The sequence below is a fragment of the Paenarthrobacter nicotinovorans genome, assembly GCF_021919345.1.
In the GTDB taxonomy this organism is placed as follows: Bacteria; Actinomycetota; Actinomycetes; order Actinomycetales; family Micrococcaceae; genus Arthrobacter; species Arthrobacter nicotinovorans.
This window is the reverse complement of sequence record NZ_CP089293.1, coordinates 3,379,787-3,832,265: the sequence shown is the minus strand read 5'-3', so window position 1 is coordinate 3,832,265 and position 452,479 is coordinate 3,379,787. Positions and strand designations below refer to the sequence as shown.

The 452,479-nt window shown below is 63.4% G+C and carries 422 protein-coding genes, 2 tRNA genes, 3 pseudogenes and 3 riboswitches (1 of these 430 only partly in view); of the genes and pseudogenes, 204 read left to right on the top strand and 223 right to left on the bottom strand.

All coding sequences use genetic code 11. The features are described 5' to 3' along the window. Window positions 1-572, top strand: the 3' end of a protein-coding gene (locus tag JMY29_RS17795) for an MFS transporter (protein ID WP_039243106.1). The gene continues 829 nt to the left of window position 1, outside the view; only the last 572 of its 1,401 coding nucleotides appear in the window; its start codon lies off the left edge, out of view; its stop codon occupies window positions 570-572. Between the two features lie 60 nt (window positions 573-632). Here the strand turns inward: JMY29_RS17795 and JMY29_RS17790 are convergent, their stop codons facing one another. From JMY29_RS17790 to JMY29_RS17780, 4 genes are all read right to left on the bottom strand, one after another. Beyond that, window positions 633-1,805, bottom strand: a complete 1,173-nt coding sequence (locus tag JMY29_RS17790; RefSeq protein ID WP_055972877.1) for a N(5)-(carboxyethyl)ornithine synthase — start codon at window positions 1,803-1,805, stop codon at window positions 633-635. Then, window positions 1,802-1,936 (bottom strand): hypothetical protein, encoded by a 135-nt coding sequence (locus JMY29_RS20900; RefSeq protein WP_011776304.1) that lies wholly within the window; start codon window positions 1,934-1,936, stop codon window positions 1,802-1,804. The genes JMY29_RS17790 and JMY29_RS20900 overlap by 4 nt, the downstream gene beginning before the upstream one ends. 172 nt (window positions 1,937-2,108) lie before the next feature. After that, a tRNA-Gly gene (locus tag JMY29_RS17785) sits at window positions 2,109-2,179 on the bottom strand. A 100-nt stretch (window positions 2,180-2,279) separates the two neighbouring features. Next, window positions 2,280-3,860 (bottom strand): M15 family metallopeptidase, encoded by a 1,581-nt coding sequence (locus JMY29_RS17780; RefSeq protein ID WP_189076307.1) that lies wholly within the window; start codon window positions 3,858-3,860, stop codon window positions 2,280-2,282. Window positions 3,861-4,076: 216 nt separating this feature from the next. Between JMY29_RS17780 and JMY29_RS17775 the strand changes: the two genes are divergently transcribed. Continuing rightward, the gene (locus JMY29_RS17775; RefSeq protein WP_189076306.1) at window positions 4,077-4,514 is read left to right on the top strand and encodes an SRPBCC family protein; all 438 of its coding nucleotides are present in this window, start codon (window positions 4,077-4,079) and stop codon (window positions 4,512-4,514) included. Here JMY29_RS17775 and JMY29_RS17770 read toward each other — a convergent pair. Further along, window positions 4,511-6,487, bottom strand: coding sequence for a CAP domain-containing protein (locus tag JMY29_RS17770; RefSeq protein WP_229778641.1), 1,977 nt, complete (start codon window positions 6,485-6,487; stop codon window positions 4,511-4,513). The two genes, JMY29_RS17775 and JMY29_RS17770, sit on opposite strands and share 4 nt — an antisense overlap. A gap of 118 nt (window positions 6,488-6,605) precedes the next feature. Here JMY29_RS17770 and dcd point away from each other — a divergent pair, with 118 nt between their 5' ends. After that, a complete protein-coding gene (dcd, locus tag JMY29_RS17765) occupies window positions 6,606-7,181 on the top strand; it encodes a dCTP deaminase (protein WP_011776299.1) in 576 nt (191 codons plus the stop codon). Window positions 7,182-7,572: 391 nt separating this feature from the next. After that, window positions 7,573-8,328: an endonuclease domain-containing protein gene (locus JMY29_RS17760; protein ID WP_229778640.1), complete on the top strand. Its 756-nt coding sequence runs from the start codon at window positions 7,573-7,575 to the stop codon at window positions 8,326-8,328. Window positions 8,329-8,430: 102 nt separating this feature from the next. On the opposite strand, the gene JMY29_RS17755 is transcribed toward JMY29_RS17760, so the two are convergent. From JMY29_RS17755 to JMY29_RS17745, 3 genes are all read right to left on the bottom strand, one after another. Next, a complete protein-coding gene (locus tag JMY29_RS17755; protein ID WP_039243100.1) occupies window positions 8,431-9,630 on the bottom strand; it encodes a cation:proton antiporter in 1,200 nt (399 codons plus the stop codon). Window positions 9,631-9,635: 5 nt separating this feature from the next. Beyond that, complete coding sequence (locus JMY29_RS17750; protein WP_018778177.1) at window positions 9,636-10,118, bottom strand: cation:proton antiporter regulatory subunit; 483 nt, start codon at window positions 10,116-10,118, stop codon at window positions 9,636-9,638. Window positions 10,119-10,183: 65 nt separating this feature from the next. Beyond that, entirely contained in the window at window positions 10,184-11,587 is a 1,404-nt protein-coding gene (locus JMY29_RS17745) for an MFS transporter (protein WP_189076304.1), read from the bottom strand. Window positions 11,588-11,786: 199 nt separating this feature from the next. Here JMY29_RS17745 and JMY29_RS17740 point away from each other — a divergent pair, with 199 nt between their 5' ends. Genes JMY29_RS17740 through mnhG form a run of 6 tightly spaced genes read left to right on the top strand, consistent with a single transcriptional unit; the run spans window position 11,787 to window position 18,101 of the window. Continuing rightward, window positions 11,787-14,822, top strand: a complete 3,036-nt coding sequence (locus JMY29_RS17740; RefSeq protein WP_189076303.1) for a Na+/H+ antiporter subunit A — start codon at window positions 11,787-11,789, stop codon at window positions 14,820-14,822. After that, window positions 14,819-15,319, top strand: coding sequence for a Na(+)/H(+) antiporter subunit C (locus JMY29_RS17735; protein WP_018778180.1), 501 nt, complete (start codon window positions 14,819-14,821; stop codon window positions 15,317-15,319). Before JMY29_RS17740 ends, JMY29_RS17735 begins: the two co-directional genes overlap by 4 nt. Continuing rightward, a complete protein-coding gene (locus JMY29_RS17730) occupies window positions 15,316-16,884 on the top strand; it encodes a Na+/H+ antiporter subunit D (RefSeq protein ID WP_039243098.1) in 1,569 nt (522 codons plus the stop codon). The genes JMY29_RS17735 and JMY29_RS17730 overlap by 4 nt, the downstream gene beginning before the upstream one ends. After that, complete coding sequence (locus JMY29_RS17725; protein ID WP_018778182.1) at window positions 16,881-17,447, top strand: Na+/H+ antiporter subunit E; 567 nt, start codon at window positions 16,881-16,883, stop codon at window positions 17,445-17,447. The genes JMY29_RS17730 and JMY29_RS17725 overlap by 4 nt, the downstream gene beginning before the upstream one ends. Then, a complete protein-coding gene (locus JMY29_RS17720; RefSeq protein ID WP_018778183.1) occupies window positions 17,444-17,722 on the top strand; it encodes a monovalent cation/H+ antiporter complex subunit F in 279 nt (92 codons plus the stop codon). The genes JMY29_RS17725 and JMY29_RS17720 overlap by 4 nt, the downstream gene beginning before the upstream one ends. Further along, window positions 17,712-18,101, top strand: a complete 390-nt coding sequence (gene mnhG / locus JMY29_RS17715) for a monovalent cation/H(+) antiporter subunit G (protein WP_018778184.1) — start codon at window positions 17,712-17,714, stop codon at window positions 18,099-18,101. The genes JMY29_RS17720 and mnhG overlap by 11 nt, the downstream gene beginning before the upstream one ends. Window positions 18,102-18,181: 80 nt before the next feature. Here the strand turns inward: mnhG and JMY29_RS17710 are convergent, their stop codons facing one another. Together JMY29_RS17710 and JMY29_RS17705 are read right to left on the bottom strand one after the other, a co-directional pair. Then, window positions 18,182-18,442 (bottom strand): DUF4235 domain-containing protein, encoded by a 261-nt coding sequence (locus JMY29_RS17710; RefSeq protein ID WP_018778185.1) that lies wholly within the window; start codon window positions 18,440-18,442, stop codon window positions 18,182-18,184. A 26-nt stretch (window positions 18,443-18,468) separates the two neighbouring features. Next, a complete protein-coding gene (locus tag JMY29_RS17705) occupies window positions 18,469-19,146 on the bottom strand; it encodes an NUDIX hydrolase (protein ID WP_189076302.1) in 678 nt (225 codons plus the stop codon). 224 nt (window positions 19,147-19,370) lie between these two features. Next, window positions 19,371-19,507, top strand: a riboswitch (TPP riboswitch). A 76-nt stretch (window positions 19,508-19,583) separates the two neighbouring features. On the opposite strand from JMY29_RS17705, the gene JMY29_RS17700 reads away from it, so the two are divergent. The 3 genes from JMY29_RS17700 to JMY29_RS17690 are packed head-to-tail and all read left to right on the top strand — an operon-like array spanning window position 19,584 to window position 22,566. After that, complete coding sequence (locus JMY29_RS17700) at window positions 19,584-20,204, top strand: ECF transporter S component (RefSeq protein ID WP_039243096.1); 621 nt, start codon at window positions 19,584-19,586, stop codon at window positions 20,202-20,204. After that, entirely contained in the window at window positions 20,204-21,775 is a 1,572-nt protein-coding gene (locus JMY29_RS17695) for an ABC transporter ATP-binding protein (RefSeq protein ID WP_189076301.1), read from the top strand. Before JMY29_RS17700 ends, JMY29_RS17695 begins: the two co-directional genes overlap by 1 nt. After that, window positions 21,772-22,566, top strand: a complete 795-nt coding sequence (locus JMY29_RS17690; protein ID WP_189076300.1) for an energy-coupling factor transporter transmembrane component T family protein — start codon at window positions 21,772-21,774, stop codon at window positions 22,564-22,566. Before JMY29_RS17695 ends, JMY29_RS17690 begins: the two co-directional genes overlap by 4 nt. On the opposite strand, the gene JMY29_RS17685 is transcribed toward JMY29_RS17690, so the two are convergent. After that, window positions 22,563-23,162: a GNAT family N-acetyltransferase gene (locus tag JMY29_RS17685; RefSeq protein WP_018778190.1), complete on the bottom strand. Its 600-nt coding sequence runs from the start codon at window positions 23,160-23,162 to the stop codon at window positions 22,563-22,565. The two genes, JMY29_RS17690 and JMY29_RS17685, sit on opposite strands and share 4 nt — an antisense overlap. Window positions 23,163-23,191: 29 nt before the next feature. Then, a complete protein-coding gene (locus JMY29_RS17680) occupies window positions 23,192-25,315 on the bottom strand; it encodes a penicillin acylase family protein (RefSeq protein ID WP_189076299.1) in 2,124 nt (707 codons plus the stop codon). Window positions 25,316-25,417: 102 nt separating this feature from the next. Between JMY29_RS17680 and JMY29_RS17675 the strand changes: the two genes are divergently transcribed. Further along, window positions 25,418-26,143, top strand: coding sequence for a siderophore-interacting protein (locus JMY29_RS17675; RefSeq protein ID WP_189076298.1), 726 nt, complete (start codon window positions 25,418-25,420; stop codon window positions 26,141-26,143). Between the two features lie 150 nt (window positions 26,144-26,293). After that, the gene (locus tag JMY29_RS17670) at window positions 26,294-27,817 is read left to right on the top strand and encodes a UDP-N-acetylglucosamine 1-carboxyvinyltransferase (protein ID WP_018778193.1); all 1,524 of its coding nucleotides are present in this window, start codon (window positions 26,294-26,296) and stop codon (window positions 27,815-27,817) included. A 105-nt stretch (window positions 27,818-27,922) separates the two neighbouring features. Here JMY29_RS17670 and JMY29_RS17665 read toward each other — a convergent pair whose 3' ends face one another. Next, on the bottom strand, window positions 27,923-28,747 hold the full coding sequence (locus JMY29_RS17665; RefSeq protein WP_189076297.1) for an endonuclease domain-containing protein: 825 nt from the start codon (window positions 28,745-28,747) through the stop codon (window positions 27,923-27,925). Window positions 28,748-28,965: 218 nt separating this feature from the next. Here JMY29_RS17665 and JMY29_RS17660 point away from each other — a divergent pair, with 218 nt between their 5' ends. Beyond that, window positions 28,966-30,150 carry a glutamate--cysteine ligase 2 gene (locus JMY29_RS17660; RefSeq protein ID WP_189076296.1) on the top strand — a complete coding sequence of 395 codons (1,185 nt, stop codon included), beginning with the start codon at window positions 28,966-28,968 and terminating at the stop codon, window positions 30,148-30,150. Here the strand turns inward: JMY29_RS17660 and JMY29_RS17655 are convergent. The 4 genes from JMY29_RS17655 to JMY29_RS17640 are packed head-to-tail and all read right to left on the bottom strand — an operon-like array spanning window position 30,147 to window position 32,654. Further along, entirely contained in the window at window positions 30,147-30,764 is a 618-nt protein-coding gene (locus JMY29_RS17655) for a hypothetical protein (protein WP_189076295.1), read from the bottom strand. The genes JMY29_RS17660 and JMY29_RS17655 overlap by 4 nt on opposite strands. A 10-nt stretch (window positions 30,765-30,774) precedes the next feature. Further along, window positions 30,775-31,983 (bottom strand): O-succinylhomoserine sulfhydrylase, encoded by a 1,209-nt coding sequence (locus JMY29_RS17650; protein ID WP_018778197.1) that lies wholly within the window; start codon window positions 31,981-31,983, stop codon window positions 30,775-30,777. Next, entirely contained in the window at window positions 31,984-32,394 is a 411-nt protein-coding gene (locus JMY29_RS17645) for a rhodanese-like domain-containing protein (RefSeq protein WP_039243084.1), read from the bottom strand. Beyond that, a complete protein-coding gene (locus JMY29_RS17640) occupies window positions 32,391-32,654 on the bottom strand; it encodes a DUF1737 domain-containing protein (protein ID WP_018778199.1) in 264 nt (87 codons plus the stop codon). Before JMY29_RS17640 ends, JMY29_RS17645 begins: the two co-directional genes overlap by 4 nt. Before the next feature lie 13 nt (window positions 32,655-32,667). Beyond that, window positions 32,668-32,779, bottom strand: a riboswitch (SAM riboswitch). A 155-nt stretch (window positions 32,780-32,934) separates the two neighbouring features. Here JMY29_RS17640 and JMY29_RS17635 point away from each other — a divergent pair. From JMY29_RS17635 to JMY29_RS17620, 4 genes are all read left to right on the top strand, one after another. After that, on the top strand, window positions 32,935-34,263 hold the full coding sequence (locus JMY29_RS17635) for an NtaA/DmoA family FMN-dependent monooxygenase (RefSeq protein ID WP_018778200.1): 1,329 nt from the start codon (window positions 32,935-32,937) through the stop codon (window positions 34,261-34,263). Next, a complete protein-coding gene (locus JMY29_RS17630) occupies window positions 34,263-35,825 on the top strand; it encodes an aromatic amino acid ammonia-lyase (RefSeq protein ID WP_189076294.1) in 1,563 nt (520 codons plus the stop codon). Before JMY29_RS17635 ends, JMY29_RS17630 begins: the two co-directional genes overlap by 1 nt. Further along, entirely contained in the window at window positions 35,822-36,874 is a 1,053-nt protein-coding gene (locus JMY29_RS17625) for a PLP-dependent cysteine synthase family protein (RefSeq protein WP_189076293.1), read from the top strand. The genes JMY29_RS17630 and JMY29_RS17625 overlap by 4 nt, the downstream gene beginning before the upstream one ends. 303 nt (window positions 36,875-37,177) lie before the next feature. Next, entirely contained in the window at window positions 37,178-37,660 is a 483-nt protein-coding gene (locus JMY29_RS17620; RefSeq protein WP_018778203.1) for a carboxymuconolactone decarboxylase family protein, read from the top strand. A 146-nt stretch (window positions 37,661-37,806) separates the two neighbouring features. On the opposite strand, the gene JMY29_RS17615 is transcribed toward JMY29_RS17620, so the two are convergent. Together JMY29_RS17615 and JMY29_RS17610 are read right to left on the bottom strand one after the other, a co-directional pair. After that, complete coding sequence (locus JMY29_RS17615) at window positions 37,807-39,261, bottom strand: amino acid permease (protein ID WP_018778204.1); 1,455 nt, start codon at window positions 39,259-39,261, stop codon at window positions 37,807-37,809. A gap of 252 nt (window positions 39,262-39,513) precedes the next feature. Beyond that, window positions 39,514-40,455, bottom strand: coding sequence for an aminodeoxychorismate lyase (locus JMY29_RS17610; protein WP_018778205.1), 942 nt, complete (start codon window positions 40,453-40,455; stop codon window positions 39,514-39,516). An 87-nt stretch (window positions 40,456-40,542) separates the two neighbouring features. Here JMY29_RS17610 and cls point away from each other — a divergent pair, with 87 nt between their 5' ends. Next, window positions 40,543-42,015 carry a cardiolipin synthase gene (gene cls, locus JMY29_RS17605; protein ID WP_018778206.1) on the top strand — a complete coding sequence of 491 codons (1,473 nt, stop codon included), beginning with the start codon at window positions 40,543-40,545 and terminating at the stop codon, window positions 42,013-42,015. Window positions 42,016-42,029: 14 nt separating this feature from the next. Here cls and pabB read toward each other — a convergent pair whose 3' ends face one another. The 3 genes from pabB to JMY29_RS17590 form a co-directional block, all read right to left on the bottom strand. Beyond that, complete coding sequence (pabB, locus tag JMY29_RS17600; protein WP_189076292.1) at window positions 42,030-44,066, bottom strand: aminodeoxychorismate synthase component I; 2,037 nt, start codon at window positions 44,064-44,066, stop codon at window positions 42,030-42,032. After that, window positions 44,063-44,623 (bottom strand): low molecular weight protein-tyrosine-phosphatase, encoded by a 561-nt coding sequence (locus JMY29_RS17595; protein WP_026267233.1) that lies wholly within the window; start codon window positions 44,621-44,623, stop codon window positions 44,063-44,065. Before JMY29_RS17595 ends, pabB begins: the two co-directional genes overlap by 4 nt. A gap of 106 nt (window positions 44,624-44,729) precedes the next feature. Next, on the bottom strand, window positions 44,730-45,335 hold the full coding sequence (locus tag JMY29_RS17590; RefSeq protein ID WP_018778210.1) for a TetR/AcrR family transcriptional regulator: 606 nt from the start codon (window positions 45,333-45,335) through the stop codon (window positions 44,730-44,732). A 99-nt stretch (window positions 45,336-45,434) separates the two neighbouring features. On the opposite strand from JMY29_RS17590, the gene JMY29_RS17585 reads away from it, so the two are divergent. Further along, entirely contained in the window at window positions 45,435-45,734 is a 300-nt protein-coding gene (locus JMY29_RS17585) for a hypothetical protein (RefSeq protein WP_018778211.1), read from the top strand. A 104-nt stretch (window positions 45,735-45,838) separates the two neighbouring features. Here the strand turns inward: JMY29_RS17585 and JMY29_RS17580 are convergent, their stop codons facing one another. Genes JMY29_RS17580 through uriH form a run of 3 tightly spaced genes read right to left on the bottom strand, consistent with a single transcriptional unit; the run spans window position 45,839 to window position 49,259 of the window. Continuing rightward, on the bottom strand, window positions 45,839-46,804 hold the full coding sequence (locus tag JMY29_RS17580; protein ID WP_189076291.1) for a ribokinase: 966 nt from the start codon (window positions 46,802-46,804) through the stop codon (window positions 45,839-45,841). Beyond that, window positions 46,801-48,243 carry a uridine transporter UriT gene (uriT, locus tag JMY29_RS17575; RefSeq protein ID WP_189076290.1) on the bottom strand — a complete coding sequence of 481 codons (1,443 nt, stop codon included), beginning with the start codon at window positions 48,241-48,243 and terminating at the stop codon, window positions 46,801-46,803. The genes JMY29_RS17580 and uriT overlap by 4 nt, the downstream gene beginning before the upstream one ends. Next, complete coding sequence (gene uriH / locus JMY29_RS17570; RefSeq protein WP_229778639.1) at window positions 48,243-49,259, bottom strand: uridine-preferring nucleoside hydrolase UriH; 1,017 nt, start codon at window positions 49,257-49,259, stop codon at window positions 48,243-48,245. The genes uriT and uriH overlap by 1 nt, the downstream gene beginning before the upstream one ends. Before the next feature lie 173 nt (window positions 49,260-49,432). Here uriH and JMY29_RS17565 point away from each other — a divergent pair, with 173 nt between their 5' ends. Continuing rightward, window positions 49,433-50,470 carry a LacI family DNA-binding transcriptional regulator gene (locus JMY29_RS17565; protein WP_189076288.1) on the top strand — a complete coding sequence of 346 codons (1,038 nt, stop codon included), beginning with the start codon at window positions 49,433-49,435 and terminating at the stop codon, window positions 50,468-50,470. Window positions 50,471-50,495: 25 nt separating this feature from the next. Here the strand turns inward: JMY29_RS17565 and JMY29_RS17560 are convergent, their stop codons facing one another. Together JMY29_RS17560 and JMY29_RS17555 are read right to left on the bottom strand one after the other, a co-directional pair. Next, window positions 50,496-50,849: a hypothetical protein gene (locus JMY29_RS17560; protein WP_055972799.1), complete on the bottom strand. Its 354-nt coding sequence runs from the start codon at window positions 50,847-50,849 to the stop codon at window positions 50,496-50,498. 37 nt (window positions 50,850-50,886) lie between these two features. Continuing rightward, on the bottom strand, window positions 50,887-51,513 hold the full coding sequence (locus tag JMY29_RS17555; RefSeq protein WP_018778217.1) for a LysE family transporter: 627 nt from the start codon (window positions 51,511-51,513) through the stop codon (window positions 50,887-50,889). 654 nt (window positions 51,514-52,167) lie between these two features. On the opposite strand from JMY29_RS17555, the gene JMY29_RS17550 reads away from it, so the two are divergent. From JMY29_RS17550 to JMY29_RS17540, 3 genes are all read left to right on the top strand, one after another. Further along, window positions 52,168-53,259: a DNA polymerase IV gene (locus tag JMY29_RS17550; RefSeq protein WP_189076287.1), complete on the top strand. Its 1,092-nt coding sequence runs from the start codon at window positions 52,168-52,170 to the stop codon at window positions 53,257-53,259. Between the two features lie 221 nt (window positions 53,260-53,480). Continuing rightward, entirely contained in the window at window positions 53,481-53,672 is a 192-nt protein-coding gene (locus JMY29_RS17545; RefSeq protein ID WP_189076286.1) for a hypothetical protein, read from the top strand. Beyond that, the gene (locus JMY29_RS17540; RefSeq protein WP_144401333.1) at window positions 53,669-54,115 is read left to right on the top strand and encodes a hypothetical protein; all 447 of its coding nucleotides are present in this window, start codon (window positions 53,669-53,671) and stop codon (window positions 54,113-54,115) included. The genes JMY29_RS17545 and JMY29_RS17540 overlap by 4 nt, the downstream gene beginning before the upstream one ends. On the opposite strand, the gene JMY29_RS17535 is transcribed toward JMY29_RS17540, so the two are convergent. The 5 genes from JMY29_RS17535 to JMY29_RS17515 form a co-directional block, all read right to left on the bottom strand. After that, window positions 54,100-55,083 (bottom strand): aldo/keto reductase, encoded by a 984-nt coding sequence (locus JMY29_RS17535; RefSeq protein WP_189076285.1) that lies wholly within the window; start codon window positions 55,081-55,083, stop codon window positions 54,100-54,102. The two genes, JMY29_RS17540 and JMY29_RS17535, sit on opposite strands and share 16 nt — an antisense overlap. A gap of 18 nt (window positions 55,084-55,101) precedes the next feature. Further along, entirely contained in the window at window positions 55,102-56,313 is a 1,212-nt protein-coding gene (locus JMY29_RS17530) for an RNA polymerase sigma factor (protein WP_189076284.1), read from the bottom strand. 18 nt (window positions 56,314-56,331) lie between these two features. Further along, on the bottom strand, window positions 56,332-56,691 hold the full coding sequence (locus JMY29_RS17525; RefSeq protein WP_018778223.1) for a YciI family protein: 360 nt from the start codon (window positions 56,689-56,691) through the stop codon (window positions 56,332-56,334). Between the two features lie 90 nt (window positions 56,692-56,781). Beyond that, window positions 56,782-57,597: a methyltransferase domain-containing protein gene (locus JMY29_RS17520; RefSeq protein WP_018778224.1), complete on the bottom strand. Its 816-nt coding sequence runs from the start codon at window positions 57,595-57,597 to the stop codon at window positions 56,782-56,784. A gap of 54 nt (window positions 57,598-57,651) precedes the next feature. Next, complete coding sequence (locus JMY29_RS17515; protein ID WP_189076283.1) at window positions 57,652-58,173, bottom strand: MarR family winged helix-turn-helix transcriptional regulator; 522 nt, start codon at window positions 58,171-58,173, stop codon at window positions 57,652-57,654. Window positions 58,174-58,340: 167 nt separating this feature from the next. Here JMY29_RS17515 and JMY29_RS17510 point away from each other — a divergent pair, with 167 nt between their 5' ends. Beyond that, complete coding sequence (locus JMY29_RS17510) at window positions 58,341-60,515, top strand: MMPL family transporter (protein WP_079581905.1); 2,175 nt, start codon at window positions 58,341-58,343, stop codon at window positions 60,513-60,515. Here the strand turns inward: JMY29_RS17510 and JMY29_RS17505 are convergent, their stop codons facing one another. Together JMY29_RS17505 and JMY29_RS17500 are read right to left on the bottom strand one after the other, a co-directional pair. Then, the gene (locus JMY29_RS17505; RefSeq protein ID WP_324293004.1) at window positions 60,516-61,061 is read right to left on the bottom strand and encodes a GNAT family N-acetyltransferase; all 546 of its coding nucleotides are present in this window, start codon (window positions 61,059-61,061) and stop codon (window positions 60,516-60,518) included. Next, window positions 61,058-61,414 carry an ArsR/SmtB family transcription factor gene (locus tag JMY29_RS17500; protein WP_018778228.1) on the bottom strand — a complete coding sequence of 119 codons (357 nt, stop codon included), beginning with the start codon at window positions 61,412-61,414 and terminating at the stop codon, window positions 61,058-61,060. The genes JMY29_RS17505 and JMY29_RS17500 overlap by 4 nt, the downstream gene beginning before the upstream one ends. 110 nt (window positions 61,415-61,524) lie before the next feature. Here JMY29_RS17500 and arsB point away from each other — a divergent pair, with 110 nt between their 5' ends. Genes arsB through JMY29_RS17480 form a run of 4 tightly spaced genes read left to right on the top strand, consistent with a single transcriptional unit; the run spans window position 61,525 to window position 65,467 of the window. After that, on the top strand, window positions 61,525-62,625 hold the full coding sequence (gene arsB, locus JMY29_RS17495) for an ACR3 family arsenite efflux transporter (RefSeq protein ID WP_189076281.1): 1,101 nt from the start codon (window positions 61,525-61,527) through the stop codon (window positions 62,623-62,625). A gap of 14 nt (window positions 62,626-62,639) precedes the next feature. Then, entirely contained in the window at window positions 62,640-63,062 is a 423-nt protein-coding gene (locus tag JMY29_RS17490; RefSeq protein WP_039243062.1) for an arsenate reductase ArsC, read from the top strand. 25 nt (window positions 63,063-63,087) lie between these two features. After that, the gene (trxB, locus tag JMY29_RS17485; RefSeq protein WP_189076280.1) at window positions 63,088-64,065 is read left to right on the top strand and encodes a thioredoxin-disulfide reductase; all 978 of its coding nucleotides are present in this window, start codon (window positions 63,088-63,090) and stop codon (window positions 64,063-64,065) included. A 28-nt stretch (window positions 64,066-64,093) separates the two neighbouring features. Beyond that, entirely contained in the window at window positions 64,094-65,467 is a 1,374-nt protein-coding gene (locus JMY29_RS17480) for an NAD(P)-binding domain-containing protein (RefSeq protein ID WP_189076279.1), read from the top strand. A 21-nt stretch (window positions 65,468-65,488) separates the two neighbouring features. On the opposite strand, the gene JMY29_RS17475 is transcribed toward JMY29_RS17480, so the two are convergent. After that, a complete protein-coding gene (locus JMY29_RS17475) occupies window positions 65,489-66,346 on the bottom strand; it encodes a prephenate dehydratase (protein WP_189076341.1) in 858 nt (285 codons plus the stop codon). Window positions 66,347-66,451: 105 nt separating this feature from the next. On the opposite strand from JMY29_RS17475, the gene JMY29_RS17470 reads away from it, so the two are divergent. Beyond that, entirely contained in the window at window positions 66,452-66,946 is a 495-nt protein-coding gene (locus tag JMY29_RS17470; RefSeq protein WP_189076278.1) for a MepB family protein, read from the top strand. On the opposite strand, the gene JMY29_RS17465 is transcribed toward JMY29_RS17470, so the two are convergent. After that, window positions 66,936-68,348 (bottom strand): aldehyde dehydrogenase family protein, encoded by a 1,413-nt coding sequence (locus JMY29_RS17465; protein WP_018778235.1) that lies wholly within the window; start codon window positions 68,346-68,348, stop codon window positions 66,936-66,938. The genes JMY29_RS17470 and JMY29_RS17465 overlap by 11 nt on opposite strands. A 161-nt stretch (window positions 68,349-68,509) precedes the next feature. On the opposite strand from JMY29_RS17465, the gene JMY29_RS17460 reads away from it, so the two are divergent. Then, window positions 68,510-69,151: a LysE family translocator gene (locus JMY29_RS17460; protein ID WP_189076277.1), complete on the top strand. Its 642-nt coding sequence runs from the start codon at window positions 68,510-68,512 to the stop codon at window positions 69,149-69,151. A gap of 16 nt (window positions 69,152-69,167) precedes the next feature. Here the strand turns inward: JMY29_RS17460 and JMY29_RS17455 are convergent, their stop codons facing one another. Next, window positions 69,168-69,758 (bottom strand): TetR/AcrR family transcriptional regulator, encoded by a 591-nt coding sequence (locus tag JMY29_RS17455; protein ID WP_189076276.1) that lies wholly within the window; start codon window positions 69,756-69,758, stop codon window positions 69,168-69,170. Between the two features lie 123 nt (window positions 69,759-69,881). Here JMY29_RS17455 and JMY29_RS17450 point away from each other — a divergent pair, with 123 nt between their 5' ends. The 3 genes from JMY29_RS17450 to JMY29_RS17440 all read left to right on the top strand — a co-directional run bounded on the left by JMY29_RS17450 (window position 69,882) and on the right by JMY29_RS17440 (window position 73,746). After that, window positions 69,882-71,825, top strand: a complete 1,944-nt coding sequence (locus JMY29_RS17450) for a primary-amine oxidase (protein WP_189076275.1) — start codon at window positions 69,882-69,884, stop codon at window positions 71,823-71,825. A 14-nt stretch (window positions 71,826-71,839) separates the two neighbouring features. Then, window positions 71,840-72,277, top strand: a complete 438-nt coding sequence (locus JMY29_RS17445) for a hypothetical protein (RefSeq protein WP_039243054.1) — start codon at window positions 71,840-71,842, stop codon at window positions 72,275-72,277. Between the two features lie 242 nt (window positions 72,278-72,519). Continuing rightward, entirely contained in the window at window positions 72,520-73,746 is a 1,227-nt protein-coding gene (locus JMY29_RS17440) for an APC family permease (RefSeq protein ID WP_229778638.1), read from the top strand. A gap of 6 nt (window positions 73,747-73,752) precedes the next feature. On the opposite strand, the gene JMY29_RS17435 is transcribed toward JMY29_RS17440, so the two are convergent. Both JMY29_RS17435 and JMY29_RS17430 read right to left on the bottom strand, forming a co-directional pair. Continuing rightward, window positions 73,753-74,652, bottom strand: a complete 900-nt coding sequence (locus JMY29_RS17435) for a sigma-70 family RNA polymerase sigma factor (RefSeq protein ID WP_035733814.1) — start codon at window positions 74,650-74,652, stop codon at window positions 73,753-73,755. A 17-nt stretch (window positions 74,653-74,669) separates the two neighbouring features. Then, window positions 74,670-75,128, bottom strand: a complete 459-nt coding sequence (locus tag JMY29_RS17430; RefSeq protein ID WP_064722510.1) for a carboxymuconolactone decarboxylase family protein — start codon at window positions 75,126-75,128, stop codon at window positions 74,670-74,672. 83 nt (window positions 75,129-75,211) lie between these two features. Here JMY29_RS17430 and JMY29_RS17425 point away from each other — a divergent pair, with 83 nt between their 5' ends. Further along, on the top strand, window positions 75,212-76,249 hold the full coding sequence (locus tag JMY29_RS17425) for an alcohol dehydrogenase catalytic domain-containing protein (protein ID WP_189076273.1): 1,038 nt from the start codon (window positions 75,212-75,214) through the stop codon (window positions 76,247-76,249). An 8-nt stretch (window positions 76,250-76,257) separates the two neighbouring features. Here JMY29_RS17425 and JMY29_RS17420 read toward each other — a convergent pair whose 3' ends face one another. The 3 genes from JMY29_RS17420 to JMY29_RS17410 all read right to left on the bottom strand — a co-directional run bounded on the left by JMY29_RS17420 (window position 76,258) and on the right by JMY29_RS17410 (window position 79,290). Further along, on the bottom strand, window positions 76,258-77,493 hold the full coding sequence (locus tag JMY29_RS17420) for a pyridoxal phosphate-dependent aminotransferase (RefSeq protein ID WP_064722512.1): 1,236 nt from the start codon (window positions 77,491-77,493) through the stop codon (window positions 76,258-76,260). A 48-nt stretch (window positions 77,494-77,541) separates the two neighbouring features. Next, window positions 77,542-78,201 (bottom strand): hypothetical protein, encoded by a 660-nt coding sequence (locus JMY29_RS17415; protein WP_189076272.1) that lies wholly within the window; start codon window positions 78,199-78,201, stop codon window positions 77,542-77,544. 111 nt (window positions 78,202-78,312) lie between these two features. Beyond that, complete coding sequence (locus tag JMY29_RS17410) at window positions 78,313-79,290, bottom strand: AraC-like ligand-binding domain-containing protein (protein WP_200888284.1); 978 nt, start codon at window positions 79,288-79,290, stop codon at window positions 78,313-78,315. A 200-nt stretch (window positions 79,291-79,490) separates the two neighbouring features. Between JMY29_RS17410 and JMY29_RS17405 the strand changes: the two genes are divergently transcribed. After that, window positions 79,491-81,017 (top strand): GMC family oxidoreductase, encoded by a 1,527-nt coding sequence (locus JMY29_RS17405; protein ID WP_237567097.1) that lies wholly within the window; start codon window positions 79,491-79,493, stop codon window positions 81,015-81,017. A 26-nt stretch (window positions 81,018-81,043) separates the two neighbouring features. On the opposite strand, the gene JMY29_RS17400 is transcribed toward JMY29_RS17405, so the two are convergent. Continuing rightward, window positions 81,044-82,636, bottom strand: a complete 1,593-nt coding sequence (locus tag JMY29_RS17400) for an alkaline phosphatase D family protein (RefSeq protein ID WP_189076270.1) — start codon at window positions 82,634-82,636, stop codon at window positions 81,044-81,046. Window positions 82,637-82,772: 136 nt separating this feature from the next. Here JMY29_RS17400 and JMY29_RS17395 point away from each other — a divergent pair, with 136 nt between their 5' ends. Continuing rightward, window positions 82,773-83,150: a hypothetical protein gene (locus tag JMY29_RS17395; protein WP_229778637.1), complete on the top strand. Its 378-nt coding sequence runs from the start codon at window positions 82,773-82,775 to the stop codon at window positions 83,148-83,150. On the opposite strand, the gene JMY29_RS17390 is transcribed toward JMY29_RS17395, so the two are convergent. From JMY29_RS17390 to JMY29_RS17370, 5 genes are all read right to left on the bottom strand, one after another. Continuing rightward, entirely contained in the window at window positions 83,132-85,564 is a 2,433-nt protein-coding gene (locus JMY29_RS17390) for an HAD-IC family P-type ATPase (protein WP_039243048.1), read from the bottom strand. The two genes, JMY29_RS17395 and JMY29_RS17390, sit on opposite strands and share 19 nt — an antisense overlap. Before the next feature lie 70 nt (window positions 85,565-85,634). Beyond that, window positions 85,635-86,648 carry a hydroxyacid dehydrogenase gene (locus tag JMY29_RS17385; protein WP_055972748.1) on the bottom strand — a complete coding sequence of 338 codons (1,014 nt, stop codon included), beginning with the start codon at window positions 86,646-86,648 and terminating at the stop codon, window positions 85,635-85,637. Further along, window positions 86,645-87,580 carry a carbohydrate ABC transporter permease gene (locus tag JMY29_RS17380; protein WP_189076269.1) on the bottom strand — a complete coding sequence of 312 codons (936 nt, stop codon included), beginning with the start codon at window positions 87,578-87,580 and terminating at the stop codon, window positions 86,645-86,647. The genes JMY29_RS17385 and JMY29_RS17380 overlap by 4 nt, the downstream gene beginning before the upstream one ends. Further along, window positions 87,577-88,509: a carbohydrate ABC transporter permease gene (locus tag JMY29_RS17375; RefSeq protein ID WP_079581920.1), complete on the bottom strand. Its 933-nt coding sequence runs from the start codon at window positions 88,507-88,509 to the stop codon at window positions 87,577-87,579. Before JMY29_RS17375 ends, JMY29_RS17380 begins: the two co-directional genes overlap by 4 nt. An 85-nt stretch (window positions 88,510-88,594) precedes the next feature. Beyond that, the gene (locus JMY29_RS17370) at window positions 88,595-89,908 is read right to left on the bottom strand and encodes an ABC transporter substrate-binding protein (RefSeq protein WP_055972739.1); all 1,314 of its coding nucleotides are present in this window, start codon (window positions 89,906-89,908) and stop codon (window positions 88,595-88,597) included. Window positions 89,909-90,194: 286 nt separating this feature from the next. Here JMY29_RS17370 and JMY29_RS17365 point away from each other — a divergent pair, with 286 nt between their 5' ends. Continuing rightward, a complete protein-coding gene (locus JMY29_RS17365; protein WP_189076268.1) occupies window positions 90,195-92,216 on the top strand; it encodes an NHL repeat-containing protein in 2,022 nt (673 codons plus the stop codon). A 116-nt stretch (window positions 92,217-92,332) separates the two neighbouring features. Then, window positions 92,333-93,412, top strand: coding sequence for a LacI family DNA-binding transcriptional regulator (locus JMY29_RS17360; protein WP_189076267.1), 1,080 nt, complete (start codon window positions 92,333-92,335; stop codon window positions 93,410-93,412). 132 nt (window positions 93,413-93,544) lie between these two features. Here the strand turns inward: JMY29_RS17360 and JMY29_RS17355 are convergent, their stop codons facing one another. The 9 genes from JMY29_RS17355 to JMY29_RS17315 form a co-directional block, all read right to left on the bottom strand. Next, on the bottom strand, window positions 93,545-94,939 hold the full coding sequence (locus JMY29_RS17355) for a phosphomannomutase/phosphoglucomutase (RefSeq protein ID WP_189076266.1): 1,395 nt from the start codon (window positions 94,937-94,939) through the stop codon (window positions 93,545-93,547). Between the two features lie 98 nt (window positions 94,940-95,037). Next, window positions 95,038-95,241 (bottom strand): hypothetical protein, encoded by a 204-nt coding sequence (locus JMY29_RS17350; RefSeq protein WP_189076265.1) that lies wholly within the window; start codon window positions 95,239-95,241, stop codon window positions 95,038-95,040. Window positions 95,242-95,290: 49 nt separating this feature from the next. Then, window positions 95,291-96,034 carry a sulfite exporter TauE/SafE family protein gene (locus tag JMY29_RS17345; protein ID WP_189076264.1) on the bottom strand — a complete coding sequence of 248 codons (744 nt, stop codon included), beginning with the start codon at window positions 96,032-96,034 and terminating at the stop codon, window positions 95,291-95,293. Continuing rightward, the gene (locus tag JMY29_RS17340; RefSeq protein ID WP_189076263.1) at window positions 96,035-97,474 is read right to left on the bottom strand and encodes an NAD-dependent succinate-semialdehyde dehydrogenase; all 1,440 of its coding nucleotides are present in this window, start codon (window positions 97,472-97,474) and stop codon (window positions 96,035-96,037) included. Window positions 97,475-97,532: 58 nt separating this feature from the next. Then, window positions 97,533-98,348 (bottom strand): carbohydrate ABC transporter permease, encoded by an 816-nt coding sequence (locus JMY29_RS17335; protein ID WP_189076262.1) that lies wholly within the window; start codon window positions 98,346-98,348, stop codon window positions 97,533-97,535. Window positions 98,349-98,352: 4 nt separating this feature from the next. After that, on the bottom strand, window positions 98,353-99,309 hold the full coding sequence (locus JMY29_RS17330; RefSeq protein ID WP_189076261.1) for a carbohydrate ABC transporter permease: 957 nt from the start codon (window positions 99,307-99,309) through the stop codon (window positions 98,353-98,355). After that, window positions 99,306-100,595, bottom strand: a complete 1,290-nt coding sequence (locus JMY29_RS17325; RefSeq protein WP_189076260.1) for an ABC transporter substrate-binding protein — start codon at window positions 100,593-100,595, stop codon at window positions 99,306-99,308. Before JMY29_RS17325 ends, JMY29_RS17330 begins: the two co-directional genes overlap by 4 nt. Window positions 100,596-100,670: 75 nt before the next feature. Next, the gene (locus tag JMY29_RS17320) at window positions 100,671-101,555 is read right to left on the bottom strand and encodes an aldolase (RefSeq protein WP_189076259.1); all 885 of its coding nucleotides are present in this window, start codon (window positions 101,553-101,555) and stop codon (window positions 100,671-100,673) included. Between the two features lie 16 nt (window positions 101,556-101,571). Beyond that, window positions 101,572-102,471 (bottom strand): carbohydrate kinase family protein, encoded by a 900-nt coding sequence (locus JMY29_RS17315; protein WP_189076258.1) that lies wholly within the window; start codon window positions 102,469-102,471, stop codon window positions 101,572-101,574. A gap of 136 nt (window positions 102,472-102,607) precedes the next feature. Between JMY29_RS17315 and JMY29_RS17310 the strand changes: the two genes are divergently transcribed. The 3 genes from JMY29_RS17310 to JMY29_RS17300 all read left to right on the top strand — a co-directional run bounded on the left by JMY29_RS17310 (window position 102,608) and on the right by JMY29_RS17300 (window position 106,086). Beyond that, window positions 102,608-103,750, top strand: a complete 1,143-nt coding sequence (locus tag JMY29_RS17310) for a Gfo/Idh/MocA family protein (RefSeq protein WP_189076257.1) — start codon at window positions 102,608-102,610, stop codon at window positions 103,748-103,750. A 73-nt stretch (window positions 103,751-103,823) separates the two neighbouring features. Beyond that, window positions 103,824-104,606 carry a DeoR/GlpR family DNA-binding transcription regulator gene (locus tag JMY29_RS17305; RefSeq protein ID WP_189076256.1) on the top strand — a complete coding sequence of 261 codons (783 nt, stop codon included), beginning with the start codon at window positions 103,824-103,826 and terminating at the stop codon, window positions 104,604-104,606. 223 nt (window positions 104,607-104,829) lie between these two features. After that, entirely contained in the window at window positions 104,830-106,086 is a 1,257-nt protein-coding gene (locus tag JMY29_RS17300; RefSeq protein ID WP_189076255.1) for an AGE family epimerase/isomerase, read from the top strand. A gap of 194 nt (window positions 106,087-106,280) precedes the next feature. Here the strand turns inward: JMY29_RS17300 and JMY29_RS17295 are convergent, their stop codons facing one another. The 4 genes from JMY29_RS17295 to JMY29_RS17280 all read right to left on the bottom strand — a co-directional run bounded on the left by JMY29_RS17295 (window position 106,281) and on the right by JMY29_RS17280 (window position 111,054). Next, window positions 106,281-107,129, bottom strand: coding sequence for a CPBP family intramembrane glutamic endopeptidase (locus JMY29_RS17295; protein ID WP_189076254.1), 849 nt, complete (start codon window positions 107,127-107,129; stop codon window positions 106,281-106,283). A gap of 46 nt (window positions 107,130-107,175) precedes the next feature. Beyond that, on the bottom strand, window positions 107,176-107,970 hold the full coding sequence (gene nagB / locus JMY29_RS17290; protein ID WP_189076253.1) for a glucosamine-6-phosphate deaminase: 795 nt from the start codon (window positions 107,968-107,970) through the stop codon (window positions 107,176-107,178). Between the two features lie 26 nt (window positions 107,971-107,996). Continuing rightward, window positions 107,997-110,042, bottom strand: a complete 2,046-nt coding sequence (locus JMY29_RS17285; protein WP_229778636.1) for an NHL repeat-containing protein — start codon at window positions 110,040-110,042, stop codon at window positions 107,997-107,999. A gap of 178 nt (window positions 110,043-110,220) precedes the next feature. Then, on the bottom strand, window positions 110,221-111,054 hold the full coding sequence (locus tag JMY29_RS17280) for a helix-turn-helix transcriptional regulator (RefSeq protein WP_189076252.1): 834 nt from the start codon (window positions 111,052-111,054) through the stop codon (window positions 110,221-110,223). A gap of 112 nt (window positions 111,055-111,166) precedes the next feature. Between JMY29_RS17280 and JMY29_RS17275 the strand changes: the two genes are divergently transcribed. Beyond that, window positions 111,167-112,018 carry a phytanoyl-CoA dioxygenase family protein gene (locus JMY29_RS17275; protein WP_189076251.1) on the top strand — a complete coding sequence of 284 codons (852 nt, stop codon included), beginning with the start codon at window positions 111,167-111,169 and terminating at the stop codon, window positions 112,016-112,018. Between the two features lie 20 nt (window positions 112,019-112,038). On the opposite strand, the gene JMY29_RS17270 is transcribed toward JMY29_RS17275, so the two are convergent. Beyond that, the gene (locus JMY29_RS17270) at window positions 112,039-112,971 is read right to left on the bottom strand and encodes an NAD-dependent epimerase/dehydratase family protein (protein WP_189076250.1); all 933 of its coding nucleotides are present in this window, start codon (window positions 112,969-112,971) and stop codon (window positions 112,039-112,041) included. A gap of 147 nt (window positions 112,972-113,118) precedes the next feature. Here JMY29_RS17270 and JMY29_RS17265 point away from each other — a divergent pair, with 147 nt between their 5' ends. From JMY29_RS17265 to JMY29_RS17235, 7 genes are all read left to right on the top strand, one after another. Next, entirely contained in the window at window positions 113,119-113,844 is a 726-nt protein-coding gene (locus JMY29_RS17265) for a TetR/AcrR family transcriptional regulator (RefSeq protein WP_064722517.1), read from the top strand. Between the two features lie 23 nt (window positions 113,845-113,867). Beyond that, window positions 113,868-114,659 carry an oxygenase MpaB family protein gene (locus tag JMY29_RS17260; RefSeq protein ID WP_189076249.1) on the top strand — a complete coding sequence of 264 codons (792 nt, stop codon included), beginning with the start codon at window positions 113,868-113,870 and terminating at the stop codon, window positions 114,657-114,659. Next, complete coding sequence (locus JMY29_RS17255; protein WP_018778256.1) at window positions 114,652-115,542, top strand: DUF817 domain-containing protein; 891 nt, start codon at window positions 114,652-114,654, stop codon at window positions 115,540-115,542. Before JMY29_RS17260 ends, JMY29_RS17255 begins: the two co-directional genes overlap by 8 nt. A 314-nt stretch (window positions 115,543-115,856) precedes the next feature. Beyond that, a complete protein-coding gene (dnaK, locus tag JMY29_RS17250) occupies window positions 115,857-117,722 on the top strand; it encodes a molecular chaperone DnaK (RefSeq protein WP_189076248.1) in 1,866 nt (621 codons plus the stop codon). A gap of 2 nt (window positions 117,723-117,724) precedes the next feature. Further along, entirely contained in the window at window positions 117,725-118,384 is a 660-nt protein-coding gene (locus JMY29_RS17245; RefSeq protein ID WP_018778258.1) for a nucleotide exchange factor GrpE, read from the top strand. Window positions 118,385-118,548: 164 nt separating this feature from the next. Further along, entirely contained in the window at window positions 118,549-119,526 is a 978-nt protein-coding gene (locus JMY29_RS17240; RefSeq protein ID WP_018778259.1) for a DnaJ C-terminal domain-containing protein, read from the top strand. 11 nt (window positions 119,527-119,537) lie between these two features. Then, a complete protein-coding gene (locus tag JMY29_RS17235; RefSeq protein ID WP_018778260.1) occupies window positions 119,538-119,966 on the top strand; it encodes a heat shock protein transcriptional repressor HspR in 429 nt (142 codons plus the stop codon). A 32-nt stretch (window positions 119,967-119,998) separates the two neighbouring features. On the opposite strand, the gene JMY29_RS17230 is transcribed toward JMY29_RS17235, so the two are convergent. Further along, entirely contained in the window at window positions 119,999-120,808 is an 810-nt protein-coding gene (locus JMY29_RS17230) for an aspartate dehydrogenase domain-containing protein (protein ID WP_189076247.1), read from the bottom strand. A 7-nt stretch (window positions 120,809-120,815) separates the two neighbouring features. Further along, the gene (locus JMY29_RS17225) at window positions 120,816-121,364 is read right to left on the bottom strand and encodes a MarR family winged helix-turn-helix transcriptional regulator (protein ID WP_018778262.1); all 549 of its coding nucleotides are present in this window, start codon (window positions 121,362-121,364) and stop codon (window positions 120,816-120,818) included. Between the two features lie 217 nt (window positions 121,365-121,581). Here JMY29_RS17225 and JMY29_RS17220 point away from each other — a divergent pair, with 217 nt between their 5' ends. Continuing rightward, a complete protein-coding gene (locus tag JMY29_RS17220; RefSeq protein WP_018778263.1) occupies window positions 121,582-122,106 on the top strand; it encodes a cupin domain-containing protein in 525 nt (174 codons plus the stop codon). A gap of 97 nt (window positions 122,107-122,203) precedes the next feature. Here JMY29_RS17220 and JMY29_RS17215 read toward each other — a convergent pair whose 3' ends face one another. The 11 genes from JMY29_RS17215 to JMY29_RS17165 form a co-directional block, all read right to left on the bottom strand. Next, the gene (locus tag JMY29_RS17215; protein WP_189076246.1) at window positions 122,204-123,304 is read right to left on the bottom strand and encodes a Rieske 2Fe-2S domain-containing protein; all 1,101 of its coding nucleotides are present in this window, start codon (window positions 123,302-123,304) and stop codon (window positions 122,204-122,206) included. 3 nt (window positions 123,305-123,307) lie between these two features. Further along, window positions 123,308-123,529, bottom strand: a complete 222-nt coding sequence (locus JMY29_RS17210) for a recombinase-like helix-turn-helix domain-containing protein (RefSeq protein ID WP_018778265.1) — start codon at window positions 123,527-123,529, stop codon at window positions 123,308-123,310. Further along, window positions 123,522-124,151: an alpha/beta hydrolase gene (locus JMY29_RS17205; RefSeq protein WP_229778635.1), complete on the bottom strand. Its 630-nt coding sequence runs from the start codon at window positions 124,149-124,151 to the stop codon at window positions 123,522-123,524. The genes JMY29_RS17210 and JMY29_RS17205 overlap by 8 nt, the downstream gene beginning before the upstream one ends. Beyond that, window positions 124,152-125,849: a thiamine pyrophosphate-binding protein gene (locus JMY29_RS17200; protein WP_189076245.1), complete on the bottom strand. Its 1,698-nt coding sequence runs from the start codon at window positions 125,847-125,849 to the stop codon at window positions 124,152-124,154. A 28-nt stretch (window positions 125,850-125,877) separates the two neighbouring features. Next, on the bottom strand, window positions 125,878-126,714 hold the full coding sequence (locus JMY29_RS17195; protein ID WP_189076244.1) for an SDR family oxidoreductase: 837 nt from the start codon (window positions 126,712-126,714) through the stop codon (window positions 125,878-125,880). Window positions 126,715-126,763: 49 nt separating this feature from the next. Further along, the gene (locus tag JMY29_RS17190) at window positions 126,764-127,507 is read right to left on the bottom strand and encodes an SDR family oxidoreductase (RefSeq protein ID WP_055972697.1); all 744 of its coding nucleotides are present in this window, start codon (window positions 127,505-127,507) and stop codon (window positions 126,764-126,766) included. Beyond that, window positions 127,504-128,298: an alpha/beta fold hydrolase gene (locus JMY29_RS17185; protein WP_189076243.1), complete on the bottom strand. Its 795-nt coding sequence runs from the start codon at window positions 128,296-128,298 to the stop codon at window positions 127,504-127,506. The genes JMY29_RS17190 and JMY29_RS17185 overlap by 4 nt, the downstream gene beginning before the upstream one ends. Further along, complete coding sequence (locus JMY29_RS17180; protein ID WP_189076242.1) at window positions 128,285-129,268, bottom strand: VOC family protein; 984 nt, start codon at window positions 129,266-129,268, stop codon at window positions 128,285-128,287. The genes JMY29_RS17185 and JMY29_RS17180 overlap by 14 nt, the downstream gene beginning before the upstream one ends. 40 nt (window positions 129,269-129,308) lie before the next feature. Further along, complete coding sequence (locus tag JMY29_RS17175; RefSeq protein ID WP_209783749.1) at window positions 129,309-130,271, bottom strand: PDR/VanB family oxidoreductase; 963 nt, start codon at window positions 130,269-130,271, stop codon at window positions 129,309-129,311. A gap of 14 nt (window positions 130,272-130,285) precedes the next feature. Then, a complete protein-coding gene (locus JMY29_RS17170; RefSeq protein WP_310587406.1) occupies window positions 130,286-131,827 on the bottom strand; it encodes an aldehyde dehydrogenase in 1,542 nt (513 codons plus the stop codon). Window positions 131,828-132,307: 480 nt separating this feature from the next. Beyond that, the gene (locus tag JMY29_RS17165) at window positions 132,308-132,712 is read right to left on the bottom strand and encodes an L-asparaginase family protein (RefSeq protein ID WP_229778634.1); all 405 of its coding nucleotides are present in this window, start codon (window positions 132,710-132,712) and stop codon (window positions 132,308-132,310) included. A gap of 271 nt (window positions 132,713-132,983) precedes the next feature. Between JMY29_RS17165 and JMY29_RS17160 the strand changes: the two genes are divergently transcribed. Further along, entirely contained in the window at window positions 132,984-133,304 is a 321-nt protein-coding gene (locus JMY29_RS17160; protein WP_227453578.1) for a DUF3040 domain-containing protein, read from the top strand. A 62-nt stretch (window positions 133,305-133,366) separates the two neighbouring features. On the opposite strand, the gene JMY29_RS17155 is transcribed toward JMY29_RS17160, so the two are convergent. Next, complete coding sequence (locus tag JMY29_RS17155; RefSeq protein ID WP_055972688.1) at window positions 133,367-133,789, bottom strand: hypothetical protein; 423 nt, start codon at window positions 133,787-133,789, stop codon at window positions 133,367-133,369. Between the two features lie 203 nt (window positions 133,790-133,992). Continuing rightward, entirely contained in the window at window positions 133,993-134,643 is a 651-nt protein-coding gene (locus JMY29_RS17150) for a CG0192-related protein (RefSeq protein ID WP_189076239.1), read from the bottom strand. Window positions 134,644-134,750: 107 nt separating this feature from the next. Here JMY29_RS17150 and JMY29_RS17145 point away from each other — a divergent pair, with 107 nt between their 5' ends. The 5 genes from JMY29_RS17145 to JMY29_RS17125 all read left to right on the top strand — a co-directional run bounded on the left by JMY29_RS17145 (window position 134,751) and on the right by JMY29_RS17125 (window position 138,384). Further along, a complete protein-coding gene (locus tag JMY29_RS17145) occupies window positions 134,751-135,101 on the top strand; it encodes a hypothetical protein (protein ID WP_018778282.1) in 351 nt (116 codons plus the stop codon). Between the two features lie 189 nt (window positions 135,102-135,290). After that, window positions 135,291-136,091: a GNAT family N-acetyltransferase gene (locus tag JMY29_RS17140; protein WP_018778283.1), complete on the top strand. Its 801-nt coding sequence runs from the start codon at window positions 135,291-135,293 to the stop codon at window positions 136,089-136,091. A gap of 111 nt (window positions 136,092-136,202) precedes the next feature. Next, window positions 136,203-136,868, top strand: coding sequence for a GntR family transcriptional regulator (locus JMY29_RS17135; protein WP_189076238.1), 666 nt, complete (start codon window positions 136,203-136,205; stop codon window positions 136,866-136,868). Then, complete coding sequence (locus tag JMY29_RS17130; protein WP_039243025.1) at window positions 136,865-138,043, top strand: MFS transporter; 1,179 nt, start codon at window positions 136,865-136,867, stop codon at window positions 138,041-138,043. The genes JMY29_RS17135 and JMY29_RS17130 overlap by 4 nt, the downstream gene beginning before the upstream one ends. Window positions 138,044-138,135: 92 nt before the next feature. Further along, window positions 138,136-138,384 carry a hypothetical protein gene (locus JMY29_RS17125; protein ID WP_229778633.1) on the top strand — a complete coding sequence of 83 codons (249 nt, stop codon included), beginning with the start codon at window positions 138,136-138,138 and terminating at the stop codon, window positions 138,382-138,384. A 25-nt stretch (window positions 138,385-138,409) separates the two neighbouring features. On the opposite strand, the gene JMY29_RS17120 is transcribed toward JMY29_RS17125, so the two are convergent. Next, complete coding sequence (locus JMY29_RS17120) at window positions 138,410-141,859, bottom strand: DEAD/DEAH box helicase (protein WP_189076236.1); 3,450 nt, start codon at window positions 141,857-141,859, stop codon at window positions 138,410-138,412. Window positions 141,860-142,024: 165 nt separating this feature from the next. Here JMY29_RS17120 and JMY29_RS17115 point away from each other — a divergent pair, with 165 nt between their 5' ends. Continuing rightward, on the top strand, window positions 142,025-142,873 hold the full coding sequence (locus tag JMY29_RS17115; RefSeq protein ID WP_189076235.1) for a DMP19 family protein: 849 nt from the start codon (window positions 142,025-142,027) through the stop codon (window positions 142,871-142,873). A gap of 105 nt (window positions 142,874-142,978) precedes the next feature. Here JMY29_RS17115 and JMY29_RS17110 read toward each other — a convergent pair whose 3' ends face one another. Then, window positions 142,979-143,182: a hypothetical protein gene (locus JMY29_RS17110; protein WP_055972672.1), complete on the bottom strand. Its 204-nt coding sequence runs from the start codon at window positions 143,180-143,182 to the stop codon at window positions 142,979-142,981. A 56-nt stretch (window positions 143,183-143,238) separates the two neighbouring features. Continuing rightward, on the bottom strand, window positions 143,239-143,748 hold the full coding sequence (locus JMY29_RS17105) for a COG4315 family predicted lipoprotein (protein ID WP_189076234.1): 510 nt from the start codon (window positions 143,746-143,748) through the stop codon (window positions 143,239-143,241). A 151-nt stretch (window positions 143,749-143,899) separates the two neighbouring features. On the opposite strand from JMY29_RS17105, the gene JMY29_RS17100 reads away from it, so the two are divergent. Both JMY29_RS17100 and JMY29_RS17095 read left to right on the top strand, forming a co-directional pair. Then, window positions 143,900-144,397 (top strand): sigma-70 family RNA polymerase sigma factor, encoded by a 498-nt coding sequence (locus tag JMY29_RS17100; protein WP_064722530.1) that lies wholly within the window; start codon window positions 143,900-143,902, stop codon window positions 144,395-144,397. Beyond that, window positions 144,394-145,065, top strand: coding sequence for an anti-sigma factor family protein (locus JMY29_RS17095; RefSeq protein WP_189076233.1), 672 nt, complete (start codon window positions 144,394-144,396; stop codon window positions 145,063-145,065). Before JMY29_RS17100 ends, JMY29_RS17095 begins: the two co-directional genes overlap by 4 nt. A 45-nt stretch (window positions 145,066-145,110) precedes the next feature. Here the strand turns inward: JMY29_RS17095 and JMY29_RS17090 are convergent, their stop codons facing one another. Genes JMY29_RS17090 through trmB form a run of 3 tightly spaced genes read right to left on the bottom strand, consistent with a single transcriptional unit; the run spans window position 145,111 to window position 146,915 of the window. Next, window positions 145,111-145,596, bottom strand: coding sequence for a type II toxin-antitoxin system RatA family toxin (locus JMY29_RS17090; protein ID WP_189076232.1), 486 nt, complete (start codon window positions 145,594-145,596; stop codon window positions 145,111-145,113). Continuing rightward, entirely contained in the window at window positions 145,596-145,988 is a 393-nt protein-coding gene (locus tag JMY29_RS17085; protein WP_018778294.1) for a hypothetical protein, read from the bottom strand. The genes JMY29_RS17090 and JMY29_RS17085 overlap by 1 nt, the downstream gene beginning before the upstream one ends. Window positions 145,989-146,009: 21 nt before the next feature. After that, window positions 146,010-146,915, bottom strand: a complete 906-nt coding sequence (gene trmB / locus JMY29_RS17080) for a tRNA (guanosine(46)-N7)-methyltransferase TrmB (protein ID WP_039243016.1) — start codon at window positions 146,913-146,915, stop codon at window positions 146,010-146,012. A 109-nt stretch (window positions 146,916-147,024) separates the two neighbouring features. Between trmB and JMY29_RS17075 the strand changes: the two genes are divergently transcribed. Both JMY29_RS17075 and JMY29_RS17070 read left to right on the top strand, forming a co-directional pair. Continuing rightward, window positions 147,025-148,290, top strand: coding sequence for an FG-GAP repeat domain-containing protein (locus JMY29_RS17075; RefSeq protein WP_229778632.1), 1,266 nt, complete (start codon window positions 147,025-147,027; stop codon window positions 148,288-148,290). Between the two features lie 91 nt (window positions 148,291-148,381). Further along, entirely contained in the window at window positions 148,382-149,644 is a 1,263-nt protein-coding gene (locus JMY29_RS17070) for an MFS transporter (protein WP_229778643.1), read from the top strand. A 76-nt stretch (window positions 149,645-149,720) separates the two neighbouring features. Here the strand turns inward: JMY29_RS17070 and JMY29_RS17065 are convergent, their stop codons facing one another. Next, on the bottom strand, window positions 149,721-151,013 hold the full coding sequence (locus JMY29_RS17065) for an MFS transporter (protein ID WP_079581952.1): 1,293 nt from the start codon (window positions 151,011-151,013) through the stop codon (window positions 149,721-149,723). Between the two features lie 25 nt (window positions 151,014-151,038). Next, window positions 151,039-152,256, bottom strand: a complete 1,218-nt coding sequence (locus JMY29_RS17060; RefSeq protein WP_189076230.1) for a M20 metallopeptidase family protein — start codon at window positions 152,254-152,256, stop codon at window positions 151,039-151,041. A gap of 139 nt (window positions 152,257-152,395) precedes the next feature. Here JMY29_RS17060 and JMY29_RS17055 point away from each other — a divergent pair, with 139 nt between their 5' ends. Further along, on the top strand, window positions 152,396-153,433 hold the full coding sequence (locus tag JMY29_RS17055; RefSeq protein WP_189076229.1) for an Lrp/AsnC family transcriptional regulator: 1,038 nt from the start codon (window positions 152,396-152,398) through the stop codon (window positions 153,431-153,433). Here JMY29_RS17055 and JMY29_RS17050 read toward each other — a convergent pair. Next, the gene (locus JMY29_RS17050) at window positions 153,430-154,146 is read right to left on the bottom strand and encodes an SAM-dependent methyltransferase (protein WP_370584041.1); all 717 of its coding nucleotides are present in this window, start codon (window positions 154,144-154,146) and stop codon (window positions 153,430-153,432) included. The two genes, JMY29_RS17055 and JMY29_RS17050, sit on opposite strands and share 4 nt — an antisense overlap. Window positions 154,147-154,238: 92 nt before the next feature. Then, window positions 154,239-154,763 (bottom strand): redox-sensitive transcriptional activator SoxR, encoded by a 525-nt coding sequence (gene soxR / locus JMY29_RS17045; protein WP_082010245.1) that lies wholly within the window; start codon window positions 154,761-154,763, stop codon window positions 154,239-154,241. Here soxR and JMY29_RS17040 point away from each other — a divergent pair. Beyond that, window positions 154,762-156,156 (top strand): MFS transporter, encoded by a 1,395-nt coding sequence (locus JMY29_RS17040; RefSeq protein WP_189076227.1) that lies wholly within the window; start codon window positions 154,762-154,764, stop codon window positions 156,154-156,156. The genes soxR and JMY29_RS17040 overlap by 2 nt on opposite strands. 339 nt (window positions 156,157-156,495) lie before the next feature. Continuing rightward, window positions 156,496-158,214 carry a DEAD/DEAH box helicase gene (locus JMY29_RS17035; RefSeq protein ID WP_018778305.1) on the top strand — a complete coding sequence of 573 codons (1,719 nt, stop codon included), beginning with the start codon at window positions 156,496-156,498 and terminating at the stop codon, window positions 158,212-158,214. A 75-nt stretch (window positions 158,215-158,289) separates the two neighbouring features. Here the strand turns inward: JMY29_RS17035 and JMY29_RS17030 are convergent, their stop codons facing one another. The 5 genes from JMY29_RS17030 to JMY29_RS17010 all read right to left on the bottom strand — a co-directional run bounded on the left by JMY29_RS17030 (window position 158,290) and on the right by JMY29_RS17010 (window position 161,618). Further along, window positions 158,290-158,940 (bottom strand): MBL fold metallo-hydrolase, encoded by a 651-nt coding sequence (locus tag JMY29_RS17030; protein WP_018778306.1) that lies wholly within the window; start codon window positions 158,938-158,940, stop codon window positions 158,290-158,292. Window positions 158,941-158,944: 4 nt separating this feature from the next. Continuing rightward, on the bottom strand, window positions 158,945-159,949 hold the full coding sequence (locus JMY29_RS17025) for an aldo/keto reductase (RefSeq protein WP_189076226.1): 1,005 nt from the start codon (window positions 159,947-159,949) through the stop codon (window positions 158,945-158,947). Window positions 159,950-160,146: 197 nt separating this feature from the next. After that, window positions 160,147-160,521 carry a DMT family transporter gene (locus JMY29_RS17020; RefSeq protein ID WP_039243007.1) on the bottom strand — a complete coding sequence of 125 codons (375 nt, stop codon included), beginning with the start codon at window positions 160,519-160,521 and terminating at the stop codon, window positions 160,147-160,149. A gap of 2 nt (window positions 160,522-160,523) precedes the next feature. Continuing rightward, on the bottom strand, window positions 160,524-160,838 hold the full coding sequence (locus tag JMY29_RS17015; RefSeq protein ID WP_039243006.1) for a DMT family transporter: 315 nt from the start codon (window positions 160,836-160,838) through the stop codon (window positions 160,524-160,526). A 9-nt stretch (window positions 160,839-160,847) separates the two neighbouring features. Then, window positions 160,848-160,913: riboswitch (guanidine-III (ykkC-III) riboswitch) on the bottom strand. A gap of 57 nt (window positions 160,914-160,970) precedes the next feature. Further along, the gene (locus JMY29_RS17010; protein WP_189076225.1) at window positions 160,971-161,618 is read right to left on the bottom strand and encodes a HutD/Ves family protein; all 648 of its coding nucleotides are present in this window, start codon (window positions 161,616-161,618) and stop codon (window positions 160,971-160,973) included. Window positions 161,619-161,716: 98 nt separating this feature from the next. Here JMY29_RS17010 and JMY29_RS17005 point away from each other — a divergent pair, with 98 nt between their 5' ends. Beyond that, window positions 161,717-162,313 carry a phosphoribosylanthranilate isomerase gene (locus tag JMY29_RS17005; protein WP_189076224.1) on the top strand — a complete coding sequence of 199 codons (597 nt, stop codon included), beginning with the start codon at window positions 161,717-161,719 and terminating at the stop codon, window positions 162,311-162,313. 446 nt (window positions 162,314-162,759) lie between these two features. Beyond that, the gene (locus tag JMY29_RS17000) at window positions 162,760-163,161 is read left to right on the top strand and encodes a YccF domain-containing protein (RefSeq protein ID WP_018778312.1); all 402 of its coding nucleotides are present in this window, start codon (window positions 162,760-162,762) and stop codon (window positions 163,159-163,161) included. Window positions 163,162-163,173: 12 nt separating this feature from the next. Here JMY29_RS17000 and JMY29_RS16995 read toward each other — a convergent pair whose 3' ends face one another. The 7 genes from JMY29_RS16995 to JMY29_RS16965 all read right to left on the bottom strand — a co-directional run bounded on the left by JMY29_RS16995 (window position 163,174) and on the right by JMY29_RS16965 (window position 170,805). After that, the gene (locus tag JMY29_RS16995; protein WP_189076223.1) at window positions 163,174-164,832 is read right to left on the bottom strand and encodes a sialidase family protein; all 1,659 of its coding nucleotides are present in this window, start codon (window positions 164,830-164,832) and stop codon (window positions 163,174-163,176) included. A gap of 9 nt (window positions 164,833-164,841) precedes the next feature. Beyond that, on the bottom strand, window positions 164,842-165,618 hold the full coding sequence (locus tag JMY29_RS16990; protein WP_189076222.1) for a 2-phosphosulfolactate phosphatase: 777 nt from the start codon (window positions 165,616-165,618) through the stop codon (window positions 164,842-164,844). Further along, entirely contained in the window at window positions 165,615-166,484 is an 870-nt protein-coding gene (locus JMY29_RS16985) for a DUF4031 domain-containing protein (protein WP_189076221.1), read from the bottom strand. Before JMY29_RS16985 ends, JMY29_RS16990 begins: the two co-directional genes overlap by 4 nt. A gap of 132 nt (window positions 166,485-166,616) precedes the next feature. After that, complete coding sequence (locus JMY29_RS16980; RefSeq protein WP_189076220.1) at window positions 166,617-167,951, bottom strand: FAD-binding oxidoreductase; 1,335 nt, start codon at window positions 167,949-167,951, stop codon at window positions 166,617-166,619. A 64-nt stretch (window positions 167,952-168,015) separates the two neighbouring features. Next, window positions 168,016-168,894, bottom strand: a complete 879-nt coding sequence (locus JMY29_RS16975; protein WP_189076219.1) for a hypothetical protein — start codon at window positions 168,892-168,894, stop codon at window positions 168,016-168,018. An 88-nt stretch (window positions 168,895-168,982) separates the two neighbouring features. Beyond that, window positions 168,983-169,633, bottom strand: a complete 651-nt coding sequence (locus JMY29_RS16970; RefSeq protein WP_189076218.1) for a response regulator — start codon at window positions 169,631-169,633, stop codon at window positions 168,983-168,985. Further along, on the bottom strand, window positions 169,630-170,805 hold the full coding sequence (locus JMY29_RS16965) for a sensor histidine kinase (protein WP_189076217.1): 1,176 nt from the start codon (window positions 170,803-170,805) through the stop codon (window positions 169,630-169,632). The genes JMY29_RS16970 and JMY29_RS16965 overlap by 4 nt, the downstream gene beginning before the upstream one ends. Before the next feature lie 205 nt (window positions 170,806-171,010). On the opposite strand from JMY29_RS16965, the gene JMY29_RS16960 reads away from it, so the two are divergent. From JMY29_RS16960 to JMY29_RS16945, 4 genes are read left to right on the top strand one after another with little or no spacing between them, the layout of a single operon-like run. Continuing rightward, a complete protein-coding gene (locus tag JMY29_RS16960) occupies window positions 171,011-171,421 on the top strand; it encodes a TOBE domain-containing protein (protein WP_018778319.1) in 411 nt (136 codons plus the stop codon). Continuing rightward, complete coding sequence (gene modA, locus JMY29_RS16955; RefSeq protein WP_189076216.1) at window positions 171,418-172,206, top strand: molybdate ABC transporter substrate-binding protein; 789 nt, start codon at window positions 171,418-171,420, stop codon at window positions 172,204-172,206. Before JMY29_RS16960 ends, modA begins: the two co-directional genes overlap by 4 nt. A 7-nt stretch (window positions 172,207-172,213) precedes the next feature. Then, window positions 172,214-173,023 carry an ABC transporter permease gene (locus JMY29_RS16950; RefSeq protein ID WP_018778321.1) on the top strand — a complete coding sequence of 270 codons (810 nt, stop codon included), beginning with the start codon at window positions 172,214-172,216 and terminating at the stop codon, window positions 173,021-173,023. Next, window positions 173,020-174,090 (top strand): sulfate/molybdate ABC transporter ATP-binding protein, encoded by a 1,071-nt coding sequence (locus JMY29_RS16945; RefSeq protein ID WP_189076215.1) that lies wholly within the window; start codon window positions 173,020-173,022, stop codon window positions 174,088-174,090. The genes JMY29_RS16950 and JMY29_RS16945 overlap by 4 nt, the downstream gene beginning before the upstream one ends. A gap of 177 nt (window positions 174,091-174,267) precedes the next feature. Here JMY29_RS16945 and JMY29_RS16940 read toward each other — a convergent pair whose 3' ends face one another. Continuing rightward, window positions 174,268-174,885 carry a pyridoxamine 5'-phosphate oxidase family protein gene (locus JMY29_RS16940; protein WP_055972618.1) on the bottom strand — a complete coding sequence of 206 codons (618 nt, stop codon included), beginning with the start codon at window positions 174,883-174,885 and terminating at the stop codon, window positions 174,268-174,270. A 136-nt stretch (window positions 174,886-175,021) separates the two neighbouring features. On the opposite strand from JMY29_RS16940, the gene clpB reads away from it, so the two are divergent. Beyond that, window positions 175,022-177,679 carry an ATP-dependent chaperone ClpB gene (gene clpB / locus JMY29_RS16935; protein ID WP_018778325.1) on the top strand — a complete coding sequence of 886 codons (2,658 nt, stop codon included), beginning with the start codon at window positions 175,022-175,024 and terminating at the stop codon, window positions 177,677-177,679. A gap of 12 nt (window positions 177,680-177,691) precedes the next feature. Here clpB and JMY29_RS16930 read toward each other — a convergent pair whose 3' ends face one another. Next, window positions 177,692-178,582: a septum formation family protein gene (locus tag JMY29_RS16930; RefSeq protein WP_229778631.1), complete on the bottom strand. Its 891-nt coding sequence runs from the start codon at window positions 178,580-178,582 to the stop codon at window positions 177,692-177,694. A gap of 313 nt (window positions 178,583-178,895) precedes the next feature. On the opposite strand from JMY29_RS16930, the gene JMY29_RS16925 reads away from it, so the two are divergent. Together JMY29_RS16925 and JMY29_RS16920 are read left to right on the top strand one after the other, a co-directional pair. Beyond that, on the top strand, window positions 178,896-179,120 hold the full coding sequence (locus tag JMY29_RS16925) for a DUF3073 domain-containing protein (protein ID WP_018778327.1): 225 nt from the start codon (window positions 178,896-178,898) through the stop codon (window positions 179,118-179,120). Between the two features lie 248 nt (window positions 179,121-179,368). Continuing rightward, entirely contained in the window at window positions 179,369-180,139 is a 771-nt protein-coding gene (locus tag JMY29_RS16920; protein ID WP_189076214.1) for a VOC family protein, read from the top strand. Window positions 180,140-180,343: 204 nt separating this feature from the next. Here the strand turns inward: JMY29_RS16920 and purM are convergent, their stop codons facing one another. The 3 genes from purM to JMY29_RS16905 all read right to left on the bottom strand — a co-directional run bounded on the left by purM (window position 180,344) and on the right by JMY29_RS16905 (window position 183,599). Further along, the gene (purM, locus tag JMY29_RS16915) at window positions 180,344-181,492 is read right to left on the bottom strand and encodes a phosphoribosylformylglycinamidine cyclo-ligase (RefSeq protein ID WP_189076213.1); all 1,149 of its coding nucleotides are present in this window, start codon (window positions 181,490-181,492) and stop codon (window positions 180,344-180,346) included. Then, the gene (gene purF / locus JMY29_RS16910) at window positions 181,489-183,120 is read right to left on the bottom strand and encodes an amidophosphoribosyltransferase (protein WP_018778330.1); all 1,632 of its coding nucleotides are present in this window, start codon (window positions 183,118-183,120) and stop codon (window positions 181,489-181,491) included. Before purF ends, purM begins: the two co-directional genes overlap by 4 nt. A 146-nt stretch (window positions 183,121-183,266) precedes the next feature. Continuing rightward, window positions 183,267-183,599: a hypothetical protein gene (locus tag JMY29_RS16905; RefSeq protein ID WP_039242993.1), complete on the bottom strand. Its 333-nt coding sequence runs from the start codon at window positions 183,597-183,599 to the stop codon at window positions 183,267-183,269. Window positions 183,600-183,700: 101 nt separating this feature from the next. Here JMY29_RS16905 and JMY29_RS16900 point away from each other — a divergent pair, with 101 nt between their 5' ends. Continuing rightward, a complete protein-coding gene (locus JMY29_RS16900; protein WP_407673011.1) occupies window positions 183,701-184,885 on the top strand; it encodes an IS30 family transposase in 1,185 nt (394 codons plus the stop codon). Window positions 184,886-184,958: 73 nt separating this feature from the next. Here JMY29_RS16900 and uraH read toward each other — a convergent pair whose 3' ends face one another. The 4 genes from uraH to JMY29_RS16880 form a co-directional block, all read right to left on the bottom strand. Continuing rightward, window positions 184,959-185,300: a hydroxyisourate hydrolase gene (uraH, locus tag JMY29_RS16895; protein ID WP_189076692.1), complete on the bottom strand. Its 342-nt coding sequence runs from the start codon at window positions 185,298-185,300 to the stop codon at window positions 184,959-184,961. Further along, window positions 185,297-185,806, bottom strand: coding sequence for a 2-oxo-4-hydroxy-4-carboxy-5-ureidoimidazoline decarboxylase (gene uraD, locus JMY29_RS16890; RefSeq protein WP_189076691.1), 510 nt, complete (start codon window positions 185,804-185,806; stop codon window positions 185,297-185,299). The genes uraH and uraD overlap by 4 nt, the downstream gene beginning before the upstream one ends. 154 nt (window positions 185,807-185,960) lie before the next feature. Further along, the gene (locus JMY29_RS16885; RefSeq protein WP_189076690.1) at window positions 185,961-186,791 is read right to left on the bottom strand and encodes a phosphatase PAP2 family protein; all 831 of its coding nucleotides are present in this window, start codon (window positions 186,789-186,791) and stop codon (window positions 185,961-185,963) included. A gap of 77 nt (window positions 186,792-186,868) precedes the next feature. Next, the gene (locus tag JMY29_RS16880; protein ID WP_189076689.1) at window positions 186,869-187,330 is read right to left on the bottom strand and encodes a winged helix-turn-helix transcriptional regulator; all 462 of its coding nucleotides are present in this window, start codon (window positions 187,328-187,330) and stop codon (window positions 186,869-186,871) included. A gap of 62 nt (window positions 187,331-187,392) precedes the next feature. Between JMY29_RS16880 and JMY29_RS16875 the strand changes: the two genes are divergently transcribed. Then, entirely contained in the window at window positions 187,393-188,622 is a 1,230-nt protein-coding gene (locus JMY29_RS16875) for an MFS transporter (RefSeq protein ID WP_189076688.1), read from the top strand. Between the two features lie 815 nt (window positions 188,623-189,437). On the opposite strand, the gene JMY29_RS16870 is transcribed toward JMY29_RS16875, so the two are convergent. Further along, complete coding sequence (locus tag JMY29_RS16870; RefSeq protein ID WP_055972591.1) at window positions 189,438-189,833, bottom strand: hypothetical protein; 396 nt, start codon at window positions 189,831-189,833, stop codon at window positions 189,438-189,440. Continuing rightward, the gene (locus tag JMY29_RS16865) at window positions 189,805-190,056 is read right to left on the bottom strand and encodes a hypothetical protein (protein ID WP_189076687.1); all 252 of its coding nucleotides are present in this window, start codon (window positions 190,054-190,056) and stop codon (window positions 189,805-189,807) included. Before JMY29_RS16865 ends, JMY29_RS16870 begins: the two co-directional genes overlap by 29 nt. 335 nt (window positions 190,057-190,391) lie before the next feature. On the opposite strand from JMY29_RS16865, the gene JMY29_RS16860 reads away from it, so the two are divergent. Continuing rightward, window positions 190,392-191,486 carry a pyridoxal-phosphate-dependent aminotransferase family protein gene (locus JMY29_RS16860; protein WP_026267297.1) on the top strand — a complete coding sequence of 365 codons (1,095 nt, stop codon included), beginning with the start codon at window positions 190,392-190,394 and terminating at the stop codon, window positions 191,484-191,486. 572 nt (window positions 191,487-192,058) lie between these two features. On the opposite strand, the gene JMY29_RS16855 is transcribed toward JMY29_RS16860, so the two are convergent. The 11 genes and pseudogenes from JMY29_RS16855 to JMY29_RS16805 form a co-directional block, all read right to left on the bottom strand. Then, on the bottom strand, window positions 192,059-192,478 hold the full coding sequence (locus tag JMY29_RS16855; protein ID WP_018778727.1) for an ATP-binding protein: 420 nt from the start codon (window positions 192,476-192,478) through the stop codon (window positions 192,059-192,061). Beyond that, window positions 192,471-192,803 carry an STAS domain-containing protein gene (locus tag JMY29_RS16850; RefSeq protein WP_018778728.1) on the bottom strand — a complete coding sequence of 111 codons (333 nt, stop codon included), beginning with the start codon at window positions 192,801-192,803 and terminating at the stop codon, window positions 192,471-192,473. Before JMY29_RS16850 ends, JMY29_RS16855 begins: the two co-directional genes overlap by 8 nt. Then, window positions 192,793-194,781, bottom strand: a complete 1,989-nt coding sequence (locus tag JMY29_RS16845; protein ID WP_189076686.1) for a glycosyltransferase family 2 protein — start codon at window positions 194,779-194,781, stop codon at window positions 192,793-192,795. The genes JMY29_RS16850 and JMY29_RS16845 overlap by 11 nt, the downstream gene beginning before the upstream one ends. A gap of 19 nt (window positions 194,782-194,800) precedes the next feature. Further along, entirely contained in the window at window positions 194,801-195,919 is a 1,119-nt protein-coding gene (locus JMY29_RS16840) for a PP2C family protein-serine/threonine phosphatase (protein ID WP_110505498.1), read from the bottom strand. 178 nt (window positions 195,920-196,097) lie between these two features. Further along, the gene (bcp, locus tag JMY29_RS16835) at window positions 196,098-196,565 is read right to left on the bottom strand and encodes a thioredoxin-dependent thiol peroxidase (protein ID WP_018778731.1); all 468 of its coding nucleotides are present in this window, start codon (window positions 196,563-196,565) and stop codon (window positions 196,098-196,100) included. A gap of 81 nt (window positions 196,566-196,646) precedes the next feature. Beyond that, the gene (locus JMY29_RS16830; RefSeq protein ID WP_189076685.1) at window positions 196,647-197,372 is read right to left on the bottom strand and encodes a winged helix-turn-helix domain-containing protein; all 726 of its coding nucleotides are present in this window, start codon (window positions 197,370-197,372) and stop codon (window positions 196,647-196,649) included. A gap of 11 nt (window positions 197,373-197,383) precedes the next feature. After that, complete coding sequence (gene allB / locus JMY29_RS16825; protein WP_064722769.1) at window positions 197,384-198,733, bottom strand: allantoinase AllB; 1,350 nt, start codon at window positions 198,731-198,733, stop codon at window positions 197,384-197,386. Next, window positions 198,726-199,892: a glycerate kinase gene (locus tag JMY29_RS16820; RefSeq protein ID WP_189076684.1), complete on the bottom strand. Its 1,167-nt coding sequence runs from the start codon at window positions 199,890-199,892 to the stop codon at window positions 198,726-198,728. Before JMY29_RS16820 ends, allB begins: the two co-directional genes overlap by 8 nt. A 25-nt stretch (window positions 199,893-199,917) precedes the next feature. Next, the gene (gene gcl, locus JMY29_RS16815; RefSeq protein ID WP_189076683.1) at window positions 199,918-201,693 is read right to left on the bottom strand and encodes a glyoxylate carboligase; all 1,776 of its coding nucleotides are present in this window, start codon (window positions 201,691-201,693) and stop codon (window positions 199,918-199,920) included. A 119-nt stretch (window positions 201,694-201,812) separates the two neighbouring features. Further along, a pseudogene (locus JMY29_RS16810) lies at window positions 201,813-202,697 on the bottom strand (2-hydroxy-3-oxopropionate reductase); the annotation flags it as partial. Window positions 202,698-202,773: 76 nt separating this feature from the next. Beyond that, window positions 202,774-203,577: a hydroxypyruvate isomerase family protein gene (locus tag JMY29_RS16805; RefSeq protein WP_189076681.1), complete on the bottom strand. Its 804-nt coding sequence runs from the start codon at window positions 203,575-203,577 to the stop codon at window positions 202,774-202,776. Between the two features lie 1,378 nt (window positions 203,578-204,955). Here JMY29_RS16805 and JMY29_RS16800 point away from each other — a divergent pair. The 9 genes and pseudogenes from JMY29_RS16800 (at window position 204,956) to JMY29_RS16760 (ending at window position 215,775) form a co-directional block, all read left to right on the top strand. Then, complete coding sequence (locus JMY29_RS16800) at window positions 204,956-206,596, top strand: NACHT domain-containing protein (RefSeq protein WP_189076680.1); 1,641 nt, start codon at window positions 204,956-204,958, stop codon at window positions 206,594-206,596. A 33-nt stretch (window positions 206,597-206,629) separates the two neighbouring features. Continuing rightward, the gene (locus tag JMY29_RS16795; RefSeq protein WP_189076679.1) at window positions 206,630-207,718 is read left to right on the top strand and encodes a hypothetical protein; all 1,089 of its coding nucleotides are present in this window, start codon (window positions 206,630-206,632) and stop codon (window positions 207,716-207,718) included. A gap of 622 nt (window positions 207,719-208,340) precedes the next feature. Then, window positions 208,341-209,336, top strand: coding sequence for a LacI family DNA-binding transcriptional regulator (locus JMY29_RS16790; protein ID WP_189076678.1), 996 nt, complete (start codon window positions 208,341-208,343; stop codon window positions 209,334-209,336). Between the two features lie 200 nt (window positions 209,337-209,536). Next, window positions 209,537-210,844, top strand: a complete 1,308-nt coding sequence (locus tag JMY29_RS16785; RefSeq protein WP_189076677.1) for an ABC transporter substrate-binding protein — start codon at window positions 209,537-209,539, stop codon at window positions 210,842-210,844. A gap of 2 nt (window positions 210,845-210,846) precedes the next feature. Beyond that, a complete protein-coding gene (locus tag JMY29_RS16780) occupies window positions 210,847-211,788 on the top strand; it encodes a carbohydrate ABC transporter permease (protein ID WP_189076676.1) in 942 nt (313 codons plus the stop codon). Further along, window positions 211,785-212,687: a carbohydrate ABC transporter permease gene (locus tag JMY29_RS16775; protein ID WP_189076675.1), complete on the top strand. Its 903-nt coding sequence runs from the start codon at window positions 211,785-211,787 to the stop codon at window positions 212,685-212,687. Before JMY29_RS16780 ends, JMY29_RS16775 begins: the two co-directional genes overlap by 4 nt. A gap of 62 nt (window positions 212,688-212,749) precedes the next feature. After that, window positions 212,750-213,853, top strand: coding sequence for a Gfo/Idh/MocA family protein (locus JMY29_RS16770; protein ID WP_189076674.1), 1,104 nt, complete (start codon window positions 212,750-212,752; stop codon window positions 213,851-213,853). A 1-nt stretch (window position 213,854) separates the two neighbouring features. Next, window positions 213,855-214,601: a ThuA domain-containing protein gene (locus JMY29_RS16765; RefSeq protein ID WP_079582114.1), complete on the top strand. Its 747-nt coding sequence runs from the start codon at window positions 213,855-213,857 to the stop codon at window positions 214,599-214,601. Window positions 214,602-214,606: 5 nt separating this feature from the next. Continuing rightward, window positions 214,607-215,775, top strand: a pseudogene (locus tag JMY29_RS16760) (Gfo/Idh/MocA family protein). A gap of 58 nt (window positions 215,776-215,833) precedes the next feature. Here JMY29_RS16760 and JMY29_RS16755 read toward each other — a convergent pair. Continuing rightward, a complete protein-coding gene (locus tag JMY29_RS16755; RefSeq protein ID WP_189076673.1) occupies window positions 215,834-216,880 on the bottom strand; it encodes a PDDEXK nuclease domain-containing protein in 1,047 nt (348 codons plus the stop codon). Between the two features lie 346 nt (window positions 216,881-217,226). On the opposite strand from JMY29_RS16755, the gene JMY29_RS16750 reads away from it, so the two are divergent. Beyond that, the gene (locus JMY29_RS16750) at window positions 217,227-217,601 is read left to right on the top strand and encodes a hypothetical protein (RefSeq protein WP_018778758.1); all 375 of its coding nucleotides are present in this window, start codon (window positions 217,227-217,229) and stop codon (window positions 217,599-217,601) included. A gap of 25 nt (window positions 217,602-217,626) precedes the next feature. On the opposite strand, the gene JMY29_RS16745 is transcribed toward JMY29_RS16750, so the two are convergent. Next, window positions 217,627-218,121 carry a hypothetical protein gene (locus JMY29_RS16745; protein WP_229778695.1) on the bottom strand — a complete coding sequence of 165 codons (495 nt, stop codon included), beginning with the start codon at window positions 218,119-218,121 and terminating at the stop codon, window positions 217,627-217,629. A gap of 152 nt (window positions 218,122-218,273) precedes the next feature. Between JMY29_RS16745 and JMY29_RS16740 the strand changes: the two genes are divergently transcribed. Next, window positions 218,274-219,089 carry a hypothetical protein gene (locus JMY29_RS16740; protein WP_189076672.1) on the top strand — a complete coding sequence of 272 codons (816 nt, stop codon included), beginning with the start codon at window positions 218,274-218,276 and terminating at the stop codon, window positions 219,087-219,089. On the opposite strand, the gene JMY29_RS16735 is transcribed toward JMY29_RS16740, so the two are convergent. Beyond that, window positions 219,070-219,531, bottom strand: a complete 462-nt coding sequence (locus tag JMY29_RS16735; RefSeq protein ID WP_039242947.1) for a DUF5956 family protein — start codon at window positions 219,529-219,531, stop codon at window positions 219,070-219,072. The genes JMY29_RS16740 and JMY29_RS16735 overlap by 20 nt on opposite strands. Window positions 219,532-219,709: 178 nt before the next feature. Between JMY29_RS16735 and JMY29_RS16730 the strand changes: the two genes are divergently transcribed. Further along, window positions 219,710-219,868 carry a hypothetical protein gene (locus tag JMY29_RS16730; protein ID WP_189076671.1) on the top strand — a complete coding sequence of 53 codons (159 nt, stop codon included), beginning with the start codon at window positions 219,710-219,712 and terminating at the stop codon, window positions 219,866-219,868. A 35-nt stretch (window positions 219,869-219,903) separates the two neighbouring features. Here JMY29_RS16730 and JMY29_RS16725 read toward each other — a convergent pair whose 3' ends face one another. Beyond that, window positions 219,904-220,194 carry a DUF4190 domain-containing protein gene (locus JMY29_RS16725; RefSeq protein WP_181423339.1) on the bottom strand — a complete coding sequence of 97 codons (291 nt, stop codon included), beginning with the start codon at window positions 220,192-220,194 and terminating at the stop codon, window positions 219,904-219,906. A 115-nt stretch (window positions 220,195-220,309) separates the two neighbouring features. Then, a complete protein-coding gene (locus JMY29_RS16720; RefSeq protein WP_039242945.1) occupies window positions 220,310-220,594 on the bottom strand; it encodes a hypothetical protein in 285 nt (94 codons plus the stop codon). Window positions 220,595-221,292: 698 nt separating this feature from the next. Here JMY29_RS16720 and JMY29_RS16715 point away from each other — a divergent pair. The 3 genes from JMY29_RS16715 to JMY29_RS16705 all read left to right on the top strand — a co-directional run bounded on the left by JMY29_RS16715 (window position 221,293) and on the right by JMY29_RS16705 (window position 223,323). Then, window positions 221,293-221,931, top strand: coding sequence for a hypothetical protein (locus JMY29_RS16715; RefSeq protein WP_189076670.1), 639 nt, complete (start codon window positions 221,293-221,295; stop codon window positions 221,929-221,931). A gap of 445 nt (window positions 221,932-222,376) precedes the next feature. Then, window positions 222,377-223,144, top strand: a complete 768-nt coding sequence (locus tag JMY29_RS16710) for a class I SAM-dependent methyltransferase (RefSeq protein WP_189076669.1) — start codon at window positions 222,377-222,379, stop codon at window positions 223,142-223,144. Continuing rightward, window positions 223,141-223,323 carry a hypothetical protein gene (locus tag JMY29_RS16705; RefSeq protein WP_018778767.1) on the top strand — a complete coding sequence of 61 codons (183 nt, stop codon included), beginning with the start codon at window positions 223,141-223,143 and terminating at the stop codon, window positions 223,321-223,323. Before JMY29_RS16710 ends, JMY29_RS16705 begins: the two co-directional genes overlap by 4 nt. A 31-nt stretch (window positions 223,324-223,354) precedes the next feature. On the opposite strand, the gene ggt is transcribed toward JMY29_RS16705, so the two are convergent. From ggt to JMY29_RS16685, 4 genes are all read right to left on the bottom strand, one after another. Beyond that, on the bottom strand, window positions 223,355-225,211 hold the full coding sequence (gene ggt, locus JMY29_RS16700) for a gamma-glutamyltransferase (RefSeq protein ID WP_189076668.1): 1,857 nt from the start codon (window positions 225,209-225,211) through the stop codon (window positions 223,355-223,357). A gap of 109 nt (window positions 225,212-225,320) precedes the next feature. Further along, window positions 225,321-226,265, bottom strand: coding sequence for a hypothetical protein (locus JMY29_RS16695; RefSeq protein ID WP_189076667.1), 945 nt, complete (start codon window positions 226,263-226,265; stop codon window positions 225,321-225,323). Between the two features lie 137 nt (window positions 226,266-226,402). Next, window positions 226,403-227,305, bottom strand: coding sequence for a diacylglycerol kinase catalytic domain-containing protein (locus JMY29_RS16690; RefSeq protein WP_189076666.1), 903 nt, complete (start codon window positions 227,303-227,305; stop codon window positions 226,403-226,405). 9 nt (window positions 227,306-227,314) lie between these two features. After that, on the bottom strand, window positions 227,315-228,334 hold the full coding sequence (locus tag JMY29_RS16685; protein ID WP_189076665.1) for an SPFH domain-containing protein: 1,020 nt from the start codon (window positions 228,332-228,334) through the stop codon (window positions 227,315-227,317). A 101-nt stretch (window positions 228,335-228,435) separates the two neighbouring features. Between JMY29_RS16685 and JMY29_RS16680 the strand changes: the two genes are divergently transcribed. Beyond that, window positions 228,436-229,176 (top strand): NUDIX hydrolase, encoded by a 741-nt coding sequence (locus JMY29_RS16680; RefSeq protein ID WP_189076664.1) that lies wholly within the window; start codon window positions 228,436-228,438, stop codon window positions 229,174-229,176. Window positions 229,177-229,213: 37 nt separating this feature from the next. Here the strand turns inward: JMY29_RS16680 and JMY29_RS16675 are convergent, their stop codons facing one another. The 3 genes from JMY29_RS16675 to JMY29_RS16665 form a co-directional block, all read right to left on the bottom strand. After that, window positions 229,214-229,687 (bottom strand): hypothetical protein, encoded by a 474-nt coding sequence (locus tag JMY29_RS16675; protein WP_189076663.1) that lies wholly within the window; start codon window positions 229,685-229,687, stop codon window positions 229,214-229,216. Between the two features lie 14 nt (window positions 229,688-229,701). Beyond that, a complete protein-coding gene (locus tag JMY29_RS16670) occupies window positions 229,702-229,920 on the bottom strand; it encodes a hypothetical protein (protein ID WP_156524776.1) in 219 nt (72 codons plus the stop codon). Window positions 229,921-230,032: 112 nt separating this feature from the next. Continuing rightward, entirely contained in the window at window positions 230,033-230,650 is a 618-nt protein-coding gene (locus JMY29_RS16665) for a dTMP kinase (RefSeq protein WP_189076662.1), read from the bottom strand. 355 nt (window positions 230,651-231,005) lie between these two features. On the opposite strand from JMY29_RS16665, the gene JMY29_RS16660 reads away from it, so the two are divergent. The 9 genes from JMY29_RS16660 to JMY29_RS16620 all read left to right on the top strand — a co-directional run bounded on the left by JMY29_RS16660 (window position 231,006) and on the right by JMY29_RS16620 (window position 236,901). Then, entirely contained in the window at window positions 231,006-231,164 is a 159-nt protein-coding gene (locus JMY29_RS16660; protein ID WP_018778776.1) for a hypothetical protein, read from the top strand. Between the two features lie 86 nt (window positions 231,165-231,250). Then, the gene (locus tag JMY29_RS16655; RefSeq protein ID WP_156369765.1) at window positions 231,251-231,424 is read left to right on the top strand and encodes a hypothetical protein; all 174 of its coding nucleotides are present in this window, start codon (window positions 231,251-231,253) and stop codon (window positions 231,422-231,424) included. A gap of 318 nt (window positions 231,425-231,742) precedes the next feature. Next, window positions 231,743-232,219: a hypothetical protein gene (locus tag JMY29_RS16650; protein ID WP_189076661.1), complete on the top strand. Its 477-nt coding sequence runs from the start codon at window positions 231,743-231,745 to the stop codon at window positions 232,217-232,219. Then, window positions 232,216-233,445 (top strand): NRAMP family divalent metal transporter, encoded by a 1,230-nt coding sequence (locus tag JMY29_RS16645; RefSeq protein WP_189076660.1) that lies wholly within the window; start codon window positions 232,216-232,218, stop codon window positions 233,443-233,445. Before JMY29_RS16650 ends, JMY29_RS16645 begins: the two co-directional genes overlap by 4 nt. Then, complete coding sequence (locus JMY29_RS16640) at window positions 233,442-233,867, top strand: hypothetical protein (RefSeq protein WP_079582102.1); 426 nt, start codon at window positions 233,442-233,444, stop codon at window positions 233,865-233,867. Before JMY29_RS16645 ends, JMY29_RS16640 begins: the two co-directional genes overlap by 4 nt. Next, window positions 233,857-234,192, top strand: coding sequence for a PRC-barrel domain-containing protein (locus JMY29_RS16635; RefSeq protein ID WP_189076659.1), 336 nt, complete (start codon window positions 233,857-233,859; stop codon window positions 234,190-234,192). The genes JMY29_RS16640 and JMY29_RS16635 overlap by 11 nt, the downstream gene beginning before the upstream one ends. 125 nt (window positions 234,193-234,317) lie before the next feature. Continuing rightward, a complete protein-coding gene (locus JMY29_RS16630) occupies window positions 234,318-234,668 on the top strand; it encodes a hypothetical protein (protein WP_018778782.1) in 351 nt (116 codons plus the stop codon). Window positions 234,669-234,783: 115 nt separating this feature from the next. After that, the gene (locus JMY29_RS16625; protein WP_079582099.1) at window positions 234,784-235,269 is read left to right on the top strand and encodes an SRPBCC family protein; all 486 of its coding nucleotides are present in this window, start codon (window positions 234,784-234,786) and stop codon (window positions 235,267-235,269) included. 87 nt (window positions 235,270-235,356) lie between these two features. Next, a complete protein-coding gene (locus tag JMY29_RS16620; RefSeq protein WP_189076658.1) occupies window positions 235,357-236,901 on the top strand; it encodes a CYTH and CHAD domain-containing protein in 1,545 nt (514 codons plus the stop codon). On the opposite strand, the gene JMY29_RS16615 is transcribed toward JMY29_RS16620, so the two are convergent. After that, window positions 236,891-237,325 (bottom strand): winged helix-turn-helix transcriptional regulator, encoded by a 435-nt coding sequence (locus JMY29_RS16615; protein WP_189076657.1) that lies wholly within the window; start codon window positions 237,323-237,325, stop codon window positions 236,891-236,893. The genes JMY29_RS16620 and JMY29_RS16615 overlap by 11 nt on opposite strands. Window positions 237,326-237,449: 124 nt before the next feature. On the opposite strand from JMY29_RS16615, the gene JMY29_RS16610 reads away from it, so the two are divergent. The 3 genes from JMY29_RS16610 to JMY29_RS16600 all read left to right on the top strand — a co-directional run bounded on the left by JMY29_RS16610 (window position 237,450) and on the right by JMY29_RS16600 (window position 241,949). Next, window positions 237,450-238,127, top strand: coding sequence for an FMN-dependent NADH-azoreductase (locus tag JMY29_RS16610; RefSeq protein WP_064722733.1), 678 nt, complete (start codon window positions 237,450-237,452; stop codon window positions 238,125-238,127). Between the two features lie 115 nt (window positions 238,128-238,242). Continuing rightward, on the top strand, window positions 238,243-239,976 hold the full coding sequence (locus JMY29_RS16605; RefSeq protein ID WP_189076656.1) for an ABC transporter ATP-binding protein: 1,734 nt from the start codon (window positions 238,243-238,245) through the stop codon (window positions 239,974-239,976). Then, window positions 239,973-241,949 carry an ABC transporter ATP-binding protein gene (locus tag JMY29_RS16600; RefSeq protein WP_272932231.1) on the top strand — a complete coding sequence of 659 codons (1,977 nt, stop codon included), beginning with the start codon at window positions 239,973-239,975 and terminating at the stop codon, window positions 241,947-241,949. The genes JMY29_RS16605 and JMY29_RS16600 overlap by 4 nt, the downstream gene beginning before the upstream one ends. Before the next feature lie 149 nt (window positions 241,950-242,098). On the opposite strand, the gene JMY29_RS16595 is transcribed toward JMY29_RS16600, so the two are convergent. After that, on the bottom strand, window positions 242,099-242,668 hold the full coding sequence (locus JMY29_RS16595; protein WP_189076655.1) for an MOSC domain-containing protein: 570 nt from the start codon (window positions 242,666-242,668) through the stop codon (window positions 242,099-242,101). A gap of 75 nt (window positions 242,669-242,743) precedes the next feature. On the opposite strand from JMY29_RS16595, the gene JMY29_RS16590 reads away from it, so the two are divergent. The 3 genes from JMY29_RS16590 to JMY29_RS16580 are packed head-to-tail and all read left to right on the top strand — an operon-like array spanning window position 242,744 to window position 244,175. Beyond that, window positions 242,744-243,181: a hypothetical protein gene (locus tag JMY29_RS16590; protein ID WP_064722727.1), complete on the top strand. Its 438-nt coding sequence runs from the start codon at window positions 242,744-242,746 to the stop codon at window positions 243,179-243,181. After that, the gene (locus JMY29_RS16585) at window positions 243,178-243,369 is read left to right on the top strand and encodes a helix-turn-helix transcriptional regulator (RefSeq protein ID WP_018778791.1); all 192 of its coding nucleotides are present in this window, start codon (window positions 243,178-243,180) and stop codon (window positions 243,367-243,369) included. Before JMY29_RS16590 ends, JMY29_RS16585 begins: the two co-directional genes overlap by 4 nt. A gap of 26 nt (window positions 243,370-243,395) precedes the next feature. After that, window positions 243,396-244,175, top strand: a complete 780-nt coding sequence (locus JMY29_RS16580) for an alpha/beta fold hydrolase (RefSeq protein ID WP_189076654.1) — start codon at window positions 243,396-243,398, stop codon at window positions 244,173-244,175. On the opposite strand, the gene JMY29_RS16575 is transcribed toward JMY29_RS16580, so the two are convergent. After that, window positions 244,176-244,673, bottom strand: coding sequence for an NUDIX domain-containing protein (locus tag JMY29_RS16575; protein WP_039242987.1), 498 nt, complete (start codon window positions 244,671-244,673; stop codon window positions 244,176-244,178). 365 nt (window positions 244,674-245,038) lie between these two features. Here JMY29_RS16575 and JMY29_RS16570 point away from each other — a divergent pair, with 365 nt between their 5' ends. Next, window positions 245,039-246,283, top strand: coding sequence for a hypothetical protein (locus JMY29_RS16570; RefSeq protein ID WP_229778694.1), 1,245 nt, complete (start codon window positions 245,039-245,041; stop codon window positions 246,281-246,283). Here the strand turns inward: JMY29_RS16570 and JMY29_RS16565 are convergent. The 5 genes and pseudogenes from JMY29_RS16565 to JMY29_RS16545 form a co-directional block, all read right to left on the bottom strand. After that, window positions 246,280-246,471, bottom strand: a complete 192-nt coding sequence (locus JMY29_RS16565) for a hypothetical protein (protein ID WP_018778794.1) — start codon at window positions 246,469-246,471, stop codon at window positions 246,280-246,282. The genes JMY29_RS16570 and JMY29_RS16565 overlap by 4 nt on opposite strands. A gap of 7 nt (window positions 246,472-246,478) precedes the next feature. Further along, window positions 246,479-247,624, bottom strand: a complete 1,146-nt coding sequence (locus tag JMY29_RS16560; RefSeq protein ID WP_229778693.1) for a glycosyltransferase family 2 protein — start codon at window positions 247,622-247,624, stop codon at window positions 246,479-246,481. 219 nt (window positions 247,625-247,843) lie between these two features. Further along, window positions 247,844-248,014 (bottom strand): hypothetical protein, encoded by a 171-nt coding sequence (locus JMY29_RS16555; RefSeq protein ID WP_018778796.1) that lies wholly within the window; start codon window positions 248,012-248,014, stop codon window positions 247,844-247,846. Window positions 248,015-248,194: 180 nt separating this feature from the next. Then, window positions 248,195-249,025: an oxidoreductase gene (locus JMY29_RS16550; RefSeq protein WP_189076652.1), complete on the bottom strand. Its 831-nt coding sequence runs from the start codon at window positions 249,023-249,025 to the stop codon at window positions 248,195-248,197. Window positions 249,026-249,133: 108 nt separating this feature from the next. Further along, window positions 249,134-251,109, bottom strand: a pseudogene (locus tag JMY29_RS16545) (amino acid transporter). A 315-nt stretch (window positions 251,110-251,424) separates the two neighbouring features. On the opposite strand from JMY29_RS16545, the gene JMY29_RS16540 reads away from it, so the two are divergent. Then, window positions 251,425-251,772 (top strand): hypothetical protein, encoded by a 348-nt coding sequence (locus JMY29_RS16540; protein ID WP_227453571.1) that lies wholly within the window; start codon window positions 251,425-251,427, stop codon window positions 251,770-251,772. On the opposite strand, the gene JMY29_RS16535 is transcribed toward JMY29_RS16540, so the two are convergent. Next, complete coding sequence (locus JMY29_RS16535) at window positions 251,736-252,173, bottom strand: rhodanese-like domain-containing protein (protein ID WP_189076651.1); 438 nt, start codon at window positions 252,171-252,173, stop codon at window positions 251,736-251,738. The genes JMY29_RS16540 and JMY29_RS16535 overlap by 37 nt on opposite strands. A 54-nt stretch (window positions 252,174-252,227) precedes the next feature. Next, entirely contained in the window at window positions 252,228-253,364 is a 1,137-nt protein-coding gene (locus tag JMY29_RS16530) for an LLM class flavin-dependent oxidoreductase (RefSeq protein WP_189076650.1), read from the bottom strand. Window positions 253,365-253,709: 345 nt separating this feature from the next. Between JMY29_RS16530 and JMY29_RS16525 the strand changes: the two genes are divergently transcribed. After that, entirely contained in the window at window positions 253,710-255,740 is a 2,031-nt protein-coding gene (locus JMY29_RS16525; protein WP_189076649.1) for a rhamnogalacturonan lyase, read from the top strand. 74 nt (window positions 255,741-255,814) lie between these two features. Here the strand turns inward: JMY29_RS16525 and JMY29_RS16520 are convergent, their stop codons facing one another. The 4 genes from JMY29_RS16520 to JMY29_RS16505 form a co-directional block, all read right to left on the bottom strand. Beyond that, on the bottom strand, window positions 255,815-256,468 hold the full coding sequence (locus JMY29_RS16520; RefSeq protein ID WP_189076648.1) for an SRPBCC family protein: 654 nt from the start codon (window positions 256,466-256,468) through the stop codon (window positions 255,815-255,817). Between the two features lie 99 nt (window positions 256,469-256,567). After that, window positions 256,568-257,800 carry a metal-dependent hydrolase family protein gene (locus tag JMY29_RS16515; protein WP_039242906.1) on the bottom strand — a complete coding sequence of 411 codons (1,233 nt, stop codon included), beginning with the start codon at window positions 257,798-257,800 and terminating at the stop codon, window positions 256,568-256,570. Window position 257,801: 1 nt separating this feature from the next. Further along, window positions 257,802-258,311: a GAF domain-containing protein gene (locus JMY29_RS16510; protein WP_110505594.1), complete on the bottom strand. Its 510-nt coding sequence runs from the start codon at window positions 258,309-258,311 to the stop codon at window positions 257,802-257,804. After that, the gene (locus tag JMY29_RS16505; protein ID WP_055972435.1) at window positions 258,308-259,702 is read right to left on the bottom strand and encodes an MFS transporter; all 1,395 of its coding nucleotides are present in this window, start codon (window positions 259,700-259,702) and stop codon (window positions 258,308-258,310) included. Before JMY29_RS16505 ends, JMY29_RS16510 begins: the two co-directional genes overlap by 4 nt. Window positions 259,703-259,810: 108 nt before the next feature. On the opposite strand from JMY29_RS16505, the gene JMY29_RS16500 reads away from it, so the two are divergent. Together JMY29_RS16500 and JMY29_RS16495 are read left to right on the top strand one after the other, a co-directional pair. After that, the gene (locus JMY29_RS16500; RefSeq protein ID WP_082924656.1) at window positions 259,811-260,689 is read left to right on the top strand and encodes a MurR/RpiR family transcriptional regulator; all 879 of its coding nucleotides are present in this window, start codon (window positions 259,811-259,813) and stop codon (window positions 260,687-260,689) included. Window positions 260,690-260,739: 50 nt separating this feature from the next. Then, complete coding sequence (locus tag JMY29_RS16495) at window positions 260,740-261,318, top strand: adenylate kinase (RefSeq protein ID WP_018778814.1); 579 nt, start codon at window positions 260,740-260,742, stop codon at window positions 261,316-261,318. Between the two features lie 136 nt (window positions 261,319-261,454). On the opposite strand, the gene JMY29_RS16490 is transcribed toward JMY29_RS16495, so the two are convergent. The 3 genes from JMY29_RS16490 to JMY29_RS16480 are packed head-to-tail and all read right to left on the bottom strand — an operon-like array spanning window position 261,455 to window position 264,089. Beyond that, on the bottom strand, window positions 261,455-262,027 hold the full coding sequence (locus tag JMY29_RS16490; protein ID WP_039242903.1) for a flavin reductase family protein: 573 nt from the start codon (window positions 262,025-262,027) through the stop codon (window positions 261,455-261,457). A 2-nt stretch (window positions 262,028-262,029) separates the two neighbouring features. Then, window positions 262,030-263,076 (bottom strand): methionine synthase, encoded by a 1,047-nt coding sequence (locus JMY29_RS16485; RefSeq protein WP_189076647.1) that lies wholly within the window; start codon window positions 263,074-263,076, stop codon window positions 262,030-262,032. A gap of 20 nt (window positions 263,077-263,096) precedes the next feature. Further along, a complete protein-coding gene (locus JMY29_RS16480) occupies window positions 263,097-264,089 on the bottom strand; it encodes a DUF1852 domain-containing protein (protein ID WP_189076646.1) in 993 nt (330 codons plus the stop codon). A 122-nt stretch (window positions 264,090-264,211) separates the two neighbouring features. Between JMY29_RS16480 and JMY29_RS16475 the strand changes: the two genes are divergently transcribed. Further along, the gene (locus JMY29_RS16475) at window positions 264,212-265,153 is read left to right on the top strand and encodes a LysR family transcriptional regulator (RefSeq protein WP_018778818.1); all 942 of its coding nucleotides are present in this window, start codon (window positions 264,212-264,214) and stop codon (window positions 265,151-265,153) included. A 4-nt stretch (window positions 265,154-265,157) separates the two neighbouring features. Here JMY29_RS16475 and JMY29_RS16470 read toward each other — a convergent pair whose 3' ends face one another. From JMY29_RS16470 to JMY29_RS16460, 3 genes are read right to left on the bottom strand one after another with little or no spacing between them, the layout of a single operon-like run. Beyond that, entirely contained in the window at window positions 265,158-265,904 is a 747-nt protein-coding gene (locus tag JMY29_RS16470) for a glycosyltransferase (protein ID WP_039242900.1), read from the bottom strand. Further along, complete coding sequence (locus tag JMY29_RS16465) at window positions 265,901-267,265, bottom strand: PIG-L family deacetylase (RefSeq protein WP_189076645.1); 1,365 nt, start codon at window positions 267,263-267,265, stop codon at window positions 265,901-265,903. The genes JMY29_RS16470 and JMY29_RS16465 overlap by 4 nt, the downstream gene beginning before the upstream one ends. Next, window positions 267,259-268,335 carry an acyl-CoA dehydrogenase family protein gene (locus JMY29_RS16460; RefSeq protein ID WP_055972426.1) on the bottom strand — a complete coding sequence of 359 codons (1,077 nt, stop codon included), beginning with the start codon at window positions 268,333-268,335 and terminating at the stop codon, window positions 267,259-267,261. The genes JMY29_RS16465 and JMY29_RS16460 overlap by 7 nt, the downstream gene beginning before the upstream one ends. Window positions 268,336-268,578: 243 nt before the next feature. Here JMY29_RS16460 and JMY29_RS16455 point away from each other — a divergent pair, with 243 nt between their 5' ends. Both JMY29_RS16455 and JMY29_RS16450 read left to right on the top strand, forming a co-directional pair. Next, entirely contained in the window at window positions 268,579-270,864 is a 2,286-nt protein-coding gene (locus JMY29_RS16455) for a SulP family inorganic anion transporter (RefSeq protein WP_189076644.1), read from the top strand. A 232-nt stretch (window positions 270,865-271,096) separates the two neighbouring features. Further along, the gene (locus JMY29_RS16450) at window positions 271,097-271,693 is read left to right on the top strand and encodes a DnaJ family domain-containing protein (RefSeq protein WP_189076643.1); all 597 of its coding nucleotides are present in this window, start codon (window positions 271,097-271,099) and stop codon (window positions 271,691-271,693) included. Window positions 271,694-271,786: 93 nt separating this feature from the next. Here JMY29_RS16450 and JMY29_RS16445 read toward each other — a convergent pair whose 3' ends face one another. Together JMY29_RS16445 and JMY29_RS16440 are read right to left on the bottom strand one after the other, a co-directional pair. After that, window positions 271,787-273,112 carry an ammonium transporter gene (locus tag JMY29_RS16445; protein WP_039242895.1) on the bottom strand — a complete coding sequence of 442 codons (1,326 nt, stop codon included), beginning with the start codon at window positions 273,110-273,112 and terminating at the stop codon, window positions 271,787-271,789. Between the two features lie 175 nt (window positions 273,113-273,287). Further along, on the bottom strand, window positions 273,288-274,529 hold the full coding sequence (locus JMY29_RS16440; protein ID WP_039242894.1) for an MFS transporter: 1,242 nt from the start codon (window positions 274,527-274,529) through the stop codon (window positions 273,288-273,290). Window positions 274,530-274,684: 155 nt separating this feature from the next. On the opposite strand from JMY29_RS16440, the gene JMY29_RS16435 reads away from it, so the two are divergent. Continuing rightward, window positions 274,685-275,416, top strand: a complete 732-nt coding sequence (locus tag JMY29_RS16435; protein ID WP_189076642.1) for a glutamine amidotransferase — start codon at window positions 274,685-274,687, stop codon at window positions 275,414-275,416. A 125-nt stretch (window positions 275,417-275,541) separates the two neighbouring features. Here JMY29_RS16435 and JMY29_RS16430 read toward each other — a convergent pair whose 3' ends face one another. The 10 genes from JMY29_RS16430 to JMY29_RS16385 form a co-directional block, all read right to left on the bottom strand. After that, a complete protein-coding gene (locus tag JMY29_RS16430) occupies window positions 275,542-277,725 on the bottom strand; it encodes a transglycosylase domain-containing protein (protein WP_189076641.1) in 2,184 nt (727 codons plus the stop codon). A 107-nt stretch (window positions 277,726-277,832) separates the two neighbouring features. Further along, window positions 277,833-278,333, bottom strand: a complete 501-nt coding sequence (locus tag JMY29_RS16425; RefSeq protein WP_018778828.1) for a sensor histidine kinase — start codon at window positions 278,331-278,333, stop codon at window positions 277,833-277,835. Window positions 278,334-278,533: 200 nt separating this feature from the next. Then, window positions 278,534-279,247 (bottom strand): aspartate/glutamate racemase family protein, encoded by a 714-nt coding sequence (locus JMY29_RS16420; RefSeq protein ID WP_189076640.1) that lies wholly within the window; start codon window positions 279,245-279,247, stop codon window positions 278,534-278,536. Continuing rightward, window positions 279,237-280,676 (bottom strand): MFS transporter, encoded by a 1,440-nt coding sequence (locus JMY29_RS16415; RefSeq protein WP_189076639.1) that lies wholly within the window; start codon window positions 280,674-280,676, stop codon window positions 279,237-279,239. The genes JMY29_RS16420 and JMY29_RS16415 overlap by 11 nt, the downstream gene beginning before the upstream one ends. A gap of 462 nt (window positions 280,677-281,138) precedes the next feature. Beyond that, on the bottom strand, window positions 281,139-282,725 hold the full coding sequence (locus tag JMY29_RS16410) for a carbohydrate-binding domain-containing protein (RefSeq protein WP_189076638.1): 1,587 nt from the start codon (window positions 282,723-282,725) through the stop codon (window positions 281,139-281,141). Between the two features lie 10 nt (window positions 282,726-282,735). Further along, window positions 282,736-283,539, bottom strand: a complete 804-nt coding sequence (locus JMY29_RS16405; RefSeq protein ID WP_229778692.1) for a polyphosphate polymerase domain-containing protein — start codon at window positions 283,537-283,539, stop codon at window positions 282,736-282,738. Continuing rightward, on the bottom strand, window positions 283,536-284,189 hold the full coding sequence (locus JMY29_RS16400) for a DUF4956 domain-containing protein (RefSeq protein WP_189076637.1): 654 nt from the start codon (window positions 284,187-284,189) through the stop codon (window positions 283,536-283,538). Before JMY29_RS16400 ends, JMY29_RS16405 begins: the two co-directional genes overlap by 4 nt. Further along, window positions 284,186-285,319 (bottom strand): bifunctional glycosyltransferase family 2/GtrA family protein, encoded by a 1,134-nt coding sequence (locus JMY29_RS16395; protein WP_189076636.1) that lies wholly within the window; start codon window positions 285,317-285,319, stop codon window positions 284,186-284,188. Before JMY29_RS16395 ends, JMY29_RS16400 begins: the two co-directional genes overlap by 4 nt. Next, a complete protein-coding gene (locus tag JMY29_RS16390) occupies window positions 285,316-286,302 on the bottom strand; it encodes a phosphodiester glycosidase family protein (protein ID WP_189076635.1) in 987 nt (328 codons plus the stop codon). The genes JMY29_RS16395 and JMY29_RS16390 overlap by 4 nt, the downstream gene beginning before the upstream one ends. 84 nt (window positions 286,303-286,386) lie before the next feature. Further along, the gene (locus JMY29_RS16385) at window positions 286,387-286,968 is read right to left on the bottom strand and encodes a DinB family protein (RefSeq protein ID WP_039242981.1); all 582 of its coding nucleotides are present in this window, start codon (window positions 286,966-286,968) and stop codon (window positions 286,387-286,389) included. Between the two features lie 112 nt (window positions 286,969-287,080). On the opposite strand from JMY29_RS16385, the gene JMY29_RS16380 reads away from it, so the two are divergent. Genes JMY29_RS16380 through JMY29_RS16365 form a run of 4 tightly spaced genes read left to right on the top strand, consistent with a single transcriptional unit; the run spans window position 287,081 to window position 290,282 of the window. Then, complete coding sequence (locus JMY29_RS16380; protein WP_223941739.1) at window positions 287,081-287,287, top strand: ribbon-helix-helix protein, CopG family; 207 nt, start codon at window positions 287,081-287,083, stop codon at window positions 287,285-287,287. Further along, a complete protein-coding gene (locus tag JMY29_RS16375) occupies window positions 287,284-287,652 on the top strand; it encodes a type II toxin-antitoxin system death-on-curing family toxin (protein WP_018778838.1) in 369 nt (122 codons plus the stop codon). Before JMY29_RS16380 ends, JMY29_RS16375 begins: the two co-directional genes overlap by 4 nt. A 58-nt stretch (window positions 287,653-287,710) precedes the next feature. Then, window positions 287,711-287,899 carry a hypothetical protein gene (locus tag JMY29_RS16370; RefSeq protein WP_189076634.1) on the top strand — a complete coding sequence of 63 codons (189 nt, stop codon included), beginning with the start codon at window positions 287,711-287,713 and terminating at the stop codon, window positions 287,897-287,899. Window positions 287,900-287,909: 10 nt separating this feature from the next. Further along, the gene (locus JMY29_RS16365) at window positions 287,910-290,282 is read left to right on the top strand and encodes a polysaccharide lyase 8 family protein (RefSeq protein ID WP_189076633.1); all 2,373 of its coding nucleotides are present in this window, start codon (window positions 287,910-287,912) and stop codon (window positions 290,280-290,282) included. Window positions 290,283-290,314: 32 nt separating this feature from the next. On the opposite strand, the gene JMY29_RS16360 is transcribed toward JMY29_RS16365, so the two are convergent. After that, the gene (locus JMY29_RS16360; RefSeq protein WP_189076632.1) at window positions 290,315-291,502 is read right to left on the bottom strand and encodes a GntR family transcriptional regulator; all 1,188 of its coding nucleotides are present in this window, start codon (window positions 291,500-291,502) and stop codon (window positions 290,315-290,317) included. A 153-nt stretch (window positions 291,503-291,655) separates the two neighbouring features. Here JMY29_RS16360 and JMY29_RS16355 point away from each other — a divergent pair, with 153 nt between their 5' ends. After that, the gene (locus JMY29_RS16355; RefSeq protein WP_189076631.1) at window positions 291,656-293,104 is read left to right on the top strand and encodes a sulfatase-like hydrolase/transferase; all 1,449 of its coding nucleotides are present in this window, start codon (window positions 291,656-291,658) and stop codon (window positions 293,102-293,104) included. On the opposite strand, the gene JMY29_RS16350 is transcribed toward JMY29_RS16355, so the two are convergent. Next, on the bottom strand, window positions 293,101-294,141 hold the full coding sequence (locus tag JMY29_RS16350; protein ID WP_189076630.1) for a Gfo/Idh/MocA family protein: 1,041 nt from the start codon (window positions 294,139-294,141) through the stop codon (window positions 293,101-293,103). The two genes, JMY29_RS16355 and JMY29_RS16350, sit on opposite strands and share 4 nt — an antisense overlap. Window positions 294,142-294,384: 243 nt before the next feature. Between JMY29_RS16350 and JMY29_RS16345 the strand changes: the two genes are divergently transcribed. From JMY29_RS16345 to JMY29_RS16325, 5 genes are all read left to right on the top strand, one after another. Beyond that, on the top strand, window positions 294,385-295,722 hold the full coding sequence (locus JMY29_RS16345) for a sugar ABC transporter substrate-binding protein (RefSeq protein WP_189076629.1): 1,338 nt from the start codon (window positions 294,385-294,387) through the stop codon (window positions 295,720-295,722). Continuing rightward, the gene (locus JMY29_RS16340) at window positions 295,722-296,720 is read left to right on the top strand and encodes a carbohydrate ABC transporter permease (RefSeq protein WP_189076628.1); all 999 of its coding nucleotides are present in this window, start codon (window positions 295,722-295,724) and stop codon (window positions 296,718-296,720) included. Before JMY29_RS16345 ends, JMY29_RS16340 begins: the two co-directional genes overlap by 1 nt. Window positions 296,721-296,730: 10 nt before the next feature. After that, entirely contained in the window at window positions 296,731-297,636 is a 906-nt protein-coding gene (locus tag JMY29_RS16335) for a carbohydrate ABC transporter permease (protein WP_189076627.1), read from the top strand. 95 nt (window positions 297,637-297,731) lie between these two features. Continuing rightward, window positions 297,732-298,040, top strand: a complete 309-nt coding sequence (locus tag JMY29_RS16330; RefSeq protein ID WP_055972381.1) for an MmcQ/YjbR family DNA-binding protein — start codon at window positions 297,732-297,734, stop codon at window positions 298,038-298,040. A gap of 10 nt (window positions 298,041-298,050) precedes the next feature. Further along, entirely contained in the window at window positions 298,051-298,356 is a 306-nt protein-coding gene (locus JMY29_RS16325) for a hypothetical protein (RefSeq protein WP_189076626.1), read from the top strand. 98 nt (window positions 298,357-298,454) lie between these two features. Here JMY29_RS16325 and JMY29_RS16320 read toward each other — a convergent pair whose 3' ends face one another. From JMY29_RS16320 to JMY29_RS16305, 4 genes are read right to left on the bottom strand one after another with little or no spacing between them, the layout of a single operon-like run. Then, window positions 298,455-299,267, bottom strand: a complete 813-nt coding sequence (locus JMY29_RS16320) for a bifunctional allantoicase/(S)-ureidoglycine aminohydrolase (protein WP_189076625.1) — start codon at window positions 299,265-299,267, stop codon at window positions 298,455-298,457. Between the two features lie 14 nt (window positions 299,268-299,281). Then, complete coding sequence (locus JMY29_RS16315) at window positions 299,282-300,544, bottom strand: DUF6986 family protein (RefSeq protein WP_064722682.1); 1,263 nt, start codon at window positions 300,542-300,544, stop codon at window positions 299,282-299,284. A 1-nt stretch (window position 300,545) separates the two neighbouring features. Next, complete coding sequence (aceB, locus tag JMY29_RS16310; RefSeq protein ID WP_018778850.1) at window positions 300,546-302,159, bottom strand: malate synthase A; 1,614 nt, start codon at window positions 302,157-302,159, stop codon at window positions 300,546-300,548. Window positions 302,160-302,176: 17 nt separating this feature from the next. Then, the gene (locus tag JMY29_RS16305; RefSeq protein ID WP_189076624.1) at window positions 302,177-303,577 is read right to left on the bottom strand and encodes an NAD-dependent malic enzyme; all 1,401 of its coding nucleotides are present in this window, start codon (window positions 303,575-303,577) and stop codon (window positions 302,177-302,179) included. A 221-nt stretch (window positions 303,578-303,798) separates the two neighbouring features. Here JMY29_RS16305 and JMY29_RS16300 point away from each other — a divergent pair, with 221 nt between their 5' ends. Both JMY29_RS16300 and JMY29_RS16295 read left to right on the top strand, forming a co-directional pair. After that, on the top strand, window positions 303,799-304,554 hold the full coding sequence (locus JMY29_RS16300) for an IclR family transcriptional regulator (protein ID WP_018778852.1): 756 nt from the start codon (window positions 303,799-303,801) through the stop codon (window positions 304,552-304,554). 101 nt (window positions 304,555-304,655) lie between these two features. Continuing rightward, window positions 304,656-305,840 carry an IS30 family transposase gene (locus JMY29_RS16295; RefSeq protein ID WP_374757945.1) on the top strand — a complete coding sequence of 395 codons (1,185 nt, stop codon included), beginning with the start codon at window positions 304,656-304,658 and terminating at the stop codon, window positions 305,838-305,840. A gap of 196 nt (window positions 305,841-306,036) precedes the next feature. Here the strand turns inward: JMY29_RS16295 and JMY29_RS16290 are convergent, their stop codons facing one another. Together JMY29_RS16290 and pucL are read right to left on the bottom strand one after the other, a co-directional pair. After that, window positions 306,037-307,539: a nucleobase:cation symporter-2 family protein gene (locus JMY29_RS16290; protein WP_189075433.1), complete on the bottom strand. Its 1,503-nt coding sequence runs from the start codon at window positions 307,537-307,539 to the stop codon at window positions 306,037-306,039. Window positions 307,540-307,705: 166 nt separating this feature from the next. Beyond that, window positions 307,706-308,620 (bottom strand): factor-independent urate hydroxylase, encoded by a 915-nt coding sequence (gene pucL / locus JMY29_RS16285; RefSeq protein WP_018778854.1) that lies wholly within the window; start codon window positions 308,618-308,620, stop codon window positions 307,706-307,708. Between the two features lie 369 nt (window positions 308,621-308,989). Here pucL and JMY29_RS16280 point away from each other — a divergent pair, with 369 nt between their 5' ends. Then, on the top strand, window positions 308,990-309,166 hold the full coding sequence (locus JMY29_RS16280) for a hypothetical protein (RefSeq protein ID WP_018778855.1): 177 nt from the start codon (window positions 308,990-308,992) through the stop codon (window positions 309,164-309,166). 172 nt (window positions 309,167-309,338) lie between these two features. On the opposite strand, the gene JMY29_RS16275 is transcribed toward JMY29_RS16280, so the two are convergent. Both JMY29_RS16275 and JMY29_RS16270 read right to left on the bottom strand, forming a co-directional pair. Then, window positions 309,339-310,271, bottom strand: a complete 933-nt coding sequence (locus JMY29_RS16275) for a type IV toxin-antitoxin system AbiEi family antitoxin domain-containing protein (RefSeq protein WP_189075432.1) — start codon at window positions 310,269-310,271, stop codon at window positions 309,339-309,341. Between the two features lie 427 nt (window positions 310,272-310,698). Next, window positions 310,699-311,121, bottom strand: a complete 423-nt coding sequence (locus JMY29_RS16270; RefSeq protein ID WP_189075431.1) for a hypothetical protein — start codon at window positions 311,119-311,121, stop codon at window positions 310,699-310,701. Here JMY29_RS16270 and JMY29_RS16265 point away from each other — a divergent pair. Next, window positions 311,111-312,379 (top strand): hypothetical protein, encoded by a 1,269-nt coding sequence (locus JMY29_RS16265; protein WP_229778572.1) that lies wholly within the window; start codon window positions 311,111-311,113, stop codon window positions 312,377-312,379. The genes JMY29_RS16270 and JMY29_RS16265 overlap by 11 nt on opposite strands. Window positions 312,380-312,521: 142 nt before the next feature. Here the strand turns inward: JMY29_RS16265 and JMY29_RS16260 are convergent, their stop codons facing one another. Beyond that, window positions 312,522-313,877 carry an 8-oxoguanine deaminase gene (locus JMY29_RS16260; protein ID WP_189075430.1) on the bottom strand — a complete coding sequence of 452 codons (1,356 nt, stop codon included), beginning with the start codon at window positions 313,875-313,877 and terminating at the stop codon, window positions 312,522-312,524. 399 nt (window positions 313,878-314,276) lie between these two features. Here JMY29_RS16260 and JMY29_RS16255 point away from each other — a divergent pair, with 399 nt between their 5' ends. The 5 genes from JMY29_RS16255 (at window position 314,277) to JMY29_RS16235 (ending at window position 321,679) form a co-directional block, all read left to right on the top strand. Then, a complete protein-coding gene (locus tag JMY29_RS16255) occupies window positions 314,277-314,771 on the top strand; it encodes a nucleoside deaminase (RefSeq protein ID WP_018778860.1) in 495 nt (164 codons plus the stop codon). Between the two features lie 6 nt (window positions 314,772-314,777). Beyond that, window positions 314,778-316,361 carry an NCS2 family permease gene (locus JMY29_RS16250; protein WP_018778861.1) on the top strand — a complete coding sequence of 528 codons (1,584 nt, stop codon included), beginning with the start codon at window positions 314,778-314,780 and terminating at the stop codon, window positions 316,359-316,361. Window positions 316,362-316,690: 329 nt separating this feature from the next. After that, window positions 316,691-317,914, top strand: a complete 1,224-nt coding sequence (locus tag JMY29_RS16245) for an XdhC family protein (RefSeq protein WP_189075429.1) — start codon at window positions 316,691-316,693, stop codon at window positions 317,912-317,914. Beyond that, window positions 317,905-318,840, top strand: a complete 936-nt coding sequence (locus tag JMY29_RS16240) for an FAD binding domain-containing protein (protein WP_055975500.1) — start codon at window positions 317,905-317,907, stop codon at window positions 318,838-318,840. The genes JMY29_RS16245 and JMY29_RS16240 overlap by 10 nt, the downstream gene beginning before the upstream one ends. Next, the gene (locus tag JMY29_RS16235) at window positions 318,830-321,679 is read left to right on the top strand and encodes a molybdopterin-dependent oxidoreductase (RefSeq protein WP_189075428.1); all 2,850 of its coding nucleotides are present in this window, start codon (window positions 318,830-318,832) and stop codon (window positions 321,677-321,679) included. Before JMY29_RS16240 ends, JMY29_RS16235 begins: the two co-directional genes overlap by 11 nt. A 90-nt stretch (window positions 321,680-321,769) precedes the next feature. Here the strand turns inward: JMY29_RS16235 and JMY29_RS16230 are convergent, their stop codons facing one another. Both JMY29_RS16230 and nboR read right to left on the bottom strand, forming a co-directional pair. Next, entirely contained in the window at window positions 321,770-322,237 is a 468-nt protein-coding gene (locus tag JMY29_RS16230; RefSeq protein WP_039242871.1) for a GNAT family N-acetyltransferase, read from the bottom strand. Window positions 322,238-322,246: 9 nt separating this feature from the next. After that, the gene (gene nboR, locus JMY29_RS16225; protein WP_064722675.1) at window positions 322,247-322,885 is read right to left on the bottom strand and encodes a nicotine blue oxidoreductase; all 639 of its coding nucleotides are present in this window, start codon (window positions 322,883-322,885) and stop codon (window positions 322,247-322,249) included. A gap of 159 nt (window positions 322,886-323,044) precedes the next feature. On the opposite strand from nboR, the gene JMY29_RS16220 reads away from it, so the two are divergent. Continuing rightward, window positions 323,045-323,236 carry a YegP family protein gene (locus JMY29_RS16220; RefSeq protein WP_044569301.1) on the top strand — a complete coding sequence of 64 codons (192 nt, stop codon included), beginning with the start codon at window positions 323,045-323,047 and terminating at the stop codon, window positions 323,234-323,236. Window positions 323,237-323,321: 85 nt separating this feature from the next. Here JMY29_RS16220 and aceE read toward each other — a convergent pair whose 3' ends face one another. Beyond that, window positions 323,322-326,081, bottom strand: a complete 2,760-nt coding sequence (aceE, locus tag JMY29_RS16215) for a pyruvate dehydrogenase (acetyl-transferring), homodimeric type (RefSeq protein WP_189075427.1) — start codon at window positions 326,079-326,081, stop codon at window positions 323,322-323,324. A 290-nt stretch (window positions 326,082-326,371) separates the two neighbouring features. Here aceE and JMY29_RS16210 point away from each other — a divergent pair, with 290 nt between their 5' ends. From JMY29_RS16210 to JMY29_RS16190, 5 genes are all read left to right on the top strand, one after another. Then, window positions 326,372-327,937 carry an NCS1 family nucleobase:cation symporter-1 gene (locus tag JMY29_RS16210; RefSeq protein WP_189075426.1) on the top strand — a complete coding sequence of 522 codons (1,566 nt, stop codon included), beginning with the start codon at window positions 326,372-326,374 and terminating at the stop codon, window positions 327,935-327,937. Window positions 327,938-327,969: 32 nt separating this feature from the next. Then, entirely contained in the window at window positions 327,970-328,716 is a 747-nt protein-coding gene (locus JMY29_RS16205; protein WP_039242867.1) for an aspartate/glutamate racemase family protein, read from the top strand. Between the two features lie 37 nt (window positions 328,717-328,753). Next, a complete protein-coding gene (locus tag JMY29_RS16200; protein ID WP_055971064.1) occupies window positions 328,754-329,521 on the top strand; it encodes an SDR family oxidoreductase in 768 nt (255 codons plus the stop codon). A gap of 236 nt (window positions 329,522-329,757) precedes the next feature. Continuing rightward, window positions 329,758-330,660, top strand: a complete 903-nt coding sequence (locus JMY29_RS16195) for an endonuclease domain-containing protein (protein ID WP_229778571.1) — start codon at window positions 329,758-329,760, stop codon at window positions 330,658-330,660. A 178-nt stretch (window positions 330,661-330,838) separates the two neighbouring features. After that, window positions 330,839-332,326, top strand: a complete 1,488-nt coding sequence (locus JMY29_RS16190) for a C4-dicarboxylate transporter DctA (RefSeq protein WP_018777062.1) — start codon at window positions 330,839-330,841, stop codon at window positions 332,324-332,326. Window positions 332,327-332,397: 71 nt separating this feature from the next. Here JMY29_RS16190 and JMY29_RS16185 read toward each other — a convergent pair whose 3' ends face one another. Together JMY29_RS16185 and JMY29_RS16180 are read right to left on the bottom strand one after the other, a co-directional pair. After that, complete coding sequence (locus JMY29_RS16185) at window positions 332,398-332,808, bottom strand: sterol carrier family protein (protein WP_189075425.1); 411 nt, start codon at window positions 332,806-332,808, stop codon at window positions 332,398-332,400. 21 nt (window positions 332,809-332,829) lie between these two features. Then, complete coding sequence (locus JMY29_RS16180; protein WP_055971075.1) at window positions 332,830-333,846, bottom strand: asparaginase; 1,017 nt, start codon at window positions 333,844-333,846, stop codon at window positions 332,830-332,832. Window positions 333,847-333,957: 111 nt separating this feature from the next. Here JMY29_RS16180 and purD point away from each other — a divergent pair, with 111 nt between their 5' ends. Together purD and JMY29_RS16170 are read left to right on the top strand one after the other, a co-directional pair. Continuing rightward, the gene (purD, locus tag JMY29_RS16175; RefSeq protein WP_018777059.1) at window positions 333,958-335,268 is read left to right on the top strand and encodes a phosphoribosylamine--glycine ligase; all 1,311 of its coding nucleotides are present in this window, start codon (window positions 333,958-333,960) and stop codon (window positions 335,266-335,268) included. 2 nt (window positions 335,269-335,270) lie between these two features. Next, on the top strand, window positions 335,271-336,209 hold the full coding sequence (locus tag JMY29_RS16170) for a phosphoribosylaminoimidazolesuccinocarboxamide synthase (protein WP_018777058.1): 939 nt from the start codon (window positions 335,271-335,273) through the stop codon (window positions 336,207-336,209). Between the two features lie 70 nt (window positions 336,210-336,279). Here JMY29_RS16170 and JMY29_RS16165 read toward each other — a convergent pair whose 3' ends face one another. Further along, the gene (locus JMY29_RS16165) at window positions 336,280-337,545 is read right to left on the bottom strand and encodes a helix-turn-helix domain-containing protein (RefSeq protein WP_018777057.1); all 1,266 of its coding nucleotides are present in this window, start codon (window positions 337,543-337,545) and stop codon (window positions 336,280-336,282) included. Between the two features lie 124 nt (window positions 337,546-337,669). Here JMY29_RS16165 and JMY29_RS16160 point away from each other — a divergent pair, with 124 nt between their 5' ends. Both JMY29_RS16160 and JMY29_RS16155 read left to right on the top strand, forming a co-directional pair. Beyond that, a complete protein-coding gene (locus JMY29_RS16160) occupies window positions 337,670-337,882 on the top strand; it encodes a hypothetical protein (RefSeq protein ID WP_189075424.1) in 213 nt (70 codons plus the stop codon). 115 nt (window positions 337,883-337,997) lie between these two features. After that, window positions 337,998-338,150 (top strand): hypothetical protein, encoded by a 153-nt coding sequence (locus JMY29_RS16155; protein WP_189075423.1) that lies wholly within the window; start codon window positions 337,998-338,000, stop codon window positions 338,148-338,150. A gap of 321 nt (window positions 338,151-338,471) precedes the next feature. On the opposite strand, the gene JMY29_RS16150 is transcribed toward JMY29_RS16155, so the two are convergent. The 6 genes from JMY29_RS16150 to JMY29_RS16125 are packed head-to-tail and all read right to left on the bottom strand — an operon-like array spanning window position 338,472 to window position 349,423. After that, complete coding sequence (locus JMY29_RS16150) at window positions 338,472-341,048, bottom strand: AAA family ATPase (RefSeq protein ID WP_189075422.1); 2,577 nt, start codon at window positions 341,046-341,048, stop codon at window positions 338,472-338,474. After that, window positions 341,032-341,775, bottom strand: a complete 744-nt coding sequence (locus tag JMY29_RS16145; RefSeq protein ID WP_189075421.1) for a M48 family metallopeptidase — start codon at window positions 341,773-341,775, stop codon at window positions 341,032-341,034. The genes JMY29_RS16150 and JMY29_RS16145 overlap by 17 nt, the downstream gene beginning before the upstream one ends. After that, window positions 341,762-344,860 carry a type I restriction endonuclease subunit R gene (locus tag JMY29_RS16140; RefSeq protein WP_189075420.1) on the bottom strand — a complete coding sequence of 1,033 codons (3,099 nt, stop codon included), beginning with the start codon at window positions 344,858-344,860 and terminating at the stop codon, window positions 341,762-341,764. The genes JMY29_RS16145 and JMY29_RS16140 overlap by 14 nt, the downstream gene beginning before the upstream one ends. After that, window positions 344,857-345,795, bottom strand: a complete 939-nt coding sequence (locus tag JMY29_RS16135; RefSeq protein WP_189075419.1) for a GIY-YIG nuclease family protein — start codon at window positions 345,793-345,795, stop codon at window positions 344,857-344,859. The genes JMY29_RS16140 and JMY29_RS16135 overlap by 4 nt, the downstream gene beginning before the upstream one ends. Beyond that, entirely contained in the window at window positions 345,792-346,940 is a 1,149-nt protein-coding gene (locus tag JMY29_RS16130; protein WP_189075418.1) for a restriction endonuclease subunit S, read from the bottom strand. The genes JMY29_RS16135 and JMY29_RS16130 overlap by 4 nt, the downstream gene beginning before the upstream one ends. A gap of 2 nt (window positions 346,941-346,942) precedes the next feature. Beyond that, window positions 346,943-349,423 carry a type I restriction-modification system subunit M gene (locus JMY29_RS16125; protein WP_189075417.1) on the bottom strand — a complete coding sequence of 827 codons (2,481 nt, stop codon included), beginning with the start codon at window positions 349,421-349,423 and terminating at the stop codon, window positions 346,943-346,945. 290 nt (window positions 349,424-349,713) lie between these two features. Here JMY29_RS16125 and JMY29_RS16120 point away from each other — a divergent pair, with 290 nt between their 5' ends. After that, window positions 349,714-350,286 carry a hypothetical protein gene (locus tag JMY29_RS16120; protein ID WP_189075416.1) on the top strand — a complete coding sequence of 191 codons (573 nt, stop codon included), beginning with the start codon at window positions 349,714-349,716 and terminating at the stop codon, window positions 350,284-350,286. A gap of 189 nt (window positions 350,287-350,475) precedes the next feature. Here the strand turns inward: JMY29_RS16120 and JMY29_RS16115 are convergent. From JMY29_RS16115 to JMY29_RS16095, 5 genes are all read right to left on the bottom strand, one after another. Then, window positions 350,476-350,552, bottom strand: a tRNA-Pro gene (locus tag JMY29_RS16115). Window positions 350,553-350,651: 99 nt separating this feature from the next. Continuing rightward, window positions 350,652-352,484: an ABC transporter ATP-binding protein gene (locus JMY29_RS16110; RefSeq protein ID WP_189075415.1), complete on the bottom strand. Its 1,833-nt coding sequence runs from the start codon at window positions 352,482-352,484 to the stop codon at window positions 350,652-350,654. After that, a complete protein-coding gene (locus JMY29_RS16105) occupies window positions 352,481-354,280 on the bottom strand; it encodes an ABC transporter ATP-binding protein (protein ID WP_110503674.1) in 1,800 nt (599 codons plus the stop codon). Before JMY29_RS16105 ends, JMY29_RS16110 begins: the two co-directional genes overlap by 4 nt. Window positions 354,281-354,431: 151 nt before the next feature. Further along, entirely contained in the window at window positions 354,432-355,379 is a 948-nt protein-coding gene (locus tag JMY29_RS16100; protein WP_189075414.1) for a metallophosphoesterase, read from the bottom strand. A 3-nt stretch (window positions 355,380-355,382) separates the two neighbouring features. Further along, window positions 355,383-357,698 carry a transglycosylase domain-containing protein gene (locus JMY29_RS16095; RefSeq protein ID WP_035733280.1) on the bottom strand — a complete coding sequence of 772 codons (2,316 nt, stop codon included), beginning with the start codon at window positions 357,696-357,698 and terminating at the stop codon, window positions 355,383-355,385. 37 nt (window positions 357,699-357,735) lie between these two features. Here JMY29_RS16095 and JMY29_RS16090 point away from each other — a divergent pair, with 37 nt between their 5' ends. Genes JMY29_RS16090 through JMY29_RS16080 form a run of 3 tightly spaced genes read left to right on the top strand, consistent with a single transcriptional unit; the run spans window position 357,736 to window position 359,359 of the window. After that, window positions 357,736-357,891 (top strand): DUF4177 domain-containing protein, encoded by a 156-nt coding sequence (locus tag JMY29_RS16090; RefSeq protein ID WP_011775990.1) that lies wholly within the window; start codon window positions 357,736-357,738, stop codon window positions 357,889-357,891. 2 nt (window positions 357,892-357,893) lie between these two features. After that, the gene (locus JMY29_RS16085) at window positions 357,894-358,430 is read left to right on the top strand and encodes a RidA family protein (protein WP_018777050.1); all 537 of its coding nucleotides are present in this window, start codon (window positions 357,894-357,896) and stop codon (window positions 358,428-358,430) included. A gap of 17 nt (window positions 358,431-358,447) precedes the next feature. Next, a complete protein-coding gene (locus tag JMY29_RS16080; protein ID WP_018777049.1) occupies window positions 358,448-359,359 on the top strand; it encodes an NUDIX hydrolase in 912 nt (303 codons plus the stop codon). 191 nt (window positions 359,360-359,550) lie between these two features. Here JMY29_RS16080 and JMY29_RS16075 read toward each other — a convergent pair whose 3' ends face one another. Then, window positions 359,551-360,228: a Crp/Fnr family transcriptional regulator gene (locus JMY29_RS16075; RefSeq protein WP_011775987.1), complete on the bottom strand. Its 678-nt coding sequence runs from the start codon at window positions 360,226-360,228 to the stop codon at window positions 359,551-359,553. A gap of 236 nt (window positions 360,229-360,464) precedes the next feature. On the opposite strand from JMY29_RS16075, the gene JMY29_RS16070 reads away from it, so the two are divergent. Both JMY29_RS16070 and aroQ read left to right on the top strand, forming a co-directional pair. Beyond that, window positions 360,465-361,649: a MarP family serine protease gene (locus JMY29_RS16070; protein ID WP_110503676.1), complete on the top strand. Its 1,185-nt coding sequence runs from the start codon at window positions 360,465-360,467 to the stop codon at window positions 361,647-361,649. Between the two features lie 97 nt (window positions 361,650-361,746). Beyond that, complete coding sequence (gene aroQ / locus JMY29_RS16065) at window positions 361,747-362,211, top strand: type II 3-dehydroquinate dehydratase (RefSeq protein ID WP_018777047.1); 465 nt, start codon at window positions 361,747-361,749, stop codon at window positions 362,209-362,211. Between the two features lie 117 nt (window positions 362,212-362,328). Here the strand turns inward: aroQ and JMY29_RS16060 are convergent, their stop codons facing one another. The 4 genes from JMY29_RS16060 to JMY29_RS16045 form a co-directional block, all read right to left on the bottom strand. Further along, complete coding sequence (locus tag JMY29_RS16060; RefSeq protein WP_189075413.1) at window positions 362,329-364,500, bottom strand: alpha-galactosidase; 2,172 nt, start codon at window positions 364,498-364,500, stop codon at window positions 362,329-362,331. A 123-nt stretch (window positions 364,501-364,623) separates the two neighbouring features. Beyond that, on the bottom strand, window positions 364,624-365,988 hold the full coding sequence (locus JMY29_RS16055) for an ABC transporter substrate-binding protein (RefSeq protein WP_018777045.1): 1,365 nt from the start codon (window positions 365,986-365,988) through the stop codon (window positions 364,624-364,626). A 71-nt stretch (window positions 365,989-366,059) separates the two neighbouring features. After that, window positions 366,060-366,986 (bottom strand): carbohydrate ABC transporter permease, encoded by a 927-nt coding sequence (locus tag JMY29_RS16050; protein ID WP_039242850.1) that lies wholly within the window; start codon window positions 366,984-366,986, stop codon window positions 366,060-366,062. Window positions 366,987-366,995: 9 nt separating this feature from the next. Next, on the bottom strand, window positions 366,996-367,955 hold the full coding sequence (locus tag JMY29_RS16045) for a carbohydrate ABC transporter permease (protein WP_189075412.1): 960 nt from the start codon (window positions 367,953-367,955) through the stop codon (window positions 366,996-366,998). Window positions 367,956-368,167: 212 nt separating this feature from the next. Between JMY29_RS16045 and JMY29_RS16040 the strand changes: the two genes are divergently transcribed. Next, window positions 368,168-369,367, top strand: coding sequence for a Gfo/Idh/MocA family protein (locus tag JMY29_RS16040; protein ID WP_064721405.1), 1,200 nt, complete (start codon window positions 368,168-368,170; stop codon window positions 369,365-369,367). 14 nt (window positions 369,368-369,381) lie between these two features. Continuing rightward, complete coding sequence (locus JMY29_RS16035) at window positions 369,382-370,401, top strand: LacI family DNA-binding transcriptional regulator (protein ID WP_039242847.1); 1,020 nt, start codon at window positions 369,382-369,384, stop codon at window positions 370,399-370,401. 29 nt (window positions 370,402-370,430) lie between these two features. On the opposite strand, the gene JMY29_RS16030 is transcribed toward JMY29_RS16035, so the two are convergent. The 4 genes from JMY29_RS16030 to acs all read right to left on the bottom strand — a co-directional run bounded on the left by JMY29_RS16030 (window position 370,431) and on the right by acs (window position 375,621). Next, window positions 370,431-371,801, bottom strand: a complete 1,371-nt coding sequence (locus tag JMY29_RS16030) for an FtsX-like permease family protein (RefSeq protein ID WP_229778570.1) — start codon at window positions 371,799-371,801, stop codon at window positions 370,431-370,433. Beyond that, window positions 371,794-372,543, bottom strand: a complete 750-nt coding sequence (locus JMY29_RS16025; RefSeq protein WP_018777039.1) for an ABC transporter ATP-binding protein — start codon at window positions 372,541-372,543, stop codon at window positions 371,794-371,796. The genes JMY29_RS16030 and JMY29_RS16025 overlap by 8 nt, the downstream gene beginning before the upstream one ends. 87 nt (window positions 372,544-372,630) lie before the next feature. Beyond that, window positions 372,631-373,419: a DeoR/GlpR family DNA-binding transcription regulator gene (locus tag JMY29_RS16020; RefSeq protein WP_055973002.1), complete on the bottom strand. Its 789-nt coding sequence runs from the start codon at window positions 373,417-373,419 to the stop codon at window positions 372,631-372,633. A gap of 156 nt (window positions 373,420-373,575) precedes the next feature. Then, window positions 373,576-375,621, bottom strand: a complete 2,046-nt coding sequence (acs, locus tag JMY29_RS16015; RefSeq protein WP_189075411.1) for an acetate--CoA ligase — start codon at window positions 375,619-375,621, stop codon at window positions 373,576-373,578. 427 nt (window positions 375,622-376,048) lie between these two features. Here acs and JMY29_RS16010 point away from each other — a divergent pair, with 427 nt between their 5' ends. Genes JMY29_RS16010 through JMY29_RS16000 form a run of 3 tightly spaced genes read left to right on the top strand, consistent with a single transcriptional unit; the run spans window position 376,049 to window position 378,986 of the window. After that, a complete protein-coding gene (locus JMY29_RS16010; protein ID WP_189075410.1) occupies window positions 376,049-377,506 on the top strand; it encodes a hypothetical protein in 1,458 nt (485 codons plus the stop codon). Between the two features lie 11 nt (window positions 377,507-377,517). Further along, window positions 377,518-378,312, top strand: a complete 795-nt coding sequence (gene nth, locus JMY29_RS16005; RefSeq protein WP_018777035.1) for an endonuclease III — start codon at window positions 377,518-377,520, stop codon at window positions 378,310-378,312. Continuing rightward, window positions 378,309-378,986, top strand: a complete 678-nt coding sequence (locus JMY29_RS16000; RefSeq protein ID WP_018777034.1) for an NUDIX hydrolase — start codon at window positions 378,309-378,311, stop codon at window positions 378,984-378,986. Before nth ends, JMY29_RS16000 begins: the two co-directional genes overlap by 4 nt. Window positions 378,987-379,007: 21 nt before the next feature. Here the strand turns inward: JMY29_RS16000 and JMY29_RS15995 are convergent, their stop codons facing one another. Next, window positions 379,008-379,208, bottom strand: coding sequence for a YegP family protein (locus JMY29_RS15995; protein ID WP_179128305.1), 201 nt, complete (start codon window positions 379,206-379,208; stop codon window positions 379,008-379,010). 173 nt (window positions 379,209-379,381) lie between these two features. Continuing rightward, window positions 379,382-381,070 (bottom strand): bifunctional 3'-5' exonuclease/DNA polymerase, encoded by a 1,689-nt coding sequence (locus JMY29_RS15990; protein WP_079580969.1) that lies wholly within the window; start codon window positions 381,068-381,070, stop codon window positions 379,382-379,384. 163 nt (window positions 381,071-381,233) lie between these two features. On the opposite strand from JMY29_RS15990, the gene ssd reads away from it, so the two are divergent. The 7 genes from ssd to JMY29_RS15955 all read left to right on the top strand — a co-directional run bounded on the left by ssd (window position 381,234) and on the right by JMY29_RS15955 (window position 386,270). After that, window positions 381,234-382,352, top strand: a complete 1,119-nt coding sequence (gene ssd / locus JMY29_RS15985) for a septum site-determining protein Ssd (protein WP_233460904.1) — start codon at window positions 381,234-381,236, stop codon at window positions 382,350-382,352. Continuing rightward, window positions 382,349-383,542 carry a TadA family conjugal transfer-associated ATPase gene (locus JMY29_RS15980; protein ID WP_189075409.1) on the top strand — a complete coding sequence of 398 codons (1,194 nt, stop codon included), beginning with the start codon at window positions 382,349-382,351 and terminating at the stop codon, window positions 383,540-383,542. The genes ssd and JMY29_RS15980 overlap by 4 nt, the downstream gene beginning before the upstream one ends. Continuing rightward, window positions 383,539-384,330: a hypothetical protein gene (locus JMY29_RS15975; protein ID WP_189075408.1), complete on the top strand. Its 792-nt coding sequence runs from the start codon at window positions 383,539-383,541 to the stop codon at window positions 384,328-384,330. The genes JMY29_RS15980 and JMY29_RS15975 overlap by 4 nt, the downstream gene beginning before the upstream one ends. Before the next feature lie 170 nt (window positions 384,331-384,500). Beyond that, complete coding sequence (locus JMY29_RS15970; RefSeq protein WP_374757494.1) at window positions 384,501-385,007, top strand: type II secretion system F family protein; 507 nt, start codon at window positions 384,501-384,503, stop codon at window positions 385,005-385,007. Between the two features lie 170 nt (window positions 385,008-385,177). Beyond that, window positions 385,178-385,528 carry a DUF4244 domain-containing protein gene (locus JMY29_RS15965; protein WP_229778569.1) on the top strand — a complete coding sequence of 117 codons (351 nt, stop codon included), beginning with the start codon at window positions 385,178-385,180 and terminating at the stop codon, window positions 385,526-385,528. Beyond that, window positions 385,525-385,911, top strand: a complete 387-nt coding sequence (locus JMY29_RS15960; protein WP_064721414.1) for a TadE family type IV pilus minor pilin — start codon at window positions 385,525-385,527, stop codon at window positions 385,909-385,911. The genes JMY29_RS15965 and JMY29_RS15960 overlap by 4 nt, the downstream gene beginning before the upstream one ends. Then, the gene (locus JMY29_RS15955) at window positions 385,908-386,270 is read left to right on the top strand and encodes an Rv3654c family TadE-like protein (RefSeq protein WP_039242804.1); all 363 of its coding nucleotides are present in this window, start codon (window positions 385,908-385,910) and stop codon (window positions 386,268-386,270) included. Before JMY29_RS15960 ends, JMY29_RS15955 begins: the two co-directional genes overlap by 4 nt. Before the next feature lie 12 nt (window positions 386,271-386,282). Here JMY29_RS15955 and JMY29_RS15950 read toward each other — a convergent pair whose 3' ends face one another. Then, on the bottom strand, window positions 386,283-388,625 hold the full coding sequence (locus JMY29_RS15950; RefSeq protein WP_064721415.1) for a DEAD/DEAH box helicase: 2,343 nt from the start codon (window positions 388,623-388,625) through the stop codon (window positions 386,283-386,285). Window positions 388,626-388,708: 83 nt separating this feature from the next. Then, complete coding sequence (locus tag JMY29_RS15945) at window positions 388,709-389,404, bottom strand: GNAT family N-acetyltransferase (RefSeq protein WP_026267063.1); 696 nt, start codon at window positions 389,402-389,404, stop codon at window positions 388,709-388,711. 127 nt (window positions 389,405-389,531) lie between these two features. On the opposite strand from JMY29_RS15945, the gene trhO reads away from it, so the two are divergent. Next, on the top strand, window positions 389,532-390,428 hold the full coding sequence (gene trhO, locus JMY29_RS15940) for an oxygen-dependent tRNA uridine(34) hydroxylase TrhO (RefSeq protein ID WP_055971129.1): 897 nt from the start codon (window positions 389,532-389,534) through the stop codon (window positions 390,426-390,428). 8 nt (window positions 390,429-390,436) lie between these two features. Here the strand turns inward: trhO and JMY29_RS15935 are convergent, their stop codons facing one another. Continuing rightward, window positions 390,437-390,964, bottom strand: coding sequence for a hypothetical protein (locus JMY29_RS15935; protein WP_189075406.1), 528 nt, complete (start codon window positions 390,962-390,964; stop codon window positions 390,437-390,439). A 66-nt stretch (window positions 390,965-391,030) separates the two neighbouring features. Beyond that, the gene (locus tag JMY29_RS15930) at window positions 391,031-391,474 is read right to left on the bottom strand and encodes a hypothetical protein (protein ID WP_052247271.1); all 444 of its coding nucleotides are present in this window, start codon (window positions 391,472-391,474) and stop codon (window positions 391,031-391,033) included. A gap of 93 nt (window positions 391,475-391,567) precedes the next feature. Between JMY29_RS15930 and JMY29_RS15925 the strand changes: the two genes are divergently transcribed. The 7 genes from JMY29_RS15925 to proC all read left to right on the top strand — a co-directional run bounded on the left by JMY29_RS15925 (window position 391,568) and on the right by proC (window position 400,464). Beyond that, window positions 391,568-393,217: a DUF7059 domain-containing protein gene (locus JMY29_RS15925; RefSeq protein WP_229778568.1), complete on the top strand. Its 1,650-nt coding sequence runs from the start codon at window positions 391,568-391,570 to the stop codon at window positions 393,215-393,217. After that, window positions 393,214-393,924, top strand: a complete 711-nt coding sequence (locus JMY29_RS15920) for an ArsR/SmtB family transcription factor (protein ID WP_026267060.1) — start codon at window positions 393,214-393,216, stop codon at window positions 393,922-393,924. The genes JMY29_RS15925 and JMY29_RS15920 overlap by 4 nt, the downstream gene beginning before the upstream one ends. A gap of 124 nt (window positions 393,925-394,048) precedes the next feature. Further along, window positions 394,049-396,772, top strand: coding sequence for a type I DNA topoisomerase (gene topA, locus JMY29_RS15915; protein ID WP_018777017.1), 2,724 nt, complete (start codon window positions 394,049-394,051; stop codon window positions 396,770-396,772). Window positions 396,773-396,837: 65 nt separating this feature from the next. Further along, entirely contained in the window at window positions 396,838-397,272 is a 435-nt protein-coding gene (locus JMY29_RS15910; protein ID WP_018777016.1) for an SseB family protein, read from the top strand. An 89-nt stretch (window positions 397,273-397,361) separates the two neighbouring features. Beyond that, on the top strand, window positions 397,362-398,483 hold the full coding sequence (locus JMY29_RS15905) for a Ppx/GppA phosphatase family protein (protein WP_189075405.1): 1,122 nt from the start codon (window positions 397,362-397,364) through the stop codon (window positions 398,481-398,483). A gap of 1 nt (window position 398,484) precedes the next feature. Beyond that, on the top strand, window positions 398,485-399,315 hold the full coding sequence (locus JMY29_RS15900; RefSeq protein WP_018777014.1) for a sugar phosphate isomerase/epimerase family protein: 831 nt from the start codon (window positions 398,485-398,487) through the stop codon (window positions 399,313-399,315). A 318-nt stretch (window positions 399,316-399,633) separates the two neighbouring features. Beyond that, window positions 399,634-400,464, top strand: a complete 831-nt coding sequence (gene proC / locus JMY29_RS15895; RefSeq protein WP_189075404.1) for a pyrroline-5-carboxylate reductase — start codon at window positions 399,634-399,636, stop codon at window positions 400,462-400,464. Window positions 400,465-400,528: 64 nt separating this feature from the next. On the opposite strand, the gene JMY29_RS15890 is transcribed toward proC, so the two are convergent. Continuing rightward, window positions 400,529-401,167: a potassium channel family protein gene (locus JMY29_RS15890; protein ID WP_011775951.1), complete on the bottom strand. Its 639-nt coding sequence runs from the start codon at window positions 401,165-401,167 to the stop codon at window positions 400,529-400,531. Between the two features lie 40 nt (window positions 401,168-401,207). After that, window positions 401,208-402,641 carry a TrkH family potassium uptake protein gene (locus JMY29_RS15885; RefSeq protein ID WP_018777012.1) on the bottom strand — a complete coding sequence of 478 codons (1,434 nt, stop codon included), beginning with the start codon at window positions 402,639-402,641 and terminating at the stop codon, window positions 401,208-401,210. 102 nt (window positions 402,642-402,743) lie between these two features. Here JMY29_RS15885 and JMY29_RS15880 point away from each other — a divergent pair, with 102 nt between their 5' ends. Then, on the top strand, window positions 402,744-403,970 hold the full coding sequence (locus JMY29_RS15880) for an acetoin utilization protein AcuC (protein WP_189075403.1): 1,227 nt from the start codon (window positions 402,744-402,746) through the stop codon (window positions 403,968-403,970). Between the two features lie 23 nt (window positions 403,971-403,993). On the opposite strand, the gene JMY29_RS15875 is transcribed toward JMY29_RS15880, so the two are convergent. Next, window positions 403,994-404,470, bottom strand: coding sequence for a hypothetical protein (locus JMY29_RS15875; RefSeq protein WP_018777010.1), 477 nt, complete (start codon window positions 404,468-404,470; stop codon window positions 403,994-403,996). A 177-nt stretch (window positions 404,471-404,647) separates the two neighbouring features. Here JMY29_RS15875 and JMY29_RS15870 point away from each other — a divergent pair, with 177 nt between their 5' ends. Both JMY29_RS15870 and gdhA read left to right on the top strand, forming a co-directional pair. Then, on the top strand, window positions 404,648-405,181 hold the full coding sequence (locus JMY29_RS15870) for an ArsR/SmtB family transcription factor (RefSeq protein WP_055971146.1): 534 nt from the start codon (window positions 404,648-404,650) through the stop codon (window positions 405,179-405,181). A 208-nt stretch (window positions 405,182-405,389) separates the two neighbouring features. Beyond that, window positions 405,390-406,727, top strand: a complete 1,338-nt coding sequence (gene gdhA, locus JMY29_RS15865; protein WP_055971149.1) for an NADP-specific glutamate dehydrogenase — start codon at window positions 405,390-405,392, stop codon at window positions 406,725-406,727. Between the two features lie 89 nt (window positions 406,728-406,816). On the opposite strand, the gene JMY29_RS15860 is transcribed toward gdhA, so the two are convergent. Then, window positions 406,817-408,148 (bottom strand): alpha-hydroxy acid oxidase, encoded by a 1,332-nt coding sequence (locus JMY29_RS15860; RefSeq protein ID WP_018777007.1) that lies wholly within the window; start codon window positions 408,146-408,148, stop codon window positions 406,817-406,819. 90 nt (window positions 408,149-408,238) lie between these two features. Here JMY29_RS15860 and JMY29_RS15855 point away from each other — a divergent pair, with 90 nt between their 5' ends. Beyond that, entirely contained in the window at window positions 408,239-408,934 is a 696-nt protein-coding gene (locus tag JMY29_RS15855) for a FadR/GntR family transcriptional regulator (RefSeq protein WP_018777006.1), read from the top strand. A gap of 69 nt (window positions 408,935-409,003) precedes the next feature. On the opposite strand, the gene JMY29_RS15850 is transcribed toward JMY29_RS15855, so the two are convergent. Then, window positions 409,004-410,032 (bottom strand): LacI family DNA-binding transcriptional regulator, encoded by a 1,029-nt coding sequence (locus JMY29_RS15850; protein WP_018777005.1) that lies wholly within the window; start codon window positions 410,030-410,032, stop codon window positions 409,004-409,006. Window positions 410,033-410,212: 180 nt separating this feature from the next. On the opposite strand from JMY29_RS15850, the gene JMY29_RS15845 reads away from it, so the two are divergent. Genes JMY29_RS15845 through JMY29_RS15825 form a run of 5 tightly spaced genes read left to right on the top strand, consistent with a single transcriptional unit; the run spans window position 410,213 to window position 416,140 of the window. Beyond that, complete coding sequence (locus JMY29_RS15845; RefSeq protein WP_018777004.1) at window positions 410,213-411,625, top strand: Gfo/Idh/MocA family protein; 1,413 nt, start codon at window positions 410,213-410,215, stop codon at window positions 411,623-411,625. 31 nt (window positions 411,626-411,656) lie between these two features. Next, window positions 411,657-412,652 carry an NAD-dependent epimerase/dehydratase family protein gene (locus JMY29_RS15840; protein WP_189075402.1) on the top strand — a complete coding sequence of 332 codons (996 nt, stop codon included), beginning with the start codon at window positions 411,657-411,659 and terminating at the stop codon, window positions 412,650-412,652. Continuing rightward, a complete protein-coding gene (locus tag JMY29_RS15835; protein WP_189075401.1) occupies window positions 412,649-413,554 on the top strand; it encodes a 5-dehydro-4-deoxyglucarate dehydratase in 906 nt (301 codons plus the stop codon). The genes JMY29_RS15840 and JMY29_RS15835 overlap by 4 nt, the downstream gene beginning before the upstream one ends. After that, on the top strand, window positions 413,554-414,708 hold the full coding sequence (locus JMY29_RS15830) for a mandelate racemase/muconate lactonizing enzyme family protein (RefSeq protein WP_189075400.1): 1,155 nt from the start codon (window positions 413,554-413,556) through the stop codon (window positions 414,706-414,708). The genes JMY29_RS15835 and JMY29_RS15830 overlap by 1 nt, the downstream gene beginning before the upstream one ends. After that, complete coding sequence (locus tag JMY29_RS15825; protein ID WP_189075399.1) at window positions 414,689-416,140, top strand: aldehyde dehydrogenase (NADP(+)); 1,452 nt, start codon at window positions 414,689-414,691, stop codon at window positions 416,138-416,140. Before JMY29_RS15830 ends, JMY29_RS15825 begins: the two co-directional genes overlap by 20 nt. A 97-nt stretch (window positions 416,141-416,237) precedes the next feature. Here the strand turns inward: JMY29_RS15825 and JMY29_RS15820 are convergent, their stop codons facing one another. From JMY29_RS15820 to JMY29_RS15810, 3 genes are read right to left on the bottom strand one after another with little or no spacing between them, the layout of a single operon-like run. Then, complete coding sequence (locus JMY29_RS15820; protein WP_189075398.1) at window positions 416,238-417,344, bottom strand: M24 family metallopeptidase; 1,107 nt, start codon at window positions 417,342-417,344, stop codon at window positions 416,238-416,240. After that, window positions 417,341-419,389 (bottom strand): DUF6807 family protein, encoded by a 2,049-nt coding sequence (locus JMY29_RS15815; protein WP_189075397.1) that lies wholly within the window; start codon window positions 419,387-419,389, stop codon window positions 417,341-417,343. The genes JMY29_RS15820 and JMY29_RS15815 overlap by 4 nt, the downstream gene beginning before the upstream one ends. Beyond that, the gene (locus JMY29_RS15810) at window positions 419,386-420,591 is read right to left on the bottom strand and encodes a dienelactone hydrolase family protein (protein WP_189075396.1); all 1,206 of its coding nucleotides are present in this window, start codon (window positions 420,589-420,591) and stop codon (window positions 419,386-419,388) included. The genes JMY29_RS15815 and JMY29_RS15810 overlap by 4 nt, the downstream gene beginning before the upstream one ends. A 372-nt stretch (window positions 420,592-420,963) precedes the next feature. Between JMY29_RS15810 and JMY29_RS15805 the strand changes: the two genes are divergently transcribed. The 3 genes from JMY29_RS15805 (at window position 420,964) to JMY29_RS15795 (ending at window position 424,395) form a co-directional block, all read left to right on the top strand. After that, window positions 420,964-421,908 (top strand): carbohydrate ABC transporter permease, encoded by a 945-nt coding sequence (locus tag JMY29_RS15805; protein WP_026267057.1) that lies wholly within the window; start codon window positions 420,964-420,966, stop codon window positions 421,906-421,908. Continuing rightward, window positions 421,901-422,833, top strand: a complete 933-nt coding sequence (locus tag JMY29_RS15800) for a carbohydrate ABC transporter permease (RefSeq protein WP_079580949.1) — start codon at window positions 421,901-421,903, stop codon at window positions 422,831-422,833. Before JMY29_RS15805 ends, JMY29_RS15800 begins: the two co-directional genes overlap by 8 nt. 185 nt (window positions 422,834-423,018) lie before the next feature. Then, window positions 423,019-424,395: an ABC transporter substrate-binding protein gene (locus tag JMY29_RS15795; protein ID WP_189075395.1), complete on the top strand. Its 1,377-nt coding sequence runs from the start codon at window positions 423,019-423,021 to the stop codon at window positions 424,393-424,395. 74 nt (window positions 424,396-424,469) lie between these two features. On the opposite strand, the gene JMY29_RS15790 is transcribed toward JMY29_RS15795, so the two are convergent. Continuing rightward, window positions 424,470-426,488, bottom strand: coding sequence for a beta-galactosidase (locus tag JMY29_RS15790; RefSeq protein ID WP_189075394.1), 2,019 nt, complete (start codon window positions 426,486-426,488; stop codon window positions 424,470-424,472). Window positions 426,489-426,682: 194 nt separating this feature from the next. On the opposite strand from JMY29_RS15790, the gene JMY29_RS15785 reads away from it, so the two are divergent. The 5 genes from JMY29_RS15785 to JMY29_RS15765 all read left to right on the top strand — a co-directional run bounded on the left by JMY29_RS15785 (window position 426,683) and on the right by JMY29_RS15765 (window position 431,949). Further along, entirely contained in the window at window positions 426,683-427,972 is a 1,290-nt protein-coding gene (locus tag JMY29_RS15785; protein WP_189075393.1) for an ABC transporter substrate-binding protein, read from the top strand. A 50-nt stretch (window positions 427,973-428,022) separates the two neighbouring features. Beyond that, on the top strand, window positions 428,023-428,973 hold the full coding sequence (locus JMY29_RS15780) for a carbohydrate ABC transporter permease (RefSeq protein ID WP_018776991.1): 951 nt from the start codon (window positions 428,023-428,025) through the stop codon (window positions 428,971-428,973). Next, the gene (locus JMY29_RS15775; RefSeq protein WP_018776990.1) at window positions 428,970-429,887 is read left to right on the top strand and encodes a carbohydrate ABC transporter permease; all 918 of its coding nucleotides are present in this window, start codon (window positions 428,970-428,972) and stop codon (window positions 429,885-429,887) included. Before JMY29_RS15780 ends, JMY29_RS15775 begins: the two co-directional genes overlap by 4 nt. 13 nt (window positions 429,888-429,900) lie before the next feature. Beyond that, entirely contained in the window at window positions 429,901-430,551 is a 651-nt protein-coding gene (locus JMY29_RS15770) for a Poxvirus protein I5 (RefSeq protein ID WP_374757492.1), read from the top strand. 96 nt (window positions 430,552-430,647) lie between these two features. Further along, on the top strand, window positions 430,648-431,949 hold the full coding sequence (locus tag JMY29_RS15765; protein WP_189075392.1) for an MFS transporter: 1,302 nt from the start codon (window positions 430,648-430,650) through the stop codon (window positions 431,947-431,949). Here JMY29_RS15765 and JMY29_RS15760 read toward each other — a convergent pair. Then, window positions 431,900-433,978, bottom strand: a complete 2,079-nt coding sequence (locus JMY29_RS15760) for a DUF6807 family protein (protein WP_374757491.1) — start codon at window positions 433,976-433,978, stop codon at window positions 431,900-431,902. The two genes, JMY29_RS15765 and JMY29_RS15760, sit on opposite strands and share 50 nt — an antisense overlap. A 211-nt stretch (window positions 433,979-434,189) precedes the next feature. Between JMY29_RS15760 and JMY29_RS15755 the strand changes: the two genes are divergently transcribed. The 4 genes from JMY29_RS15755 (at window position 434,190) to JMY29_RS15740 (ending at window position 437,192) form a co-directional block, all read left to right on the top strand. Then, on the top strand, window positions 434,190-435,209 hold the full coding sequence (locus JMY29_RS15755) for an acetylxylan esterase (protein WP_189075391.1): 1,020 nt from the start codon (window positions 434,190-434,192) through the stop codon (window positions 435,207-435,209). Window positions 435,210-435,428: 219 nt separating this feature from the next. Continuing rightward, on the top strand, window positions 435,429-436,577 hold the full coding sequence (locus tag JMY29_RS15750; RefSeq protein WP_039242783.1) for a 3-deoxy-7-phosphoheptulonate synthase: 1,149 nt from the start codon (window positions 435,429-435,431) through the stop codon (window positions 436,575-436,577). A gap of 139 nt (window positions 436,578-436,716) precedes the next feature. After that, window positions 436,717-436,929, top strand: a complete 213-nt coding sequence (locus tag JMY29_RS15745) for a helix-turn-helix domain-containing protein (RefSeq protein WP_017199160.1) — start codon at window positions 436,717-436,719, stop codon at window positions 436,927-436,929. A 164-nt stretch (window positions 436,930-437,093) separates the two neighbouring features. After that, on the top strand, window positions 437,094-437,192 hold the full coding sequence (locus JMY29_RS15740) for a 30S ribosomal protein bS22 (protein WP_003792170.1): 99 nt from the start codon (window positions 437,094-437,096) through the stop codon (window positions 437,190-437,192). Window positions 437,193-437,423: 231 nt separating this feature from the next. Here JMY29_RS15740 and JMY29_RS15735 read toward each other — a convergent pair whose 3' ends face one another. Continuing rightward, on the bottom strand, window positions 437,424-438,389 hold the full coding sequence (locus JMY29_RS15735) for a DUF559 domain-containing protein (RefSeq protein ID WP_189075390.1): 966 nt from the start codon (window positions 438,387-438,389) through the stop codon (window positions 437,424-437,426). Between the two features lie 157 nt (window positions 438,390-438,546). After that, window positions 438,547-439,365, bottom strand: coding sequence for an HAD family hydrolase (locus tag JMY29_RS15730; RefSeq protein WP_018776983.1), 819 nt, complete (start codon window positions 439,363-439,365; stop codon window positions 438,547-438,549). A gap of 200 nt (window positions 439,366-439,565) precedes the next feature. Here JMY29_RS15730 and JMY29_RS15725 point away from each other — a divergent pair, with 200 nt between their 5' ends. Both JMY29_RS15725 and JMY29_RS15720 read left to right on the top strand, forming a co-directional pair. Continuing rightward, window positions 439,566-439,820 carry a glutaredoxin family protein gene (locus tag JMY29_RS15725; protein ID WP_018776982.1) on the top strand — a complete coding sequence of 85 codons (255 nt, stop codon included), beginning with the start codon at window positions 439,566-439,568 and terminating at the stop codon, window positions 439,818-439,820. A gap of 77 nt (window positions 439,821-439,897) precedes the next feature. Then, window positions 439,898-440,605, top strand: a complete 708-nt coding sequence (locus JMY29_RS15720; RefSeq protein ID WP_039242779.1) for a redox-sensing transcriptional repressor Rex — start codon at window positions 439,898-439,900, stop codon at window positions 440,603-440,605. 48 nt (window positions 440,606-440,653) lie between these two features. On the opposite strand, the gene JMY29_RS15715 is transcribed toward JMY29_RS15720, so the two are convergent. From JMY29_RS15715 to JMY29_RS15705, 3 genes are all read right to left on the bottom strand, one after another. After that, window positions 440,654-441,397, bottom strand: coding sequence for a hypothetical protein (locus JMY29_RS15715; protein ID WP_018776980.1), 744 nt, complete (start codon window positions 441,395-441,397; stop codon window positions 440,654-440,656). Window positions 441,398-441,625: 228 nt separating this feature from the next. Then, the gene (locus tag JMY29_RS15710) at window positions 441,626-442,306 is read right to left on the bottom strand and encodes a hypothetical protein (protein WP_144027583.1); all 681 of its coding nucleotides are present in this window, start codon (window positions 442,304-442,306) and stop codon (window positions 441,626-441,628) included. A 166-nt stretch (window positions 442,307-442,472) separates the two neighbouring features. Then, a complete protein-coding gene (locus JMY29_RS15705) occupies window positions 442,473-443,024 on the bottom strand; it encodes a YceI family protein (RefSeq protein ID WP_026267054.1) in 552 nt (183 codons plus the stop codon). A gap of 208 nt (window positions 443,025-443,232) precedes the next feature. Here JMY29_RS15705 and JMY29_RS15700 point away from each other — a divergent pair, with 208 nt between their 5' ends. From JMY29_RS15700 to JMY29_RS15670, 7 genes are all read left to right on the top strand, one after another. After that, a complete protein-coding gene (locus JMY29_RS15700; RefSeq protein ID WP_189075389.1) occupies window positions 443,233-443,898 on the top strand; it encodes a histidine phosphatase family protein in 666 nt (221 codons plus the stop codon). 6 nt (window positions 443,899-443,904) lie between these two features. Next, the gene (locus tag JMY29_RS15695; RefSeq protein ID WP_018776974.1) at window positions 443,905-444,510 is read left to right on the top strand and encodes a TlpA family protein disulfide reductase; all 606 of its coding nucleotides are present in this window, start codon (window positions 443,905-443,907) and stop codon (window positions 444,508-444,510) included. A 5-nt stretch (window positions 444,511-444,515) separates the two neighbouring features. Beyond that, window positions 444,516-445,271, top strand: a complete 756-nt coding sequence (locus JMY29_RS15690) for a cytochrome c biogenesis CcdA family protein (RefSeq protein ID WP_018776973.1) — start codon at window positions 444,516-444,518, stop codon at window positions 445,269-445,271. Continuing rightward, on the top strand, window positions 445,271-446,980 hold the full coding sequence (gene resB, locus JMY29_RS15685; protein ID WP_189075388.1) for a cytochrome c biogenesis protein ResB: 1,710 nt from the start codon (window positions 445,271-445,273) through the stop codon (window positions 446,978-446,980). Before JMY29_RS15690 ends, resB begins: the two co-directional genes overlap by 1 nt. Then, on the top strand, window positions 446,980-448,047 hold the full coding sequence (gene ccsB, locus JMY29_RS15680; protein WP_018776971.1) for a c-type cytochrome biogenesis protein CcsB: 1,068 nt from the start codon (window positions 446,980-446,982) through the stop codon (window positions 448,045-448,047). Before resB ends, ccsB begins: the two co-directional genes overlap by 1 nt. Window positions 448,048-448,224: 177 nt before the next feature. After that, a complete protein-coding gene (locus JMY29_RS15675) occupies window positions 448,225-450,330 on the top strand; it encodes an Hsp70 family protein (protein WP_189075387.1) in 2,106 nt (701 codons plus the stop codon). A 3-nt stretch (window positions 450,331-450,333) separates the two neighbouring features. After that, window positions 450,334-452,403: a LuxR C-terminal-related transcriptional regulator gene (locus JMY29_RS15670; protein ID WP_189075386.1), complete on the top strand. Its 2,070-nt coding sequence runs from the start codon at window positions 450,334-450,336 to the stop codon at window positions 452,401-452,403. The last annotated feature ends 76 nt before the right edge of the window (window positions 452,404-452,479 follow it).

The following is a 452,479-nucleotide window of genomic DNA, read 5'->3' as shown; positions in this document are numbered from 1 at the left end:
CGGTTTTCGCCATGAGCCTGCCAGTGCTTCTGGCCGCCTTCGCGGACCACGTGTACGACGCCGGTGCCGGAGGCTACGGCCTGCTGAACGCCATGGTTGCGCTTGGTGCACTGACAGGTGCGGTGGCATCCACCCGTCGGAGGCAGCTGCGGTTGCGCTCGGTTGTGACCTCTGCCGGGTTGTACGGACTGATGCTTTGCGTGTCCTCGCTCATGCCGTCCATGGTGTGGTTCAGCGTCACCATGGTCTTCGCAGGATTCTGGTGCCTCATGTTCCTCACCGCTGCCAACCAAATGGTGCAGACCAGCTCCAACATGAGCATCCGGGGCCGCGTCATGAGCCTCTACCTCGTGGTGCTCATCGGCGGGCAGGCCATCGGTGGTCCCATGATGGGCTGGCTCGCCGAGCACCTCGGCCCGCATCTGGCCATCCTCGTCTCCGGCGGGGTTCCGGCCATCGCAGCGGCTGTGGTCGCCGTCGTACTTGCCAGGAAGTCCTCCCTGCACATCAAGGTGGACTTGCGCGACAGGCGGCGGGTCCTCCGGATCGTGCAGGAACCGCAGACGGCCTAAGAAGACGGCTTAAGTAGATGAAGCGCCCCCGGCAACCGGGGGCGCTTCATCTGCGTGGGGCTATCGTGCCAGAAGCTGCGCCACCGGCAGGTGCGGGTACTCCGGGGAGCGGCCCTGGAACTCAAGGATGTCCGGATTGCGGATGACGCCGTCGCGGATTTCGATGGCACGCGAGATGGTCTCGTTGGCATCCCACCCGTCCGGGCCCGCCACCACAGTGTCCAGGAAGGGCAGCAGGGCCTCGCTGATTTCCCAGCTGGCCGAGTTCCAAAGATAGGACGGGCTGTGGTCCACCGCGTAGTAGTTGACGTGACCGCCGACGCGGAACATCGGCTCGTCGAACGTGGTGGTCCGCGCCCAGCTGAATCCCATGCCTTCATCGCAGGAAACGTCGACGATCAGACTGTCCGGCTGGAACTCCGTCAGGTCTTCGGTCCGCAAGTACGTCAGTGGAGCGTTCGGGTCCTGCAGGGTGCAATTGACCACGATGTCCGCCGCGGCCAGGAACGGAGCCAATGGCTTGCGCCCGTTGTCCGTGATGACCTCGCTGAGGAACGGAGCCTTGCTGTCGTGGTCGAACTGCACGATCCGCACCGAATGGATGGGGGACCCGACGGCGGCAACGCCCCGGTTGGTCAGAACCTGGACGTCATGGACGCCGTGGGCATTCAGGGCTGTGACGGCACCGCGGGCAGTGGCACCGAAACCGATCACCACAGCACTGAGCCGGCGGCCATAGTCGCCGGTTGAACCGGTCAAAGCCAATGCATGCAGTACCGAGCAGTACCCGGCGAGCTCGTTGTTCTTGTGGAAAACGTGCAGGCCAAAACCGCCATCGCCGGCCCAATGGTTCATGGCCTCGAAGGCGATGAGTGTGAGCTTCTTGTCGATGGCCAATTGAGTGATGGCCCGGTCCTGCACGCAGTGGGGCCAACCCCAGAGCGTCTGACCGTCGCGGAGTTCAGCGAGATCCTGGGCCTGCGGCTTGGGCAGGAGGATGACGTCGCTGTTGGCGAGCAGTTCCTGGCGAGTGCCGAGTCCGCCCACCAACGATTCGAGCTTGCTGTCCGGGACACCGAAACGCTCGCCGTAGCCATGTTCGAAACGGAGTTGCCGGCGCACTTCCGGGGCTATGCGCTCCAAATGCTGCGGGTGGATGGGGAGGCGCCGCTCGTTCGGCTTCAGCGAGGTAGCGAGGACGCCTATGCTCAGCTGGCCGTTGGCCGCGGTCACTTCTTGTTGCCGGTGGAAGGCTTTGCGGCCTCGGTGGCGGAGGACTCGGAAGCCCTCTTGTCCGCACGTTTTTCCTTGATGGATTTACTGGATTTCTTTGATGCGGTTTGGCGCGGTGATTTGTCGCCCATGATTGCTCCCTAGAGCGGAACCGAAATGGCTCCTGACTCCTGACGATACACCTACCCGGGTTCCGGTGCCCCGGCGCTGCCCGCACGGGCGCGCTGCGGCGGGAGCCGCCGTCGGGCTTTATTGTCACGAAAAAAAATGAACCCCGGATCCAGAAGGATCCGGGGTTCGCTGAGCGGGCGACGGGAATCGAACCCGCGTATCGAGCTTGGGAAGCTAGCGCTCTACCATTGAGCTACGCCCGCGCTGCCCGACGGAAATGAATCGGGCGAGTCCTAGCTTAGCGCAGTTGCGGCGCCGCCCAGGACAGCCACTCCGTCCGGCCGAACGTGCCCCGGCAGGTCCTCATTTGAACAGCTTCATTGAGCCCCAGCCGTTGCCCACTTGGCGTTGCGGACCCCAGACTCCGAGTCCCAATCCGTAGTCCACCAAATACCCGTCCACGGTCTGGGCGGTAATGCTGCGTGTACCTGGACCTGACAAGCCGAAGCCAGGCACCAAGGCCTTCATGGTTCCCCACCCCGAGCCGATGACGCTTGGCTGACCTTTGAAGCCGCCAACTCCATTGCCTGGGTAACTGAGCAGAAGTCCGGAGGGTGTGGTGGCCAGGATGTCGTTGGCGCCGTCCGCGTCCCAATCGGCCATGGTCAGCCCCAGTCCCGCCCAGCCGGTTCCGATGTCCACCCGGTAAGTCAACGCCCGGCCGGAGGTGTTGGGGTAGTAGCGCAGGCCGCCGTCAGGGAAATACCCCACGACGCCCGGGTAACCCTGGTCGCTGGACCACTTGCCCACAGTGATGGTCATAGCGTCCCAGTCTCCCGTGCCCACCACGATCTGGGTCGAGAAAGCGCCGCCGGGCCATCCCTTGAACAGGCCCAGGGTGCCGTTGTTCCATTGCGCCAGAAGGTCATAGACGCCGTCCGAATCCCAATCCACCACGAACGCCTGCTTCAGGCCCGTCCAGTTGGAACCAATCTGTACAGGAACGCCGTAGCCACCGCTCGGCAGCGCGGGGTAGCGAAGCAGCCGCCCGGCAGCGTCCGTGGCCACCAGGTCCGCGCCCGAGGTGATGCTGGCATGGACGCTGGGGTTTCCGGAGAAATACTGTTCCAAAGTGGCAAAGCCACGGCGCTTCATATCCGTTGCCAGATCCACTCCGACGTAGCGCAGGTGCCACGGTTCGTAGCTGTACCCGGTGATGTTGGTGTAGCCGTTGGGGTACCGGACGATGAAACCGTATTTGTACGCGTTCGCTGCCACCCACATTCCGGCGGCAGTGTCACCGAAGCAGGTGCTGAGCCCACAGGAACCGTTGGCATTTTCGACATCGACGGCAAGGCCGGTTTGGTGCTCACTGTAGCCCGGCCTTGCCGAGATCAGGTCCGCCTGCGCCTGGCCGTAAAGGTTCACATAGGACGAGTACACCTGTTGTTGCTGGGCGTAAGAACGATAGCCACTCACGACTGCCAGCCCGCCGGTCCCGGCATCCGCCGCACCCTGGAAAAGCCCGTTGAGCCACGCTGCAGCTTCGGCCCGGAGATACTGTCCCGAGCCACGCGCGTTCACCAGATCTGCCGGGGCGTAGGTGGCAGGGTTCAGGGGGCGGGACTTGTTCACAAGGACGGACAAGTTGGCAGGATCACCCGCGGGATCGAGGCCAGGCAGCGGATTGGCGGTCGAAGGCACCTGCGCTTTTACGGCGGCGGCGTTCACGACGGCGGCTTTGACGACGGCGGCGCGGTGGGCCGTGACTCCGGCTTCGGAAACGTACCGGGTCGCCTGAGCCGTGGGTGCCGCGCTGGCCGGGGCTGCCGCGGCGGCCGCGGGAGCGAGGGTGGCCGCCAGCACCAGGGCGAGGAATACAGCGCAAGCCGCCACCCGGCGTCGGGCGTTTCTTGGTGTTCCCGGTCGGTCTTGAACCTGCATGACGCCCCCCAGTGGAATTGTCCAGCGGCTGGCACTCTACCCGGCCATGGAAGGCGTGTCAGCAGTGCGCGGGAAAAAATCGGCAGGTAACCATTCGGTCAAGGCTCGGAAGTCGTGTGTCGTCACCGCACCGGGCTGACTATTCTGAACTTGTTAGCTGCTGCGTATGGGGAACCCGGCTACGACATTTGAACCGTAGGCCGAGAGAGGTTTTCCGTGGCATTCGCAGCCAATGAAGTGGTGATCAGTCGGGACGCCATGACCGTTTACGGTTTCCTCATGGACGGGATGAACAACTCACTCTGGCGTTCAGACGTGCGAAGCATCGCGCTTCGATCAGGCGTTCGCGGCCAAAAGGGTGCGTTGTACCAGCAGACCGTCGCCGGACCTGGTGGCCGGCCCATCGCAGCCGATTTCACCATCACCGAGGCCCGCCCCGGCGCGGAAGTCCGGTACGCCGTCGTAGCGGGACCCGCCCGGCCAACCGGCGGCTACTACCTCAGCACCGAAGGCGATACCACCCGGCTGCGCTTTGCCCTTGAATACCATCCCAAAGGTCTGCGCAAGCTCATGAACGGGATGATCCAGAAGGCCCTGGAGATTGAAGTCGGCCAGTTGGAACGGCTGAAGGCCGCGATCGAATCCAGCTCCTAGCTGGCGAACCTCAGCCCGGCCCAACCATTGCCAATCGTCACAGGGGTAGTGAGGCGTCCCGAGGTCAGGTCCCAGTACTCCACCATGCCATTGCGGTCCAGGCCCGCCACGCCTACCGAGCCCGGTCCCGTGAGGCCACTCAAAGCCCGCAACCCTGTGTAATCCGTCCACGCGCTGCCCACTACGGGGCGTGATTCCTGTTTCGGTGTACCCAGGCCGCTGCCCCGGTACAGGCGCAAGGTGCCGTTCGGCTCGGTGCTGAGCAGGTCCTGGAAGCCATCGGCGTTGTAATCCACCATGGTCACCCGGACAGACGGGTTGCCGGTGCCAATCGCAGACTGGCTGCGGATGTAGGCCAAGCCCGTGTTCTTGTACAGATACAGGTTGCCGCCCTGGTCCATGGCGACGATCTGGGGAAGCCGGTTGTTGGCGCACCACGTGCCCACCGAAATGTTCAAGGTTCCCCAGCCCTGGCCCAAGACCACCGGATCCTTGAAACCGCCCGTTTGAAGGCCCGGATACACCAGGAGCGCCCCGTCCAGCCGTTGATAGAGCAGGTCGAAGACCCCATCGCGGTCCCAGTCCACCACAAACAGCTCCTTGAGGCCCACGAATCCGGCACCAATCCGCTTGCCCAGGCCAAATCTGCCGTTACCCCAGGACGGGTACGCAACGACGGAACCGTCGGCGGCGATGGACACCAGGTCGGCAGCACTGCTGATTGCCGCGGCACTCAAATCGACCGTTGGGGGTTGGTGCTTGGACCCTGGTTCGCACACCGCCACAGGGTCAGTGGGTGGTGTCACCGTTCCACCCGGGCTGGTGGTGGTTCCGGCGGGCAACGTTGTGTAGCCGAAGAAGTTGACCACGCCCCACAGCGTGTACCGGTTGGGCGTCGTCTGCCAGTTGCCGTCCGTGTAGGTGATGCCGATACCCATCACATTGAACCTGGGGTCCCGGAGCAAAGCATCGTGGCCCGGGGAGCCCTTCCACCACTCCACAAGTTGCGCCGCGTCGCGGTCCCAGCGGACTGCAATGACCTCCCCCGCTCCATTGTTCGGATTCATCGCCCGCGGGTCCGTCCAGAAGTTGGGCCGGTGCTGGATCACCTCACGGGTAGCGATGTTGTTTGACCACTCCTGCGCCAGGTTGGCAACCGTGGCGTGGTACTTCACCGGAGCGAGGCCCAACGATGCGCGGTAGCTGTTGATCGCATTGAACACCGTGAGGATCGCTGCGCTGTTGTTGTCGGGGAGGAGCGCCAAAGCGCCGTCTTGGAGATTGGGGTCGTGGCCCGGAGCCTTGCCGGGGAACGGGCTGGGGGAGTCGGTGGCGGGGGTCGCGCCGGGATCGGCCGAGGGGGTTTGCGTTGGCGTTGACGATGGTGTCGGCGTTGGCGTGGCTGTTGGTGTTGGCGCGGCTGTTGGCGAGGGCGGGGCTGTTGGCGTCGGTGCGGCTGTTGGCGAGGGCGGGGCTGTTGGCGAGGGCCCTGCGGCCTCGGCCGTCGGCGTCGTTGCGGCGGCGCCACTGTCTGCCGTCTCTTCCGACGTCGGCTGCGTTTCGACCGGCGGGGTCGTTGTACCGGAGGCGCTCGGGCTGGGATCCGAAGGATTGTCCGGTCCCCATGACGGTCCGATTTCCGGCACGGGAGGCGGTGTTTCGAAAACCGGATCGACGGCGATCGGCCCGCCATCCGAGGCAGGATCCCGCGCGGGAGGAGGTGTCAGCGCTGCTGGCGCTGCAGGCGTTGCGGAACTGGAGGACCCATCGACGGCGGGGGTCGCCGCTGCAGGTGCGGGAGCCGCCGTCGGGCTTTCCTCAGGTGCCGACAACCCGGACGGGACACTGGACGATGCTGTGGTGCTTGCGCCGGGAACCGCCTCCGTTGCCGGCAGGATCTGGCTTGATGCGGCCATGCAAAGCGCCAGCGCGCCAGCCAGCACAATGGCGGCAGGCGCTGCCAGTTTGTTCACAATTACCCCGCGGATGCTCGTTGCCCCCAAGTACGGGCGCGGCTTTACCTGTCCGGGAACTATAGTCCCATGAGGCTGTCCGGACAATGCGTTCGGTATTTGGGGTATTTTTGATGACGTGCTGATCTCTGACCGCGACATACGTGCCGAAATAGACTCCCAACGGATTGTTCTTGAGCCGTACGATCCCGCGATGGTGCAGCCGTCTTCCGTGGACGTGCGTATCGACCGGTTCTTCCGGCTCTTCGACAACCACAAATACGCGCACATCGATCCCGCCGAGGAGCAGCCCGAGCTGACCAGGCTCGTGGAGGTGGAAGGTGACGAACCCTTCATCCTGCACCCTGGAGAATTCGTCCTGGGTTCGACCTACGAGACCGTCAGCCTGGCCGATGACATTGCTGCACGCCTGGAAGGCAAGTCCTCCCTGGGGCGCCTCGGCTTGCTGACGCACTCGACGGCAGGGTTCATCGATCCGGGATTCTCCGGACACGTGACGCTGGAGCTCTCCAACGTGGCCACGCTCCCCATCAAGCTCTGGCCGGGCATGAAGATTGGCCAGCTGTGCTTCTTCCGCCTCACTTCCTCGGCTGAGCACCCTTACGGCTCCGGCGAATACGGCAACCGCTACCAAGGACAGCGTGGCCCGACCGCCAGCCGCAGCCACCAGAACTTCCACCGGACGTCCATCTAGGCTCCCTTTTGCGCTGAGGGGTGAGCTTTCGGCTCTTTGGGTGGCCCCTTTTGCGCTGAGGGGTGAGCTTTCGGCTCTTTGGGAGGGGCGTTTTCGGTTGAGATCTTGCTCCTCGGCGCGCGCTGAGTGCGGCACTATTCCTCCACACTGTGGGTAACCGCCCAAAGGACGACCAAGGCATCCCAAGGCGTGCAAACAATGGCTGATGAGGTTGTCTCCGCCGCTTCCGCCCCATCTCCAAGGTCGCTCGTTCACCCTGGCCGAGCAACGTGCGGCCGGCCTTCCGGATCATCGTGCCTGGAACAGCGATCTCCAGGTCGCCAGCAGGGGCATCCGTGTTCCCTGGGGCGAGGAGCAAGACCCCGCACACACCGCGAGGCTCCTGACAGCAGTGAGCGATGGCGCGATTTGCTGCCATGAAACGGCCGCGATGTTGTGGGGGTGCCCGCTGCCGTGGGATCGGCAGCAGGATTTCCTGATTCATCTGACCCGCACGGACGGCGCCTTCAGGCCGCAGCGAAAGGGTGTTCGTGGCCATCGGATGGTGCTGGGCGAATTCGACGTCGCATTCATGGACGGCATTCCGCTGACGAGTCCTTCCCGGACATGGCTGGATCTCGCCGCTGTGTTGCCGTTCGAAGACCTGGTGGCAGCGGCCGACCATTTCATCTGCAGCCAGACCAGGAGCTTTGGACACAATCGGATTCCATTCTGCTCAATACAGGATCTGAGGAATCAAGTAGGCAGACATGCGGGCGCACGAGGCATCCGGAAGGCCCGGGCCGCGCTGGAACTCGCGCGCGTCGGCGCAGATTCAGCCCCGGAGACGCGTCTCCGCCTGGCCATCGGCCGCAATTTCCTGCCGGAACCGACGTTGAGTTACGTGGTGTTGGATGCGTGGGGCCGCGAGGTTGCGTGGCCGGATCTCGCCTTTCCGGAATACAAGGTTGCGGTGAATTACGACGGCGTGCATCACCTCAGCGCCGCCCAACAGGAATCCGACTTACGGAGGGAGGCGGCACTCGCTGCAAACGGATGGATCTCTGTCGTCATTACTGCCAGTCATGTCCAAGAGCACGGCTATGACGGAGTTGCCCGTCTTATTCGGGAGTCTCTCATAAAGGGTGGGTGGGCATCGAGGAGGTAGCTCTCGAGGCTTTCCCAGAGGGTTTTGGGGTGGGATGTCGCCCCTCGGTGGGGGTTTTGGCGTGGGATGTCGCCCCTCGGTGAGGGTTTTGGGGTGGCGACGTTACGCCGGTGCGCGGTCCGTGGTCCGTGGTGGAGCTTTCGGGGTTCTGCGGATTGCCTTGACTACGGGTTCCACGAAGCGGGCGGCCAGCGGACCTACGATGGCCATGATGAGGACGTAGGCCGTGGCCAGTGCGGCGAGTTCTCCAGGAACCGCCCCGGAGGCGACGGCCAAGCCGGCGATGACGATGGAGAACTCACCACGGGCAATAAGCGCAGCGCCCGCACGGAACCGGCCGGGCATCGCGATACCGGCCCTTTTGGCGGCCCAGATCCCCGTGAGCATCTTGGTGGCGGCAGTCAGCACCGCCAGGAGGAGGGCCCAGCCCAGCACAGGGGGAATTGAGGTGGGGTCGGTGTTGAGGCCGAACGCTACAAAGAAGATCGCAGCGAAAAGGTCGCGCAATGGTTCAAGGATGCGGGTGGCATTGTGGGCGGTAGCGCCGGATATGGCGATGCCCAACATGAACGCTCCCACGGCTGCGGATACCTGAAGGGCCGATGCGATTCCGGCCACCAACAGGGCGAGTCCCAGGACATTGAGCAGGAAGACCTCGGAGTTTTCGCTGTGGATAGCCTGCGAGACCCGATGCCCGTGCTTGAGGGCGATCACCAGCACTACCGTGACCACTGCCAGTGCAATCCCCACCGTCTGCAGTCCGCCCAGGAACCCGACGCCGGCAAGGATGGCGGTGAGAATGGGCAGGTAGATGGCCATCGCGAGGTCTTCGAAAACCAGGATGGAAAGCACCACAGGCGTTTCACGGTTACCGATTCGGCCCAGGTCGGTAATGACCTTCGCGGCGATTCCGGAGGACGAAATGTAGGTAACGCCGCCCATGACGATGGCCCCTACAAGACCCCACCCCAGCAGGACGGCAAGGCCCGCTCCCGGTAAGAAGTTGAGCACGAAGTCCATGACCCCTGCTTGCCAGGACCGGCGAAGGCCGGTCACCAGCTCTGAGGCGGTGTATTCCAAGCCGAGCATAAGCAGCAGCAGGATGACGCCCATCTCGCCTGAGAGATGCGCGAACTCGTGCATGCCATCCAGCTTGACCAAGCCCCCGGCACCGAAGGCCAGGCCACCCACGAGATAGAGGGGAATGGGGGACATGCCGATTTTGCCCGCTAACCGAGCCAGGAGGCCGAGGCAGAACACGACGGCCCCCAGTTCAATGAGGGCTAGTGCGAGCGGATCCATACCCGTCAGCCGTTGCGGAGGATGTCGGCTGCCGAGTCAAGTCCTTCCTGGGTGCCGACCGCTACGAGCAGATCACCGGTGTGAAGTACGACGTCGGGCGCCGGCGAGGGGACGACCTCACCTTCGCGCATGATCGCCACGATGGAGACGCCACTGCGTGTGCGGATTTGGGCCTTGCCCATGGCCTGGTTCACGAATGGAGAATCAGCCGTGATGGAAAACTGTCGTGTGACGATACCGGGGACCTCGCGGTGCGCCTCGGCCAGGCGCATGGCGATGTGCTGTCCGCCCAGGAGGTTCCCCAAGGTCGAGGCTTCATCCGCCGTCAACGGGATGGAGGCCTGGCACGTATCCGGGTCATCCCACGTCGAGACGAAAAGCTCGGTTTCGCCCTCGCGCAGTTCCACCACGCCAATACGGCGGCCGGAGGCCGTCACGAAGTCCTTCCGGATGCCAAGGCCCGGAAGTTCGGTCTCATCCACGTTCATAGCTCCACCCTAAACTCTGTTGAACCGGTCCGGTACGTTGTTGACGCCCAACCGGCCCTATGTAGTTAACGCTCTGGTACTACGGCTATTTCCACTTTGGCCGGTGGCTTCACGGGCAGGATCACCAGGAGACCGGCCAGGAGCACAACCATGATCCCGAGGATGCCCCAACGTTGTGCCTCCCCGGCGGCAACGAGCGGCGAGGCGATGGTGATGCACAGCGTGAACAGGGTGGGGGCGAGGAAACTGACGGCCCTTCCCGTTGTGGCGTACAGGCCGAACAATTCGCCCGATTCTCCAGCCGGGGCGAGCCTGGCAAGGTAGGCCCTGGAAGAGGACTGGGCGGGACCTACGAAAAGGCAGAGCAGAAGCCCGAAGACCCAGAACGTTGCAGAACCGGGCCACGCGTTGCCGAAGAAGACATAGTCTTCGTTGCCGAGGACCAGGATGAAGGTTCCCGCGGTCAGCAGCCCTATCAGGGACAGGATGATGACAGCCTTGGGGCCGATCCTGTCGTCCAGGAAGCCGCCGATCACAGCGCCAACAGCCGCCACTACGTTGCCGAAGATGGCGAAGAAGATGACTTCCTTGAGTTCGAAACCAAAGGTTCCCGCCGCGATGACGCCGCCAAAGGTGAACACGGCAGCCAGCCCGTCGCGGAAGATGGCGCTGGACAGAAGGAAGTAGATGGTGTGCGGACTGGTCTTGTAGATGGCCCCGATACGCCGGATCAGCAATCTGTAGGAGGCGAAGAAGCCCAAGGATGAGGTGTCCTTCTTCACGGATACCTCAGGGACGGCAAACATCACGGGCAGGGCGAAGATAAAGAACCACAGGGCTGAGAAAACGGCGACCAACCGTATGTTGAGCGAGTCCTGGGTGGAGGCTCCGAACCATTCGAAGGAAGGCTGGACAAAGAGCTGCAGGACCAGCAGAAGCGCCACGATTCCGCCGAGGTAACCCATGCCCCAGCCGAAGCCGCTGACCTTGCCAATGTTCCGGGGTGTTGAGATCTGGGCCAACATGGCGTTGTAGTTCACGCCGGCAAACTCGAAGAACACATTGCCCAGGGCGATCAAGCAGACACCCAGGAGCAGGAATTCCGGCCGCGGGAAGACGAAGAAGCACAGTCCCGTGAGCAGCGCCGTTGCGGCAGTGTTGACTCCAAGCCAGAGTTTCCGCCTGCCCCCGGCGTCGGAACGCTGACCGGTGACCGGTGCCAGTAACGCGATGGCCAGGCCGGCAATGGCCAGCGCGGCACCCAAAGCGGCAGATGCGGCGTCTTCTCCGCCGAACGCATTGGACGTGAGGTAAACCGTGAAAACAAACGTCGTCATGACCGCGTTAAAGGCAGCCGAACCCCAGTCCCAGGAAGCCCACGCCAGGATTTGCCCCTTTTTTGAGGCGACGGGACCCGTGGCGAGCTCGGATGTCGGGTGGGAGGCTTCGGGAACTGCGGCCGCGTTCATAGTGTGAATGCTATAGGTGCAGGGAACGCTGCGCGCGGATGACAGACCGCGTTGTGAACAACCACGGGTGAACAGCGGGCGGAGCGGAAAAGTGGCCAAAAACTGTCCTGGCCCCTTGATAAACTAGGTAAACCGAACCCAACGTATGACCGCCTGCTCCAACTTTTGACAATTCGTTCCTGACTTTGCGGAGAAAACAGTGATCACAGTTCTCGCCATCACCTTTGCAGCGGCAACTGTGGCGCCCTTGATCTTCCGCTCACTTGGACGAAATGCGTTCTACGTGCTGGCCGCCGTCCCCGCAGCCGCTTTCGTCTGGTTGGTCCTCCAGTACGGCCCCGTATATTCCGGTGGCGGCATAGAGGAAATCCTGCCGTGGATTCCGAGTCTGCAGCTTGAGCTCGCCTTCCGCATGGATCCCTTGGCGTGGGTCATGTCCCTGCTGATTCTGGGTGTCGGTTCGCTGGTGCTGGTTTACTGTGCCCGCTATTTCAAGAACAAGGATCCTGGACTGGGCGGTTTTGGTGCCCAGCTCCTGGCCTTTGCCGGCGCCATGTTTGGCCTTGTGACCTCCGATGACCTGCTGATGCTGTTCATCTTCTGGGAACTCACCACCATCCTGTCCTACCTGCTCATCGGCTACGCCCGCACCCGTTTGGCAGCCCGCCGGTCAGCCCTTCAAGCGCTGATGGTCACCACCGCTGGTGGCCTGGCGATGCTCGTAGGCCTGATCATCGTGGGCCAGGCCGCAGGCACTTACCGCATTTCCGCCATCCTGGACCAAGCCGGGACGCTCATGAGCGGACCCATGCAGGGCGCCGTGACCACCGCCGTCGTACTGATCCTGGTGGGTGCCATCACCAAATCCGCACTGGTCCCGTTCCACTTCTGGCTCCCCGGCGCGATGGCGGCTCCGACGCCGGTCAGCGCCTACCTGCATGCGGCGGCCATGGTGAAGGCCGGTATCTACATCGTCGCGAGGCTCGCTCCGGGTTTTGCTGCCTCGGAATTCTGGCTGCCGGTGGTGCTGGGACTTGGTTTGGCCACCATGCTTGTTGGCGGCTACCGCGCGCTGCGGCAGACCGACATCAAACTCATCCTTGCTTACGGCACCGTCAGCCAGCTCGGTTTCCTGACCATGGTGGTGGGGCTGGGCCGGCCCGACGCCGCGCTGGCCGGGTTGGGGCTGCTGCTGGCGCACGGCCTGTTCAAGGCTGCGTTGTTCCTGGTGGTGGGCATCATCGACCACCAATCCGGAACGCGCGACATCCGCAAGCTCTCCGGCGTCTTCCGCTCGTCCCGCGCCCTGGGTGTGGTTGCAGCGATTGCCGCCGCATCCATGGCCGGTATTCCTCCGCTGGCAGGTTTCGTCGCGAAAGAGTCGGTCTTCGAAGCGTTCGTTCACTACGGAACCGGCCACGACGCCCCTGCCTGGGGGATCTGGATCCTGGTGGGCCTTGTCATCGGCTCGATCCTCACCTTCGCCTACAGTGCCCGGTTCATGTGGGGAGCGTTCGCCGTCAAGCCCGGCGTGGAGCCCACCCCGTTCAAACCGATTAAGCCCGCCTTCCTCGCCGCCCCCGCCATCCTGAGCTTGCTCACCATCGTGTACGGGCTGTGGCCCGCGCCGGTGGACACCTGGATCCAGCCTTACGCCGCGCTGTTCGCCAGCGGACCGGACGCCGTCGACGCCGGGCACCTGGCTTTGTGGCACGGGTTGACGCCTGCTTTGGGCCTGACCGCGGTCACTTTCGTGCTGGGTGCGGCCATGTTCTACGGACGGAACCTCGTTGCCCGCGCCCAGGGCCTGGTGCCCGACTGGGTGGATGGCGATCGCGCGTACCAAAACACCATTGGTGCCTTGGACGATGTGGCCGTCTGGGTCACGGGCCGCACGCAACGTGGTTCGCTGTACTTCTACCTGGCGGTAATCCTGACTGTCGCCTTCGCGGTTCCCTTGACTGCCATGCTCATGGCCAACAAACCGCTGCCTGACGGCATCTACTTCATCGATCCCAACTCACCCCTGCAGCTGGTGGCAGGAGCCGGAATCGTAGTGGGGGCGCTGGCCGCAGTTCGGGCCAACAAGCGCTTCCTCGCCGTGCTCATGGTGTCGGTCACCGGTTACGGCATTGCCCTCATGTTTGCCCTTCAGGGTGCCCCCGATCTGGCTTTGACGCAGATGCTGGTGGAGACCATCGTGCTGGTGGCCTTCGTGCTCGCGATGCGGAGCCTTCCTGCGGAATTGCGTGACAGGACAGGCGGCCGGCTCAGGGTGATCCGCGTGATCATCGGCGCGGCTTTTGGCATCACCATGATCTTCGTTGCCATCTACGCGATGGGGGCCCGCGTTGCTACTCCGGTTTCCCTGGACTTCCCGCGCCTGGCCTACGAAGGCGGCGGCGGGCTGAACGTGGTCAACGTGACCCTCGTGGACATCCGCGCCTGGGATACCTTCGGCGAAATCTCGGTCTTGGCGATCGCCGCCACGGGTGTGGCGAGCTTGATCTTTGTCCGGAGCCGCGGTGACCGCATCAAGACCTCCGAGGCCGTACCGGAAGGCAGCGTGGGGCGCCGTACCGGCGTCGAACGTGATTCCCGGGCCGGCGCCACGCTCGCCGTCGCCAAGAAGTTCACGGATGTTACCCGCGACGCCTGGCTCGTGGCGGGCCGTACCCTGGCCCCCGAGCGGCGTTCGATCATTTTCGAAGTCGTCACTAGGCTCATCTTCCACTCGATGATTGTCTTCTCGATCTACCTCCTCCTCGCAGGACACAACCTGCCGGGCGGCGGGTTCGCCGGCGGCCTGACCGCCGGGCTCGCACTGACCATCCGCTACCTGGCCGGCGGACGGTTCGAGTTGAGCGAAGCTGCGACAGTCAGCGCCGGAACACTTTTGGGAACGGGACTTGCGACGGCGGCAGCGTCCGGTTTTGTCCCGTTGTTCCTGGGCGGACAGGTCTTCCAGAGCGCGATCATCGAGTTCTGGCTGCCCGTCTTCGGAGACGTCAAGTTCGTCACGTCCACCATTTTCGATATCGGCGTGTACATCGTGGTGGTGGGATTGGCGTTGGACGTCCTCCGCAGCCTTGGTGCCGAGATCGACGAACATTTTGAAGGCAAGGGCGCGCCCCTCACCGAGGAAGAGGCAGCCGAGCAGGCCGGGGTGTCGCAGGAAGCCGGACTGGCCCAGGAAGCTGCCCAATCCGTCGCGTCCGGGAAAGGTACGGCATGAGCATCAACCTGACCCTGCTGATCGTCATGGGCGTCCTGTACGCCTGCGGAATCTACCTGATCCTGGAACGCAGCCTCACCCGCGTGCTGCTCGGGCTGATGCTCTTGGCCAACGCCACCAACATCCTGATCCTGAGCACCGGAGGGTATGCCGGCCTGGCGCCCTTCTTCACCAAGGAAACCAATCCGGATTCCTACAGTGATCCGCTTCCGCAGGCACTGATCCTGACCTCGATTGTCATTTCGTTCGCGGTCACGGCATTCATGCTCGGCATCATCTACCGCACCTGGGTCCTGGCCCGCCAGGACGAAATCCAGGACGACCTCGAAGACGTCCGCGTGGCAAAGACCCCCAGCTTCGACGCCGAGGACGACGCAATCGTGCCCTTGGAAACCTCGGAGTTCGCGGTCACCCCGTCCAGCACCTCGGACAGGAACCACCCGGAAGCCACAGAAACCCCCAACACTTCATCAACGCAGGAAGGAGGCAGCGCGTGAACCTCGCAAACCTGTCGCCGCTGGCTGTCCTCCTCCCCATCCTGGGCGCCGCGCTGGCGTTCCTCCTGATCCGGCACCAGAGCGCCCAACGGTTGGTCAGCATCGGCATCCTCAGCACCACGTTGCTGCTGGAATGCCTCCTGCTCTTCTCCGTCTGGTCCGGGGGCACAACCTCCGTCACCCTGGGCGGTTGGCTGCCGCCATGGGGTGTGGTCCTGGTGGTGGACCAGTTCTCCTCGCTCATGCTGGTGGTGTCCACAGTGGTGAGCCTGGCGGTTCTGGTCTACGCCACCGGCCAGGGCATGGCCGACGGCGACCACGAAGCTCCCGTGTCGATCTTCCACCCCACGTACCTGATCCTGGTGGCGGGAGTCTCCAACGCCTTCCTCACCGGGGACCTTTTCAACCTCTACGTCGGCTTCGAGATCCTGCTGACAGCAAGCTACGTGCTCATGACCCTCGGCGGGACGGGTCCGCGTATCCGTGCCGGCGTCACGTATGTGGTGGTCTCCGTAGTGTCATCTGTCCTGTTCCTTATCGCCATCGCCATGATTTACGGGGCCACCGGCACCATCACCATGGCGGATCTGGCCATCAAGCTGGCAGAGCTGGACCAAGGCACGCAGAACCTGCTGCATGTGATGCTCCTGGTCGCCTTTGGGATCAAGGCCGCCGTGTTCCCCCTGTCCTTCTGGCTTCCTGACTCCTATCCCACGGCACCGGCCCCCGTCACTGCGGTGTTCGCCGGGTTGCTGACCAAAGTGGGCGTCTACGCCATGGTGCGGACGGAGACCCTTTTGTTCCCCGGGGATACCCTCAACGTTCCCCTGATGGTGGTGGCGCTACTAACCATGGTTGTCGGTATTCTGGGTGCCCTTGCCCAGAGCGACATCAAACGTCTGCTGTCCTTCACGCTGGTCAGCCACATCGGGTACATGGTGTTCGGGCTGGCCATGAGCTCCGTAGCGGGCCTGGGTGCGGCAGTGTTCTACGTTGCCCACCACATCACCGTGCAGACCAGCTTATTCCTGGTCACGGGACTCATAGAACGCCGGGGAGGCAGCTCCTCCATTGACCGCTTGGGCGGCCTGGCCAAGCTGTCGCCGTTGCTGGCGTTGCTGTTCTTCGTACCGGCCATGAACCTGGCGGGCATTCCTCCGTTCTCAGGCTTCCTTGGGAAGCTGGGTCTTCTGCAGGCCGGCGTGGAGCTCGGAACCCCACTGGCGATCGTGCTGGTAGTGGGCGGCGTGGTCACCAGCCTGCTGACGTTGCTGGCAATAGCCCGTGTGTGGAACAGGGCGTTCTGGCGCAAACCAGAGGATGCCGAGTACCCGGATCCCGTGTTGATGACCCCCGGCAACGTCGGAGTACTGCCGCGGACCATGGTAGGTTCCACTGCGGCGCTGGTGGTGTTCGGGGTGGCGCTGACAGTGTTCGCCGGTCCGCTCTTCCAGGTTGCGGACGGTTCCGCGGAGATCATGCTGGACCGCTCGGCCTACATCCACTCGGTACTGGGTGACTCTGTCGAGGTGCCCCCGCTGGCGCAGAATGGCGGTACGAAATGAGCCGCAAGCCGATCTCGTTCCGCACGGAACTGCCGCTGCTCATCTGGCTGGTCATCGTATGGGGTGCGCTGTGGCGTGACTTCAGCCCGGGCAACCTGCTTTTTGGCGCGCTGATTGCCGTGCTGGTGGCCAAGTTCTTCTACCTCCCGCCTGTGGAGCTCAGCGGCAGGTTCAATGTCCTGCGTGCTGTTCCGTTCGCCCTGATGTTCGTCGCGAAAGTGGTGGCAGCGAGCTTCCTGGTGCTGTACCTGGCGGTGGTCAAGGGACCCAAGGTGCGCAGCGCCGTCGTCGCTGTTCCGTTGCGAAGCCACTCGGACCTCATGGTGACGGCTACAGGGCATGTCATCTCGCTGATCCCCGGCTCGCTGGTGGTGGAGGTGGACCGCTCCACCTCCACGCTCTATTTGCACGCGCTGAACATCTACGAAGAAGCGGACATCGACAAGATCCGCCGGGAGACGCAGAACATTGAGGCAGGGCTGATCCGCATCATGGGAACGCGGGAAGAAGTCGAGGCCCTGAAGGCAGAAGCCCGGCCCGGCATGGAAGGGGCAACGCTGTGAAGGAATTTGTTCTGGTGGCCACGGCGGTGATCCTCAGCCTCGCCGCTGCAGGTGCGATCGTGCGCATCGCGATTGGCCCATCTTTGCTTGACCGCGTCCTTGCTTCCGATGTCCTGCTGGCCATCCTTGGTGCTGCCCTCGCCATCGACATGGCCGTGAACCAACACCTCAACAACCTGATGCTGCTGGTGGCCCTCGCGGTGATCGGTTTCATCGGCTCCGTGACGGTTGCCCGGTTCGTGGCCGAGCGAAGGGAGCAAAGCAATGAGTCCTGACGCCACCGGAGTGGACTTGGTCATCGACATGGTGACCGCAGTGTTCCTCATAGTGGGCGCGCTGATGTCCCTGGGTGCCGCGATCGGCTTGCTGAGGTTCCCGGACCTCATGAGCCGCATGCACGCAGCCACCAAGCCGCAGGTGTTGGGCTTGTTCCTGATGCTCGCAGCGATCGGCCTGCAGATGCGTACTTGGTGGGTGTGGCCCGTCCTGCTGGTGGCGTGGATTTTCCAACTTCTCACCGCGCCGGTGTCCGCCCACATGGTGGGGCGCTCCGCGTACCGGACCAAACACGGGCACCGCGAGAAGCTCACCAAGGACGAACTCGAAGCCGTGGTCCAAAGGGCCGCCGCCGGCCAGGAGCCCTCCGAACCTTAAAGCAACGCGGGGTCACTTATGGCCCATTACCCCCATGGGGATGGGCCATAAGTGACCCCGCGTTGCTTGTTGGGTGATGCTTAGACGATGTCCTGCGACTTCGCGAAGCGGGCAATCGCCCGCTGGGTGCCGCGGCTGGCAAGGACCTGGATCAGCGTGCTCACGAAAGCGGAAATCAGCGCGAAGGTCAGAGCCGAGCGGAGGCTCGTCTCCATGTCATCGTTGCCTGTGGGCGGCTTGTTGCCCGTGGCCTTTTCCCAGCCTTTGTTGACGAGTTTGGTACCGACAAAGCCTGCACCGAGGCTTACCCCGGCGCCCAGCAGCTTGAAAAAGAGGTTCATGCCACCAGCCTAGCTGCACGGCACGGCTACCCGCGGTTTTCCCGCTCCTTGAGAAACGCTGCCAAGGACCCGACCGGAGCCAGAACCGGGACGACCGGGTGCTCGGCGGACCACACTGCCTCTACGGAATCGAGGACAGCGATTTCCTTCAGCAGATAGTAGGTGGGTGGCATCAGCTTCAACTGCCCTGCGGCTTCCGCTTCCAGGACTCCGGACACCGGCATCCACAGCGACTGCCAAGCCTCCGTGGTTTGATGCCGGGGCTGCGCTTCCGGTGCCGGCTTGGCCACATAGAAGTAGGTGTCGAAGCGCTTGGGCATGTCTATGGGCGTGATCCAGTTGGCCCAGGGTCGCAGCTCTCCGGGCTCGATGCCCAGCCCGGCTTCTTCCTGGACTTCGCGGATTGCTGCCGTGAGCACCATTCCCGCGTTCCTCTCCGCCAACGCTGTGTCCGCGGAAATCGAACTCTGCGCCCAGGACAACGCATGGCTGCGCAGCAGTTCCCCGGGGTAGTCCCAGCCGGACTGATCCACAGCGTCCACCCGGCCGCCCGGAAAGACCACCATTCCTGCCGCGAAGTCCATGGTGCTGACTCTGTGCTGGACAAATGCCTCTAGCCCCGAGGGGGCGTCGCGGAGCAGAATCACGCTGGCAGCGAGGCGTGGCTCGGCCACGGGTGCGTGGGAGCCTGGAAGATCCGTCATCAGGCCATTCTTGCAGGTGCGTTGTGGGGCCTGGTGTGCGTGTTAGGCGTGGGGATGGGGCGCAGAGTGGGCCTCGCAACGCACCCTCGTTTGTTGTGGGGCCTGGTGTGCGTGTTTAGGCGCGGGGATAGGGCGCAGAGTGGGCCTCGCAACAGGATTGTGACCGCGGCCCAGAGCCGGCCGTACGCGGAGGTGTAAACTGAACCCGCCCATCAGGGCAGATTTGATAACGACAGGGGAGCGCCGCCGTCGGACCTTGCAGCGATGCAGGAGACGCGAGGGCGCTGAGAGTGCGGACAGCCGCAGACCCTCGAACCTGATCCGGTTAGTACCGGCGCAAGGGAGTCGAGCTTCTCAGAGTGTCCGGAGCCGGACGGTGCAAGCCAGGCGGATTCCGGGGAGCACTTTCCCCTCCTGTAACCTCAGGAGGCAGAAAAATGACCACGGTAAACGTGAAGAAGACCAGTTATAGCTGGCGTGTTGTAGACATCGTGGTGGCGGCCCTCATCGCCATCGCCGGCGGCGTGATTTTCTGGGCCTGGTCCCAGGGCGCGGCACTGGTATCCATCCCCATGAATGCGGCGTACCCGCCCCTGACCGGCCTGATCGCCGGTGGCTGGATGATCCCCGCAGTCCTGGGCATGCTCATTATCCGAAAGCCCGGCGCAGCTCTTTTCTGCGAGGCCGTCGCAGCCACGGGTGAGCTCATCATGGGTTCGCAGTACGGCACCACGGTGCTCATCTCCGGCGTCCTGCAGGGCCTTGGCGCCGAGCTGATCTTCGCCGCGTTCCGCTACAAGAAGTTCAACCTGCCCACCGCACTCCTCGCGGGCGCAGGCGCGGGCCTCTTCTGTGGCCTGAACGATTCGTTCCTGCCCTGGGGCTGGAATATCGCCTACGAGGCCATCGACAAACTGACGTACATCACCTTCACCACCATCTCCGGTGCAGTGATCGCCGGCGGCCTGTCTTGGATCGCCACCCGCGGTCTGGCCACGACGGGTGTCCTGAGTTCCTTCGCGTCGCGGAAGGCCGCTTCGGAGCCAGTCTTCAACTGATGTCTGCCACACACAGCGGCACGGTCCGGCCTGCCGCCATCTCCGCCGAGGGGTGGGGATGGCGGCATGCCGGCCGGGCCCAGCCTGCCATCCAGGGCCTTGACCTCCGCATTGAACCGGGGGAACGCGTCCTGTTGCTGGGCCCTTCGGGGGCCGGCAAGTCCACGCTCCTGCATGCCCTCGCCGGGGTGCTGGGTGACGAGGAAGACGACTCTGACGAGACCGGTTCGCTGCTGATCGACGGCGTCACTGCCCGCGAGCAGCGTGGCCGCGCCGGGCTGATGCAGCAGGATCCCGAAACACAGGTGGTTCTCTCCCGAGTGGGCGACGACGTCGCCTTCGGCGCCGAGAACCTTGCCGTGCCGCGCGAGGAGATCTGGTCCCGGGTGCATGAAGCGCTCGACGACGTCGGCTTGCGTACCGCATCAGGCGGCGGTTTGGCATTGGACCACCCGACGGCGGCACTTTCCGGGGGACAGAAGCAGCGCCTCGCGCTGGCCGGCATTTTGGCGATGCGGCCAGGCTTGATCCTGTTGGACGAACCCACGGCCAACCTCGATCCTGCAGGGGTCCTCGAGGTCCGCGACGCCGTGGCCCGCTGCCTGGACAAGACCGGCGCCACGCTGGTGGTGGTGGAGCACAGGGTGTCCGTGTGGAAGGACCTGGTGGACAGGATCGTGGTCCTGCAACCCGGTACCGCAGGCCCGCAATCAGGCACCCCGGGAGTCCTCCTGGATGGTCCGCCGGAGCAGGTCCTCACCCAGGCGCGCTCCATGCTGATGACGGCGGGCGTGTGGGTTCCCGGCTACGTTCCCGCCACAAGGGCGCGTGCCCGGACGTCCGGGACAAACGAACTCCTCCTCGCAGCACAGGACCTGGCCGTGTCCCGGGAAAAGCCCAGGCGAAAGCGCTTCCGAACCATCCCTCCGGTTCCGGTGCAGAGGGACATCACCGCCCAGGTCCGTGCTGGCCAGGCGTTGACCATTACCGGGCCCAATGGTGCCGGGAAGTCCACTTTTGCGCTGACGTTGGCCGGCCTTCTGGCGCCGGTGGACGGCATGGTGAGCGCCGGCGTCGACCTTTCGGAGGGGGCGGGCATCGACCCGTACAAATGGAAGGGCGATCAGCTCATCTCCAGGATCGGCACGGTCTTCCAGGAACCGGAGCACCAGTTCGTCACGGGCAAGGTCCTGGATGAGCTCATGTTCGGCCCCAGGCACCTGGGCCACGGCGGGGAACGCGTGGACGAATTGGTGGAGCGGCTGAGGCTCTCCCATCTGGTGGATGCCAATCCCTATACACTGTCCGGCGGTGAGAAACGCAGGCTTTCAGTGGCTACGGTGTTGGCGGCGCACCCGAAGGTACTTGTCCTCGATGAGCCCACCTTCGGACAGGACGCCAATACCTGGGCCGAGCTGGCCTCGTTCCTCTCGGAGTTGCTGGACGCCGGTACCGCCGTGGTTTCCGTGACCCACGACCAGGAATTCAGTGCCGTACTGGGCGGGACGGAACTGCGGCTCGGGCCGGTGTCCCAAGGTGAGACGGCGCCTCAGGAAGCGGGTGCGGCATGAGGGACGCATTGAGCCTGCGCGGCAACCACGCACTCCTGACCCGGGCAAACCCGTTGGCGAAGTTCGTGGCCGTCTTCCTTATCTCCCTGGTGCTGGCCCTGTCCATCGACTGGGTTTCCGCGTCCACGGCTCTCATCGCGGAATTGGCGCTCTTCCCCTTGGCCGGCCTCACACTCCGCCTTCTCTGGCAGCGCGCCTGGCCGCTGATCATAGCGGCGGCGATAGGGGGCTGGAGCACCGCGATTGTGGCCGCTGACAGCGGCGCGGTACTGCTCGACGTCGGACTCTGGTCCATCAGCGAAGGTTCCCTTGAGCTGGGGCTCGGCTTCATGCTGCGCGGTTTGGCGATCGCCCTCCCCGCGATCCTGCTGATGTCCTGCACCGACCCGACGGACCTGGCGGACGCACTGGCCCAGAAGGCAAAGCTGCCGCACCGATTTGTCCTCGGTTCCCTTGCCGCCATGCGGCTGGTGGGCCTCATGGCGGAGGAGTGGCAGACCATCGGCATGGCCCGGCGCGCCCGCGGTGTCGGCTCACAGGGAAGCCCGATCCAGCGCCTCAAAGCGACGCTCGGACAGAGCTTCGGGCTGCTGGTCCAGGCCGTCCGGCGGGCTTCGCGGTTGGCCGTGACCATGGAAGCCCGCGGTTTCGGCGGGGGACAACGGACGTGGGCGCGTGAGTCCACGTACTCGCTGATGGACGTCTGGGTGGTACTTGGCGGCGTGGCCATAGCCGGAGGCGCCGTCCTCACGGCTTTGGGCGCCGGAACGTGGAGCTTCGTGTGGCGTTAGCGGGCCGGTAGCTCCTGGATTTCGTCGAAATCTGCGCGGGTGAGGAAGCCGAGCTGGGCCTCCTTCTCCTCGAGCTGGATGATCGGGCCGAGTTCGAAGCACGTCGCTTCAAGCCGGCGCAGGGCTTTGGCGTTGCGTGAGTCTGGCTCCACGATGATCCGGTCCTTGCCCGGGAGCGAGAACATGTACCTGATAAGGGAGGTGCCGAGCCTGGGGGTGAAGTGCGGAATGGGGCGCGTTGCCGGTGCCAGCAGCAGATGCATCCCGATGTCCGCCTCGCGGGCGGGGTAGGCCTCGCCCACGGGATCGTGCAGTGGTTCGTATGTCTGGAACAGGGCCAGGGGCTCGCCGTCGAGGAGGGCCAGGAAAGCGTGGTGCGTGTCCAGTGAGTCAAGGAATCCGTAGATTTCCAGCACTTCCTCTTGGGACTTCTCCGTCATGCCCCAGAACCTGGCGCGGGGTTGCTTGACCCATTCGAAGATGAGCCCGATGTCTTCGCTGGGGACCAGCGGGACAAGGCGCAATTCACCCCAGCCTTCGAGGTTCTCGGAGTAGACGGTGGTGCGGACAGAGAAGTCCTGGGTGGCGGTGCTCATGTGTTCCTTCGGTAGGCGGGTGTCTGGTGTCAGTTCGGGTCTTTGGCCAGGGCGGACCAGTCCGTGGTTACAGGGACCATCCGGCCTTCGCTCCAGAGCGGGAGCTGGTCCGCGAAGTGGCTGTGGCCGGGCGATCCGGCGGCGCCGAAAGGCACAATCCACCGGCTGTTCTCCCGGCAGTCCAGGTCCCAGACGTAACGGGCCACAGGTCCGCGGAAGCTTCGGTCGTCCACTCCAGGGAGGCTTTCGGTGCTCAGCACGCAGCCGGTGTCTCCACTGAGGGCGGCTGTGGGCGCCGCAGCGGCAAGGGTTTCGGGGAGCACATGGATTGCCAGCAGCGTGTGCCGGTCACCCCAAGACCCGCCGTCCAGCAATGCTTCTTCCAATGCCGTGGCTTCCAACGCCGCCGCTGCCTCCACGGAGACGGCGATGCCAAGTTCGGAGCCGCGGGCCAGCAGGGTCTCCAGTGCGAAGCCGATGCGCGATGCCACGGACAACCACGGGCCAAACAAGGGGGAATAGCCGCTCGGGGTGTTCAGGGGAGCAAGAGCGGCGTGACGTCCGAGGCGCTGGACCAATGCACCGCGCCAGGCAGCGAAAACGGCCGCGGGATGGCTGCCGGCGTCCATCCGGCCATCCCACGCCAACAACTGTGATCGTAGTTTCCTGGCCTCGTCGGACAGCCCGGTTGTCTCCAGTGCAGCCAGGATCTTCCGGAAGAACGGCCACGGACCGAGCAACGTGTCGGTATGGATTCCCTGCATGGTGTCGCCGGACAGCGTCCCTGCCGGCGCGGACTCCAGCAATTGTTGGATGCGCAGCGCCCGGTATGAGGGGGCGAACTCCATGGCCACGGCGTCCCCACCACCGGCTGCCCGGTCGTTCGCGCTGACGGCAAACTGCCGGACCTCGGTGCGGGGCAGCGCAACGTAGGGTCCTTCCCAGGCATGGCGTGGTGACAAGGCCGGTGTGGGCAGCCGACGGTTCGCCGGGTTGCGCTGCGGAACCAGTCCGGCGATGAAATGCCTCACGGCCCCGGATGAATCCGCCGCCACCACACTGTTGACGGGCTCCACCCAGGCATCGAATGCAGCTTCAACGTCAGCGACGCTCCGGCTCCTCAACAGCGGCAGGAGGGCCTCAAAACCCAGCCGCCCCTCAACCCGCGCGGGAAAACGCAGGCTCAGCGCACCGCCGTCGGGCATTTCCGAAATGACGGGGCCGCGGGCAGTCTCGATCACCTCAACGGTCACCGCGTCGCCACCGCGGACGCTGATGGTCTCGGTACTGACGACGGCGGGTTCCCAACCTTCCGCTCCGTGCGCCTCGATGCGTTCGCCATTGCTGTCGGTGATCCGGCGGAGTTCTTCCAGAAAGAGGTCCTGGTAGTCGGCCATCGCATTCGTGACGGCCCAGGCGGCATGGCCTGTGTGGGCGAAGTGCGGCAGCCCTGGCACTCCGGGGAACGCGAAGCCTGCGACGTCGAATTCGGGGCAGGCCAGCCGCACCTGCTGGTACACGCCGGGCAGTTCCATAAGGCGGTGCGGGTCTCCGGCGATCAAGGGCAGGCCGCTCGCAGTCGTGGAACCGTGGGCGGCCCAGGCGTTGCTGCCGGACCAGACTGGAGCTTCGATGCTGAACAGGTCCACTGCATCTTCCCCGAGAGTCCGCGCGACGTGGGCGCGGAACAACTTGTTGGGAAAGGTGGAGAAGAGGATGTGGTGCACCAGGAAGACTCCCAGCGGTGTCCACGGAAGCCAAGGCTCAGGGGCGCAGCGGGCTTCGTCGAACTCGGGACCGCCACGAAGGCCGTCGGCGAGGGCCTGGTTGATGCCGGCAACGTACTGTCCGCACCAGCGTTGCGTTTCGTGGGGGAGTTTGTCGAAGCAGCGGCGCGCGGTGTCATTGAGCCGGGCCTGCCGGGCGAACCGGTCCCAGACCACGGCGTCGGGCCCCAGCACTTCGGCGACTCGGCCTTCTGAACGCCAGCGCTCCAGTTCGATCTGCCAGGACCGGTCCGTCGCGGCGTTCCGGCCTTGGAGGAAGGCGAGTTCGTCCGCGGAGTCAGCCCACAGGTGCGGGATTCCCCAGGTGTCGCGGTAGGTTCCGGTGCCGCCTGCCGGGGCGGATTGTTGCGTCAGGGCAGGCGTCATGATGTCAGGCCGCTTTCGAGCTTAGGTTAGGCTTACTTAAGTTCAAGATAAATGGCTTTGGCCCCGGGCACAAATCGTGGGCCATTCGTGAAGGAGTGCTGCTTGAAGCGCAATTGGGAAGGTGTCGTCCTGAAAGTCATGGGCGCCAAGGATTTCACCCTGCAGGTCACCGCCCGGGAAGAAATCACCCCCGACTTCCTTCGCGTGCACGTGCGCGACGGCGGGCTCCTCAAGGCCAGCGGCCTGCACCCGACTGTGTGGATCCGCCTCTGGTTCAACGACTCCGGCAAGGCCCACCAGCGTGCCTACACCCTGGTCAACGCGGATCCGGAGGCTGGCACGTTCAGCATGGACTTCGCCATGCACCGCGGGGTGGCAGCTGATTGGGCCCGCACCGTTCAGGCCGGCGACACCATCGACGCCACAGTCCAAGGCAGCTCCTTCGCGTTCCCGCAGCCCGCGCCGCGCCGCATCTGGGTGGTCGGCGATCCTGCCTCACTTCCGGCCATCAACTCGCTCCTGGACGCGCGGGGACCGCACGGCTCACCGGTCACCGCCTGGCTCGAATACCAGCACGACGCCGACACCACGCTCGCCGTCCGGACGTCCGGCGGCGACGTCGTCACCTGGATTCCGCGCAAACGCGACGGCGCCTCACTGGTTGAGGAAGTCTGCACGGGGCTGGCACCACAGGCCGTGTCAGCGACGGATGACTTCTTCTGGGTCGCATGCGAGGCATCCAGCACCCGTGCCATCGTGAAGCACCTGAAGAAGGAACTCGGGGTGGATAAGCATCGGATTGACGCTTTGGGGTACTGGCGGGCATAGGGAACTGAACCCACCGCCGCAGTGAGCGGCCCCGATGAGGCGAGTGCCGCCGTCGGGCTATATATCGCACAATACGGGTAGGGTGTGACGCTTACCGCCTAAACGGTGTTTTGCTAGCTACTTCTAACTCACTTGTGATATTTCTTGGTTATGACGCAACCGACCGCAGAACACGTAGGCCTCCTGCTCCGCAACGCCCGCGGCGAAAAGGGCTGGACGCAGGGGCAGCTGGCTACTGAGCTGGGAACCAGCCAGAGCGCTATCGCCCGGATGGAACAGGGCAAGCAGAACCTGAGCCTCCGAATGATCGAACGCCTCGAAGCGATCTTCGGCCGGTCCATCGTCAAGGTGGGCAAACCCCAAATGACCCACCTGCGGGTGGAAGGCGGCCGTACGCTCTCCGGAGAGGTGGACGTCAACAGCAGCAAGAACGCCGGTGTGGCCCTGCTGTGCGCGAGCCTGATCAACCGCGGCACCACCACGCTGCGCCGCCTGGCACGTATCGAAGAGGTCAACAGGATCGTCGAAGTGCTGACGTCCATCGGCGTGGAATGCACCTGGCTTAACGGAAGCGATCTGCGCATCCGCAGGCCCGAGGTCCTTGACCTCGAATCAATGGATGTGGACGCCGCCCGCCGGACCCGCAGCGTGATCATGCTGCTGGGACCGCTCCTTGACGAGACCAGTGAATACCTTCTTCCCTACGCCGGCGGATGCGATCTCGGAACCCGCACCGTTGAGCCCCACATGCAGGCGCTGCGCCAGTTCGGCCTCGAGGTTGAGGCGAAGTCCGGTTTCTACTCCGTCACGGCCCCCGCCGCCGACGGACACCACCGTTCGTTCGTACTGACCGAACGCGGCGACACCGTCACGGAGAACGCCATCATGGCAGCCGCGCACCGCGAAGGCACCACGGTCATCCGCAACGCCAGCCCCAACTACATGGTCCAGGACCTCTGCTTCTATCTGCAGGGCCTTGGCGTGGATATCCAGGGTGTGGGCACCACCACGTTGAAGATCACCGGGCGGCCGGCCATCGACGTGGACATTGAATACTTCCCGTCCGAAGATCCCATCGAAGCCATGAGCCTGATCACTGCCGGAATCGTGACCAACTCGGAAGTCACCATCCGCCGGGTTCCCATCGAGTTCATGGAGATCGAGCTGGCCACACTGGAGCAGATGGGCCAGAAGCTCGAGATCTCCGGCGAATACATGGCCCGCAACGGCCGCACGCGCCTGGTGGACGTGACAACCAAGCCCTCGGAGCTGCATGCGCCGCAGGACAAGATCCACCCCATGCCGTTCCCGGGCCTGAACATCGACAACCTGCCCTTCTTCGCCGTGATTGCCGGCAACGCCGAAGGACAGACCATGATCCATGACTGGGTCTACGAAAACCGGGCCATCTACTTGACAGAACTCAACAAGCTCGGCGCCCAGGTTCAGCTCCTGGACCCGCACCGGATCTATGTCAACGGACCAACCAAGTGGCGGGCAGCAGAAGTCGGCTGCCCTCCGGCCCTGCGCCCCGCTGCCTGCCTTCTCCTGGCGATGCTTGCGGCCAGGGGTACCTCCGAGCTGCGCAACATCTACGTGATTGAGCGAGGTTACGAGGACCTGGCCGAGCGGCTGAACACCATCGGCGCGAAGGTGGAGTACTTCCAGGACTGATGCTGACGTATTTTTGCTGGATCATCGGCGCTCGCAGAAACGGGAAAGCCTGGAATTACGGGCCTTCCGGATGCTGCTTCGGGCGATGATCCAGCAAATACTCTGTCACCGCCTACCCCGCGGCCTTCCGAGCCCAAGGCACGCCCGGATCTGGCCCAAGACCAGCTCCGGCGAGTTCCAGATTTGCTCGGGGGCGAAGCTCAGGACGCGGTAACCCATTGCCTGCGCCGCGTTCAACCTGCCCATGTCCTTTCTCCAGGCTTCCCGTGAACTGTGGAACTGATAGCCATTGACCTCCACAATCAGCCAGCCGTCAATCAGGGTGTCCACCCGGCCCACTTCTGGGATTTGGACCTGCCGTTCAAAGGAGAGTCCCGCCGCCTCAAAAAGCAGGCGGGCACTGATCTCCGGGACGGATTCAGACAAACCGTCGGCCTTGCGCAGTCGTTTCCTCGCATTCCCGAAGTAGTTGGCCCGCAGTTCGCCCTCCAGGACGTCACGGGGAACTCCCCGGTTTTTCATAGCGGACTGGGCCACGGCAATGGCGTCGACGTCCGGCAGGCACGTGAGAGCGTGAATGACAGCGTCTTCCAGCGAGGCAACTGGAACGTAGGACTCCGAGCCCAGCCTGAGACCTCCGTGCCGGATAAACACCCGGCCTCTGTTGTGCTTGGTTGCCAGATGCAGTCTTCCCGGTTTGTCTTTAAGCCAGAGGCCATAGCGGGCAGCTGCGCTTGCGCATGTCAGAAGTCCGTTGTTTACGAGGGCAGAGACAAACTCCGTATCTGCGGAGGGCAGAGCCCATATGCCATGCCGCGGTTGATAGGCCCCCTCGAGCTTCCTTAGATCCGCCGGGGTGTGCCCGTGGGCCTTAAGCAGCCCTACCTTGGCTACTCCACCTACTGACGACAAGAATTCGAATGCGTTCATGCCTTCAGTCAGCCACGGACTGGTCCCTCCCCAGTCCGGAAACTTCGCCTATGTGGACAAATCTGCTGGATCATCGGCCCCGGCCAGCTTGCTTGGCCGGCTAATCCGCGGGTCCTCTCCGTTTCCAAGGGCGATGATCCAGCAGAATCTCGTTGCCGCAGGCCAAACTGCCAGTCCCACCCTGTGTTCTGGAGGCCACCCGTGACGCAGAATGGAGCATGCGGACTTTCGGGGTCGAGGAAGAACTGCTCATCGTTGATCCGGTGACGGGCATGCCCTTGGCTCTCGCGGACGCGCTTCTGGCCGGCTACGAGGAACCTGCCACGGAGACCGGACTGAGCCAGGAGCTCAAGCTGGAGCAAATCGAAACCCAAACGCGGCCGTGTCACAGCTATGCCGAACTCCTGCAGCAGATTCGCCGGGGCCGCGCCATGGCCGATGAAGCTGCCCGGCGGCACGGTGCAAGGGTTGCAGCGATTGCCACTTCACCATTGGCCTCGAACACGCACACCACCCCGGATCCCCGGTACGCCGCGATGCTGGACCACTTCGGCATCATCGCCACCGAGCAGTTGACGTGCGGGTTCCACGTGCACACTTCAGTGGAGTCCCCGGAGGAAGGCGTGGTGGTGCTGGACCACATCCGGGACAAACTCGCGGTACTCACCGCGCTCTCGGCCAATTCGCCCTACTGGCGCGGGCTTCCGACCGGGTTCGACAGCTACCGCACGCAGGCATGGAACCGGTGGCCCACGTCCGGGCCGTCATCGCTTTTTGGCTCGCTCACGGCTTATCGACGCGTGGTGCAGCGCTTGCTTGATACCGGTGTAGTCCTGGATGAGGGGATGATCTACTTCGATGCCCGGATCGCCAGGAACCAGCCCACCGTAGAGGTCCGGGTCGCCGACGTCTGCCTCCGCGCGGAGGACGCGGCGCTGATCGCGGTGCTGGTGCGGGCTTTGGTGGAGACGGCCTCCTTGGAAATGCTCGACGGCGTTGATCCCACCCCGGTGCCGACCGCCCTGCTGCGGATGGCGGGTTGGCGGGCCAGTAATTCCGGGTTGCGGGGAGACCTCCTGGACTTCGGCGATTTCCGGCCCCAGCCTGCCGCTGATGTCGTGTGGGCGTTGGTTGACTATCTCAGCCCGGTACTGGATGACCAAGGTGAATTGGCGCTGGTCAAGGCGGGCATTGCCGAAATTCTGGGACGCGGCAACGGAGCGCTCGAACAACGGGACGCAGCGGCACGGTACAGCGCCAGGCATCGTGACGGCGGGAATCCGCCCGGCTCCGAAGCCCTTGCCGCCGTGGTCTCGCACGCTGCGAAGGTGACTGTTCGTGGCACCGCGACGGTCGCGTTCAAGGACCCGGTCCCGCTGCTGACCAGAGTGCGGCGGCCTTAGCCCTCGATGTCTCCGATGTTCTCGCTATCCCCGATGTCCCCGGGTTCCGGCCACGCCATCAGGTACGCTCCGACGGCTCCTTCGGTGAGGTAGAAAACCAGGGGCGGGATGTCCTTGGTGGTCGCCAGGACGGTCCCGGAAACCACGGCCATCCCTGCTGCCGTCATCCCCGCCCATCGTTTGGCGGGGGACTTCAGCAGGCTGCCGCCCATGGCAGCCAAGCCCAGCACATGCAGCCATGAGTAGGCGAGGAACGGTGCATTGGATCCCCGAAAATAAGCGAAACGCTCAAGGTCCGAGGCCCGCCGCGACAAGCTGTAGACGAAGAATGGTGCGCCCGCGAGCAGCGCTGTTGCTGCCGCGGACGCCCACGCTTTGGAGGTCCCTGCCGGTTGTGCTTTCGAGAACGCCATGAAGCCCACCGGGACTGCGACGGTTCCTGCAGCGGCCGCGTGGTGGCCGAACACCCATCCGCGCTCGCTGGCAAGCAGCAAACGCAGGCGCTCCGCGGGGTCGTGCATGAGGTACACGCGGGATCCCGGTGAAATCCCGGCCAACCACACCACCGATCCCGCAACGATGACAGCCCCCGCCCGGCGGTATGGATGCCTCATGCCAGCAAGGTTAGACCTGTTTGAGGGCCTTCTCCAGATCCAGGATGAGATCGTCCACGTCCTCCAGCCCCACCGACAAGCGCACCACGCCATCGGACAGCCCGATCGCCGCCCGGCCCTCCGGACCCATGGCCCGGTGGGTGGTGGTGGCAGGGTGGGTGATCAGCGACTTGGAGTCACCAAGGTTGTTGGAGATGTCGATGACACGCAATCCATCAAGCAGCGCGAACGCGGCTTCTTTCGCGGAGCGGCCAGTGGACGGCGAGAGCTCGAACGTGAGCACTGTGCCGCCGGCTTTCATCTGCTTCGCGGCGAGCTCGTACTGCGGGTGCGACTTCAGCAAGGGGTACTTGACCCAGCTGATGGCGGGTTGCTGCTCCAACCATTCCGCGATCTTCAGGGCCGATGCCGAGCTGTGGTTGACTCGGAGCCCGATGGTTTCCAGGCCCTTGGTCAACACCCAGGCGTTGAAAGCCGAAAGCGATGGCCCCGTGTGGCGCATGAGCTGCTTCACCGGTCCATCGATGAACTCCTTGGTGCCCAGGATCGCGCCACCGAGGACGCGTCCCTGGCCGTCGATGTGCTTGGTGCCTGAGTACACAATCACGTCGGCGCCCAGCTCGCCACAGCGCTGCAGCAGGGGAGTGGCAAAGACGTTGTCGACGACGACAGTCGCCCCAGCGGCATGCGCCAGTTCGCTGACAGCCTGGATGTCCACGATTTCCTGCATCGGGTTGGACGGCGATTCGAAGAAGACGGCGGTGGTCGGCTCGGAGAGAGCCTCACGCCACTGGTCAAGGTCCGGTCCGTCCACAAACACGGTCTCCACGCCCCAGCGCGGAAGGATCTCGTTGAGGATCACGAAGCAGGAGCCGAAGAGGGAACGGGCAGCAACCACGCGGTCACCGGCAGCCAGCAGGGCACCCAGTGCGGTGAACACGGCGGACATGCCGGACGCCGTCGCGAAGCAAGCCTCGGTACCTTCGAGGAGGCGCAGCCGCTCCTGGAAGGTGGCCACGGACGGGTTGCCGTAGCGGGAGTAGACGAAGCGTTCGTCCTCGCCGGTGAAGGCGCGTTCTGCCGCGGCGGCGGATTCGTAAACGAAGCCGGAGTTCAGGAAGACGGGTTCGGCCGTTTCCTGGAAGTTGGTACGGTCAAGTCCACCGCGAACGGCCTGGGTGTCGGGGCTCCAGCCGGCGGCGTCAGGATTGAAAGTCACTTACTCGGTCCCCAGATTCGTTGGCAGGCCACGGTTCTTCCAACCATTGACGGTGCGTTCGCCGTAACGGTCGGGTTCGCCCTCAAAGCCTTCAAGGACGTTGTAGGCGGTGAAGCCTGCCTGCGTGGCGGCGATGGCGGCGGCGATGGAGCGCTGGCCGGAGCGGCAGATGAAGACGAGCTCCACGCCGTCGTCCTCGGGCGCTTGTTGTTGCAGGTCCTCGATGAAGCGGGAGTTCGGGATGCCGCCGGCGAGGTTCCACTGGATGAACAGGGGATCGTTCTCGGTGGCTTTCGTGTCGGGGATTCCGATGTGGGCCCATTCGCCCTCGGTGCGGACGTCCACCAGGATGGCGCCCTGTTCAAGCTTGGCCCACGCGTCCTGCGGGGTCAGGTCACCTGCGTAGCTCATGCGTGGCCCTCGAATGCTTCTTCGTCGTCGGTATCCAGTTCATCAACGGCGTTGGCGACTGCGGCATCGGCGCTGGCAATAGCGGCGGGCAGGACGACGGCCTGCGCGACGATCACGTCGGTTCCGTTGAACGTGGCGGCGGGGCTGCCGTGCAGTACGTACCCATCCGCCAGGGCGTTGGTGATCCGCTCACAAAAGTCGCGGGTATCCGGGCCTGTTATCAGGCGGTAAGAGAGTTTTTCTTCAGTGGGTTCAGGCATTGCTGGTGCTCCTCAGTCACGCTTGCAGTTCGAGTTGTCGATACGCCGAGTAGTCACCTGAGGCACCCCGCCGGAGAGAGGGTTGCCGACCAGCAAGTCAGGGCTTTGCGCTGGTTCTCATTACTCAAGAAAAACGTAGCATTCACGACGACGGCCCGCACGGCGGCCGTCGTCATGTTGCGTAACCGGGCGGTACTGGAGTACGGGTCCAATTAAGACGTCCCGGGAGCATAATTGACGCAGTACGACCCCCTGTAACTTCGTATGAAATCAGGTCGCGGTGAACGGACAGAGCAGTTCTACACTCAAGCCCATGCTGCATTTTGGTTGGTTTGTGGGGCACGGTTTCGGGGTGCAGGGCTGGGGCACTCCGGGCTACAGCCTGGGTTACGACTGGAAGAAGCCCGCCCTGTACCAGGAGGCCGTGCGCGCGTTCGAGCTGTCCGGGCTGGACCTGTTCATCATCGAGGATTCCCTGACCGTCCCGGACACCTATGGCGGTACTGCCGAGGTTTCGCTGGCCCATGCTTCCTTTGCGCCGAAACACGATCCTTTGGCGTTGGTCCCGTACTTGCTTTCCGCCACGGAGCACCTGGGGATCGTTCCCACGGTCAGCGCTTCCTTCTACCCGCCCTTCACCGCGGCCCGGCTCCTCGCTACCCTGCAGCACTTCTCCGAGGGGCAGCTCGGATGGAATGTGGTCACCTCGGGCAGCGATCTCGCCGCGCAGAACTACGGCTTGGACCAGCAGATCGAACACGACCTCCGGTACGAAAAAGCGGAGGAATTCGTCGACGTCGTCAGGCGGCTTTGGCGAAGCTGGGAGGCCGACGCTGTACTTGAGGACGTTTCAGCTGGGGTGTTTGCGGACCATACCAAAGTGCATCCGATCAACCACGACGGGGACTTCTTCAAGGTCCGTGGGCCGCTGAACACGGCACCGTTGCCCGAGGAACCCGTGCTTGTCCAAGCGGGCGCCTCTCCGCGGGGCAAAGCGTTTGCCGGCGGTCACGCGGATGTGGCAATTGCGCTCGCCCGCGGCGTTGACGGCATGAAGGCCTACCGGGATTCGATCCGGGCCGAGGCGGCGAAAGCCGGCCGGAATCCCGACGACGTGAAGGTGCTTTTCGTACTGAAGCCCACCGTGGTGGGTTCCACAGCCGAGGCCGAGGAGCTACGGGCGCAGCGCCGGGAATTGACGCAGCGTGACATCGACAGCCAGCTCAACTCCATCTCCTACCTATCCGTGATCGACTTCAAAAAGTTCGACCTCGATGCCCCGCTTCCGGAGTTGAGCACCAACAGCAACCAGGGCACCTTGGAGCACTTCGCCAAGGCTGCCCCTCCCGGGTCCACTCTGCGTGAAATCCTGCAGGCACGCAGCGGTGGTGCCGGGGATTCGATCATCGGCACGGTGGGAGAAATTGCGGATTATCTGGAGGAGACCGGCGCGGCGGTAGGGGGCGACGGCTTCCTGTTCTCCGGCTTCGTTGATCCGGTGACCGTGCACGGTGTGCTGGACAAGCTGACCCCGGAACTCCGCCGCCGCGGCCTGTTGAGGAAGAGTTACGGCAACGGCGGATTCCGCCAAAACCTGCTGGATTTCTAATGGGCATTTTCACCATCGGGACGGGCCCCATCTCCGCGTTGGCTGTGGCGGAAGCGGCTGCGGATCCGACGTTTCACGTGGAACTCAACCAAGAAGCGTTGAATTTGATCGGACGGGGAAGGGAGATCGTGGAGGAGGCGGCCGCCTCCGGTCAACGGGTCTACGGCCTGAATACCCTTCTAGGGTCAGGCCGGGACACTGCTGTGGAGGAGAAGTCCCTCCTCGCCTACCAGGTGCAGGTCATCAGGTATCACAACAGCGGCGTAGGCCCGTATCTGGATCGTGCCGCAGCGCGCGCAGTGATCCTGGCCCGGCTTGTCGGGTTCAGCCGGGGCGGCTCCGGGGTTCGTGCCGGGACCGCCGGGTTCTATGCCGAACTGCTCAACCGCGGCGTCTACCCCGCCATCCCGCGCGAAGGGTCCGTGGGTTCCTCCGACCTGACCCAGCTGGCCGCCGTCGCTGCCGTAGCCCTGGGCGAGGGGGAAGCGTTCGACGCCTCCGGCATGCTGGTGCCCGGCGCCAAAGCCCTCGCGGACGCCGGCCTGCAAGCCCTGCAACCTGCTGCCGGAGAGGCCTTGGCCCTGGTGAGCGCCAATGCCTACTCCGTGGGCGCGGGAGCCCTCGCCTTGGTGCGCCTGCAGCACCTGGCCCGGCTCGCCGACGTCGCGCTTTCATTGTCGCTGGAGGCGATCGCAAGGTACGACGGCGGCGGAAACCTCAGTCCCTTTTCGCCGGCCATCCAAGCGGCCAAGGCGGTTGACGGCCAGCGGGACTCGGCCGCCGCTGTTCGACGGCTTCTCAGCGGTGGCTGGCTGGAGGATGTCCGCAGGGAAGCGTCGGTACAGGACGCGTTGTCCTTCCGGGCTGCACCGCAGACCCACGGGGCGTTCCGGTTCTTGGTGGCGCAGTTGCGTTCGGGCCTGGAAGTGGAGCTGAACGGCCGGGGAGACAACCCGTTGGTCGATGTGGAGTCGGGAACGATGGTGTCCGGCGGGAACTTCCAACCCATGCAGCTGGCGTTGTCCTTCGAAAGCCTGCGGTTGGGATTGGCGCACGTGGGGATTTCCAGCGAGCGGCGGATCGCCAAGCTGTATCCACCGCAGCGGGCCATCCGGGCGAGGCACCTGGCAGCGGCGTCCTCCGCGCCCGGTGCGGCGTCTGCCTTGATTCAGGAGGAGCTGCCCGGGCTGCTCTGGTATTCCGCGGCCGGACTGTTGGCCGAACTCAAATTCCTGGCAGCGCCGGCAACCCTCGGCGCGCCCACGCTCTCAGCCGACATCGAGGACCACTCGACGCTTGCTCCGCTGGCCTTGCAACAGCTGGAGAAGTCGATTGATGCCGCGGAGAAGCTCCTGGCCATCGAGTCCCTCACGGCTTCCTACCTCCTGCTGGAAGCCGAAGCTGCACAGCCGCTCGGCAACGGGACCGGGCTGGTGGCGGGCCGGCTTGCTGATGTGTTGGCGGACCGGCCGTCGGCGCCGGACCTGGTGGAGCGCTCGCGGACGGTGCTGCGCGAAGCCGTGGATCAGCTTTTCACTGAAACAGAGGAGGCGACGCCATGAGCACGGCCACCCGTAAGCATGGGTTGCATGCACTGCCCGGGGGTCTTGATGGTCTCGACGCCTCGGTCCTGGAAAAGGTGGGGAACACTCCGCTGGTCAAGCTGGAGAACTTCAGCCGCGGGCTCGGCAGTGTCATCCACGTCAAGCTGGAGTCCGAGAACCCCGGTGGTTCCATCAAGGACCGCACGGCACTAAGTATGGTGCGGGCGGCCGAGCGCTCGGGGGAGCTGAGGCCGGGGGCCACCATTGTGGAGAGCACGTCCGGTAACACCGGGATCGGGCTGGCGCTGATCGGGCACCTCACGGGCCACCCGGTGGTGGTGGTCACGGGCGACACCATTTCCGAGGAAAAACTCGCTGCGCTGCACAACTATGGCGCGCGGGTGATCCTGACGGATTGGAACGCGCCGTCCGAGTCTCCGGAGAACGCGCGAGCCGTGGCCGCCCGGATTACCGCCGAAACACCCGGCGCCTGGCGGCCCATGCAGTTCGACAATCCGGCCAATCCTTTGGCACATTACGAGACCACGGGGCCGGAGATCTGGGAACAGACGGGTGGGCTGGTGACGCATTTCGTGGCCGGCATCGGTACGGGCGGGACCATCAGCGGCAACGGGCGGTATTTGAAGGAACAGGTGGCAGCCTCAAGGCCGGGCGGGCACGTTGAAGTGGTAGGTGCAGACCCCTACGGATCCGCGTACAGCGGGGGTCATCCCGCCGAAATCCTGGTGGACGGCGTCGGCAACTCCTGGCCGCAGTCAGAGTGGCCCAAGATCTTCGACCGCTCCATCGTTGACCGCTTCCTCCGGATCCCCAACGACGAGGTCTACAGCACGGTCCATCGGCTTCTTGACGAAGAAGGGCTCGCGCTGGGGCCGTCGTCCGGTCTCGCTGTCGCGGCGGCAGTGCGCGTGGCCCGCGCCGCGCCTCACGGTTCGGTGGTGGTAGCCATAGCGCCCGACGCCGGCACCAACTACCTGAGCAAGGCCTTCAATCCCGTATGGCTGGCCGAGAACGGCATCCGCCTGGCCGCCGACACCCCGGAGTGACCCTCCCTCACGTTCCGCGTGCTTGGCTGTGACGCTTGCTCACATCCCGCGTGCTTGGCTGTGACGCTCGCTCACGTTCCGCGTGCTTGGCTGTGACGCTCGCTCACGTTCCGCGTGCTTGGCTGTGACGCTTGCTCACGTTCCGCGTGCTTGGCTGTGACGCTTGCTCACGTTCCGCGTGCTTGGCTGTGACGCTTGCTCACGTTCCGCGTGCTTGGCTGTGACGCTTGCTCACGTTCCGCGTGCTTGGCTGTGACGCTTGCTCACTTAAGCTCTCCGAGCGCGGTGCGTTAAGCTCCAAACATGCCTGAACAGGAAACAAAACCGCGGCTGGCCGGTTATCTCGATAAGCAGCAACCGGACCTCTACGCGACGCTCAGCCACTATTCGCAGCAACTCGTTGACGAAGCTGACCGGCTCGGGATCCCGCGCCGGACCCTCGAACTGATCAATTACCTGTGTTCGCAGATCAACGGGTGCGCGTTCTGTTTGGATCTCCACCACCGTCGGGCACTGAAGTACGGCGAGACGGAGCAGCGCCTGTCATTGGTGGCTGTGTACAAGGAAGTGCAGTTGTTCGAACCCAGCGAGGTGGTCGCCATGGAGATCGCGGAGCAGATTACCCGCATGAGTACCTCCCGTCCCAGCCCGGAACTGTTTGCCGTGGCGCGTCAGCACTACAGTGACGAACAGATCAGTGTCCTCTGCATGGCGGCAATTGGAATCAACGCTTTCAACAGGCTGTCAATTCTGAGCGAGCACCCGGTGCGGGCAAACAAGAAGTAGACCCAATGCCATCAGCCGCGGCGAGTGATTGTGCGCAGGCGGGGTGAGGTCCGCCGTCGACCTTCCACAACAGATCAGCCCCTGGGCAACCGAAAGAGTTGTCCAAGGGCTGATCTGCATCCCAACAGGGTCAGGAATCCGCGGCGCTAGGAGTTGACGGCCTTTTTGAGCGAGCGGCGGCGTCCGTACTTGAAGTAGAAGAACGCGTAGCAGGCACCCACGAAGGGCACTCCGAACAGGAGGGCCGCCACTTGGTTGGGATCGAACGCGATGCCGATCAACGACACAACGCACAAGGCGAATGCGAGGATCGGCACCAGCGGGAACAGCGGCGCTTTGTACGGCAGAGTGTTGACGTCGCCACCGTTCCTCACGAACGTCCTCCGGTAGATGAAGTGTGAAGCCACGATCGACATCCACACACCTACCGTCGCAAAGCCGGCCACGGAAACGAGCACCAGGTAAACGGTAGCCGGCGCAACGACGCTGCTGATCAGCGAGGCGAGACCGCCGAGCATGCTCACGCAGAGGGCAACCAGCGGGATGCCGCGCTTGGTGAGCTTCTTGAAGACCTGGGGTGCGTGGCCTTCGTCGGCCAGCGAGAACAGCATGCGGGCACAGGAGAAGAGGCCGCAGTTTCCGGCCGAAAGCAACGCCGTGATGATCACGAAGTTCATGATGTCCGCCGCGTACGGGATGCCGAGCATGGAGAAGACGGTGACGAACGGGCTCTCGTCCACGCTGACTTTTTCGTACGGGATGGTTGCCGCGATCACCGTGATGGCACCAACGAAGAAGATCATCAGGCGGATCACTGTGGTTCGCATTGCCTTGGGGATGTTCGCGCCGGGGTTGGCGGTCTCACCAGCTGCAACACCGATCAGTTCGGAACCGGAGAAGGCATAGAAGACGGCCAGGCACGTGACAAAGACTCCCGTGAAGCCGTTCGGGAAGAGCCCGTCAGGGGTGCTGAAGTTCTCGCCGAACGTGGGGTAGTCGCCCGTTGCAAGGGGGTGGAATCCGGTAAGCGCGGCGCCGCCCAGGATGATGAGGCCGACGACGGCGGCGACCTTGATGAGCGCGAACCAGAACTCCGATTCCCCAAAGACGCGCGATGAAATGGCGTTCAGGGTGAAGAGGACTGTTGCGAAAACGAAACACCAGATCCAGACATCCACGCCCGGGAACCACCGTTGCATGAGCAGCCCGGCCGCGGTGAATTCCGAACCAAGGGCCACGGCCCAGCAGAGCCAGTACAGCCACGCCGTGGCGAAGCCCGTGGCGGGTCCGATGGTGCGGGCGGCATAGATGTGGAATGCGCCCGAGACGGGGAACGCAACAGCGAGTTCCCCGAGGCAGGCCATCACGAGATACACCACGACGGCGCCGATCAGGAAGGCAAGCACCGCGCCCAGGGGGCCGGCGGTGGCGATGGTGTAGCCGGAACTGACGAAGAGGCCTGAACCGATGACACCGCCCATGGCGATCATGACCAGGTGCCGGGCCTCCATGGACCGGCGGAGTCCTGATGGTGAGGCGGCAGTTGCGGACTGCGCCTCGGTTGCCGATGCTTCGGCTTTTGTGGGGGAGCTGAGTCCCATATTCCCTCCGGGAAGTTAGCCAGCAAAGTCTGAAGTAGTGGCAGTCGGACGTGATCCAACTAACACGAGAACAAGATTCATCACATGACGAATGACCATTTCAAGGAGGATAAGAAATGCGATTGGACGCACAATTTGCTCATGGCTGAGGCCAAGAGTTCCTTATCATTGAGTCATGCGAGCAATTACTCTACTTGCGACCTGCTAGGTTCCAAGCGGAGCATCCTTGGCAGACGCCCCCAGGGCGGACCGCTATTCGATACCCGCGAACAATTCGTTCAGCTCGGCTGTGAGCTGCTTTCGGATGGCGGGTGTGCCGACTTCCTTGCCGTTGATGTGGTTCACCGGAGCGATCAAGCGAATACTCGAGATGAGCCACACGGCGTCGGCGTCGAACAAGTCTTGCGGCTCCAGTGGACCGTAGCCAAGTTCCCAGCCGGCGGCCTTGGCTGCCGCGAACAGCGCACCCTGCGAGGTTCCCGGAAGGATGCCGCTGTCCAGCTGCGGTGTAATCAGGCGGCGAACAGTCCTGACGGAACCCGCGCCGTCGTCCACTTCTTCAAGGTGCGCCAGCAGCACGGTGGACGTCGGCCCTTCCAGGACGCGGCCGTCGGTCGAGGTGAAGATCGCGTCGTCGGCGCCTTGCTTATGCGCGTAGCGCAGTGCGGCCATGTTGACGGCATAGGAAAGTGTTTTGGCACCGAGCAACAGCCATGGCGCGCGCTCGCCGGCTTCGGTGTCGAAGCCGCGGTCCAGAAGCACGACGTCGATGCCCGTCTCGCGCTGCCGGCGACTGCCCGCAGGTGAGGGCGAAGCCTGTACCCAGCATGTGGGGCTCGCCGCACCTTCAACACCGCGGGTGACGATGAGTTTGACCACAACCTCGTCCTCCTCAGGCGTGGGCGCAGGGTGGGTGCTGCGGAATTCCGTGATGGCCGTTTCGATGGCCCGCCGCCAGGCGTCCTGATCGGGCAGCGTCAGGTCCAAAGCTGCTGCAGAACCGGCCAGCCTGTTCAGGTGTGCCTGGACTTTCCGGGGCCGGCCCTGGACAGCCAGGAGTGATTCGAACACGCCATCTCCGCGTGTAGCTCCCAGGTCCGTGGCCATGAGCTGCGGTTGGCTGGAATCGGCAATTCGGCCGTTTTCGAAGGCGGGGTCCAGGAAAACGAGGACCGTGGGGGCTGCTGAAGTCATGGTCCCAGCTTAGTGCGGGGCCACCGCTGATGACTTTGCCGGATAGGCTGTGGTCACTGTTGTCCATGAACCGTGGGGGTTTGTCAGGTGCTCTTTCCTTTTCCGTTTGGCCAGGAGTGGACCTGGTTGCTGGGTGCGTGGGCCATCGCGGAAGTCATCATGCGGATCGTCCTGCTGGGTATCATTCCCGGCAATCGCCGTCCCACGACGGCCATGGCATGGCTTTTGGCTGTGTTCCTCATCCCATCCGTGGGCTTCGTCCTGTTCCTGTTGTTTGGCAATTTCAAACTTTCCAAGCGCAGGCGGGAGCAGCAGGAAGAAGTCAACCGCCGCGTCCGTGCCGTGACCTCCGATCTTTCGGATCCGGTGAGCGTCTACTCCGGACCCGAGTGGGTGAAGTCGGCCGGGGAGCTTAACCACAGGCTGGGCTCGCTGCCCATGGTGGATGGCAACAAGGTGGAGCTGATCCCCGGCTACCACGAGTCCATTAAGGCCATGGCCGAGGCCGTCAGGGACGCCAAGAATTACATCAACGCCGAGTTCTACATCATGAGCAGTGACTCCGTGACTGATGAGCTCCTGACTGAGCTGGAGAAAGCGGCTGAGCGGGGCGTCACTGTGCGGCTCCTCTTCGACCACATTGGAACGTTGCGCGTCAAGGGCTACCGCCGCCTGATCCGCAGGCTCAAAGCGGGCAAGATCCAGTGGAAGCGCATGCTGCCCCTGCTGCCCATCCACGGCCAATGGCGGCGTCCGGACTTGAGGAACCACCGCAAGATCATGGTGATCGACGGACAGGTGGCATTCACCGGTTCGCAGAACCTCATTGAGCCGTCCTACAACAACCCCAAGCACCACAAGGTGGGACGCAAATGGGTTGAGCTCATGTCCAGGCTTGAAGGCCCGATCGTCCCCACCCTCAACGTGGTCTTCGCGACGGACTGGCTCAGCGAAACGGACGAGTCCCTGGAGGACCAGCTGCGCCTGCCGGCGTTGCCGTCCCCCGGCCAGGTCACCGCACAGGTTGTGCCCAGCGGCCCGGGGTTCGCGACAGAGAACAACCTGCGGCTCTTCAACACGTTGATCTACTCGGCGCAGCACCGGATTTCAATCTGCAGCCCGTACTTCGTCCCCGATGATTCCTTGCTGTACGCCATCACCACTGCCGCCCAGCGGGGGGTGGACGTGGAGTTGTTCGTCTCGGAGAAGGGCGACCAGTTCCTGGTGCACCACGCCCAGCGCTCCTACTACGAGGCGCTGCTGAATGCAGGGGTGCGCATCTATCTCTACCGCGCGCCATACGTCCTCCATGCCAAGCATTTCACCATTGATGACGAGGTGGCGGTTCTCGGTTCCAGCAACATGGACATGCGCTCCTTCTCCCTCAACATGGAGGTCTCGGTGATGCTGCTGGGCTCCGAGACCGTGAACCTCATGCGGGCCGTGGAATCCACGTACCGCGAGGTATCCCGTGAGCTTATGCTGGACGACTGGATGGACCGGCCCCCGTTGGCCAAGTATGTGGATAACGTGGCCAGATTGACGGCAACGCTCCAGTAGTCCTCACCGGGGATTCAGTCGGGGAAGCCGGCGCCGAGGGTTGAGAGCACCCCGAAGGCCTTGGTCCTTATTTCCTCGTACTCGTCGTCGGCCACGGAGTCCGAGGTGATGGCGCCGCCCACGCCGAGCGTGAGGGTACGCCCCCTGCCGCCGTCGGGATTGGCCACCAGGGTGCGGATAACCACCGCGAGGTCGGTGGCGGCGTTCAGGGAGAAGTAGCCGATGGCGCCGGAGTAGATGCCGCGCGGCCCTGCTTCGAGTTGGTCGAGGATGTCCATGGTGCTGATCTTGGGCGCCCCGGTCATGGATCCTGCCGGGAACGCGGCGGCTACTGCTTCTGCCCGGGGAGCGCCTGGCCGCAGATGTGCGTCCACGGTGCTCACCATCTGGTGGACGGTCGCGTAGCTTTCGATGGCGCACAGCCTGCTCACCGTCACCGAACCGGGGATGGCGAAGTGGCTGAGATCGTTGCGGAGCAGGTCCACGATCATGATGTTCTCGGCGCGGTCCTTCAGCGATGTCTCAAGGTCCTGCCGCAGGGCTGCGTCCGCGTCAGGGTCGGCAGACCGGCCCCTGGTGCCCTTGATCGGCTCGGCGCGCATGCCGCCGTCGGACAGGATCCGCAGGAACCGCTCAGGTGAGGTGCTGGCGACCTCCAGCTCCCCGAACCGCAGGTAACTGGCGAACGGGGCCGGGTTCCGGCGTCGCAGTGCAAGGTAGCTGGTCCACGCGTCGAAGTTCCCCGCGGGTGCCTCCAGTGTGGTGGTCAGGCAGATTTCGTAGGAGTTGCCCTCGCCGATTTGGTGCTGGGATTCGGCGATTTTGCGTTTGTAGTCGGTGGCGGAATCGCGGCTGACGAACTCGGGGACGGTTGCCGTGGGGGCGGCATCCGCGCCTGGAGAAGCGGCACCGGAAGACCCGACGACGGCGGCCCGCGCCGCGCGCAGCCACTCGTCCGCGTCCGGGGCGTCCAGGGCCAGCAGCCATACTGTCTGTTCGCGGTGGTCCAGCACCACGGCCCGGCCCGCGAAGAGGAGTGCGGCGTCCGGGGTGTCGGAACGGACATCGTTGCCGCCGGTTTCGCGCTTGAGTTCGTAGCCCAGGTATCCAAGCCAGCCGAGCGTGAATTGGCCGTCGTATCCGCGGGGCGCGCGGACCGCCCGTCTGCCCCAGACCGAGTCCAGCCACCGGAAGAAGGGGCCGGATGTGGTCACAGAGGCTGACCCTGCCGTGACGGTGGTGACCCCGGAACGGTGCGATACCGTCTGGCCGAAAGTGCCGCCGTCGTCGGCCAGGATGCTGAAGCGGCTGCGGGCCGCGGCTTGGGAACGGCCGGCCACTGCGGCCGCGTTGGACGAGTCGAGCCACACGGCGTTCCGCGACTGCCCGTAGAGGGTTTCGAAAAGGCGTGCGGCGTCCGGCGTCGCCTCCAGGCGCTCGGACCGCAACTGCAGCCCGCGCCGTGCGCTCAGTTCGGGGGAGAGGATGGCTGCCAGCGCAGGCAGGTACATGAGTGCCTGGAGAACGTGGTCCGGCGCGCTGCCGTTGGCGGGATTTTGGACGTGGATGTCGGCTTCGGCGATGACGGAGTCGTCCGAGAGCCACTCTTCTTCCTGCGCAGCCCAGGTGTCCCAGTAGGGTTCGTAGGTACTTCCGTCGCGCGTCAGGGCTCGACGACGGCGATCGTCACCCGGCGCTTCCACCCACACCACGGCGTCCAGCATGGGGCGGGCGGCGTCGGCGGCGGATCCCACGCCCTCAACGATGACGATTTCCGCGGGCAGCGTGACGTTCAGCCCGCCGTCGTAGTGCCGTTCCCAGTCCCAGCTGACCCATTCTGCGGCCGTTCCCTGGCTGAGCGGGGTGAGCACGGTGGCCACGTAACGCTCGATGCCGGTACGCAGGCCGTTCCACCCCGGATAGATGTCCTCGAGGTGGAAGAGCGAAACTTTATGGTGTTGCCGAAGCCGGGCCGCCAGCTCGACGGCCAGTGTGGTTTTGCCTGCGCCGGACCTGCCGTCAACAGCGATGATCACGGGTGCAGGGGTCATGTCATAGAGGTTACCTGCTGGTGCTCCTGGCCTGCTTCGGTGTCTCCGGAGGCGATGGCTGCTTTGACGTGTTCCACGATTCCCGGGATAGCCGATTTGATGAGCGTCCAGGTGTTGTCGAAGTCCGTGTGCCCGCCGTACCAGGGATCCTCGATGCCAAGGTCCAGGGAGCTGCGGTCGGCTACTTGGGGGTCGAAGCTTCGCAGCATGCGGACCTTTTCCAGTGAGGCGCGGTCAGGGGCGCCTTCCTGGAGCCAGCCGAAGTGGTCAACGTCCAGGGCCAGGATCAGGTCCCGCCCGGCGAACCATTCGTGCCGCCATTCCCGGGCCACGTGGTCCTCGGAGGCGATGTGCTGGGCTGTCAGGACGCGGGCGGCGCGTGGGTCGATGGGGTGGCCGACCTCGTAGCCCGTAGTGCCCGCTGAATCCACCACTACAAGCTTGCCGAGCCCTTCCGCAGTGAAGGCTTCGGCCAGCATGAGCGCTGCCATGGGCGAGCGGCAGATGTTTCCGGTGCAGACCGTGATGATGCGGTATGGGCTCGTCGTTGAGTACATGCAGCAAGCATGGTTGATGGCACCCCCTCTTGGCTAGGGGCAACTTCACAAGTGAGTCACTTTTGCTGTCAAAGCTGTCACAGGGGGAGGTTCTGCACCGCTTCGATCAGGCGGTGGCGGCTGCTGTGGCTTCGGCGGCCAGCGCTGCTGCGGCCAGGTGGACGGTGCGCACGACGGCGGCGCGTCGCCTTTGGATGCGGCCGGGGTCATTGCCGGCCATGAGTCCGTCCAAGGCCGGCAACACCGGTGCGGAATCGCAGAGGCTCACGATGGTGATGAGGAGGTCTCCCGCGTCTTCCCGGGAGATTCCGGGCAGGGCTGCGATGGTGCTGTTGACCTTCGATGCGCAGTTGGCCATGCGTTTAGGCAGGCCAACCACGTCGGACCCCCGTTCCAGGCCTTCCCAGAACAGCAAACGGGGGGCCGTTGCGTCTTCCTGGTGATGGTCGAAGAGCCGGCCCGCATAGTCCGCCATGGCTTCGGGGCCGTTGCCCTCGATGGGTACTTCGTCCATGAGGGAACTGAGCGCCGCGACAATCACGGCGTCGAACAGCCCGTTCTTGTTCCCGAAGTACTGGTAGATCCGCTCTTTGTTGACGCCGGCCTCGGACGCGATCCTGTCGATGCGGGCGCCCGCCAGTCCACGTGTGCAGAACTCGGTGGTTGCCGCTTCCAGCAGCAGTGCCTTGGTTCGTTCCGTGTCCCATGCCATAGGGTCATATTAGCAGTTTCCAACTAAGTAGTTGTAATTGTTCGGAGGTCGGGCTATTGTGATCTCAAGTCAATTGCAACTATCTGGTTGGAGAATCTGATGACGACCGAAGTCGCCGCCGAAACAACTGCCCCCGTGGCCCCGGCCGCAGCCCGCCCACAGGGGCCCTCCGTTCACATGCGGGCGCTCATTACCTGGATCGCCATATTTCCACTTGTATCTGTAGGAATGCTGCTGCTCGGCCCGATCATGGAGCCTTGGCATCCCGTTCTGCGCGCACTCGTGCTGACCGCATTCGTTGTCCCCACGGCCGTCTATCTCGTGGTGCCGCGCCTCATGGCCGGCCACGGAGCGCTGTCCCGCAAAGCCGTGGAGCGCGCAGCCCGCAAGTCCGCTTAACCCAAGGCAGCCCGTAAGTCCTATTAACCCAAAGAGGGGACAGTGCACGCTCCAATGAAGGCTCATGAGAGCGCGTGCTGTCCCCTGGTTGGGTGCCGTGCCGCTTAGGACGCCCGTGCAGCCTCGACTTCTTCGCGGCTCGCATACGCGGCCTGCGTGCCCTTCTTCGTTGCGGCCAGGGCGGCGGCCACCGAGGCAAACGCAGCCGCGTCGGCCAGCGAATCACCTGCGGCCAGCCGGGCAGCAACAGCACCCGTGAACGCATCTCCGGCGCCCGTCGTGTCCACGGCGTCCACCCTGGTGGGGGAGATGCGCGTGATCTGGTCCTCCGCTCCACGGGCGAGCGAGTCCAAGACCACGGAGCCCTGCGCGCCCAGCGTCACGAGCACACGCTGCAGTCCGCGATCCGCGAACTGGGCCCGGACCGGCTCCCACGCCTCAGCTTCGGCGTTGGCATCGGGAATGTCAGCCTCCGAGCCAAGGAACATCGCGGCCTCGTGCGCATTCACTAGCAGAACGTCGCTCAGGCCGGCCAGAACCTCGGGCACCTCAGCGTACGGTGAGAGGTTCAGCAAGACTGTAGCTCCGGCGTCGTGCCCTGCCTGCGCGGCGGCCACCACGGTATCCATCCCCACTTCCAGGCACAGGCAGACGACGGCAGCGTCGGCGAAAGCAGCAGCCTCCACGTCCGCTGGCCGCAGCGTGCCGTTCGCTCCGGCGGAGATGATGATGCTGTTCTCGCCGCGCGCGTCGACGGAAATGACCGCGACGCCGGTAGCCGCATCGGAGCGTCGGACGCGGGACACGTCCACTCCGGCGCTGGCGGTCGAGTCCAGGAGCATGGTGCCGTTGGGGTCCTCGCCCACCGCGCCAATCAGGCTGACCTTGCCGCCGAGCTTGCTGGCAGCCACCGCCTGGTTGGCGCTCTTGCCCCCAGGGTTCACCGCGAACCCGTTGCCATGGACCGTCTCGCCGGGGTTGGGGAGGCGGTCGGTGTAGATGGTGAGGTCGGCGTTGAGGGAGCCGACGACGACGATCCCCGCCTTGGGCGCACTGCTGCCGGTGCTCATGCGGCCACCTTCCCGGCGTCGGCCACTTCTGCGTCCACCGGCTTGGGGATCAGCAGCGAAGCGGCAAACGCGGCGAAGGTGATCGCGAGGCCCACTACCACAACGGTCAGGTACGACGCCTTGGCGTCATTCAAGGAGGCCGTTGCGACGAGGACCGCGGGAAGGACCAGGAAGCTCAACCCGGCACCGAGGTTGAACGCGCCGGCGTTCATGCCCGGGAGGAAGCCGGGGTTGCCCTGCGGCGAAAGGACCACGCCAAGTCCGTTCAGCATGATGTTGACGGTGCCGGCGTACATGATGCCCAGCAGGGCCGTGCCCAGGATCATCATGGGCAGGTTGTTGAGGCCGAAGAACGCAATGATGGCCAGTGCCACGAGGCTGCCGACCAGGCCGATGCGCAGGACCTTGGTGTAGCCCAGAATCGGTGCGAGGCGGCCACTGATCGGGCCGAAGATCCAACCGAGCAGCGCGTACGGCGTCAGGATGATCAACGACATCTCCGTGGGGCCGACGCCGAAGCCCGGATCGGCAGCTTGGACGTAGGCCGGGACGATGCCGTTGATGACCGCGAAGATACCGGTCATGGTGAGGGTGGTGGTCAGCAGTGGTGCCCACGTGGAGCGCTGGCGCAGGTGCACGGTTTCCACCATGGGCTGCTTGGCGCGCTTCTCGACAGTCCAGAACGCAAAGAACGCGACGGCGGCAATCACCGTCAGGCTGATGGCAAGGGTCAACGTGCCGGAATCGAAGGCGGTGGCCAGTTTGGAGCCTTCGTTCAGTGCCGTCAGCAGTGCGCCCACGGCGATCACGATGAAGAAGACGCCCAGCCAGTCCATGGTGGTGCCGGCGGCAGGCTTGCTCTCGCCGGCCAGGACGGCGATAAGGACCGTGGCCACCACGGCGAGGGCCACCATGAGCCAGAAGATGCTGCGGAAGCCGAAGTTCTCAGCGAAGTAGCCTCCGACAAAAGAGTCGACGCCGGCCACGCCGCCGTTGACGGCCGTGATGAGGCCCATGAGCGTGCCGTACTTGCGCGGGTTGCTGACGGCGGAGCGAAGCATGATCAGGCACAGCGGGACGGTCGGTCCGCTGACGCCCTGGATGATGCGGCCCACGAAGAGCCACGTCACGTCAGGGGCCATCGCGGCGATGACGGATCCGACGGCCATGAGGAGCATCATGCCCACCAGGATCCTCTTGCGGCCAACGATGTCGCTCAGGCGCGGAAGGAAGAGCGAGAACAGCGCGGCAGCGGTGAAGAACCAGGTCTGGGACAGGCCGATGGTGGCTTGATCCGTGTTGAGTTCGTTGCCCATGGTGACCAGGGCAGGGCTGAGCATGGAGGCGTTGAGCTGGAAGGCCACGCAGGCTGCCAGCAGGGCAACCATGAGCGCGGTGACGTTGCCGCGGGCGGACTTTGTTTCGGTGAGCGTGGACATTAGTTGGACTCTCCTGCCAAGACCGTTTCGGCAATCACGGTGGCGTCAGCGCCGCCGTCGTGCGTTGGTTCGCCGATCCGTTGGATCGCATCGGTGACCAGGTCCCAGAACTTCTTGTGGTCGAGGTCGACAGCCACCGAGGTGTGGCAGTCCTCCGGCGCGGGCGCGCGGAAGTCGGCCACGGTCATGCCGAGGGTGAGCTTGCCCTGGAGTTCGATGTCCACGGGCACCTTGCGGGTGGTCATGACGCTGGGATCGATGACGTAGGCCACGGCGCACGGATCGTGGACCGGCGGGAAGTCGAAGCCCTGGGCGTCCTTGTAGGTCTTCTTGAAGAATTCCATGAGTTCCAGGACGAACTTGGCCGGCTTGGTGCCGATGGCCGCGATGTTGTTGACCACCTCGTCCGTGGCCAGCGCCTGGTGCGTGAGGTCGAGGCCGACCATCACCACGGGCCACTTTTCGTTGAAGACGATGTGTGCGGCCTCGGGGTCGATGATGATGTTGAACTCGGCCACCGCGCTCCAGTTGCCCACGTGGTAGCCGCCGCCCATGAGGACGACTTCCTTCACGCGCTCCACGATGCGCGGTTCTTTGCGCGCGGCCATCGCGATGTTGGTGAGTCCGGCGGTGGGAACCAGGGTGACGGTGCCCGGCTCGTGCGCCATGACGGTTTCAATGATGAGGTCGACGGCGTGGCGCGGGTCGAGCTCGATGGTGGACTCGGGCTGTTCCGGGCCGTCCATGCCGGAGTCGCCGTGGATGCTGGGGGCCGTTTCGATGGTGCGGACCAAGGGGCGGTCGCAGCCGGCGGCGAACGGAACTCCGGTGATGCCTGCGATGGTGGCTACCGAGAGGGCGTTGCGGGTGACTTTCTCAAGGGTCTGGTTGCCCACCACGGTGGTCACAGCGAGCAATTCGATGTCCGGGTTGCCGTGCGCCAGCAGCAGTGCCACTGCGTCGTCATGGCCGGGGTCGCAGTCAAGAATGATCTTCTTGCGTGTGTTGGGGTCCACGTTTGTCTCCACGTCATTGGGGCCTGCCGGGAACTTGCCCGGGCAGGGCGATAAGCATTCAGGGCGATTCTGGCATCCGACCGGCCAGAACGTCAAACGCTTAACGTAGAGTGCGTCAAGCGCTTGATGCCTTGGCGCAGGTCAGAGCAGCGGAACAACGCTACGATCGATGCATGGAATCCCTGGATCGGCGCAGCAGCCGTGCTCATCGCACGCCCAGGGTGACGGCTGCCATGGTGGCCGCCCGGGCCGGTGTTTCCACAGCCACGGTCTCCCTGGTGGCCAACGGCAAAACCCAGGGCCGGGTATCCGACGACAATATCTCCCGCGTCCGTACTGCGATCGCCGAACTGGGCTACGTGGTGGACAGTATCGGCAGCTCGCTGGCCCGCGGAGTCAGCTCCATCGTCATCCTGGTCACCCCTGACGTGTCCAACCCGTTCTTCGCCAACGTCATCGCCGGAGTGCGGGAATCCTTGGGTGCGGAGTACCAGCTGCTCCTCTCAGTGACCGACGCCGGCGAATCGCCACAGGCTTCCGACGTGCAGAAGTTGTTGGCCCTCCGCCCGGCGGGGTTGCTGGTGGGTGCCCCGAGCGCAGAGTTCCTGGAAGACCTTTCCGCAGCCGGTCCACTGGTGCTGCTGGACGCTCCCGGGCTGGAGTCGTACGCGCCGTCCGTGAACCTCGACGTCGCCCAAGGAGCCCGCGAACTGGCCCGGCACCTGGCTGCATCCGGACACACCCGTGCCGCCTACGTCGACGGCATCACCGGAACCGCGACGTTCCAGCTGCGCCGTGAAGCCTTCCTGGAAGAAGCCGCTGCCTGCGGGCTGGTGGTCGACGCCGGGCATGTCATCAGTACAGCGATCGACGTCGGTGCTGCCGCCGCTGCTTTCGCCGCCGCCTGGCCCGTGTGGGAGCGCGAGGGGGTGACCGCCGTCGTCTGCGGTACGGATACCCATGCCTACGGTGTACTGCAGGAAGCGCGGGTGGAGGGCGTCGCCATTCCGGGAAAGCTGGCTGTTGCGGGCTTCGATGACCTTCCATACTCGGCCACCAGCAATCCCAGCCTCACCACTGTGCACCTGCCCGCGAGACCGCTGGGCCGCAGAGCTGGGGAGCAGCTCCGCGGGCTGATGGAGGGTGTGGCTCTCAAGGAGCCGCATGTGACGCTGGAGAGCTCCCTGGTGGTGCGCGGATCTACGGCGTAGAACCGGTCTACATAGCTCCGGCCGGCTATCGCTTCAACGGGCGGAGCTGTTCCTCTGTGACAGGCAGCGAAACTGTGAAGTAGATCTGCGGAGCGGTCATGTCGCCCCAGTCGTCCTTCTTCACCCGAACTGCGGAGGGCGTGACCTCCGCGATCCGCACGCGCAGCCAGCCGCCGTCGTCGAGCCGTAATTCATGGGGGTCGGCCAGGTACCGCAGGCCGAGGTCATTGAGCGTTTCCTCGGCGGTGAACCAATCCACAACGTCCGTGCGCGGGCGTCCCAGCATGTCGATGGCGACGAATCCGTCATCCACGGGCTTCATCCACCCCACATGCTCGCCGTCATCCGCACGCCGGTGCTCGATCCAGTCAGCTTCCATGCCTCCGACCGTAGCATTCGGCCATGACGTACCGGGGTTAGTGAATGACCGCCAGCAGGATGCCGACCAGCACAAACAGGCAACCGAACACGCGGTTGAGGACCTTTTGGCCCTTCTGGTCATGGGTAAAGCGTTGGAATGAACGTGCTGCCAAGGCGAAGAAGAACCACATGACAATGATGTCGATGGCGAGTACGGTGGCGGTCAGCACTACATATTGCTGTACCAGGGGCTGGTCCGGGCGGATGAACTGCGGCATGAAGGCCAGGAAGAAGACAATTGCCTTTGGGTTCAGCAGGTTGACCCAGACACCCCGCTGGAACATGGACAGCGCGGGCTCGTTCTTCTTGTCATCGACCTGCTCTTTGTCCAAGTCAGGCTTGCGCAGGAACTGGCGGATGCCAAGGTAGACCAGGTACGCGGCGCCAGCGTATCGGATGACGTTGAAGATGACCGGCGAATTGGAAACCAGGACACCCACACCGAGAGCGACGATCAGGATGTGGATGATCAACGCCACCTGTTGGCCGAGGATGCCCCAGATGGAGCGTCGGAAGCCTGAGTTCAGCGAGTTGCTCATGGTGAAGATCGCGCCGGCGCCGGGAGTGAAACTGATGAGGGTGCCGGCGCCTACCAGGGCCAGCCAAAGTGAAAACTGCACCATCTCAGCTTATGCGGGGGCGGCGGGTGGCCGGGACGCGTACCGCCACGACCACCTTTGCCGGACTTGTGACAGTGGCCGCCAACCTGGGGCTGGCGGCCACTGCCCCCGCTTAGGGGATGTTGTGCCAGAACCAGCGGGCAACATCAACGGCTAGCCGGATGATGTTGACCACGAGGTTCCAGGCGCCCCATGATTCCTCGCGTTTCCGTTTGGACTTCATACCGGGCACCTCCTCCCGAGGGAACAGGACGCGGCCACACCATGGGAGCTACAAGCGTTGCGCCCATGGTGTCGGGGGCCATAGACTCAAGAGGTGATGTTTGAGGTTCTAAGGCCCTCCAACCGCACCAAATGAGCGCACCGCGCCGAACAGGGACCCGATTGCCGTCGGGTCCATTGTTCTTTAACGGCACCACAGGACTTCTTCCTGGTCCTCCAACCCTAAGGGAACGGAGGCTTCTTTCCCCCGAGGGGTTTTAAGCTGTGGATCGCTACCCTGCTGCTTTGTTGAGAAGGCTCAGGCCGGGTGCCCGGGACGCGTGCCGCCACGACCCACTTTCACGCCGCGGGCCCCCCAAGGCACCCGATATAGGTTGATTTCGGGGTCGGCGGAGCTGAAAGAAGGTCGTGAAGCTACAGCCAAGTCCGCACCCAATGAGGCAGACTGATCCCGTGAGCGGAACTCCATGGGTGCTGCACGTTGACCTCGACCAGTTCATTGCGGCGGTCGAGGTATTGAGGCGGCCCGAGCTTGCCGGTAAGCCGATCATCGTGGGCGGCCGCGGAGACCCCACGGAACGGGCTGTGGTGTCCACGGCGTCCTACGAAGCAAGGGCGTTCGGCGTGGGGTCCGGCATGCCGCTGCGCATAGCAGCACGGAAAGTGCCGGACGCCATCATCCTGCCGGTCGACCAGGAAGCCTATCTGGCGGCCTCGGAAACCGTGATGGCCACCCTGCGTGAGCAACCCGGCGCAACGGTGCAAGTGCTGGGCTGGGACGAGGCCTTTGTCGGAGTGGAAACCGAGGACCCGGTAGCTTACGCACAGCAGATCCAGGAAGCCGTGCTCGAAACCACCCGGCTCCATTGCAGCGTGGGTATCGGTGACACGCTGGTCCGCGCCAAGAACGCAACTGATTTCGGCAAACCCGCCGGCATCTTCCGCCTGACGAAGGACAACTGGCTGGAGGTCATGGGGGACAAGCCCACCATTGAGCTGTGGGGCGTCGGGCCGAAGATTTCCAAGCGGCTGGCCACCCACGGGATCACCACAGTCAACGACCTCGCTGCCGCTGATCCGCAGGACCTGGTCCCGGAATTCGGCCCGAAAATGGGCCCGTGGTACGCGCAACTGGGCCGTGGCGAGGGTGCCGCGGAAGTGGACGACACCCCTTGGGTTGCCCGGGCCCACGGCCGCGAAACCACGTTCCAACAGGACCTGACGGAACCTGGCCAGATCGAGGACGCCCTCAAGGAGCTGACGGCCCGGGTCCTGGAAGACGTCGCCGCCGAAGGTCGCCCCGTGGTTGGGCTGACGCTCAAGGTCAGGTACAAGCCGTTCTTCACCAAGACCTATGCCAGGAAAATTCCCGAGACCTACGACCGCGACGAAGTCCTGGCCCAGGCCCTCGGCCTCACCGCCAAGATCGAGCCCGACCGCCCCATCCGATTACTCGGATTGCGGGCAGAAATGGCCATGCCCGAGGAAGCCCGGAAGGGCCACACGCCAACGCGCAGCGGTTGGTAACGCCCGACGCCGGCCTGCCGCCTATCGGCGCGGACCTGACAGCTAAGATTCAATAAATAGTTTCACAATTCGCGTCACGAATTGATGGTTCACGTTCTAAGTGCATCTCCATGTTTGTCCAGCATGTCTTGGGCTTCGAAAATTGCCGGTGACTATAGTTGATCGCTTTGCGCTTCAGTATTATTCTCTAACCGGGGGTCCCGTAATGGGGATGGAGAGAAATGCAAATTGCATCATCAAGAATGAATATTGCCGTTGATACCGTCAGTGGTCGAGTTTTGGATAAGGACGCAAACGCCAGGTGTGGCGGCCGCTCCGTCACCATTTACCTGCTGTCCTCGGATGTGGATGCAACGCCCGTCAAATTTACTTTTTCCAATTTGCTCTTTGCTTTGAAGCAGTCGTTCACATGAAAAAACCAAAACTCGCAGCAGTGGTGATGCCCATCGGCTCAGTGTTGGTGGTACTGGTGATCGGCTACCTCGCTCTTCAAACGGAGGGCATGCTTAGTGGGTACTTGTTCGATCTCTCCGGCACCCCGGCCACCTCAATTGCCAAACGCTTTCCGTGGGAGCTTCAGGTCGCCACCGTGCTGGCGTGCTTCGCTGCCTCGGTTGCCTATCGAAGACTTGCAGTCGACAGGCGTCTAAAGATGCTCGTGTTTGGCACCTTGGTATTGGCGTCGGTTCTGTCTCTGCTGTTTTATGAAACCGTTCACACGACAAGGACGAGTCTCTTGGCCATGGCATTTGTTGATGGGGGCATTTCCCCACTGATATTGGGGTTTATCGCGGTCATCGCAGCGGACACGATTCACAGCAAGCGACGCCGGCCTGCCGCCTACCAGCGCGGGTGAATCGCTTCGCGGAAGTAACGGTCGTAGATATCCCGAACCCCATCGCCGAGACCCGCACCGACAACCTTCATCTCTCCGGCTTCCGCGTTGGCAGCAGCCTGCTGGGCGGAGCGTGCCCCCGGAATCACTGACGTGACGCCGTCCTGGGCTACGACCCAGGCGAGGGCGGCTTGGGGGGTGGTGACGCCGTCGGGAACCAGTGCGCTGAACTCCTGCGCGGCCTTGACGCCGGTGGCGAAATCGACGCCGGAGAACGTTTCGCCGACATCGAACGAGGACCCGTCCCGGTTGTAGTTCCGGTGGTCATTGGCGGGGAACTCCGTTTCGGGCGTGTACTTTCCGGAGAGCAGGCCGGAGGCGAGCGGTACGCGGGCGATGATGCCGACGCCGGCTTCCTTGGCTGCGGGCAGGACCTCGTCGAGGGGCTTCAGACGGAACGGGTTGAGGATGATCTGCACGGAGGCAGTGTTTCCGCGTTTGATGGCTTCGAGGGCCTCGTCCGTCCGCTCCACGCTGACGCCGTAGTTGCGGATGGCACCCTCACTGACCAAGGTATCCAGGGCGTCGTACACTTCATCGTTGCTGTAAACAGAGGTGGGCGGGCAGTGCAACTGGACGAGGTCCAGGGTGTCCTGCTGCAGGTTGTGGCGCGAACGGTCGGTCCATTCGCGGAAGTTCTTGAGGGTGTAGTTTTCGGGGACCTGATCCACCCTGCGCCCCATTTTGGTGGCTACGGTGACATTCAGCTCCGGGTGGGCACTGAGGAAGCGTCCAATGAACTGCTCGCTGCGCCCATCGCCGTAGACGTCCGCGGTGTCGAAGAACGTGACGCCATGCTCCACTGAGGCTTCCAGCACGGCAAAGGCGTCCGCTTCAGTGACGGAACCCCAGTCGGCTCCGAGTTGCCATGTTCCCAGCCCGACGGTTGAAACGGATCGGCCGGTCCTGCCAAGTATGCGCTGTTCCATGGTTCCGACTATATGGGGTCAGGGCCCGGTGGAGTCCAGCTTTGCGGCTTTGCCCAGCAGGTATCGCCGCTCCTGGAGGCTGCGGGTTTTCCTTGCTGCGTCCAGAAACGCTGCGCGGGCTTCGGGAAAGGAGCCAGCCATCTCGTGCAGATGGGCCCTGACTGCGTCCAGGCGGTGTGACCGACCGAGTGCATCATCCAAGCCGGCGAGCAACTCCAAACCGGCGGCCGGCCCGTTCACCATCGCCACCGCAACCGCACGGTTCAGCGTCACGACGGGGCTGGGAGCCAAGGCCTCCAGCACCGTGTAGAGGGCCAGGATCTGAGGCCAGTCGGTTTGGTCATGGGAGGACGCTTCGGAGTGCACAGCAGCAATCGCCGCCTGCAGTTGGTACGGTCCGGCGGCGCGCCGTCCCAGCACTGAAGACAACAACGCAATGCCCTCATCGATCTGCCCGCGGTTCCACAGGCTCCGGTCCTGCTCAGCCAGCGGAACCGGTGTTCCATCGGCCATGGCACGTGCCGGGCGACGGGAATCGGTCAGCAGCATGAGCGCCAGCAGCCCGGTCGCCTCAGGCTCCGACGGCACAGCGGCCACCAGCAACCGGGCCAGCCGGATGGCCTCCGTGGTGAGGTCCTCGCGCTGCAGCGACGAACCCGAACTCGCTGCGTAGCCTTCGTTGAAGATCAAGTACAGGACGTGAAGTACGACGCCGAGCCTCGCCTTCCGCTCGGCAGGCGGCGGCATGCTGAACGTGGCTCCCGCCTTTTGGATCCCCTGTTTCGCGCGGCTGATGCGTTGTCCCATGGTCGCTTCGGGGACCAGGAAAGCCGAGGCGATTTCCGCCGTCGTGAGTCCTCCAACTGCCCGCAGGGTAAGGGCGAGTTGCGACGGTGCCGATAAGGCGGGGTGGCAGCAAAGGAACATGAGGGTAAGGGTGTCGTCTGCTTCCGGAGCTGGCTGGTAGGAGTGATCGGCGTCCATGGCCGACAAGCGTTCTTCGCGGGCACGCCGGGCGCTTTCGCTCCGCCACATATCCACAAGCCTTCGGTTTGCGACGGCCGTCAGCCAGGCCTTCGGATCACGTGGCATGTCATGGGGCCACTGAAGTGCGGCCTCCAGCAGGGCTTCCTGGACGGCGTCTTCGCATGCATCGAACTGGCCGTTCTTGCGTGCCAGCACGCCGAGGACCTGCGGCGCGAGGGTGCGCAGCAGGTCCTCGATGTGCATGCCCCGGTCAGAGTCCAGCTAGACCTCCGGTGGTCCGTCCGGGATGGCACGAAGCTCCACGACCTGCGCGTATTTCACAATGCTTGAGCAGATCTCCACGGCGCGTTCCTCACTGGCAACATCCACCACCCAGTAGCCCACCAAGGACTCCTTGGCCTCGGCGTAGGGTCCGTCGGTGGTGATCACGCCATCCGGGGTTTGTTTGACGAGCTTGGCGGTGCTGCCGTCGGCCAGGCCCGCGTTGAAGACGAGTTCGCCGGATTCGGTCAGGTCCTTGTCGATCTGGATCATGAAGCCGATCATTTCCCGGATCCATTCCGGATCGGCGGTCTCCATCATGCCCTCGGCCGATCCGAACATCATGATCATGTATTTCATCTCAAACTCCTTTGACGTGGCGCCCTGTGTGGGCGCTTCACCCATGGGTCGGAACAGCGGCGGACTTTTCTACATGGGTCCCAAAACTTTCTAGGCCCGGGCGATGACCTCTCCGTTGGGAATGAGGAAAAAGCCGTCTTCGGTAGCGCCCCAGCGGTGCCATCCGGCTGCGATCCGGGCGAGGTCGGCCTCGTTTGCGAAGCCGTACTCCAAGGCCTGCTCGGCAAAAGCGGAGTGCAGTACCCGTTCACTCCACACCCGGGATTGCCAGGCGCGCTGTTGGGCCGTGGCGTAGAGCCAGTTGCTGCTGGTGGGCGCCACCTGTGTGAAACCTGCCTGCTGCGCCCACGAGACCAGGCGTCGGCCGGCGTCGGGTTCTGCTCCGTTGCGGCGCGCGATCTTCTGGTAGAGCTCCATCCAGTGATCAAGTTCAGGGACTTCCGGGTACCAGCTCATGCCATGGAAATCGGCGTCCCGCACGGCAACGATAGCGCCGGGCTTGGCCACCCGGCGCATCTCGCGCAGCGCGGCGACGGGGTCGGTGAGGTGCTGGAGGACCTGGTGGGCGTGGACGAGGTCGAAGGATTCGTCTTCGAAGTCGAGATCGTAGATGTTGCCCGTCTGGAAGGTCACGTTGTCCACGCCGCGCTCGGCGGCGAGTGCGGTTGCCTGCGCCACAATATCGGCAGACCGGTCCAGGCCTATTACTTGTCCGGGCGCAACCAGCCCCGCGAAATCGCACGTTATGCTGCCAGGTCCGCAGCCGACGTCGAGGACTGATATCCCGGTGGTGAGATGCGGGATGACAAACGCGGCCGAATTTTCGACCGTCCGTGAGGCGTGGGCCCGGACAACCGACTCGTGGTGTCCGTGGGTATAGACATCTTCAGGCTGCTGCGCGTTCATAGGGAAACGCTACAACCACGCATGCCGGTTTTGGCGGAACGGCCTGAACTGCCGCTACTTCGGTTCCGGTTGCGTGGCCTGTTGGCGGGCTTCGACGGTTGCCTCCACCATGTCGGTCATGAAGCGCTGGACCAGCTCCAGTTCTTCGGTGCTGTACGCGGCCATCGCCTTGCCCATCCGGATGGCGAGCGGCATGAACATGGCGCTGCCGTCGCGGTACGCCTTGGGTGTCATGTGGAGCTGGACCTGGCGGCGGTCCGTTCCCAGACGCTCACGGACAACGTGCCCGGAGGCGTGCAGGCGATCAATCAAGGCGGTGGTGGCGGGGGAACTGAGCCGGAGTTCGGCACGGAGCACGCCGGGCGTGACCACCTTGCCGGCCGCGGAGTGGCGCATGATGACGGCCAGCGCATTCATGTCGGTCCGGTGCATGTCGTTCTGCCCGCCGGCTGCGTCCACGTAATGGTTGGCCTCCAGGGTGAAGTCCTGGAGGATCCGCACGAGTTCCTGGGGCGCCGCGGTTTGGGAATCCGCTCCTGGGCGTGCGTCGGGGCGCGGGACTGATGAGTCCGACATGTCCGCCCTCCTGCCAGCGTCGTCTCGTGTTTGCTGCCTTCCGGATATTACTCCTCGCAGTCCGCGAATCCGGCATTCCTTTCCTTGAGGCCTTGGAATAGTTCCATCATAGAGATAATCTATGGTGGAATAAAGACCCGCACGGCATCCCCACAGAAGAAGGACTCATGAACCCGAAGAAAGTACCGTTCTGGCTACGCTGGCTGGTGCCCGTGGTGCTGGTCATCACCTGGCTGGGCATTGCAGGAGTCGGCGGCCCTACCTTCGGGCGTTTGGACGAGGTCTCATCGAACGACCAGGCTTCCTTCCTCCCGGCCGGGGCCGAAGCTACCGAAGCCGGCGACTGGCAGGCCAAGTTCCGCGACTCCGAAGAGATCCCCGCGGTGGTCATCCTCGAAAACGATGCAGCGTTCACCCCGGCCCAACTGGGCGAAGCAGCCAAACTGAAAACCGACATCGAGGCACTCAAGCTGGGGAGCGCCGTCGTCGGGCCTATTCCGTCTGAAGACGGAAAAGCCGTCCAGTACATCGTTCCGATCGCTTCCACCGATGAAATACGGGACGTGGTGAAGGAACTGCGCGACGTCGTGCAGCCGGGCGCCCCGGATGGGATGAAGGCCTTCGTTACAGGCCCCGCGGGATTGACCGCTGACCTGGTCAACGCATTCGGCGGCATTGACGGCATCCTGCTGTTGGTCGCCTTGGGCGCCGTGTTCGTGATCCTGCTTTTGGTCTACCGCTCGGTGGTGCTCCCGCTGGCAGTACTCTTCACCTCGGTGTTCGCCTTGTGCGCCGCAATACTGCTGGTCTTCGCCATGGCCAAGATGGGCTGGATCCAGCTCAACGGGCAAAGCCAGGGCATCCTGTCCATCCTGGTGATCGGCGCGGCCACCGACTACGCGCTGCTGTTCGTGGCCCGCTTCCGTGAGGCCCTGACCCACACCAGCAACCGGACGCAGGCAGTCCTGACAGCTTGGAAGGCGTCCTTCGAGCCGATCCTCGCATCGGGTGCCACAGTGATCATCGCCCTGCTCTGCCTGCTCTTCTCAGACCTGAATTCCAACAAGGCACTCGGTCCCGTAGCGGCGGCAGGCATTCTCTGCTCATTGTTCGCCGCGCTCACGCTCCTGCCCGCCTTGATGGCGCTGCTGGGCCGCGCTGCCTTCTGGCCCTTCCGCCCCAAGCTCCTGCCCGACGACGAACGCGAACCTGAGATTGTCACCGGACTTGAGGGGCAAAAGGGTCTGTGGCGCGCCACGGGCCGTCTGGTTTCACGACGTCCCCGCGTTGTCTGGGTGGCGTCGGTGTTGCTGCTCCTGGTCGCTGCCACAGGTGTGTTGCAGCTGAAGGCAAACGGTGTGCCGCAGACGGACGTCATTTTGGCCAAGTCCGACGCCGTCGACGGCCAGGAAGCTTTGGCGCGCCATTTCGACGCCGGCAGCGGCAGCCCCGCCGTCGTCGTCGCCTCGCAAAGTTCCGCGCAGCAGGTCCTGGACAAGGTCAAAGCAGCCAACGGAGTTGGTGACGCCTACCTTTTGGCCGAAGGAAACGTCCCCATTACCGGAGCGCCGGGAACTCCTTCCGATCCCGCCGTCCGCGACGGCCGGGTCCTCATCAACGCCACCCTGGACTCAGCGGCGGACTCCATCGAAGCCGAAAACGCCGTGAAGGAATTGCGGTCATCAGTACGCGAGGTTGACTCCGGGGCATTGGTGGGCGGGGTGACAGCCACAGCGCTGGACACCAACACCACTGCCCAGCGCGACCTCGTGGTCATCATTCCGATCGTCCTGGTGGTCATCCTCTTCATCCTGATGCTCCTTCTGCGCTCCGTGGTAGCACCTGTGCTGCTGGTGCTCTCCGTGGTGCTCTCCTACGGTGCCGCGATGGGCGTCTCGGCGTGGGTGTTCAACGGGTTCTTCGGATTCTCCGGAGCCGATGCCACCGTGCCGCTGTTCGGCTTCGTGTTCCTTGTTGCCTTGGGTGTGGACTACAACATCTTCCTGATGAGCCGGGTCCGCGAAGAGTCGTTGAAGCACGGAACCCGCCCAGGCATCCTCCGCGGCTTGGGCGTTACTGGCGGGGTCATCACTTCCGCCGGTGTGGTTCTGGCAGCTACGTTCGCGGCATTGGGCGTCATCCCCATCATGTTCCTGGTGCAGCTGGCATTTATCGTGGCCTTCGGCGTGCTGCTGGATACCGTGCTGGTCCGCTCGCTGCTGGTGCCCGCGCTCGCCTATGACATCGGCAGCAGGATCTGGTGGCCGGGCAAGCTGGCCCGTGAATCTTCGGCACCTTCGGCCGGGGCCCGTGAAGAGGAAGAAGCGCCGGTGGGGAGGTAGTTACACCTGCCGCGACCGGCGCTCAATCAGGACGGTGTCACGCCACTGACCGACGCGGGGACCTCCAGGCATGCGGGCGATGCGCTCCCGGCGTCCGACAACGACGAAGCCTTCGGCTGTGTGGAGCCGAAGGCTGGCTTCGTTCTCGGGGAACACGCTGGCTTGGATGGTCCAGATGCCGGCACTCTCCGTGGAGACGATCAGTGCCCGGAGGAGGTTCTTCCCAACGCCCAAGCCCCTGGCTTCCCGGGCAACGTAGATGGAATGCTCCACGACGCCGGCGTAAGCGGCCCGGGACGACACCGCCGAAACCGCGGCCCAGCCCAGCACCACGCCGTCCACATCAGCAACCAGCCGGTGTTCCTTCAAACGCGAAGCGTCGAATTGCTCCCATTCCGGAGCGTTGGCTTCGAAGGTGGCGTGCCCGGACTCGATTCCGGCTGTGAAGATCTCCCTCACTCCAGGCCAATCCTGTCCCGTCATCGGACGTATAACTAGCCGTGCGCCGTCGCTGGAGTGTGCGCCGGCGGTGACCGGGAAAGTCACAGGCTTTCCAGGAGGCTGCTGGTCCGTTCCATTGCGCCGGGGACCATGGAGTAATAAGCCCAGGTGCCGCGCTTCTCGCGGTGGAGGAGGCCCGCATCCACGAGGATTCTAAGGTGGTGGGACACTGTGGGCTGGCCGAGGCTCAGTGGCCCGGTGAGGTCGCACACGCAGGCTTCGCCTCCTTCCGAACCCTTGACGATGGACAAAAGGCGCAAGCGGTTGGGGTCCGCAAGGGCTTTGAATACCGATGCCCGGAGTTGAGCCTCGTATTCGTCGATGGACGACGGCCCCGACGGCTCGCAGCACTCTTCCGCTTCTACTTGTGTCAACTCAAGAACAGGCCCGGACTTCATACACCCATGGTGCCATACATTGACAAGCATCGATATAGCCGGACATACTCAATATCGAAGTTCATCAATGTTCTGCCCCGTCGATAGCGGGCATCGAGATCAGGAGCCACGTGAGCACCCCGACGAAAACCGCAGCCCGTGAGGTGAACCAGGGCGCCGCCGTCGTGGGAAAGCTTTCGGCCGTTGACCGTTTCCTCCCCCTCTGGATAATCGCCGCCATGGTCCTGGGCTTGCTTCTGGGCGGTCTCATTCCGGGGCTGAATACTGCCCTGGAGGGCGTGAAGATCGGCGAAGTCTCGTTGCCTATCGCCCTGGGCCTGCTGGTGATGATGTACCCGGTTCTCGCCAAAGTCCGCTACGACCAGGCACACCGGGTGCTGGCCGACCGCAAGTTGATGGTCACCTCGCTGGTGATCAACTGGGTTCTGGCCCCTGCCTTCATGTTTGCGCTCGCGTGGTTGTTCATCCCCGATCTGCCGGAATACCGGACGGGCTTGATCATTGTGGGTTTGGCACGCTGCATCGCCATGGTGATGATCTGGAACGACCTCGCGTGCGGAGACCGTGAATCCGCTGCCGTTCTTGTCTTCATCAACTCAGTCTTCCAAGTGGTCGCATTCGGGGGCCTTGGCTGGTTCTACCTCCAGTGGCTGCCCTCCCTTCTTGGTCTTCCCACCACCGCTGCCGATTTCTCCTTCTGGGCCATCACGCTCTCAGTTCTCGTCTTCCTTGGTATACCGCTGCTCGCCGGCTTCCTCACCCGGGTCATTGGCGAGAAGGCCAAAGGACGCATCTGGTACGAGGACGTCCTCTTGCCCAGGATTGGTCCGTGGGCGCTCTACGGCCTCCTTTTCACCATCACACTTCTGTTCGCGCTCCAGGGCGGCACCATCATGTCCCGGCCGATGGATGTTCTCCGCATTGCTTTGCCGTTGCTGGTCTACTTCCTGGTGGTGTTCGGCGCCGGGATGCTGACAGGCCGCCTGCTGAACCTCGGCTACGCCAAATCCACCACCCTCGCTTTCACGGCCGCCGGCAACAACTTCGAACTCGCCATCGCCGTAGCGATCGGAACCTTTGGCGTAACCTCGGGCCAAGCCCTCGCCGGCGTCGTCGGGCCCTTGATTGAAGTACCCGTCCTTGTTGCACTTGTGTATGTAGCCCTCTGGGCGCGCGAGCGCTATTTTCCTTCCACCACCATCGCTGCCTGACCTTCGAGGAAACCATGACCACCGAAAACGCCAAGAAGCCTTCAGTCCTGTTCGTCTGCGTCCATAACGCGGGACGCTCCCAGATGGCCGCAGCATTCCTCACGACGCTCTCCGACGGAGCCATCGAAGTCCGCTCCGCCGGTTCGCAGCCCGCGGACAAAGTCAACCCTGCTGCCGTCGAAGCCATGTCTGAACTTGGCATCGATATGTCCGCCGAGATACCAAAGGTCCTCACCACGGAGGCGGTCAAGGAGTCCGACGTCGTCATCACCATGGGATGCGGCGACGAGTGCCCGTATTTTCCAGGAAAGCGCTACGAGGACTGGGTTTTGGAAGACCCCGCAGGCCAAGGCCTGGACGCAGTCCGCCCGATCCGCGACGAAATCAAGACACGTATCGAGGACCTGATCGCCTCATTGATCCCTGCAGCCAAGTAAACCCCGAGAAACAGGAGAGACACCCGTGAGCAACGAACAATTGATCATCATCGGGTCCGGCCCCGCGGGGTACACGGCCGCCATTTATGCCGCCCGGGCAGGCCTGAACCCCCTGGTCCTGGCAGGTTCAGTTACGGCCGGCGGCGCCCTGATGAACACCACCGAAGTGGAGAACTTCCCCGGTTTCCCGGCAGGCATCCAAGGTCCCGAGCTCATGGACGGTCTCCAGGAACAGGCCGAAAAGTTCGGCGCCCGCATAGTGTTCGACGACGTCACGGAAGTTGAACTCAGAGGTCACCTGAAGCGGGTGGTCACCGGGGCGGGTGAGACCCACGAGGCTCCGGCCGTCATCCTTGCCACCGGTTCCGCGTACAAGGAGCTGGGCCTCCCGGAGGAGAAGAAGCTCAGCGGACACGGTGTGTCCTGGTGTGCCACCTGTGACGGCTTCTTCTTCCGCGAACAGGACATCATCGTGGTTGGTGGCGGGGACTCAGCCATGGAGGAGGCCACGTTCCTCACGCGCTTCGGCAAGTCCGTGACAGTGGTGGTCCGGAAGGGTGAATTGCGGGCATCCCGCATCATGGCCCAGCGCGCCAAGGACAATCCGAAAATCACGTTCGCCTGGAACTCGGCCATCACCAAGATCCACGGCGACAGCAAAGTAACTGGCGTGACCCTCACGGACACCCGTACCGGCGAAACCCGGGAGCAGGGGGCTACAGGCATCTTCGTTGCCATTGGCCACCTGCCGCGCACCGAGCTCGTCGCGGGCCAGGTGGACCTCGACGAGGAGGGCTACATCAAGGTGGAGTCGCCCACCACGCTGACCAACTTGTCGGGTGTCTTCGCATGCGGCGACGCGGTGGATCACCGCTATCGGCAAGCCATCACAGCGGCCGGCACGGGCTGCGCGGCTGCCTTGGACGCCGAACGGTACCTGGCCGCCCTGGATGATGCGGACAGCATCGCAACAGCACTGGTCGAAGAGCCAACCCACTTCTGAGCAATACCAATGGAGGTATGAGTCACTCATGGTTGAAAACCTTCCCGTCGCCGTAATCGGTGCGGGTCCCGTCGGATTGGCTGCAGCAGCCCACCTGCTCGAGCGCGGCCTGGACCCGCTGATCTTCGAAGCCGGAGCAACGGCAGGTGCGGCCATTGAACAATGGCGCCACATCCGGTTGTTCTCGCCATGGCGATTCAACCTCGACGCCGCGGCCGTCCGCCTGCTTGAACCCACGGGTTGGGAATCACCGCGGCTGACTGCGCTTCCCTACGGCGGCGAACTCATCGACAACTACCTTGCCCCGTTGTCCGCCATCCCGGCGATCGCTTCCCGGCTCCGGACGGGAGCCCGGGTTCTCGCCGTCACCCGTAGCGGCCTGGACAAGACCCAAGGGCGCAACCGCGACACGACCCCCTTTGTTGTGCGCGTTCTAGATACCGCGGGGGAGGTACACGACTACGCCGTTTCGGCGGTCATCGATGCCTCAGGCACATGGTCAAGGCGTAACCCGCTGGGGATGTCGGGCCTGCCTGCCATCGGTGAGGACCGCGCCTCTGACAGGATTTCATCATCCCTTCCCGACGTCTCAGGGCGGGACCGGCATTCCTTCGCTGGACGCCGGGTCCTGGTGGTCGGTGCGGGGCACTCCGCGGCGAATACTTTGATCAACCTTGCGGAACTGGCCAAGGAAGAACCGGGGACACGTATTCTTTGGGCTGTCCGGGGAGCCTCGGCAGAGAAAGCCTACGGTGGCGGACATGCCGATGGACTGCCCGCGCGCGGACAACTTGGCTCCCGTCTTCGCCGCTTGGTCGACGCCGGAACGATAGAACTCCACATGGGCTTTGGCATCAGCTCGCTGACCGATGCCGAGCACGGCGTGACCGTAAAGTCCGGCGACGGACGCGACCTGGTGGCAGACGTCGTCGTGCCTTGTACTGGATTCCGCCCGGACCTGGATATGCTCCGTGAGCTGCGCCTGGATCTGGACCCGGCTGTTGAGGCGCCTACTGAACTGGGGCCGCTCATCGATCCCGAGTTCCATTCCTGCGGCACTGTTCCGCCGCACGGCGCCAAGGTTCTTTCGCACCCGGAGAAGGACTTCTACATTGTGGGCATGAAGTCCTACGGCCGTGCTCCCACATTCCTGTTGGCTACCGGCTACGAGCAGGTCCGCTCCGTGGCGGCGGCGCTGGCAGGGGATCGAGTGGCAGCCGACACCGTGCACTTGGAACTACCGGAAACCGGCGTGTGTTCGTCCGATGCCGGCACCAGTTGTGACGTTCCTGCTGTTGCCGCTGCATCTGCGGAGGATGATTCCAACAGTTGCTGCTCCGCTCCGGAGCCGGTGCTCATCGGCATTCCGACCGGGCTGGCCCACGGTCGTTCCGGAGCCTAGCCGCTGCGGCCATCAACCGGTTCAGGCGCTGACCGTGTTCCGTTCCCTGTAGGCATCTGCTGCGTAGACGCCGAGGACGCGCACTTCCGTGGTGAAGAACTCCAATTCCTCCAGCGCACGGCGCAGGCGGGCGTCCTCGGGGTGCCCCTCCACGTCGGACAGGAACATGGTTGCCGCGAACTCGTCGCCCACCATATAGCTTTCCAAACGGGTCATGTTGAGGCCGTTGGTCGCGAATCCACCCAATGCCTTGTAGAGGGCTGAGGGAACGTTGCGTACCCGGAAGACGAAGCTGGTGATTGCGGGACCGGGGAGTTCTTCCTTGGTGGGAAGTTCGCGTTCCCGGGCCAGGACAACAAAGCGGGTGGTGTTGCTTGGGTTGTCTTCGACGCCGGAGGCAAGCACGTCCAGTCCGTACAGTTTGGCGGCAAGCGGCGGAGCCAGCGACAGTTTGCGCGGATCATTCCACTCGCTGACTTCGCGGGCTGATCCCGCTGTGTCCCCGGCAATGACAGGCTTGAGCCCGGCTTCGCGGATAATCCTGCGGCACTGACCCAGCGCATGGATGTGGCTGTGGACCTCGGTGGCGTTCTCAATGGTGCTGCCTGGGATTCCCATCAGGTCAAAGTGGATCGGCAGGAAGTACTCGCCGACGATCTGGAGTTTCGACTGGGGGAGCAGCACGTGGATGTCGGCCACTCGTCCAGCGATGGAGTTCTCGATGGGGATCATGGCCAGATCGACGTCTCCATTGGAGACCAGTTCAAACGCGTCCTCAAAGCTGGCGCATGGGACGCTTTCAAGCTCGGGGAACATTTCCTTACATGCGAGATCCGAATTGGCTCCGGGCTCGCCTTGGTACGCAATCTTTTGGGCCATGCTGCTCATGGTTACACGGTGAGCGTCCGGCGACCCAACCGCGTCCAACCTGTGACTGGACAGCGGGGGCGAGGAACAGCTTTCGTGGCCTGTAGGGTTCGACAGGTGAACTTCCACGCCTTTGAGCGCTTCGTAGCCCGGCAGCCGGTTCCTGATGATTCCAGCGGCATTGTCCACGCGGAGGAGCAGAACAGCGACTCTGAATCCGGAGTTGCGTTGATCGCCGGACAGCAGTGGCGCATACGGACTGCGCGGATCACGCCGACGAAACCGGGTGCTTTTGTGGCGGTGTGGAAGCGGGACGTCAGTGGTTCAACCCGCCCGTTCACCGCGGCGGAGTCGTTGTCAGGCCTGCTCGTCTTCGTGGAGGACGGTGAGCGTTTCGGAGTATTCCGGTTCACCCCTGAACAGTTGATCTCACTGGGCTATGTCAGTTCCGGCCCGAGTCAGGGCAAACGCGGCTTCCGGGTCTATCCACCGTGGTGCACTGAACTGAATCCCCAGGCGCTGCGCACCCAGCGCGGGCAGGCCGCTGCGTTTGTCGAGCTACCGTCGACATGCGCAGCGGGGCCTGCCCCGGCCGGAGGAGTCAGCCGTTGATGATCTGGGGCACTCCCAGGGCCTTGAGGCCTTCGGCGCCGAATTCCAGGCCGTAGCCGGACTGCTTCGCACCACCGAACGGGATTCGTGGGTCTACGGCGCCGTGCTTGTTGATCCACACGGTGCCGGCCTGGATCCGTGAGGCGACTTCCCGGGCGGCACCCAAGTCGGATGACCAGACGGAGGCGCCCAGTCCGACGTCGAGCGCGTTCGCCTTGGCGACGGCCTCGTCAACGGTGCTGTACTTGATGATCGGCAGCGCGGGTCCGAACTGTTCTTCAGCCACCAACGGGTTGTCGTTATCGATGTCCGCCACCAGGGTGGTCGGGTAGAAGTTGCCGGGCTGGTCCGCGTCGGGGTTGCCGCCGATCAACACGCGCGCACCGGAATCGCGGGCGGCTTCAACCAGGCGGGCCACGATGTCGTACTGCTGCCGGTTCTGCAGCGGGCCCAGGACGTTGTTCTCATCCAGACCGTTGCCCATCGGCATGGCAGCAGCAACAGCTGCAAGCTCTGAGCAGACGGCTTCGTACTGGGACTCGTGCACGTACAGGCGCTTCAGGGCGGCGCAGGTCTGGCCGGTGTTGATGAAAGCCCCCCAGAACAGCCCTTCAGCGATGGCCTTGGGGTCGGAGTCCGGCAGGACGATACCGGCGTCGTTGCCGCCGAGTTCCAGCGTGAGCCGCTTGACGGTATCGGCCGACGAACGGATGATCGCCTTGCCCGTGGCGGTGGAGCCGGTGAACATGACCTTGCCGATGGCGTCGTGCGAGGCCAGCGCTTCGCCGACGTCGCGGCCGCCGGAGACCACGGACAGCAGTCCTTCAGGCAGTTCCTGATTGATGATGGACGCCAGCGCCAGCACGGACAGCGGAGTGTATTCGGAGGGCTTGACCACCACGGCATTGCCCATGCGCAGGGCCGGGGCGATTTGCCACACGGTGATCATCATGGGCCAGTTCCACGGGCCAATGGCACCCACCACGCCGATGGGACGGTAGTGCAGCTCGGCGCGGGTCTCGCCGTCGTCCACTACTGTCTCGGGATCCAGCGGCGTCGCGGCCGTGGCGCGCAGCCAAGCGGCACACGCACCCACTTCGAAGCGGGCGTTCGGGCCGTTCAGCGGCTTGCCCTGCTCGCGGGAGAGCAGCTGGGCGAGTTCTTCAGCGGAACGCTCGACGGCGTCGGCTGCCTTCATGAGCGCAGCTGACCTGGCGTCGTGGCCCAAGGCAGCCCATGCAGGTTGGGCGGCAGCGGCGGCATCAACCGCATGCTGGAGGTCCTCGACGGTGTGAACGGGCGCATCGCCGACAGCCTCGCCCGTCGCAGGGTCGAAAATGGTGCGGCGGTCTTGGCCGGGGGCCGGGGTAATCGAGGCCAGCAGGGCGTCGTAAGTCTCCATTGGTACTCCGCTCGGGTAGTAAGTCTTGGCGGCCAGTGAGGCACGCGGCGATGTTTCCAGTGTGGTTGGCATCATGCGACGCGGCCTTGTCTTTGCACGAACAGCCCTTGACGGGAAGTGAACGCTTTGCCCGTGCTGCCTAGTGGCTGATAATCGTGCTTGTGACTCTTGCTTCCCTCGCAGCCTTCGCCGGTCTCTGCCTGGTCCTGTCCGTAACGCCCGGCCCGGACACCTTCCTTGTCCTGCGCATCGCATTGAACAGGCCCAGCGCAGGCATTGCGGCAGCGGCTGGATCCGCCATGGGCGCGATTGCCTGGGCTGCCTTGGTGGGCGTGGGTTTGGCCGCCATCCTGGAGCAGTCGGCGGAACTGTTCCGCTGGGTCAAGATCGCAGGCGGCTTGTACTTGCTGTACTTGGGGGTGTCGTCGTTCATCAAGTCGCGGAAGGCCGCCAAATCAGCTGCCGCCGGGGAGGGTGCCAACGAGCCACTCCCGTACAGTCGTCTCTCGGCTTTGGGCGCCGGAGCCTTGTCCACCCTCCTCAATCCGAAGGTTGGCCTCTTCTACCTGGCGGTAGTTCCTCAATTCATCCCGCATGGCGGCGACACCATGGGCACGTCGCTCATTTTGGGCGTGGTGGTGGCCGTCATCGCCTTCGCGTATCTCTCGATGATCGCCGTTGTGGCGTTCAAAGCGATGCGGTGGCTCAAGCGGCCCAAGGTGAGCACCGTCGTCGAGCGTGTCAGCAGCGGCGTGATCGCCGGGCTGGGAGTCGGCGTGGTGGCGTCGGGCGCCACGAGCTAGCGGCGCCGCCTGCTGCCTACGCGGCAAGCAGCGCCAGGTAATTGTCCAACTGCCCCTCAAGGTCCTGCGAGAAGTGCTCGTTGGGGGATAACGCGGCCACGATCTGCGCGCCCAGCATCATGTTCAGCAGGTGATCGGCGACGGCGGCGTCCCCGATGGGGGTGGCGATCTCACCGGCCGCCCGGGCTGCTGCACAGTGGGCCGTGATGGTGGTGTGCCACTGGCTCATGGACTCGCTGTGGAGGGCGGCCATGTCGGCGTCGTTGAGTGCCTTCTGCCAAAACGGGATCACGATGCGGGCTTCGTTGACGCGTTCCTCGTCCAGGGGCAGGACTTCGGCGCAGAAGGCGCGGAGGGCCGCCACCCCTGAGAGTCCGTCGGTCATGGTGGCGATGCGCTGGTTGGTGCGGTTGAAAACGTGTCCGAAAGCGGATGTCAGCAGCAGGTCCTTGGTGGGGAAGTAGGGCTTGAGGGCGCCGTTGGCGAAGCCTGCTTCCTCTGCTATTTCCCGCATGGTGGCGCCTTCCATGCCGAGCCTTGCGATGATCCGCCATGTTGCATCCACCAGTTCGAGGCGTCGTTGATCGTGGTCCACAATCTTTGGCACTGGCTGGGCTCCCGGAAAAATAATTGGCGGAAAGGTCTTGTGACCCATCTTACGTTTTGGTTATTCTCTACACCTATAGAAAATAAATCCCGACCCATCATAGGTCCCGGACAAGAGGCAGCCATGACGCCCACAGCAACTGAGACAGCCACCCAGTACCGCCTGGCCACGGGTGCCGAGATCTCCGAGGTCCAGGCAATCCTGCGGGCCGCCGGACACCTCGGTTCCGAAAAGCGGATCGCCTACCTGGGACTGGTGGATCCTTCCCGTGGGCAGGCAGAGGCAGACCGCCGGTTCCGCGTGTTCATCCACGACATCTCCGGCGGAGCACCCACGGACGTCCTGGTTTCGGTGACCCGCGGCGAAATCCTCATTGCCAAGGAACTGGACACCAAGGTCTCCGGCGAGCTTCCCGTGCTGGAAGAAGAGTTCGAGGTGGTTGAAACGCTCCTCGCCACAGATGAGCGCTGGCTGGCAGCCCTCGCCGCCCGGGACCTGGACGTGGAAAAGGTTCGCGTCGCTCCGTTGTCCGCGGGTGTTTTTGAGTACGCGGAAGAGAAAGGCCGCCGCATCCTCCGCGGCCTGGCCTTCGTACAGGACTTCCCCGAGGACAGCGCCTGGGCCCACCCCGTCGATGGGCTGGTTGCGTACGTCGATGTCGTGAACAAGGAAGTCACCCAGGTCATCGACCTCGGAGCCATGCCCATCCCGGCAGAACACGGAAACTACACGGATCCTGAACTGACAGGCCCGCTGAGGGAAACGCAGAAACCCATCAGCATCACCCAGCCCGAAGGCCCGAGCTTCACGGTCACCGGCGGTAACCATGTCGAGTGGGAAAAGTGGAGCGTGGACGTCGGCTTCGATGTCCGCGAAGGAGTGGTCCTCCACAACCTTGCCTTCCAGGACGGCGAGAAGAAGCGCCCCATCATCAATCGCGCTTCCATCGCCGAGATGGTGGTTCCCTACGGTGACCCTTCGCCTATCCGGTCGTGGCAGAACTACTTCGACACCGGCGAATACCTGGTGGGCCAGTACGCCAACTCGCTGGAACTTGGCTGCGACTGCCTGGGTGACATTACCTATCTCAGCCCGGTCATCAGTGACGCCTTCGGCAACCCCCGCGAGATCCGCAACGGCATCTGCATGCACGAGGAAGACTGGGGCATCCTGTCCAAGCACTCCGACCTCTGGACCGGCATCAACTACACCCGCCGCAACCGGCGCTTGGTGATCTCCTTCTTCACCACCATCGGCAACTACGACTACGGCTTCTACTGGTACCTCTACCTGGACGGCACCATCGAGTTCGAGGCGAAGGCGACCGGCGTCGTGTTCACCAGTGCCTTCCCGGAAGGTGGCTCTGACAACATCTCGCAACTGGCCCCCGGCCTCGGCGCACCGTTCCACCAGCACCTCTTCAGCGCCCGCCTGGACATGGCCATCGACGGCTTCACCAACCGTGTGGAAGAAGAAGACGTGGTCCGCCAGACCATGGGCGAAGGCAACGAGCGCGGCAACGCGTTCTCCCGCAAGCGCACGCTCCTCACCAAAGAGTCGGAGGCCGTCCGCGAAGCCGATGCCCGCAGTGGCCGTACCTGGATCATCTCCAACCCGGAGTCCAAGAACCGTCTCGGTGAACCGGTCGGCTACAAGCTCCACTCCGAGAACCAGCCCACGCTGCTGGCCGATCCCGGCTCCTCCATCGCCAAACGGGCAGCCTTCGCCACCAAGGACGTATGGGTCACCCGCTACGCCGACGAGGAGCGCTACCCCACGGGCGATTTCGTGAACCAGCACTCCGGCGGCGCCGGCCTCCCGGCCTACGTCGCCCAGGACCGTGACATCGACGGCCAGGACATCGTCCTCTGGCACACCTTCGGCCTCACGCACTTCCCGCGCGTGGAGGACTGGCCGATCATGCCCGTGGACACCGTTGGCTTCAAGCTTCGGCCCGAGGGCTTCTTCGACCGCAGCCCAGTCCTGGACGTGCCGGCCAACACCTCAGGCTCAAGCTGCCACAGCGCAGCCGGTGATTCCGGCGAGCCTGCCGGTCACTGCCACTAAAGGGCCGCGAAGCCATGACAACGACGGCAGGACGGGTCCGTTCACGCGGGCCCGTCCTCCATCCCCGCTTCTGTGCGGCACTGACAGCTGTTTCCTGCGCCGTGCATCTCTGGCTCGCGGCTTCGGGACACCACGACGCCTGGCTGGGCATCCTCATGATCGCCCTGGCCGCTGTCTGCATTCCGTGCACTGTCCACATCTGGCGGCACAGCAGGGTGGGCGCGCTCCATCAAGTGACCATCTCCGCCCTCGCCATGGTGGGACTGCACGCCGTCCTGCTGCTGGGAGCGGGCGGTGCCGGACACGCCCACGGCGGCAGGCCGTCGTCGAACGTTGTTGATACGTCCGGCGCAGCGCAACTGCTGCTGGTCATCGGACTGGAAATCACGACGGCGTTGCTCGCCGCCACGCTGGTGGCGCGCCTGAGGCGTCGAGCGGCTGTAGCGTCCTGACCCTCTTTGCCGCCAGAAGCACGGAACCCCAACCCTAAAAGGCTGATTTTCCGTCGCTCCAGGGCAAAAGAAGGTCAGGAAGCAACAGGCTCACGAAAATTCGGCAGGATATTAGTCCTAGCAGGCAGTTTCCCTGCTTCCTGCATCCACCCCGAACACGGTTCAGTGAACAGGTGAGCAGAGCTGTGAGTAATTCGGGCCTTGGGCTGTTCAGGGCGACCGGGATTTATGTAGGTGCCATCTTGGGATCGGGAGTCCTGGTTCTGCCGGCCATCGCCGCCCAGGTGGCGGGCCCGGCGTCGATCCTGGCGTGGGTCTTGCTCCTGGTGTTCTGCACGCCGGTGGCGTTGAGCTTCGCCGAAATGTCCAGGCAGCAGCCCGACGCCGGGGGCATCGCAACGTTCGTCACGAGGGCTTTCGGACAGCGGGCCTCAGTAGTAGCCGGCTACCTGTTCTACTTCGCAATTCCGTTCGGGGCGCCGGCTACCGCGGTGATAGGCGGGGAGTACATTGCCCATGCCATGGGAGGCGGCAGGGGGACTGCGCTGATCGCAGCTGGGGTGATCCTGGCTGCGGGCTTCCTGAGCAACGCAGTGGGGATCCGGGTCTCGAGCAAGCTGCAACTCCTCCTGATGGTTCTGCTCGTTGCGTTGCTCGCCTTTGCAGTTGCCGTGGCCGCGCCCTTTGCCCGTGTGGAGAACTTCACTCCCTTTGCTCCGCATGGCTTCTGGGCTGTGGGCGGGGCGGCCAGTCTGCTGTTCTTCTGCTTCGCGGGATGGGAAGCAGTGACGCACCTGGCTGGGGAGTTCCGCAACCCCGAACGGGACCTCAAACGCGCCACCTGGCTGACCTTGGTGGTGGTTGGAGTGGTGTACATCGGACTGGTGGCTGCATGCGTCGCCGTTCTGGGGCCCGCGCTCGCGGACAGCAGCGTCCCGGTGGCCGAACTGCTGGCGAAAGGACTCGGTCCCGCGGCGGCACCCTTGACCGCTGTCGCGGCTGCGGTCCTCACGTTTGGTCCGCTCAGTACTTTCGTGGCAGGCGCCAGTAAGCTCGGTGCCAGATTGGCGTCCGACGGCGTGCTGCCGCGGGCTCTTGCGCGCGGCGTCGACCCGGGCCAAGTGCCGGCAGCGAGCCTGTGCTCGCTGGCGGTGATGTCGTCGATCTCCTTCGCCCTGGCTGCTCTTGGATGGCTCAGCATTGAGTTCCAGATCGGAGCAGCATCCGCGTGCTTCACCGCTGTCACCGCGTTCGGGCTGGCGGCGGGCGTACGGCTGTTGCCGCGACGGACCGCAGCCTGGTACGGCGTGGTGGTGGCCGCCGTCGTGATGCTTGTGGTTCTGCTCTTCAGCGGATGGGCGCTGCTGGTACCGGCAGGGCTGGGGGCCGCGGCGTTCCTGGCCGGGCGAAGGCCGTCGAGGCGCCTCCTGCCGCAGCCGGTGGACGGCCGCAGCATGGTGAAATCGTGAGCCGGGCTACGTAAGCTGCGAAAGCCGGGTCAGCTTGTCCGGGTTGGACAGTTGCCGCAGCCCGCGGATGCTCCCGTCGGGACCCGCGTCAACTTCGACGACGTCGGAACGGCCGTGGTGCCTGAGCACCAAAGCCGCTCCGCCGTTGATCCCAATGACCCATGCCCGGACAGGCTCCACGGGATCGAAAGCAATCGCTTTGCCCAGGATGCCCGCAAAAAAGCGTGCGATCCTCGCCGACCCGAACAAGGGGTTCATGGCGCTCTTGACCTTGCCGCCGCCGTCGGCCCACAGCACCGCGTCCTGGTGGAGCATCGCTACAACCGTGTTGATCTCGCCCTGTTCGATGGCTTCCACGAGCTTCTCCAGGACGGCACGGTCCTTGGCGCGGGGAGCGGGTGCATTGGGGTCGATGTCCAGGCGGCGTTCTGCACGCGAGATCATCTGGCGCACTGCAGCGGGTGTCTTGTCCAGGATGGCCGCGATTTCCGGAGCGGGCATCCCGAAGGCTCGGTGCAGTACCAACGCTGCCCGGGCCTCCGGTGCCAGCTGCTCCGCCAGATGCAACAGGGTCAAGGACAACAATTCCCTGTTGGCCACCGTCTCCTCGGGCAGTTGAGCGTTGTCCACGGGCTCGGGCAACCAGGGCCCGGTGTAGTCCTCCCGCACCGCGGCGAGCTGGCGCACCCGGTCGATGGAGCGGCGCACGCACACCGTCGTCAGCCACGCCGGCCAGGAGTCCACGCGGCCAGAAGCGGTGTTCCGTTCCTGGCGCACCGCCTCGATCGCCACCTCGGAGACCACGTCTTCGGCGTGGCCGAAGTCGCCCAGCATCCGGTACGCAATCCCCAACAGGCGGTTCCGTTCGCTTTGCCACGCCGCCGTGGCGGAGACTGCAAGGGTCATGCTGCCCACGTTACCTTTCAGACCAGCGGATTCTTCTCATCCACCGGCGGCTCCATCTGTGTGCTGATGGCAATCCGGTTCCACACGTTGATGGTGGAGATCGCCAGGATCAGGCCACCCATCTGGCCGTCGTCGAAATGGGTGGCGGCGGCGTTCCAGATCTCGTCCGTCACGGTGTCCGGCCCCAGTTGAGTCAAGGCGTCGGTCAGGGCGAGCACAGCTTGCTCACGGGCATCGAAGAACACCTTGGAGTGCTGCCAGGCTGCCACCGCGTGCAGTTTCCGGTCCGGGATGCCGCGCTTCCTGCCGTCCGTTGCGTGCATGTCCACGCAGAAACCGCAGCCGTTGAGGATGGAGGCGCGGAGCTTGATCAGCTCGTACAGATCGGGATCGACCGACGTGCGGGCGTAACCTTCAAGGCCAATGACGGCAGCGTAGCCGAGTTTGTTGCTGCGGCCGATGTTGATGCGGGTCATGCTGACTTCCTTTCAGAGTTGATGCCTTACATGAGGGATGTCGGAAGGGGCGCCGGAAGTGTGACAGTTGTTAGAGTCAATCCGTGCGCGCAGTAGTTTTCGACGAAGTCCGGACCCAGCCCGATGTCAGGGAGGTCGCCAAGCCAGTAGCCCCGGTTGGGGGTGTGGTGGTGAAAGTCCTGGCCACAGGAATGTGCCGCAGCGACTGGCACGCCTGGGCCGGCCACGATGACATTGAGATGCCCCACGTTCCGGGTCACGAGCTCGCCGGCGTGATCGACTCTGTCGGGGAAGGCGTCCAGCGCTGGAAGGTCGGCGATCGCGTCACCGTCCCCTTCGTTTGCGGTTGCGGCGCCTGTGAATGGTGCCTGGCCGGCGACGCGCAGGTCTGCCCCGAGCAGCAGCAGCCCGGCTTCACCCACTGGGGATCATTCGCTGAATACGTGGCCCTGCACGCCGCCGACAGCAACCTGGTTGCCATCCCGGAAAACATCGAATTTACGACGGCGGCAAGCCTCGGCTGCCGCTTCGCCACGGCATACCGTGCTCTGGCAGCCCGTGCCAACGTGAAGGCCGGCGAGTGGGTGACCGTGGTAGGCGCGGGAGGCGTCGGACTGAGTGCCGTGATGATCGCCAAGGCCATGGGAGCCAAGGTCATTGCCGTGGATCGGAACCCTGAGGCCCTGTCCGTGGCCGCACGCTTGGGCGCCGACCACACCGTCCTTGCCGACGGCGCGGACATCCCCGCTGCGGTCAACGTCCTCTCCGGCGGAGGCAGCCACGTGGCGGTAGACGCCGTCGGAAGTGAACAAACCTGCGCCGACGCAATCCTCAGCCTTCGCAGGCGGGGACGGCACGTCCAGATCGGACTGTTGCCTTCCATCGACGGTAACCCGCAGGTGCCCATGGCCCGCGTGATCGGCTGGGAACTTGATCTCTTGGGCAGCCACGGCATGGCCGCGGTGGACTACCCCGGAATGATGGCGCTCATTGAACAGGGTGCGCTCCAGCCGCAGTTGCTGATCGAACGCACTATCGGGCTGGAAGATGCTGCGGCACTGTTGCCCGGCTTCGACAAGGCCAACCCGGCAGGCATGACCATGGTGGACCCGGCGCTGTAAGTACGCCCCTAGTTTGATTCCTCTGCCGGGCGGTTCCGGTACGCCGCCAGGAAATGCGAGATCCGGCGGACGGCTTCCTCGATGTCCTCCACCGCCGGCAGGATCACGAACCGGAAGTGGTCCGGGGTGGGCCAGTTGAAGGCGGTGCCGTGCGAGACCAGGATCTTCTGTTCCTGGAGGAGTTGGAGGACGAACTTCTCGTCCGAGGCAATGGGGTAGACCTCGGGATCCAGCCGCGGGAACAGGTACATCGCACCGGCTGCGGGGACACAGGAAACACCGGGGATGGCCGTCAACAGCTTCCACGCCAGGTCCCGTTGCTCGCGGAGCCGGCCGCCGGGACGAATGAGGGCTTCGATGCTCTGGTAACCGCCAAGGCAGGTTTGGATGGCGTGCTGCGCCGGGACGTTGGCGCACAGGCGGAGCGATGCCAGCAATTCCAGGGACTCCCGGTACGCGGCGGTCGCCGTCAAAGGCCCGGTCACGGCAACCCAGCCGGCCCGGTAACCCGGCATGCGGTACGCCTTTGACAGCCCACTGAAGGTCAGCACGCAGATGTCCTCGGCGACGGCAGCTGTGTGGATGTGAGGGGCGTCAACGTAGCGGATTTTCTCGTAGATCTCGTCGGAGAACAGGACAAGATCGTGCTTCCTGGCCAGTGCCGCGAACTGTTCCAGGATGTGCCGGGGGTAGACGGCCCCGGTGGGGTTGTTCGGGTTGATGATCACGATGCCTTTGGTGCGGGGGGTGATCTTCGCTTCGACGTCGGCCATGTCCGGCCACCAGTTTTCGTCCTCGTCACATAGATAGTGGACCGGGTTGCCGCCTGTAAGCGTCACGGCAGCGGTCCACAACGGGTAGTCCGGTGCCGGGATAAGGATCTCGTCCCCGTTTTCCATGAATGCCTGGAGTGTCATGGAGATCAGCTCGCTGACGCCGTTGCCGATGAAGACATCCTCGACGCCGATGTTCATGAGCCCGCGCGTTTGGTAATACTGCGAGATCGCTGTGCGGGCAGAGAAGATGCCCTTGGAGTCGCTGTAGCCTTGCGCACCGCGCAGATGGTGGATCATGTCCACCACCACGGACTCGGGAGCTTCCAGTCCGAACGGCGCGGTGTCCCCAAGATTCATCTTGAGGATACGGTGCCCTTCGGCCTCCATGGCCTTGGCTGCCTGAAGGATGGGACCGCGGAGTTCGTAGCGGACGTTCTGGAGTTTGCTGGAGTGCTGCATCGGACGCATGGTTGATCTTTTCATGGCGCAGGCCATGGTGGGCAAACAGGTCCGGTATCAGGACCAGCGGATGGTGACGGGAAGACGCTTGGTGCTTGCCGAAACTTCCCTTTCGGTCCCGTCCACCGCTACGGCAAAGTGCTGAAGTTCATCGGCGGAGGCCAGGACTTCGAAATGCCCGGTTGCGTCACTGACCACTGCTGAGGCCGATGAATGGGCATGGATATAGGCGTCGGGGATGCCCTTGTTATGGGCGTCCACCAGTCGTCCCCGGATTCTGCGAACCGCCTCCGCGTTGCCCGTGACAGGTTGCTTGGGCGGGTCGGAAGGCTCCTCGAAGCGAAGGGACACCGGAACACGCACCAGGAACCCCAGCCCCTCTTCGATGGCATCGGAATACTCTTCCGCCCGGAGTTCGTCGCGGGACACCACGGAGAACTCGCTGTGGATTTCCACTGCCAAAAGCAGCTCTTCCATGATGTCCAGCTGTTCCGGCCCGTGGCATTCAACAGCCACCCTCAGTTCAAGGTCCAGGGCGGGGCTCTCATGATGGGACCTGCCCACCCGGGTGAGTGTTACCGCCCGGACGGTGACCGGAGCCTCCGGCGGCGGGACAACGGCAACGGGGGACCCGTCGTCGAACCTGACATGGTGAGGAGCGACGGCTTCCGAGAGCACCCCTAGAAGCTCAGACAACGACGAACGAACAAGGCCCACGGCAGAATCCCAGCCGGACAGAAATCCAGAATTGCAACTGGAACTAGGCTACTCCCGCAAATCCCCGTAGTCACTGGGAACAAGGGGTAACTCCCATCGATCGGGCGCCCGTCACACCGGGCGGTAGGAGTACCGGTACTCCGACGGCGAATAGCCGAAGGCACTCTTGAAGGCGCGGGAGAAGCTGGATGCGTCGGTGAAACCCCAATGCATTCCGACGGCGGACACCGGCCGCGTCTGCAGGCGCGGGTCCACCAGATCTGTCCGGCACTTCTCCAACCGTTGCCGGCGCAGCCAGGAGCTCACGGTGTCGTTGCGTTCTTCGAACAGCTTTTGGAGGTAACGGACGGAGACGTTGTGTGCGGCGGCGATGTGCCCGACGGTCAGTTCCGGGTCGCCCAGGCGCGCCGCCACGAACGCTTCGATCCGTTCCATGAGCGCGAGTCGCTCTTGGGATAACGGCGACGACGGCGGCACCCGCTCGGCAAAGACAGCGGAGACCAGGTTCATCAAGGCATCCGAAACGGTAGCGGCCTCGGCAACGGATCCTTCGTGCAGTTGCTTGGCCACGGCGCCGAGCAAGGCCGATGTCAGAGAGCCCAGCCCTTGGCGTCCGGACACCCTTGATGCCGTGAGCGTGGCGATGCTTTTGCGGTTCAGGTGGAGGGCTTCCGGCGGGAACATGACCACCATCATCCGGAAGGCGTCGTCGAAATAGAGATCGTAGGGGCGTGTGGTGTCGTAGATGGCGAAGTCCCCGGGTGTGAGCGCGGCTTCCCGTCCGTCCTGGGCCACCACCGAGTAGCCGCGCAGCTGCAGGCCAAGTTTGACCAGTCCGGGGTCGTTGGCCTGGATCTCCTTCCGGCCCCGGCTGACATGGCTCGCCGTACCCGAGACCGCGCAGAGGAACACCGGGCCGACTGTCTGGTTGATAAGTCCGCCGTCGAACTGTTCCGGCTCACGGGCCGCCACGGAGAGCGGCACGAACGCGCTGTTGACCGCTTGGTTCCAGGCATCAAAGCGATCGGTCCTGGCGAGGGCCGTGGTGCTGAATTCTTCTCGTGGTTGCTTGGCGATGGCACCGGTCACGTCGGCTCTCCTTTGAAATGACGCTGCGGGACTTGGTGGCGGCCTCTTTAGTGTCCCACGATTGCGGGTTAGGCCGTGATCCGGATCACAAGCGTGCGGATGGTGCGCAGTGCTGTGCGCGCCGGGTCAAGATTCCCGACGGCGGCCCGCGGCAGACTGCTGGAGAAGCTCACTTTCACGCCCGTTCAAGGAGGAACCCCATGGCTGGAAACCCAACCCACAGCGCTGACTACGTAGTAGTTGGCGCAGGCTCGGCAGGCAGCGTCGTTGCGCGGCGCTTGCTCGACGCCGGACACACGGTCCACGTTATCGAGGCCGGATCCGTGGACACCGACCCCAACATCCACAGCCCGCAAGGTTGGCCGCTGCTGCTGACCGGAGCCAACGACTGGGCAGTGATGACTACGCCGCAGAAACATGCCCATAACCGCAGCCTCTACTGGCCACGCGGCAGGGTCCTCGGCGGCAGCAGCTCCCTCAACGGCATGATCTACATCCGCGGCCACAAGAATGACTACGACTCCTGGGCTGCCAACGGAGCGGAGGGGTGGTCCTGGGACGAGGTCCTGCCGTTGTTCAAGAAGTCCGAAGACCACCAGGACGGCGCCAGTGAATTCCACGGCAAGGGCGGGCCGCTCCATGTTGAACGGACCGCTGAGCGGCACCCGGTTGCCCAAGCTTTCGTAGACGCTGCCAAGGCGCTGGGCCACACGGAAACGGAAGACTTCAACGGAATCCAGATGACCGGCGTCGGGTTCAATCACACCACCACCAAGGACGGCAAGCGCGCCAGCGCGTGGCAGAGCTTTGTGGCTCCGGTGCTGGAACACCCCGGCCTTAAGGTCACCACGGACGCGTTGGTGACGCGGATAGTCGTCGACGGCGGCCGTGCCACCGGCGTCGAATATCGACTCGACGGTGAGGTGCTTCGTGCGGAAGCGGGTGCCGAAGTCATCATCAGCGCAGGCGCCATTGGCTCTCCGAAGATCCTGCTGCTTTCCGGCATCGGTCCGGCAGGGCAGCTGAAGGCGCTGGGGATTGAGTCCCGGGTGGATCTGCCCGGGGTGGGCGAGAATCTCCACGACCACCTGCTGGCGGGAAATATCTATGAGGCGAAGGAACCGTTGGTGGCCGGCCGGCACAACCTGTTGGAAAGCCAGCTCTACGCCCACAGCAACCAGACGGACGAAGAAGCGCCGGACCTGCAACCGCTGTTCCTGCACCTTCCATACCCCACGGACGGCGGCGCCGCGCCCGAACACGGCTACACCATCGCACCCGGGATTGTCCGGCCCCGCTCCCGCGGTACGCTGCGGCTGGCCTCAGCGGACCCGGCTGCGGCGCCTTTGGTGGATCCGAACATCCTGGCCGACGAGTACGACGTTGAGGCCTTGGTGGACGCGATCATTCTGTGCCGGGAAATCGGCCGGCAGGAGGCCTTTGCGCCTTTCCGAAAGGACGAGTTCACGCCTGGTCCAGGCGTTCAGACCCGCGACCAGGTGCGCGGGTTCGCCCGTCAAGTGGCCGGGACCTATCACCACCAGGTTGGCACCTGCAAGATGGGCGTGGACGACCTCTCCGTGGTGGATCCGCAGCTCCGCGTCCGGGGAATCGAGGGACTCCGTGTGGCAGATGCGTCCATTATTCCGTTCATGCCGAGCGGCAACACCAATGCCCCGTCCATCATGATCGGCGAAAAGGCCGCGGAGCTGATTCTCGGCGGTTAACCCAACTGCTTGGGTAACACAGGGATTCAGGCCAGGCCGGGCACGCCGTCGTTGATGGTGAAGGACTTCATGGTGCGGACCGGGGCGCCCGGCGTGGTCACGTAGTCGAGCACCCGGAAGTCGGCGGTCATCGAGTCCTTCGTGATCCGCGTGTTCACGTACCCGCGGTTGTCGTTGTAGAACTTCAGGTGCGGGTTCCAGGCCATGGTGGGGTCGGTGGTGGAGCCCGTGCCGTTGCCCGTGGACGTGATGGACGAGCACACCAGTTCGGAGCCCACCACCCGGGACTCCGGATCCTTGTAGTCCACCTTGAGGTCTGTCGCCCAGTGGCGGTGGACGTCGCCGGTCAGCACGACGGCGTTGCGCACCTTCGCGTCCACCCAGCCCTGGGTGATGCGGCGGCGGGAGGCGGCGTACCCGTCCCAGCCGTCCATGGAGACGTCGTCGATCGCGGGCGACTTATCGCGGTCCCGTTCGGCGAAGAACACCTGCTGGCCCAGGATGTCCCAGCGCTGAGTGGAGTTCCGGAAGCCATCCAGGAGCCACTTTTCCTGCTCCGCTCCGGTGATGGTGCGGTTCTCCGCCAGGCGTTCGGCTACGTTCTTCTGCCAACCGTCGCCTGCCAGCTGGTCATCACGGTATTGCCGGGTATCCATCATGTGGAAGTTGGCCAGCCGGCCCCACTGGATGGTGCGGTAGATCTTCATGTCGAAACCGGCCGGAACGGAGGATGCACGCAGCGGCATGTTCTCGTAGTAGGCCTGGAATGCTGCGGCGCGGCGCTGCCGGAAGTGCTCGGTGGTGTCGTTGAGCTGGCCCGCGTCCGTGTTCTCGGGAATGTCATCGGCCCAGTTGTTGTCTACCTCGTGGTCATCCCAAACCACCAGCCATGGCGCGATCGCGTGCGCGGCCTGCAGATCGGCGTCGGCCTTGTACTGGGCGTGGCGCTGGCGGTAGCCGGCGAGGCTGACCGTCTCCGGCCCCTCATGATCACGGGGATTGCCGCCACCGATCACGTAACTGTCCTTCTTGTATTCGTAGACGTAGTCGCCGAGGTGCAGCACCAGGTCCGGGTGGTCTTCAGCCAGCCGCTTGTAGGCGGTGAAGAACCCGTGTTCGTACTGGGCACAGCTGGCGAACGCCATGGCCAGTGCGGCGGGAGTCTCACCGGGGGCGGGACTGGTCAGGGTGCGGCCCACTTGGCTGAGGTGCCGGCCGGAGCGGAAGCGGTAGAAGTACTCACGGCCGGGCTTGAGGCCCTTCACCTCGACGTGCACCGAGTGCGCGGTTTCAATCCGAGCATGTTCGACGCCGCGGGCTACTGTCCGGCGCATGGCAGGATCTTCGGCAACCTCCCAGGCGACGGCGACGTTGCGGGAGGGCATGCCGCCCAGGCCGTCCTCTGCCACGGGGTTCACGGCCAGCCGCGTCCACAGGACGAAACCGTCCGGCCACGGCTCGCCGGAGGCGATACCCAGCGTGAACGGGTCGGTGCGGAGACCGGCGTCGTCCGCCGTCGAAACCGCGACGGCGGCCTGCGGCAACGCTGCCGACACACCGGCGACGAGCCCGGCTCCAAGGCCGGCTGAGATGAGGGACCTGCGAGAGATGCTTTCCATGCCACCGACCCTAGGAAGACCGGGTGGACTGGGTTCAAGGACAGCGTGAATGCGTGGTTAATTGTTGTTCCTGCCCCGGTGCTGGCTCGTCTATGCTCAGTTCATGATGACGGGGGAGCGCCCTAGACGGCCCGGTGTGGTGACTTTCTCTGTGGTGCTGATGTACATCGGCGGCATCGCGCAGATTGTCCTGGGAGTGCTGACGATCTTCCTGCGGTATATGCCGGAAGCCCAGTCCGGCGGTGTTGCCCTGCCTGTGACCTTGCTCGGGGCAGGAATGGTCCTGTTCGGTTTGCTGGTGATCGGGCTCGCCTCAGGCGTGGCCCGCGGAAGCTCGGCGGCCCGAAGCGGGGCAACGGCGGTGATGTTCCTTGGCTTGGCCTTCGCTGTGGTCGACCTGGTTGTGGCCGCTGACGGGGACTGGTCCGCCGTCATTTCGCAGTCCACCGCAACTGTGCTGGTGGTTGTGCCGCTGTGGGTAGGTCGGGGACGCCGTTACTTCGAGAGCCGCTGACGGGACTCTTCAGCGTCCCGGTAGGCAACGCGGCGGTGCACGAACCTCACGATTTCAATCAGCCCGATGCAGGCAACCGACGTTGCAAGAACCAGCAGTGCCGTGGGGAGCGTGGGGTCAGTGAACTGCAGGAAATCGCGGGCGAACCGGACGGAGTACACCAGGACGAGCCCGACCATCATGGCCCCGATGACAAGCCCTTTGAAACGGGTGACGGGCCTCGAAAGCACCACCAGGATCCAGATACCGATGATCGCCAGGATGAGGGTCGATCCCGTCCTGATTTCAGCTTCCGGTATGGACAGGTTGGCCGCGAGCTTGGCGTACGCTGCGAGCCCCAGTGTCACGGATACTCCCGCCGGTACGGCGAAAGTGAGCGATCGCCGCAGGAAACCCGGAATGTAGCGCTGGGCGTTGGGCAGCAATGCCAGGAAGAACGCAGGAATGCCGATGGTCAGCCCGTCAGTGACCGAGAGCTGGCGTGGCAGGAACGGGAACGGCAACAGGAGGATGCCGAACGCGATCGCCAGGAAGGTGGCATAAGCGGTCTTGGTGAGGAAGAGCATGGAAACCCGCTCGATGTTGGCAATCACCTGACGGCCTTCAGCCACCACGCTGGGCAGGTGCGAGAACTTACCGTCCAGCAGGACCAGCCGCGCCACTGCTTTGGTGGCGGCCGCACCGGAGTTCATGGCCACGCCGATGTCGGCTTCTTTGATGGCCAGGGCATCATTGACCCCGTCGCCGGTCATCGCCACTGTGCGTCCCGCGGCTTTCAACGCCAGGACGATCCGTTTCTTCTGGTCAGGGGAAACGCGCCCGAACACCACATTGTTGTTGATGACTTCCAGGAACTCCTGGTCATCGTCCGGCAGCTCACGGGCATCAAAACCGTGGGGCGCATCCAATCCGACTTCCCGTGCGATGGCCGCCACCGTCCTTGGGTTGTCACCGGAAATGATCCTCACGTCCACGTCCTGCGCCGCGAAGTAAGTGAGGGTCTCGGCAGCATCGGGTCGGATATTTTCCTTGAAAGTCAGCAGGGCCACGGGAACGGCATCGGCCGGCACGGTTTCATCATGCGTGGGCGTCCCGTGCGCCAGGACCAGTGTGCGGCGCCCCGTCGCGGCCAGCTCAGCAGCCTGGGAGGCCAGCTGCTGTTGCCCGGCGTCGTCGGAACCGCGCTCCGGGAAGACCATCTCGGGGCCGCCCAGGATCCACATGCCGTCGTCGAAAATAACCGCACTCCACTTCCGCGCAGAGGAGAACGGCACACGGTCGCTTGGCTGATCGGCGGGCAGTTCGGTGAAGTGGCCGGCGAGACTGCGGGCCGTGGCGTTGGCGTCTTTCTGGACGCCGTACCAGGCCAGGACGCTCTCCCAGCCGGGCACCGCGGCCAGCGGCCTGGCGGCATCGAAAACGATGTCGCCTTGCGTGAGCGTGCCGGTTTTGTCGAGGCAGATGATGTCGACGCGAGCCAGCCCCTCGACGGCGGGCAGCTCCTGCACCAGCACCTGCTGCCTTGCCAGCTTCACAGCCCCTACCGCGAAGGTGATGCTGGTCATCAGCACCAGACCCAGAGGGACCATGGCGACGACGGCGGCAATGGTCGCCGTCGCCGCGTCCCGCCACGCTCCACTCGCCGAGGCTGCGGCCCACCCGCCCTGGGCAAGCATTTGCGCGTTCAGAACCAACAACGCCACCGGCCCGACAAACCAGGTGACCCATTTGAGGACCCGGTCAATGGAGGACCGCAGCTCCGAAGCCACCAGGGAGAACCTCTTGGCCTCGGCAGCGAGAGAGTTGGCGAAGGAATCGGCGCCCACCCGGTCCACGACGGCGGTCCCTTCTCCGGCAACGACGACGGATCCGGACAACACGCGGTCATCCTCCGTCTTTTCCACGGCATCGGATTCGCCGGTCAGCATGGATTCGTCCACCTGAAGCCCGCGGGAAGCTGCGACTACCCCGTCCGCGGGCACTTGGTCGCCGGCCCGGAGGACGAGGGTGTCGTCCAGGACCACGTCGTCCAAGGCTATTTCTGCTTCAGATCCGTCCCGCATCACCCGGGCGTGCGGGGCGTTCAACAGGGCCAGCCGGTCCAAAGCGCGTTTTGCCCGGTACTCCTGGACGCTTCCGATCACCGCGTTGGCGATGGCACTGAAACCGAACAGGGCATCCTGCCAGCGGCCGATCGCGAAAAGGACAATGAAACAGGCCAGGATAATGCCGTTGAACAAGGTGAGCACGTTGGCGCGGACGATACTCCACACGCTGCGGCTGGTGTCCTGAACGAAGGCGTTGGTTTGCCCGGCGGCGACCCTCTCGGCAACCTCCGCAGTGCTTAGTCCCTGAACGGCAGATCCGACGAGCCGGACGGCCGCCCCTGGTTCAGCCTTCTCGTTTTCCGGCACTCATGCCCCCGTTGTTGAGTCGGTCCAAGGATTTGAGACAGTCCGTGGATGGGATTGAGTATGCCAGTCGTCAGGCGGTGAAGGCGAGGTCCCGCGCGTGCAGCCTGTGGAGGAGCGGTTCGCCGCGGGCCACCCGGCGGGCCTCTTCGATGGTGCTCACCGCCATCCGCTCCAACTCCGTCCCCAGTGAACCCGCCAGATGCGGTGTCAGCAGCACGTTGGGATGCGTGTAGAACCCGGAGTCAGCCGGGAGCAACCAAGGTGTGGTGACGTCCAGAATGGCGTACAGGTCTCCCTGCTCAACGCGCCGAAGCAGCGCGTCCTGGTCCACCAGCTCCCCGCGGGCCGTGTTGATGAACGTGGCCCCGGGCTTGAGGCCGGCGACCAGCCCTTCGTGAACCAGGTTGCGGGTGGACGGGAGCGACGGCGCGTGGAGGCTGACGACATCGCAACCGGCCACCAGCTCTTCCAGGCTGAGGCGTTCGACGCCGAGAGCGGCCGCCTCGGCGTCGTTGAGGAAAGGGTCGGCCACCGCGACCTGAAGGTCGTAGGCCTTCAGGAGGCGGATCACGTGCCTGCCGATCCTCGAGGCCCCGATGATGCCCACGCGCTTGCCGAAGTTGCCCATGTCCGGAAACACATGGTCGGGCTCGATCTCTGCTCTCTCCGAGTGCAGTTTCCTGGCAATCTGCAGGACGCGCTTGTTGGCCAGCAGGATCATGGCCACCGTGTATTCGGCCACGGGGATGGAGTTGGCATCGGCAGCCGTGCTGACGTGGATACCCCGCTCCCAGCACTCATCACCCACATGGTGTTTGACTGTGCCTCCGGCGTGGAGAATGTGGCTCAGGCGCGGGGCAGCGCCCAAGGCCGCGGCATCAAGTTTCGGGCAGCCCCACCCCGTGATGAGTATGTCCGTGGCGCCTAGAATTTCAAGGGAACGCTGCGAGGTGAAATCACCCATGGGCGCCGGGCTGAGGAGCTTCAGCCCGGGCCCCAGGGAGTCCAGCCGCCGGGCCGGGAACACCCGGTTCACGACGCCGGGACCCATGGCGAGCGCGACGTTCAGTTCGGTGCTGGTCACTTGACGCTCCCTGCAGTGAGTCCGGACTTCCAGAAGCGTTGCAGCAAGATGAAGGCAACGAGCAGCGGAATGATCGAAAGAAGCGAGCCCGTAATGACCATGGGCGTGAACTCGGGCTGCGGCACCGAATAGCCCTGCCAGATCGAGATACCGACGCTGACGGGGAGGAGTTGCTGGTCCTGGAGCATCACCAGGGGGAGCATGAAGTTGTTCCATACGCCCACGAACTGGAACAGGGCGATGGTGATGTAGCCGGGCATCATCATGGGCAGTCCCAGGGAGAAGAAGGACCGGATGGGACCGGCACCGTCCATACGCGCCGCCTCCAGTGTTTCGGCGGGGACGTAGCTGGCGGAGTAAACCCGCGCCAGGTACACACCGAACGGGTTGCACAGGACCGGAATGAGGACGGCCCAGACGGTATTTGTCATGCCCACCAGGGAGGCCAACAGATACATGGGCAGCACAGTGGCGGTGTTGGGGATCAGGACACCCACCAGGACGAAACCGAACAGCGAGTCCTTCCAGCGGAATTGGAACTTGTCGAACGCATAACCGGCCATGACCGAAATCAGGCTGCCGAGGACCGCTCCAACGCCGGCATATATCACAGAGTTTCCCAGCCACCGGAAGAACAGGCCGCCGTCCTGCTGGGCTACGTTGGCGATGTTCTCGAACAAGGAGAAGTTCCCCAGGGCGTAGGCGCTCGTGCCGTAGAGGTCTGCAGCGTTCTTGGTGGAGGCGAAAACCAGCCACAGCACAGGGACCACCATGTAGGCGGAGCCAATGATCAAGAGTCCGTTGACCGTGAGCTTGCTGGCGAATCCTCCGCCACGGTTGGACATACCCCTGGTGAATGCGGGGCCTCCACGGCGGTGGCCCTGCTGTGAAGGAGAGGTGCTGCGGGGGCGGGAGAGTGTTGGGGTGCTCATGATTTGTTCATCCTGGAGCTGAGGCGGGTGACGGCCAGGGACAGGATTGCGGCCAACCCGGCAATGATGATGGAGGCAGCTGCCGCCTGGTTGAGGTTGTGGCGGATGAAGGCTGCGTCATAGGCCCACAGGTTGGGGACCCACGTGCTTGTCACAGACGCTGTCGCCTTGGAGATGATGTTCGGCTCCGTGAACAGCTGCAAGGTGCCGATGATGGTGAACAGCATGATGACGCTCAAGGCCGGAAGAATCAGTGGGAACTTGATGCTTACCGCGGCTCGGATTTCGCCGGCACCGTCCACCCTGGCGGCTTCCAGGATCTCCCGGGGAACGGCCTGCAAAGCGGTGAACAGGATGATCACGTTGTAGCCGGTCCACTCCCAGACGCCGATGTTCACAATGGACGGAAGCACCATGTGGGAGTCCAGGAAGTTGATCTGGATCCCGCCGCCCTGGAGTGCCTGGACCAGCGGGCTGATGCCCGGGGTGTAAAGGTAAGCCCAGATCAGGGCAGCGATGACGCCGGGAACCGCGTGCGGCAGGAATACCAGGAGTTGGAAAAGCTTCCGCGCCTTGGCCACCGTTGCATCGAGAAGGAGGGCAAAAACAACGGCTCCGCCTACCATGCAGGGAATGTAGATCAGGCAGTACAAGCCCAGCCTGGCGATGCCCTCCATGAAAGTCTCGGACTGGAAGACCTGCACATAGTTCTCGAGTCCTACAAAGACGGTCTTGGCTTCCCCGAACCCCAGCCCGGACTTCTGCTGCGAGTGGAAACTCAGCACGAGGGAATAGATCACCGGTGCGATCATGGCGATCACAAAGACCGCAAAGAAGGGGACCAGGAACAGTGCGGCAGTCCGCCCGCCGGTTCCTGCCAGTGCGCGGCCTTGGCGGCGCACTGTGGTGGTAAGGGCCTGGGTGGCCATGGGATTCTCCTAGCTTGGAGGGGGCCTCCGCGGAGGCCCCCTGCCGGTGTGGCTTCTTTGTAGAGAGCTGCCGAACGCCGCCGGACTACTCTTTGACGGACAGGCCGGCTTGTTTCAGGCTCGCCACGGTGGCGTCCTGGGCGGTGTCGATGGCGTCGTCGATGGTGCCGCCGGTGGTGAGTTTTCCGTAGGCGTCTTTAAGCGCGGTGTTGGTGATGTCCCAGTTGGGACCCCACTGCCAGCCCGGGGTGATGTTTCCGTACGCCTTGTTGAAGACCTCGTAGATGTCGTTGCCGAAGTAGCTGGAGTCGTAGGCCTTCTGCGCAACCGGCGTCAGGCCCGGGAAGGCGAGGAACGCTGAACCTGTGTTGCCGCGCGCCTTGATGGCGTCCTGGTTGGTGGTGAGGAACTCCACGAATTTTGCGGCGGCTGCCGGATTTTTGCTGCTCTTTGTGACGTTGAAGCTGGATCCGCCATAGAAGGCTCCGGATTCATTGCCCCAGGTGGGGAGTTCGGCTGCGATCCACTGGCCTTTCTGGCCGCTGGCTTCGGTGCGCTTCTGAATGCCTGTGGCGCTCCAGTTGCCGCCCAGCACACCAACCACCGTGCTGTTGGCCAGGTCCAAGCTCCACTCGTCGCTGTAGGCCTGGCTGACCTTCACGATCTTCTCGTCAATCAGCTTCTGCCAGTAGCCCGCCACCTTCTGCGTGGCCTCGTCGTTGACGCCCACCTTCCAGCTGTCGCCTTCGGTGCCGAACCACTTGGCGCCGGCCTGCCAGGCCAGCCCCGCGCTCGCCGCTACCTCGTTGGGGTTGAAAGTGGCCAGATAGGAGTCGGGCGCAACGGCCTTGAGCTTTTTGCCGGCCTGTTCGAAGTCATCCCAGGTCTTGGGGACCTCGACGCCGGCCTTGTCCAGCATGTCTTTGCGGTACCACATGAGCATGGGGGCTGCGTCGTACGGAAGTGCGTAGGTCTTCTCACCGAACTGGACCAGGGCCTTGGTTTCGTCCGTGAGCTTGTCCACGGTTTCGGCCTTGTTGATCAGGCCGTCGAGGGCAATGACCTGGCTGTTGCTGACGAACTGGGGCAATTGCGGATATTCGATGGTGGCCACGTCCGGGCCGTTGCCCGCTGTGATGGCGGTGGAGAGCTTGGCGTACCCGCCGTTGGCGCCGTTGGGTATCGTTTCGAAACTGACTTTGATCTTGTCCTGGCTGGCGTTGAACGCTTCAGCCACCTTGTCCATACCGGCCAGGGACGACCAGAAAGTGATGGACCCGGAGGGATCGTCTGCAGGTGTGGGAGCGGCTGATGTGCTGGGGCCGGTGCCGCAGGCCGTGAGCAGCAGGGTACTGGCGGCCAGGCCGGCCATCCCTGCGAACAGGTGACGACGCTTCATGGTGTTCTCCTTTGAAGACTTGCGATGCGAAGGGGGCATGTGGTGGAGGCCACATGGCGATAGATCCATGTAATCCGCAAGTTCGAACATCTTCAACGTTTCAAACAAATTCAAACATTTGATGCCCGCAGTCTTGCCGAAAGGCAGAGGAATTGCCAGCAAACGCCAATGGCATTCTTGTTTGAACGAACAGAAATGCTGGACTGTGCTGACTCCTCGCTGCTATGAATTCTGGACACCCGAACGGCGGCTACTCAAAAGCCACTACCCAAGAACAGGGATTCCCATGGAGAAATCGAACATCAGCAGACGGTCAGTCCTTCAAGTTGGGGGAGCAGCGTCGCTCGCCGCGGCCATCGGGCTGGCAGCCGGCCAGCCGGCGTCGGCGTCCGCCCTCCTGGGATCCAAGCCAAAGGCGACCGAAGTCCTGGACCTGGGTCCCGGCGTCGTACAGTTCTCCCTCATGAGCGGGCTGCTGGTGGGCGAGACACTGTACATAGGTTCTCGAAACCTCGATCCGGTGCGGATCGTGGCCTTCCATGTACCCAGCGGCAAAGTCTCCGGCGTGACCGAACTGGAAAACGGCTATGCCATCCAAACTCTCGCTGCCGACGCCTCCGGACGGTACCTGTATGCGGGCGTGTTGCAGAACGCTGCAGGTCCCAAGCCGAACCTGTTCCGCTGGGACCTTTCCACCCCGGGCGTGAAAGCCACCCCGATCGGACGCATCGGTGACCGCGACGTTCGCGACCTGAGTGTGGCCCCCAACGGACGTCTCTACGCGGTGGGAGGTGGAAGCGGCACGGCCCCGGCCCTGTGGGAATACGATCCCGCCACAGGAGCAGTCACCAACCTGGGCGTTCCGGATGCGGGCGCCACCTTGGCCCGCGCTGTCGCGGCCACCGATTCCACTATCTTCTTCGGCGCCGGCAGCACCTTGAACGGAGGAGGCAGCGCCAGCCGCGCTTGCCTCTACGCGTACAACCATGCCGCCAAAACGTTCGCCAACGTCACCCCGGCGGAGATGGTCGCAGACCCCAGCATCCGCGACCTCGCGATCGTCGGAGACAAGGTCATGGTCAGCTCGGCGGCCTCGACGTCCACGTCCAAGATCGCGGCCGTGAGCGTCACCGATCCGTCCTCCTATGCCTTGGCTCCATCCGAGGGAAAGACCGCCAAGAACTTCGCAGCAATCGGTGACAAGGTCTATTTCGCCAACGAAGCCGGCCTCCTGGTCTATTCACTGTCCGCCAATTCGGTATCGGCCGTCTCCTACCAGGGGCCGTTCCTGGGCGAGATCTGGGGCGTTGACGCCCTGAACAGCAAGGTTTTGGTGACCTCCGCGTTCGGATTCGTAGCCGAGATCGATCCCGCTAGCGGGTCGTACAAGACCACCGACCTTGGCGAGGCCGGGGCGCCGTCGGATGCGCAGGAAGCCATGGGACTGGCAGCCGGGGGCGGCCTGGTTTACGTGGGCGGCAACGGGGTCATCTCACGCCGATCGTTGAAGACCGGACAGGTCACCAACATGACGGTCCCGGGTGAAGCCAAGGACGCCGTGGTGGTGGACCGGGTGCTTTACACCGGCCAGTACAGCTCCCAGGGCATCTGGAGCTATGACCCTCGCAGCGGTCAACCGATCAGCCAGGTGGCAAAGTTCTCCGCCGAACAGAACCGGCCCCTGGATGTCCATTGGGACGAGGTCAACAAGCTGGTCCTGGTGTGCGCCCAGGCTGACACCGAGGGCGGTGGCTCGTTGTGGACCTACAATCCCGCCACGGGGAAGTCGGGATTCTTCCTCAACCCCGTGGACAAAGTGCAGCTGGTGCGCGCAGTAACAGCGCGCGACGGCGTCGCCTACCTTGGCGGGGGACGGCCCGGTACTGAAGGTCCAGGTACCGTCGTGGCGTTGAACCCCGTAACGGGCAAGGAACTATGGCGGCTCGATCCCGGATTGGGTGCCGGCGTGTCTGCACTGGCGGTGCAAGGCAGATACCTTTACGGGATCGTTCGCACGGGACGTGTTTTCGTCATTGACCTGCCAAAGCGCAAGCTGATCCACCAAGCGGACATCAGTCCGGTCTGCACCGGGTTCGCCGCGCTGGTAACCAACCGAGGCGCTGTTTACGGTGTCTCGGACACGGACGTGTTCCGCTTTGATCCCAAGACCTTCGAGGTGGCCACAGTGGTGGCAGGCATCGACGGCGGCTGGTACAGCGGCTCCCACATCACCAACGACGAAGACGGGTACCTCTACACGATGCGTGGCCGGAACGTCGTACGGATCGACGACCACCCGCGGCGGTAGTGGATGGCGTTGTGGGGCCCGCTCTGCGCGCTCTGGCGAGTGTTTTACGCGCAGAGCGGGCCCCACAACGTTCGTTTATGCTTGTTTGAACATTTGGATTCCGGAAGAGGACTGGCATGCTCAGCGGGGAACGCCACGAGAAGATACTCCGTGAACTGGAGCTTCGCGGGACCCTGACCGTGAACGACTTCGCCGAAAAAAGCGGCCAGTCCACCATGACCATCCGCCGGGACCTTACCCAGCTCGCGGCTCAGGGCCTCCTGCGCCGGGTCCACGGTGGTGCGGTCCGCATGGTGGTGGAGCGGCCGGGGGACACAGTCCACAGGCGCGCACGCCAGCCGCTGGCTACCCTCGGCCTCATAGTCCCAACCACCGGCTACTACTTCCCTGAGGTCATCCGTGGCGCAGAAGCTGCGGCCAGGGCCCTGAACGCACGCCTCATCCCAGGCGTCAGCAACTACTCCGCGGAGGACGAGCTTCGACAGCTCCAGCGCATGGTGGCCAACTCCGTGGACGGGATCCTCCTGGCGACTGCGGGCCCCCTCGAGCCTGGTTCGCCGACGTTTGACCTGCTGTCCGGCGTGCGGATCCCCGTGGTGCTGGTGGAGCGCTCAAGCCGGGTGTTCGAGTCAGTGATGTCGGATCACGGCTATGGCGCTGAACTGGCCATGGAGCACCTCGCGTCCCTGGGACACCGCAGGATCGGGCTGGCTGTTGCCACCAGCGCTACGGCCCCCTGGCTCCGTGAAAGCCATGAGCGGATGGTGGCCAAGCTGGGTCTGGAAACGGATGCACCCGTCATGGAGTATGACCGTTCAGTGGTGGGCGCGGGCAACAACCAAAAAGAGTTCAAGAAGTTCCTGAAAGATTGCCGCCGCACCGGAACCCACGCTGCGCTGGTCCTTCCCGACGAGGAAGCCATCACGCTGATCAACCTTGCTGAGGAATCCGGAGTCAGTGTGCCCGAAGACCTCGCCATCGTGGCGTATGACGACGAGGTGGCCGACCTCGCTCCGGTGCCGCTGACGTCCATTGCACCTCCCAAACGGGACGTCGGCTACGCCGCGGTGACCATGTGTATGGAACGCTTGGCAGGAAAGCCCGGGGCTGCAGTTTCGCCTGCCCTCCGCCGCGTAAGCCTCGCCCCCAAGCTGATCATCCGGGAGTCCACGGCGTTCGGGGAGGATGCGGAGTAGGGGGTGAGGAGGCCACTGATACGGCAGAACGCAAGATAGGGCCGAGAAGTCGCTCCGGCTGGCAGGACCAGAAGAGAACAGAAGCGTTCGACGGCGGGTACGCACCCGCCGTCGAACGCTTCCGTTTTTGGACTAGTTCCGGATCATGTCCAGAACGGCATCCCGCATGCGTTCCATGAGTTGCGCATTCCTGGCTTCGACATTGAGCCGGAGTAGTTCCTCCGTGTTTGAGGCCCTGAGGTTGAACCACCATTCGCCTGACTCGTCGATCACGCTCAGCCCGTCCAGGTCATCAATGCGGATGCCCTGCGATTGATCATAGGTTTGGCACACGTCCGCAATGGCTTGGGATACATCCGGAACGGTTGAGTTGATCTCGCCGCTGGCCGAGTACGGCTCGTACTGCCGTGCCAGCGTGGAGAGGGGCGCTGATTGCCCGCCCAGGGCAGCAAGTACGTGCATGGCTGCCAGCATGCCGGTGTCTGCGTTGTAGAAGTCGCGGAAGTAGTAGTGGGCCGAATGTTCTCCACCGAAAACAGCGTCCTCTTCAGCCATTCGGGCCTTGATGAACGAGTGGCCTACCCGGGTTCGGACTGGCCGGCCACCGGCAGCCTGAACGAACTCGGGCACCGACCGGGACGTTATCAGATTGTGGATTACTACCGGGTTGCTTTGGCCCGTTGCTTGAACCCTTGCAATCTCCCGCACAGCGATCATGGAGGTTATGGCCGACGGTGTTACTGGTTGCCCGGTCTCGTCCACAACAAAGCAGCGGTCTGCGTCGCCGTCGAATGCCAACCCCAGGTCAGCGCCGTGGGCAAGCACGGCTGCTTGCAGGTCCCGAAGGTTCTCCGGTTCCAAGGGGTTGGCAGGGTGGTTTGGAAAAGTACCGTCCAGCTCGAAATACAACGGGACGATGGTCAGGGGCAAGGCCTCCAGAATTTCGCTGCCCAACACCGCGGGAACTGTCAGGCCGGCCATGCCGTTCCCGGCATCAACTACAACCTTTAGCGGCCGAACGTCCGTCAAGTCCACGAGCGAACGCAGCTTGAGCGCGTAGTCACCAAGGACATCGAGCGGTGCAACGGTCCCCGCTGATTCAGCCTTGGGAAACCCGTGGTCCAGATATCGCTGGGCAAGGTCCCTGATATCGAAAAGTCCCGAGTCGGAAGAGATGGGAACGGCTCCGGCCTTGGCCATCTTGATTCCGTTGTACTGGGCAGGGTTATGGCTTGCTGTGAAGATGGCACCAGCCGCGTTCATGGCGCCGCACGCAAAATAGAGCTCGTCGGTGGCAATGAGTCCGAGATCGTACACATCGGCGCCCCGGGTTGCGGCGCCCTGTGAGAACGCAGAGACGAACCCCTTGGAGGACGGTCGCATATCTCCGCCGCAGAACACGGTCTTGCCCGCAAGGCCCAGAACATCCACGAATGCGGCCCCAATGGCTTCTGAGACTTCATCGGTGAGGGAAACCCCCACCAAGCCACGGACGTCGTAGGCCTTGAAAGATGAGGAAAGATCCATTGTTCTCCTTGCGGGCGCGCCTCAGTGATAGGAAGCAAACGGCTTGTGTTGGAAAAACAACACTATCAGGTAGGTTGGCGGGCCATCCTTACAGGACCTCAGCGTCGGCCGAAGTCAGTATCTGTGTACGAGCCGACGCCTCGGGCATGGCCGTCGGCACAGCCGCAGTTGTTGTCAATTTCAAGACGAACGGCCACTGGATCGGAGGCACCAATCGTGAGATCAACATGGTCACCCTTGGTTGCAGAAACCCGCAGGGTACGTTCTTTTGCTGAATTGATCTTTGCTGAAACGGGGGACATGGCAGTCCTTTCGATGGTGGTGGGTTCTCTAGGTTGGAGGGAGGGCGGGTCAGCCAATGGCATCCAGCACACCGCGAACGATGGTTGCTGCTGCTCCCAGGTAGGCCAGGATAATCAGGAGAATCTGGGCGGCCCTGGTGGATACCCGCTTGGAAGCGAGGTCACCCAGGACGAGCCCGATCAAACAGGCAGCGGCGACGGCCAGCCACATTGTCATCGGCAGGACCGGCAACGAAGCTGGTGCGGTCACCGCTTTGGAAACAAGGGACAGCGCCCCGATGGTAAAGAAATAGGGCTGCATCGTGGCGGCGAACGACTTGTGCTGCCACCGGGTAGCCATGGAGTAAATGCTCACGGCTGGTCCTCCTACTCCCGCGGCAGTATTCATGAAGCCGCTGAGGCCGCCGGCGGCGAAGAGATAACGACGACGCTGGGGTAGGACGGCTGACTTCATGACCAGCAGGACTGTCAGGCCTGCGGCAAGGGTCACGCCGATTGAAATCTCCAGGACCGACGGCGGAAGGTACCGGATGAGGAATGCCGCGGGGACAATCCCTAATAGCGCCGAGGCAGCCAGCGCCATGTACCTCTTCCAGTCGATGTCCCGCATGACGCGGAAAATGATGGCGCCGGCCGTCACGGCTCCGCAGACGTTGACCAGCACCACCCCTTCGACGGGGCCGAGGAGAAGTACCAGGAACGGGGCTGCCACCAGCGCGAATCCCATGCCGGTAATGCGTTGCATCCCGGCACCCACGACCACTGCGCCCAGAACAAGTCCCGTAGTCAGCATTTAGGGCTTCCAGGCCACGTACTGGACCTCCTCGAACTCTTCGAGGCCAAGGCTTGATCCTTCCCGGCCCAGTCCCGACTGCTTGGCGCCGCCCATGGGGGCGAAGGCCACGGATGGGAGGGGGTCGTTGACTCCCACAATGCCTGCTTCCAACTGCTCCGGGATGTCCCAGCCACGCTTGGGGCTGCTGCTCCAGATGTAGGCGGCAAGTCCCATTTCGGTGGCATTCGCCTTCCTGATTGCTTCCTCTTCCGAGGAGAAAGTGAGTACCCCTGCCGCGGGGCCGAAGACTTCCTCGCTCACCAAGGGTGCGTCATCGGGAACATCGGTCAGGAGCGTGGGCGCCATGAAGGAACCCTCTCCCGGAACGTGGGTACGTTCGGTCAGGCGGCGGGCTCCGCGGCCCAGGGCATCGTCCACCAGGGCCTGCACAGCGGCGACGCGCTCGGCGTCAATGACGGGACCAAGGTCCGGGACAGGTGTGTCACCGTCGGGAACTCCATGTCCTATGGTCATGGCATCAAATTTCGCGGCAAGCTTCCGGCCGAATTCGTCCGCGATGCTGTCTTGGACCAGGAACCGGTTAGCGGCGACGCAGGACTGTCCTGTGTTGCGGAGCCTTCCGAGCACTGCCCCCTCAACGGCGGCGTCCAGGTCTGCGTCCTCGAAGACGATGAACGGTGCATTGCCGCCAAGTTCCAGCAACGGCCTCACCACACGTTCTGACGCAGAAGCCATGATCTGACGGCCCACACCGGTGGAACCAGTAAAACTGACGGCGCGGACTGCGGGGTGCTTGAGCAGGGCGCCGGTGATTTCGCGGGAAGGACCGTGCACCAGATTGATCACTCCGGCGGGGAACCCGGCATCGTGCAGTATCTCGAAAAGGCCGGTCGCGGCAAGCGGTGCCTTCTCGGAAACACGGCCAACCACGGTGCAGCCGGCGGCGAGCATGGCAGCGAGTTTGCGGGCCTGGATTGAAACCGGAAAATTCCATGGGGTAAGGCTAAGCGCGACTCCAATGGGCTTGCTGGTGCTGAGGTGTCGACGGCCCCGCAGCTCGGGTGGGCTGACAGTGCTTGTTGCGCGGCGTACTTCCTCGGCGAACCAGCGGAAGTATTCCACTGAGAAGTCCACTTCGCCTTGCGCCTCGGGGAGTCGCTTGCCGGCTTCCAACGCCAAGGTATGCGCCAGTTCGTCGCGGCGTTCGGATAAGAGCGCAGCAGCGTTGCGGAGAAGGTCGGCGCGGGTGCGGGCCGTTGTGCGGGACCAGTCGCCGAAAGCCTCGGCAGCGGCGTCACCGGCTTTGCCCGCGTCCTCAGTGTTTCCCCAGGCCACCTCGCCCACTGTGCCCCCGTTTCCGGGGTCCGTCACGTTCTTGAATGTTCCGGCAGAGTGCCAGGTTCCGTTAATCAGGTGTTGCGCTGATTTCAGGTTCACTTTGTGTTGCCTTTCGTTGGCTGATTGAGGTGCGCTGTCCCGCGACCGGAGTGGAGCCTTATCCCTTGCTGGCACCGGCGGTAATGCCCGCAACGAAGTAGCGCTGCAGGAAGACATAGGCCACCACGACGGGAAGCGATGCCAGGATGACGCCGGCGAACAAGAGCGGGTAGTTGGTTTGGAACTCGCCCTGGAAGCTCAGCAATGCCAATGGAAGGGTTCGGTTTCCGGGGGACTGGATGAACAGGAGGGGGTACAGCAGCTCATTCCAGTGGATGACGAACAGGAAGATGGCAGCAGCAGCTATCGAGGGTGCCGAGAGCGGGAGTGCAATGGACACGTAGGTCCGCCACGGTCCGGTGCCGTCAATGGAGCAAGCCTCATAGAGCTCTTTGGGCAGCGTACGCATGAACCCACCCAGGATGAATACGGCAATGGGCAAGGTGGACACGATGTTGGCCACAATGAGTCCGGTGAGGTTGTCCAACAGGCCGATGCGGCCGAACAGCACGTACAGCGGCACCATGTTGGCCTGGGCCGGGATGGCCATTCCCAGGACAAGGAATCCGAAGATGGCCCACGAGGCGAAGCCCCTCAGCCGGGCCACAGCATAACCAGCCAGGCTGGCAATGAAGAGCGTTATGGGAACGGAGATCCCGGTGACAATGACGCTGTTCAGGAAGGACGAGCCGAGGTCCTGGCCGCCGATGACTTCCGCGAAGTTGTCGGGCGCGAGGGATTGGGGAAGGCTGAAAGGACCCTCGAAGAGTTCCTGCGTTGACTTGAAGCTGCCGAACAGGACAACGGTGATGGGGACGATGATGATGACCGCGTAGATGGCAAGGATTACGCGGCGGCTAATGGATGCAAGCATGCTGTCATTCCCCCTTCGGGGTCAGACGGAGCAACCGGCGTTGCAGCCAGGTGACCAAGGCGATCATCCCCATGAAGATGATTGACTGAGCGGCGGCATATCCGAACTCCGAGTTGGCAAAAGTGCTGTAGATGCGGGTGGACAGGATGTCCAGGGAACCTTTGGGCGGGTTGCCCGCGATCCCCAGGATCAAGTCAAAGGCCTTGAACGACTGGACCGTGGTGTAGGCGACCACGATGGACGTGGCCGGGGCAACGAACGGCCAGGTGATGGACTTGAACTGCTGCCATTTGTTGGCGCCGTCCATCTCGGCCGCTTCATACAGTTCACGGGGAATGGATTGGAGGCCGGCGATGTAGACCACCATCATCTGGCCTGCGTGGAACCACACTTGCGTTACTGCAACCCAGTACAGCGCTTGGGAATTGTTACCGAGGTATGAGCCTTGAAGGCCCTCCAGACCGATCGCGCCCAGAGCGGAGTTGGCGAGACCGAAATTGGGGTCGTAGATGAACTTCCAGATGAAGGCCACGGACACGGAGGACAGGATGGTGGGGAAGAAGAACAGGGCGCGAAGCACTACGTTTCCCCGTGAGTTCTTTGTCAGCAGCAGCGCAAGCAGCAACGAGAACACCGTTTGTGCGATGACCACCAGCAAAACAAACTTCAGGTTGTTGGTCAGCGCATTGGTGAACAGCGAATCCTTGGTAAATGCCCGGACGAAGTTGTCCACACCCACGTAGTTGAAGGCTGCCGAGAATCCATTCCAGTCCGTGATGGCGTACTCGAATGCCTGCAGCGTGGGCATCACCAGGAAAAAGGCGATGATTGCTACCGCTGGCAGCGGGAACAGGTACAGCGCAGGGTGCACCCGGGTAGGGGACCGGCGCTTCTTCGACGCAGCGTCGGTGGTGCTGTCCGGCGCCTTTCGCTTGGCAGCCGTTCCGGTATGGGTGCTCATAGCCGTTCGTCAACAATCTTCTGGGCTGCTTCAGCTGCTTGCTCGGGACTGGTGCCGGAGATGACCGCCGTAGCGCTGGCTTCGACGGCGTTGCGGACGTCCAGGTTCTGGAACTGGAACCGGGCGGCCAGGGCCGTTTTCTTGTCCAGCCATGGACTCAAACGCTTGAGGTCGGCGTTGGTGTACTCAACGTCTTTGACGGACACATGCTGCGCGGTCTGATTGGCGTAGTAGCCGGCGTTCTCGGGTTCGGAAAGGAAATCAATCCACGCTGCCGATGCCGCCTGGTTCTTGCTCGCGGAATTCACGCCCAAGATGAACGTGGCGTTGTAGACGCCCTCAAACTTGGCGTTGCCATCCGTGGACGTGTTGGGGAAGACCAGTTCGATGGGGAACTTTGCACCCAGATTGCGAACGGCCGCAATGTGGTAGGAACCAGTGGCCAACATGGCAGCTTTGCCCTGGGAAAACAGGTTCTGCGCAGGCTCCACCGCGGTGCCGGTGGCGTTGGGTTGAAGGTAGGGGGCCAGGTCCTTGTACTGGTTCAACATCTTGATGAACCAGTCGTCCGTGCATTTGAGCTTGCCCTGCTCTATCTGCGAACACATGTCATCTACGGGTGCATTGTTGGCGATCATGCAGTTGAACAGCTGACCGCCGTTTCCCACATCACCACCGGGCCATGAGAGAGCAACGACGCCGGACGCGGCAAGTTTTTCGCACATGCCCAGGAAAGCGTCCCAGTCCTTGGGTGCCAGTTCCGCGCCGGCCTTGTCAAAGAGGTCCGTGTTGGCCATGGGCATGGGGAAGACCACCTGATAGGGCAGACCCAATTGGCTGTCCCCCGATTGTCCGGCTGTCAGCAGACCCTTCTGGTAGTTGCCCACAGCTTTGCTGTTTTTCAGTTCCGTGTAGATCCCTGCTTCACTGAAATTGTTGAACTGCGCGCCGCGGAAGGTGGCAAATGCGTCACCGATGGCAGCCCCCCGGACCTTTTGCAAGCCCTGGGCGTTGTAGTCGTTGGACGTGGAGATATCTTGGATCACCTCTACGCCGGAGTTCTTTGCAACGAATCGCTTGATGAGTTCGTCGAAGACAGCTTTGTCCTCGCCGCGCCAGTGGGCAAAGGACACTTTGCCGGTGATGTCACCTGTTGCAGGAGCGGCCGGGCCCGTGGCGCCACCCGGGGCGGTGGAACCGCCCGGACCTGCGCATGCTGCGGCGGTTGCGCCAAAACCCAGGGCTCCGAGAACAGCCATGGCCTGCCTGCGTGAAATCTGACTCACAATATTCTCCTCATTGAGTGTTGCTGTGCCTAGTTATGGGGGACCGCGACGGGGCACCCGTGATGCCCCGAAGGATCAGGCGGTGGTTCGCTGTGCAGAGACCACTTCGTCCACCACAGCGCAGAGCCGCTGCAGACGACTGACTGCGTCAGTTGACAAAGATTCGACGACGTCGGGTGAACCGATGCAGGACGCCCAGACTGCGCGTCCGGACAGGAACCCGCTGGCACCTTCCAAGCAAGCCCACCGGACGGCGTCAGGGAAGATTTCTTCCGGTACGCCCGAAGAAAGTACTACCCATGGACCGTTGATGGCCTTGGTAAGTTCGGCGCAAGCAGACCGCACCTCTGATTCGGAGGCCTGGCCCTTGAAGGGGACCTCGGCTTTATAGAGATCGGCGCCGAGATCGCCCAGTTCCTTGGCGGCGGCCAGAATACCGGCATTCCAGTCGAAGTCGCCTCCTGCCAGCGGTTTGCGGGAAACGGGTTCGATGATGCTGATGAGTCCGGCGGATTTGCAGCTTTCCACGAATTCGCGGACCATGGCCACCCGTTCTTCGGCGCCTTCGTCCGGGCGGTAGAGAACCAGCAGCTTGAGGGCTGTGACGCCCAAGGCGGCGTACTTCTTGGGATCGACCAATTTGTCTATTGTCACTTCGCCCACAAGCTCTCCGTGGGCAGACTCAAAGTGGTCGGCCGAAGCGATGAGCCCGCAGCCGGGGGCAACCACCTTGGCTTCGATGGCCGCGTCAAGAGCGAACTGGCGATCAATGAGGACGCCGGAAGCGTAAGGAGTGAGGATTCGGGCAGCTGCGAGCTTGAAGTCGCGGAGGTCCTCGTCAGTTACCGCTTGGTCTGTGTGCTCAGCGAACATATTTCTCATGGCTTCGCGCTGGTCAACGGCGAGCATGGCGAAGGCACCGGACGGGCGCTGGAGGGTGGAAAGGTCTGTGTTGCTCATGGGCTGCTTCTTTCAGCTAGGGGGTGGGATTAGCGGTGAGGACAGAGGTGATGGTCTCGCGGGGGATCATGGAACGCCCATCCAGGCCTGCACAGGAAGCCGAAGCAATGCGGCCAGCGAACGACGCGGCCTCTGCAATCGGTAGTCCTGCTGCCACAGCCGCGAGGATGGCGCCGTGGTAGACGTCGCCAGCGCCGAGCGTAGAGACGATGTCAGCAGGGGTTGCGGGGACGTGGAAGGGAATACCGCCCCGTTCAAGGCCCCATGCTCCCTCCGACCCTGCGGTGGCCACCACGGTAGTAGCACCGTCATCGATGGCTTTTTGGACGAGGGCTTCAGGTTTGAGGTTGGCTCCATATATTGCCTGCAGGCGTTCGATGGTGGGCACGTACAGCTCAACGCCCTTGGGGCTGAAGCTTGGAATCGGGTTTCCGGCGTCCACGCTGATCCGTAAGCCAGGCAGACCAGCTACGGCATTCCAGCCCAAGTGATCCACGTGGACCCACTCCGCAACATGCAGGAGTTCATGAAAGCGGCTGCCGGCAGGAAAGCGGATCGGCGGTACAGGGCGGGTGACGATCGCCCGGCTTTCGGTAGCCTTGCTGACAACAATCACGCTCGCGCCTGTGTAGACATGAGGGTCACGGATGACAGCTGAAGTGTCCACGCCTTCAGTTTGGAGTCCTACGATGATCCGGTCGCCCGCTTCGTCCGCGCCGAGAACGCCGGCAAACGCAACCTTGGCACCTGCGCGGGCTGCGGCTACAGCGGCTGTGGCTGCGGGTCCGCCACCTGCTGTAGCGAAGTCGTCGGCTATGGTCCGGCTGTCGGCGGCAGGGTATTCCTGCACGAGGGCGATGGAGTCCAAAGTGGCACACCCGACGAAGAGCAGTGTTCCGGATGACGGTTGGGGCACGTTCCACCTCGTTGTAGTTGGGTTGGTAGTGAAAAAATATACACACGCTATGTGTGAAAAACAACACATTCGGTATAGTGATGTTCGGGATGCAACGTCATTCCCCTTCACTCAACGCTGAGAAACGGAGCAGTTCATGTCATTGCCTTCTGGAGAAACGGTCCCAACCATTCGCTATGGCCTCATCGGCGCCGGTCATATGGCCCGCGAACACGTCCGGAACCTCGCACTGATTCCGGGAAGCCGAATCACCGCGGTCTCCGACCCCACTCTTTCCTCCCTTGAAGAGACCTCGCGTGAAATCGGCTACGAAGTACAGACGTACTCCTCACATCAGGACCTGCTGGCATCAGGGCTCGTGGACGCACTGGTGATCGCCAGCCCCAACGACACGCACTTGGGAATCCTGAAGGACATCTTTGCCAGCGGCACCAACCTGCCCGTTCTGGTGGAAAAGCCGGTATGTACCAGCGCTGAGCAGGCTGATGAGCTTGAGACTCTGGCGGCTGGTTACACGGCACCCGTCTGGGTGGCAATGGAGTATCGCTACATGCCTCCGGTGCAGGAAGTCATCCGGGCCGCACATACCGGCAAGCTGGGTAATATCCGCATGCTATCGATCGTGGAGCACCGTTTCCCGTTCCTGCATAAAGTGGATGCTTGGAACAGGTTTGCCGAGCGCACCGGCGGGACCTTGGTGGAAAAGTGCTGCCACTTCTTTGATTTGATGCGCCTCATCCTGCAGGACGAACCCACACGCGTCTTCGCCAGTGGTGGACACGATGTCAATCACTTGGATGAGGTGTACGACGGACGGGTATCGGACATGGTGGACAACGCATACGTGATCGTTGACTTTGCGGGCGGGCGACGCGCAATGCTGGAGCTGTCCATGTTCGCCGAAGGATCCAAATTCCAGGAACGAATTTCCATTGTGGGCGACTCGGCAAAAATTGAAACGCTGATCCCCGTGGCAGCCAACCACTGGATTGAGGGAGACGAAAGCGAAGCGACCGTCGAGTTCAGCCCACGTTCGCCGCTGGGTCCGGAGAAGCATGAAGTTCCCGTGGACGAAGCGGTCTTGGCTGCTGGGGCGCACCACGGTTCGACTTACTACGAGCACCTCGGCTACCGGAAGGCCATTCTGGGCGAGGGGCCTGTGGAGGTATCCGTCGCCGATGGCCTCCAATCAGTGCGAATGGGCCTCGCTGCGGAGCGCTCCATTGTTGAAGGCCGACCCATTGAGCTGGTCGCTGCGCAAGTCCTTGCGCAGAAGTAAGTAAGATTGTGTTGGAATTACAACACTTTCCCACGCCGATGAAGGGGCTGGGGGTGTCAGGAGAGGGGAAGCCATGAGCATCGCACGAGAAGAGGCAACGCTGACACCGCGGCAGCAGACCATTCTGGACGAGCTTGGCAGGCGGGGGTTTCTTTCCACAGCGGACCTCGCCGGCACATTTGACGTGTCGGACATGACCGTCCGCCGCGATACGCGTGCATTGTCCAAACTCGGACTGGTCAAGGTGGTTCATGGCGGCGTCAGTGCCATCGAAGGCCACGGCCAGAACGCCGATTTCGCGGCCCGCGTCCGGGAAGACGCTGATGCGAAACAGAGGGTCGCGAAAGCCTGTGTGGACCTGGTCTCCGAGCGCGATGCGATCATCCTGGACGCCGGAACCACTACCTACCAGATTGCCCAGGAGCTCCCAGCCGCTTTCATGGGGACGATCATCACCCATTCCGCTCCCGCCATACAACGATGCCTGCAGCTGACGTCGGCCCGGACCATATGTCTCGGTGGCGAACTGTTGTTGGACAGCCAGGCTTTCAACGGACCCATGACTGTCAACGCCGTTCAGGGGCTTCGTGCGAAGACGGCTTTCATCGGGGTAAGCGGGATCCATGATGAGGGTTTCTACATTGAACGGGATGTGGAACGTGCAACGAAGCTGGCCCTGATGGCCTCCGCTGAGCAGGTTGTGGTGGTTGCGACCCACCAGAAAATGCTTCGGTATGCGCTCGCTCGACTGGCTGCATTTGAGGCCGTAGATATTCTCGTCACCGATGCGCCCCCACCCCGTGAGGTTGCTGCCGCCTTGTCGGCTGCAAATGTCCGTCTGATCGTCGCTGACTGACACCCGCTTACCAGGTACGGATTTTCCCGGGGCGTCCTAGTCCTCTAGCCACGGCACTTTCTGGGCGCGTGTGGCCTCAACATCCCCGCCGACTTTTGAAACGGCCGATCCCCAACAACCTCTTGTTTGAAAACGAACTTAACCTGGTGGAATTCCATCACCTTGGCTTAGCATAAGAACAGGCCCTACCTCTGGTGGCCGCAAATTTATTGAGGAGATGCACATGACGTGGTTGAACAGCGCCGCTCACGCACGTTGGCTCGAAGCAGAAACAGACCGGCTTATCAATTTCGCCTCCGGCTCGAAAGTGCCGACGGGCTTTGGCTGGCTCGACAACTACGGGAAGGTCATGACCGACAAGCCGACCCATCTCTGGATCACTGCCCGTATGATCCATAGCTTTTCGGTTGCGGCATTGATGGGGCGCCCGGGTGCCGCGTCCATGGTGGACCATGGCATTGCCGCGCTCAATGGGGTCTTCCGTGATGATGAATTCGGTGGATGGTTCGCCGAAGTGGACGAAAACGGGCCAGTGAATGACACAAAGTCCGGCTATCAGCATTCGTTCGTGCTCTTGGCCGCAGCGAGTGCCGCCGCGGCCAAGCGGCCCGGCGCCCGGGAGTTGCTGGACGAGGCATTGCACATAGCGGACTCGAAGTTCTGGGACCACGAAGCCAACATGTGCTTCGACTCATGGAACCGGGAATTCACGGAAACTGAGGCATACCGGGGTGGAAACGCCAGCATGCATTCTGTTGAGGCATACCTCATCGTCGCCGATGTAACCGGCGAAAGCCGCTGGATTGAGCGGGCACTCCATATCGCTGAGGTGCTCATCCACAAATTTGCACGCAACAACAATTACCGGGTGTTCGAGCACTTCGACCCTGAATGGAACCCGATTCCGGAGTACAACACCGACGACCGTGCCAGCCAGTTCCGCGCCTATGGTGGAACGCCTGGCCACTGGGTGGAGTGGGCCAGGCTTCTCTTGCATCTCCGCGCCGGCCTGGACGCTCGCGGCATGGACGTTCCTGGGTGGCTCATGGAAGACGCGAAAGGACTTTTCGCCGCTGCGATCCGCGACGCGTGGGAGCCGGATGGCCACCCCGGGTTTGTGTACTCCGTTGACTGGGACGGCAAGCCCATTGTCACGTCCCGCATTCGCTGGGTGCCGGTCGAAGCAATCGGCGGCGCGGCCGCGCTGTACATGGTCACCGGAGACGAATCATATGCCGAGTGGTACGAGCGCATCTGGGACCACGCACGGGACTGGTTCATCGATTACGAGCACGGTTCCTGGAAACAGGAACTGGACGAGCAGGGCAACGTCGCGTCCACCGTCTGGTCGGGCAAGGCTGACATTTATCACCTGTGGCACTGCCTTGTAGTTCCGCGACTTCCGCTGGCTCCCGGCCTCGCTCCGGCAGTGGCGGCAGGGCTGCTGGACTCCCGTCTCCGGGCCGTGCAAGGACAATAGCGGACCGCTGCCGGATCTCTTCGAACCGGACCATAGGCTGCTGCGTCAACCCCGAGCACGTGACATCAATTAAGGGGAAGGCGGACCGGGGGAGTAATTTGACTAACCCCTGCCATGGGACGACCTGCGCGGCTAAAACAGAAGCGTTCGACGGCGGTACGCACCCGCCGTCGAACGCTTCTGTTTTGTCTGCCCTAAAGCGCCGCCGGCTCCGCGAGCGGTGAGCGCTGAGCCCGACCCCGCACCACAATCAGGGCTACGAGGGCGATCAGGATGTAGATCATGTTGGCCGGGCCCGCCAGTTGCAGGAGCGGGCTCTGTGGTCCGGCAGCGGCTTGGTCGATGCCGCCGGTGGACAGGAAGAGCGTGGGGTCATAGAGGGCGTGCAGAATCATGGGCCAGATCAGGTTACAGGTGACCCGCAGGGTCAGATACATGCAAATGCCGAAGCCGAACGTGAACAGTATGGTCACCAGGACGGTGATGATCGGCATGCCTGACAGGGCATTGGCCGAGTGCAGGAGCGAGAATACCAGTGATGAAAGCACCATGACCACCCACTCGGACTTCCCAGAATCGCGGAGCATTTTCACCACGATGCCTCGTGTGAGGATCTCCTCCGCGAAGCCGATCAGGAGTCCGGTAACCAGTGTGATCACCACGACGGATGCCTGGTAGCTGCTGTAGTTGATTCCCAGGAAGCGCAGCACGATGGCAGCAACCAGGAAGAACGGCGCGGCCCACATCCACCAGCTTCCCTTGACGGGTTGCTGCGCGAAGAGTGGTTTAAACCATTTCACCGAATAGACAAAGGCAGCCAGCACGAGGCTGCCAACAAGCAATGACAGGGTCAGGCCGACGAAGACGCTCTGCGGGGTGCGGAAGAGATCCTCTGCATCCACCTGGTCGCGTGCAAAGGCGCCGATCACTTGGCCGGCGCCGAGGTAGATCGCCATGTAGAGAACCGCCAGCAGGACGGCCCGCCACCAGCCTCCTCGATCCCAGAAAGCCTTCCAACCGGAGATGCGTGCTTCCTTCCCCATTTACTGCCCCCTTTTTTCGGAACTCGGGTTGCCCTCGCCCCCCCCGCTAAAAACCTACTACTTCGTGCAGTTCCCCAGCCGATCGCCTGGCATGCCGGTAGTAGTCGGCATGTGCCAGGTTTACAGCGGCATCTTCGTCAATAATCACCGTGGTCCGCGGGTGCTGTTGGATGACAGAGCCTGGCACGGCCGCGGACACAGGACCTTCAAGCGCGGCTGCCACAGCCTGCGCTTTGTTGGCTCCGAAGGCCAGGAGCACCAACTGCCTGGCCCGGAGGATCGTGCCCAGGCCTTGGGTGATGCAGTGGGTGGGGACCTCCTCGGGCGAGGCGAAGAACCTGGCGTTATCCTTGCGTGTTTGTTCGGCCAGAGCCTTGATCCGGGTGGTGGAAGCCAGGGAGGAGCCCGGTTCATTGAAACCCACATGCCCGTTGGACCCGATGCCTAGTATCTGGAGGTCGATGCCTCCGGCCTCGGCGATCATGGCTTCATACTCTGCTCCGGCCTGGGTGATGTCAGGGCCGGTGCCCCTCGGAGTGAACACGTGATCCGGGTTCAATCCCAGGGGCTTCACTACTTCGCGGGTGATCACGGAGCGGTAGCTCTCCGGGTGCTCCGGCGGGACGCCGAGATACTCATCCAACGCGAAGCCGCGTACGCGGGAAACATCGATGCCCTCTTCCCTGACCGACTTGGCTAATGCTGCGTACGTGGTTAGCGGGGTCGAACCTGTGGCCAGCCCCAGCACGGTGGCCGGGTTGTCCTGGATCTGCTGCGCGAAGATCGACGCGGCTACGCTTCCTGCCTCTGCTTGGTCGCGGACGATAATGACTTCTGCCATGGGATTCCTTTGCTTGCTGGAGGGTCCTACTTTTCCTTCGAAGGCTTTTTGTCCTTCTTGTCCTTCTTCAACTTCCCCTCCAGCGATAAGTCATCGATCCGGACCAGGTTGGGGCCTTGAAGCGTGTAGAGCAGGCCGTCTTCGTCCGCTGTGATGTGCGGACCGCTGTACCAGCCGCCATTGATGTCAGCCACAACAACGGACGCCGCGAACGTGATCGGGTCAATGCGGAACACCGTGGTGTCGGAGACGCCGTAGACAATCCCGCGGCTAACCTGGAGGGCGCCGAAGTCGGTGCAGACGCTGCTCAAGTCGCCCCGGTGAACCACCTGGCGGGTGTCGAGGTCAATGACGAACAGGCCCGCAGCCTTCCGAGACATGCCATAGAGGAACTTGCCGTGGATGGCCATTGCAGCGATCCCTTGGGGCTGGCCCGGGTCAAGGCGCCAAAGCTCCTGGTTTGCTAACGGATCCCAGGCAACCACGGTGCTTCGGGGGCCGGTGGCGTAGATGTTGTCCCCGCCCAGGTAGGCCACTCCGTCCTTTGTGGCCACTGCCCGGACCATCTGGAGGGCATCGATTGGACTGACCTTGGTGATGATCTGCGTTGTCACCGGGTTGTAGGCGGCGAAGCAGCCGCCACCGCCGGTATCGTTCTGCGCGCCGGCAATGACCAGCCCGTTGACGGCGTCCCAACAGACATCCAAGGGGCGGTTTTGTCCGGCAGGGAGGGCCGCCACTTGATAGGGGAGCTGCCCGGTAGAGGGATCGTAGGAGTAGATGCCCCTGGAGTTGTACTGGCCCGTGAACAGGATTCCGCCCACCACTACGGCGTCCTTGGCCTCGCCCGTCGCGCGGAGGTAGGAAACCTGGTTTGACGCCAACTGGTGACGCGCAATGGTTCCCGTGCCGCCCACGTAAACGTCCCCGGCGCCCGCGGCGAGGCCCATGCAAAGCTGCGGCCCGCCCGGTGCTCCAGCCTGTGTGAGGTCATGCTTGACGGCGGTCTTCGCTACAGGATCGACTTCAATGACGTCGTAGGAGGAAACAGTGAGCGCCTTATTGCCGTAGACGTCCAGACCCCACATGGCGCCAACATCCTCTGTGAGGATCTGGGTGATCTTCTTGCTGACCATGTTGTAGGACCAGACGCCCGGCTCCTTGACGAAGAAGACGTCGTTGCCCAACTGCCGGAACATCACGCCGGTCTTGGCGATGATCGTGAATTTAGAGTGGTCCGCCAGGTTGATCAGCACGGACTTTCCTGGTCCCTTGACCCCTACTCCCAGCTGTCCGTTCAGGACACTCAACGAGGTCACTGAGACACCGGTGGCCACGTCCGCCGGAAGGATGTTCGTGGAGGTTTTCGTTGTCCGATCGAACGCAAACAGGCGCGCCGGGCTGGAGCCATTGCCGCCGCCCAGTGTGCTGCCTGTGCCGAAGTACACGGTGTCAGCGGTAGCGGCAACAGCCTGGGCAATGGTGGCTCCGGGGTCCGGGGTACCCCAGTTGGTCACGGTATTCGTGGCGGGGTCGTATTCCCAGAGTGAAGGGGCCTTCGTGGTTTCACCGCCACCTGCTGCGTAGACCTTGCCATCAGGGGATACGGACAGCGCCCGGATGTCACGGTCGCCGGTTTCGCCCACGCCCACTGCGGGCACGTTGGGCGTTCGGAGGTCCCAGCGGTACAGGTTCGGCTTTCCATCGATTCCATCGCGCAGCACACCTGCGTACAGGTAGCGGCCGGTGGAGTCGGCGGCCAAAGCCTGGATGCTGTACCCCGCGCCGAGGTCCGTCCGTGACGTGATGGTGCCTGTGGGGAGGTGGTATCCAATCACCCGTACCGGGTTCAAGTTGCGCGATCCGATATAGACCGTGTCGCCCACAAGCAGCGAACTCATGAGCGAAAACTGGACGACGGCGGGTCCCAGGTCCGTGATCTGAGGCGCCCAAGTGTTGAGCGGACGGGCGGCCTCTGCGGCGCCGGGGGACATTGCTGACAGCGCTACGGCGAGTCCGCCGATGCCCCCGGTCTGCAGCAATTGACGGCGATTGATGGCGAAGGTGGACATGGAAAGTTCTCCTCATTGAGTATCCCGTGGGGGTGGATTCATGGCGCTTGGAGCGGTCCGGATCCGCTCTGTGCACTTCACTCAGGGTTTCAGCCGCAGAACGGGAAATCCATGATTCGAACATTTTCAGACATTGGGTGGTGCCCGTCCTTGATGGTGTTCAGCGGTCGGGGCACCGTCATGGCAGAGGCGTATCCCTGTGGTGTAAACGGCGGAACTGGATCGGGGAGTGGCCGGTCTTCTTGGTGAAGAGCCGGCTGAAGTAGGCGGGGTCGTCGTAGCCGGTGAGCGTAGCGATCCGTTGAACGGACAGGGCCGTATCGGCAAGGAGCGACTGGGCACGGGATATGCGCAGCTGCAGAACGAGCTCCTTGGGGCCTGTCCCGGTAGCAGCCCGGACCGTACGCCTGAGGTCGGGGACGGAAACCTCCATTGATGCGGCCAGTTGGGACAGGCTGAGTGGCAGATGGGCCAGTTCGTGCAGCGCGGTGAGGAGCTTGTCGTCCCGGCCCGGAAGGCCGGGGTCCATGGTGCGTCGGCCGGTTTCGACGAGGATTCTTTGGCAGAGCACTGAGGCCTCAAGGTCTCCATGCCGCCCAGCGGTTGAGAGGGCGGCCCGCAGCTGGGGAAAAAGTCCAAGTCCCGCCTCATCTGCGTGGCCGTCAATTCGGACCAAGGGCCGGGTGCGGGCGAAGCACCCCAGCTCCTCCATCGCCCGTGCCATGGGCCCGGAAAAGAGGAGCCAGTGCTCTTTCCACCCAAGGGGTTCTGGCCCGTAGCCGTGGCTTACCCCCGGAAAGAGCCAGATGACAGCGGGAGCCTGGACTTCGAACCGGGCGCCATCCATCGTGAAATGACCGGACCCCTCGGAGACCAGCACCATGGCGTGGCTGCTCAATGTCCTCTCGGAAAAGGAGGGCAGAACACCGCTTTGCTCACCGGCGCCCAGGCACGCCAAGCCCAGGTCCCGTAGCGGGTGGGCGGGTTGCCGATAGCTCGACCAATTGTCCATGGCCTCCAATGTTGCCCTTGCTTGAACAAGAAAGACAAGGCTCGCAAAAGTCCAAGTGATCGCCAAGGGGAGTCCATTCACTTCCTTGGGCGCCGGTGCCAAGGTGGTGACTATGTTGACCTCGAATGGCTACGTCCTGGACGAATCGGAAACCCGCTTGGCCGAGCTTGAACCGGTGCCCTTCTCCGAACGTGGTGATCGCGACGCGTTGTGGGCACGGCTTCGCCGGGACGGATACCTCTACTTGAAGGGCCAGTTGAAACCGGACAAGCTCCTGGATTTCAGGGAGTTCTACTTTGCTTCATTGGCCGAGGCGAATGTCTTCGCGGCGGGCACCGATCCCCGTGACGGTATCGCCTCGGAGGGCGACGCGGACAGGGCCGCCTTGCGCCGGGGCCTGTTTGATCGCATTGTCCCGGGCCCGGAGTACCAGGCGCTGTGCACGGCGGAGGGAATTGCCGATTGGTTTGCCTGGTTTCTCGCCGATGACGTCCATCTGCACCGGCGCAAGATCATTCGCCACACCAAGCCCGGTGAGAGCGGCATCGGCACGGCAACCCAGGCACACTACGATCTCGTCTACCTCCGCGAGGGCAGCGATCGCGTGCTCTCCATGTGGATTCCGCTGGGCGATTGCCCCCGTGAGCGCGGCGGTTTGACCTACCTTGAGGGCAGCCACCGCTGGGTGATGGCAGACGAGCGCGAGGGGACCCTGAAACTTCCCGCTGCGTCCATTACCGCCGACCTTCCGGGGTTGGCGGACGAACGTAACGCACGATGGCTGGTGGCCGATTACGAGGTTGGGGACGTCGTGGTCCACTCGGCTCACATTGTGCACGCTGCCTTGGACAACATGGACCGCGGAGGCACGATGCGGCTGTCCACGGATATCCGTTATCAGCGGTTGAGCGAACCTATCGACTGGCGCTGGCAGGAGCACTGGAATTACGACGACGGCCTCTGAGCCGCAGCCGTGCGGCACCTCTACTTGGGCTGCTGGACCGCGCCGCGCCACCATGCAACCGTGGCCGCCGTGGCTTCGGGCAGGGGAGTCGGTTCCAGCCCCAGGAGCCGCTGGCTTTCCGAGGAATCCATCACGAACGGCCGCTCGAACTGGTACAGCAATTCGGCCAGTTCGCGCATGTCCGTAGAGAAAAGGCCCGCCACCCGCAGCACCCATCCGGGCACGGCGCTCACTTTGGGTGCAGCAACACCGGCGGCAGCCGCATGCGCTTCGGCTATTTCCCGCTGGGTCACGGCGGCACCGGTGGGGGCATGCAGCACACGGTTCCAGAGTTCCGGCTTATGCGCCGCAGCGATCATGGCGGCTGCGAGGTCCGGTACATAGGTAAAGGAGTGCGGCTGGCGGGTGCTCCCGATGACCTGCACTACCTTGCCTGTCAGGATGGGCTTCACCATGCGCTCGCCGGCATGGGCCATTTTCACGCGCGGCCCGAAGAAGTCGCCGGCCACGACGCTGACGGTATTGGCCGCATGTGCCTGCCTTGCCTTCAGCAGCGCGGTGCGGATGCCGCGTTTGCCGCCGTCCGCCGCACGAGGCCCGGCTTCGGTCATGATCCGGTCGGGCTCGCTGTAGGAGTACAGGCTTTCAGGGAACACGACGACGGCGCCCACGGCTGCTGCTGCATCCATCACGGTCTGCTCGGCCTGGGGAAGTTCGGCTGCCCAGGCCGCGGCGCGGTAGGCGCTTCCGTGGATGCAGTGGAACACCGCATGGGCGTCTTGGAATGCATGGGAGACCTGACCGGGGTCGGAGGCATCTACCCGCATCCTTTCCACCAGCGGGTGCTCCGGGCCACTGCCTGATCGGGTCAGGATGCGGACTTGGTGGCCTTGCTCCGCGAGCTGTTCGGCGACGGTGTATCCAACGGGTCCTGCTCCGGTCACAACGTACATGGGGTTCTTCTTTCGGGATAGCGGCAGATGGCCTGGTCAAAAGCGAGAGCACTGCTCTCTGAATCCAGAATGACGGCCCTTTCAATCAATGTCAAGAGCAGTGCTCTCATTTGTTGGCGACGCTCTCTCTTATGGCAAGCTGAACTCATGCCGTCCACCGGAACGCCCAAAAGCAAACCAGCTACTCCGCGCGAACGTGCCCGCGCCCAAACCCTGGTCGACATCGTGCGCATCGGACGCGAGCACTTGGCGGTCCATGGGGCCGCTGCCCTTTCCCTGCGTGCCGTGGCCCGGGACCTCGGGGTCGTATCCTCTGCGGTCTACCGCTACGTCCAGAACCGGGACGAACTCCTTACGCTCCTGCTCATCGACGGCTACAACGAGCTCGGCGACGAAGTGGACGCGGCCGTGGCAGCAGTTCCGGACGGTGACTTTGCCGGGCAATTCAAGGCCCTGGGCCGCGCGGTCCGGCACTGGGCTCTCCGGGAACCCGCCAGCTACGCCCTCCTCTTCGGCAGTCCGGTGCCCGGCTACCAAGCCCCGGGGGAGCGCACCACCGTCCCTGGAACCCGCGTCATCTTCCGCTTGGTGGGCATCTTCGATTCCGCCCAGCGGGCGGGCGTCCTGGACGCCCGGGTGGGTCCCGCCGTCGTGATTCCTCCGGCGTTGGCTGCAGATCTGGAAGCCATCCGCTCGGAACTGAAGCTCTCCGTGTCGGATCCGTCCCTGGCGCGCGGTGTGCTGGTGTGGACGTCCGTTTTCGGGGCGATCAGTTTTGAGGTTTTCGGTCAGTACGGCCAGGACACCTTCAAGGCACGCGACGAGTTGTTCGAGCACCAGTTGTCCGTCCTTCAGGGCGTGGCCGGGCTCTAAGGTTGGGGCGCTAGAGTATTCGGATGGCTCGAGGACTGGCGGATATCGGCGCGGAGGGCGTCCTGCTGGCCGGCGCGGGCCGCGCCATTCTCCTGCAAATCGCCAATCCGCGTGTGGGCCACGGCGTAGCCGAGCACAGCAACTTCGCGGAGCGCCCTATGGACAGGCTCCGGGCCACCATGACCTACGTGTACGCGGTGATCTATGGTTCCGAGGAACAGCTCAAGGCCGTCCGACGCGCCGTCAACCGGGCGCACGCGCCGGTCCGGCGGAGCCCCGATGCCACCTCCGCGGGCTACAGCGCGTTCGACGCCGAGTCCCAGCTCTGGGTGGTCGCCACCCTCTACGACACCGCCGTCACCGTGTACGAAAAGGTCCACGGACAGCTAGACGACGAGACCGCCGACAGCATCTACCGCGACTATGCCCGGATCGGAACGGCGCTCCAGCTTCCACCCGGAAGGTGGCCACGCGACCGGTCTGCCTTCGCCGAATACTGGCAGGCTCAGGTTGAGGCGTTGCGGCCGGACGCAAAGGCGCTCAAAGTCGCCAGGGAACTGCTCTATCCATCCGGCGGTCCGCGCTTGCTGCGCCTGGCCATGCCGCTGGCCCGTTTCCTCACGGCCGGGCTCCTGCCCGCGCCTGTCCGGGAAGCTTTTGGTTTCCCATGGAGCCCCGGCCACGCCCGACGGTTCGACCGGACCATGAAGGGCCTGGGCCGGGTCTACCCCAGGCTGCCGGAGCGGATCCGGCACTGGCCGCGGGACTACTACTTGAAGCAACTCGCCGTCGACGCCAAGGCACCACATGCGTAATCCCACTTCCGTTGAAGAGTCCATTGACCGGGCTGCCCACCGTTACCTGGATCGTGCGGACGGCGGACGGCTGCGTGGCCGGCTCACGGAGTTTGTGGTTTTCGGGCTGAAGCAGGCGTGGGCGTGTGTGTTCGGGGCCGCGCTGCTTGCGGTGATCATCGCGGCCCGCCTCTGGTATCCCGCCGACGCCGGACTGGCCCGCAACGACTTCCTCACCATTGCCGCGATCGTCATCCAAGTGCTCATGATCAGCTTCAAGCTGGAGACGTTGCGGGAGTTGCGGGTGATCCTGCTTTTCCATGTGGTGGGGACGGTAATGGAGCTGTTCAAGACGGACGTGGGCTCCTGGGCGTATGAGGCCGAGGGCGTCCTGCGGATCGGCGCGGTGCCGTTGTTCAGCGGGTTCATGTATGCGGCCGTGGGTTCGTACATGGTGCGGGTTTTCCGGCTGTTCGACCTCCGCTTCGACCGCTACCCGCGGCGGTGGATCACGGCCCTTGTTGCGGCGGGGATTTACGTCAACTTCTTCTCGCACCACTACATCCTTGACCTTCGCTGGGTGCTGCTTGCCGCCGTCGTGCTTGTCTACGGGAGGTGCGTGATGCACTTCCGGGTGTTCCGCCGCCGCTTCAAGATGCCGATTCTGGTGTCGTTCCTGCTGGTGGCGCTGTTCATCTGGTTCGCCGAGAACATCGGCACGTGGTCGCGTGCGTGGCTGTATCCGAACCAGCTGAACGGATGGCAGGCGGTTTCCATCGACAAACTCCTGGCGTGGTTCCTGCTGATGATCATTTCCGTGGTGCTGGTGGCGTGGGTCTACAAGCCGGAACCACTCGACGCCGCTGACGCCACCCAAACGGCCGACGCCACCCAAATTCACTAGTGACACCCGGATGTGGGTGTCATCGCTCCGGGTGAGTGGCGCTGTGAATTGTGCGCGTCGTGAGGCTTCCCCGCCAGTTCACCGTAGGCGAAACCACCCCTTTTTGCCGCGTGATTCCGGGGGTCTCCGGGTCATCTTCCAGAAAGTTGAGCGCACTAGACTCAACTTTGGATTGACTTAAATCCAGGGCTGAGTACAGTTGAGTGCAGAACGCTCAACTAGCCGATTGTTGAGCAGGCTCCCGACAGGTCAACCGCCCAGCGGACCACTGCCAGGTGCAATCTCCAACATCGGCCATTGAAAGGAAACAAGATATGTCACGTGCAGTAGGTATCGACCTCGGAACCACCAACTCCGTGGTCTCTGTTCTCGAAGGTGGCGAGCCCACCGTCATCGCCAACGCAGAAGGCGGCCGCACCACGCCGTCCGTAGTTGCGTTCTCCAAGTCCGGCGAAGTCCTGGTCGGCGAAATCGCCAAGCGCCAGGCCGTCAACAACATCGACCGCACCATCGCCTCCGTCAAGCGCCACATGGGCACCGACTGGAGCGTCGCAATCGATGACAAGAAGTACACGCCGCAGGAAATTTCCGCGCGTATCCTCATGAAGCTCAAGAACGACGCCGAGAGCTACTTGGGCGAAAAGGTCACCGACGCTGTGATCACCGTTCCGGCATACTTCAACGACGCCGAGCGCCAGTCCACCAAGGAAGCCGGCGAAATCGCAGGCCTCAACGTCCTCCGTATTGTCAACGAGCCCACCGCGGCTGCACTGGCCTACGGCCTGGACAAGGGCAAGGAAGACGAACTCATCCTGGTCTTCGACCTCGGTGGCGGAACCTTCGACGTCTCCCTCCTCGAGGTTGGCAAGGACGAAGACAACTTCTCCACCATCCAGGTCCGCGCAACCGCCGGTGACAACCGCCTCGGTGGCGACGACTGGGACAACCGCGTCGTCGAGTGGCTCCTGAGCCAGCTCAAGGTCAAGGGCATCGACCTCTCCAAGGACAAGATCGCCCTCCAGCGTCTCCGCGAAGCTGCAGAGCAGGCCAAGAAGGAACTGTCCTCCTCCACCAGCACCAACATCTCCCTCCAGTACCTCTCCGTCACCCCTGACGGCCCGGTCCACCTGGACGAGCAGCTGACCCGTGCCAAGTTCCAGGACCTCACCAAGGACCTGCTGGACCGCACCAAGAAGCCGTTCCACGACGTCATCGCCGAAGCCGGCATCAAGGTTTCCGACATCGACCACATCGTCCTCGTCGGTGGCTCCACCCGTATGCCTGCTGTCTCCGAGCTCGTCAAGGAACTCGCCGGCGGCAAGGAGCCCAACAAGGGCGTCAACCCGGACGAAGTCGTGGCCGTTGGTGCCGCACTGCAGGCCGGTGTCCTGAAGGGCGAGCGCAAGGACGTCCTCCTCATCGACGTCACCCCGCTGTCCCTCGGCATCGAAACCAAGGGTGGTGTCATGACGCACCTCATCGAGCGCAACACGGCCATCCCCACCAAGCGTTCCGAGACCTTCACCACCGCTGACGACAACCAGCCGTCCGTGGCCATCCAGGTCTTCCAGGGCGAGCGTGAATTCACCCGCGACAACAAGCCGCTGGGCACGTTCGAACTGACCGGCATCGCTCCGGCACCGCGTGGCGTCCCGCAGGTCGAGGTCACCTTCGACATCGACGCCAACGGCATCGTCCACGTCTCCGCCAAGGACAAGGGCACGGGCAAGGAACAGTCCATGACCATCACCGGTGGCACCGCGCTCTCCAAGGACGACATCGACCGCATGGTCCGTGAAGCCGAAGAGCACGCTGCAGAGGACAAGGCACGCCGCGAAGCTACGGACACCCGTAACTCCGCAGAGCAGCTCGCCTACTCGGTGGACAAGCTGATCGCCGACAACGACGACAAGCTGCCGGAAGAGGTCAAGACCGAGGTCAAGGCCGACGTCGACGCCCTCAAGTCCGCACTGGAAGGCACCGACGACGCCGCCGTCAAGACCGCGTTCGAGAAGCTCCAGGCCTCCCAGACCAAGCTCGGCGAAGCCATCTACTCGCAGGCCGCCGCAGCTGATGCTCCGGGAGCCGGCGCTGAAGGCGCACCTGCCGCTGACAAGGCCGCCAACGACGAAGACATCGTTGACGCCGAAATCATCGACGAAGACGAAGCGAAGAAGTAGCCATGCCTCATCACGGCAACGAAGCAGAGCACTCAGAAGGCAACGAGCCGCGCAAGCCGGTTATTCGGGACAACCGCAAGGTTGACCCGGAAACCGGGGCAGCCCGCCACCCTGAAGGCGAAGCCACGGCTCACAGCGAAGGCAACGCCGCTCCCTCGGACGGCGATGCGCTCTCCCAGGCTGAGGAAATCCTCAACGGGGTAGAGGTGCCGGCTGAAGAGTCGGTAGCCTCCGGTGCCGCAGCTGAAGCCCAGGCAGCGGAGCTCCGCAACGATCTCCTTCGCCTCCAGGCTGAGTACGTCAACTACCGCAAGCGCGTCGAACGCGACCGCGCCGTAGCAGGGGAGATGGCCGTCATCGGCGTCCTGAACTCCCTGCTCCCGGTGCTGGACGACGTCGACGCCGCACGCCAGCACGGTGACCTCGAGGACGGCCCCTTCGCCGCGATCGCCACCAAGCTGGAGAACGCACTGAAGACGTACGGACTGGAACGCATCGCGGACACGGGTGTCGAATTCGACCCCACCATCCACGAAGCACTCATCCAGCAGCCCGGCGAGGACATCCAGGTTGACACCGTCAGCCAGGTGCTGCGCTCCGGATACCGCTCAGGCGAGCGTGTCCTGCGTGCAGCCCAAGTGATTGTCGCGGTTCCGGCTTAAGGTGAGTTGACCGCAGCGCGAAGTGGAATATGGGCCCCGGGAGTGGCATCGGGCCTGCCGGAGCGTGGCGGCTCAAGTCCGTTAGGACTGAGCCGCCACGCGTAGGGGCGGGGGCCCATATTCCGCGTAGCGCAACGTAACGACAGATTTGAAAGGAAACGCTCTTGGCCAGCCAGGACTGGGTTGAAAAGGATTTTTACGCGATCCTTGGTATCGCCAAGGACGCGTCCGACGCGGATATCAAGAAGGCTTACCGCAAGCTAGCCCGGCAGTACCATCCGGATACGAATTCCGGGGATGCTGCTGCGGAGAAGAAGTTCAAGGACATTTCCGAGGCTTACTCGGTGTTGTCGAGTCCTGAGGACCGGCAGCAGTATGACGCCATCCGTGCCATGGGTGGCGGGGCCCGGTTTGCTCCGGGAGCCGGGCGTGGCGGTGCGGGTGCCAACGGTGGGTTCGAGGACCTCTTTGGCGGCCTGTTCGGCGGCGGACCAGGCGCCCGTCAGCCTGCGGGCGGAGGCATCCCTCCGGAGTTTGCCGACTTGTTCGGCGGCGGATTCGGCGGTGCCGGCCAGACCGGTTTCCAGCGGGCTCCGCAGAAAGGTTCGGACCGCACGGCGACCACCACCATTTCCTTCGCCGGCTCCATCAAAGGCACCACGGTGAGCCTGCGCGAAAGCAACGGCAACGTGATCGACGTCAAGATTCCAGCCGGGATCAAGGACGGGCAGAAGGTCCGTCAGCGTGGCAAGGGCAATGTCGGCCCTGCCGGCAACGGTGATCTCATCATCACCGTGAGCGTGAAGCCCCACGATTTCTTCCAGCGCGACGGCGACAACATCCGCATCCACGTGCCTGTCACGTTCGCGGAAGCGGCGCTCGGCGCCACCATTGAGGTTCCAACGCTCGACGGCGACACCGTCAAGTTGCGTGTACCGGCGGGCACACCCTCTGGCCGTACCTTGAGGGTCAAGGGCCGTGGCGTGAAGACGTCCAAGGCGACCGGCGATCTCCTGGTGACCATCGACGTCGCGGTTCCCCAAAACCTGAACAAAGAAGCGGAGGAAGCTGTCAAGGCGTTCGCTGCTGCCACCACTGACGCGAACCCGCGTCGCGACCTGGCCGCGAAGGCCCGGTTGTAAGGAGGCAGGTCATGGCAATCGACGTCAACCAGCCGATCTTTGTCATCTCCGTCGCTGCGGAGCTCGCTGACATGCATCCGCAGACGTTGCGCCAGTACGACCGTCTGGGCATCGTCTCGCCCAGCCGCGCCCCCGGCAAGTCCCGCCGCTACTCCCAGAACGACGTCAATAAACTGCGGGAGGTCCAGCGCCTTTCGCAGTCCGGCGTCTCCCTCGAGGGCATCAAGCGCATCCTTGACCTTGAGAACCAGGTGGCCGCGCTGCAGTACCGGGTGGCTGAACTGACCGAGGAACTGTCACGGCGCCGCACGCCGATGGATGCGCGCATCTTCGCGGCGGGAGCTGCCGGCGACGTCGTCAGCCTTGCCCGCGGGCAGAGGCCACGTGGTCGTTCCCAGGCAGTTGTCGTGTGGCGGCCGCGGCCGGCGGAGGACCGCTGATCCCCGGATCAATGCAGCTGGAGCAGGCTTAGCTAGACCAGCCCTCCGCGTTCGCCGATCGCCGCTTCCAAGGACCGGAGGACGGCAAAGGGGACTATCCCGCTGGTCCTCGGGTTCTGCGGACTGGGGTTGTTGCGGATCTCGAAGCGGTATTCGCCGGAGGGGCCCGAGGCTTCAATGACGTGGCTGGTCAGTGAGGCCTTCGGGTCGGCCGTCAGCCGCACCTGCACGCCGTCCCAATCCCCGACGGCCTCAGCCACGGCCGCTGCGACGTTGAGTGAGCGCGGAAACAGCCGTGCCGCTTCCTGGGCTGAGCCGAGGAAGACCTCCAGCGGTTCTGTGGTCGCTCGGATCCCATCGGCTTGCTCCTGTTCCATCCAAGGTTGGACCAGCGTTTCAGGAAGTTTAGTGGTGGAGACCACCACGGAATCGTAGGCGGCTTCCCTTGCGCCGGCTTCAAGGAGGTCGAGCCCGCCCACAGCGCCCGACGTCATGAACAACCTCCCGGGACCGCACGCGTTCAAGCGTGCTGCCAGCCCCTGGTCGGCAAGGGCGCCGATGGAGGTGATCAGGAAATCCACGCCCGCGCCCAGGATCTTTTCAGCGTATTCAGTCACGGCGGACTGCCCCGCGCATTCCACGATCAGCTCGCAGCACTCCAGGGCCGCTTCCAAGGTCAGCGAAGGGAAGGGGCGTTCGACGGCGGGACGCCCGGTTCCGTTGTCGGTGCGGCTGATGATGCCGGCTAGTTCTGCGCCCACCACCTTGCCCAGGGAGATGTCCTCGGCGACGCGCGCGCCGATGGCTCCGTAGCCGATGATTCCTATGCGGTGGGACGTCATTCCTGTTTCACTTTCCGGCGTCAGCGGTGGGTACTGACTGTCCGTCCTCGAATTGGTCGATGGAAGCGGACACCTTCCTGAGGAGCCCGCTGAGCTGGGTGATTTCCTTGGCGTTCAGCCCGGCCAGCATCTGGCGCTGTGTGGCGAGGTGCTCCTCGAAAATGGAGTCGATGACGTCTTTGCCGTGCGGGGTCAATTGCGCGTAGACGACGCGTCGGTCGGTACGCGTGCGCACCCGCTCGATGAGGTTTTGTTCCTCCATGCGGTCCAGCCTGAACGTGATCCCGCCAGTGGTAAGCATTGACGAACTTGCCAGCTCGCCGGCTGTCTTCCGGTGTGGTTCACCGGAGCGGCGCAGGTTTGCCAGCACGTCAAAGGAGGCCAGCGTGAGTCCGTATTTTTCGAAAACTGAGTTTTCAATGACGCGCTGTTTGATGATGATCTGGGCCAAGCGCCCGAAGACGCCGATGGTACCGGCGTCCAGTCCGGGCTTCTCCCGGGCCCAATCCTCGAGGATGCTGTCCACTGTGTCGCTGGTGTCCGGTTGCTTACCCATGGTGGTCCATTCTCATCGTGGTTGCCCTTTTCATAAATAACTTAGCACTGACTTTCTCAGTACGAGGAAGATTGGTGCGTGAGTCCATTGGGTTTGTCCTGCTTGTCACTCAGATCTGGTTATCTTAGAGTTGAGATAACTAGATCCAAGGAGATAGTTGAAGGCGGCGTCATCGAAGACGTCCGCAACAAGGCAGTAGCAACGAGAGAGGTCCATCATGAGTGAAGCTGTTGCAGCAACGGAGACCACGCCCGAACTTGAAGCGATGATTGATTCGTCCATCGCTTCAAGGGACACGCGGCAGGTCGATTTCGACACCCTGAAGTTCCAAACGAAGGCCGGCGCCAAGTTCCGTCGTGGTCAGGTCCGTTACATCGGTTCAGGCGCCACGGGGGACCATTCCGGTGATACCAATGTCCTCCAAGCGGAGCATTTCACCTTCTCCAACATGGTTCTCCCGGCGGGATGCGTAGGTCCGGAACATACTCATCCCGACGTGGAAGAAGTGTTCTTCGTTCTTGAGGGACAGGTTGAATTCAGCGTTCACGATGTCGAAGACGGGACCAAGAAGGCGAGCCGGGTTCTGGGTTACCGCGATTTGATCCGTGTACCTGCCGGTGTACCCAGGAGCCTTCGGACGGTCAGCGACGAAGACGCATTGATCTGCGTCATTATCGGCTCCAGGAAGCCGGAGATTCCTTTCTACCCGCCGTCCTCCGAAATGCACGGGGTAACCCGGTAGTACGAGTCGGCAACCAAGTACGCCCGGAGCCTACTGGCAGGCTCCGGGCGTACTTGTGTGTGACCGCGATACCTCAAGCGACAACCGGGTCCTGAAGCTACAGGGCTTCCAGTTTGGCGGCTTGCTCGCGTGCATCGGCCTGATGGATTCTGCGGATCCTCGCTACGCCGAGATCGTGCTGGTATAGATTTTCTTCCCTGTCTGCGTCAGCTGCCAGGGCCTCAAGAACCTCGCGGTCCTGTTCCAGGACCACCCAGTGTTTTTCCTCCAGGGTTGCCTTGTACATGAACCTCCACACATCCCGTTCCCAGCCGGATACACGCCGGGTACGCCAGTGGAAGACGGCGGACGTCTCCTGGTCGATCGGCGTCGACATTCCCACGATTCCGAAAACGCCGCCTGGTCCCGCCGATCGGGCGTACGGAATTTCCAGGTCAACGTAGTCCATGCCCTCGCGGCAGAACTCAACCCAGTCGAAATTGACGCCGCGCTGATCTGTTTTCTCGAAGAAGAATCCCCGTTCCGTCTCACGGATCCGGAACCGCGCACTGGTATCGCCGCCGGACATTGAATGTGATTCACGGTGCAGGAAGGCGCCATGCATGGGGTCCAGGACGTTGTCCATGTAGAAGCGCCAAGGACCCCTCCACTCGGCATAGTTGGAAAACCAGGCGACGGCGGGATCAGCCAGCCGGTCCGGGACCTTGAATTCCGGTACCTCGGAATCCTCCGTGAGCGGCATGAACGCAAAGATCGTGTCTGCTGCTTCAACAACGGAAAGCGACACCGTGGCAGTCTTGCCTTCCAAGGCACAGCCGGGCATCCCTGGAACGGAGACCACTTTTCCGGTCCCATCCACTTGGACGCCGTGGTACTTGCACGCAATCCTGTCTCCCAGGTGCTGGCCAACAGACAACGGTGCACTACGGTGAGGGCACCGGTCCTCGAGCATGCGGACCTGTCCCCGGGCGTCACGGAACAGCAGCCAGTCGATGTTCAGCCTTTTGACCTTGACCATGGCTCCCGCACCGACGAACCGCGAGGGGATGATGGGGTACCAGCGGTCGCGAAGGCCACTGGCGGCCAATTCGGCGGCGTCCATGTGATGGCGTACGCCCACTGCGTACTTCTTCTTTCCGACTGGTCGTGATACCGGGGCGCCTGCTTGTCCGGAGGCCGGAGCTGTTGTGATGGTCATGGGCTATTCTCCTAGTCGTCGCATTTCGGCACGGAAGCTTTCTTCGTTCCAGGGCTCGCCGTTCGGTGCGTGCAAGCCGAGGGTGTTGAGTCCCGCAATGACTCCTTCCAAGTCATGCGTCCCCCCGCCAAAGATCTCTGCCAACGCTCCTGACAGCTTCTTCTCGTAGGGACCAAGGGGTTTCCCCAGGCGCGACTGGGCTGGATCCAGATACAGTTCAGGCATTTCCATCCTTTTCGGGTCGGGCGAAGGCGTGCAGGCCTTCTGCGATCTTGATGAACGATGTGGCCCACTCATTGAAGGAACCGGGACGGTTCCGGTGAGCGGGGATCCCGCAATGGTCGATGATGACGAAGACCCCGTTCCGGATGCCTCCGGCCACGCTCTGGGCTTTTGAGATGTCCGTATCGAGCGTTGGTGCTGCTGCAATCACCAGCGTGGGAGCTTGTACCTCGGACATCACTCCGGCCAGCTTGAGATCCTGGGGGTCAACCTCCGGGTCACCCAGGATGAGGCTCATCACCAGCCCGGGATGGGTTGATCCCAGAATGACGGCGCCCAGGACATCCGGGCCGGTTGCCACGATGTGTACCGGACCCTTCCACGCTTTCTTCAAGGCAACAGCAGCAGACTCTGCCCAGCCCTGGGCGCTCCCAGCAGCAGCGGAAGCCTGCTCCTCGGCCCACACCCGAGCGCCTAAGTCATCACGCTGGAAAGAGAACCAAGAGTCCGTAGTGCCGGAACCTCCCAGGCAGACAACGGGGTACTTGGGCATGGACAGCCCATCCGGGGAATCTGTGTCCATGACACGGCCGAGGCCAGGGTCGCTGAAATTCAAAGTTTCCATTCAGGCCTCCTCGTGCCCGGGCTGCGGGATGTGGACGGGAGGAACAAAAGGTCCCGGCTGGGGGACCAGCGCTGTGACGTCAACTTCGATGACGGCCGGTCCGCGGACGTCCAATGCCTCAACCAAGGCTTGGTCGAAGGTCCCCGGTGACTCTACGCGCCAAAACGGCAGGCTGAGCGAACGCGACAACAGCTCGAAGTCGGGAGTTCTGAGATCCACTCCCGCCCGCGCAAATCCATTGGCCTCCTGGAGGTTTCGGAGCACACCGTAACCGCCGTCGTTGAACACCAGCACCACACACCATGCGCCTGAACCGGCCAAGGAAGCGAGCTCTCCAAGGTGGACGGCCAGGCCGCCGTCGCCCACCATTACTGCAGTGGGGACCTCCGGCCGCGCGCAAGCTGCGCCGATGCCCATGGCCAGGCCTTGGCCGATGCCACCACCAACGGGAAAGACGTTGGTTTCCCTTGCGTAGATCGGAAGCAGCCGATTGCCCCACTGGCTGGAAGGAATCGTCACGTCCCTGGCGATGACCGATTCGCGGTGGAACCTTTGACGGATGCTTTCGCAGACCTCGGCGTATCCACCGATGTAACGGGAGAGCTGTTCCCGGACGGAGTAGCGGACCTGGCGGACCCTTTTCGGCCAGGACCCTGCGGCCGGATCGGCGTCGGACTGAAGCGGGCCCCGCCGGGCGCCCAGCTGCCCGTTGATGGCGGCCAGGATGCTCCGCGCGTCACCAAGCAGCCCAACATCGGCGGGATAGACGCGGCCGATGGCGTCGGCGTCGATGTCTATTTGGATATGGGGCGCGGGCAACGCCAGGTGGTAGTGCTTGGTTTCGTTGGATCGGAAGTGCGTGCCGATGCTGAGCAGCAGATCCGCCTCCGCCAGCAACCTTGATGCCTCCGGCGTAGTGGCAAAATTCCCGATGACCAGATTGTGGTCTTCGGGAACAACGCCCCGCCCGGAGTTGCTGCTCAGCAGTCCGGCTCCCAGACGCTCCATGAGGGAGGCCAGCGCTTCGCCTGCTCCGGCAGCCCCGCCACCTGCCCAGATCACCGGGCGCTTGGATGCGGCCAACAATTCGACTGCCTCGTTGAGGGCATCGGCATCCACCTCGGGGGGAAGCCGCTCAGCGGCCTCGATGGCCCGCTGCTCATCGGGGCGCGCCAGGTATTGCAGGTCAGTGGGCCATTCGATGCTGGAGGGGGAATGCGGCAGCGACTGCAGGTGGGCAATGGCCTCCTCCAGATCGGCTTCAGCGTCCTTGCAGTTGAAGATGGTGCGCGCGTATCCGGAGACGGCGTCCAGCATTTGCAGTTGGCGTGGAACCTCGTGGATAACCCCGCGGTTCCCGCCGAGAAATTCACTGTCGATCTGGCCGGTAATGTGCAGGACGCGGCTTCCCGCCGTCAACGCCTCCACCATGGAGCCGGCCGCATTGCCGGCTCCGGTACCGGTGCTGGTCAGGGCAACACCGAACTTGCCGCTTGCCCTGGCGTAAGCATCGGCTGCATTCACCGCGGCGGCTTCGTGGCGCATGGGGATGAAGGTAAGTTCACGGTCCACGGCTTCCACCAGGGGGAGGTTGTGGATGCTGATGACGCCGAAGGCGGTGTCGATCCCGTGACGGCGCATCACCCTGACGAGGACGTCCCCGCCGTTGGGTCCGTTGGTTGATTGTTTCTGTGACATCGAGTCCCTTTCGTAGCTTGAGTGGTTGTCAGACGTACCGGTTCACGCCGCCGCCGACTTCCACCGTGGTTCCGGTGGTATAGCCGCTCAGTGGCGAAAGCAGCGTGACGATGTGGAAAGCCACTTCCTCCGCTGTGCCGAACCGGCCGAGTCCGATGCCCCTGTCCTTGGCTATTTCGGCACTCCAGTCGGCGTATCCGAGGTCGGACATCGCGATTTCGAAGCGCCGTCGCCACTGGCCTGTATCGATGAGCCCGAGCATCACTGAGTTCACGCGGATGCCGTCCGATGCCAGGTCCTCGGCGATCGAGTGCGTCAGGTTGAGCAGCCCGGCACGGGCTGCAGACGTCGCCGCAAGGCGAAGTTCCGGTTGCCGGGCCAGGATGGCGTTGACGTTGACTATCGCCGCGCCCGGCCGGCGGGTCGTCGACGACGGCGGTTGGCTTACCTCGACGGCGGACGCCGAGCGGGCAAGCGACGCGCGCGCGGAGCGGATCATGTTCCACGCCCCGAAAATCTTGAGGTCGAACTCTTCCCGGAATTGCTCGTCTGTGGTGTCTTCCAGTGTTGCCATCAGCGATCGTCCTGCGTTGCAGACCAGTCCGTCGATGCCACCGAAGCGCTTCAGTGTGGTGGTGATGAAGGCATCGGCAGCGTTCCGGTCCGTGACATCGCAGGATTCCAAAAGGATGGAATCCGGGTCGGCCCAAGAGAATTCGCTGAACGCTTCCTCAAGCCGGTCCACGTCCCGTGCGCATGCTGCTACCCGGGCTCCTTCGCCCAGGAGAAGCCGTGCGGTGGCGAGGCCAACGCCTGAGCTGGCTCCCGTCACCACCACTGTCCGATCTTTCAACTGCAGGTCCACGTACGGTTCTCCTTCTTTTTGATGTTCAAGGGGGTCCTCACTGCGCTGGCTACTGACCCATGACGAATCCGCCATCAACAACGATGTTTTGGCCGGTAATGAAAGCTGCTGAATCCGAGATCAGGAACTGCACCACGCCGGCCACATCGTCAGGAGTCTGCTCCCGGGCCAGGACCCGGCGGTCCTGGTAGAGCTGGAAGCGGTCAGCCGGGACCCGTTCGGTTGCTTCCACCCGGGTCAGCCCGGGAGCCACGGCATTGATCCTGACGCCGGCCGGGCCGGCGTCGCGGGCCATCGTCCGGGTCATGGACAGCACCGCTCCCTTCGACCCCACATAGTGCACAAGCCGGGGTGAGCCATACAGCGCAGCGTCCGAGGCAATGTTCACGATGGAACTGCCGGATTTCACCGCTAACTGCGGATAGAAATGCTTGCTCATCAACCACGTGCCAAAGGCATTGACGGTCATGACCCGTTGGAAGAAGTCGTCATCGAGTTCCCAAAACGCGTCCCCTCCCACCCCGTCGGCAAGCGCCGCATTGTTGACCAGGGCGTGAGCGCCCCCCAGTCTTTCCACAGCCGTGGCCAGCGCTGAGACGGAGGAGGCATCGGAGATGTCCGTGATGATCGCTGTTGCCGAGAGGCCCCGCGATCGCAGAGTGTCCTGGGCCGATTCTGCCAATTGCGGGCTTTTCTCGGCGAGCACAACGTGGTCCCCTCCAACGGCGAGCCGTTCGGCGATGCTGAATCCCAGCCCCCGGCCGGATCCGCTGACCACAACGAGCCGGCTCATGCCTGGCCCGCCCAGAAACGGAGCACGGCGTCGGCCATCAGCCCGGGCTGCTCCTGCAGTGCGGCGTGCCCTGCATCCTCAAGGATTTCGAACCCGGCTCCAGGGATGAGCTTTGACACCAAACGGGACTCCTCGACGCCCGTGACGAAGTCGTCCCGGCCGACGACGACGAAGGAAGGGACTTTGAGCGCAGTCAGGACAACTGTGTTGTTGGTCCGGGCCATCATCCGCGCCGCTGCCGAGTATCCCGGCAGGCGGACCGCCGCCATCTCGCGGCGCACGGTGTCGGCCACCGTCGTCGGCGTCACGGGGGAGACCAATCTGCGGAAGCGCCTGGCGGCAAAAACTTCAGGTCCGACGTCGCGGAGTTCATTGATCCGTTTGAGCATTCTGTCCGCCGATTCCTTCGTCAGGCAGGACCCTCGGGTGCTGCTGGCAAGGACCAAAGAGCGCACCAGCTCCGGATACCGTGCTGCCATCTGCGTGCCGATGACGCCACCCCATGACGTGCCAAAGACGTGGACGGGACCGCTGCCCAGCTCCGTAATCAATGCAGCCGCCACGTCCACATGGTCGTCGTGGACGGACGCGTCCGTGGATTGACCGTAGCCTGGCGCGTCCCAGGAGATGGTGCGGTAACCGTTGTTGCTCAATCGTTCCGCCAGGAGGGCGCATGAGTTGGCGTTGCCGCCGATCCCGTGCATCATCAGGACCGGGACCCCGGAACCGCGCATTTCAATGGATATGCCTTCGGACGACATCCAACGCATGGCCTTGTCAGTGGGTGGCATGGACAGCCTCCATGCTCAGGAAATAGTCACCGGATTCAGGCTGTACCAAGTCGCGGTACCCGGGATCGGCAATGCCCGCCATTGCACTGCGGACGGTTGCCGTGGGCGGTCCCGCGGTTCCCCATTGGTCGGACAGCTCAGGGGTTCGTCTCCATGTGCGGCAGAGCCAACTGTCTTCATTCACTTGGGCAACTTCCGAGGTGTATTCACAAACCAGGTTGTTTGGATCGGTGAAGTAGGAGAAGGTATTGTCGCCGGGGCCGTGCCGGCCAGGCCCCCACTGCGGGGCGATACCGTGCGATTTCAGGCTTCCTATCCCGCGCATGAAGTGGTCGATGCTTTGCATCTCGTAGGCAACGTGGTTGACGGAGGACCACGGCGCTTGGTTGAAGGCGATGACATGATGCTCGGCATTGCACCGGAGGAAAGCCATTTGGTGCTCCGACCAGTCGGAGATCCGCATGCCAAGCACTTGCGTATAGAAATCGGTGGCACGATCAATGTCCACCGTGTTCAGGACAACGTGGGCAATTTTCCGCGGCAGGGCGCGCCTGCCGCCGGGTTCCTGTGAGACCACTGCGTGGACGTTCGCGGACAGTTCCAGCAGCCGCCCTTCGGGGTCCACCAATTGCAGCCCGTAGCCGCCGGCTGCGTCATCCAGGGGACCGGGCTCCCGGAACAGCGGAATGCCAAGGGCTGCGAGTTTGACTGCCGCGACGTCCACGTCCCGTGGAGTGGAGAGGGCGAACGAGATGGAGCCGAGCCCGTTCTGCTCGGCCTGTTCCAGGCGAAGTATGTGGTGGTCCGAACCTGTTCCCCGCAGCCAGAACCTGTCGCTGTCTTCCTCCACGGTGGAGAGGCCCCAGACTTCATGGTAAAAATCCTTGGCTGCGACGGCCCGGGGGACCTTGAGGGAAACCGATCGGAGCGATCGGAGCTTGCATACGGGTTCAGCGGCGAAAAAAGTCATGGACAACCTTCCGGATTGAGTTGGGTGGGCGGATTGAGGATCAGAGGTCCAGGACGAGCTCCCGTGAGCGGCAACGGGAAACACAGACGAACATGGATCTGCTTTCGGCTTGTTCGGCTGGGCTCAGGAGGAAATCCCGGTGGTCGACGTCGCCTTCGACGACACCCACCTCGCACGTGCCGCAAATTCCTTCCGTGCAGGAACTCGGGACGTCGACTCCGGCCTGGTTGAGGGCATCCAGGACCGAGATGTCGGGGCCGACAGTGATGCGCTGGCCGGTGCTCTTGCACACGACATCAAAGCCGGTACTCTCCTCGGCGGTCGCGGAAGCAGGGACCGGGGCCTTGAACCGCTCCAGCCTGAGCCGGGAGGGGTCTTCGAGGGCAGCTTCAACGGCTTTCATGAGAGGTTCCGGACCACACACGTAGACGAGCGCATTTGCGTCGAGGGAACCTACCGCACCGGCAATATCCGCGAAGGTGCCATTGGCTTCGTCATCCGCATGGACTGTCACACGGTCCTGCGGCATGCCGGCTATTTCATCCAGGAACGCCATGGTGGCCCTGGACCGGCCAGTGTAAAGGAGAGACCAGTCCGCGCCATCACTTTCCAGCTGGCGGGCCATGGCGATGATTGGCGTTATGCCCACCCCACCTGCCACCAGTACGTAGCTTCCGGCCTCCTCCAATGAGAAGTTCGTCCGGGGACCCTCCACGTCAAGCAACGAGCCCACTGGGAGGTTCTCGTGAACAAACTTGCTTCCACCACGGGAGTCGGGGGTGCGGAGCACGGCCACCGTCCATGACGTTGAACTCGACGGATCCGAACACAGTGAATATTCCCGGGTGAGTCCATTGGGAAGGCGGAGGCTCAGGTGTGCCCCGGGAACCCACGAGGGAAGAGGGGCTCCTGACGGGTCGGTCAACGTGAGGCTGGTGACGCCGTCGGCCTCCCACTTTTTCTGGTGTACACGCAAAGTGCGGCGTGCAGGGCTGGTGCTCACTGAAGTGCCTTTCATTATTGTTCGACGGCGGGTTGCTGGGCCGCCCAGTCGATGGGCTTTCCGGACAGGTCCAGGTAGATGCTCTTTTGCCGCATATAGGAGCGGATGCCTTCGCGGCCCTTTTCGATGCCCAGCCCGCTTTCCTTGGACCCGCTGAACGGCGTCGAAATGCTGAACTGCTTGTAGGTGTTGATCCACACCGTTCCCGCCTGGATGGCTTTGGCTGTGCGCCATGCGCGGCGATAATCGCTCGTCCAAACACCGCACGCGAGACCAAAGACGGTGTCGTTTGCTTCCCGGACGAGGTCGGTTTCGTCGTCGAAAGGCAGGACCACTGCCACCGGTCCAAAGATCTCCTCCTGGCAAATGGCGGCCGAATTCGACACCCCGCTCAGGATGGTTGGCAGGAAGTAGGCTCCGGCATGCAGCGCCTCATCTTCCGGAGGCCCGCCACCACACAGCACAGTGGCCCCGTCCCGCCACGCAGCGTCCACCATGGCAGCCACACTGTCCCTGTGCTCGTGCGTCACCATGGGGCCCACTTGCGTGGCAGGATCGGAACCGGGACCAACGCGGAGCCGTTTGGCCCCATCGACAAGCCGGTTCAGGACTTCCTCAAAGATCGAACGTTGGATGAAGACCCTCGAACCGGCAATGCAACTCTGGCCGGTCGAAGAGAAGATTCCGTACAGGATGCCGGCCACGGCCTGGTCAAGATCGGCATCGGCGAACACAATCGTGGGCGACTTGCCGCCCAACTCCAACGTGATGGGCATGATCTTTTCAGCGGCAACCGCGCCCAGGGTCCGTCCGGTGGAGGTGCCGCCCGTGAACGAGATCTTGCCGACCTGCGGATGGCGCGCCAGAGCGTCACCCACCGTCCGTCCCGGTCCCGGCAGTACGGAGAGCAGCCCGGGCGGCAGGCCGGCGTCGTCACAAATTCGGGCCAAGAGGAGCGAAACCCAAGGCGCCCACACCGGGGGCTTGATGATCACGGCGTTGCCTGCCGCAAGGGCTGGCGCAACCTTCTGGGCGTCGCTGGCGATCGGCGAGTTCCACGGCGTGATGGCACCCACCACGCCCACGGGCTCGTACATCGAAACAGAGAGGTAGTCGCCGCGGGAGGGAGTCAGAGCGTCCTCCAACGTTTCCAAGGCAGCCGCCGTGAAGCGGAAGGTGCCCGCGGCGCTGACGGCGAGGGCTCGGGTTTCAGCGAGCGTCTTTCCGGTGTCGAGGGTCTGCAGCTCAGCAATTCTTTCCGCATTGCCCAGGATGGCGTCACTGATCCGATGCAGCACTGAGGCCCGTTCGTGGGGGAGCATCCGCGCCCAACCACTGTTCTCGACCGCTTTCAAGCCTGCCTGGACGGCGGCATCGACATCATCGACCGTGGCTCCGTGCAACGTTGCGAAGCACGCGCCCGTGGCTGGATCGATTGACTCGATGAGCTTTCCGGCTCCTTGCCGCCACGTGCCTCCGACGTAAATCTCATCGGGTGTTGCAGGGGAGGGGCGCATCGTATTGCTCGGCGCAGCTCCGGTTTTGTCGGGGTTCATGATCGAGTTCCGTCCGTCATTGATGGTGCGAAAGGGGAGGTCCACTGCCTGGGCAGGCTCAACGGTTTTGCTTTACGCAAATTTACTCAGTACCAATTGTCTTAGTACTAAGATCTTTTGACCTGACCGATTCTTGCGGATTTTGTGATGGAGGTCAACATGCGTTTTCTTCGGTGGATTTTCGACGGCCGGCTCGGGGCAGGGGTTTGGCACGGTAAAGGCGCGACCGTGCCAAATTCGTGACGATGCGCCGCGGCTATTTGCGGGCGCTCATCTGGGCAAGCAGCGCCTGAGGGTTCGCTGGTTGAGGGCAGGGCAGGGCAGGGCAGGGCAGGGCAGGGCGCGGCAGGGTACGGGAGGGCAGGGCGCGGCAGGGCAGGGCCTCAAAGGCCCCGGCGCGAGGGCGCGAAGGCTAGCGGCGACGTGGAGGTGACTGTCGTCGTCGTCCCTTGAATCCGGGGACGTGCGTCGGAAAGGGAGCTAGTCCCGGGTCCGGTCCCAACTGACCACTACCCGCGCAGCGCCCGCTTCCGTGCGCTCCACGTTGGTAATGATCTGTGACTCCTTGGCGCCCATTTCCCGGATCCGGCGCCGGTAGTCTTCAATGTGGGCCTGAAGCGACTCTTCAGTCCATTCGCCCGGTCGCATCCTCGTTGAGATCTCTACCGGCTCTTCCCGGGGCAGGATCTCCGGGGGCTGGCGCAAAGGGTCCCTGGCCGGCTCGGGTTCGCCGGGTGGCACCAGCATCCGGACAGCGAAAGCCCCGCCTGCTATCCCGGCGACGAGGCCAGCTGCAATCAGCAACAGTGTTCGCCCGCGTTTGCGGTTTCGTGGGGCGTGAACCTTTGCTTTGGGAGTCGGCGTGACGGTCGATTTGTGGGCCATGGGAAGACGCAACCTTCCGATCAGTGGTTCGTTGTCCGTTGTGGGAATGGTCAGGAGAACACCCACTCAGTCTGCCACTGTATCGCCGTGTCTGTGCGCTACTTTTCACCCTCCGGTCCGCGACCCCTTCACCCGTGACTCATGGCCCGATTCCGGCCTGCCGGGGCAGTGGCTGGATGGCCGGATCGGGAAGATAATGAAGTCAGAGCACGGCAAGCAGCGTCCGTGCCGGTAAATGAGCAGCGATGCCAGGACAGGCAAGCCTGCTCGCGTGGTGAGGAAGAGTCCGGTGTCCTTGTCGGATGAAGAGCGCAGGAGCCTGGAAGAACTGGAGCAGGACTTGGCTGCGACAGATCCAGACCTCGCGCATGAGCTGATGTCGGGCCGCCTTCGGGGAGCGAAGGCCCGCACGACCTTTGGGGTCCTTGCCGTGCTTTGCGGCTTCGTCATGGTGATCGCCGGGATCATCACCCAACTGTTGGTGCTGGGTGTGGTGGGCTTCCTGTTGGCTGGATCAGGCGCGTATCTGCTATTTGCCGGGACGCCGTTCCGGCGGCGCGTTGGCCGGCATGGACAAGGCCCCGCGGCTTAGCGTGGCCAAATGGCCAGGCGGTCCGGCAATCGGCGGACCGTGGAGCCCGCAGACGCAGGACGTCAGGGAACCGGCGGTACAGGTGGCTGAACCGGGTTCTCCGGATTCTTGACAGGCTCAGGTTCGCCGGGAGGCATCATCGTCCGCCATGCCAGGACGGCGCCGGCACCGACGACGCCCGCCAAGAGCGCAATCAACCAGCCCCAGGGGCGTGGGGTGGGTTTCCTGGTCTGACGGGACAATGCGCGCGTAGCCCTCTTCACGGCCTTGGCAGCGGTGCGTTGGGCTTCTTTGGCTGTCTTCTTGTTCCCGGTCAGTGTGAGCATGACGCCATGAACCACGGAAGGGACATCGGCGTGGTTGATCCTGGCCAAAGCCCAGCGCACTACGGCGTCGCTCTGTGAGCTGGTTCCGTCTGCCGCGTGCGTTACCCATTCCCGCGCAAGATCCTGGACTGCAGGAAAGATGCTCTGCGGTTTGTACATTGTGCGCCCCTAACGGAGAGATGGCCCCGTGAGCCAGCCTACGCCGTGGGCGCGGCACGCAACAGGTACAGCGCTCCTGCCCGGTTACCCAGCCCGCCAAGGGGAGAAATCCCGGGTACCCGGCGCAGCGCTGCAGCCGAAACCCGGGGGCAGTGGCCAGGCCCGTGGTAACCGGGAAGGAGCGTTACATCCGAAGGGGCAAGCTAGTCCCGGATCACCGCGGCCAGCTCCACGGGCTTCTCCAGGCCGGCCCATTGTCCACTCAGGATCAGCTCGTGGTGAAGTTCCGGTGCCGCAGCGGTGGTCGCTGAAGCGTCTGCTGCCACATCCAGCACCCGGGTCACTTTCAACCGCAGCTCGCCTGCATTAATGATGGTCACGCCACTCCCCGATACCGGCGCCGAGGCACTCAAGTCGGGCACGCCGCCGTCGAGCGTTCCGCTGCCCTTGACCGTTACGCTGCTGGGGCGGGGTTCGGGCTCGCCCTCTACCAGCAGGGCCGCCTCTTCCTGCCCGGTGAGGATGGCCGTGGCCAGGGCCTTGACGTAAACAGGGTCGGCGCAGGCGTCGTAGACCCAGCGCTTGCCGAGGACCGAATGGTCCATGGTGCCGATCAGCCATTCCTCGGCGCCACCCAACTCGTGTCCGCGATAGCTGAGGGGAACCTGGTAGATCCGCTCGCCCGCAGCCACCACATGTGTTTCGAGGCCGACCTCGCCGGCGGGATCGTCGAAGCGGTAGGCGCCGATGAGTTCCGGGGTGCCGTCCTGGATGAACCACGGCTGCGCCGGCAGATAGTCAGCGATGATTTCGAGCTTGGTGGGGGACAGGTTTGCTTTGTGTATGATCGCCATGTCCCCCAGCCTAGGGCAGCCCGGATCCTGTCTCTAAGCAGGGTTCGATGCGTGGGCTCGGCTCTGCTCTGTTTACAATCAAAGGGACGTCGACCACTGAGGGAATCATGAAGAAACTCACCACTGTCCTGATCGCTGCCGGGCTGCTTGTCTCGGCTTCCGCTTGTTCCGCTCAGCAGCAGCTGACCACCAAGGAAACCTGCGACCGCGTGAACGTCGCCGCGGCCGGCGGCATCTCGCAAAACCCGAGCCGGACCCTTTCCACCCGTGCAGCGAACGCTGTCCGGCCAATTGAGTCCGTGGCGTCCGACGAAATGAAGCCCGTGGTCACCGCCATCCTCGAATACCTGGACGAGCAGTCCAAGGAGAACCCGAACGAAGAACGGATGGGTGAACTGACCACCGCTTTCCAGGAAGCCGGAGCCAAGTTCGGCCAGCTCTGCACCGCTGGACAGTAGTACTTCCGCTTCCAACGCTCTCCCACCTGATGCTCCCGCGGGCTTGATGGTGGGGGAGCGTTTTTTGCTGCGCCCACGCCAGCCGTTTCGATGCGTGGCTGCACGTTCGATGCGGCGCGCGGCATCTTTGGCAGCGATCCAACGAACCGGGCTACCCAAGTTCCGGAACGGTTGCAGTAGGCTCTCCGAATGACCCAACCCGACGCAAAAAAGCGCCTTCTCGCAGCCTATGACCAGCAGCTTCGCACGGATGCGGAGACTTCGGACGCCCTCACGGTCACCGGGAATGGTCCGCTCCGGCTGGCCACATTCATGGGTGGGCGCGGGTTCATCACTTACCGGGACTTGGGCGGGGCGGACAGGGACGGCATTCGTCGCCTGGTTGCTGAAGCGATCGCCTTCTTCGAAGACCAGCCCGGAATCAGCCGGGTCGAGTGGAAGACGCGCGGGCATGATCACGCCCCGGGACTCCACGAAGCACTTGTCGATATGGGCTTCACCGCTGATCCGCCTGAGTCGATCATGATCGGCGAAGCCCAGGCGTTGAGTGCGGACGTGCCGCTTCCCGACGGCGTGACGTTGCGTCGCGTCGTCGACGAACCGGACGTGCGGGCGATGACAGCGATGCAGGATGAAGTCTTCGGCGAGCCGGTTTCGAACGACATGGCTGATGCCCTGCTGCATCGGATGTCACTGGACGACACCATGGAACTGTGGGTCGCCGAGGCGGAGGGTCGCGTCATCAGTGCCGGGCGCCTCGATCCCGTGGCCGGAACCGAATTTGCCGGTATTTGGGGAGGTGCAACCCGTCCGGAGTGGCGTGGCCGCGGGGTTTACCGGGCACTCACTGCCCGCCGCGCCCAGTCAGCATTGGCTCAGGGCAAAGCATTTATCCAGAGCGACTCGACCGAGTACTCACGCCCGATTCTGGAACGCTCGGGATTGGTTAAGGTTTCGACGACGACGCCGTACCGCTGGGTGCGCGGCTGACCTCCGCATTGCTTTGGGTGACGGTTGCAATGTATAGATGTATACAAGTACACCTTCTGGACAACCTTCTGGACGACCTTCTGGACGACCTTCTGGACAATGGCGGCAATTTTGGCAGATCCACAACCCCGGAACACTGGAGCGCACCTCGTTTACAACGAGCTGAAGCGGCGAATCCTCAGCCTCGAACTCAAACCAGGTGAACGCATCTACGAGCCGGCAATGGCCACGGAGCTCCAGGTCAGCCGGACCCCGCTCCGGGAAGCGATCCGTCGGCTGATCTCCGAAAGCCTGCTTGAGCAGCAACCCACTGGTGGAGTGCTTGTTCCGCTGCTGGACGAGAAAGCCATTTCCGAGTTGTACGACGTCCGGGCCGCCTTGGAGTCCCTCATGGCACGGGAAGCATGCGCCAATGCCACTGCAAAGGACCTCGAAGAGCTTCAAGGGATCGTGGCCCGCAATGCCGCGTTGGTGGACTTTGCTGATGAAGCCATGAAGTACGGGGTTGCCCTGCACGCCGCGATCGCCAAAATCGCCGGGAACTCCTGGGCACAGCGCTTTCATGAGCAGATCGCCAGCCAGGTTGAACGGTACCGGTACTTCACCAACAACGCCCCCGAACGTCGTGAAGAGGCGCTCGCCAATCACCGGCTACTGGTGGACGCCATTGCCTCCAAGGACGCGGAGAAGGCGGCCCGGGTTGCCTTCGACCACGTCATTGGTGCCCGCCACGAGACGTTGCGGGTCATTTCCCACAAGGGCCTCGACGTCCAATGATCGGCGAACTGGGCCGACGCTCGTCCACGGCACTGCTTGTCCACTCGGCATTGATCCAGGCAGTGACCTTCCTGGTCCGCCCTGCTGCCACCTATCGGGCCCTTGAACTTGATGTTCCGCCGTTTGCGTTGGGTGTCCTCGCAGCCAGCTATGCGGTTTTCCCGTTGCTGCTGGCGCTGCCAATCGGCGGACTTGTGGACAGATTGGGTGAGCGCCGCCTCATGGCGATCGGGGCCGCCGTCGTTCTTGGTTGTTCTGCTTTCCTGCTGTTTTGGGGAACGTCGGTGGCTGCGCTGGTGGCCGGCACAGCGCTTCTTGGGGCGGGGCAATTGGCGTGCGTGGTAGGCCAACAGGCGGTGGTGGCGAACAACGCGGCGTCGTCGCGCCTGGACTCGGCATTCGGGTATCTGACGTTCGCCGCCTCACTGGGCCAGGCCCTCGGACCGTTGGCCATCTCAGTGGTGGGCGGCGCGACCGTGCACCCGAACACCGAGGCCATCTTCATCCTTTCGGTCGGCATGAGCCTGGTGCTGTTCTTGACCACGTTCGTGATTTCCCGCAAAGTCAGCGGCCGGACAAACAGGGCCAAAGCCAGGAACGCGCCCAAGGGCGGGGCGATCGCGTTGCTGAGAACACCGGGCGTCGCCCGGGCGCTTGCCACGAGCGCGACGGTTCTGGCCGTCGTCGACCTGACCGTCGTTTACCTTCCCGCCCTCGGTGCCGAACGCGGCCTGACGGCGGCCACCGTGGGTCTGATGCTGACTGTCCGTGCGTTGTTCTCCATGGTTTCCCGCATCGGCCTCGGCAGCATGTCGCGCAAGCTGGGACGTATGAAGCTGCTGGTCCTGAGCCTGGCCATCTCCACCGTGGCCCTGGCAGTGGCGGCCATTCCGATGCCGGCGTGGCTGCTGTTCGTTGTCATGGCGTTCCTGGGCCTGGGGTTGGGAATCGGGCAGCCCCTGACCATGTCGTGGCTTTCAGCGCAGGCCCCCGCCGGCCAACGGGGTCGCGCGCTGGCCTTGAGATTGGCGGGCAACAGGGTTGGCCAAGTGGTGCTGCCCAGCGCCATCGGTGTTGTCGCCGTCGGAATGGGCGCGGCGGGAGTGTTCCTGGCGTCCGCAGTTGCCGTGGGCGGAACGATGCTGCTGCTGCGGGGTGTCCGACTGGACGACTGATTTCGCCGTCACGTTCTGCCCCTTGGCCGCACTGCTCATTAGGCGGGAAAGTAAGGGGGCGGTTCCCAGTGGAGAAATGCACAGTGTTCGGGATGGCAGATCCGGATGCCTTGCCGGTGCGGTACTACAAGGCGTGGGAGTACTTCCTGCCGGGCGATGAAGTCGACGTCAGGAACGCCGGTGGTGTCCCCACCCCCGGACTGGTCGTGGCGGTCATGCCGGACGGCAGCGGAATATGGGTCTACATCAACGGCGTCGGGCAACGGCTTTTCGGCGTAGATGAAGACGTGGACATCACGGTCACCGGGACTCCGGCAGGCGCCGGCCGGGAGAATGCATGAAATCGCACCTGACAGCGCCCCGCCCCTACTCCGCGAACAGCGCAGCCAGGTCCTCAGCGGTCAACGATCCGCCGGCCAACGCGTCGCCTTCCATTACATCCGCGAACAACTGCGACTTCTTGGCCTTCAGCGCCATGACCTTCTCTTCGATGGTGTCCTTCGCGACGAGCCGGTAGACCATCACGTTCCGGGCCTGTCCAATGCGGTGCGTGCGGTCCACGGCTTGTGCCTCCGACGCGGGGTTCCACCAAGGATCCAGCAGGAACACGTAGTCCGCCTCGGTCAGGTTGAGCCCGAAGCCGCCGGCCTTCAACGAAATCAGGAACACCGGTGCTGAACCGTTCTTGAACTCGCTCACGACGTCGCCGCGGTTGCGGGTGCTGCCGTCGAGATAGCAGTACTCCACGCCTTCCTCGTCCAAGCGCTCACGGACCTTCCCAAGGAAGCCGGTGAACTGGCTGAAGATCAGCGTGCGGTGGCCCTCGGAGATCACGTCCTCCAGTTGCTCAAACAACACGTCGAGCTTGGATGAGCGCACACCGGACAGCGAGGAATCCACCAACGAGGCGTCCAGGCTCAGCTGCCGGAGCAGGGTCAGGGACTGGAAGATCGTGAAGCGGTTCTTGTTGACGTCGTCGATCAGTCCCAGGATCTTCTGCCGTTCGCGCTGAAGATGCGTTTGGTAGACCTTCTGGTGCCGCGGGTTCAGCACCACTTCAAGGACCTGTTCCTGCTTCGGCGGCAGGTCCTTGATGACCTGCTCTTTGGTGCGGCGCATCATGAGCGGACGGACACGACGCCGGAGCTTGCCCAGTTGCGCGGAGTCACCGTTCTTCTCCACGGGCTTTTGGTAGTTTTCGGCGAACCTCTTGGGGCTCGGGAACAGGCCCGGTGCCACGATTGAGGTCAGTGCCCAGAACTCCATGAGGTTGTTCTCCAGCGGGGTACCCGTGATGGCCAGCTTGAACCTTGCCGGGAGCTTCCGAGCGCACTGGTACGCCTTGGACTGGTGGTTCTTCACGAACTGGGCCTCGTCGAGCATCAGCCCGGCCCACTGGAACGAGGCGTAGGCATCATAGTCAATGCGGAAGAGCGCGTAGGAGGTGATGACGACGTCGGCACCCGTCAGTGCTTCCGACGGCGCCATGCCGCTCTTCGCGAAAGTCTCACCAACGGTGCGGACCACCAGCCCCGGGGCAAAGCGCTCCGCTTCAAGTGCCCAGTTGCTGACAACACTGGTGGGCGCAACCACCAGGAAGGGAGCCCGGGGGATCACGTCAGCAGAGGCACCCTGCGCAGCGGTCGCTGTCTCAGCGGCCAGGTCCTTCGCCGCGCAGATCAGCGCGATTGCCTGCACGGTCTTGCCCAGGCCCATGTCGTCGGCAAGCACACCGCCGAGGCTGTGCTTGTACAGGAAGCTGAGCCAGTTGAAACCTTCGAGCTGGTACGGACGAAGCTCAGCGTTAAGTCCGGCCGGAAGCGGCAGTCCGGTCACGCCGTCGTCGAGCAGTCCGCCTACAGCCTCGCGCCACGCGGCGGCCTGTTCATCCACGATCCCCAGCTGCGCCAACTCGTCCCAGAGCCCGGCCTGGAAGCGGCTGATCTGCAGGGTGCCGTCCTTGTTGTCCGGGTTGTCCTGCAGGGAACGGGCTTCGTCGATCAGGGCCCGCAGCTGGTGGAGTTCGGGCAGATCCAGCGAGAAGTAGGCGCCGCTGGGCAGCAGCATGCGGCTCATCCCGGCTGCGAGTGCCGAGAACACGGCGGCGAATGAGACGGGTTCGCCTTCGAGTGTGATGACGATACCGAGGTCGAACCAGTCGCCGCTGGCCGTCTCCTTGGTGGAGATGGACACAACGGGTGCTTCGGCGGCTTCGCGGTAGTCGGCGATGTCGCCGGATGTTTCAACGACGACGTCGGGCAGGTCCTTGAGCGCGGGCAGCACCTCTTCCGTGAATGCCAGTGTGTCCAGTCCACCCAGTTCAGCGGTAGCTGCCAGGCGCGGAGCACCCCAGCCGCCGGTGGCGGACTCGGCGAGAGCCGGGACCACGTCCCACGGCCGGCCGAGTGACTCCAGGATGCGGGCTTCTTCGGGATCGTCGCGGTAGCCGCGGTCGTCGGGGTGGCGCCAGAGTGGCTGGGCCGTGACGAGGGTGCCGGACTTGTAGTGCCACTCCCAGTGCAGCCGAACCTTGTGGTCGGTGCCGTAATTGGCCAGCAGGGACAGGGTGGGGACCGCCAAGGTGGGCAGTTCGACGGACTCGTCAGCGGCCTGCACTGGCGTCGATTGCCGCAGCTTGGGGTAGAACGAGGTGAGGAAGCGGCTTTCGTCTTCGGCCGGGATCTGGAGTGTCTGGCCTTCGGTGACGAATTCCAGCAGCTCGTCGCTGATGCCGCCCTCGATCGGTGCGAGGGTGATCAGGTTTTTCTGCTGTGGCACGCCGGGCAGGGTGTCGCCGGCGTGGGTGAAGAAGATGCCGTTGGCCGGCTTTCCCAGGAAGCCAACGGTTCCCGGGTCCACCGCTTCCCCGCCCAAGGTGACGGACGGCGCGAGCTGCAGCCCGCCGTCGGGCGTTGTGCTTTCGGTTCCGTCCGCGTCAAGGCGCGCCAAACTAAGTCCGACGACGGCGGACTGGGTCTCGACGCGAACAGGCTCGCTCCCAGCGGAGTGGATGAGGGGGATGCCGGCTTTCGCGGCGTCGGCCAGGAGGGTCCACAGGTTCTTGGCGGCGAAGTCGTTGAGGCTCAGCCACATCGCCCCGGAGGGTTGCTGGCGTCCGTTGCTGGAACCGTGCGCGGCCAGGAATGTTTGGAGCCACTCGACGTGGACTTCATTGAATTCGCGCCGGAAGCTGATGTAGCTGAGGTTGTTCCAGGACACGTCGCCGCGGATCCATTTGCCTTTGGCGCCCATCATGACGGGGCGGGCCTTGAGCTGGCGGACGCTGCGCATGGGGTCGCGGCGTCCTGTGTAGGAGAAGTGGGCCGCGGGCTCTTCAATTTCGAATTGGAGGGCGAGCGGGATTCCTGCCGCGCTGGGTGCGGTTCCGGGCTTGGCGATCAGCCTGTTGAGGGCTTGTTCCCAGGCAGGCCGGGCCGAGCCGCCCTGTTCCATGGCGCCGTGCCGCGACGTTTGGATTCCGGGCGCCTGCGACAGGAGCTGGGAACGGATGGTGGGGTGGTCCTCGGCGGTGAAGAGCAGCGCGGCGACGTGCTTGCAGTCCTTCCGGACCGGGCAACTGCAGATACCCACAGTGCAGCTCCAGCCGGCGGGCTTGCGGACCAGTTTGGCCGACGTCGAATAGGGTTGCGGGCCGCTGCCCCGAACCTTGCCGAGGAGGAGCCCGGTTGCCGCGTCGAAGGAAATCCCGCTCACGCGGCTGCCCATGGCATAGGCCAGTCCGGCCGCCAGGGAGCGGTCGTTAATGGCAGGAGTCTGAATGGCCAGTTCCCAGGATTCGTCTGTGTGGGACGGCATGCGTCGGGCTACTTTCGGCAGGAGGTTATCTGCTCAATCTTAGTCAGCAGAAAACAGCTCCCAAACTTCGCCCTCCGTTAACCTCAACCTCGATTGCCGCGCCGCTCCCACGCGTACGTTGAAAGTGTCCGGAGCACCATCAGCTTTCAGCAGTGAGGATTCCCCATGACTACCAACGAGTACCCCGTCGTCCTGAACAAGACCGGATTCGAAGCCGGCAATGCGGATGTTGTGGATTCCAACGTCAACGTCGTGAACCAGATGTACCAGGAGCTCCTCAACAGCGACGAAATCGCGTTCCCTGCGCTCAACAGCTACTTCGTGGATTTCTACCTGACGCAAGCGCTGTCCGGCGGCTTCGCCCAGTACGTCTTCACCGCGCCGGAGCGTGAGGAAGTTGATGCGTATGTCCGCGCCGGGCTCGAAGCCATGGGCGCTGAGCGGCACCTGGATCTCTTCAACCGAACGGCTGCGGCGTTTGACGCGCTGACGGAAGAGGAAGCAGAGGCCTACCTGGACGGCGAACTGGATGAGTCCGAGACTCCCGTTCCCGCGGTTGTGGCCTTGGACGAACTCGACGGCGAGTTCGAAGCCTTGCTTGAGGAAGAGGACATCATCGATCTCAACGCTGCCTACCTGCGCGACCAGTCCGAGCTCCTGGTTCTTTCCGAGGATGAGATCGAGGAACACATCGCTGCCCGTGTGGCCCAAATCCCGGACCTGGCCGAGCGCCAGGCAGAGGCAGAAGAGGAAGCACTCGCCAACGCTCCCGAGTTCGAGGTCATCATCCGCGAATTGTGCGACGTGGCCGGCTACTCCTTGGAGAAGATCACCATGGGCGATCCCAACTACGAGCACGACGGCGTGAAGACCCTCGCCTGGCACTTCTCCACCGACCACGGGGACTACCTCATGATCGAGGACGACGACGAGGCCTTCATGATCCACCCGGAGACGAAGGAAATCATCGCGGCCGTGGAGTTCGAAGAGTCTGAGGAATTCGCGGACGCCTAAACCGCCCGTATGTAGCCGAAAACGCCGGAGCGCTGCGGATTCGCCGTGGCGCTCCGGCGATTTCGGCGCGCTCCGGCGTTCTGGACGTGCTCCCGCGTTCTGGGGCTAGCTTGTCCTGGCCCGGCTGAGCTTGACGAAACCCCAAACTATGGAAGCCTGCCAGCAGACGAGCAGGCCGATCCAGATCCAGTCAAAGCCGCGGTTTGCCGCGTTGATGGCCATGGCTATGAGCCCCAAAGTCCAAGCGACCTCCTGCAATGCAAGGAATCCCAGGTTTGGCGGTGTCTTCGCTGTGTTTTTCGCTGCCATCTTCCCTCCCCCATGAGTAAATGGCAGTCTAACGGACGGGCGAAACCGTACCGGGCTCAGTATCCGGATGCCGCGGCGCCCTTGATCATCTCCCCGCTCGGGCTGACCAAGTACCAGACGCCGCCCACGCCCTGTCCGGTGACGTCGCCGGCTGCTTTGTCCTTGGCGTAGTAGTACAGGGGCAGGCCGTTGAGGGTGACTTGCTTCTTCCCGTCAGGCGTTGCGATGGTTCCCACCGTTCCTGTGACGCCTTCAACGCCGGGCGCGTCCGACGTCGTGGTGAAGACGGGCCAGGCCTGCAGGCAGGCGCCGGTGCACGCGCTGGTGCCCGAGTCCTTCACATCCTTTGTGAAGAAGTAGAGGCTCATCCCTTTGCTGTCCACCACGATCTGCCCCGCGCTGGACGACGCCGTTTTCATCTCAGCACCAGCTGCGGTGCTGGCGGCCGGGGAAGAGGACGCCGCGGACGGGGGAGCGGAAGTACTTGTTCCCGAACCGCCGCCGCACCCCGCCAGTGCTGCCGCAACGATCAATGCACCCAATCCAAAGCCAACTTTGTTCTTCATGTCCAGCTCCTTGAGACGAGCCGGTCGGGAGGGCCGGCGCTAACCCCTACGACGCCGGACGGGTGAGAATGGTTCATGCTTGCTGAACCTTTTTGGGGCTCGGCGCGTCGTATAGGCGAAGGGCTGCGGAAACAGGACGAGGGAGGTGCCGATGCCGTTGGACGAAGACGTGGTGGCTGCGATTTACCGCGATCACGGCACGGCGCTGAAGAGGTTTGTCATCAGCTGTACCTCGGACACCCAACAGGCCGACGACGTCGTGCAGGAAACCATCCTCAAGGTTTGGCAGCATGCACCACAGATCACGGGAAGTTTGCGCAGCTACCTCTTCCGGACAGCGCGGAACGTCATCATCGACAACTACCGCAAAGCCCAGAGGCGTCCGCACGAGACCGGGGAATACGACCTCCCGGACAACGCAGCCGCCGAACGCGTGGACGAGCTCCTGAACCGGGTACTCATGGAAGAGGCGTTGCTCCGGCTCAGCGTCGAGCACCGGGAGGTCCTGGTGGCCTTGCACTATCAACGGTTCACTGTGGTGGAGGCGGCGCTTCAGCTGAACATCCCGGCCGGGACAGTGAAATCCCGGGCTTTCTACGCAGTGAAGGCCCTCCGAACAATCCTCGATGAAATGGGGGTGGAACGATGAACGGCAACTCCGTCCACCAGTTGCTGGGCGCCTACCTTCTGGGAGGTTTGGAACCCGGCGAAGCCCGCATCTTTGAGGAGCACCTCGAATCATGCGCTGACTGTCGGGGTGAACTGGAAGAACTCGCCAGCTTGCCTGCACTCCTGGACGCCGTGCCCGCTGCCGACGCGGTGGCCCTCACAGCCGCCGGGGCCGCACCCCTTGCACCGCTGGCAATGGAACCGGAGCCGCTCCCGGAAAAGGTCCTGGTTGATCTGGCGGTCCGAAGGCGGAAATCACGACGCCGGTGGGCAGCTTTTGTTGGCGCTGTCGCCGCTGCTTGCCTCGCGGTCGGGTTCCTGGCCGGACCGTTGTTGAACCAGCCTCCGAAACCGGATGCCAGCTATTCGGTGCAGTCGGACGGCGGTTTGCAGCTGACGGTGGACATGGTCAAGAAGACCTGGGGCACTGAGCTTGAAGTTGAGGGCCGGAGCATGCCGCTTGAGGGCACTCTCTATCTTTGGGTCAAGGGCCGCGACGGCGCCGAAGAGCGCACCTGCGGCTGGACGGCCACGCCGAGTGGGCGGATCAAGATCACCGGTGCCACACCCGTTCAGTTGGCGGGGATCGCCGGGGTTGAGCTTCGTGACGAGGCCCAGAAGACGGTGGCTTCCATTTCGGTGCCCTAAACCAGGTGCCCTAAACCAGGTGTCTTGAAACCAGGTGTGGTGAAGCTAGGCGCCGGCGCCTTGGGCTTTCAACTCAGCCACCAACGCAGGGTCCTCGCAAGCACGGGCGAACGCTTCGATCCGTCGTTCGATCTCCCTGCCCAGGAGCCAACCGCCGACTCTCTCGGCGACGGGCTTGATGAAAGCCGGCCGGCACGAAAAGGTGTACTTCCAGACTGCCCGGGTGCCGCCGTCGTCCGGGGTGAACCGCCAGCCGCCGCCGAAGTTCTCAAAAAACCACGGACCGGACACCATGGTCATGCCCACATTTCGCGGGGGAGCGTAGGAGACGTATTCGCTGACCATCTTCAATCCCATGCGCGAAACGGTCCGGGTCCGCACACCCTTTCCGGCTGCTTGGGCACCATCCATGAATGCCTGCGCGGAAATGAACGGATCCCACTTGAGCCGGAACGCGCCGGTTGTCTGGGAGAGGGCAAAAGCTGTTTCAGGATCCAAACGGATGAAGCGTTCCGCGCGTACCTGTGGCATCAGAATCCCTGCCCTGATCCGAGTACCAGGAACACCATGAAGGCAATGCCGAAGACGTTGACCGCCATGATCGCCAGCCCGATGATTCCAGTGATGCGTCCGGCGTTCATACGCCCGGCCCGGAAGACGGCAATGAGGCCACTGATGACGGCCACAATGGACAGCAGGACGGCCACCCCGGCCAGAACCAGGGCTCCGATCCACCAGGCGTCGTTATCCGGGTTGTAACGGCTTAGTGACGAGGCGATGGCCGCAAGCCCAAGGGGAATACTGACCACCGCGGCAATCGGCGACAAAACTGCGGAGACGATGCTGGTGATGCCGGCGCCCAGACCCCGGGTGCCTTGTCTCTGCGGCTGTTGGTAGTAGTCGATCGGTGGCTGGTAGCTCATGATTCCCCCAAAGTCCGTTGGCTAAAGCTTGCGGTACGTGAGGTCAAAGATCATACGCCCGGCCTCGTGCGCTTTGTTCTCAAAGCTCGTGCGGATCCGGCCCTCGAACCGGGGAGCCCAGCCGCCTTCTTCGTCCACTCCCTCATTCGGGCCGGTGTGCTCGGTACTGACCGGCGCCCGGCCCTCCCTGACGGGCGCACCGCCTACAACGGATTCGACGCCGGACTGCCACACTTGCGTCAACGGGCTCTCCTCGCCGCTGCGCTCGCCTTCGTGCATGTTCTCGAACTCCGTGGATCCCGCCAGGACTTCCCGGACGTGCACGGCATAGTTGGACCAGTCCGTGGCGATCCTCCAGTAGCCGCCCTTCTGGAGGGCTTTGGCAGCAACGGAGGCGAAGGCCGGCTGGATGAGACGGCGCTTGTGGTGCCGTGCCTTGTGCCAGGGGTCAGGGAAGAACACCCATAGTTCGCTGACCGACCCTGCAGGCAGCATCGATTCGAGGACCTCGGGAGCGTTGGCTTCCACCACGCGCACGTTGGTCAGGCCCCGGCTGTTGATCTTGATGATGGTGTTGGCCAGCCCGGGTGTGTAAACCTCGACGGCAAGGAAGTCTTTGTCCGGGTTCTGCTCGGCGGCGTGAACCACGGCGTCGCCCAGTCCGGAACCGATCTCGACAATCAAGGGCGCCTTCCGCCCGAAGACAGCCTCGGCGTCGAATGTGTAATCCGGGTGCACGGAGGTGTTGGCGACATGACGGGGGACCTGGATGGCCCAGCGCTCCGCGTGCTCTTCCCAAGCCGCCTGCCTCCGACCCTGCAGGCGTGTGCCGCGGCGCACGAAACTGACCGGGCGACCACCGTAGGTACCGAAGGAAGCCTGGCTGCCGGGGGTGACAGGGCGCGGGGAATCTGGGGTTTCACTCATCCTTTCCAGAATACTTGGGTTCGGGCAGGGGGCTCTGCCGAGGGGGCGGGCGCTTGTCTTTGGACGAAGCATCACCATCAAAATAAGGGGAGTGTTAGGCTCGGCTCCAATGACGCGCTTACTGGTCTTGGAGGCGCTCACTGGTCTTGGGGGAAGCATGGGAAGCTTGCGGTCATTTGCGTTCAAGTCGGCGGCACTGGGCGCCTTGTTGTTGGGCACGACGACCTTGGGGGCGGCTCCCGCTGCAGCGGACTACCAGGATTGGGTTCCGCCAATCTTCGGCATGCCCTACGTGGGTTCCGAACTGACCATCGGCAGCGCCGACCATGGGCTGCAGGTGTGCCCGCCCACAGCTGAGGCCCCGCAGGGCTTCGTCATGGAATGGCTGAGCAACGGCGAGCCACTGCCTGCCGGGCGCCAAGGCGAATCCCTGAAACTGCTCCCCGAAGACCGTGGAAACCGTATTTCGTTCACAGCCCACGGCGTGTGCTCCGAAGAGGAAGTTTTCCGGAGCGATGAAACAGCTCCGATCGCCGCCTCCAGCCGTTCCATGGGCTGGACCGGGCGCGGCAACTTCGAGCTCCTGGGCCGCACGGATGACGGCACGTTGGTCCTCTATCCGCATGCTTATACGTCCGAATACCGAATGTGTCCTTCCGGCGCCGGGTGCACCTATTACAACCACACGATCGAAGAACCAAGAGTGGTTGGCCGGGGCTTCGGCATTTTCGACATCGTTTTCTCCACCGGTGATTTCGACGGCGACGGAAACAACGACCTCCTGGGCCGTGACAGCGCTGGAACCCTGCACATCTATCCAGGCGATGGGGAGGGCGGCTGGCTTCCGCCCAGGCAAGTTGGCTGGGGCTGGAACTTCTTTGACACTGTCGTTGGCCCGGGGGACTTCGACGGTGACGGAAACAACGACGTCCTGGCCCGGGACTTCGCCGGCGACCTCTACCTGTACCCGGGAGACGGCGACGGCGGATGGCTGACGCCATCACGAGTCGGGACCGGCTGGGACGTGATGAACAAGATCGCCACCCCCGGCGATACCGACGGCGATGGCGCTGTGGACATCTATGCCAGGGACGGCGCCGGCATCCTGCACCAGTACCCCGCAGACGGAAACGGTGGCTGGAAGCCGCCGTCGATCGCGGGCCACGGTTGGGAGCTCATGACCGAAATCAGCGGAGCCGGCGTCTACGAACCGCTCTACGGAAACCGGTACTCGGCCCTGAAACCCCTCAATGACATTGTGGCGATCGACGAGACAGGCGATATGCGGCTCTTCCTGAATTCGGAGTTCGGAGCGGGCCTGTTCGGAAACACGCACATAGGCGTGGGCTGGGGTTACTTCGACACCCTGATCTAGCCCGCAACTGATGTCTCGCGCTGGTCACAATGACCCCATCACGCGTCCCCAAAACGTGGCTGACAGAATAGGACGTGTGACCTCCTCGAAGATGCCCGGCTACCCAGAGAAATCCGTCCTGCCCGAGATTGCGGCCGATGCAGAGATCGATGAAGAACCGGCCGCCGGCCCCACGCAGCTCCGGGGCAGGAGAGGACTGGCCTACCTGGGCATCTGCCTGGTACTGATCGGGCTGAACCTCCGCACGGTCTTCTCCAGCTTCTCCGCGGTCCTTCCGGAAATAACGTCCGACGCCGGTCTGCCGGGTTGGTCGCTGGTGGTCCTCACCACGGTGCCGGTCACTTTGCTGGGCGTCTTCGCGCCCCTTGCCCCCATTCTGGCCCGCAGGTTCGGCGCGGAACGGGTGCTCCTGGGCGCCATGGCTGTCCTCACTGCGGGCCTGCTGCTCAGGCCCGTGGACGTACCCGGAGTGGGCCATCTCCCGGGGCTTCTCGCGGGCACGGCGGCCTGTGGTGCTGCGATTGCGCTGTGCAACGTGCTCCTGCCGGGCGTGGTCAAGAGGGATTTCCCGCACCGCCTCGGCTTGATGGGCGGCCTCTACACCACAGCGATCTGCGCGTCGGCGGCCTTGGGCGCGGGCTTCACGTATCCGGTCTTTACGGCAACCGGCCAGTGGACTTCGGCGCTGTGGTTCTGGGTGGTGCCTGCCGCCGTCGTGCTTTTGCTGTTCCTGCCGCTGGCCGTCAGGCAACCGTCGGTAAGGCACCAAGCCGTCCATGGTGGCGTGAACGTCTGGAAATCGGCTGTGGCCTGGCAGGTGACGATGTTCATGGTGCTGCAGGCGATGATGTCGTTCAGCGTGTTCGCGTGGATGGCTCCGATCCTGCGCGACAGGGGCATCGACGGTGCAACGGCCGGGCTCATTGTTTCGGTGTCGATCGTGCTGCAGATGCTCGGCTCCCTGTTTGCCCCGGCCCTGGCGACGCGTTTCAAGGATCAGCGGATCATCAATATGGTGGTGGCGTTGATGACCGGCGGTGGTTTCGCACTGACGATCTTCGGTCCCACTGAACTGATCTGGGTGTGGACGGGCCTCAACGGACTGGGGCAAGGCTCGCTCACAGCAGTGGCCCTCACCATGATCATGGTCCGCACCCGCGACGCCCACACGGCCGCGCACCTTTCGGGAATGATGCAGGGCGTGGGCTACGGGGTTGGTTCGGTCGGCACTCTCATGGTGGGGCAACTCCACCAGGCCACCGGCGGGTTCGCAGCCGCGGGAATCCTGTTCCTGGTGGTCGGTTCGCTCGCGGCTTTCTTCGGCTACCGGGCCGGCCGCGACCGCTTCGTTTAACGTTGCGAGGCCCACTCTGCGTCCCCACCGCCCGGGTTTGGGAATAGCGCGCAGAGCGGGCCTCGCAACGAAGTAGCTAGACGGTCAGGTCCTTGCCCTTCGTCTCCGGGATGGAGACAGCGAACGTGATACCCACCAGCAGCAGGATCACGGCGTACACATTGAAGAGGTAGCCCTGTCCGATGGTGCCGAGCCAGGTCTGCAGGTACGGGGCCGTGCCACCGAAGACCGCCACGCAGATGGAGTACGGAACGCCGACGCCGATGGTGCGGATGTGGGTCGGGAACAGTTCGGCGTACACGGCAGGGACGATCGCTGCGCTGCCGGCGATGAAGAACAGCATCACGGACATCGACACCGCCAACTGCCACGGCGAGTCCTTGAGCAGCCACGTCATGGGGAAGTGCAGCAAAGCAGCGCCAGCGGAGGAGGCGATCAGCACCGGCTTGCGTCCGATCCGGTCCGACATTTTGCCCCAGAACGGCAGCGCCGCGATGAACACCACGTTGGCAATGACGCCGGCCCACAGTGCCGCGCCGCGGTCCATCTTCAACGAGGTTGCGGCGTAGCTCGGTGCCACGACGCCCCAGATGTAGTAGACAACCGTCAGGCCAACGGTGAGGCCGATGACCTGCAGGGCCTGCTTGCGGTACTTGACGATCTGCGGCCAGATGGCCAGGCGCTTCTCCTGCGGAGCTTCGGCCTCAAACGCTTCGGTTTCCTTCATCTTGGCCCGCATGAACAGTGCGTAAATGCCCAGTGCGCCGCCGATCAGGAACGGGATGCGCCAACCCCAGGCGCTCATGTCGCCCTTGCTCAGGACAGCGGTGAGGATGGCGCCCAGCAGCGTCCCGGCCAGGATTCCGGCGGTGCCGGAGGTGTAGATGAGGGTCGCCCAGAAGCCTCGGTGTTCCTTGGGTGCCATCTCGGACAGGTACGTTTGCGACGACGGCAGCTCGCCACCGTGGGCGAGGCCCTGGATGAGCCGGGCGACCAGCAACATCACCGAGGCGAAGGCGCCGACCGATTCGAACGTGGGCGCGACACCGATCAGCAGGCTGCCCACAGCTCCGAGTGCCACAGCGACGGTCATGGACGTCTTGCGGCCGATCCTGTCACCGATCCAGCCGAACACGAACCCGCCGAACGGCCGGGCAACGAACCCGACGGCGAAGATCGCCAACGTGGACAGCACGGCTGAGGTGGGGTCGGCGCTGCTGAACAACGCGCTCGCGATGAACGGCGAGAACGTGGCGTAGATGGCCCAGTCGTACCACTCGACGGCGTTGCCGATGCCGGTGCCGACCAATGTCCGCACATGCGACTTGTGGGCCTTGACGTCCGTGGACGTTCCAACGGTGGTGGTCATGTGATTCTCCAAGGGGGTGGGGAGGCTAGTTGCCGGAGAGGGTTGCGATGCGGGATACGGCGAGCTCTGCATACAGCGCTGCACCGTCGGTGAGGACGCCGTCGTCGAACGTGGCGTAAGGGGAGTGGTTGAACGGCGACGTCGTGTGGTCGGCTCCGGGAGCGACGGCACTGAGGCCCACGAACGTGCCGGGGACTTCGGCGAGGACGCGGGAGAAGTCCTCCGAACCGCTCAGGGGAGTGGCCATGCGGGTGTACCGGGACTCGCCGAACATCCCGGCGATGACCTTTTCGGCGGTGGCGGTCTCGTCGTCGTTGTTGATGGTGAGGGGGTATTCCTCCTGGTAATGCACGTCAGCCTCCAGGCCGTGGGCTGCGGCAATACCGTGCAGCAGCCGGGGTACTGCTTCCATCATCTTCCGGCGGGACTCCTCGGAGAAGGTCCGGATGGTGGCTTCGATCCGGGCGGTCTCGGGAATCACGTTGCGCTTGGTTCCGGCGTGCAGGACGCCGACGGTCAGGACGACGGGGTCGAACATGTTGAACTGCCGCGTGACCATCACCTGCAGTGCGGTGACCATTTCGGCGGCGGCTGTGACGGGATCCTTGGCGGAGTGGGGCGCTGAACCGTGGCCCCCCGCGCCCAGCACGGTCACCACGAGGCCGTCCGAGGAGCTGAGCATGACTCCGGGTTTGGTGACGAACTGCCCGTGCGGCTCCAGTGAGGAGAAGACGTGCATCCCGTAGGCGGTGTCCGCGCGTCGGCCCGCGGCGTCCAGGACGCCCTCCTTGATCATGTAGCTGGCACCGTCGAAGCCTTCTTCGCCCGGCTGGAACATCAGGATGACGTCGCCGGCCAGTTGCTCCCTGCGCTCGGCCAGGAGGGTGGCAGCGCCGGCGAGCATGGAGGTGTGAAGGTCGTGGCCGCAGGCGTGCATCGCGCCGTCCACGCGGGAGGTGTAGTCAACGCCGGTGTTCTCCTGCACGGGGAGACCATCCATGTCGGCGCGCAGGAGGACCACGGGCTTCTCAGCCGAAGCGTGGGCCGCACCTCCCCGCAGTACTGCGGTGACCGACGTCGTTTCCTTCCCCAGGGTGATCTCGTACGGAAGTCCGTCCAGCGCCTTGAGCACTTTCTCCTGCGTGCGGGGGAGCTGCAATCCGATCTCCGGTTCGCGGTGGAGGTCGTGGCGGAGGCGGACGATGTCCCCTTGCAGTTCTTTGGCGTCGGCGGCGAGTGTCATGAAGTCTCCTGATCCATAAGGTGATGTGTTCCTTATGCCATTTTGTGGTGACCTGCTTCACATGCTTGAAAACAACTGTAAATATGCATTCTTCTGGTTGCAACACACGATTCATGCACGCTTCTGGGAGAATCAGCTCATGGAACTCAGCGAAGAAGATCTGCGTTTGGTCAACGCCTTGCAGATATCGCCCCGGATCAGTTGGTCCGACGCCGGCAGCGTCCTGGGCGTCCACGCCACCACCCTGGCAGCCCGCTGGGACCGCCTGAGGGCTGCGGGCGCTGCCTGGACCACGGCGCATCTGATGGGCGACCCCAAGGACATGTGCTTGGCCATGGTGGACATCGACTGCGAAATGCACCTCAGGCCCGAGGTGACCGCCGCCGTCGCGCAACTGCCCGAGGTCATCACAGTGGAAGAGGCTGCCAGCAACCGCGACCTGACGCTGACGGTCATCACCCAGGACCTGGAACAGTTCAGCACGCAGGTGTTGCCTCGGCTCAAGGAAGTACGGGGACTCACGAAGTACCACACGGCTCTCTGTACGCGGATCCACACCAGCGGCTACGCGTGGCGGCTCAATGTGCTCAGCAAGGCGGAACAGCAGGCATTGCGGTCGCTGGCGGGACCTGAATCCGCCAACCCGTCTTCTCCCGACACCGTCGTGGCGCCCTTGCCGGAGACACACCTGGCGATCATCCCGTTCCTCGCCCGGGACGGCCGCGCCACTGCGGCCGAGATCGCCCGGGCGCTGGACCGGAATCCAGCCACTGTGCAGCGCCAACTGGGACGCGTCCTGGCCAGCCGCATGCTGTCCTTCCGCTGCGAAATAGCCCAGCAGTACTCAGGCTTCCCCATCACCGTCCAATGGTTCGCCAATGTCCCGGCAGGTCAGCACGAGGCCGCAGCCACCGAGCTCAGGGCCATCCGCAACATCCGCTTCTCCGCATCCACCACGGGGCGCACCAACTTCACCATGATCATGTGGCTGCGCTCGCTGGCGGATGTCATGGAAATGGAGCTCACCATCCAGCAGCGGATCCCCGGCATTGAGTTGGTGGAAAGCGTGGTGATGCTCAATACGGCAAAACGGGTGGGGTGGATGCTGAACCCGGACTCGACCGCCACGGGAACAGTCGTACCGCCCTACGGAGACCTGCTGCCGGAGGGCGCCTAAGCCCGCTTCGTGGCCCTCAGGACAGTGTCCAGGGTGGTGCCCGATTCACCGCTGGGACCCGAAACCGTCCGCGCCCGGTCTGTCAGCACATGGACGAACCACGGCTCGGTATCTAGCCGCAGGGCACCCGCCAGCTGCTCCGGAGTGAAGAAAAGCCCGGCCTCGTGGTGGTGCTGGCTCCAGGACGGCAGGCCGTGCGGGTGATGCCCCACCACCAGCAATGTCCCGCCAGGCGCCACAGCCCCGGCGGCCGAGGTGACCGAATCACGCCACGGCAGCAGGGGCGAATGCAGGAACTGTGCCGAGACCAGATCGAAGTCCGGCTGCGGCTCCCATTCCGTCAGGTCCTGCTGTTGCCACGTGATCCGGTCAGCGACGCCCGCTTCCTCGGCGTGCGCGGCCGCGCGTTCAAGGGCGACGGCGGACACGTCCAGGGCGGTAACCGTCCAGCCCTGCTTCGCGAGCCAGATAGCGTCCCCGCCTTCCCCGCAGCCCAAATCGAGGGCCTTGCCGGGCTTCAGGTCCTTGGCTTCGGCCACTAACTGCGGGTTCGGATTCCCGCTCCAGATCTTCGGCCGCTCCCGATACATGCCGTCCCACATGTCCACGGCGTTGTCCGCATCCTTATGGAGGTTCAAGCCACCTTGCTGGGCGCCTTCGTGGGTGGGTTGGCCGTGCTGGTGGGTGCCGCCGTCGTGCGTGTGTTCAGTCATGACCCAAGCGTGCCAAGAGGCTGCAGCGGAAGGCAATGCCGTTTGCTGTTTCGGCAAAGCCGGTAGCCAGTTTGGCCCGGAAGTCAGTTTGGCTAGTCCGGCAGCATCCACCGTTGTGCCCCCGCGCCCGACGCGCCGAGTTCGTCCGACGGGTTCTGGAGCGTGCACGATTTCAAGCTCAGGCAACCGCAGCCAATGCACCCGTCGAGGTCGTTGCGCAGGTGCTGCAAGGCCGCGATCCGTTGGTCGAGTTCCTCCCGCCAGCGCAACGACAGCCTGCTCCAATCCCTCTTGGTGGGCGTGCGGCCTTCGGGCAACGAGTTCAGCGCCTCCCGGATGTCCTTGAGCGGCAGTCCCACCCGTTGCGAGGTCTTGATGAACGCGACGCGCCGGAGTGTGTCACGCCGGTACCGCCGTTGGTTGCCTGCTGTCCGCTCGGCTTCGATAAGCCCGTTGCGTTCGTAGAAATGAAGGGCCGACGGCGACACTCCGCTGCGCTCGGAGAGCTCACCAATGGTCAGTGGCCGGTGGGCGGGGGCGGTGGGCATGGACCTTCTTCCGGTAGGGGTGTGCTGGATTGACCTCAACATTAGTTGAGGTTCTAGGCTGGCGTCCATGACCTCAGACACCTCAACGGCCGGAATCCTGGGCCGTCCCTATCTTCTTGCCACCGTGGGGGCCTGCGCGCTGGTATTTCTCAGCGCGTTCGAGTCCCTCGCAGTGACAACCATCATGCCGCTCGTGAGCCGGGACCTGGACGGAGCCAGCCTCTACGCGCTTGCCTTCGCCGGACCACTGGCTACTGGCGTGATGGGCATGGTGGCGGCCGGCAACTGGTCCGACCGTCGGGGGCCGGCGGCGCCCCTGTACTCCTCGGTGGCACTGTTCGTTGCCGGCCTGCTGATCGCCGGCATGGCCGGAACCATGGAGATCCTGGTGCTCGGGCGCTTGGTACAGGGTCTGGGCGGCGGCGCGATGACCGTCGCCCTCTACGTGCTGGTGGCCCGTGTGTACCCACCCGAGCTGCACCCGAAAATCTTTGCCGCCTTCGCCGCGTCCTGGGTGGTCCCGTCGCTCGTTGGTCCGTTCGCCGCAGGTGTCGTGGCCCAGTTGAGCAGCTGGCACTGGGTCTTCCTGGGTGTCGTGGGCCTGGTGGTGCCAGCGCTGCTGATGGTGGTGCCGGCAGTCCGGGGCATGTCGTCCGAGCCTCCCGCCGAAACGGTTCCGTGGGCTTTCGGGCGCATGGGATGGGCAGCGCTCGCAGCTGTTGCCGTCCTCGGCCTGAACCTCTCCGCTGAGGTGCCGGGAGTTGGTGGGGTGATTGCCGTCGTCGCGCTGGTCCTTGCCGTGGTGGCTGTCCGGCCGCTGGTGCCGCGCGGGACACTGACCGCCCGGCGGGGACTGCCCAGTGTGATCCTGGTCCGGGGCCTGGCGTCGGCGGCGTTCTTCGGGGCCGAGGTCTACCTGCCGTACCTCCTGACCGAACGCTATTCATTCACGCCCACGTTTGCCGGGCTGACCCTGACCGGTGCGGCACTGGCGTGGGCCGGGGCGTCGGCGATCCAGGGGCGGCTTGGCACCCGCTTGGCTGATGACCTCGCCATCAAGATCGGTGCCTTGCTGGTGCTGGTGGCCATTGTCCTCACCCTCGTGACGGCCGCGCTGGCGCTGTCCGCCGCCGTTGCTATTGGCGGGTGGATCCTTGCCGGCGGCGGGATGGGACTGATGTACCCGCGCTTGTCCGTCATGACGTTGGCGCTGTCCACCGAGGAGAACCAGGGCTTCAACAGTGCGGCCATGTCCATCTCCGACTCCCTCGGTGGTGCGCTGTCCCTCGCCGCTACAGGACTGGTCTTCGCGGCATTTACGACGACGAACCCGTTTGCGGCGGTCTTCGCACTTACGGCGGTGATCGCCGTCGTCGGGGTTCTGATGGCGCCGAGGGTCGCCGCCCGCGCGGCCGCAACCAAGTCCCCGAACGCCGAACCGGAGCTCTCGCACCACGCCTGACCCGTTGTGGGGCCCGCTTTGCGCGCTTTGCAGGCCCCGAAGCACGCATAGCAGGCCCCGCAACGCCGGGCGATGCAAGGTTCCACCCCCATCGCTGCTAAGCTAGGAACACTTGATGTGCGGTGACGCCCTGAAGCAGGTGGCCTGAAAGGCTGCGCGACGGGGCATTTTTCATGTGAGAGGCACATCCTGCGTCGATGAACGCGTTCTATTTGGTCCCGGCCACCGCTGTTGCAGCGAACCGGTAGACCACCTGACTTTTCCTCGGCGAACCCCTGGCCCAACCGGCGTCGGGGGCCGATGTCCGCAACTGGACACCGCCCGAAAGACATGAAGTTTATGACTACTTTTGCTGCCCTTGGCACGCCCAAGGCCATTGCTGATTCCCTCGCTGCAGACGGCATCGAAGAGGCATTCCCCATCCAGGTGAAGACCCTCCCGGACACCCTCGCAGGCCGCGACGTCCTGGGCCGTGGCCGCACCGGCTCCGGCAAGACCATCGCTTTCGCCATCCCGCTCGTGGCCCGCTTGGCCGAGCGCGAAGCCAAGCATTTCCGCAAGCCCGGCCGCCCCATGGGCCTGGTCCTTGCACCGACGCGTGAACTGGCAACCCAGATCAACGCCACCATCGAACCGCTGGCCAAGGCCATGGGCCTGAACACCACGGTCATCTACGGCGGCATCTCCCAGGCACGCCAGGAGAAGGCGCTGCGCGCCGGCGTCGACATCGTCATCGCCTGCCCGGGCCGTCTCGAAGACCTGATCCGCCAGCGCATCCTGACCCTCGAAGCCGTTGAGGTCACCGTGCTGGACGAGGCCGACCACATGGCCGACCTCGGCTTCCTCCCGGTGGTCAAGAAGCTCATGGACATGACCCCCACCCAGGGTCAGCGCCTTCTCTTCTCCGCGACGCTGGACAACGGTGTTGACAAGCTGGTCAACCGTTACCTGTCCAACCCGCTGACACACTCCGTGGACGATCCCCAGGCCGCTGTCACCACCATGGAACACCACGTCCTGGTGGTCAACGACCAGACCGTCAAGAAGCAGCTCATTGTTGAACTGGCCTCCGGCGCCGGCCGCCGCGTCCTCTTCATGCGGACCAAGCACCACGCCCGCAAGCTTGCCAAGACCCTCACCGACGCCGGCATCCCCGCCGTCGACCTGCATGGCAACCTGTCGCAGAACGCCCGCGACCGCAACCTTGCCGAGTTCTCCAACGGTGACGTCCGCGTCCTGGTGGCAACCGACGTCGCAGCCCGCGGCGTGCACGTTGACGACGTCGAACTCGTCATCCACGTGGACCCGCCCACAGAGCACAAGGCATACCTGCACCGCTCCGGCCGTACGGCCCGCGCAGGTTCCGATGGCACCGTGGTCACGCTGACCCTTCCGGAGCAGCAGAGCGACGTCAAGAAGCTCATGAAGGCTGCCGGCGTTGACGTTTCGTTTGAGCGCGTCACTGCCAACTCGCCGTTGGTTGCCGACCTCGTTGGCGAAATCGCCGACAAGGTCGATCCCCGCACCCGTGCAGCACTCCTCGCGGCGAAAGCCCCGCAGGGTGGCGGCACGTCCACCGGCGCGAACGCACAGCGCAAGCGTGCACGCCGTTCCACGCAGGCTGCTCCCACGGCCGGCGGCCGTGGTGGTCGCAACGGACGCGGAAAGGTCGCGGCTGAGCCGGTTCGCACCGACGTCAACCGCGCCGAGCGTCGCGCAGCAATGAACGACGACGTCGCCCGCAGCTCACGTGGCCGCGGCAAGTCCGGCGCCACTCACCGCAACGACGTCCCGGGCTCGCAGGGCCAGGGCGGCCGCAGTGGTCGTCCGGCTACCGGCCAGCGCGCAGCTTCGGCTCCTCGCACGGCATCCACTACTTCTACGCGTACCGGTGGGAACAAGGCCGTATGGTCCTCCGCTACGGGCGCTACGTCCGGTGGATCCTACGGTTCGGGTTCCGGCAACTCCGGTCGCGGTGGATCCGGCGCAGGCCGTCCGGCACGCAGCGGTCCCCGCCGCGCTTCGGCTCCTGCTTCGAACGAGCGCCGCGGCCGCTAACCTCCCGTTGTGAGGCCCGCTCTACGCGCTTTCCGCAAGGAATAGAGCGCAGAGCAGGCCCCGCAACTCCAGGTGCTACCAGCCCCGGGCGCGCCACTCCTCAAGGTGTGGCCGCTCGGCTCCGAGGGTCGTGGGCAATCCATGGCCCGGGTGCACCAGGGTATCGTCCGGATAGGCGTCGAACAGTCGTTCCGACACGTCGTTCAACAGAGAAGTGAAGCGTGCAGGATCTTTCTGTGTGTTGCCGACGCCTCCCGGAAACAGCGAGTCTCCACTGAAAATGTGGGCCGGCCCGTCCGGGTCCTGGTACACGAAGGCGATCGAGCCAGGGGTATGTCCACGCAGGTGGACCGCCGTGAGCTCGATGTCGTCGAACCGCTCAACGTCGCCGTGACCAAGCCGGACATCCACCGGAACCGGCAACGCATCGGCGTCGTCCGCTCCCGCTGACGTGGTGGCCCCGGTGACTTCCACCAGCTCCGCCAGCGCACGGACGTGATCCCAGTGCTGGTGGGTGGTTGCTATCCGGACCAGCTTGGTGGGCTCGGCCGAATCGCCCGCGGACTCCGACAGAAGCTGCTGGATGGCTGGAAGGTCGTCGGCGGCGTCGATCAACACCTGCGCACCTGTGGACTTTGACGTCAACAGGTACACGTTGTTGTTCATCTCGCTGACCGAAATGCTGCGAATGGTGACGTCACGTAGTGAGTGAATAAGCGAATCCATTCGTTCAGCCTACGTTCTTGGCTTCGCGGCCCTGCGAGACCCAGTTGGGGTCGGCGGAGCGTGAACCCACGACGGCGGCAGCGGCTTGGTCGAGCACCTCAAGGTGCGCTGTTCCCAGTTGCAGGGACAGTGCGCCGAGATTCTCGTCGATCCGGTACGTCTTGCGCGTGCCGGGGATGGGGACCACCGAAATCCCGAGGCGCTGACCTTGGGCGAAAAGCCAAGCCAGGGCTACCTGGGCAGGAGTTGCATCCAGCCCACTGGCTACCTCGCGAACCGCGGCTACAACGGCCTGGTTTGCATCAAGTGCCTCGTCGCCAAAACGGGGGATCTTATGGCGGAAGTCATTTTCGCCAAGATCGCCCGCGCTGACGGTTCCCGTAAGGAACCCGCGGCCCAGCGGCGAATAGGGCACAAACCCTACGCCAAGCTCCTTGGCTGCAGGAACAACGTTGAGCTCAACATCCCTGCTCCAGATTGACCATTCACTCTGGACCGCGGCAATGGGATGGACGGCGTTGGCCTGCCTGAGCTCCTCGGCTGTCACTTCCGACAAGCCGAGGTGCCGGACCTTGCCCTCACGGACCAGCTCCGCCATTGCCTCCACGGTTTCCACTATCGGAACGCGGAGGTCACGGCGATGCATGTAGTAGAGGTCAATGACGTCAGTGTCCAAGCGGCGGAGGCTCGCTTCCGCCGCTTGCCTGACGTACGGTGCATCCCCGCGGACTCCCGTGTATCCGTCCGCGGGGTTGCCCTCAATTCCAAACTTCGTGGCTACATGGATCTCGTCGCGGCGCTCCTTCAGGAGCCTGCCCACGAGTTCCTCGTTGCTGCCCGCGCCATACACATCTGCGGTGTCGATGAACGTGATGCCCGCGTCCACGGCGTGCCTGAGTGTTTGCAGGCCTTCCTCCGGGTCGATCCCGCCATAGACCGGGGTCAGGGCCATTCCGCCGAAACCGAGGGGGCTGACCGTGAGGCCATCTCCGAGCTGAACTGCAGTCATGAACGTCTCCAATGCGTGTTTGGGTGCTCTTGAAGGCGTGAACCCGATGGCGCGCTGGGGTATTCCTGCGATTTCTGCGAGCACCGCCTGGCCTCGCGTGGCCTTGCCTGGCTGATTCGATGGTTCGCTGCACAGTGTGCCGTGCGAGCGGCATGGTGTGCAGCGAACCATCGAAACAGGGCGCCAGGGAGCGGGCGCTACTCGGGCTTGGCTACGGCTTTCTCTGCGGGCAGCGCCTTCAGGCCGGCGGCACAGCCCACGATTCCGGCGATAAAGAGGAGTTTCAGCGGGCTTGCCGATTCGACGCCCGTGATCATGGCCCAGCCAACGGTCAGCGCCGCGCCGATACCCACCCATACCGCGTAAGCCGTGCCAAGGGGGATGCGCTTCACCGCGATACCCAGTCCCAGCATGCTCAATACTGCGGTGACGGCGAAGACCAGTGTGGGCATGAGTTGCGTGAAGCCATTGGAGAGCCCCAAAGCGGTGGCCCACACGGCTTCGAGGACCGCCGACGCCAGGAGGATAGCCCAGAAGATTCCGTTACCGGTGTTCTTGGTTTTTGTCGTCATGGCTATGCCACCACCTTCAGGCCGACCACACATACGCCGATGCCTGCAAGCAGAAGCAGCCGGGCCGTCGTCGCGCGTTCAACTTTGGTGACCATCGCGTAAGCCGCGGTGAGCACCACACCCACCCCCACCCACACGGCGTAGGCCGTGCCCGTTGGGATGGATTGCATTGCGATGGCCAGCCCGCCCATGCTCGCAGTGACTGCGACCAGGAAAACGACTGTTGGGACGGGTTTACGGAAGCCCTTGGAACGGTGCAGAGCTGCGGCCCAGACGGCCTCGAGTGCACCGGAAAGAATGAGAATTATCCACGACATGACATTTCCTTTGGCCAGTCTTGTCGCGTGCCGGGTACTGAACCGTCGTCCGGAGGTTCCAGAGCGGAACCTTCATTTCAGGCTAGCAACTCCGGCGCGGGGTGGCCACTTCTGGTGGTTAACGTCACCAGATCAGGCGTCAGTCGGCTCCACATGGTCGATCGAGATCACTGCGATAAAGCCCCGCCCGGAGATCTCAGGGCTGCGGGTATCCGAACCCACGACGGCGTCATAGCGAGCCAACTCGACAGGTTCCCCGGGGCTGGTTGCCGGAGCGCCGCCGTCGGACTCTTCCTCCACAGCCGGCTCTTCCTCGACTCCGGCGCCGGGCGCAACTGTCGCCTTGCCCTCCAGCAGAACAGCCAACTGCCCCTCGAACACCGGGTGAGCCCGTTTCTTGGAGATCTCAACGATCGACGTGTAGCCCTTGAACGCGCCTTCGCGGGCGATGACGTTCAAGTCCCGGATATCGCCGGTGGGGAGGGTCGCCGAGGATGCGGCCTCGCCGGAGAAACGGAACGGACGGTATTTCTCGAGCGGGTGCTCGGAGCCGTCCACGGTGAGGAGCAGCAGTTCGCCGTCGATGATGGTGATGACCCGCTCCATGCCCGGGAAAACGGAGAATTCTCCGGCTTTGGAGACGTCGGCGATGCTGACACGCCAATCCCAGGCACCGTCCTGCGCAGAGGCTGCCTGCGGGTGGCTCGCGAGTTCGCGCGTCACCCCGCCGCCATTGCGCCACGGTTCGGGACGGATGTCAGCAAAACGGATAATCTCCATCCGACCAGCCTAATGGTGGACGCAGGTTCTCCGATGGCAACGCGGCTTGCTAACGTCATATGTGGAAAACGTTGTTCGGGTAGTGAGGGAGGCGCTGGATGTTCGTCAAAGTATGCGGCTTGAGCACGCCCGAATCAGTACGTGAAGCCGTCGACGCCGGTGCTGACGCCGTCGGTTTCGTCCTCACCACCAGCCCGCGGGAGGTCAACCCGGACCAGGTTCGTATCCTGCTCCCGCTGGTGCCCGCCGGGGTTCATGCCGTGGGTGTTTTCCGGCATGAAGCCGCCGCCGATGCCGTGGCGACGGCCCGCGCGTCAGGACTTTCGTGGGTGCAGCTGCACGGTCGCCGTACTGCGGACGACGTCAAAACAGTGCACGACGCCGGCATGCGGCTCATCCGTGCCGTCACCATGGGTGCCTCCCAGGACGAGTTCGCGGATCTGGGCGAAGACGTGTTCCTGATCGACGCCGCAGTGCCGGGGTCGGGGGAGTCCTGGGACTACGCCTCAGTGCGTGAGAAGGAGCTCGAGGGCCGGGCGTGGTTGCTCGCCGGTGGTTTGGAACCCGGCAACGTGGCCTTCGCCGCAGCCGCTGCCGGCGCTTGGGGAGTGGACGTTTCCTCCGGTGTCGAGTCTTCGCGGGGTGTGAAGGACCTGGCTAAGATCCGCGCCTTCGTCACTGCCGCCAAAGCCTGACCCTCCCTCACATCCCTAGGGTTTCAACCGGTCCCTTCCTCTCATCCCGCGTGTTTGAACTGGACGCTTCTTCACGTTCCGGGTGTTTGAACGGGATGCTCCCTCACATCCCGCGTGTTTGAACCGATCCCTTCTTCTCATCCCGCGTGTTTGAACCGGATCCTTTTTCACTTCCCGGGTGTTTCGGCCGGACGATTCCTCACATCCAGGGCGCTTCGGTAGGGGTGTGAGTGAGGGTTGGTGGGAAGGGCGTGGGATGTGGGTGAGGGTTGGCGGGAAGGGCGTGGGGTGTGAGTGAGGGTTGGTGGGAAGGGCGTGGGGTGTGGAAGAGGGTTGGGGGGAAGCCATAGGGATGTGAGCGAGCGTCGGGTTGGGCGGCTGAAGTCAGGGAAGATTCAGGGCAGACCCCTAGGCATTTTGTCAGCCCCGCAGGAGAGAATGAGGACATGAAAACGATCCTTAACGTCATCTGGCTTGTCTTCGGCGGGTTCTGGTTGGCCCTGGGCTACTTCGCGGCAGGCATTATTTGCTGCGTGCTCATCGTGACCATTCCTTGGGGCATCGCTTCGTTCCGGATCGGGGCGTACTGCTTGTGGCCCTTCGGGCGGATGGTGGTTGAGAAGCCGGGCGGCACAGGGGTCTTCGCGCTCCTGGGCAACGTCATCTGGTTGCTGGTGGCGGGTATCTGGATTGCCATCGGTCACGTGGTCACCGCGTTTGCCATGGCCATCACCATCATTGGGATTCCGCTGGCTATCGCCAACCTGAAGTTGATCCCGGTGTCGCTGATGCCGCTCGGCAAGCAGATTGTGCCCACCAACCAGCCGTTCGTCAGCACCTACCGCTAAGGTGCGGCCCCGCTAGGACGCAACAACCGCCCCGGTGCGCAGATCGAAACGGAACGTCCGCTCCACACGCACGCTCCCGCCGTCGGCCTCCACCGTGAAGGCGAGTTCCAGCGTGCTGTGCTCGAGGTCCGACGCCGTAATGGTGTAGGTCGGCGTGAAGTAGAGGACATGCTCGCCGGGTAACAGGTCCGCGGGCGGGAAACCGCCCGCGTTCTGGTGCGGTCCGCGAAGTACGACGCCGGCAGCCGGCTCAGTGCCTCCGTTGCGGACCCGTCCGGTGAAGGCAAGGATGTCCCCGGCTTTGTAGCCGGGGACGATGGGTCCGTAGTTGAGGTCCTGGGCTTCCCGGGTGCCGAGAACCTGGTCTCCGGCGTAGCCCTGCCCGATTTCTTTCCACGTTTGGACATCCCATTGGCCGTCGCTGTTGGACGGGATCACGTGGAAGTCGCCGGCGTTCTGCCACACGGCGGGCCGGCCTGGGGTGATGGACCGCAGTTCCATGTCGAAGACCAGGCCCGTGGGCCCAGGCATAACCCAGGGTGAAGCGGAGAGTTGCCCCGCCAGCTGCTCGGCAGGAATGGACGCGAACACAATCTCCCGGTACCCCTGCCGTTCATAGAGAACCCCGATATTCCCGTTCGGCAGCCGCGCCACGGTGGAGTAGGCCGAGCTTCCCGGGCACAGCAGCAGCTTTGCCGGCCAGGTGGCGCCGTTGTCGGGGGAGAGACTCAGCATGGTGTTCCGACGCAGATGAGGGTCCTGGTTGTTGCTCGCCAGCAGCCAGGATGAAGTCTCCGGCGCCGCGAAGGTACCATGCGGCTGACCATCGAAGCGCGTCAGGGACCCGTTGTCGCTGGGATCCGGCAGGTCCGGAACAGGCTGCAGCGGGCTCCACGTTTGGCCGCCGTCCTCGGACACTGCAGCCAAGCGGCAGGGCGTGGCCCGTGAATGCAGGAGCAACCGGCCATCGTCCAAGCACACTACTTTGTTCTCGTTCGGCCCCACGCCTGAGGTACCCGGACCGATCAGCTCGCCCAAAGTCCAGGTCTCACCATGATCGTCGCTGAACGCAGACGCGGCCGTGATGGCACCGTCCACCAGCAACACAAACTGTTGCACCAACCGGCCCGCAAAAGGTCCGGTGTGGATCTGGATTCCCTGTCCGGCGGCGGCGAACAGGCCAGTGACAGCGCCGTGCTTAAGTTGCGCGGTGAGCCGGCGGTGCTGCCAGGTGTCGCCGTCGTCGTCTGAATAACTGAGGTCCGCGTGCTGCACGTCGTCATCCGGCTCCAATCCGGCAACTGCTTCAAAGAAACCTGCGTGGGTCCCGGCGGCATGGAACATGAAGATGCGCCCGGTGTCGGAGTCCACCAGCAGGCTTGGATCGCCGAAGCCGTGGAGTCCCGAACCGGTGCGAACCAGCTGCTGTGGCTCCCACGTGACTCCGTTGTCGTAGCTGCGGCGCAGGAGGAGATCGATGGGATTGGGGAGGTCGTCCAGGTTGGGCCTGCCGTCATAGGCGGCTAAAAGAGTGCCCCGGGTGCTGATAGCAAGGGCGGGGATGCGGTATTGCCGGTAGCCGCCCACGCCGCGCACAGCCAGGACGTGCTCTACATCGGGGACGGCTAGGGGAACCGATGAGCGGGAAGGGTCCAAGAGGTAGGAGGTCACACCTCTATGCTAGCTGGACGCCAACACTCCCCGATAGGCACCGTCCTGCAAGAGAGCAATTGCGGAACCTGCGTCCAGCTCCGCCGCGATGACGACATCACCCGCAAAACCGGCGTCGATCAGTTCCCGGCCACTGGAACATCCCCGCAGAATGCCCGCAAGATGCGGTTCCGCAGCATCGAAGGCGGCAGCAGCAGCGGCCGCTTCCGGGGAAAAGTTGTGACGCCCGGCAGCCGCGAGTCCGGCAATGAACGCCCCGGCTCCAAGTTCGTCCTCCAACGCCGGCCGCAGGCTACCGTTGCCCCACTTCTCACCCGCAGCGATGACGGCAATAACGGCACCATGAGGCAGTGTGGCCTGCACCCAATCGGCCGTGGCAGCAGCGTTGCGCAGTGAAACGGCCACCACCTGACGGGCTGAACCGGCCACTTCATGGCTGATGGTGGACCCGTTGGGGGAGGGCAGAACGACCCGGTCGAGTACCGGCGCAGCACTGAGGCTCACGGGCGACAAGCTCAGCCCTTCCGAACCCCGCGGCCCCGCCAATGCGGCCCGGTGGCGGGCCGCGAACTCGCTTGCACCCGCGTCCCTCAGCGGATAGGGAAACACCACCGCCCCGCGATCCACCGCGACGCTCACGCACGTCGTGAACGACAGGACGTCAACCACCACCGCAAGGTCAGCGCCCGGCACTACCGCGCGGGCGCCGTCGAGCCCCCATTCAAACCGGACCGAGTACGGGAGCTGCCGCTGCGGCGCTCCGGGTTCGCTGGGCACGCCGCTCACGCGAGTTCGCCCGCTAGATTCCGGCGGGCGGCGTCGAGCCAGAGGCCCTTGGCCCGTTCGCTGTGGAACAGCGGGTCCAGACTTAGCAGATGGCGTACGACGGCGGCGCGACCCTTCGCGAAGTCATCGTCGCTGACGTGGGCGTAGTCTTCGCGGACGGCGGCCAGGTAACGTGCGTAGGCATGTTCGTCGCCGCCAAGGACAGAGAGGTCGGCGTCGCAGAGGAGGGCGCCGGCATGGTCACCGGGCTCAGGGGAGTGGGTGGAAGTGAGCCTGACGAGCCGGGCCACCTCGGCCACATCGGCAGCGGCGAGGCCAGCAGCCGTGAGCCGGTCCTCGGCCAGGATGGCTGAGTCTTCCTCATCCTGACCAGCAACACCTTCATAAACGGCGTCGTGAAACCAAGCCGCCAAGGAGACGGTCCGTGCAGGCAGGGCGGGTTCTGTCAGAGTGTCCAGGGCTTCAAGAACTGCCAGGAGGTGTGTGCGGCTGTGGTATTTCCGGCCGTCCTCGCCCCACCGCTCCAACAGCTCCAGGCCCAGCTCCTCATGGCCGGGGAAGATACTGTTCCAACGCTCCATCAACGGAACTGTCAAAGCTTTACTCCGTTCCCGCGCGGGAATTCGTAGGCCGCTGGCGATGAGTTTGCGCACCAGGATCCGGGCTTCCACGGGAATGGCGCCCGCCACGATGAGATCGTTGTAGCGGCGTTCCGGGACGTCATAGTGGTCCCCGTCGAAGGCCCTCTCCGGAACCCCGGCGGCAGCCGCGAACGCATGGAGCTCATCCAGCGAAGTGTCCGAAACGAGGTGCGAAAACACGGTTCCGTGCGCGGGCCACAGGGGCGGATCGACGTAGATGGCCATGGCCAAAGTGTAGTCCCGGGCGAGCCCTCCCAGTCGCCGGCCATCGGGGGCGTCTACCGCCGTGCTTCGCCCCGGAGACGGGCTTCACTGCCCGTAGGGTCGACGGCAACCGGGAAGGAGCGCCGGTGAAAATCAGTGCTGGGCCGGCAGGATGTTCTGGTTGCCCTGGAACACGTTGTCGGGATCGAACTCACGCTTCACCAAGGACAGCCGGCGATAGTTCTGATCCCCGTAGGCCGCCATGATCCGGTCTTGCCCTTCGTCGCCGATGAAGTTCAGCCACACCCCGCCCGTTGTGTGAGGGGCGATGTCCTGCCGGAACTGCTTGACCCATGCTTTGGCTTCCTGACCTCCTTCCCGCGTCTCAGACAGCCCGAATGGATGGCTGACCCATGCTGCGCCCCGGTGCTGCAGCGGTGTGTTCGCCGCAGCCGGTCCGCCCACCGCCCCGCCCCAGCGGGCCACGAGTTGCTGTGAATGGGGGCCCGGGAGCCGCTGCGCCGAATCAACCAGCAGATCCAGCGCGTCGTCGTTGAGCTCGTTGTGGTAGTCGGCGCTCCAGTAGTTGTAATGGTCCGGTGGATCGTCGATCATGCACTGGAAGTCCGCGTACCCCATGGGCGAGACCAAGTCTACGGCGGGGCCAAGTTCGCGGAACGGCTTTGCGTGTTCCTCGCCCGCCTCAACATCGCCCGCATAGATATAGGCCATTCCGACGGCGAGCTTGCCCACCATATCTTCCGGTACGAACTCTTCCGGCGGAGCGGTGAGATACACCAAGGCTGTTCCGACGGCGTCGGGAGCTTCAAGGGCAAGGCCCCGGAAGGCGCGCGACAAGTCTTTGGCATCCTCCCCTGGGAAAAGCATGAGCCCTGCCATGACGGTGGGGCCGAGGTCGTGCAGCTTGAACGTCAGGGACGTTGCCACACCGAAGTTCCCACCGCCGCCGTGGAGTGCCCAAAACAGCTCGGGGTTTTCGTCCGGACTGGCGGTCACACGTTCGCCGGAGGCCGTGACGAGGTCTACGGAAAGCAGGTTGTCGCAGGCGAATCCGTACGAGCGTTCAAGCCACCCCGAGCCCCCGCCCAACGTGAATCCGGAGACTCCCGTGGTGGAAGCACGGCCGCCGGTAACCGCGAGGCCGTGCTGCTGTGTCGCGCGGTCGAATTCGCCCCAGGTGAGCCCGGCGCCGGCTGTCACGGTCTTAGCCTCAGTGTTGACGCTGATCGATTTCATCGGACGGACATCGATCACCAATCCGTCGTCATTGGTGGACATACCGGCCACGGAGTGCCCGCCTGAACGAACCGCCACGTCAAGGTTGTGGTTGCGTGCGTAGCTGAGAGCCTCGGCCACCTCGCCGGGATCGGAGCATTTGGCGATGACGGCAGGCCTGCGGTCGATCATCGCATTGAAGAGTTTCCGGGCCTCGTCATAGTTCGGGCTGTCCGGACGAATCCATTCCATGGGACGCTCCTTCGCGCCTAAGACTCTCTCCCTAGAACAGGGTACGGCGGCGGGTCCTTTGGGGCTAGAGCAAAGCGGTCGCCCGCGCCGAGGCATCCCTCCGTATCTGCTTAACCGCGGCTACCTCCGTCTCCAGTTCCTTCATGCGCGTGGTCAAGTACTTGTCCAACACCGTGGTGATCTTCGCGTCGAATCCGGTGCTTTCGCGGCAGCCCGCATCGGTGACAGCGATCTTCAGTTCTTTTTGGCCGCCGGCGTCCAATCCCGCAGAGACCGCTTCGCCCGGATGGCTGTAGGGGAAGGCCGTTGTGGACATGCATTCTTTCCAGGAGTCGACGGCGGTCTGGATCCCGGCGTCCTGGCCTGCAGCGTTGGTGGCGACCATCAGCGAGTTGAAAGCCAATGCGGTGGCCCTCATGTAGTTGTCGGCAGTCCCATAGATGGCGGTGATGCCCTCGGCTTTGCAGCCTCCCCACAGCATCCCCGTACCTGCTGAGGACTGGACTACGTTCTGTTCAGGCGAGCCACTGCCGTTGAGGGCCTGCTGAAAAGCGGGATCGGCCATGAGTTTGCCGAGGTCGGAGTCCGGGGCGGGCTCGCCCGGTCCCTTGGGCTTGGTTGAGGCGTATCCCGAAGCCCGTGCAGTCTCAACGCTGAGCGTATCGAAGCCTACGTGCTGTTTGAGATCCACGGATTGCTGTCCTGCGGAAACCGGTGTGTAGTCGTATCCAGCCTTGGCCATGCACCGACGCACGGCTTCGGCCACCCCGTTTTCGGCCGCGGAATCCGCGGACGCGAACTGCTCGGCTGCCAGAGTCACGCCGGACACCGGATGCTCCGCCGGTTTGGTCAGCATGGAGGAGACTCCTGGCGTGGCGGCGGCAGCCAATGTCGCGGCAGCCCCGGCAGTAAGAATCAGTACCCCAATGGTTTTCTTTTTCATCGTTTCTCCTCTGGACGAATTATGGTCGGTTTTTGGCAATGCGGTGGCCGGCCCTGGTGTTCCAGGGCCTGGTTTGGAGCGTGATGATCTAGCCGATCAGCCTGTTTTGGTACGCGAAGGCAACCAGCTGGATCCGGTTTTTGAGTTTGAGCTTGGACAGGATGTTCCCGATGTGGGATTTCACCGTGGCGTCGCTGAGAACCAGGGACGCGGCGATCTCCCCGTTGGCCAGGCCTTTGGCGGCCAGCATGAAGACATCGTGCTCCCGGGCCGACAGGGGTTCCAGGACGGCCGTGTTGGACTCTGCGGGAGTGGTGTAGTCCCTGAGTAGTTCATTCGTAGCCGAAGGAGCCATGACCGCGTGCCCGGCGTGAACGGTGCGGATGGTGGCGAGCAGGAATTCCGGTGTCGCATCCTTGGTGAGGAAACCGCCGGCGCCGGCTTGGATGGCGCGCACCACGGCTTCGTCGTGCTGGATGGTGGTGAGCACAATGACCTTTGTACGGCCGCTGCTTTCGGTGATGTGGCGCGTGGCGGTGATCCCGTCCATGACCGGCATCCGAATGTCCATCAGCATCACGTCCGGTCCGACGTCCGCCGCGAGGGCAACAGCCTGCTCACCGTCAGTGGCTTCGCCTACCAGGTCCAGGTCAGGCTGGCTGCCAAGGATCATCTTCAAACCAGCGCTGAACAAGGGTTGATCGTCAACCAATGCGACGCGGATCGGGGTGTCGTTCATGGCAGGATTGCCTCCACTTCGAAGAGTTGGCCGTTGGTGACCGTAGTGAGCCGCCCGCCCGCCGCCGTCGCGCGTTCACGCATACCCGGGATGCCGCGGCCGGTTCCCGACGGCGGCAGTTCAGTCCCGCCGTCGGCCAGCCTTGAGCGGATCTTCAGACGCAGGCCGCGGGGTTCGCGGGCAACCGTCACCACTGCGCCGGCCTCGCGGTCCCCATGTTTGAACGCATTCGTCAGGCTTTCCTGGACGATTCTGTAGACGGTGAGGTCCTCTACCGGGGAGAGACCCTCCAGCCCGGCCGTGTGCAGCTCGATAGGCATCCCGCTGCTCTCCAGGCGTTCGGCCAGGGCCGGCAATTCCGAGGTTCCGGGTGCGGGACCCTCCAGTTCCGAGCCGAAACTTTGCACGAGCCGCCGGGTTTCCTGCAGTGCGCTCCTTGCCGAAGACGCAATGACGTTGGCCGCCTCCTCCACCAGTTCCGGCTCAGTCCGGTGGACGTAGCGGATCCCTTCCGCCTGGGCTGTGATGACGGCGAGGGAATGCGCAAGGACGTCATGCAGCTCCCGGGCGATCCTGTTGCGCTCTTGTTCGATCACCAAGGCGCCCGCCGTTGATTCGAGCCGGGACTCCGCCTGTTCCTTCGCCATCCGGTTGGCAACGGCCTGCCGGACCGACGCAGCGGCAGCCCATCCAGCGAGGTTGAGGGCCGAGAATGAGGCGAACACCAGGAAGGCGTACACAGCAATGCGGAAGGGGCTCGCTTCGGTCAGCTGTTTGCCGAAAACAAAGTTGATCCACGCGGTGTCGGCGAACCAGTTCACGGTGACCAGCCCGGCTGCGGTCACGGCCGCAACAGGCAGTGGCCACCGCTGCGGTTCTTTCCAACCGAGAGTGGTGAAAAAGAAGAGCACCGGCAAGCACACATAGGGCGTGGCGCCGGACAGCATCACGCTCGGGAAGATGCCGAACGCCTGGAAGCCCAAGGCAGCGAAGGCGAAGACGATGGCGGGAACGGGGACCAGTTCGGCGGCTGCAACCGCCGCCGTGAGGGCGACCAGGACCGCGCTCGCCGAATCGAAACTGCGTTCCTCCAGGACCATGAGTGCCACGAGCATGCCAAGGCCTGCCAAGGGTGCGGCGGCGGGGCGGAGGGCCTGGATTCTCGGTGACATGCTTCAACCCTAGGGTGAGCGGTCCGGGCTCGGGCCCCGTTTGGCCCTTGGTTCATCCGGGCGGGGGAGCAAGTTCGTCCGAGGTACTGAGAGGCGCGACATGCCGATGGGGGTGCGGCGGCGCGCGCCCCCCGGAGCACGGTCACATTGCGTTTGCGGAGTAGAACGGCCCTTGTGTACGCATTTACGGAACTACACTGTTTCTATGCCGCAAATACGAATTTCCGAAGCCGCCCGCTTCCTCGGTGTCAGTGACGACACCGTGAGGCGTTGGACAGAGAACGGGACGCTCACTCCGCAGAAGGATCCCGCTGGCCGATTGGCGGTTGATGGCCTGGAACTCGCGACTTTGGCGCGCAGCCAGTCCCACCTCCCGGACGACCCCTCCCGTTCCGGAAGTTCGGCGCGGAACCGCTTCGTCGGCCTGGTCACGGGGATCACGGCGGACAAAGTGATGGCGCAGGTCGAGCTTCAATGTGGGCCGTTCCGCGTGGTGTCCCTCATGAGCAGCGAGGCCGTGCGGGAACTCGGCCTTGAGCTCGGTTCGGTGGCCACAGCGGTAGTCAAGGCCACCACGGTGATCATCGAAACGCCCCAGGGAAAGAGCATCATATGACCATCACCCGCAAAAATTTCACCGCACTGTTGGTGGCCGGCGTTTTGGCGGCAAGCCTGGCCGGATGCGGCTCAGGCACCAACACCACGGCAAGCTCCACCTCATCCCCGTCGGGCGAGATCACTGTGTTCGCCGCAGCGTCCCTTAAAGCACCTTTCACGCAGTTGGCCAAGGATTTCGAGGCAGCCAACCCGGGCACAAGAGTGAAACTGAGCTTCGCGGGCTCCTCCGATCTCGTCACGCAGATAACCCAGGGGGCCCCGGCCGATGTGTTCGCCTCGGCTGACACCAAGAACATGACAAAGCTTGCCGACGCCAAGCTGCTGGACGGCACTGCCACCAACTTCGCCACGAACGTCCTTGAGATCGCAGTCCCGCCCGGCAACCCGGCGTCGATCTCATCGTTCGCCGACCTCGCCAAGCCGGGTGTCAAGATAGTCACCTGCGCCAGCCAGGTTCCCTGCGGCGCGGCAACGGACACGGTTGAGAAGGCCAGCGGTATAACGTTGAGCCCCGTCAGCGAGGAATCCTCGGTGACCGACGTGCTCGGCAAGGTCACCTCGGGCGAGGCCGACGCCGGCTTGGTCTACGTCACGGACGTGAAGGGAGCCGGCGACAAGGTTAAAGGCATTCCGTTCGCTGAATCGGACAAGGCGGTCAACACGTACCCGATCGCCACGGTAGGCTCCAGCAAGAACAAGGCGCTGGCAGCGGCTTTCGTGGCCGCAGTGACCAGTGAAGCAGGCAAGAAGGTTCTGGGTGACGCCGGATTCGGCGCACCGTAAGGAGAGCATGAAGACCACCACCGGCTACCATGGCGTCCCCCGATGGATCTATGCCGTGGCAGCAGCGGGCGGCCTCCTGGTGGTCCTTCCGCTGGCGGCCATGCTGCTGCGCGTCAACTGGCCGCAGTTCGTTCCCCTGATCACCTCGGAGTCTTCCCTGGCCGCGTTGGGCCTGAGCCTGCGGACCTCTGCCGCCAGCACGGTCCTCTGCATCGTGTTGGGCGTGCCGCTGGCGCTGGTGCTGGCACGCGGCGAGTTCCCCGGGCAGAAACTCCTGAGGTCGTTCGTTCTGTTGCCGCTGGTGCTGCCACCCGTCGTCGGGGGTATTGCGCTGCTGTATACCTTTGGCCGTCAGGGTTTGCTGGGGAAGTCGCTGGAGATGGCCGGCGTCCAGATCGCGTTTTCGACCACCGCGGTGGTCCTGGCGCAGACCTTCGTAGCCCTGCCCTTCCTGGTGGTCAGTTTGGAGGGTGCCTTGAGGTCGGCAGGAAACCGGTATGAAGCCGTGGCTGCGACCCTCGGGGCGAAACCCACCACCGTCCTTCGCCGCGTCACCCTTCCGCTGGTCCTGCCGGGGCTGGCATCGGGCGCTGTGTTGTCGTTCGCGCGCAGCTTGGGGGAGTTCGGAGCTACCCTGACGTTTGCGGGCAGCCTGGAAGGCGTCACGCGGACCCTGCCGCTGGAAATCTACTTGCAGCGCGAGACCGACGCCGACTCCGCCGTCGCGCTGTCCCTTGTCCTGGTGGCGGTGGCCGTCGCGGTGGTGGGGCTCAGTTATGGTGGCCGTCGGCGCGCGGCTGCGGCGGTCCAGGCATGAGCTTCGAACTGCAGGCCAGCCTCCGTGCCCGGAACTTCGACATGTCGCTCAGCCTCGCTGACGGTGAAACCGTGGCCATCCTCGGTCCCAACGGGGCGGGCAAATCAACGTTGTTGGGCGTGATTGCCGGGCTGTTGCGGCCCGATTCCGGCTCGGCCAGGATTGCCGGGCGGCAGTTGTTCAACCTCGACGCCGGCACCCACCATTGGGACGCACCCCACCTGCGCGGTACGGCCCTTCTGGCCCAGGAAGCGCTGCTGTTCCCGCACCTGAGCGTGGTGGACAACGTGGCGTTCGGCCCCCGCAGTGCCGGGGCTTCCAAGGCTGCGGCCCGGGAAACTGCGCAGCGTTGGCTGGCGGAGGTTGACGCTTCGTCCCTCGCCGACAGGAAGCCTGCCCAGCTCTCCGGAGGCCAGGCGCAGCGGGTTGCCGTGGCGCGCGCCCTGGCTGCCGAGCCGGAACTACTGCTGCTCGACGAACCCATGGCTGCCCTGGACATCCACGCTGCACCGCTGCTGCGCCGTGTGCTCAAACGCGTGTTGAAGGACCGGAAGGCCATCATCGTCACACACGACGTCCTGGACGCCTACATGCTGGCAGACCGTGTGGTGGTGGTGGAAAACGGCCGGATCGTCGAAGAGGGCCCTACCCGCCAGGTCCTTGAACGGCCCAGGAGCCACTTTGCCGCCGGACTCGCCGGACTGAATCTCGTCACCGGTACTCTGGGCCGAGAGGGAATCACGACGCCGGATGGCCGGTTTTTCGCTGGACAGCACGATCCCGACTGGTCACCCGTGCCCGGCCAGGCAGGCGTGGCGGCGTTCCCGCCGTCGAGCGTTTCCGTCTTCCTGGGTGATGTGCACGGAAGCCCGCGCAACTCCTATGCGGTGACCATCACGGACCTTGAGCCACACGGCGACCAGGTCCGGGTGCGCGCCAGCGCCGGCACCGACGGCGCGTTGTCCGCCGACATCACGCCTGCAGCCTCCGCAGACCTTGGCCTTGCCCCCGGGATGGAGGTGCGGTTCGTGGTGAAGTCCGCGTTGGTGTCGGTCTACCCGGCGTGAGCCCTACTCCCGGCTTCAACTGACGGAGGCCGCCGGCACTACGCCGACGGCCCCCGCTCCCGTTTGGATTCCATGCCGGCACATCCTCCCGGAGGAACAGGGCACGGCCTGCACGTGTCTGTGGGGACAACAACGTTGGCCCTACGTGCGCAGGGCAAGCCCAGGACAGATTCTCTGCTACTCCCGGTACATCCGCTCCGCATAGGACGGCCCGTAGTAGGTCTCGAGATCTTCCAGCGGCGTCTCCGGCTGGGTGTACGCCTGGGCGAGCACCGCGATGCTAGGAAGGTCTTCGGATTCCCACGTTTCCGGCTGCCACAGGCCGCTGCGCATGAAGGCCTTGCCGCAGTGCGTGAACACTTCCTCCACCGAAACCACGACGGCGGCACGCGGCCGGTGCCCCTTGACCACCATCTGATCGAAGAAGTCGGCGTCACGCACAATCCGAGCTGTGCCGTTGATTCGCAGGGTGTCCGTCCGGCCGGGCACCACGGAGAGGATGCCGACGTTGGGGTTCTCCAGGATGTTGTGGAAACCGAAAGCGAGCTTGTTGCCCGGGCGCTCGGGGATGGCGATGGTGTGCTCGTCCAGGACGTGGATGAAGCCGGCCGGGTCCCCTTTGGGCGAGGCGTCCACGCGGCCGTTCGCGTCCGTCGTCGAGAGGACGCAGAAGGGGCTGGCAGCCAGCCATTGGCGGTCGAATTCACTGAGCGCGGTGCGGACCTTCTTACGCACGCGCTCAAGGGGCAATCCGATCAGGGCTTCGAGTTCATCAGCGGTGGAAATGGTGTCCATGCCCCCAGCCTAACGGGCAGCTATGGACACTGGTTTCGCCGTGGGCAAACATGGAAGCAATGACCACAAAATCAAACTTGAGCGTAGTAGACTCAACTTTGAAAGTATTGGTCACACTCCAGAAAGGGAGCACTCTTTGGACGTCAAATTCACTACCAAAAGCCAGGAGGCCCTTTCTGCGGCCGCCATGAACGCCTCAACGGCCGGGAACCCCCAGCTGGAGCCGGCGCACCTGCTCAAAGCCCTCATGGACCAGCGGGAGGGTGTTGCCGTGGCTCTTCTGCGTGCCACGGGGGCTGATCCTGATGCGGTGAGCGTGCAGGCGAGCTCGGCCATCAAGGCCCTGCCGTCGTCGTCGGGCACCTCGGTGCAGCAGGCACAGCTGTCCCGCCAGTCCATGCAGGCCATCCAGGCAGCGCAGAACGAGGCCGACAAACTCGGCGATTCCTTCGTCTCCACCGAGCACCTGCTGCTGGGGCTCTCCGCCGGAAGTGACGCCGTCGGGAAGTTAATGCGCGACGCCGGTGCCTCCCACGAGGCGCTGCTCGCCGCCCTGCCCGGTGTCCGGGGTGACCGGAAGGTTGACTCCCCGGATCCCGAAAACACCTTCCAGGCCCTGGAGAAGTTCGGCACGGACCTGACCGCCGTGGCCCGTTCGGGCAAGCTGGACCCCGTCATCGGGCGCGACAGCGAGATCCGGCGCGTGGTTCAGGTGCTGAGCCGCCGTACCAAGAACAACCCGGTGCTGATCGGTGAGCCCGGCGTCGGCAAGACCGCCGTCGTCGAGGGCCTCGCCCAGCGCATGGTGGCCGGCGACGTCCCTGAGAGCCTGCGCGGCAAGACCCTCATCGCACTGGACCTCGCCTCCATGGTGGCCGGTGCCAAGTATCGCGGCGAATTCGAGGAACGGCTCAAGGCTGTGCTCGAGGAGATCAAGAACAGCAACGGGCAGATCGTCACGTTCATCGACGAAATACACACGGTAGTGGGCGCCGGAGCCACCGGCGAGAGCGCCATGGATGCCGGCAACATGCTCAAGCCCATGCTGGCCCGCGGCGAACTGCGGCTCATCGGTGCCACCACCCTTGACGAGTACCGCGAGAACATCGAGAAGGATCCGGCCCTGGAACGCCGATTCCAGCAGGTTTACGTTGGCGAGCCCAGCGTCGAGGACACCATCGGCATTCTCCGCGGCCTGAAGGAACGCTACGAGGCACACCACAAGGTCGCCATCGCAGACTCCGCCCTGGTTGCTGCGGCCACGCTGTCCAACCGCTACATTTCGGGTCGGCAGCTGCCTGACAAAGCCATCGACCTCGTGGACGAGGCTGCGTCCCGACTCCGCATGGAGATCGATTCCGCCCCGGAAGAGATCGACCAGCTCCGCCGCGCCGTCGACCGTTTGACCATGGAGGAACTGGCGCTCCAGAACGAGACCGACCCCGCCTCCGTCGAGCGGCTCGCCGCAATCCGCGCCGACATGGCGGACAAGAAGGAAGAACTCAACGCGCTCAACGCCCGTTGGGAGGCTGAGAAGGCCGGGCTGAACCGCGTGGGTGACCTGAAGGCCAAGATCGACGAGCTGCGTTCGGCCGCCGACAAGCACCAACGCGAAGGCGACCTCGAATCGGCGTCGCGGATCCTGTACGGCGAACTGCCCGCACTGGAACGTGAGTTGAGCGCCGCAGCCGAGGAAGAGTCTGCCCGCGGCGGTTCGAAGCCCGAGCTGATGGTGGCAGAAGATGTCACCGCCGACGACATTGCCGAGGTCATTTCGGCCTGGACAGGTATCCCCGCCGGCCGCATGCTCCAAGGCGAGTCCCAGAAGCTGCTTCACATGGAAGAAGAGCTGGGCAAGCGGCTCATCGGACAGAGCAAGGCAGTGCAGGCCGTTTCCGATGCTGTGCGGCGTGCCCGTGCCGGCATCAGCGACCCCAACCGCCCCACCGGTTCGTTCCTGTTCCTGGGTCCCACGGGCGTCGGTAAGACGGAGCTGGCCAAAGCCTTGGCCGACTTCCTCTTCGACGACGAACGCGCCATGATCCGGATCGACATGTCCGAGTACAGCGAGAAGCACGCCGTGGCCCGCCTGGTCGGTGCCCCTCCGGGATACGTTGGCTACGAAGAAGGCGGCCAGCTCACCGAGGCAGTGCGTCGCCGCCCGTATTCCGTGGTTCTGTTGGACGAAGTCGAAAAGGCCCACCCCGAGGTCTTCGACATCCTCCTGCAGGTTCTCGACGACGGTCGCCTCACCGATGGCCAGGGCCGCACCGTGGACTTCCGCAACACCATCCTGGTGCTGACGTCCAACTCGGGAAGCCAGTTCCTGGTGGACCCGTCGCTGGACGCCAAAGCCAAGCGCGACGCCGTCATGGCCGTGGTCCAGGCATCCTTCAAACCGGAGTTCCTGAACCGCCTGGACGAGATCGTGCTGTTCGATCCGCTGTCCGTCGAGGAACTTGCGCGGATCGTCGAGCTGCATGTGGCCGAACTGGGCAACCGTCTCCGCGATCGCCGCCTCAGCCTCGAGGTGACCGACGGCGCCCGCGCCTGGCTCGCGATGTCCGGCTACGATCCCGCGTACGGCGCCCGCCCGCTGCGTCGCCTGGTCCAGCGCGAGATCGGTGACCGCCTGGCCAAGGAAATCCTGGCAGGGGAGATCAGCGACGGCGACACCGTACTGGTCGATACCGCCGCTGATGTGGACGAACTCACCATCGAGGGTTTTGAGGCGCTCTCAAACCCCGACGGCGGTGCCCCCGCAGGCACGGGCCTCACCGTCCGCAGGAAGTAGCTCCGTCCGGCGCTACTTGTCGAGGAGGTTTTCCTTGATGGTGTTGCCGGAGTCCACCACGATGAAGCAATCAACGCGGCGGTCGCCCCGATCCCAGCTGGTGCTGCTGGGGTACACGTTCTGCTGGAGCAGGATGTAGTTGGCGGCCGCTTTGTTGAGCTTCACTGTTTTACATACTTCCCTGCCCTTGTCCCGCAAAGCGGTGGCGCCGGGGAAGGACTCGTCGGCTCCGTAGCTGAAGACTGCGCCGAGCTGGGCCGAGTGTTCTGTTCCGCACTCCACGGCCCTGGCTTCAGTGGCTTTGGGGTCGAAGCTGGCGAAGCAGTCGCCTACCTGGAAATCCTTGGCGTTCGTGTCGCGGGGAAGGGGGCCGGGGGTGGACGTCGCGCTGGGGCTTGCCACGGAGGCTTCGGGACGGGTGCCGAGCAGGTTGAGCAGGACCCAGATCACCACCCCGATCAGGACCAGGACACCGAGCACGATTCCACCAATGACAAGGCGTTGACGCTTGATCGGATCGCCGTGCTGCTCGGGCTGCCACTCCTGGCCCATGCCCGGCTCGTGGCCTGGGTAGGGCTGGGTTTGGTAGGGCTGTCCCGCCGTGGGCTGCTGGGGCGGATATGGCTGCTGCCACGGGTAGTGCGGGTCCGTGCCGGTGGGCGCTTCAGCAGCCGCTGAAACGTCGCTGTGAGCGTCGCTGTGAGCAGGGTCGGGGGCGTCGCCGTCGGTGGCTGCGGTAGCCTCGCCGCTTTCCGGTGGCAGCGCGGGGTCCGGCTGCTCGCTCGGATTCGGTACGAAGTCAGGATCAAGCTCGGGTGCGGGATCCGGCTGGAGGCCTGATGGTGTTGTCAGCGGGGCCGAGTGCGGCTGCTCGCCGGAAGCCGGGGGAGGTGTTTCGGGCATGGGGGATGACCCCTCTTTGCCTTGATCGTGTGGCGAACCATCACGCGGTGAGGTGTTGTCCTGGCTCATATTCCGGGGTGTGCCTTTCCTGCTGTGGAGCCGCATTGAGGCCGACTCTACCCAATTTTCGGCGGGCTTGGAGGTCTCTGCCGTTGGTTTTGGCGGTGTTGGCCCCGGACTCGGGGTTGGAGTGGCGCACAGGCACCCCTGAAAGCATGTAATCTAGACATACGACAAATTGACCAAACATTCCGGGGCCTCACCGATAGCCAAGGTGACCACCTCCGGTCCAAGTACAAAAGGGGGTCACGCCATGGGGCGCGGCCGTCAAAAGGCAAAAGCTACCAAGCAGGCTCGGGACATCAAGTACTACTCCCCGAACACTGACTATTCGGCACTTGAGCGGGAGCTCACGGGTCCGTCCAGTCGTGTCAAGAGCCACTTCCCCGACGATCCCCCGGAGCCGGACTATTCGGCCTACGAGGACAAGTACGCGGAAGATGATGACGACGAGGTAGACACCCGCCGTATCGTATAGCTGTCGCAACCAACAGGTGCCGCTGGCACTGAGTTGCGTACCGCCGTCGTACATAAGGTCATCGAGCATCCCCGGATGCCGTACATCTTTTGAAAAGGGCCCTCAGGGCACGCCGCTCATTGGCGTACCCTGGGGGTCTTTTTCTGCGTAGGCTGGAGTTTCCAGCGCAGCATGCGTTGGGTCAACTATCCCGCAGCTGAGTCGGCCAATGAGCCGCGCACAGATGGAAGCAGGAGTACACAGGCACCATGACCACCCGTAACCATTACGCCAGCGGAGAGCCGTGTTGGGCGGACCTGCAGACCAGGGACGTCGCGGCGGCAAAGGATTTCTACCAGCGCGTTTTCGGCTGGACGTACAAGGACCTGCCCACCCCCGATGGACGCAGTTACTCCCAGGCCTTCGTGAAGGACCAGCTGGTAGCGGTGATCGCTCCGCAGAACTCCATGCAGGAAGCGGCCGGAACCCGCGGCCAATGGAACATCTACCTCGCTGCCACGGACACTGAGGAAGTGGCCGAGGATGCTGCCCATGCCGGCGGGAAGCTCCAGTTCGGGCCGGAGGCTGTCGCCGATACCGGGGTACTGGCGTTCATCGAGGCCGCGGGTGGCGGAACCACCGGTATTTGGCAGGCCGGAACGCACCTCGGCAGCCACCTCTACAACGAATCCGGAGCGCTGGCCTGGGCTGAACTCCTGACGCCCGAGCCCCAGGCCGCCGTCGGATTCCTCCAGCAGCTGTTCGGATACGAGGTCACCGAATACCCGCAGGACGACGGCGGCAGCTACAGCACGCTGATGGTGAACGGTGAGGAGGTGGCTGGCGTGGTTCCTGCCGGAGAAGGCGAGGAAGCCGGATGGCAGGTGTACTTCGGAGTGGACGATGTCCGCAAAGCCGCCGATGCAGCCGTTGCCGCCGGGGGAGAGCTCCTGGTTGAACCCGATGCCCGGCCGGAGGCGGGGTCGCTAGCTACCATCCAGGATCCGCAGGGCGGTGTGCTGAGTCTGATCCAGGTGTGAAGCACAGCGGGCCGTGGCCATTGATGACGCGCATACTCACTGAGGCCGCGGACATGGACTGACGCTGCCCGGATGTGGGTGTCGGCAGTCCGGATCCTTGGCGCCAACGAATATGGGTGTCGCCAGTGACAGGGCACAGGCAATAAAAAGAGCGGCCGGGCAGTTGAGACTGCCCGGCCGCTCCTTTATAAGGCGATTTGCCGCTTAGGCGTAGGCGTTCACCAAACGGACAGCGCCGCCGTCGACGCCCTTGGCACCCTGGACGTAGTCCGGGCCGGTCTTGTCGATCGAGTCGCTGTCAGCCGAAACTGTGCCCATGATCCAGGACGGCAGGCCGCGGTCGTTCAGGCGGGCCACGGCGGCGTCTGCTGCTTCGGCGGAAACGATGGCCACCATGCCCACACCGAGGTTCAGGGTGCGCTCGAGGTCGGCCAACGGGACGTTGCCGAGCTCGGAGACCAGCTTGAAGATGGCCGGGAGTTCCCAGGTGTTGCGGTCCACCGTGGCGACGAGGCCCTGCGGGAGGACGCGTGCCAGGTTGGCAGCGAGGCCACCACCGGTGACGTGGCTGAAGCCGTGAACGGCGTCGGCCGTGTGCACCGGGAAGGCGCGGGCCAGGTCAAGGCAGTCAGCTGCGTAGACGCGGGTGGGCTCCAGGAGCTCTTCGCCCAGCGTCCGGCCGAGCTCGGAAACCTGGCGGTCCAATGCCCAACCTGCGTGGTTTATGACGCGGCGGACCAGGGAGTAGCCGTTGGAGTGCAGGCCCGAGGAAGCCATGCCGATGACGACATCGCCGGCACGGACGCGGTCCGGGCCGAGCAGCGCGTCAGCCTCGACGACGCCGGTGGCGGCACCTGCGACGTCGTACTCGTGCTCGCCCAGCAGGCCCGGGTGCTCAGCGGTTTCGCCACCCACCAGGGCGGTACCGGCCACGGAGCACGCAGCAGCGATGCCACGGACGATGTCCGCGATGCGCTCGGGCACAACCTTGCCGCAGGCGATGTAGTCCGTCATGTACAGCGGTTCTGCACCGACAACGACGATATCGTCCACGACCATGCCGACGAGGTCGAAACCGATGGTGTCGTGGATGTCCATGGCCTGCGCGATGGCGACCTTGGTGCCGACGCCGTCCGTGGACGTGGCCAGCAGCGGCTTCTTGAAGGTGAGCAGCTTGGAGACGTCGTACAGGCCGGCAAAACCGCCGACGCCGCCAATCACCGACGAGTTGTGGGTCGCCTTGACAGCGTCCTTCATGAGTTCGACGGCGCGGTCTCCCGCTTCGACGTCGACACCGGCCGAAGCGTAGGTGATGCCGGCGTTGTTCTCAGCGGCGGGGGTTGCGGAGGTCATACAGACTCTTTCTTGTCGGCGTCGGTCAAACGATCAGCGTCGGTCAGCAAATTCTCGAATTCGGCGTCAGGCCCGGGATCGCAGCCTGTGGCGCCCGGCTTCTCGGCCGGGTCCTCGGAAGCGTCCACCGAATCGGCCTCGGTAGCCGGTTCCAGTCCGCCAAGATCGGTCCGTTCCAGCAGGTTCTTGCCGAGCTTGTCCGCGTGCGGCAGTTCGATCGGGTACTTGCCGGTGAAGCATGCCGTGCAGAGGCGTTCGCGCGGCTGCTGGGTGGCGCCGATCATGCCGTCTTCGGAGATGTAGGCCAGCGAGTCAGCGCCGATGGCCTGGGAGATCTCCTCGATGGTGGCGCCGTTGGCGATGAGCTCCGCGCGGGAGGCGAAGTCGATGCCGTAGAAGCAGGGCCACTGGACCGGGGGAGAAGAAATCTTGACGTGTACCTCAGCGGCGCCGGCTTCGCGGAGCATTCGTACGATGGCGCGCTGGGTGTTGCCGCGGACGATCGAGTCATCCACCACCACAATGCGCTTGCCGCGGATCACGGATTCCAAAGCGTTGAGCTTGAGCCGGATACCGAGCTGGCGCAGGGTCTGCGAAGGCTGGATGAACGTACGGCCCACGTAGGCGTTCTTGACGAAGCCGTGTGCGAACGGGATCCCGGACTGCTCGGCATAGCCAACAGCGGCGGGGGTACCGGACTCGGGAACCGGGATCACGAGGTCTGCCTCGTGCGTGTTTTCGCGGGCCAGCTGGCGACCCATTTCAACGCGGGCCTCGTACACGGAGCGGCCGGCAATGGCAGCATCCGGGCGGGCGAGGTAGACGTACTCGAAGACGCAGCCGGCAGGGGTTGCCTCGGCGAAACGCTGGGAGCGGACGCCGTCCTCGTCGATCGCGATGAATTCGCCGGGCTCAATCTCGCGGATAAAGCTTGCACCAACGGTCGCCAGACCGGCCTGCTCGGAAGCGACAACCCAGCCGCGTTCCAGGCGACCCAGGCACAGCGGGCGGATGCCGTAGGTATCGCGGGCTGCGTAGAGGGTTCCTTCATCCATGAAGACGAAGCAGAAGCCACCCTTGATCTTGGGCAGCAGCTCCAGTGCGGTCTGCTCCAGGGTCTTGCCCTCTTCGCCCTCAAGGAGGGCGGTCACCAGTGCGGTGTCGGAGGTGTTGCCCTGCTTCATTTCACCGGTCAGCTGGCCGTCGTTGCGCTCAAGGATCATTTCCCGGAGCTCAGCGGTGTTGGTCAGGTTGCCGTTGTGGGCCAGGGCAACCGTGCCGGTTGCCGTCGCACCGAGGGTCGGCTGCGCGTTGGCCCAGTGGCTTGCACCGGTGGTGGAGTACCGGCAGTGGCCTACGGCCAGGTGCCCGGTAAGGGTGTTGAGGGTCGTCTCGTCGAAGACCTGGGACACAAGGCCCATGTCTTTGTAGACGTTGATGCGCTTGCCGTCACTGGTAGCAATACCAGCCGATTCTTGTCCGCGGTGCTGCAGCGCATACAGCCCGTAATAGGTGAGTTTTGCTACTTCTTCACCGGGAGCCCAAACCCCGAAGACGCCACAAGCGTCCTGGGGGCCTTTTTCGCCGGGGAGAAGATCATGAGAAAGTTTTCCGTCGCCACGTGCCACTGGTCGATTGTCTCATGCTGTGGCCGTGGTACGTTCCCCCGATTCCTATATGACCCCGCGAAGGGGCAAAGATCAGGCGTGTCCGGCCGAAAATGCGGTGTGTCTCACAGTGGCTCCCCTCAAAAGAGGCGGGCCGGGCGCCCGACTTAGCGGACGTCGTCGTTCTCGGGTCCTTCGTCCGGAACCGAATCCGGGACGGCTTCGACGACGGCCCGCTCGGAGCGCTTGACGCTGACGCGGTCCAGGATCAGGGCCAGGACCGAGAAAAGGATGACGCCGCCGCCGGCGCAGACAATCAGGAAGAAGCCAAAGACCGTGCCGGCATCGAAGGCGGGGTCGGCCGGGCGGCCGTAGGCGATGATTGCGGCCACGATCGCGCCCACCACCGCGCCCAAAATCATGAAGGGAACGAACTTGGGTGCCCGGCGAACGGTGATTTCGCGGCGGGCGGTGTTGGGGGTGGTGTCCTCTGAAGCCATGTCTTCAAGCGTACCGTTCCTCGCCGATGCGACAGTTAATGCCAATGTTCGCGGGGCAAAGTCATAGGGTCGTTGCAACGCTCTGATTGATGGAGCGTTTTATGGTCAAGTTGTTCCCCAAGGCTGCGCGTACTGAGTTTCTTGATTTGGTGTGTGCGGGGATGCCTGTTCGTACTGCTGCCCGGCGTGTCGGGGCGGTGCACGCTACCGGGCACAATTGGTGGGTTCAGTCTGGCCTAATGATGACCGTGAACCGGGGTGCTACCGGAGGTCTTGCCGATCCTGCTCCTTCAGTCGGGGGCCCTGGCCGTGCGTTGGGTCTGGAAGAGCGAGGCATGATCCAGATGGGTGTGCGGATGGGCCTCAGTTACGCGAAGATCGGCGCATTGATCGGGCGGGATAAGTCCGTAGTTTGGCGGGAGGTCAAACGCCACACGAGCGCGGACGGGAAGTACTACGCCTCGGTCGCTCACGCCAAAGCGCATCAGGACAGGCGCCGTCCCAAACCCTTCAGGCTGGCCAAGGACGAGGGTTTGTGCCGGCTGGTCGGCGTCTGGATGGATGACGGGTGGAGTCCGAAGCTGATCTCCTCGATGTTGGCGTATTACTTCGGTGACGATCAGACTATGCAGGTGAGCCACGAGACGATCTACCAGGCCCTTTACGTCCAAACCCGCGGGAACCTGCGGGCGGACCTGGCCGAAAAGCTCAGCCTGAAACGCAAACAACGCATCCCCCACGGCACTGACCGGCGCGCCAACAGCCCCTATAAAGAGGCCTTCAAGATCAGCCAACGTCCCGCCGAGGTCCAGGACCGGGCAGTGCCCGGGCATTGGGAAGGTGACCTCATCATCGGCGCCAACGGGACAGCGATCGGAACCTTGGTGGAACGCTCAACCCGGTTCACGATCCTGCTGCACCTGCCAGGGGACCACACCGCGGAAACCGTTGCCGCCGCGATGATCCGGGAGATGGCCTCCCTCCCGGATCACCTGCGCCGGTCGATCACCTGGGACCGCGGCACCGAACTGGCCGACTACGCAAAAATCCAGACCGCTCTCGATACGACGATGTACTTCTGCGACCCGCACTCGCCCTGGCAGCGCGGCACCAACGAAAACACCAACCGGCTCCTGCGGTTCTGGTTCGAGAAAGGCACTGACCTTTCAGTGCACACCCCCGAGGACATCCGCCTGGTCGCAGCGAAACTCAACCGCCGCCCCAGACCAACACTGAACCTCGAGACCCCAGCCAACCGGCTAAACCAGCTGCTACAAGCGGCCTAACCCCCAGCGTTGCTCCCACCAATTGACTTTGCCCGGGGAACATTGGCATCAACTGTCACATCGGCTGGGCGGGTTAGCTGCCGCGGTACGTCGAGAACGCGAACGGGCTCAGCAGCAGGGGCACGTGGTAGTGCTCGCCGGCGTCGGAAACTGTGAAGTGGAGGTCCACTTCCGGGAAGAACGTCTCCGTGCCCAGGCCTTCGTAGTAGGCACCTGTGGCGAAGTTCAGGCGGTAGGCGCCACCGGGAATCCGTTCGGGGCCCAGGTTCTTGATCCGGCCGTCGGTGTCGGTTTCGCCCTTGCCCACCAAGGTCCAGTCGTCGCCGTCGCGGACGTAAAGCACGACGGCGACACCCGTCGCCGGGCGGCCGGAACCGGTGTCCAGAATGTGTGTGGTGACTTGTGAAACGCTCATGCGTTGACTCCTTCGCTGATCAGTCCGGAGAGCCGCAGCAGTGCGATCTCCCGCAGCTGGCCGGCCACGATTGTGTCTTCTTCTTCGGGGGTGTGGGTGAGGCGTTCCTGGAGGGCGGCGAGCATCTCCTGTGCGCTGCGGCCTGCAGCACGGATCAGGAAGACCCTGTCGAACTTCTCCTCGTACGCGCGGTTGCCTTCGGCCAGCGCTGCTGTTGTCTGGCTGTCACCCGGGTCCACACCGGCCTGCTCCGAACGCGACATCGCGGCTTCGGTGGTTTGGGCCTTGGGTCGTTCACCGATCCGTGGGTGGTGGGCCATGGCTGACTCCACTTCGGCAGGGGTGAACGGCTCGGCGGCGCGCTGGGCCTGTCCCAGGAGTTCGTCGACGTTGGCGTAGGGGCGCGCGTCAACGATGGTTTCCACCCAGCGGCTGATGTCCAGGCAGGGGGTCAAGGTCCTGATGGCCTCGTCCCGGTCAGCCGTGTTGAATACTGCAAGCTCCATGCTTGTCATCCTCGTGCAAAATGCTGGCATCCATGGTGTGGGCTATGCGGAACTCCCGCTTTATCGGGAGGAAGTCTGGTGCTTCAAGCTTCCGCATCATGGAACTGTTATTTCAGCATACGTAATTCAGTTAAGCCGAGCGGCCCGCCCGGTGTCAAGAGACTACCTCGCGATGACGCCGCGTGCGCACTGTCAGGTAGAGCCGATGCGCGGTGATGACCAAGGCCAACCAGGCGATGCCGATGGCCCACGCGGCCAGAACGTCGGTCAGCCAGTGATGGCCAAGATAGACGCGGCTCAAGCCCATGGTGAAGGCGAAGGCTGCCGCCACGACCACCGTGACCACCCGTGCCCGCGTGGTGTTGAGCCGCAGGATGATCAGGTATGCCACGATGCCTGCGATCACGATCGAGTTCAGGGAGTGTCCGCTGGGGAAGGAGGCTGAATGCTCATAGGGCGGAATTGCGTCGGCTTGGTCGGGGCGGGTCCGGCCGAAGATCGGCTTGCCCAGGATGGTGATCACCAGGGAGCCCAGTCCGGCCGCGAGCATCAGGATGACGGGTGTCCATGAGCGGCGCCGTGTGGCCAGGAAGATCATGATGCCCACGGCAATGATGGGCATGCCCACAGTGCCGCCGACATTTGTGTAGGCCGTGATGGCCGCGTCCGCAGCGGGGGACCGGACCGACTTGGCAGCATCCAGAACGGGGTGGTCGAAGCCTGCGACCCCATCCGCTTCGGTCACTGACTCATACACCTCGCCGAACGCCCAGGCCAACGTCAGGGTGACACCCAGGCCCACCGCCAGGGTGATGATGAGTGCGGCATATGGGCCCAGGAGTCCGGTGACCCATTCGGCGCCCCGGGCCAAGGTCCGGCCGGCGGGGGACTTCCAGCGCGTCAGGTCCTGTCCGGCAACGAAGCGGTCCTGGTGCACCTCGCCCCGGATGCCCTTTTCTGCGGGCCCGTTTCCTTCAGTCGTCACTTGCGTCCCCTATCGTGGCGGCTTCGGTATTGGTGAGTAACCTTAGCAGTTTGGATTCGGGGGAAGCTGGGGGCGGGTCACGGTGCCGGATGGCCCACTTTGACCACCAGCGTCTCCCGGGGCTGGAGCTCGCTGCCGTCCGGGCCCAGGGGGCGAAGCTGCGGCACCGGCTGACCCGTGGCCGGGGTGACCAAGACGGAGTGGCGTTCGTTGGTGCCGAAGGCGTTCCGCTCGCCCCATTGCCGGAGGCTGAGGATCAGCGTGAAGAGGTCGAGCCCGGCACTTGTGAGTTCGTACTCGCTCCGTGTTCCTCGATCGTTGGGAATCCGGGCGAGGATCCCCCTGTCCACTAGGAGTCGCAGGCGGTCCGAGAGGATGTTCTTGGCCACGCCCAGGGACTTCTGGAACTCCGAGAACCGCCGTTTGCCGTCCAGTGAGTCCCGGATGATCAGCAAGGTCCACTTATCGCCTACCAAGTCAGCCGCCCTGGCGACGGGGCACTCGGGGTCTGTCCAGTCCATGTCGATTGGTTGCAACATGAAACCATTCTGCCATAGGATCATATGGTTGCATATTGAAACCATCTAGCGGGAGGCGCTCTATGAGGAACGGCATTCAGACAAGCACCCCGGCGGGACTGGGCCGTCGTCACTTGCTGTTGCTCGCCGTCGTCGCCGGGTTCATGGTGTCGAACCTCTACTACGGACAACCCCTGCTTGAACGCATCGGAGCGGATGTGGGAATTCCTGTTGCCGGCGTGGGCTGGGTGGTGGCGTCGGCCCAGGCCGGGTATCTCCTCGGCCTGGTCCTCGTGGTGCCGCTGGGTGACTTGGTGAACCGCCGGGCACTCATCGCCTTGCAGATCGGGGCCACCTCGGCAGGAGCCACGGCCGTAGCCCTGGCGTCCTCCCCGGCTGCCCTTCTCGTCGGCTTCTTGCTCCTGGGCCTGGCATCGTCCGTCGTGCAGACCATCGTGGCGTTCACCGCCGCCTCAAGCACCCCCGCGCAAAGGGGAGGAAACATCGGAACCGTCACTGCCGGCGTCGTGAGTGGCATCATCCTGGCGCGGACAGTGGCGGGAGGCATGACGGATCTCTGGGGTTGGCGCTCGGTCTACGTCCTCGCGGCCGGAGCTGGGGCGGTCCTCGCCGTCGCGGTCTTCCGTGCCCTGCCGTCCGACAACCGCGACCGGGGAGAGGTGCGCTACTGGCGGCCCGTTTGCTCCGTCGTCGTGCTGACCCGGAACAATCCCGTATTCCGCACCCGGGCCCTGATTACCATGCTGCTCTTTGCGTCCTTCGGCGTGCTGTGGAGCGGTATGTCGCTGCTCCTGGGCAGCCCGGCCTGGAACCTGCCTCCGGGTGCTATCGGGCTCTTCGGGCTGGCCGGGCTCGTGGGGATACTGGCGGCGTCCAAAGCCGGTGCTGCGGCGGACCGTGGCTGGGGGCAGCGCGTCACAGGGGTGAGTTTGGCGGCGCTCCTGGGTTCATGGCTCGCCTTGTCCATGGGAAGTTGGTCGCTGCTGTGGTTCATCGCCGGAATCATCGTCCTCGACGCCGCTGTCCAGGCTGTCCACGTCAGCAGCCAGACCATGATCGTGGCCGGGGCTGAAGAGTCAGCCAGCAGCATTATTGGGAGCTACATGGTGTTCTATTCAGTAGGCAGCGCGGCTGGGGCTGCGGCTGTAGCGCCGGTGTTTGACGCCTGGGGCTGGGCTGGAGCCAGCGTGCTCGGGGCGGTCTTCGTATTGCTTGCGCTCGCGGTGTGGGGTGCGGACAGGGTCCGGCACGCCAAGAAGCCGGCGGGCTTGGTTCGCAACAGCCAAGGTTAGGCGGAGACTAGCTAGGTGAAATAGGGAGTGCTCGGCTGGCCAAGTTCCTCAGAGAACCGGTCAGTACGTTGCTGCCTTTGACTTGCACGACACAGGTCGTATCGTCTGCCGAGGTGCGTGACAGGACCTCAAGCTTAGTCCCGTATCGACTGAACGCGTTGTCGGTATACACCTCAGCTTGGGCTCTGCAGTCCGTTTCAGCCAGTCCAGGATCCGGATTGGAATACACGATCTCGGCCGTGTGCGGCTGATCACAGCTCACGTCGCGTTGTGAGAACCGGTCAGAACACCGTCTCAGGACGGCATGATCCCGACCTGAGAGTCCGTCTTTTATCCTTACTCCCAGCCCGTCCGGCAATGCTACGAGGCAGCCGACCCCTTCTACCGTCTTCGGCTGTAGGTCGACCCGGAGGGTGTCCAATGGTGCTGCACCTCCTGCATAGGACATCAGTGCATCCTGGGTGCAGGGGCCTTCCGCTGAAATCAACTCTGCTGAGTGTGCCCTGTCGCAAGATACCGGGTTCCAGGAATCGTCCAGGCAGGGCCCAGCAGGGCTGGTGGATGCGCTTGGGCCTGGTACTGGAGATTCCCGGCTTTCCGCCACAATGCTGGATGATGCTGAACTTTGCGGCGAAAGGTTATTTGCGCCGAGCCCCCATGAAGGCCCAAAAAACTGCAATACGAACGTCGCAACTGCCACCACAAGGGCTCCAATAGTTGCCAGCGCTGCCCAAGTCGCCAAATTCGGGCGCGGAAGCCCGCTCTTCTTACTGCTGTTGGGCGACCGTTCAGGCGGGGTGGGGATGTTCATGAGGTCAGTCGAGGGTGACGTCAGAAACCACAGCCAGGATGGACTTTGAATCCTGATTTGGCGTCTTATCCAGTGACAGTTCGATCTTCAACGCATTGACATTCTTTGCCGGGACTGAGATTTCCTGGATGGTGTTGAACGGCACTTTCCTGACATCCAATTGCTTGCCGTTACCCACAACCCTGACAACGAGTATTTTGTCCGAAGACTTGGAATCGTTGGCTTGACCGACGTTGAAAGACAAAGTGTCGAAGTTGTTCGCCAGCCGGAGCTCAAGCATCTGGGCATCGCCGTAGCCGCTGATGGTAGTGGCGATACCGCTGACTCCCGATTTATCCGCGACATCGAATCGGTTCTCCGTCCAATTGCTTTCAGGCTCGAAGAAGTTGGACAGTGACAAACTCGAACCTGCCTTCTCCGTGGAAACTGCACCGGAGGAAGCCGAAGCGCCGGAAGAGCTGGAAGGCGTTGCTCGCGCCGAAGACGAGGTTTTGGATGGTGTTGGGTCGCTGCTTGAGGAACTTGCTGAGGAAGGGGACGAAGAATTTGTTGCGCTGGGGCTGGAAGCAGCCGGGTTTGACGAGCTGGGCGCAGCCGGAGCGGCGGCGGGGGGCGCTGAACATGATGAAGTTGCAATGGCCGCCGCAAGGAGAAAGACAGCTTTCAGACCCACGTTATGTTTTTTCAAAAGATCCCCGATTCTTTCAGCATGCGGCACGGAATCAGGCTTACGCCCATCTTGGTCCCGCTCGCGTATGGCATTCCCCGAACTAAGGCCATGATGCCATCCGACCGGTAAAACCCTCGATATTCTGCGAATTATGTCGATGGTGCATACCGCTCAAACAGACCAGTCGATTGCTGAACCAAACCCTGATCAGCCTGAACCTCGGCATAGCGGTTCGCTCCGCCCAGCATGCTGGGGCAGAATGACCTCAACCAGCTGAAGGAGTTCGCCATGCCAGACATTCTGACGTCCAGGTTCCTGTTCGGTCCCGGTCCGAGCAATTGCTACCCCGAAGCCATGGCCGCGTTGGCGTACCCCGTACTGGGTCATCTCGACCCTGTGTTCATCGAGCGCCTCGACCACACTTGCGAGGGACTCCGAACCGTCTGGGGCACCTCCAACGCGCGTACTCTTCCGTTGAGTGCCACCGGTTCAGGCGGGATGGAAGCAGCCTTCGTGAACACAGTGTCCGACGGCGACGTGGCAGTCATCGCTGTCAACGGACTATTCGGGGTGCGCATGTGCGAGGTCGCCCGGCGCTGCGGGGCAACGGTTGTTCGCGTGGATCACGAGTGGGGCCAGCCGGTGGACGCCGACCGCGTTCTCTCAGCGCACCCCAATCCCAAGGTCATCGCCGCGGTTCACGCCGAGACCTCCGTGGGTGTGCTCTCCGACATCGCTGCCCTCGGTGCGGGCAAGGGCGACGCCCTGCTCATCACCGACGCAGTCACCTCCATCGGCGGACTGGAGCTGTTGGCAGACGACTGGGGGATCGACGTCGGATACGCCGGAACCCAGAAGTGCCTCGGCGTTCCGCCGGGCCTCTCGCCGTTCACTGTGTCCGACCGCGCCTTCGAACGCCGTGTCAAGGACCCCCGCTCCTGGTACCTCGACATTGGCCTGCTCGGCGGTTACGTTGGCGCGGCGAGCGGAGCCCGGACGTACCACCACACTGCGCCGGTCACGATGATCGCAGGCCTCGAAGCCGCGCTGGACCGCATCCTGGCGGAGGGCCTGGACGTTGTGCAGGCGCGGCACCGGGCGGCGGGCGCCGCTTTGCAGGACGGGTTGCAGGAAATGGGGCTCGAGCTGTTTGCCGCCGAGGGCTCCCGACTGCCGAGCCTCACCACGGTCAAAGTGCCCGACGGCGTCAACTCGGCTGCCGTCCGCGCCTACCTCCTGGAGAACTTCAGCATGGAGATCGGCTCGGGGGTTGGGGAGTTTGCGGATACGGTGTGGCGCATCGGCATGATGGGCCCGAACGCCAACAGTGCCTCGGTGACCCTGGTGCTCGGTGCGCTGAAGGAAGCGATCGCCAAGGCCTGACGCTCGCTCACATCCCGCGTGTTTGGTCCTGACGCTTGCTCACATCCCGCGTGTTTGGTCCTGACGCTTGCTCACATTCCTCGGGTTTGGTCCTGACGCTTGCTCACATCCCGCGGGTTTGAATCCGACGCTTGCTCACATCCCGCGTGTTTGAATCCGACGCTTGCTCACGTTCCGCGTGTTTGGTCCTGACGCTTGCTCACATCCCGCGTGTTTGAACTCGACGTCTGCTCGTCTTCCGGGCCGTGCTGCGGTTACCTGGACACCCGGTTCACTGGAACGCTCGACGGCGGATCCTCCGAGCGCTTCCACGCTGCGTTGCGCTTGGCGAAGGGTCAAGAAAACGCGTTGCGGCTCAAAAGCCGAGGTTGTGACGGAGGGTTGGGTTGAAGCACTTGGGTTGTGAGTAAGCGTTGGGTTGAGGCGCCCGGGTTGTGAGTAAGCGTTGGGTTGAGGCGCCCGGGTTGTGAGTAAGCGTTGGGTTGAAGCACTTGGGTGTGAGGAAGGGTTGGGTTGAAGCACTTGGGATGTGAGTAAGGGTTGGGTTGAAGCACTTGGGATGTGAGCAAGGGTCAGGTGTTGCGGGTCAGGATCCAGGTGTTCGTGCCGTCCTGGCGCTCGAACGTCACCGTCGTCACCAAAGCTTCGATCAGCGCCAGCCCACGTCCGGACTCTGCCTCCGCATCGGGCATCGAGGCCTGCATGTCGTCGGCGAACGGTTCCCGGGCATTAAAGGCACTCACCCGGGCAATGAGTCGGGCCGGGCGGACGCTGATGTCGACGTCGATCTCCACCGGCTTCTCAGCCACAGGAAGGGCGTGCTGGACGATGTTCGCCGCTGCTTCGATCACGGCGGTGGCGAACGTCATCCTGTCCATGTCGGGCACAAAGGAGGCGTCGTCCCACAGGGAGTCGAGCTCGTTATGGATGGCTTCGATGGCGTCTTCGTTGGAGGGCCCGTGGTATCCTCGCCGGGCGAGTACGTCAGTCATCGCCGAACGCGGCTTCGGCCGTGGGGTAGGCAGTGAGGACGCGATCCATGTTGGTCAGTTCCAGGACCATTTTGACCTGCGGTTGAACGGCCGCGATCCGAAGGTCACCACCGGCCTGGCGTGCAGCTTTGAGGCAGCCAATGAGCGCCCCCAGGCCCGAGGAATCCATGAAGTCCGTTTCGGCCAGGTTGACCACGACGCGGCTGGACCCGCCGGCCACCACCTCATTCACTACCTCACGCAGCTTGGGCGCGGCCACCATGTTCAGCCGGCCCACGCTCTTCACCTCCGCGTAGGAGTCCTTGACCTCATAGCTAAACGGCATCTGCTTTCCTTTCCTCCGGGCGTTCCGGCCCACCATGCTCGGGCCCATTTTCAGGCACAAAACCCTTGTACAAAACTGCCTTGACCAGCACGCTCAGGACCACGAGGTCGAACGCCACCCAGGCCACGTTCACCAGTGTCCCCAGAGGCTCGGACATTCCGGCGAGCAACCGGATTAGGCCGACAATCAACGCAACAGTCAGCAGCACAGCCACGATGATCTGCGGGCGGATGAGGCTCCAACTCGGGCCGCCGCTCTGCCGCGCCTTGGGGGTGACCGCGAACCCAAGGGGACGGCCGAACCAAACGTTGCGGGCCGCCGTCGTGCAGGCCTTGATCCAGGTGGGGAACAGCGCGAGGCTGTATTGCTGCCCCCGCCAGGTGGGAATCCCGTGCCCGGCCACCAGGAACAGCAACTGGTTCACCACCATGAACGGGATGAAGCGGATGAAGAAGTCGTAGCTCAAGCTGCTGACCGGAAGGATGCCCAGCGTCAGGTAGATGATGGGCGCGGCGAAGTAGATAACGGCCGCGAAGCCGCTCAGGTAGCTCCACATGGTGGAGAAGTACATGAGCCGTTGGCCCCACGACAGACGACGCTGCACCAGGGGGTTCTCGCGGAGCAGGACCTGGATGGTGCCTTGGGCCCAGCGGAGGCGTTGGGTCAGCATGGTCTTGATGTCCTCGGGCGCCAGTCCGTTGGCCAGGATTTCGTGGTGGTACACGCTCTTCCAGCCCAGGCCGTGCAGGCGCATTGCGGTGGCCATGTCCTCGGTGACCGAGATGGTGGCCAGGGGCATGATCGGCTGGGCTTCGTCGGTGCGTTCCACCGAGATGGCGTCCAGGACGGCGTGGACGGACTCGAGCGCACCCAGAGGGGACCAGTCGCGCCCTGACATACGGTCGACGGCGTCACTCGCCACGGTGGTGACGCCCGACTCACCGACGTGGGCCAGTTCCATCGCGGCGATTTCTTCGAGGTCGGATTGGAGCGCGGAGAAGTCGGCGGCCACGAGGGTTCGGACGGCGTCGTCCACTTTGCGGCGGACCCGGTAGGTGATCTCGCTCAGGGATGCTCCGGCTTCGAGTTCCTTCTGGGCGGATTCCGTGGCGGCCTCAACCTCGTTCAGCATCTGCTCCACCAGCGGGTTCTCATCCTCAGCAGAGCGACGCGCCTTCTTGATGGCGGTCCGGGACGCTGCGAGGGCGCGGCGGACGCTCTTCTCCGTGGCCTTCACGTAGCCCACCAGGCCCAGCTGCATGAGCGCTTCCCTGCGCAGGATCGCGTTGGAGCCGCAGAAGAACGCGGCGTTCCAGCCGTCCTTGCCCTGCTGGATGGGGCCGTAGAACAGGGGTGCCTGGCTGCCCAGGGGATCGTCGGCGGGGACGTTGATGAAGTACTGCGGGGTCTGGACCAGGGCCACGCGGTCGTCGTTGAAGTAGCCCAGCGTCTTGTCCAGGATGTCCGGCTCGGGGATCTGGTCGGCGTCGAGGATCAACAGGTACTCGCCCGAGGTGATCATGAGCGCGTTGTTCAGGTTGCCGGCTTTGGCGTGCCGCGGCATGTCGGGCGTCCAGTCCGCGCCGCGCGTCACGTAGCCGATCCCGTGCGATTCGGCGAGTTGGCGCATCTCGGGGCGATCGCCGTCGTCGAGGATCCAGGTGCTGTGCGGCCAGGTGATCTTCTTGGCGGCCAGGGCTGTCGTCAGCACAAGGTCCAGGGGTTCGTTGTACGTGGTGATGAAGACGTCCACTGTGGCCGTGTCCGGGGCCGGGGGCGGCGGTTTGCGGAACTTGATATTCCAGACCGTCAGGCCGAACAACATCACGTCAATCAGGCTGTACGTCTCTGCAATCACCAGCGGGACGGCGATCCACCACGCCTCCCAATTGAGCGACGCCATCCAGCGCCACGCCACATAGTTGACGCCCAGAATCACTGTCAGGACAACGATCAACCGAGTCCAGAATCGTGTCACATTCCCCCCTTTTGCGGCTTTAGTGCGTAGCGTCAGGTCTGCGGCGGACGACGACGGCGGTCACGTCGTCTTCGGCTGTTGCCGCGGGTGCCAGCTCCAGCAGGGCGGCGCACACTTCGTCCGAGGTAGTCCCGGTACGCGCGGCTTTCTCGACGTTCCGCAGGAAGTCCTCCAGGGAGTCGTGGGCGTCCAGCACACCATCGCTGACGATCACCAGGGAATCTCCCGGCTCCAGGTCCAGCTCCGAAGCCGGCCAGTGCTGTCCGTCCAGGATGCCGACGGGCGGACCGGCGGAGATGAGCCTCTGTGCCGCCCCCTCAGCCGGAATGTGCAGCGCGAGTCCGTGGCCGGCGTCGATATAGCTGAGCTTCCCGGACGCGCTGTCCAGGCGGGCATGGAACATCGTGGCGAACGAGCCCGACTGGTCGAGGTCGGCGGCGATGGTGAGGCTGGCGGAACCGAAGGCGTCATCAATGGCGGGCGTGTCAGCGACGGACCGCATCACGGCACGGACGGTGGCTGCGATCAGGGCGGCGCCCATTCCCTTGCCCATGGCGTCGGCGAAGGTCAGGTGCATGCCGTCGCGGGTCTGGTACCAGTCGTAGAAGTCCCCGCCAACGCTGCGCGTCGGACGGAAGGCGCCGGCGACGTCGTATCCGTCCAGCCGGACTGTTTCGCGCGGGAGGAGGCTTTGCTGCACAACTGCCGCGCGCTCGAGTTCGTCGCTTTGGCGCGGATCTTCGGCGGGAGCAGCGGGCGTGCGGGCCCGACGGAACAGCGCGCGGATGCGGGCTTGGAGTTCTTTGGGGCTGAAGGGCTTGTTGATGTAGTCATCCGCGCCGGTGTCCAAGCCGTTGAGGCGGTCAATTTCGTCGGCCCGGGCGGTGAGCATCAGGACGTAGGCATCCGAGAATTCGCGGAGGCGGCGGCAAACCTCCATGCCGTCGATGTCGGGGAGGTTGATGTCCAGGGTCACCAGTTCGGCGTTGGTCCTGCGGACGGCCTCGACGCCGGAAAGACCGTCGGGTGCCTCGGTCACCACGAAGTCGAGCTGCTCGAGGACGAGTACGAGGAGGCCGCGGATGTCGGCGTCATCTTCGACGACGACAGCATGGCGAGGGGGCGAGGTTGAGACCATGGCTCCATTAACTAATGATGCTGGGTATTTGTCACGTTTAGTCATGACATATGTAACGCCCGCTCATATGGGTGAGCGGGCGTTACAGGATTTGTTCAGTTATCTGCCCGAGGGTTTCGCTCAAGCACGCGGGATGTGAGCGAGCGTCGGGTTCAAGCACGCGGGATGTGAGCGAGGGTTAGACGCCCAGCTCTTCCTTGAGCGCCTGGACGTGGCCCTGCGCAGAAACCTGGTACTGGGTGAGCTTCACAGTGCCTTCGCCGTCGAGGACAACGGTGGAGCGGACCAGGCCTTCGACGATTTCGCCGTCAACCAGCTTCTCGCCCCAGGCGCCGTAGGCCAGTGCAACCTTGTGGTCTTCGTCAGAGAGCAGGGGGAAGGTCAATGCGAATTCGCCGGTGAACTTGGCGAGGGCCTCGGGGCCGTCCGGGGAGATCCCGATGACGTCGTAGCCGTTGCCCTGCAGGCTGGCGAGGTTGTCGCGGAAGTCGCAGGCCTCGGTGGTGCAGCCGGGGGTGGCCGCCTTCGGGTAGAAGTACACAATGACGTTGCGTCCGCGGTAGTCGGACAGCGAGACCTTGGTGCCGTCGGCGTCGAGCAGCGCAAAGTCAGGTGCTTGCGTTCCGACGAGGAGTTTCTGGGTCATGGCGATCCTTTACGTTTCACCGGCAAACGGCCGGCATTGGTCATTCAAAAAACGGATTGTCTAGAAGACAGAACAGCGAACTTAGATGCTGTATTCCGCAGGTCCGCGCACTGTGGCATAGGGCCCTGGCACGAACTGGTAGCCGCCACCACGGACGGTGGCGACGGTGTGTCGGGCGGAGCCTAGCTTCCGCCGCACCCTTCCAACATAAACGTCGATCGAGCGAAATGCCGCGCCGGGAAGGTCAAATGACTCCAGGAAACGTTGCAATTCTTCACGACTGATGGCCCGTGAGCAGTTCACCACGAGGTAGCGGAGCAGCTTGTATTCCATGCCAGTAAAGGCCACGGGCTCGCCGTCCAGCAGCACTACTTCAGCGGCGAGGTCCACCGCAAGTTGGCTGCGGCGGCTCGCCAACGTTACGGGCTCGACGGCGGTGCTGCCGCCCGCTGAGGCGCCGTCGCCGCCGTCGGAACCTGTCGTGGAACGGGCCTCCGCGAGGGCATCGGCGAGCGAAAGTGTGCTGTTGGTACCGGCGTCGGCGGCTTCCTGCGGAGTGCCGCCCCAGGAAGTGTCGCCGACGCCGGAGTGCTGTGCCCCGATGGCGGGCCAGATGCGGACTTCCGCCTCCGGGGCAAGTTTCATGGCGCGGGCCAGCACAAGTCGTGCTGCCCGCTCCCAGACTTCAGGATCGATCTCGTCGCCCTCGGCCGGGTTGACCCAAAGTGCCAGGCCGCGCGCGTTCAAGCCGGGCCGCCGCGCGGAAGAACCGCGCGACGGGGGCGGCCCGTAGGCATTGACTGCCATGGCGCTGGACCCTAAACGTTGCCGCGGCGGAGCAGCTTGCCGCCGGGGTTCTGGCCGTCGATCGGGGTGCCGCGCAGGTACGTCTTGCGGACGACGCCGGCCAGCGGACGGCCGTCGTACGGCGTGATCGGGTTCTTGTGCTTGAGCTTGGTGACGTCCACGACGAAGGCCTCGTCCGGAGCGAAGATGGAGAAGTCGGCGTCGTAGCCCAGGGCGAGCTGGCCCTTGTTGTGCAGGCGGGCCAGGGCGGCGGGCTTCTCAGCCATCCACGAGACGACCTGTTCCAGCGGGATGCCGCGGTGGCGGGCTTCGGTCCAGATCAGGGACAGGCCAAGCTGAAGCGAGGAAACGCCGCCCCAGGCCACTGCGAAGTCGCCGTTTTCCAGGTCCTTGAGGTCCAGTGTGGAGGGGGAGTGGTCCGAGACGATGCAGTCGATGGTGCCGTCCTGCAGGCCCTTCCAGAGGAGCTCGCGGTTGGAGGCCTCGCGGATGGGTGGGCAGCACTTGTAGGCCGTGGCGCCGTCGGGGATTTCTTCGGCCATGAGCGTCAGGTAGTGCGGGCAGGTCTCAACGGTGAGGTTGACGCCGTCGCGCTTTGCCGAAGCGATCATGGGAAGCGCGTCGGAGGAGGAGAGGTGCAGGATGTGGGCGCGGGCGCCGGTCCAGCGGGCGCGTTCGATGACCTCGGCGATGGCCTTGTTCTCGGCGCCGCGGGGACGGGAGGCCAGGAAGGTCTCGTAGTGGTCGCCGCCCGGGTGCGGGGCGCGGTCGATCGCGTGGGAGTCCTCGGCGTGGACGATCATGAGGGAGTCGAAGGACTTGAGTTCCTTCATGTCCTCTTCCATCTCGTCCGCGTCCAGGTGCGGGAATTCGTCCACGCCGGAGTGAAGGAGGAAGCACTTGAAGCCGAAGACGCCTTCGTCGTGCAGCGGGCGGAGGTCGGCCTTGTTGCCGGGGATGGCACCGCCCCAGAAGCCGACGTCCACGAACGCCTGGTCCTTGGCGACAACGCGCTTCTGTTCCAGGCCGTCCACGGTGGTGGTGGGCGGGATGCTGTTCAGCGGCATGTCGATGATGGTGGTCACGCCGCCGGCTGCTGCTGCACGGGTGGCGGAGGCGAAGCCTTCCCACTCGGTGCGGCCGGGCTCGTTGACGTGGACGTGGGTGTCCACCAGGCCGGGGATGAGGGTTTCGTCGTCTGCGAGTTCGATGACCTCGTCGCCCGTCAGGCCGTTGCCCAAGGGTTCGATGGCGACGATGACGCCGTCGCGGATGCCAACTTCGCGGGCTGCGAGGCCGGCGGTGGTCAGGATGCGCTGGCCCCGGATAACGAGGTCATAGGCGCCGATTGCTTCAGACATTGAGGTACTCCTTGTTTTCGGTCCGTTCCGCCAGGTACACGCCTATGTGCTTCCCTAATTGTTCAAGCAACGGACCTGCTTCAGCGATACATTTTTGGACATCTTTTTCCAGATCGGTCAGTGCGTGGACCGTGTGGAAGCCGGCATCCGTGAGTTGTTCCCGGCTCAGGGTACTCCGGCCGCACACTGCGATCACGGGAACCCCGGCCCTTTGTGCCGCCCGCGAGACACCCATGGGCGTCTTGCCGAGCAGGCTTTGCTCGTCCAGGCTGCCTTCTCCGGTGATCACCAGGTCGGCGCCCTTGAGCCTGCGCTCGAGTTCAGTGAATTCAAGCACGACGTCGATGCCCGGCCGCCGCTCTGCCTTCAGTGCCGCGATGGCAATGTAGCCAACGCCGCCTGCGGCTCCAGCGCCTTCTGCCTTGGCGGCGTACTTGGCATGGTGTCCGGTGGTGGCTGCGAGGACGTCGACGAAGTGGCTTGCTGCGGCATCCAGTTCGGTGACGTCGTCCGGCGTCGCGCCTTTTTGCGGACCGAAGATGGCTGGGGCTCCGCTGGCCCCCAGAAGGGGATTGTCGACGTCGGACGCCAACACGAACTCCGTTGCCTCGACGCGGACGTCGAAGTTGGAGAAGTCGATGCTGTTCAGCTGTGCCAAGGCGGCACCGCCGCCGGGGAGCTCGTTGCCGTTCTCGTCCAGGAAGACGGCGCCGAGGCCCTGCAGGACTCCCGCGCCGGCGTCGGTGTTGGCGCTGCCTCCGACACCCAGAATGATCTTGCGGCAGCCGAGGTCCAGCGCGGCGCGGATGAGTTCGCCCGTGCCGATGCTGGTGGCTGTCTTGGCCGTCTGGGACGTGGGGCCGTCCGGGAGGAGGGCGAGACCGGAAGCTGCCGCCATTTCGATGACAGCTTCCTGGTCCCGCACCGCGAAGTCGGCTTTCACAGGCTCGCCGAGCGGGCCGGTGACGGTGGTGGTCCGGCGGGTGAAGCCGGAGCCGATGGCGGCGTCGATGGTTCCTTCGCCGCCGTCGGCCACCGGAATGCGTGTTGCTTCAATGCCGTGGCCGAACCCCGCCAGCAGGCCTGTTGCCAGGTGCTCGGCGACGTCGGGCGCGGACAGCGAGCCCTTGAATTTGTCCGGGGCGATGACAACACGCATTCCGGTGCCTCCTTCCTTTACTTACTTACGCTTTGGCCAGGATCGCGGTGGGTGCGTCCGCCGCGGTTTCTGCCAGCTCTTCGAACTCGTTCACGCCGTTGATCTCAACGCCCATGGAGATGTTGGTGATCTTTTCCAGGATCACTTCAACAACCACGGGAACCTTGAACTCGCCCATCAGTGCCTTGGCCTTGTCGAAAGCGGCGGGTAGATCGTTGGGATCCTCAACGCGGATGGCCTTGACGCCCAAGCCCTCGGCAACCTTGATGTGGTCAACGCCGTAGCCGTTTGTCTCCGGGCTGTTGATGTTTTCGAAAGCCAGGGAAACGTTCTGTTCCATGTTGAAGCCGCGCTGGCTCTGACGGATCAGGCCCAGGTAGCTGTTGTTCACCACAACGTGGATGTACGGCAGGTTGAACTGTGCGCCGACGGCCAGTTCCTCGATCATGAACTGGAAGTCGTAGTCACCGGACAGGGCAACAACTGTGGCATCCGGGGTGCCCCTCACTACGCCGAGTGCTGCCGGAGCGGTCCAACCCAGCGGGCCGGCCTGGCCGGCGTTGATCCACTTGCGGGCACCGAACACGTGCAGCATCTGCGCGCCGGCGATCTGCGACAGGCCAATGGTGGACACGTAGGTGGTGTCGCGGCCGAAGGCCTTGTTCATCTCCTGGTACACGCGCTGCGGCTTGATGGGCACGTTGTCGAAGTTGGTCTTGCGGTGCAGGGAACCCTTGCGCTCCTGGCACTCGGCAACCCAAACCGAGTAGTCCGGCAGGGACTTAGCTGCCTGACGCTCGCGAGCCAGCTCCAACAGACCGTCCAGCGCCGCACCGGCGTCGGACGCAATGCCCAAGTCCGGAGAGAACACGCGACCGATCTGCGTCGGCTCGATGTCGATGTGCACGAACTTACGGCCGGCCGTGTAGGTGTCCAGGCCGCCGGTGTGTCGGTTGGCCCAACGGTTGCCGATGCCAATGACGAAGTCGCTCTGCAGGAAGGTCTCGTTGCCGTAGCGGTGCGAGGTCTGCAGGCCAACCATGCCGGCCATCAGCTGGTGGTCGTCCGGGATGGCGCCCCAACCCATCAGGGTGGGGATTACGGGAACGTTCAGGATCTCGGCCAGCTCAACCAGCTGGGCCGAAGCGCCGGCGTTGATGATGCCGCCACCGGCAACGATCAGCGGGTGCTTGGCTGCGGTCAGCAGGTCCAGTGCCTTTTCGAGCTGCTTGCGGGAGGCCTTTGGCTTCTCCACGGGCAGGGGCTCGTAGGCGTCGATGTCGAACTCGATCTCGGCCATCTGAACGTCGATGGGCAGGTCCAGCAGGACCGGGCCCGGGCGACCCGAGCGCATCAGCTGGAACGCCTTCTGGAACGCGCCGGGAACCTGGCCCGGCTCCAGGATGGTCATGGCGAACTTGGTCAACGGCTTGGCGATGGACTCGATGTCCACAGCCTGGAAGTCTTCCTTGTGCAGCTTGGCAACGGGTGCCTGGCCGGTGATGCAGAGGATCGGGATGGAATCAGCCTGGGCTGCGTACAGTCCGGTGATCATGTCCGTGCCAGCGGGGCCCGACGTGCCGATGCAGATGCCGATGTTGCCATCAGCGGCGCGGCTGTAGCCGTCAGCCATGTGGCTGGCGCCTTCGACGTGGCGGGCCAGCGTGTGCCGGATGCCGCCGTGGGCACGCATTGCTGAGTAGAAGGGGTTGATCGCTGCGCCGGGCAGACCGAAAGCTTCGGTTGCGCCTTCCTTTTCCAGGATGGCGACTGCCGCATCAACGGTGCGCATCTTTGCCATGGTGTACTCCTTGAAGTCTGTTTTTGGGTGTGCTGAAGCGAGTTTGTGTACAGATAACGCCTTCTAGAAGGTGTTTTCCGGGCGTTAGCTGTACACAAACTCTTTGCCGTGGGGGCTGGTTACTTCCGGCCGCTGAGCTGGAGGACCTGCTTGAAGAGGCCCGAGTGGTCGAGGCCGCCGTCGCCCTGGCTGACGGTTGCGGCGACGAGCTGGGCGACGACGGCGCCGAGCGGGACAGCGACGTTGGCTTCGCGGGCTGCGGAGGTGACGATGCCGAGGTCCTTGTGGTGGAGGGCCAGGCGGAAGCCGGGGTCGAAGTTACGGTCGAGCATCTTCTGACCCTTCTGCTCGAGGACCTTGGAGCCGGCCAAGCCGCCGCCGAGGACCTTCAGTGCTGCGTCGGTGTCTACGCCGTAGGCCTCAAGGAAGGCGATGGCCTCGCCGAGGACCTGGATGTTGACGGCTACGATCAGCTGGTTGGCTGCCTTGACGGTCTGGCCGGAGCCGGACGGGCCGACGTGGACGATGGTCTTGCCCACTGCGTTGAGGACATCCTGTGCTGCCTCGAAGTCCTCCGCGGAGCCGCCGACCATGATGGACAGGACGGCGTCGATGGCGCCCTGCTCGCCACCGGATACGGGAGCGTCGAGCGGGCGGATGCCTGCTGCGACTGCGTCGTCCGAGAGACGCTTGGCGACGTCCGGGCGGATGCTGGACGCGTCGATCCAGATGGTGCCCTTCTTCGCGTTGGCGAAGACGCCGTCCTTGCCGCTGACTACACCCTCAACATCGGGGGAGTCCGGGACCATGGTGATGACGACGTCGGCGTCCTTGACTGCGTCCGCGATGCTGGTGGCACCCTGGCCGCCCTCGGAGACGAGCTTGTCGATCTTGTTCTGGCTGCGGTTGAAACCGGTGACCGTGTGGCCGGCCTTGACGAGGTTGATGGCCATGGGGAGGCCCATGATTCCGAGTCCGATGACTGCAACGTTGCTCATTGTGGTTCTCTTTCTGAAAGTCTTTGTTTTAACTCGTGCGGGCTATTTGGTGAACACCGCGCTTTGGTGAGTGCCGCCGTCGTTAGTTGGCGTTGGCGCGCTGGCGGATGGCCCAGCTGAAAGCCGTTTCCTGCGGTTCCTTGTACTCGAGGCCGATGTAGCCGTCGTAGCCGAGTTCGCGGCTGCGGGCGATCCATTCGCCGAGGGGGAGCGTGCCGGTTCCGGGAGCTCCGCGGCCGGGGTTGTCGGCGATCTGGATGTGGCCGAAGTCCTTGGCGTGGTTCTCGATGACGGATTCGACGTCGTCGCCGTTGACTGCCAGGTGGTAGAAGTCGGCGAGGAGCTTGATGTTCTGTGCGCCGGATTCTGCCTTGACGCGGGCGATGACCTTGAGTGCGTCTTCGGCGGTGAGGAGCGGGTACTTGGGTGCGCCGCTGACCGGTTCGAGGAGGACAGTTCCGCCAATACGTGCGACGCCGGCAGCTGCTGCGGCGAGGTTCTTGGCGGCGAGTTCGTCCTGCTCTTCAGGGGTGAACTCGTCCTGGCGGTTGCCGTAGAGGGCGTTGAAGGCCTTGCAGCCGAGGCGCTCACCGATGCCGGCCACGACGTCGATGTTGTCCTTGAACTCGGAGCAACGTCCCTTCCAGGACACCAGGCCGCGGTCGCCGCCGGGCATGTTGCCGGCGTTGAAGTTCAGGCCCGTGAGCTGAACGCCGGCGTCCTTGATGGCGGTTTCAAACTCGGTTGTCTCTTTGTCGGTGGGAACCGAAGTGGCGAAGGGCCACCAGAACTCGACGGCGTCAAAACCGGCTGCCTTCGCGGCGGCGGGGCGCTCGAGCAAGGGCAGCTCCGTCAGGAGGATGGAGCAGTTCACTGTGTACGTCATCGTAGGTCCTTCCGAGGAGGGGCTTTGATCTATCTTCCTGCTGCTTGGCTGTTGCCTTGGTGCTTGGCTTCAGTTTCCGCTTTGTGGAATTTAGATTCTGCTTTATGAAAAGTTTAGGGAAGGTGGGGGTGGGAGTCAAGGGGAGCTTGCCCGCGGGGCAACAACTCGCGTCCGTCTAGTGCTACGGGGGTCAAGCGGCCTGACACTCCGCCTCATCGAAAGCCCGGGGAGTGCTCTGCCGGAACTGTTAGTTAGGGGATGTTCTTGCCCTGGGGACAAGCATTCCACTGCGATTTACATCGAACTTGTCCAGATAGTTTCTAGGCTTGGAGGTCGTTCGACATAAAGACTGAACTGGGTCCGTCAACGACAACGGCCCTAAGTATGTACCGATGTAACGGGAGTCGTCTCGGTGCGAAATCGTAATGACAGCCGGGCGTGGCAGGATATTGGAATGGCAGGCGTAGACACGGTAAGGGGAATCGCGTTCCAGCAGGCTCAAGCGGTTCTGGCGGCTATTGACATACTGGACAGCGACGACTTGGGAGCTTTGCGAGTTGAAGGCGCTGATGACGTCGTGGATATCGAGTTGTTCGCGAGGGACGGGGGACTGCGACACGGGAAGCAGGTAAAAACCCGTCAAGTTGAGTACACTTGGGGCCAATCCGAGCTTCTTGGGGTAATGCGTCGTTGGGCGGACCTGCCGGATGCTGCTGATGCGTCTTTCGAGTTCCTCACTGACGGCAGGTTGGGGCCCACGGGGAAGTCCGTACAGGACGCATTGGAAGAGGCGTCCGCCGGGCGCCGGAAAGCATTAGCCTCACTCCTCGGCGTCGACCCAGATAGCTCGACTTGTGAGACACTTTCGAATGCACGGATAAGGGTGGATCCAACTAGCGCTGGCGCCGTTCTGCTTAGGGCAAGGCAGCAAGTAGCAGCTATGCTCCCTGACATTCGGACCGCTGAAGACGCTTACGATCGATCAGAGGCGGCCGTGGGCAGGCTCTTTGAATTGCTATTTACGCGGGCAAGCGAAGCCGCCGCCAACGCTCGCATAGTGAGTCGGGGCGAGATTGCGAAGACACTTGGGGTTCCTGAGGACCAGCCGGCCTCCAAGCGGTGGCTTGGAGGGATTCGAAGTTCATACTTGTCGGGTGCTCTGAGCTCGGACCTCAGAGGTGTTATTGAACCTCTGGTTCAGACTGATCAGAGGTTGCGATCTCCCCAGGGGGCTGCCAAAGGTGAAGAACCCTCTACAGTCTTGTCCATGCTAAGCGGCCAAGGCCCCGTCATTCTTGTCGGTAGGACCGGCACTGGGAAATCTACGGCCGCTCGCGTACTCCGTCGACGAGGGGCTGAATCGGGAAAAATAGTATTGGTGGCCCACGCGGAGACCTATGTACCAGGCCGTATTGAAGCCCTTGCCGCGGATTCCATCGCCAGCGTGGTAAATGAGGAGATTCCTTTCTCAACAGGCCGTCAGGCATTGTTTGACAATGACGTAGCTATTATCATCGACGGAGTTTCAGAAATACCCGCGGACGCCCGAGCGGCTCTCCAGGCTGATATCCGAACGCTTGTTGCTTCACGCCAAGGGGCGCGTGTTTTCCTTTTTGGACGGGATATTGCTGCCCTACGAGAAGTGCTGCCGGCTAGTTCGGTGCCGGACGCGTATCTGACTGTTGACTTAGGGCGGGAACAAAGGCTCGAGTTGGGGGTATCGATCCTTCAGTCGCTGGCCGGAACCGACAAGCTTTCTAGCGATAAATTAGATCATGCGAGAAGCCTAGTTGCTCATGTAGACAAGGCTCTAGGAGATGCGCGGGGCAATCCGATGCTTTTCAGTATGGGGCTCGATCTGATGGCCGAGGGCGAATCATTTGGCAGTCGATCCATGCTTTACGACAAGTTTATCGAACGCCTCGGAGCACGTTCTGGGGCCACACACCTATCATACGTTATTGCTTGCTTGGGAAAGGTTTTCACCGACCTCTTAGACCAGGGACGGCGTTACGCGGACCCATTCGAGTGGGATAGACTGCTGGCCGAGAGCGTAGTGCAACTCGAGCTATCGGTACGAATCAACGACGAGACTATAAACACTGCGGCTCGACGCAGCGGGTTGGTGGTTCCGATCGGGTACACCCAAACTGTAGCTCCCTTGCACGACTCATTTGCAGATTTCCTTTCCGGTAAAGCGTGTGCCTCAAACTTGGCTCAACTGCCAGCAAGACTAATTGCATCAGATGACCAGCGCATCCTCTTTACCGCAGAGATGGGGGGAGTTAGTACCGAACTCGCAACCTTAGTGATCAGGGATCGTCCGTTCTTAACGGTTCGTTTGGCAGAATTTGATAAGGGCGACCTAGATGAGGATGCTCCATCCCAGATTGCAGATTATTTACGAATGCTGACGGGCATGATGGATTTAGGAGTCATGCTCCACCGGGGAACTGGTGGACGCGTCGTCGCATTCCGCACGGACAAAGGTGCATCGCGGTGGATCTCGGCGGACGAATTTGATGGCCTCTTGGACGGCAATGCCGCCGCTGTGGTGGTGGGGGGAGCCTTGGCCATTGTCTCTCGCCTCTGGCGGAGCTGGATCCGCGAGAAGCTTTCGTCCAGTGGCCTTGGATCGCCCCATCCACGGGACGCCAACGAAGCGGTCTTGTTTCTGGAGTCGCACGCCAAGGAGGTGGCAAAGAATCTGCGTTCTAACATTGCGGCTATTGCACCCCCTGGGCATGAGCGCGACCTGATAGCGGCCGTCGGGCCCATGGGTTTGCATGCTGTAGTGGATGATCGGCATGACGGGGACTGGTCTGTGTCTTACCGCCCAGCTGAAGAAGTCACTGTAACTCGATATTCATCCGAGGGGGAAAACGCCGTTGTCGATGCCTATAAGGGCAGAAGCAGCATCCGCCACCTGCTGTCGGTAGCTCCAGAGAGCGAAGCATCCAAGAAGATCCTCAAAGCTCTTGACGACCTTACACGTCCGTGGTGGGCAAGCGTAAGGTAGTTGTCATTGCAACTTAACCACCTGAAAGGTGTCATGGCTTATACAGAGCTTTGGAAGGCTATCAATGATCTAGCCATTCTTTGGGCCGAAATGCCTGTTTTCAAGCGGTTTGCGTCAGAATTGCCTCGCAATGCGGTGGAGCGGTCAAGCGGACTACCCGGAACCCTACAGCATTACGATGCTGCTGGCGCACGTATAGGTAATCGTCCCCTTAGGTGTTCCTCCGTTATTCCCCTATTTCACCAACACGTGCCGGGGATCACCGAGTATTCTAGTGCTACTATGCAAGGCTGGCTCGCAGACGCTGCTCGAATAGAAAAGGCGCACCGGCAATCTATCGCCTGGATTCGTTCGCGGCTACCTCGTTACCCGAGCTTGCTTGTACCCCAGCTTGTCCAAGATAGCCCTCTTACTACTCCGGAATTCACTTGGCGATTTGTCTGGAGTAGAGCTGATTTTTCTAGCGGCATGCAGTTTAGATCTCACCCCGATGATGTCGGCGCTCTTCTGAATGCAAATCAAGAGCAGGTACTCCTTTTGAACAAGGCTAGCCTGAATGTTTGTTCCGCATTTGAAAATACTGATGAATGGAAAAGCTTCGAACGCATCTCGAATGAACTAAGTGCCGATGCTATAGAACAATTGAGTTCCGCAAGGCAATCTTTGCGAAAGAAGCTGAAGCCTGAGGTTATAGGGAACTTTGAACCCGATCTTGTTGTTCCCAGAAATGAATACAGAGAAAATGTGATGGCAGAGGCAGTGGAGTCACTGTCAGGTGTGGCGCGTCTGTATGCTGATGCCTTTTCGTCGATTGATACCTTGATCGCAAGGGCCGGAAGTGACGTGTTTGGACAACTCGCTGCTTATGGCAATCCCAAGCGACTGCGGAATATACGAGACATCGATTTCGAACCGGGAGAATCTCGGAGTGTACACTTCACTGTCGAAGATGAAATCCTTCCAGAGACTGGGTTACTCGTTTGGACCGATGACACCCTGCTGCAGGACGCGCTGTTGATAGAGGGAATGAACGTGAGCTTTGAAGAGGACGCAGGAGTGGAACTGCGCATGACCGGCGTGATCCTAGCAGGATCCCGAGCGGCGTGGTCCGGCTTGCGATGAATTTATGGCTTGGACCCCAGCCCGGTCATCGCCGATGATAGCTTCCGGAGGGATGCGCGATTATTGCTAGCTTGTGCTTATCATTTCGACTTAGAGTTCACGGCCGTGAAATCCCTCATCCTCTTGAAGTGGTTAATGAGTTCAGAGCCGCGCCGAGTCCGGTCGGAAGTGTCCCTAGTTCATTCCTGCGAGGTCGACGAGATTCCTAAATGGCGTAATGCGATGACAGACGTGGCGAAGATCAGGCAAGCTGGAGTTAGCGCGAGTTCATTCAGGTTTCGCTTGTCCGCAGATGAGCCTCAACTTGATCGCGCGTAGTCAAAAGGAAATCCCGTCGTTGACTAGTCTGGATCCACCTGTGAACGGTGCTGATACTCCTAGCCAGTGGTGATTATTTGACCCGCAGATCCGTCCATGCAGCTTTGCCAATTGACGTATTTCATCAATGAAATGAATCAAGAATCACGGTTCGTTATGGCAGTGCACTCACGAGTTGTGACAGATAGGGAGTTTTTCGATGCCGTCTTGGCGGTGTTTGAACGGGCGTCGAAGTCGCTAGAGTTGGGCATGGCACAGGCGTGGCGGCAAGGATCATCGGCACTGCTCGCGGAAGGACAATCGAATGGCTCGAGCGACAGTTCAGGATGTCGCCAGGACTGCGGGTGTTTCCGTGGGGACGGTTTCGCGCGTCCTTAATGGGAGCTCCTCGGTAAGCGCCGCCGCCAAGGAGAAGGTCAATGCCGCAATCCGGGAGCTCAGCTATCGTCCTCTCGCCTCAGCAAGGGATCTCAGAAGAGACCGGACCATGCGCGTTCTTGCGCTGGCCAAGAATCTGGACTCCCTCGTGATCAGTGAAGTCTTCCGAGGTGTCGGCGACGCTGCGGCTGATTCGGGCTACGTCAGCCTTATCGCAGCGACCGACGGAGACCTCGACCGCGAACAACAACTCGTCGACATGCTGCGTAACGGCTCCGTAGACGGACTGGTGATCTTCTCGCCCACGATGCCGGACGACGACGTCAACACAGTCGCCGAGCAACTGAGCGTCATCCAGGTCTGTGAAATTGTCGATGCCGAGGCGGCATTCGGAGTGTCCATTGACGACCGTCAAGCCGCCTACGACATCACCAAGCACTTGATCGACACGGGCGCCAAGAAGCTGGCCATGCTCGCCCACAGGGGTGCCCGCTCTGGTCGGCTGCGGGAAGAAGGCTTCCGCCAAGCCCTCACGGAAGCGGGCCTGGAACCAGACCAGATCCTGCTCGGAGAGGGCAACTTCGGCTTCCACTCCGGTCGCACCCTGGCTAAGAAGCTCCTCAAAGCCAAAGACCTTCCGGACGCTGTCTTCTGCGGCACCGACATCGTCGCGGCCGGGTGCGTCAGGGAACTCACGGATGCCGGCCTCCGCGTACCAGATGACATCGCCGTAGCCGGCTTCGATGACTCAGCCCAGGCAGAAATGTGCGTCCCGGAGCTGACCACCGTAAGGCAACCAGCCTACGAAATGGGCCGCGTAGCCTTCGCTGAACTCCTGGAGCGGATGACCGTCGAAGGCTCACATCGTAAGGGAAGAACTTTCCTTGCGCACGAACTCGTCATCAGGGACTCCACCAAATAAAGAGGGTTGACAGCCCTCAGTGGCCCCTGTCACACTACTTTGGAATCGATTCCACGGCCGCAAGGCCGTTTTTCAAGCAGCATTTGGAATCGATTCCACGGATGCCAAGAACCATCGGCAAAGAAGCCACCCCTCAGGACGCGGGACAGCCCAAACGCGCACTGAACGCCACCCACCCACAGCCACCAAAGGAGCCACTTGTGGACTTGAACCGACCTGCCTCTCCGCTCCAGAACAAAGCCGCAAAACGCAAAGCCCTCGCGGCGACCGCAATAGCCGCTGCCCTCCTCCTCAGCGCGTGCGGCGGGGGAGCAGCGCCCCAAGGTGCCGAGCAAGCGGCGGCTGCCGATCCGGCGTCGGGCGCTAATGCCAGTGGTGCCGTGAACATCTGCGGCGTCAAGGACGCGAGCGGTATCTATAAGGGCACGGCGGAGGCGTTCACCAAGGCGAACGGCAAGGTCACGGCCAAGTACACCGAGATCGGCGCCACCACGGACGAAGCCCGGACGCAGATCGTGCAGCGGCTCGAAGGCAAGTCCACGGAGTGCGACCTCTTCGTCACTGACGTCATCTGGACCTCCGAGTTCGCCTCCCAAGGCTGGCTGCTGGACCAGACCAAACTGGTGGAGGCCAACAAGGACCGGCTCATTCCCTCCACTGTGGAAACCACCAAGTACCAGGACAAGTACTGGGGCTCGCCGTTCTTCACCAACGCCGGGTTGATCTATTACCAGAAGGACAAGGTAGCCAAGCCCGAATCCTGGCAGCAGCTCTACGCAGAAGCGGCTAAGGCTCCCGGCAACGGATACGTCTACCAAGGCAAGCAGTACGAAGGCCTCACGGTGAACTTCCTCGAAATGCTCTACAGCGCAGGCGGCGAAGTCCTCAACGACCAGGGCGACGTCAAAATCGACTCCCAGGAAACCCGCGACGTCCTGAACTTCATGAGCGACGGCCTCAAGAACGGCTCAGCCGACCGCGCCGTCCTCACCTACAACGAAGACCCCGCCCGCCTCGCCTACGAGTCCGGCGACTTCGGATACCAGCGCAACTGGCCGCACGTTTACCGCCTGCTCAACGCGACACCGCTGGCATCCAGCTTCGCGGTCGCGCCGCTGCCCGCGTGGGAAGGCGGCAAGGCCTCCGGCGTGCTCGGCGGCTGGAACCTCGCCATCTCGGCGCACTCCACCAACCAGGCCGGAGCTGTTGCGTTCATCGACTTCGCCACCACACCGGACTGGCAGAAGCACGTGGCCATGGACTACTCGCAGGCCCCGGTCAACGAGGCCGCCTATTCTGACGCGGCTGTGCTAGAAAAGATGCCGTTCGCCACTGAACTCCTCGCCTCGGTGAAGGGTGCCAAGCCGCGCCCGATCTCCCCGGTCTACCCGCAGATCTCGCAGGCGATCTACAAGAACGTCTACGCCGTCCTCTCCGGCACCGCCTCCACCGAGGACGCCGTGAAGAAGATGGCTGACGAAATCTCCACCGCCAAGGCGAGCTTCTAGCCATGGCCACCAGAACAGTCTCGCCAAGCCGCGGCCCAGCGAAGACAAGCGGCCGCGACCGCGCCGAACGCAAGCTCGCGTTCCGCATGACCGCCCCATCGCTGGTCATCATGGCGCTGGTTGCGGCGGTCCCCATCGGCTACGCGATCTGGCTCTCGCTGAACCAGTACAGCGTCCGCACCGCAGGCCTCTCCCGTTTTGTCGGCCTGGAAAACTACATCAACGCCCTCGCAAGCCGGGAGTGGTGGGCGGCGTTCGGCCAGACGTTCCTGTTCGCAGGCCTCTCGGTGAGCCTGGAACTCGTCCTCGGCACGGCCATGGCGCTCCTGCTCAACCTCGCATTCAAGGGCCGGGCCGTCCTGCGCACCGTGGTACTGCTGCCGTACGCGATCATCACCGTGGTCAGCGCCATCACCTGGCAAACCATGTTTCAGCCCAACATGGGCCTGGTCACCAACGTCCTCTCAACGCTGGGGCTGCCGGGCGGCGACGTCGTCTGGCTCGGCGAGCACGGCTACGCAATGGCCGTGATCGTCATGGCCGACGTCTGGAAGACCACGCCGTTCGCGGCGCTCATCATTCTGGCCGGCCTGCAGGTCATCTCCGCCGAAACGTACGAGGCCGCGGAACTCGACGGCGCCAGCAAATGGCAGACCTTCGTGAACATTACCCTGCCGCTCCTGCGCCCGGCGATCGTCCTTGCCGCGATCTTCCGCACCATGGACGCCCTCCGAGTCTTTGACCTGCCGTTCGTCCTCACCCGCGGAGCCAACGGCACCGAATCCATGTCCATGCTCGCCTACACCCAGCTGCGCGAAAACCGGCTGGTGGGCGAAGGTTCGGCGCTGTCCATCCTGACCTTCCTCACCGTCATGGTGGTCTCCGTTATCTACGTCCGCTTCGCCGGCGGCAACATCCGCGACGTCGCGAAGGAGGAACAATGAGCACGCTGATCGCAGAACGCCCGACGCCGGAACTCGCCACGCGCGCCAAGGCGCCGAAACGTCGTCGTCTGCGTGGGGAGGCGAAGCTGCACCCCATGGTGTGGGTGTTCGTGGTGGCGGTCATGGCCTTCTCGCTCATCCCGTTCTACTGGCTGGTCAACACCTCCCTTAAGAAGGGCGCGAGCCTGTCCCAAGGTGAGCTCTTCCCGAGCCAGCCGACCCTGGAGAACTATCTGGTGGTCTTCCAGAACCCCGAGTTCCTCCTGGCCTTGCGCAACTCGGTGATCATCGCTGTCGTGACTACAACCGTGGCCCTGGTCTTCGCGTCCTTTGCCGCCTATGCGCTGGCCCGGTTGAAGATGCGCCGCAAGGCGATGATCCTGACGCTGATCCTCTCGGTCACCACGTTCCCGGCCATCGCCATCGCGGCCCCGATGTTCTCCATCTGGCGCGAGATCGGGCTGTACGACACGTTGCTTGGCCTCATCATTCCGAAGCTGACGTTCGCGTTGCCGCTGGCGATCTATACGCTGACGTCCTTCTTCAAGGAGATACCGCGTGAACTGGAGGAGTCCGCGTACATGGATGGCGCCACGCCGTTCACCGCGTTCCGCAAGGTCATCCTGCCGCTGGCGGTCCCCGGCCTGGCGACGACGGCGATCCTGGTGTTCATCTCGGTCTGGAACGAATTCCTCCTGGCCGTCACGCTGACCACCTCGCCCGAAGCCCGGCCCGTGCCTGTCGCGATCGCGTTTTTCAGCGGCACCAGCGAGTTCGACCAACCCCTCGGCACCATCAGCGCCGCATCGGTGATCATCACCGTCCCGCTCGTGATCCTCGTGCTGCTGTGCCAGAAGCGCATCGTTTCCGGCATGACGGCCGGCGCGGTCAAGGGCTGACCCCGTCACAAATCCAAGATCCACCCACTGACTCCCAGAAACCCGGAAAGAACAGGAACAACGTGAGCATTCAGCAGCAGGCCCCGTCCACAACCCTCAAGGTGGGAGTTGTGGGCATCGGTTGGGCCGGCCAGCAGCACCTCAAGGCGTACAGCAACATCGACGGCGTCGAGATCGTCGCCGTCGCGGGCATGGAAGCCGACCTCCTTGCCCAGCTGAAGGAGGAGTACAGCATTCCCCACGCGTTCGCCCGCTGGGAGGACATGATCGAACTCGAAGGCCTCGACGCCGTCAGCGTCGCCGTGCCGACGTTCCTGCACGCACCCATCGCCATTGCCTCGCTCGAGCGGGGACTGCATGTGCTGAGCGAAAAGCCGTTGGCGCGTAACGCCGTCGAGGGTCAACAAATGGTGGACGCCGCCCGCAAGGCCGGACGCGTCCTGGACGTCGCGTTCAACCACCGCCGCCGCGGCGACATCCAGGCGCTCAAGGAAGTAATCGACGCCGGCACGCTGGGTCGCACGTACTACGCAAAGGCATCCTGGCTCCGCAGGCAGGGCATTCCGATGCTGGGCAGCTGGTTCACCAACCCGGAACTCGCCGGCGGCGGACCGCTCGCTGACATCGGCGTGCACGTCCTGGACTACTCGCTGCATCTCCTCGGCGAGCCCAAGGTTCTGGCCGTTTCCGCCTCGACCCATTCCGAACTCGGCCCGCGCGGCCTCGGCGGCAACGCCCGGTACACGGCGTCGAACTCCAGCCACAAGTTTGAAGTGGAAGACTTCGCCTCCGCATTCATCCGGCTGGAAGGCGGCGGAACCCTGATCCTGGAAGCCGGTTGGGCCACGTACCGCGACGAGCGGGACCTTATGGACTTCACTGTTTACGGGACCGACGGCGGCGCGGACTTGCGCTCGGTCGGCGCCTCCGAGAACCCGGTAGCGGACGTTCACGTCTTCACCGAGAAGGACGGCGAAAACGCGGACTTCGAAGTGGTGGCCGAACCCGGGCGAGCCCACCAGGCCGTCGTCGACGACTTCATCGCCGCTGTGCGCGGCGGCGAAACGGTGTGGGGAAGCCACGACGGGTCCCTTGCCCTCAGCCGGGCCCTGGTGCTCGACGCCTGCTACAAATCCGCCCTTGAACAACGTGAAGTGGTGCTCTGAAATGTCTGATGCGAAATTGAAGATTGTCGTCTGGAACGAAGCTGTCCACGAGGCCCGTAACGAGCCCGCAACCATCGGCGAGATGTACCCCGAAGGGATCCACGGCGCCATCGCCGCCGGGCTGCGCGGCTTCTACCCGGACTCCGAAATCACGACGGCGACACTCGCCGATCCCGAGCACGGGCTCTCCGAGGAAGTGCTGGAGCAGACCGACGTGCTGCTGTGGTGGGGGCACATTGCGCATGGGGAAGTCGCTGATGAGGTGGTGGAGCGCGTGCAGCGCCACGTGCTCGGCGGCATGGGCCTTGTGGTGCTCCATTCGGGGCACTTCGCCAAGATCTTCACCCGCTTGCTGGGAACCACCTGCTCGCTGAAGTGGCGTAACGAGGGCGAACGCGAGCTGGTGTGGACGGTCAAGCCGTCGCACCCGATCGCAGCGGGTATTGAGAGCCCGATCGTCATTCCGCAGCAGGAGATGTACGGCGAGCTGTTCGACATTCCGGAGCCCGACGACCTGATCTTCATCAGCTCGTTCACCGGGGGAGAGGTGTTCCGTTCCGGTGTGACGTTCTCCCGGGGCAAGGGCCGGATCTTCTACTTCAGCCCCGGCGACCAGGAATACCCGGTGTACCACCAGCCACAGATCCAGAAGGTCATCGCCAACGGTGTCGGCTGGGTGGCCCAGCCGGGTGTCTTCCGGGAGTCACCCGAGGTTTCCAACCCTTCACGGGGCTGGTTCGAGGCCTAAAGACGATGAACACTCCTCTTCCTAGCGGCCGTCCGTTGGGCGTGGCCGCCATCGGTTACGCCTTCATGGGGAAGGCCCACTCGAACGCGTGGCGGAACGCGGCCAGCTTCTTTGACGTCCCGGCCTTCGAGCAGAAAGTGCTGGTTGGCCGGGACACCTTGGCGGTGGCCGAGGCCCTGCCAAGTACGGTTGGGCCGAGTCAGCCACGGACTGGCGTTCCGTGATTGCGCGTGACGACATCGACATTGTGGATATCTGCGCGCCCGGCTGGATGCACGCGGAGATCGCTCTGGAAGCTCTGGCCGCCGGGAAGCATGTGCTCGTGGAGAAACCGCTGGCCAACACTCTGGAAGAGGCCGAGTTGATGGCTACCGCCGCAGCTTCGGCGCGGGGCCGGGGTGTGCAATCGATGATCGGCTTCAACTACCGCGGCGTTCCTGCACTTGCATTGGCCCGCGAACTGATTGCCGAAGGGCGTCTTGGAACCGTGCGGCACGTCCGTGCCGCCTACCTGCAGGACTGGCTCTCCGACGTCGAAACCCCCATGAGCTGGCGGCTCCGCAAGGAGACGGCCGGCTCCGGAGCGCTGGGCGATATCGCCTCCCACGCCATCGATCAGGTCCAGCACCTCACCGGGCAGACCGTCACTGAGGTGACAGGCACGCTGCGGACCTTTGTGACTGAACGCCCCGGTGTCGCTGGGCGGGAGAAAGTGACAGTCGACGACGCCGCGTGGGCCACTTTGGGCCTGACCGGCGGCGTGAGTGCCTCCGTAGAAGCGTCACGAGTGGCTACGGGACAGAAGAACTCTTTGAAGATAGAGATCTACGGGTCTTTGGGTTCGTTGACGTTCGATCTGGAGAACCTGAACGAGCTCGGTTTCCTGGACGCTACGGTTCCCGTGCGGGAGCAGGGCTTCCGGCGGATCCTGGTGAACGAGCCCGAGCATCCGTACCTCGAGGCGTGGTGGCCGCAAGGGCACATCATCGGCTGGGAGCACACGTTCACGCACCAGGTGCGCGACTTCCTGCTTGCCGTTCGCGACGGAAGCCAGCCGTCGCCGTCGTTCGATGACGGGCTGCAGATCCAGCGGGTGCTGGCCGCCGTCGAGGAGTCGGCACGGAACAGGAGTGCGGTGAAGGAGGTTCGGGAGCGGGTTGGCGTCAGGGCGTGAATCTGCGGCGAAGTATTTTCCTTCTCACGAACTCAGGGTTCGCGACCGGCGGCCCATTTCATTCAGCTGGCTTTTCTGGCAAAAAACCCTGTGCAAGGGCAGTGTCAATAGCCTTAGGCGACGGCAGCGAAGCTTGTTCCTGGGCAGGCAGGGCGTCGTAGGTGTAGGAGCTCACTGCAATGGGCTGCGACGATCCGTCAAGGGCATAGCGAACCGTCCGTTCGTGCTTTGAGCCGCAAACGAGGATTCCCACGGTCGGTTCCATGCCCGGGAACCGCACCATGTCATTTATGGCGGCGACATAAAAATTCAATTGACCGAGGTGTTCCGGCCGGAATTTGCCTGATTTCAGTTCAACGACGACGAAACGGTTTGTCGGCACGTGAACCAACAGAAGGTCGATGTAGAAGTCTTCTCCGTCAACGTCCAAGTGGTACTGGCGACCGTAAAACGCAAAGCCGCGGCCAAATTCGGCCAGTGTCTGCGACATCCGAAGAGTCATTGCTTCTTCTATCGCAATCTCTTCTGCCTCCTTTGTCAGCCCAAGAAAGTCCAGGACCAACGGGTCCTTGGCTAGGTCGGCAGCAAGGTTTGCGCCCTCGCCGGGGAGACGATGTTCGAGATTGTTCGGTGCTTTCCCCGTGCGATCACGAAGACGGGTCAGGACTTGATGTTGAAGTACCGGAAGCGTCCAGCCATGCAGCGCCGCCTGAGCCGCGTACCAGTCCCGCTGCACGGGATCCCTTAGCTTGAGTAATTCGATGATGTGGCCCCACGGCAATTGTGCAAAGCTGCTTTGCACTCCCGAGTCCGGCCAATCCCAAGCTGCGGCAAAGGCCCTCATATAGAAGAGGTTGCGTCGGGAGAAGCCCCGCATGCTGGGGAATTCACTCCGCAGGTCGTTTGCAAGGCGGTCAAGCACTTTAGTTCCCCACGGTTGGGTAGTTTGTCGATCGAGGATTGTGCGCCCAATACCCCAGTACAACTTCAGCATCGCCACGTTAACCACGCGTTGGACGCGGCTCTGTGCCGTTCGCACTTGATCCTTCACAGAGGCAAGAACCTCGGCGTATGGACCTGGTAGCTCGGGGTGAATCGACTTCATGGTGGAAACCGTAGCCTGCCCCTCCGACAATCAAAGCTCATGCCCAGCAGTGAGTAGTTCCGGCTGCGGCGCCGAGTGAACACGCTCGGTCGCAATTGTGCAAAGCGGCTTTGCACAATTGCGACCAGACGAACGGACCACATGGCCCATGTTCTTGGACGACTCACCCGAGCCCGCCTGCCTCCAACAGCAGCCACGCCGGCGAATCACCAGCTCACGGCTGCCATGGGAACCCAGACATCGAGTTTAGGTATGACAAGCTCGCGCCGCTCCGGGGGGACAACGCGTGGTCCGGCGTCGCTCTTCAATCCCGGGCACGCGGCGGCCCTGCTGGTTATCTAGGGGTATGGGACAACGCTTTGTGCGCTACCAGTCGACTGCCACTGATGCCAAGGGGCGGTATCTCGGTATCTTCGCCTTGGCGAACCGATTGGCGAAGGAGGGAAGCCTCAGCGCCGAAGATTGGGGCAGCTGGCGAAGGGCAAACGATTTTTACGACGCGGCTTACGTCACGCCTGAGGCATCGTTCTATGCAAGGCCGGGTGCGCAAGCGTGGTTCAAAGTGTCGGCCACTCACCTGTTGGAGAAAACGGATTTCTACATCGATCTTCTGCGCCGACATGATGTTCCCTGCAGGGCTGTCTACTCAAGCGATCCGGGCAACGTCCTCTATGAGGACGATGTTCAGGTTGTCGTCATTCCGTACGAAAGGGAGCTCTAATCAATCTAATGAATCCATTGATGGGTCAGGTCTGCTTTCGGCTCGCGATCACGTCAGAAAGCTGCTGCACGTCGGCGGGGTTCGCGTCCGTGGCAAGTGCAACGTAGTGGTCCATGACGGCTGGCCGGTAGCGAACTGGCAACGTCTGTCCCGGAGCAAGCCGGGTGAGGGCGGTAATCGTCAGACTTTCGTCTGCGATACCGCGGAACGAGATGCCGTCGGCGGTCTCCACGTCGAGCATCAGGACAACGCGCGGGTTGCTGTTGACCTCGCGCCAGTCAACGAGAACACCAAGCGCCAGCGTCCCGTTGCGCAGTTCCGCATTGCGCCTCCGCGCTTCACCGCTGAGGAGCGGGTTCGGGGCGACGCCCGGGAAATTGGGGCCGACGCCGAGGGACTCCCGACTCAGGTCCGGCCTGAGATGCTCCACCAGACCGTTGAGCTTCTTCTTCGAACCGAACATTCTGACCTCTTCCCCCATCAGCGGTGCCGAATTTTCGGCGCTTTGCTTCGCCCTCACGGCGATTCTATGCCACGAGCATTTGCGGTCGGAGTTGCTACAGGGGCCGGAATGGTTTCCGTGAGCCTGTGAACACACCTCCCGAACCTGCTTCGAATGTTTTGCTTCGAATCGTTGCCGTGATGAGATTGCCTGAACTGATGGGGGTCCCAATGCACTGGTACGAAAAGCACAGCAGTTTGTGTCCAAGCCGAGGCAACCTAGGTTGGTTGAAGGCACGGAGCGAAGGAGATCTGCCGTACTTCACGGGCATGGATGCTGCTGGCTGGGAGGACTCCACCTGGATCCTCAACGCGTTCTACGAACTCCCGTCCAACCGAACGCTTCCGACTCATGATGAGTTGCGTAAAGCCAGCATAGTGGCGGGTGATGAGGAACCCCTGATGGTTGGCGAGGTCAACCTTGACGAAATGACGATTGCTACGGGGAGCCAACTTGGATACGCGAAAAGGCCGCCGGCAGATTGGCAGCGGCGGACGTGGGCTGAAATGCTACTCCGGTTCCCGCATCCCCACCCAGCTGGAGGTCCCCCACCGTGTTACCGATGGTTTCCCGCAACAGACTTCCCGGCAAATATCCAGTTGCCCACCGAAGGTTCCATGTCTGAGGAAGACTTCTCCGAGCTTATCGATGTCCTTTCGAGGTATTCGCCCACCGCCGATTGCTCTGTTTATTTCGCAAACGTATTCAGCACCTATCCGGACCCATGCGAAGCACCCGTGTATGACACGAACTTGACGAAGCTCCCCTCCCTTATTCGAGAGATCAGCGAAGATCGCCAAGTCTTCACACCCGCGAACATCTGGTCATCCGATAGATCCTGGCTTGTTTACACCGATTACGATCTTTGGGCGACCAAAGTCAGCAGCAGCTCAGAACTCATCAACGAACTTCGCGCCAACCCGCTTCTTGAAACCCTCGACTGGGCGCCGGGTGGCTCGTCGAGTCTCAGCCCCGGTAAAAGCTAGCCATGGCCTCCTTCGCGGGACCTGCCATTGTGGACGGACGTAGTCCATCGACCGGAAGTCGCGCAGTTGTGGCATCCCAGATGGCACCCCAAAACGTATCGTCGTCAAGGTCGACGCCGGACGGACGCCGGATGAACCAGTAGAATCCGCGGGGTCTTGGCGGGATTCCCGCGTCGGCCAGATAGGCATCGACGTCATCGTCGATGGATGACAGATCCGCTTCTGTCAGCGGGAATTGCTGTCTCTGTTCTTCGCCCCCAGGCAGGCGACGGGCAATGGAACCATTACGGCCACCGGATGCTGCGAGTACCCTCGCAACGTTGCCCGGACCGGCGGCCCAGGTGACTAAGGCGCCCCATCCATTCTCCGTAGCCAGTATCCAATCCTGTGGAGGCTCCTGCAGGTCAGTGCACTCCCACGGGTCGTGAGTCATGTTCACCATCTTTCATCCTTGATCGAAGCAAGCAAGTCCCTGGGTCGATACAGAATGGGTTTTCGAGCGGCTGCCGTACACCTGTCATCCGTCGGTGCTGGGCAACAAATCTGGCACACCATCCAACGTCCAGGAAAATTGCCGATGGTCTGCTTAGCATTGGGTCTAACGACTTCTTGGGGGAGCAATGAACTTGAGTCCGGCTTTTGGAATTATCGGAATTCTTTACGCCGTCATCGTGATCGTGGTGGCCGTCCTGGCGGTGTATGCCTTGGTCTTGACCATTATCTTCTTACGACTGCGCATCGCTGAGTTGAAGAGGGCTGCGCGCACTGGGGACGGCTGAGACATTCCTTCAGCCACCGGTCGAGTCTGGCTGCGTTACTGGGCCATCTGCTGCAGAGCAACAGGGATATACGTGACCACGTTGAGCAGGGCCCAGGTGGCAAGTCCATAGCCGACTACGAGGGCCAGAATCGCCAGTGTGCGACCCCTCTCGTTCTTTCGACGGATCTGATTCAACGAGACGTGTCCGGCCCCGACGGCGAATGTTGCGAGAATGCCTAAGCCAAAGAACCAAATCCCGGAAAAGGCAAAAGCGCCCAAGAGAATTGCCAGGATAGCCAGTTTGTTAACCCGCGTGCTGGTCAGCGGTGCCGATGTAGATGACAAACTCACAGTTTCCCCATTTCGTAAGTGTCAATTCAGTCTAGCCTCGAAGCGGATGCTTACGGGGGCGGGTTCTCGGAGAAGGTAAACGATCAGAGTGACCCCAGCCGCAGCAAGTTCACCCGTGGCCGCCTGCCTCCAAACCCGGCACCACAGCAGCAACTATTGCGTCGTTCTCCGCTGACCGTCGGCTCTTCAACCACAACGCCGACGTCCGCCACGCCGATCCTTTCCGTTGCCTCGGTCCAGGAGCGATGAAGGGCTGCCGTTTGTGGGCCACGTAGGTCGCAACCATGCCAACGGCAGCGGCCAAGGCCAGCCAGGCCATCAATGGATTACTGAAGAACGCGATAACGGAAGTAACGAGTAGCGCCGCGGCCGCCGTAAGGGTCAATAACTTCATCTGGCCAGGATGCATCAATCAACAGCACTCACGAGTAGCACGACAGGAAATGAGTGGTCTTTTGGGGTTCTCTAGGTGCTCGCCAGGTCAAAAATGAGTGTCGGTCAGAGCCGTCGAGGTGGTGGAGCGGTCACCAGCCTGCCGACAAGGGCGCCCCATGATGGTGCGCAACGGGTAGCTGTATCACCACCTAGACGACTGCGGATCACCACCTAGATGACCACATATCACCACCTAATTTGATAGATTTCGCTACCTAATTTTGAATTTCGATCCTGTGCAAGCATTTTCGTTCAGTTAGATGCCGATAGGTGCGGTGTTCACCGCAACCAAATTTGGATGCAAAAGTATCCAATTACATCGGAGGAAATTTGAAGAAGAATCTCTTGATGTCCACAAGGGTGGTCTTGGCCACGACACTGAGCGCTTGTCTCTTGGCAGCCGGTCTGGGGCCTGCTGTGGCCGATGACCACCGGGGTGGTTCACGCGCGATCGAACACACACGGTCGAATCCGTTGAGGGGCGATGCCAAATCGCCCATCGCGACCGTACCGGTTGCGGGCACTGAAATAGTTACAACCGACGAACAATCGCAAGACAGCATCTCGGTATCGCTTCCCGGGACTCCTGCGCTTCCCGACGACGTGGATCTAAGCGGAGTACCGGCTGGGCTCTTTCATGGCGAGGATGCTCCGCTGGTGAGCACAGCGCTGCCCGGGGCATCGGTCACCGCCTACGCAACTGAGTACGGAAGTCAGTCCATCATCAGCATCGAGGGTGAAGCGGCGCCCCACGAGTATCGATTCGATTTGGATCTTCCTTCAGGGGCGTCAGCAGAAGTGAACGCTGACGGTTCTGTTCGGATCGTCGACGCCACCGGCAAACCGCTGGGTCTGGTTCAGGTTCCGTGGGCATACGATGCCAACGGGGCGAAGGTGCCCACATCGTTCTCCCTGGTAGGTTCGCAGCTCGTCCAAACAATTGCCCATGATGCCTCTACGGCTTACCCGGTAAAGGCGGATCCAAGTATCCAGTGGATTCCGTGGCCGGTGCTCGCCGTCTGGGGCGCGGAGATAAAGGCCTTCAGCTCCATTTCAGTCGCACTTGGGGCTGGTGGGGCATGGGCTGGATGTACCTTCACGCGGCTTTCCGGAGCGCTGTCTAAGATTGTTAGCCAGATCTGTACCGTTGTCGGTATTGCCGGCGTCAAGGGCGTAGTGGATGCTGTCGCTTCCGTTTGGGGGCCTTCGTACATCAATAGCAACACCTGTTACGGCGTTCCCTTGTACAACCCTCGGGGTGGCCTTGCGACTATGCCAGCGCGGGACTGCTGGTAGCAGAGGCGCTGCTGACCAGGGAGAAACCATGAAATGGTACAGGTACGTTCATCCAGCAATTTTCGTTGCTTCATTCGTGCCGCTCGTGTTCTCTATGGTTCCGTTTTGGCACGGCGTCGCAATACCGCTCATTGCTCTCATCCCCTTTGCGGCCAACGAAATCTGGCTTTCCCGAAAAGTCAGGAAGCCGTCTGGCGGTAAGACCCCGTAGGCATCCTGGCGGTGAGCCCTCGGCGCACGGACATTTGACCGGCGCCGAGGGTTTGCACGTCTGAAGGGCTTGGGCCACCTAGACGAGGCTCGTTACACCACCTAGACGAACCCAAACAGCCCCTAATTTCGTCCGATTCACCACCTAGTTTTGCCGTTCCGCCCTGTGGCGCCCCCGGCCGCACGTAGTGTCGATTCCAAGAACGAACACGCCGAAACTGGGGGAAGGTCACAGATGACAACCACACCGGAACGGGCCATTGATCCTGTCCTGCAGGCCTTGGAAGGCGGAAGCCGTCCTAGAGACCAGCAGGAGATCCATGGATGCCGCCTTTATGACCACATCCTCTCCAAGGACCTGACGGAGATTCCCGAGATCATGGCCGCGGTTGGTGAAACCCATGGGCCGATCCTTGAAGTGGCCCCAGGTTCAGGCCGCCTCACTTGGCATCTCCGTTCCTTGAGGCGGGAGGTGGCTTTGGGAGAGGTGGGTACAGCTTGCGCCGCTTTGGTGGAAACGTATGGCTGCGTCGTCCTTGGGGCCAGTTATGCCACACTCCTTGAGCCGCGCCGCAGGCGGATGCTGTTCCGCGAGGTGAGTCGGGGCTTGGCTCCGGGCGGACGCTTCCTGATGACCGTGGTCAATGCTGATCACCGCGCCGAGGAGGAAACCATCAACGGCGGCACCACAATTTCCCAACTGGGGGAGGACGCATTCCTGATCACTGTTGAAAGCCGGGATGCCCTTAACGGCGCACGTCACCTGAACATGAGCTACGTCAGCTTCAACGAGTGTGGAACCTACCGGTCGTCTGAGTACACGAGTGATATCGCTTTAGTGAGCACCGAACTCCTCGAAGAAGAGCTCAATGCGGAGGGTCTCAGCGTTCTGGAGCGCCGGCCCATCGCGGTTGTCCCCGAAAGTGCCGACATTCAAGAGCTCTACCTTTGGGTGTGCGCCCGGAATCAACAGGGCCAGACAGATGTAAAGGATCGTCCATGAGCAACAAATCGATGAGCTGGCTAATCCTGGCCATGGTCCTGGGATTCTATTCCCTGTACATCTTCATTTCCGGTGCCAGCGACTCCGTTTGGTCGCTCACCACCGGAGTCGTTTGCGCCCTCGCTGCCTGCACAGCCTACTGGCGTTCCCGGCTGGAACGCAGAGCGGACCGCGGCTGATAATGCCGCGGTCCGCTCTGACGGTAGAAAGCTACTTGGGCTTAGGACCCTTTCCGGGGCCTTGACCGTGGTCGGAGACCACCATCGCAGAGCCACCTCCTCGACGAGTCGGCTCGGATACCGCGGTGAGCTTGCCGCCGTCGCCGAACTCAATGGCGGTCGCCGCGCCTATCTCAGCAGCTGACGTGAACGCATCACCGGCCGGCATCAAAACGTGCCCCTTCGCCTTCAGCGCCGGCCCATAAGCGTCAATGAACGCTGGTTCGGAGCTGACGGTGGTTCCGTTCCTGGGCGCTGCCCGTGGAGCCGCGAGGGCCTCGGAGATGCTCATGCCCAGGTCAACCCGGTTGATGATCGTCTGGAGCACAGTCGTGATGATGGTGGAGCCACCAGGTGAGCCGAGGGCCAGGAACGGGGCGCCGTCCTTCACGATGATCGTGGGAGACATGGAGGAACGCGGCCGTTTCCCCGGCTGGATACGGTTGGGGTCGGCGGCGTCGTAAACCGTGCTGAAGTCAGTCAGCTCGTTGTTCAGCAGGAATCCGCGGCCAGGAACAACGATCCCGGACCCGCCCGTCTGCTCAATCGTGAGCGTGTACTCCACCACGTTTCCCCACTTATCCGCAACGGTCAGGTTGGTGGTGGAGATGTTCTCGGTGTCGGATTCTTTGGCGAGCGTTGCCGCCGAAGTCGGGCACGCGCCGTCGTAATTGGTGACGTCACCCGGGGCTACCGGCTTCTTGGCCGCCGCTGCCGGATCGATCAGGCAAGAGCGTTCCTTTCCGAAAGCAGGGTCCAGGAGGGCCTGGGTCGGAACCTTCACGAACGCAGGATCGCCGACGTATTTGCCGCGATCTGCGAACGCAAGCGAACTTGCCTCGAAGTAGTGGTGCAGCGCGTCCGTTGCTTTCATTTCGGAGAGGTTGAACGGCGCCAGGATATTCAGCGCCTCCCCGACAGTGGTGCCGCCGCTGCTCGAGGGGGCCATGCCGTAGACGTCATAACCGCGGTAGGTCATGTGGGTGGGATCCTGATCCACCACCTTGTAGTCGGCCAAGTCCTTGGCTGTCATGAAACCAACAGGAACGGGCAGCGTCGGTTTGGCGACCTTGGGCGGCGCCTGGACGGTAGCGGCGATCTCCGTAGCCAGCTTGCCGCTATAGAAGGCGTCCGTGCCTTCCTTGGCAAGCAGCCGATAGGTCGCCGCGAGGTCGTGGTTCTGGAAGACGCTTCCGACGGCGGGAGCCTCGCCACCGGGGAGGAACAGGTCCTTGGTCGAGGTGAAGTTGCTGAACCGTGCCTGGTTGTCCTTGGTTTGCTGGCGGAACGTTTCGTCCACCACGAAGCCCCGGGTTGCCACCTTGATGGCTGGCTTCAGCGCGTCACCCAGGTCCATGCTGCCCCACCGTTCCAGGGCGCGTTCCCACGTGGCCGGAGTACCGGGGACACCGACGGAGACGCCGCTTGTCACCAGCTGCGGGGTGAAGGGGTAGGGCTTCCCTGTGGCGGGGTCAATGAATGCATTGTTCGGCATCGCCGCCGGAGCAGTTTCGCGGCCGTCAATCGTGCCGACTTTTCCGGTCTTGGCGTCGTAGAACACGAAGTATCCGCCGCCTCCTATGCCGGCACTGTACGGTTCGGTGACTCCCAAGGTCGCGGCAGCGGCGACGGCGGCATCGGCCGCGTTGCCGCCCTTTTTCAGGACCTCAATCGCTGCTGCCGAGGCTTCCGGATCCACGGTGCTGACAGCTCCGCCATATCCGGTGGCCGTAGCTGTTTTCTCGGTTTCACGAGGATCGGCGGAAGCCGGGCTTGCTATCCCCACGCTCGTTGCGCCGAGTGCGAAGGCTGCTGCGACAGCGGCCAGCTGACGTCTCACATGTGTCATGGTTTCTCCCAGAACTTTCCCAGACGATGATGTGGGCGAACGGTTCGGTCACCCTACCCCGGGGTTCTGCGAGGGACAACGGTTGATTCTTGAAGCAGTGGGTATTGACCTACTGCTTGCCAGCGCCCTGTCGTGCGGCGATGGTCCGGACAGCGACGCCTACCAGACCGATACCCAAGGCCAACAACACTGTTGGACCGGCACCGCCGTCGGGCCCCAACGCTGCGGTCAGGACCTGCTGGCCCATGAGCACCATCTCAGGGATATCGCCGGCAATGACCCGGGTCCCCAGAACCGACTGGACAGCTGTGAAAACCGCCGGGATAACCCACAGAAAAACTAGGTTCAGCACCCACACCACTACACGGCGGGTAGGTTTGAGCCCGCACCAAGCCAGCGCGCAACCCACCAGGACAGCGGGAACCCAATGGGCGATGGCCGGTACTTGGATGGGCAGATTCTGCCGCCCTGCGACACCGACTGCCCACGCCACAGCCCAGGACGTAAAGGGGACGGCCACGAGTCCTATACCCAAGGCTGCGATGGCCCGCGTCTTGGCTGCGACCAGGAGAAGCGCCACAAGGGAGGCAGCCAGCGAGGAGATGACGCCGGCGAGGAGGCCAAAGTAATAGTAGTCCGTGAGCCTTCCACCAGCGAGGCCATCGTTCAGTGCCGTGAACGACTGGACCGTTGCTACAACCTGGACCATCAGGACACCGCCCACCGCACACCACGTCGCTACCCCTCGGTGAACGGGCTTCCAGAGCCTGATCACCAGTCCGGCCGCTGCTCCTCCGGTGGTCAGGAGTGCGATCAGGGTCAGGACTTCGTATTGGCTAAGGGGCAGCAGCGCCAAGGGCATCTGATCCGGCATGACCTGGTTGGCCCAGAGGTTCTGCAGGGGGAGCTTCGCGCCGGTAATCCACCACGGGGTGAGGCCGAGCGCAGCGGCAAGGAATCCGATCGACAAGGCCACTGCGGCCTCGCGGGCGGCACTGCTATGGCGGCTTTCCGACGCCGGAGCGTGGTTCAGTGCCTGCGGGGCGTGGCTCACGGAAGCTCCTTTGTCTTTGTGGGATTCATAGGCGTGATGGGCATGAAGAGCGACGCCAAACCACATACTACATTGACTGGATTAACCGTTGACACGGTGGTTTCCCATGATCATTGTTGGCTTCGGCCCGCCCAAACCTAAACAACCAACCGCAGCGGCCGTTGCCCCAATTGCACCGTGATCTCCTGCCCCCAGGAAGCCGTCAACCGGTCGTCCTCCATGCCATCACCGAACACCACCAGCTGGTCGGATGCCACGGTAATGCGCAGCACTTCTCCGGCTTCCAGCACGCCTTCGGTCAAAGAAGCCCCGGTGACCGGTGATGGCCAGGCTTCGCGGACGAACCAGGCGAGGCGCGGATCGGTAGGGGCGGGCAGGGCCCGCCCGCCACGTTCCAAGGCGATGGACGCGCACCATCCGGTGGCCCCGGTTCCGGTGGAAACAATGAGGCCCGACGAGGACTGCCGCTCGGTCTGTCCGCCGGCCTGCGTGAAGCTCGGCGCGGCGAGCGAGTACTTCGCCGACTGGTGCGAGGCGTGCCCGACGAAAACTTCGTTAAGCGCCGAAAGCTGCTGGCCGTCGTCGAGCGTTGCCGTCACGGTGGTGAGGTCCTGGCAGCGCAGCCGCCCGACATCTCCAGCTGCCAGGAGTGCAGCGACGGCCGTTGGCGTGTGACGGACAAGGACGCCGGGGTTGGCCCCCGGCTCGGGGTCGATGCCGATCACCGGCTGCCCGTTCAGGTACTTGGCGACGTTCGCAACCAGTCCGTCCTGCCCGACGACTGCGATGATGTCCTCCGCCGTGAGGAGGAAGCGGCTGAGGTCCGCGCGTTCAACTTCGGCCTGCCGCCAGTCGGACGGCACCGCTTCCCGGACGGTTGCGAGGGCGGCGGTGAGGCGGTCGTGCCGGTCCTGAACGTCCTGGATGCTGCGCCCGCGGGTGCTGAGGAAGAATTCGGCCTGGCCGCGGGTGGCGTGCCGGTCCAGGAGTTCCTGAAGTTCGGTCCGCCGGTGGACGAGGACGATGCGAGGGGTTGCCATGACAGATCCTTACTTGGTGACTTCAGCGGTGGCAGCGGGTTCCTTGAACAGTCCGGCAAGTGCTCCGCTGAGCAGGTCCGGGGTGATGGTGAGGTTACCAATGTTCGGCAGGCTGCCTGCTGCATCCTTGAGGGCCAGAGCCAGCAGGGTGGCTTGTTCCATTCCGCGGTAGACCTCCATGGTGGCGGCTTCGCGGGCAGCTGCCGCTTCGCCGACCAGCCGGATCTGGTTGGCTTCAGCCGCGGCGCCGATGCCCTTGCGTTCGGCAGATCCCTGGGCCTCGATCAGACCTGCCGCTGCCTTCTCTTCGGCGGCGCGACGGGCGTTGGCACCTTCCTGGGCCACCAGGTTCTCGCGGCGGACCGCCAGTTCGATCTGGCTTGCCATCTCGTTCTCGGAGATAGTGCGTTCACGTTCGACGGCGACTGCCCGCCTTTCGTAAACCGCCCGGTCCGCTTCGGCTTGGAGCTGTTCGCGGACGGGTGTCTGCAAGGCCCGTTCCACGTCGGCTTCGGGCCGGACGGCCAGGACCTGCACGCCGAGGATTTCGATGCCGGTGGACTGGAGCCTTGCATCGGCGCGGAGTGCGTCGGTGAGAACCAGGCGGAGTTGGCTGACGCCGCGTTCCAGGGCTTCGGCGAGTGTGGTGGTGGCGATCTGGTCGATCGCGTGGCTCTGGCACAGCTGGCCGATGATGGTGGAAACCTGTTCGCGACCGGTGGCCGGTGCCTTGCCCGCGGTCTGCAATCCGAAGTCCAGGCGTGTGGACACGGCTACTGGATCGATGAACCGGTAGGTCACGTTGGCCTGAACGCTGACGTCCTGGTGGTCGCGGGTAATGGCGTGGAAGAGCGTGGGGAGTTCCTGGTCGTCCACGGGAACTTCGCTCAGTACCGAGTTGGCGGGGCGGAAGAAGAATGCCTGGCCCACTCCCTGGTGCTTGACCGTCCCCTTCTGCAGGTGGACGACGTAGCCGGTGGGGCTGCCGAGGAAGTGGCTGATCCAGGGGTAGCGCTTGATGATGGCCATGATGTTCTCCTTTACTTATTCTCGTCAATTTGACGATAACTCAACAGTAGGAGCTTCCCACATTATTGTCAACATGACGATAACTTGCCTAGAATTGCTGCATGCCTGAATCCCATCCGGCGCCACAGCGCTTCCCGGTGACCGTCGACGTCGTCGCCCTCACCGTGCGCGACGGCGAGCTGAACGTCCTGCTCATCACACGCCTCATCGAACCCTTCAAGGGCAAACCCGCACTGCCGGGCGGCTTCGTTCTCGCAGGCGAGGACCTGCAGGAGGCGGCGGTGCGCGAGCTCGCGGAAGAGACCGGCGTCGAGCGCCTTCCCGGGCACCTCGAGCAATTGGGGAGCTACGGACCCAAGGGGCGCGACCCCCGCGGCGACGTACTGACCGTCGCGCACATCCTCCTGGCACCGGACTTCCCGGTACTGGCGGCCGGCAGTGACGCGGAGAACGCCGCGTGGTATCCGGTGACGAAAGTCCAAAGCGGAGAGCTGGAACTCGCCTTCGACCACGCCAAAATCCTCGACGACGCCCTTGAGCGGGCCAAGTCCAAACTCGAATACTCACCCCTCGGCGCGGCTTTCTGCGGCGAGGAGTTCACCATTGCCCAGCTTCGTGCCGTGTACGAAGCCGTCTGGGGCACGCGCCTGGACCCGCGGAACTTCCACCGGAAGGCGACGGGGACGCCCGGTTTCCTGGAGGACACCGGCCGCATGACAGCGGGCGACGCCGGCCGCCCGGCTGCGCTGTTCAGGCTCGCCCCGGAGGCCCGTCCGACGACGGGCCACCCCACGCGCGCGGTGCTGAACCCGCCGCTGATGCGCCCCGCTGCGCCCAAGTAGGCGAAAGCTAACGCTCTCTTGGGAACTTAGGGGGCCGTTATTCGGCCCTTAGTTTGCCGGCGTGGGCGAGAACCGCCGTTGCTGTCGCCTCCGGCTCCGGCGTCGAGACGATCCAGATGCGGTTCGGCAGCTCGATAGTGATGGCCGGACCACCGACCAGCAGACCCCACGTCCTCCGCCCCAAGTACCGGACGCCGAAGCCCTCGGTCATGGAACTGGCAGGCGCTGGTGAGGCGTCGACGATGTCTGCCAGCGGTATGTGCTTGGCGTAGAACGGCCGGCATCGAAGCACCAAATTTTCGGCTGCGGCTTCGATGCTCACTGTCATGCGGAGCACCGCTGCGGTCAGAAGCAGCAAAGCTATAGCCAGAGCTGTGGTGATCAACAGGACGCCACTGGGAATCGCCGTGGCGATGATAAACAAGCAGGCCACCCCTACAACGCCTGCGATGACCTTCCGGGAGTTGCGGCCGATCCGCGCCTCAGAGATGACTGACGAGTTCGAAGTCAAAGCCGGCAATCCGCTCACTGCGGCAGGTCCGGTTCCGAAGGGGCATCCGCGGCCTTCAGGCCAGGGTGCTTGCTGAACCTTAGCCGCAGCCATCCATCCAGGTAAACCGTGGCCGCGGCCACCACAAGACCCAGAAGAAGGGATGGCAGTGGGCCCAACGTGGATAAGAGGATCATGTAGGACCCGAATCCACTGATGAAGATAAGGAGCCCTCGCCGGGTTTTGGCGCTCATTAACTTTCCCCCAATCGCTGCCCCCATCGATGTGGACATGTGGCGAGCCTACCCGGAGCGCTCCAGGGAGCAAGTCAAATGCTGCCTACGCATGCATCCGGGAAGGCGCCACTTAGGGGGACGTTATCCGTCCCTCATTGCCTGCGTGGGCGAAGGGAACCGGCTCCGTTGCGGCGATGAGCCGGTTCAGTTGGGCCCGCACCTCTTCCGGGGTGCCGTTGGCGTCCACGACAACAAAGTCAGCGAACCCAGGGAGAGCGCGGTAGGCGTCCCGAAACGCCTGCAGTTCGGCCAGGCTTTCTTTATCGATGCCGCGTGCCATGACACGCTGGTGCGCACGGCGCGGGTCGACGTCGAAATGAACTGCCAGGTCCGGGGTGGGCAGCGTCCGCAGCAGCCACGGCAGCAGTCGTCCGTGTTCCAGGCCCTTGCTTTCCCGGAGCGCGAGCTGGCAATGCAGGTGGCGATCCATGACAACCAAGCCGTCGGTCCGTCGGGCGCGTGCATGGTTGACGAGCACGGTGAAAAGGCGCACGCCTGTCTCAATGAAATCTGCCACCCGCGGCGGAAGCGGGAAACTGAACCGCTCGGCCAGCAGGGATAACTGCCTCCGGCCGGCGTGATTGCTCAGCAGCAGGGCATCCCGCCCCTCAGCGCGGGCCGACTCGACCAGGGCGCGGGCCGCCGTCGTTTTTCCTGAACCGTCAATTCCTGTCAGAACAATGAGCATGAGGCCTCCCCTCGTTTCCTGTCCAACGAAGGGGAGCGGGCTCTTGTGCCGTGAGTCGGCACACAGCTCGGCGGGCGTCCTGAGGGCGGTCCCGGGGGCATCTCCGCAAAACGGTAGTAAGTTTCCTGACGAACTGCTTCGCCAAAGAGGGAAGCACGCCTATCATGATGCTATGTACGTACTCCTGACGGGCAAAAGATTCGTTTGGATCCTTTTCCCTGAGGGTACGTAAGAAATACGGAGATGAATTTCTCCAACCGGTGCCCGTTGGCATGGGTGGCGCTCCACACGGTGTGGAGTACCAGCGGACGCCTTCCTGAATAGACAACAGTTATTGAAAGGGATGCGTAGCTCAATGAACACACTCTTGATAATCGCCGGCGTAATCGCGATCATCCTGCTTCTTGTAGGCGGATTCAACCAAGCACTCAGTTTCCTGCTTTGGGTAGGAATTATCCTGCTGGTGCTGGCACTTATTGGTTGGGTCGTCGGCAGGGGCCGGTCGCGCGTATGACAACTGATCCAAGCGAAGTTGCCGGTTTTTCCCAGGTTCGCGACGGAACCACCACCCCTGGCCATCCCATTCCCAGGGAGCCGGGGGTGCCAGAAACCAGCGGCCCGGGAGACGCCGGTGACGCATCGTCGGGAAGTCAGGATGACTCCGTCGATGCTGGTCCCAGCGAATCTGCCAATCCACCCGGGCCGGCAGAAGAAAAGGATGAAAAGACAGCGGACAACCGCGGTCTGACAACCGAAACCAATCCCACGGATTGATCGGATCAGCGGGGCGGCGGGCGGGAGATATCCGGTCCGCCGCCACGCTCCTTTAGGGTCCCAAAACCACGATTTGTCACTAATTGCTGAGCGTTGTCAGTTAGCGATTGGGGTAGAAATGCGAATCGGTTCAATCATCGGGCTATTGGTAGTCGTCTGGCTCGTTATAGGGGCAGTTGCCGCCGGGCAACGCGGCTACTACAGCGACCCGCCCGCCCAGTGCTCGCAAGTGGCAACCATTGCGCTGAATATTGTTGCCGGCCCACTGAATTACATGGGCATGAATCCTCAGGGTGGGTGTGAGATTCCGAAGCCGTCATGAGTAAATCTCCGCGGCTCCGAACCGTTCTCCTCACTCTTCTGGTGGCTGCTGCCGGCGTGTTGGCCGGCTGTTCGCAGCAACCCTCAGCCGACGCCCTGAAAGGGCCGGCTGATGAGGTTTCATCGGCCGTGCGGGCGGCCAGCCTTGCGGTGGATCTCAGGATTTCGGACAGTACGACGGCGGCCGCCGCTGCTACCGCTGCCGACGACATGCTGGGCGATGTGGAGTCGGCCACGAACGAGGTGCACGGACTCACGGCGCAAACCCAGGAAGAACGCGTACTTCGCAACGATGTCCTGGCTGCCTTCTCCTCCATTTCCAGGGCACTCCTGCACGCGCGGGATGCCCTTTCTTCATCGTCGAACGGTCCTGACGACGGGCAAAGGAAAGCCAGGCTTTCCACCGTGCAAGGAGAACTTCGCGTTGCCACCGAGCAACTGGACAGTCTGATGACCAAGGCCGGCATCCAGTGAAACGGCTCCTCGGTGTTGCACTCGGCATCCTGACGGCGATCGGGGGCTTTGTCGACATCGGGGACCTCGTGACGAACGCCGTGGTGGGCTCACGGTTCGGCATGTCGCTGGCATGGGTGGTGTTGGTTGGCGTCGTGGGTATCTGCCTCTTCGCCAACATGTCCGGCAGGGTGGCTGCAGTCTCCGGCAGGGCCACTTTCGAAGTCATTCGGGAGCGCCTTGGACCCCGGGCCGGATTGGCCAATCTGGGTGCGTCCTTCCTGATCAATGTCATGACGGTAACCGCCGAAATCGGCGGCATCGCCCTTGCCCTCCAACTAGCCAGCGGGGTGGCCTATATTCTCTGGGTTCCTTTTGCGCTGCTGGCCGTGTGGCTGGTGGTTTGGCGGGTGAAGTTCAGCATCATGGAGAACGTCACAGGACTTGTGGGTTTGTCCTTGGTGGTGTTCGCCGTCGCCCTGTTCCTTCTCAAGCCTGATTGGCGTGCCCTGGCCGGGCAGGCGTTTTCTCCGTCCGTTCCGGCCCGGGAAGGCGCCGGCGTGTACTGGTACTACGCCATTGCCCTGTTCGGAGCTGCGATGACGCCGTATGAGGTGTTCTTCTTTTCCTCCGGAGCAGTGGAGGAGCGCTGGAAGATCAAGGACCTGGCCCAGTCACGCCTCAACGTCCTTCTCGGTTTCCCGCTCGGCGGGTTCTTGTCCCTTGCGATCGCCGGGTGTGCCGCCGTCGTTCTTCTCCCAGCCGGAATCAGCGTCACCTCGTTGTCGCAGGTTGCGCTTCCCGTGGCGCAGGCGGGCGGCCAGCTTGCACTGGCTGTGCTGATTCTGGGGGTGGTGGCAGCGACTTTCGGGGCGGCCTTGGAGACGACGCTGTCCAGTGGCTACACGCTTGCACAGTTCTTTGGATGGTCGTGGGGCAAGTTCCGCCGCCCGGCCCAGGCAGCCCGGTTCCACGTGTCGATGATCGTGGTGTTGCTGGCCGGGGTGGCGGTGCTGGCCACGGGCGTTGATCCCATCCTCGTGACTGAATACTCCGTGGTTTTCTCGGCGATAGCGCTTCCGTTGACCTACCTGCCGATACTCATCGTGGCCAACGACCCGCAGTACATGGGCAAGCATGTCAACAACCGCGCGGTGAACATCGCCGGGGTGATCTACCTGTTCATCATCCTGGTGGCCTCCCTGGCGGCCATCCCCTTGATGATCGCCACAGGAGCTGGAGCATGAACAAGAGCAAGCCCAAACGCTTCCAACCGCAGCAGCTCCACGCTGCACCCTATCCGGCGGGCCTTGTGCTCGACGCCCAGTTGCACTTGTTGGACAGGCAGATATTGGACGTCGACGGCGTCCCTGTCACCACAGTCGACGACATCGAGCTGAGCGGGCCCGAACCCGATGAGAAGATCCCGGAGGGATCGGCGCCCCCGCGGATCACGGCTTTGCTCACCGGGCCGGTACTGGGAACCCGCATTTTCGGCGGCAGGCCGCCGTCGAGCCGTTTGATCCGTATTCCGTGGAAAGTGGTGGCGGGCGTGGACACGGTGGTGTCGCTGGGGGTCCGCGCCGACTCGATGGATGCCTCATGGGTTGAGCGGTGGCTGCGAAACCATGTCATTGCGCGGATCCCGGGAGGCAGGCATGAACCTTAGCGACGTGTTGGGCAGCGATGTAGTGGATGGGGCCGGCCAGCGGTTGGGCGAGGTGTCGGACGTCCGGTTCGCGTTGGATGCGGGAGCAGGCCAGCTCCTTAGCCCGGCCAGGCTGGTGGGCATCGTGGTAAGTCCGCGGACGGCGTCGTCGTTTCTGGGCTACGAGCGGCAGGAAATCAGTCAGCCTTGGCCTGTTGCTCAGCTGCTCCGTTGGCGGCACAAGGGGTCATTTCTGGTGCTGTGGGAGGACATCGCGGTGATGGGTCCGGAGAGGGTTGGGCTGCGGCCTGGCTTCACCGCCTACGATGTGCGGCTGACACGATAGACCATCGAAAAGGGAATTGCTAAGTTTACTGATAATTTTGGCGTAGCATGGACATGCCACTAAGCATCCTTATAGGTTCGAAGTGTTCCATCAACACGTTCGCCGCATCGGAAAGGACTAGTCATATGGACAAGCAGGACGCCACACCCGAAGAGGAAGTAGGAGGCTACGGCACTCCTACGGCAGAGCAGGAAGCCGGCGGAGGCCAGGCCCAGCCGCGCGTTGAAGAAGACATCGACGAGGCTGCATTGGGTGAGGGTACCGGTGCGCCGAACCTCAGCCACTTGAATCCGGAAGACTCGGACAGCTCCGGCGAGCCGGGCGCAGGCCGCTTTGGCGGCATCGATGAACAGTCCCACGCAGAGCAGTCATCCGTGCCGGACGACACTGAAGAACTGCCCGATGGCAGCGGAAACGACCTTCCCCAGGAAGAGTCGCCGAATGACGATGACGAAGAAAGTTTTGACGCCGGCTAAGAGCTTTGGCTGGCGCGCTTAGACTGGCGCGCCACTGGTTAAGCAGCCAGCCGGTTGGTGCGCCGCCGGAAATCCCGAATCTGGAAACAGAGACTAGATCGAAGGAGCAAGACCCATGGCAACGGTGAACAAGTCAATTGACGTGGACGTGCCCGTGTCTGTCGCCTACAACCAATGGACGCAGTTCGAATCCTTCCCGGAATTCATGAATGGCGTGGAGTCCGTGAAGCAGATCGATGACACGGCCCTGCACTTCTCCACCAACGTGGGAGGGGTCAAGCGCGAATACAACGCCCAGATCATCGAGCAGGTTCCTGACGCATTGGTGAGCTGGACAAGCGTTGACGGGCCGCGGAATTCGGGCACAGTCAGCTTCGTGCCCCTCGAGGATGACCGCACCCGGGTCAACGTGGCCATCGACTGGGAGCCTGAAGGCCTCGCCGAAAAGGCCGGATCTGCGCTTGGCGTGGACGAACTGCGGGTGGGCGCCGACCTCGACAAGTTCAAGAAGTTCATAGAAGCCCAAGGGCACGAGTCCGGCGCCTGGCGCGGAACAGTGTCTGGTGGCGATGTGGACGACGCAGGCGGAGCGCCTCTGTAAATCTTGCTGCACGCGAGGGCCGGCCGTTTCCACGGACCGGCCCTCGCGGCATACTTGGAGTAACCGTGAAGGGGAGTACCGAAAGCCATGGCAACGTCCAGCAGCGTAGAGGCAGAACAGAAATTCGACGCCCTGGAGTCCACGCCGCTTCCGATGCTGGACGCCATCGACGGCGTGGGCAGAGTCGGTGACCCGGTAAGCCACACACTGGAAGCCACTTACTTCGACACCAGCCGGCTTTCGCTCGCACGTCACGGAATCACGCTGCGGCGCCGCACCGGAGGACACGACGCCGGCTGGCACCTCAAACTGCCGCTCGGCCCCGGAAAACGAACCGAAATCCACGCTCCTTTGGGCAGCGCAGATACCGTTCCGGTGGAGCTCATGGACAGAGTGCTCGCCTATACCCGGGCGCACGCCGTCCTCGCAGTGGCCACCCTGCATACGGATCGTATGAGCTACGCCCTGTACGGAGGCCAGGGCGAGCGTTTGGCCGACTTCGTGGATGATCGGGTCCGGGCCCATGTCACGGTGGGGGACGACCGCCGGCTTGAATGGCGGGAATGGGAGGTGGAGCTCGCGGCCTCCGACGGAACCGGTGACTCCCTGTTGGCAACCTTGACCCGCCAGCTTTCCGCAGCAGGTGCGACTCCCAGCCATCGAAGCTCCAAACTGGCCACCGCCTTGGGTGGCTTGGGTGGCGAATTGCCCATGGCTGGGAAAGCTGACCGGAAGCCAGACGCCGCAAAGGGCGCCGGCAAGAAAAGGGCAGCGGACGCCGTGCTCAGCTATTTGCAGCGGCAGCTCGCCGGCCTGCTTCTCCAGGACGCCCACGTGCGGCTGGGCCGTGACGATTCCGTACATCAAATGCGGGCGTTCACCCGACGGATACGCTCGGTCCTGCACAGTTATCGTCCGCTCTTTGCCCCCGGGCCCGTCAATGACTTGGAACGCGGGCTGAAATCCTTGGCGGAGACCCTGGGCCGGTACCGCGACACCGAAGTCCTGCATGAGCGCCTGCGCGTTGCCCTTGATGAGCTTCCGGAAAACCTGGTCCTGGGCCCGCTCCACGATGAGCTGGACCAGCGGATGATGATCAGGGCCGATACTGCACTGGCCGCCATCCGGACGCGTCTGACCAGCCCGGGGTACTTCCGTCTCCTCGACGACCTTGAGGCGTTCATCGAAGCGCCGCCCCTGACGGAAAAGGGGCGCGCACCGGCAAGGAAGACCACCGCGAAGCTCGTCAACAAAGCCGTGAAGCGGCTCCGCAAGCGCCACGACGCGGCGGTATCGGCCGCCGTCGGGCAATCACGCGACGAAGCCCTGCACCGCGTGCGGAAGTCCGCCAAGAAGCTGCGTTTCGCGGCGGCGGCCGCAGAGAGCGTCCACGGCAAGCGCGCAGCGAAGCTTGGCAAGGCTGCGCACAAAGTCCAATCGGTTCTGGGTACCCACCAGGACAGCGTGTTGGCCCGCAGAGAATTGCTGGACCTTGGTTCAGCGCCCGGGACGGCCAGCGCGGCCTTCACCTATGGGGTGCTGCATGCAAGGGAATCCGCCGTTTCAGACGCAACGGAGCGCAAGTACCTTAAGGGCAGTGCCAAGACCTTGAAGCTGCGCCTTAAGAAGTAGGTTCCGGGTTGCCGGCCGGTGTGGCCCGGGCACGCTCCGCGTCGTGGAGCCGGCGCGACGCAGCCACGGCGTCCATGTTGTCCTCAGCCCATTCCTTCATGTCGAAAATAATCGGCAGGAGTGAGCGGCCGCGGTCCGTGAGCCAGTAGTCGGTCCGGACGGGGACGGACGGCGTGACTTCCCTGTGGATCAGGCCATCGCGCTCCAAAGAACGCAGCGTGGATGTCAGCATTTTCTGGCTGGCCCCCGGAATGTGCCTGCGTAACCCGCTGTGGCGTTGCGGTCCCTCTTCCAGCGCCAGCATCACCAAAGTCACCCATTTGCTGCTGATCGCTTCGAGCAATTGCCGGGCCGGGTAGTTCTCCAGGGAGGCGTTGTACTGGTGCCGGGCTTTCTGACGGGTCTGCTCAGCCGTGAGTGTCATACCCCCAATCATTGCAGGCACTTCGACGTGCCCTGGGCACAAAAAAGTGCGTTCTTACGCTGTGCCGGGGAACCGGACGAGGATCAGTAAGGGGTCGGAACGTCCCCCGTTTGAAAGGAAAACCATGCCCTCCATCCTCCATATCAACGCCTCTCCCCGTTACGGCAGCAGCGATTCGCTGGGACTCGCCCGTCACTTCATCGATTCGGTCCAGTCTGCGGCTCCGGAGACTTTTGAACTGGAGACACTGAACCTGTTCGACGACGATGCACTGCCGGCTTTCGGTCGGGTCGCCGCCTCCGCGAAAATGGCGGTCTTCACGGGCCAGGAACAAACGCCGGAGCAGATGGCAGCGTGGGAAGCGGCACGGTCGGTCTTTGACCAGTTCGCGGCGGCGGATGCCTACGTGTTCAACATTCCCATGTGGAATTCGGGGATTCCCTACGCTTTGAAGCAGTGGATCGACATCGTCACCCAGCCCGGTTGGAGTTTCGGTTTCCACCCGGAGCATGGGTACACCGGTCTCATGGAAGGGAAGCTGGCGATGGCCATCCACACCAGCGGTGTCTACGCCCCAGGGGTCCCGGCAATGTTCGGTGCCGACTTCAGCAGCACGTATTTTGCCGATTGGCTGAACTTCGTGGGGATCCAGGACGCCGCCCACATCCGATTTGCCCCTACGGTCCTGAACACGGACGTGGACGGCAGCCGCCACCTCGCGGAAAGGGAATTGAGCGACGCGGCACTGTTGTTCGCAGGGAAGCTCGATGCCGTTCGGGCCTCGGAACTGATCAGCAAGTGAGGTGAAGCGGGGGCGTCGTCCGGGTTGCCTCCACAACGCCCCGGTTCCCTCTAGTTGCCCACAGCAACCAGACGTAAACTGGCCTTCGGTTTCACTTCGAAAGCTCGGAGACAGCATGCTCTGGAAGGTACTGGTTCGCTTCCTGCGGCCGCATCAGCGGTTGCTGGTGGGCGTCGTCATTTTTCAGTTGGCGCAGTCGATTGCGTCCTTGTACCTGCCGACGCTCAATGCCGACATCATCGATCACGGCGTTGCCACCGGGGATACCGATTACATCCTCCGCATGGGCGGGCTCATGCTGCTGATCACTCTCCTGCAGATCGCGTGCGCCGTAGTTGCGGTCTACTTCGGGGCGAAGGCTGCGATGGGCATGGGCCGCGACGTGCGTGACGCGATCTTCAGCCGGGTGGGGGAGTTTTCCGAACAGGAAGTCACCAGGTTTGGTGCTCCTTCCCTGATCACCCGGTCCACCAACGACGTCCAGCAAGTCCAACAGCTGGTCCTGATGTCCTGCACGCTCATGGTCGCGGCGCCGATGCTGAGCATTGGCGGCGTGATCATGGCCGTGCGCCAGGACGCGCAACTGTCCTGGCTGATTGCCGTGTGCGTGCCCGTGCTGTTGGTTGCCGTCGGGCTGATCGTGACACGGATGGTTCCCCTGTTCCGCAAGATGCAGGTGCGGATCGACGCCGTGAACCGGGTCCTGCGCGAGCAACTCACCGGCATCCGCGTCGTGCGGGCTTTCGTGCGGGAGGACATGGAAGTGTCCCGCTTCGCCAAAGCGAACGACGACGTCACCGACGTCGCGCTGCGGGCCGGCCGTTTGATGGCGCTTATGTTCCCTGTGGTCATGCTGGTCATGAACGTATCCAGCGTGGCAGTGATCTGGTTCGGGTCCTTCCGGATCGAGGACGGCTCCATGCAAGTGGGCACCCTGATCGCATTCCTGAGCTACCTCATGCAGATCCTCATGTCGGTCATGATGGCCACGTTCATGGCCGTGATGATCCCGCGCGCGTCGGTTTCTGCCGACCGTATCGGGGAGGTGCTGGATACCGACTCCAGTGTCCGGCCGCCGTCGAACCCTGTCACCGGCGGCATCCGCCGCGGCGAGTTGGAAATGCGCGACGTCGGATTCGCCTACCCGGGTGCCGAGCGGCCCGTGCTGAGTGGCCTGACTTTCACGGCCCGCGCAGGGCAGACCACCGCGATCATCGGCAGCACCGGAGCCGGTAAGACCACGCTGGTCAACCTCATGCCCCGGTTGTTCGACGCCACAACGGGCTCCGTCCGGATGGACGGTGTGGACGTCCGCGACCTCCACCCGGACCTGTTGTGGGGGCACATCGGCTTGGTGCCGCAGCGGCCTTACCTGTTCTCCGGCACGGTCCGCAGCAACCTGCAATACGGCAAGCCGGACGCCACCGAGGACGAACTGTGGCAAGCGCTGCGTGTGGCCCAGGCTGACGACTTCGTACGCGGCATGGACGGGGGCCTGGATGCGGCCATCTCCCAGGGTGGGACCAACGTTTCGGGCGGGCAGCGTCAAAGGCTCGCCATTGCGCGGGCCCTGGTGAAGCAGCCGGAGCTCTACATTTTTGATGACTCCTTCTCCTCGCTGGATACCGCCACCGACGCGCGGCTCCGGCAGGCCCTCAAGCGCCATACCAACGGCGCCACCTTGGTGATCATCGCCCAGCGCGTGTCCAGCATCGCCGACGCAGACCGGATCCTGGTGCTCGACGACGGCAGGATCGTCGGCCAGGGGACGCACGAAGAATTGTTGGAGACATCCGAAACGTACCGCGAAATCGTCTCGTCCCAGCTGGCAGCGGAGGAGGCAGCATGAGCACGTCCACCGCTCCAGCCGGCGGCCGCGGACCCCAGCGCCCCGCAATGGGCCCGGGAAGGGGAGGCCCGTTCGCCGGAATGAACATTCCGGCAGAGAAAGCGTCGAACTTCAAGGCTTCGGCCCGCAGACTCCTGGGAACCCTGCATCCGGAACGGCTCTGGCTGGCCCTGGTGCTGGTCTTCGCCGTGGCCAGCGTTGCGCTGTCCGTGATCGGTCCCCGCTTGCTGGGCGAAGGGACCAACCTGATCTTCGCCGGCATCGTGTCCAAGCAACTGCCCGCCGGGGTGTCCAAAGAGCAGGTCATCGCGGGCCTGCGGGCCTCAGGTGAGAACAGCAAAGCCGACATGCTGGGCGCCATGACCCTCACACCCGGCGTCGGAATCGACTTTGGTGCGTTGTCCTCCGTGCTGCTGTGGGCACTGGCCCTGTACGTCCTTGCCTCAGCGTTCGGCTGGATGCAGGCCTACGTGCTCAACGGCGTCGTGCAGCGGACGGTGTACCGCCTCCGCCAACGCATCGAAGCAAAAATCCACCGCCTGCCCCTGCGCTACTTCGACTCCATCCAGCGCGGTGAACTGCTGAGCCGGGTAACCAACGATGTTGACAACATCTCCCAAAGTTTGCAGCAATCGATCAGCCAAGTGGTCTCGTCCCTGCTGACTGTGCTGGGCGTTCTGGTCATGATGTTCCTGCTCTCGCCCTTGCTGGCGCTGATCGCACTGGTGACCATTCCCCTGACGCTCGGCACGACGCTCCTCATTGCAAAGCGCTCGCAGAAGCTGTTCGTTGCCCAGTGGAAGAACACCGGTGAGCTCAACGGCCAGATTGAGGAAACCTACACCGGACATGCCCTGGTGAAGGTGTTCGGGCGGCAGAACGAGGTCCAGGAAAAGTTCCGCGCCAAGAATGGTGAGCTGTTCCAGGCCAGCTTCGGAGCGCAGTTCGTCAGCGGTCTGATCATGCCGGCCATGACGTTCATCGGAAACCTGGTGTACGTAGGCATTGCCGTGGTTGGCGGCCTGCAGGTGGCTTCCGGTTCCATGCAATTGGGTGATGTGCAGGCGTTCATCCAGTACTCACGGCAATTCACCATGCCCCTGGCGCAGCTCGGATCCATGGCGAACATGCTGCAATCCGGCGTTGCCTCCGCCGAGCGCGTGTTCGATCTCCTGGACGAGGACGAAGAGTCGCCCGAACCTCCTCCTTCGGGCGCTTCGGCCGGGCGCGGTCGCCTGGTGTTCGAGAATGTCTCCTTCCGCTACTCCCCGGACAAGCCCCTGATCACGGACCTCAGCCTGGTGGCAGAACCCGGCCAGAGCATCGCCATCGTCGGGCCTACGGGGGCGGGCAAAACCACCCTGGTGAACCTGATGATGCGCTTCTACGAGCTGGACTCGGGGCGGATAACGCTCGACGGCGTCGACATTGCCTCCATCTCGCGGCAGGAGTTGCGCTCGCGGATGGGCATGGTCCTCCAGGACACGTGGCTGTTCGGCGGCACCATCCGGGACAACATCGCCTATGGGCGGCCCACGGCTTCTGAAGCGGAGATCATCGAAGCGGCGCAGGCAACGTATGTGGACAGGTTCGTCCGGTCCCTTCCCGAGGGCTACGACACCGTTCTCGACGACGAAGGCGGCAACGTCTCAGCCGGCGAGAAGCAATTGCTGACCATCGCCAGGGCCTTCCTGTCCCGGCCATCGGTGCTGATCCTGGACGAAGCCACGAGCAGCGTCGACACCCGTACCGAGGTGCTGGTGCAGAAAGCCATGAACGCCCTGCGCTCGGACCGGACCAGCTTCGTCATTGCCCACCGGCTCTCCACCATCCGCGACGCCGACCTGATCCTGGTGATGGAGGACGGGCAGATCGTGGAGCAGGGCACGCACTCGGAGCTGCTCTCTGCCGGTGCGGCCTACTCCCGGTTGTACGAGGCCCAGTTTGCGGCGCCGGCGTCGGAGGAAGTTTGAGCTTTCCGGTTGCGGGGCAGGTGGCTTCCTGACCCTCTTATGGGTTGCTTCCTGACCCACTTTGGATGCGGAAACGCCATATTTCAACGCTATTTGGTTGTTTTCGGATCACGCTGCGGCCAAAGAAGGTCGGGAAGCGCACGTGCCTGCTAAGGCAGCCTCGAAGGCCGGAGCACATTGGCGTCGCCCGCCTTGCCCGGGTCGAGCGGCACCGGGCTGGTCAGGACAGCCGGCCCACGATGCAGCAGTCCGCCGGAAACAACCTGGCACCGCACGCCGCCGCGCCCGCGCATCGCCTTGTGGGCACCCGGGGCGAGCATCTGGTCCATCCAGGCGCAAGGATGGGCTGGTCTGCCGGCCTTCAGCGTCACCGCGTCTCCGCCGGATTCCAGCGTGAACCCGTGGCCGAGCAATGGAGCCAGTTCCACTCCCCGCAGCACGACGTTCCGGCGCGTCAGCAGCGGATCGAAAGGCCCGGCGTCGAGTTCGGCAGCAATGGCTTCCAGTGCCTCAACGGCGAACACCGTCACGGCGGCGTCCATGTGGGCGGCCTTGCCGAAGAACCTGTCCCCAACAATCCCCTTGCCGGCAACCAACTCAGCGTGGTCGGCGTCCGCAGTTGGAACGTCCGCGGCGCCTTCGCGCGCACGGCCAAAGTAGGCGTGCGCCGGCGACACCAAAAGGTGCACAACTTCGACGTCGTACCTGTAATCAGTCATGCTTCAACGCTAGCCCCTGTCCATGTGGAGCGCAGGGGCATTGTTCCGCGGTGTAAAGCGTGCTTTACTTTGCCTATGAGTAAAGCGTCCTTTACATCCCGGCGGGTCCCGGCCCAGCACTATGTCTTGGCCGTCATCCTCGGCGCCATCCTGACAATCACGGTTGCGGTGGTGGTGGGAGCAACAAACCCGGATGATTTCTGGCCCGCCGCAGGGATCGGGGCGCTATGCTCCGGGTACCCTGCGATGTCCCTCGGAGTGCGGGTTTTCGTCTCCAATAACACCGTCACCCGGGATCCGAACGGGGAACAAAGCGTGGAGCTGCAATGGATGCGCCAGGCCGGGGCCGGGGCCTTCATTGACGTGCTGGTCGCGGCGATTGTTGCTTCGCTGGTGCTGGCCATCGGCCGTTTCCAGGTTGATGCGCTCCCACTGCTTCTGGGGCTCGTTGGCCTCAGTACGCTGGATGCCGGCCTCCGTTACGTGGCCATCCGCCACCGTGCTCTGAAGTGAAGAACAACCTTGCCGAGCGCCGAGCCGGCCGCAACTGGACCCAGGCGGACCTGGCCGCCGCGCTCGGAGTGTCCCGGCAGACCGTCATCTCCATCGAGCGAGAGAAGTTCGACCCGTCATTGCCTTTGGCGTTCCTCATTGCGCGGACCTTTGGCTGCGCCATCGAGGACGTCTTCACCGCGGAGTGACACCACGGTAAAGATAAAGTGGCACCGTGAACTTTGCTGAAGCAGCCGACGGCGTCGAACTCGCCTGGACATCGGAGGGCGAAGGCGAACCCATGCTGCTTATCGCCGGGCAGGCTACGTCCATGGACGGTTGGGGCCCGACGGCGGAGCTTCTGTCGCGCTATTACCGCGTCATCCGCTTTGATCACCGCGGGATTGGCCACAGTGGGAGGGGTGACGCTGAGCGGTACACCACTCGACGTCTCGCCAACGATGCTGCGGCCGTGCTCAGCGCGGCCGGGGCGGAGTCAGCACACGTGTACGGCCATTCAATGGGCGGACGCATAGGCCAGTGGCTGGCCATCGATGAGCCGCAAAGGGTTCGTACCCTGATCCTGGCGGCAACGAGTGGCGGGAGCATGCCGGACAGCGCAGCCGAGCCGGACAAAGCCGCCCTTGACGCCCTGGTCAGTGGCGACCTCTCCCGTCTGGAGCCGCTCTTTTTCGACTCTGAGTGGGCCAGGAACAACCCCGAGGCGACCCACACTTTCTTCAATTCCCGCGCGTCGGCGTGGGCCAAGGCGCGTCATTTCAGGGCCAGCCGCGAGCACGATGCCTGGAGCGAACTGGGTGCGATTACGGCTCCCACCTTGATACTCCATGGCACCGAAGACAGACTGACTCCCTTGCCCAATGCGCTGCTGCTACGCGGGCATATAGCCCGTTCGGTCCTTGTCCGCGTACCGGGTGCGGGACACGGGCTGCACCTGGATCACCCCGGGACCGTCGAGTGGATCCGGCAGTTCATCGCACGCAGGAGCAGCTAGCTAATACTGCGGGCCGGCCTGGGACGATTCCCCGGCAAGCCGTTGTACCAGCGCGTCCACGATTGGCAGTTGCCCTTTGACGAGCTTGGTCCGGGCCACGGCTTCCTCAAGCCATTGGGCGTCGTCGATTTCGGGAAAGTCCTTGATGGTGCCAGAGCCTTTGGGCCATTCCATGGGGAATGTGTTGCTGACAATCTCTTCGGGCTGAAAACCACTGGCTTCCGCGATGAACGCCGTGATCAGTTTGCCCGAGGGCTGCCGGAATGTACCCAACAGAACGTAGTCCGCAGATGGCGGCGGAGTGCCGATTTCTTCAGTGAATTCCCTTCGTGCGGCAACCAAAGCGTCTTCGTCGTCGGAGAATTCGCCCTTGGGAATTGACCACGCGTGCTGATCTTTCCGCGCCCAAAAGGGCCCACCCATGTGGGCTATCCAAAGCTCCAATTGTCCGGCGGTATTTCGCCGGTAAAGGAGGATTCCTGCGCTGCGGATAGTGATGTCGCCTCCCGGGGTAAAGGTGCTGCACACATTTGTTGGAACACCTCAAGGCTACGCCGCCAAGCGCGGCCGTTATCCAATCGATGTTAATTCCCGGATCTTGGGTACCAATTTCGCTTCCCGCAAGGCCACGGCTACTCGATAATCGAGGAGTTGTACGTTCTCCGGGGGGAGGAGCGTATTGCGGCCAGCGGGACCAGCCGCTGGCATTCTGGGCGCATCAGCAGGAGGAAACAGCTATGGCATGGTCAGTGAGGCTCCTTCCACGTGGGGGAAGAAAAGTTATGGGGGTAGCCGTAATTGCTGCGGTTGCCCTGTCCATGTTTGCCGGCACAGGACCATCGCATGCGGCGGACACAACGCCTATGGCAGATGATCCCGGCCCGGTGGGCAGTTTTGCCTGGAAGGGATTCAATTGGCAGAAGCGTTTTTGGGGTGGAGCGCCCATGTACAACGCGACGTGGGATGCCAACAATGTCAGCAACCCGGATGCCAACGGCTACGTGAAGCTGTCCATAAGCAACCCGACAGGTTCGGCGCCCAAGGGTGCGGAATTCCAGTCCACCCGTGAAGGATTCGGCTACGGTACATACAGCACCACGGTGGAAAAGGATGTCAGCGCACTCCAAAAGGAAGTGGTGTGGGGCTGCCTATTCACCTATGACCCCAATGCCGTTCCCGGCTACACCGAGATCGACCTCTGTGAAGCGTCGGCGTGGGGCGGGGGCGCCGCATATGGCGAAAGCTGGCCGGTTACCCAAGGGCACGGTTACTGGTTCGATGCCACCTTGCCTCCGGGCCAAGGCAACAACACGGTCACCTTCGATGTCACGAATGCCCCCATCCTCACTCACCGGATGGTCTGGGAGCCGGGCAAGCTGACCTTTGAGACGTTTGCCGGGGAAGGGTACGACGGGCCACTCCTCAAGAGGACAGTCCTGGAAGGCTCCACTGTTCCCACTCCTGGCAAGGAACAGATTCACTTCAACCTGTGGGTCACCGGCGGCGGCGGTGGAGACGCGGCACATGTTGCACCGGAAACCGTCACGATCAGGGACTTCTCCTTTGTCCCGGCGAACCAGCTCACGGGTCCGGTTCCGACTATCACCGGCACGGCAGCGGTGGGCTCGACACTCACCGCAGTCCCGGGCACCTGGCCTGCCGGAACAACCTTGGCGTATCAATGGTTCAAAAACGGCACGGCCATTTCAGGAGCCACGGGACCCACCCGAGTCCTGGCCGCTGCGGACCAGGGCGCCAGCCTGACTGTGCGTGTGACGGGAAGCCTGGCCGGGTATGCCACGGCTACTAAGGAGTCGGCCCCGACGGCGGCAGTGGTGGCCGGAACCTTGCAGGCTCCGACCCCCACCATCACAGGTACGCTCACAGTTGGTTCGACCCTGACGGCAAACCCCGGAACGTGGACTTCCGGTACCGCACTGACGTACCAGTGGTACCGCTCCGGGACCTTGATTGCTGGAGCGACGGCCAAGAACTACAAGCTTGTGAGCGCAGACCAGGCGGACACCATGAGCGTCAGAGTCACCGGAACCAAAGCCGGCTACACCACGGTGTCCAGGGTTTCAGCAAGCACCGCGGTGATCCCCTAGGAGGCGGACGGCAGGTTCTTCTGTGCGCGGACGGGAACAATCCTCTTGATCGCGAGCCCCAATGCCAGCATGGCGAACGCGGCCAGGGCGAACCAGAAAAGGTCGCCTGCTCCGGTCAGGGCGAGGGTACCGGATCCCATTCCGGCCGCGGCTGCTCCGGCTGCGGGGGTTACTGGGCTGTTGTACATGAGTCGATTACCAAACTTTCTTTCTGTTGAATGCTGCGTCCAGGTACGCCTTGGCGTGGACTGCCTGGAGGAAGATGTCGATCACTGTTTCGTACATGGTTGCGGCCAGCAGCATGTGCCTCCAGCCCCGGAACCGCACAGTGATGACGCGTTCCAGGATGAAGATGCCGGTGACTGCAATCCAGAAGGGCTGGAGGTTCAGGCCCATCCCTGAAATGAGCGCGAAGAGGATGGAGCCAAAGTAGGCCAGCGTCACTACGACGCCGATCATTGAAAGGAACTGGCGGCCCCAGTAGGGCCTGGTCACTTTGGTCCATCCGTATTGCACGCAGTTCTCCACCGCGCCCCGCTTCCACCGGAGCCGTTGCGCCCACAGTTCGCGCCACGTGGGCATGACCTCTGTGACCAGCGTGCAGTTGGCTGGTGAAGCGATCCGATAACCCAGTGTCAGCAGGGCGAAGGAGAGTTCGTTGTCCTCTGTCAGGACGGACGTGTCGTAGATGCCGCCCTTGCCGTTTCCGGCAGGGAGTGTGCCGCCAAGGCGGGCAGCTGCGACGTCGCGAAGAGTCTTGACGCGGAAAAGGGCGGCGGTCCCTGTGACTACCAAGCACTTGCCGTGGAGGCGCTTGACGTCCCGGGCGTAGCGGGCGTATTCGTTGCGCTGGAGGTGACCTACGAAGCCGCCACCGGGACCTCCGCTGAAGACACCGCCTACCGCGCCGAGCAGTTCGTCGGCGAGCAGGTTTTGTGTGGCGTTCTCAATGAAGTCAAGGGCGAGCTGGGAGTCTGCGTCCTGGACCAGGATGAGGTCCTCGGGGTCGGCGTCGGGCAGCAGCCGGCTGAGGGCGAAGTTCAGAGCTCCGGCCTTCTTGTCCTTGTTTCCCACCGTACGGATGACCTCAGCGCCCTGGGCGACCGCGAGGTCCTCGGTATCGTCGGTGCAGTTATCGGCCACCACGATCACGCGGTCCGGGCGGCGGGTCTGGTTGTTCAGGGAGACAAGTGTGTCGGTGATGCCGGCGGATTCGTTGTGGGCCGGAACCAGGACAGTTACCACGCCGCCGGCGGCACGGTGGGATCCGCGGGGCGCGGTGGCCGGGGCCGGTGAGGCAGCGGTGTCCGTTGATGCGTGGACCGTGGTTTCCGTGAGCATTGTGATCCCTCCGTTCGTTAGCTGGAAGCGTTGACTCACTTAGAGTTCCAACGCCAACGCAAGAAACGCGCAGGCAAAGCGTCAAGGAAAAATCAAGGTTTGCTCAGGGTTTGCTTGAAGCGTCACGCAAACGGCTACGGGATCAGGTGCAGCCTTAAACGCAAGAGGACGACGTCGGGAGGTCCCGGCGTCGTCCTCTTGCGTTTGTTGTCGAGCAGCTTAGCGGCTCAGGCTGACCGTAAAGGTCTTCGGTCCGCTGAGGGTCACGGCAATGCCGCAGTTTTCTGCCGCAGCGCGGTGGGAAAGGGACTGGATGGCGGCATCGATGGTGTGGTCGATGGCCGACTTGTCCCAGATTTTCAGCGTGATGGAGTCAGTATGTGTCGTCATTGTCAGTACTTTCACTCAGGCTGGTGACAGCCCCAAGCTTCGTCGCCCGGGGCCGCATCCTCGTCGGTGAGGATTGCTGATTCAGCTTGTATGGGAACGGATTCCCTCATTCATGGTTCATGCTGCCCACCGTGATTGACAAGCGAATCCAGCCAAGTGTGACCGATTACACGTTGCTTGTTACTCCGTGTAACCGGTGCTGACAGTGAGCTCCCGCCAACGATCCACCTCGGCCCGCTGGGCTTCCGCTACGGCGTCAAAGGCCTTGGCGGCGTCCTCACCGAGCAGCAGGAAGCCAGGAGTTTCAGAGGCCTCGACAGCGTTGATAATCACCTGGGCTGCCCTGTCCGGATCACCCTGCTGCGTCCCATGCACCGTGTCGTTTTCCTTGCGTCGCTTGCCGGCAGTCTGGGCGTAGTCGTCAATGGCTTCTGCGGATTGCGTGAGCGACCTTCCGGCGAAGTCCGTCCTGAAACCACCCGGTTCCACGGCCGTTACTGTGATGCCCAACGGCGCCAGTTCCTTCTGCAGGGAACCGGAAATGCCTTCAAGCGCGGCCTTTGTTGCCGAGTAATAGCCCGAGCCGGGTGGGCAGATGCGGGCGCCGATCGAGGAGATGTTCACGATCGCACCCGAACGCCGGGTACGCATCCCGGGCAGGACGGCCTTGATCATGGCGACGGGACCGAACACGTTGGTATCGAACAGCGTCCTGACGTCCGCGTCGGCGCCCTCTTCGATCGCGGCGCGATAGCCGTATCCCGCGTTGTTGACCAGGACGTCCACACCGCCGAAGCGCTCCACGGCCTGCTGCACGGCCGCTTCCACCTGCGACTGATCGGTGACGTCGAGCGGGACGGCGAGTGCCGTCGTCGGGAATTCCGCGGCGAGGTCCTGCAGAGTGGCGGTGTCGCGCGCGGTCACGACGGCGTTATCGCCTTTCGCGAGGACCGCCAGGGCAAGTGCGCGGCCGAGACCGGTGGAGCAGCCTGTGATGAGCCAGGTAGTCATGATGTTCCTTTCATGGTTGACCTATCCCACTGAACGCTACTCCCCGGCGCCACGGGAGTGACGGCCCATACAGGTATTGCCGGTGCCACCCGGGACAGAGGACGCCGCTCAACCGACGTGCACCCACGGGCGGCGGCTCACCTCCGGTTCGGCCTCCCTGAGGACCTCGCGGGTCACCGGGGCTATTTCGCCCTCGCCCAGGAACAGGAAGCGCAACAGGTTGGTCATCGGGTTGCCCTCAGTCCAGCGGAAATATATGTGGGGCATCAACCCTGTGACGTCACGGATATGCAAAAGCACCGAGGCAATGGTGTTCGCCACCACCGGACCATGCACCTCAAGGATCCGGTAGCCGTGCCGTTCGATGCCCTTGACGTACAGTTCGGTCTCGAAATCCGAAGTGTCGTCGAGCACCACTTCAAGGAACAGGCCGTGGTAGTTGAGGGGGAGGTGGCTGACCTCGATGGCCGAGACCAGCTTCGAGCGATAGGCCTCCGCCGTAAGCCGGAGCGGTTCGTGCGCGATGAGCCGTATGGGTTCGGTGCCGTCGTCAAGGATGAATTCCAGGGCGTTGCGGTCCATGTGGACGTGTGTGGCGTGCAACTCGAACGACCTGCGCACCCGGGACAGCAGGGAGATGCCGATGATGCCGGCGATGAACACGGCCGCAATCCGGATGCCTTCGGGTCGCTCCACGACGTTGGCCACCGTGGTGTAGACGAACACGGCGGCGATGGCGCCGAAGCCGATCATGCGTTTGCGCTGATCACGACGGCGGGTGGACAGTGTCACGGCAACGGCGGCTGACGTCATCAGCACCAGGACACCGGTGGCGTAGGCACCGCCCTGGGCGTCGACGTCGGCGTTGAAGGCGATAGTGATGAAGAACCCCACCAGCGTGAAAACCAGCACCAAGGGGCGAACCGCCTTGGCCCATTCCGGAGCCATGCCGTAGCGGGGAAGGTACCGCGGTACAAGGTTGAGCAGGCCGGCCATGGCGGAGGCGCCTGCGAACCACAGGATGGCGATGGTGCTGATGTCGTACACCGTGCCAAACCCAGGCCCAGGTATTCGTGGGCGAGGAACGCGAGGGCACGGCCGTTTGCCTGGCCGCCGGGCTCGAACTCGCGCTCGGGGATGAGGACCACAGTAGTGAAGCTTGAGGTGATGAGGAACGTACTCATGATCAATGCGGCGGTGGTGAGCATTCTCCGGGTTCCCCGGATGCGGCCTGTTGGCTTGGCCTCAGTGTCATCGGGGTCGCCCTGCACCTGCGGCATCACGGCGACACCCGTCTCGAATCCGGAGAGGCCCAACGCGAGTTTCGGAAAGACAATGCAAGCGATGGCTACGGCCATGAGCGGGTTGCCGTGGGAAGTCCACAGCAGCTGCCACCAGTCACCTACGGCGGTGGGATGCGCCAGGACCTCGACGACGGTGGTGGCGACCACCACCACATTCAAGCCCAGGTAAAGGACCACAAGAACGACGGCGACGCCTATCGCCTCCTTGAAACCACGGAGGAAAACGGCGGCCAGGAGTGCCAGGAGGACCAAGGTGACAGGAACATTCTGGCCCTGCAGCCAGGACGGCATCACCGGGTTCTGGATGAAGTGGGCCGTGGCATCCGCCGCGGAAAGAGTCATGGTGATCATGAAGTCCGTGGCGGCAAAGCCGAGCAGCACCAGCACCAGCAGTTTGCCTCCCCAGCGTGGAAGCAAACGCTCGAGCATGGCGATGGAGCCCTCGCCGCGGGGACTTTCCCCTGCCACGCGCCGGTAGACCGGAAGCGCGCCGAACAAGGTAACGGCAACCAGGACGATGGTGGCCAGCGGTGAGATCACGCCCGCGGCCAAGGCAGCGATGGCCGGCTGGTAGCCAAGGGTGGAGAAGTAGTCCACGCCCGTCAGGCACATGACCTGCCACCAATGGTGCTTCTTCTCGTGGGCCGCACTGACCACGCCGGGGCCGGGATGCCGGCCTTTGCTGTCCTGCAGCCCGAACAGGAGCCACGTCCGGAATGATGTCCAACCCCGGGGCCTGGGAGCCGAGGGGTCAGCCGGTGGTCTGCTTAACGTGGTCATGGGTGCCCTCCCAGACGCTCGTCGATCTGAGCTGAACATAGCACCGCGCACGAGGCGTGATGCCGGAAGGGGCCAATTCTTGATAAGACCTTTACGCGAGAGGTGAGCTCCCGGGGTTATTGGCGCGAGCCAAAGGGTTGGGAGCTAACCCCTCACGGGCGGAAGGTCCAAGGACTGTTGATCGGTGATGAGGCCCAGGCACGCGTCCTCTCGGTGGCTTCCTGACCCGCTTTGACATTCATATTCCCCCAAATTAACCATTTCTGGTTGTTTTTCGGGCCAACCTGAGGCAAAGGGGGGGGCGGGAAGGAACGCATGGCGGGAGTGGCAGCAGGCTTCTACCAACTCAGCCAACGATTCGCTGCGGCACTGTGTTCGGCCGCTGCCGCTGGGATGTTCCTGCAAGCCCAGGGAGCGGCCACCGGCCAGGCCTCCAAGGATGCTTTCCACCAAGGCATCGTGATGTGCTGTGTCCTGCTGGGCGTCGCCTTGCTCGCCGGCGGACTGGACTGGTTCCGCGAGGCGCGGGACCGCAGAAACGCACGTGCCGCCGTCGTGACTTCCGGGAAGGAAACCGCGACGGCGGCGGTAGCACTTACGTCGGAACGTCCGACGGCGGCCGGTGCTCAGCGTTCGGAAGCCACCGAATCAGTGGACGCCTGAGCTACGGGAGCCGGCGGGGCCGTCGGCCCGGTGGTGGGGACACCGGCGTCGCGGAGTGCCGGGAAGCCGCCGTCCACGTGGACGGCGTTGGCGTAGCCGAGGACTTTGAGCTTCTGCGCGACGGGACGTGAACCGTTCACGGAGCCGCAGAACACCACGATTTTCTGGTCGGTGCCGCTGACCTGGGCAAGGCGGTGCGCGGATTCGGGGCTGAAGTCTTCCTCAACGTGCTCGCGGTTGACCACTACGGCACCGGGGACTGCGCCGGTGCTGGCGCGGCCTCCTTCGCTGCGGACATCAATCAGCAGCGCGCCTTCTTCGATGAGCTTGGCGGCGGCGTCGGCGGTGATCAGTTGGGTGTCTTCCTGTACTGAGTCCTGAACTGTGGTTTCGGTGGACATGGAGCTCCTTTTATAGGTGGTGGACGTGTTGGTGGTGGTTGGAAAATCGGAAAGTCAGAGGCCCCAGGCCTCGGCCAGCAACTGGTAGGAGTTCTGCCGGTCGGCGGGGTCGTGGGCAATGGTGGTGATGAGCAGTTCCTGGGCGCCGGTGACGCGCTGCAACGTGCGCAGCTTGGCGCTGACTTGGTGGGGGTCGCCCACCAGCCTCGTGTCCACGCGGTCTTTGATCAGCTCCTCGGCTTCCGCGTCCAAAGGAAGATCCAGGGCATCGTCCGGCGAGGGGTAGGGGATGGCGCCCTGGCCGCTGCGAATGCCGTGTACCCACTGGGCATAGCCGCGTGCGAGGCGCTGTGCTTGGCGTTCGTCCGGGGCCACCAGCACGTCCGCCGAGACGATCACCTGCGGTTCCTGCAAGGAAGCAGACGGTTCAAAGTGGGCCCGGTATTCGGCAATGGAGTCCAGCACGCCGGCTGGTGCTACGTGGTAGTTCGCGCCGAAGGGAAGTCCCAACTTGCCTGCCAAACGCGCGCTGGGACCCGCTGTTGAACCGTGGATCCAGAATTGGGGCGCCTGCCCGAGAGCCGGCGTCGCGGTGACTTCCTCGCCATGCTTGGTCCTGTACTCCCCGGTGAAGAAACCGATGATGTCCTGGACGTCGTTCTCGAAGTTGTCCGTGTCTCCAGGGAAGCGGCCCAGCAGTTCACCTTGCAAGCGGAATTTCCTGGGAAGGACGGCGCCGAAGATGGGGCGCGGCGAAGGAATCAGCAAACCGTCAACCACGCGATCGCCGGGTGTGTCCGTAGGGGGAACTACTCCAGGAGCCGGTTCGCTGGGCGACTTCGGCGGGCCGGAGCGACCAAAGCCAAGGTCCACACGGTCCGGGAACACGGCGGCGAGCGTGCCGATGCTCTCCGCAATCTGGAGCGGCCTGTAATTCCCCAACAGGGTGGCCGCCGTGCCGACACGGATGGTCGTGGTGGCCGACGCAACCAAACCGGCCAGGATATGCGGGGCAGAACCGGCAACGCCTGTGTTGAGGTGATGTTCTGCGAGCCAGTAGCGCGAGTAGCCGGAAGCTTCGGCGGAGGCGGCAAGCGCGATGGTGCTGCGCAGCGCCTCGCCCGGTGTCTGCCCGGCAGAAACCGGGCTCAGGTCGAGGACGGACAAGGGAGTGACTGAAGGCTTCGGCATGGCACGACACTACGGAGCGCAGTGCCCCGGCCAAAGCCGATCCGTCACCCCGCTCAACCGGGCTAAATCCGGCGAAATCCGACGAAACGGACCGTCACGGAGGGCTCACAGATGCACATGGAGCAACGGACAAATTCGAACATTTCGCACCGAAGCCGCACAGTCATTTCCTGTCAAACCCTTGACCGGATGGTTGAGGCGCTGGTAAACCTTGTTGGCGGAAAGCGTTTTCTCGCATCGATCACTTCACTCGCTCATATGCGGAGAGATTGCTCGGCGCCGAGTGAAACGTTCCAAAAAAGTGCGCGCAGACCCCCTGCCGCCCAGCATCAAAGGAGATGTTCTTTGGCTCACACCTCGAAATGTTCCTACCCCACCGCCCGTCGTCGTGCGCGGAGGGCAGTTCCACTGGCGGCCTCTGCCTCCCTGGCTGCCGCCGCCATCGCGCTGACAGGCGTCCCGCTTGCCCAAGCAGCTCCCGCCCAACTCCCGCAGTCAGCGCAAACCGGACTTCCCGCCGTCGTGCCTGCCGCCAAGGACCCCGCTTCGCTGAAGCGCCAAGTGGAAAACCTGGACCGCGCACCCGTGGCCGTCCTGACGGATCAGGGCGTCACAGTGAGCTGGCGTATGCTCGGCCTGGACAAAGACAGTGTCGGCTTCCAGGTTCTGCGCGACGGCGTCAACATCACCCCCGAACCCCTGCGCAACGCCACGATGTTCGTTGACCCGGACGGGACGGCGCAGTCCAGCTACGTGATCAAGACCGTCGCCAACGGCCAAGGCCGGGACAAGCTGACCGAGGCGGTCACGCCCCTGGCGCAGAACTACCTGGCCATCAAGCTGGACAAGCCGGCCGACGGCGTGACGCCCGACGGCAAGCCCTACACCTACTCGGCCAACGACGCCACCGTGGCAGACCTCGACGGCGACGGCAAGTACGAGGTCATCCAGACGTGGGCGCCATCCAACGCGAAGGACAACTCGCAATCCGGTTACACGGGCAACGTCTACGTGGATGCCTACAAACTGGACGGAACCAAGCTGTGGCGCATCGACCTGGGGCGCAACATTCGCGCCGGCGCACACTACACGCAGGTCCTCGCGTATGACTTCGACGGCGACGGCAAGGCCGAGGTCTCGTTCAAGACGGCGGACGGCACGACGGACGCGGCGGGAACGGTGATCGGCAACGCCAACGCCGACTACCGCAACAGTGCCGGCTACGTCTTGTCCGGTCCCGAGTTCCTCACGGTCTTCAAGGGCGAAACTGGAACGATCATGGACACCGTCGCTTACGAGCCAGCCCGGGGCCCGGTGGCAGGGTGGGGCGACAATTACGGCAACCGCGTTGACCGCTTCCTCGCAGCCGTGGCATATCTCGACGGCGAACACCCCTCGCTGATGTTCAGCCGCGGCTACTACACCCGCACAGTGCTGGTGACCTACGACCTCGTCAACGGAAAACTCGTGAAACGCTGGACCTTCGATTCCAACCAGGCCGGGGACGAGTACAAGGGGCAAGGCAACCACAACCTCTCCGTCGCGGACGTGGACCAGGACGGCAAGGATGAGTTCGTCTTCGGCTCAATGACCATCGATGACAACGGCCAGCCGCTGTACAACACCAAGCTCGGTCATGGCGACGCGATCCACACCGGCGACCTCGACCCGTCCAGGCCGGGGCTGGAGACATTTGCCGTCCACGAAAGCATGGGCCAAAGCGGCAACCGTGGAGCGACCTTCCGGGATGCTGCTACGGGTGAAATTCTCTGGAGCATCCCTGCCGTCAAGGACACCGGCCGTGGTGCAGCGGGTGACATCGATCCCCGCTATGAAGGGGCCGAGGGCTGGGCCGTGGGTGGTTCCGCCGCCTGGGACTCGCCGGTGGGCCAGCTGAGGTCGGCCAAGGGTGAGCTGATCTCCGAGAACATTCCGGCCGCCAACTTCCTGGCTTGGTGGGACGGGGACCTGCTCCGCGAGATCGTTGACCACGACTACGATGCAACGGTCTCCCGCGGCGTTCCCACCATCTCCAAGTGGAACTGGGAAACCGAAACCAGCGACCGCCTCCTGACGGCGGACGGTGCCCGCAGCAACAACACCACCAAGGGCAACCCGTCCATTCAGGCCGACATCCTGGGTGACTGGCGCGAGGAGATCGCCTGGCCGTCCACGGACAGCACCGAACTCAGGATCTACACCACCACGGCTCCCACCGAGGTTCGCCTGCGCACGCTGATGCACGACACCGTCTACCGCACGGCTGTTGCACGTGAGAATGTGGCGTACAACCAGCCGCCCCACCCGGGCTTCTTCATCGGTGAGGGGATGCAGGCCCCGGCGGCGCCCGCCGTCGTCTACACCGGCACCAAGTAGAACAACGCGGGGTTACTTATGGCCTTTGGGATACCCCCTATGGGCCGTAAGTAACCCCGCGTTGCTTTCTCCGGTCAGTGCTGGCCGAGGGTGCCACCCAGTGGGGGGACGGCTCTGGGGTCGTCCCCGTCCCTGCGTTCGGCCTTGCTTCGGGTATCGCTTTCGGCGGTGCCATCCGAGTCTCCATCGACGTCCGCCAACCCGTTGGTCTGGTCGAACGGGTGGTTGATGGGGTCGATAACCGGTGTGGTATTTGTGGTGTCGGTTCCTGTGGTGTTTGTGGTGTCGGTTCCCGCGGTGCCGGTCTCCGGTGCCTGCTTTTCGATGTACTCCTTGAACTTCTTCAAGTCTGACTCAGCCTGCCTCTCAACAATGTGCAACTTGTCCCCCAGGAATTCCAGGACGCCGTGGGGTTCGTATTCCAACGACAAGTGCAGGGAAGTCTGGCTGGGGCCGGCTTCCTTGAACTCCACCCACCCTGCGTTCTTGACACCCTCGACGGCGGCCCACGCCACGGCACGGTCCACGTCCTGCTGGACGATCCTGGCTTCCCACGTGCGGTGGACGCCTGCGATCTCGGCGACCCATTCAAGGCGGTCGTCGCCGAGCCGCGTCACTCGCTCCACTCCGCCCATGAAGTGCGGGAATTCCTCGAACTGTGTCCATTGCCTGTAGGCCGTACTGATCGGAACGTTGACCATGATTGTCTTGTTCACTTTCGTGGTCACTTTGTCCTCCTCCTGCTCGATTCGGTATTGATCAGCATGCTTACATTATCGGGCTTTTCGGAGGGGAAGAACAGGCCTGATAGCCCTCGGGAGCAGGCGCTAGGAGATCACCCGGCCGTTCTGGACCAGGTATTCGAGGTGCTCCGAAATATCGGCAAGCACGGAGATATCGGCCACCGGATCCGCGTCCAGGACCAGCATGTCCGCGTCGGCGCCCGGCGCCACCACGCCAAGTTCACCTGCGCGCTCAAGCAGCAGCGCCGCCGTCGTGGTGGCTGAGCGGATGGCGTCGATGGCGGGCTGGACCTTGCCCAACAGCCTGAACTGTTCGTTCTGGTGGCGGTGCATGCCGCCCAGAAGATCGGATCCGAAGGCCATCTTGACGCCTGCCTGGTGGGCCCGCGAGATGGCTTCGAGTCCGCTGGTGAGCACAGAGTCCACCTTGGCCCACATCTCCTCGGTGAGGCCGAATTCCTTGCCTTCTTCCTTCAACGCCCAGTAGGTCACCAGCGTGGGAACCAGGAAGGCGTCCTTCTCGAGGAAGAGCCGCAGGCTTTCGTCGTCCAGGAGGTTGCCGTGTTCGATCGAACGCACCCCGGCTTCCAGCGCGCGGTTGATGGCCCGGGCAGTGTAGGCGTGGGCTGCGACGTAGCGGTTGGCAGCCTCGGCCTCTTCCACTGCTGCCCGCATTTCCTCCATGGAATACTGCGTCGAGTCGATGCGGTCAGTGGGGGAGGAGACGCCGCCGGACGCCATGATCTTGATGTGGTGGGCGCCCTTGCGGATTTCGTCGCGGGCAGCGGCCCTGACAGCGTCCACGCCATCAGCCACCCGGCCGATGCCACAGCAGCCGCGGCCATTGGGATCATGGTCTTCGCCGGGGAGCCGCATATCGCCGTGACCGCCGGTCTGGCTCAGCGCGTGGCCGCAGAAGTGGATTTTCGGGCCTTCCAGCAGCCCCTCCTCCTGCGCCATGGCCAGCCCGAAGTCGGCGCCCGAGAGGTCACGGACAGTAGTAAAGCCGCGGCGCAGCATCTCTCCCATGATCCGGGCCGTCTGCGCATAGACGTACGACGCCGGCGTGTAGGTCAGGGAACGGAAGTCGGCGCTTGACGCCACGACGTGGACGTGGGCGTCGATGAGGCCCGGGATGACGAACTTCCCTGTGCCGTCGATGACCCGGGCGTTCGAAGGCGCCTCGGCGTTCGGTCCTACGCTGCTGATCTTTCCATCAACGCTCACGACGTCGGCAGTCGAGTAGGTGCCGGCGTCCACGTCCAGGACGCTGGCGTTGCGGATGACGAGGGCCGTGGTTTCAAGGGTGGTGCTCATGCTAAACGGTGTCCTTCCCGGGGACTTCGGGGTCTTCAGGTACTTCAGTGGGATGGGCTTCAAAGGCTTGGACCAGCGCGGGCAGGTTCGCGTTGATGACTTCGACGGCGGTGTCCACACTTTGCTGCGTGTACTTGCCTTCCGCATCAAGGAGCGCCAGGACGCCCACCACGTTGTTGCCAGGATCGAGGACCGGCACGTTGATCACGGCTCCGCAGCCGAGCTGCTGGATAAGTCCGGAGTCTGAAAAGACTTCGCGGAGTGCTGCCAGGTCAGGGGCAAGGAACGGCTTCTTTTCTTCGATGACGGTTCCCAGCCAGCCGGGGGAGATCTCGACGGTCTTCTCTCCGCCCACCGGGTATTCCGCGGGATGGCTGGTGAACAGCCGCTTCAGGCCGGAACGTTGCGGGATCCACTGCAATGCAGTGAACAGGATGACTCCCGGATCCTTCTGCAGGGAGGTGAAGGCCTCTTGGAACGTGGTGTCAGTCTTCATGGTGTTTCCGCTCATTTGCTCGCTGTTCCTGCCGCTGCCGGGTCATGTTCGGCTCGGGCGTTGATGTCTTCCAGCGACTTGCCCGCAGTGGAGGCGCCGAAGATCACGACGCCCAGGACGCCGATTGTCAGCACCACGGTGGTCATGGTGAACACTCCGCCGAAACCGAGGGAAGCCGCGAAGATTCCGATGATGGACGGGGCCAGGATGCTGCCGACGCGGCCCACAGCACTGGCAAGGCCAACGCCGGTGGCGCGCATCCAGGTGGGGAAGAGCTCCGGGGTGTAGGCGTAAACACCTGCGTAGGTGCCGTTCAGGAAGAAGGACAACGTTGCTGCGGCCACCAGGATCATGCCGGAATCGTTGGACTGGCTCAGCCAGAAGGCACTGATGGCCGATCCCGCCAGGTAGAGGGCGATGGTGTTTTTGCGGTCGATCCGGTCACACAACCAGGCCGCCGAGAAGTAGCCGGGGATTTGTGCCAGGTAAATGAGGATGGAGAATTCGAAGCTCTTGGTGACCGTGATGCCACGGCCTACCAGCAACGTGGGAATCCAGGAGAAGAAGCCGTAGTAGGAGAACGTGATGACGAACCAGATCAACCAGATCACCGCGGTCCGGCGGCGCATTGCCTTGGACCACATGAATTTCAGGGCATTCCAGACACTGATCTTTTGCTCGTGCTTGGTGATCTCTTCTTCCGCGGATGGCAAGGGCGCCAAGGGCTTCCCGGTGGCTTTCACTACGCTCTGCTCGAAGCGATCCACTACTGCGGTTGCCTCTGCGATGCGTCCGCGGCTGATGAGGAAGCGCGGGGATTCGGGCAGGCTGCGACGCCACCAGAGCAGGAGGAGGATGGGAACGGCAGTGATGACCTGCGCCCAGCGCCAGCCATCCTCGCCCATGGGAACCACGAACCGGCCGATCAGTGCGGCAGCCACGAAGCCGAAGGAGAAGAAGCCGGCCAGGGTTCCAATGAACCAGCCGCGGCGCTTGGGAGGGATGAACTCGGAGAGGAAGGGGGCGATGATCACGCTTTCGGCGCCGGCCCCCAATCCTGCAAAGATCCGTGCAATCAGGAAGATTTCAAAGTTGGGGGCCATGGCCGCGACGATCGACATGAGGCAGTAGAAGGCAAGAGCCCACAACATGACCTTCTTGCGGCCGAAGCGGTCACCCATCCAACCGGCCAGGATTGCGCCGAAGAAGAAGCCGAACGGGGCCGCGGAGCCAACCAATCCGAGGCTGGCGGTGCTGAGGCCCCATAGTTCCTGGATGCGCGGGAGCAGGAAGGCGACTACTGCACCGTCCATGCCGTCGAACGAGTAGCCGAGGCCTCCGATAAGGAGAAGCTTGTAGTGTGGTCGACTGAGAGCCAGACGATCCAAGCGTGCTGTGAGAGACATGGTGATTCCTGCCAAAGTGGGCCAAGTTGTACATTTTTAGGAATATGCACGGATCTGTGCAGAAGCGATGTATCGAAGTTACGGCCAAAGTGTGAGGTAGGTCAATAGGTGGAAGAAGATTTCGACTCGTCAACGTTGACCGAGTGGCTGGACAGCCGTGTCCAAGGGCGGAAGCTCGCGGCACGCCAATTGCAAGTCATTGGCATCCTCCGATCCCAGCCACGGCTTGCGTCCTACGGCTCTGTGAGCGACATCGCCGGGGCTGCCGCCTCGAACGCCTCCACGGTGACAAGAACCGCGCAAACACTGGGATTCAAGGGGTGGGCAGACTTCCAATTCGAGCTGCGTTCACGCTTCCTGGCGTCCCTTAGCGCAGTGGAAGTTGCCGCCGAACACAACGGCCACATCAACAGCCCGGCACAGGCTGCAGTGTCCACGGATCGCGCCAACCTGGCCCACTTTGAGCGAACCCTGGATGCCAACACCCTTCATGACATTGCGCAGGCGATTGCCGGTGCACGGCAGACTTTCATCGTTGCAGCAGGCAGTTACGCCATCCCGGGCAAGGCGCTGGAACACAACGCGATCATCGCCGGCTACAACGTACGGCTCCTCGATGCCGACGTCGCTGCCCTGACCAACGCCATTGCACGGCTTGGTGCAGAAGACCTCGTCATCGCGATCAGCCTTTGGAGGGTCTACGACAGCACCATGCGGGCGGTCGAGATCGCGCACAACCTTGGCACCCCCATCGCCTCCATCACGGACAGCGCAGGATCACCGGTGGCAGTGCATGCCGACCATCGGATCGTGGTGCCTACGGAAGGCGCGGGATTCTTCCCATCCCTGACAGGTGCCGTATCCGCGGTCCAGGCGATCGCCGTCGAACTCGCTTCCCTGGACCGTGAGCGGTCCAACCAGAACATCGCTGCATCGGAGCGTACCTGGGACCAGATGCGGATCATGCACCCGCGCTCCAGCTCCTAGCGGGAGAGTAGTCTTGTAACCCCGGCCGCCTCTCGAAACGGACCAGTGTCATGGCGCGACTGATCATCATGGGCCCTCCAGGTTCCGGCAAAGGCACGCAGGCTGAGCACCTTGCGCGGCATTTCGGGATTCCCGCCATCTCCACGGGGGATCTGTTCCGCGCCCACGTCCGGGACAAAACCGAACTCGGGCTGGAAGCCAGTGCTTTCATGGACAAGGGCGAGTTTGTGCCGGACCACGTCACCACGGACATGCTCAAGCAGCGCATGGAGGAACCCGATGCTGCCGACGGCTTCCTGCTGGATGGCTACCCCCGGACGGTCATTCAGATCGGGGCCCTGGACGAGATGCTTGCAGTACGAGGCCAGCCCTTGGAAGTTGTCCTGGCGCTCACGGCCCCGGACGGCGAGTTGCTGGCCCGGATGCTCCGCCGTGCCCAAGAACAGGGTCGGAGCGATGATACCGAAGACGTGATCCAACATCGGTTGGAGCTGTACCGCGAAGAGACCCAGCCGGTTTTGACGGCGTACACCAAGCGCGGGATTCTGTTGACCGTGGAGGGAACCGGCGAGCGGGAAAGCATTACGCGGGCCGCAATTGCCGCCGTCGAAGGGGCGCTGGCGGCTTAGCCCCAGGGGACCGCTTGGCGCGCCGTTCGACGACGGCGACCGCACCGCCGTCGACTTTAACGAGGACGACGGCGGGAGTTATGCTCCCGCCGTCGTCCGCCGTTCGGCCTGCTGCATTGCATTGTTGGCGCGGCGCTCAGCCTTCATGCTTGGAATGCTCGCCCAGGCGGTGCCATGAACGGTTGTGGTAGACCAGGGCGTCGCCGGATTCGCCCGCTTGGACGTCACGCATCACGCGGGACTCCAGGGCGTGAACGGCGATGATGCTGGAGGTCCCCACCTCCATGCGATTGATGACGGCGCAACGCACCCAGGCGCGCACATCGTCATACACCGCTTCTCCGGTTTCAAGGGTCGACCAGCGGTGCGTTTGGTCAAAGCGGTCGGCGCCGGGGGTGGCTCCAAACTTCGCCAAGTCGATGTCGTGCGCGTCCAGCAGGTGCACGACGACGGTTTCGGCGCGTGAAAGGACCTCAGAGGCAGAGGACAATGCCGAGACCGAGAAAATCAGCAACGGAGGTTCCGCACTCACTGACACGACCGACGACACCGTCAGCGCCACCGGTCCTTCGCCGGCATCCGCCGTGATGACGGCGACACCTCCCGGGTGGCCACGGAACAGTGCTTTGAATTCGTCGGCCGAGAGGGAGGACGGGAAGCTTTGCTTCGGAGCCCCGACCCACGTGTCCGGCGGGTAGGCGTGAAACATGGTTATGACACCTGGGCGGCGGAGCGGGCGAGTTCCTCGCGGATGATGTTCGTCCCTGCGCTGAGAGCGCTCAGCTTGGCCAGTGCGACGTCCCGGGGGAACGGCGCCATGCCGCAGTTCGAGCTGGGGATGAGCTTGTCCGCATCGACGAACTGCAGGGCCTTGCGGAGGGTGTCGGCGACCTCCTCCGGGGTCTCGATGGTCTCATTTGCGACGTCGATTGCCCCGAGCATGACTTTCTTGCCGCGGAGGAGCTCGATGAGGTCCATGGGCACGTGGGAGTTCTGGCACTCCAGCGAGATGATGTCGATGCTGGAATTCTGCAGCAGCGGGAACGATTCCTCGTACTGCCGCCACTGTGAGCCGAGCGTCGCCTTCCAGTCAGTATTCGCCTTGATCCCGTAGCCGTAGCAGATATGCACGGCGGTCTCCGCGCGCAGTCCCTCTGCCGCTCTCTCCAGGGCGGCCACGCCCCAGTCTTTGACCTCATCGAGGAAGACATTGAACGCGGGCTCGTCGAACTGGATGATGTCCACTCCGGCCGCCTCCAGTTCTTTCGCCTCCTCGTTCAGGATCGCGGCGAACTCCCAGGCCAGCTTCTCGCGGCTCTTGTAGTGGTCATCGTAGAGCGTGTCCACCATTGTCATTGGACCGGGAAGAGTCCATTTGATCGGCCGGTCGGTGGTTGCGCGGAGGAACTTTGCGTCTTCGACGAATACCGGCCGTTCACGGCGCACCGGTCCGACGACGGTCGGCACGCTCGCGTCGTAGCGGTCGCGGATGCGCACGGTCTTGCGCTGTTCGAAGTCGACCCCGCTGAGATGCTCGATGAAGGTAGTGACGAAGTGCTGGCGGGTTTGCTCGCCGTCGCTGACAATGTCGATGCCGCGCCGGGTCTGTTCCTGGATGGCGATGCGCAGGGCATCCTGCTTGCCTTCGAGCAGCGCATCTCCCTCCAGTTTCCACGGCGACCAAAGAGTCTCCGGCTGTGCGAGCCACGATGGTTTCGGCAGGCTTCCGACAACGGTGGTGGGCAAAAGTGTGTTCATGATTGACGTTTCTCCGGGGGTCAGTTGACGAGAGCGGGGTATTTGGCGGTCCACCGGTCCAACAGGTCCTTGTGGGGAGTGATGAAGTGCTCCTCCGTGTATTTCGCCTGCTTGACCGCGAGCTGACTGCGCTCGACGCGGTCGTAAGCGATCCGGGTCCGCGAGTAATCCTGTTCTCCCAGGCTCGGCTGGTAGATGGCGGCGGCGGCGGAGTTCGCGTTGTAGACCTCCGGGCGGTAGATCTTCTGGAACGTCTCCATGGTGCTGATCGTGCCGATGAGCTGCAGGTTGGAGTAGTCGTTGAGCAGGTCGCCGCGGAAATAGAAGGCGAGCGGCGCGACGCTGCCGGGCGGCATGAAGTAGCGGACCTGCAGCCCCATTTTTCCGAAGTACAGGTCGGTCAGCGAGAAGTCGTCCTGCTGGTACTCGACGCCCAGTACCGGGTGATGGTTTCCGGTGCGCCGGTATGTCTTACTCGTGGAGACGCTGATGCAGACCACTGGCGGCTGCGGGAAGCGTTCCTGGCATTCCGCGGAATCGAGGAAGTGCTGGAACAGTTTGCCGTGAAGATCGCCGAAGTCCTCGGGAACGGTGGGCTTGCCTGAGTCGCCTGCTGCTGCCGGCAGTACGACGCTGAAGTCGAAGTCGCGGACGTAGGAGGAGAAGTTGTTTCCCACGATCCCTTGGTGACGGACCCCGTTCAGCTGGTCGACGATCTGGATGTCGAGAACCTCGAACAGGGGGAACTGCTGGTCCGTGGCTTCCGTGGGGAGCTGTATCTGTACGGAAACGATCTCAAGTTCGAGCGTGTAGCGGTCCCGGTGCGGGTTGTCCCAGGCTGCGAGATCGTTGAAGCGTCGCCGCATCATCGTCAAGGCGTTGCGGAGGTTCTCCTGGCGGTGCTCGCCCCGTGCCAGGTTGGCGAAATTCGTCGTGATCCGGGAGCCTTCCGACGGCGAGTAGTCCTCGTCGAAGCGGGTGGTGGTGATGCTGAAGCTGAAGTCGTCTGCCATGCGTTGCCAATCCGTGGTGATGGGCCGGAGACGGCCTTTCAGAAGGGGATGTATCCATGGTGCAACCTTCCTGGGGATATCGGGTAACTAGGCCTTTCTATGCATTCATATAGAATTTCCCTATGCCCCAGATTTCGAGTGGTCTGACCCTGCAGCAGCTCCGTTACTTCATAGAGGTTGCAGCTGAGGGGTCGATCTCCGCGGCTGCAGACCTTCTCTACGTTGCGCAGCCGACAATGTCTGCCGCGATGAAGGATCTTGAGGCCCGGGTGGGCCGTGCGCTCCTGCTCCGTTCCGCCCGCGGGGTGACCCTCACCGCCGACGGGGTGGAGTTTCTCGGCTATGCGAGGCAGGTCGTCGAGCAGTTTGCTCTCCTTGAGCAGCGCTACCTCGGCAGCCCGCCGACGCGACGTTTGCTCGGGGTGTCAACCCAGCACTACTCGTTCGCGGTTGACGCCTTCGTCCGGATGGTCAAGGCCACTGACGTGGCCGAATACGAGTTCTCGCTGCGCGAGTCCCGCACCTGGGACATCATCGAGGATGTCCGGACGCTCCGCAGCGAGATAGGCATCCTTTACCGGAACGATTTCAACCGGAAGATCATCGACAAGCTGATCCGGGATTCCGGGCTCGCGTTCACTCCGCTTTTCCTTGCCGATCCGCACATTTTCATTTCACGGCACAACCCGCTCGCCTCAAAAGAGCGCGCGACCCTCGACGATCTCGCCGGCATGCCGCGGCTTACCTTCGACCAAGGTGCGAATAACTCCTTCTACTTCGCCGAGGAGATTCTCTCCACCTTGTCCAGCAAGCAGGAGATCCGGGTCTCTGACCGTGCGACGATCTTCAACCTCATGATCGGTCTCCACGGCTACACAATCTCGACGGGTATCATCAGCGGCCGCCTCGACCCGGAGATCGTCGCCATCCCGCTCGACGTTGACGAACGCATCGAGATCGGCTGGATCGGCCACGCAGCGATTCCGCTCACTGACCAAGCGCAGCGCTACCTCAAGGAATTGCGGGCCGTCGTCGCTGAGTTCGGCGTAGCGCTGATCGACTGACGGCTTAGCCAGTTACGGCCGGAAGTTCCGCTCCCAGGGCCCGGAGGTAGGCAGCGAATCCCTCCGGTGCGCGGGCGTGGGTCCGCCCGGACGTCAGGACGCGGATGCTGTCCGTAGCGACCACCTGGAATCCCCGGCTGCGGAGGCGTTCCACCAGGACCCTGTCCTCGTGCGCCCGAAGCATCGGAAAGCCGCCCACGGCAAGATATGCAGAGCCGCGGACACCAAAGTTCGCGCCATAAATATGCTGGTGGTTCTCGCGGAACGGGTGGAGTTCCAGCCAGCGCCGCAGCACTGCGGGGTCAACATCGTCGGGGTCGGGCTCCACGGAACCCAGGATGGCATCCGCTCCGTTGTCAGCGAGCTCCACCTGACGTACAAGCCAGTTCTCCGGCACCGCGGAATCGGCGTCGGTGTTGGCGAGCCAGAGGTCCCCGGCGTTGATGGGGTGGCACGCGGCCAGCGCGCTGCGGAAGCCAAAACCGCGGCTGGCGCCCGTGCTCCGCAACGCCACTTCAATCAGGGAAAGGCGGGCATCGCCGGCCACGTACGCGGCCGTGATCTCCGCTGAGCGGTCGGTGCAACTGTCCAGGACCACCGTCATGCGGAGCCGGATGTCCGGGCGTGCCTTGTTGAGCGCGTCGGCGGCTGCCCGAAGCGCTGACAGCGCTTTGCCGATGTGCTGGTCCTCGTTGTGGGCGGGCACCACCACTGCCACATCCCGTATGCCCTGGGGTGCCGGATCTGTCATGTCGCTCCGCCCGGGGCGACGAGGATCTCGAGCATGAAGTCTTTCTCACGGTAAAGCCCATGCGTAGGCCAATCCAGTTGGGTGCGGGCCATCGCATGGACGGCTTCCGCATCAAGTTGCCAGCCGGAAATCGGGTGCCGCCAGTGGCACAGGAGCAGGGTGCCGCCGGGGCGGGTGGAGGCATGGATCCTGGCCAGGAGTTCGGTGAGCTCCTCCGGGGAAAGGTAGTAGCCGGTCTCGGACAACACCACCAGATCGAACGTGCCTTCGGGCCATTCATGCGGCATGGTGAGGTGCCGGGCTTCCGCCGACGGAAACCCGGAAAGCCGCTTACTGGCCTCCTCGAGCGCCGTGCTGCTGGCGTCCACTCCGAGGAACGTTCCGCAGCGCTTGGCGAGCTCTTCGCTCAGCGTGCCGATGGAACAGCCCAGTTCAAGTCCTGCTTCGTAGGATTCCCGGGGGAGTGCAGCCAGGGTCAGGGCCCGCTTGCGGCGTTCGTACCAGCTGGTGGTGTAGCTCCAGGGATCCTCGTCGCGGGAGTGGACTTCGTCGAAGATCCGCTCGGCATCCTTGGCGCTGTTGTTTCCAGCCGTTGACGGGTGCCAGGCGAAGGTTTCCCAAGGCCTCTGGAAGTGTTCCAGGAAGGTTCCGGAGAGCAGTGTCTCGTCGCCCGGCTGCCCGGAGAGAGGTTCCGTTTGCGAGGCGTGGGCCCGCATCGCGGCAGCTTTGGCTTCCTGCTCCGATGCTTCGAGTGGGAGCCGCACCCACGTCCGCCAGGTTTCGTGGTCCGGCCCTGCCCACAGCCAGTACCAGATGGGGTATTCCAACAGACCGTGGCCATCGTTTTCGGCGAGCTGCGCGGCCGTGGAGCCCAGGACGTCGTGGTCGGTGTGTCCGTCGGAACGGAACGGGGCAATGATCGTCACGTTTTCCGCCGGACGCCCTGATGATGCCACGGCCTTCCGCACCGCGTCCGCGATCCGGTCTGCGTTGGCTGCCAGTCTGCCGTCGGGCAGTTCCAGGAACTGCCAGCTCGCGCCGGGAGCCAGCCCGGACACAGCCGCGTCGAACTCAGTGAGCCTGACAGCGGCAAGCTGTTCCGGCGTCGTCGTTGGCGATTCCGGGTGGGAGGCTTCACCGGCGGTGCAGAGCAGGACCTTGATGTCTGCGCCTGCTGCGTGAAGTTTTGCGAGGAATCCGCCGGCGCCCAGGGATTCGTCATCCGGGTGCGCAGCGAGCACCACGAAGGTCGTGCCCGCAAGTTCGTCCTTGTCCAGGGGGAGTTCGGGCAAGGCGGCCAGGCCGCTGGCCAGCCAGTCAGACTCCGCCGTGCCGGTATCTGCATGCGTGAACGTCACCAACTGCGATCCCCTTTCAAGGCCAGGGCGCCCAACTGGGCATCGTCCCGCATGGCGTGGTGCTGCCTGATGTACAGGGACAGGTCCGCCATGCGCTTTGCATATGCTTCGTCGAATGCCAGCGGGGCGGGGCCGAGGTTCTGCGTCACCAGGGTTTGGATGCGCTCGACGGCGGCGGCTACCGTTCCGCGGACACGCAAGGCATCGCTCCAGGGGCTTTGACCTTCGGAATCCGCGTCCTCCAGCTCGCCGGCGTCGATGCGTTCCGCGGTCTGGGCGAGGTAGCCGGTAACCGTGCTGATGGTGCGGTCGATTTCTCCCAAGGTGGCCAGTGCGATCTGGTCGGGTTCACGGCCATTGCCGGAAGCCTTGCTCAGCGCGGTGGCGTAGTCCCGGGCCACGGCCACCGCCCCGCCCAGCCAGCATGCAGCGACTCCCATTCCGCCCCACGCGAATCCGGGCCGGGAGAAGTACCAGCCCTCCCCGCCGACCGGTGCGGCCGGGACGTTGGCGAAGTGGACCGTGCCGCTCGGGATTTCCTGCAGTCCGCGCGCCGTCCATACCGGGGTTTCCGCGCTGACCCCGGGGTCCTTCAGGTTAACCGCGAAGGCGGCCCTGCCGCCGTCGTCGGGAAGATGCGCGGTGATCACCGCGCCGTCCAGCTGTTGGGCCAGGGAGCACCACGGCTTGGATCCGTGCAGGACGTAGCTGCCGTTCGCAGTGCGTTTGGCTTCGAGTTTCATGCCGGGTCCCTCCGCCGCGAACACTCCCCAGGCGCCTGCCGTGGTGGTTTCGCTTCCGGCCTGGGCGAGGATCGCGAGGGCGTCCAAGTGGGGCTCCAGCACTCGCCCGGCAGCGACATCCACGGCCGTCACTGAAGCCAGGAGTTCCCAGAGCTTGGCTGTGCTGCCCTCCCCGGGCATGGGAGCTGTCTGGCCGAGTTCCCCGGCGATGGCGAGCAGGGCCGGGACGTCGCCCACGGCAGCCTTGATTTTTTCCAGGGCCGGCTCCAGGGCTTGGAGCTGTACTGGTACGGAGCTGATGCGTACGGGCTGGGGGTCGGGTGCGCTCATGGACCCAGCCTATTCTAAGCAGCCTTAGTTTTGGCGCGGGTGGAAAGAAACGACGGCGGGAAGGTCCGCCTCGACTGCCACGCTCCGGACCCCCAACGCGCGCCACCCCCGTCAAAGTTCCCATAGGTCCCAACATGAAGCGCATCTTCACAGCTTTTGTCACGCTTGTCACATCTTGTTGTCATTAACCGTGACAGGTTCCGTAGCTTGGAAGGGTCAGCACATTCCGAGCCAGGAGAACCAATGCCTCAGCCCAACGAATCCGCCACCGTCCCCACCGACTCCCACAGCCCGCCGGGCCCGGGAACAAAGAAGCCAAGTTTCCTCAGCAACCTCGGTGCGGATCTCCCTGCCTCACTCGTGGTCTTCCTCGTAGCCCTTCCGCTTTCCCTTGGAATCGCCGCAGCCTCCGGTGCTCCGATCATGGCCGGGCTCATTGCCGCAGCCGTTGGCGGCATTGTCGCGGGCAGCCTTGGCGGCTCCCCGCTGCAGGTGAGCGGCCCCGCCGCGGGACTGACCGTCGTCGTCGCCGGTCTGGTCGCAGAATTCGGCTGGCAGGTGACGTGCGCAATCACCGCTGCAGCCGGCGTCGTACAGCTGCTCATGGGCGTCAGCCGCATAGGCCGGGCCGCGCTGGCAGTGTCGCCAGTGGTGGTCAAGGCGATGCTCGCGGGCATCGGAATCACGATCATCCTGCAGCAGCTCCATGTCCTCCTCGGCGGGCAGGCCGCGGGCTCCGCCGTCGAAAACCTCACCGCACTGCCATCCGCAGTCACCAACGTTGAGTTGCACTCGGCACTGCTGGGACTGGCCGTCGTCGCGATTCTGCTGACGTGGAAGTTCCTCCCCGCTGCGGTGCGTAAAGTGCCGGGACCCCTGGCCGCCGTCGTTGCCGTCACCGCGCTGTCCGTAGCGGTGGCGCCGGGCGTGGAGCGGATCAGCTTCACGGGTTCGATTTTCGACGCCGTCGCACTCCCCAGCCTGCCTGACGGCAACTGGCGCGCCGCCGCCATGGCCGTTATCACGGTGGCGCTGATCGCCAGCATCGAATCGCTGCTGTCCGCCGTTGCCGTGGAAAAGATGCACGGCGGAATCCGGACCAACCTCAACCGCGAACTCGTCGGTCAAGGCTCGGCGAACATGGTCTCCGGCATGCTCGGTGGATTGCCGGTCACCGGGGTCATCGTCCGCAGCGCCACCAATGTCGAAGCCGGCGCGAAAAGCCGGACGTCCGCCATCCTACATGGCGTTTGGGTCCTGGTCTTCTCGGCCTTGTTCGCCGGCCTCATCCAGCTGATCCCGCTTTCTGTCCTTGCCGGTCTGCTGTTGGTGATCGGCGCGAAGCTCGTCAAAGTGGCCGACATCCGCACCAGTCTTCGCACGGGCGACCTCCTGGTCTATGCCGTCACGCTGGTGTGCGTCGTCGCGCTGAACCTCCTGGAGGGCGTCATCATCGGCCTGGCACTCGCCGCCCTGTGCGTGCTGTGGCGGGTCCTTCGTGCCCAGATCCACGCGCACGCCCCGGCAGGAACCGGGCTGCCCTGGCGCGTAACGATCGCCGGCTCGTGCAGCTTCTTCGCGCTGCCCCGGCTCAACCGCGTCCTGCACTCCGTGCCCGAAGGCCAGGATGCCGTAGTGGAACTCAACGCCGACTACCTGGATCATGCCTTCCGCGAAGCACTGGTGGCATGGGAGAAACAGCAAAGGAACGGCGGAGCAGCCGTGGTGGTGGAGGAGCACGGCACTACCGTATTCAGCGACGCCGAGGACAACTCTCCGCAGCGCCAGGAACCGCGCGAATTTCCGCTGCCGCCGCGTACGTCATGGCAGCCCGCCGATGCCGCCGGCCAAAGGAACGACGACGGCGACTCCCACCCGCCGCTGCGCTCCATCCTCCTGGGCATCGACAAATACCACCGCCGCCACGCAGACAAAGTCCGGCCCCTGGTCCAGGACCTCACCGAAGGCCAGAATCCCGACACCCTGTTCGTGGCCTGCGTTGATTCGCGGGTGAATCCGAACCTGATCACCAGCAGCGGTCCCGGTGATCTCCTCACCCTGAGGAACATCGGCAACGTGGTGTGCAGCGACGATCATGACGCGTCGATTGACTCCACGCTGGCTTTTGCAGTGAAGGCCTTGTCCGTGGACTCGATCGTTGTCTGCGGCCACTCCAACTGCGGAGCCATGAAAGCCGTGATCGCCGATGCGGAAGGATCAGCCGCTGGCCTGGGACGTGGGTTCGATGCCTGGCTTGAACATGCCCGCCCCAGTTACCAAGCACTCCTGGCGGGACATCCCGTGGCCCGCGCCGCCGGAGCAGAAGGTTTCGGCCGCCTGGATCAACTCAGCATGGTGAATGTGGCCCTGCAACTGGGCAAGCTGGCGGAGCATCCCGTCACCGGTCCGGCGTTGGCCTCCGGAACAGTGCAGGCGACCGGTCTGTTCTACGACATCTGCACGGCGAGGGTGGTCCTGGTGACCCCGGAAGGTATCGAGCAGTTGGATCCGAGCATGGCCGTCCGCTAAGCCTTGGCGGTGCACCGCCACCGCCCACTTTCGATCCCGTACTGCCCCGACACTCCGTACCCGCGGCGTGTCGGGGCAGTTTCACGTTCAGAGTGGGTGGTGGAGGTACAGCCTGTCGGTTTCGACGACGGCGCGCTGGGTACGGATTAAGCACTGCAAGGTGGGGAATACTGGACGGAGAACCACGAATTCCGGCAGACGAGGGCTGCCGTTCGAGGAGGTGGCGGACACGATGAGTGCCGGGAACAACGCTTTCAGGCGGAAGCTGGAGCGCGGGGCCGAACTGCGGGCCGTACGCGGCTGGGGCGGCAACGCCCAGGAGGACGCCGAGCTTGAGGCCGCGGACGCCGAAGAACGCGAGAAGCGCCGAAAGGTGGATGACGCGGCCCGCGTCGAATACCTGATCCGGGACGCCATGAACCAAGGGAAGTTCGACAACCTCAAGTACGCCGGCAAACCGATCCCCGGGCTCGGCGAGCACTACGATCCCGACTGGTGGGTCAAGGGACTCATCCAGCGCGAACGGCTGAGCGGGATCGGCCCTCCTGCCATCCTGCTGCGCATTGAAGACGCCGAACTGGACGCGAAGCTGGATCAGCAATACAGCGAGAAACAAGTCCGGGACATCCTCGAGGACTTCAACAAACGCGTGATTGAGGCCCGGAGGCAGCTCCAAGGCGGGCCGCCGGTCATCACGAAACTCAGGGATGTGGATGCCGAACTCGAACGGTGGCGGCAGCGGCGCGCGGCTGCCTCTCCGCCGGAGCCGGAACCGCAGGCGCCGGGCAAGCGAAGCTTTTGGCAGCGCCTCTGGAACGGCTCGGGCTAATCCGGACGCTGCCCGCTTGGGCGGGGCGCACACAACAGCAGCCGACGGCGGGACCTGGGTCCCGCCGTCGGCTGCTGTTTGATGGTGGTGCCGTTAGGCGAAGCTGTCTTCCTTGGCCTCCGGAGTGGCCGCGGCGGGCTTTCCCTTGAGCAGCGCGGACAGGTGCGCCTGCTGCTGGCGGAAGTGGCCGTGCGCAGTGAGGCCGAACTCGTAAGCGGACTCGGCATGCTGGGTGAGGTCGACGCCGGTGATTTCGTGCTCGTGCGGGACCCGGAAGCCGATGGTCTTGTTGATGATCCGGCCAATGACCAAGGTGCCCACACCGGAGAGGGCAATGGTGATCACGACAGCCACGAGCTGCGCAACGAGCTGCTGGGGGCCGCCACCGTAGAAGAGGCCGCCGGCCACACCGTCCTGGGGGAAGGCGATGAAGCCCAGGGACAGGGTGCCGATGACACCGGCGCCGAAGTGCACGCCAACGACGTCGAGGGAATCGTCGAAACCGAACTTGTACTTCAGGTCAACGAACACCGCGCAGGCAGCACCGGCCACCAAACCCAGGCCCAGGGCGGCCAGCGGGCTGATGTTGGCGCAGGAAGGGGTGATCGCAACCAGGCCGGCCACGACGCCGGACGCTGCACCCAGGGAGGTGGGGTGTCCGTGGCGGACCTTCTCGACCACAAGCCAGCTCAGCATGGCCGCTGCCGGAGTTACCAAGGTGTTGACCCAGATCAGGCCGGCCTGCTCGGCAGTGGTGGCAGCGCCGCCGTTGAAACCGAACCAGCCGAACCACAGGATTGCTGCGCCGATCATGATGAAGGGGACGTTGTGCGGGCGGTGGTTGGGGTCCTTGGCGAATCCATGGCGCTTTCCCACGATCAATGCGAGGACGAAAGCGGCAGTTCCCGAGCTGACCTCAACTACCGCACCGCCGGCGAAGTCGATGACCTGGCCGAAGACTTCAGTCACGGCCCCGCCGGCGCTCATCAGGCCGCCGCCCCACACCATGTATGCCAGCGGGCAGTAGACAACGGTGATCCAGATCGGCACGAACAATGCCCAGGCACCGAACTTGGCCCGGTCGGCTATGGCGCCGCTGATGAGGGCAACGGTGATGATGGCGAAGGTCGCTGCGAAGGTGGCCTTGATGAGGTCGGGCGTGCCCACCAGATCCTGCAGGCCGAAGTGTGCGAAGGGGTTGCCGAACAGGCCCAGGAAGCCATCACCGGTAGTCATCGAGTAGCCCCAAAGGACCCAGACAACACCCACGATCCCCGCGGAGATGAAGCTCATCATGATCATGTTCAGTGCTGCCTTGGCGCGGGTCATGCCGCCGTAGAACAGGCCGAGGCCGGGGGTCATGAAGAGCACCATTGCCGCCGACAACATCATCCAGACGTTCTGCGCAGAGATCTCCACCTGCGTTCCCTTCTTTCAAGCCTGTCCGAAACGAGCCGTGATTTATCCGGCTCCCGTAAAGCCCCCCGATCAATATTCGGTGAGCTATGTTTCCGACTCAGAAGAGCTAAGTTGCAGGTAAGTTACAGAAATCTCCCGTTCGTGAAGATCAGGTCACTGGCATGTTTCGGGGATGTTAACGGCGCTTCTCCCGGGGTCCGGCCGGGTAGCCGCCGCGCCTGCTGGCGATGATGATGACCAGCGCTATCGCTGTCGGAACCGCCGCGGCCAGGGGCACCAGCTGGGCGCCCACCGTGGTGAGGGCGAACGCGCCATAGACAGCCCCGACGGCGATCCCCAGTTGGATGGTCACCACGGTGAGGCCATTGGCAGCGTCCTTGTGCTCGCCGCCGGCCCGGAGAATCGCTGCCTGGTTGTAGATGCCCACCGCGCCGAACGCGATACCCCACAGCGTCATCAGCCCGAACGCCCCCACCCAGGTGCCGCCCAGTGCCGGCAGCAGGGCGAAGGCAAGAGTCAGGAGTCCGACGGCGGCAATCACCGAGGCACGTGGACGGGAGTCGGCGGTCATGCCGGCAATCCAAATCCCCACCAGGCTGGCGATTCCCACCACGGACAGGGAGATGCTGGTGGCCGATTCCGGCAGCCCGGAAGCCAGTAGGAAGGGCGCCACGTAGGTGAACAGGGTGAAGTGGGCCAGGAGCAGGAGGGGCCAGGCGATGGCCACGGCGATGACGCCCGGCAGTTTCATGGCAGCACGCAGGGACGGAGCCTTCTGGCTGGCGTTGTCGTGAGCGCCGGGAAGGAGCCAGAAAGCCAACACGGCCAGCAGCACGCCCACGCCCGCGAGAACCAGGAAGGAAGCACGCCAGGTCATCAGTGAACCCATGAGTGTGCCGATGGGAGCCCCCACTGCAAGTGCGATGCTGTTGCCGCTGAACACCACGGCCATGGATTTACCCACGGAGTGTGCCGGAACGATTCGTGCCACGTAGGGCGCCATGCTGGACCACAGCATCCCGTGCGCGATGCCGCCGAGTAGCCTGGCCCCGATCGCCCACCCCAGCTCGGGGCTCAACGCCAGCAGGACATTGCTGAGCGCAAAAGCCAGCACGGTGGCGATCAGCAGCGTCTTGCGGGGAACCCTGCCGGCCAGGAACCGGGATAGGGGGAGCGCCGTGAAGACGATGATCGCCGCATACACGGCGGTCAGCGAACCAACTGCCGACTCGTCGACACCGAGGTCGCGGCTGATTTGCGGAAGCAAGCCGGATGGAAGAAGCTCGGTGGTTACCGCAGTAAACCCGGCCGCTGCCAGCACAAGCAGTCCGCCCCAGGGGATCTTCCTGGGCTGCTGCCTTTCAGCGGGTGACGCCGTGGGCGATGGTGTTTCGACGACCGAAGGGTCCTGCGTCAAAGATTGCTCCTCAGGGATGGGTCAAGCTCGGGGTGCTGTTTCATGGGGGTCCGTACAACGGTATGCAGCCACGGCGGTGTGAGGGAGTCCCTGTCAGACACCCCCTTGCAGCAACACACTTTGTCTCCCGGCCATTCCTCACGCAGACTTGGCCTGTGAAGCCCTTCCTATTGCTGGCTACCCGCGCCGAAGACGCCGCAGCAGATGACGAGTACCAGGCTTACCTACGCTACTGCGGACTGAAACCGGACGAATTGATCCGGATCCGGCTGGAATCCGGGCCTTTGCCGCCTCTTGAACTGTCGGACTACTCCGGGGTGATCGTGGGTGGAAGTCCCTACACCTCTAGCGATCCTGTGGAGGAGAAGAGCGCAGACCAGGTCCGGGTTGAGACGGAACTCTCATCCCTCCTGGACAGGATCGTGGCGGAAGACTTCCCCTTCCTGGGTGCCTGCTACGGTGTCGGCACGCTGGGAGTGCACCAGGGCGCAGTCATTGACCGGCGCTTCGGAGAGCCGGTGGGAGCTACGGAGATCACCCTGACGACGGAAGGGGACCGGGATCCGCTGCTGAAGGGTCTCCCGCACCGGTTCGAGGCCTTCGTCGGCCACAAGGAAGCGTGCAGCCAGCTGCCCCCGAACGCAGTATTGCTGGCCAGCTCGGAGGCCTGCCCCGTGCACATGTTCCGCATCAAGAACAACCTCTACGCAACCCAGTTCCACCCCGAGCTGGACGCCGACGGACTCATCACGCGGATCAACATCTACAAGAACGCCGGATATTTCCCGCCCCACGAAGCCGATGAACTCATCGAGACAGCCCGGAAATCGTCCGTGACAGAGCCCATGCGCGTGCTCAGGAATTTCACGGAGCGCTACGCCCGCTAGCCCCTCCCGTTGTGAGGCCCGCTTTGCGCGCTGTGCGTTGGGAATGCCACGCAGAGCGGGCCCCGCAACGCGACGTCCGACGTCGGAAGCCCCCCCCGGGGACGTCAACGTCACCTGTGGCACGGCTACCGTTGCGGCGCTGCCGGACTGGTGCTGGGCTGTTGGGCGGGTGAGGGAGCAGGAGCTACAAAGGGTCCGCTCGGGTAGAGCGCCGTGGCTTCCATCATGTAGTTCGCCCATTGCGGACCGGCGATCATGTAGCCGTCCAAGGATTTGTAGAACTTGCCGTTGATGGTGACGTTCTGGCCCGCCCGCTGTTGTCCCGCCGTCGTGTCCCCAAAGAACGACGCCGTGGCGAGCGCCGTCGTGTACCCGGCCACCCAGGTGGCGCCGTTGTTGTTGGACGTTCCGGTCTTGGCGGCTACCGGGACCCTGCTTTGGACCTTGGGTTCGATGTAGACGCCGGATCCCATCTTGAGCACATCCTGGAGTACGGCATTTACGCCCCGTGCCACAGCCGGCTTGACGGCTTCACGGCATTCCGGCGTCTGCGCTTCGTATTCCCTGCCCTGGGCGTCGCTGATCTCCGTGATGGCGATGGGCTTGCAGTAGGTGCCGTCATTGGCGAAGGTGGCGTAGGCGCTCGCCAACACAAGAGGCGCGACGCCGATGGAGCCCAGTAGATTGCCGATCTGGTGCATGTTGATTGGGGCATTGTCCAGCCCGCTGTGCAGGCCAACTGTGTCCACCATCCGCTGGATTCCGCAGAAGTCCAGCTGTGCCGCCGTGGCGAAAGTGGCCGTATTGATGGAGTTGTAGAGGCCGTAGTTGATGGGCATGGGGCGGTAGTAGCCAGGGTCGTTGTTCTGCAGGTCGTCATCCGCGCCAAGGTTTTGTGCCTTCTGTGCCGTACTGTAGCCGCCCAGCACCTTGCCGCAACTGGAACGCCAAGGGAAGCCCACGGGGTATACCCGCCGTGATGCGTCCACCACGGCGGTGGGGTTCTTGCCTTCGTTGAGCCACTCCGCATAGATGAAGGGCTTCATGGTGGAACCGGGCTGGAAACCTCCGGCGCCGTTCAGGTCGTAGCCGTTCTCGTCTTTTGCATCCACGTTGAAGTTCAGCTGGGTGTCGAACTTCCCCTCTTGTGGAACGAACACCGTGTTCTGGGCCATCGCCAGGACCTTACCGGTACCTGGCTGCACGGTGGTCATGGCAGCACCCCATTTGTCCGGGTTATCACCGGCGGATGCGTCCACCTGTTGCTGGGCGATGGCCTGGAGCCTGCTGTCCAGTGTGGTGGTGATGGTGAGGCCGCCGCGATACAGGAGCCGTTCACGATCCTGCACCGTGTCACCGTAGGCCTCGTTGTTAAGGATGAGGTGCGAGATGTAATCGCAGAAATACGTGGCAATGGCAGCACCGGCACATCCTTGAAGGGATGGAGTGATGTTCAATTCCACCGGTGTTGCCACAGCCACGCCATGGTCCACGGGGGTGATCTTCCCCTGTTCGAGCATCCGGTCCAGTACCAGGTTGCGCCTGGCCAGTGCTGCCGCCGGGTCGACCGTGGGGTCGTAGATGCTGGGACCATTCACCAGGCCTGCCAACAGCGCCGCCTGGGGCAGTGTCAGCTCCGCGGCGGAGGTGCTGAAGAAGTAGCGGGACGCAGCTTCGATGCCGTAAGCATTCCTGTTGAAGAACACGATGTTCAGGTATCCCTCAAGGATCTGGTCCTTGCTGAAGCGTTTCTCCAGTTCCAGGGCGAGCTTGATCTCGCGCAGCTTGTCTCCCACTGTTTTCTCGCCGCTGAGTACTACGTCCTCGGGGCGGCCCTGTGAAAGCCGGGACTCGTTAAGCACGTTGGTGACGTACTGCTGCGTCAGCGTGGAGGCCCCCTGCTTGGTTCCTTTGGTCAGGTTGGAGGTCAGCGCCCGCATGATTCCGTGCGCATCCACACCCGGATGCTCGTAGAAACGGCTGTCTTCGATGGCTACGATTGCTTCGCGGATGAACGGCGACATGTCCTCGAGAGGAACCTTGACCCTGTTCTCGGCGAAAAACGTGGCGATGAGTTGGCCGTCAGCGGTGACCACCTTGCTGGAAAGGGAAGGTGACTCCACGTCGAGCTGGCTGGGAAGACTCTCGTAGAAACCTATGGACCCACCCACGGTTGTGCTGGTGAGGGCAACCACCGGGACCACGAAGCCGGAGATCAACACCCCGCAGAGCAGGCTCACGAAGAAGAACCCGAAGATCCTTAACAGGACCTTGCCCAGACCCAGTGGTCCTCTGTTGTTCCGCGCCATTTTCGTGCCAATCCGTAGGGATGCCAGGCTGAAAAGTAGCTACAGAATACGTCCGGAACGTCAGTTGTTCCATGGCTCAGGTACCCAATAAAGGTCCCAAATCGGACTCAATCCAGCGGCAGTGTCACCCGGACACTGGTGCCCCGCCCAACCGCGGAGTCGATGTCGACTGTCCCGCCGGCGTCGTGAACGGCGATAGACATCAACAGCAATCCAAAACCATGCCTGCGGCCGCTGGGCGCAGCGTGGATCTCGAAGCCGTCGCCGTCGTCCGTGATGGTGAGCTGGATGCCATGGTAGACAGCGTTGAGGCGGATGGTGAGTTCACTGGCGTTGGCGTAGTTCAACGTGTTGCTGAACGCTTCCTGCGCCACATGGTACAGGAGCCCTGCGGCGGAGGACGAGATCTCGATGCCGTGGTGGGGAGTATGCCAGTGGACCGTGACACCGGCGCGGCGAAGCGGCGCGGCAAGGCGGTCGATGCACCCTGCGACACCCAACGCATAGAAATCCACGGGGTTCTGGTCCTGGATGATGCCCTTCACGGCCACCACCTCGTCGACGGCTGCTGACTGTTCCACTGGTTCCCCCACATCGTTGTGCTTCATACCGGAAATTCGTTGTCGGAATGCCTTTGTATTGGTATTCCGGCTGATTCCAGCGTGGCGCCGCTACATCAAGGAACCTTTTCGATTGGCTCAAGTTCGCATCAAGTTTGCGGGTGAGGCTTGCGGCAGGGACGCGCCTCGTGCAGTGACGCCCGACGGCGGCCCTTGCGGACCGCCGTCGGGTTGCGACTGGCGTGTGGTCAGCTGTCCTTCGCCAGCAAGGTGAGCAACAGCCGGCAGGCGCTGGGCACCGGTTGGATGATGGCGACGGAGGTGGACTCGGCAAGTCGCCGGGCGGTGGCACTGAGCGGGCCACCGGCGATGATCACTGCGTCCGCACCATCCATTTCCGATGCCGCAGACACAGCATGGGCCAGTTCCCGGTACTGTCTTTCGGGGTCGGCCGCCAGGACCAGGGGCTCGGACTCCGTCAAGCGAACACCGGCAAAGGACTCTTGGAACCCGTGGGCTGCTACCAGTTTGCCCAGTGCCTCCACCAGCAACGGTGTGCTCGTTGCCATGGCGAAACGGCGAAGGTGCCCGTCGGGGTGGTGGGCGGCGGCATGGAGGGAACCCTGCCCGATCCCGACCACGGGAATCTCCAGCTCTCGGTCCAGTTGCTCACGCCCGGGATCGCCGATTGCCGCCACGATCACTGCGGCGACCCTGCCGCCGTCGGGTCCTGAAAGGTAGCCGTGGGCTGCTTCCCTGACGTGTTCCGCGGACTCGGCCAGACTCTCCGGGTCCACGATCATGGAGGGGCCGGCGGCTGCGGTGATTCCGGTGACCCGGAGGCCGTGTGACGCGAGAGTCTCCGCGGCGAGGTTCACCATCATGGCGGTGGTGTTGCTGTTGGTGTTCGGATTGATCAGCAGGACTGTTTTGTCTCTCGGTGCGTGACTGTCAGTGCCCATAGATGGCAGACTCCTCGTCCTCGTTCGGTTCGGCGTCTTCTTCCAAGGGCTTGCCGAAGGTTTCCGGTGGGAACTGGACCACGACGGCCAGGACAATGAACAACACTGCCAGTGTGGTGAACATCCCCGGCAGTCCGGCCGAATCGAAGACAGCCCCTGAAATGAGCGGGAACAAGCCGCCGGAAAGGGAACCCGCGGCCAGGATGATGGACGTTCCGAACCCGCGGGTGCGGGTGGGGTAGAGCTCCGGAGCGAACAGCCAAATAGTGGTGTTCAGGATGATCACGGAGAAGTTGAAGAGCACCCCGAAGATCACAATGAGCACGATGTCGCTGGCCAGGAAAGCCATGGACAGCCCGGACAGGCAGCCCAGGATCGCAGCCGATGTCAGGACCTTTTTTCGGGGCAGCCGGCTGGCGAGGTATGCGGCAGTGCAGGCGCCCAGCAAGGAACCTGATTGCATGATCAGCGTGAACCACAGGCTGGTGTTCACGGCGTAACCCCGGGACACCAGGATGGTTGGCATGAGCGTCAGCATGGAGATCTGGGCGGCGTAGGACATGCAGACGGCGACGCACAGCAGGACCGTACGCTTGAGGAGCTTGCCGCGGAGTGCGTCCTTCCAATGTCCGGACGTCTTCACCACCACGGGGTCGGGGACTGCGGTGATATAGGTTTCGGGATCGGTGACGGGGCCGGAGAGCTTGTTGTGTGCCAGCCGGGTGATGACCAGGTTCGCTTCGTCGATCTTTCCTTGCGAGGCCAGGAAGCGGGGCGTTTCCGGAACGTAGCGACGGAAGAACATCACCAGCAGTGCGGGGATGAACAGAAGGCCGAACACCCAGCGCCACTTGTCCGGGCCGTCGAAGAGGGTGAAGACGAGGATGCCGAAGGCCGGTGCCAGCATGTTGCCTAAGCCTGCAGCGGTGACGTTGATCAGGCCAACCGCCGTGCCACGGTGTTTGGCAGCGAAGAACTCCGCCATCATGATCACGGCTACCGCGATTTCGCCGCCCAATCCGAAGCCGACGATGAAGCGTCCGACCGCCAGGATGGGATAGTTGGGGGCCACAGCGCAGAGCAACGAGCCTCCGGCGAAGATGATGAGGTTGATAACCAGCATGTGGCGCCGGCCGTATTTGTCGACGATCAGGCCCGTCGCCAGCCGTCCGAGTGCGGTTGCCGTAAACGTCATTGTGTTCAGCAAGCCGATTTCGGTGGCGCCCAATCCCCAGGACTGGCGAAGGATGGGGCCGGTGATGCCTACGGCATTTTGTTCAAGGGCGTCGAAGAAGACACCCAGCAGGATCATGAAGACGATCTGGCGGTGCGCGCCGGTCACCCCGATCCGCTGATACGCGCCTTCGATTTGTTGTGCCAGGGATCCGGTCCGCGGTGTTGCAGTCTCCTGGGCAAGGTCTTTTTCCACAGTGCGCTCCTTACTGAGCTCTGAAGGGGTTCCGTCATACGGAATGCGAATTTCGCATGAGGGAATGTGATGGAGATTACACTTTGGGATACCAGAAGGCCATAGCTGCCGTGTAAACAGAATGTGACCGGATCCTCAGCGCGGGCTTTGATGTGGTGGACCATTGACCTCCGTTGAATGACCCGCACATCAAATTCATCCAAAAAGGGTTGATTTAGGGACCTTCAGCGGTCGAAAGAGAGCAGTAAGGCTCACTCCTGACGCTAGTCAGGCTCACCAAGGGGCTGTCCTGATCCGAGGACCGATCACAGCGTTGTATGCCATCGCGGACCAGCAGCCCGACTCAGTGCGTCCCGTTTTCTGCTGGATCATTCGCTTGTTCCCTCTGAAGATCCCCGGATTACCGGGGACAGCGTCGGGGCGATGACGAATGATCCAGCAGAATTGCACCTGCCACGAAGCTCAGCGGCGTACGCCACCACCGCCGCCGGGACCTTGCGCCTGGGTGTACTGGCCCGAGGTCACGGTGCCCTGTTGCTTGGCGCCGCCGATGGATCCCGTCGTGAGGCCGGCTGTGGCATCGGCGGTGCCGCCCGTGTACACCGTGTACGTGGCACCGTCGGCGATCGCGGAAGAGGAGAACACCAGGGATGCGATGGTCTTGGTGGTCACGAACGTCGCCACCACGGCTCCCGACGAGTCGACGATGTGAACCGGGGTGCCCGCAGGTACGGAGGAGCTGAACGTGATCTGCACGCCGGACTGTGTGGAGGAGGTCCCGGGGGTTACGGCCATCCCGGCGCTTCCCGCAGCAGCCACGGTGCCTCCGGAAACGGCCAGCTCGCCGTTGACATCAAGTGCTCCGTTGCCGTCGTTGGTGGGCCCGTTGACCACGACGGTCCCGCCGGAAATGCTGGCGTTTCCGTTCGAGTCCAAACCGTCACCCTGCGCATTGATGGTCAGTGTCCCGCCGGAGACGTCAACGCTGTAATCGCCGACGGTCTCGCCGCCACCCATGCCGCCACCCATCCCGCCACCCATGCCGCCGCCGTCGGCAGTGCTGGAGGAGGCTCCGCCCGAGGCGTTCACGCCGTCATCATTGGAAGTGACTGTCACGTCCCCGCCGGAGATGGCGATGTGCTGCGCCTCCAGCCCTTCTTCGGACTTGGTTACGTTCACTGTGCCGCCGGAAACAGTCAGGGTGTTGAAAGCCTTCACGCCGTCGTCTCCTGCGGTCACGGAGAGGGAACCACCGCTGACCAGCAGCCAGCCCCGCCCCTCGTCCGTCTCGTTGTCGGCCTTCACCCCGTCGCCGCCCGCGGTCACCTGGTAGGCGCCGTCCAGGAGCACGGTGTAATCCTTCCCCCGGATGCCGTCGTCTGCTGCCTCGACGGTGACTTTGCCCGATGCCAGGACCAGGCCGTCCTTGGAGACGATGCCGTCGTTGTACTTTCCGGTGACCTTCAGCGAACCGGGCCCGGCAATGGTCAGGTCCGCCATGGAGAAGAGGGCCGCGTTGGGTGCGTCGTCGCCTTGGTCCGCGTAGCTTGCGGCATCCGTTACGGTGTTGGTGCTGCCGTCCTCCAGGTACAGGATCGCTTCATCGGCGCTTTGCACCACGAACGGGGAACCGCTGGAGTTACCAAGCTGCACCCCGTCCAGGATGATCCTCACTGTGTCTGAATCGCCCGCGGCCACCATGATCTTTCCGTCAGTCAGCGAGCCGCTGAGGCGGTAGGTTCCGGCGGCACTGATGGTGACGGTATTGCCGTCCACCGCCACGCCGGTGGAGGACGACGACGTCACTTTGCTGCCGCCGTCGGCCAGGCTGATGACCACTTCCGTTGAGGCGTCCCAGCTGAGGTCGTCGCCGTCGTAGTGGGTGTCTTCTTCGATGGTGGCGGCGGTGACTGCCTGCTGGGTGGTGGTTGTTGTGGCCGTGCCGGAGGTGCCTGAGGAGGTGGAACCGGTGGTTGGGGCGGAGCAGCCGGCCAGGGAGATCGCCAGCGCGACGGCGGCAATGGACAGGGAGGTGCGGAAGGAGCGCATGGTTGATTCCTTAGCTTTGGGGGAGTTGGTTGAGGGGGCGCAGGGGCATCCTGCGCCGAAGGGTTTGATTCCACCGGTTTGCGGGCAGTTCCGGGTGGAGTGCGGCCATGCCGGTGGCGAACTTGGAGATGCGGCACGGCCGGACGCCGTTGGCCCAGAGGTGCCGGTCCAAGGGGCCCGGGGCGGAGCCGGACTTGGTCTCCACCACCACCGCGTCGTCCAGGACCCAGGGCTGCCCGTCCGGCCGCTGCCAGGTGACGTCGGAATCGATGGTGGCGCGGCTTCCCGACTCAGGCAGGAACAGCGTGGTGCGGTTGTACTGCGTGGACAGGACAGGGGACAAGGGGCCGAACGTGACGTCCCCGATGGCCGCGGAAAGGGTCTCGTTGACATAGAGAAGGCCTTCGTCAGTCAACCGGTCGCGGTCGCACAGTTCGTACGGGATGCGTTCCTTGACGGTGGCTTCACGTGCTCCTTCGGTCTTGACTTCAAGGAAGCTGACGGCGCTGTCCACGTAGGTCCGGGTGCGGATCTTGAAGCGCCGGCGCCGTCCGTGGGCTGCCAGCATGTAGCTGTCCAGTGCCTGGGTGTCGAAGTACACGGAGTCGTAGGCGAAGGTCCGGGCCCCGTCCATTTCCAGGACACGGGCGTGGGTGGTGAAAGTGGAGAGGACGCGTCGGGCTGCTGCCGAGGGAACCAGGTACTTGCGGTCAACACGGGTCAGCAGCGCGGCTTCAGCAGTGAGTTCTTCAAGCCCGACGGCGGGAAGCCGGCCCAGGTGGGGCATGACCCCTGGGGCTTCGGGCCGGCTCATGCGACACCCGCAGAGGTGGGCATGGACGGCTGGGGCGACGGCTGGGCAGGCAGTTCCTGCGGCGCCTCTGTCAGCGCGCCCGCTGGATGGTTGACGGTGAGCCGGGCGGGGCGGACCGCGTAGCGGACATCCACGATCGTCTTGTCATTCACCAGGTCCAGCTCCTGGATGGTGGCCGAGTGGACGGTACCGTTGAGGACTTCTTCCAGCCGGACGTAGAGTTCGGCTTCGTCGTTGAGGGCCCGGTCCAGCACCACCGTCTGGTGGCGGTAGGAGGGCAGGACCTTCGGGTTGTCACCAATGAACATCACCAGCAGGACCAACGACATGAGGGACAACGTCAACCACAGAGGCTCGACGCCGATGCCCGAGATCAGGCCCAGCGCCAGTGCCGAGAAGTAGTAGGCAACCTCGTGCTGGGCAAGTTCGGTGGAGCGGAGCCGGATGATCGAGAGCACACCGAACAGCCCCAGGCCCAAACCGACGCCGGCAGCAGAACCGGACAGTGCGGTGGCGACTGCGAGGACTCCCACGTTCATGCCGAGGTAGGACACCACCAGGTCACGGCGCCTGTGGCGGCGGAGGTACAGGGCCAACGTGAGGATGGAAATGGCAGCGAGGTCTGCCGCTATGAGGATGAGGGTGTTCATCGGTTACTCCGGAATCTCTGGGGGAATTGATGTCCACTTTTCAGGGCCACGCTGTGCTGGAACTGTGCCGGGACCAAGGGTGGGGTATGCGTTTCCTTCTGCGCGGCACGGCCTTTGCGGGAGAACAGGAAACGGTGCTGCACTACGAAACTGATGCCCAGTAGCGCGGCCTCCGTGAGGATCTTTGCGGGCAGGTCCGGGACGGAAACGGACGTCAGCGCCAGGATCGAGGCGTAGTTGGCCGCCAGCAACACCAGCACCAGGGCCACATAGCCGGCCGCGGCCACCCGCAGTGGCCGGTCTTTGCCGTGCTCGAACACCAGGCGCCGGTTGACCAGGAAGTTCACTGTGGCGCTGACCAGCCGGGCACCCAGCACGGCAATGAGCAGGGAGTCCGTGACACCGATGAGCACCAGGAACATCACCATGTCCACCACGAAAGCGGACAGGGACGAGCCCAGGAACTTCAGCAGGGGGGCATAGATCCTGATCGAGTCCGCGACAGGCCGGAAGTGCGAGCCTGCGTTGTCGTTCAGATACACGGTGGCGATCCCGACGCTGCTGATGCCGTAGCCCGCATGCTTCGCTTCGAGCAGCAGGTTCAGTTCGTACTCGTACCGGTGTCCGCGGACCGTCAGCAACCAAGGGAGCATGTCCGCTTTGTAGCCCCGCAGGCCCGTCTGGGTGTCCGTGATCCGCTGGCCCGTCGCTAGCCTGAACAGGCCGCGGGTCACGGTGTTGCCGAACCGGCTCCGGGCCGGGACATTCCCGGTGAAGTTCCGGGAGCCCAGGACCATGGCCGCGGTGACGTGCCGGACCCGGTCGGCGACGGCCAGGATATCCGCCACGCCATGCTGCCCATCGCTGTCGGCGCACACCACGTCATGTCCCGGAAAACGCTCAGCGATGAAGGCGAAGCCGCTCTTGAGGGCGTGACCTTTCCCGCCGTTCACGGCGTAGCCAAGCACATGGCACCCAAGCTGGGCGGCGGCGTCGAACGTGTCCTTGTACTCGGGGCCGGAACCGTCGTCCACCACCACGATGCTGATCCACGGTTCGGCTTCCTGGAGGTTTCGGACAAGGGTGATGAGCTGGTGGTCCGGCTCGTAGGCTGGTATCAGGATGATCATGACCGGGCGATGTAGAGGATGTCCGAGGTGCCGCGCTCTTTGTTCTCGCCGAGCGGGTTGTTCACCAGGGATCCGTTGAAGTACATGGTGGAGGAGCCGCCGCCGTCGATGTTGTACGCGGTGGTGGAGCCGAGGTCCTTCATGATCTGCGCCAGGCCCGTCATGGTGACGCCGGCGGAGTAGCCGGGGCTGCGCCCATCCACCACCACGAACACCAGATGGTTCTGGTCGATGACGCCCACCGCCGTGCGCGGCTGTTCGCCCTGGATGGAGTGGTTGCCGAAATTGGTATCAACTTCCACGTCCTCGATGCCCGAGGCAATCTCGCCGTTGTCCAGCAGCGACGGGCCAAACGAGAGGGTGTTCCAAACGCCATCCGCGATGAGTTGGTCAGCGGTGGTGGTGGTCTCGTCGTACACCTTGACGGTGCCGTCCTTGTAGAAGGCCAGGCCCTGCCGTGCGCCCTCATCCCGATACACCACACCGTTGCGGATCACGGTGCCGGTGTCCCGGAAACCGTAGTAGTCGCCGTTGATGGCGAAGATCGCGTTGTGGTCCTGGGCGATCGCGGAGGTGTTTTCAGTGATGTTGCCGCCGTACGTGTCCTCCGCGAATGCCGACTTCAGCGTGGTGGCCGCATCAAGATCGACGTCGGCAACGTAGTACGTGACGGTGCTGTCGCCGCTGCCGGTAGTTACCTTGCTGATGCTGATACCGGTGTCACCCGAGGTGTAGCCAGTATCAGTGACCACGGCGCTCGCGGAGGAATCAGCGGCGCTGCTGTCCGTCGTCGTGGTTTCGGTGGTGCCGGCCTGGCTGGCTTCGTATTCCGAGACGTTGGTGATTTCGGCGTGCGGAATGACGAAGCGGTCCAGGGCCCAGGCTGTTGCACCCCCGGCAGAGAGAGTGACCGCCAGGACGGCGGAGACGATCGCTCGCCGTGTCCGGCGGCCTTTGCGGTTTTCGGTCTGTGGAGGAGTCATGCCTCATTTCTACGGAGGCAGGCTACGCCTGAGGTTTGCCTCGCATATGCGGCGGCTGTGAAGGTCTCCCCGTGCCTGTGAAAGTCAGCGCCCGTCGGCTTCCAACGCTGCCTGTTCTATGCGCCGGCGGTGTGCGGCCAGTTCTTCTGCGGTCCGTTGAGGGATGTTGGGATCATTCGCGCGCTGGCCGGCTTGGCCGTCGATAAGTTCCCGGATGATGTCCGCATGGCCTGCGTGGCGGGCCGTTTCGACGCACATGTGGACCAGGATCTGGTGCAGGGTGACGTTCTTTTTCTCTTCGGACCACCACGGCACTACGCCCGGCGCGTCCAAGGGGAGGGACTCGATGGTTTCGTCGCTGTGCTTGGCGGAGAAGTGGTGCAACTCGATGATCTCTTCGCGGCTCTGGGTGGCAGGCACCCACATGTCGGCGTCGGGTTCGGCGGTGGCCTCGTACCAGGGGAGTTCCCGTCCGTTCGGTCGCCCGAACGTTTCGCCGAAGTATCCCAGCTCCACACCGGCAACGTGTTTCACAAGGCCCAGCAGGTTGGTTCCGGTGGGGGTCATGGGCCTGCGGACATCGTATTCGCCGAGGCCGTCCAGTTTGTCCAGCAGGTCCTGCCGGCGGGTACGGAGATAGTTGAGCAACGTTGCTTTGTCATCCATGGTGAGCACTCTACCGAAGGGGTGCTGCAGCGAGATCGCCGCGAACCCGGGGCAGTCCGCGACAGTCGGGACGAAGCTCTCTTCATCAGTACCATTCTGGTACCATTGATGCATGGCCATGAACCTGCGCGTACCTGAAGACCTGGATCGACGGCTGGAGAAGTTGGCCGCCGAGGAACACACATCCAAGTCCGCGCTCCTGCTACAGGGGGCAGAGCTGGTTCTGCAGCGCCATGCGCGCCGACGCGAAATCAGCGAGGGCCTTGATTTCGTCATGAGTCATGATGCTGAGCTCCTGACGCGCCTTGAAGACGCGTGACAGCATACCTGGACATCGAGGATGCCCTTCAAGTCGTTGATCGGTACGGCTTCCATATCCGCGATGTCGGCCTGCTCGCCTCGGCTTTGGCCAGGCCGGCTACAACCGTCTTGGGCACAGATGCCTATCCCGACCTTGCACTGAAGGCGGCTGCGCTGTTGGAGTCCGTCGCCCGGTTCCACCCACTCATTGATGGCAACAAGCGAACCGCATGGACACTCATGGTGCTGCTGCTTTGGGTCAACGGATATCAGCATGACTTCACCACAGATAAGGGCTTCAAGCTTGTCGTCGGTGTCGCCAGCGGCACCATCGAACTGCGGGATTCTGCCGCCGAAATCTCCCAACACCTGGTGCCACGTTAGTCGTACCGGGAATCAGCCGCCCGTACAGTCTCCCAAGCGACGCTCCCTAGGCAAAGCAGTGCAGAAAGCCCAACTGTTCGCCGCAGCCGGGGCCCGGGAGGTCGCGACGGCGGTCCCGCACGTTTCCGGCGACGTGGACGTGACCAGGTACTGCTTTATTCCTCTCTTCGGCATCGCGTTGACTTCAACCCAAGCCAGTGGCGGACCCGGCGAAGGACGTCGGACCCCGTCCCGCCACGAGTGTTAGGAGCAACTCCTTGTCACTTCAATTCCCCCGCAGGACCCTGCTCCAGGGTGCCGGCGCACTATCCCTGGCGGCAGTGGTCAGTTCGATGTTCGCCCAGAACGCCTGGGCCGAGGCAGAACCGGGCGTCGCGGAGTTCGCAGCGCTGCGAAACCGTTGGGTGGACCAAATCACGGGCCGCAACGTCATCCAGGCCGGCGACCCCGATTTCGCCAAAGCCATCACCGCACTGAACAACAAAGCCGCAGACTCTCTGGCCAAGCTCAACACGTCGTCGGGCCGAACCTCGGTGTTCACGGACCTGTCCTTGGCCAAGGACGCAGAAATGGTCACCACCTACACCCGCCTGTCCCAACTGGCCACGGCCTGGGCCACCCCCACAGCGGCCGTGTTCGGGGACGCCGCGGTCCTTGCCGCCATCAAGGCCGGCCTGGCTGATGCCAACACCCTTTGCTACAACGACAGAAAGGAAGAGGTAGGAAACTGGTGGTCCTGGGAGATCGGCGTGCCCCGGGCACTCGCCGACGCCATGGTGCTCCTGCATGCCGAATTGTCGGCCGCGGAACGCACTGCCTACTGCGCGGCCATCGACCATTTTGTGCCCGACCCGTGGCTGCAGTTCCCGCCCAAGCGCGGCAAGATCACCTCCGTTGGCGCCAACCGCGTGGACCTGTGCCAGGGCATCATCATCCGTTCCCTGGCAGGAGAGGACCCGGCCAAACTCAACCATGCTGTGGCCGGACTCAGCCAGGTGTGGCAGTACGTCACCAGCGGAGACGGCATTTTCCGCGACGGCTCGTTCATCCAACACAGCACTACTCCGTACACCGGTTCCTACGGGGTTGTCCTGCTCACCGGGCTGTCCAAATTGTTCTCCTTGCTTGGAGGTACGGCGTTCGAGGTTTCCGACCCAACGCGCAGCATCTTCTTCGACGCCGTGGAGGGCTCGTTTGCGCCCGTCATGATCAACGGGGCCATGGCCGATGCCGTCCGCGGCAGGAGCATCAGCCGTGAGGCCAACACCGGCTATGACCTGGGGGCGTCGGCGATCGAGGCCATCCTGCTCCTGGCACGGGCCATGGATCCAGCGACGGCGGCCCGATGGCGGGGTTTGTGCGCTGGCTGGATTTCGCGCAATACCTATCGACCGATCCTCAACAGTGCGAGCGTGCCCAGGACGGCACTGGTCAAGGAGCTCCAAGCTACTGGTGTTGCCCCCGTGGCAGAAGCGACCGGCCACAAGCTTTTCCCTGCGATGGACCGCACCATGCACCGCGGACCGGGCTGGGCATTGTCGCTCTCCATGTCCAGCAACCGCATTGCCTGGTACGAATGCGGCAACGGCGAGAACAACCGCGGATATCACACCGGCTCCGGCATGACCTACTTCTACACGTCCGACCTCGGCCAGTACGACGACGCGTTCTGGGCCACGGCCAACTACAACCGCCTCCCCGGCACCACAGTGGACACAACCCCCTTGCCGGACAAGGTGGAGGGGGAGTGGGGCGCTGCCGTTCCCGCGAATGAGTGGAGCGGGGCCACAGCGCTGGGTGAGGTTGCCGCCGTCGGACAGCATCTGGTGGGACCGGGCCGCACGGGCCTGACCGCGCGGAAGTCCTGGTTTGTCAGCGGCGACGTCACCGTTTGCCTCGGCGCGGACATCAGCACTGCTTCGGGCGCCAGGGTGGAAACCATCGTCGACCACCGAAACCTCCACCAAGGCAGCAATACACTCACGACGGCGGCGGGCACCATCGCTGGAACGGCAGGCACCGTTGAGGTGCTGGGCGATGGGCGCTGGGTGCACCTGGAGGGATTCGGCGGGTACGCGATGCTCGATGATTCCCCGCTCCACGTGCTGCGGGAAACCCGGTCCGGCAGCTGGTCCGGGGTCAACATCAATGGCAGCCCCACAGTGCAGCAGCGCAATTTCGCCACCCTCTTCGTGGACCACGGGGTCGGGCCTGTCGCCGGCAGTTATGCGTACATGGTGGCGCCGGGAGCATCGGTGGACCTGACCCGGAAGCTGTTGCAGGGAAACAAGTACAGCGTGATCCGCAACGATGCTACGGCCCAGTCCGTGGAGTTCAAGACCGCGAAGACCACGGCCGCAACGTTCTGGAAGCCCGGAATGGCGGGGGATCTTGGCGCATCGGGTCCTGCGTGCGTGGTGTTCTCCAGGCATGGGAATGAGCTGAGCCTGGCCGTCAGCGAGCCGACGCAGAAGGCCGCCGGCCTCACGCTGACCTTGCCGGAGGGTACGTGGTCCAGCGTCCTGGAGGGCGCGGGCACCCTGGGGACGGACGCCGACGGGCGGAGCACCCTGACGCTTGACACCACTGGGCTCAGCGGCCAGACAAAGCTCATCAAGCTCCGCCGCTAGAGCCTCGTTGTGGGGCCCGCTCTGCGCGCCATTTAGCCCCCGGAGACCGCAGAGCGGGCCTCACAACGCTTCGCCCCGCAGGAGTCACGGACCACAATGCGTGGCCGCAACCGGATCTGGTAGAGCGGACACGCGTCGCCTTCGGTGAGCCGACGCAGCAGGACATCGGCGGCCATGACGCCCAGCCTGTGCTTGGCGGGCGAAACCGCCGTGAGCGGTATCCGGGCGAGGTCAGCCATTTCGTCGTCATAGGAGACGAGGGCGAGGTCCTCGGGAACCCGAACCCCGTGCCTGGACGCGGCGCCTTCCAGCAGAGCGGCTTCCCGGTCTCCGAAGACCAACGCCGCCGTGGCACCACTGCCAGCCAGCAGCCCGAACATGTGCTCGGCCTGGTCGGCTTCCCACTCCGGCTTGGTTGCGCTGAACGCCATGTGCCCGTCGGTCTCCAACCCCAACGCCGTGATGGCAGCCGTATACCCTGCGATGACCGCAGCCTGCGTGGGATTGCTGCTGCGAGCGGCCTCGTTTGCCCGGGTGAGCAGCCCGATCTTTCGGTGACCCAAGCGGTGGAGGTGCATGACGGCGTCGTACGCTCCGCCTTGGTGATCCGAGCAGACGTGTTCCGTGCGGTCGCCGGGCCCCAGATCGTCCAGGCTCCGCTCCAGGAGGACAACCGGCACGGGAAGGGCCATGAGCTCGGCGACGCGCTGCTGGGGATCGGCCAAACCGGTCAGCGTCGGCACCAAGATGAGGCCGTCCACGCCGGCATCCAGAAGGAACTGGATGCCGGCGTTCTCGCGCGTGAAGTCGTAGTGGTACGTGGACAGTTGCAGGCTCGCGCCCCGGGCCGAGAGGTGTTCCTCGATCCCCTGGAGGACGCGCGGGTAGTACAGCTGCGTGTCCGGGAGCAGGACGCCGATGACGAACCTCGAGCGTTTCTGCGTGCGCTGGGGTGCAGCGACGAAGCTGCCGGCGCCCTGCCGCCTGACCACCAGCCCTTTGCCTACAAGGTCCTCGAAGGCCCTCCGCACCGTGGTCAGGGAAAGGCCGGTCTCTGCCGCGAGTTGCTGCTCGGTGGGGAGCTTGGTCCCCACGGCCCACGTCCCGGCGAGGATGTCCCTGCGGAGGTCGTCGCTCAAGTCCTGGAACTTCAAGTTGGCCTTTGCAGTGTCGCGAAGGGGTGCGCCACCGGAGTCCGGTTCCTGTTTCCTCTTTGGCATGATCCATCTCCAGCTGTGGACAGACGATTTCTCTCATCATGCACCACAATTTAGAGAGTATTTGAGGAGTAATTGTCAGATCCCGGGAGTATTTTCACGCCAACCGGGAATGCTCATTGATTCCTTGCCTAGAGGCTCAGTAGCAATGGGAGGGTGTCCAGCAAGAAGCCAAACATCCTTTTCATCCTCAGCGACGACCAAGGCGCCTGGGCGCTGGGTTGCGCCGGAAACCCCGAAATCCACACGCCCACGCTGGATGACCTCGCCGCCCGCGGCACGCGGTTGGAGAACTTCTTCTGCGCCTCACCGGTCTGCTCCCCGGCGCGCGCCAGCCTGATGACCGGGAACATCCCGTCGCGCCACGGCGTCCACGATTACCTGGCGGGCGTCGAAACCGGACCCCAGGCCATCGACTACCTGCAGGGGCAGCGGTTGTTCACGGATGACCTCGCCGATGCCGGCTACCGCCTGGGCCTGTCCGGCAAATGGCACCTTGGCGCCAACGATGCTCCACGGAAGGGCTTCAGCCACTGGTTCGCCCTGGAAGGCGGCGGCAGCCCGTATGACCGCTCGGTCATGTACAGGTTCGACGGCGGCACCAGCCACCGGGAAACGGTCACCGAGTACTTGACGGACGCGATCACCGGGGATGCCCTGGACTTCATCAACGGTGCCTCGCAAGAGCCCGAACCCTTCTTCCTGGCCCTCAACTACACAGCTCCCCACAAGCCCTGGAAGGGGCAACATCCGCCGGAATTTGAGGATCTCTACAGCGACTGCGGATTTTCCAGCTGCCCGCAGGAAGCCATGCACCCATGGACTCCCACCGTGAACGGGGTGCCGATCGGCGGCGAAGCAGACACCCGTGCAGCCCTTGTGGGGTACTTTGCCGCCGTCAGTGCCATGGACGCCGGGATCGGGACGGTCCTCAGCCGGTTGGAGGAACTCGGTATCCAAGACAACACCTTGGTGGTCTTCAGCAGCGACAACGGTTTCAATTGCGGCCACCACGGCATTTGGGGGAAGGGCAACGGGACGTTTCCGCAGAACGTCTACGATTCCTCCGTCAAAGTGCCGGCGATCTTCGCGCTCCCGGGCAGGATCCGGCATGGCGCGGTAGTGACGGAACTGTTGTCCGCCTACGACGTGGCGGCCACCATCCTGGAGCTGGCGGGGGTAAACCACTGCCCCTTCGAAGACGGGCCGGGACAGTCTTTCGCGGAGCTTTTAGGCGGGCTGCCACCGGCGGCCGGGGATCGCGCCGTCGTGGTCTTTGACGAATACGGTCCCGTCCGGATGATCCGCAGCACCGACTGGAAGTACGTGCACAGGTATCCGCACGGTCCGCATGAACTCTACGATCTCCTGGCCGACCCGGACGAGCGAGTCAACCTTGTGAACGAGCCGGCGCACGCTGCACGGGTGTCCGCCATGCGTTCCCGGCTTCAGGAATGGTTCCAGTTGCACGCCGTCCCTGGCCTCGACGGGAGTTGGCTTCCCGTGGCGGGGGCAGGCCAGACTGCGTCCGTGCTGGATGATCCCCTGGGGGCTTTCACCCCACCCAACTGGGATGGCACGGACGCAGCCGGAGGGTCGTCCTAACCGGCGTCCGTGAGGGCGAGTCCGGCACTGAGTTCCTGGGCACTGAGCTCCTGGGTACTGTCCAGGAGAACCACGGCCTGGCCGCTACCGGCAGCCTCGTAGGACGCCAGGACTACCTCCACGATGTGGCGGGCGTGCTCAACACTGACTTTGGGGACACCGCCGTCGAGCACTGTGATGAAATCCTGCAGCTGCAGGAAGAAGCCCTCCTGGATGTCCTCGGGCCGCGGTTCCCATACCGTGCGTGTCACGCCGTCGCGCCGGATCAAGGTTCCATGGTGGGGGCTGCAGGACAGGGTGCCGTACTCACACACGATCAGGACCTCGTCCAAGCGCTGCACGGCGTCGGACACCACGGAGATGCTGACATGCACCCCGTTCCTGAGGGTCAACGCAATGGCACCGTCGGTTTCCACGGGAACGCCGAAGCGTTTGAGGGTAGAGGCGCTCACGGACTCAACGGGTGCGCCACCGAACCAGATGGAGCGGTCAAGGCAATGGCCGCCGATGTTCATCAGTGCACCCCCGCCTGCCATGGCCTCGCTGAAGAACCAATCCGGCCGCGTTCCCGGACGGTAATCGGTGGTCCGGTAGTCGCGGACCATCAGGACCCGTCCGAGTTCGCCGCTTGCCAGTACGTCCTCGGCGGCCAGTTTCTCCGGAAGGAAATGCTGGATCTGCCCGATCACCAAGGACACCCCGGCCTTCCGGCAGGCTTGAATCATGCGATCGCAGTCGGCCACGGTGGTGGCCATGGGCTTTTCGACCAGCACGTGCAATCCGTGGTCGGCTGCGGCCAGCACCATCTCCAGGTGCAGGGCGTGCGGGGTATTGATGATGACGGCGTTCAAGCCGGCCTCGCGGTACATGGCCAGGTAGTCCCCAAAGACGGAAGCCCCCCATGGCGATGCGACCCTCTCTGCGGCTTCAGGCCGCAGGTCGCAGACGGCGGCCAACTCCACGTTGCTGATCCGCGCCGCGGATGCTGCATGGAAGTGTGCCACGGCGCCCGCGCCAATGATTCCAAGTCGTATCAATTTCCCTCTTTAGCTCGGAGCCGGAGCGCGGGCTCGTTCGATCGGAACGCCGCGCAGGTCTCCTCGATTGTTGGGCAGCCGGAAAAGAGGAATAAATGCCTAATTGGGTCCCACCGCCCACGGGCTGCCAGGCAGGTGGAGAAACTTTCCAAAATACTCATTGAATCCTGCTTTCGGAGGCTGTGAGAGTCGTCTCACTGAACCGCATCCGGCTGGTTCCCCCTCACTCGAAAGGTGATTCCCATGGGCAAAACAGCCCGTCATCTTCGCCCGCTGGCCGCCCTGTTGGGTGCAGCGCTTGCCTTGTCCACCACTGCCTGCGGCGGAGCCACCGATGCCTCCCCGGCGGCCGAAGCCGTGGATATTTCCGGGTCCATTTCCGGCCAGACCATCAACTATTGGTCGATGTGGAAGGACGGCGAACCTCAGCAAAAGGTCATCGCCACTGCCATCGCGGACTTCGAAAAAGAAACCGGCGCCAAAGTCAGCGTCCAATGGCAGGGACGCAGCAACACCGAAAAGCTCGTCCCTGCGCTGAACACCAACAACGTCCCGGACCTGGTGGACGGAACACTCGCCAAGCTCGCTCCGGTGATCGGCGAAACCGGGCAGGCAAGCCCCCTGACGTCCGTCTACGCGTACGAGCTGGACGGGAAGACCGTCAGTTCAGTGATTCCGGAGAAGTTCACCAGCAACGGCGTCTTCAAGGGAGAAGACGGACAGCCTTGGATGGTGCCCTACAGCATCAGCTCGGACGGCATCTGGTTCGATGCCGCCAAGCACCCGGAGCTCAAAGCAAAGCCGCCAGCCACCTGGGATGAATTCATTGCAGTCCTGGACAGGCTGAAGGCCGGCGGAACAGCCCCCATTGCCGCCGACGGTGATATCGCAGGCTATAACTCCACCTGGTTCGTTACCTCGCTGCTCCGGCTCAAAGGCGCAGGCAGCTTCAAGGCCCTCGCCGAGGACAAGTCCGGCGCAGGATGGGATGACCCTGCCGTCCTTGAAGCAGCACAAAAGGTGGAAACCCTGGTCAAGGGCGGATACCTCAACAGTGGCTACAACGCCAGCAAGTTCCCCGCCCAACAGCAGCTCTGGGCAAACGGTGACGCCGCCCTGATCCTCAACGGCTCGTGGACGCCCACCGAAACCGGTTCGTACGCCGCCCCGGGCTTCGAATACTCCTCGTTCCAGTTCCCGGCCATCGGCGACAAGCCGGCCAGCGCCCGCGTGGACTTCATCGGCTTCGCTGTTCCGGCAAAATCCAAGAACCAGGTTCCTGCCCAGCGGCTTGCGGCGTACCTGCTGGGCGCCAAGTACCAGGACGCCCTCGGAACGGACGCCAAGGTGCTTCCGGTGAGGCAGGACGCACCGGTGGATCCCGCCGTCGCAAGCGTCAAGGCCGCTATCGACGCCGCTCCGGCCACGCACCTGCAGAACGACGGCGTGACGTTCCCCGGCTACACCGAGAAGGTCTTCTTCCCCAGGAGCGATGAACTGTTCCTTGGAAAGACCACAGCCGCAGAATTCGTGGCCAAGATGAAGGAAGCCCAGATCCAGTACTGGAAGGACAACGGCTGATGTCCGTCGGCCTGAAAGAACCCCGCGCCGGTAAAGCGGCAATGCAGAATCCCGAGTCCCGGAAAACGGTGACCAGGAAGGCCTCAGCTCAGGGCCGCCAACCGGGAAGCTCCATCGATGTGCAGCGCAAGAAGCTGCTGGTTCCCTTCGTGGGTCCGGCGTTCGTCCTGTACACGGTCCTGTTCATCGTTCCCGCCCTTGGTGCAGTGTGGATCAGCCTCCACAAATGGGCCGGCTCCGGACCCATGAAATTCGTGGGCCTGGACAACTACGGCCGGATCTTCCGGGACCCGCTGTTCCTGTCATCGTTCGGCAACACCCTGCTGCTGCTGTTCGTGGTGGGAGCCGCAATCTTCATTCTCGCTTTCGCTATGACGCTCGTCCTTCGGGACATGGCAGGGAAGAAGGTTGTTCGTAACGTCATCTTCTTCCCGCACCTCATCAACGCGCTCGTTTTCGGTGTCCTGGCCGGCTTCATCTTCAACCCCGGCGGAATGGTCAACAGCCTCTTGGCACCCCTTGGGGTGACGGATCCGCCAAAGTGGCTGGCACAGGACAACATCTTCCCGCTCATCATGGTCACCCTGGTCTGCACAACCACCGGTTACTTCACCACCATCCTGATGGCCGGCGTCGACCGTATCCCGCCCTACTACTACGAGGACTGCGCGCTGGCAGGAGCCACCGCGTTCCAGCGGCTGCGGTACGTCATCCTCCCGCTGACCTGGGATGTCTTCGGTACCTGTGCGGTGCTGTGGACCATCTCGTCGGTGAAGATCTTCGAGATCGTGTGGGTATTCGGCGGTAGCTCCGGGGCAGGGGTGCCGCCCACCCAAAGTTGGACGGCAGCCGTCTACACCTACGTCAACGCCTTCTCCGGACAGTCAACGCCCGCCTACGGTGCCGCAACGGCCTCCGCTGTGTTGTCGCTGGCCCTGATCTCCGTCCTGGTTGTCCTGCTGCGCCGCGCCATGCGTCGCGACGCCGTCGAGTTCTAAAGGAAATGACATGAGCGAATACAAACTGCTGGCTCCCGTGACCGCCCGCAGGCGGGGACGCCGCGGTGTCAGTCCCGCCCTGCGGGGGGAACGCAGCGTAGTCCGGGGCATCGGTGTGGGGTTGCTGTGGCTGGTGGTTGCGATCAGCATCGCGGCGCTGGTGTGGATGGTGGCGCAGGCCTTCCGGGATACACGGGCCATTCTTGACGACCCCTGGGGCGTGCCGGCCTCCCTGGACTTCGGCAACTTCGTCCGGGCCTGGACCGTGGGAGACTTCGCGGTGGCCACGTGGAACAGCCTTCTGACCACAGTGGTGTCGTCGGTCCTGACCGTCGCCATCGCCGCGCCGTGCGCCTACTACCTGAGCCGGGTGGACAACAGGCTCACCCGCGGCCTGAGCCTGTACTTCATCCTGGGCCTCGGAATTCCGGCGCAGGTCATCCTGATTCCGCTGTTCGTGATGCTGAACAAGGTGTACCTCACGGACAGCATCATCGGATTGAACCTCGTCTACATCGGGGTTTCCATGCCGTTCACGGTCTTCCTGCTGACCGCCTTCTTCCGTTCCCTTCCCCTGGAAATGGAGGAAGCCGCAGCCCTCGACGGGACCACGGCCTTCGGAACCTTCTGGCGCATCACCCTGCCTTTGGCCAAGGGAGGCATCCTCACTGCCTTCATCCTCCAGGTCATCTCGCACTGGAACGAGACCCTTCTGGCCTTGACCCTGCTGCAATCCACTGAGAAGTACACGCTCCCGGTAGCGCTGATTTCGTTCGTCCAACAGCAGACCTACTCCGGCGCTGACTGGGGTGGACTGTTCGCAGGCTTGGTGATGGTGGTGCTGCCCATGCTGGTCATCTACGTGTGGCTGGGCCGGCGGCTCACCGAGGGACTCACGCTCGGGATGGGCAAATAGACCCTCGACGCCGGCGCTACCGCAGCCGGCCCAGCCTAGCTACGGGTTGCCCGGGATGTCTTGTCCTCGGAAGCGCGCCAATGCCACAGTGAACCATGGCCACCGAAGAGGACGTCAGGAGGATCTGCCTGGAGATGCCGGGTGTCAGCGAACGCTTGAGCTGGGGTCAACCCGCCTGGTTCGCCAAGACGCTCATGGCACGTATCTGGGAAGACGGGGTTGTCACGGTCAAGACCGATGAACGTGAAGCGCTCGCAGCCATGGAACCGGACACCTATTTCTGGACACCTCATCACGACCAATCCCCGAAGCTGCTCCTGGTCCGACTGGAGGGGATCGACGTGGACGAGCTCGACGAACTGCTGCAGGAGTCGTACAGGATCGCCGGCGGCCGGGCAGGTTAGACTCGGCCGCATGGGGGACAACAACACGCCTGGGGAACACCACTCACCGCAGCCCGCCCGGAAACTGGCGGTCGTCGTCGTGCCTTTGCTGGGCCTGGTTGCCGCGATCGTTGGGCTGATCGTGGCGTGGAACGGAACCAACGAACCGATTGGTTGGTTTGCCTACGCGCCGCTGAGCGACAACGTCTTCCAACCGAGCGGGGGGAGCTTTGTCAGCCGCGGAAGCCAGCTGGGACTGGCCGTGACGGGGGTTGGCCTGCTGGTCCTCGCGTTCTGCGCCGGGCTGGCCATCGGCCGCCGCCAAGTTCGCCGCTGACTTCGCCGCGGGAACGCGAAATCGCCGGAGGAACGCGAAATCGCCGGATAGCTCCAGCGAACTGGCAGCTTTCCGGCGATCTCGGCGCAAGCAGAAGACTAGGTGAGCTTCACCTGGCGGTTCATGTCCTTGTACAGCAGGTAGCGGAACTCGCCCGGTCCACCGGCGTAGCAAGCCTGCGGGCAGAACGCGCGCAGCCACATGAAGTCGCCGGCTTCCACCTCAACCCAGTCGTTGTTGAGCAAGTACATGGCCTTGCCTTCCAGGACGTACAGGCCGTGCTCCATGACGTGGGTTTCCGGGAAGGGAATCACGCCGCCGGGCTGGAAGGTGACGATGTTGACCTGCATGTCGTGGGCGAGGTCGCTGGAGTCCGTGAAGCGAGTGGTCTTCCAGACGTCGTTGGTGTCCGGCATGGAGGTGGGCTCCACGTCCTTCTCGTTGGTGACGAAGGACTTGGCCTCGAAGCCTTCAAGGCGCTCGTAGGCTTTGCGGATCCAGTGGAAGGAGACGATGTCGTCCGAGACGTTCTCCAGGCCCCACTCAGAGCCGGCAGCCAGGTAGGCGTAGCCGCCCTCCGCGAGGTGGTGCAGTTCGCCGTCGAGCGTCAGGTTGACCTGGCCCTTGGTCACGAAGATGACGCCTTCAACGCCGGCCTCGAACTCTGCCTTGGGTGCCCCGCCGCCCGGCGCGATCTCGACGATCAGCTGGGAGAACGTGGTGGCGAAGCCGGAAATCGGCCGCGCGATGATCCAGGAACGCGTGTTGGAGAAGCCCGGCAGGTTGCTGGTGACGATGTCCGTCATCACACCCTTGGGGATCACCGTGTAAGCCTCGGTGACGATCGCCCGTTCCGTGGTCAGATGTGTCTGGGGCGGCAGTCCGCCCTGCGGGTAGTAGTAGTTGCCCATGCGGGAAGCTCCTATCAGTGGGAAGTCGGTTGTGCGAGCCGCGGGTGCGCAAGCGCGGTCAGCTGTGAAAGTTCGACGCCGGCAAGCGCCTTGACCTCGTCGGTCCCCACTGCGCCGCACTGGACGCCGCGGAGGACGAAGCCTGCGAGGGCACGGGCCGTGGCGGGCTCGTCCATGACGCCGCCTTCGGTGCGTTCCACGTAGTTGCGCAGGCGCAGTGCCGCGGCGGGAAGGCCTTCGCGGTAGAACGCATACGACGCCGAGAAGCGGCTGGGCAGCTGGGCGGCGTGGAGATCCCATCCTTGGTAGTAGCCGTTCTCCAGGGAACGGCGGACCAGCCGGCCGTGCAGCTTCCAGGCATCTTCCACGGCGTCACCGACGGGGATGATGTTGGTGGAACCGTCGGAGAGACGGATTCCCGTGCCGGCAACAGCGAGCTGCATGACTTCCTTGGCGAAGTCGGCCACGGGGTGCTCCATGGACTGGTACTCGGCGGAGATACCCAACGAGGCGCTGTAGTCGTAGGTCCCGTAGTGCAGGGCGCTGATACGGCCCGGAACAACGTGGGGGAGCTGGGCTACCGGAGAGGTCCCGTCGGCACCGATGATGAGCTGCGGCGTTTCCACCTGCACCTCGAAGCGGAGCCGGCCTGCGGGAAGTCCGTGCACTTCTTCCAACCGCGACACTGCGAAGTCCATGGCCTGCACCTGTGCCACCGTGGTGACCTTGGGCAGGGTGAGGATCAGCCCGGCAGGGAGTTCCCCGGCCTGGGCCAGGGTGGAGACGAACAGGTCCAGGGTCTTCAGGCCGCGGGCACGCGTCGGTGCTTCGAAGCACTTGAAGCGGATGCCGATGAACGGCGGGGCCGTTCCGTCCGCAACTGCTGCGGCAACTGCGTTGGCGGCAGCAACGGCGTCGGCGTCTTCTGCCTCATCGCCGCGGTCGCCGTAGCCGTCCTCGAAGTCCAGACGGAGGTCCTCGATCGGCTCGGAAGCGAGCTTCGCGGCGACGCGCTCGGCAACAGCGGCAGCCAGGTGCGGTTCCTGGCCCAACAGCTGACCGAGCTTTTCGAGGCCACCGTGGGCTTCCGCCGTCGCGAGTGCCTGGGCGCCCCAATCTGCCACGAAGGTGGGCGTGAAGCGGTCGGCGGGGATGTAGACGGTGTGGATGGGCTGGCGTGAGCCGTCGTCGCCGGGGTAGTTGCGGTCCAGCAACTGGTCCGTTGCCTCCAGCTGCGACTCAATGTGTGCCAGGTCGGATGCAGAGAATGAACCCATCTCAGCCCACCAGCTCATACGCGGGCGTGGTGAGGAAGTCCGTGTAATCGTCGGAGAGACAGATGTCCTCGATCAGCTTGGACGCCGGCTCGTAGTACTTGGTGAAGTTCTCGTCGCCGAACTCGATCCGCAGGCGCTCGGTTTCTTCGCCCAGGATGCGGGTGACCAGTTCGCGGGTCACGGTGTTGCCCGTGTCCGCGAGGACGGACTTGTTGCGGATCTGCTGCCACACCTGCGAGCGGGAGATTTCCGCGGTCGCGGCGTCTTCCATGAGGTTGTGGATGGCTACCGCGCCGCTGCCGGAGATCCAGACGCCCGTGTAGGCGACGGCGACGTACAGATTCAGCCGCAGGCCGGCTTCCGTGACGGTTCCGCCGGCGGACGCGACGTCGATCAGCTGCTCAGCGGTGACGTTCACCTCCGGGCGCTGCTTGTCCAGCTGATTCTTCTTACCGCCGTTGGCAGGGTCACCCAGTACGGAGTCGAAGACTTCGCGGCAGGTGGGAACGAGGTCCGGGTGGGCAACCCATGAACCGTCGAAGCCGTCGTTCGCCTCACGGGTCTTGTCGGCGCGGACCTTGTCGAAGGCAGCGGCGGTGACGTCGGGCTGCTTGCGGTTGGGGATGACGGCGGCCATGCCACCCATGGCGAAAGCGCCGCGCTTGTGGCAGGTCTTGACCAGGAGTTCGGTGTAGGCGCGCATGAACGGAGCCGTCATGGCAACGGTGGCGCGGTCCGGGAGGACGAACTCTTCGCCTGCATCACGGAAGTACTTGATGATGCTGAAGAGGTAGTCCCAGCGGCCGGCGTTCAGGCCAGAGGCGTGGTCACGGAGTTCGTAGAGGATCTCGTCCATTTCGAACGCGGCCGGGATGGTCTCGATCAGCACGGTGGCGCGGACGCTGCCCTGCGGGATGCCGAGGAAGTCCTGGGCGAAGACGAAGACGTCGTTCCAGAGGCGTGCCTCCAGGTGGCTCTCCATCTTGGGCAGGTAGTAGTACGGGCCGTGGCCGTTGAGCAGAAGCTGCTTGGCGATGTGGAAGAAGTGCAGGCCGAAGTCCACCAGCGCACCCACGGCGGGTTCGCCGTCGATCAGCAGGTGGCTCTCTTCCATGTGCCAGCCGCGGGGACGGGCAACCACAACGGCCAGGGGAGCGTCCGTGCGGAGACGGTATTCCTTGCCTTCGGGGGAGGTGTAGCTCAGGGTTCCCTGGGCGGCGTCGCGGAGGTTGAGGATGGCGTCGATGACGTTGGGCCAGGTGGGCGTGCTGGCATCTTCGAGGTCAGCCAACCACACCTTGGCGCCGGAGTTGAGGGCGTTGATGGCCATCTTGGCCGGGGTCGCGGGGCCGGTCATCTCAACGCGGCGGTCCTGCAAAGCTGCGGGTGCCTCGGCAACCTTCCAGTCGCCGTCGCGGATTTCGCGGGTCTCCGGAAGGAAGTCCAGGCGGCTGGTTTCGGCGACCTTTTGGCGCTTGGCTTTGCGGGCCTCCAGGAGTTCGTTGCGGGTGCCTGCGAAGCGCTGGTGCAGTTCCTCGATGAAGGCCAAGGCCTTGGGGGTGAGGATTTCCTCGGCGCGATCGATCGGCTGGGGATCTGTGACTGTGATAGCCATGTGAGCGGATTCCTTTTCTAGAGTGCGCTGGCGGCGTTGGCGTGCGCAGCGTTGGCTACGGCGGTCGCTACATCGGCGGCAACATGGGGATCGAAGACGCTGGGGATAATGTAACTCGCGTTCAGCTCCTCGTCAGCTACCCGGTTGGCGATTGCCTCGGCTGCGGCTACCAGCATGTCCGGCGTGATGTCCGATGCTCCGGCATCCAGCAGGCCCCGGAAGAAGCCGGGGAAGGCCAGCACGTTGTTGATCTGGTTCGGGAAGTCGCTGCGGCCCGTTGCCACCACTGCTGCGTGCTTGGAAGCAACCACGGGATCGATTTCCGGCGTCGGGTTGGCCATGGCGAACACGATCGCGTCCTCGGCCATGGAAGCAACCTGCTCCTCGCCGATCACGTGCGGGGCGCTGACGCCGATGAAGACGTCCGCTCCCTTGAGGGCGTCGTGCAGGGTTCCGGAGAAGCCTTCTTCGTTGGTGTTCGCGGCGATCCAGCTGCGGTGCTCGTCGTCGTACTTTTCGCCCGAGTGGATGGCTCCGGAGCGGCCGGCGGCGATGATGTGCTGCGCGCCCTGGGCCTTGAGGAGTTGGATGATGGCCGAGCCGGCAGCGCCGACGCCCGAGACCACGATCTTGACTTCGGAGAGCTTCTTGTCCACCACACGCAGGGCGTTGACCAAGGCAGCGAGCGTGACGATCGCGGTGCCGTGCTGGTCATCGTGGAAGACCGGGATGTCGAGTTCTTCGCGGAGGCGGTTCTCGATTTCGAAGCAGCGCGGCGCGGCGATGTCTTCGAGGTTGATGCCGCCGTAGACCGGTGCCATGGCCTTGGCGATCATGATGATCTCTTCGGTGTCCTGCGTGTCGAGGCAGACCGGCCAGGCATCCACGTTGGCGAACTGCTTGAAGAGCGCAGCCTTGCCTTCCATCACGGGAAGGGCGGCTGCGGGGCCGATGTTGCCGAGGCCCAGGACTGCGGAACCGTCGGTGAGGACGGCGATGGTGTTGCGCTTGACCGTCAGGTTGCGGGCAGCGGCCGGGTCTTCCGCGATCGCCATGCAGACGCGGGCGACGCCGGGAGTGTAGGCGCGCGACAGGTCGTCGCGGTTGCGCAGGGCTACTTTGGGGACAACTTCGAGCTTGCCGCCCAGGTGCATGAGGAAGGTGCGGTCCGAGACGTGCTGGACGGTGACGCCGTCGAGGGCGTTCAGGGCGTCCTTGACGCGGGCTGCGTGGTCGTCGTCGGTGGTGTTGCAGGTGACGTCAACGACGATCGTCTCGTGGTGGGATTCCGTGACGTCCAGCGCGGTGATTGCTGCACCGGCTGCGCCGACGGCTGCTGCCAGTTCGCTGGTAGCGGTGAAGCTCGACGGTGCGGCGACGCGCAGGGTGATCGAGTTTCCGGGGCTCGGATTCGCCATTGAAATTCCTCCTGTAAGGCCCGTTCCCGGGCCGCCGTTCCAAACTGAATGTTTTCGTATTATGGATATTATTATCTACAAAGTGGAAACACAAGCCCTTGCTTGGTCATGTTCGGTGTCATCGCAGAGGTGCGCCTCGTGCTGTATCTTGGGTGTTCTAAGCAATTCTTTTCACGATGCGGATAAGAGTTGTCGGAATCTGAGTCATTGGAGACAAGGGAATGGCTGAAAAAGCCTCCGGAGGCGTGCAGTCCGTTGAGCGCGTCTTTGAACTGTTGGAACTGATCACGGACGCGGGCGGCGATGTCACCCTGAGTGAGCTCTCGTCGTCCACTGACCTGCCCCTGCCCACCATCCACCGGCTGCTGCGCACGCTGGTGTCGCTGGGCTACATCCGGCAGCTGCCCAATCGCCGTTACGCCCTGGGCCCGCGGCTGATCCGGCTGGGGGAGGGCGCCAGCAAGCAGCTTGGCGCCGTGGCTCGTCCGCAGTTGAAGACCCTGGTGGAACGCCTCGGCGAAACTTCCAACATGGCAGTCCTCGATTCCGACATGGTGATCTACGTGGCGCAGGTCCCGTCCATGCACTCCATGCGCATGTTCACCGAGGTGGGCCGCCGCGCCCACACGCACGATACCGGCGTCGGCAAAGCCATCCTGGCCCAGCTGGACGATGAGCAGGTCCGCGGAATCGTTGCACGCACCGGCATGCCTACTCCCACGGCCAAGAGCATCGGCGATATCGACTCCCTGCTGGCAGACCTGAAGCTCATCCGTGAACGCGGCTACTCCATTGACGAGGAAGAGCAGGAACTCGGTGTCCGCTGCTTCGCCATGGCCGTTCCCAACGCTCCCACGCCCACGGCGATCTCCGTCTCCGGCCCCATCACCCGCGTGGACCAGAGCTTCGCCGACCGCGCCGTGCCCATGTTGCGTGAAGCAGCCATGGCCATCTCCGCAGAGCTGAACCAGAACTAACTTCCCACCCGCGCTTCCAGCGCGCGAGGTGGCAAAAGATGGCAATGTTCCCCAGGCAAAGTCATAGGGTCGTTGCAACGCTCTGATTGATGGAGCGTTTTATGGTCAAGTTGTTCCCCAAGGCTGCGCGTACTGAGTTTCTTGATTTGGTGTGTGCGGGGATGCCTGTTCGTACTGCTGCCCGGCGTGTCGGGGCGGTGCACGCTACCGGGCACAATTGGTGGGTTCAGTCTGGCCTAATGATGACCGTGAACCGGGGTGCTACCGGAGGTCTTGCCGATCCTGCTCCTTCAGTCGGGGGCCCTGGCCGTGCGTTGGGTCTGGAAGAGCGAGGCATGATCCAGATGGGTGTGCGGGTGGGCCTCAGTTACGCGAAGATCGGCGCATTGATCGGGCGGGATAAGTCCGTAGTTTGGCGGGAGGTCAAACGCCACACGAGCGCGGACGGGAAGTACTACGCCTCGGTCGCTCACGCCAAAGCGCATCAGGACAGGCGCCGTCCCAAACCCTTCAGGCTGGCCAAGGACGAGGGTTTGTGCCGGCTGGTCGGCGTCTGGATGGATGACGGGTGGAGTCCGAAGCTGATCTCCTCGATGTTGGCGTATTACTTCGGTGACGATCAGACTATGCAGGTGAGCCACGAGACGATCTACCAGGCCCTTTACGTCCAAACCCGCGGGAACCTGCGGGCGGACCTGGCCGAAAAGCTCAGCCTGAAACGCAAACAACGCATCCCCCACGGCACTGACCGGCGCGCCAACAGCCCCTATAAAGAGGCCTTCAAGATCAGCCAACGTCCCGCCGAGGTCCAGGACCGGGCAGTGCCCGGGCATTGGGAAGGTGACCTCATCATCGGCGCCAACGGGACAGCGATCGGAACCTTGGTGGAACGCTCAACCCGGTTCACGATCCTGCTGCACCTGCCAGGGGACCACACCGCGGAAACCGTTGCCGCCGCGATGATCCGGGAGATGGCCTCCCTCCCGGATCACCTGCGCCGGTCGATCACCTGGGACCGCGGCACCGAACTGGCCGACTACGCAAAAATCCAGACCGCTCTCGATACGACGATGTACTTCTGCGACCCGCACTCGCCCTGGCAGCGCGGCACCAACGAAAACACCAACCGGCTCCTGCGGTTCTGGTTCGAGAAAGGCACTGACCTTTCAGTGCACACCCCCGAGGACATCCGCCTGGTCGCAGCGAAACTCAACCGCCGCCCCAGACCAACACTGAACCTCGAGACCCCAGCCAACCGGCTAAACCAGCTGCTACAAGCGGCCTAACCCCCAGCGTTGCTCCCACCAATTGACTTTGCCCCAGGAGCATTGCCATCTTTTGCCATTTCGGCGAGGTCTTTGAGCAGCCAGGTGACCGAGCCGCAAAGGCGAGTGCAGTCGTCGTACCTTCCGCCCAGGCGACAAAAAGGCGGCAGTGTCCCCCAAGGAAACACTGCCGCCTTTTGTCATCTGCGGACCGGAGCTAGTGCTCTGACGCGCTGGATGTCTTGAGCGGAACTTCGTTGCCGTCCGCGTCGATCAGCTTGCCGTTTTCGAAGCGGTCGCCTTCGCTGAGGCACTTGATGTCCTCTTCGCTGACGATCCGGTCCGTGCCCGCGACGAACACCGACTGGTTGTCCGAGTTGCCGGCCTTGAAGTGGTTGAAGAGGATGTTCAGGATGATCGCCATGACCGCAGCGGAGCTGATGCCGGAGTGGAAGATCGTGGAGAACCAGGAGGGGAACTGGTCGTAGAACTTCGGTGCCGCAATGGGGATCATGCCGAAGCCAATGGAAGCGGCAACGATGATCAGGTTCATGTTGTTCTTGTACTCGACCTTGGCCAGGGTACGGATACCGCTGGCTGCCACCGTACCGAACAGCACGACGCCGGCGCCGCCCAGGACGGGCGTCGGAACCGCTGCGACAACCCGGCCGAGGATCGGCAGGAGACCGAGGATGACCAGGATGAGGCCGCCGGCGCTGACCACGAAGCGGCTTTTGATGCCGGTGATGGCGACGAGTCCCACGTTCTGGGCGAAGGCGCTCTGGGTGAAGGAGTTGAACAGCGGGGAGATCGCGCTGGAGAGCATGTCGGCGCGGAGGCCGTCGCCGATGCGGCGGGAGTCAACCTTGGTGTCGACGATTTCGCCCACTGCGATGATGTCTGCCGAGGTCTCGGTCAGGGTCACCAGGATGACGATGAGCATGGAGATGATCGCGGCAATTTCGAAGGTTGGAGCACCGAAGGCGAAGGGCGTGGGGAATGCCACGATGTCGCCCTGGCCAACCTTGGAGAAGTCAGCCATGCCGGCCACCAGCGCGATGATGGTGCCGATGACCATGGCCAGCAGGATCGAGAGCCGGGAGATGGCAGCGTTGCCAACCTTGCTCAGGAGGAGCACGACGCCCATGGTGGCTGCGGCGAGCCCGATGTTGGAGACACTGCCGTAGTTCTCGGCCTTGGCGTTGCCGCCCATGGCCCAGTTCGCGGCCACGGGCATCAGCGTCAGGCCGATGGTGGTGATCACCGTGCCTGTCACCACGGGCGGGAAGAATTTGATGATCTTGGAGAACAGGGGAGTGATCGCGAGGCCAATCAGCGATGCCACGATCACCGAGCCGAACACCGCCTGGATCCCGCCACCGCCTTGGACAATCGCCACCATGGTTGAGACGCCTGCGAACGAAACGCCCTGTACCAGCGGCAACTGCGAGCCGAACCACGGGATGCCCACAGTCTGGAGGATGGTGGCCAGGCCGCCAACGAACAAACAGGCGGCAATTAGGAGGCCGATGTCCTGCGAGGACATGCCGGCGGCTGCGCCGATGATCAGCGGCGGAGCAATAATTCCGCCGTACATGGTGAGGACGTGCTGGAAGCCGTAGGCGAAAGTGCTTCCGATGGAGAGCCTCTTGTCCTCGGGCCGTTCAGGACGGTGCGAGGCGGTGGTATTCGCGGGGCGGGATTTTTTCTTGATGTTCATGGCAGACTTCCTGGGTTCATGGCAGACGTCTTCGTCTGGCTAACTGTGTCTGGCTAACAAAATCTTTGGTGTTGTGGGGTTTTTGGGGTCGGGTTTGGGTGCAGGCCCGGCCTTTGCGGGGCGCTTCGGGGCCGGACCTGCACGCAAGTCCCTGGGGTGTTGCGGTTTAGCAGAAGCCGGCGATGCCGCTCCATGCAACGGGTGCAGCCTCGATGTTCTCGCGCTGGACAGTTGCTTCGATGAGGCCGTACGGGCGGTCGGCGGCGAAGAAGACCTCGTTGGGGTTGTCCAGGCCGAACGGGCTCAGGTCAACCAGGAAGTGGTGCTTGTTGGGCATGGAGAACTTGATTTCATCAACTTCGCTGTGTGCTTCCAGGACCTTCTTGCCCATGTCGAACAGCGTCTGCTGCAGGGCGTGGGAGTAGTTCTCGGTGAAGCCTTCCAGCAGGAGGGCCTTGATGTCGTCGTAGCTCTTGTTGAAGTCCGTGCCGGCGACGTCCAGGTTGGTGTTGTAGCGCCAGCGGGCGGATACGTCGGTGGCCAGGATGCGGTCGGTGGTCTCCGGCAGGGTGGTGTACTTGTCGCGCGGGTAACCGACAAAACCGGACTGCGTGGTCTTGAGGACGGTCAGGTCCTTGAGGCCGGAAATCACGTGCGTGGTTGCGCCATCACGGACGACGACGGCGGTACGCACCTCCTGGCCGTTGCGGACGAAACTGTGGTCGTGTCCCTCGCCGTGTGCCTGGATGCGGTCCCAGCTGTAGGCCTCGGCTTCCCAACGGCCGCCGGTGACCCAGTCGAATCCGCCGGTGAAGTGGTCCGCGAGGCGCAGGAGGAAGGATTCGGGCGAGCCGATGCCTTCACGGGCAAACGCGTAGACGGTGTTCTTCTGGGTGTCCGTGGCAACGACGTGGCCGTTGTCGCCCTGAAGGTGTGCGGCCTGGAAGTCGCCGCGCAGCTGCGAGGTGACGTTCAGGTCTTCGATGTGGTGGCGGTCCGTATCCCGAGTGACCTTGACGACGCGGACTTCTGCTTTGCCGTACTGGTTTTCGCCGAGGACGATGTTGTTGCTCATGGTCATATCCCAACTTCTGTGAGGTGGAACCTACGTTCCATCAATGAAATTAAGCGCGTGTTTCCACTGCGTTTCTGGTGGAGCCGACCCAACAAAAAAGAGCCGGCATCCATGGATGCCAGCTCATTACGACCCTGCCTGCTGCTCTCAGGTTACGTGACCTACGCCACGAACTGATTCGAGAGTAGCGCATGTTTTCGGGTTGTGTATATGGCTTCCCGGTGATCGTTATGAACTACCCGAATGTGACCGGGGCAACTTCATTCGGCTTCTCTGGGGGTCTTGACGGACGACTCGCCCGCTGCCTACACTTTCCACATAACAATAAAAGTTTTCCGAAGAGCGGAAACTGGGCACGAGAAAGAGGAGGAACAGATGGACTCGAAGGATACGAACAGCGTCGTGGAATTCCCGGCGCCGGGCCAGGAACTGTACCTGCCCTTTGGTGCGACAGATCCGGACTTCTACATTCCGGCCGACTGTGATCGCAAGGCCGGCGGGTTCTCCCGTTGGCTGCGTGCGCTTCCAGTGTTCGGCCGGCAGCGCCCCTGATCTGCAACAGGGGCGCGGACTCTGCGCAACAGAGCCAACGGCGGGCGGCACCTGGGGAGGTGTCGCCCGCTTTGTTGTGCCCGGACGCGCTTGGTTCTCCCGCTGTTTCGATGCTTCGCTGCACAGTGTGCCGTGCGCAGCATCGAGTGTGCAGCGGACCCCCGAATCGGGTTCAACTCCGTTGCCGCAGCGCACGAAGGACCCGCATTTTGAACTCCTGTTCCCGGTGCAAGTCCCGCCAGCGGACGCGGATGAACGTCCAGCCGAGCTCCATCAAGGCCTTCTCGCGCAGCCGTTCCTTGTACAGCACCTCGGCCGTGGGCGCGTAGTCGAAGTACTTGACCTTGCCATCAAACTCCAAGGCCACCTGCTTTTTCCGCCAGGCAAAGTCCAAGCGATGATCTCCCTCGGCTGATGAGACCCTGACCTGCAGCTCAGGCATCTCGATCCCGAGGCGTTGCAGGAGCTCGCGCGTCAATGTTTCGCCGGGAGATTCCGACCTCGCATCCGCGTTCTCCAGGGCTCTGCGTAACGAGAGGACTCCATGGCGTCCCTTGAGGAGGGCGCACATCCGCCGGATTTCCCCGGCGTCAGCGCCTTTTCGCAGGGCGTGGTCCATAAGCACCAGGGATTGCTTGTCATTGAGTATGAGGCAGCTATCCACCACAGTTCGTTCCAGTGAGGTGCAGGGCATGCCCCTTACTGTCTGGACGTCGCCTGCCGCCAAGGCGCGGGTATGCGGCACGACGTCAGCTCCGTGGGACGTGGAAGAAGCTGTGGTTGGGGTGGTGATGTGCACCCGGTCATCAACGTTAAGGAGAAGCAGGCCATGAAGTCGCGCCGCCGAAGTGTGGCTGTAGACGAAGCCGCGTGCCGACGTCGTTAGTGTTCCGTGGGCGTGTGCGGCAATCAGCTGCAGGCTCCTTACGCCGGGTTTTTGAGCTGCCCACGTACTGCCCCTGAGGTAGCACCCCCTGCGAAGCCTCACCAACTCCCCGCTCCGCACCAGGGAAGCAATTCTCCTGTCATTGAAGCCGGCCTGGTGGAGTTCGTTGGTTCGCCATAAATCCATGCCTTCCGGTAACTGCCGGGATTTCGTCGTCATCAAAACAGCCTCGATTGCGAGGGCTCCCACGAATAGTCGCCGGTTGTCCTATGTGGAAAACCCGTTTCGTTGCCCGGCTGCAGCTTGTGCCGTGCGCGCGGCACGTTGTGCGGCGGGGCATCGAACCGGTCGGGTGAGGGTGCGTCACATTCGGTTCAGATGTGGTCTGCGTCACGTAAGCTGGGCTGGCGGCCGCCCTCCGGGTTCTTCAAAGGCCGTCGCGACCCCACGAAGGGCCGCACATGCGGGCTCGATGACGCCGGACAGAAGTCCGCACGCGTCGCATTGCCGCAGGTCGGGCAAGGACAGGCGCTCGTCATCGGGCTGAGCCGGGACACGGATTCCCGGCCGATATTCCCTGCGCTGCAGGAGACAAAAGAGAAGCCGGGAGTGGGGATCCGGCGCCACGGCAGTCCGGTTGCGGCTGCTACCCAAAGGAAAACAATGTCATGAAACCCACTATCATCACGCTCGGGGCTGTGCTCGCGTTGGCCCTCGCCGGCTGCACGGACCCCGGCACGCCCCTGCCCACGGAAAGCCCGACGGTCACGTCGACGGCGGAACCCACCTCAACTGCGACGGCGGAACCTACGTCAGAGCCGACGTCGACGGCGTCGCCCACGTCAACTGCGACGGCGGAACCCACGTCAGAGCCAACGTCGACGCCCACCCCGACCCCAACAGTGACGGCCACGCCCACGCCGACCCCAACAGTGACGGCCACGCCGACGCCGACCCCAACAGTGACGGCCACGCCGACGCCGACCCCAACAGTGACGGCCACGCCGACGCCGACCCCAACAGTGACGGCCACGCCGACGCCGACCCCGACCCCAACAGTGACGGCCACGCCCACCCCAACACCAACCCCAACGCCAACGCCAACCCCAACCCCCACCACGCCCCCGGGCACCGGCAGCCTCGCCAACCTGCCCAGGGTCCCGTGGGACGGCGGCCCGGATTACTGGAAGCAGTTCCCGAAAGCCGATGCGGCCGGCTGGGATGATCCGGCGTTCCTGCCCATCGTCGTCTGGTACGGCTCGCCCGGAAGCGACGCGCAGCTGAAGTACGACAAAGCGCTCGGGATCAACACCTACGCCCAGGGCAACCCGGCGACTCCGTCCGCGGGCATCACGGCCAACGGCATGTTCACGTTGTTCTCGCCCAACGACGCCCCCGCGGATTGGGCCAGTCAGGTGGGAACGCTCCTGGACGATGAAGTGGATGGCCGGTTCGACACCGCCTCGGGCCTGGCGCACATGCGTTCATTGGCCGCCCAGTTCGACCCCGCCAAGACAGGCCGGTTTACCTACTCGAACTGGACTTCGGGGATCGTTACCTATGACCGGTCCATGGCGTTCAGCGCGGACTATTACAACACGGCCAATGTGAACTCAGTGGACCAGTACTTCTACGCAGTACCGCAATGCGACTGGGGCGACAACCAGCTCCGTTGGCGTACACCGGTGGGACAGACCCCGATCGTGACATCGAACTGCCGTACGGCGTCGAGCTACGGGAAGATCATTTCGCTGCAGAATGAGGTGAACGCGGCCCGCAATGTGCAGGCTCCCATCTGGGCCCTGCCAACCGTGGTGTCCACGGGCGGCTCCACCGGGGGCTACAGGCAGCTCACTCCGGAGCAGACCAAGGCCCAGGTGTGGGCCTCGATCATTCATGAGGCCCGGGGCATTGTCTGGTTCAGCCAGTCGCCGGACCAGCAAAACATCAATGACTGCATCAGTGGTGACGCCTTCGCGGACGCACGGCTCAGGGGCACCGCATGCCTCAAGGACCAGGTAGCTGCAGCCGGTGCGGTGAACAACCAGATCAAGGCCCTGGCGCCCGTGATCAATACCCAGTCCTATGTATGGGACTTCGGTGACGGCATTGATTCGATGCTGAAGGTCAAGGATGGATCCGCGTACATCTTTGCCATGGGCGAGGACGGCACAACCGGTTCCAGGACCTTTGCGCTTCCCTCAGGGATCACCGGCACGCAGGTGGAGGTTGTGGGCGAGAACCGGAGCATCGCGGTGCAGGGCGGGAAGTTCACGGATTCCTTCGCCAATGAGTACACGCACCACGTCTACAAGATCACGGTCTAGCCAAGGCCCTTCGCGTCATCGCTGGAGAATGACGCGCGGAACAACGGGTGAACCCGTTTCGTTGGCTCGCTGCGCACTGTGCCGCACGCACGGCACAGTGCGCAGCGAAGCCACGAATCGGGCCACCGGAGAGGCCGTAAAGCTATCCGGCTACGAGCTTCCGCGCCGCAGCCGAGTGTTCGGCGATCAGCCCGGCCACGTCAAGGTCGGGTATCGCCCCGTCCACTACGCGCCACTGACCGCCAACCATCACGCGGTCTGCCCGGTCCGCGCCGCAGAGCAGCAAGGCGGCAACGGGATCGTGGCTGCCGGAGAACCGCAGCTCATCAGGCTTGAACAAGGCCAGGTCGGCCTGGAGCCCGGGAGCCAGCTGCCCGATGTCGGAGCGACCCAGAACAGCTGCGGATCCCCGTGTCGCCCAGCCCAGGGCGCGCTCCACGGGCACGGAGGCGCCGTAGCGCAGGCGCTGCAAGTACAGTGCTTGCCGCGATTCGAGGATCATGTTGGAGGCATCGTTCGACGCCGATCCATCCACGCCCAGCCCCACCGGCACACCCGCTGCCTCGAGTTCCAGGACGCGTGCGGTCCCGGATGCCAGCCTCATGTTGGAGGTGGGGCAATGCGCGACGGCGGTTCCGGCGGCTCCCAGCCTGGCGATCTCCTCGTCATTGAAGTGGATGCCGTGTCCCAGCCAGGTTCGGGATCCCAACCAGCCCACTGATTCCAAGTAATCCACGGTCCGCAGGCCGAACATTGACCGGCAGAAGTCCTCCTCATCGATGGTTTCCGCGAGGTGTGTATGGAGCCGGACGTCGAAGCGTTCGGCCATGGCGGCGCTTTCGGCCATGATTTCCTTGGTCACGGAGAAGGGTGAGCACGGTGCAAGCGCGATCTGCACCACGGCTCCATCACCGGTCTCGTGGTACTGGCGGATCAGTCGTTCGCTGTCCGCGAGGATCGCCTCAGGTAACTGGACCGTGGTCCTGGGCGGCAGCCCGCCGTCGTCCTCTCCCAGGGTCATGGACCCGCGGGTGAGTGTCGCCCGCATGCCCATGGAACGGACGGCCGCGACTTCGATATCGATGGCGTCTTCCATACCGTCGGGGAAGAGGTAGTGGTGGTCGGCGGCCGTGGTGCAGCCGGAGAGCAGCAGCTCCGCCAACGCGACCTGCACCGCGAGTTCCAGGCTGCGGGGCGTCAGCCGTGCCCACACCGGGTAGAGATTTTGCAGCCATGGGAACAAAGGCGCATTGGCCACTGGACCCCAGGCGCGCGTGAGGGTTTGGTAGAAGTGGTGATGGGTGTTGATGAGGCCGGGAAGGACCACGTGTCCGGAAGCGTCAAAGACGGCGGCAGGGGAAGAAGGTTGGCCGCCCGAGGGCACCAACTCCACGATTTTCCCGTCGGAAACCACCAGGCCGCCGCCGGCGTCGAGGTCGTTTGCGGTGAAGATGCCCAGCGGATTCCTGATCCACAGCCGGGAGGGGGATTGCGACATAAGGGGTTCCTTGTCTGGTCGGCGTGTTCGCGTTCCAGCTCAGTTAGGCCCTGTCTGCTGATCCAGGTTAAGCGCCACCAAGGGCGTCGTTCAGAAAAGCGTAGAAGCCCCGACGGCGGCAGTCAACGCCCGCGGGCAGTCACATTTGGCCTGCACCCACCCGGATTAAGTAATTTCGCATGACGAAATTAAGTTTTCAAAAAACTATGGCGCGGCTCACAAACGTGGTGCTACGCTCTAACTGCCAAAGGCGGGCACCCGGACTTCGGGAAGCTATCTACCAGGCGCAACTTAACCTTCATCGCACATGCTGAAGCCTGGTAACCGAGCTGACTGGAGCTCTTTTTGCAGCGCCCCCAAACGGTCACCCGGCTTCCACAGCACTAAGGAAGTCGCAACATGAGTACAACCGTCACGGCCGAGCAATTCCTGGCCACATCCATTGAGCTGGCTACAGCCAATGTCCTCAACAGTGGGGGCCCGTTCGGGGCCGTCATTGTCACCGCGGACGGACGAGCCTTTGAAGGCGTCAACCGCGTTACCGCCTCGAACGATCCCACCGCACACGCAGAAGTCACGGCCATCCGCAACGCCTGCCGCGAACTGGGAACCTTCGATCTGAGCGGAGCAACCCTCTACACCAGCTGCGAGCCATGCCCCATGTGCCTGGCTTCCGCGCTCTGGGCACGCGTTGACCGCGTGTTCTTTGCCGCAGACCGTCACGACGCCGCATCCGTCGGCTTCGATGACGCCGTCTTCTACGAGTACTTCGAGAACGACAACCGGGACGCGCTGATGCCGGTAGCCAAGCTGGAACTGGGCGACCCCCAGGCTCCGGAGGCCCTCCAGCCGTTCAACACATGGAACACGCTTGATTCCAGGATTGATTACTAGGGCCCGGTGGCTGACATGAACATCCTGGACAACGCAGAAATGCAGACAGCAGCTGAAAAGCAGGCTGCGCTCTTCCCCGAGGGAAGCAAAGGCGCAGAGCCCACAGCCGCAAAGCACACGGCAACCGGACAGGCCAGCGGCAACAGCAAGCCCCCGGTGTCGAACTCCTTCCTGGACAAGTTTTTCCAGATCTCCAAGCGTGGATCCACGCTGGCCCGTGAATTCCGGGGCGGCCTGGTCACCTTCTTCACCATGGCGTACATCGTCATCCTGAACCCGCTCATCCTGGGCGGTTTCTCCGCAGAAAACGCCCCGACGGACGTGGCCGGCGGTTGGCTTTCGGCCGCCCAGGTCGGTGCCGTCACCGGCTTGACCGCAGGGGTCATGACCATTGTTTTCGGTCTGATCGCCAACCTGCCGTTCGGCCTGGCAGCAGGCCTGGGCATCAACTCCTTCCTGGCGGTAGCAGTCATCCAGGAAGTCACGTGGCCGGAAGCCATGGGCCTGGTGGTCATCAACGGCATCCTGATCGTCCTCTTCGGTGCCACAGGTGCCCGGACGGCGATCTTCAAGGCGGTCCCCAAGGAACTCAAGGCCGCCATCACCGTTGGCATCGGCCTGTTCATCGCCTTCATCGGCTTTGTCGACTCCGGTTTTGTCCGTCCCACCGCGGGCGGGCCGCCGGTCCAGCTGGGCAACGATGGATCCATCACCTCCATCCCCACCCTCGTCTTTATTGTTGGGTTGCTGGCCATGGGCATCCTCGTGGCACGCAAAATCCAGGGCGGCCTGCTGATCGGCATCGTCGCCACCACGGTCCTTGCCGCAGTTGTCGAGGCCATCTTCCACATCGGACCCGGCACCGCGGACAACCCCGGCGGTTGGCACCTCAACGTGCCCATCCTGTCCAGCCAGCTGGTGTCCGTTCCGGACCTCAGCCTGGTGGGCCAGTTCGACCTCTTCGGTTCGTTTGCCCGGATTGGCGGTCTCGCCGCCACCATGCTGGTCTTCACCCTGGTGTTCACCAACTTCTTCGACGCCATGGGCACCATGACCGGCCTGGCCAAGAGCGCCGGCGTGGCACACAAGGACGGCACGTTCCCCAAGCTGAAGTCGGCCTTCATCGTTGAAGGCATGGGTGCAGTGGTGGGCGGGGCAACTTCGGGTTCATCCAACACCGTGTACATCGACTCCGCAGCCGGCATCGGCGAAGGCGCACGCACCGGCCTGGCCTCCGTGGTCACCGGCCTGCTGTTCCTGGGCTCGATGTTCTTCACACCGCTTACCTCGGTTGTCCCGCTGGAAGTGGCTGCTGCGGCACTGGTGGTGGTGGGCGCGATGATGATGGCGCAGATCCGCGAGATCAAGTTCACCAAGTTCTCCATCGCGCTCCCTGCGTTCCTCACCATCGTGACCATGCCGCTGACGTACTCCATCGCCAACGGCATCGGGGTCGGGTTCATCTCCTTCGCGGTGATCAGCGCAGCCTCGGGCAAAGCCAAGAAGGTCCATCCGCTCATGTGGGTGGTCACGGTTGGCTTCATCATCTACTTTGCCCGCGGACCCATCAACGCCCTGATGGGCGTCTGACCGGGACCGCCCCCCGCGCCGGCGGGTCCCTTCCGGCACTCCGATCGACGGTCCGTCGGTACCCACCGCATGAATAGGCGTCCGTCGTCGTGGTCCCTCTCACCAGGCACGACGACGGGCGGCGGCCGGGCGCCGACGCTCCGTCAGGGAACGGGGGCAGGGAGATGAAGCCCTTGCCCCCGTTCCTATGAACACTGACCGATTGAACTCTTACTGAAAAACCGCGACTACCCCTCAACATCCTCCGGAAATGAGAATATGGGGCAAGATCGCGCACTGCTCCGGCTGGGCCATCCCGGCCGGGACACCTGGAAAAAGGACGTGTTGCCATGCTGGATCTGATGCCTTCACTGGGCAGCTGGCGGCCTGCGGTCTCCGGCCAACGACTGGCCGTGGCCACGATCGTAGGGAGCGGCGGTTCCGTGCCGCGGCCCTTGGGGACCTCCATGATGGTCTCCGAAAACGGCGAAATCCTGGGCAGCTTGTCCGGTGGTTGCGTTGAAGGCGCCGTCGTGGAGGCGGCGCTGGAAGCCATGCGCGACGGCGGTCCGCGCCTTGAGTCATACGGCTTCAGTGCCGAGGACGCGTTCGCCGTCGGACTTACCTGCGGCGGCGAGCTGGAAGTCCACATCCAGCCTTTCGGGGCCGGCGCGCCGGAACTGTCGTTGTTCGCCGGACCGCAACGCCCGGCAGCCCTGATTCGCCGGCTCGATGCCAAGGGCGGAGTCATGGTGGTGGATGACCCTGTCCGGTTCCGGGCCATGGAGTCGCAGGAACTTGCCGTACTGCTGGGCGACCACCCCTCCACGCTTTTTGCCGCAGCTGCCCAGGTGGAGCCACTGCTCCAGGGCGGCCGGGCGGGTTTGGTCCGGCTGGCCCCGCCGGAAGGATGCATCGACGGATGGGTCACCACCGAAAGGCTGGCCGCCCCGCCCCGGGAAGAAGAAGAGCCACAGCCCATCACGTTGTTCGTGGAAAGCCGCTTGCCGGCGGCACGGATGATTGTCTTCGGAGCCAACGACTTCGGCGCCGCCCTGTTGCCGGCCGGGCAGCTCCTTGGCTACAACGTCACCCTCTGTGATGCCCGGCCTGCCTTCGCCTCCCAGCAGCGTTTTTCGGGTGCAGACCAGGTTGTCACCGACTGGCCGCACCGTTACCTCGAGTCCGAGGCAGCCGGTGGGCGGCTCGATTCCCGCACCGTGGTGTGCGTCCTGACCCACGATCCCAAGTTCGACATCCCCTTGATCCAGGCCGCGCTCCGGCTGAACCTGTCCTACGTCGGTGCGATGGGTTCGCGCCGCAGCCACCGCCAACGGGTGGACGCACTCCTGCAGGCCGGAGCACCTTCCGAAGACCTGGACCGCTTGCATTCGCCCATCGGGCTGGACCTCGGCGCCGTGACTCCGGCCGAAGTAGCCGTCTCCATCACAGCCGAAATCATCGCCGGGCGCGGGACCAGCCACCACAGGGACAGCTTCCCTTCCCTCAAAGACAGCACCGGTCCGATCCACCCGGCCCCTCGACACCTCACTCAGGAGGACCCATGGACATGAACACCATCGAGGCCGTGGTCCCCACCACGGACCCCGCGCAATGGCGTGAAGGCGATGCCTGGCTCGCCGGAGGCACTGTCCTCTTCTCCTACGGAAGCACCGTACTCACGCGGCTGCTGGACCTTGGCCAAGCCGGCTGGCCGGCCATCACCGTCACCGATGACGGGATTGAACTGGCCGCTACCTGCACCGTTGCGGAGCTCTATGCCCTGCCGCTTTCCGCCGGTACCGCGGACCGTGAGTGGCCGGGACTGGCACTGATCCGGCCGTGCTGCGACTCGTTCGTGGCGTCGTTCAAGATCTGGAACATGTCCACGGTTGGCGGGAACATCTGCACGGGGCTGCCGGCCGGGCCCATGACGTCCCTCTGCGCAGGACTGGACGGTACGGCAACCATCCTCAGCCCTGACGGAAGCAGTCGGACCGTTCCGGTGGCAGACGTTGTTGTGGGCGATATGCAGACAGTGCTGGAGCCGGGGGAGTTGCTCCGCAGCATCCACCTCCCCGCCGAAGCGCTCTCCGCCCGGGTGGCTTTCCGGCGTTTGTCCCTGAGTAACCTGGGGCGCTCCGGAGTGCTGCTGATCGGCAGGCTCGACCCCGTTTTTGGCCTGGTCATCACCGTCACCGCAGCCACCAAAAGGCCCGTACAACTCAGGTTCCCCGCCGGCCAGGTTCCCGACGCAGCAGCGCTGGCCCACGCCGTCGGGCAATCCATTCCCTGGCCGCTGTACCACGACGACATCCACGGGCTCCCGGCATGGCGCCGCGACATGACCCTCAAGCTGGCCGAAGAGATCCGGGCCGAGCTGCTGGATGAGTCGATGACGGTGTCCGGCGATTTCTGGCCGCCGCATGCCACTTCGCCCCAGCCGTCCACGCAACCCGAAACGTCAGGCACCCACAAGGAGGCCTCCCATGGCAATTGAGATCAACGGCGCCGCCGCGCAGGACGCCCCCCGCCCCGGCCAGTGCCTTCGCACGTTCCTCCGGGAGCAAGGCAACTTCGGCGTCAAGAAGGGCTGCGACGGCGGTGACTGCGGTGCCTGCACAGTGCACGTCGACGGCACGCCCGTACACAGCTGCATCTACCCGGCGGTCCGTGCCGAGGGCAAAGCAGTCACCACCATCGAGGGCCTGGCCACGGCCGATGGCCTGCACCCTGTGCAGGAACAGTTCCTGGAGGCGCAGGGTTTCCAATGCGGTTTCTGCACCGCCGGGATGATGATGACGGCAGCCACGTTCGACGACGAGCAACGCGCCAACCTGCCCCGCAACCTCAAGGGCAACCTGTGCCGCTGCACCGGCTACCGCGCCATCGCGGACGCGGTCTGCGGCCACGGCGGCGATCACCGGCACGAAGATCACGACGCCGGAGCGGACGTTTCGGGGGCACAGGAACCTGCCGCCGGCCACGGCGGCGTTCCCGCCACCGCAGCTCCCGTTCCCGCCACGCCCGGCCAGCTCGGGGACAACGTCCCCGCACCCGCCGGCCAGGCCGTGGTGACAGGCACTGCCCGCTACACCCTGGATGTCCCGGCTGAACAATTGCCGGGCCTGCTGCACATGAAACTGCTGAGGTCCCCGCACCCCCACGCGCGGATCGTGTCCATCAACAAGGCCCCCGCGCTGGCGGTTCCGGGCGTGGTGGCTGTCTTCACCCACGAGGATGCCCCGCAGCAGCTCTTTTCCACGGCGCAGCACGAGAACTTCACGGACGATCCCGACGACACCCGAGTCCTGGACGACGTGGTGCGGTTCATCGGGCAGCGGGTGGCCGCTGTGGTCGCCGAATCCGTGGGCGCGGCTGAGGCCGGGGCCCGTGCGCTGGAGGTGCAGTACGAACTCCTGGAGCCGGTTTTCACTCCCCAGGAAGCCATCCTCCCCGGCGCGCCGGCCATCCACGGTGAGAAGGACGGCGAAGCGTCACGCATCTCCCGGCCGCTGCAGAACGTGGTGGCCGAGGTCCATGCTGAACTTGGCAGCGTGGCTGATGGTTTCGCTGCCGCCGATTTCATCCACGAACACACTTACCAGACCCAACGCGTCCAGCACGTGGCCATGGAAACGCACGCCTCCATTGCCTGGCTGGATGACGATGGCCGGCTGATGGTCCGTTCCTCCACGCAGGTTCCGTTCCTGGTGAAGCGGACGCTGAGCCGTCTGTTCAACCTGCCGCCGGAGACCATCCGCGTGGTGGCCGGTCGTGTCGGTGGCGGGTTCGGCGGCAAGCAGGAGGTGCTCACCGAGGACCTCGTTGCCCTTGCAGCCCTCACGTTGAAGCGGCCCGTCCAGCTGGAGTTCACCCGGACCGAACAGTTCACCGCAACCACTACGCGCCACCCCTTCACGATTCACCTGAAGGCCGGCGCCAACAGGGACGGATACCTCACCGCGCTGCAACTGAACGTCCTCACGAACACCGGCGCCTATGGAAACCACGCTCCCGGCGTGATGTTCCACGGTTGCGGCGAATCGTTGGCCGTGTACAAGTGCGTGAACAAGAAAGTGGATGCCCACGCCGTCTACACCAACACCGTTCCTGCCGGGGCTTTCCGTGGTTACGGGCTGAGCCAGATGATCTTCGCGATCGAGTCGGCCATTGATGAACTCGCAGTGGGCATCGGCATGGATCCCCTGGAGTTCCGGCTCAAGAACATGGTCCGGCCCGGCGATCACATGCTGTCCACTACGCCCGAGCCGGAAGAAGACGTCCACTACGGGAGCTACGGCCTTGACCAGTGCGTGGCGTTGGTGCGCGACGCCCTGGACCGGGGGAAGGAACGCTACCGTGCGGCAGGGCTGGACAACCTCGGGCCGGAATGGATGGTCGGGGAAGGCTCGGCGTTGTCCATGATCGACACCGTGCCGCCGCGTGGCCACTTCGCCCACACCCGGGTGAGCCTGGAAGCGGACGGAAGGTTCGCCGTCGACGTCGGAACTGCGGAATTCGGGAACGGCACCACAACTGTCCATGCGCAGCTGGCTGCCACCGCGCTGGCAACCTCGGCGTCAAAGGTGACGGTGCGACAGTCGGATACCGACCTGGTGGAGCACGACACCGGCGCGTTCGGTTCAGCCGGAACGGTGGTGGCCGGGAAAGCGACGCTGGGCGCTGCGCTCGAACTCGCCACCCGCATCCAAACAGTTGCGTCCTCGCTGACCGGTGCGCCCCTGGGCGATTGCCGTCTGGTGGACGGAGCCGTGGAGTGCGGCGACCGCTCGGTGCCGCTGAAGGACATCGTCGACGCCGCCCGGCTGCAAGGCGTTCGGCTCGCCACGGATGGGAACTGGGGAGGGACGCCGCGTTCGGTGGCGTTCAACGTCCATGGTTTCCGCGTCGCCGTGAACAGGGGAACGGGGGAGCTGCGGATCCTGCAAAGTGTGCAGGCAGCCGACGCCGGAGTGGTGGTGAATCCGCGGCAATGCCGGGGACAGATCGAGGGCGGGATCGCGCAGGCGCTCGGCGCGGTGCTGTACGAGGAAGTGAAAGTGGACGACGCCGGACGGGTCACCACGGACATTTTGCGGCAGTACCACATCCCGTCGTTCGCGGACGTGCCCCGGAGCGAGGTGTACTTCGCCGTCACCAACGACTCCACCGGTCCGCTGGGTGCCAAGTCCATGAGTGAGAGCCCGTTCAACCCGGTGGCACCCGCACTGGCCAACGCCATCCGCAATGCAACGGGCGTCCGCTTCGGTGAGCTGCCCATCGCGCGGGACAAGATCTACCTGGCCCTCCGCGACCGGACCACTGCGCCCGTCTAACCAGGCAGCCCGCCAACCCAAGCAACCCGCTAAGCCAGGCAGGGGACGGCAAACGTCGGTATGAGCCTTCATTACGACGATTGTTGTCCCCTACTTGGGTGAAACGGGGAGTTCCATGAACACGCTGTGGGGGTCCAGGGTGTAGTCGCCGAACGGCGGGCATTCGGTGAAGCCATGCCGTGCATACAGGCGGCGGGCCGGGGCGAAGTAATCCTCCGTGCCGGTCTCCAGGCTGAGCAGTTCATAGCCCCGGCGCCCGGCCTCGGCCACGATGTGTTCAAGCAACCGGGTTGCCACACCCCGTCCCCGGGCCTGGGCCGTTGTCCGCATGGACTTGATCTCGGCACGCCCGGCGGACAACGCCTTCAACGCGCCGCATCCCAACAGCACGCCGTCCTCGCGGGCCGTCCAGAACGTGATCGATTCGTGGGACAACGCGGAGTGATCCAGCGCGTGGACGCTCTCGGCCGGCGACGTGGCGAACATGTCGGCCAGGTGCTCGCTCAGGAGGGCATGGACGTCAGGGCGTGCGGGATCGTCAGGTTCGATGCGGATCATGGAACCAATTTACCCGTCCAGAAGATGCAGCTGGTCCTTCGTATCCAGGTCCTCGCCCGAGCAGAGATCGCTGCAGTCCACCAGGTCCACCAACCCCGGATGGGCTTTGAGGAAGGAACGCGCGCCCGTGTCACCATGGGCGGCTGCGGCCGCCTCGGAGCGGAGGCCGACGTCGAAAATCACCGGGTGCCTGCGTTTCAGATGGCCTGACGCATCCGGGTAGGCGGCTGCGGTGACCCGGCCGGGACGATGGCTGCCCAGCAACCTGCTCACCGCCGTCGGGGTCAACCCGGGCTGGTCGACCAGGGCTACCATGATGTTGTTGCCGGAGGTGGCGGCGTCGATGCCGGCGCGGAAGGATCCGGCCATTCCCTTGGCCCAGTCGGGGTTATCCACCACAGTATGCGGGCCCAGCTCCGTGGCGCTCCGGACGCGGTCGGCCTCTGCGCCGAGGACCACCACTACCTCGCTGCAGCCGCCGTCGAACAGTGTGTCGGCCAGGACTTCCACAAGCGTGCGGGCGCGGAAAGGCAGCAGCGCCTTGGGGCCACGCCCCAGGCGGGTGCCGGCGCCGGCGGCGAGCAGGACACCGGTGGTGGGTGTCGTGCCGGATGGAGTCATATCCTCACCATACGCGCGGGGGTTCATGCGGTCTCTAGCTCCTGGGTGGCTTTCCATTTGATCTACCGATATCGGTTTCAAACTACTGCTGAGTAGGGCTGTTGGCCCCGTGAATTGGCTATTAGGGTCGATGACGGAGTTATGAAGTCAGCTCGGTTACGCAACGACGCGTGAGGACAGGGGAAAATGGCGGGCAGTTTCGAGATTCTCAAAGCAGGTACCAATTCATTCCGTTTCAGGCTCACAGCCGAGGACGGCACAGTTGTGGCAGTGTCGCCGCAGTTTCCCAATTTGAAGGCCGTGGTGGCCGGTATCAACGCAGTCCGCGAGAACGCGGCAACGGGCTTTGTGGTCGACCGGCGGAACCTGGGCACCTGAGCCCGGTCCGGCGAAACCAGCACAACGACAGTTGGCGGCAGTGTTCTTCACGAACACTGCCGCCAACTGTCGTTAGTGCGGGTTGTCAGGCGTCGCCGCCTGCTCCGCCGGTGGTACCGGCGTTGACGTCGAGCAGTTTGTAGCGGTCAATGGCGTACGACGGCGCGCCCTCCTCGACTTCACCCCTCGCCGCCAGCAACTGGAGGGTTTTGGCGACGATGGAGTGGGTGTCGTTTTTGAAGTAGCGGCGTGCGGCTTGGCGGGTGTCGGAGAAGCCGAAGCCGTCTGCTCCGAGGGAGGCGAAGTCGTTGGGGATGAATTGTCGGATTTGGTCGGGGACGGCTTTCATGTAGTCGGAGACTGCGATGACTGGTCCGGTGTGGCCGTGGAGTTGTTCGGTGATGAAGGGTGTGCGGGTGGGTTGGCCGGGGTTGAGGAAGGCGTGTTCTTCGGCGTCGAGTCCGTCGCGTCGGAGTTCGTTCCAGGAGGTCACGGACCAGACGGTCGCGGCGACTCCCCAGTCGTCGTTGAGGATTTTTTGGGCTTCGAGGGCCCAGGGGACGGACACGCCGGAGGCGAGGATGTTCGCGGTGGGGCGGTTGCTGTTTCCGGTGGTGCTCTCGGGGGCGTCGGCGAGTTGGTAGATGCCTTTGAGGAGCCCGTTGGTGTCGAGGTTTTCGGGTTCGGCGGGTTGGGTGATGGGCTCGTTGTAGACGGTGAGGTAGTACATGACGTTCTTATCGTCACTGGCCTCGCCGTACATTTGTTCGAGGCCGTGGCGGATGATGTGGCCGATTTCGTAGCCGTAGGCGGGGTCGTAGGTGCGGACGGCGGGGTTGGTGGAGGCCAGGATGGGGGAGTGCCCGTCGGCGTGTTGGAGTCCTTCGCCGGTGAGGGTGGTTCGTCCTGCGGTCGCGCCGATGATGAAGCCGCGGGTCATTTGGTCCGCGGCGGCCCAGAAGGAATCTCCGGTGCGTTGGAAGCCGAACATGGAGTAGAACACGTAGATCGGGACCAGGGGCTCGCCGTGGGTGGCGTAGGCGGTGCCGGCGGCGGTGAATGCTGCTACGGCGCCGGCTTCGTTGATGCCGGGGTGGATCAGTTGGCCTGCGGGTGATTCTTTGTAGGCCAGGACGAGGTCGCGGTCCACGGAGAGGTAGTTCTGGCCTTTGGGGTTGTAGATTTTCGCGGTCGGGAAGAACGCGTCCATGCCGAAGGTGCGGGATTCGTCCGGGACGACGGGCACGAACCGGGCGCCGAAGTTTTTGTCGCGCATGAGGTCTTTGAGGAGCCGGACGAAGGCCATGGTGGTCGCGGCTTGTTGTTTGCCGGATCCGCGTTTGGCGACGTCGTAGGATTTGGCTTCGGGCAGGGTGACCGGGGTGTGGGTGCGGCGCCGTTCGGGCACGAACCCGCCGAGTTCGGCGCGGCGGTCCATGAGGTATTTGATTTCCGGGGCGTCCATGCCGGGGTGGTAGTACGGGGGCCGGTAAAGGTCGGCGTCGAGCTGGTCATCGCTGATCGGGATGCGCAGGTGGTCACGGAAGGCTTTGAGGTCTTCCATGGTCAGTTTCTTCATCTGGTGGGTCGCGTTGCGGCCCTCGAAGTGCGGGCCCAGGCCGTAGCCCTTGACCGTTTTGGCCAGGATCACGGTGGGTTTGCCCTTGAACTCGGTCGCTGCCTTGTACGCGGCGTAGACCTTGCGGTAGTCGTGACCGCCGCGTTTGAGGCCCCAGATCTGCTCATCGTCCAGGTCCGCGACCATGTCCTTGGTCTGCGGGGACTTACCGAAGAAGTGCTCACGGACGAACCCGCCGGACTCGGCCTTGTAGGTCTGGTAGTCACCATCGGGGGTTTCGTTCATGATTTTCACCAACGCCCCGTCCTTGTCCGCTTCCAGGAGGGAGTCCCATTCCCGGCCCCAGACGACCTTGATCACGTTCCAGCCCGCACCGCGGAAGAACGCTTCGAGTTCCTGCATGATCTTGCCGTTGCCACGCACCGGCCCGTCCAGGCGCTGGAGGTTGCAGTTGATCACGAAGTTCAGGTTGTCCAGGTTCTCGTTCGCTGCCAGCTGCAGCAGACCACGGGACTCGGGCTCGTCCATTTCCCCGTCACCAAGGAACGCCCAGACCTGCTGGTCCGAGGTGTCCTTGATCCCACGGTTCTGCAGGTACCGGTTGGACTGGGCCTGGTAAATCGCGTTCATCGGGCCGATACCCATCGACACGGTCGGGAATTCCCAGAAATCAGGCATCAACCGCGGGTGCGGGTACGAGGACAACGCATGCCCGGCCTTGGACTTCTCCTGACGGAACCCGTCCAAATCCTCCTCGCTCAACCGGCCTTCCATGAACGCCCTGGCGTACATCCCCGGAGACGCGTGACCCTGGAAAAACACCTGGTCCCCGCCACTGGGGTGGTCCTTACCGCGGAAGAAATGGTTGAACCCCACCTCATACAACGTCGCAGCACCGGCATAAGTGGAAATATGCCCACCCACACCAATATCGGAGCGCTGCGCACGATGGACCATCACCGCAGCGTTCCACCGCATATACGCCCGATACCGGCGCTCGAACTCCTCGTTCCCCGGGAACGGCGCTTCCTGATCCACCGGGATCGTGTTCACATAATCAGTGGTCGTCACCATCGGCACACCCACCGACCGGGCACCAGCACGCTGCAACAACGAACGCATAATGTACTGAGCCCGCTCGGTACCCTGCTCAGCGATCAACGCATCAAGGGACTCAATCCACTCCGCGGTCTCTTCCGGATCACGATCAGGCAGCTGGGCAGTCAACCCGCTGAGGATGTGTGAGGTCTCTTCTCCTGCAGCCACGTCCAACCTCTCTTCATTGAATGTCTGGGCGCTTGCTCTGTGGGGGCGCTCAAGGAATTTCGTATTGTGAGAATAAAATTCTGCAATTCGAGATTACGTCCGCCGATGGGTAGCGTCAACACGGATTGCGTATCCGAAACAGTCAACCCGCAAACCTGGCGGCAAACAACCAAATGTGACCCTGCATACAGCGTGAAGCCTTGACCGGGCGTGACCTGCGTCATAGAGTTCTTTCACTATTCAATAACTCGATTCCATAATGTGGAATCAGTACGAAGTGGAGATCCACGATGCAGACGACTTCATCAGTCGGCGTCAATGAGACTCCGGAAGACGCAAAGACGGGTGCCCCCAACCACCCGGTCGTGGGAAACACGGATCTTTGCGCGATTGCTTCCGAAGCCGCAGGCCGTACCATCAGTCCCAGTCTTTACAACATCGACCTCGCCCCCACCAAGGCCAAGGGCCGCAAGTGGACCAGCTACAGCATCTTTACCCTCTGGGCCAACGACGTCCACAGCCTGGGTAACTATGCCTTCGCCATCGGGCTGTTTTCCCTGGGCCTGGGAGGATGGCAGATCCTGGTAGCCCTGGGCATCGGCGCCGTCCTTCTGTTCGCCCTCCTGAATTTTTCAGGTTTCATGGGCCAGAAGACAGGTGTCCCGTTCCCGGTCATGAGCCGCATCAGCTTCGGCATCAGGGGAGCCCAGATCGCCAGCCTCGTCCGCGGTGCCGTTGCCGTTGCCTGGTTCGGCATCCAGACGTACCTGGCGTCGGTGGTCCTCCGGGTCCTGCTGGTAGCCGTGGCTCCCGGACTGAAGGACCTGGACAGCAACTCCATCCTCGGCCTTTCAACCCTTGGCTGGTTCTCCTTCGTGGCGCTGTGGATCGTGCAGCTGGTGATCGTCAGCTTCGGCATGGAAATGATCCGTAAGTACGAGGCCTTCGCCGGCCCCATCATCCTGGTGACGATGGCGGCCATTGCAGTGTGGGTCTTCATCGAAGCCGGCGGTGCCATCCAGTGGAGCGGCATCAAGGGCCTTGAGGGCACCGAAATGTGGCTCACCATTTTCGCCGGCGGCGCCCTGTGGGTATCCATCTACGGAACGTTCGTGCTGAACTTCTGCGACTTCACCCGCTCTTCAACGTCCAAGAAGTCCATCGTCAAGGGCAACTTCTGGGGCATCCCCATCAACATGCTTGTCTTTGGTGCGATCGTCGTCGTCATGGCCGGCGGCCAGTACAAGATCAACGGCACTGTCATCCAGAGCCCGTCGGACATCGTGCAGAGCATCCCGAATACGCTCCTGCTGGTCCTGGCCTGCCTTGCCCTGTTGATCCTGACCATCGCGGTGAACCTGATGGCCAATTTCGTGGCCCCGGTTTATGCACTGACGAACCTTTTCCCGCGGCACTTGAATTTCCGCAAGGCAGCCTGGGTGAGCGGCACCATCGGCCTGGTCATCCTGCCCTGGAACCTCTACAACAACCCCATCGTGATCGTGTACTTCCTCGGTGGCCTGGGCGCCTTGCTCGGCCCGCTGTTCGGTGTGGTCATGGCTGACTACTGGCTGGTCCGGCGCGGCAAGGTCAATGTTCCGGAGCTGTACTCGGAAGACCCCAAGGGCGCGTACTTCTACAAGCGCGGCGTCAACCCCAAGGCCATTATCGCCATGCTTCCGGCCGCTGCCATGGCCATCGCCATCGCGTTCATTCCCGCTTTGGCGGCCGCAGCTCCGTTCGCCTGGTTCATCGGAGCAGGCGTCGCTGCGCTCACGTACTTCGCCGTGGCAGACAAGAAGCAGGTCCACGAGGACGTTTCCGGCGAGCCAATCGCCGTCGCCAGCACGCACTGAGCGCCGTCAACCAAAGATATAAAGGACATTCCATGCGCATCCTTGTCGCGAACGTCAACACCACCCAATCCATGACCGATTCCATTGCAGCCCAGGCCCGCGCGGTGGCGGCGCCCGGCACCGAGATCATCGGAATCACACCCCACTTCGGCGCCGATTCCTGCGAAGGCAACTTCGAAAGCTACCTGGCCGCGATTGCCGTCATGGACGCCGTGGTCAACTATCCGGAACCGTTCGACGCCGTCATCCAAGCCGGCTACGGCGAGCACGGCCGCGAAGGCCTCCAGGAACTGCTGGACGTGCCGGTCGTGGACATCACCGAGGCCGCAGCCAGCACGGCGATGTTCCTGGGCCACAAGTACTCCGTGGTGACGACGCTCGACCGCGCGGTTCCCCTCATCGAGGACCGGCTCAAGCTCGCCGGGCTGGAAGCGCGTTGTGCGTCCGTCCGCGCCAGTGGCATGGCTGTGCTGGAACTCGAGGAGTATCCGGAACGTGCGGTCGAGGCGATCGTGGGCCAGGCGGAGCAAGCGGTGCAGAATGACAAGGCCGAAGTGATCGTCCTTGGCTGCGGCGGCATGGCCGGACTGGATGAGCAGATCCGCCAACGCACCGGGGTTCCCGTGGTTGACGGGGTTGCTGCTGCGGTCACGATTGCCGAGTCCTTGGTCCGTCTTGGCCTGTCCACGTCCAAGGTGCGAACGTATGCCACGCCCCGCCCGAAGACTGTCATAGGCTGGCCGATAACCGCAGCCCAGGCCGCCGAAGCCGCGCGCTGAGCCAAAGCGCTGAACGCACCACCCGAGAGGCAACCACATGACTGACTCCAGCCTGCCCGCCGACCTGAGGGTCGCCGTCGTTACCGGGGCCGGTTCCGGTATCGGGCGGGCCGTCGCCAGGCTCATGCTGGCCGATGGCTACAAGGTAGCGCTGGCCGGGCGGCGGGAGGCGCAATTGCTTGAAACCGCCGACGGCCATCCGGATGCCCTGGCGGTTCCCTGCGACGTAACAGTGCCCGACGACGTCGCGCGCCTTTTCGCGGAGGTGCGCCAACGCTGGGGCCGGGTGGATGTGCTGTTCAACAACGCCGGGGTCTTCGGACCGGCCGGGGACGTGGGGGAGATTGGCGTTGACGAGTGGGAAGCAACCCTGCGTGTCAACGTCACAGGGTCCATGTTGTGCGCTGCGGAGGCTGTCCGGGCCATGAAGGACCAGCAACCGCAGGGTGGGCGCATCATCAACAATGGTTCCATCTCCGCCCATTCGCCCAGGCCCAGGTCTGTGGCTTACACGGTCACCAAGCATGCGATGACGGGCCTGACCAAGAGCATCGAGCTTGATGGCCGGGCGTTCGGGATCACGTGCGGGCAGATCGATATCGGCAATACCCGTACCGAGATCATGGACACCATCGGCGTGGGCTCAGGGGCCTTGCAAGCCGACGGCAGCCGCAAAGTGGAACCCATGTTTCCGGTGGAAGATGCTGCCCGCGCCGTGCTCATGATGGCCAACATGCCGGCCACGGCCAGTGTTGGATCCTTGGTGGTCACTGCTGCCGGAATGCCGTTCGTAGGCCGCGGCTAGCGAGTTTTTGTACACTTACCGCCCTTAAATCGGGCCCTTAAGGGCATCTGCTGTACAAAAACTCGCGGCCGAGCGGGCGGACCTGTGGATAACGTCCCGCCGGCTTCTTCGTTGTGACTCAATAGGGCATGCGTCCTTTGTCGCCTCTTCCCCCTGCCCTCTCTAGTCGCGCCTTTACCATCAAGGAGGCCGCGGAATATGGCGTCGCTCCCAAGCGACTCCGGGCAAAGGACCTGATGGTGCCCAGCCGCGGACTCCGCATTCCGCAGAAACCGCAGACGCTACTGGACATCGCCCGGCCCCATCTTGAACTTCGTCAGGGCGATTTCCTCAGCCACATCAGTGCCGCTGAGGTACTGGGACTGCCGTTGCCTCCTTGGGCGCATTTCAAACCCGACGACGGCGGGCCGGTGACCGCAGTTGCGGAACCTGTTCCTTGGGGTCCCAAGAGCGGCCCCCACTTTCGCGAACCGGGGAGATTTATCCACCTGTCGCGGTCACGGGGTGGGTCGTTGCCGCGGCGAAGAGGGGTGGCCGGTCACCGGCTGACGTTGCGGGACGGTGACCTCGCTGACCTGGACGGCGTTGTGCTCACGTCCGTGGCGCGTACATGGGTGGACCTGGCCACCATGCTGCCGATTGAAGACTTGGTAGTGGCCGGCGACGCCATTGTCAGCGAACATACCCGCACGTTCGGTCCGGCAAGGGTAGCGATGGTTTCCTTGTCCGAACTACGCGCGTTCGTTGCGCGGGCCAACGGTGTCCATGGTGTTCGCAAAGCCCGCTTGGCGCTCGACGACTTGAGGGTGGGTGTCGACTCCCCGCCGGAAACCAAGCTGAGACTCATGCTGGAGGACGCCCGCTTGCCGGCGTTTATGCCCAACTGTCCAGTGATGGATGCCCTGGGGCGGCCTGTGTGGACGGACTTGGGATGCCCTGAATATCGCATTTGCCTGGAGTATGAAGGCCTTCATCATCTGTCTCCCGAACAGCAGGCGCTGGACGCCTATCGGGACCAGCGGGTTGCAGACGCCGGTTGGCGGCAGGTCAAGATCAACAGGATCGACATGCGGCAGGGGCAGAGGTGGGTGGTTGCCCGGGTGGCGCAGGCCCTCCGCAAGCAGGGCTGGGCAGCGTAGTTTTTGTACAGCTCCCGCCCCTAAACACCCCCATGCGGGCATCACCTGTACAAAAAACCAATTGTGACTTCCACAATATGGAAATCGAATTTCCCCTTGCGGAATGGTGTGACCGGGCTTACATTGAAAACATCCCCCCAAAACGAGGGGCTGTTCCCAAACTGATTGGTTCAGATCAATGAAGATCCCAGACCCCGCGGCGCTGAAGGCGAGTTCGGCCCCGCAGAAGAAAAAGCGGCTGTACCAGTCGCTCTTTTTTCAAATCCTGATCGCCGTCGTCGCAGGTGTGCTCATCGGTCATTTCTGGCCGAACATCGGGTCCGCACTCCGGCCACTGGGTGATGGATTCATTCAACTCATCAAAATGATCATCGCCCCGCTGATTTTCCTCGTGATCGTCACAGGCATCTCGGCAGTGGGCGACGTCAAGGCGGTCGGAAGGGTCGGGGTCAAAGCCCTCCTGTACTTCACCGGCGCCACGCTCTTCGCCTTGGTCTTCGGGCTCATCGTCGGCAACATTGTCCAGCCGGGTGCCGGCCTGAACATTGACCCCTCAACGCTCTCCCAGGACGCACTGAACGCCAAGACCGGCAACGCGCCTCCCAAGGACGCCGCAGCGTTCATCCTGGATGTCATTCCCGTCAGCGTGATCGGCGCTTTCGCCAACAACAGCCTGCTCCAGGTGCTCTTCTTCTCGGTCTTCTTCGGCGCCGCGATCGTGGTCATCGGCCGGGACCGTTGCCTCCCGGTCATCAGCCTCATGGAGACTGTCCTGGAGCTGATCTTCAAGATCATGTCCTGGATCATGAAGGTGGCCCCCATCGGTGCTTTCGGTGCCATGGCGTTCATCATCGGCCAGTACGGCGTGGGCACCCTTGGAACGTATGCCCTGTTGATAGCGTCCTGCTACGGCGCCGCGATCGTCTTCATCGGCCTGCTGTTCCTCGTGGCCTGGGGCTTCGCCCGTGTTCCGCTGTGGCAGTTCCTGAAGTACACCCGGGAGGAGTTCCTGCTGGCTCTCGGCACGGCTTCCACCGAAGCTGTCATGCCACGCATCATGACCAAGCTGACCAACGCCGGCTGCTCCCGTGCCACCACCGGTCTCGTGGTTCCGACCGGCTACTCCTTCAACCTCGACGGCGCAGCGATCTACCTTTCCATCTCCCTGTTGTTCCTGGCCCAGGCGTTCGGGCACAACCTGGACCTCGGCCAGCAACTGGCGGCGCTGGGTGTGCTGCTCCTGACCTCCAAGGGCATGGCGGGCGTTCCCGGCTCGTCCTTCCTGGCACTCTCCGCCACCGCGGCCGCACTGGGTATCTTCCCGGTAGCCGGCGTGGCACTCCTCCTCGGAGCCGACCGCCTCATGGACTCCATGCGCGTCGTGGTGAACCTGCTGGGCAACTGCGTAGCGACCTTCGTTGTCGCAAAGTGGGAAGGCCAGTTCGACCGCAGCGTCATGGTCCGCGCTTTCAACGGCGAGATCACCAACGAGGACACGGCCATCATGCTCGGCAAGGAAGAGGTCTACGCACAGCAGGAGCTGGAGCGCATCAGCACCGGCCAGCAGCCCTCCCCGAAGTTCCGCGGCGGACCTGCAGCGGACGACATCCCCCAGTTCGAGATGAGCAAGCCCGGGCAACCGTCCACCCCGGTCTGCCCTGACTGACCTGGCGAGTTTTTGTACAGCTGATGCCCCTAAGACGTGGTCTTAGGGGCATCAGCTGTACAAAAACCCGTTTAGAGGGGCAGCAGTTCAGAAAGATCGGCGCGCAAACCGGAGGCGGTCACCTTGTGGGCCGAAACGGCGTCGGCCCAGGTGATGCTGCCGGTCACCAAACCAAGCCAGGTGTCGGCGTCGGTCTCTATGACGTTCGGGGGAGTGCCGCGCGTGTGCCGGGGCCCCTCCACACATTGGGTGACGCCGAAGGGCGGGACGCGGACCTCCACTGAATTGCCGGGCGCACGCGCAGTGACTTCTTCCAGCGTGTAGCGGACCGCCGTCGCTATCACAGCGCGCGACGGCGTGGTCCCGGCAGCGGTGCCAGGCTCACCGGCGGCTTCACCACTGGAAGGCCCGACGGCGGTTTGCCAGGCAGCCAGCGCAGCCCGGCCCTCGGAGATGTCGACGCGGCGTCGTGCAACAGCCATGGGTTCTTTCCTTCTTAACTACTAGTCCAGCAGGGCAGAGACTGCGTGGCCCAGCCGGATCCTGCCCACTTCATGACCGCCACCCAGAACAGGCTCCACCACCCGTTCAAGGACGTTGGATACGGCCGGGATGTCCACCGCCCCGCTCACGGCGAGCAGGGTCAGTCCCACAAGGGTGGTGGCGCGGAGGTTGCCGTCCAGAACCTTGACTGCCACCGTGGCGCCAGTGGGGGTGGCCAGGACCAGGACGCCTTCGGCGCCGATCTTGGCCAGAACCTCCAGCTCTTCCATGACGACGGTGTTCGACTCACCCTTGCCCTGGACGGCCCACGGGTAATCCAGCATGGACGTGGCGATGGTGGCTGCGCGGGCGTTGGAGGATTTATCGCCCGGGGACTTGGCCAGGCGGGAGTAGGCACGGGCCAACCCGGTCAGCGAGAGCGCGGCAACAGGAGCGCCGCAGCCGTCGATGCCCAGGTGTGAGATGGTTTCGCCGCTGTATTCCTCGATCACGGAACGCACCCTTTGCTGGAGGGGGTGGTTCGGTTCGAGGTAGCTGCGGAGGTCCCAGCCGTTTTCGGTGCACGCCCACAGGAAGGCTGCGTGCTTGCCGGAGCAGTTGAAGGCGAGCTTGGACTGCCCGCGCTCGGACCGGACCAGCCAGTTCCGGGCTGTCTCGTCCTGGGGCCAGGCGGTGGGGCACTGCAGGTGTTCCTCCCGAACGCCGGCCGCTTTGAGCATTCCCTCCACTACGTCCATGTGGTCCAGGGATCCGGTGTGGCTTCCGCACGCCACGGCCACCTGGGCGCCGCGCAGCGGAACTCCGGACTGCATGGAGGCGAGGGCCTGGAAGGGCTTGAGGGTTGACCGGGCGAAGACGGGAGCGTCGATGTCGCCGAGGCGGGTGACAACGGAACCGTCACCCGCGAGGACCACGGCCGCACCTATGTGCCGGGACTCGATGAAGCCACTGCGTTCGATCACTGCCAGTTCGACGGCGGTCTCAACGTTGAACGTTTCATGCGAACTCATGGGCATGAAGCAAGTCTAGGCGTGGCGGGGTGGTTCCCGGGCGAGGCGGGTGCGCGCCGGGTCCGCTGCGTGACACAGCTTAGGCCGAGCGCTCCACACAAAGTACCCTTGAAGACTGTGAAGGTACTCGTCATTGGCCCAGGCGGCCGCGAACACGCCATTGTCCGCTCTCTGCTTGAAGACCCCAACGTTTCCGAGGTCCACGCGGCCCCCGGCAACGCGGGCATCAGCAAACTCGTGCCCACGCACGCTATTGACGGGAACAACCCGGAAGCCGTCTCCGCCCTGGCCACCAAGCTGGGCGTGGACCTGGTAGTTGTTGGCCCGGAAGCGCCGCTGGCAGCCGGTGTCTCCGATGCCGTGCGCGAGGCCGGCATTCCGGTGTTCGGCCCCAGCAAGGAAGCCGCCCAGCTGGAAGCCTCCAAGGCGTTCGCCAAGCAGATCATGGCTGAAGCGAACGTTCCCACGGCCATGGCCCGGGTGGCCGAAAACGCAGAGGAAGCCGCAGACGCCCTGGACACCTTCGGCGCTCCCTACGTCGTCAAGGACGACGGACTGGCCGCAGGCAAGGGCGTCGTTGTCACCAAGGACCGCGCGGAGGCCCTGGCGCACGCGCAGACCTGCTTCGACGCCGGTGGAACCGTGGTGATCGAGGAATTCCTTGACGGCCCCGAAGTTTCCCTGTTTGTCCTCTGCGACGGCCGGACCACGGTCCCGCTGTCCCCGGCACAGGACTTCAAGCGCATCTTCGACAACGACGAAGGCCCCAACACCGGCGGCATGGGTGCCTACACCCCGCTGGAGTGGGCCCCCGAAGGCTTGGTCCAGGAAGTCATAGACCGTGTGGCCCAGCCCACCGTGGACGAGATGGCCCGCCGCGGCACGCCCTTCATCGGCGTCCTGTACTGCGGTTTGGCCCTCACCTCGCGCGGCACGCGCGTCATCGAATTCAACGTCCGTTTCGGCGATCCGGAGACCCAGGCTGTCCTGGCACGCCTCAAGACGCCGCTCGGTGCGCTGCTGCTGGCAGCTGCCAAGGGCGAACTGGACACCGCCGAAGAGCTGCGCTGGTCCAAGGACACGGCAGTCGCCGTCGTCGTTGCTGCCGAGAACTACCCTGACGCACCCCGCACAGGCGACCGCATCCGTGGCCTGAAGAAGGTCGACGAACTGGACGGTGTCCACGTGGTCCACGCCGGTACCAAGCTGGACGACGAAGGCAAGGTTGTCTCCGCCGGCGGCCGCGTCCTGGCGGTTGTGGCGCTCGGTTCGGATCTGGTGGAGGCCCGCGAGAAAGCGTACGACGGCGTCGAGCTGGTTCAGCTTGAAGGCTCACAGTTCCGTACGGACATCGCAGGCAAGGCCGCCCGCGGCGAAATCCGGGTGCCGTACGCGGCCACCGGCACCATCCCGAAAGTGCAGGCGTGAGCATGACTGAATCCCTTCCCGCAGGCGGTTTCGAGACCGAGACCCTGGATCTCCCGGGCTGGACCCACGTCTACTCCGGCAAGGTCCGGGACCTCTATGTCCCCGCCGATGAAGCGATCACGGAGAAGATCGGCCAGGAATGCGTCCTGGTTGTCGCCAGCGACCGCATCAGCGCCTACGATCACGTCCTCAGCAGCGAGATCCCGGACAAGGGCCGCGTCCTGACCCAGCTGAGCCTGTGGTGGTTCGAGCAGTTGGACGTTGAGCACCACGTGCTGGCCTCAACAGTCGAAGGCGGAGTGCCTGCCGAGGTCGAGGGCCGGGCCATGATCTGCAAGAAGCTGGACATGTTCCCGGTGGAATGCATCGCCCGCGGCTACCTGACGGGTTCGGGCCTGGCCGAGTACAAGGAACACGGCACCGTCTGCGAGATCCCGCTGCCTGAGGGCCTGGTTGATGGCTCCCGCCTGGAGAAGGCACTGTTCACGCCGTCTGCGAAGGCCGAGGTTGGCGAGCACGACGTCAATATCACCTACGACGACGTCGTGGCGATGGTGGGCGATGACATTGCTGCCCGCCTGAGCGAGCTCACGCTGAAGATCTACACCCGCGCCGAGGAGATCGCCCGTGAACGCGGCATCATCCTGGCCGACACCAAAGTGGAATTCGGTATCGACGCCGCCACGGGTGTGATCACCCTTGGTGATGAGGTCCTTACGCCGGATTCCTCGCGGTTCTGGGATGCGTCCACGTACGCGCCCGGCAAGTCGCAGCCCTCGTATGACAAACAGTACGTCCGTGACTGGCTGACTTCCGCCGAATCCGGCTGGGACAAGTCCTCGGACACCCCGCCGCCGGCACTTCCCGCCGACGTTGTGGAGCGCACCCGTGCCCGTTACGTGGAGGCTTACGAGAAGCTCACGGGCCGCACGTTCGCGTAAAGCATCCAACTGAGTCGCAGTTCATGCCGTTTGAGCTCATATCGGCATGAACTGCGACTCACTTGTTTAATCAGGCTTGGGAGTGTTCCTTCGCAGCCCGGCGCTCGGCCAAACGGATCTCCAGGACGGCGTCCATGGCTTGCTGGACCCTGTCCGAGGCTCCCGCGGCGCTGAAGTCGTGCTGGGCTTCCTCCAGGAACTTCAGAGCTTCCGACGCTTCTCCTGCAGCCTTCAACGACTTACCCAACAGCAGTGAAACTTCGCCGGCCGTGTGGCGGGCCAAGACCTTGCGGTCGGTATGGATTTCGCGGAGTTTCTCGACGGCGGCCGGAATGTCGCCGGTGAGATAGAGCCACCGGGCGCGGATGAAAGCGACCTCCAACTGGTCCGTCTTGTTGCCTCCCACGATCGACAGCGCGAGTTCTGCACGTTCAATGGCGGACAGGGTTTCCGGTTCCACGATGCCGGAAGACAGGCGTACCGCTGCCGAAGCCTTGTTGAAGCGGGCCCACAGCTCGATGTCATTGGCGGGGGAGAGCAGTTTGGCGGCGCGTTCGTGGTGTTTGATGCCCTCCACGTAGTCGTGGCGCATGAAAGCGACGTTGCCCACCACCCACGCGACCTCACCGGCCAACTGGGACATGGAATGTTCGTCCATGTGCTCGATCATCGCCAGGCAATACTCCCAGGCCTCATCCAGCTTGCCGCTCTCAGCCAATGCACCGATCAGCGCGCGGTGCGCGCCAATGATGAGGGTGGAGCCCTTGGGCAGTTGCTCGCTGAGCTTCACTGCCTGCTTGGCATGCTCGACGGCGGTGGCCAGCTGCCCTTGTCCGTGGCACACGGCGGCAAGCATCTGCCAGGCGCGTACTCCGAGGCCGGCGGATTCGGTGGCCATGGGGTGCTCCAGCAGGTGCTCAACGATCTGCTGGCATTCCTTGAGCTGGCCTTGCTTCATCACGCACTCGGCCTGCATATAGGTCATGTTCCACCAGGCGCTGTTGTTCTTGGCCTCGAGGGCTATTTGCGCTGCGGTGGCGGCGTGGCTCGCGGCGAGTTGGTAGTCCCGCAGGTCCCACGCCTGGCGGGCGTACAGGCCGGCCAGGACGTACTCGGCATCGCTGACGGAGACGGGTTGGCTCCACGCTTCCAACGCTTTGGGAGCCAGTTCCAGCCGGCGGGCCAGCTCTTCGATGACCTCTGCCGTAGGTTCGCGCCTGCCGGTTTCCAGCAGTGAAATGTAGCTGGGCGAGTACAGGTTCTTGCCGAGCTCTGCCTGCGTTAACCCGCGTTCGAGCCGTTCGGCACGTAGTTTCTCGCCGAATCCGTTTCCCACGGGTCCCTCCTACAGGTGTCTTTTGACCAAAACCTTGACAGTCTCTGTGGAAAACATTTTACAATGTATGTCAACAGGGACCGCGCAATTTCCGTAACGAATCCGACTCGCATTGGGGTACATCATGTTCAAGAAAATCTTCGCGTCAGTGGCCTTGGTAGGCGCACTGACTTTGACGGTTGCGGCTCCCGCGGTCGTCTCTGCCGCACCGGCAGCAGACAACACCGTAAGCGCCATTGGCAACTGGCCCGATCCTATGCGCGTATCCGCGCCCACCAAGTCAACCGACACCACCTACACGCCGATGTCCATCGGTAACTGGCCGGATCCAATGTAAATCAATTGTAGTTAGTAAAACCCCGGGGCGTGACGAGCGATGCCCCGGGGTTTTACTTTTGCCCATTTGGGCGTGCAATGGCGCCGGGAATATTCATTCGCTCAACGATTCACGTTTGGCAGCACCCGAAGCCACAAAGGCCGCAACGACGATGAACAGCACCACCCCGGCTGCGGTGATCGAAGCCAGGGTTGGCGGTTCCAGCGTGGGAAACAGAAGTATGGCCGCCGCACCTGCAGCAGAGCAGATGCCTCCCATGATCACGTAGGTACCTGCTGCCTCGACTTTCCGATCGCTTCACACCTGACGAACTCAATCAGCTTGTCGCTCGCTACCACGCCGGCGAGATGAGCACGACTCTCGCCAAAGAAAGTGGTATCGCCAAGCCAGCCTTCCTGCGACTACTTACAGAGCGTGGCGTACGCGCCAGGCCTCGTGGTCTGACACCCGCCAAGGAGAAGGAGATTCTTCGCCTCCGCTAGCAGGGCATGATCATCCGGGACATCGCCAAGCGGGTTGGTTGCAGTTACGACACCGCCCGGATGTTCTTGCTGGAGGTCCGCTGATATGAGTGCCGTCACAAGGCCTATTAGTTTCGGTACTTGCGGACGCGTTTGAACCATTCATCCAAACGACTGATCTCACTCTCCAGCTCCTCAGGCTCGGGCGGGGTGTAGTTCGTTTCGGGATCTTGGTCGTGTCTGCGCGTCCACTTGGATGCGTGACTATATCCCAGTTGAAACTCATCGTTGTCTTGCTGGGTGATTGCAGCAAGTAGCTTGAACATTTTCGGTTTAACTTCAGCCGTTCCACGATCGACCACTTGGTAGACGATCTCCAGGTTTACTGCCCGCTCCCAGGTGGTGGACAGATCGCCAGCCCAAGCGGAGCATCGTCGGTCGTACTCCTCTGGATTCAGATCTTTCCGCTCCTTGGCGATTCTTGCCGCCTCTGTTTTTAGGTCATGTATGCGAGTCGAAACATCTTTTGCTGTCCATGGGTGGCCGTCAAGGCAGTAACCCGTCGATTCCTTTTGGCGGCTGATCCATCGCCTGGCGACGGGCACACCAAACTCGTCCGCATGCTTCACGAGGTCGCCGACGAAGCTAATGTCGTGAGTAAACACGACTACCTGGCGGTCTTCAGCAAGTTCAACAATGCGTCGAGCGACGATGGAGCGTCTGCCATGGTCCAAGGATGTGATCGGATCATCAAGAACCACTGCTGACCGCGTTTCGTCGAATGCAACTTCTGTGAAGAATCCGGCTAGGCCGAGAGCGGTCTTTTCTCCCTCGCTAAGGACGTCCGTCACGGAGGCCCGTGACGTAGTGTTCACGAGCGATGGAAGGTGAGGTAGGGTGTTCTTTTTTCCTCGCTGTGGGTCCAGAGTAACTCCGGTTAGCCGTAAACGTTCAGTCTCGCGTGTGAATTTGTCTCGTACTAAGCGAGTAACGTGCTCTTTCGTCAGCTCAGTTGTCTTGCGCGTGATGACGCCCGTGTCTGTCGACCGCTTGGCTTTTTCGATCGTTGTACGCAGGGCTAGACGAGACACTTCCTGCCGAATGCTATCTGCGGCACCAATCAGGGCTGTTTGGGATTGCAGATCCCTGACCGCAGCAGAGGCGTTGGCTAGCTGTGTTTGGAACGTGCCAGAATCTATCGCAAGGGCCTCCTTGGTCAACTCATCACCCTTTGTGGTCAGAGCTGCCGCCGAGCACTCCACGAGTGCAGCTGGAGGATCATCCTGCTGACCGTCAATCCATTTAACAGCTTGCAAAGCGGTGTCGATAGCTTTCTGTAGCCACTCCTCCGCCTTGGTGGCTGTCGGATCGTCGGCGATCGTAAGCCTTGTCAAAGATGCGCTGATTGTAGCCGGTAAGTGATGAAGCATAGCCAGCTCAGCTCGCTTGGCCTGCAATAATCCTTCGGCCGCTTTGGCATCTTCTTCGGTGGTGTCGGTCATGAAGGTGCGGAATCGACTGAGACGCTCCGCCCCTCCTTTGTCCAGTACTTGCTGGCACAGGACACAGCGGCTTTCTTCTTCGACATGAGGGAAATCGTGTCCAGTGTATGCATCGGTCTCCGAGAAGGCTTTGGCTGCCTCCCATAGCGTCCGCCATGTTTCACTGCCGACTCCGTCGAGAGGCTCCTCGGAAAACTTATCGGAAGACGCGATCTTCGCGGCTGCACGAAGCTCTAGCGCACCCTTCCGTGTCTTCGCGAGTAGCTGAAGTCCATCTGTCGACAGGCTGCTGAAGACCAGCTTGCAATGTGCGGCGATAGTCTTATAGTCCGTCGCCAAATTGTTCAGTCTCTGTCGTTCCTTGGCCGGGTCACTACTCTTGAGCTGTGCCTCAGCTTGGATCGCGTTACTCAGATCTTCTGAGATATCAGCCCTTGATGTCAGGGCGACGTCTAACTGTTCTTTCGTTGTTTGCCCAGTGAGCGATGACAAAAATGCGCTAGCCTTCGTGTCCGGATGCACGACCGGCATCGAGGCTTTCGAGTTCGTATTTTCCTGCAACTTCTCGTCGAGGGTGGCGCACACGGCGTCGCAGACCTGGCCAAGTTGATCAAGCAACTCGAGTGCAGAAGGTCTGTAGCTGATTTCAGATGCCGTACTGACATACGCGTGGCCGCACGCATCGTCGTAGAACTGAACTTGCGCAAGCTCTCCGCTGAACGGCTCCTGCCATTTCCATTCATCAGTTCTGCTGGCGTCGCCGACCACGTACTCGAAAACCGCGTGTTGATCGTCAGATCCATTTGAAGCGAAGACATTTCCCAGCACATCTCCGTGCACACGCGCCCTGACGGCTGTCCGAAGGAGCCGCGCGTAGCCTGACTTGCCGCTGCCGTTGTCACCGTAAATCACTGTGAGGCCGCTGCCGGAAAAGGTCAGCGTCTGGTCTGATGCGAGAGCGTTGATTCCCTCGACATTCCGTAGCTGGAGAAGTCGGACAGGATCCGAGATTGCCGCGCCGCCAGGTATATCTGATGCACTGAGCTGTAGCGCATCGGCAACGGATCCAGTCAGGAGGTCTTCCGCGATTTGGTCAATCTCGGCTTCGCCAATTGGATCTCCCTTGCAGAGACTAGAAAAGACTTGCTGCTGCCACGTTGGGCGAGTGCCTATCCATGTAGCGATATCAGCTTCCAGCGACATCCGTGATTCCCCATTTCTCTTGAACTAAAGGTGCGGCGTTGAGCTCATCTCTTCGAGCACGCCAGTCTGGCAGGTGTTGATCCATCAGCTCAGTGAAACGCTCGTTGTGGTGCCGTTCGATTAGATGCATCATTTCGTGGACTGCGATGTACTCCAGGCAGTGCGGATGCTTCTTGGCGAGTTCTATGTTGAACCAGACGTGGGCCGATTCGCGGTTACAGCTACCCCACTTGGTCTTCATGCGGCGCACAGTCCACTTCGCCACATCTCGTCCAATAACTGGCTGCCACTTAGCTATGAGTTCCGGGATCTCGCGCTTGAGAGCGGTGCGGTACCACTCGTCCAGAGCTGCACGAAGACTGTCCGGCGTGCTGTCGTCCGGAGCATATACAGTCAACCGTTTACCGGTGATAGCAAACTGAATCCGCCCTGGTTCGTTTACGACCTTGAGGCGGTATCGCTGGCCCCATACATAGTGGGATTCGCCCGTGACCATTTCGCGTTCGGTCTGACGCACGGCGTTGCGAAGCTGCTCGCGCTGCTTCTTGATCCATGGCAGTCGCTGTACGACAGCAAGCCTGATGGCATCGTCATCGAGTCGTTCAGGCGCCGCAACGCGCACCCGGCCGAGGGGAGGGTAGACGGCGATATGCAGGTTTTTGATGTTCTTGTAGATGACATCGACATCGATCCCAGAGACGGTGAGGTAGGCGCTAGCGGTACTCATTTCGGGCCTTTACCAAATCAAAGAGTTCATCGAAACGTTCGAAGTCAGCCGGTAGGACGCGACGAATTGCTCGCGCCACTTCCTTCTCCTTGAACGTGTTGCCAACCCAACCGTGCGGTTTGCTCGTCATGATGGCGGTATCGACCTGGATCGGAGTGGCCGGATCAGCCCAGCCGAAGTCGACGATGGCACGCTGCGCACCGTTTGATGCCCAGGCGGGGTAGACAGCGTCAGACTCTTTTGAGCCAACCTTCTTAGCGTGGGCGATCAACTGCTCAAGATACTCCTTGTAATCGAGGGCACCCTTGCGGCGTTGCTCGATGATGGCGTCAAGCAGGCTGGACATGCTGTCGTAGTACTTCGGATTCATTGCGTTCTCATCGATGATGACTTTGCGGATGTTGTTCGCGATGGTTTCGGCGACCGCCTCAGGATCCTTCTTGATCCCAGCAGGGAGCTTGTCAATCGCAGCCGCTCCTTGTTCAACGATCAGGTCAATGAGCCCAACGTTTTGGAAGTCCGCGACGACTTCAGATGCATCGGCGCGGATATAGGTGTCCAGCAGGAATCGCATGCCGGCTTCATATTGTTTGAAGTCCACGTTCTCGCCAGCACCGAGCTTAACTTCGTCACGGACGGCGACGTAGTGGGTGACTTCCTTGGCAATGGCTGCAGTTTCAGTCGCGCTGTATCCAGCCTCCGACATGTCGTTGGCGATGGCTCCATAAGTACGAACCAATGCGGCCACAGACTTATACAGTTCGACGCGCTTGGCTTCGTTGTTCTTTATCTGCTGGGCGTTGCCCTGTTCGATGGCGCAGAAGTAGCGCTGGTACTGAAGAGTTCCCCGGGGTGGTTCAACCGCTTCGCAAAGCGCGCGTATGCGTTCGAGGGCCTCGTCGAGGTCCTCGCGTGCTTGCTGGACGCGGTCCTTGAGCAACCCCTCGATGTCGGACTTCTCGTAACCGTCGAGAGCTCCGGACGTATAGTCTGTGATGGCGTCTTCCAGGGAGTTGAAGAGGTCCTGGTAGTCAACGATGTAGCCGTAGTCCTTATCGTCACCATCGAGACGGTTGACGCGACAGATGGCTTGGAAGAGTCCGTGATCGCGCATCGTCTTGTCGATGTATAGATACGTTGCTGCTGGTGCGTCGAAGCCAGTCAGCAGCTTGTCGACAACGATTAGAAGGCGCATCTGACCGGGCTCGTTGATGAAGCGGTCTTTGACTTCCTTTTCGAACTGCTCGATTTTCGTCACCGCTTGGTCAGCCGGTTCATCGAAGTGATCTGCAAGCATTTGCCGATAGATGTCGTATTGGCGCAGCTTTTCAGTTGCACCGTGGCCTGAATCCTCTTTGGAGATGTCGCTGGCCTGAGGGACATAGCTAGTGACGATGGCGCATTTGCCCTTGAATCCGGCCTGGCAGAACATCTCGTAGAATTTGCACGCCTGATAGATGCTGGATCCAACGAGCATGGCGTTGCCCTGGTTGTCCATGAGACGCGGCTTCGTCTCCATGTCGAGCAGGATGTCGTTAACGATCTGCTTAGATCGAGGCTCGGAGCTGACGACTTTTTGCATCGTGCCCCAACGCTTTTTGAGCTCAGCCTTGGAAAGATCAGTCATGCCTTTGGTCTTTGCCTCGAACCACTGATCGATTTTGGCCGATGAGATGAGATCCTGATCGATGTTTCGGGCCTCGTAGCGTAGGTCGAGTACCACGCCGTCTTCGACCGCTTCGTTGAACTTGTAGGTATGAATGAAGCTTCCGAAGGTCTCTATGCTGGTTGCTTTGTCCGCCTTCAGTAGCGGGGTACCGGTGAAACCGATAAACATAGCCCCGGGCAGGAGCTGCTTCATGGCCTTGTGCATTTTGCCGGACTGGGTGCGGTGGGCTTCGTCGACGAAGACGAACAGATTGCCCTTAGCTGAGAAGCCAGCCGGAATCTTGGAGTTGAGCTCGGCGATGAAGTCGCCATCGGCGTCGTTCTGTGCTTGATCGTCATCGCCACCGCGGAACTTGTGCACGAGCGAACACATCAGCCAAGGGTCATTGCTGTTTAGCGAACCAATAAGATCAGCGCCGCTCTTCGTGCGGTAGATGTCCTCGTTGATACCGCTGAAGACTCGCTTGATCTGATCGTCCAGCTCGGTACGGTCGGTGATGATGAGGACACGAGCTTGGCTTTCGCCGCGCGTCTGATGTTCGCGTATCCATTTAGCCAGCCACACCATGGTGAGGGATTTACCCGAACCCTGGGTATGCCAAATAATGCCGCCTTCGCGCTTGGCGATGCGGTCCTGGGCGGCTTTGACGCCGAAGAACTGGTTGTGACGACAAGTCTTCTTCGTGCCACCGTCAAACACCATGAAGTCGTGGATTATCTCCAGGAATCGGCTCTTCGAACACATCTGGACGAGCGCCCGATCGAGCGGTTCCTCGATGTCGGACGGCTCTTTCCATTCGAGCCAGTACTTCTCAGCCGTATCGATGACGCCGTAGCGCAGACCCTCAACGTCGTTGCCGGCCATGACCAGCTGCACCGTGCTAAAGAACGGACGGATGAAGTCCTTCTTCTGGTTGCCGATGTTCTGCCGGATGCCTTCGGAGACGGCGACCTTTGAGCGTTTGAGTTCGATGACACCAAGCGCCAGACCATTGACGTAGAGAACGACATCCGGTCGCTTGTTGTGCTCACCCTTGATCGAGACTTCTTCGGCGACAACGAAGTGGTTGGCTTCAGCGTTGTGCCAATCCACAAGCCAGACGGTTTCAGTCTGTTCGCCGATACCGGGCTTAACCTTCACGCCATAACGGAGAAGGTTGTAGACCTCGTGATTAGCTTCGTACAGATTGCGGCCGCCGCCGAGAGACGCGCTCCTTTTGAACTGCTCAACGGCTTTGTTGATCAGATTGGTGTCGTACCCGCGGGCCTGCAGATTCTGCTCAAGCAGGCTGACTTCGATGTGCGAATTGCTTTCGCGATACTCCCAGTTTCCCAGGTACTCGTATCCAAGTTCATTTTGGAACAGGTCGACAACGCGGTCTTGTGTCCTACGTTCAATCTGTCCAACTGTGCTCATGATTCATTTCCCCCAAAATTACTTTCAACATCCTGATTCTGCCAGCTTCCGAAGTTTACGCCAGCGCCCGGAATACGCCATTCAACTCGGCCGTTTGCTGCCCTGCCCGCCACGATTGCTGCGGCAGCCGATGGGCTACGGAAGACGATATCCTGGGTGAAGATAGCTGAGTCTTCGCTGTCCTGAACAAGCTGTCCGCTATTGAGGAGCTCGTCGTGGAGTAACTCATAGTTGCTTGAGTTCTCGGTGAGGGAAAGACGGGCCATTGAACCCTTCTTTACCGTGAACTCGCCATCCACTTCTTGCGCCGTTGCTCTGATGCTGTACTTCTTGACGAACATCTCGAAAATCGGCGAGATGGAAGGATCGGCCGGAGCCGCTACGTCCGTCGGGTCTGCCGGCTGTCTGAGTGTCGTCGTTCGAAAGATGTTGACGCCTAGTACGGGCAAGACGATTTTGGCCTGTGCTACGAAATACTCCATGTCCGATACATCGGACTCTGGAAGTGGTAGGAGAGGGGGTGCTGTGCCGTTGGTGAGCCGCGAACGGTTGGCCTCCTGCGCCAATGAGATGAACCGAGACTCCAAATAGCGGGCGTGTGCTTTGGTTAGGTTTGAATCCTTACTCGTGAGAACGATTGCCCGATCCCAGAAGTCTTTTCCGCCCTGATCCTCATTCCGTGAGTGATGATATAGACGCTTGCCTACATCATCGCCTTCGCCGACATATGCAAGCGATCCACCCATGATGTCCGGATCGTCTCCGAGAAGGATGTAGATACCCGTTCGTGACGCTTCGGGGCGCTTCAGCAGGGCGCCGAGGTCGGATCGTGGGGCAGCAGCAACGTGACCAGTCCAGTTCATGATTTCAGCTGCCAGAAGACCGCCTGGCGTCCCATCTGCCAGAAAGAGTCGAACCGATTTGCCGACACTCACGCGGATGGCTCCATAATCCGTAACCGGGTGCGACCAGTCAGGAGTTCTTGCATCATTCCTTGCTTAATCGACTTAGCTTTCGCTAAACGGCCACGAATCAAACTGATTTCACGATCGGCATCGACGACAACCTCTGCGATTGCATCCTGCTCATCGCGAGGCGGAAGGTCCACCTCTATGTCAGCGAGTGCCCGACTGCTGATGTGGACAACGGCGTCTCCTTGGCCAGCGCGGGATTTCTGTTCGACGACGACTGAAGTATTGGCGAGTAGGCCAAGATAGACAGGGTTGAATCCATCACCGCGAAGCACCACAATATCGCCACCCGCGACTGCTGGGGTGGGTCCGATGTACGCCACGCATTTCCCGATCTCTTCGCGGGTCTCGCCGGATCCAGCAAACAGAAGATCGCCGGTCCTCAGGGGTAGCGCGGTGGCTGCAATGTCCGGCGATACGAACGAATTTGTAAATGACGTGTAGTCATTGAATGCTGTATAGAGTTCGCCGTACCGAAGACATGGAATGCCAGACGAGCGCACATCATCGCGTTTGACTCCACGGCCCTTTAGGAAAGAACCGACAGATCCAAGGTGCTGCTTCGTCCATGGCTCGGTGAAGCCCGGCAGCCGGGTCTTGCCGGTGAGCAGTTGCTGCATCATGCCTTGCTTGATTGCCTGCTTTTTGGCGATCAAGCCTTCTAGAGAACTGATGAATGTATCAGCGACACGAAGGACCCCAGAAATGCGCCTTTGTTCCGCTGTTGAGATCGCCGGCACGTGGAGGGCTTTTATCATAGAACCAGTCACGAGAGGCTGCCCAGATCCGTAGACCATAGTGTTTAGGTTCATTCCGCGGAGCACTTCCGTGTAGAAGTTCACGTCATGATTCGGTGCGAGTCTCACGACCAGGGTGTTATCTGAAACCCCGTAGCGACCGTCCACCTGATAAACGGTGCCAGCATTTGCTCCCACTCGGGCTACCAGGATCGAGGGGCCATCAAACTCGGCCCTATCAGTCAAGCCAATGGGTCCGGTTGAGCCATAAAGCGTAAACCGCGCGTCTGTCTTCCGCTGCGTGGTTGTTCCCGAGGAGACGGACGTCGCCAGATCGGACAGCTTAGTGCTTTGCCAGGTCAACGTGCCCATTGTCAGTTGACCCCCATCTCAGCCAGGTGCTTCGCGACCTTGGTGCTTAGCTCATCAAGCTCGGATTCGAGATCGCCAATCGTTTCGTCGTACCGTTCGCCGAGTTCCTTGATTCGGGTCACAAGATGGTGGGTCAGCTTCGTGATTTCACCGGCGATGCCGCTGGCGATGGATTCCTGCCACTTGTTGTCAAGAACGAGCTGCTTCACATCCTGTTCGGTGAGTTTGCCATAAGTGGTAAGGACAGCACTGTCCAGTTTGAATTGAGCGTCCTTGGCGAGCTTCCTAGCCGCCACTTCACTTTCATAGAGCTTGATCAGATGTTCGAGGGCTTTGATTTCTTCCGGGTTGCCGTGTTCACGTCTGGATTCTTTGAGCCGTGCGGTGGCTAGGGCCTTGCTAATCTTGCCATCGTCCATGGCATCGGCAAGGAGTCCATCTTCGCCTGCGTGCTCTTCGGTGTACTCCTCGATCTTGCGAGCTGCTTCGTCCTCGATTGCAGTCAGCTGGTCAATATAGCCCCGTTCCTTCGCGAAGTAACGGTTCACGATCAAAGCCGGCGGGATCAGGTCCATCTTATATTTGAACGCCGACCGGCCCGCTCCGACCACAAGGTCCGGTGTTTCGGTAATTTTCCGGTCTTTGTCTTCGATGGTCTTGCGTGGCTTGGCCGCATTCAGCCACCCCTCGTTCATGACCAGGAAGACGTCGTCATGCATTGTGGTGTGCCAGTACGTCATGAGTTGCTCATAGACGGCATATTCATCCAAGAGTGCCGTGCTCTTGAAACGAGCGAGCAAGTCGTCGCTCAGTTCGGCGACAACATCGTTGGGTCTTGTATTCTCGTCGATCGATTCAAGTGCCGCGCGGTGAGTCGCATACCACGTGGCAACCTCAGCGCGAGCTTTGTCGGAGAATTGGGCAAATTCGTCGGAATCCAGAATGGTCTGCTGTACGTCCGAGATGTCGACAGTTAGTTCGCTATATCCTTCGCGTCCAGTGTTCTTGAATAGCTGCTGTCGCAGTGACGGGAACGCATCCCAGCTGGCGCTCAGGGCATCGATGTCGCGTTTCGGGATGCCGCCATGCAAATGAGCATAAAGGTCCTGGATGTCTTCAGGTTCCGAGGAATCGATGTAGCGCGGGATGTTGAGGTTGAAGTCATTGGCGTCGTCGCCAATCTCAGATAGCGGCACCAAACGCGAATAGTGCTCGACTTCCTGCTGCTTGGTGAAGACATCGACGATCTTGTGCATGTCCTGGGAGCGGAGGCGGTTCTTGTTGCCGTCCTTCAGGAAACCTTTGGACGCGTCGATCATGAAGACGCCAGTCCGGCTATGGGCGTTTTCCTTGTCGAGCACGATGATGCAGGCCGGGATGCCGGTGCCATAGAACAGGTTGGAAGGTAGGCCGATAATGCCCTTGATGAAGCCACGCTTAAGGAGTTGCTTGCGGATGGCTGCTTCGGCGTTGCCGCGGAACAGTACGCCGTGGGGAAGGATGACAGCGGCTTTGCCAGTGCTCTTCATCGACTTCAGAATGTGGAGCAGAAACGCGTAGTCGCCATTCTTTTCAGGTGGCGTACCAAATTCGAAGCGCCCGAATTCGTTCTCTAAGCCGTTGTTCCAAGATTTGATGGAGAACGGAGGGTTAGCTACGATGAAATCGAAAGTGTTTAGGCTGTCATCCGATTTGAACTGCGGGTTGGTGATCGTATCCCCTTTGCGGATGTCAGCGATCTCGTTGCCGTGCAGGATCATGTTCATCTTGGACAGCGCCCATGTGGCGTTGTCCTTCTCCTGGCCGTAGATAGTGAGCCCATTACGTGATTCGGCTGCCACCTTGAGCAGCAACGAACCTGAGCCACAAGTCGGGTCATACACCGTTGCCGAGCGTGGGGTGTCCGGCGTTACGCCGATCAACTTGGCAATAACTCGTGAGACTTCGGCAGGGGTGTAGAACTGGCCTTTGGACTTACCGGACTCGGTAGCGAAGTGGCGCATGAGGTATTCGTATGCGTCGCCGAGCAGGTCGTCACCCTCGGCGCGTGAACCGCGGAAATCAAGCTCCTGGAAAATTGTTATGAGCTTGGAGAGACGGTCCACCATCTCTTTGGCTTTTCCGAGCTTTTCCTCGTCATCGAAGTCTGCCATTGTGATGACAAGTTGAAGCCCGTTGGCCTCTGCGAGTTTGGCGATGATCTTGTTGACCTTGTCGCCGATCTCCTTGTTGCCCTTCAGCGCTACCATGTCGTCAAACGAGCCACCAGCCGGCACTTCAATCAGGGAGTTGGAGTCAGTCTTCGCTTTGTCGGACACATACTTCATAAAAAGCATCGTCAGGATGTAGTCCTTGTACTGAGATGCATCCATGCCTCCGCGCAGCTCGTCGCAGCTTTTCCAGAGCGAGCTGTAGAGATCCGATTTCTTAAGCGCCACGGCCCGTACCCCTTGTGTTGATCCTGATTCGGTTGAACTTGTCATGCGGCAGTCTCCAGCCACACGACGGTAGCCATTTAGTGTTGGTTTCAATCTACCGGGGAGCAATGACAAACCAGGGCAGGTCAGGCTGTGCGAGGTAGGTTCGCGGGTAGGGAGAAGTCTCAACCACGGCCCGCTAACTGGCCTAAAGTATACCACAATCGGCATGTATCTTATAGGTCCCTGAGGCTCTCGACCACTGTCTCATCGCCACTAGGTCGATGGTTGCAATCGTGCGATAGATGGCGAAGCGGACGTCGAAGCCGTGGGGGAGCCTGGCGTGGTTTTCTAGCGTGACGGTGCGCAAAGATGCGCCCCGTCCTTCAATTGAAGGGCGTGGGGGAACTCTTCCTGAGTACTTCTTCTGCCGTGCCCGCCAGGAAGGTCAGTGCGACCTTCCCTATCTACCGGCCTATCTCATCGAGGACAGTGTGGCCGGATCCTACGGTCAGCTTGTGCCGGACAAAGCCTTCGAGGAGGACATTCGCGCCAGACTGGATGAAGCCCTTGTCGGTGAGCAGCAGGACATAAAGGAGATGTACGCGAAGTACAAGAATCAGCTCAAGGAAGTTGAGGCCAAGGAGAGCCGGCTCGTTATTATTGCGGCCGATGGCATCCTGCCGCCGTCGAAGATCCGGGAGAAAATGCATGAGCTGCGCGTTCAACGTTCCCGCATCGAAGGCAGCCTGGCGAACATCGGCGAGCAGATCACGGTAGGGGGTCAGCTTCTTGCTAGGACGATTGATCAGATCGCTGACCCGAAGTCGTACTACGAAAAAGCAGCGGACAAGGTCCGGCGCCTCCTCAATGAATCCTTTTACCACCGTTTCTTTGTGGACCAGGAGGCTCCGATGGCACGGATCTGAATCAACCCTTCGCTGACATCTTCGCGGCCCAAGCGGCCTACCGATCGATCAAACCCGCGCTGGCGATGTCTGTCCGTGGATCGACCCAATCGTCCGAACAAGGGGCCATGCTGGGCGTTTTAGAGGTACTTTCTGCCCGGTTCCCGGATACCAAAAATGGCGCCGATTTCTCGACGCCATTTTCGTGTTTGGTCGGGATGACAGGATTTGAACCTGCGACCTCTTCGTCCCGAACGAAGCGCGCTACCAAGCTGCGCTACATCCCGATCCGCTGCGAAAGCAACTGTTCAAGAATAGCCGAAACGTCCCGTGATGCGAAATCGGGGAGAGGGTGTCCCTCGCCACACCCGCACCCGGCACCACGACTACACCAGTGAGTCCCGCCAAGCCCCGTGCAACTGCGCAAAGCGTCCGCCGCCGCTGATCAGCTCGGCGGGCGTCCCGTCCTCGACGATGCGCCCGTCGTGGACCACCAGCACCCGGTCGGCCGTCTCCACGGTTGAGAGGCGGTGGGCAATGATGATGGCCGTTCGGGCAGCGTTCCCGCCTGCGACTCCCTCCAGGAGATGAGCCAGTCCTTGCTGGACCATCCGCTCGGAAGGAATGTCCAGGGAGGATGTAGCTTCGTCCAGAATCAACACGGCCGGCGCGGCAAGGAAGGCCCGGGCAAAACCGATGAGCTGCCGTTGACCCGACGACACACGGCCGCCGCGCTTGTTGACGTCCGTGTCGTAGCCTTCGGGCAGGCTGATGATGAACTCGTGCGCACCAACCGCAGCGGCGGCGGCCTCGATTTCGGCGCGGGAAGCCTCGGGGCGACCCAAAGCAATGTTGTCGGCAACCGAACCGCTGAAGAGGAAGGCCTCTTGGGTCACCATCACCACGGCGCGGCGGAGGTCCGTCGTCGCCAGGTCCCGCAGGTCCACCCCATCCAAGGTGATGGCGCCGGACGTGACATCGTAGAAGCGGGCCACCAGCTTGGCCAGTGTGGACTTACCGGCACCTGTCTGTCCCACCAAGGCAACCGTCTGCCCGGCCGGAATGTGCAGGTCCAAGGTAGGAACAACCAACTGGCCGTCGCTGTAGCCGAACTCCACGCCCTTGAAGTCGATCTCCCCGCGTGAGCTTTTCAGAGGCACCGGGTTTTTCGGCGGACGGACGGTGGGTACTTCTTCCAAGAGTCCGGACACCTTTTCCAGCGCTGCCTGGGCACTCTGGAAGGAGTTGTAGAACATGGCCATCTGGTCCACCGGCTGGAAAAAGCGTTTGGTGGAGAGGATCAGGGCGAGCAGGACGCCTACTGCGAGGTCGCCGCTGAGCACCCGGAAGCCGCCAAACAGCAGGACCACAGCCACGCACACGTTACCGATCAGCACCAGTCCGGGTTGGAAAATGCCGTTCAGGTTGATGGAGCGGACAGTGTTCTTGCGGTAGTCCTCAGCCAGTTGGCCATAGCGGTCCGCGTTCTCGCGCTCCTTGCGGAACGCCTTCACAGCACGGATACCCGTCATGGTCTCCACAAAGTGCACGATCAACCGGGCGGAGACCACCCGGGATTCCCGGAACGCGATCTGCGAGTGTTTCTGGTACCAACGCGCCAGGAAGAACATGGGGACACCGGCCGCGAGCATGATCAGGCCACTCCGCCAATCCAAGGCAAACACCGTGAATGCCGTGAACAGCATGAACAGCATGCCGGAGGCGAGCGAACTAACCCCGGAATCCAACAGCTCTCGCAGCGCTTCCAGGTCCGAAGTTTGCCGGGCGATGATGCGTCCCGAGGTGTACTTCTCGTGGAATTCCAGGCTCAGGCGCTGGGTGTGCCGGAAAACGCGGAGCCGCAGGTCCAGGAGCATCGCCTGGCTCAACCGGGCCGTGGAGGTCACGTAGAGCGCGGTCATTCCGGCCGTGGCGATCGCAGCGGCCAGGTAGAGGGACCCAGCCAGCACCAAGGGCCCGTTGTCGCCTGCCTGAAGTGCCGGCAAGGCGTTGTCGATCCCAAAAGCGATCAGTGCCGGCCCCGCTACGCGGGTGAGCTGCGAAACAACCACCATCACGATCGTCAGCCAAAACCGCAACCGCACCGGGCGGATCAGCGAGGCAAGCAAGGCGAGTGACCGGCGTCGTACGGCTTTGCTGTCTGCTTTGCTGAGGTGGGTGTTGTCCTCGTTGGCGGTGCCAAAGGTGGTGGCGCTCACCGGCGGGCCTCCTCAGCTTCTTCGAGTTCGTCCAGTTCTGTATCAAGGTCCTTCGGACCGGCATCCAGGCTGGCGATGACGTAACGGTAGTGGTCGTTTTCGGCCAGCAGTTCCGTGTGGGTTCCGACGGCGGTGATGGTCCCGTTTTCGAGCAAGGCCACCCGGTCGGCCAACGCCACAGTGGAGGGACGGTGCGCCACGATCAGCGTGGTGGTCTCGCGGAGAACCTCACGCAGTCGGGCCTCAACGCGTTCCTCGGTATTCACGTCCAAAGCGGACAGGGGATCGTCCAGCACCAGGACTTTCGGCTTGGCGGCGATGGCGCGGGCCAGTGCGATGCGCTGCCGCTGGCCACCGGACAGGCTCAAGCCTTCCTCTCCGATGAGGGTGTCCACGCCGTCCGGCAGGGAGTAGGCAAAGTGCGCCTGCGCCACGTCCAACGCCTCATCCAGCGCGGCGTCGCTGGGATCGGGAGCGCCCAGGAGCACGTTGTCCCGGACAGAACTGGAGAAGAGCGTGGTGTCCTCGAACGCCACTGCAACCACCTTGCGGAGCTCGTCGATGTCGAAGTCGCGGACATCCACGCCGTCGATGGTTACTGCACCGGCTGTGACGTCGTACAGGCGGGGGACCAGTTGAAGCAGCGCGCTCTTGCCGCTTCCCGTGATGCCCACGAGGGCCATGGTTTCGCCGGGACGGATGTCCAGGGTGATGTCGTGCAGGAGGGTGCCGCCGTCGTCGAACCCAAAACCCGCATGGTCAAAGCGCAAGGCACCCTTGACGGTTTCCGGCACCACGGCCGTCTCCGGGGAGGTGATGGTGTTCTCGGTGTCCATGACCTCGAAATGCCGGTCCAGCGCGGTCTTGGCCGTGAGCGCCATGGCCAAGAGCATGCCGGAAAATTCAACCGGGGTAGCCACCACGGCTGCGGTCGCGAAAAAGGCGACCAAGGCACCAATGCTGAGCTGACCGCTCGCGGCGAGCATGACGCCAACCACCAGCCCGACACCCAAGGCGAGTTCCGGCAGCAGTGTCACCACCAAGGTGAAACCGGCCTGCTGCTTGGCTTTCGCGATCTCCGTCTGGCGCAGTTCCTCAGCCTGGCCATTGAAGTTCTCCAGTGCCTCGCGGCTCCGTCCGAACGCCTTCAGGACACGGATTCCGTGGACGGATTCCTCAACGGTGGTGGCGAGGTCGCCGGCCTGGTCCTGGCTGAGCCGGGCCACCAGGCTGAAGCGCCGCCGGAACCGGAAAGAATTGATCATGATCGGCACCGCGGCGGCGAGGAAGATGAGCGCCAGCTGCCAGCTCATGGAGAACATCACGCCGACGCCGATGATCACCGTCAGTGTCGTGACCACCAGCATGATCGCGCCGAACGCCATCCAACGGCGCAGGAAGCTGAGGTCCGTCATGGCGCGGGAGAGCAGCTGCCCGGAACCCCAGCGGTCATGGAACGCCACGGTGAGCTCCTGCAGGTGCCCGTAAAGGGTCACGCGCATCCGGGTCTCCACGGTGGTGGCCGGGTTGATCACGAACTGGCGGCGCAGAGCCACCAGTCCTGCTTCGGCGATGCCCAGAGCAAGGATCACGACGGCGGCAATCCAGACGGCGTCCGTGGAACCGCCGGGCTGCAAGGAGTTGTTGACCAGCACCCGCAGCACCTGCGGGATGGTCAACGCGACGATGCTCGCAAGCAAGGCGCAGATCAGGCCCATGAAAAGGCGCGGGAGGATGGGCCGCACGTGAGGGTACAGGCGGCCGACGGAGGTGAAAAATGAGGTTTGCTTGGACATGCCCGCTTCTCAACAGCTGGATCTTCAGATGGTGCGGAGGTAGTTTCCCGTAGCAACTACCCTATGCCATGGCGTGATTCGTTTCACAGGACCACGCACCCCAGGTGAAATGTTTGACCCAGTTATTGGGAATCGTAATGCTGCGCGAGGTTCAGTTGCGTGGCGTGAGCGTCAGCAGTACAGCCTCCGGGCGGCACGCGATGCGGACCGGGGCGAAGCGGGAGGTGCCGATGCCGCCCGAGACGTTCACCGGCGTCGTGAATCCATCGCTTTCCCAATCGTGGAGGCCTTTGGCCCGCCAGGTGGGGAGGTCGCAGTTGGAGACCAAGGCGCCGTAGCCGGGGATGCAGATCTGGCCGCCGTGAGTGTGACCGGCGATGATCAGGTCAGCGCCCGCCTGCGTGAAGTGGTCCAGCACGCGTTGGTACGGAGCATGGATCACGGCGACTTTGAGGTGCGGCCGGGCATCCTGGTTTACAGTGCCGCGGGGCCAGCCGGCGTAGCGTTCGCGGCCCAAGTGGGGATCGTCGACGCCCGAGAAGTCGAACCGCAGGCCGTTGAGCACCACGGACTGGGCGCGGTTGGTGAGGTCGATCCAGCCACTCATGCCGAAGGCGGAGCGGAGCTTGGGCCAGTCGAGCTGGAGGGGCTCGGTTTTAGGTTTCGAAGGACCACGGAAGTAGCCCGCCGGGTTCTTGATCCGTGGCGCGTAGTAGTCGTTGGAACCTGGAACGAAGACCCCGGGGAACTCCATCAGGGGCCTCAAGGCCTGGATGAGGGGGTCAATGGCCTTGGTGTGGCTCAAGTTGTCGCCCGTGTTGACTACAAGATCGGGTTTGAGGTCCGCCAGGGAATGCAGCCATTGCGTCTTCTTGACTTGGCCGGGAACAAAGTGAATGTCGCTCAGGTGCAGGACACGAAGGGGTGCCGAGCCCTCGGGGAGAATCGGCAACGTTTCGTGGCGTACCTCGAACTGGTCCTTCTCCCACCACCCGTAGGCGGCAGCCGCGGTACCTGCGGCTGCCCCGACGGCTGCAGTGACGGCAAAACCGCGCCCGAAGGAACGGGCGCGGTTTGCCAGTGAATCAGCGAACGTCACTCGTTAGTCCTTGCCGGGGGCGTCGCCGCTGTTTCCATTGCCGTTACCGTTGTTGCCGGTTCCGGTGGACGGCGCGGGGTTTGGTGCCTGCTTCGGCGCGGACGGCGTGGTGTTCGACGGCGTGTTGTTGCGTTGCGGTGTCGGCGCACCAGTCAGGTTGGACGGCGGCTGCTGGAACGGGTTGGTGCCGTAGGCCGGAGCGACGGCCAACATGTAGTTGGTGAACTGCGGGCCGGCGATCATGTAACCGTCAACGAACTCGTAGAACTTGCCGTTGACAGTGAGATTGCGTCCGTAGCGCGACTGGTCACCCAACGGGTCTCCGAACCAGGACGCTGTGGCGAGACCGGTGGTGTAGCCAACAACCCAGGTGGAGCCGTTCGAGTCGTTGGTGCCGGTCTTGGCGGCAACAGGGAAGTTCTTGGAGTTCAAGGCAGGGCGGATCAGCGAGCCGGAACCTTGATCCAGCACCTTGCCCATGGCGTAGGCCACGCCCCGGGCTACCTCAGGTTTCACGGCGTCCTTGCAACTGGACGACTGGGCCGGAAGATCAGCGCCGGATTGGTCCTTTACCGAAGTGATGGCGATGGGTGCACAGTACTTCCCATCTGCTGCGAAGGTTGCAAAAGCTGCGGCCATGGTCAGGGGGGCGGTCTGGGTTGCACCGATCAGGTTAGACAGTCGAGTCATAGGCACCTGCGGGTTTGGATCCGTGACCTTGCCGGTGCCGTCTCGGGTTGGGAGCCCTCCGTGGATGCCGGTGGCGTCTACGATCCCTTGAATGCCACAGAGATCAACCTGTGAGGCAGAGGCGAACGTTGCAGTGTTGATCGAGTTCATGAGGCCGTACAGCACCGTCATGTTCCTGTAGTAACCCTCGTCAGAGTTCTGAAGGTCGAAACTGCCAGGCACGTTTCTGTCGTAGAAACCGTCGACTGGCGTCGGACAGGTGTTCTTCCACGGGAAGTTCTGCGGATAGTTCCGTCTGGAAGCATTGATGGTGGTTTCCATCGACTTCCCCTCATTCAGCCACTGGGCGAACGTGAAGGGTTTCATCGTGGAACCGGGCTGGAATCCACCGATGCCGTTGAGGTCATTGCCGTTGGCGTCAAGGACGTCCACGTTGAAGTTCTGGGTCTGATCGAACTTGCCCTCTTGAGGGAGCCACACGGTGTTCTGAGCCATGCTGACGATCTGTCCCGTGCCCGGCTGGACAGAGACGATTGAGGCGCCCCACTTGTCCGGGTTGGCACCCGCCGTGGCGTCAACCTGCTGCTGAGCTACGTTCTGGGCGGTCGGGTCGAGCGTGGTCTGAATGGTCAGGCCGCCGCGCATAACGCGCTTTTCGCGTTCCTCCGTGGTGTCACCGTAAGCCGGGTTGTTCAGCAGGAGGTGCAGAACATAGTCGCAGAAGTACGGAGCCATGGTGGCGTAGGCGCAACCCTGGCGGGCCGGGGTTACCTTGGTGGTCACGGGCGTGGCGACAGCTTCGTCGTACTGGGCCTGGGTGATCTTCTTCTGGGCCAGCATGGCGTTCAGGACAAGGTCGCGCCGCATCTTCGAGTTGTCCGGGTTGGTGATCGGATCGAAGGCAGACGGGCTGTTGACCAGGCCGGCAAGCAGCGCAGCCTGGGGAAGCGTCAGGTCTTTGGCGGTGGTGCTGAAGAAGAACTTGGACGCAGCTTCGATGCCGTAGGCATCGCGGTTGAAGAACACGATGTTGAGGTAGCCCTCAAGGATCTGCTCCTTGGAGAACTTCTTCTCCAGGGCGATCGCGAGCTTCATTTCGCGGAGCTTGTCGCCAACGCCCTTGTTAACACCGTTGAGGAGGACGTCGTCACCCTTGCCCGACGCCACCAGTGACTCGTTGATGACGTTGTTCACGTACTGCTGGGTGATGGTGGACGCACCCTGCTTGTTGCCGCGGGCGGTGCTCACCAGTGCTCGCATGATGCCGGTGGTGTCGATGCCGCCGTGCTCATAAAAACGGCTGTCCTCGATGGCGATGACAGCGTCCTTGATGAACGGGCTCATGGAATCCAGCGGAACTTTGGTGCGGTTCTCTGCGTAGATCGAGGCGATCGGCGTACCGTCCTTCGCCAGGATCGTGGTGTTCTGGCTGGGCGGATCCACTTGGAGCTCCGCCGGCAGAGTGTCAAAGAACTGGATTGAACCACTTGCGGCACTGCCCGAGACGGCAGCGGCGGGGACCAAAAGTCCCGCCACCAGGACGCCACAGATCGCACTCACGCCAAGGAAACCTAAAATCTTTCCGAGGGTGGTGGCAGTATCGAATATGGGGTTCTTGCGAGTCACCATGTTTTCCAGTTTACCGGCAAGGGCTAGGCTTTCTGTCATGACCAAATGGGAGTACGCCACGATTCCGCTCATTATTCACGCCACCAAGCAGATCCTGGACCAGTGGGGCGAGGACGGCTGGGAGCTTGTCCAGGTTGTCGGCGGCCCCGATGGCAAGGGCCTTGTCGCATACCTTAAGAGGGAGAAGCAGTAACCATGACCACCCCCGCAGAAACCACCTCTCCCGCGGAATCCGGCGCCCCGACGTCGGCCGTTGAGCAGCGTCTCGCCGAGCTCGGACTGACCCTTCCCGAGGTCGCCGCCCCCGTAGCCGCCTACGTCCCTGCCGTCGTCTCTGGCAACTACGTTTACACGTCCGGACAGTTGCCCTTTATTAACGGCAAACTCGAAGCTACGGGCAAGGTGTCCTTGGGCGAGTTGGGTGCCTCGGACGAGGCAACTGTTGATCCCGAAGAAGCCAAGCGCTACGCCGCCGTCTGCGCCATTAACGCACTGGCTGCCGTCAAGAGCGTCATCGGCGACCTCGACCGCGTAACCCGCATCGTGAAGGTCGTCGGATTCGTTTCCTCCGAACCCACCTTCACCGGCCAGCCCGGCGTCATCAACGGTGCGTCGGAACTTCTCGGACAGGTATTCGGCGACGCCGGCATCCACGCACGTTCCGCCGTCGGCGTTTCCGTGCTGCCCCTCGACTCTCCCGTAGAGGTCGAGCTCATCGCTGAATTCAGCTAAGGAACCGGTTCACCCAATTGCCGCAGCTTGCCCGCCGATTGTTTGTCCTCCCTCCCGAACTTGAGGGGGCAGCACAAAACTGGCTTGAACTCGGCGAGCGGACCCCCAGGGCCGCCCGCTACGCATCATCCGTTGTTCTTCTGCGCGACTCGCCCTCCGGCTTGGAGACCTGGCTTGGATACAGGCCAGGCTCCTCGCCGTTGGGCGTTGTGGCGTTCCCGGGCGGTTCCCTGGACCCGTCCGACGACGACCCCGTCGGTTGGGTAGGCCCCTCACCCCAGCATTGGGCTGAGCAGATGGGAACAGACGACGTCGGACTCGCCCGCCGTCATGTGGTGGGTGCCATCCGTGAACTGTTCGAAGAAACGGGCGTCCTGTTGGCCGGACCCGACGCTTCCTCCACAGTGGAGGCCAACTCCACTGTGGACTGGATGCGTGCCCGCGAAGCCGTGGCCTCCCAGGAGAAGTCCTTCACGGAGATGCTGACCAAGCGTGGGCTTTCCCTGCGGACGGATCTGCTGAAGCCGCTGGTTAACTGGCTCAGCCCGGACTTTGCGCACACCCGCTTCAACACCCGGTACTTTGCCGCAACCGTGCCGGTGAACCAGCAGCCCAGCATCCTTGGCAGCAAAGGCGTATGGGGCCGATGGGTGTCCGCCGCAGAGGCCATTGCCCTCCGCGAGACGTCTGCCCTCGGCGACGAAATCGCCCAGCCAAACACTGTGGGCCTGGCCCTTGGGCAGCTATTGGTGCCGGGCTCCGAAATCATGCTGGAAAAGATGGCCCACGCCAACGGGTGCATCGCGTACCTGAGCTACAAGCGCAAAGCTCACGTCTACCAGCCCAAACTGGTGGACGAGGGCGGCATCCTGATGCTCGAAGTCGAAGCCGCCAAGACCGTCGCGGGGGAGCCCCAGCGCGAACGCTGACGCTTGCTCACGTTCCGCGTGCTTGAGCCTGATGCTTCCTCACGTTCCGCGTGCTTGAGCCTGACGTTTGCTCACGTTCCGCGTGCTTGAGCCTGACGCTTGCTCACGTTCCGCGTGCTTGAGCCTGATGCTCCCTCACTGGACAACAAAAAGCCGCCCCGGTTCCAAACCGGGGCGGCTTTTCTTGCGCTTTAGCGTGAACGCTGGCGGAGGCGCTGCATGTCGAGAATGACGACGGCGCGGGCTTCCAACCGCAGCCAGCCACGCTGGACGAATTCGGCCAGTGCCTTGTTGACGGTCTCGCGGGAAGCGCCCACAAGCTGGGCCAGTTCTTCCTGCGTGAGCTCGTGGGCAACCAGGACGCCGTCGGTGGCCGGGCGGCCGAAGCGGTCGGCCAAGTCCAGGAGTGCCTTGGCCACGCGGCCGGGTACATCGGAGAAGACGAGGTCGGAGAGAGAGTCGTTGGTGCGGCGCAGGCGGCGGGCCAGTGCCTGCAGCAACTGTGCGGAGACCTCGGGACGCGTGCGAAGCAGTGCGTTCAGGCTCTCGTTCTTGAGGCCGGCAAGGCGGGTCTCGGAGACAGCCGTGGCCGTCGCCGTACGGGGGCTGGGGTCGAACAACGCCATTTCGCCGAAGAGTTCGCCCGGGCCGAGGATGGCCAGCAGGGACTCGCGGCCGTCGGGGGAGGTGCGGCCGAGCTTCACCTTGCCGGAAACGATGAAGTAGAGCTGGTCACCCTGGTCGCCTTCGCGGAACACGGAAGCCCCGCGTGAAAGGTCCACCTCTGTGAGTTCGTCCGTCAGCAAGCGGAATGCGTCGTCGTCAAGGGTGGCGAAGAGGGGTGCGCGGCGCAATACCTCGATGTCCATGAAATCTCCTGAATATAAGTTTCGGTCGTGGCGCTCCAGCCATTGTTTCAGAATTTTTGAGCTTCTGTGACGTACTTGGCACGCGAAACGCTGAAATGGCGCGGGTTTGGGGCGTTCCAGGCCCCAAACGACGGCACGAAAGAGGCGTAAGACCGCCCTGCCGAGGTGATGTGACTAACGGTTGGCTGTCAGGGTGCACAACTACAATTGGCGCTACCCGGCTATGAGGAGCATTGGTGTTTGGCTTGACGATATTGGATTTGGCATTGATCTTGATGCTCCTGTCCTACCTGATCTATGGCCTGCGCAACGGCTTTATGGTCACTTTGGGCGGAATTGCAGGATTCATTGTTGGCGCCATCGCGGCGTTCATTGCCGTACCTCTCGTCAGCAACTGGGTGACCGACAGCGGTTGGAGGCTGACCGCCACGGTGGGTGCCGCCGTCGTACTTATCGCGTTGGGACATGGGCTGGGAACCATGATCGGGCGCAAAATCCGCCACGCGGTGCGGATCAAGCCGCTGCATGCCGTGGACCGGCTGATCGGTGGCGTCGTGAGTGTGGTGGTTGCCGCGCTGGTGATGTCCATGTTGGCCTTCAGCATCAGTTCTTTGGGCGTGCCGTTCGTGTCGCAGCAGCTGGCGGAATCCCGCGTGATCCGCTACATCGACAACATCACGCCCACACCGGTCAAGAGCACCATGGCGCAGTTGCGCTCCACGGTGATCGGCGACGGCATTCCGAAGCTCATTGAAGGCATCGGCCCCGTAACGCCCGTGCCCGTTCCCAATGCGTCCACGGACACCCCTGCGTTGAACCAGGCCGCGGAATCCGTACTGAAGATTGCCGGTACGGCCTTCGAATGCGGCCAGAACCAGACCGGGTCCGGATTCGTCGTATCGCCCGGGCGCGTCGTCACCAACGCGCACGTGGTGGCGGGCGTGTCGCAACCCGTTGTGGAAGTTCCCGACGGCGGTGCGTTGCCGGGTCGCGTGGTCTACTTCGACCCCCAGCGGGACATTGCGGTCCTGGCCGTGGACGGACTGCAGTCCAGCCCTCTGCCTCTGAGCCCGGACCTGCCTGACGGAAGCCCCGCCGCTTTCGCCGGCTACCCGCATGGCGGTCCGTTCCAGTCCAAGCCCGCCACGGTGCAAGGAATTTCGCCCATTTTGGTGCCGGACATTTATGGCAACAATCCTTCCCCGGAGCTCGTGTACAAGCTTGCCGGCGACGTTCAACCGGGCAACTCCGGCGGCCCATTGCTGACGATGCAGGGCCAAGTGGCGGGCCTGATCTTCGCCAAGACCACCACGGACGCCGCCCTGGGATTCGCCTTGACCATGACCGATCTGGAACCGGTAGCGGCCCAGGCTCCCGGACTCAGCGAATCGGTCTCCGCCGGGCAGTGCACCCGCAAGTAGCGGCTCTTCTCTCACATGGTGAGTGTTTTAGCTTGGTGCTCTCTCATACTTTGGTCGTGATTCCCGGACACCCGCGAGCAGCTATAGATTGGGAGCCATGACTGAAGCCACCCCCGCCACCGAAGCCGGTCGCGGCACCATCCTTGTGATCAATGGACCCAACCTCAACCTTCTGGGCACGCGCGAACCCGAGAAGTACGGAACCTCCACGCTGGCCGACGTCGAGCAACTCGCCATGACGGCAGCCGCGGCCCACGGGTTCACCGTTGACTGCGTGCAGTCGAACCACGAAGGCGACCTCCTGGATGCGATCCACGCAGCCCGCGGAACCGCCGTCGGAATCGTCATCAATGCCGGGGCCTTCACACACACGTCCGTGGCTCTCCGCGATGCCCTCGCGGCGGTGCAGCTGCCCGCCGTCGAGGTCCACATCACCAACGTCCACCAGCGCGAAGAGTTCCGCCACCACTCGTACCTCTCCGGCGTCTGCAACGCGGTCATCGCCGGTGCCGGGGTCCTGGGCTACAAGCTGGCCATCGAATACCTGGCAGAGGCCGTCTAAACCCCTGCAGGTGAGTGAGGGTTCCCGGGAAGCCCGTGGGAGGTGAGCGAGGGTTCCCGGGAAGCCCGTGGGATGTGAGTAAGGGTTCCCGGGAAGCCTGTGGGTTGTGAGCGAGCGTCAGAGGGCGGTGAAACGCAGGAGGACTGCGTGCTCCGGGTTCAGGACGGGCATCGGCAGCCCCACTTCGCCCAGGAACCGCCCGGTAGCCTCTGCCCCGGAAGCCAGCCACGGTGCCGGCTTGGCCTCGATGAACGTGTGTCCGTAGTCGGCATCGACGGGGGTCGGGAACAGAAGCTCCACCCGGTAGGAACGTAGAGGATCCAACCCCGGGATCGCCACCCGCCCGATGCGCTCGGCGAAGCTCGTCGCCGTCTTGACCACAGCGAAAAGCGCCGCGGTGGCACCCGCCGGAGTGCCGCCGTCGTGCTCTGAAGCCACGACGCCGTGCACCATCAGCAACTCGTCCGGCACGTCGGCCCGCACCATCCGCCCACTGTGGATCAACGCGCGGTGCTCCTTGTACAAGGCGATGAAGCGCTTGAGCTCCTCGCGATCACCCCCCGTGACAGGGCGGACGTCCCACTCCATCCCGAAGTGACCGAACAAGGCCGTGATGGCGCGGAACGAAAGGTCGTGGGTGCGTCCGGTCGTATGGGACGTGGCCGGCCCGATGTGCCCGCCGACGAGTTCGGGCGGAACCACCAGGCCGGTCCAGCGCTGGATTGTTTGCCGTTCAAGGGCGTCGTTGCAATCCGAAGCCCAGATCCGGTCCGTCCGCTCCAGGATCCCGAGGTCCACGCGGGCGCCTCCGGAGGAACAACTCTCGATTTCCACGGTGGGGTGCGCCGCCCGGAGGGCATCGAACAACCGGTAGGCGGCCAAGGTCTGCTCATGGACCGAGGCGCGGCCGCCATGACCGTGTTCCAGGAGATCCCGGTTCTGGTCCCATTTGAGGTAGCTGATGGTGTTTTCGCGCAGCAGGGTGTCGATCCGGTCGTAGACGTACTGCCAGGCTTCGGGATTGACGAGGTCGATGACGTGCTGCTGGCGCCATTCGAGCGGAAGCCGGCCGCCGTCCTTGTACGAAGCAGCGGAAGGGCCCACGATCCACTCGGGATGCTCACGGGCAATGTCCGAATCCAGGTTCACCATTTCCGGCTCCACCCAGAGCCCGAATTCCATACCGCGGGACGTCACGGCGTCGATCAAAGGAGTGAGGCCGGCGGGCCACAAAGTCTCATCCACGTACCAGTCACCCAGTCCGGCGTTGTCGGACCGACGCCCCCGGAACCAGCCGTCGTCGAGGACGAACCGCTCAACACCGAGCTCGGCAGCAGAACCCGCCAGCTCGATCAACGTGTCCAGGCTGTGGTCGAAGTAGACCGCCTCCCAGGTGTTGAGGACCACTGGGCGCGGTGTGCCCACATGGTGCGGACGCGAGCGGAACCAGCTGTAAAACGCCTCGCTGATGCCGTCCAGCCCACGGTCCGAGTAGGCAGCAAACAGCGCAGGCGTCGTGTAACTTTCGCCGGGCTGCAAGACGACTTCAGCGGATCCAAGCAGCTCGGATCCACCCACCATGGTCCGGCCATCGGCAACGCTGTCGGCAAACTGCTCGTGATTGCCGCTCCATGCCAAGTGAGTGGCCCACACTTTGCCGTGGCGGTTGCCAAAGCCCGCGGTCCCGGCGGCAAGAAGCAGCGATGAATCGTGGCCTGTGCGGCCGTGGCGTCCGGTGCGGACCCAGGTTCCTTGCTGGATCGCCCGCCGCTGCGGGTGCCGTTCACGGCACCAGCGCCCGGTCAGGTCCAGGAGTTCGACGGCGTCCGGCGCCACCGGGAGCATGGTTGCCAGCTCGTCCACCTGGAAAGGCGACGAGCCGTCGTTGGTGGCAGTGTGCCGCATTTCGAGAAGCCCGCCCGGGTGCAAGGTGAGGTTGCTGGTCACCGAGATGCCGGCGTCGGGATCTGACTGAAGCACGACGGCGGTGGTGCCGTCCGTCGTCGCACGCACCACGCGCAGGCGAACGGAGAAGTCAAAGCCGGGTACGCCGTCGGTGATGCGGTGGCCGCGGAGCCCTTGCCTGCCCTGCCACGATGACGATGCTTGGGGGAGGAGCCCGGCGGGGACATTGGCGTCGATGGACGACGGTGGGATGGGTTCGTTGAGGATGGCAAGGTCCGGCAGGGAATCGCCCAGATCTGCTCCCCAGTGGGTGATCTCAGCCTCTCCACGGTGGGTGCTGATCACCAGGCTGGTACCTGCGGAACGGAGATGGAGCGGTTGCATGTTGTGAGTCACTTTCAGCTGGGGTGGGCTCTGGGCCCTGGACGAAAAAGTTGTGGGGCCCGTTCTGCGCGCCTGAGGGGCGTCAGAGTGCGCAGAGCGGGCCCCACAACGGGAGGGTTGTTACTACTTCGCGAAGAGTGCGTTGACTTGCTCGTTGGCGGCTGTCAGCGAGCTGGCCGGGGCCTTGCCGGCGAGCACCGCGTCCACGGCAGGCTTCATGATTCCGGAAACCTTGGAGGCGTTGTCCGTGATCGGGAGCATGAAGGTGGTCTTGTCCTTCACATGCTGGGTGAAAGCGCTGACGTCCACGTTCTTGGCCTTGAAGGCGTCTGCGGCCTTCTCGGAGGAGGTGGTGATGGCCGGGAAGACAACAGCCTTCGAAGCTACGACGTCCTGGCAGGCGGCGGAGCCGAGGTATTCCACCCACTTGACGGCGGCGTCCTTCTTCTTGGTGCCGGCCCACACGGAATCGGCCAGGCCGTTGAACATGGAAGCGCGCTTGCCATCGGGGCCCTGGGGCGTGGGGGCGATGCCGAGGTCGATGCCCTTGTAGCTGGTGTACTGGCCGATCATCCAGGAGCCGTTGCTGTTGATGGCGGCCTTGCCTGCACCGAAGTTGTCGGCGGCGTTGGCGCCAACGGTGGTTTCAAGCTTGGGCATGTAGCCCTTCGCAGCGAGCGAAGCCCACCAGCCGATGGTGTCCTGGAGCTTTTTGTCGTCGTAGTTGAAGTGGGTGCCCCAAGGGTTCTTGTCTGTGGTGGTCCAGCCAGTGGTGGCGGACAGGTAGCTCCACTGGGTCTGGCCGGCGTTCTCGGCATCGGAACCCGGGAGGCCCAATCCGTAGACGGCAACGTTGTCCTTGTCGAAGCCGGCTTCGTCGCCGCGCTTGCCGTTCTTGTCGACCGTGAGGTGGGCGATGACCTTCTCGTACGTGCCGCCGTCCTGCGCGTTCCAGGTCAGGGAGCCCATTTGTTCCGGGGTGATGCCGGCGTCGGCGGCCATTTTCTGGTTGTAGAACAGTGCCACGGTGTCCCAGTCCTTGGGCAGGCCGTAGCGCTTGCCGTCCTGGCCTACCCAGAGATCAGCGAGGCCTTCGTTGTACTGGGAAAGGTCCACGTTGTCCTTCGAGACTGCGTCATCGAGGGCCACCAGCTGCTTGGTCTTGAGGAAGTCCGGGTACTTGGACAGGTGGTCCGTGAAGACGTCCGGTGCAGTACCGGAGGCCATGCCGTTGGTGAGCTTGGACCAGTAGTCGTCCCAACCGGTCTGGGTGATCTTGACGGTGATGTCCGGGTTGGCTTTGGTGAAGTCGGTTGCGCACTGCTGGTAGGCGGGGAGCTGGTTGGCGTCCCAGAGCCAGTAGTTGATCTCGCCCTTGGCAGAGTCTCCGCCGGAACTGCCTCCGGAGTTTCCGCCGGAGCAGGAGGACAGTGCGAGGACGGCGGCTGCCGCGACGGCGACGGCGCCGATTGCCTTCTTGTTCATCATGGTTGGTCCTTTCAGGACTGGATGGGTGCGTGCCGGCACATGCCGGTTTCCGCGTGAGCAGGTGGAGAGAGCTATTTGGTGCCGTTGAAGCCGATGGAGTTGACGATCCGTTTGCCGAAGATGGCGAAGAGGATCAGCACGGGCGTGGCGGACACGAGCGTTGCGGCCATGAGCCCGGACCAGTCCGGAGCGCCTTGCGGGGACTGGGATTTGAAGACTCCCAGTCCCACGGTGAGCACCCTGGATTCCTCGGACGTGCCTACGAGCAGGGGCCAGAAGTATTCGTTCCACTGACCCATGAAGGTCAGCAGCGCCAAGGTCGCGATCGGGGCAGCGGCGTTGGGCATGATGATCTGGAAGAAGATCCGCCAGTGCTTGGCGCCGTCGAGCATCGCAGCTTCTTCCACTTCCCTGGACATGTTCAGGAAGAACTGGCGCATGAAGAAGATCGCGAACGGCGTCATGAACAGGTACGGCAGCACGAGTCCGAGCATGGAATTGAGCAGGCCCAGGTTCTTCACGAGCAGGAAATTGGGCAGGGCGGTGAAGATCGGCGGGACGAGCATGGTGGCAAGGAACAAGGAAAAGACCGCGTCGCGCCCTTTCCACCGCAGCCGGGAGAATGCGTAGGCGGCCATGGAGCTGAAGAACACCGCGCAGGCTGTCGTGATGCCGGCGAAGAGCAGGGAGTTCCACAGGTACTGCCAGAAATTGATCGAGGCGCCGGAGCCGCCTTCTGCGATGGCTTCGGAGGCAGTCTGGAGGCCGAAGACCCGCTTGAACGCGCCCAGGTTGAAGTCGGCCGGGAGCAGGTTGGCGGAGTTGGCGGCGAGGGAGCCGTTGGAGGACAGGGCCGTGCGCAGCACCCAGTAGAAGGGCAGGATGCTGACGGCGATCGCAAGGGTGAGGAGGGTCAGGGCGATGGCGCGGCGCCAGTTGAAGGGGCGGCTGAACGGGCGACGGCGGCCGGTGTTCGTGGGTGAGGTGAAAGTGGTCATGGCGTGTCCTTAGTCCAGGTCCGACTGGTTGCCGCGGAGGAATTTCATCTGGATAAAAGCGACGATGGCGAGGATGAGGAAGAGGATGACAGCCAGGGCGGATCCGTAGCCGAAGTCCTGCTCGTTGAAGGCGCGCTGGTAGATGTAGAACTGCAGCACGCGGGTGGCATTGACGGGACCGCCGGCTGTGGTGACCGCGACGGTGTCGAAAACCTGGAAGGAACCGATCACGGTTACTACCAGGACCAGTACCAGAACGGGTCGCAGCAGCGGGAGGGTGATCCGCCAGAAAGTGTTCATGGCCTTGGAACCATCGATGCTGGCGGCTTCGTAGACGCTGTTCGGGATGGCCTGGAGTCCGGCGAAGATCAGGAGGGCTGTGTAACCCATGTGCCGCCAGGTGTTGATGAGTGCTTGGGTGGGGATGGCCCATTGCTCGCTGCCGAAGAAGGCTACGCGGGGCAGTCCGGTCCATTCGATGATTTGGTTGATGATGCCGATCTGGTAGTCGAGCATCCAGAACCACAGGAGAGCCGCGATGACGTTTGCCATCAGGTACGGCATCAGGAGCGCACCGCGGATGATGGTCGACTTTGCGACGCGGTGCATCAGGATTGCCAGGCCCAGGGCCAGCGCCGTCTGAAGGACGATGTTGATCACCACGTATTCCGCCGTGACGCTCAAGGCGTTCCAGAACAGCGGATCCTTGAGAATGCGTTCGTAGTTCCGTGCGCCGATCCATTCCGGGTCGCCGAGGATGCTGTACTCGGTGAAGCTGAGGTAGATGCCCCGGATGGTGGGGACGAGGTAGAAGAGGATCAATCCGACCATCGCTGGAGCTATGAAGAAGAGTGCGACCTTCAGGTCTCCGATGCCGCGGAACCCGTCGGATGGTTTTCCCCGCTTCCGTGACTTCCGCGGCGCCTTGGCCGAGAGCCCCGGATCCGGTTGCTTGGTGAGCGTGGTCATCGTCGACCCTTTCGTGGGAGTGATGCTGGTAACAACTGGAGGCGAATCTACACGAGTAGATTTTGGCTTTGCAATAGCGGACGCATGATTTTGATGAAAAATGTTCAGAAATGTTGTTTCTGTTGACTCGTGTAGATCGTGATGCGAAACTCGTCCGTACGTGTCATGCGACAGACAAACGGCTGCACCCGTAGCCACAGGAAAGGTAAACAATGACGTTTTCGATAGGTGTTGTGGGCGCCGGGCAGTTCGGCAGCCAGTTCGCCCACCTCTTCAAGCTCCACCCCGGTGTCAGCGAGGTCTACGCGGTGGACGAGCTGCCTGAACGCGCCGCCGCAGCGCAGGAGCGCTGGGGGCTGGACGGCACCATGGCCTCCTTCGAGGATCTGTTGGAGTCCGACGTCGATGCTGTCGCCATCTTCACGCAGCGGTGGACGCACGGACCCTTGGTGGAGCAGGCCCTCCGGGCCGGAAAGCACGTCTACTCAGCGGTTCCCATGGCCATCTCCGAAGAAGAGATCGAGCGCATCATCGAGGCCGTCCGCGAGACGAAACTGGTCTACGCCATGGGCGAGACCAGCTACTACAACCCCGCCACCGTCTTCGCCCGGCAGCAGCACCAAGCCGGCAAATTCGGCCGGATCTTCTACACCGAGGGCGACTACGTCCACGACATGGACCTCGGCTTCTACGAGGCCTACCAGTACAGTGGCGGGGAACGGTGGAAGGAAACTGCCAGCTACCCGCCCATGCTCTATCCCACGCACGCCATCGGCGGGGTCCTGGGCGCCGTGCCCGGACATGCGGTCAGCGTGAGCTGCATCGGGGTCAAGGACCAGCGGGGCGACGGCGTCTTCGACAAGGACGTCAGCATGTTCGCCAATGACTTCTCCAACGCGACCGCACTGTTCGAAATGAACGACGGCGGTGCGATGCGGACCAACGAGATGCGCCGCGTGGGCTACCCCTCGCACATCCGGGAGTCCCGGTTCCGCTTCTTCGGCACCGAAGCCAGCTTCGAGCAACTGGCAACCACCACAGTGTGGCAGGACAAGTCCACCGTGGAAGACGTATCCGAGCAGGTGGAAACGAAGCCCACCATGTCCGCCGACGATCCCTCACTGGCTGACGTGGCTCCGGAGCTGCGGGACGCCTTCATCTCAGGACTGGCCCCGGTTCACGACCAGTCCCGCCTCCCGGAAGAGTTCCTCGGGGCGCCCAATGGACACGAGGGCAGCCACCAATTCCTGGTGGACGACTTTGTGACGGCCGTGAACAACCGCAGCCTTCCGCCGGTCAACGCTTGGGTGGCTGCCCGCTTCACCCTTCCCGGCATCGTGGCCCACGAGTCCGCGCTTCGGGGCGGGGAGCGTCTTCCCATCCGCGACTTCGGTGATGCTCCCGTGGAGTAGCTAGCATTTACCCCATGACAACAACAGCTGTACAAACCCCGCGCGGCCCGGTTACACGCAAAGACGTGGCCAGGTACGCCGGGGTGAGTACCGCCGTCGTGAGTTATGTGGTGAACGGTGGGCCCAAGAATGTGGCCCCGGCAACGGAAGCCAAAGTCCGCGAAGCCATCCGCGTCCTCGGCTACCGGCCCAACGCCGCGGCGCGCGCGCTGAAGCTGGGTTCCAGCGAAACCATCGGCGTGGTGGTGCCGGACAACACCAACCCGTTCTTCACCCAGCTTGCCCACGCGGTGGAGGACGCCGCGGCCGAACTTGGCTTCGGCATGGTGCTGACGAACTCGGACGGAAGCCTGACCCGCGAACGCAAGAACATCCGGACCCTCGCTGCCCGGCAGGTGGATGGGGTGTTCCTGGCCAGCTGTGTGTTCGATCCCGATGTCACCGAACTGGAAGCCTCGGAAATCCCGGCTGTCCTCCTGAACAACGCAGGATCCCCGCCCGGCTTCAACAGCGTCGGAGTGGACCTGGAGGCCGGGGCACGGGCGGCGGTGGGTCACCTGATCGGCCATGGACACCGCAACATCGGCCTGGCGATCGGTACCAACACAGGCAACCAGTTGGATGGCCGTGAGGTCGGCTGGCTCGCCGCCCTGCGTGAGGCCGGGTTGCCGGACGGCCCGATGCTCCACGGCCCCTTCAGCCGTCCCGGAGGCTACGAAGTGGGCAAGCGGTTCCTCTCCATGGCGAACCGTCCCACCGCCATCTTTGCCAGCAATGACATGCAGGCCATCGGCATTCTTCGCGCCCTCCACGAAGCCGGTGTCCGGGTTCCCGACGAGTTGGCCCTGGTCTCGTTCGATGGCTCCCTGGACGCCGAATACAGTTGGCCGGCCCTCACCACGGTTGCCCAGCCGGTCAAAGCGATGGCACAAGCGGCAGTCCGGGCCCTGGTGGGCAAGGGGCGCGGCGAGGAACTGCAGCACCAGATCCTGCCTACCGAGCTCATCATCCGGCAGTCGTGCGGCTGTCAATAGCGCGGGCAGCGGGGCCTGCGGGCAGGGGGCTACGAGTCCATGCTCGCGTAGCGCTCCGGGCGGGCCAGCACCTGGCCGATCTGCGCAGTGCCGGCCGCGACAGCCAGACGGACCAGCAGGAAGCCGGCCGCGAACACCCCGCCGATGGTCAGGAACACCACAGGCTGGGTCAACAGGACGGCACCTGTCAGCGGCAGGACCAGGAGCGCGGCAGCGGCTGCGGAAATGCCCGCCACCAGGAACAGGGGCGACATCACCGCCTTGACCCGTGCCGCCACCATCAGTTTCCGGGGCATTCCCACCCGGTCCAGGGCTACCAGTGTCGAGGCCCGGTCAAGGACTGCCGCAGCTTGGTTCACCCCGGCTGAGCATGCCACCATCAGGAACGAACCCAGCAGCGTGATCATCACGCCGGTATTGATGTCCCGGACCAGCAGGGCGGTTTCGTCCCCCGCACTGCCTCCCATGGTGTCGGCCACCGCCATGCCCACCCCGACGAAGACTCCCACAAAGCTGGTCATCGCGACGCCCCCAACTTGCCGCCACGATTCCTTGGGACTCTCCAGTACGGTCCTTGCAGCCAACAACTGCTCCGGCCCCTTGGCACGCTTCAACTGCGAGGATGCCCGCAGGCGCAGGATCCAGGGGCCCATGAGGTTCAGCGCCAGCAGGGCCAAACCGAAGCAGCCGCCCATCACGGCGATGATCACAATGAAGGCCCCGAAGCTGCTGAGCATCCCCATCGCCACCACTCCGGTCACCACAACAACAGCCGCAATGAGACCGCGAACCCAATGGGCGCCGTCGGCCGTCTGCCTGGTCCGGACGCCCAGCGGCGTCACCACCACCTTCCGCAGTCCCAACGCGGCGCTCGCCGCTGCGAGAACGCAGACCGCCAGGACACAGCCCAGGATGGAAGGAACGGACAACCACGCGTGGCCGCCGATCGCCTGACCGCGGAACTGGATCAGGCCCAGGAACGGAGCCGCGCAGGCGTACAGTCCGGCACCGGCCACCGCGCCTACAGCTGCCAGGGCGGTGGACTCAATGACCGTCATCCAGACCACCGTCGCGCTGTTCGCGCCCAGCAGCCGCAAGGAAGCCAAGCGGTCATCACGACGCCGGGCGGCCAGTCGCGCGGCTGAGGCGCCGAGGGTCAGCAACGGGATGATGAGCAGGACCATGGCGACGACGGCCAAGGCCTGGTAAGTGCCGGCGATGTCGTCGGTCCAGGACCAGAAGACCTGTGAGCCACCGGCAACGGTGAGCAGGAGGGCAGTGACGGTCCCGAACGCAAGGATGGGCAGCCCGGCGTCGCGAAGGGCGGTTTCGCGGAGGCTGCTGCCACTGCTTCGCGCGAGATACGGGGTGAGGCGCAGGGCCAAGCTGAGGCTAGACATTGAAGGCACCCTTGAAGTTGGTGGTCGCGGGAGCCGCCTGGACCGGACTGGCAACGGTGCTGCCGCTGTCCGCCACGATCCTGCCATCGCGGAGTTCCACCACGCGTTGGCAGCGCGCCGCCACATTGGGATCGTGGGTGACAACCAGCAGGGTCCGCCCGTTGGCGGCCACAGAGTGCAGCAGCACATCAAGGACCTCGGCTGACGTTGCCGAGTCCAGGGCGCCGGTGGGCTCATCGGCAAAGACCACCCTGGCACCTGTCACCTGGGCACGGGCGATGGCCACACGCTGGACCTGTCCGCCGGACAGTTCACCGAGCCGGCGCTGTTCCATACCCGCCAGGCCCAGGGCCGCGAGCCACTCCGCAGCGCGGGACTCGGACGTCGGGCGGTCGGTGCCGTTCAGCATCAACGCCAGGGCGACGTTCTCCACGGCAGTCAGTTCCGGCAGGAGCATTCCCTGCTGGAAGACGAAGCCGAACTCTTCGCGTCGCAGGCGCGAGAGTGCCGCGTCCCCCAGGCTGTCCAACCGGAGCGGCGCCGAGGGAGTGCTCAAGGTGATGGAGCCGGCGTCGGGCCTCAAAATTCCGGCGAGGCAATGCAGAAGCGTCGTCTTGCCCGAACCTGACGGCCCGATGATCGCGATGGATTCCCCGGCGTTCGCAGTGAAGTCGACGTGGTCCAGGGCGATGCTGCCGGGGTAGTGCTTGGTGAGTTGCTGAGCGTGGAGGATGGCGTTCATAAGACCAGCATCGCCAATGAGCCCACGCCGCAGCGTCCGTCTACCGGGTGAACTCTGCGCGCCGGCCTCCACCCGGGGTATGAGGGCTTACGCCTCCGCGATCCTCAGTTTCGCGACGCTTTCAGCCAGTACGCGGCGCGCATCTTCCCCAAGAAGCGAGTCGGTAATGAGTTCATCCGTCTCTTCCAGCTGGGCAATCGAGGCAATGCCCACCACGCCCCATTTGCTGTGGTCGGCAAGGACAACGGTGCTGCGTGCCGAGGCCATGAAGGCGCGGTCGGTCTCTGCCTCCAGCAGGTTGGGAGTCGTGAAACCGGCTTGCGCGTCCATGCCGTGGACACCCAGGAAAAGCAGGTCAAGGTGGAGCTGCTTCAGCGAAGCGGTTGCGATCGGGCCTACCAGGGCGTCCGACGGGGTGCGCTCGCCGCCGATCAGGATCACCGTGGATCCGAAGCGGCCAGGGCCCGAGGAAGCGCCGTGGTGGAAAAGATCCGCAATCCGCACGGAGTTGGTCACCACGGTGATCCGGGGCCCATTGACCAGTTCCTTGGCCAGGGCCCAGGTGGTGGTACCCGCACTCAGGCCAATCGCCATGCCCTCCTGGACCATGGAAGCAGCCTCGACGGCGATGGCATGCTTTTCGGCGGTAAGCTGCGTGGATTTCAGTTCGAATCCGGGTTCGTGGGTGCTGGCGTCGCCGGGCAGCTTGGCTCCGCCATGGATGCGCTCAACCCGGCCCGTTTCCTCGAGGGCTTCGATGTCCCGGCGAACGGTCATGGGGGAGACACCCAGCTGTTGGGCAAGATCAGAGACCCGCACCACGCGTTCGCGCTGGACGGCATCGATGATGGCGGAGTGGCGTGCTGCCTGAAGCATCAGGGCCTTTCTGGGATCCTCGTCAAACATGGGTCTGAGTCTGGCTCCAGTCTAGGGCGCGGCCCCCGTTTAAAGGCGTGACGACGCCATTAAACGCACGACGTCGCCGCTCACCCGGGAGGTGGGCGGCGACGTCGTTTTGCCGGGTCCGGGACGCTACTTGCGCAGCGACTCGGCGATCTGGGTCATGATTCCGGGGTCGGCCAGGGTGGTGGCGTCGCCGGTGTCGCGGCCTTCCGCGATGTCCTTGAGGAGACGGCGCACGATCTTGCCGGAACGGGTCTTGGGCAGTTCCGGGACGATCAGCAGCTGCTTGGGCTTGGCGATCGGTCCGATTTCCTTGCCCACGTGGTTGCGCAGTTCCAGCACGGTTTCGTCGCCGTTGTTCACGGCGTCACCGCGGAGGATGACGAACGCGACGACGGCCTGGCCGGTAGTCTCGTCAGCGGCACCGACCACTGCTGCTTCCGCGACGGACGGGTGGCTGACGAGGGCGGATTCGATTTCGGTGGTGGAGAGGCGGTGGCCGGAGACGTTCATGACGTCGTCCACGCGGCCCAGGAGCCAGACGTCGCCGTCTTCGTCCTTCTTGGCACCGTCGCCGGCGAAGTACATGGCCTCGAAGCGGGACCAGTAGGTGTCCTTGAACCGCTCGGGGTCGCCCCAGATGCCGCGGAGCATGGAGGGCCACGGTTCGCGGACCACCAGGTAGCCGCCTTCGCCGTTGGCTACCGATTGGCCGTTTTCGTCCACCACGTCCACGGCGATGCCGGGCAGCGGAACCTGCGCGGAGCCGGGCTTGGTGGCGGTCACGCCGGGCAGCGGGGCGATCATTTGCGCGCCGGTTTCGGTCTGCCACCAGGTGTCCACGATCGGGGCCGGGTGTTCCTTCTTCTCGCCGTTCTTGCCGGCGTTGCCGCCGATGACGTCCCGGTACCACATCCACGCTTCGGGGTTGATGGATTCACCCACGGAGCCGAGGACGCGGATGGAGGAGAGGTCGTACTTGTCCGGGATGTCCCGGCCCCACTTCATGAACGTCCGGATCGCGGTGGGGGCGGTGTAGAGGATGGAGACCTTGTACTTCTCCACGATTTCCCACCAGCGGCCCTGGTGCGGGGAGTCGGGGGTGCCTTCGTACATGACCTGGGTGGCGCCGTTGATGAGCGGCGCGTAGGTGACGTAGGAGTGGCCGGTGACCCATCCGACGTCGGCGGTGCACCAGTACACGTCCGTTTCGGGGTGGAGGTCGAACACGGCTTTGTGGGTGTAGGCGCCCTGGGTGAGGTAGCCGCCGGTGGTGTGCAGGATGCCCTTGGGCTTGCCGGTGGTACCGGAGGTGTAGAGGATGAACAGCGGGTGCTCGGAGTCATGCCCGACGGCGGTGTGCTCGTTGGATGCCTTGTCCACGGTGTCGGACCACCACAGGTCGCGGCCTTCCACCCAGTTGACGTCCTCGCCGTTGCGCTTGACCACCACGACGTTCTGGACCGTATGACCGGGCTTGGAGAGGGCTTCGTCCACCGCTGGTTTCAGGGCGGAGGGCTTGCCGCGGCGGTAGGTGCCATCGGCGGTGACCACCAGCTTGGCTTCGGCGTCCTCGATCCGGGAACGCAACGCGTCAGCGGAGAAACCGCCGAACACCACGGAGTGCACGGCACCGATCCTGGCGCAGGCAAGCAACGTGATGACCGCTTCGGGGATCATGGGCAGGTACACGGCCACACGGTCACCCTTGGCAACACCGAGGGCTTCGAACGCGTTAGCGGCCTTCTTGACCTCTTCGGTCAGCTCCGCGTACGTGTAGCTGCGGGTGTCGCCGGGTTCGCCTTCAAAGTAGATGGCAACGCGGTCGCCCAGGCCGTTCTCCACGTGCCGGTCCAAAGCGTTGTAGGCCGCGTTGATCTCGCCACCGACAAACCACTTCGCGAACGGCGGGTTGGACCAATCCAAGGCCTCGGTGAAGTCCTTATCCCAGGTCAGCAACTCCCGCGCCTGCTTGGCCCAGAACGCGGGGCGGTCAGCCTCAGCTTCTTTATAGGCATCCGCTGACGTGATCGCGTTCGAAGCGAACTCCTCCGAAGGCGCGAACTTGCGGTTCTCGTGAAGGAGGTTTTCAAGCGCCTCTACGTGTGGGGCCTGCCCGTTCTGAGCCGAAGAAGCTGCAGCGGTGGCCGTGGATCCGGTGGTGTCCTGGGACATGGTGAACCTCATTATTCATCGATCTTTGCTGCGCGGAGCCCGCCGTGAGGTCCGCAGAGTATTGTCCGCCTTCCACACTATCGCCTCGAAAGGTCCTACGTGTGCGTGGTCACAAACGTGGCAGCGAGCGGCGCATTTTTAGCGCCGAATGGCACCTTGGGCGTCTAGGAAACGCTTACATGACGCCCGACGGCGGTGCCCGCCTGCCGCTGCGGACCCCGGATGGCGTGCCGGATTCTGTAAGTAACCTTGGAGTTCCCTGTGGGCCGGGCAGTATGACCGTTTTCAGCTAGAAGGCTGTCAGTGGGGTGGCATAGGCTGAAGAAGTCTTGGGACGCATCTTCAGGCGTGTCCGGTGTTGCCGCGGAATCCCGCGTGGATCACCGGACCGGACTGCCCAAGGCGCCGCCGTACGAAGGAGAAATACATGAACCAGCTGAGCCCAGGACCGCACGACTCACAGCCGACGGGACCGGACACCACGGCTGGAACGGCCACAGCAGCAAGTAGCAACGCCGCTGCGGAGGACACCTCTGCCGTGCCGGGAAAAAGCGATGCCACAACAAACGGCGCCGCCAAGTTCGACGCCGTCGCCGGCCCCTTCACTATCCGGGACCTCACTGTCTTTGGCTCGACACTGCTGATGTTCGTCGCGTCCCTCCTGCCGATGTTCGGCTCGCTCTACAACCTGTGGAACCTCGGAAACCTTTTCTTCCTCCTGCTGGGCATCATCCTGCCCCTGGTTGTTGTTGCCCTCTTCGTCGCCCGGCGCTTGCAGCCGGGGACGATCATCCGGGTTGGCTCGCTGTCCATCGATCAGTTCGCCTCCGTGACAGCGTCCTTTGCGTTCCCCCTGTTCTTCCTGACCCTTGCCATTGACTTCAATGGCAGCGTGCTTCTGGGCTTGATTGGTTCCGTGGGCCTGCTGGCCGCGACGGTCCTTGCCCCGCACCTGCCCTTGCTGTCCGCCGATTTCAAGGGCCGCGCTGAGACTCCGGCCCATGTTGTCGCCCGTGAAGCAGCGGTGCCCAGCCGCAAGCCGGCTGCACCCAAGGCACCGAAAGAGCCCAAGGCTCCCAAGCCCACCGCGACCACGTCAACGGTCACTCCGGGCGCTGCCAACGCGGGTGCGGGTTATCAAGGGTCCTCAGCGGCGTACCCGGCATCCGGTCCCGCTGCCACTGCCGCATCTGCAGCCGGCCCGGGCGCGGGTGCTCCCGGCACCGGAAACTCCGCTACTGGCAGTGCCAATGCCGTCGCCAGCCCCTTTGCTCCGCCGGCAACCTACGGAAGCACGCCGTCGCCTGTAACGGAAGCTCCCGCCGTCGTGCACTCTGCCGACTCCAAGCCCTTTGGGGAGCCGGCTGCCGGCCCCGAAGCCGCTGCCGTATCTGAACACGCCGGGTCAGCGTCGCCTGAGCGCGCAGACGCCGTGAAGGATCAGCAGACCGCGGACGAGTCCGCGGACTCCCGGCCCGTGGCTGCCGAACCGGCCACCACCCAGCACCCGCAGCAGCCGGCCGCACAGCAGCCCGCCGCGCCGCAGACAGGAGCCCAGCAGACCGCCACCCAACAGCCGTGGGCTGCCACCATGGCCACCCCGATCGTCTCCGGAGACACCCGGAAGGTCAGCGACACCATCGGCGCAACAGTGGATCCCGCCAGCCGGCCGGAAGAGTCCGACGCGCCGCAGTACGAGGCGTTTTGGTTCGCCGTGGCCCAGCCCCGCACTGCGTACGACGAACAATCGGGCGCTCCCGCCTTCGTCATCGAACCAGGCGGCTGGGTGCTCGCGCTCGAAGACCGTGGCCATGAGTTCCTGGTCCAGGACACCGACGGCAAGGTCGGGGTTCTCCGGGAGCTCAGCAACATCGAACGCGGCTAGGCAGGGACGCCGTGGCCATCGCCGAAGCTGGCTCCCTCCTTGCACTCAAGCGCAGGGCCCGCAAGATCAACAGGGTCCTCGCTGAGAAGTATCCCTACGCGCACGCGGAGCTGGACTTCAGGAATCCCTTCGAGCTGGTGGTGGCCACGGTCCTATCCGCCCAAACCACGGACGTCGCGGTCAACCAGGTCACCAAGATCCTGTTCGCCCGCTACCCCGATGCCCGGGCCATGGCCGAAGCCGAGCCCGCCGAGCTGGAGGCGATCCTCCAGCCGACGGGCTTCTTCCGGGCCAAAGCCCGGAACGTCCTGGCGCTAAGCACGCGGCTGGTGGATGAGTACGACGGCGAGGTCCCCGGCAGGCTTGAGGACCTGGTGACGCTCCCTGGTGTCGGGCGCAAGACCGCCAATGTGGTCCTGGGAAACGCCTTCGGGATTCCTGGAATCACCGTTGACACGCACTTTGGCCGCCTGGCCCGCAGATTCGGATGGACGGAGTCCGACGACCCCGTCAAGATCGAATTTGATGTCGCCGAATTGTTTGAACCCCGGGACTGGACCATGTTGTCGCACCGTGTGGTTTTCCACGGACGGCGGGTTTGCCACTCCCGGAAGCCGGCCTGCGGCGCGTGCCCGGTGGCCAGCCTGTGTCCCAGCTACGGGGAAGGCGAAACGGACCCCGTTAAAGCCGCCAAACTCCTGAAGTATGAGCTGGCCCCCGGCAACGAGGAATTGCTGGAAAGGCTGCTGGCCGAGACAGACCGCGCCGCGGAGATCCGCATGGAATCGCAAAGGAGGCCCGGGTGACCGCGCTGGAGGAACTGACCGCGCTGGTGTCCCGTTTTGAGGCGGGTCAGCAGAAGGATTCCGCCCTATGGGACCTGCTCCCGGTCACGGCCGAGACCAACCGCGCAGCTGCCGTCCTCATGCTTTTTGGCGTCCTTGATGATGTTCCCGCCGAGTCAGGACGGCAGATCGCACCCGCAGACCTTGACGTCCTGCTGCTCGAACGGGCGCACACCCTGGATGACCACCCGGGGCAAGTGGCATTCCCGGGCGGCAGCGTGGACCCAGAAGACGAGTCAGTGGTGGCAGCCGCCCTGCGCGAAGCAGTAGAAGAAACGGGGCTGGATGCCGGCGGTGTCCGCGTCCTTGGCGTGATCCCGGAGCTTGGACTCATCCGCAGCAACTTCCGGGTAACGCCGGTGTTGGCATGGTGGGATGCCCCGTCGCCTGTCCGTGTGGTGGACTACGCTGAATCGGCACAGGTGTTCAGGGTTCCGGTCCGGGATCTGCTGGACCCTGCCAACCGCGTCACCGCCACGATTTCCCGCTTGGGCCGAACCTACACAAGCCCGGGCTTCACCATCAACGGCGTGCTGGTGTGGGGCTTCACCGGTATGGTCCTCAGCGGCCTCTTCGACGAGCTGGGTTGGACCGTGCCTTGGGACAGAGCCAACCTTCACCACCTCGACCTCTGACGGCGCCGCCGGTGCAGCCGTTCAGGCGGCCTTGCGTGCCGGCGTCGAACGGTCCACGATCAAGCCGGTGGCCGCATTCTCCCGAACGGCCTTGATACCGGCCACAACGCCGTCAAGGTGCGGGAACGTCGGCGACTCCGCCACCACGGTTCCATCGGCTGCCGTGAGGCGGAACCGGTATGCCCGATCGTTTTCCTTGAGAATTTCAAACCTGCCTGCCATGCTTTTCCCCCTTGTGATGCTTTCCTGCATGCCCTGTGGGTCGCTGAAGCTGCCCACACTGTGAAAATATCGGCAAGCGGCGGCGAACCAAAGTCAACCGTCATTCGTGGGTCATCGCGCCTCATACGGCGAGATGTGACTGGAAAGTGTTCAACGTGGCGGCTACTGTGCGGCTATTTCGCCTTGTCGTAGGATTCGACGACGGCGACGCTCACCGGGAACTCCACCGGGATCCGGCCGAACATGAGCTCTTTCGCAGCCGCAGCGGACTCTTCAATGGCACGGATGCAGGCGTCCACGGCGATATCGGGGGCGTGGACCATCACCTCATCGTGCAGGAAAAACACAAGCTCCCCGGACGGCGACCCTTCCGAGCGCAAAGCCCGCAACCGGCGTCGTAATTCCGCGAGCCAGCAGGCAGCCCACTCAGCTGCAGAACCCTGGACGACAAAGTTGCGTGTGAAGCGGCCGCGTGAGCGGGCCAGATTGTCCGCCCGGCGTTGTTCCTCGGCGGTGGTCGATTGCTGGCTCCGCAGCCAGCCAACAGAGGGCGGCGGGCTGCTCCGGCCAAGCCGGGTAGTGACAGTCCTGCCGGCCTCGCCCTCGCGGGCGGCCTGTTCCACGAACCCCACGGCGCGGGGATACGTTCGGGCCAATTGGGGCATGAGCCTGCCCGATTCGCCGGTGGTGGCTCCGTAAATCGCACCCAGCAGTGCAATCTTCGCCTTCGCCCGGTCGCCGCCAAAGCCTTGGGCTGCGATGCCGGCGTAGAGGTCCTTGTCGCGGGCAGCCTCAGCCATTTTTGTGTCCTGGGCCAAGGCCACCAGAACCCGGGGCTCCAACTGCGACGCGTCAGCCACGATCAGCTTGTGTCCCGGGTCAGCGTGGACCGCTGCACGGATATTGCGCGGGATCTGCAGGGCGCCTCCACCACGCGAGGCCCAGCGGCCTGAGACCACGCCACCCACCACGTATTCGGGATGGAACCGTCCATCACGGACCCACGCATCCAACCATGCCCATCCATTGGCGGTGTGCAGCCGGGAGAGCTTTTTGTAGGCGAGCAACGGCTGGATGGCCGGGTGCTTGGACTCCTGGAGTTCCCACTGCCGTGTGCTCTTGACCTCGATGCCGTTGCGGTGGAGGGCGCGCATCAGATCCTGCGGGGAATCGGGGTTCAGACCGGGGGAGTTGAGGATGGTCCGCAACTCAGCGCAGAGAGCTTCCAAAGCAGGAGGCCTGTGTCCGGGTGCCGGTCGGGGGCCGAGCACGTCGGCCAGGATCTGCTGATGCAGCTCCTCACGCCAGGGAACCCCGGCATGCTGCATTTCGACGGCAATGATCGCGCAAGCCGATTCCGCTGCGAGCAGCAACTGCAGCCGTTGCCTGCATTGGTTGTCAGTGGTCAGGTCGGCGACCGCTTGCTGTTGGGCCGCGAACTCCGCCTTCAGTTCGGCCAGCCCAGCCCCGGGAGCCGCCGGGGAAAGGTCCTCGAAGAGGGCGCCCTGGTCCGCCGGCGGTGGTGGCGGCTGGAGGATGCGGGGAGGGCCGTCGTCGTCCTGGGTGAGCTTGACCGCATTCTTCGCATAGTCCGTGTGGGCGGTGAATTCCGAGTGGGCCAGGATGGCCCCGCACAGCGCCAGGTCGTGGCACCGCTCCAGCTCGACGCCCTGGGCCAGCAGTTCGGGGTACCAGTCCTGCGCGCGTTGCCACACCCAGCGGGGCCGCTGGGCTTCGAATTCACGGACGACGCCGGCCAGCTCACCACGGGTGAGGACGCGGGCGTCGGCAGTTGCCTTCCCGGTGGGGGAGAGCCGCTGTATGGCTGCGCCATCCGGGTGGGCGGCGAGCAGCAAATACATGCGTTCCATTCTGCCCTGTTGCTTGCGCTGCCGGCGTACAGCGGGACTTTTTTGCGCGCTACTTGTCCTCCACATCCCTTGTTGGCGCATCGCGTGGGCGGGGTTTTGCACATACGGGCGGCCGCTCCTTACCGGGGTTCCGGGATTCGGCCACTGTGGTTCCATGAGCAAGCGAAATCGTAGGCACCGGCAATCCATCAGCCCCGCAACGGAAGGGGAGCCGAACAGATCGTGGCTGCCCCGGGATGCCTCCGGGGTGCTCCTCGTTTCTGCGGACCCGTACCTCCAGGAGGAGGCAAAACGGGTGGTGGCCGCGGCAGGTGGAACGCTTCGAACAGCCGTCAGCGTGACCGAAGCCGTCCACGGATGGGACAGCGCGGACGTTGTCTTGGTGGGCAGCGATGTTCGTGAACTGCCACCTCGACGGCGGCCGCCCTCAGTACTGCTGGGCAGGGCGGGTGAAGGAGACGGGCTTTGGAGGTTGGCTGCTGCGCTGGGGGCCGACCGGGTGGCAGTCCTTCCGGAAGCAGCCGCTTGGCTGGCCGAGTATCTGAGCATGTCCGGAGCGCCCGACCCCGGAGGAACAGTGACGGGGATCGTCGGCGGTTGCGGCGGCGTCGGCGCGTCAACAGCGGCCATCTGGCTTGCCCAGGCCGCAGCCTCGGAAGGCGTCAGTACCCTCCTTATTGACGGAGATCCTTGGGGAGGTGGACTGGAACTTGCCCTGACGGACGGGTCTGTTCCGGGTCTGCGATGGCCGGATTTCCAGGAAAGCCGGGGGAGTATTGATCCTGCCCAGTTCAGGGATTCCTTGCCTGCCGCCGGTGGGTTCGCGTACTTGTCCTGGCCGGGTACGCGGGAAGCGGTGAAGAGTCCCGATGCTGGTGCCGTTGCCACCATCATGGACGCTGCGCGCCGGGGGTTCGAACTCATCATCGTGGACCTCGGGCGCAGCGGCGAAGGCGTGGGAAGACTCGCGTGGGACTGCGACAAACTGTTGTTGCTGACCACCGCCCACCTCAGGTCAGCAGTCGCATCCGCCCGGATCCTGAACGAACTTCCACCCGTGGAGACAGGGCTGATCGTGCGCGGGAGCAACGCATCGCCCGTCAGCCCCTCCTTCATCGCCGAATCGCTCGGGCTCCCATTGGTCGGCGTTGTTCCCGAGGTGCGAGGCGTCGCCGCAGGCACGGAACTGGGCCGCTTGCTTGAAATGGGCAGACGCAAGAGCGTCGGCCGCTTCACAGACGAGGTGCTGGAGCTGAACGGAGCAATCCAGTGAGCCGCTTCGTTGACGGTCCACGCCGCCGGCAGAACCCGAAACTGGACTCGGTACTGCTTGAAACGGTTCGCGGCTCGGTACTTGCCAACAACGGACCAGTCACTCCCTCCTCGGTGGCAGCAGCTGTGCAGGCCAGCGGCAGGTTGCTGGGCACTGCCGGAGCTTTGGAAGCCGCAGAATCGATCAATGCCGAACTGAACGGGCTCGGACCTTTACAGCAGCTCGCCCACGACCCCTCCGTCACTGACATTTTCGTCAATGCACCGGATTCGGTGTGGTTCGACCGCGGGCGGGGCCTGGAACGCAGCTCACTTTGTTTTGACGCCGAGCACCAGGTACGTTCTCTCGCATCCCGGCTGGTCGCCGCAGGAGGACGCCGGCTGGACGATGGTTCCCCGTGCGTGGACGTCCGGCTGAAGGGCGGCTACCGGGTGCACGCAGTGCTTTCTCCCATCTCCACCGCCGGAACCCTCTTGTCCATCCGCATCCGCCGCGAAGAAGTCTTCACACTGTCGGAGCTGAGGGAAGGCGGCATGTTCTGCGACAGGGTGGAGGCGGTTCTCAGGGCCATCATCGCGCAGAGGCTGAGCTTCCTGATCAGCGGCGCCACGGGATCAGGGAAGACCACCCTCCTGTCCACCCTGCTGGGCCTCAGCGATCCGGGCGAACGCATGGTGCTGATTGAGGACGCTGCAGAACTCAACCCGGTCCATCCCCACGTTGTCAGCCTTGAATCCCGCCACGGAAATCTTGAAGGTGGAGGCACATTGGACCTGGGTGAACTGGTCCGCCAGGCGCTGCGCATGCGGCCGGACCGGCTGATCGTCGGGGAATGCCGGGGTGCTGAGGTCCGTGAATTGCTGACGGCCTTGAACACGGGCCATACCGGTGGCGGTGGCACCATTCACGCCAACACAGCCGAAGCGGTGCCCGCGCGCCTTGTTGCCCTCGGCGCGCTAGCCGGGTTGGACGCCGAGGCCGTCCGGTTGCAGGTCTCCTCGGCCCTGGACGTCATCATCCACGTGGCCAGGAACCACTCCGGACGCAGGGTGGCTTCCATCGGAGTGATGACCCAAACCCCGAAAGGACCGGAAGTGGTCTCCGCCCTCAGCCTGGGTCCAACCGGGATATCGCACGGACCGGCGTGGCCGGAACTCTCTGGTCGCCTTTCCCTGAACCACCAACCATGACAGTCGTCTTCGTCCTCGCCTTGGCTTTGGCTGCCTGGCTGCAGTTCCGGAGCAACCAGTCTGATCGCCGCCGCCTGGCGAACAGCCTGGGCATGGAAGGGGAGGCTCTCGCCCGTTCGCCACTCCTGTTCCCGTTCCTGCGGTTGCGGCGTCATCGATCTCCCGGGGGTCTGCCCCTTGTGGTCCTGGTCCAGCAATTGGCAGCACTCCTGCGCGGTGGACGTGGGACGTCACGGCTATGGGAAGAACTGTGGCTTGTCCATGCCTCCCGATCCTCGGGGGAAGCTGCCGCGCCTGCCCAAGCCGGAAGCGGTGTTGCCTCGCTTTCCGCCACGTCGCTAAAAGTACTGGCTGCGGCGCGGGCCGCGTCCAGCGTGGGAAATTCCCCGGCTGAAGCGATCCGCGGAACTGCAGCGCAGAGTTACCCCTCCCGGGGAAGCTCCGAGCGCAGGGTGTGGATGGAACTGGCTGCCTGCCTCGACGTTGCCGAAAGCAGTGGATGCCCCTTGGCAGAGCTCTTGGCCCGGTTCGCGGCACAACTGGAAGCCGAAGAGGATGCCGAGGCGGCACGCCAAACAGCGCTCGCGGGGCCGAAGGCCACCGTTCGGCTGCTGTCGTGGCTGCCGCTGCTCGGGCTGGCACTCGGCATGGCGCTGGGTGTGGACCCCCTGGGTATCCTGCTGGACAACCCCTGGGGCATTGCCACTTTCGCGACCGGGCTTCTGCTCACAGCAGCGGGACGCATCTGGTCGTCGAAGTTGGTTGCAGCCGCGGTGGGAGGAAACTGATGCCCGGAGCATGGGTCCTCTTGATGATGGGCGTCCTGGCGCTCGCAGCGTTCGTTTCATTCCCGCTCCGGCACCGCGCAAGCCGGCTCCTTGCATATCGGGCCGGTAGATCGGGCGTGCCCGGGACATCAAGCATGCCCGGCACATCAAGCATGCCCGGCACATCAAGCATGCCCGGCACATCAAGCGTGCCCGGCACAGCGTCGGACGGCGAGGCTCGGGAGGCCGTGAGCGCCGCAGCGGACGGCCTTCGCGACACCGCCATGATGCTGGAGCTGACGGCTTCCATGCTGGATGCCGGGGCGGGGATAGGGAGGGCATTGGAACTCCTCGCCAGAGCGGCGTCGCCCCCGATCAATCACTCGTTGAGACCCGTTGTAGCGGCGCTGGCCATTGGCGCCGACTGGGAAACCGCGTGGCAGACGCCTCAGCGACACGCCCCTGAGGCGCTGCGCCTGAGGGATGCCCTCGCCTTCGCTGCTCTGACCGGAGCTCCCTCCGCGTCGATCCTCTATGCGCAGGCAGCCAGGGAACGGCGCGAGCACTTCCGGGCCGCAGAGAAACGTGCCGCGGCATTGGGCGTGAAACTCGTGGTGCCGTTGGGGCTTTGCTCACTTCCGGCCTTCATCTGCCTGGGCATCGTGCCCGTACTGATCGCCATGCTTCCCGCGGCCTGAAGCGGACGTTCCGCCGTCGCTCGGCCGCGCTCCGCGGCACTGCTCCTCCACATGCGGTCGATCCGGAGGGGTTTTCCACTTGCAGGAATCCGGTTCTTCCGAGGCCTGCCTGGGCCGCGGAAGAGTCAAAGCAGCCAGTGAATGCTGGCATCCCTTGAAAGGAACAAACCGTGAAAACAACAGTCAGCCCGCCCCTCGCCGAGCTCATCGGCCCAAGTGTCCCATCCCTCCCCGCCCGTAAGGTCGAGTCAAGCCAAGGGGTTGTGGCGCTCCGGGATCCCGAACCGGGCGCAACATCCGTGCGTTTGCGAACCAGGCAAGGCCGCCGGTCGAACAGCCGCCCACGGACCGGCCCCCTGAAAGGGTTGATGGGTTCGGAAACGGGCATGGCCACCGCCGAATACGCGATCACCACCCTGGCCGCCGTTGGCCTGGCCGGATTGCTCGTGGTCATCCTGCGCAGCGAAGAAGTCCGGGGCTTCCTGCTCAACGTCATCCGCACGGCTTTGTCGCTGCCATGACAGAAGTGCTGCCTGCCCGCAGGAGAGTGGTCGCAGCAGCGCGGGAGCGGGGCGCCGTCACTGCCGAGTTCGCTGTCGCCTTGCCGGCTGTGGTGTTGCTACTGGCTTTCCTGTTGGCAGGCGGCGCTGCCGGCCTCACACAATTGCGGCTGGAAGAGGCTGTGAGGGCCGGAGCCAGGGCCGCAGCACGGGACGAGTCCATTGACTCGGTGAAAGATACCGTCGGACGGCTTGCGGGGAAGGACGTCACGTCGTCAGTGACCGACGACGGCAGCTGGCTCACGGTCACTGCCTCATCACCGGTTGGGGGCGCCTTGGGGTCGTTGATCCCATGGCGCCTGACAGCTTCGGCGGCCGCTCGCGCAGAGACGGGAACTCCATGAGGAACCGAACCATCAACGTCGATTCAGAGCGCGGGTCCGGGACGGTGCTTGCGCTGGCCTTGGGTGCTGTGGTGATCGCCCTCCTGCTTGGCCTGCTCCTGTTGGCACAAGCAGCGGTCATGGCCTCCCGGGCGGCGTCTGCTGCCGACCTCGCGGCCCTTGCAGGAGCCGATGCTGCCCGGGGCCTGACGTCGGGAGAGCCTTGCGCCGTGGCGGAAAGCGTGGTGGGGCAGCACCACGTAACCCTGGCATCCTGCGTGGTGACAGGTGGGGAGATCGTGGAGGTGGTTACCGAGTTGGCTTACCCCTTCAACGTAGGAGTCGCCTCGGGCCACGCCAGAGCGGGACCCCCACCGTAACTGCCGGAGCGCTTAGACGGCGTCCTTCAGCAGGACGCCGAGGAGGGTGATAGCGGCTGCCTTGTCCAGGGGATTGTTCTTGTTGCCGCATTTGGGCGACTGGACGCAGGACGGGCAGCCGGCCTCGCATTCACAGGCCTTGATGGCCTCCCGGGTCGCGGTCAACCAGGTTTTGGCTTTTTCGAAGCCCCGCTCCGCGAATCCGGCGCCTCCGGGATGTCCGTCGTAGACAAAGATCGTAGGTACCCCGGTGTCGGCGTGCAGGGCGGTGGAAACGCCGCCGATGTCCCAGCGGTCGCTTGACGCCACCAAGGGCAGAAGGCCGATGGCGGCGTGTTCTGCGGCATGGAGCGCGCCGGGGAACTCAGCTTCCACCAGTCCGGCGCCGTGCAGCGAGCGGTTGTCCACTACAAACCAGACGGCCTTGGTAAAGAGATCCCGGGCTCCGAGATCCAGCGGTTCCTCGCCGAGGATCTCATTTGAAATCAATGCCTTGCGTTGGAAGGAAACTACTTGGGTGGTTACTTTGACGTCGCCGAAGTGCACGGTGATGTCGCCCCATTGAACGGTGCGTGTGGTTTCCAGCACCTCGATCTGCGTCACGTCCCGTGCCGTGGTGTAGAAGTCGGGGTTCACGCGGCGGACCATGACGCAGTGGTCGGTCTCATTGAGATCCTCCACCAGATAGCTGTCGCCCTGATGGACGTAGATGGCCCCTGTGTGGGCCTGGTAATGGGTTTGTGGCGAGTCCATGGTTCCCAGGAGGGACCCGGTCTCGGCGTCCACGATGCTCACCGGTCCACCGCCGTCGGCCCGCAGGTTCACCATCCCGGCTGCGCTTTCCGGGTGCGTCCAGAACCATCCTGCCGGCCTCTTGCGCAGATAGCCCTGGGCCACCAAGCGATCAAGGAGGCCCTCTGCCGTGGGGCCGAAAAGGTCGAGTTCCGCTGGGCCGATGGGCAACTCCGCGGCCGCCGCGCACAAGTGCGGGCCAAGGACATAGGGGTTGCCCGGATCGAAGACAGTGGCTTCCACCGACACGTCAAAGATGGCCTCGGGGTGATTCACCAAATAGGTGTCCAGGGGGTCGTCGCTGGCAACGAACGCAGCGATCGCGTCCTGTCCGGCACGCCCTGCGCGGCCAATCTGTTGGAACAGCGAAGCCCGCGTCCCGGGCCACCCCGCCACCAGCACAGCGTCCAGTCCCGAGATATCGATGCCCAGTTCAAGGGCAGACGTGCTGGAGACTCCGAGCAGTTGGCCGGATCTGAGTGCTTGTTCCAGGGCACGCCGTTCTTCGGGCAGATAACCGGATCTGTAGGCAGCCACCCGCCCCGGCAGGCTGGGATCCACCTCGTCCAGAAGCCTCTTGGTAATGGACGCAATGGACTCCGCCCCGCGCCGGGACTTGATGAACGCGATGGTGCGGACCCGCGAGGAAACCAGGTTGGCCAGGATGTCGGCCGTTTCGGCGACTGCCGTCCGCCGCTGTTTGGCCCCGTTTTCACCTTTGACGTCAGTCAGTGCAGGCTCCCAGAAGGCCACTGTGGTGGATCCGTGCGGGGAGCAATCCTCGGACACTTCCCGCACCGGGGCACCGATAAGCCTGCCAAAGGAGACAGCGGGATCGGAGGCGGTGGCCGAGGCCGCGATGAACACCGGCTCGGGGAAGGAGGTCCCCGCGCCGTAGTAGGCGCAGATCCGGCGCAGACGCCTCATGAGGTTCGCGACATGCGAGCCAAAGACTCCACGGTAGCTGTGTGCTTCGTCCACGATCACGTAGCGAAGCCTCCGGAAGAACCTGGCCCACCACGTGTGGTTGGGCAGGATCCCGAAGTGCAGCATGTCCGGGTTCGCCAGGATGAAATTGGCGTGGTCGCGGATCCACCGACGCGACGAGACGTCCGTGTCGCCGTCGTAAGTTTCGGCCCGGACGGTGGGCAACTTCAAGGCGCGGATCGCGGCGAGTTGGTCTGCAGCCAGGGCCTTGGTGGGGGAGAGGTAGAGCGTGACGGCGCCGTCGTCGTGGATTTTCCCCGGATCAGCCAGGACCCGCAATTCGGATCGGTGGATGGCATCCAAGGCCGGCAGTTGGTACGCCAGGGACTTCCCCGAAGCGGTTCCGGTGGCGATGACCACGTGCTGGCCGCCATGGGCTATGTCCGCGGCCTGGATCTGGTGCCGGTACGGTTCCTGGATACCCAAGGTGTCGTAAGCAGCCACGACATCCGGATGCACCCAGGCCGGCCAAGGCTCATTGACGGCCTTTCGAGCAGGGATCGTGTGGACATGGCGAAGCTGCTCAGGGTCGGGGGTCCGGCCCAGCAAGGAGATCAGCGAATTCGGTGCAGCCACCGAATCATTCTGTCACTCTACGGAGACGCTGACGGCGGCCCACCGGGGAGCCGCCGTCGAGCCCGGCCGCCAAGCGGCAAACGTCAGGCTCCGGAGAGGTCCGAGCCATCCACTCCGCTGGCCGACATCATGAGCACATGGCACACGACGTCCCAGCCAAGGTGCGAGTAGAGCTTCTGGCCATCAAGGGAGGCCAGGAGGAGGCCGTTCTCGACGTCGTGGGAGAAAGCCTGGGCGGCGAGTGCTTTCATGATGAAGCTGCCCAGCCCGCGGCGCTGGAACCTGGGTTCGGTGACGATCTTGTCGAATACGGCGGTGCCGTCCACCACATACACCCTGCCGCTGGCAGCCACTTCTTCGCCGGAATGCACCACTGCGTAGTGGACCCCGTTGGATTCGGAGGTGGCAAGTTCAAGGTCGTCGTCGGGAAGCCAGGGGTCCTCGGCATCCTGGGTTTCCATGTCGACGATCATCATGGTTTGGGAAGCGGACGTCACTTTCAGGCCCTGTTGTTCGGCCAGGTACTTATACCGTTGGACGTCGTTGGTGAGCACCGTCAGGATCCGGGTGGGGGCTTCTGCGGTTTTGCCCGCCAGGACAGCGAACTCTTCGTCGGAGGGGTCGTGGGCGAAATATTCCCAGTCACCTGTCTTGTCGGCGCGAAGTGCGGCAGGGAAGCGTCCCTCTTGGCGTGACTCATAGCCCCGGCAGCCGGACCAGCCGGCCACCCAGACTTCCAAGAGGTGAGCAATGTCTTCAACCAAGGCGTCTGGACTCATGTAGAGAGAGTATGCCAGCGCTCCCTGAAGGAACAGAGCGAGGTCAGCGGAAGGATCGTTGCTTATTGAATTGTGACGTAGTCCCTCCGGCGCAACCGGATTTTACTGCACCAAGTACCCTTTAACAGTGGCTTTGAACCGAATTGTGCTCTTCTATGGCTTTACCCCGATCGCCGACCCGGACGCCGTGCGTCTGTGGCAGCGCGCCCTCTGCGAAAAGCTGGGCCTCACGGGCAGGATCCTCATTTCCAAGGACGGCATCAACGCCACCGTGGGCGGCGAACTGAACAACATGAAGCAGTACGTCAAAACCACCCGGGAGTACAAGGGTTTCCATGGGATCGACTTCAAATGGTCAGAGGGCAGCGCCGCGGATTTCCCACGGCTCAGCGTCAAGGTCCGCGACGAAATCGTTTCGTTTGGCGCGCCGGGCGAGTTGAAGGTGGATGAGAACGGTGTTGTGGGCGGCGGCAAGCACCTGCAGCCCGAGGAACTTCACGCCTTGGTGGATGCGAAAAAGGCCGGCGGCGACGACGTCGTGTTCTTTGACGGCCGCAATGCGTTCGAAGCCCAAATCGGCAAGTTCAAGGATGCGATCGTGCCGGACGTGGATACCACCCACGACTTCATCAAGGAACTCGATTCCGGCAAGTACGACGACCTCAAGGACAAGCCGGTGGTGACTTACTGCACCGGGGGAATCCGTTGCGAGGTGCTCTCCAGCCTGATGGTCAACCGTGGCTTCAAAGAGGTTTACCAGTTGGATGGCGGCATTGTCCGCTACGGAGAAACGTTCAAGGACCAAGGCCTCTGGGAAGGCTCCCTCTACGTGTTCGACAAGCGCATGCACGTCGAATTCAGCGAAGACGCCAAGACCATCGGCGAGTGCGTGAGGTGCGCATCGCCCACCAACAAGTTCGAGAATTGCTCCAACCCCAGTTGCCGCACGCTCACTCTTTACTGCGCCGAATGTGCGTCAAGCCCGGAAACGCTCCGCTGCCCCGGTGGCTGCGACGCGGCCTGAGCGAAAGCTCATAGCCTGCTTACCCGATACGCAAAGTTCGCATCCGCGCCTGCCCCGACGGTAATGGCAAGCACGGCGTCCTTTTCCAACTGGACCACGCTGACCCGGGCATTGGCACATCCCAGCGTCAGGTCGACGAGTTCTGCCTCGCCCACTTTGACCGAAAACGAAACCCGCCGCGTGCCTCGGCAAGCCAACGTCACCGCGTACGTGCCGCCCGGCAGCTGGACTGTCTGCTCAGTCCTTGACTCGCCGGCGGCCAGGGAGCCGCTGCTTGAATAGAACGCCTGCCCTTGGGATTCGGGCAGAGCGGCCGTGGCCCACTCATCCAGGGCCTTGCCGGTGACCGTTGATTCCAGAGCTGGATCCGGCGGGAGAACCACGTTGGTGGACGTCGGGCCGGGACTGCTCGCGGCCCTGCTGCCGTCTTCGTAGGTATATTCGCAGGCGCTGACGCTTCCGCAGAGCACAAGGAGTGCGACGGCGGCCCTCGCCAGCCGCTGCGCCGCTACGGAGGGAGCTGCCTTGCTGCCCATGAGCTGACTTTACGCCCGTGCGGGCTCCGGCTGAAGGCCGCCCCCGGGGATCGTTGTGGCGGTGTTCTAGCTGCCTGAAGGGACCAGATGGTAGGCAAAGATCAGAGGAGCGTCAACACTGCTGGTTGAGATGCTGACAGGGCCGTTTCCAGGCACCTTGATCTTCACCACATCGAGGCTGGCGTTGCAGGCTGCCGCGGCGTCCGTGATCTTCTTCCCGCCCGAAGAAACCGCGAAGTAGGCCTTGCCGCCGCCATCGCATGCCATGGTGAGCGTGTAATTTCCGGCCGGAACGTCGGCGGACTCCTTAACAAGCGGATCCCGATTGAGGATTTTGCCTGAATCCTCCAACACAGCGGTGCTGGTAGCGGGGAGGACTTTCTCCTTCCACGCAGGGACGTCGGCATCCTGGATGTTGACCGGAGCCTGGCAGGCTGAGACCCCCAGCAGTGCGGCAGCAGCGATGGAAACAAGGCCGGCAAGGCGCCTTGCAGTGGAGAAAGTGAGCATGGATCCAACGCTACCGGGTTCGGAAGGCGTGCTTTGTCCACATAGGGCGACAGACGAACCCATGGGCAGCTGTGCCGCACCTACACTGGCAAGGTGACTGACACAGCTTCCTTGTTTACCGCCGGCAATACTGACGATGCTCCCCGCAGCGACCAGCCGGACCTTCTTCTGGCCCTCTCCTCGGACCTTCGTGCCATCTCCTACACCGTGGACGGAGTGGCCGGGCTCCTGGGCGGGTCAGCCTCGGAAGCGCTGTCCCGGGACCAGCTCGTTCCAGCCCTGTTGGCCAGTGAACGTCAGCTGCTCTCCGAAGACCCGGCCGTCCGGGCGCTGGCCGTCATTGTCCGCCTGTGGCTTTTGGCGGTTCCGCAAAATGTCGCTGATGTCGATGCCGCACTGACCGGAACCGGGTCGAGCGGACTGGAAAGTCTGGGACTTGTAACTGTTGAGTCCGGGCTGGTCCAGGCCAGGGTGGACCTTCGTCCCTATGGCTGGGATGCCAACGCGGACGGCACCGGTGGAGCGGAACTGTGGGTGGCCAGCGACCTCGCTGCCCATCAGCAGCCAGGGGTTTTGAGGCACGATCACGTCCTGGGGATTGGCCGGGCCTCCACAACGCTTGTCCAGACCACGTCCCGGCGCCACACCGTACGCGCGTTGGATCTGGGGACGGGCTGCGGGATCCAGACATTCCACCTCCTGCACCACTGTGAGCATGTCACGGCCACGGATATCTCCCCCCGGGCGCTCGCCTTCACCCGCTTCAATCTCCTGCTCAACGCCACTGAGCTGGACTTGGACCCCGACAACCTGGAAGCCCGCGTGAGCTTGAGGCTGGGCTCGCTGCTGGAGCCGGTGGCCGGGGAACTGTTCGGTCTGGTGGTGTCCAACCCGCCGTTCGTGATCACTCCCCGCACCGGCGGTGAGTCCTCTGCCGGGCAGTTCACCTACAGGGACGGCGGATTGGCAGGTGACGGGATCGTGGCATCACTCGTGCAGTCCCTCGCCTCCGTCCTCGAACCGGGCGGTACCGCGCAGATGCTGGGCAACTGGGAGATTGCCGCGGGGGCGGACTGGAAAGACCGTCCGAAGGCCTGGCTGAAGGATTCAGGTTTGGATGTGTGGTTTATCCAACGCGAGCAGGTTGGCCCGGAGCAATACGCTGAAACGTGGCTGCAGGACGCCTCGCAGAACCGTGAAGGCGGCCATTACAAGGACGCCTACGCCGCCTACCTCAGCGACTTCGCTTCCCGGAATGTCGAGGGAATCGGTTTCGGCATGATCCTGCTGCGCCGCCCCGAGGCCGGGCACGGTGCCGTTATCAACCGCTTCGAGGAAATCACCTATCCCATAGAGCAGCCGATTGGGCCACATCTGGGTTCCGCGGTGGAGAGGGCGGACTGGGTGTCCGCGCACCCCATCCCGGAGGCGCATCTCATAGTGGCCGAGGACGTGACCGAGGAACGCCACCAACGGCCTGGAGCAGCCCATCCGGGTGTCATTCTCCTGCGTCAGGGGGCCGGTCTGCGGCGTACCAACCTGCTGAGCACGGAACTGGCCGGCTTTGTTTCAGCCTGCGATGGGCAGCTGTCTGTCAGGCAGATCGTTTCTGCCTTGGTGGCATTGCTGGGCGGAGACGATACCTTCGACGAAGGTGTTTTCCGTGAGGGATTGTTCAGCGAGGTCACCAACCTGGTCCTCGATGGTTTCCTGCTTCCCGACCCGGAGCGGTACGGCTCATGAATGGCCCAGGCGTGCCGCGCCCGTCGACGTCCGGTCGCCCCGATAGTGACCCTGACTACACTGATGAAGTGATTGCGAACAACGAGACATCCCAAACGTCGGGAGACGCCCCGCGGCGGAAGCGGGCAGAGAAGACGGTTGAGATTACCGATCCCAAGGCTATCCGCGCCTTGGCGCATGCTGCCCGCATTGAGGTCATCTCCGAGCTCTACGCTACCCAGGTGAGCCACACGGCCACCGAACTTGCCGCCAGGACGGGCCTGACCCCGAGCGCCATGAGCTACCACCTCCGTGCTCTCCAAAAGTGGGGAATTGTGGCACCGGCGGAGAACTCGGGAGATGCCCGTGAAAGGCGTTGGAAAGCGGCAGGGACGGACTTCACGATTTCCGGAGGCAGCGTCGCCAGCCCGGAGATCGCAGTGGTGGACCTGGAACTGGACGCCTTCCGGCGCAGGGCATCGGCATTTGCCAAAGCCCGGGGTGAGCGGCGTCAGCGGGGGGAAACGGGGGAGGAGCCTGCAGCCGTGGTCCTCTCAAGCAACCTGCTGTACCTGACCAACCCGCAGAGGAAAGAGCTTGCGGACAGGATCCGGGAGGTTGTGCGGGAGTACGAACTCGAGGATCCCACCCGGATTCCCGAGGGTGCGCAGCGAATGGCAACCTTGTGGTCAATGATCCCTGACGACCGCGTGGCACCGGGCCAATAGCACCATCCCAGGTCCCCGAAGGACCGCCTGGTTTCCCTGGCCAAAACGCAGGATTCTGCAAACTATGGTGAACTAGGCCAATATGGGCAGCAGCCCAATTACACATTTTTTCTGTAGGAGCACCGTGCCCAGCAAGGCAAAAACCGGCAAGAAACTCGTGATCGTGGAGTCTCCGGCCAAGAGCAAGACCATCGCCAAGTACCTTGGCGAGGGCTTCATCGTCGAGGCTTCTATCGGCCATATCCGGGATCTTCCCCAGCCGTCAGACCTCCCTGCAGAACTGAAGAAGACTTCGCTGGGCAAGTTCGCGGTGGACATCGAAAACGACTTCAAGCCTTACTACGTGGTGTCTCCCGACAAGAAGAAAAAGGTTGCCGAGCTCAAAGCCCAGCTGAAAGATGCTGACGCTCTCTACCTCGCAACCGATGGGGACCGCGAAGGCGAAGCCATCGCGTGGCACCTCCTGGAGGTCCTGAAGCCCAAGGTTCCCGTATACCGGATGACCTTTGGTGAAATCACCAAGGAAGCCATCCACCGGGCCATGGACAACCTGCGCGACGTCGACACGGCGCTGGTCGATGCCCAGGAAACCCGCCGTATCCTAGACCGGCTCTACGGTTATGAAATTTCCCCCGTGCTGTGGCGCAAAGTAGCCCGCGGACTCTCGGCGGGCCGCGTGCAATCCGTGGTGACCCGCATGGTCGTGGACCGTGAACGCGAACGGATGGCCTTCCGGGCAGCCTCGTACTGGGACCTGACGGGTCAGTTCGGCGCAGGATCAGGATCCTTCAAGGCCAAGCTCGCCGCCGTGGATGGTGCCAAGGTGGCCAGCGGCCGCGACTTCAACGACAACGGCCAGCTCACGTCCAGCAACGTTGTCCATCTCAACGAGGAACTGGCCACGTCTCTGGCGTCAGGGCTGGAAAACGCTGATTTCCGTGTCCGTTCGGTAGACACCAAGCCGTACACGCGCCGGCCTGCAGCTCCGTTCACAACCTCGACGTTGCAGCAGGAAGCCGGCCGCAAGCTCCGGTTCTCCTCCAAGAGCACCATGCAGATCGCGCAGCGCCTGTATGAAAACGGCTACATCACCTATATGCGTACCGACTCCTCGGCGCTGAGCGATGAAGCGCTCACCGCTTCCCGCCGCCAGGCTGCTGAACTGTACGGACCCGAGTACGTACCCCAGAGCCCGCGCGTTTACGCAAACAAGGCGGCCAACGCCCAGGAAGCCCACGAAGCCATCCGCCCCGCTGGTGACTCCTTCCGCACTCCGGCCCAGGTTGCCAAGCAGCTTAGCGGCGACGAATTCCGGTTGTACGAACTCATCTGGAAGCGCACCGTCGCCTCGCAGATGGCCGATGCCAAGGGATCCACTGCCACGATCCGCCTGGGCGCAGTTGCCGCCGATGGACGTGACGCAGAGTTCTCCGCCTCCGGCACCGTCATTACGTTCCCCGGCTTCCTTGCTGCCTACGAAGAGGGCAAGGACGAAAGCCGCGGCGACGACGAATCCGATGAAGCCCGCCGCCTGCCGAACGTTGCCAAGGACGATTCCCTGACTGCTTCGGACATCGTTGCTGTTGGCCACGAAACGTCCCCGCCCCCGCGGTACACGGAAGCGTCCCTCACCGCAGAGCTGGAAAAGCGCGGCATCGGCCGCCCATCCACGTATGCGTCCACGATTTCCACCATCCAGGACCGCGGATACGTCCGGAAACAGGGCTCTGCCCTGGTTCCCAGCTGGATTGCCTTCTCGGTGATCCGGTTGCTGGAGCAGCACTTCACGGACTACGTGGACTACGAGTTCACGGCCGACATGGAAGGCGACCTGGACAAGATCGCCAACGGCCAGGCAGCGGGTACCGCCTGGCTCAAGCACTTCTACTACGGTGAAGACGCCGATCCCGGCCTGCTGAGCATCGTCAACAACCTGGGCGAAATTGATGCGCGGGAAATCAACTCGGTGCCGATCGCAGAAGGCATCACGCTGCGCGTTGGCAAGTTCGGACCCTACTTGGAGAGCTCCATCCCCACAGTGGATGAGAAGACGGGCGAGGTAGTTGAGTCTGCCCGCGCCAATGTCCCTGAGGAACTCGCTCCCGACGAGCTCACGGCCGAAAAAGCCAAAGAGCTCATGGAGACAGCCGCTCCCGAGGAACGCGTTCTGGGAACCGACCCGCACACCGGTCACACGGTTGTGGCAAAGAATGGTCGCTACGGTGCCTACGTCACCGAGATCATCCCGGAAATGACCGAGGAACAGTTGGCCAACCAACCGGTCGAGTATTACAAGAACGGCAAGCCCAAGCCTCCGAAGAAGCCGGTCAAGGCAAAGCCGCGCACCGGTTCGCTCTTCAAGTCCATGACGGTGGACAGCGTGACCCTGGATGAAGCGTTGCAGCTCATGAGCCTTCCGAGGGTCCTGGGCGAGGACGCCGAGGGCAACCCCATTACAGTCCAGAACGGCCGTTTTGGTCCGTACTTGAAGAAGGGCACGGACTCGCGGTCCATCGGATCCGAAGAGGAAATCTTCACGATCACTCTGGACCAGGCGTTGGAGATCTACTCGCAGCCCAAACAACGTGGAGCGCGGGCAGCCGTCCCGCCCTTGGCCGAGTTCGGCCCTGACCCAGTGTCGGAGAAGAACATCGTCGTGAAGGAAGGCCGCTTCGGGCCCTACATCACGGACGGCGTCACGAACATTACTGTCCCGCGCTCAACCTCGCTTGAGGAACTGACCCGGGAACGCGCCGTCGAGCTCTTGGCTGAAAAGCGGGCCAAGGGACCGGTCAAGCGGACCACCACACGTAAGGCCCCGGCGAAGAAAGCCGCGGCGAGGAAGTAGCCGGGACGTCGGCGGGGAAGCATTCGCGAATTGCGTCCCGGCCGTCATCGTGGTCGAGTAGAACCATGACTGAACAGACGGATTCCCCGGACAACGGACCCTTGAACGACCTCGAGGCGAAGCTCGCCTTGGCCGACCAGCCGGACGCGAACCCCGTGGACGTCATCCTCGCTTTCCTGAACAACGAGGTCTACCTCGTCAGCTCGGAAGCGGTGGACGGACCTGACTCCTCGGTTGAGCCGTTGGTGCTCTCGAACGCCGACGGACAACCCGTTCTTGCAGTGTTCAGCCATCCCAGCCGCGTTGACGACCGCTTCCTCGAGGCCGCACCGCACGTCCTGGGCACCATGGGTTCAGCCATCCTTGGAAACATCGGTGATGAGCTCGGCATGGTCATCAACCCGGGAAGCGAATTCGGCTTCGAAATCGACCCTGAGGGCATCGCGAATATCCGCCGCGACTTCAAGCGGGCGGACGAGGCAGCAGATCAGGCGGAATAGAAGGAAGCCAGGCAGCTGGCTTCCTTCGCGTCGGCGAAACGTCACCGCCAAGTTGCTTACCGGGCTTCAAATCGGTGAATAATGGCAGAATGCGTCTTGGCGTTCTCGACATCGGGTCCAATACCGTCCACCTTCTGCTGGTGGACGCCCACCCCGGCGCGCGCCCGGTAGCTTTCGCCTCCCACAAGCGTCCGCTGTCACTGGTGCAATACCTCGACGGTGATGGCAACATCAACGACGCCGGCCAGCATGAGCTCATCGAATTCGTCCTGGAGGCCTGGGAGTTCGCGGCCAGCCACAAAGCGGAGGACCTCCTGGCCTTCTGTACCTCGGCCATCCGGGAGGCAACCAACGGGCCCGAGGTCCTGGCCAGGGTCAAGCACGAAACCACTGTGACCCTCCAGGAACTAACAGGCAGCGAAGAAGCCTCCATGACGTTCTTCGCCGTGCGCCGTTGGTATGGCTGGGGCGCCGGGCCGATCCTGGACCTGGACATCGGAGGCGGCTCCTTCGAAATGGCTTACGGCACAGACGAGCTCCCGGAGTTCGCCACCTCGGTCCCTCTGGGTGCCAGCCGGTTGACGCGGGACTGGCTCCACGACGACCCTCCCAGCGCCAAGAGCGTCAAGGAACTCCGGCGCTACATCCGCTCCACCTTGAAGCCCGTTGTCCGCAATTTCCACGAACTCGGCCGCGCTAATCTTGTGGCCGGCACATCCAAGTCCTTCCGTTCACTGGCCCGTATTGCCGGCGCCGCTCCCAGCGCCGCCGGACCCTATGTGAAGCGCGAGCTCCATGCGGCGGACCTGGGCTTGTGGGCGCAGCGGATTTCGGCCATGACGGTGGAAGACAGGCTGTACCTCCCAGGTGTCTCGGATGCCCGGGCGCGCCAGCTGTTGGCTGGTGCCCTGGTCGCTGAAGCGGCGCTGGAACTTTTCGAATTCCCCACCATGGAGATCTGTCCGTGGGCACTGCGGGAAGGCTTGATCCTGCGCCGGCTGGACCAATTGGTTTTTGAGGAAGCCCTCGACCCCGCACCCCACGTGGGGAAAAGGAAGAAGGACAAATCAAAAAAGAAAGCGGCCAAGGAAGACGGCCGAAGCGCCGAATATAAAGATTCCCACCCGGATGTGAAAGAGTTTCCGGTCCCGGTGAATACCCCTGCCCCTTCCCCCATTCCAGCCCCCGCGGCAGGCGGGCTGGCCTCCTGAGATGAGCAACGACGTCGAACCTGAAGTGAATGACCGCCAGATCCCAGTGGCGCTGTCCAGCGCCTCCGTCTATCCCCTGAGTGTCCATGACGCTTTCGCCGTCGCCCAGGACCTGGGCTACGAGGGCGTTGAAGTGATGGTCACCAACAACGCCGTGAGCCAGGACCCCGCTGCCCTGATCCAGCTCAGCCACCGCTACAACCAGGAGATCGTCTCCATCCACGCACCCACCCTGCTGTTGACCCAGCAGGTGTGGGGCACGGCGTGGAACAAGATCGAGAAATCCTGCCAGATGGCCGCTGAAGTGGGTTGCGATACCGTGGTGGTCCATCCGCCTTTCCGCTGGCAGTCCAACTACGCGGAGAACTTCGTTGAAGGCGTCCGTGAGATCGCGACGACCTACCAGGTCCGCATCGCCGTCGAGAACATGTATCCGTGGCGCGTACGGGGTCGGGAAGCGGTGGCTTACCTGCCGCACTGGGATCCGCTGGGACAGGATTACGACGACGTCACGTGGGACTTCTCGCATGCCGCCACTGCTGGAGCAAACAGCCTGGAGGCCATCAAGGCCCTGGGAAGCAAACTCAGGCACGTCCACCTGACGGACGGCTCGGGCTCGGGCAAGGACGAACACTTGGTTCCTGGCACGGGAACCCAACAGTGCGCGGATGCCCTGCAGCACTTGGCAGCCACCGGCTTCGACGGCGTTGTGGTGGCAGAGATTTCCACCCGCAAGGCGAAGGTGGCGGGGGAGCGGGAGGAAATGCTCGCCGAAACCCTGCGTTTCGCCCGGCAGCACCTCACGATCCCGGCAAACGCGGAGCGTGGCTAGGCAGTAATTTCCCGGGTTGTTCGCTTGGCCTGCCGTTCCACGGCGGGCCATGCGAACAGTTCAGGGCTGCCTGCCGGCGCCTGAACAGGCTCTTAAATGCGAAAGCACCGGCGGCCGAATCGGGAAATGGGGGAAAACCCGCCCGGCCACCGGTGCTGCTGGCGGACATCCCCATGCCCGCCTCATCACTCGCACCCTCAATGAGGTAACTACTAAGTTACGGACCAAGCATGGGTACTGCCTGCAATAACCTTGGGAACAAGCTGTGAATCCGGAACCCATTCGACCCTGTCCGAGGTCTGCTGCAATGATGGAGCCATGAGCAACCGAATCGCTTTCCTTGGCTGTGGATCCATGAACGAGGCAATCATGGGGGGTCTGCTCGCAGCGGGCACGGATCCCTCCGACATCGTGGCAACGGTTCGCCGGCCGGAACGCGCCGATGAACTTGCCCAGCGGCACGGCGTTATGGCGATCGCCGGCGAAGAAGAACCGGACAACAACAAGCTGGCGACCAAAGGTTCCGGGATGGTCATCCTCGGAGTGAAACCAGTGGGCATTACGGATCTTGCCCGGGAAATCAGCCCGTCATTGTCGAAGGACACCATTGTGGTGAGCGTCGCTGCGGCCGTTTCCATCGCGCAGCTTGAGGCGGCGCTGCCGGAAGGCCAGCCGGTGATCCGCACCATGCCCAACACCCCTGCCAGGCTGGGCCGCGGCGTCGTGTCTGTTTCGCCTGGAACGCACTGCACGCCGGAACAGCTGGAGAAGGTCAAAACGGCGTTGGCCGGTGCCGGCAAGGTGGTTGAGGTTCCCGAAGAGCAGGTGGACGCGTTGTCGGCCATCAGTGGCTCGGGCCCGGCCTACGCGTTCTATTTGGCTGAAGCAATGGCTGCTGCGGGCGTGGAGCTTGGCCTGGACGAAGAACTCTCCCTGATGCTGGCACGCGAGACGGTGGCCGGTGCAGGTTTCATGCTGGCCGAACCGGGGGCGGACCCGCGTGCGCTCCGCATCGCCGTCACGAGCCCCAACGGCACGACTGAACGCGCCATCATGGCATTTGACGACGGCGGGATCCCCAGGATCATTGCCGACGGCGCCAGGGCTGCAGCGGCCCGCGCAGCGGAGATCACCAAGCAGCTCGGCTAGTTCCCTACGGCAAACGCCCTCCCGCGAGCGGCGGAAGGGCGTTTGCTGTACCAAAAATCAGTGGCTACGGGCGGGCGGCGAACCGCTCCAGCAGGTCTACGTGTCCGGACACGATCAACATGTCGTGGCCGGACACTTTGGTTTCCGGCCGGGCGTAGGTGAAGTCTTCGCCGGGGGTTTTCACGCCGACAATCGTCACACCGTATTTGGAACGGACCTTGGACTCTTCCAGCGTGAAGCCAACCGTTTCCTTGGGCGGGTACATCTTGACGATTGCGTAGTCGTCGTCGAACTCGATGAAGTCCAGCATCCTGCCCGATACCAGATGGGCGGCGCGCACGCCGGCGTCGGCCTCCGGGTAGATCACGTGGTTGGCGCCGATGCGGGTGAGGATCTTGCCGTGCGAGGGGGTGATGGCCTTGACCCAGAGGTGCTGGATGCCGAGGTCCACTAGGTTCACGGTGATGAGCACGGACGATTCAATGGAGGTGCCCACGCCCACTACGGCGGAGCTGAACTCCTGGGCACCCAATTGGCGGAGGGCATCGATGTTGGTGGCATCGGCCTCCACAACGTGCGTCAGCACAGGGGCCCACTTTTGAACCAGCGTGCGGTCGCGCTCGATGGCCAAAACTTCGCGGCCCTGCTTCACCAATTGCTCGGCTGTGGCAGAGCCGAACCGGCCCAGGCCAATGACCAGCACTGGGGCATTGTGTGCGGGGCGGTTGGCAGCCCCCGTGGTGTTAGCCAATGATTGGCCTCTCTTCCGGGTAGTGGAACAGCTGGCTGCGCTGGCGCAGGGCCAGGCCGGCTGCAAGGGTTACTGTGCCGACGCGTCCGGCGAACATCAGCGCTGTCAGTACATAAACTCCCGACGGCGGCAGCTCGGCACTGAGGTTGGTGCTGAGTCCCACGGTGGCGAAGGCGGAGATGGATTCGAAAAGCACCCGGTCCAGTGACGCTCCGCTGATGGAGAGCAACAAGAATGCTGCCACGGATACCAAGGTGGCGCCAGCAACGATCACCGAAATGGCCACACGCATGGTGCCTTGGGGAATGGTACGACCGTAGACCTTCACATCGGCGTCACCGCGGGCTTCGGCCATGATGGCAAGGAACATGACGGCAATGGTGGTCACTTTGATGCCACCTGCTGTGGAGGCGGACCCGCCGCCGGCAAACATGAGTGCGTCGGTGAGGAGCATGGTGGTGGATTCCATGTGGTTCTGGTCCACCAGGTTGAAGCCGCCCGAACGCGTCATTACGGACGCAAAGAGCGAATGCGTGATCTTGTCGCCGAGGTCCATGTTCGCGATGGTCCGCACGTTGTCCCACTCCATCATGGCCCAGAGCACTGTGCCGGCGACGAGCAGGATAAAGGAAACCTGGATGGTGAGCTTGGTGTGGAGGTTCCATTTCTTCCAGTTGAGCCCGTTCTGCTGCAGCACCATCACTACCGGGAAGCCCAGGCTGCCGAGGAAGACCCCGAGCATCAGGGGCACAAGTATCCAGAGGTCGGTTTCGTAGGGCACGATGCCGTCCGAGTGGGGCGTGAAACCGGCGTTGTTGAAAGAAGAGATCGAGTAGAAAACTCCGTGCCACACCGCTTGCCAAAAGTCTTCGCCGAGCACTATGAAGCGCGGAATGAGCGCCAGTGCGAGGGCCCCTTCGATGACCACCGAGGTCACGATCACGATTCGGAGCAGGGTACCCACCTCACCGAGGCGGCCTGCGTTGTTCATGGCTTCCTGTGCGATGAGCTTGCCGCGCACACCGAGCCGCTTGCTGACCATGAGGGCCAGGAGTGAGGCCAGCGTGAGGGTGCCCAAGCCTCCAACGAAGATGCCGACCAGGATGACGAGCTGGCCGAAAAACGTCCAATGGGTGGCTGTGGAAACCACAGTCAACCCGGTGACGCAGACACTCGATACGGCAGTGAACAGAGCCTGGTGCAGTGGCGTCACCACCCCTTCCGTCGAGGCCGCGGGAAGGGACAGCAATCCAGTGAAGAACAGGATGACGACGGCGAACACCGTCAGTGCCAAACGCGCCGGTGAGGTGTTGGCAATGTTGTCGATGAAGTCACGCACGCGCGTGAAGATCCAGAGACCTTCGCGTTCCTGCTGAATGGGTTGCCAGTTGCTCGGGCTCGTTGACCGCGACTGGCTGTGGGACATGGCGTTCTTCCTTGGTTGAAACAAGCTTTCCTGAGTAGTAAACCACTATTCGCGCGCGTAACCGGGCGTTGAGGCGTTCCAGCCTCAGGTAGCCTGTTCTGGATGAACTCCAGGCTTGGAACAGCTGCTTCCAGCATTACGCGGTCCGCACTGCCAACGACGGTGGTGTGGGATCCAGCCATGACTGCCTACAATTTTGGTCCGGGCCATCCCATGGCTCCGCAGCGGCTGGAACTGACAGCCCGCCTCGCGGAATCGTTGGGACTCTTCGGACACCATCATGTGGCGGTGGAGGCACCCAACGTGGCGACCGACGTCGAACTTCTTTCTGTCCACAGCCCCGGATATGTGGCGGCGGTTCGCCGCGTCAGCGAAGACCCGTCCACTCCGGAGGAAGACCGTGGCCTGGGCACCGAAGACGACCCCGCCTTTTTAGGAATGCATGAAGCCAGCGCCCGCCTGGCCGGAGGATCGCTTCTGGCGGCTGACACCATCCTTTCCGGCCGCGCTGTGCGGGCCGTGAACTTCAGCGGCGGCATGCACCACGCCGCCCGGGAGCGGGCCAGCGGATTCTGCGTTTACAACGATGTCGCCATGGCCATCCAGCGGCTGCTCGACGGCGGTGTGCAGCGCGTGGTGAGCATCGACGTCGACGCCCACCACGGGGACGGCACGCAGGGTATTTTCTGGAACGACCCCCGCGTCATGACCATCAGCCTCCACGAAACAGGCCTCACGCTGTTCCCCGGAACGGGTTTCGCCAACGAAACCGGTGGGCCGGACGCGATCGGAACAGCAGTCAACGTTGCGCTTCCGACGTTCACTGGGGACGCCGCCTGGTTGCGGGCTTTCCATGCTGTGGTTCCGCAGCTGGTGGGAGCCTTCCAACCTGAGGTGATCGTGAGCCAGCACGGCTGCGACTCGCATCGGAACGATCCCCTGACGCACCTCAACCTGAGTATCGACGGACAGCGCGAGGCCGCTTCCGCCGTCGCGAGTCTTGCTGCCCGCTATTGCGACAACCGTTGGATCGCCACCGGGGGAGGCGGCTACGACGTCACCGGCGTTGTGCCGCGCGCGTGGAGCCACCTGATCGGCATGGTGACGCAGCGCCCTGTGCCGCTCAGCACCCCGGTGCCGGAAGCCTGGCGGACCTATGTGAAGGAAACGTACGGAGTGACGGCACCGGAGTCGATGGGTGACGACGTTGACGTCTGGTGGCGCTCCTGGGAGGTTGGCTACGATCCCGCTGACGAGGTTGACCGGACGGTCATAGCGACCCGTAAGGAAATCTTCCCGCTGTATGGATTGGATCCGTGGTTCGACTAAGGCGCGGTTCGTGGGGCCTTAAGCTAGGGCTCGGTCTTCTCCGTTTGGAAGACCACTCCCGCTGCGCCGATGAGCCAGCCCAGCAGGGACAGGGCGAAAGCACCGATCAGATCCGTGGATGCCTGTCCTTTGAATAACCAGACCACCAGGACCAGCATCCCCATGGTCATGTAGACCATGATGGCGAAGATCACCCGGCCAGAGAGTTTCATGGCCACCTCTGACGGGCGGATCACGGGATTCGGGTCGCCGGCCTTCTGGTTCCCGCTCTTGACTTCGGCGATGGTGAAACCCAAGGCCGACGCCGTCAGGGAACTCAGCGAGGTCGCCAGGACTCCCGCCGCGGTCACCAGGGCGCCGTTGAGTTCGGGGGCTTTGGCGCCGCCGGTGGGCACCCAGGTCCCGACCCGCAGCAGCACAGTAGTCCACACGAGGACGAACAAAGCGAGGAAGACTGCGGCGATGATGTTGAAGATGTGCCGCCGAAAGAAGTCACTCATTGCCACTCACCCCGCGCTCTGGGCGGCCGGGGCCCTGGGAGCCCGGACGGGCCGTGACTCTGTTGTAGCACCAGCCATGGGGAGGGTCAACGAACTGCCGCCGCATCACAACGAAACCCGCCGCATCACAACGAAACAGGGATGCCAATCGGCGTATATGTCGCTAGGGTGTAAGGCATGGTGACTGACGACGTATTTGCCGTCATAGCTGAGGCAACCAGGCGCGACATCCTGGTCTCCCTCCGCTCTGGGGATAAAGCAGTAGGCGAACTGGTGGAGGAACTGGCTGCGAGCCAGCCCACTATCTCCAAGCATCTGAAGGTGCTCCGCGAGGCCGATCTCGTCAGCATGCGCGCCCAGGGCCAGAAGCGCTTCTACGCGCTCAATCCCAAGCCGCTCGCCGGCGTCGCCAATTGGCTCGAAACGTTCGACGTCGTTCCCTCGGTTCCCGCCGCCGTCGCGCCTGCCGCTGCGCCGGCTGCCGTCGAGCCTGCAGCCGCCCCGGTTGAGACGCCGACCCTTCCCGAGGCAATCAACCAAGCCGCGAAGGTCCACGCAAGCGGCACGCCCGTCTCACTCGATCCGGCATCCGACGATACCGTTCCCCAGCAAATCGGTCGGACCGTGGGCCGGGCCGCCACCAAGGCTGCTGACCTGTTGGCCAATCTGCCGAATCTGCCCAACCTCCCCAAGTTCGGCCGCAAACGCTGAGAAGCCTCCAGCTAACGTGATCCTCGTCACATTGTGAGTTCTTGTTAACCTTCCCGTTCCTTGATTTATCGGTGATTTTCTACGGTTGTGTTAACTCCATCCGGAGGGTCACATTGGCTCCGGATGGAGATCCTATGTCCTCGGGTGCAACCATGGGCGGGACTGATTCGTCCCGCCGCTGGCCGGCGCACCGAGGTTAGGAAGACGCATGGATTCAAGGCTCGAAGCCGTCCGCGACACTGTTTTGGCGAGGAACCCGGGGGAGAAGGAATTCCACCAGGCCGTCAGTGAGGTCTTCGAAAGCCTTGGCCCGGTGCACGACCGTCATCCCGAGTTCCTGGAGGGTGCCGTCCTGGAACGCCTGTGCGAACCCGAACGCCAGATCATCTTCCGCGTCCCGTGGACCGACGACGCCGGACGCGTCCACGTGAACCGCGGCTTCCGGGTGGAGTTCAACTCCGCGCTCGGACCCTACAAAGGTGGACTCCGCTTCCACCCCTCCGTGTATCTGGGCATCGTCAAGTTCCTCGGTTTCGAGCAGATCTTCAAGAACGCCCTCACGGGCATGCCGATCGGCGGCGGCAAAGGCGGCTCGGACTTCGATCCCCGCGGACGTTCCGACGCCGAAATCATGCGCTTCTGCCAGTCCTTCATGACCGAGCTGTACCGTCACATCGGCGAGTACACCGATGTTCCGGCCGGCGATATCGGCGTGGGTGGCCGCGAAATCGGCTACCTCTTTGGCCAGTACAAGCGCATCACCAACCGCTATGAATCCGGCGTCCTCACAGGCAAGGGCATTTCCTGGGGTGGTTCCCTGGTCCGTCCCGAAGCCACCGGGTATGGCACGGTGATTTTCGCCCAGGAGATGCTCAAGACCAAGGGCCAGTCCTTTGACGGCCAGCGTGTGGTGGTCTCCGGGTCGGGCAATGTCGCCATTCACGCCATCGCCAAGGCGCAGTCCCTCGGTGCCACGGTGGTGGCCTGCTCCGATTCGGCCGGCTACATCGTGGACGAGGCGGGGATCGACGTCGCGCTGTTGAGCCAGATCAAGGAGGTCGAGCGCGGGCGCCTCACCGATTACGCTGCCCGGCGGCCGGGTGCCAGCCACGTTGCCGGCGGTTCCGTATGGGATGTGAACGGTACTGTCGCGCTGCCGTGCGCCACCCAGAATGAACTCGACGGCGAGGCCGCAGCCAAGCTGGTCAGCAATGGACTGATCGCCGTGGCCGAGGGCGCCAACATGCCCTCCACGCGTTCGGCCGTATCCGTGTTCCAGGAAGCTGGGATCCTGTTCGGTCCGGGCAAGGCCGCCAACGCCGGTGGTGTTGCGACCTCCGCGCTGGAAATGCAGCAGAACGCCAGCCGTGACTCTTGGTCTTTCGAGCACACCGAGCAGCGCCTCACCGAGATCATGGTGGGTATCCATGACCGTTGCGCCGAGACCGCCGAGGAATACGGGGCGCCTGGAAACTACGTGGTGGGGGCCAATATCGGTGGCTTCGTCAAGGTAGCCGATGCGATGCTTGCGCAGGGCCTGATCTAGCCCCTCCCCAAATCCAAAAGCAGAGGCCGTTTTGAATATTCAAAACGGCCTCTACGGCTTTGTGCTCGGGTCTATGTGCTTGGCTGCGCTCAGCGCTGCAGGAGCCGCACGTGGTCCGGGTTCAGGTCCGAGACCTTGCTGACGCCCAGGAGTGCCATGGTCCGGGTCATGTCCTTCTCCAGGATCTGGATGGTCCGGTCCACGCCTTCACGGCCCCCGGCCATCAGGCCGTAAAGGTAGGCACGGCCGATCAGTGCGAAGTCGGCGCCCAGGGCCAAGGCGGCCACGATGTCGGCGCCGCTCATGATGCCGGTGTCCAGGATGATTTCGGCCTGGCTGTTGTCTGCCTTCAATGCCGAGGTGACGTCCGGGAGCAGGTGGAAGGGGATCGGCGCGCGGTCCAGTTGCCGTCCGCCGTGGTTGGACAGGATGATGCCGTCGGCGCCGTGGTCCACTACCTTACGGGCGTCTTCAACGGTCTGGATGCCCTTGACCACCAGCTTGCCCTTCCAGGTTTCACGGAGCCAGTCCAGGTCCTCATAGGTGAGGGTGGGGTCGAACATGGAGTTGATGAGGTCAGCAACCGTACCGGTGTAGCGCGACAGCGACGCGAATGTGAGGGGTTCGTGCGTGAGGAAGTTGAACCACCACGCCGGACGGTACGACGCGTCCAGGACCGTTTTCACCGTCAGCGCCGGCGGGATGGTCATGCCGTTGCGGACATCGCGAAGGCGCGCCCCGGCCACAGCAGTGTCCACGGTGACCATGAGGGTGTCGTTTCCTGCCTTGGCGGCACGTTCGATCAGTTCGAGCGAGCGGTCGCGGTCGGTCCACAGGTAAAGCTGGAACCAGTTGCGGCCGTTCGGGGCAGCGGTGGCGACATCCTCGATGGAGGCGGTGCCCATGGTGGACAAGGTGTAGGGAATACCCGCGGCCTCAGCGGCCTGCGAGCCGGCGTATTCGCCCTCGGACTGCATCATGCGCGTGAACCCGGTGGGTGCGATGCCGAAGGGGAGGCGTGATTCCTTGCCGAGAATGTCCGTGCGGAGATCGATCCGCGATACGTCCCGGAGGATGCCCGGGCGGAACTCGATGTCTTGGAAAGCCTGGCGTGCCCGGCGCAGCGTGATTTCTTCTTCGGCGGCACCGTCGGTGTAGTCAAACGGAGCCTTCGGAGTGCGGCGCTTGGCGATGTCCCGCAATTCCCAGATGGTGCTGGCGCGCTTCAGCCGTGCGGTCTTGCTGAATTCCGGCTTCTTGAACTGCATCAGCGGGGCAAGGTCCGAGACTTTAGGGATGCGGCGCTTCAGTGCCGGAGGCTGCACGACGGCGGGTCGCGGCTGGGGCGGGCGGCTCACGTTTTCGTCGCTCCCGGCATTTGCGGGGGCGGCGGTGATCTTGGGATCGAGGGTGTCGGTCATGCGGTTCTCCCTTGAATTCTGTGGTCCTGCCACTGTGGTCTAACCACACTGTAATCCATGTGGTCGGACCACATCAACTAGTATTCGGTTATGCGTACCCACGAACTTGTCCTGCAATGGATCGAGAAGCAGCTCTCCGACGGCGACCTCACGCTCGGAGGGCGCCTGCCCGGCGAGCGGACCATGGCGGAGCAGCTGCAGGTGTCCCGGACTTCCGTCCGGGAAGCAGTCAGGATTCTTGAAGCAATGGGTGTGGTCCGCGCAGGCGTTGGTTCGGGGAAGGACGCCGGGACCGTGGTCATCGCGGAACCGGGCTCTGCGCTGGGATCCACCCTCCGGCTTCATGTGGCCACGCGCCATCTCCCAGTGGCCGATATCGTGGAGACGCGGGTCCTTCTGGAATCCTGGGCGGCGGAGCGCGCCAAGACGGGTGTTCCGGCGCTGGAGGAGGCCGCAGGTCTGCTGGATCAGATGGATTCCGAGCAGGATATCGACGCGTTCCTGGCTCTCGACGCCCGCTTCCACGTTGCCCTCGCCGAGGCGGCGGGAAACGCCGTCGTCAGTGCGATGATGGCGTCGCTGCGGGGCGCGATCGAAAACTATGCGGGTGAGCTGACAGGGAACCTGCCCGACTGGAGTGCCACGTGCGCCAGGCTGAGGGCGGAACACCGGGCCATCCTCGCCGCGGTGAACAACAACGACGGCGGCACGGCGGCTGCGCTGGTGGCGGCCCACATCCAAGGCTTCTACAAAGAAGCCGGAGTGGGCTCGTCCCACGGGTCATAGAGCAACGCGGGGTCACTTATGGCCCATAGAAGCCCCCCGAAAGGGCCATAAGTGACCCCGCGTTGCTTTCTAAGCCGGCTTGAGGGCAGGGGCTGCAGTGCTCTTCCGGATCTCGACCCTGGGCGAGAATTCGTCCTGAGCCTGGACGGGGGCATCGCCGGCCTGCTGGATCTGTTCGCGCATCCTCCGCCAGGCCAGGCTCCCGAGTTCGTTGATGGGCACGGCCGCAGTCGTGAGCGGGGGTGTGGTGTATTTTGCGAACGGAATGTCATCGAAGCCGGTGACCGAAATGTCCTCCGGGACGCGGATTCCGCGCTCGTGCAAGCCACTGAGCAGGCCCATGGCTACGAGGTCGTTGAAGGCCAGGATGCCCGTGGCGCCGCTGGCGATGATGGCATCCGTGGATTCGTGGCCCGAATCGAAGTTCGAACCTCCCGGGAGCATCTGCAGTTCGATCTCCGGGTGCTCCTTCCGGAACTGGTCCAAACCCACCAGCCGCTGCCGGTTTGAAGCGCTGTGCTCGGGCCCGGAAAGGAATACCAGCCTGCGGTGACCCAGGGATACCAGGTGTTGCGCCAGTTCCTGGATGCCCTGGCCATAGTCCACGCTCAGGCTCGGAGTGTTGGTGGCAATAGTGGTCCGGTTGATGAGTACCAGCGGGTGCAGGGTGGGTGCCAGTTCCTCAAGTTCGGCATCGCCCATGCGCGGCGCGCACAGGACAACGCCATCACAGCGCCGCCGGGCCTCCCCGGCCAGGATCGCTTCTTCGCTGGTGACTTCCGAAGAGTCGGCAATGAGGACACGGTACCCATCCTGGGCTGCTGCGATGCTGAGTCCGCGCAAGATGGCCTGGAAGGTAGGGTTCGCCAGGTCCGGGACCACAATGCCGATGGTGTCGGTTTTCCCGAGTGCCAGGCTTCGGCCCACGGGGTTGGGTTGGTACTTGAGCTCGGCCGCAGCCGCACGGACCCGCGCGGCGATGCCGGGGTCAACCGCGGCGTTACCGTTCATGACGCGTGAAACCGTGGCGTGCGAAACGCCGGCCTTCTCCGCGACGTCGGCAATCCCAACGCGCCTGTTGGTGTTCCTGCGTGCCATGTGGCCCCTTCCCTTTTGCCTGCCGCGCATGTGCTTCGTCGTTGGAGCAGTGGTTGACGTGACCACCTGAGTCTTGATAGAAAGCTTATATCCCTCCGAGAAAACGCTTTCTCAGTTATTCTTCCACACGAACCCGGGCCGTCAAACGGTTCACTCCTGCCTTTTGAAAGGGGCATTCACATGGTCAACGTCGACTCTGCCGAGACCCGGACCCCAGAAGCGGAAACGGCAACCCGGACAGACAGCCGCCAACGGACCAGGATCGCCCTGATTGGAACCGGCGGACGCTCGGAAATGTACATCCGGGCCATTTACGGACAGCACGCGGATGTCGCCGAACTCATTGCCCTTTCGGACGTCAACCAGGGCCGGGTGGACTTTTATCGGGAGCTCATCAAGGAACTCGGCGGAACACAGCCGGTGGCGTCCTTCGAGCCGGGCGAGCTGACCGGCTTCATCCAGGCCAACGGCATCGAACGAGTCATTGTCACCACACCCGATTACACCCACGCGGACTACATCGTCGAGGCACTTGAGGCCGGCGCCGACGTCGTGGTTGAAAAGCCGCTGACCATCGACGTTGAGGGCTGCCGCCGCATCACGGAGGCGGTCGCAAAGACCGGCCGCAACGTGGTGGTCACGTTCAACTACCGCTACTCGCCGCGAAACAGCGCGCTCAAGGAAGTCATCCAGAACGGGGTGATCGGCAAGGTCACGTCCATCGACTTCAGCTGGGTCCTGGACACCGTGCACGGCGCTGACTACTTCCGCCGCTGGCACCGTGAAAAGAAGAACTCCGGGGGCCTGCTGATCCACAAGGCCTCGCACCACTTCGACCTCGTCAACTGGTGGATCAACGACGTTCCCGAGCGCGTGTTCGCATCCGGTGGCCTGCGCTTCTACGGCGACAAGAATGCTGCCGAGCGTGGCTTGGGCTCCCGTCCCGAGCGTGGCACCGTTGATGGCCTTGAGCATGACCCCTTCCGTCTGGACATGCGCGAGGACGAACGCCTGAAGGCCCTGTACTACGACAACGAAAAGTTTGACGGCTACCTCCGCGACCAGGACGTCTTCACCGAAGGCATCACCATCGAAGACAACCTCGCACTGGTGGTGGACTACCAGGGCGGCCCCACACTCAGCTACTCGCTGAACGCCCACAGCCCGTGGGAAGGCTACCGCGTCACCGTCAACGGCACTGAAGGCCGGGCGGAACTCGAAGTGGTGGAACGAGCCGCGGTCGAGTCCAGCACCGACAAGAAGACTGTGGTTGACCCGAGCGCGACACCCATCGAGGAAGAGGACGCAGTCCGCCGTAACGGTGAACGCCTGGTTGTCCAACGACACTGGGAAGCTGCCTACGAGGTCCCCATCATCAATGGCGAGGGTGGTCACGGTGGCGGCGACAACCTGCTGCTCTCGGACCTGTTCAACGGTCCCGGCGAGGACCCGCTGGGCCGCCCGTCCGGCTACATCGACGGGCTTCGCTCGGTGTCCGTGGGAATCGCCGGCAACCAGTCCCTGGACACAGACCTTCCAGTCCGTATCAGCGAGCTTGGCCTCGGGGCTGACCTCAGCCGCAGCCAGGCCTGACCGGTTCACCTACCAACGCAAGGAACAGATCATGAGCAGGATTTTCGTCACCGGTGGTTCCGGCAGGCTCGGCCGCAGCGTTGTGGCCGGTCTCGCCGAAGCAGGCCACGAGGTGATTTCCGTTGACCGGGACGCCATCCCGGCGGAACAGCTGCCGGCCGGAGCCGGGCAATACACCGCAGACCTTCTTGCGCCGGGTGAGGCAGAACGCCTGATCCGGGAAACAGGGCCCGACGCCGTCATCCACCTCGCTGCTATCGCCGTACCCTTCAGCGCACCCGAGGACGTCATCTTCAGCACGAACACGCGGCTCGCCTACGCGGTGATCAGCGCGGCCACCGACGCCGGTGTCCCGAAGATCGTGACAGCAAGCAGCCCCACGGCCCTGGGCTACGGCTCGCCGGCCCGGTGGCTGCCGCCGTCGTTCCCCCTGGACGAGCGGACGCCGCCCAAGCCATGGAACGCCTACGCGCTGTCCAAGTTGATCGCCGAGCAAACGGTGCAGATGTTCGCAGCGGCGCAGGGCGACAAGCTCCGGTACGCGGCCTTCCGTCCGTGCTTCGTGATCTCCCCGGAGGAGTGGGAAGGAGCGCTCACGCAGCAAGGCCATACAGTCCGCGAACGCCTGGACGATCCCGCGCTGTCCGCTCCGGCCCTGTTCAACTACGTGGACGCCCGGGATGTCGCCGACTTCCTGGACGTTCTCCTGAACAAGATGGACACCATTCCCAACGGCGAGGTGTTCTTCGTGGGCGCCAAGGATGCCCTGGCTACAGCGCCCTTGGCGGAACTGTTCCCACGCTTCCTGCCGGGCAGCGGCCCGCTGACCCAACACTTGACGGGCACCAGCCCGGCGTTCTCCATCGACAAAGCCCGCGACCTTTTGGGCTGGGAACCGAAGCGTACCTGGCGCACCGAACTCACCCCGCCCTACGAAGGCCCCGACACTGCCGCAAACCGAGCACCACTCAATGACGAGATCACCGCCGGCCTGGTCCCGGCGGGAGCAACCAAGGAGACACCATGAATTTCGACGGCGTACTGTTCTTCCCCGTCACCCCCTTCGACGAAGACGGCAGCGTTGATGTTGCCCTGCTGAAGGAACACATCACTTCACGGCTCCCGTTCGGTCCGGGCGGCGTCTTCCCGGCGTGCGGCACCGGCGAGTTCCATGCCCTTTCCCTCGATGAGATCCGCACCGTGGTGACTGTCGCCGTCGAGGCCGTTGCGGGTGCCGTTCCCGTGGTCTCCGGTGCCGGCGGCCCGCTGGGCCATGCCATTGCCGCTGCCAAGGTGGCCGAGGAAGCCGGCGCGGACGCCCTCCTGGTGCTCCCGCCCTACCTGGTGACCGGCCCCACCGACGGCGTGGTGGCCTACGTTGAGGCCATCGCTGCGGCGAGTAGCCTGCCCGTGATCGTCTACCACCGCGGAACTGCCAAGTTCACGGCCGAAGCGATCACCCGCCTCACCGCAAACCCGAAGGTAGTCGGCTTCAAGGACGGCATCGGGGACGTGGGGCTGGCCCAGGAAATTGTCTCGGCCATCAACGCGAGCGGGCGTAAGGACTTCGCGCTCTTCAACGGCCTCCTCACGGCGGAACTGACCCAGGGTGCCTACCGTGGCCTGGGCATCCCGCTGTACTCGTCGGCAGCGTTCGCCATGGCTCCCGAAATCGCCAAGGCCTACTACGACGCCTACATCTCAGGTGACGAAGAACGCCGTCACGCGCTGCTTGAGGGCTTCTATGCGCCGCTGGTCCGCCTGCGCGACCAGACCCCCGGCTTTGGCGTCTCCCTTATCAAGGCCGGCCTGAGGCTCGCCGGATTGCCCGTTGGCCCGGTCCGTCCGCCGTTGGTTGATCCCAGCGAGGAACAGCTCCTGGAACTCAAGGCCATCCTGGCCAAGGGCCACGAGCTGGCCGGCAGCTGATGACCGCCCGCATTACGGGCCTCAGCACCCGGCTGATCACGGTGCCGCTGCTACGCAGTTGGGGCGCGGAGGCGCCCGAGAACCACGTGATTGTCACCGAACTGACCACGGACGACGGCGGCACGGGCCACGGCTTCTCATGGACACCGACCATCGGTCCCCAGGCAGTGAAGGCCCTCCTGGACCACGACATCGCCCCCTTCATCCGGGGCGTCGAGGCGAACCCGGAGATTGTGTGGGACCAGCTGTGGAAGCGGCTGCATGAAGCGGGCGGGGGAGGGCTGACCACCATCGCCATGGCGGGCGTGGACCTTGCCCTGTGGGACTTGAAAGCACGCCAGGCGGGAACGTCCGTCACGGGGCTCCTGGGCCGGCGCCAGGAATCCGTGGAGGTGTACGGCTCCGGAGTGAACCTGCACTACACCCTGGAACAGCTCGTGGAGCAAGCCCAGCGGTGGGTTGCTGCCGGACACAACGCGGTGAAGATCAAAGTGGGCAAGCCCGAGCTCCGGGAGGATGCCGAGCGCGTCGCTGCTGTGCGCCAGGTGATCGGCCCTGACCGGCTGCTCATGATCGACGCCAACCAGCGTTGGGACCTCGCCCACACGTTCCGTGCCTTGGATGTTTTGGGGGAGTACGGACTGGAGTGGCTGGAAGAACCGATTCGTGCCGACGACCTCTGGGCGTACCGGCGCCTGCGCAAGCACTCGCCGGTTCCCATTGCCCTGGGTGAGAACGTCCACACCATCTACCGCTTCCGTGACTTCATCGAAGCGGAAGCCGTGGACATCATCCAGCCCAACATTGTCCGAGTGGGCGGCATCACCCCATTCCGCAGGATCGTGGAGTTGGCCCGCACCCACAGCATCAGGGTGGCACCGCACTTGCTTCCGGAGCTCTCCGGACAGTTGGCGCTCACCTTGGCAGAGCCGGTCAGCGTGGAGGACGTGGAGGATGCCTCGTTCGGCCAACTCGGGATCCTGGCCGGACCTTCCCCGGTGCGGATCAGCAACACGACAGGCACCATCAGGCTTAGTTCAGCCGGCCTGCCCGGTCTCGGCTTCGAGTTCGCCGGGGCATTGACGCCGACGCAAGCCACTGACACTTCAGCCCCCGAAAGCAAAGGAAACCGCATTGAGTACAGCAACTCTTGACCTGACCGCCGTCACGGCCGCAGCCACGGCAGCGGCGAAGGTGACCGCAGCAGCTTCCGACGCCGAACGCGCGGCCTGGCTGACCGCCGTCGCCGACGCTTTGGACGCCAACGTCACCGAACTGGTAGCAATCGCCGACTCTGAAACAAGCCTCGGGACCGTCCGGCTCGCGGGCGAGGTGGCGAGGACCAGCGGGCAGCTGCGCCTGTTCGCCAACGTCATCACTGAAGGCTCGTACCTCGAAGCCGTCATCGACCACGCTGACCCGTCCGCCACCCCGCCCAAGCCAGAGCTGCGCCGCATACTGCGGCCGATCGGTCCCGTGGCCGTGTTCTCGGCGTCGAACTTCCCGTTCGCGTTCTCCGTGGCGGGCGGCGATACAGCGTCCGCTCTGGCAGTTGGCTGCCCGGTGGTCGTCAAAGCACACTCGGGCCACCTTCGCCTGTCCCAGCGGACCGCGGAAATCGTCACCGAGGCGCTGGCCAAGGCCGGAGCCCCGGACGGAATCTTCGCGCTGGTCAGCGGACGCGAAGCCGGCACGGCACTGGTCCAGGACCCGGCCATCAAGGCAGTAGGCTTCACCGGCTCCATCCCCGGCGGCCGGGCGCTGTTCGATCTCGCGACGTCCCGCCCGGAGCCCATCCCGTTCTACGGTGAACTGGGCAGCTTGAACCCGGTGGTCATCACTGCGGACGCGCTCGCCGAACGCGGTCAGCAGCTAGCGGCAGGCCTGGCGGGTTCCTTTACCCAGGGCGCCGGCCAGTTCTGCACCAAGCCCGGACTGGTGTTCATCCCGGCGGGATCGGACTTCGCATCGCACCTTGCCGAGGCCAGCAAGGACAAGCCGACAGCCGCCATGCTGACCGAGCGCATCGCGGAAGCCTATCCGGACGGGCTGCGCAACGTTGCTGAGCAGCCGGGAGTCGCCGTCGTCAGCGGCACGGTGGAGCAGGACAGCCTGGCGGACGGCGCCGCGCCTGTGGTGTTCTCCACCAGCGCCGCAAATGTGCTGGAACGCCCGGATGAGTTGCTGGAGGAATGCTTCGGCCCCACCACGCTGCTGATCGAGTACGCCTCCCAGGACGAGCTGTCCGCCGCGCTCGCCAAGGTTCCCGGAAGCCTCACGGGCACTGTGCACGCACAACCCGGCGAGGACGTTTCTGCACTGGTGGAGCAGCTGAGCACTTTGGCCGGCAGGGTCCTGTTCGACGGTTGGCCCACGGGGGTGGCCGTGAACTGGGCCCAGCAACACGGCGGCCCCTACCCGGCCACGACCTCCTTGTTCACGTCCGTGGGCGCCACTGCAGTCCGCCGCTTCCAGCGCCCCGTGGCCTACCAGGACGCGCCGGAGAGCGTGCTGCACCCGGCGCTGCACGACTCCAACCCGCTGGGGATCCCGCGGCGCGTGGACGGCGTCCTGACGCTCGGCTAACGCACCCAACACGAAAGGGGCGGGGTCACCATCACGGTGACCCCGCCCCTTTTCGCGTTACCTGCATGGTCAGGGACGCAGGGGCAGTGAAGCCGGGTCAGGGACGCAAGGTCAGGGGACGACGGCGGCCGTCCACGTCGGTGGTCGGCCACCGCTCGTCTACGGTCAGGACGCGCAGGCCGGAATCCGTGAGCAGTACGGTGTCCTCGATCTTCACTCCGGGCCCGGATGGGTTCCACGTGAAGGGCTGGTTGAGGACGATGGTGTCCGTGACCTCTGCGGTGACCCGGGGGTCGCGGCCCGCGTAGCCTGCGGGACCACCCTGGTGGTGAAGCGTCCACTGATCATCACCGAATCCGTGGCGGGCGTAAGCTGCCTTGATCCCGGTGAAGACCTCGTTGAGCCGTGCTCCCGGGACCGTGGCCCGGAAAATGTCGGCCTCCACTTCTGCGATGCGGGCCTCGGCGTCGAGCTCAGCGGGAGTGCCGGCGTCGAAAGCCACCCACCGGGTCACGTTGGCAACCAGGCCGTTCCGGCGTGCGCACACCACGGCCATGGCACGGCGGCCGATCGGGGAGTGGGTGGCCAAGGGATGCCGGAAGTCGCTGCGGCCGGCACCGTTGCAGAGGAGGACCAGTGGCTCGGCGCCCACAGACACAATGCGGGCGGCCAGCTGCGAGACCAGTTCGAATTCCGTTGTTTCCGGGGTTGCGGCCGTCAGGACGTCTGTCATCGCCCGCGCCGCATCGACTGAAAGCTCGGAGTACCGGGCTGTTTCGGCGGGGAGCAACTGCTGGCGGGCAGCCCGCAGCTCCGCGGTGACGGCTGCTTCCACCAGCGGGTTGCCGTCGAGGGCCAGGGCCGCCGCTGCCGCATGCAACTGCCCGTGCCACGGCACAGTGTCCAGGCTGACGCCCGCCGGCAATTCTTCGGCAGCTATCCGCCCGGCCTCGTTGTTGAACGTGACCAGGTGGTCGCCGCTGCGGTCCACCAGGAGGGCCGCAATGGGGTCTCCGGCCAGGCTGATGTGCACCCGGCTGCCGTCCAGGTACCAGGTGAGGGCGGTGTTGGACGTGAGCAGCAATGAGTCACGGCCTGCAGCGTCAAGGATGTCTAGGACCCGACGACGCTTCACGGCACGGTCTGCAACGTTTCCCGGAGCTGTCGTTGCCGGAACCGCAGCGGATTGAGTAGGTATGGTCATGACTGTTCCCCCAAAGTGGTGATGAGTTGTTCGATGTCCTGTGTCGCGAGGAACCCGTCCGCGATAAGTACGGTCACTGTCCGGTGGACCGGGCGGCCGGGCTTCGTCGCCACGGGCCGGTCCCACGCCAGGGAGAGCCCGACGCCGGGATAGCCGGCGTGCCGGACGAACCAAGGGTCCGGAGCCTGCGGAGCGGCCAGAAAGACGAGTGTGGCGGGGTGTCCCAGCCCGGGATCGCCCGTGGCCTGCGCCGCGCCGGAGGTCCCGGCGTCGAAAGTTCCCGACCACGCCAGCCACGGTGTAACGCTGCCGTGCACGGCGTCCTCGCCCCGGGCTTCCGGGGTCCAGATGGTGGCATCGCCAACCTTCGGCAAACGCCAGAAGAAGCCGCCGTAACCGCCCTGTGGCCGCCCGTTGGAACCCGGGCTGCCCAGCAGCACAGGACGGCCGGTGGCGGACTCCAGTGTGAAGTCCAGCGTCAGTTTCCACGCGGAATTCCCGACGGCGGCCCAGCGCCACCCGCGCTGCTCGCGGAGCACAGGAGACCCGTCAGGCCCTACCCAGCTCAGCTGCTCCTGCCTGTACCCGTCGCCCTGTTCCGCGGAATCAAGGACGATCCTGCCGTGGTCCTTCCGCCAGACATAGGCTCCGGCATCACGGGTGTAGGTCCTGCCTCCCCAGAAGTTGATGCCATCCACGTCCTGGAGGGCCACGCCCGCTCCCAGGTGCCACACGTGGTCCTCCGGGATGTGATCGGTCACGACGGTTCCGGCCAGGGTTCGCACAGGGTGGAGGTACGGACGCGGCGAAGATGTTGCCCGGATGAGGGACCCGTCCCGGAGAGTCGCAACAGGGGTTCCGTTGATCTCGAGCGTGGGCCCACCGGACACAGTCCATGGAGCGCCGAGCTCCGCGAAGGTTGATTGGCCCAGTGCTGCCCGTTGGATCAGGGATTCAATGCCGTGGACTACGGGGTGGGCGTCATCGCCGTCGCCCTCCCATGTCACCCGGTCCGGGTGTATCGGCCGTGGTGATTCGGCAGTGCGGATGGCCTCGAGGACCGCCATGTATGCGCCGGCGCCGCTGAGGGGGCTGAGCAGTTCCGCTTCGCTCCGTGCACCCAACAGGTTCTCCAGCAGGTCGGCACGGCCGAAGGTTTCGGTCCGGACCCCCTCTGCGGTGGTGATCTCCACGCGGTCTTCCGTGTAGGAGAGCGTGAGCTGGCCCCGCGTGCCGAACACGGTGACCGACGGCTCGGACTGTACGGGTGCGCAAAGCGTCAGTGCGCAGGTCAGCACGGTGCCGTCCGTTGTCCGCACCCGGACTACGGAGGTGTCGTCGCTTTCGGTGTCGTTCGCCCTGTAGAGGTCCGTATCCACGGACTGCACATCGGCCACGGTCCGGGCACCTGCAAGTCGCAGCCCGGTTGCCACGGCGTGAGCCAGGGCATTGGTGGCCACGCCGTCCACCACGTCCGTTCCGTTGAGGCTGCGCTTGCCCGCCCAGCGGGAACGCTTGAAGTATGCCTTGTTCCGCAGCCACAACCCCGTGGCGCTGATGCCCCGGACCTCGCCGATTCCGCCGGATTCCACCAGGGCTTCGATCGCGGGAAGGGCTTCTGAACCCAGGCTCTGGAACCCCACTTGCACCAGTCGTCCGGCGCTCGCCGCAGCTGCCATCACTTCCTCGTATTGCGCCATGGACGCCACGGGCGGCTTTTCCAGATACACATTGGCCCCGGCCTGGAGGGCAGCGAGTGCCAGGGGCGCGTGCGTCTGGATCGGCGTGGAAACGATGACGACATCGGGGGCCGTCCCTGCAGCGAGGAGTTCGTCGAGGGAAGCGAAAACTTCCACTTCGGGGCCGACAGTTCCGTCGGCCGGTTGCAGCGGATCGGCGACGGCCACCAGTTCAAGGACGCCGTCAGCGCCCAGGCGCTCAAGGTTTTCCAGGTGCCTTTCGCCGAAGCCGTGCACACCCACCAATGCGATGCGGGGAAGCCGGGGGCGGGCGTCCACTGTGACGGTGGTTGAGGGTTGGGTCATGAGTCTGTCCTAGTGCGGTCCGGTAAGGGTGAATTGATGCGGTGCCGGGGCTGCAGGGAGGTGGCGAGGAACGCCGCCGCCTCCTCCTGCATGGCCGGGGTGAAAACGTGTGGTTCCTGCCAGAAGCTGCCGGTGTACAGCCCGCGCGGCAGTTGCCGGGACAGGCGGGCGTGGGCGTCGCGCATTCCCTGCTCGGGGAAGAGGGCGTCAGCCATTGCGTACTGGACCAGCACACGGGCCGGGGACCGCGTGGCCAGGTCCGGCCAGTCCCCGAGCTTGGCGAGGCCGGGGGAGTGCAGCAACCACGAGTGCGCATCCAGGTACGCTGGCAGCAGCGAGGCGAAGGTGGTCATCATGCACGTCACCACATAGCTGCGGATCACAGGGCTCAGGGCAGCAAGCATCAAGGCCCGGCCGCCCCCGCCTGAAAACCCGAGGCAGGCTATCCGGTCCCGGTCCACCCCGGGCAGCGTGGCGAGGATTCCCAACGCCGCCAGATCGTCGTGGGCAACGGTCCCGGCAATGGTGGTTCCCATGAGTGCCGCCGCTTTCGCCACGGTTTCCTCATGGACCGCCGCCGCAGCGTCGTAGCGTTGCTGCGCGGAAGGTTCGACGCCGGCCTCCCGCCAGAGTGCCTGCTGGCCGTCAACTGCGGTAGCCGCCCGCCGCGGCAGGGGATCCAGGACGAACCGGCGGCTGCCCCACATGAAAGCGTCGTGGGCCAGGACAGCGAAACCCTGCTGTGCCAGCCACGTAGCGAGTGCCCGCCCGCCGTAAAGACTGGCCCGGATTTCCAGAGGCGGGATCCCGGCGTCGTGACCGGCGGGCTGGCCGGGCTGATTTTGGAGGGCCACCAATCGCTCGGCGCCGTAGAACTTGATCCCGCCATGGCAGTGCAGGGCGAGCACGGCCGGAAGCGGGCCGGTAACTTGTGCAGGGCGTACAAACCAAGCGGCTGTCCGGGGCCCGAAGCCCAACTGCCAGGACAGCGAAGAGGTGATGACGCCGTCGTGCTTCGTCTCCCGGTGAGTCGTGTACGAAAGGCCCGAAGCTATTGCGGGCACGCCCAAGATATCGGCCAGGTCCCTGCGCTCCGGGGAGTCCGCCTCATGGCGATGGGATGCCAGGTAGACGGGCCAGTCTTCGTAACCACCCAGCGCGGTGGGGCGGGTGGATGGCCCTGCCACGTCAGTTCGGGTCATGGCAGGCGGGGTCGGTGGGAAACAATGGTGTCCTGCCTTGTCGATGCGGAGGGTATGCGAATGCGCACGCCGGGCTTCTTCAGCGTGGAAAACCGTATTGGGCGAGTTCGCAAGAAAACGCTTTCTCAAAAATTAGCAAAAGGCTGTACATGGGTCAAGAAAACGTTTACTTTGGTACGGAGCCGCTGAAACCGGGACCCGCATCCTGGCACTTCGAAGGGGTAGCGCCAGAGCATCGGCGACGTCCCGGCAGGCAAACACCAACCACACTCGTACTCCGTGGATGGCCACGATGACCAAAGGAGACCACATGGCCGCATACGAATACGCGGGGACGCCGCAAGGCGCCCGCGGGACGGCGAGGGGGAAGCAATGAGCGCTATTGGCGAACTCTCAACCATGACGCGCCGCAAGGGCCCCATGACCAAGGAAGAGAAGAAGGCAAACGGGCGCGACAACAAGGCCGCCTACGTCTTTCTCCTTCCGTGGCTGCTTGGCCTGGCGGTCATCACGGTGGGGCCCATGCTCATGTCGCTCTACCTGTCCTTCACGGACTACAACCTCCTCCAGCCCCCGGAATGGGTGGGCCTGGACAACTTCGTCCGAATGTTCGGCGATGCCCGGTTGCACAACTCGCTACGGGTCACGTTCACCTACGTGCTGGTCGGCGTACCTCTGCAGCTGGCGGTTGCCTTGGTGATCGCCCTCGTCCTGGACAAGGGCCTTCGCGGTTTGCCGTTCTACCGTTCCATCTTCTACTTGCCCTCCCTGCTGGGCGGCTCCGTGGCTGTTGCCATCCTCTGGAAGCAGATCTTCGGCACCACCGGTCTGGTGAACCAGGTCCTGGCGATGATCGGAATAGAAGGGCCGGGCTGGATCTCGGATCCCAATACCGCTCTCGGCTCGATCATCCTGCTCCACGTGTGGACCTTCGGCAGCCCCATGATCATCTTCCTGGCCGGGCTGCGGCAGATTCCGGTGATGTACTACGAGGCAGCCAAGGTGGATGGGGCCACCACGCTCCAGCAGTTCTGGCGGATCACCCTGCCCATGCTGAGCCCCATCATCTTCTTCAACCTGGTGCTGCAGATCATCGGTTCGTTCCAGTCGTTCACCCAGGCGTTCATCGTCTCCGGCGGCAACGGCGGCCCCTCAGACTCCACCATGTTCTTCACCCTGTACCTCTACCAAAAGGGCTTCGGCCAGTTTGATATGGGCTACGCCTCAGCGATGGCCTGGTTCCTGCTGGTCATCATCGGTGTCTTCACTGCCATCAACTTCATCGCTTCAAAGTATTGGGTGTTCTACGATGACTAAACTCCAGACCCTCCCCGCCGCTAATGGCGGTTCCGCCGAAAAGTCCGGGAAGAACCCACGCCGGCGTGAATCCCGCGGAAGCCTGGCTTTCAGCCGCAGTGCCCGCGTCAAAGGCCTGATCAAGCACGCGATCCTCATCATTGTGGGCGGCGTGATGATCTACCCCCTGCTGTGGATGGTGATCTCTTCCCTGCGGCCGAATGACCTCATCTTCCGTGAGCCCGGACTGTGGCTGAACAACCTTGAAATGGGCAACTATACGGATGGTTGGTCGGCGCTGACCCACCCGTTCGGTCATTACATGATCAACTCGGCGATCGTGGTCCTGGGCTCGATTGTTGGCAACCTGGTTTCCTGTTCCATGGCTGCCTATGCGTTCGCCCGGCTGCAGTTCACCGGCAAGAAGCTGTTCTTCGGCATCATGCTGCTGACCATCATGCTGCCGTTCCACGTGGTGATCGTTCCGCAGTACATCCTGTTCTCGCAGATCGGCTGGGTAAATACTTTCTGGCCGCTGATTGTGCCCAAGCTGCTCGCCACGGATGCGTTCTTCGTGTTCCTGATGGTCCAGTTCATCCGCGGCATTCCGAAGGACCTCGATGAAGCAGCGCGCATTGACGGCGCAGGGCACCCCAGGATCTTCCTCCGGGTCATCCTTCCGCTGATGGTCCCGGCCCTGGCCACCACCACCATCTTCACCTTCATCTGGACCTGGAACGACTTCTTCGGGGCCCTGATCTACCTGACGGACCCGGACATGTTCACAGTTCCCGTCGCCCTTCGTGCCTTTGTCGATTCGCAGTCGGCCACCAGCTGGGGATCGCTGTTCGCGATGTCCATCGTGTCCCTGCTGCCGGTCTTCCTGGTGTTCCTCTTCGGCCAGAGGTTCCTCATCAAGGGCATCGCCACCACCGGTATCAAGTAGACGTGCCGGTCTCCATCCGGAGGGGGGCGGCCCCCTCCGGGTGAGTGGCCGCCGTCGGACGTCCCGAACAAGAACAAAATGGTATCTTGTCATACAAGAATGTGACTTGTATCATAAATACCAAGCAAGAAAACGCTTTCTCAGTCTTTCCATCGCATCAGGATCAACGAAGATCGGAGACATCAGTGCCCGTACATTCAGAGGGTGAAGCAGTCGCCCCCGCAGCAGCAACGTCAACAGGAGGACCCTTGGTGGCCAAGGCCAAACGCACCAAGCGCAAGCTCCGAGCCTCTGCCCTGATCGCCGCTACGGCCGCAGCGGTCCTTGCACTTACCGCCTGCGGCGGAGGTTCGGAACCCAAGAGCGCCGACGGCAAAGTGGAGCTCCGCTTCTCCTGGTGGGGTGGGGACAAGAGGGCCCAGCTGACGCAGGAAGCCATCAAGGCGTTCGAAGCCGAGAACCCCAACATCACCGTCAAGGCTGAGTTTGGCGACTGGTCCGGATACTGGGACAAGCTCGCGACGCAGGTCGCTGCCAACGACGCTCCGGACATCATTCAGATGGACGAAAAGTACATCACCGAATACTCCACCCGAGGCGCTTTGCTCGACCTCTCCAAGTACGACATCGATACCTCCAAACTCGATGAAGCTGCGCTGAACGCAGGCAAGGGCGAGAAGGGCCTCACAGGCATCGCGGCCGGCATCAATGCAGCGACAATCCTCGCGAACCCGGCAGTCTTCCAGGCTGCCGGCGTCCAACTCCCGGACGACAAGACCTGGACGTGGGAAGACTTCGAGCGCATTGCCGCCGAAGTGACCGCCAAGTCTCCCAAGGGGACTTACGGTGCCGCAGCCTACGGCACGGACGAGGCTTCGCTCGGGGTCTGGCTGCGACAGAACGGCAAGTCGCTCTACACCCAGGACGGCAAGCTTGGCTTCGAGCCCAATGACATCAAGGGCTACTGGGAATTCCTCAAGGAGATGAGCGAGAAGAAGGCAGTCCCGTCGGCGTCGGAAATCGTTGAAGCGGAAGCTGCGCCGCTCGACCAGAGCGGGCTGGCAACCGGCAAGAACGGTATGGCGTTCTGGTGGTCCAACCAGCTCCCCGCCCTTGAGAAGGCAGCGGGCGGCGAACTCCAGATCCTCCGGTTCCCGTCCAAGACGGGCAAGGCTGACGATGCCGGGCTTTGGTACAAGGCCTCACAGTTCTGGTCCGCGTCCTCAAGGACCAAGCACCCTGAAGAAGCCGCCAAGTTCATCGACTTCCTGACCAACAACGTCAAGGCCGGCGAGATCCTCCTCGCTGACCGCGGCGTCTACCCGAACTCCGAGGTCCGGGAGGCTATCGCGCCCAAGCTGGCCAAGGCAGACGTCAAGGTGGTTGACTTCATCAGCGCCATCAAGGACGAGCTCGGTGATGCGCCGGCGGCTCCGCCGAAGGGTGCAGGTGCCATCCAGGAAATCATCAAGCGCTACACCTCGGAAGTCATGTTCGACAGGCTTTCGGCGGAAGAAGCAGGCAAGAAGGCAGTGGACGAAATGAAGTCCGCCATCAGTTAGCAGCGTCGCAGCAGGAACCGTGCCCCGGGCTGATCATTCGTGATCCGTCCGGGGCACGGTTTTTTGCGTGCCGGTCAGCTTTCGGCGATGACTGCGACGGCGCCGGCGGGAACCACTCCACTGAAGCGGGCCCCGCTGAGGAGGTCCTCGCCGTCGGCCTTGACGGTGGCGTCCTCGGTGCTGTGGTTGATGGCAAACAGGAAGGTCCGGCCATCGTCGCACCGCCGGCGTGACAGCTCGACGCCGACGGAGGCCTCGGTCACCGGCCTCACCCCGGCTTCTTCAACCAGTCGTGCGGTCAGCGCTTCAATCCCGGCGGCGTCCGGGAGGGTGGCGAGGTACCACGCCGATCCCGTCCCGACGCTGCGCCGGGTCAGTGCCGGAACGCCCTCCAGCGGGTAGCCGGTGAACGTCGCCTCCACGTGTGTCGCCGGTTCCGCGTGGACGTGTTCGCTCCAGACCGAAGCGTCAGTGCCGTCGCTCAGGGTGATGGTGGTGCCGGGGAACAGCGGGTGGAATTCCTCGCTGCGGATTCCCAGGAGATCCCGGAAAGCGCCGGGGTAGCCACCCAGGCGCACATGGTCCCTCTCGTCCACGATGCCGCTGAAGTAGCTGATGAGGACAGTGGCTCCACCTGCCGCGGCTGCGGCGATGGAAGCTGCTGCCGCATCTGTCACGGAGTACAACGTGCACACCAGGATCAGCTCGTAGCCGGACAAATCGGCGCCGGGATGGACGAAGTCGGTGCTGATTCCCTGCAGGTAGAGTGCCCGGTGGAAGGCCCGCATGGTGTCCAGATACTTCAGCGAATTGCTCGGATGCGAGTCCAGTTCCGAAGCCCACCAGGCCTCGTAGTCGAACACGATCGCCACCTTGGAGTCCACCCGTGAACCCTTGACCGGTTCCAGCTTGGACAGGGCTTCTCCGAGCTCCACGACGTTCCGCCACACCTGGGTTTCGCGTCCGCCATGGGGGACCATGGCGGAGTGGAACTTCTCTGATCCGGCTTTGCTTTGCCGCCACTGGAAGAACATGACGGCGTCAGCGCCGCGGGCCACGTGGCTGAGGGAGTTGCGCAGCATTTCGCCGGGCATTTTGGGCTGGTTGTGCGGCTGCCAGTTGACCGCTGATGTCGAGTGCTCCATCAGGATCCAGGGCGCGCCGCCTGCCACGGCGCGGGTGAGATCGGCACTGAAGGCCAGTTCGATGTGGCGCTCGGGGTCGGCGGCCACCAGGTAGTGGTCGTTTGCCACGACGTCCATGTCTTTGGACCAGTCGAAGTAGTCCAGTGACTTGGTAGCGCTGGACACCATGAAGTTGGTGGTGGCCGGAATGTCAGGTGTGACCTCCCGGATGACTGCCAGCAGTTCGCGGTAGTAGTCGATGAACACCCACGAATTGAAACGGGCAAAATCAAGTTGCTGCCCTGGGTTCAGGGTGGTGGGGGCGGCACCCGGCGGGATGATCTCGTCAAAGGACGCGTAGTGCTGGGACCAGAAGGCCGTTCCCCACGATTCGTTGAGTTCTTCAATGGAGCCGTACCGCCGCTCGAGCCAGGCCCGGAACGCGGCTGCGTCTTCTTCGCCGTGGAACTCGCCCACGTGGCAGCCGAGTTCATTGTCCACGTGCCAGAGGGCCAGGGCCGGGTGGTCTTTATAGCGTTCGGCGATGACCCTCGTCATGGTGGTGGCGTACCTGCGGTACACGGCGGACGACGGCGTGTAGTGGCGTCGGGAGCCCCTCTCAAGTCTGGTTCCTTCCGCCGTGACGGGCAGGATTTCGGGGTACTTGCGGGCCAGCCATGCCGGCGGTGATGCGGTAGCTGTGGCCAGGGCAACCTTGATGCCGGCTCCGTGGAGGTTGTCCATGACATCGTCCAGCCAGGCGAAATCGTAGTTGCCCTCGGTGGGTTCAAGCAGGCCCCAGGAGAAGATCCCGACGCTGAGGAAGGTGACGCCCGCTTCCTTCATAAGTCCGATGTCTTCCAAACGGACGTCCTCGGGCCACTGTTCCGGGTTGTAGTCACCGCCGTAAGCGATGCCGTCCAGGCTGCTCCACACGTCGGGGCGGTGGGGTGTTTCGGGGGAGGTCATGGGGACTCCTTGCTCGGGTTGCCGGATTTGGATGGAAGCTGTGTGTGGAAATGGGCGAAACCCACTGTCTTTGGAAAACGCTTGCCCAGATGGTGCATTGAGGATATTGTATCGATTCAGAACGAGTGTAAGCGAGATCACTGCCACGTTGCAGAAACTCGGAAAGCTTGCACCAACTGAGCAAGGAGGCTCTCATGATCGACAGAAGGAAATTCCTCACCACGGTGGCTCTCGGCACTGCATCTGCCGCGTTCCTCTCCGCTTGTGGCCAGTCGTCGTCGTCCAGCGGACAGACCGGTTCCGCGGACAACCCCGTCACCATCACCTACACCTGGTGGGGCAACGACGACCGTGCCGAACGCACCCGCAAGGCCATTGCGTTGTTTGAGTCCAAGAACCCGGACATCAAGGTCAACGGCAACTTCTCGGACTTCGCGGGCTACTGGCAGAAGCGTGCTACGGAGGCCGCCGGCGGTGGCCTGCCGGATGTGATGCAGTGGGACCTGTCCTATCTGCGCGATTACGGGCAGCGGAACCAGCTCCTGGACCTGGGCACCGTAAAGATCAACACGGACGCCTTTGAGAAGTCCCTCCTTCCGTCGGGCCAGATCCGCGGCAAGACCTACGGCATCCCCACCAGCACCAACGCCTTCGCGGTGTACTACGACCCCGCCAAGCTCGCTTCACTGGGCATTGCGGAGCCGGACGGTTCCTGGAACTACAAGGAATTCAACGCGTTCCTGGCTGAGGTTGGCGCCAAGGGTAACGGCACACTGTTCGGCGGCACCGACTACACGGGCATCTGGTGGAACTTCAACATCTGGCTGCGGCAGAACAACATCAAGGCCTTCACCGACGAAGGCAAACTCGGTTTCTCCAAAGACGACCTGAAGAAGTGGTGGAACCTCACCGCGGACCTGCGCGGTACCGGTGCGATTGTGGGCGAAGACAAGGCCACCCAGCTGCTGCCCAAGTCCCCGTTCGGTTCGAATGTCACCGCTACCGAAGTCACCTGGGACAACTTCATGGCCGGGTACCTCGCGGACAGCGGCGCCAAGGAACTCAAGCTGGTGCCGGTCCCATCGGATGATCCGGACAACCTGGGCCTGTTCCTCAAGCCGTCCATGTTGATGGTGGCCAGCGCGAAGACCAAGTACAAGGACGCTGCTGCACGCTTCATCGACTTCATGGTCAACGATCCCGAGGTCGGCCAGATCTTCAAGACCTCCCGCGGTGTACCGGCGTCGAAGACCCAGCGCGACGGAACCACCTTCGAAGGCACCGACAAGCTCGTCGTCGATTACGAGAAGTCCATTGAAAAGTACCTGAAGGACGCACCGGAGCCGCCCATCGTTGGTTTCGGCACCCTCGAGTCCACGTTCAAGCGGGTCACCCAGGACCTGAACTACGGAAAGCTCACCGTGGACGGCGCAGTGGATGCGTGGTTCAGGGAAGCCGAAGACCTCATCAAGCAGAACGCCTGATCCAGACCTTCCGTGTCTGATCCTGGCTTCCCAACTGACGGACTGATCTCGTGACTCAAAGCCCAACCCTGAGCAGGCGCACCGCCTCCGCTCCCTCGCAGCCGCGCAAGTCGCGGCGGCGCGGGGCGGACGCCCGCGCCGGCTACACCTTCCTGCTGCCCTGGCTGCTGGGATTCATCGCCTTGACCGTAGGACCGATGATTTCCTCGCTGTACCTTTCCTTCACCAACTACAACCTCTTTGATGCCCCCAAATGGATCGGCTTCGATAACTACACCACCCTCTTCCAGGACGAACGCTTCCTGCAGTCGGTAGGTGTGACCCTGCAATACGTTGTCTTCGGTACCCCGCTGAAGCTCGCGGCGGCGTTGGCCATCGCGATGCTGCTCAACAGCAAACGCAAGGGCCAGGGTTTCTACCGGTCCGCGTTCTACGCCCCGTCCCTGATCGGCGCATCGGTGTCCATCGCAATCGTCTGGAAGGCCATGTTCGGCGATTCCGGCCCCGTGGACCAGGGACTGTCCTTCTTCGGAATCAACCTCGGTGGCTGGGTGGGCAACCCCAACATGACCATGGGCATGATGATCCTGCTGACCGTGTGGCAGTTCGGCGCCCCCATGGTGATCTTCCTCGCCGGCCTCAAGCAGATCCCCACGGACCTTTACGAAGCAGCGTCAATGGACGGCGCCGGACCGGTCCGGAAGTTCCTGAACATCACCTGGCCCATGCTGTCCCCGGTGATTTTCTTCAACCTCCTGATGGAAACCATCCACGCGTTCCAGATCTTCGCCTCGGCCTATATCATCTCCAACGGTGAAGGCGGCCCGGCAGGATCCACCCTCTTCTACACCCTTTACCTGTACTTGCGCGGTTTCTCCGATTTCCGGATGGGTTACGCCTCGGCGATGGCCTGGCTCCTGGTGATCGTGGTCGGCATCATAACGCTGATCTTCTTCAAGACCTCCAAGTCCTGGGTCCACTACAGCGGTGATTCAAAATGACAACCACGGCAACGCCCATCCAGTCCACGCCAAGCACTCCGGCGCCGGCCTACAACCCGAAGTCCGAATCCGTCATGGCCAAGCGGATCAAGAGCGCCATCTTCCACATTATTGCCCTGGCACTGGTGGCCATGGTTCTCTACCCTGCCCTGTGGATGATCACTTCCGCCTTCAAACCGAACTCCGAAATCGGCGGCGCGAACAACGCGTTGTGGTCGAACAACTTCAGCTTCGACAACTTCGCCACGGCCATGGAAGGCATCGGCGGGGTCTCCACACTGACGTTCTTCACCAACTCGCTGATCCTGGCCGTCGGCGCCGTGGTTGGAACGGTCCTTTCAGCGTCCATCTCCGCCTACGCCTTCGCCCGGATCAACTTCCCCGGCCGCGGACTGTTCTTCGGCATGATGATCGCCACCCTGCTACTGCCTTTCCACGTGGTGATCATTCCGCAGTACATCGTGTTCCAGCAGCTGGGCCTCGTAGACACCTACGTGCCCTTGCTGATCGGCAAGTTCCTGGCAGCGGATGCGTTCTTCGTGTTCCTCATGGTCCAGTTCATGCGCGGACTGCCGGCCGAACTGGACGAAGCAGCGCGTATCGACGGCGCAGGACACGTCCGCATCTTCGGTTCCATCATGCTCCCGCTCATGAAACCGGCCCTGATTTCCACGTCGATCTTCTCCTTCATCTGGAGCTGGAACGACTTCCTGGGGCCGCTGCTCTACTTGAACACCCCCGAGAAGTACCCGCTGCCGTTGGCATTGCGGCTCTTTGTGGACCAGACCCAGTCATCGGACTACGGAGCGATGATCGCCATGTCGGTCCTGGCCCTCCTGCCCGTGCTGGTGTTCTTCCTGGTCTTCCAGCGCTACATCGTCGAAGGCGTTTCAACACAAGGCCTCAAAGGCTAGGGGAGAGACAGAAATGAGCACCATGGACGCCACTGGCAAGTCCTCGCCGAAGCCCGGGATTCCGGTCAACCGCTTTGCCCTCTTCGCCGAGACCATCCTGGCGGGAGTCATCGTGCTCCTCCTGTCCATCCCCTTGGTGACGGCGCCGGCTGCCTATGCGGCCGGCGTCGCACACCTGGAGAGGCACCTCAGCGGCAGGGACGATTCGCTCCGCAGCCTGTGGGGGAATTTCCGCCGTGCGCTGCCCGGCAGCTGGAAGATCGGAATCACGACGGCGGCAGCCGCCGTCGTGATTGTCCTGAACCTGCTGCTCGCCCTGGTGGGCCAACTGCCCGGCCGGGCAGTCATCCTGCCCGCCACGCTGATCCTGGCTGCGGCCGGCGCCGTGCTGTTCCTTCGGATCGTCGCAAATTGGAGCGGGGGAGTGACCTGGGACGGCGACGCCGACCGGCACCCCGCCGATGTCCCCGGACCACAGCGCTGGTCTGCTGCCTACTCCAGCGCCAAGGCTGATTCGCTCCGTGACTGGAGCGGCTCACTGCTGCTGCTCGCGGCCGTGTTCATGGCAGTGGTGTTCGTCTGGATGTTGCAAGCCTTGTTCGTCATTGTCCCCGGAACCCTGGTCCTGGCCGCTGCGGCCGTCAAAATCCGCTCCCACCACTAGGAGTTTTTGTACAGCTGATGCCCTAAAGAAGCCTTCTTAAAGGCATCAGCTGTACAAAAACTCCCCACCGACCCAGCTGAATCGAGCAGACCCCCAGTGTCGCCGCGCCCCTTTCCACCGCGCCTTTTTCCACGTCGATCCACCCCCACTCAGCCTGCAAGCCCACGGGCCCGCTCGGTCGAGACCTGGCACTATCCGTTGCGGCACCACAACTACCGGATCTTTGTGGCCCTCTCATTGGTGGGCAGCGGCGGGGTCTGGATGCAGCGTTTGGCCCAGGACTGGCTGGTTCTCCAGCTCACGGGCAGCCCGGCCGCCGTGGGTCTTGCCGTCGCGCTCCAATTCCTGCCCATGCTGGTGGTGGGCCCGGTCAGCGGTGTCCTGGTGGACCTATTCCCCAAACGCCGCATTCTCGTTGTTTGCCAATCGGTGGCCGCCGTCCTGGCTGCCGGGCTCGCTGTCTGGAACGCGATGGGAGGCAGCGACGTCTGGGTTGTCTACGCCGCGTGCATCGCACTGGGAGTAACCAGCGCCATTGACGGCCCCGCACGGCAGGTTTTCGTCAACGAAGTGGTGGGCGACGCCGGGTTGCCGGCGGCCATCGGACTGAACAGCGCCATCGGCCAACTGGGGGCCATGGCCGGACCCGCGCTGGCAGGCGTTGTCATTGCCCAGGCAGGCCCGGCGGCGGCGTTCGCGGCCAATGCCTGCCTTGGCGTAGCGGTCCTGGTGATGACCGCAGCCATCAGGCCCGGGGAACTCCATCACTCGCCGGTGGTGCCTGATCCTACGGTGCGAAAAGGCCGGGTATTGGCTGGATTCCACTTCGTCCGTGCCCGCCCACGACTCCTCCTCACCATGCTGCTGGCAGGCTTGCTGGGTGCCTTCGGAATGAACGGTCCTGTGGTTCTGGCCGCCTTCGCCGACCGGGTCTGGCACGGCGGTCCCGCAGGCTTCGGTTTGTTCAACACCGTCAGTGCCCTCGGCGCGTTGGCCGGGGCGCTGGTGGCTACCCGGATCAAGCGCTTTGGCCGGAAAGGAATCGTGGCCAGCGCAGGCCTTTTTGGGTTGACACAAGCGATTGCCGCCGTGATGCCAACGCAGGAATGGTTCGTGGCCATGCTCGTGGTGGTTGGCTTCATGACGCTCGTCTTCCTCACCAGCGCGGCCACTGCCGTGCAGCTTGAAGCCGGCGCGCATGTCCGGGGCCGGGTCCTGGCGCTCTACTTTCCGCTGCTCCTGGGTGGCCATGCGTTGGGCGGGCTGCTCGCGGGGTGGCTCACCGAAGACTTCGATGTGCGGACCGGTCTGGTGGTGACCGGTGCCCTGGGCATGGCCTCCGCCGTGGTCATTGGCCTCCTGATGTGGGGCTCAGGGCGTCGTCGCGTCCAGCCGTAACCAAGTCGTCGATCTCCCGCAGATCCAGCAAGCCGTCACTGATCCAGACGGAGTTGGTCCGCGTCAGCGTCTCACCGGCAGCCAACTCGACGGACTCATCCCAGGCCAGAGCCGAGCCAACGGCCGGGTAGCCCCCGCACCTGACGAACCATGGGTCCGCCGACTCCCGGGGTGCGGCGAACACCAAGGTGGCAGGGCCGGCGTCGAACTCTCCCGTCCAGGCCAACCAGGGCGAAACCGAGCCGTGCACGGCGGATTCGCCGTCGGCTGTGGAGGAAAAGACGCGCGGCGAGGCGTTTGCCGGAAGCCGCCAAAAGAATCCGCCGTAGCCGCTGCCGGGGGCACCATGCGATCCCGGGCTCCCCAGCGAGGCGTCGACGACGGCGGTGAGCCGGGTCCGGATGTCCAGTCGCCACGTGCGGGCGGTGATGGCGGTCCGTTCGAAGGTCCGGCGTTCCTGGAGGAGGAGGCTGCCGTCCGAACCGAACCAGTCGAGGTCCAAGGCGGTGTGGTCGGCAGCGCGGGCAGCAGCGGCGATCTCGATCCGGCCGTGGTCCATCAGGTCCACGTACTTTCCGGCGCTCCGCCGGTAGCTTCGACCTCCCCAGAAATTGCTCCCGTTGACGTCCTGCAGCGCGAAACCAGCCCCTAGGTGCCAGACGTGGTCCGACGGAAGATGGTCCGTCACCACTGTCCCGGACGGGGTGCTGACGGGGTGCAGGTAAGGGCGGGGCGAGAGCCAGGATTCGAGGCCACTCCCGTTCCGAAGGACGGTGTCGGACGGTCCGTTCGCGAACAGCGGTTCGGTGTTCGTCGTTGCCTGTCGTGCCCAGGGTAGGCCCAATTCGGCGAAGGTTGCGTGGGCATGCGTCGCACGTTCCACGGCGTCCTGGATGCCCGGAATCACTGCATGGGCCTGCTGGCCTGTACCCACCCACTCCACGAAGTCCGGCGAGATCGGCTGGGGCGGTTCCGCAGTGCGGATGGCTTCCACAACACGCATGAACGCACCGCTGTGCTGGAGTGGACTGATCAGCGGTACGCCGGTGGCCAGGTGCTCTATCAGGTTCCCGGTGAGGTCGTCGCGCCCGAAGACACGGCTGCTTTCGCCCGCCTCCGTGGTGACGGCCACGCGGTCCTCGGTGTAGTGGAAGACAGCTGTTCCATTAGTGCCCTGCAGGGTGATGTATGGTTCCACTGATTCGGCCGAGCAGAGGGTGAGGGCGCAGGTTATCGGTAGGCCGCTGGCGGTCCGGAGGCGGATCACGGAGGTGTCGTCGGCTTCAATGTCGTTCGCGCGGTACAGGTCGGTTTCCACCGAGGCCAGGTCAAGTGGTTCGCGTGCCCCGGCGATGCGCAGGGCCGTCGCGATCGCATGGGCCAAGGGGTTGGTAGCCACGCCGTCCACCACGTCGACGCCGTCCAGGCTGCGCTTTCCGGCCCAGCGCGAGCGTTTGTAGTAGGCCCGGTCCCGGACCCAACGCCCGGTCGCCGTGATTCCCTTGAGGGTGCCAATGCCGGGGAAGTCCGCCGTGGAGTTGCCGACCGCCAGTTGTTCCAGTGCGGCCAGGGCGTGCGAGCCAAGGCTTTGGAACCCCACTTGGACACTCCGGCCGGTGGCGGATGCCGCTTCCTGGAGCCGCAGGAAATCCGCCATGGACGCCACAGGGGGCTTTTCCAGGTAGAGGTCCGCATGGGAGGCCAGTACGGACAGTGCCAGGGGTGCGTGGGTCTGGATGGGTGTTGCCACGATGATGATGTCCGGGCGGTGGTCCGCGGCAAGCAGTTCATCCAGTGTGCTGTGGACCGCCGTGGTACCCGGCAGGCCTCCTGCAGCAGGGGGATTGGGGTCTGCCACCGCAACAAGTTCCACCATTCCATCGGCGGCGAGCCGCTCAAGGTTGTGGAGGTGGTGAGTGCCGAATCCATGGACTCCTACCAAAGCAACCCGTGCCCGTACCGGCGTGGTTCCCGATGTGCTCTGCAAGGGCCTCGAACCCATGGCGGGCTCGAAAGATGGGGTGTCCATGGCTCTCCTCTGCTGGGGCTGCAACGAAGGCGCGTGACGTCGTCGTCGGAGTCTTTACGGTGTACTGTGCTGGCTAAGACTCTACTTAGCAAGCGCTTTCCAATGGTAGTTACAGATCAGTGTAGCGCGGTGTACGTAGAAATGTAACGATTCAAAAAAGTCGGCTTTGCCCGGTGGCGTCGCCCTCAAAACCATGACGTAGGATGTCCTCATGCCTCTCTTTGACCTCCCCCTCGAGCAACTCCGCGAGTACGTCTCACCAGCGCTCCCGCCGGCCGACCTGGATCAATTCTGGGACCGGACCATCGCCGAAGCCCGCACGGTTCCGCTCGATGCAGTGTTCGAACCGGTGGACAACTACCTCAGCGTCATCGACACGTTCGATGTCACGTTCTCCGGCTTCGGGGGAGACCGGATCAAGGGCTGGCTGCACGTGCCCGCCCACCTCGAGGCCGGGCAGCAGCTACCGGTCGCGGTGGAATACATCGGCTACTCGGGCGGTCGCGGCCTGGTCAACCAGAACACCCGCTGGGCGCAGGCCGGCTATGCGCACTTCATCATGGACATCCGCGGGCAGGGCTACGGGGGTGTCGCCGGGGATACCCCGGATCCCCACCCCTCAGCGGGCGAGGTCAACTATGCGGGCCTGATGACCCGCGGTGCCGACCACCAGGACAACTACTACTTCCGCCGGGTCTACGTCGACGCCTTCCGCGCGGTAGAGGCGGCACAGAACCATCCCGCCGTCGACCCTTCCGCGGTGGTCCTCACCGGCATAAGCCAGGGCGGCGGCATCACTGTGGCGGCTGCCGGGCTGACGGCCGGAAGGCTCGACGGCGTCATAGCCACGCTGCCCGACGTCCCCTTCCTACAGGACTTCCCGCGCGCCATCGACATCGCCCCGCGTGGTCCGTACCCGGAGATCGCCGGTTTCCTGGGCCGCCACCGCGACCGTTACGAGCCCATGCTGGCGGTGCTCAACTACTTCGACGGCGTCCACCTTGGCCGGGCGGCAAGCGTCCCGGCGCTGTTCTCAGCAGCCCAAATGGACGATATCTGCCCGCCGTCCACGGTGTTCGCGAGCTACAACAACTACGGCACTGATTCCCGGGCCAAGGGCAGCGAGCCCGCCAAGGACATCGAGGTGTACCGCTTCAACAACCATGAAGGCGGCCAGGAACACCACTGGATCAAGCAGTTGCAGTTCCTGCGCAAACTTTTGTCATCATGATGAACACGATTTGCCGGGTTTGATCGGGCGCGGTTATGGTGTGGCTATGACAAACCGTTGGTATGCGTATTTTTCGTTGGCTCTGGAGGGGCCCGCGTCTAACTGACACGCATCCAACTTTCCTTCAGAGCCAACAGGGCAGAGATGATTCTCTGCCCTTCGCCATATCCGGCGGGTTCTGAAAAGGGGCCCGCTCCGTATCCCGGACAGGACCCAGACATGACCAGCACCGCCCCCGAATCCATCGAAGCGCTCGATTCCGCAGCCGCAACGGACGCCGCGCAGCCCGCCACCTCCAACCTGCGGGTTGCCCGCTTCGAGCCGCTTCCGGCCCCGCAGGACCTCATCGCCGAGTTGCCGCTGGACGCCCGCTCAGCAGCCGTCGTCGACCGTGGCCGTGACCAGGTCCGCGCCATCATGGACGGGGTCGACGACCGCCTGCTGGTGATCGTGGGACCCTGCTCCATCCACGATCCCAAAGCCGGACTTGAATACGCCCGCCGCTTGGTCAGCCAGGCCGAGAAGCACAAGGAAGACCTGCTGATCGTGATGCGTACGTACTTCGAAAAGCCGCGCACCACCGTCGGATGGAAGGGGCTCATCAACGATCCCCACCTGGATGGCAGCCACGACATCGCTGCAGGCCTTCGTGCCGCCCGCGGTTTCCTCAAGCAGGTCACCGCCCTGGGCCTGCCCACAGCCACCGAATTCCTGGAGCCCATCAGCCCGCAGTACATGGCTGACCTGGTCTCGTGGGGTGCCATCGGTGCCCGCACCACCGAGAGCCAAATCCACCGCCAGCTCGCCTCGGGCCTGTCCATGCCGATCGGCTTCAAGAACGGTACCGACGGCGACCTCCAGGTTGCCATCGACGCTTGCGGCGCCTCGGCCGCTGAACAGGCCTTCCTGGGAATCGACGACGACGGCCGGGCGGCCCTCGTGGCGACCTCCGGCAATCCGGACACGCACGTGATTCTCCGCGGCGGACGCAAGGGACCGAACTACTCGCAGGACGATGTAGCAGCGGCTTCCGCCAAACTGGCGGCCAAGGGACTCAACCCGCGCTTGATCGTTGATGCGAGCCATGCCAACAGCGGCAAGAGCCACCACCGCCAGGCAGAGGTTGCCCTGGAGATCGGAGCCCAGCTCGAAGCAGGTGCTTCCTCCCCGATTGCCGGCATCATGCTGGAGAGCTTCCTGGTGGGCGGTGCGCAGAACCTGGATGTTGCCAAGCAGTTGGCCGGTGAACAGGAGCTCGTGTACGGCCAGAGCGTTACTGATGCCTGCATGGAATGGGATGTCACCGCTTCGGTGCTGGAGCAGCTCGCGGCCTCAGCCCGGAAGCGCCGGGAAGTCTCGGGGGAGTAGTATCCCACTTCGTCGAAAGGCTTTCACATAGGCCCCATCAGCCTCTAGAGTATCTAGCACATGGTTGTTTGATGGCTCAGCATCGTCACACCGTTTCCTGGGGGTGTCCTAGTCGGCTGAGAGCAAAGGAATATGGGAAATGTCCGCGGAGACCAACTTCTCGAATGCGCGATTCATGACGGTGGCTGAAGTGGCCGACGTCTTGCGTGTTTCCAAAATGACCGTGTACCGCCTGGTCCACTCAGGGGAAATGCCGGCCGTCAGGTTTGGCCGCTCCTTCCGGGTCCCCGAAGAAGCCGTGGCCCAGTACCTCAAAGGTGCTGTGGTTGACGGACAATCCGAGACCGCCTGAGGCTGCCGGGGTCCGTCCAACGGACCGTGGTCATGGGGTACCCCTTTGAAGCGGTACTCTGTTAAGGAACGTTTTACGTCAATGTAAGAATCTGTCAGTTGTACTTGTCTGCTTCCGCGGATGTGTTCCAACAGACAGGAACTTCTAGTTTGTAAGGAACTTTCGTGGGTTCAGTTATTAAGAAGCGCCGCAAGCGTATGGCCAAGAAGAAGCACCGCAAGCTGCTTCGCAAGACTCGCCACCAGCGCCGCAATAAGAAGTAGAGATACTTCATCAAGCGTGAATGCCCGTTGCCTCTCGAGGTGGCGGGCATTTTTGCATCCCTGACGCTTGCTCACGTTCCGCGGGTTTGGGTGTGACGCTTGCTCACGTTCCGTGGGTTTGGGTGTGGCGCTTGCTCACGTTCCGTGGGTTTGGGTGTGGCGCTTGCTCACGTTCCGTGGGTTTGGGTGTGGCGCTTGCTCACGTTCCGCAGGTTTGGTGGTGATGCTTGCTCACGTCCGGGGCCGTGCGAAGCCGGAACGGACTGCGGGGTCTACCCATCCTTGCCGCAACGCCCTCTTTATCTGCCGGGTAGCGTTTGCGAAATTGTCTGCGAGGTCGTCCTTCCCGAAGATGAGAACCGTCCACCCGGCAGCCCCGAACGCTTTATCCCTGCGCCGATCGCTAAAGATCTGCTCCTCCGCGAGGTGATGGCCGCCGTCGTACTGGATAGCGATCCGACGCTCCCGGTAACCGAGGTCGGCAGAAGGGGAAAGGGGATCGGCCGGCCGGAGCCGAAGTTGCAGTTCGGGTTCCGGAAGACCGTCGTCAAGCATCGCAAGACGAAGCAGCGACTCGGGGGCTGAGTCAGCGCCTACCCGCATCAGGTCGATCGCTTCCCGAGCCCGCACAACACCTTGAAGGTTCTTGTGGAGCTCCACCATCGAGCGGAGGGATGCAATGGTTGCAAACGCTGTGTCCCGTTGTTCAAATTCGGGCCTGGGTACGCGGATGAGTTGGTCTCCGACGCAGACGAGTTCCTTCAACGGCAATATGCGGGCCAAATCCAGCCAGGTCCGGGACCGGGTGCTGATCCAAAACCCTCGGACCAACTCGACCTCGCTCTCCGCCACTACGACGCTATGCCCGGAGACGCCCTTTCGCCGCACTGCCGGCAGATTTCGAGGCTTGCTCAGGTGCAGCTCATTGGAATCGGCGAGCCACGGAGGGAGCGGCAAGCCGTGCAGCCGGGCGGCAGTGACATGCGAAATCCAGGCGCCTGGACTCGCGACCGAGAGCGATCGGGCAGCTGCTTCAAGGTCGAAGTCCCAATCCGATGGCCGGTAGATACCTTTACTCACTGCTTCAATGCTGACGCGGTTCCAGAGATTGCGATGCGCGAGGCCGGCAGCCTTGGCCTCGTCAAGAGTGAACGGAGCGGATCCCAGTTGGGACGGAACGGGTTTCGGTATCTGCATACGGCATTGTTACCCGGATCCGGCTGTGAGCGCAGAAGTTATCCACAGGCGGGTCTGCCCTCATGAGGGGATGTGAGGGAGGGTTTGGTTCAAGCAGTGGGGATGTGAGGGAGGGTTTGGTTCAAGCAGTGGGGATGTGAGGGAGGGTTTGGCGACGCTAGAGGCGGGGGCCGCGGAATCGTGAGAAGCCGCGCCACAGGCCGTAGATCGCCCCTCCGACGGTGGCGGCTTTGAGGCCGAGGGTTGCCGCGCGTCGGCCGGACCGGAAGTCGTATACGGGCCAGTTGTTGTCGCGGGCATGGCGTCGCAGCTTGGCGTCAGGATTGATGACGACGGGGTGCCCCACCATTGTCAAAAGCGGGATGTCGTTGGCGGAATCGCTGTAGGCCCAGCAGTGGTCCAGATCCAGGCCCTCCCGGTCGGCGACCAACTGCACGGCGACCGCCTTGGCCGGTCCGTGCAGGATGTCTCCGACCAATTTCCCCGTGTACATGCCCTCATGCACTTCACCCACGGTCCCCAATGCACCGGTGAGCCCGAGCCGGGTGGAAATTACGGTGGCAACCTCGATCGGCGTCGCCGTCACCAGCCAGACCTTACGGCCCACCCTGAGATGTTGCTCTGCGAGAGCCTTCGTTCCGGGCCAAATCCGGGACTCGATCATTTCGTCGTAGACCTCTTCGCCCAGGGCTTTGATGTCATCTACGGTGATGCCGGCCGCCAGGGTCAAGGCCGAGTCGCGAACGGCATGGACGTCCTCCATGTTCTCGCCGCGCATCACGAACTTAAATTGCTTCCAGGCGAACCCGGCCGCTTGCGGCAAGGTAAAAGCTTTGCGTTCATACATTTTGCGTGCGACGTGGAAGAGGCTCGCACCCTTCATCAACGTGTTGTCGACGTCGAAGAAAGCAGCTTCGCCGCTGTGCTTCTGCGCTTGGGCAGCAGCGGCAACGGCGACGTTCTTCTCCTCGGGCATGCCTTGAGTCTAGTCAATGGCGAGTACCCCGCGTTGAGGGCGCACTCGAACGCCCTTACCGGTGGGGTGTGAGGGAGGGTGGGGTTGAAGGGGGTGGGGTGTGAGGGAGGGTGGGGTTGAAGGGGGTGGGGTGTGAGGGAGGGTGGGGTTGAAGGGGGTGGGGTGTGAGGGAGGATCGCGGGGCGGTTACCGTTAATCACATGGCTACTCCCGACGTCGTCCTCCTCACCAAAGCTGACTGCCACCTCTGCACGGACGCCCGCGCCGCCGTCGAGCGCGTTACTGCGGGCCTCGGCTTGAGCTGGTCTGAACAGCGGATCGACGCCGACCCCCAACTTCAGGAGCGCTACGCGGAAGAGATTCCGGTGGTGCTGGTGAACGGTGTCCAGCGCGATTTTTGGAAGATCGACGAGGCCCGGCTGACCCGCACCTTGAAGAAAGCCCTGGAGGGCTGAGGGTGGCCTTGCCCGTATGTAGCGGCTTTTGTTGAGTCCGGCCCGGGGGTCATAGAGTGGAACAACAAAGCGACGCAATGGAGAATACCGTGACTGCGCTGGAACCGTCCGCGGAAGCACTATCCGGGGACAACGAACCTGCGGCTAAGCAGATCCCGCCCGCGGCTGTGGCCCGGATGACCCTCTATTTGCGTGCGCTGAACTCGCTCTTGGCCGAAGGAGTTGAGCGCGTCTCCTCCGAAGCGCTGGCCGAGGCGTCAGGTGTCAGTTCCTCCACGCTCCGCAAGGACCTCTCGTACGTAGGCTCGTATGGCACGCGCGGGGTCGGCTATGAAGTCCAGTACTTGAGCCGTCACATCGCCGCGGCGCTGGGTCTGACCCATGACTGGAAAGTCGCCATCGTCGGTGCCGGCAACCTCGGCAAGGCCCTGGCCCGGTATGGCGGCTTCGAGTCCAGGGGATTCGACGTCGTAGCCATCTTCGACGCGGACCCCATGGTGATAGGCAACGAGGTAGGGTGGCTGCGCGTCAGCGACTCAGCCGAGCTTGAGCGGGTCCTGGAGCGAACCCACACGAACATGGTGGTGCTTGCCCTGCCGGCCACGGTGGCGCAGGCAGTGTGTGACCGGGTTATTGCTGCCGGCATCAGGAGCATCCTGAGCTTTGCTCCGGTGCTCCTGCAAGTTCCGCCGCACGTGAATCTGCGGAAAGTGGACATGGCCACGGAGCTGCAGATTCTTGCCTACCACGCACAACGGGCGCAGACCCCGGGCCAGGCTGTTTAGCCTTCGCCGGGTCCGCGCCCGTAGTGGTGTGTTTGGAACCCTGTCGCTTTAGCGTCCGGAGGGAGTCTGGTACGGGTTTCCGAACTGCGGTGTCTTGCGGAAGTACGGAGCCGACGCCGGCAGGTACAGCAGGACGATCGCTACGATTCCGAGCAGTGCTGAAAGCGTCGCCAGGCTGAGCGGCACGAGGGCAAAGATCGAGAGCGCGGCGAGGACCGTGCCGAGGATGCGAGCCCAGTTCTTGCCCTTGCGGACGTTGATGGCAACGAGTGCGTACAGGCCGGCACCAATGACACCGAGTGCAATCATGACGCCGACGATGAAGCCCTGGACGTCTTCAAAGCGGACATCCGCGGCGCCGCCGGCCGACATCTGGTCTTCGAACATGCTCCTGAAGGAGGGGTCGTTCAGTGCCGCCATGGAAATAAGGATGGAGATCAGCCAGATTGCGCCTGCGCCGACAATCAACCAGAAGGCGATGTTGACCATTTGCGGGACTGTGGCAGGACCCGGCTGCTGACTCGGCCAGTTGGTGTCCTGACCGTACTGGGGCGCCTGGCCATAGGGCGAAGCGCCGGTCTGGCCGTACTGTGGGGCCGCTGGCGGCTGGGACTGCTGGCCGTACTGCGGTGCTGCAGGCTGGCCGTACTGTGGTGCAGCAGGCTGGCCATATTGCGGAGCTGCCGGCGGTGGGGACTGCTGGCCGTACTGTGGTGCAGCGGGCTGCGTGCCCGGCTGCTCAGGCTGGTTGGAGTCGCCCGGGTTCGACGGCGGGTATGGAGGGTTGCTCATGGCATTCCTTTGCTTGTTCGACTGCAGGTACGGCCGCCGGGATCAGCAAAGTGACCCTGCCCCCAGCGTGGTTCTGCTTCCACCGTACCCCCAGGGTCCCGCGCCGCTGCATACCACACGCAGGAATTTCAAGAGGGCAGGGAAAATCATCATGTTGGCGTACGTCTTCATGATGAAGGCCGCGGGAATCCCAGGGGATCCGGCCGCGGCCTTCATGCTCAGCAAGTGCTAAACGAAGTGTTTCTGCGATTCCGGGAGCCACATCATGATTGCTGCGGCAACAGCGGCCGCCGAACTGAGCAACCCGAGGTTGAAAGTGATCAGGAGGAACAGCAGGGAGAAGACCGCGAAGCCGCCCAAAATGGAGAGGACCAGCCGGGCCCACCGGGCGCCCTCCTTCATGCGGATGGCGATGAAGGCGTAGACGGCGGCCATGATGATGCTGAAGACGAAGTTGAAGATCCCCGTCCCGATGGCCAGGGCTCCGAAGTAGTCGCGGTAGATGAAGATATTGGCGAAGTTGGCGATGACGCCCAGTGCCGCTGCGGCAATCCACAGCCAGTAGGACGTGGTGAGGGTCTTAGGGACGCCCGTGGTGTCACGGAATCTCTGGGCGATGTTGTTGAAGTCCAAACCGAAGACGTTCCGCGGAGGTGCGTTATAGCCGAGTCCGGCGGGCGGTGCGGGGTTCGGGCCGGCCGGTGCTGTGTAGGCGGGTTGTCCCGGCTGCTGGTAGGCAGGGGGAGGTTGGTAACCTTGCTGCCCTTGGTAGCCACCTGGCGGAACAGATCCGCTTTGGGGAGGCTGGTAACCGCCGGGAGGTTGGTAGCCCGCAGGAGGAACATTGCCTGGCTGCGGTGGCTGGGCGCCGGGCTGCTGTGGCTGAGGTGCTTCATCTGGGGTACTCATGGCATCACTGTAGACCGCAGGTTGAAGGTTGCATAGGAAATTCCGAGCCAACTCGCAGCTAAATACAGGGTGTTTGCCGAACAATGGCCGGGTGACTCATGTGTATGCGAAACGGCGCCCCTGCAGCGCGAAGCTGGGCAGGGACGCCGTCCGGGGTGTTCTGGAATCAGGCTGCGGCCGGAGCGATGAACGCGAGTTCGAGGTTGATAACGACCTTGTCGCTGACCAAAACGCCACCGGCTTCGAGGACTGCGTTCCAGGTAAGGCCGAAGTCCTTGCGGCTGATGGTGGTTTCACCCGAGACGCCTGCGCGGGTGTTGCCGAACGGGTCTACTGCAACGCCGTTGAATTCGGTCTCGATGGAGACCTCCTTGGTGACGCCCTTGATTGTGAGATCGCCCACGAGGTCGAAGCTGTTTCCGTTGGCCTTGACGTGGCGGGACACGAAGGTGATTTCCGGGAACTTCTCGACGTCGAAGAAGTCTTCGCCCTTGACGTGGCCATCGCGGTTGACATCGCCGGAGTCGAAGCTGGCGGTCTGGATGGTTGCGGAGACCTTGGAGTCCGTCAGGGTTTCGCCGACCTCCAAAGTGGCCGAAGCGTCCTTGAACTGGCCGCGGACCTTGCTGATGCCTGCGTGGCGGACGGTGAAGCCGATCTCGCTGTGGGAAGCGTCGAGGGTCCAGGTGCCGGTGGTGACGGAAGCGGGGAGGGTCATCATGGTTGTTGCTCCTATAGGTAGTGGAAGGTACTGCGTGCTTGCCCGGTTGAACCAATTGCTTGAAGCGTCAACTGAGCTTCGTGTCTAGTATAAACATGCATATGCATCTTTTATTCCAACTCCACGGAACATTTACGGAAAACTTTGAGTTCTACTTGCGGTAGAAGATTTCGGATCGCCCCGCTTCTTTGAGAAACTGGTAAACATGCCCCAAGCAACTGTCCATCTGCTTCGCCATGGCGAGGTCCACAATCCCGACGGCGTCCTCTACGGTCGCCTGCCGGAGTTCCACCTCTCCGAGCGTGGCCGGGAGATGGCCCGTATGCTGGCCGACCACTTTGTTGCCCGCGCCGCCGACGGTGCGAAGATAGTCCATCTGGTGGCCTCTCCGTTGACGCGTGCCCAGGAGACGGCCATGCCGACGGCGGAAGCACTGAACCTCGAAATCACGGTCGAGCCGCGCATCATCGAAGCCGAGAACCACTTCCAGGGACTCCACCCCACAAAGAGCGAGTTCCTGAAGCCCAAGCACTGGTTCTACTTCCGGAATCCAATGCGGCCCTCCTGGGGCGAGCCGTACAAGGAGCAGGCAGCCCGCGTGCTGGCTGCAGTTGAGGATGCCCGCGTCAAGGCAATCGAACTTGGCGGGGACGGCGCCGAGGCCATCCTGGTCAGCCACCAGCTGCCGATCTGGTCAACACGGCTCACGGCTGAGGGCCGTCGCCTGGCGCACGATCCCCGTAAACGTGAATGCACTTTGACGTCGCTTACGTCCCTGACGCTCGACGACGACGGCCGGATTATCCGGGTTGAGTACAGCGAACCTGCCGCCGCGCTGCTTCCCGGTGCGGCCAGCACTCCGGGGGCATAGGAAGACATGGACAACAACCTTTCACGTCGAGGCGTTCTTACCGCCGGCGGTGTCCTGCTGGCGGGACTGACCATGGGACTTTCCGCGTGCGCCCAGAAGGACTCCCTTGCGGAGCAGGCAAAGGCGGGCGACAACAAGAACTACGTGGCCGGCGACGGCTCGGTGACGGAATTCGCCAAAGCCGACCGTGCAGCGCCCGTAGCCCTCAAGGGCACCCTGTTCAACGGAAATGAGGTCAAGCCCGAGGACCTCAAGGGCAAGGTCACGGTCCTGAACTTCTGGTTTGCTGCGTGCGCTCCCTGCCGGATCGAAGCGCCGCAGCTTGAAGCGCTGCACCAGGAATTCAAGGACCAGGGCGTCCAGTTCTTCGGCGTGAACCTCCGCGATGAAAAGGCCACCGCTGAGGCCTTCGACAAGACGTTCAACCTCACCTACCCGAGCTTCAACGACAAGGACGGGTCCGTGCTGCTGTCCGTGTCCGGCATCGTCCCGCCCGGTGCCGTCCCCACAACCCTGGTCCTTGATAAGGAAGGCAAAGTTGCCTCCCGCGTGCTTGGCGAGATTGAAAAGAGCACCTTGAAGGCCCTCATCACCTCAGCCGTGGGCGAGTAGTCACCGTGAACAGTCCTTTCGCCGAGACCATCCTCAACGGTTCCCTTCTGCTGGCCGTGCCGGTCGCATTGCTGGCCGGGCTGGTTTCGTTCCTCTCGCCGTGCGTGCTGCCGTTGGTACCCGGGTACCTGGGGTACGTCACCGGGCTGACCGGCGTCGACCTGCAAAAGCAGCGGCGTGGCCGGATGCTGGCGGGGATCGGGCTGTTTGTCCTCGGATTCTCCGTAATTTTCGTGCTCCTGGGCGGCGCCTTCGGCCAGCTCGGGACGCTGCTGACGGGCCCGCAGAACGCCTGGATCACGCAGCTGCTGGGCCTTCTGGTGATCGTCATGGGCGTCGTGTTCATGGGCGGCTTCGGCTGGCTTCAGCGTGATGCCAAGATCCACGCCAAACCGCCGGCCGGACTGTGGGGTGCGCCGCTGCTTGGACTCACGTTCGGTTTGGGCTGGGCACCATGCATTGGCCCGACCTACTCCGCGGTACAGTTGCTGAGCTTGTCCGGCGGATCGTCGGCGGCCAAAGGTGCGCTCCTGGCGTTCATCTACAGCCTTGGCCTGGGCATCCCGTTCCTCCTGATCGCTCTGGCCGTCCGCCGGGGCATGGGTGTCATGTCCTTCTTCCGCAAGCACCGTTTGGCCATCCAGCGGATCGGCGGAGGCATCCTGATTTTGCTCGGCATCCTGATGGCCACCGGTGTGTGGGGCCAGTGGGTGACCGGGTTGCAGTACTGGTTCCAAAATGACGTGAAGTTGCCAATCTGATGAGCGAGTCCGTGAAAGCCAAGAAGAAGTCACCAGCCGCTGAAGGCGCCACCACAGCGGAAGGAAAACTCCAGCAGGCCAAGTCTGAGGCCGCGGTACCCGTGCTCGGATTCAAGGGCATGCTCAGGTGGGCCTGGACCCAGTTGACGAGCATGCGTACAGCGCTGTTCCTGCTTCTCTTGCTGGCCGTCGGTGCAGTGCCGGGTTCGCTGTTCCCGCAGCGCGCCGCCAACCCTGTCACGGTCACTGAGTGGATCAAGAACAACCCTGCAACCGGGCCGTTCCTGGATGCCCTCCAGATGTTCGACGTCTATTCGTCCGCCTGGTTCTCGGCCATCTACATTCTGCTGTTCATTTCGCTGATCGGCTGCGTGACCCCCCGCGCCATTGCGCACTACAAAGCCATGAAGTCGCAGCCGCCGCGCACTCCCAAGCGCCTTTCGCGGCTTCCGGAGTACGGCACCCTGGCGCTGCCCGCCGACGCCGGGATCCCGGCGTCGAAAGCCATCAACGATGCCGCCGGGCTGCTCAAGAAGCGCGGTTACCGCGTTGATGTACGCGACGTCGACGGCGCCCTGCCGTCCTTGGGCGCCGAGCGGGGCTTCCTGAAGGAAGTGGGCAACCTGGTGTTCCACACCTCGTTGATCGGCGTGCTGGTGTCCGTGGCCATCGGCGGCCTGTTCGGATACAGCGGCCAGCGCATCCTGGTCGAAGGCGAAACTTTCGTCAACACCCTGGTTGGCTATGACCAGTTCACCCCGGGCACCAACTTCCAAAGCAGCTCGCTTCAGCCGTACTCGGTCCGTTTGGACAAGTTCCAGGCAACGTTCGACCGGGAGTCGCCCAAGAAGACCGGCCAGCCGATCGACTACACGGCCGAGGTCACCACCAAGGAAGACCCAGGCGCGCCCGAGCAGAAGGAAGTGCTGAAGGTCAACGACCCCATTTCCCTGGGCGGAACAAGCCTGTACCTCACGGGCAACGGCTACGCACCCGTGGTCACGGTCCGGGACGGCGACGGCAACGTGGCTTTCCAAGGTCCCGTCACCGCGAAGGTCCAGGGGGCCAACTACTACTCGTCCGTGGTCATCAAGGTCCCGGACGGCACTCCCGACCAGCTTGGCTTCAACGGCTTCTTCCTGCCGACCGCCTTCGAGTCGGAACAAGGAATCTCCTTCAGTGCCGACCCCGCTTTGGCCAACCCGCAGTTGAACCTGGATTCCTACTACGGCGACCTGGGCCTGGATGAGGGAACGCCCCAGAATGTCTTTGAACTGGACGTCAAGAACCTTACCCAGCTGAACGGGCGCAAGCTTGAGGCCGGCGGCATCGTGCTCGGTTTGGGCCAGACCGCAACTCTGCCCGAGGGTAAGGGAAGCATCACCTTCGACAGTGTTAAGAAGTACATCGGCGTTGACATCCACCACAACCCCGGCCAGCTGTACGCCCTTATCTTCGGCCTGCTGGCGGTGGGTGGCCTGATGGTTTCCCTTTACGTCAACCGCCGCCGGGTCTGGGTCCGCACCGGAACCCACCAGGACGGGCGCACCATGGTGGAGTACGGCTTGCTGGCACGCGGTGAAGACCACCGCCTCGCCGGAGAAGCCGCAGCACTGCGTGAAATCTTTGCCCGCGAATGGAACCTCCCGGAATCACCGGAGCCTCCCGCACCTCGAACCGTCTCTTCCTCAACCTCGAAGGACCAGTAATGCCAGCCATCAACGAAACCCTGGGCCAGTACAGCGAGCTGTTCATGCTGTTGGCCGCCGGCACGTACACCGTGGCGTTCATCGCCTTTGCCTGGGATCTGGCGAAGAGCAGCAAGACCTTCCAGGCAGTGGATTTGAAGGCAGCAGCCAGGTCCACCAGCGAAAAGGTCAGCGTTGCAGCCGGTCGCGTTGGGGCTGCCCTGTCAGGTCCCGACGCCGGCGGGCCGGCCGGCCGGGCCGAGCGTCCGACGTCGGGCCCCACCCATGCAGGCGGGACTGCGGCAGGCGACATGCGGTACACGGCCGAACGGCGCGTTCCCGCTCGCGTGGCAGTGGCCTTGACGGTGCTTGGCGTGCTGATTCACGGCGCAGGAGTGGTGACCCGGGCATTGGGCGCCGGCCGCGTGCCGTGGGGCAACATGTATGAATTCCTCACCACGGGCGCTTTCGTTGCCGTGGCCGTCTTCCTGATCACGCTGATCCGCCGCGACCTGCGGTTCCTCGGCACGTTCGTGCTGGGCTTGGCTATCATCATGCTGGTGGCTGCGTCGGTGTCCTTCTGGACCCCGGTTGGCCACCTGGTCCCCGCATTGCAGAGCTACTGGCTCATCATCCACGTCTCCATCGCGGTCCTGTCATCCGCTTTGTTCACCCTGACCTTCGCCATGTCCGTCCTGCAGTTGCTGCAGTCGTACCGGCAGAAGAACCTGGCGGCCGGCCGCGCAGACAACCTGGCCTTCATGCGCGTGGTTCCCAACGCCCTGAGCCTGGAGAACCTGTCCTACCGCATCAACGCGATCGCGTTCATTGGCTGGACGTTCACGCTCATGTTCGGCGCGATCTGGGCCGAGAAGGCCTGGGGCCGGTTCTGGGGCTGGGATCCCAAGGAAGTCTGGACCTTCGTGATCTGGGTTGTCTACGCAGGCTACCTGCACGCCCGTGCCACCCGTGGTTGGACAGGCACCCGTGCAGCGTGGTTGTCAATCGTCGGATACGCCTGCGTCATCATCAACTTCACGTTGGTAAATACCGTTTTCAACGGCTTGCATTCCTACTCCGGCCTCTAAGGTCCAATCCGGCGCTGAGCAGGAGCTTTACTTCAATAGTCATCAGCGGCCTCGGGAAATTGACAATTCGGTGTAGCAATTAAGCCTTTTGCGTGTCCGGAGCAGGTGCTAACTTGTTCAAGACCCGCTAGTGAAGCAGCTCGCTTGCGTCGTGCCATGTGAACTCTCGAGGTACCCATGAGCTATGTTCTCGCCATTGATGTCGGGACAAGTTACACCGCCGCAGCTCTTATCAAGCCTGGGCGGAGCGCCGCACCCACGCCTGAAATCCTGCCCCTTGGGATCCATGGAAGCACTGTGCCTTCGGTGCTTTTCTACGCGGACGACGGCCGGATATTGGTGGGCGAGGCGGCTGAACGCCGGGGCCTGGACGATCCCCGGCGGATGGTCAGGGAATTCAAGCGCCGCATAGGCGACTCCGTTCCACTCGCTGTGGGTGAGGGCTGGATGTCGCCCGAGGACGTGTACGCCACCATGGCTCGATGGGTGGTGGACAGGGCCGAAGAGCGGGAGGGGAGCCTGCCGTCGTCGATCATCATGACGCACCCCGCAGCGTGGGGCGCGCACCGTACCTCGACGGTCCTCGCCGCGTTGAACGTTGCGGGCCTGCACGATGTCACCCTGATCAGCGAACCCGTTGCCGCCGCCCTGCACTACGCCACCCAAACCCGCGTGGAGGACGGCAGCACCATCGCCGTGTATGACCTTGGCGGCGGAACGTTCGATACCGCGGTCCTGCGCAAGGCGGGCGCTGGCAGCTTCGAACTCCTGGGCCGTCCCGACGGCATTGAAACCCTTGGCGGCGCCGATTTCGACGCCGCCGTTCTGCGCCACGTCATGGGTCACCTCGGGGACGCCTTGGAGGGACTCGAGCCGGAGGCGCCGGAAAGCAAGGCAGCGTTATCCAGGCTGCGGCGGGAGTGCCGCGAAGCCAAGGAAGCGCTGTCCATGGACAGCGAGGCCAGTATCGCCGTCGCGCTGCCGGGAACCCAGCGGACCCTGCGGCTGGTGCGGTCCGAGTTCGAGGCCCTGATCGAGGCGTCCATCCGGGAAACCGTGCACGCTCTCGAGCGGAGCCTGCGCAGCATCCACCTTGAGCCCGGGGACCTGAGTACCGTGCTGCTCATCGGCGGTTCGTCCCGCATTCCCTTGGTGGCGGAAATGATTTCGGTGGAACTGGACCGTCCGATCGCCGTCGATGCCGATCCCAAGTCGTCCATCTGCCTTGGCGCCGCTGTCGCGGGTCTGGGTACCGCAACTGCAGCAGACCTGGAAGCGGCCGAAGCTGAGGCTGCCCCGGCGACGGTGATGGAAGGACGTGGCGTTGCCAAGCGGGCAAAGACTGCGCGGCCGCACGTCGCCGGCTCCAGGCCCCACCTCGGTGCCGTCAAAGCCGCGGTCGCTCCCGGGGGCGCACACCGCTCCCACGTCCGCCTGGCCGCAGCGGCGGTCGCAGCAGCAACTGCGCTGACCATTGCCACCGCCACGGCGGCGCAGAGCCCTGAAGGCAGCGGCATTCTGGCGTCCATGTTCGGAAACCAGGCTGCCGACGTCATGCGCGGCGACGGCTCGCCGGTTGCCGCAGCCCAAGCCAACGGCGGGGGCGATGCCGCCCCGGGTGCGGCACCGGCAGTGGGAGGTCCGACGGCGGGACTTGAGGCCAGTGCCCGCGCAGGAGTGACGCGGGCGGGGACCGGGACCGGAAAGAGCCCGGCACGGTCGGGAAGCACGGGAAACGGCTCAGGTGCGGGATCGGGGGCTGCCCAAGGCCAGACAGCCGGTACCGGCGGAGCAGGCAGTGCGGCCGGGACAGGCGGTACCGGCGGAGCAGGCAGTGCGGCCGGGACAGGCGGTACCGGCGGAGCAGGCAACGCGGCCGGGACAGGCGGGGCTGCCACTACAGGCGGGGCTGCCACTGGAACCACGACGCCGGAGACTCCCGGAAGCGGCTCCAGCAACCCTCCGGCGGCGACGCCCACCCCGGAGCCTACAGGCGGGGCCGCCAGCGGACCCACACCACCACCGGCAACGACGCCACCCACTGTGCCGCCGCCGGTAACCGATCCTTCCACGCCACCTGTCATACCGACGGACCCGGTTACCCCATCGCCGGTACCCACGGTGCCGCAGCCAGAACCCACAGTGACCCAGGACCCTGCTCCACCGTCGCCTGAACCAACAGTGCAGCCCGAGCCCACTATCCCGCCGGCCACTGTCGCCCCGGAGCCCCTGCCAACAGAAACAAGTCCGGCCCCGGATCCAGCACTGACTCCGGCGGTCTGACCCATGACGGGACAGGACCACCGGCCGCGGCATTTTCCGCCCGGGTGGGATGAGCAGCCGTCCGGCCTCCCGGACGACGCCCCGGGAGAGGCGCCGGGCCCTGAACTGCCCGGTCAGCCCGCCGCAGTCCAGGAGTTGCTGCTGGCGCTGTCCTTGGGTTTTTCCCTCCACTCCCTTCTGCCCGGCAGCCTTGAACACCGCGAAGACCTGGACTCGGTCATCCACGTGGCAAAGGACGCCGGGCTGATATCGCCTGATGGATCAGTGGTTGGGACCGTCCACTATGCCTTGCTCTCGAGCACAGCGCCGGCGCGCATCCGGGCCCTGCAGAGGGAACTGGTGGACAGGACCGCGGCAGAGGGCCGTCCCTTGGGCGACGTTGCCCGGCAGCTTGCGCAGAACGGGTTCCAGGATCCACGGATCGTCGCGGAGCTGGAGCGTGCCGCGGAGGGGGTTCTGGACTCCGAGCCCGGCCTGGCGGCCGAACTCTATGCAGAAGCACTTCTCGCCGGAGGACAGGAGACCACCACCGCGGCCAGGCGGGCGCAGGCAGCGGCGGCCTTGGGCGATCTGGACACTGCCGGCAGGATAGTGGACCGGCTCCTGGCAACGCCGGAGGCCCCTCACATCCGCCTGGGAGTTGACGTTGCTGCGGCTGTTTGGGCACAGCGGGGCATGCTCTCCCGGAGCGCGGACACGTACACCTGGCTGGGGCGGGACAGGATCGACGGTTCGGCGCCCCTTGCAGCCGTGGCCATGATTGGTTCAGGCAACGTTGCGGGCGCCGGTCAGTTGGCGGCTGCTGCCTCGCCGGAGGGCTCACCTACACTCCTGGCTGTGGCTCTGTCATTGACCCAGCAGGGACTTCGTCAAACACTGGGACCCACGCCACAAATCGCACTGCCGGAGCTCATCAGGGCCTCCGACATGATGAACGCGGCCGGCACGTCGATTCCCCTTGTGGAGACACCGGCGGCCCTTGCCGCGCTGTGCGCCCTCCACACCGGGGAAGCCGGCATCGCCGATATGGTCCTCAAGGCAGCGCTTGCCGCCGGACAGGGCGGCAATACGGCCCGTCCCAGGCTGTTCCTGTTGCAGGCCTGGACCGCCATGCAGCAGGACAACCCGGACGAAGCCCGCTTGGCCATCAACGAAGCATTGAAAGCGAACCACTGGCCCTTGGCGCCCAGGGATGATTTCCTGCTTGCTGCGTTGGATGTCGGTTTGGCACGCCGGGGCAGCGAAGTCCACGAGCTGCTGCTGGCGTGGGAGCGGGCCCGCGAGGCAATGATGCATGTGTCAGTGGACCTGTTCAGTCTCCTGCCCTGGGGAGAGCTAATGATCGCCGCCGCACGGTTGCGGGAGACCCGCCGGGTGGGGCATTACCTGGACGGTGTCTGGCACTTCGTTGGCCGCCTGGGGGATGCCCCATTATGGTCGGTGCCCCTGCATTGGGCTGGAGTGCAGGCAGCCCTTCTTAGCGAAAGTCCGGCCGAACTCGCTCCCCACGCTGCTGCGCTGGTGCGTGCCTCCGAACACAGCCACCTGGCGTCCGTGCTCGCTGCAGCGGGCAAAGCCTGGGTTTCGGTCCTGGCCGCACGGTTTGAAGCGTCCGACGTCGAAACCGCCGCCCGTGGTTTGGCCTCGGTCGGATTGCCCTGGGAAGGCGCACGGCTGGCCGGCCATGCCGCTGCGCACGCCGAAGAGCGGCGGGACATGGTGCGGCTCCTTGCCTGTGCCCGGGACATCCACCCCCAGGGGGTTTCCCCATCGGCCCCGCCTCCGGAGCGGGCCGGCGCTTCACAAGCTGACGTCTCCTTGCATGCACTTGCCGGGGAGTACGGGAGTCCGGGGGTTCAGGATTCATCCGGGCTCAGCCCCAGGGAGCGCGAGGTCGCCCGGCTCATCCTGGAAGGCAAGACCTACCGCGAGATCGGCGAGGCCATCTACATCTCGCCCCGCACCGCGGAACACCATGTGGCGCGCATGCGGCGTCGCCTGGGAGCGGAAAACCGTTCAGAGCTGCTGGTCCGCCTGCGCCTGGCGTTGGGGGAGGGGTACCCCCCTCCGTAAGCGGGACCCCCCTCAGCCCCCTAACGGAAAACCCGGCAATCCCCTAACGGCAGGGCATGGGGTAGGGGGACCACCC

Excerpts from the sequence above, each read along its gene's own strand:
- JMY29_RS15670 (WP_189075386.1), top strand. The coding sequence starts at position 450,334 with ATGACGGGACAGGACCACCGGCCGCGGCATTTTCCGCCCGGGTGGGAT.
- JMY29_RS16160 (WP_189075424.1), top strand. The coding sequence starts at position 337,670 with ATGTTCAAGAAAATCTTCGCGTCAGTGGCCTTGGTAGGCGCACTGACT.
- JMY29_RS15970 (WP_374757494.1), top strand. The coding sequence starts at position 384,501 with ATGCCCGGCACATCAAGCGTGCCCGGCACAGCGTCGGACGGCGAGGCT.
- JMY29_RS16475 (WP_018778818.1), top strand. The coding sequence starts at position 264,212 with ATGCCCCAGATTTCGAGTGGTCTGACCCTGCAGCAGCTCCGTTACTTC.
- JMY29_RS16625 (WP_079582099.1), top strand. The coding sequence starts at position 234,784 with ATGGCAACGGTGAACAAGTCAATTGACGTGGACGTGCCCGTGTCTGTC.
- JMY29_RS17000 (WP_018778312.1), top strand. The coding sequence starts at position 162,760 with ATGAAAACGATCCTTAACGTCATCTGGCTTGTCTTCGGCGGGTTCTGG.
- JMY29_RS16795 (WP_189076679.1), top strand. The coding sequence starts at position 206,630 with ATGGCTTATACAGAGCTTTGGAAGGCTATCAATGATCTAGCCATTCTT.
- JMY29_RS17510 (WP_079581905.1), top strand. The coding sequence starts at position 58,341 with ATGAACCCGAAGAAAGTACCGTTCTGGCTACGCTGGCTGGTGCCCGTG.
- JMY29_RS16085 (WP_018777050.1), top strand. The coding sequence starts at position 357,894 with ATGACCACCCCCGCAGAAACCACCTCTCCCGCGGAATCCGGCGCCCCG.
- JMY29_RS20900 (WP_011776304.1), bottom strand. The coding sequence starts at position 1,936 with ATGGGCGACAAATCACCGCGCCAAACCGCATCAAAGAAATCCAGTAAA.
- JMY29_RS17550 (WP_189076287.1), top strand. The coding sequence starts at position 52,168 with ATGAGGCAGACTGATCCCGTGAGCGGAACTCCATGGGTGCTGCACGTT.
- JMY29_RS15710 (WP_144027583.1), bottom strand. The coding sequence starts at position 442,306 with ATGAGTACCCCAGATGAAGCACCTCAGCCACAGCAGCCCGGCGCCCAG.
- JMY29_RS17565 (WP_189076288.1), top strand. The coding sequence starts at position 49,433 with ATGGAATCCCTGGATCGGCGCAGCAGCCGTGCTCATCGCACGCCCAGG.
- JMY29_RS16850 (WP_018778728.1), bottom strand. The coding sequence starts at position 192,803 with ATGCCGTTTAGCTATGAGGTCAAGGACTCCTACGCGGAGGTGAAGAGC.
- JMY29_RS16420 (WP_189076640.1), bottom strand. The coding sequence starts at position 279,247 with ATGGGCACTGACAGTCACGCACCGAGAGACAAAACAGTCCTGCTGATC.
- JMY29_RS15840 (WP_189075402.1), top strand. The coding sequence starts at position 411,657 with ATGAGCAGGATTTTCGTCACCGGTGGTTCCGGCAGGCTCGGCCGCAGC.
- JMY29_RS17705 (WP_189076302.1), bottom strand. The coding sequence starts at position 19,146 with ATGACGGATCTTCCAGGCTCCCACGCACCCGTGGCCGAGCCACGCCTC.
- JMY29_RS16590 (WP_064722727.1), top strand. The coding sequence starts at position 242,744 with ATGAGTAAAGCGTCCTTTACATCCCGGCGGGTCCCGGCCCAGCACTAT.
- JMY29_RS17280 (WP_189076252.1), bottom strand. The coding sequence starts at position 111,054 with ATGGACAATTGGTCGAGCTATCGGCAACCCGCCCACCCGCTACGGGAC.
- JMY29_RS17345 (WP_189076264.1), bottom strand. The coding sequence starts at position 96,034 with ATGCTGACTACGGGACTTGTTCTGGGCGCAGTGGTCGTGGGTGCCGGG.
- JMY29_RS16610 (WP_064722733.1), top strand. The coding sequence starts at position 237,450 with ATGCCCTCCATCCTCCATATCAACGCCTCTCCCCGTTACGGCAGCAGC.
- JMY29_RS16920 (WP_189076214.1), top strand. The coding sequence starts at position 179,369 with ATGACCACCCGTAACCATTACGCCAGCGGAGAGCCGTGTTGGGCGGAC.
- JMY29_RS15700 (WP_189075389.1), top strand. The coding sequence starts at position 443,233 with ATGCCCCAAGCAACTGTCCATCTGCTTCGCCATGGCGAGGTCCACAAT.
- JMY29_RS17165 (WP_229778634.1), bottom strand. The coding sequence starts at position 132,712 with ATGGCCCACAAATCGACCGTCACGCCGACTCCCAAAGCAAAGGTTCAC.
- JMY29_RS16660 (WP_018778776.1), top strand. The coding sequence starts at position 231,006 with ATGAACACACTCTTGATAATCGCCGGCGTAATCGCGATCATCCTGCTT.
- JMY29_RS16630 (WP_018778782.1), top strand. The coding sequence starts at position 234,318 with ATGGACAAGCAGGACGCCACACCCGAAGAGGAAGTAGGAGGCTACGGC.
- JMY29_RS16325 (WP_189076626.1), top strand. The coding sequence starts at position 298,051 with ATGGGGGACAACAACACGCCTGGGGAACACCACTCACCGCAGCCCGCC.
- JMY29_RS16540 (WP_227453571.1), top strand. The coding sequence starts at position 251,425 with ATGGCGGGAGTGGCAGCAGGCTTCTACCAACTCAGCCAACGATTCGCT.
- JMY29_RS16150 (WP_189075422.1), bottom strand. The coding sequence starts at position 341,048 with ATGTCGCTGGAAGCTGATATCGCTACATGGATAGGCACTCGCCCAACG.
- JMY29_RS17200 (WP_189076245.1), bottom strand. The coding sequence starts at position 125,849 with ATGTCACAGAAACAATCAACCAACGGACCCAACGGCGGGGACGTCCTC.
- JMY29_RS17055 (WP_189076229.1), top strand. The coding sequence starts at position 152,396 with ATGGAACTCAGCGAAGAAGATCTGCGTTTGGTCAACGCCTTGCAGATA.
- JMY29_RS17555 (WP_018778217.1), bottom strand. The coding sequence starts at position 51,513 with ATGGTGCAGTTTTCACTTTGGCTGGCCCTGGTAGGCGCCGGCACCCTC.
- JMY29_RS16045 (WP_189075412.1), bottom strand. The coding sequence starts at position 367,955 with ATGACCACGCTCACCAAGCAACCGGATCCGGGGCTCTCGGCCAAGGCG.
- JMY29_RS17725 (WP_018778182.1), top strand. The coding sequence starts at position 16,881 with ATGAGCCGCAAGCCGATCTCGTTCCGCACGGAACTGCCGCTGCTCATC.
- JMY29_RS16125 (WP_189075417.1), bottom strand. The coding sequence starts at position 349,423 with ATGACAAGTTCAACCGAATCAGGATCAACACAAGGGGTACGGGCCGTG.
- JMY29_RS16130 (WP_189075418.1), bottom strand. The coding sequence starts at position 346,940 with ATGGGCACGTTGACCTGGCAAAGCACTAAGCTGTCCGATCTGGCGACG.
- JMY29_RS16975 (WP_189076219.1), bottom strand. The coding sequence starts at position 168,894 with ATGAAAAAGAAAACCATTGGGGTACTGATTCTTACTGCCGGGGCTGCC.
- JMY29_RS17085 (WP_018778294.1), bottom strand. The coding sequence starts at position 145,988 with ATGAGCTACCAGCCACCGATCGACTACTACCAACAGCCGCAGAGACAA.
- dnaK (WP_189076248.1), top strand. The coding sequence starts at position 115,857 with ATGTCACGTGCAGTAGGTATCGACCTCGGAACCACCAACTCCGTGGTC.
- JMY29_RS17735 (WP_018778180.1), top strand. The coding sequence starts at position 14,819 with ATGAGCATCAACCTGACCCTGCTGATCGTCATGGGCGTCCTGTACGCC.
- JMY29_RS16315 (WP_064722682.1), bottom strand. The coding sequence starts at position 300,544 with ATGGGTTCATTCTCTGCATCCGACCTGGCACACATTGAGTCGCAGCTG.
- JMY29_RS16405 (WP_229778692.1), bottom strand. The coding sequence starts at position 283,539 with ATGAGCCGGCCCGAAGCCCCAGGGGTCATGCCCCACCTGGGCCGGCTT.
- ggt (WP_189076668.1), bottom strand. The coding sequence starts at position 225,211 with ATGACACATGTGAGACGTCAGCTGGCCGCTGTCGCAGCAGCCTTCGCA.
- JMY29_RS17480 (WP_189076279.1), top strand. The coding sequence starts at position 64,094 with ATGGTTGAAAACCTTCCCGTCGCCGTAATCGGTGCGGGTCCCGTCGGA.
- JMY29_RS16230 (WP_039242871.1), bottom strand. The coding sequence starts at position 322,237 with ATGATCCGCATCGAACCTGACGATCCCGCACGCCCTGACGTCCATGCC.
- JMY29_RS16210 (WP_189075426.1), top strand. The coding sequence starts at position 326,372 with ATGCAGACGACTTCATCAGTCGGCGTCAATGAGACTCCGGAAGACGCA.
- JMY29_RS16385 (WP_039242981.1), bottom strand. The coding sequence starts at position 286,968 with ATGGATGACAAAGCAACGTTGCTCAACTATCTCCGTACCCGCCGGCAG.
- JMY29_RS16565 (WP_018778794.1), bottom strand. The coding sequence starts at position 246,471 with ATGTACAACAGCCCAGTAACCCCCGCAGCCGGAGCAGCCGCGGCCGGA.
- JMY29_RS16170 (WP_018777058.1), top strand. The coding sequence starts at position 335,271 with ATGACTGAATCCCTTCCCGCAGGCGGTTTCGAGACCGAGACCCTGGAT.
- JMY29_RS16750 (WP_018778758.1), top strand. The coding sequence starts at position 217,227 with ATGGGACAACGCTTTGTGCGCTACCAGTCGACTGCCACTGATGCCAAG.
- JMY29_RS17365 (WP_189076268.1), top strand. The coding sequence starts at position 90,195 with ATGGAGAAATCGAACATCAGCAGACGGTCAGTCCTTCAAGTTGGGGGA.
- JMY29_RS16330 (WP_055972381.1), top strand. The coding sequence starts at position 297,732 with ATGGCCACCGAAGAGGACGTCAGGAGGATCTGCCTGGAGATGCCGGGT.
- JMY29_RS17610 (WP_018778205.1), bottom strand. The coding sequence starts at position 40,455 with ATGACTTCAGCAGCCCCCACGGTCCTCGTTTTCCTGGACCCCGCCTTC.
- JMY29_RS16090 (WP_011775990.1), top strand. The coding sequence starts at position 357,736 with ATGACCAAATGGGAGTACGCCACGATTCCGCTCATTATTCACGCCACC.
- modA (WP_189076216.1), top strand. The coding sequence starts at position 171,418 with ATGACCATCACCCGCAAAAATTTCACCGCACTGTTGGTGGCCGGCGTT.
- JMY29_RS15855 (WP_018777006.1), top strand. The coding sequence starts at position 408,239 with ATGCGTACCCACGAACTTGTCCTGCAATGGATCGAGAAGCAGCTCTCC.
- JMY29_RS16220 (WP_044569301.1), top strand. The coding sequence starts at position 323,045 with ATGGCGGGCAGTTTCGAGATTCTCAAAGCAGGTACCAATTCATTCCGT.
- JMY29_RS15745 (WP_017199160.1), top strand. The coding sequence starts at position 436,717 with ATGTCCGCGGAGACCAACTTCTCGAATGCGCGATTCATGACGGTGGCT.
- JMY29_RS16940 (WP_055972618.1), bottom strand. The coding sequence starts at position 174,885 with ATGGACACCATTTCCACCGCTGATGAACTCGAAGCCCTGATCGGATTG.
- JMY29_RS15790 (WP_189075394.1), bottom strand. The coding sequence starts at position 426,488 with ATGACCTCCCCCGAAACACCCCACCGCCCCGACGTGTGGAGCAGCCTG.
- JMY29_RS16260 (WP_189075430.1), bottom strand. The coding sequence starts at position 313,877 with ATGTCGCAATCCCCCTCCCGGCTGTGGATCAGGAATCCGCTGGGCATC.
- JMY29_RS16640 (WP_079582102.1), top strand. The coding sequence starts at position 233,442 with ATGAACAAGAGCAAGCCCAAACGCTTCCAACCGCAGCAGCTCCACGCT.
- JMY29_RS17700 (WP_039243096.1), top strand. The coding sequence starts at position 19,584 with ATGACCACGGTAAACGTGAAGAAGACCAGTTATAGCTGGCGTGTTGTA.
- JMY29_RS17680 (WP_189076299.1), bottom strand. The coding sequence starts at position 25,315 with ATGACGCCTGCCCTGACGCAACAATCCGCCCCGGCAGGCGGCACCGGA.
- JMY29_RS16480 (WP_189076646.1), bottom strand. The coding sequence starts at position 264,089 with ATGGCAGACGACTTCAGCTTCAGCATCACCACCACCCGCTTCGACGAG.
- JMY29_RS17215 (WP_189076246.1), bottom strand. The coding sequence starts at position 123,304 with ATGACCATCACAACAGCTCCGGCCTCCGGACAAGCAGGCGCCCCGGTA.
- JMY29_RS17620 (WP_018778203.1), top strand. The coding sequence starts at position 37,178 with ATGCCTGAACAGGAAACAAAACCGCGGCTGGCCGGTTATCTCGATAAG.
- JMY29_RS16430 (WP_189076641.1), bottom strand. The coding sequence starts at position 277,725 with ATGGCGCGGAACAACAGAGGACCACTGGGTCTGGGCAAGGTCCTGTTA.
- JMY29_RS16530 (WP_189076650.1), bottom strand. The coding sequence starts at position 253,364 with ATGCCGAAGCCTTCAGTCACTCCCTTGTCCGTCCTCGACCTGAGCCCG.
- JMY29_RS15920 (WP_026267060.1), top strand. The coding sequence starts at position 393,214 with ATGAATGGCCCAGGCGTGCCGCGCCCGTCGACGTCCGGTCGCCCCGAT.
- JMY29_RS16980 (WP_189076220.1), bottom strand. The coding sequence starts at position 167,951 with ATGGAATGGATTCGTCCGGACAGCCCGAACTATGACGAGGCCCGGAAA.
- purM (WP_189076213.1), bottom strand. The coding sequence starts at position 181,492 with ATGACCTCCGCAACCCCCGCCGCTGAGAACAACGCCGGCATCACCTAC.
- JMY29_RS16400 (WP_189076637.1), bottom strand. The coding sequence starts at position 284,189 with ATGAACACCCTCATCCTCATAGCGGCAGACCTCGCTGCCATTTCCATC.
- JMY29_RS17490 (WP_039243062.1), top strand. The coding sequence starts at position 62,640 with ATGACCACCGAAAACGCCAAGAAGCCTTCAGTCCTGTTCGTCTGCGTC.
- JMY29_RS16040 (WP_064721405.1), top strand. The coding sequence starts at position 368,168 with ATGACGTTTTCGATAGGTGTTGTGGGCGCCGGGCAGTTCGGCAGCCAG.
- JMY29_RS17050 (WP_370584041.1), bottom strand. The coding sequence starts at position 154,146 with ATGACTGAACACACGCACGACGGCGGCACCCACCAGCACGGCCAACCC.
- JMY29_RS15885 (WP_018777012.1), bottom strand. The coding sequence starts at position 402,641 with ATGTCCCACAGCCAGTCGCGGTCAACGAGCCCGAGCAACTGGCAACCC.
- JMY29_RS15900 (WP_018777014.1), top strand. The coding sequence starts at position 398,485 with ATGAGCAACGACGTCGAACCTGAAGTGAATGACCGCCAGATCCCAGTG.
- JMY29_RS17180 (WP_189076242.1), bottom strand. The coding sequence starts at position 129,268 with ATGACTTTTTTCGCCGCTGAACCCGTATGCAAGCTCCGATCGCTCCGA.
- JMY29_RS15695 (WP_018776974.1), top strand. The coding sequence starts at position 443,905 with ATGGACAACAACCTTTCACGTCGAGGCGTTCTTACCGCCGGCGGTGTC.
- JMY29_RS17015 (WP_039243006.1), bottom strand. The coding sequence starts at position 160,838 with ATGTCGTGGATAATTCTCATTCTTTCCGGTGCACTCGAGGCCGTCTGG.
- JMY29_RS17295 (WP_189076254.1), bottom strand. The coding sequence starts at position 107,129 with ATGGGGAAGGAAGCACGCATCTCCGGTTGGAAGGCTTTCTGGGATCGA.
- soxR (WP_082010245.1), bottom strand. The coding sequence starts at position 154,763 with ATGGACGCCAGCCTAGAACCTCAACTAATGTTGAGGTCAATCCAGCAC.
- JMY29_RS17525 (WP_018778223.1), bottom strand. The coding sequence starts at position 56,691 with ATGAAATACATGATCATGATGTTCGGATCGGCCGAGGGCATGATGGAG.
- JMY29_RS17380 (WP_189076269.1), bottom strand. The coding sequence starts at position 87,580 with ATGAGCACCCCAACACTCTCCCGCCCCCGCAGCACCTCTCCTTCACAG.
- JMY29_RS17140 (WP_018778283.1), top strand. The coding sequence starts at position 135,291 with ATGACCCAACCCGACGCAAAAAAGCGCCTTCTCGCAGCCTATGACCAG.
- JMY29_RS17640 (WP_018778199.1), bottom strand. The coding sequence starts at position 32,654 with ATGCCTGAACCCACTGAAGAAAAACTCTCTTACCGCCTGATAACAGGC.
- JMY29_RS16635 (WP_189076659.1), top strand. The coding sequence starts at position 233,857 with ATGAACCTTAGCGACGTGTTGGGCAGCGATGTAGTGGATGGGGCCGGC.
- JMY29_RS17025 (WP_189076226.1), bottom strand. The coding sequence starts at position 159,949 with ATGACTGCAGTTCAGCTCGGAGATGGCCTCACGGTCAGCCCCCTCGGT.
- JMY29_RS16030 (WP_229778570.1), bottom strand. The coding sequence starts at position 371,801 with ATGTCTAGCCTCAGCTTGGCCCTGCGCCTCACCCCGTATCTCGCGCGA.
- JMY29_RS17360 (WP_189076267.1), top strand. The coding sequence starts at position 92,333 with ATGCTCAGCGGGGAACGCCACGAGAAGATACTCCGTGAACTGGAGCTT.
- JMY29_RS17560 (WP_055972799.1), bottom strand. The coding sequence starts at position 50,849 with ATGGAAGCTGACTGGATCGAGCACCGGCGTGCGGATGACGGCGAGCAT.
- JMY29_RS16340 (WP_189076628.1), top strand. The coding sequence starts at position 295,722 with ATGTCCGTCGGCCTGAAAGAACCCCGCGCCGGTAAAGCGGCAATGCAG.
- JMY29_RS17710 (WP_018778185.1), bottom strand. The coding sequence starts at position 18,442 with ATGAACCTCTTTTTCAAGCTGCTGGGCGCCGGGGTAAGCCTCGGTGCA.
- JMY29_RS16025 (WP_018777039.1), bottom strand. The coding sequence starts at position 372,543 with ATGAACGCCATCCTCCACGCTCAGCAACTCACCAAGCACTACCCCGGC.
- pabB (WP_189076292.1), bottom strand. The coding sequence starts at position 44,066 with ATGACCCCTGCACCCGTGATCATCGCTGTTGACGGCAGGTCCGGCGCA.
- JMY29_RS17010 (WP_189076225.1), bottom strand. The coding sequence starts at position 161,618 with ATGGAGATTATCCGTTTTGCTGACATCCGTCCCGAACCGTGGCGCAAT.
- JMY29_RS16240 (WP_055975500.1), top strand. The coding sequence starts at position 317,905 with ATGGACATGAACACCATCGAGGCCGTGGTCCCCACCACGGACCCCGCG.
- JMY29_RS17625 (WP_189076293.1), top strand. The coding sequence starts at position 35,822 with ATGAGCACGGCCACCCGTAAGCATGGGTTGCATGCACTGCCCGGGGGT.
- JMY29_RS15930 (WP_052247271.1), bottom strand. The coding sequence starts at position 391,474 with ATGCTCACTTTCTCCACTGCAAGGCGCCTTGCCGGCCTTGTTTCCATC.
- JMY29_RS17310 (WP_189076257.1), top strand. The coding sequence starts at position 102,608 with ATGTCATTGCCTTCTGGAGAAACGGTCCCAACCATTCGCTATGGCCTC.
- JMY29_RS17150 (WP_189076239.1), bottom strand. The coding sequence starts at position 134,643 with ATGGCGATCATACACAAAGCAAACCTGTCCCCCACCAAGCTCGAAATC.
- pucL (WP_018778854.1), bottom strand. The coding sequence starts at position 308,620 with ATGACCATGAGCAACAACATCGTCCTCGGCGAAAACCAGTACGGCAAA.
- JMY29_RS16050 (WP_039242850.1), bottom strand. The coding sequence starts at position 366,986 with ATGACCACTTTCACCTCACCCACGAACACCGGCCGCCGTCGCCCGTTC.
- JMY29_RS16865 (WP_189076687.1), bottom strand. The coding sequence starts at position 190,056 with ATGTTCAGCGCCCCCCGCCGCCGCTCCGGCTGCGCCCAGCTCGTCAAA.
- JMY29_RS16515 (WP_039242906.1), bottom strand. The coding sequence starts at position 257,800 with ATGAGCACCACCCTTGAAACCACGGCCCTCGTCATCCGCAACGCCAGC.
- gdhA (WP_055971149.1), top strand. The coding sequence starts at position 405,390 with ATGGATTCAAGGCTCGAAGCCGTCCGCGACACTGTTTTGGCGAGGAAC.
- JMY29_RS15990 (WP_079580969.1), bottom strand. The coding sequence starts at position 381,070 with ATGTATTTGCTGCTCGCCGCCCACCCGGATGGCGCAGCCATACAGCGG.
- JMY29_RS16690 (WP_189076666.1), bottom strand. The coding sequence starts at position 227,305 with ATGGCAACCCCTCGCATCGTCCTCGTCCACCGGCGGACCGAACTTCAG.
- JMY29_RS15860 (WP_018777007.1), bottom strand. The coding sequence starts at position 408,148 with ATGACCGACACCCTCGATCCCAAGATCACCGCCGCCCCCGCAAATGCC.
- JMY29_RS17355 (WP_189076266.1), bottom strand. The coding sequence starts at position 94,939 with ATGGATCTTTCCTCATCTTTCAAGGCCTACGACGTCCGTGGCTTGGTG.
- JMY29_RS17430 (WP_064722510.1), bottom strand. The coding sequence starts at position 75,128 with ATGACCCGCATCAACATCGGCCGCAGCAACAAACTCGGCTACGCTGCC.
- JMY29_RS17465 (WP_018778235.1), bottom strand. The coding sequence starts at position 68,348 with ATGGAGACTTACGACGCCCTGCTGGCCTCGATTACCCCGGCCCCCGGC.
- JMY29_RS15935 (WP_189075406.1), bottom strand. The coding sequence starts at position 390,964 with ATGGGCAGCAAGGCAGCTCCCTCCGTAGCGGCGCAGCGGCTGGCGAGG.
- JMY29_RS15675 (WP_189075387.1), top strand. The coding sequence starts at position 448,225 with ATGAGCTATGTTCTCGCCATTGATGTCGGGACAAGTTACACCGCCGCA.
- JMY29_RS17110 (WP_055972672.1), bottom strand. The coding sequence starts at position 143,182 with ATGGCAGCGAAAAACACAGCGAAGACACCGCCAAACCTGGGATTCCTT.
- JMY29_RS16820 (WP_189076684.1), bottom strand. The coding sequence starts at position 199,892 with ATGCGTGTTGTCATCGCCCCGGACAAATTCAAGGGCTCGCTGTCCGCG.
- JMY29_RS16105 (WP_110503674.1), bottom strand. The coding sequence starts at position 354,280 with ATGTCCAAGCAAACCTCATTTTTCACCTCCGTCGGCCGCCTGTACCCT.
- JMY29_RS15785 (WP_189075393.1), top strand. The coding sequence starts at position 426,683 with ATGATCGACAGAAGGAAATTCCTCACCACGGTGGCTCTCGGCACTGCA.
- uraH (WP_189076692.1), bottom strand. The coding sequence starts at position 185,300 with ATGAGCGTTTCACAAGTCACCACACACATTCTGGACACCGGTTCCGGC.
- JMY29_RS17535 (WP_189076285.1), bottom strand. The coding sequence starts at position 55,083 with ATGGAACAGCGCATACTTGGCAGGACCGGCCGATCCGTTTCAACCGTC.
- JMY29_RS15810 (WP_189075396.1), bottom strand. The coding sequence starts at position 420,591 with ATGACCCGAACTGACGTGGCAGGGCCATCCACCCGCCCCACCGCGCTG.
- JMY29_RS17500 (WP_018778228.1), bottom strand. The coding sequence starts at position 61,414 with ATGAAGTCCGGGCCTGTTCTTGAGTTGACACAAGTAGAAGCGGAAGAG.
- JMY29_RS16595 (WP_189076655.1), bottom strand. The coding sequence starts at position 242,668 with ATGACTGATTACAGGTACGACGTCGAAGTTGTGCACCTTTTGGTGTCG.
- JMY29_RS17125 (WP_229778633.1), top strand. The coding sequence starts at position 138,136 with ATGGCAGATCCGGATGCCTTGCCGGTGCGGTACTACAAGGCGTGGGAG.
- JMY29_RS16860 (WP_026267297.1), top strand. The coding sequence starts at position 190,392 with ATGCCAGACATTCTGACGTCCAGGTTCCTGTTCGGTCCCGGTCCGAGC.
- JMY29_RS17590 (WP_018778210.1), bottom strand. The coding sequence starts at position 45,335 with ATGGCATGGGACACGGAACGAACCAAGGCACTGCTGCTGGAAGCGGCA.
- JMY29_RS17270 (WP_189076250.1), bottom strand. The coding sequence starts at position 112,971 with ATGTACGTTGTGACCGGAGCAGGACCCGTTGGATACACCGTCGCCGAA.
- JMY29_RS15725 (WP_018776982.1), top strand. The coding sequence starts at position 439,566 with ATGGCTACTCCCGACGTCGTCCTCCTCACCAAAGCTGACTGCCACCTC.
- JMY29_RS17435 (WP_035733814.1), bottom strand. The coding sequence starts at position 74,652 with ATGACCCTTGCAGTCTCCGCCACGGCGGCGTGGCAAAGCGAACGGAAC.
- allB (WP_064722769.1), bottom strand. The coding sequence starts at position 198,733 with ATGTCTGAAGCAATCGGCGCCTATGACCTCGTTATCCGGGGCCAGCGC.
- JMY29_RS15775 (WP_018776990.1), top strand. The coding sequence starts at position 428,970 with ATGACAACCACGGCAACGCCCATCCAGTCCACGCCAAGCACTCCGGCG.
- JMY29_RS15880 (WP_189075403.1), top strand. The coding sequence starts at position 402,744 with ATGAACTCCAGGCTTGGAACAGCTGCTTCCAGCATTACGCGGTCCGCA.
- resB (WP_189075388.1), top strand. The coding sequence starts at position 445,271 with ATGAGCGAGTCCGTGAAAGCCAAGAAGAAGTCACCAGCCGCTGAAGGC.
- JMY29_RS16945 (WP_189076215.1), top strand. The coding sequence starts at position 173,020 with ATGAGCTTCGAACTGCAGGCCAGCCTCCGTGCCCGGAACTTCGACATG.
- JMY29_RS17065 (WP_079581952.1), bottom strand. The coding sequence starts at position 151,013 with ATGACCACCACCGTTGGAACGTCCACGGACGTCAAGGCCCACAAGTCG.
- JMY29_RS16560 (WP_229778693.1), bottom strand. The coding sequence starts at position 247,624 with ATGCTCACGGAAACCACGGTCCACGCATCAACGGACACCGCTGCCTCA.
- JMY29_RS17190 (WP_055972697.1), bottom strand. The coding sequence starts at position 127,507 with ATGAGCCGGCTCGTTGTGGTCAGCGGATCCGGCCGGGGGCTGGGATTC.
- mnhG (WP_018778184.1), top strand. The coding sequence starts at position 17,712 with ATGAGTCCTGACGCCACCGGAGTGGACTTGGTCATCGACATGGTGACC.
- JMY29_RS17750 (WP_018778177.1), bottom strand. The coding sequence starts at position 10,118 with ATGAACGTGGATGAGACCGAACTTCCGGGCCTTGGCATCCGGAAGGAC.
- JMY29_RS16735 (WP_039242947.1), bottom strand. The coding sequence starts at position 219,531 with ATGGTGAACATGACTCACGACCCGTGGGAGTGCACTGACCTGCAGGAG.
- JMY29_RS17580 (WP_189076291.1), bottom strand. The coding sequence starts at position 46,804 with ATGAGCACCGGCAGCAGTGCGCCCAAGGCGGGGATCGTCGTCGTCGGC.
- JMY29_RS17335 (WP_189076262.1), bottom strand. The coding sequence starts at position 98,348 with ATGCTTGCATCCATTAGCCGCCGCGTAATCCTTGCCATCTACGCGGTC.
- JMY29_RS16485 (WP_189076647.1), bottom strand. The coding sequence starts at position 263,076 with ATGAACACACTTTTGCCCACCACCGTTGTCGGAAGCCTGCCGAAACCA.
- JMY29_RS15770 (WP_374757492.1), top strand. The coding sequence starts at position 429,901 with ATGAGCACCATGGACGCCACTGGCAAGTCCTCGCCGAAGCCCGGGATT.
- acs (WP_189075411.1), bottom strand. The coding sequence starts at position 375,621 with ATGTCCCAGGACACCACCGGATCCACGGCCACCGCTGCAGCTTCTTCG.
- JMY29_RS17695 (WP_189076301.1), top strand. The coding sequence starts at position 20,204 with ATGTCTGCCACACACAGCGGCACGGTCCGGCCTGCCGCCATCTCCGCC.
- JMY29_RS17780 (WP_189076307.1), bottom strand. The coding sequence starts at position 3,860 with ATGCAGGTTCAAGACCGACCGGGAACACCAAGAAACGCCCGACGCCGG.
- JMY29_RS17515 (WP_189076283.1), bottom strand. The coding sequence starts at position 58,173 with ATGTCGGACTCATCAGTCCCGCGCCCCGACGCACGCCCAGGAGCGGAT.
- JMY29_RS17075 (WP_229778632.1), top strand. The coding sequence starts at position 147,025 with ATGACGCGCTTACTGGTCTTGGAGGCGCTCACTGGTCTTGGGGGAAGC.
- JMY29_RS17370 (WP_055972739.1), bottom strand. The coding sequence starts at position 89,908 with ATGAAGCGTCGTCACCTGTTCGCAGGGATGGCCGGCCTGGCCGCCAGT.
- JMY29_RS16970 (WP_189076218.1), bottom strand. The coding sequence starts at position 169,633 with ATGAACGACACCCCGATCCGCGTCGCATTGGTTGACGATCAACCCTTG.
- JMY29_RS16335 (WP_189076627.1), top strand. The coding sequence starts at position 296,731 with ATGAGCGAATACAAACTGCTGGCTCCCGTGACCGCCCGCAGGCGGGGA.
- JMY29_RS16300 (WP_018778852.1), top strand. The coding sequence starts at position 303,799 with ATGGCTGAAAAAGCCTCCGGAGGCGTGCAGTCCGTTGAGCGCGTCTTT.
- JMY29_RS17145 (WP_018778282.1), top strand. The coding sequence starts at position 134,751 with ATGAAGAAACTCACCACTGTCCTGATCGCTGCCGGGCTGCTTGTCTCG.
- JMY29_RS17530 (WP_189076284.1), bottom strand. The coding sequence starts at position 56,313 with ATGCACATCGAGGACCTGCTGCGCACCCTCGCGCCGCAGGTCCTCGGC.
- JMY29_RS15960 (WP_064721414.1), top strand. The coding sequence starts at position 385,525 with ATGACAGAAGTGCTGCCTGCCCGCAGGAGAGTGGTCGCAGCAGCGCGG.
- JMY29_RS16505 (WP_055972435.1), bottom strand. The coding sequence starts at position 259,702 with ATGTCTCTCACAGCACGCTTGGATCGTCTGGCTCTCAGTCGACCACAC.
- JMY29_RS16805 (WP_189076681.1), bottom strand. The coding sequence starts at position 203,577 with ATGACGTACACAGTGAACTGCTCCATCCTCCTGACGGAGCTGCCCTTG.
- JMY29_RS16055 (WP_018777045.1), bottom strand. The coding sequence starts at position 365,988 with ATGATGAACAAGAAGGCAATCGGCGCCGTCGCCGTCGCGGCAGCCGCC.
- JMY29_RS16410 (WP_189076638.1), bottom strand. The coding sequence starts at position 282,725 with ATGCGCTCCTTCCGCACCTCCCTGTCCATTGCCGCCGTCGCGCTGGCG.
- JMY29_RS16060 (WP_189075413.1), bottom strand. The coding sequence starts at position 364,500 with ATGCAACCGCTCCATCTCCGTTCCGCAGGTACCAGCCTGGTGATCAGC.
- JMY29_RS16535 (WP_189076651.1), bottom strand. The coding sequence starts at position 252,173 with ATGTCCACCGAAACCACAGTTCAGGACTCAGTACAGGAAGACACCCAA.
- JMY29_RS16855 (WP_018778727.1), bottom strand. The coding sequence starts at position 192,478 with ATGACTGACGTACTCGCCCGGCGAGGATACCACGGGCCCTCCAACGAA.
- JMY29_RS16570 (WP_229778694.1), top strand. The coding sequence starts at position 245,039 with ATGGCAGATGATCCCGGCCCGGTGGGCAGTTTTGCCTGGAAGGGATTC.
- JMY29_RS16650 (WP_189076661.1), top strand. The coding sequence starts at position 231,743 with ATGAGTAAATCTCCGCGGCTCCGAACCGTTCTCCTCACTCTTCTGGTG.
- JMY29_RS15750 (WP_039242783.1), top strand. The coding sequence starts at position 435,429 with ATGACCAGCACCGCCCCCGAATCCATCGAAGCGCTCGATTCCGCAGCC.
- JMY29_RS17655 (WP_189076295.1), bottom strand. The coding sequence starts at position 30,764 with ATGAGGCATCCATACCGCCGGGCGGGGGCTGTCATCGTTGCGGGATCG.
- JMY29_RS17210 (WP_018778265.1), bottom strand. The coding sequence starts at position 123,529 with ATGCCTGAACTGTATCTGGATCCAGCCCAGTCGCGCCTGGGGAAACCC.
- JMY29_RS17040 (WP_189076227.1), top strand. The coding sequence starts at position 154,762 with ATGACCTCAGACACCTCAACGGCCGGAATCCTGGGCCGTCCCTATCTT.
- JMY29_RS15730 (WP_018776983.1), bottom strand. The coding sequence starts at position 439,365 with ATGCCCGAGGAGAAGAACGTCGCCGTTGCCGCTGCTGCCCAAGCGCAG.
- JMY29_RS15995 (WP_179128305.1), bottom strand. The coding sequence starts at position 379,208 with ATGGCAGGCAGGTTTGAAATTCTCAAGGAAAACGATCGGGCATACCGG.
- JMY29_RS16245 (WP_189075429.1), top strand. The coding sequence starts at position 316,691 with ATGCTGGATCTGATGCCTTCACTGGGCAGCTGGCGGCCTGCGGTCTCC.
- JMY29_RS17475 (WP_189076341.1), bottom strand. The coding sequence starts at position 66,346 with ATGGCCCAAAAGATTGCGTACCAAGGCGAGCCCGGAGCCAATTCGGAT.
- JMY29_RS17120 (WP_189076236.1), bottom strand. The coding sequence starts at position 141,859 with ATGCCGTCCCACACAGACGAATCCTGGGAACTGGCCATTCAGACTCCT.
- JMY29_RS17245 (WP_018778258.1), top strand. The coding sequence starts at position 117,725 with ATGCCTCATCACGGCAACGAAGCAGAGCACTCAGAAGGCAACGAGCCG.
- JMY29_RS17230 (WP_189076247.1), bottom strand. The coding sequence starts at position 120,808 with ATGACGTCCCACCGCATAGGAATCATCGGCTACGGAGCCATCGGCGCG.
- uriT (WP_189076290.1), bottom strand. The coding sequence starts at position 48,243 with ATGTCCACGCTCACCGAAACAAAGTCCGCCCGCGGCAACGTCACCGCG.
- JMY29_RS17265 (WP_064722517.1), top strand. The coding sequence starts at position 113,119 with ATGCCGTCCACCGGAACGCCCAAAAGCAAACCAGCTACTCCGCGCGAA.
- JMY29_RS16360 (WP_189076632.1), bottom strand. The coding sequence starts at position 291,502 with ATGCCAAAGAGGAAACAGGAACCGGACTCCGGTGGCGCACCCCTTCGC.
- JMY29_RS15820 (WP_189075398.1), bottom strand. The coding sequence starts at position 417,344 with ATGACCATACCTACTCAATCCGCTGCGGTTCCGGCAACGACAGCTCCG.
- JMY29_RS16495 (WP_018778814.1), top strand. The coding sequence starts at position 260,740 with ATGGCGCGACTGATCATCATGGGCCCTCCAGGTTCCGGCAAAGGCACG.
- JMY29_RS17615 (WP_018778204.1), bottom strand. The coding sequence starts at position 39,261 with ATGGGACTCAGCTCCCCCACAAAAGCCGAAGCATCGGCAACCGAGGCG.
- JMY29_RS16305 (WP_189076624.1), bottom strand. The coding sequence starts at position 303,577 with ATGGCGAATCCGAGCCCCGGAAACTCGATCACCCTGCGCGTCGCCGCA.
- JMY29_RS15720 (WP_039242779.1), top strand. The coding sequence starts at position 439,898 with ATGGAGAATACCGTGACTGCGCTGGAACCGTCCGCGGAAGCACTATCC.
- JMY29_RS17035 (WP_018778305.1), top strand. The coding sequence starts at position 156,496 with ATGACTACTTTTGCTGCCCTTGGCACGCCCAAGGCCATTGCTGATTCC.
- JMY29_RS17220 (WP_018778263.1), top strand. The coding sequence starts at position 121,582 with ATGAGTGAAGCTGTTGCAGCAACGGAGACCACGCCCGAACTTGAAGCG.
- JMY29_RS17320 (WP_189076259.1), bottom strand. The coding sequence starts at position 101,555 with ATGAGCAACACAGACCTTTCCACCCTCCAGCGCCCGTCCGGTGCCTTC.
- JMY29_RS16685 (WP_189076665.1), bottom strand. The coding sequence starts at position 228,334 with ATGGCCATCATCAAGCGCTACCCCTGGATCAGCCACTTCCTCGGCAGC.
- JMY29_RS15875 (WP_018777010.1), bottom strand. The coding sequence starts at position 404,470 with ATGAGTGACTTCTTTCGGCGGCACATCTTCAACATCATCGCCGCAGTC.
- JMY29_RS15735 (WP_189075390.1), bottom strand. The coding sequence starts at position 438,389 with ATGCAGATACCGAAACCCGTTCCGTCCCAACTGGGATCCGCTCCGTTC.
- JMY29_RS16195 (WP_229778571.1), top strand. The coding sequence starts at position 329,758 with ATGGTGCCCAGCCGCGGACTCCGCATTCCGCAGAAACCGCAGACGCTA.
- JMY29_RS16490 (WP_039242903.1), bottom strand. The coding sequence starts at position 262,027 with ATGTTTCACGCCTACCCGCCGGACACGTGGGTCGGGGCTCCGAAGCAA.
- JMY29_RS16510 (WP_110505594.1), bottom strand. The coding sequence starts at position 258,311 with ATGAGCGGAAACACCATGAAGACTGACACCACGTTCCAAGAGGCCTTC.
- JMY29_RS16670 (WP_156524776.1), bottom strand. The coding sequence starts at position 229,920 with ATGAGCGCCAAAACCCGGCGAGGGCTCCTTATCTTCATCAGTGGATTC.
- JMY29_RS16620 (WP_189076658.1), top strand. The coding sequence starts at position 235,357 with ATGGCAACGTCCAGCAGCGTAGAGGCAGAACAGAAATTCGACGCCCTG.
- JMY29_RS17405 (WP_237567097.1), top strand. The coding sequence starts at position 79,491 with ATGGCTGGAAACCCAACCCACAGCGCTGACTACGTAGTAGTTGGCGCA.
- JMY29_RS16460 (WP_055972426.1), bottom strand. The coding sequence starts at position 268,335 with ATGAGCGCACCCGACCCCCAGCCCGTACGCATCAGCTCCGTACCAGTA.
- JMY29_RS17755 (WP_039243100.1), bottom strand. The coding sequence starts at position 9,630 with ATGGATCCGCTCGCACTAGCCCTCATTGAACTGGGGGCCGTCGTGTTC.
- aceB (WP_018778850.1), bottom strand. The coding sequence starts at position 302,159 with ATGGCTATCACAGTCACAGATCCCCAGCCGATCGATCGCGCCGAGGAA.
- JMY29_RS16900 (WP_407673011.1), top strand. The coding sequence starts at position 183,701 with ATGGTCAAGTTGTTCCCCAAGGCTGCGCGTACTGAGTTTCTTGATTTG.
- JMY29_RS17545 (WP_189076286.1), top strand. The coding sequence starts at position 53,481 with ATGCAAATTGCATCATCAAGAATGAATATTGCCGTTGATACCGTCAGT.
- JMY29_RS16925 (WP_018778327.1), top strand. The coding sequence starts at position 178,896 with ATGGGGCGCGGCCGTCAAAAGGCAAAAGCTACCAAGCAGGCTCGGGAC.
- JMY29_RS16390 (WP_189076635.1), bottom strand. The coding sequence starts at position 286,302 with ATGACTCCTCCACAGACCGAAAACCGCAAAGGCCGCCGGACACGGCGA.
- JMY29_RS16280 (WP_018778855.1), top strand. The coding sequence starts at position 308,990 with ATGGACTCGAAGGATACGAACAGCGTCGTGGAATTCCCGGCGCCGGGC.
- JMY29_RS17400 (WP_189076270.1), bottom strand. The coding sequence starts at position 82,636 with ATGGAAAGCATCTCTCGCAGGTCCCTCATCTCAGCCGGCCTTGGAGCC.
- JMY29_RS16180 (WP_055971075.1), bottom strand. The coding sequence starts at position 333,846 with ATGCCCATGAGTTCGCATGAAACGTTCAACGTTGAGACCGCCGTCGAA.
- JMY29_RS17100 (WP_064722530.1), top strand. The coding sequence starts at position 143,900 with ATGCCGTTGGACGAAGACGTGGTGGCTGCGATTTACCGCGATCACGGC.
- JMY29_RS16010 (WP_189075410.1), top strand. The coding sequence starts at position 376,049 with ATGAACCAGCTGAGCCCAGGACCGCACGACTCACAGCCGACGGGACCG.
- bcp (WP_018778731.1), bottom strand. The coding sequence starts at position 196,565 with ATGACCCAGAAACTCCTCGTCGGAACGCAAGCACCTGACTTTGCGCTG.
- JMY29_RS17745 (WP_189076304.1), bottom strand. The coding sequence starts at position 11,587 with ATGAACGCGGCCGCAGTTCCCGAAGCCTCCCACCCGACATCCGAGCTC.
- nboR (WP_064722675.1), bottom strand. The coding sequence starts at position 322,885 with ATGAACCCCCGCGCGTATGGTGAGGATATGACTCCATCCGGCACGACA.
- JMY29_RS16615 (WP_189076657.1), bottom strand. The coding sequence starts at position 237,325 with ATGACACTCACGGCTGAGCAGACCCGTCAGAAAGCCCGGCACCAGTAC.
- uraD (WP_189076691.1), bottom strand. The coding sequence starts at position 185,806 with ATGGAGCTTGCAGTATTCAACACGGCTGACCGGGACGAGGCCATCAGG.
- JMY29_RS17690 (WP_189076300.1), top strand. The coding sequence starts at position 21,772 with ATGAGGGACGCATTGAGCCTGCGCGGCAACCACGCACTCCTGACCCGG.
- JMY29_RS16185 (WP_189075425.1), bottom strand. The coding sequence starts at position 332,808 with ATGGCTGTTGCACGACGCCGCGTCGACATCTCCGAGGGCCGGGCTGCG.
- JMY29_RS17665 (WP_189076297.1), bottom strand. The coding sequence starts at position 28,747 with ATGAACGCATTCGAATTCTTGTCGTCAGTAGGTGGAGTAGCCAAGGTA.
- JMY29_RS16395 (WP_189076636.1), bottom strand. The coding sequence starts at position 285,319 with ATGATCATCCTGATACCAGCCTACGAGCCGGACCACCAGCTCATCACC.
- JMY29_RS16740 (WP_189076672.1), top strand. The coding sequence starts at position 218,274 with ATGCACTGGTACGAAAAGCACAGCAGTTTGTGTCCAAGCCGAGGCAAC.
- JMY29_RS17595 (WP_026267233.1), bottom strand. The coding sequence starts at position 44,623 with ATGTACTCAACGACGAGCCCATACCGCATCATCACGGTCTGCACCGGA.
- JMY29_RS16455 (WP_189076644.1), top strand. The coding sequence starts at position 268,579 with ATGCCTCAGCCCAACGAATCCGCCACCGTCCCCACCGACTCCCACAGC.
- JMY29_RS16205 (WP_039242867.1), top strand. The coding sequence starts at position 327,970 with ATGCGCATCCTTGTCGCGAACGTCAACACCACCCAATCCATGACCGAT.
- JMY29_RS16470 (WP_039242900.1), bottom strand. The coding sequence starts at position 265,904 with ATGACAGATCCGGCACCCCAGGGCATACGGGATGTGGCAGTGGTGGTG.
- JMY29_RS17255 (WP_018778256.1), top strand. The coding sequence starts at position 114,652 with ATGCGTAATCCCACTTCCGTTGAAGAGTCCATTGACCGGGCTGCCCAC.
- aroQ (WP_018777047.1), top strand. The coding sequence starts at position 361,747 with ATGACTGAAGCCACCCCCGCCACCGAAGCCGGTCGCGGCACCATCCTT.
- JMY29_RS15870 (WP_055971146.1), top strand. The coding sequence starts at position 404,648 with ATGGTGACTGACGACGTATTTGCCGTCATAGCTGAGGCAACCAGGCGC.
- JMY29_RS16840 (WP_110505498.1), bottom strand. The coding sequence starts at position 195,919 with ATGGTCTCAACCTCGCCCCCTCGCCATGCTGTCGTCGTCGAAGATGAC.
- JMY29_RS15905 (WP_189075405.1), top strand. The coding sequence starts at position 397,362 with ATGCGTCTTGGCGTTCTCGACATCGGGTCCAATACCGTCCACCTTCTG.
- JMY29_RS17095 (WP_189076233.1), top strand. The coding sequence starts at position 144,394 with ATGAACGGCAACTCCGTCCACCAGTTGCTGGGCGCCTACCTTCTGGGA.
- JMY29_RS17540 (WP_144401333.1), top strand. The coding sequence starts at position 53,669 with ATGAAAAAACCAAAACTCGCAGCAGTGGTGATGCCCATCGGCTCAGTG.
- JMY29_RS16730 (WP_189076671.1), top strand. The coding sequence starts at position 219,710 with ATGAACTTGAGTCCGGCTTTTGGAATTATCGGAATTCTTTACGCCGTC.
- JMY29_RS15835 (WP_189075401.1), top strand. The coding sequence starts at position 412,649 with ATGAATTTCGACGGCGTACTGTTCTTCCCCGTCACCCCCTTCGACGAA.
- JMY29_RS17330 (WP_189076261.1), bottom strand. The coding sequence starts at position 99,309 with ATGAGCACCCATACCGGAACGGCTGCCAAGCGAAAGGCGCCGGACAGC.
- JMY29_RS16790 (WP_189076678.1), top strand. The coding sequence starts at position 208,341 with ATGGCTCGAGCGACAGTTCAGGATGTCGCCAGGACTGCGGGTGTTTCC.
- JMY29_RS17375 (WP_079581920.1), bottom strand. The coding sequence starts at position 88,509 with ATGGCCACCCAGGCCCTTACCACCACAGTGCGCCGCCAAGGCCGCGCA.
- JMY29_RS16190 (WP_018777062.1), top strand. The coding sequence starts at position 330,839 with ATGAAGATCCCAGACCCCGCGGCGCTGAAGGCGAGTTCGGCCCCGCAG.
- JMY29_RS16960 (WP_018778319.1), top strand. The coding sequence starts at position 171,011 with ATGCCGCAAATACGAATTTCCGAAGCCGCCCGCTTCCTCGGTGTCAGT.
- JMY29_RS16705 (WP_018778767.1), top strand. The coding sequence starts at position 223,141 with ATGAGCAACAAATCGATGAGCTGGCTAATCCTGGCCATGGTCCTGGGA.
- JMY29_RS15800 (WP_079580949.1), top strand. The coding sequence starts at position 421,901 with ATGACTAAACTCCAGACCCTCCCCGCCGCTAATGGCGGTTCCGCCGAA.
- trmB (WP_039243016.1), bottom strand. The coding sequence starts at position 146,915 with ATGAGTGAAACCCCAGATTCCCCGCGCCCTGTCACCCCCGGCAGCCAG.
- JMY29_RS17420 (WP_064722512.1), bottom strand. The coding sequence starts at position 77,493 with ATGCGTCCGATGCAGCACTCCAGCAAACTCCAGAACGTCCGCTACGAA.
- JMY29_RS16680 (WP_189076664.1), top strand. The coding sequence starts at position 228,436 with ATGCCTGAATCCCATCCGGCGCCACAGCGCTTCCCGGTGACCGTCGAC.
- JMY29_RS16765 (WP_079582114.1), top strand. The coding sequence starts at position 213,855 with ATGTCTGATGCGAAATTGAAGATTGTCGTCTGGAACGAAGCTGTCCAC.
- JMY29_RS17350 (WP_189076265.1), bottom strand. The coding sequence starts at position 95,241 with ATGTCCCCCGTTTCAGCAAAGATCAATTCAGCAAAAGAACGTACCCTG.
- JMY29_RS16665 (WP_189076662.1), bottom strand. The coding sequence starts at position 230,650 with ATGCTCATTGTTCTGACAGGAATTGACGGTTCAGGAAAAACGACGGCG.
- JMY29_RS16950 (WP_018778321.1), top strand. The coding sequence starts at position 172,214 with ATGAAGACCACCACCGGCTACCATGGCGTCCCCCGATGGATCTATGCC.
- JMY29_RS16875 (WP_189076688.1), top strand. The coding sequence starts at position 187,393 with ATGAGGAACGGCATTCAGACAAGCACCCCGGCGGGACTGGGCCGTCGT.
- JMY29_RS17060 (WP_189076230.1), bottom strand. The coding sequence starts at position 152,256 with ATGACACTCGCCGCCGACGCCAAAGAACTGCAAGGGGACATCGTCCGC.
- JMY29_RS16450 (WP_189076643.1), top strand. The coding sequence starts at position 271,097 with ATGAGTGCCGGGAACAACGCTTTCAGGCGGAAGCTGGAGCGCGGGGCC.
- JMY29_RS16255 (WP_018778860.1), top strand. The coding sequence starts at position 314,277 with ATGAGTACAACCGTCACGGCCGAGCAATTCCTGGCCACATCCATTGAG.
- JMY29_RS16075 (WP_011775987.1), bottom strand. The coding sequence starts at position 360,228 with ATGGACATCGAGGTATTGCGCCGCGCACCCCTCTTCGCCACCCTTGAC.
- JMY29_RS16755 (WP_189076673.1), bottom strand. The coding sequence starts at position 216,880 with ATGAAGTCGATTCACCCCGAGCTACCAGGTCCATACGCCGAGGTTCTT.
- JMY29_RS15955 (WP_039242804.1), top strand. The coding sequence starts at position 385,908 with ATGAGGAACCGAACCATCAACGTCGATTCAGAGCGCGGGTCCGGGACG.
- JMY29_RS17685 (WP_018778190.1), bottom strand. The coding sequence starts at position 23,162 with ATGAGCACCGCCACCCAGGACTTCTCTGTCCGCACCACCGTCTACTCC.
- JMY29_RS16830 (WP_189076685.1), bottom strand. The coding sequence starts at position 197,372 with ATGGCAGTCAATGCCTACGGGCCGCCCCCGTCGCGCGGTTCTTCCGCG.
- JMY29_RS16930 (WP_229778631.1), bottom strand. The coding sequence starts at position 178,582 with ATGCCCGAAACACCTCCCCCGGCTTCCGGCGAGCAGCCGCACTCGGCC.
- proC (WP_189075404.1), top strand. The coding sequence starts at position 399,634 with ATGAGCAACCGAATCGCTTTCCTTGGCTGTGGATCCATGAACGAGGCA.
- JMY29_RS17020 (WP_039243007.1), bottom strand. The coding sequence starts at position 160,521 with ATGACGACAAAAACCAAGAACACCGGTAACGGAATCTTCTGGGCTATC.
- JMY29_RS16320 (WP_189076625.1), bottom strand. The coding sequence starts at position 299,267 with ATGGGCAACTACTACTACCCGCAGGGCGGACTGCCGCCCCAGACACAT.
- JMY29_RS17105 (WP_189076234.1), bottom strand. The coding sequence starts at position 143,748 with ATGAAGAACAAAGTTGGCTTTGGATTGGGTGCATTGATCGTTGCGGCA.
- JMY29_RS17155 (WP_055972688.1), bottom strand. The coding sequence starts at position 133,789 with ATGTACAAACCGCAGAGCATCTTTCCTGCAGTCCAGGATCTTGCGCGG.
- JMY29_RS17090 (WP_189076232.1), bottom strand. The coding sequence starts at position 145,596 with ATGCCACAGGTACGCGCGGAACGCTTCATCCGTTTGGATCCTGAAACA.
- JMY29_RS15845 (WP_018777004.1), top strand. The coding sequence starts at position 410,213 with ATGGTCAACGTCGACTCTGCCGAGACCCGGACCCCAGAAGCGGAAACG.
- JMY29_RS17520 (WP_018778224.1), bottom strand. The coding sequence starts at position 57,597 with ATGAACGCGCAGCAGCCTGAAGATGTCTATACCCACGGACACCACGAG.
- JMY29_RS15975 (WP_189075408.1), top strand. The coding sequence starts at position 383,539 with ATGACAGTCGTCTTCGTCCTCGCCTTGGCTTTGGCTGCCTGGCTGCAG.
- ssd (WP_233460904.1), top strand. The coding sequence starts at position 381,234 with ATGAGCAAGCGAAATCGTAGGCACCGGCAATCCATCAGCCCCGCAACG.
- JMY29_RS15805 (WP_026267057.1), top strand. The coding sequence starts at position 420,964 with ATGAGCGCTATTGGCGAACTCTCAACCATGACGCGCCGCAAGGGCCCC.
- JMY29_RS16780 (WP_189076676.1), top strand. The coding sequence starts at position 210,847 with ATGGCCACCAGAACAGTCTCGCCAAGCCGCGGCCCAGCGAAGACAAGC.
- JMY29_RS16605 (WP_189076656.1), top strand. The coding sequence starts at position 238,243 with ATGCTCTGGAAGGTACTGGTTCGCTTCCTGCGGCCGCATCAGCGGTTG.
- JMY29_RS15760 (WP_374757491.1), bottom strand. The coding sequence starts at position 433,978 with ATGGACACCCCATCTTTCGAGCCCGCCATGGGTTCGAGGCCCTTGCAG.
- JMY29_RS16775 (WP_189076675.1), top strand. The coding sequence starts at position 211,785 with ATGAGCACGCTGATCGCAGAACGCCCGACGCCGGAACTCGCCACGCGC.
- JMY29_RS16200 (WP_055971064.1), top strand. The coding sequence starts at position 328,754 with ATGACTGACTCCAGCCTGCCCGCCGACCTGAGGGTCGCCGTCGTTACC.
- JMY29_RS16880 (WP_189076689.1), bottom strand. The coding sequence starts at position 187,330 with ATGTTGCAACCAATCGACATGGACTGGACAGACCCCGAGTGCCCCGTC.
- JMY29_RS17660 (WP_189076296.1), top strand. The coding sequence starts at position 28,966 with ATGCGGACTTTCGGGGTCGAGGAAGAACTGCTCATCGTTGATCCGGTG.
- JMY29_RS16020 (WP_055973002.1), bottom strand. The coding sequence starts at position 373,419 with ATGCTTCAGGCAGCACGCCACTCCGCCATCATCGATGCCGTCCAGCGC.
- JMY29_RS16720 (WP_039242945.1), bottom strand. The coding sequence starts at position 220,594 with ATGAAGTTATTGACCCTTACGGCGGCCGCGGCGCTACTCGTTACTTCC.
- JMY29_RS17005 (WP_189076224.1), top strand. The coding sequence starts at position 161,717 with ATGTTCGTCAAAGTATGCGGCTTGAGCACGCCCGAATCAGTACGTGAA.
- JMY29_RS16985 (WP_189076221.1), bottom strand. The coding sequence starts at position 166,484 with ATGGCCATCTACGTCGATCCGCCCCTGTGGCCCGCGCACGGAACCGTG.
- JMY29_RS17225 (WP_018778262.1), bottom strand. The coding sequence starts at position 121,364 with ATGGGTAAGCAACCGGACACCAGCGACACAGTGGACAGCATCCTCGAG.
- JMY29_RS17670 (WP_018778193.1), top strand. The coding sequence starts at position 26,294 with ATGACGCAACCGACCGCAGAACACGTAGGCCTCCTGCTCCGCAACGCC.
- gcl (WP_189076683.1), bottom strand. The coding sequence starts at position 201,693 with ATGGCAAAGATGCGCACCGTTGATGCGGCAGTCGCCATCCTGGAAAAG.
- JMY29_RS17285 (WP_229778636.1), bottom strand. The coding sequence starts at position 110,042 with ATGTCCACCTTCGCCATCAATCGCCGTCAATTGCTGCAGACCGGGGGC.
- JMY29_RS17585 (WP_018778211.1), top strand. The coding sequence starts at position 45,435 with ATGACGACCGAAGTCGCCGCCGAAACAACTGCCCCCGTGGCCCCGGCC.
- JMY29_RS16145 (WP_189075421.1), bottom strand. The coding sequence starts at position 341,775 with ATGAGTACCGCTAGCGCCTACCTCACCGTCTCTGGGATCGATGTCGAT.
- JMY29_RS17260 (WP_189076249.1), top strand. The coding sequence starts at position 113,868 with ATGGCTCGAGGACTGGCGGATATCGGCGCGGAGGGCGTCCTGCTGGCC.
- JMY29_RS17305 (WP_189076256.1), top strand. The coding sequence starts at position 103,824 with ATGAGCATCGCACGAGAAGAGGCAACGCTGACACCGCGGCAGCAGACC.
- JMY29_RS16710 (WP_189076669.1), top strand. The coding sequence starts at position 222,377 with ATGACAACCACACCGGAACGGGCCATTGATCCTGTCCTGCAGGCCTTG.
- JMY29_RS16140 (WP_189075420.1), bottom strand. The coding sequence starts at position 344,860 with ATGAGCACAGTTGGACAGATTGAACGTAGGACACAAGACCGCGTTGTC.
- JMY29_RS16035 (WP_039242847.1), top strand. The coding sequence starts at position 369,382 with ATGACAACAACAGCTGTACAAACCCCGCGCGGCCCGGTTACACGCAAA.
- JMY29_RS16905 (WP_039242993.1), bottom strand. The coding sequence starts at position 183,599 with ATGGCTTCAGAGGACACCACCCCCAACACCGCCCGCCGCGAAATCACC.
- ccsB (WP_018776971.1), top strand. The coding sequence starts at position 446,980 with ATGCCAGCCATCAACGAAACCCTGGGCCAGTACAGCGAGCTGTTCATG.
- JMY29_RS16550 (WP_189076652.1), bottom strand. The coding sequence starts at position 249,025 with ATGACTACCTGGCTCATCACAGGCTGCTCCACCGGTCTCGGCCGCGCA.
- JMY29_RS16095 (WP_035733280.1), bottom strand. The coding sequence starts at position 357,698 with ATGGTGACTCGCAAGAACCCCATATTCGATACTGCCACCACCCTCGGA.
- JMY29_RS17630 (WP_189076294.1), top strand. The coding sequence starts at position 34,263 with ATGGGCATTTTCACCATCGGGACGGGCCCCATCTCCGCGTTGGCTGTG.
- JMY29_RS15815 (WP_189075397.1), bottom strand. The coding sequence starts at position 419,389 with ATGACCCAACCCTCAACCACCGTCACAGTGGACGCCCGCCCCCGGCTT.
- JMY29_RS15830 (WP_189075400.1), top strand. The coding sequence starts at position 413,554 with ATGACCGCCCGCATTACGGGCCTCAGCACCCGGCTGATCACGGTGCCG.
- JMY29_RS16555 (WP_018778796.1), bottom strand. The coding sequence starts at position 248,014 with ATGACGACACATACTGACTCCATCACGCTGAAAATCTGGGACAAGTCG.
- nagB (WP_189076253.1), bottom strand. The coding sequence starts at position 107,970 with ATGGCAGAAGTCATTATCGTCCGCGACCAAGCAGAGGCAGGAAGCGTA.
- JMY29_RS17115 (WP_189076235.1), top strand. The coding sequence starts at position 142,025 with ATGACTACCAACGAGTACCCCGTCGTCCTGAACAAGACCGGATTCGAA.
- JMY29_RS17275 (WP_189076251.1), top strand. The coding sequence starts at position 111,167 with ATGTTGACCTCGAATGGCTACGTCCTGGACGAATCGGAAACCCGCTTG.
- JMY29_RS16345 (WP_189076629.1), top strand. The coding sequence starts at position 294,385 with ATGGGCAAAACAGCCCGTCATCTTCGCCCGCTGGCCGCCCTGTTGGGT.
- JMY29_RS17205 (WP_229778635.1), bottom strand. The coding sequence starts at position 124,151 with ATGGAAACTTTGAATTTCAGCGACCCTGGCCTCGGCCGTGTCATGGAC.
- JMY29_RS15755 (WP_189075391.1), top strand. The coding sequence starts at position 434,190 with ATGCCTCTCTTTGACCTCCCCCTCGAGCAACTCCGCGAGTACGTCTCA.
- JMY29_RS15715 (WP_018776980.1), bottom strand. The coding sequence starts at position 441,397 with ATGAGCAACCCTCCATACCCGCCGTCGAACCCGGGCGACTCCAACCAG.
- JMY29_RS17130 (WP_039243025.1), top strand. The coding sequence starts at position 136,865 with ATGATCGGCGAACTGGGCCGACGCTCGTCCACGGCACTGCTTGTCCAC.
- JMY29_RS15850 (WP_018777005.1), bottom strand. The coding sequence starts at position 410,032 with ATGGCACGCAGGAACACCAACAGGCGCGTTGGGATTGCCGACGTCGCG.
- JMY29_RS17450 (WP_189076275.1), top strand. The coding sequence starts at position 69,882 with ATGACGCCCACAGCAACTGAGACAGCCACCCAGTACCGCCTGGCCACG.
- JMY29_RS16965 (WP_189076217.1), bottom strand. The coding sequence starts at position 170,805 with ATGTCACCGAGAATCCAGGCCCTCCGCCCCGCCGCCGCACCCTTGGCA.
- JMY29_RS16425 (WP_018778828.1), bottom strand. The coding sequence starts at position 278,333 with ATGAAGCACAACGATGTGGGGGAACCAGTGGAACAGTCAGCAGCCGTC.
- JMY29_RS17170 (WP_310587406.1), bottom strand. The coding sequence starts at position 131,827 with ATGAACCCCGACAAAACCGGAGCTGCGCCGAGCAATACGATGCGCCCC.
- JMY29_RS17185 (WP_189076243.1), bottom strand. The coding sequence starts at position 128,298 with ATGCCACCCACTGACAAGGCCATGCGTTGGATGTCGTCCGAAGGCATA.
- JMY29_RS16290 (WP_189075433.1), bottom strand. The coding sequence starts at position 307,539 with ATGAACATCAAGAAAAAATCCCGCCCCGCGAATACCACCGCCTCGCAC.
- JMY29_RS15910 (WP_018777016.1), top strand. The coding sequence starts at position 396,838 with ATGACTGAACAGACGGATTCCCCGGACAACGGACCCTTGAACGACCTC.
- JMY29_RS15705 (WP_026267054.1), bottom strand. The coding sequence starts at position 443,024 with ATGACCCTCCCCGCTTCCGTCACCACCGGCACCTGGACCCTCGACGCT.
- JMY29_RS16275 (WP_189075432.1), bottom strand. The coding sequence starts at position 310,271 with ATGACGACGAAATCCCGGCAGTTACCGGAAGGCATGGATTTATGGCGA.
- JMY29_RS16600 (WP_272932231.1), top strand. The coding sequence starts at position 239,973 with ATGAGCACGTCCACCGCTCCAGCCGGCGGCCGCGGACCCCAGCGCCCC.
- JMY29_RS17300 (WP_189076255.1), top strand. The coding sequence starts at position 104,830 with ATGACGTGGTTGAACAGCGCCGCTCACGCACGTTGGCTCGAAGCAGAA.
- JMY29_RS17070 (WP_229778643.1), top strand. The coding sequence starts at position 148,382 with ATGCCCGGCTACCCAGAGAAATCCGTCCTGCCCGAGATTGCGGCCGAT.
- JMY29_RS17645 (WP_039243084.1), bottom strand. The coding sequence starts at position 32,394 with ATGAGCTACGCAGGTGACCTGACCCCGCAGGACGCGTGGGCCAAGCTT.
- JMY29_RS17235 (WP_018778260.1), top strand. The coding sequence starts at position 119,538 with ATGGCAATCGACGTCAACCAGCCGATCTTTGTCATCTCCGTCGCTGCG.
- JMY29_RS15945 (WP_026267063.1), bottom strand. The coding sequence starts at position 389,404 with ATGAGTCCAGACGCCTTGGTTGAAGACATTGCTCACCTCTTGGAAGTC.
- JMY29_RS16295 (WP_374757945.1), top strand. The coding sequence starts at position 304,656 with ATGGTCAAGTTGTTCCCCAAGGCTGCGCGTACTGAGTTTCTTGATTTG.
- JMY29_RS17030 (WP_018778306.1), bottom strand. The coding sequence starts at position 158,940 with ATGGATTCGCTTATTCACTCACTACGTGACGTCACCATTCGCAGCATT.
- JMY29_RS16380 (WP_223941739.1), top strand. The coding sequence starts at position 287,081 with ATGGCCATGAACCTGCGCGTACCTGAAGACCTGGATCGACGGCTGGAG.
- JMY29_RS17445 (WP_039243054.1), top strand. The coding sequence starts at position 71,840 with ATGACAACGACGGCAGGACGGGTCCGTTCACGCGGGCCCGTCCTCCAT.
- JMY29_RS16235 (WP_189075428.1), top strand. The coding sequence starts at position 318,830 with ATGGCAATTGAGATCAACGGCGCCGCCGCGCAGGACGCCCCCCGCCCC.